Origin of the sequence: Pseudomonas sp. Z003-0.4C(8344-21) (assembly GCF_900104975.1) — a bacterium.
Classification (GTDB): domain Bacteria; phylum Pseudomonadota; class Gammaproteobacteria; order Pseudomonadales; family Pseudomonadaceae; genus Aquipseudomonas; species Aquipseudomonas granadensis.
This window is the reverse complement of record NZ_LT629756.1, coordinates 1,991,152-2,452,524: the sequence shown is the minus strand read 5'-3', so window position 1 is coordinate 2,452,524 and position 461,373 is coordinate 1,991,152. Positions and strand designations below refer to the sequence as shown.

Sequence of the window (461,373 nt, the reverse complement as noted above, 5' to 3'; positions counted from 1 at the left end):
ACTACGCCGGCATCGGTTATCAGTTCTGACTCAAGGAGTTTTGCATGCAAGCCATGAAACGTTTGACCCTGGCCGGCACGGCCCTGCTCGCTTCCACTGCATGGGCGAACGAGGCACCGATTCAACCGAAAGTCGTGCTGATCACCATGTTCGCCCCCGAGGCGCAGCACTGGATCGACCGACTCGAGCTGAAACAGGAAATCCCCGTGCCGGGCCTTTCCGCCGAATACCCGAACATTCGTTGCAACGCCCAGCAGGTGTGCCTGCTGACCACCGGCATGGGCCAGACCAACGCCGCCGCCTCGACCTTGGCACTGGCCTTGTCGCCGAAATTCGACCTGCGCAAAAGTTACTTCCTGATCGCAGGCATCGCCGGCATCAGCCCAAAACACGGCACCATCGGCACCGCCGCGTGGGCGCATTATCTGGTCGAGTTCGGCACGCAGTGGGAGCTGGATTCGCGCGATGCGCCGGCGAGCTGGCCGACCGGGTACCTGGGCATCAACACCCAAGGCCCAAACGAAAAACCACCGCTGGACTACAAGACCGAAGTCTTCGAACTCAACCCGACACTGCAAGCCAAGGCCTTCGCGCTGAGCCACAAGGTCGAGTTGAGCGAGAGCAAGGAATCGGCGGCGTGGCGGCAGAAATATCCGTCCGCCCCGGCCAACCAGCCACCGGTGGTGACGCGCTGCGATACGCTGGCCGGCAATACCTGGTTTTCCGGCACACGGCTGAGCGAACGGGCCGAGGTATGGACCAAGCTGCTGACCGACAACAAGGGCGAATATTGCACCACGCAACAGGAGGACAACTCCACGTTTGAAGCGCTGTTACGCGCCAGCCGCGAAGGCCTGGTCGACGTGCAACGCCTCGCCGTAGTCCGCGCCGGCTCCGATTTCGACCGCCCGCAACCCGGCGGCAGCGAAGTCGACAACCTGCTCAAATACGCCGATCAGGGTGGTTTTGTGCCGGCGCTGGAAAATCTGTATCGGGCCGGTAACCCGCTGGTGCAGGACATTCTGAAAAACTGGTCGGCGTGGGAAAAAGGCGTGCCCGCCTCTTAAGACACACTCAGCCCCCTGTGGGAGCGGGCTTGCCCGCGATCGCGTCAGGTCAGGCAACCTTTCTCTCGCCTGTTCCATTGCCATCGCTGGCAAGCCAGCTCCCACAGGTTTCAGGTTGTTAGAGAAATTCGAAGTGAGTCAGGGGATGAGGATGATCTTGTCCCCGCCACCCTGATTTACTTCGGCATACCGCGCGAGCCCTTCAGCCAACGGCACCTCAACCAACCCCTGCGGCAACGGCAGCAAATCCTCATCGAAAAACCGCCCGAACTGCTCGAGCATCGCCGCGCACGCTTCAACGCCATACAGCAGCGAGTTGATCCCCACCACCGAACCGCCCTTGCGGTATAACGCCAGTGCTGGCAGTTGCACGTGACCGTCCACTGGCGCGGCGATGATTGCGATGCGCCCGAAGGTCGCCAACGCCGCCACCGAGGCCGGCAACCAGAAACCGGTGGTGTCGAAAATCACATCGGCGCCGCCGCGATACACCGCGTTGACCTGCGCACCGAGGTCTTCGGGTTGCTCCAGTTGAATCGTCTGATAACCCTGCGCCTGCAAGTCGGCCACTTGTTCGGGACGCCGCGCGGCAGCGAGCAACTGCGCGCCACGCACTTTGGCCAGTGCCAACGCCGCTGTCGCCACCGCCCCGCCGCCAATCACCAGCAAACGCGTGTCGGCATTCACCAGACTGCGCTCCAGCGCATCCCACGCCGTGGTGTACGGCACGCCGAGGCTGGCCGCTTGAGCGAAGCTCAGGTGCGATGGCTTGCGCGCGATGCCGCTGGCCGGCAGCTTGACGAATTGCGCATGGGAGCCATCGGCGAAAAAGCCCAGTTCACGGCCTGTTCCCCAGACTTCCTGACCGATCAGCGCTTGCGGCCCTTCGACTACCACCCCGGCAAAATCCCGCCCGGGAATCCGCGGCAGCGCGGTGTAAGGAAAACGGCCGAGGACGTTTTTCACATCGCTGGGGTTGAGGCCGGCCGCTTTGATCTGCACCAGCACTTCATCAGGGCCAGGCACGGGTGTCGGCACCTCGGTGTAACGCAGGGAAGACAGGTCGCCGGTTTTATCGAATTGCAGAGCTTTCATGGAACGATCCACCAAAGAGAAGAAAATTCAGGACAACCAACCGGCAACCAACTGCCGGCCCATCGGCCACAACTGTTCACCGACGAGCATGCCAAGCAGGCCGACCAGCGCAATGGCCGGCGGGGCGGGAGAACGGAAATCGAGCGCGCCGTACAACAAGCCGACGCCCAGACCAATGGCCAAAGAAATGAGGTAGTTCACGAAAGGAACTCCGCCGCGATAAGTGATGGGCAGAGTCTAGGGAATGAGACGGAGCGGTATCGGCCAAGGACTTCTGAATTTCGGACAAAAGCCCAATTCACAAAGAACCTTGTGGGAGCTGGCTTGCCAGCGATAGCGGTGGGTCAGTCAACATATCCGCCGAATGCCAAGCCGCCATCGCTGGCAAGCCAGCTCCCACAGGGATCTCACAAATCAGACATTTTTCCTACACAGCAAATTGCGAAGGCGCCACCCCCAGCTCACGCCGGAACATGTCACTGAAGCTGCTCGGCGAGTAACCCAGCTCCCGCGCGATGGCACTCACTGCGACGCCCTGAATCAACTCCGCCACGGCTGTCGCCAGTTGCACCTGACGCCGCCATTCGGCGAAGCCCATGCCGAGGCTGTCCTTGAACAGCCGCGCGAGGGTGCGCACGCTGGCCCCGGCGTTTGCCGCATGCTGCTCGAACGGCAGTGCCAGCGACGGCGCCGCCATCACCGCCTGACACACTCTCATCAGGCGCCGATCGGAATCGTCCGGCAGCGGGACCTTCAATGAAGAGCGCCGCGCACGCCTGAGTTCGAGCAAGGCCAGCCCGACCAGCGCCTCGTAGTACTCGGGTTCGCCGCTGTCACCCTCCGCCACCAGCCCGACAATCAGCTCACGCAGCAAACCGCCGACCTCGATCACCTGCACCGTCCCATCCAGCGTCGCCGCCAGCGCCGGGCGCAAATAGATATTGCGCATCTGCAAGTCCGACACCACGCGAATGGCATGCGGCACACCCGGCGGCAACCACACCGCCCGCTGCGGTGGCACCACCAGCGCTTCGTGCGGCGTCTCGACCCACATCACCCCGCTCATCGCATACAGCAACTGCCCCCAGACGTGCTCATGGGGTTCGATGAACAGCCCACGCGGATAGGTACGCGCCAGCGGTTGCACCGGCACATCGGGGTCACTCAGATCGGGGGGCGCAGCAAGGGCCATGGCAAGCATTCATTGGGGTTGGCGAAGGCGCCATGGTAACCAGCGCGCCCGACGCTCGCCAATCATCGCTACCGTCGGACAATCCGACTGAATTTTCGCGACGCCCTGCGATCCGTTAATTACCACAGGGAGGAATACCGGCTTTATGAACAACGCAAAACTTTTTGTTATCGACTACACCCTTCACGGTACGCCCAAGTCGTTCATTATCCGCTCGGACAAAATGGACAATGCCGAAGCCTGGCACTGGGCGAGCTGCGACGCCGGCGTCGGCCGAATCCCGCGCTTTGGCCGTGAAAAGGTACAAAAGACCAGCAAACCGATGGCGGAAAAATTCGGCCTGGAAAACGTCACATGGCGCCAGACGCATTAACTACCCAGTCGCTTGCGGACGAGGGAGAAGCACTGATGGACATCCTTTACCACCCGGCGCGACTGGACTACGGCCTGACCACGTTCTTCGGCCAGATCAGCAAAACCGTAGACTGCGAAGTCGGCCTCGAGACCGTTGCGGACGATCCTTATCGCTTTACCTTATGCGTCAAGGCGCCGGTACCGGAGGATCTGGACCAGGCGAAGATCGTCGTGGTGAAAGTGGATGGGCGTACGCTTCAGGGCAGTGTTCGAGAGACGGAGCCGCTGCAGGATGGCGGGATGAAACTTCAGGTAGAGCCTGATTGATCAAAAGCCCCTCACCCTAGCCCTCTCCCGGAGGGAGAGGGAACTGACCGAGGTGACCTTGAGAGATACGCCAACTTGAAATACCGAGTCGTACGCAAAATTTGAAAAGCCCAAAAATCGGCTCCCTCTCCCTCGGGAGAGGGCTGGGGTGAGGGGCGAATCCACCACAAATCCCAAGCCAACCGCCCCGCTCTTCACCACTCAACAATGAGCGCCAGCTCGAGTGCTCTTGATCTTGCGTCACCGGCGACATCGGAAGGCTGAGCGCAGGGATCGATCCGGGCGTGGGAGCGCAGCGACCGTCTGGCGCAGCCAGACACAGCGGACGTAGGTGCAGCGCAGCAAACCGTAGCCGCTGCGCCAGGATCGGTCCCGGAGCGAAGGGACCCGAGCCTGCGAGGGCCGAACGCAGGAGCAAGCCTTTTGGTTCCTTTTTGCTGGGCCGGCACTCCGGCGTCTGAAAAAGGGACTCGCCGTAAGGGCGAAACCGCCAGCCGCAGCACCCGAAGCAACGGATATACTCCCCATCTAAGCGTCCAAACAAACAATCAATCCACGGAGCGCGAAGAACTCCGATACATAAACACCAGCGCCAACGCCAGACACCCCATCGCCAAAACCCGGCTCGACGAAAGCTCGATCGCCGGATTGCCCAACCAGCCGAAATTATCGATCAACATCCCCATCCCCAACTGCCCGACAATCACCGCCACCGTCGCCACCGCCGTGCCCACCACCGGCACCGCACCGACTATCACCATCATGTACACCACGCCGAACAGAGCCCCGGTCAACTGCCACTTCGGCACCTCGAGCAAGCTCACCGCCTGCGCCGGCTCAAAGAAAAAAATCAACAACCCCGTCACCACAGCGCCCACCGCAAAGGTCAGCAGACTGCTGCGCAACACGCCAACCGACTCACCCAAGCGCCCGTTGATCGCCGCTTGCACGCTCAACACCGCGCCGGCCAACACCACCACTGCCAACAAAATCACCAGCCCCATCAGTCACCCCCGCGCAATCAGAATCAATGCCACCACAATCAGCCCCAAGGCCAGCCAACGCTCGCCATTGACCTTCTTGCGCGTAGTGCCGAACCAGCCGAAATGGTCGATCAGCACGCTCTTGCCCACTTGCCCCGAGAGGATCGCGATCATGGTCATGGCGATGCCGATATGCGGCGTTGCCAGGGTCAGCACCACCACGTACATCGGTCCGAGAAATCCGCCGATCAACTGCCAGCGCGGCAGATCGGTCAGCGCCGGGCCTTTCTGCGGGCCGGCGAACAGCAGCAGCAGAAACAGGATCGCCGCCCCGACGCCGAAGATGCTCAGCGTCGCCCACAGGTGCCCGACCTGCTCGCCCAACGGCCCGAGCAAGCCGGCCTCTACCGACAAGCCCATGCCGGCCAGAATCACCAGCGGCAGCAAAAACAAGCGCCACCTCGACTTTTTCACAGGCGTGGCAACAGCCACTTCATCCAGCGTCTGCATAAAAACTTTCCACTTGAAGAAACGATGGCGCGGATTATCGGCTGGCGCATCTGTGCGATAAATGGGAGGATCCGGACAACACTTTTGCGCAATCCGCACAGCAGGGCACTTCATGCACGGGCTCAATGAACTGGGATTCAAGGCACTGCGGCTGTTTGTAGCGGTGCTCGACCACGGCAGTTTTTCCGAGGTTGCGCGCCGCGAAGGCGTCGCGCCCTCTTCGATTTCGCGGCAAATCCAATTGATGGAGCAAGCGCTGAATCAGCAATTGCTTTACCGCCATACCCGCGCCGTTTCGCCGACCGAGGCCGGTCGTATGCTCGGCCATCATGCGCGGCTGGTGCTGGTGCAGCTGGAAGAAGCCGAGCAAGCGTTACAGGAGCAGCAAAGCGAACCGACTGGGCTGGTGCGCATCAACGCCCCGGTGGTGTTCGGTCAGCGCCATCTGAGCCCGTGGCTGGGCCAGTTGTGCGCGCGGTATCCGCAGTTGCAACTGGATATTCAGCAGACCGATCACTACGTCGACCCGTTGCAGGAAGGCGCCGACCTGCTGTTTCGCATCGGCCATTTGCATGATTCGAGCATGCAGGCACGGATTCTGGCGCCGCACCGCTTTCAGGTCGCCGCAAGCCCGGCGTACCTCGCGCGCCACGGCACGCCGCAACAGCCTGAGGATCTGGCTCAACACCAATGCCTGGCCTACAAGGGCGCGGCCGGTCAGCAGCGCTGGTTTTTCCGCCGCGATGGCGAGGACTGGACGCCGCACTCGGTCAAAGGGCCGATCACCAGCAACCACGCCGACACCCTCACCCAGGCTGCCGAACAGGGTCTGGGGCTGGTGATGTTTCCGTCATGGCTGATTGGCGAGGCGGTGCGCGCCGGCACGCTGGTGCCGGTGTTGCGCGGGTATCAGGTATCGAACAGTCTGGAGCCGCAGCAGATTGCGGTGCTGTGGCCGGGCAGTCGAAGGTTGTCGGTGAAGGTGCGGACGGTGATTGATTTTTTTGTTGAGTGTTTTGGTGAGGTGCCGTATTGGGACAGGCCTTGAAGATCAAGAGCCCCTCACCCTAGCCCTCTCCCGGAGGGAGAGGGGACTGACCGAGGTGTCTTGCGTCAGACATCGACCTGAACGATCGAGTCGATTATGGATTCAGCAAAGCAATTTCAGGTCGGTGCATTTCCCAGGCATCCCCCATTTGGTTCCCTCTCCCTCTGGGAGAGGGCTAGGGTGAGGGGCTGCTTTTCAAGCGTCAGATCCGGAACTGCCCAACCAGCTTGCCCAACCGCTGCCCCAACTCCGCCAGACTGCGCGACGTCTGCGCGCCGAGCTGCGTTTCATCGGCAACGCTGTCCACCGCCACCGCGATCTGGTGCACGCTGCGGTTGATCTCTTCCGCCACCGCCGTCTGTTCTTCAGCGGCGCTGGCGATCTGCGCGTTCATCGAGTTGATTGTCGCGATCAGCTCAGCCATGGCATCCAGCGACGCCCCGGCCTGATTGGCCTGTTGCGAGGTGCCATCACCCGCCTCGCTGGAACGGCGCATGGCTTCCACCGCCTGCTGCGTGCCGGCCTGCAGGCGATCGATCATGCCTTGAATTTCCTGGGTGCTGATCTGCGTGCGGCTGGCCAGCGCACGGACCTCGTCGGCGACCACAGCAAAACCGCGACCGGCCTCCCCCGCCCGCGCCGCTTCAATCGCCGCGTTGAGGGCCAACAGGTTGGTCTGCTCGGCGATCGAGCGAATCACCCCGAGCACACCGACAATCGACGTCACGTCCTGCTGCAGGCTGTCCAGCGATACGCCGCTGCTGCGAATGTCATCGACCAGCGCATGGATCTGTTTGATGCTGCCGGCCACCACGCGTTTGGCGCTCTGGCCTTCTGCGTCGGTCTGCTGCGCGGCGACGGCGGCGTTCTGCGCGCTCTTGGCGACTTCCTGCGCGGCGGCGGACATTTCGTTGATGGCGGTGGCGACCTGATCGGTCTCGTGACGCTGACGCTCCATCGCCTGATCCGAGCGTTGCGCCTGATCCGACACCTGAGTCACCAGCCCGGTCAGTTGCGTGGTCATCTCGGTGATCTGCCGCACTAAACCGTGGATCTTGTCGACGAAGCGGTTGAACGAGCCGGCCAGTTCGCCAAGTTCATCCTGGCTGGTGATGTTCAGGCGCCGGGTCAGATCGCCCTCGCCTGCCGCGATGTCATCGAGGTTGGCTTTCATCAGGGTCAGCGGCCGCAGAATCGTGTTGGCCAGCAGCATCCCCGCCGCGGCAATCACCAGCAGCACCACCACCGCCACACCGACAATGCTCAGCACCACGCCTTGCACGCGTTCCTGCACCTGGGTTTCGACCAGCGCCACTTGCGCTTCGATGCCGTCGAGGTTGACCGAGGTACCGACGGCCATGTCCCACTTGGCCAGGTATTCGGTATAACCGAGTTTCGGCACCAGCACCTTGGCATTGCCCGGCAGCGGCGAGCTGTATTGCAGGTAGTGAGTACCGTCCTTCGCCACTTTCACCAGACCGAGGTTGACGTAGACGCCATTCGGGTCGCGGTTGTCCTCGAAGCTTTTGCCCACACCGTCAGGGTCGTTGGCCTTGAACAGGCGCACGATCTCCGAGTCGTAGGCGAAGAAGTAGCCGTCCTTGCCGTAGCGGATGCCCGACAGCAGCTTGATCGCCTGCGCCCGCGCCTCGGTGTCGCCGGGAGCAGCCGCGTCGTACAGCGGTTTGATCGTGGTCATCGCCACGGCGACGTAACTTTGCAGGGTGGCTTTGGCGTCGCCGAGCAGGCGCTCGCGGGTCTGTTCGACTTCCTTGCGCGCCTGTTCCTGGAGGATGAACAGTGTGGTCAGACTGATGACCAGGGCAAAGAGCAATACCGGAAGAACGGCGAGGGACAGGACTTTAGCCTTGAGGCTCAGGCGCATTGTGGGGGCTCACTCTTTTGATTTTGTTGGCGTGGTTAAAGGCTTTAACGGCACGCCAGCTCAAAAGTTGAGTCCTGGATTCACCCCCGCTCCCTGTAGGAGTGAGCCTGCTCGCGATAGCGGTGTATCAGTCAGCGCATCAGGCGACGGGTACACCGCTATCGCGAGCAGGCTCACTCCTACAAGGGATCGGTGACAGGGTCAGAGGACCATCGCGGCCACCCAGCCGAACGCCAGCAGCGGCAGGTTGTAGTGCAGGAAGGTCGGCACCACGGTGTCCCAGATGTGGTGATGCTGGCCGTCGATGTTCAGGCCGGAGGTCGGGCCGAGGGTCGAGTCCGAGGCCGGTGAACCGGCGTCGCCCAGCGCACCGGCAGTGCCGACGATGCACACGATGGCCATCGGACTGAAGCCCAGTTGCACGCACAGCGGCACGAAAATCGCCGCCAGAATCGGCACGGTGGAGAACGACGAACCGATGCCCATGGTTACCAGCAAGCCCACCAGCAGCATCAACAGCGCGCCGATGCCTTTGCTGTGGTTGATCCACGCCGCCGACGATTCAACCAGCGTCTGCACCTGCCCGGTGGCCTTCATCACTTCGGCGAAGCCGGAGGCGGCGATCATGATGAAACCGATCATCGCCATCATCTTCATGCCTTCAGTGAACAGGTCATCGGTTTCGCGCCACTTGACGATGCCGGACACCGAAAAGATCAAAAAGCCCACCAGCGCACCGATAATCATCGAATCCAGCAGCAGTTGGACGACGAACGCCGAGGCGATGGCCACACCGGCGATCAACAGGCTCAGCGGGTTGTAATGCACCGCGGTCTGCTCGACCTGCTCGATTTTTTCCAGGTCATAGACGCGCTTCTTGCGATAACTGATGAACGCCATCGCCAGGCCGAAAACCATGCCCAGCGCCGGAATGCCCATGGCGTGGGTGATGTTGATGCCGCTGATGTCGACGCCGCTGCGCGCAACGTTGGCCAGCAGGATTTCATTGAGGAAGATGTTGCCGAAACCCACTGGCAGGAACATGTACGGAGTGATCAGGCCGAAGGTCATGACACAGGCGATCAGGCGGCGGTCGAGTTGCAGCTTGGTCAGCACATAAAGCAGTGGCGGCACCAGCAGCGGAATGAATGCAATGTGGATCGGCAGGATGTTCTGCGAAGCAATCGCCACCACCCACAACAGGCCGATCAGCAACCATTTGACATTGCCGCCGCCGCTCGAATGTTGCCGGTCAACCATCGCCAGCGCCTTGTCGGCCAGTGCATGGGCCAAGCCAGACTTGGCGATTGCCACGGCGAAAGCGCCGAGCAACGCGTAGGACAAGGCCACCGTCGCACCGCCGCCCAGACCGCTGTTGAACGCCTTGAGCGTGGCGTCCATGCCCAGGCCACCGGTCAGGCCGCCAACCAGCGCCCCGACGATCAGCGCGATCACCACATGCACGCGGGACAGGCTGAGAATCAGCATGACGCCGACTGCCGCTATGACTGCATTCATTTCACTACCTCGAAAAACACTGCGGTGGGCAAACCGACCGCCAGACAGGATGAGTCCGCCAGAACTGCTCGGCGGAGGCAAAAGGGTCTTGTTAGAAGGGCGCGCACTGTGCCCCAAGCAGCCACAAGCTGCAAGTTTCGAGCGGCAAGCTGAGCTGCTTTTGATCCTTGAGTCCTATGCTCGCTTTTAGCTTGCCGCTTGCAGCTTGCCGCTCAAGAAAGCTGCTTTTCAGCCGTTAGAGTGCAAAGTCTCAGATATTTATCGAATAAGGATGTTTTCCATGTCGCTCAGACACCTTTCCATCCAATGGAAAATCACCCTGCTCGCCGGTCTCTGTCTGGCCGGTATCGTGACCCTGCTCGTCGGTCTTTCGCTGTATCGCATGGAGCACAGTTCCGCGCTGGTCAAGGCGTCGAGCATGGAGATGCTCACCGAGTCGGCGCAGGCGCGCATAGAGTCGCAGGGTGAGGTGCAGGCGGCGGGGATTCGTCAGCAGTTCATGGATGCCTACCAGTACGGTCACGGCTTCTCGCGGCAGGTGCTGTTTCTGCGCGAACAGGCCGAGAAGCGTTTTCTCGATGCCTTCGATCTGCGCGAAGACCTGACCCGTCAGGTCAAATCCGCATTGCAGGCCAACCCGGATCTGCTCGGCCTGTCGCTGGTATTCGAAGCCAATGCGCTGGACGGCAAGGACGAACTGTTCGCCGGACAAGAGGAGCTGGGCAGCAATGACAAGGGCCGGTTCGCCCTGTACTGGTCGCAGCCGACCCCGGGCAAGGTCCACTCGATGGCCCTGCCGGAAAGTGACATGAGCGACACCCGCACCGGCCCCAGCGGTCAGGCGGCCAACGCTTGGTTCACCTGCCCGCGCAGCACGCTCAAGCCGTGTGTGATCGAACCGTACTTTTACGTGATCGACGGGCAGAAAGTGCTGATGACCAGCATCGTCTTCCCCCTGCTGCTCAACGGCAAGGTCATCGCCTCGCTGTCGGTCGACATCAACCTCAACAGCCTGCAAGCGATCAGCCAGACCGCGAGCAAAAAGCTCTACGACGGTCAGACTGCCGTGAGCATCATCAGCCCCGCCGGCCTGCTCGCCGGTTACAGCGCCGATGCCGGCAAACTCAGCCAGCGTCTGGACGCCGTCGACACCACCAGCGGGGCTGAACTGCTGCGACGCCTGGCGGCCAGCACCGGCGTGAGCAGTCTGCACAATAATGGTCAGTTGAAAGTACTATCGCCGTTCCAGCCGATTCCAGGCGGGCCGGCGTGGGGCGTGCTGCTCGACGTGCCGGAAAAAGTTCTGGTCAGCCGCGCCGAAGCACTCGAGCAACAGCTGGACGCGAGCAATACCTCGGGCACGTTGATGGAGTTGGGCCTCGGCGGCCTCGCCGCCCTGCTCGGCCTGCTGCTGGTGTGGCTGATGGCGCGCAGTGTGACCCGACCGATCCTGGGCGTCGCGTACATGCTTGAAGACATCGCCAGCGGCGAAGGCGACCTGACCCGCCGCCTGGCCTATGACAAGCAGGATGAACTCGGCCAACTGGCCGGCTGGTTCAACCGCTTTCTCGATAAATTGCAGCCGATCATCGCCGAAGTGAAACGCTCGGTGCAGGACGCGCGCAGCACGGCTGATCAGTCCTCGGCCATCGCCACCCAGACCAGCGCCGGCATGGAGCAGCAATACCGTCAAGTCGATCAGGTTGCGACCGCCTCCCACGAAATGAGCGCCACCGCGCAGGACGTCGCCCGCAGCGCGGCCCAGGCGGCCGAAGCCGCCAAGGACGCCGACCGCGCCACTCGCCAGGGCCTGACCGTGATCGACCGCACCACCGCGAGCATCGACACCCTCGCCGCCGACATGAGCGTGGCGATGGTGCAGGTTGAAGGTCTGGCGGCCAACAGCGAGAAAATCGGCGCGGTGCTGGAAACCATTCGCGCGATTGCCGAGCAGACCAATCTGCTGGCACTGAATGCCGCGATCGAAGCGGCGCGGGCCGGTGAAGCCGGACGCGGTTTTGCCGTGGTCGCCGATGAAGTGCGCAACCTTGCCCGACGTACCCAGGAATCGGTGGAGGAAACCCGTCAGGTCATCGAGCAATTGCAGAACGGCACGCAGGAGGTGGTCGGTTCGATGGGCAACAGCCATCGCCAGGCCCAGGGCAGTGTCGAGCAGGTCGGCCAGGCAGTGACCGCACTGCGCCAGATCGGCGACGCGGTGACGGTGATCAGCGACATGAACCTGCAGATCGCCAGCGCCGCTGAACAGCAGAGCGCAGTGGCCGAAGAGATCAACAACAATGTGGCGACGATTCGCGACGTGACGGAATCGCTGTCGGGGCAGGCCAATGAATCGGCGCGGGTCAGCCAGTCGCTCAACAGCCTGGCGAATCAGCAGCAGCGGTTGATGGATCAGTTTCGCGTTTGATGCATGAGTGCGGGGTGTCAGTTGCAATCCCCCCTCACCCCAGCCCTCTCCCCCCAAGGGGGGCGAGGGGGAAAGGGAGCCGATCTTCATGCCATTCAAGTCCTGAGTCCGACTCGGTATTTCAAGTGAGTGCATATCTCAAGAACAACACAATCAGTCCCCTCTCCCTCTGGGAGAGGGTTAGGCGGGCGGCGTTCCGATGAGGGGCTTTTCAAGGGCTCACCGCCGAGGCAATTCGATCACCACCTTCAACCCGCCCCACTCGCTCTCGCCCAACACCAGCAACCCGCCCCACGTTTCCACGATATCGCGCACGATGCCCAACCCCAGCCCATGGCCGTCGGTCTGTTCATCCAGCCGTGTGCCACGACTGAACACCTCGGCGCGCTGTTGTTCGGGAATCCCGGGGCCGTCATCCTCGACGCTCAAGGAAAAGCCATCGGTGCGTTCGATCACGCTCAAGCGCACTTCGGCGTCCGCCCACTTGCAGGCGTTGTCGAGCAGGTTGCCCAGCAGCTCAAGTAAATCCTCACGGTCCCACGGCAGTTGCAGCCCGGCCGGGGCGACGTAGCTGAGCGCCAGATGCTCGCCGTGGATCATGTTCAGCGTCGCCAGCAAGCCCGGCAGTTCCGCGTCGCAATCGAACAGCGCGCCGGGCAGTGCATCGCCGGACAAGCGCGCGCGATTCAATTCGCGATTGAGGCGCTGCTGCACTTGCTCCAGTTGCTCGATGAGGACCTTGCGCAGTTCCGGGTGCGCATCGAGTTTTTCGCTCGACGCCACGCTCAACAACACCGCCAGCGGCGTTTTTAACGCATGGCCGAGATTGCCCAGGGCGTTGCGCGAGCGCTTGAGGCTGTCTTCGGTGTGGGCGAGCAAATGGTTGATCTGCGCTACCAGCGGCTCTAGCTCCACTGGCACTTGATCGTCGAGCTGCGAACGCTGGCCTTGCTGCAACTGCGCGATCTGTTCGCGCGCCCGCTCCAGCGGCTTCAAGGCGCGGCGCACGGTCAGGCGCTGCAACAGCAGAATCACCAGCAACGCCGTCAGGCCTGCTGCCAGACCGATCTGGCGCATGCGCTGGAAGCTTTCGCGCACCGGCGTGTAATCCTGCGCGACGCTGATTGAAATCGACTGGCCGAGGCGCCGATAGTCCGAACGCAGTATCAGCAACTGTTGGCCGTCCGGGCCCAACTGGAGATTGCTGTGCAGGCCGGGATGATCGAGCAGCGGCAGGTCCTGGTCCCACAATGAGCGCGAACGCCAGTGGCTGTCGGCAAAGTCGATGCGGAAGTAATGCCCGGAAAACGGCCGCTGATAGGCTGGCGACAGATGCCGCTCGTCCAGCTGCAAGCCTTGCGGGCCACGGACCAACGCCACCAGCAGGCTCTCGCTGTCGTTGCGCAGACCCGCCTCCAGATAACGCTGCAAACCTGCTTCGAACAACCACAGGCTGGTCTGCGCCAGCACCACACCGACGATCACCATCACACTGATCAGACCCAAGCTCAAGCGGCGCTGGATCGATCTCACGAGGCTTGCCCGCCGAACAGGTAACCCTGGCCGCGACGGGTTTCGATCACGCTTTTGCCGAGCTTGCGCCGCAGGTGATTGACGTGCACTTCAAGGACATTGGAATCGCGCTCGGTTTCACCGTCGTAGAGGTGTTCGGCGAGGTGGCTCTTGGAGAGGATCTGCTCGGGATGCAGCATGAAATAGCGCAGCAGACGAAACTCGGCGGCGGTCAGTTGAATGTCCGTGCCGTCACGCACCACGCACTGACGCCCCTCGTCCAGGTGCAGGCCGGCGGCCTTCAAGGTCGGTTGATTGGCCTGGCCCTTGGAGCGGCGCAGCAGCGACTGAATGCGCAATTGCAGCTCTTCGGGGTGAAACGGCTTGGTCAGGTAATCGTCGGCACCGGCCTTCAGGCCTTCGATGCGTTCGGCCCAGGAATCGCGTGCCGTCAGAATCAACACCGGAATCGACAGCCCACCGGCGCGCCACTGCGCCAGCACTTCAAGCCCCGGCACGCCGGGCAGGCCGAGGTCGAGAATGATCAAATCGTAGGGTTCGCTGCTGCCCTGATACACCGCATCGCGACCGTCCGCCAGCCAATCGACCGCGTAACCTTGCCGCTGCAGGCTGGCGAGCAACTCGTCGGCCAGCGGTACGTGGTCTTCCACCAAGAGCAAACGCATCGATCAATCTTCCTTGTCTTTTACCAGTTCACCGGTATCAGCCTTCAGGTGCAGCTCACGGGCGACACCCTCGACGGTGAGCAATTCGACTTCATAAATATAAATGTCGTGCTTTTCTTCCAGCTCGACTTCCAGCAGCTTCGCCTCGGGATAACGGTCCATCGCCTGCTGCAACACTTGCTCCAGCGGCAGGATCACGCCCTTCTCGCGCAGGCTCAGGGCTTCGTCCTGATCAAGGTCGCGGGCCATCGCCGTGGTGCAAAACAACAGCAGCACCAAGGCCGTACGGCGGGTGGTGCGAACATTAAGCTTCATTACGTATCCTGATGATCCTTGAGCACTTCGCCATCGACCGCGTTCAATTCCAGATCCCATTTCTTGCCCTGCGGATCGCGCAGTTCGATCTGGTAAATGTACTTGCCGTATTTTTCTTCCAGCTCGGTTTCGGTAATTTCCGAGCCCGGGTGCTTGGCCAGCGCGGCGGCGTTGAGCTTCTCGAAGGAGACGATAGTACCAGCGTCGCGCAAACGAAGCGCTTCGTCAGGCCCCAGATCGCGCGCAAAAGCAGTACCGGCGGTGAGGCAGATGATCGAGGCGGTGATCAGGGCAGTCAGGGTGTTCACGGGTGTCTCCAAATTCTTGTGGATTGCTCAAGGTAGGCACCTTAACGGCAGCAACTTAACTGAAACTGAATGGCCATCATTGTGCCCGTTTCAGACGATGCAAAACCTTGTAGGTGGGACCCTGCTAGCGATAGCGGTTTTTCAGTCAGCCCATTTGGCACTGACACACCGCTATCCCGAGCAGGCGAAGGCCTACAAGGGCTCTGCAACATGTGCTTATAATTCGCAGCTTGCTAACGATCGAGGCCGGTATGACCGCCATCCACATCAAATTCCCTGCCCTCACCCTCAAGGCCGGCCCGCGGGCCATGGCGCGCATTCGCGCCCAAGGCCTGAACGCTGCCGACGTCGGCACCCTGCCCGGCGCGGCCGGTGGGCCGAAGGCGCTGGGGATTCAGGGGCTGGATCTGGCGCTGTTCGGTGAATGGCTGCCGGGTGCGCCGCGCGAGCGTTCGCTGATCGGCGCTTCAGTCGGCTCCTGGCGCTTCGCCAGTGCCTGCCTGCCGGACGCCGCCGAAGGCATCCGCCGCCTCGGGCATTTGTACGCCGAGCAGAATTTCAACAAAGGCGTGACCATGGCCGAGATCAGTCAAAGCTCGCAGCGCATGCTCAACGACCTGCTCGACGGCCGCGACGCCAGCATCCTCGACAATGCGCATTACCGCTTGAACATCATGGTGGTGAAAAGTCAGGGGCGTCTGGCCGAGGATCATCGCGGGCGGCTCGGTCTGGCGCTGGGTTCGGTGATTGCCGACAACCTGCGCGGTCGTGCGCGGCTGTCGCGGCACTTCGAACGGCTGATCATCCACGATCCACGCCTGGCCCCGCCACTGCATGCGCTGGACGATTTCCCTTCGCGCTTTGTCGCGCTGAACGCCGGCAACCTGCGCCAGGCCCTGCTCGCCTCGGGTTCGATTCCGATGGTCATGCAAGGCGTGCGCGATTTGCCGGGTGCTGGCGCGGGGACGTTCCGCGACGGCGGCCTGCTCGACTATCACCTCGACCTGCCCTACAGCGGCGACGGCATCGTGCTCTACCCGCACTTCACCGACCGGGTGATTCCCGGCTGGTTCGACAAGACCCTGCCGTGGCGCCGCGCCTCGGTGCAGCGTTTGCAAGACGTGCTGTTGCTCGCGCCGTCGAAGGAATATCTGGCCCGCCTGCCCTTCGGCAAACTGCCCGACCGTAACGACTTCAAGCGTTTCATGGGCGATGCTCCCGGCCGGCAGAAGTACTGGCACACGGCGATGGACGAAAGCCGCCGCCTCGGTGACGAATTTCTCGAACTGACGGCCAACGGTCGCCTCGCCGAGCACTTGCTGACCCTTTAGTCAGCACAGCCACAGACAAGCTGATAAACTCGCCGCCTGCCCGAATCGCTGCGGCGAACGCCATCTGAACAGAGCCAGAATACTGTGGAAATCTTCAAGGAATTTACTTTCGAATCCGCCCACCGCCTGCCGCACGTCCCGGACGGCCACAAGTGCGGGCGCCTGCACGGTCACTCGTTCAAAGTGGCGCTGCACCTGAGCGGCGACCTCGACCCGCATACCGGCTGGATCCGCGATTTCTCCGAGATCAAAGCGATCTTCAAGCCGCTGTACGAGCGTCTTGATCACAACTACCTGAACGACATTCCCGGTCTGGAAAACCCGACCAGCGAAGTGCTGGCCAAATTCATCTGGAATGAAATGAAGCCGCTGCTGCCGGAACTGAGCGCGATCCGCATTCATGAGACGTGCACCAGCGGATGCATCTATCGCGGCGAGTAATCACCGCAGATCGCTATGTGTAGGAGTGAGCCTGCTCGCGATAGCGGTGTGTCATCAAGCATTTGTTTGGCTGAAACACCGCTATCGCGAGCAGGCTCACTCCTACTGGGGGCGGTGTTGAGTCAGGAAATAAAGAACAGCCGCAAAGGCTGTTTTTTTATGCTTACGCCGCCCTGCTGCAATTCCTCTGTCAGCATCAAAATCCCCTGACACCGATCGTTCCCATGCTCTGCGTGGGAATGCCTCAACGGACGCTCCGCGTTCGGCTTTGGCATGGGACGCGGAGCGTCCCGGGCTGCATTCCCACGCAGAGCGTGGGAACGATCGGGGCTCCCACATCGCACACGGGTGCGCTCGGCTGCACCGTTTTTGCCCCTGACAACGCCCTGTCGTCTATACATATCTGCAACTTTGCGGTTTGGCACGACCGCTGCAACCCTCCCGCGTCTTCTCCCTTCCAGCAAGGACTGCCCCATGACGCAGAACGCTCCCGGCAATGATTACCCCCTCAGCGAAGTCCCGATGCACGCGCGCAAAGGCCTGGCCTCCACCGCGATGGTGTTACTGGGCTTCACGTTTTTCACCGCGACCATGTTTGCCGGCGGCAAGCTCGGCGTGGCGTTCACCTTCAGCGAGATGATCGCGGTGATCGTTGTCGGCAACCTGCTGCTCGGCCTGTACGCCGCGGGCCTGGGCTATATCGCCTTCAAGAGCGGTCTCAACTCGGTGCTGATGGGCCGTTTCTGTTTTGGTGATGTGGGCAGCAAGCTCAGCGACCTGATCCTCGGTTTCACCCAGATCGGCTGGTACGCCTGGGGCACGGCGACGGCGGCGGTGGTGATCGGCAAGTATTTCAATCTCAATGAAGCCACGGTGCTCGGCCTGATGGTGCTGTTCGGGCTGGGTTTCTGCGCCACGGCGTACATCGGTTATCGCGGGCTGGAAATTCTCTCGTACATCGCGGTGCCGGCGATGCTGTTGCTGTTGATGCTGTCGATGTGGGTGGCGACGGTAAAAGTCGGTGGTTTCGAAGGTTTGCTCAGCGTCGTGCCGACGGGTTCGCTGGACTGGTCGACAGCCATCACGCTGGTGTTCGGCACCTTCGTCAGTGGCGCGACGCAAGCGACCAACTGGACGCGTTTCTCTCGCTCGGCGCGGGTGGCGGTGCTGGCCAGCCTGATCGGTTTTTTTGTTGGCAACGGCCTGATGGTATTGATCGGCGCGTATGGCGCGATCGTCTATCAGCAACCAGACGTAGTCGAGGTGTTGCTGTTGCAAGGTTTCGCCATGGCCGCGATGGCCATGCTGTTGCTGAACATCTGGAGCACCCAGGACAACACCATCTACAACTTCGCCGTCGCCGGTTGCAACCTGCTGCGCACCGGCCGGCGCAGAACCGTGACCCTGGGCGGCGCGGTGATCGGCACGGTGCTCGCCTTGCTCGGCATGTACGACATGCTGGTGCCGTATCTGATTTTGCTCGGCACAGTGATTCCGCCGATTGGCGGGGTGATCATGGCGGACTTCGTCTACCGCTGGCGCGGGCATTATCCGCGTCTGGCCGACGCGCGGTTGCCGGCGTTCAACTGGCCGGGGCTCGGGGCTTACGGCGTGGGCACCATTGCTGCGTTCAGTTCGCCGTGGGTCGCGCCGCTGGTAGGGATTGCCGCTGCCGCGCTAACGTATGTCATCGTCACCGGTCTGCTCGGCGCCCGTCGCGTCAGCACACCACTACAAGATCTATAAAAGGATTCGCCTGATGCACATCATCAACGCCCGCCTGCGCAACCAGGAAGGCCTGCACGAATTGCACCTGGAAAACGGTCTGATCCACAGCATCGCCCGGCAAACCGAAGCGCCGACGCTCGGCCCGGACGACCTCGACGCCGGCGGCAATCTGGTGGTGCCGCCCTTCGTCGAGCCGCACATTCACCTTGATGCCACCCTCACCGCCGGCGAGCCGCGCTGGAACATGAGCGGCACACTGTTCGAAGGCATCGAGTGCTGGGGCGAACGCAAGGTCACCATTACCGAAGAAGACACCAAGACCCGCGCCAAGAAAACCATTCAGGCGCTCGCCGCCCACGGCATTCAGCACGTGCGCACCCACGTCGACGTCACCGACCCGCAACTCACCGCACTCAAGGCCATGCTCGAAGTGCGCGAGGAAAGCCGTCATCTGATCGACCTGCAAATCGTTGCGTTCCCGCAGGAAGGCATCGAGTCGTTCCGCAACGGTCGCGAGCTGATGGAAGAAGCGATCCGCATGGGCGCGGACGTGGTCGGCGGGATTCCGCATTTCGAATACACCCGTGATCAGGGCGTCAGTTCGGTGAAGTTTCTGATGGACCTCGCCGAGCGCACCGGTTGCTTGGTCGACGTGCATTGCGACGAGACCGACGACCCGCACTCACGCTTCCTTGAAGTGCTCGCCGAAGAAGCGCGCAGCCGCGACATGGGCGCCCGCGTCACCGCCAGCCACACCACGGCGATGGGCTCTTACGACAACGCCTACTGCGCCAAACTGTTTCGCCTGCTCGGCCATTCCGGGATCAGTTTTGTCTCCTGCCCGACCGAGAGCATTCACCTGCAAGGGCGTTTCGACAATTTCCCGAAACGCCGTGGCGTGACCCGCGTCAACGAACTGCTCGAAGCCGGGATGAACGTGTGTTTCGGCCAGGATTCGATCGTCGACCCGTGGTATCCGCTGGGCAACGGCAACATTCTGCGCGTACTCGAAGCCGGCCTGCACATCTGCCACATGCTCGGCTATCGCAACCTGCAAAGCGCGCTGGATCTGGTCACCGATAACAGCGCCAAAGCCATGCACCTGGGCGAGCGGTACGGGCTGGAACAAGGGCGCCCAGCGAATCTGCTGATCCTGTCGGCGGACAGTGACTACGAAGTGATTCGCAGCCAGGGCTTGCCGCTGTATTCGATTCGCGATGGCAAGGTGTTGATGAAGCGGCAGATGCCGGTGGTGGAGTTCAGCGGTGGTCTGAGCTGAGGTTTGTGCCGGGTCTGATGGCCTCATCGCTGGCAAGCCAGGCTCCCACAGGTTTTGTGCCGATCATCAATATTGAGTACGGCGCAAACCTGTGGGAGCCTGGCTTGCCAGCGATGGCGGCCTCGAATTCAGCCCATCAACCGCGCCGTCCCGAACAGTCTGACCCGCACCAATTCTCTATCTTCTACCTCAAGCAAAATCGGCGCCGTGCCGCCGGGCATTACCACCTGCACTTGCCCCGCCGCGACCCAACCCACCCGCCACGCCGCCGATGCCACCGCACTGGCGCTGGTGCCGGATGAGGCGGTCGGTCCTTCGCCCCGCTCGAACACCCGGGCGCGGATTTTCTGTGCTGACTCCAGCGCCGCCCATTGCAGATTCACGCCCGCCGGGCAGGGATCTCCGGCGCCGGTTGGCATGGCATAGGCGATGCGGGCCAGGCCTTCGTTCAATGCAGGCTCACTCATTTGCTCATTGCTCGGTAATGCGCCGACATCGCCAAGCAACGTCACGCAATGCGGATTGCCGATGCGCACGAACTGGCTGTGCGTCCAGGCTGGATCGAGCTCTGCCAGCGACGGTATGCGGCTGACCACTCGCCCATTGAATGGCACCTCTTCGACCTGCTGCGCACCGACGGCATCCGCGCCGAAACCGGGCTGACCCAGATCGAGCCAGAAGCCCTGAACATCGTCCACCGTGGCCGGTTTCACCGAGGTTTCCACGGCGTCGCCCTTGTCGTGATGCACGCACAACAGCGCGCCTGCTTCCGGCATCAAGCCTTGCCCGGCGAGCGCCTGGGAGAAGATCGTCAGCCCGTTGCCACTGCGCTCGGCGAGGGTGCCGTCGGTGTTGACGATCAGCACATCGAACGGCGGGGCGGCCTGGAACGGGCCAATCAGCAAGCCGTCGCTGCGATGGGCCTTGCTGTTCGCCGGGCGCTGGCCAGCGGGCCAGGCGCAGCAAACGCTGATCGCCGTGTCGCTCCATGACTGACGCGAGGCGGCGCATTCGAGGGCGCTGGCGGGCAAGGCGATTCCTGCCTCACGCAAGGCTTCGGGTGAAACCACGCCATAGATATTGCCTCGTGCGTCATAAAACCGAGTCATCCCCACCTCTCTGTGCTTACGAAAATCCCACTGTAAACTGCAATCCCCTGTAGGAGTTAGCCTGCTCGCGATAGCGGTGGGTCAGTCGAGATATTTTTACCTGACACAACGCTATCGCGAGCAGGCTCACTCCTACAGGTTACGATGTCGGCTGCACGCCCCCGCATAGCGATCGAACCTCGTCGCTGAATCACTGTCCTTCGGGGACGCGATGTTTTTACCAAGGATCGATATGACCAGCCTCAACCCCCAAGACACCTTCGTCCCCGGACGCCTGCAACAGATGTCCACGCGCGTGGCTTTTTTCATCGCCGGGCTCGGCATCGCGGCGTGGGCGCCGCTGGTGCCTTATGCCAAAGCCCGCGCCGGTCTCGATGAGGGCACGCTGGGCTTGTTGCTGTTGTGCCTGGGCGTTGGCTCGATTCTGGCGATGCCACTGGCGGGTATTCTGGCGACGCGCTTCGGCTGCCGGCGCGTGGCCACCGGCGGCACGTTGTTGATCTGCGCGGCATTACCGTTGCTGGCGACGGTGTCGTCGATACCGGCGCTGATCGCCACCCTTTTCATGTTCGGTGCGGGGTTGGGCACGGTGGATTCGACGGTGAACCTGCAAGCGGTGATCGTCGAGCGCGCCAGCGGCAAGAACATGATGTCGGGCTTTCACGGCTTGTTCAGTCTGGGCGGGATTGTCGGCGCGGCCGGCGTCAGCGCCCTGCTCGGCCTCGGCCTGTCGCCACTGGCGGCGATGCTGGTGGTGGTCGCGCTGTTGATCGCGGCGCTGTGCAAATGCGTGCCGCACATGCTGCCCTACGGCAGCGAAAGTTCGGGTCCGGCATTCGCCATTCCCCATGGCATCGTGCTGTTTATCGGTGGCATGTGCTTCATTGTCTTTCTCACCGAAGGCGCAGCGCTGGACTGGAGCGCGGTGTTCCTGGCACAGGAACGCGGGATCGACACCGCGTACGCCGGATTGGGTTACGCGGCATTCGCCCTGACCATGACCGCGGGCCGCTTGCTGGGTGATCGCATCGTCCGCCGCTTGGGCGCCACGCGGATCATTCTGTTCGGCGGGCTGACGGCCGCGGCCGGTCTGTTTCTGGCGACCTTCGCGCCGAGCTGGCAAGCCGCACTGGTGGGTTATGCGCTGGTCGGTGCCGGCTGCTCGAACATCGTGCCGGTGCTGTACACCGCGGTGGGCAAGCAGACGGTGATGCCGGAAAGCATCGCGGTACCGGCGATTACCACGCTGGGCTATGCCGGAATTCTCGCCGGGCCGGCGGTGATCGGTTTTGTCGCCCACGCCAGCAGCTTGAGTTTTGCCTTTGGCCTGATGGCGGTGCTGCTGGTCGCGGTGGCGATTGGCGGGAAAGTGCTGAAGGTCTGAAAAGCTTCGCGAGCAGGCTCGCTCCCACAGAATCTCGGTGAACCTGTGGGAGCGAGCCTGCTCGCGAAGAAGCCGACGCGGTCGGTCAGAACCCCACGCTGGCCTGCACAAAGAACGTCCTCGGTGCGCCAACATACATTCCCGAATTGTTGTCGCTGGAGCGGGTGAAGTATTGCTTGTCGAAAATGTTCTTCACCCCGGCGCCGAGCTTGAGGTTCGACAGCTGCGCGCCGAAATCGTAGCCGCCGCGCACGTTCCAGGTGACGTAGCCGGGAATGTCGCCGTACTGCCCATCGGCGGTGCCCTCGGTGATGTAATTGCCGTTGAAACTGCCGTCAGCGTTGACCCCGGTGCCCGGCGAGCGTTGTTGCGATTGGGCGAAGCCGTCGAGGTTGTACGTCCAGCGATCAATGTCGTAACGCAAACCGACCGTCGCCACTTGGCGTGAGTAGAACGGCAGGTCACGACCCTTGAAGCCGGGAATCTCGCCCTCGTACACCGCACGGGTGTAAGTCACGCCGGCATTGGCGGTCAGGCCGTCGAGGCGCGGGTCCAGAGCGGCCATGTCGTAGTGCACCGAGGCTTCGACGCCCTGGTGCTTGGTCGCGCCGAGATTGGTCCAGCCGACGTCGTTGCTGATGTATTGCAGTTCGTCGTCGAAGTCGATGTAGAACAGCGTCACCTCGCCGCCCCACGCGTCATCGTTGTAACGCGTGCCGATCTCATAAGTCTTGGCTTTTTCCGGATTCAAACCGCTGGCGGTCTGGTCACCCGTGCCGCCCTGGCCGAGCTGAAAGTACTGCAAGGCACCGAACGAGGTTTCGTAGTTGGCAAACAGCTTCCACGCATCGGACAGGTGATACATCACGCTCAGTGCCGGCAGCGGTTCGTTGCTGTCGATGCTGCGGCGCTTTTCCTGCACTGGCCGGTTAGAGGTGTCGAGCACCGGGCGATCGTGCCATTCGGTGCTGATGTGTTCGAAACGGATGCCCGGGGTGATCGTCCAGTTGCCGACATCGATCTTGTTGTCGACGTAAAACGCATTGGCCTCGGTGCCACCGGTACGGTCCTGATAGACGTGACCGTCAGAGGTGCGGGTGACCACCGGTTGATTGTTCACCAGCGCCAGGCGACTGGCTTCTTCGTGCATGCCCTCTTTGAGGTAGCGATAACCGACGCTGACTTCCTGGGTCGTCGGGCCAACATCGAACACATGCGAAACCCGCGGCTCGATGCCGAAGGTGTAATAGGTGCGCGGGTACGAGCTGAGGGTTTTCTGGTCGCGCGCGGCAATCGTGCTGCCACGGTAACTGTCGGAATAGTAGGTCAGCACTTCGGCCTGGGTGCGCTCGTCGATCTGCCGAATCCACTTGAACGACACGTCCTTGCGCCGGCCGCTGAAGCTGTCGTAATCGCGGTCGGACTGGAACGGCTTATCGTCGTACTGCTTCTGGGTCAGGCCGCCGGGCATGTCGGCGCTGGCGTCGTAATAGTGGAAGTTGAGGCTGAAATCGTCCTGCTCGGTCGGCGCCCAGTGGGTCTTGAGAATCACGTCATCAATGTCGTTGCCGTTGTTGCGCTCGCGGTAACCGTGACCGTTGACCCCGGAATACAGCAAGGCCATGCCGATGCCGTTGTCGGCGGTGCCGCCGAGAAATGCCGTGTCGATGTGTTTCCAGCCGCCGTGCTGCGAAGTCTCCAGCGTGGTGCCGATTTCACCGGTGGTTTTCTCCGGGATCGCGCGGGTGACGAAGTTGATCACCCCGCCGACGTTCTGTGGCCCGTAACGCACCGAACCAGCGCCGCGCACCACGTCGATGCTGTCGAGGTTGCCCGAGGAAATCGGCGCCATCGACAGTTGCGGCTGACCGTACGGCGCAAACGCCGCCGGCACGCCATCGATCAGCACGGTGGAGCGCGGCGACAGGCGCGACGTGAGACCACGCACGCCGACGTTGAGGGAAATATCGCTGCCGCCGGTGCCGTTGGCGTCCTGCACCTGTACGCCCGGTACGCGCTTGAGCACATCGCCGACGGTCATTGCGCCCTGCTCGACCATGGCATCGCGGCGGATCACCGTGCGCGCGCCGGGGTGGTTCTGCACCACGGCGGCGTTGGCGTCGCCGAGCCAGTCGCCGACCACTTTGATATCGGTCACGCCGAGTTCCAGCGGGCCATTGCTCGCCGCGGAAGTGGCGGCCGGCGACAGCGTCACCGAGCCCTCGTTGATCTGATAATCCAGACCGCTGCCCTGCAGCAACTGACGCAGCGCCTGCTCCGGCGAAATATCACCGTCGACCGCCGGCGCCTGTTTGCCGGCCACCAGATCCGGGCTGAAAAACACTTGCAGCGAGGTTTGCTGGCCCAGCTCGCTCAAGGCCTGGCCCAGCGGCTGTGCGCGAATATGGATGGCTTCGACGGCGAACGCCTGCGGCATCGCAGCGCTGACCGCCAGCGCGAGGGCCAGCGGTAACCAAGGGGATTTTTTGTTATTGGCGATGGTGTTTTTCACGTCGTACAGAGTCCTGTGGATCGCAAGAGTGTGCGGCTGTTAATGCAAACCAGTTGCAGTTGAACAGGAAGACGCTGAACTCGAAAAAAACCTGAATTTTATTTTGCGATTATTTCCTGCCGACCATCGGCCAAGCTGCGCACGGCCACCGGCAGGATGTTCGGCAGAGCTTTGAGCAAGGCGTCGGTGTTGTCGGCGTTGAACACACTGGTCAGGCGCAGGCTGGCCACGGCCGGGTCGGTGACCGTCAACGGATGCTGGCGATAACGCGATACTTCGGCCGCGACTTCGCTGAGGCTGGCGTTGTCGAACACCAGCTTGCCGTTGCGCCACGCGGTCAGTTGCGCCGGGTTGACTGCGTAGGCTGGCGCGACTTTGCCGTGGGCATCAACGTGCGTGCCGAGGCCCGCCGTCAGAGTGATGAATTGGTCGCTCGGCGCACCCCGCCCCTGCACCTTGACCGTGCCCTGCTCCACCGCCACGCGGGTTTGCGCAGGATCGCGGCGCACATCGAAACGCGTGCCCGTGACCGTGACCTTGCCGCTCTCGGTTTGCACGACAAATGGCCGCGATGCATCGTGCTCGACGCTGAACATGGCTTCGCCTTCGCGCAGTTCAATCAAGCGACGATCCTGTTCATAGCGCACCTGCAAACGGCTGCGGCTGTTCAGATCGATCAGCGAACCGTCGGGCAAGGCCACGTGTTTGCGCTCGCCCAACGCCGTGACGAATTCGGCGCTGTAGCCGCCCGGATGATGCAAACCGCTGAACAGACCGAGGCCGAGCGCCACCGCCAGCACACTGGCCGCCACGGCATAACGCAACAAGGGCCGGCGTGCGCGACGGCTTGGCGGCGTTTCAGCCAAAGCCTTGAGGCGTGGCGCCGGGAGCAGATCGGCCGCCGTCCACAAGCCCTGCAGCAATTGAAATTCGTCGCGATGCTGCGCATGCTCGTTCAGCCAGGCGTCGAAGCGCTGCCGCTCCAATGCACTGACATCCGGCTCCTGCAACCGCACGAACCAGCGCGCAGCATCATCGCGCACCGTGCTCGGCCCGCACGCGCAATCACGGGTATCCGTCATGGAAGGTCCTGTTGGGCTGGGGAGGAAAAATCGCCATCGCTCATGATTGCAAGCCATCAAGGCGATCGCGCAGATGCCGCAGGGTGCGGATCATATACTTTTCGACCATGTTCTTGGACAGTCCCAGGCGTTCGGCGATTTCCGCCTGGGTCAGGCCTTCGATCTTCTGCCAGACGAAAATCTTCCGACAATTGACCGGCAGCTCGGTCAGCGCCCGCTCGATGGAATCGGCCAACTGGATCGCATGCATGTAATGCTCCGGGTCGCCGGACGTCGACGCACTGTGCTCGATGGCCTGCGACTCCAGGGCGCCACGCCGGTCCTCGCGCCGATAACCGTCAACCGCAATATTGCGCGCGGTCTGGTGCAGATAAGCACGCGGCTGCTGCACCGCCGTCGAATCGGCCTCGAGCACGCGCACAAAGGTGTCGTGCGCCAGATCCTCGGCCTGCGCGCGATTGCGCAGACGCCGAGTCCAGGTGCCGATCAACTCTTCGTAATGCTCGAAAAAGCCGGGTCTGCGGGGACGCATGAGGTAGGGAACGGCGCACTGAGGAAAGGGCGTGAATAGTAATGCTTCGTATTAAGGTGAAGCAATGAATTCCTCGAGCGGCCGTCTATGCCGTTCGCCCGCTTGCGCTCGCAAGCAGGCGAAGGAAGACAAGGAAGCTGTTGAAAACTCACGCCTGCGGCAGTTTGCGAAACCCCACCGCCAAACGATTCCAGCTGTTGATGGTGCTGATCGCCACGGTCAGATCGACCATTTCCTTGGGCGTAAATTGCGCGGCGACCACTTCGTAGTCTGCGTCCGGGGCGTGAGTCAGGCTCAGTTGCGTCAGAGACTCGGTCCAGAGCAGCGCGGCGCGTTCGCGGTCGCTGAAGAACGGCGCTTCCCGCCAGGCAGTGACGGCGAACAGCCGGCGCGGGGTTTCGCCGCCCTTGATCGCGTCAGCGGTGTGCATGTCGATGCAGAATGCACAGCCATTGATTTGCGAGGCGCGCAGTTTGACCAGTTCGATCAGGGTCTTTTCCAGCGGCAGTCTGGATACCGCCGTTTCCAGCGCCATCATCGCTTTCAGGGCGTCAGGGGAAGCGGTGTAGAAATCGGTACGAGGTTGCATGGTGACTCCGGGTCGCAAGGGAATGTGCGACTACGTTAGTCCCGCTGACAGCTGCGACAAATAGCCAATATTGGCGAAGATCAGTAGGCCACTGGCGCAGAAAAATGCTCTCGGGCAATTGCCAGCGCTGAAGCAGAGCCACTAGAATGCGATCAATTCTTAATTGCACTCATGCCACGGCTGCCCGAACCGAGTATCTGCATTTCATGTCGTCCATCGACTCTCCCTTGAACCAACAGATTCACCGCCTCTACAGCGAGCATCACGGTTGGTTGCAGGGCTGGCTGCAGCGCAGGCTCGGTAATCGCTGCGATGCGGCCGATCTGGCCCATGACACCTTTTTGCGCCTGCTCGCGCGTCAGGTCGCCAAACCGTTGGGCAGCGAGCCGCGGGCATTGCTGACGCACATCGCCAAAGGGTTGATGATCGATCGCTGGCGACGTCAGGACATCGAACGCGCCTATCTGGACACCATCGCGCAACTGCCACCGGCCGAGGTGCCGTCGCCCGAAACCCGTCTACTGATTGTCGAGACACTGTGGCGCATCGAAGCGCTGCTGCGCGAACTGCCGGCGCAGACTCGCGACACTTTCCTGCTGTCGCAGATCGAAGGCCTGACTTACGCGCAGATTGCCACGCGCCTGAACGTGTCGCTGATCACTGTCAAACGCCATATGCGCGCAGCGTTCATCGCCTGCCTGAGTGTGGCGTGATGACCTCACCGATGATCAATCCGCAGATTCTCGGCGAAGCCGCCGACTGGCTGGTGCAGCTGCATTCCGGCAATGCCACGCCGGCCGATCACCAGGCGATCGCCCAATGGCGCCTGCGCAGCGCCGAGCATGCCCAGGCCTGGCAGCGCGCCGAAGCGCTGCTTGGGGATCTGCGCAGCGTGCCAGCGAATGTCGCCATCCAGACGCTGAAACGGGCCGCTCGCCGCGAAGGTCTCAGCCGTCGACAGACCCTCACCCGCCTCGGCCTGTTGCTGCTCGCCGGCCCGGTCGGCATCGCTTCGCAACATGCGCCGTGGCAGCAATGGAGCGCCGACCAGCGCACCGCGATCGGCGAGCAGAAGAACCTGCAACTGGCCGACGGCACTCAACTGTTGCTCAACACCGACAGCGCCGTGGACATCACTTTCAGTCCGATCGAGCGCCGGGTGATGCTGCTCAACGGCGAACTGTTGATCAACACGGCGGATGACTCGAGCGCCCGCCCGTTTATCGTCGAAACCCCGCAAGGCAGCGCCGTCTCCCTCGGCAGCCGGTTTTGCGTGCGCATCGATCGTTCGCGCAGTCAGGTCTCAGTGCTTGAGGGCCGCGTGCAAATAACCCCGCAATGGCTGCAGCAGAGCAACACGCTGAAGGCCGGCGAACGCCAGCGTTTCAAGCTCAACGCTTTCGACACCGCCGAAACGTTCGACCGCAACAGCCTGGCCTGGGACAAGGGCATGCTGCTGGCGAACAACCTGCGCCTGGACGATTTGCTCAATGAACTGAGCCGTTATCGGCGCGGTGTGCTGCGCTGCCACCCGGACGTTGCGGCGCTGCGTGTGTCCGGGGCGTTTTCCCTGCGTGACACCGATGCGAGCCTGCGCCTGCTCAGCGACACCCTGCCACTGAAGATCAGCAGCCTGACCCGTTACTGGTTGTCAGTGGAACCACGGGTTTGAATTCGAAGGAAATATCTTTACCTGTGCCTGATACCTTTTTGCGTCTCGTCCGGTGAGTGGAGCAGACCTCTTTGATTCCACGCGCCCGACAGGAACGCCGAATGACTGCATTGCCCACGCCCCGCCCCGCCACCTTCCCGCTCAAGGCGTTGAACCTGAGCCTGGCCCTGGCCTTCGCCACCCTGACGCCGGTGCTGGTGCACGCCGCCGAACCCGTCAGCGTCAGCCACAGCGTCAATATCGGCCCCGGCCTGCTCAGCCATGTGCTGGCGCAGTTCGCCGTCAGTGTCGGCGTACCGCTGTCGTTCGACCCGGCGCAACTGGGTAATCGCCAAAGCCCCGGTCTGCAAGGCGAATACAGCGCACAAGGCGGTTTCGCCAGACTGCTGGAAGGCAGTGGTTTCGAGCTGATCGGCACCGCGGGCAACGGCTACACGGTAGCGCCGCAAGTGGCGGCTGACGGCGCACTCGAACTCGGCGCCACCAACGTCAGCGCCGTGCGCGACAGCGGCGATACTTATGGCGGTGAGCAAGTCGCGCGCTCCGCACAGATCGGCATGCTTGGCAATCAGGCGGTCAATGACTTGCCCTTCAGCGTCACCAGCTACACCGCCAAGACCATGGCCGATCAGCAGGCGCAAACCGTCGGCGATGTGTTGCTCAATGACGCCTCCGTTCGCCAGTCGTCAGGCTTCGGCAACTTCTCCCAGGTGTTCATGATTCGCGGCTTGCCGCTGCTCTCCGATGACATTTCCTATAACGGCCTCTACGGCATATTGCCCCGGCAGATCATCGCGACCGAAGCGCTGGAACGGGTCGAATTGTTCAAAGGCCCGAACGCCTTCGTCAACGGCGTGACCCCGAGCGGCAGCGGCATCGGCGGCGGGGTCAATCTGCAACCGAAGCGCGCAATGGACACGCCGACCCGCAGCGTCACTCTCGACTACAGCGACGACGGCCGTGTCGGCGGGCATCTGGATCTGGGTCAGCGCTTCGGCGAAGACAACCGCTTCGGTGCCCGGGTCAACCTGATGCAGCGCGAAGGTGCTACCGCTGTCGATGAAGAAGACCAGCGCTCGTCGCTGTTCAGCCTCGGCCTCGATTATCGCGGTGAGCGTCTGCGCATCTCCACGGATCTGGGTTACCAGAAACAGGTGATCAATCAGGGCCGCTCGGTGATCTACGTCGATTCGAGCCTGAAAAAAACGCCGAAGGTGCCGGACGCCAACGACAGCTACGCGCAGCGCTGGAGCTATTCGCAACTGGAAGACACCTTTGGCATGGCCCGCGCCGAATACGACCTGAACGATAACTGGACGGCCTACGTTTCCGGCGGAGCGAAACACACCCGCGAGAACGGTGTGTACTCGTCGCTGACGGTCACCGACCTCAACGGCACTGCACGCGGCGGCATGCTGTATTCGCCCCACGACGAGGACAACCAGAGTGCCATGGCCGGCCTCAACGGGCGTTTCAGCACCGGGCCCATCAGCCACCAGCTCAACCTCGGCTGGGCCGGAATCTGGGGTGAGCAGCGTTCGGCGTTCGAGACCATCGGCACTGCCAGCCGTTACAGCACCAATCTGTACAACGTCACGGACAAGCCACGGCCAGCGGCCACGTCGTTCGCCAGCGACATCAACGATCCGCGCATCGTCGGCAAGAACACGCTGCGCAGCGAAGCGATTTCCGACACCCTCGGTTTCGTTGATGACCGTATCCTGCTGACCCTCGGCGTTCGTCGCCAGGAGCTTAAGGTCGATGGCTGGAACACGACGACGGGCGCGCGCACTTCCAGTTATGAAGAGTCGATCACCACGCCGGTTTACGGGCTGGTGATCAAGCCGTGGGAGCACGTGTCGTTTTACGCCAACCGCATCGAAGGCCTGGCCAAAGGGCCGACGCCACCAACCACGGCGATCAACCGCGATGAAACGTTCGCCCCGGTGCGCAGCAAGCAGATCGAGGCCGGCGTGCGCGTGGACATGGGCAGCTACGGCGCCAACCTCGGCATGTACCGCATCGAGCAACCGTCCAGCTACACCCAGGACGGCATCTTCCGCGTCGATGGCGAGCAGACCAACAAGGGCGTCGAGTTGAACGTGTATGGCGAGCCGCTGGACGGTCTGCGCCTGCTCAGCGGCGCGACCGTGATGAAGACCGAACTGCAAGGCAGCAGCAACGGCGTCAACGACGGCAACCGCGCCGTCGGCGTGCCGCGCTTCCAGATCAACCTCGGCGCCGATTGGGATATCCCAGGGCTCGAAGGTGCAGCGGTGAGCGCGCGGATGTTGCGCACCGGCGGGCAATACCTCAACGCGGCCAACACTCAGAGCATCCCGGCGTGGAACCGTTTCGACCTCGGCACGCGCTACGCCTTCAAACTGGATGACCGGCAAATCACCCTGCGCGCCAACCTGGAAAACGTCGCCAATGAGGCCTATTGGGCATCGGCCAATGGCGGTTATCTGACCCAGGGCACACCGCGCACGCTGAAGGTCGCTGCCACTGTCGATTTCTGACCACTCGTCAGCCAGCGGGCACCCGTGGTTCTGCGCGTCGGACCAATAACAGGTACATGCCCTTTTCAGGAGATGCACCATGATCACGCGCAAACTCACTTCGCTCTTGCTGGCCGGCCTGCTGGCCAGCGCATCGGCCGCCAGCTTCGCGGCGAATGACAGCACCGACGCCACCGGGACCAAATCCGGCGGCGCCAGCAGCTCGACCATGCCACCGGACAACACCCCCGGCGCGCCTTCCGGCGGCAGCGGTTCCGGCGGCGGTTCCACTGGCGGCTCGGGGACCAATTCAGGTACGGGCTCCATGGGTACCGGCGTTGGCACGGGTACCGGCACCAACGGTGGCGCCAGCGGCTCGGGTTCCGGCGCGGGCGGTGGCACCGGTTCGGCCGGCGGCGGCACTGGCGGTGCGGGCGGTGGCTCGGGCAGCTGAACGAACAAGAGCCATCCCGGCAGGTAGGTAACCTTCCCTTGCAGGAGTGAGCCTGCTCGCGATAGCGGTGTATCAGTAGTCCTTTGCGCCACTGACACACCGCTATCGCGAGCAGGCTCACTCCTACAAGGGTTGTGTTAGTCAGCGATCCGAGCGCATCAATTCGGCAAATCCGCTGTCCAGCGACAGCACCGCCGCGCGATTGCGACCGGCATTTTTCGCCTGATACAGCGCCGCGTCAGCACGCTGGATAAACGCTTCCGGGCTGTCATTGCCGCTTGGTATGAACGCATAACAACCCAGACTCACCGTCAGATACCCGGTCGGCGAGCCGCTGTGAACGATATGCTTGTCGATCACGCTGCGTCGAATCTGCCCGGCAATCGCCAGCGCACCGTTGATATCGGTGTCCGGCAGCAACACGGCAAACTCTTCCCCTCCGTAACGCACGGCCAGATCGGACTTGCGCTGGCAACACGTCCTCAGCACCTGGGCAACTTGCGTCAGGCATTGGTCACCAGCGACGTGGCCGTAGGCATCGTTGTAGCGTTTGAAAAAATCGATATCGAGCATGATCAGGCTGACCGGACTGACCTGCCGTGCGCCGCGGGCAAACTCGATTTCCAGCGAGCGCTCGAACAGGCGCCGATTGGCCAACCCGGTCAGGCTGTCGTGCGTGGCGATCTGCTCCAGCGCCCGTTGCGCCTTGCGCAGGTTCTTCTCGATGCGTTCGCCATTGCGCACCTGATGGATGAACACCCAGCCAAACAGGCCGACGCCGAGGATCACCAGCGCGACGATCACGCTTGACTGAAAGGCGCGCTCGTACCAACCCTGGAGAATCGTATCCCGCGAGGTGGCGGCCGATACCACTAGCGGATAAGACGCCAACTGCCGATAGCCGTAGAGCCGTTCGGTGCCGTCGACATAAGAATCGAGCATCGCGGTGCCAGCCGAGGCATTGGGCAGCAGCGCCTGGAAAATCTGCCCGCGCGCCACCGAAGTGCCGATCAGCGATTCATCGAACGGCCGCCGCGCAAGCAAGGTGCCGTCAGTCAGCGCCAGAAACATGATGCCGTTGTCGTCGAGACTGAAGCTTTTGAAAAACTGATCGAAGTACGACATCTTGATGCCGGCCAGCAACACACCCTCGAAATTTCCGGAAGCGTCATTGATGCGCTTGGAGATCGGGATGATCCATTCGCCATTTTCGCGGCTGCGAATCGCCGGGCCGATGTGCGCCAGCGTCGACACGTTCTGCTGGTGAAACTTGAAATACTCACGATCGGCAACACCGTTGCCGCGCGGCAGCTCGGCAAACGAGGTGATTACCCATTGCCCGTCGCGATCGAATAGAAAAATGCCGTGCAACTGCGTCAGTTGCTGCGCACGCCGCGCGAAGATGCGCTGCAAACGCGGCTTTTGCGCAGCGCCGTAACCGTCATCCTCGATCCAGTCGACCAGGCTGGTCATCACCAGGTCGGCCGCCAGAAACGTGTCCTCGGCCTGCTGCGCCATCGCCCGGGTCAAATTGCTCGACGCGGCCTGCGCCACCGCCAGATCCTGACGCTGCGACTGCTGCAGTTGCAGGTACAGCAAACCGGACAGGCACAGGCTCACCGCGACGATAAACAGCACGGCTGCTTTGCGTAACGGCAGACGCTTAAGCGCGCCGGGGGCGTGTTGCGGATCGGGCATCGGGAAAGGCAATAGCAAGTCCTGGGCAGGTACGACGAGGGCGCCAGCGTGGAAAAACCCTTATGTTTTTTGAGCGTAGCCCAGCGGGATATACCCGGCAAACGCAGCGGTCATGCCTGTTATATCGGCGTGTGTCAGGAATGGATGATCACGTTTCGTCGATTTATTTTTGCGGCTTGAGCGGGTGAGTTTTGCGGCTGCAGGAGTGAGAGATCGCGGGGAATTCGCGCCTGGAATTCCCCGGTTTTTTCAGCGGGGTTTGTTGATTTCCCGCAGCAGATCGGCGACGGGGATGTGCAGGGTGTTGGAGTAATAGGGTTTGTAACCGTAGGCGGTGACCACGACTTTGCAGGGGATTTGCTGTTTGTTGGATAGGAGGTGGTTGAGTTCTGTTGTCGAAAGATCTCTACGGGAACCACCACCATTGGAAACTTCACTCATGAATGCGCTGCTGAGATAGGAATATTTTGCATGGCCTCCATCACTTCCTTTGGGCTCAATCGAACCAGTTGCAGAAAACCTGATGAGTTTATCGACCGAAAAATCTTCGTCCTCTGCCAAGGCACACTCCAGCGTAGCGGAAGCCATCCCTTTTCCTTCCCCTCGATCAAAAAGATCAAGCACATCAACGTCCGAATCAAATCTAACGTCGTACAAAAGCGCGGTTTCGCGGTTAACAGAAACAAAATCAAGATTCGCAGGTGGTTTCGTGTGGTCTTTTGCACAGCCGGAGCAGAAAACCATCAGTACGCAAAGGAGCAACTTTTGCATCAGGAAAACTCCTTCATGATTGACTCATACAAAAAATCGCTCGCTGATTTATTACCCGCGATTGCTGCTGTAAATAGCCCCGGTGCATCTGCATGATTGGTGTCGACGTTGGCGTTCAATGAAGGGCCGCAAGCGATGATCCACTTTTCGCCAAAGTCAGCAACCCCATCTGACGGATCTCTTTGAGTCGGAGTCGCTTTGATATTTATCCAATCCGCAGCCACCGGTTTTGGACGCTCGCGATAAATATCCGAGCCAAGCCAAACGAGAGAACCTTCTCCGACGGGATCCAGCGTAATCAGCATTTGGATACGGTAACCCCAGTCCGTCATGATTTTTGTCAGGTGCGCGCCGTTCCATCCGCCAAGGCTATGTCCGACGATGTATACCGGACAGCTTTTATACGGTATCAACCCTAGAACATTCCGTTGAATATCTTGCTTTCCTCTGACCTCGTTGTAGCCCAACCACTCTGACGTATATCGGCCCTGTGCCATTAGCGCTTCAGTTCGTTTATTAAAATTCAACCACGCCAGCCGTATGTTCCTGTACGGACCCGAAAAATAATAACTCTCCTTGTCCCCTGCCCCACCAATGAACAGAACAATTGCCTTGGTACTCTCCACCGGCACAGCCTTCACACTGACATCTTTCTTGTCCGTCAGCGCATGTTCCTTGTGCAGCTTGTAATTGTTGCCTTTCGGGCACGTTACCGTTTCAGCCGCCATGCCTCATTCCTCCAGAAACAACTTGATGGTTTCAGGCAGGTGCGAGCTGACTTCGTGGGTAAACCCGGCAGCGTCAGACACGCCTGTTCCATGCGCCCGTCCGCGCGCTGGATCATGTAGGGGTGATTGGGCATCGGCTCACCGGTCACGTCGTTGACCAGTTGCAACTTGTCGGTGAAGTGCACCGGCATGGGCAGCAAACCACTGAAGGGCGCGGTGGCCACCGTGTCACCGATAATGACCGTGCCGGAACCGCCAATGATCACGTTGCCATGGCCACCGGTGCTGTCCAGCGTTGCGGCGTTCAAGCCATTGATGAACACCGTCGAAGACACCGCGCCGGTGATCGGGCTGCCGCAGGCAGATTTATCGGTCATGCGTGCAGCCGCCAGGCCATCGAAATTGACGTTTGGCGAACCGCTAACGATAGGATTGGTGCCATGTCCCGGCAGCGGGCAGGCGGTTGGATCGGTGACGCGGGCAGCGGGTTTTCCGCTCATGAACAGCTCCTTGCAATCTAGCGTGTCGTCCTTTTGGGTGCGCAAGCATGCGGGAAATGCGCAGGTGCTTCAAACCTTCAGGCAAAAAAACAGGCGCCTTGTCGGGCGCCTGTTCTTCATCGCTGATACCACTTGGGTCACCGCGACGGCGGTACTCGAATATCGCCCGCCCGGCACTGGGTTTTCACGCCTTTGCCGCACGCCGCGAATTGCAGATCCTTGCCCATGCACACGCGTACTTCGGACAGTTCCGGGCCGCTGCAGATCACTGCGACACCATCGGCCGGAATCCCCGGATTGGCCTTGCGGAATAACCGGGCAATTTCCTGCGCCTCGAAATAATACGAAGTGCTGAACGGCTGCAGCTCGTCCGGGATTTTCACCGCTGCCACGGCCTTATCCGCCTCATCCAGATAACCCATCGCGCCGAGTCCGCTGCAAGTGCCATGCTTGGACCATTCATGGTCGAGCAGTTTTTTCGTCGGAAACAATGTCAGGCCTTTGCTGGTTTCCGCCGCCGACAATTTCGTCAGCGGTGGGCAGGATTGCGGCCAGCCACCCGCGGCATATTGCGGCCACAGCCCGTGCAGCACGAAGCCGTAACCCTTGCCGGAACACTGCGCATCATCTTTATGCGTCAGGCAAAAGGTCGGCGACCATGAGAGTGCCAGCAGGTAGTAGTCGAACACCCCCGCCACCGATTCCGCCTGGGCCTTGCTTGATTGCGATTGGCGCGCCGAACTCAGGCCGATGCTACCGGCCGTCAGCGCAATCACTGCGAAAATTGTAAACAGCTTTTTCATCTACCCACTCCTTGGGACGCCTGCGTCCATGGTTTAGCTCCGGACCCGACCGGGCCAGCGCTGATTTCGCCACGCTTGTGTTGCAAGCGCATGACGCAAGGCAAGGCCTGACGTCTTCGCAGGGTCTACGATTAACAGGCAGACATCCAACCAAGGGATCCGACATGAGTAAAGCAGACGAACTCGCCGCCAAACTCAAGCACGTCCATGCTGACGACATTACTTGCGCCGAACTGGAAATCGATTGCTGGCCCGCTCAGGTGTATGACTTGTACCACCGCATCGAAGAATGGTTACAGCCCGTCACCGAGGTCGGACTGAAGATCCGGCGCAATCCTACGCATGTTTGCGAAACTTCACCGGACGGTGAAGCCCATGACTACGCCATAGACCAGCTGATCATCGAGGCCAATCGCCACAGCCTGACCTTCGATCCGATTGCGCGGTTTACCGAGGATGGCTGCGGACGAGTGCAAATCACCCTGCCGGGCAAGGACACGTTTCTGTTGCGCACCGTCGATGAACATCACGAAAGCCATTGGTGGCTGCAGACGGTCGAAACCGGGCACCAACTCGATGCGATTGCCTTGACGGAGAACAATCTGTTGCAGGTGGTGCAGGAAGGGTTGGGGCTTTAGTTTTTTACCTTTCATCACTACGCTGTCGACTCGCTCAACAGACCAGTCTTCCGGAAGAAGTCTAGCCGGTTGTCGCTATACACCCCCAAATCACAATCACTGGAATCTCTGATCGCATGGATGCTTCAACCGCCCCAACCTTTTCGCAATTTTTCAAACGCAACTTCAAACGGGTTCTCGATTACTGGAGTCAACTCACCGTCACGCTAGGTTTCCTGGGTGCAGGTCTGGCAATTCTTGGCCTGTATGTTTACACACGGGCCATTGGCCGCACGGATCTGTTTCTCGCAGCAATTGACGCGAAAGCCGCGCTGGCGCTCTGGTTACTGTTGATCGTGTTAATCATGGTCGGCTATCTGGGCGTACTTTTTGCCAGTGCGTGGTTTTATGGCATCAGCGTGTCGATGTTTGACAAAGTGCCGGAAAAACACAATCGAATCGCCGCGTGGTTGCTGCTGCCGTTGTGCTTGGGTTTTTGTGTATTCACATTAGTGTTGTTTATATACCCAGACACATTCAGTGCCGGTATCTCGATGGGAATGATCTTCTCGGTCACGCTTCTCGCTTATTTTGCCTTGTTTTCTTTCAAAAAATTTCGAGCGATCTTCAACGAAAATACCCAGCATCTGGTGACATGGAAAAAAAATGGCTTCGGACTAGGGGTAGGATTTGTCATCGGTCTTGCAGTAATTTTCGCCTCGTTGCCAACCCTGCTCATCCTTTCAACCTATGTCGGTGAAGACAACGCTGAAGCTGTGGTGGTTGTTGGGCTCTTCTCGCTTGGCACACTTGTACTGAGCCTGATTCCTGTTTTCGTTTTTTACATCAGCAAAGGTCACGTCATTGCTCGCGTTGCATATGGACTGGCCGCAGCATTGGTACTCTTCGCTACATTTTTGCTTCTATCGCCGGGCGCCATGCCAACGATCACTTATGCGGCGGCCGGAAACCTGGCGATTCGTCAACAGAGCCCTGCACGCTTCACCCTCGATGAAGAGATCAGCCTCGGCGACGTGGATAACCGGCAGTGGCGGACTCGACTTAACGAGAAAAACAAAGTGGAAGTTACTGCGTTTCCGCTGCTCTCATTCGGCGACATCTTGCTACTGTGCAGCAGTGACCTGCGGTATCTGAATTTGTATCAGTTGCCCCGCTACACTCGTTTCTGCATCGCGACCCGACACAGCAAGGTGACGCGAAAACCGTTGCGCCCCTCACTGACACCTGGACTTAGCTGGCAAAAATGGGCGGGACATACACTCAATTGGGAGACTCTTCGTTCAGCGGTTTTGACGCCCATCCTGTCGCATCACCCGAGGCCGCCTGCCAAATATGACGTACCTAGATTCAAACCATTGGGATGACGCCCGGAAAAACCTTTCATTACACTGAGCCCCCACCTTTTCCAAAGTGCGATTTCAATGACAACACTAAAAAGCACACTGACTTTCTGCGGACTGTTGACCCTGACCGCCCCCGCTCACGCCGAGACCGCTGCGACCCACCTCGACAGCATCCAGCAACAAGGCGCGCTGCGTGTCTGCACCACCGGCGACTACAAGCCTTACACCTTCAAACGCGCCGACGGCGAATTCGAAGGCATCGACATCAGCATGGCCCGCTCGCTGGCCGACAGCCTCGGCATCAAAGTGCAGTGGGTGCAAACCACCTGGAAAACCCTGATGCCGGACATGCAGGCCGGCAAATGCGACATCGGCATGGGCGGCATCTCGGTCACCCTCGAACGGCAGAAAAAAGCCTACTTCAGCAACACCCTCGACACCGACGGCAAAATCCCGCTGGTGCGCTGCGACGACGTCAGCAAGTACCAGACCGTCGAGCAGATCAACCAGCCCAACGTGCGCCTGGTCGAACCCGCCGGCGGCACCAACGAAGCCTTCGTCCACGCCTTCCTGCCCAAAGCGCAACTGGCCCTGCACGATAACGTAACAATCTTCCAGCAACTGCTCGACAACAAGGCCGACGTGATGATCACCGACGCCTCCGAAGCGCTGTATCAACAGAAACTCAAACCGGGACTGTGCGCGGTCAACCCGCATCAGTACATGCAATATGGCGAGAAAGCTTACCTGCTGCCGCGCGATGACATCAGCTGGAAGATGTATGTCGATCAGTGGCTGCACTTGAGCAAAGTCACTGGCAAGTATCAGAAGACCTTGAGCGAGTGGATTGCGGTGCCTGATGCGCAGTGATGCCTAGTCGTCGTGCAGCATGCCGGAGCTGTATTGGTTAAGGCTGCTGCCGATGCTGTTGCCGCCGAATTTCAGGGTGTTGGCGCCAGGGTTCTGCGGTGATTGGCAGTCGCTGGAGAAACAACTGGTGGTGGTAAAGCCGCCGGTGCCGGAGCAGGCGCTCAGCACCGATATTGCTGCAGCAATCAGCAGCACTTTGACAATATTGAGGCGCATGGCACGGCTCCCATCGACATAAATTGAAAAACCTGTGCTACATCCTAAGCCTGCGCAGAACCCGGCAAGATGAAACTGTGCTGATGGACAGCGCGTGTTCAGCATCGATCAGGTGCGATACGTAACCGGATCAGCGTTATTTGAGCAGCAGCGAAATTGGTGAGCAGTTCGGTGGCGATGCATAAGCAGTACATTATGAGTCTTAGGGCGAAACCTACAGTCGCCGACGAAATCCCCTACGCGATCAGATGAAATGACTGAGCCTATAAAATCATTTTTGACAGTCTCATCATCAAAAAAAACCCGCTTCAGCCGAAGCTGAAGCGGGTTCTTCCCCTCAAAGATCGACCGTTACTTCAGGTCGTCAAAGTGGTCTCGCAGGAACTCGTAAAAGCGAAGCGCTTTTAGCAATCTCCATACGAGGCTCAGCGTACGCAGCAAAAGCTTCATACTTTTGGCCTCCGGGTTGGGGGCCAAACCTCAAGAACGCTTACCGGATCACGCGCTCCTTCGGCCTACACGTCAATGTAGCCAGTGAGGCGGCCGGTTGAAGTCCCTCCGAGAAATCAATCCGGCACGGGTGCAAAACCGTGTCAGGGGGCGTGAAACTGTTAAGTCACCAGCCAAACCTCACCGCAGCACTAACATGTGAGCCCCGGCATGTTAACTCAGAAATTGCAGCCCGAAGACCACTCATTTGGTTTGTCATAGAGGCTGATCGGCAATATTTGTAAATCGTTATTTCTGCTAGTATCGCCAAGAAAAAAACAATGCTCCAAACGGCTAGCCGCAGGCAAAAAGGACGTTGCATGTGCGCGCAAAGATTCATACCATGACCGCACGTCAATGTAGCCAGTGATGCACCAGTCTCGGTCGCAACCCGAGACTTGAAAAAACCGCCCCGCAAAGGCGGTTTTTTTTTGACTGGAATCTTGGGGCTACGTGCAACCATTCCCCAACGTCGCATTTTTCTGCAGTGCGCGATGAAGCTTGGCGCAATTCGAGTATTCAATTACCGCTTCTCGGAACAGCCTCGCCGCTTCGCGAATGGAATTAGGGGCCAGACCACGATACTCAGAAGATCAGCTCCAGAGTCATAGCAAACTGGAACACGTGGTCACGACGCTTGGGACTCTGCCCCACCCTATTCCTGATAAACTCGCTCACCTTCGCCCCTCTGATCCAGATTCCCCCAATGCCTCTACAACCCGCCCCACTCTCCCGCCGCTTCTCAGTCGCCCCCATGATGGATCGGACAGATAATTCACCAAAGCCTTAAAAAAAAAGGCCCATCCACCATTCAAAAAGTGCCTGTACCAGTTACGTACCAGTTGGATTTTTCCTTCGAATAATTACGCTTCTTGCCTTTTTCTCTGTAGCAATTTTTAAGCAGCCATTTTCAGCTCCAATCCGGACACTACCGACACTGTCAGAACCCACTCCCATTTTGAGGGATTGGGTGCAGCCTGCCCGCCCAGGTCGAATCGCGGTAGTTAACCCTTTTCAACCGTGACATGGATCGATCCGTCTGCTTCGGTACAGAAAGAAATCCAATCTGTCGTACACCCGAGAGTAGAATTACACCGCCATGTTGAGGGGTATTTACTAAGTTGCCAGGGGCGATGAAATCAGGGGTTTGATGCCTAGGCGAAATCAGTTTATCGTGCTAAAACCTACCTATTGGTACAAAAATTGGTACGAGATCTTATGCCCTCCTAAGGGGAAGGTTGGCAGTTCGAACCTGTCCTGGGACACCATATAATTCAAGGCCTTCAGAGCTATTTTCATCGATCCCTTTTTGCCCATGGGTGCAGGGTGGGTGCAGGTGGAAAGCGTTAGGCAGAAAAAAGCCCCGCTACGGATGACCTTAGCGGGGCTTTTTTATGAGAGTTAACCTTGCTCGTAGTTCATCGAGCGCATCAGTAGCCGTCGTTCTCTGGTGTAGGCATCTTGCATTTCTTTGCTGACCATTTCTTTCGGCTTAGGAACCGCTTGTTTTGGGATCTGCTCGTCAGCGTAATCCTTGAGGCGCGGCAACACGTAGGCTTTGTCGCCTTCTGTATTGATGTTGTCTTTGAATATAAGAATATCTTTCTTAAGCTGCTCCATTTTGGCGATGATGCGGCTTGGGTCGAGCGTCCCAGATTCGCGATAAATGCTATCGATTTCGTCAGCAATCTTCTTCAACGTTCCACAAACGCCAGTACGCGCTTCAGTTCTCAGCGTGCAGTCGTGCCTTGATCCGGTTAAAAAAAGGCTTTCAGAAATCGCATACTCAGAAACTCGCTTGGCGTCGGACGCTAATTTATCGATCCCGTCTCGAAATCCCGAGTACTGCGTAAGGCCCGCATACAGGGTACCCAAGACAGTCAGATAGATCTTAAGCGACCCCTCCTTGAAATCAATTTCTGTCCCTACATCTTTGTAGAGAAAAAACTCGGCCCTAACGCCCAGAAATTTTTCGAGGGCTTCTCTTAGCGCGTCCTCGTCAAGATTCTCAGGAACTGGATCAATGTGCAGATAGGCTTGGCAAATTATGCTTTTGTCGATGTAGTCAGCCATTGAAATTCCTTTTTTTCTTATGATTGCCTTCGGCCATCTCGCCACAGTCATATCTTATAAGCTGAATTATCTTTGTTTGGCAATTTCGCCCAAGGATTTGATACGAAGCACAGTTGTGGTTGAGCAGTTGGCGTGCCGTGCGGCGGCACGAATGCCCAGGCCGGCGTTGAACAGTTCTGTCACCCGCTTATGCAGATCAATGTCCACCGGGCGGCCCTGGTACTTGCCGGCGGCCTTAGCCTTCTCGATACCCTGGGCCTGGCGCTCACGGCGTTGCTCATAATCCTTGCGGGCTATCGCGGCCATCATCTCCACCAGCATTGAGTTGATCGCCCCCAGCATCCGACCTGTGAATTCGTCGCCTTTGGTGTCCTGCATTCCTTGGTGACTGGTCGGCAGATCAAGCGCGACGATGCGGAGGCCTTTGGAGTCGATCGCAGCCTTGAGCTTTTGCCAGTCCTCCACAGGGAGGCGGGAGAGACGGTCTATCGACTCAACCAGCAATACGTCACCCTTGCGGGCATCCTTTAGCAGGCGCAATAGCTCGGGCCGATCTGCCGAGGCGCCGCTGGAGTTCTCCAGGTAAACGCTCGCGATCACATTGTTGTGGTCAGTGGCGAATTGCTCGAGCGATGCCCGGGCGCGGCCGGCGTCCTGCTCTTCGGTCGATGCTCGGAGGTATGCGCGGATGAACATGATGTGCTGTTCGTATCAGTTAAAGTGTTCTACTAATACTGTTGCACTTTGAGTGTTACTTATTAAGCGGGAAAGGCAAATAAACCCGAATGTGTGCGTATCAGCTCAAGCATGACCATTTGTGATCGGTAACACGATGTCTGACATACCATGCCAAACTAACGATAAAAACCGTTTTCGTTAGTTTTTATACAGGAGTAGTGACAATGGTGACCCAGGCTTGGGACAAGGGGTATGAATGCCCGCAATGCGAAAAAAACCTTACCTTGGATGAGGATTTTTCGAACAGAACCTGGCTGTGCGCCAAATGCAGTAATCCGATCCACATCCATGTTGCCGATGACAAAGGGAATGCCTACACCCTAGTGCGGATACCCGCCAACTTGCTTCAGGTAAGGGACCTGGTGGTGTTGGGGGCAAAACTGGACAAGGATTATCCGGTTTTAAGCTCCCAATCTGCGAATAAGGGTCAATGGCGCCTCGCGCTCAAGGAGTATCGGGCAATTATCGTGGATGCTAACCAGCATTACTCGGTGATCATCGGTGGCTGGTCCGGAACGCCTTCTTACTAAACCCTGCCGCCGCGCCGAGGATGAAGATGAATGAGCTGACTGCCGAGACGACCGCGCAGACCGGCTCCCCGCGGAAGAGCGACGTCTGACCGCCGCGGAGTTCCAGCACTTGGCCGCGGTGCCGGCAGCGGTCGAATGGTTCGCCAATATCGACAACCCGAGCACCCAAGCAAGCTGCAATTACTGCCTGCCTTGGGCACAGCCGGTACTGTGCTTGTGTTTTTCTTGAAAGGAGTCGAAGTCATGCCTGGTGATTATTCACTATCGGATGTACTGGAAAGGCTGTACGAAAACCAGCAGGCTCTGCAGGCGGCCATTATGGAGTTGACCCTCTTGGTTGAGGAGCAAGGGATGCAGTAAGTGGGCGGAAATGTCCGTGGAGCACTGTGGACCATAGGTGAAAGCACCGGCCATATCAAACAAGGCTTGGCTCGATTGAAAAAATTGGACATTGGTTAACCGATGGCATATTCAAGGCCCGTCGACAGTCTTGTAGAGGTAGATTCAGGGAGCGAGCCCGGTTCACCTCACAGGCAGCTATCGGCCAAAAGCGGATACTAACGTTGGAGGTAACGGCGCCAGCACGTAGGATGCCCCAGCATACGTAGTATGCTGGGTGTTCGATTGACAGAAGGACTAGGCGCGCAGTTCAACAAGATTTACTCTTTCTGCGATGGCCTGCATAAGAGCAATTTCAAGACGCTCTACTTGTTTACGTAGTTCGTCCTTGTGTTTTGCCGTTGCACGAGGGTCTGCCAATACGCTCTCCTCATAGCGCTTTGCATCGGACAATAGCGTCTCTATGTAGGCATGGTTTGCCTGATGTGACTTCCGAGCAACGAATGGATCAATGTAGACGGTCTTCACAAATAGCCAGAGACCCGATACACATACAGTCACCAACGGTGCGCAGATAGTAAGGAAGGCTTTGTACGGTGAATCAGCAGGCAAGCTTGCGGCTATAGAGGCAACAACGGTTCCGATACCACCTCCCGCAGCTCCTGCACCAAGGACGCTTGACGAATCCTTACTTCGGCTCGACGGCTTTGACGCCATTCTTCACCTCCGGAAGGTTTTTTAGGAGCATCTCAATTGCCTCTTTACCGGTCTCCCCGTGAAGTTCAACCGTTCTTAACTCAACGCCGCCCACATTTATTGACACAGTGATGGATTTTTTTTTCTTCTTCTTGAAGTAAGCAGAAACAAGAGGTTTGAGCAGCGGAATAACACTGCTTGCTGCGGCGACGGCGCCAACCAAAAGCGCTAGATCTATGGACACGAGAGCCTCCTCATAAGCGCATAACTAAAAGTAGGTGACGCAAATGGCATAATGTTTTGCACCAAATGTAGTTGATAACATTCCTTGTTCACGCATAACTCCTTTTCGGCTTGACTGTCGGAGTATCGCGCCAGAAACACGTCATGAGGCAAGGAGGAAAGGCGACATGGATTTTTACCATATTACGGACTTAGCTGTATATCCACGGTCTGTTGTTGTCCGGATTATACCGGTTCCCACTGGCGGCTTTGGGCTGTGCGGTCATTGGCATAGCTCTCGAGTAAAGCGTAGATAGGGATTCAAACCCCTTCCAATGCAGACGCAGGCCGCTCAAGGCCAGTATACAAAGCCGCACACTTCAATTTTGGTGAAGCATTTTTACACACTCTGGGCCAAAAGCGGACCTTTGAGAGCAGCACCTTCCAGCCAGAAGCAGTCTCTCATTGCCTCAACACATTCCCCCGGAAGGAGTTCTACACCATCGCCACCTTGTCACGTTCCTAACGCACATCAGCAGGATAAAAATTCCACATTGAGGTAATCCAATTGGTCTCTCGCAGCCTCAATTTTACCGATGATGAGTTCGAGCGAGTCTTTGGAGAATTGTACAAGTTCATGCTCAAGCCCCCGCTTACTGAATTTGATTTTTACTTGGGTATACCCATCCTCATTGGTGTGCATCCAATTCGCATGAACAACCTTGTTGCGAAGGCTTCCACATTCCCGAAGATCTGATAGAAGTTGTGAAAACCAAACAGGCTGATCGCCTATGCCACGGAAAACATCGGATGTGAATCGCTCGAACAAATCTAACTTAGTGGCATACATCATATTGCCCACGACCAAGAGACCTTTTTGATCCGTTCGGTCAGATATGAATCCGCATAGAATATTATCGATGTCCGCCTCAAGTGTATTAAACCAGAGGACAACCTCTCCGATTAGAGGCATCAACTCGGAAACGTATTCATAAGCATTATCTGTATCTCCGAGACCTTCAATAATCAGTTGGCCGACGGGTATGGTCTTGGTTCTCATGGGTATCCGATCCTATGAATTTGTCCGGCGCATACAGTACCGTCTAAGCAATGACCTTACGAGTGGCATTAGGTCGATCCACGCTGACGAAAATCTACGCGTGAGTTTCAGCTAAGGTCGAAAGCGACTGCTGGCTCCGATCATGCGTATCTTAGCCACTCAAATGCGGCCGCATGAGCTAGGCTTTGCAAACCCCTCATTTCCAGGATGGATAGCATGCCAAGTAACTCGGTTTCCAATATCGCCACTGCGGACGCCCTGACATTGATCCTGCACAACCAGCATGCACTGGCGGCGGCAATCGAGGAGGTCGCCGGTTGGCTTGCAGCCAATGGAGTGGCAGTGGTTGCGGATAATGCTGTGATGGCTATGGAGACCTTAGATACAAATGCAAAAGCGATCACATGTGCGATTATGCGGATACGGCAATCCTAATAACGCCTTTGCAGGCAGCAATCGGCCATAAGACGGTCAGGCGTGGCCGTCAGCTTTCGGCCAAAAGCTGCCCTTTGCCAAAAAGCTTCAACAGGTTACAAATTCTAAAAAACTGGTTTCGCAAAAGCTTTCTTGGCGCCAAAAATGATATCTTATGATATCACGCGAAGCTTATACCGCTGAGCGATAGGATGTTAATGAAAAAACAGCATTATATTAGTAGGCTGATTTTTTTGTAATAGTAAGACTGCATTTTTATCGGATCTAGATTATGCCACCTAAAGACCTCAAAAGATTGGAGTCTGAAAAAAACAATGCTAAAGAAGTAGAAAAAATTGATTGTTTGGTAGTTTACTTCCTGCTCACATGCTTGTTTGTAGCGCCAATAGTTGCAATTTTTATTTGTGCAGAAAAAAAAGACTGGGCTGCATGGATTCAAGCTGTCGGAAGTGTTGAGGCTATCATTGCCGCCTCCCTTATTGCCATCGGCACACATCGAATGAATATCAAGGCCCAGCAGTATAGACAGTCCGAAGAGCATGTTCGTGTTCTCGCCAACCTGAGAAGTTTGATTGAGGAAACCTACTCTTACCTTATATACGTTCGTGATCATGCTGAAGGTGATCTTGCTAAAAAAGATACTGCGGTACTTTTCCCACCAAGACTTGGAAGCAATAAAAGCACATGGTCGACTTATGGCTGGAAGGCAGCTGATATACGAAGAAGCATATCATTATTTGAAAAGAATTTAGAGCAATTGTCGAGTATTAGCTTCACAGATCTGGGTGATCCTTTTATTGCAAGAAATATATTAGCCTTTATATCCTACGGCAAAACACTGCTTGAAGAAGTAAATACAGGCTGGGACATGATGGATAATAAAGAAGAGATTCATGCAGTAGATCACGAGCATGACGATCTGGATCCATTTAAATATCGCCCCGGCACTCCAAACCTATCATCGTCCCAAAAGAAAATCGGCTTATCTCAAACCATTGCACGAGGCTTTTTTGGCTCTTACTTTAAAAGTGATCTCCCGGAGCTAATTAACGATGTCTACAAAAAGCTAATGCTCAAGTTTGACACAGAATGTGCCGCCTCATGCTCCAATACCTGCATAGATTGAAGGTATCACGAACGACCGCAATGAGCCGGTTTTAGCAGATCGCGACAGGCTGCAAACGGCCGCAAGTAGCCGCCCGGGATGCGGTCTTTCGACCGATAGCAGTCCTCGCCGGAATCGGCTTTGATATCTAGTCCAAGGACACACTAAATGAGCTTGCTGACCACTTTTGGGCCTCTCCGAGATATCCCCCTAGACAACATCGAGAAGCTAAAGGAAATACTTATCCGGTCTGACAAGAGCAGAATGCTTGAAGGATTGGTAATTGAGGCTGTGTTCAATGAGTACCTCGGCAAGCTGGTTGCTCAAGGAATCGATATTTTACCGGTTTCTCTCGTAAGAACTCTGACGGTAAAGAAAAAGCCACAAAAGAAATATGTAAACTCTTGGTGGGTGTGGGACCACTCCGAGACCGGTCAAGCAGCAGCGGATCTACGCCATCGTCTGGCTCCTTCGTCCGGCCGAAGTGAGTTCCTGTTTGATTGCTATTACGACGAGATGTGCCGTGATTTCTTCATTAAGAAATGGGGAGAGCAAACCAACATCCCTATTCAATCTTTTATGATGGAAAAGCGAAAGCAGTCGTCTCCCGCGTTCAGAACTCCAGCGGATTCGGTGATTGACGAGAATCGATCTCAGCAGGCCTTCTGGGCCGGTCTTTCCAGCCACTATAGCGATGATCTCTTTAAGCAGGTCGTTCTTCATCGGCTATTTAAAAACTGTGCGATACAACCTTTTTTTGAAGGTGTCTGGGACATTGACAGCTTGGCGCGATGGCCAGACAACTCTCTCATGCAGTTAGAGGTGAAGCACAAGTACCCGCGTATTGAGAAAGACTCCGGGAAACTCTTTTTTGGCATTAACAATGGTCAGTTGCAAGTAATGCAGGATTTAGCACGTCGAGGAATCAAGACCCTGCACATGATAATGGTGAAGCCCATCTGGGACAAAAACCTTGGAACGGGCTATCTCTTAAACAGAATTGGAAACCGGAAGAACGTATTGCTGTTGGCAAAGTTATTAGATGAAGGTACGTTGCGCGAGATTCGATCCAGGCCGTCATGGAAGACGGGAGAAGAGCAGTCCTTCACCGGCAAGGATGAACAAAAGGTCCGCTACGTTGGCGCGTCTGAGTTTCAACTCCTTGGCACGCTTGATGATCCAGTTGACGCTGTGGCAATAAACATCGCCCTTGCCGCCACAGGCGCCCTCAACCAGCCTGTCACTGATCAGCTTTTGATTGATAACCAAATTCAGCGGTAAAAATACCGGGGGACACATCACGATATTGATGCTGGCGGGGGAACACTGGTAAGACGCTGATGGCAGCGAGTGACTGCGTCTGGCCGAAAGCCTACGGTCACGAACGGCAGCAATCGGCCCAGAGTGTGTAAAAACGCTTCGCCAAAATTGAAGTGTGCGCGTCTACGTTAAATCTGAAATTTATCGGCACGTCAGCAGATGTGGATTTAGCGTAGAAACGCGATTTCCAGTCCGGTTTTGAGTACCTGACGCGCTCAAAAACGTTTTTACACGGTCTGGGCCAGAAGCAGCCTCTCGAGGGAGTCTAAAAAATCAGCGCCGATTCAGTGAGCCAGCGGCAGGTCAGATCATGCCTTTAGGCTTGGCGGTAGCGCTGATGACAGCGTCTTCTTCCACTACGGTCTGAACGAAGCCTTTCGTTTTAAGAGCGTTGACTAGCCTCATGTTGAGAACGGTATTAGGCACCTGGATTTTTTTGACATTCGGTGAAAGCTTTGTGAAACCACCATCAGTCAACATACCAAGAATCAGGGATGCCTCTGCCCAACTGCACGATGGCAAGCATTGGATCAGAACTTCAGAGCGCTGAGCTGAGGTAAGCCCCTCCGCACTTGCAAACTTCTTGAGTGCAGGGATAAACGCTGAAGGAAAGCTTACCGAGTGTCGATTAGCGAGGCGGCAGGTTTCAGCGACTTCTTTGACGGCCTCATTGTCGGTGTCGAACACTTCACTCGGTAACGCCGTCCACATTTGGATCTTTTCATTTAGATCAAGCGCACCGCTTTTACTGAGTGGCACTGCCATGCTGAGCGACAGTTGAGTTAGATCAATGTGGTCGCGTGCCTCAACCCAATGTGCCGCGAGATAAGGAACTTCCAGATCTGCACTGAAAGTCCTGATGCACTCACGGATCTCAGGGCTGTATGTCAGAAAGGGGGCGGTTGCGAGCATCTCCCAACGCTCCCTCGATTCCAGTCCTTTGAGGATCAATGTATCGCTCAAGACGATATCTGCGAACAGCACTTCAAGCGTTTCGTTAGATAACCCTGTTGGGGCGATTAAGTACCTCTGCAGCTCTTGATGCAGGGAGGTATGGAGGCCCCAGAGTTCCCCTTTTAGCTCCTTACCATGACGCTGGATAAAGCTTGCGAAAGCCTCCATATCCAAGGTTTCGCAACCATTATGCTCCAAAGCGGGTACGAGTATGTCTTTGAAGAATGTCCACACCGCGCCGACCTTCACTTTCACCCGATCAGACTGGAGTATTTGCGCCCACAACGATGGGGTCGTGTCTTCAAGACGGTCGAATGTGCATGTCGTTCGATCAAAAAGTTGAACCACGGCATCGGACTCGTCCGTCTCTTCCACGATGGCCCATAACAGTTCTATGAGGGAGCCCGCCGACTCATCCAGCGTGCCGATTTGAGCTAAAAGTGTGATTGCAAACTCCTCCGCAGACTCAAGGAGGAGTTCATTCAGCCCCTCAATCTGAAGGGCCTGCAGTCGACGATAGGAAATGATGTTTTCACTGAGATCGGCTTTACTTGCATGAGCGGATTCGCCTTTTTGGCAAATCAGCGTGAGCAGGTTCAGATTTACCTCAACACAACCCCATTCGATCAGCTTCTTGAGGTCGTCCAGGACGATGCCATTACCTAACTCTGAGAAACGCACCGGCAGCTCTCTAAGCCAAGGCCAGCCTTTACCTCCCGCTTCAAGTCCAGGCATCAAGCGCGAGACGTCTTGGAGACTCGCAATGGCATCACAGATTTTCATGTCCGGCGCCGAATCAAGCCTTCGGAGCTGTGCAACCTCTAATCCATCCATGAGTGCACTGATCAGGGCTTGCCTCAGTAAAGTTGATTCGAATCGCTCAGCGTTCAATAACGCGCGGAACAATCCAGGCTCCAGAGCAAAAACAGATTGAATGAACTTCGGTGATGTCGCGGTTGATATCAAAAATTCGGTCGCTTGCGCCATTCTGCCCAGGTGCCCTTCCAGCCCACTCTTGAGAATAGTCGCGAGCTTACTGCGCTCATGACTCATGCCAGGATCGTTGTATGGACAGCCAGAAAGGTACTCAATCAGGGCGACAATGATGCCCCTGCCATCGCTCAGATCATCTATATCCAGCTTTTCCACGGCCCTTTTCGGGGCATTGATTACAGTCGCGACATCAACGGAAACACCACGTCTCAATTCTAGGATCAGGTTTTTGTCTTCGGATGTGAGGGACCCTGCGTAGAAGTAGCCGAAGTAATCCGTGTAATCGGTATCGAAGTGTCCGTGGCGCATCAGATACACGACAATGTCCAAGCCGTTCAGCTTTTGAGAGATGACATTGCCGTAGTTTTTTTTGGCTGCTGCCCGGAAGGTTTGGTGATTAATTCGGCTTGCCTCAATTCGGTGTTCGGCCATTTCATCATCGATATCAACAAGGGTTCGTTGGAGCAGATCAAACCTTTTTGGGTATGACGTCGATGTCAGTAGTTGCTCAGAGTCAAAAGGTGCTGCCCTCTGGACTGCATCCCCGTACCTATCGATGATGGCCATTGTTAAATTAGTGCTCTGAGAAAAAATCGACTCAAAAACATCATCCTTAACAAAGTCGGTCAACGAAAATTTACTGCCACTTGGCATCCAAACATGGGTTGCCGCAATGTCGGATTTTTTAACCAGTTCTAGCCATACGTACGCCCGCAGCTCAGCCACACTTCCAGCGATTTCCTGTACCCGCTTTTCACGCTTTTCCCGCAACGCTTGGTAGGCATCTTCAGCCTGTTTGGACTGCTGGAATCGCCACTCGCTGAATCCTTGGATGGTCTCGTAAATGGCGCCACGTCGTTTGACCAAGTGTGCATATTCATCAGGATGCAGATTGCGAATCGCGATGATTGAAAACAGCTTGTTCGGATCAAGCTTTAGACCGGAGCCGCCGCTGAGAATGCTGGAGAACATGTCGAATTCGTTGACGATATTTTTGATCAACCGCATGTCATCGATGAAATAACAAACGGTTTCGACCAACGTCTCATTAAGCCCAACGTCCAACGCGACCCCATTGAACTGTCGCTCACGAAGCATCTTGAACATTTGCTCGCGAGAGTTCTCTGAGTTGACCACGGGGATTATCGGGATGATCAGGTCAAAAAATTTCGTTTTCTCACCGACGGCGAACAGCTCATCACGAAGCGCATAGATGAAGTAAACCGGTCTTTTGATCTGCGGGGACTGCTTGATGATGAAATTGATTTCCCGCAGGCGCGTGAAAACGTCGTGAATTCCGAATCTGTCGAGATCCTCGATGACCACGATATCGATTTTACTGCGTTCAAAGCAGTAGACGATTTCGTCAACATTCTTGTGCAACACTGAGCCGTGGTGTGTCGTTTCCAGTTTTCCGCCCTTGATCGTGAAGCCGTCAATGCTGAACAGGGACAACAGCTTCAGAGCCGAGAACAACATGTAGATGCCACCGCCCCCGAGCACCACAACGGCCATCCACCCAGGGATCCATAGAAGCCATTCGACCAACCACGCTGGGTCAATTTTTGGCAGTTTCTCGACTGTCGGGACGTAAAGCCTCAGTACGCTTACGATTATCAGCACGTAGAAAATGGTACGCACCCATATGCTCGACGTAGATGCCTGGATGATTCGTTTCAATCTGCTCTTCGGCAGTTCATCTGACGGTACCGCGTACAGCAGTTGCTGAACGATAGTTTCCTCGATACGCGTCAAAATATCCGACTCGGTTTGTTTATCAGCGCCTTTGAGGTCGGTGGTGTTTGAGTTGGAATCAGCGGGAGCGACAGAAGCATCAGTTGAGGCCGACTTTCCTGCCCCGCCTTTGTTTAGATCTTTGCCGAACGCGGCCAGCGATACAAATGCATAGGTAAGCTCAGGGTGACGTTCGACAAACGTACGTATGACGCTACTTTTGCCGGCGCCGTACTCACCAGTAATAGCGATATTGCGAATCTGATCGTTGCTAAGCGCGCTCAGCAGCTCATTCTCGTAACGCTGTGATCGATCCATCTCCAAAAGTACAGGCGTTAGCGGCTCGAAGACATTTTTACCACCGGGCACAGCAAGGTATTCGCGCGCGGCGGCTACGGCTTTTTCAACAGCTTTTCTGTAGCGTTTGTACTGTCCCATCGCATGATTCACTCGCGAGCTGACGCACTCGCACTTCGAAGTAAGCGCCTGAGCTATACGACGGAACATCCCTGTCTCCTATGCCGCTGAAAGGCTGTTCGGGGGAACCGCCAAAATAATCTTCACTTAATACCCAGTGTCACTGAGGTACGTGTTTTACCGATGATAGCGCACCGCCATCGCCGAATGGGACGAACTCTCTGCTGCTTCCCCTAAAGCACATCTTCTGGAGACCTCGCATGCCTAGATTTCTCGCTGGATCTCACCTCATTGTCGGCCTCGGTGTTTATACCCGCCACGGTATAGATGTCGAGCACGATGAGGTGATCCAGTACATTGGCATTCGGATGTGAGCGGAGTGTGTGAGCGTCCGCTTTTGGCCGAAAGGCGCCTGTCGTGACCGGCAGAAATCGATCCAAAGCAGACGGTGATGGCATCCAGATATTTGCCGAAAAAGCCAGGCGGATACCTAAAGCAAATTAGGGGCAGCTTCTCCGCCGACTCATGCGTACGGGTCGTAAGTTAGCGAATGCGTCGAGGAGGAACCACGCTGCAACCTAGTAAATGCAAGGCTGTACTATCAAAAAGAGGCAGTCCATGTTGGATAGGGAAACTACGGCGGGCCACTCTTGGCTCCTCTTCATAATCTTGAGATCTGCCATGACTGGGCGACTCGGACGCCTTAATTTTCCTCGAGCGCATCTTTTCAAAAAAACCTTTCGACGAGCTCAATCTTAATCAAAAAAACAGGAAAGGAGGTGAATATATTCCTGCTCTATGAGCATCTGTGTCTAGAGGGTGCCGGAGTCGAATACAGGCGTAATCAGGTGAGATCGCGCAGAAGCTTTACTCCGCTAAACAATCTTGGAAGATCTTTAAACTGAATTCGAAAACAAGTGCCGTGATTTCTAGGTTTGTCTTTAATACTAACATGCATTCTTATCTCAACCAGTGCACTGTTATCCAATATTAAATCGAATAGGGCGTTAATAGATGGCTCTTTGCAATGAAGAAATGTTTGATATAGAAACTCTTCGCCACTACTGGTTCTGCGTGATTTTGCTGAAATTACTACCAGTTCATTTAGTTTTTCCGTCAATCGCTTCTGGAGCGTTTCTCTTGTCCAGTGTGCAATAGCTTCGTCTCGATAGCATAAAATTAACTTGCTTCTATCAGAGCTAACCTCAAGCTTTAATTTATGCCCATTTCCGTTGATCTTCGTCGTGGAATATAAAGCGTGTCGACCTATTTTATCTATATATCCATAGCTTTTGATTCGTTCCGCAGTGGAGTTTGAGGTGTTTACCCAATCGGGTTCTTTGAGGAAGAGATCTTGCTTTTTTGGGCTTTTTAAGTTGAATTTTTTTGCGCGATAAGTTTTTATTTCTATACCGCGATAGTCAGCTTCCTGACTGCTGTTTTCTTCAATGCCAGCGAGGGTTTCAAATGTATATCCTATGCCGGTCGATCCAGTGCGCATGCTTTTTACATAACCACTCGCGGTTATCCTGTCAAAAATTTCAAGTAATTCAGTTATTGCCTCTGGCTCCTTTAAGTTTTTTTCGGGTGTCCAGTTGCTATCAAAGTAAAATAGGCCTTGTGCAGGAGCCTGTTCTAAGTCAATTTCTTCCCAAATGGTATCGTATGTTGGATTGTTAGGGTATAGCACATGGATATCATACGCGTCGCGCTTTGATTTATGGCGTCCAATTATGATTAGCGTGTTATGTGGTTTATTGCTGGATAAAAGTGTTGTGTGAAGACCTGTAATTCTTCGTTCAGGATACCGGTGATAGTATTTGTATTTACTCTCTAGCGTTGATTCAACGCCATTGAAACTCCAGCGTGTAGTTATTGCTAAAGAATTGTTTTGTGACGGATTGAGTTTTTTGAATTCATCGAAAAGATTGTAGGCGTCTTTAGGAATTAGCACGCCGTGTCTACCTGAGTCGTCGTTTCTGGTTAGAACCTTTATAAATACTGTATCGATATCTTCGGGCGTGACAAATAATTTGGATAGTTCGCTTCTGGTGTTTAGTTGAGGGCTGATGTGGGCTGTCATAATAAGTCCATTGTTTAAGTAGCGTTAGTGCGATCTCTTGTTTCTGGTTTTGCCCACTGCGGAGGATCACGTGTAGTGCTGGAGTCAAAGCCAGTTTCTGGCCGGTTTCTGCCCATTTACCATCGCCAGTTATGGTGCGGAGGCCAAGAAGTGCGAGACTGCATCAGAAGAAATTTGAATGACTTTTTCCATCCCTTGAGCAATGGCATTTTGCCTGTTCGGAATTATAAGCCTGGTGGCGTTGCTTTCTTCAAGGCATGCTTGCGCATGAGTTGGCCCTGATTTCCCAAAGACATCTGACAGGCCGCTTTTGGACGATTTCTGCCTGTTACGAATGGCAGTAACCGACCCAAACCCGCCGTTCGAAATCCTGTAGCCAATGAAGTTTTCCGCCTAGGTTTAGATTGCTGGACGCATCGTAAACGCGCGTACGCCGGCCGAGACCATTAGCGCGGTGGATTGCACGGAAAGGATTTATCAGAGGAGTGGAAACCTTACGGATCCTCAATTCCGGCGAAATGGAGGAGCTGTACTTGGCTTTTGAGGCCGCGTTCTAAGCACGACAGGCGGACGGTGAGATGATAGGCAGCTGGCATAGCCGACCCAAGCTGACGGCAGCAAATGGCATAAACCGGCAATATCTGCCTGTCGCGATGGACAATTAACGAATTGAGGCTGTTCGTCACCCTTTCCTAAAATCTGGCCATATGGGTATTCGTTTTAGTGTGCTTCAGGCGGATTCAACACGTGCCGCGCTGGACCGTCAGTGCCAATGGTCTCTTAAAATCAAAAACTAATATATTCAATTTTTATTGATATATTATTGTTCTGGAAATAGTGAAGACCTCTAACTAATAAAAATTAAGATCTTGCACCTACAATCATAATAAACACCGGCAACAGGCCGGCGTTTAGATCGACACCCTATCTGTATTTCCAGCAGTCTCAAAACCATCGATCAGCCTAAATTATATTGGCCCTGGCGGCCCTCCTCTCTCTCTGCAAGTTGCACCTATGCCTGAGGAAATATATTTTTTGGCGTCGCTTGAGGTTTTATGATATCCAGCATCAAACAAGTACATTTTGGCATAGTTTATTGTTTCTTTTGGAATTTCGACATCTAACCCCTTTTTTTCAGCTGCAACCAAGAAATCATCTAAACAGTTCAATTGCTCTAGCGTTTTAACAAAACTTAAAACCTGCCTGAGAGACCAAACCACATTTTCTTTTTCCTGGTATAGGAAGGGTGCGTCCATATCCATTTCTCCAGATAATTAATATTTTGAGGAAGGAATTTTACATAGCTATGGGAAATAGCGTGCGAATTTAACTATAGATGCACTTTGAGGATTATGCCAGCCTAAGTAGTGCGAGACGATCTGCCATGCCGAATTCTTTGTCACCTTAAATGTTGGAAAAAGCTCCATACAGATCTCCCGCCCTTCCCTGGCATAGAGGTGTCATGGCAAACGCATCATTGCCTAGGTGAGATCCGCAATACCGATAAGACAGCTCTACGGCCGTTTATACACATATGGGTCGGCGGTGACGCTGCCCAATCGCTATTACGGTATTCGCCGCCGCGTCCTCGGTAAGCCTCTATAAAACCGAGGAGGAGAAGATAGAGCCATATAAAATTTTGGGGCGACCGTTCGCCCTTGGCTGAAACCTTTTGGAGAGCTGACATGATTTGGGCGAGCATTCTATGGATCGTGGCGGGCTCTGCGTTTATGGGCGTCGGCCTCAGTTTTATGAGCCCAAGTAATCGTTTTCAACACCGTTATGTACTGCGCCGCACTATCATTTTGGAGTGTGAAGATCACGGAAATATCATCCGCTTTTGGCCGTTAGCGGCCTTTATGAGAGACCTTTGCATATAATCAAAGCGGAATATTTCGAGTCATAACCTATTGAGATTACTTGCCTTAGTCATGGACTTTAAAACCGTCAGCCGTAACAGGTCCATGAGTTCGAATACCATAGTCTCCGCCATCTTATATACGATAATACCCTAATTATTAAGGGCTTTATCGTATCGTCGTTTCTGGGGTACGCAGCTTCTGTCGCAGCGTTTTCGGATCGTTTCCGCATCTTTTTTCGGCCATTTCCGCAACCCTCCCTCTCTCAAATTTGGCTAGGAGATAGGGTCTATTCAATTTGCGCGACAGCCTCCTGACTTCCCAACATTTCAGCGCATAGATGCCACATTCGCTTGCTTCTGCTGGGTCGATAGAATACAGCACCGCGTGAGTTAATCGGGCACAGCATCCATAATCCAGGGAGGCAAGAATCAAATAGCATAGTCATCAGGTAAGTCGAGGTGAACGATGCCGACCTCTTCTAGGTGTGAAATGCTTTCACGCGCTCCTTGAACCCGATCCGGTTCGGCAGCCAAGCAAAGAAGAAAATAGCCGCACTCCGACTGCAACGCCCTTAGAGTTCTAGGTCGAAGTCGATGATCGCCCCGCCCGCCACCGTATAGGGCCCCCAAGGTTCCGACAGATCTTGCCCCGCTGGGAGCGCCGGATCTCGAAGCTGGACCATGACCGTGCTGTCTGCGGGGACCGCATAACCAGCTACTGTTGGATACCGCATCGGATTGGTCCGTAGTCCCGGCAGAAAACTCGGAGCTGTTGTTCCCGAGATCGTGCCGATTAGGCGCTCGCCCCGGTCATCTTGGGTCAGGAAGACTTGGACGGGGCCTGACTGCGACCGATTTCGCTTTAGTCTAACTGCGAGCCACGCTTCGGTTGGTTTGGGGCGTGGGAGCTTTGCCTGTTCGCTATGCAAACTGCGAAAACCCAAGCCTTTGAGAATATTGTTCACGCCAGCACTACCGCCCGCAAGAACGAGGCCAGTGAGAAAATAACCGAAACCGCCTAAATTAGAACTTCCGACAAACATCGCTTTATACAGACGATCGATCACATCTAGCTGCAGTGATACGGCGACTACGACTCCCGCTAGAACCGATACAATCGTTTTCGTGCCTCGACCGTCGAAATAGACGAGAAACAGCCGCCAATTGAAAATGACGGCAAGCGCCGACTCCAGCACCAGTGCGATAGTGAAGACAGCGAACAAAACTTTGAACATCTCGCTGTAAACGGCCGGGTCGATATTCTGCGCTATCTCATTTGGAGTTTCAACGACGGCACCGGAAGCCCCCATCACACAAAAAATCGATATGGCAACGACCATGCACCAAAAACGTATAACAGCTGCGTGTTTAGTGGTTTTTTTCATCGTGCTAGCCCCCTTTGCCCCAAGCCGCTCTATCGTCTACCTGACAAATTTTCTATCCGATCATAAGTCTTGGCATAGGACATCACGCTCATCGTCGTAATAGTCAAGCGTCCATCGAAGCGCTTTGAGAGGGTCGAGCAATTTTCCGTCCGCATCTCGTTTGAGCTGCAAGTGAAGATGTGTCGAAAACCTGCCGCAGGCATTCGGAACTAGGCAAGGCTGCGTTCCAGCTGCATTGCCGGTGCATCCTGCATAGCCAACGACAGTTCCCTTGGTGACCGAACGCTCTGCTCCCTCGAAGCGATCAAGGTGTCCAAGAATGAAGCGGTAGTCGACGCCAGCGAAAGTGAAGCGAAGGTGGACGCGTGTTCCCATGTCGTCGGGGCTCGTCCGGTGCTCCACCTCCCCGTCGATCAAGGCAACGATCGGGGTGCCATGCGGAGCGAAGATGTCGACACCGCCATGTGCCTTTTCAGCGCTTCGTGGATACATAAACCTGCTCCACTTCGGCCTCCAGCGATTGTTCGCATAGAAGCCACGAAGCTCTCCAGCACGCCCGATAACCGGGGTCGGAGTTAATTGGGTCGGATAAAGTACGGACGTAAAGGGTGTCGGCATCACGAGGCCAGGCGGAAGGCTCGGTGTCTCGGCAGGAGTAAAAAAAGCAGGAGGAACTTCAATTTCGTCGCTCAATTTAGGCTCCTATTTTCCAAAAACCCGGAACAAAAAATCGCTATCGTCGAAACCCTGGTACAGAAATCTCGCCAATGCAAGCTACAGTGACGTATCGAGATGGGACCTTATTGATTTTGACTACGCACCGGCGCTGTATCGGAGAATTTTCGGACGGTTCGATCCATTCGAAATTTCTGCAGGTGTGCTTCCACGACAAACGACTGCGTTAGTCACCAAGGAGCTCGCTCACACTGAGCGAAATGGGAGGATAGGCGATGCTGACATCCGCACCGGCTTATGTCGCGATGATGGCGATCGCTGCTACGCCCGACAGAGCGAGCCGTCTCGCGATCTTCATCGGCACCGTAGCCCCCCCATCAACGAATCCACCTCCGCAATGGTTTGTGAGTTTCGCCGACGCCGACCAAGCCGACCAATGGTTCAAGCAAGGAGGTGAACCTCCTGAAAACGCAGCCAACATATTCGATGTGCCGCCGCCAGACTTTCTGTCTGAATGGCTAAAAGGAGGACTGGTCGGCGTATCCGACGGCTCGGGCGCTGAGCTTGAAGATCGCATGATGCCGCTCACTGGAACCAATGCGCGCAAGCGACTCTGGATCGACCACGTTATCCGCATTCATTTCTACGACGCAACGCAAGAATTTCGCTTCGCCGCCGAGCCCCCGCAGTTGCTGACTCGCCTCGATACAGCCGGGTTCGTTGTCGATACGGATGGTAATGACGTCGCGGATCCGGCTTGGGTCGTCTCGCGACTAAGGCTCGATGCGACTGTTGCTTGGACGGACTTCGCCACGCGCGCACCCAATCGTACCGAGCTCACCGGTTATCGTGTCGCCTGCCATCTGCCGATCGCGGTCAATGCCCACGCTGCCGCCGACAACGATGACGGTCGTGCGAAACAGTACGACACCCGCGCGATCTTCCTCGCCGAAGCCGTCAGACAAGATCAACTGGGAGCGCTCTGGACAACTGCGGGAGATCGTTCTCCGGCATTTCGCGCCATCGATTTGCGGTTTTCCGATGTCGATGGAATGACGCCTTCGTCGCCAGTGGTTCCAGGCGGCCTGCGCGGAAGGACTTACGCGCTAACTGATCTGATCGGCTCGGACCAAGCCTATCGAACTGACCCGACTGATGCGGCCATTGCGCCCTTGTTCGCCAGTGTCGAGCAGTTCTCCGAGACGAAGCCGACTAACTTAATCGCGTTGCGTCGCCAGATCGGACTTCGCCGCATTGCCAACGAGCATCAGCTTGTCTTGCGGGCGGAATTGCATCTTGCACTCACCGACCTCGATCATTGGACCCCCCTTTGGGACGGGCTGGCGGGGAACGTCACCGGACTAGATAGACCCAATGGATTGCGGGTGAGTAACTCCGATGCGTGCCTCCTGCTCGCCCAGGAACAGTTAGTCGACCATCTCGCTACCGACTTCGGCGCGGTCCTCCCGGCAGAGTGGCGGGTGACTGTGAGGGTGGAGCAGACCGATTCCGATTCAGGGGGTGGAGATACGATTGAACGCATACTGGCACGCGTCATCGAGAAAGCCCAAATCCTAGCAAAATCACCGCTCCGGGCCTTACGACCCGAAAGCGGTCTTTCGACCATCCCGGCCATCGACGTTAATGGTGCCAAGCCTTTGGCCTGGTACTTGGTCGGCGGTTTCAAGTCGAAGTCTACCGACCGGCGGATATTCAAGAGTTCGGGCGGCGCGACACCTTGGTGGGTCGCTCGTCGAGAGGGGGAGGAGCCGGGGCTTCGGTCCTTCCAACCGGTTCGCGCGGACGATGTCTGGAAGGCCTCGCCAAAATGGCGGACGCGGCCTGTCGAACTAGACCTATCGACAATCACATGCGTCGATGGAGCCGCTCTGAAGCTCGTCAGGACGCCGACAGCTGTCTTAGAAGCGATCGACGACAGTCGCGAACCCACCAAACAACCTGAGCTCGATGACGGCATTTGTTTTCAGCTCTATGGGGCTCTGCCGGCCGGACCGAGCGCCCAGCAGGTGCGAATTGGCGCTTTCCAGTTCAGCCTGCTCGCCCGGTCATCATTCGTGCAGACCTTTCGGATGGTGTTGAACCGGGACGCAAATTCGCTGGCCCGCTCCCTCAGGCTCGGCACACGACTGGAGGTCGTGAGCGCGGAGCCGATCGAACAGGATCGGATCGGCGGGCGGCGGAGGATTGGCGAGTCTCTCGATGGGCCGGTTCTGATCAGACTCGGCGATCGCATTCAGGCAATGAAGGCGCTGGAGCTTGTCGGCATAGAGACGTTCAAGGCCGACTTTGATCAGCAGGTCGAATGGAGCTTTCGCGGCCCACTATCTCCTTCGTTCGGAAAGCTGCTTATAATCGATCCGCAGCCGTTCCGCGTGGCGGCCGTGGACTATGGATTCAAGCCCGATCCCGACAACAACGAGATTGCTGTCTGGCGGCGCAGCGACGACGGCAATTTCGCGTGGCGGGTAAGAGATCCGGCCGAGACGGTGCGCATGCTGCTCCCGCCGCAGATCATCGGCGAGGCGATGGAACGGCGAGTCGACGGGCCGAATGTCGCGCTCAATGATATTGCACCGGATGCACCGGCAACGTCACGATTCGGCTCCCTTACGCGGATCGATTTCGATCCCACCTATCGCGAGACTGCGACCCGCGAGCCGAGCTGGAATTTGCGCCGAGTCTTGGGTCGCATCGCAGACGCGGTACCGGGCGCGCTAATCCGTGATGTCCGCTTCGAGATCGCCTATGGCCTGATCGCGCGTCACCAGCCTCAACGCGAGACCTGGCTGGCCGAGATGAGCGGCATCATGGGTGCCGCCCCGGACGCGCTCGAAGCAACCGGTAGAGACCATCTTTTCATCAAGCATGGCAACGAAGTGCTGCGGCTGGCGGACCATCGGCTCGCAGTCGACAAGATCTGGTCGGGGCGTCCAGAGCGGCGGTTCGAGACGAATGAAGCTCTGACCTTCTTCCTTCGGACAAGGGCGAAAGGCAATGCAGGTGGTCCCGCCACCAAATTGCGCTATCCGGTTCCCGGTCGCTATCCGGACGAGAGTGAGGCAACCGCAGTCCAAAGGCTGCGCGAGACCTTCCAGGACCCCGGCGATCCCCAAACGAGCAGCTTCGCAGGCGGCGTGTCTTGGGCCTTCGAAAGTGCAAATATTCTCGAAGAAGCCTACGAGCAGCCCGTCACGACCGAGGGCCGCATCAGCGACATATTTTTCTCGGCCCTCGGGGGTTGGGGCCGGCAGCGTGCTGCCTTCGCCCAAGGCAAGTCGATCATCGAAACCGAGACGGCTATGGGCCGCCTCAGCGTCTACAAGTTGGAGCGGCTTGGACGGATCGGCGGCCTCGGCCATCGTGCCAAGCATGTCATTGTTTATCGTCGGACAGTCGCACCGTCGGCCCAATTTTACAACAATGAGTCGATCGGAACGAAGCAGGACGATCATGCCGGGCGGCCGATCCTGCGCAAAGTCGAAGAGTATGTCGATATTCTCGAGCCTGAGCGACACTATCCCGAAAAGGGTTCGGGAACACGCGAGCCGGGGTGTCTCTCGGGGGCCCGCTTCATCAGCCGCCGCATCCGGGTGGACAGCGATTGGGGCGGCGATGTCCGCAACGAGGGCTGGATGGTTCCTTTGTGGCGCGCCGACATGGTCAACACGGCGACCAACGCCGATACCAAGGATCCCGATAGCCCCGCAAACCTCTATCCCAAGCCGCTGGTCCAGTTGCTCATGCCGGCGGAATCCGACGAGGAAGTGCCTGTCGCGGTCGACACGCCCGAGCGCCTGGTATTCTACACCTCGACGATCGAAGGAGAGACGGCCGACAATATCGACGATTGGCATGCCGTCGAAAGCATCGATTTTTGCGATGCGCCGCCACCTCGCGTCGAGGCGGTCCCTCCAAGCAGCGCTGCTCTGCACGACGGCATGCTGCCGCCGGCGCCGCGGTCTGCCGGCGGACACGATCCCCTTACCCTCGGCCTCGTGAATGGACAGGTACCCATTCGGATCGGCGCGGGACGGACGGCGACGGGCCCCGCGGCGACACTCAAAAATATCACCATTTCGCGGGCAATGCCGCGTGCCGTCCGGGATCAGAACAAAGATCATCCGGCGGTAGCCGCGCAGCGTGCCGGCGACGAGGCAGGCTGCTTTGCGGCGGACCTGCGAGCCAAATTCGATCAAATGTTCGGCAAGGTCGCCGCGCGGTTCGAGACACTCGGGCGCGAAGCTCTGGGTGGCCGCGATCGGGCGCTACAGGCGGTAAAAGACACTCGGGATGAGCTGAAGGCGGAGCTGCGAAGTTTGCGCGTCAATCTCGACCAGGAAGCGAAAAAATTTACGGACAAGCTCAACGAAGTCAAAAATTTCAAGCCTACAGAGCTGGCGGACAAACTCTCCTCGGCGCTGCGCAGCGATCTCATCAAAGAGCGAGAGGGGCTCAGGAGTCGGGCGATCGGCGCGATCGCCTTAGCAAGCGCCGATCTCCTCGCCCGATCGCAAGACCTTTCACAGCACTGGTCGATCGAGCTAGACACTGCTATCGGTCAGTGGGAGAAGGTGACGGTCGGCAAGTCCATCGCTGAACTGCGGAAAAATGCGCGCGCCCTTCTCGACGGTCAGGTTTTGCGGGCCCTCCAGGCGTGGCGCGACGATACGCTTCATGCCAAAACCGAGATCAAAGCGCTACTGACACGAGTCGAGCCGAGCCTCGACAAGCTGACGCGGCTCCTCGATCTTAGACCCGAACTTCAACAGGTTCGCGGTGAAATCACTGCAGCGCTCGCAAAAGCGTGCGGGGACATTGTCGAAGCACGCAAAGCGATCGCGGCATGGCAGCCTTTCGGCAGCGACGCGGAGGTGAAAGCCAAACGGGCCGAGCTCCATGCTGCCGCCGCCAAGTCGCGCCGGTCGCTGCTCGACATCGCCGGACGCTTGCAGGGAATGGCCGCCGCCTCGGGCCTCAAGCCGAATGTCGTGGCGAAAATAAACGAGACGGTCGTGTCGTTGCGAGCATTCGAGACGTATCTAGGTGAGCTCGACCGAGAGGCCGAAGCGTTCGTCTTTCCGCCTACTGACTTTTTAGGGTTGCTGAGGCGACTCGACACTCTTGCGGTTCAACTCGGCAACGGTGTGAGGCATGTTGCTGATGAAGTCGACGGCCTGATCCTTGTCGCAATTCAAAAGGACGCAGAGCTTCTCGCTCAGTTCGGTCAGGTCGCAGACCAACTTCGGCACGATATCTGGACGGTTATACTCGAGCCATTGGCCACAGCCGCTGACACAGCCGCTACCGTACTCGACAAAGCGCGGAAGGACGCCAAAGCGTTTTTGGAGGCGGGTGACATCGCCACTGCCGAGGCAGCAAAAGCCGCCCACGATCTTGCGGCAACCCTCAAAGGCCAGATCGCCGACAAAATTCGCAATGCTCAGGCGACTGCCCAGGACGCCGTGAGGGATATCGAGCAAGCCATGCGTGAGGGCGTCGACTCGACGGACAAGGCGCTCGGCAAGGTCATATACGAATCCGCCGAGGAGGTTCGCACCTATCTCATCGACGTCGGCACAGTGACTGCTCCCGCCCAAGGTGTCGCCGAAGAGCTGCGCAAGCAGATCGCTACGCCTCTCGATGCTGCCACGACTGCAGAACAAGAAATCGACGCCCAGATCGATGCCTTCGCTGAAGCGCTGATCGCCACGATCAACAGCCTTGCCGACGAAGTCGACAAGGTACGCAGCGCTATCGAGGCGGCTGCGGCCGACCAAGCGCGGCGGATCGCCGGCCGTCTGGAATGCTATCTCGGCGGCGTGGAGCGCGAACTCGCCCGACAGCTCGGTGTGCAACCGGGGGATCTCGTGAACGGTGTCGTCGCCAGCGTTGACAAGGCGCACTATCTCTATCAGGAGGGCGACAATGTTCTGCGCTTGATCCGCGCGGTCGGCGATCCGCCCAAGACCGACGCATTGGGGTTCAATCGCCCCGAGGTCGCCTATGTCTTCGACGTCCTGAAGTCGGTCGTCGACGTGACACCAGTGCTTGCCCTCGCCAACCGTGTCACCGACACTACCGCTGCAATTCAGCAGGCCGCTGGCGCCGCCGGAAAACTCCTGGAATCATTCGGCATCCGCTTGCCCGTTGGAAGCCTCGGCGAGGATCTCATCCCGGACAAGCTCAAGGACCTATCGCTCGGCAAGCTGTTCCCAGACTTTGCAGGGCTCAACCTGGAAAGCTTGCTCAAGAACGCCGGCTTTCCCGATCTTTCGGGCAAGGATTCACAAGGAGTCAAGATCACACGCGGCTTTGACAGGGACCGCCGCGAAGCTTGGCTGCGAGCCGAGATCGACGTGAAGCTGAGCAAGTCGTCGTCGATCCTCGATATCGGCCCCATCGCGCTGATGATCGACGAAGGCCAGTTCCGCGCCGAGACTCGGGTTGCCATGGGCGCCGATGGCCGCTTCGAGAAAGAAGCAAAGGGCCAGATCGCGGGCGATTGGCGGCTTGTCACTGCAGGCATGGACATCATCACCTTCGAAAAGACGCCGCTCTTGTTCGACAAGTCCGGCAAGATCGACTTCAAGATAGCGACCGACCGCGTGCGTTTGGCTCCTACGCTCGAATTTCTCACCAATCTCATGGCAAAGGTCGGCAAGGCGATGCCAGCAGGGGTTGAGCCGATCATGCGTGATGGGATACCGGCAGGCCTCGTCACCAAGCTATCGATGCAACTGCCCCCTGTGCAGACGGGCGCCTTTGCCATCACCGATCTGAGCTTGGCCGCGAGTTTCGGCATCATCGCAATCCCTGAGTTCGAGATCGTATGTTCGCTCGACATCGCCTCGCGCGATGCACCATTTACCCTGGCAGTTTGGCTTCTCAACGGCGGCGGCTATGTAACGCAGCGCCTTTCGTATCGACCGATGTCGCGCCCAAAGCCCATCCTCACGTACACGCTCGACATCGCAATCCTGGCGGGTGTCGGCATCGGTTTTGGGTTCGGAGTCGTTTCGGGCGGCGTATGGCTGCAGGTCGGATGCAGCGTGGCGCTGAGCTGGACGACGGGCGCGGCCAGCAACGTCACGACGGTCACGGCCTTCCTGCTAGCGCGCGGCAATGTCGATGTCGCGGGATTGGTCAGCGCCAACATTATGCTCCGACTCGAGATCTCCTATAACGGATCGACGATGGTCGCGCGCGGCACGCTGCGCCTGAGCTTCCGGATCAGCATGTTTTACACGCTGCGCGTCAACCAGGCGGCGCAATATCACCTGGCTGGCGAGCGGCGCGCCGACCCGGCCAATGACTATTCCGAATCCTTCGGCTGAGCGGCGGGGAGCACACAATGGTGATATTTAAGGTTCAGGCCGACCGCATCCAGTCGAATAACGAGGCGGCATCTGCCTGGGTGGCAGTCAAGATATCAGCTGTCTGGAGCGCGCCGCCCGGTGCACCGACGCAAGCCGATGTAGACGCCCTGTTGCCGTGGAAGTGGGAGACATTGGCAGGCGGTGCCGTGTGGACGCCGCACGATCCCGACGCTTGGGCTCTATGGACCATCGACCCGGCCGACATGAGGACCGCGCGCTCAATCATTGCTCCGCTAACGGTGACGGCGGTTTCGCACCTCGTGGTAGTCGATGACCTCGACACCCGGCTCGACGCCGCGATCACGGCGATCACCCAATCCGATGGTGCCATTCGGCCTGAAAGTCTGGTGCCGCCCGATCAACAAGCGAAGACCAACTTGGCCGGTACTGTTCTCGGGTTCGTCGAGCGATTAGCCAGCGTTCCACACCCCTTGCCGAGTGCCTCGAACGTCCACGCGCTGCTGGAGATCGGCGGTCTGGCGAGGCCTGGCGAGCTGGATGGCTTGTTGCTTATCGCTGCCCCCCGCGTCACATCGCAGCCCGGTCAGGCCTTCGATGCAAGGTCGATCAACCCCGTCTTCGAGGTTCCGGATCCCCGCAATCCTGACAATTTTCATTGGTCACTCGCTGGCCCCAATCACTCCGCAGAGCTGAAATCGAGCCGCGTCGTCAGCGCGATGCGGGCTGCCCCTCCGACCGGCCGTGTCCTCGACCTTTACGATCAGACGATTGCCGTAGTGAACGATCCCCTGCGTACGCTGCCCACGGCAGATGCGCTCGCTGGGCTACCGCAGGCCTTGGCCGATGCGATGGATCCTCTGGCACGGTTGCGCTCCGTACTCGGCGAAGGAATGCGCGAGTGGATAGGCAAGCCCGCGAACGCTGCGGTTCTGCGCGCAGATCTCGGTATCGACGCACCGCCAGATCAAGTTCCGCAATCCGTGCTCAAGCGCATGCTCGACGCGATCGCCGTCCAGGTGCTCGGAGCGCGCTACGACGCGGTCGGCCGCTTCGAGGTACCGCTTGTCGAAGCGCTGGAAGCGCATGACGATCCAGCCACCGCTTCATTGCTGACAGAACACGTCGCCTCACTTCCGACGGGCGTTAATGAGACACACCTTTTGGCAGGGTGGCGCGTCGAGCCGGGTAATGTCTTCGGCAATAGCTACGCAGCCGATGACTGGGCGAGAATTGCGGCCGCCTCGCCGTTCACCCGCGATCATCTGTTGCAGCTTGCCGGTTTCGACCCGGCGCCCAGTTCCTCGCGAGAAGAGGTCAAGCTCGACACCGACGTTCTGCGAGAGATTTGGAGTCACGCCGCCGCAGTCGTTCCGGTCCGGCCCGGCGAACTGCGCGGCATCCGCTATCTCGAATTACCGCGCGAACAGCCGGGCGCTGGCCCTCGTTCGTTGCAGCTCGTCCAGCGGTTCGAGCCGATGAACCCTCCGCAAGCCGGGACGCGTGCGCCAGCGGAGGGCGCGCCCTTTGCAAACGTCTCCTTCGAGCGGGCAAGAGCCAACGCCGCGCTTGCCTTCGCCGCGCCATTCATCGAGGGAGTGGTGAGCGGGCGATCCGATTGGTCAACAGCACTGCCGGGCGACGTCACCGATCCGCTGTTCGAACGACTGAGCAGAGGGCTGCGGACACTGCTGCGTGGCGACGGTCAGATCGAAGGCCTCTATCAGACGCTCTGCCACCATGCCGCATCGCTCGCCGGCATCAACGATCAGGACCCGCTGTTCGATCTTTTGTTGAGCTTGCTCGATGCGGCGGCCGAGGAAGCGATCTTGCTCGGTGCGGCGCTTGCGCCCCGGGTCGATCCGTTTGACACGGTGACGCAGCTACCCCTTCCCCTATCCTTTCAAATTGATCAGTTGCAGACCTTTTCGCGGCATGTCGACGACTGGACGCGACTGGCTGGTTACGGCTTGGTTGCACGGCGAACCGGCGCGGCGAACGAAACCGCTTTCGTCTCGCTCAATGCCGCTCGCCTCTATTTCGGGCAGGGACAGCATCCCGCAGTGCCACGTGACCCGAACTATTTGTCCGACTTCGAGGCTGTCTACGGCGGGCGGGATCCCGTGTCCGGGGAGGCCGCTGACGGAGTGGAGCGTGAGTTCGTCGATCCCCACCCGTTCGCGCCCGGCGATCAGGTCGGCGTGAGCGACGCGATCGCCGAATACAGCAATGCCTGGCAGACGGCCCCTATGCCGGGTCAGGCGGCACTCGATTCCGAAGGTAGTGCGCACGGTGTAGAGTCGGCGCGTTTCCTCTACGGCTCGCCCGGTGGCACGGCGCCGAAACTGCCGACCTTGACGTTTGGTCGGACCTACAAAGTCAGGGGCCATCTCATCGGCCAAGGCGGCGTTCTTGCGCCGTTCGTCCGCCATCAAAGCAATCCATACGTGTTGCGCGACGATATATCGGATGACGCGCCGGGTCTCACTGCTACGATCCCCTATCTTCGTACGGTCGCGGTGTCGGGGCCTTCGTTCAGTGCGGACGCACCGCCCAAGCTCGCGTCGGTGTCGCTGCTAGCGGACGAATTACCCAAGCGCGCGCCCACGCGGCGGCTGGACCCGATAGGCTTGCGAATGAACGTCGACACGAGCAAGGGAGTGCCGCGCATGGCTTGCGATCCGGGCGCCAACGGCGGTCTGCGGTTCGAATTTGTCGTCGATGCTACCGGGCCGGCATCCTTCGACCTGGCGATCGAAGCTATCGACCAGCCGCCTCACCGTCTCGCCGTCCCGATCGCTGCGCTCGTAAAAGGCCTCTGGCACAGGCTGGACGTATTTCGAACGGGTGCCGTCGTTCTCCGCTCGCGTGAAGTCGGCATCGGAACAGAGGACGAGCTTCGGGCGAATGTGGCCTGGGTCGACGTCGCGCAATCGCAACTCGCCTATCAACCGGATGCCGTCAGCCTGCGCCTCGCGTCGGCCATGCCGGTCGACGTGGAGGCGGTTCGGGTCGTGTCGATCACCGGGTCCGGCGGAGGGGCGACGGAGGTATCGGAGAGCAGCGGCTTCGATGCTCCTCGCGCGGAGCCGCTGCTTCTCGACGGTCTCGACCGTACGTCACTTGGGGTCGGTCAGCGTCTGTCCAATGGGCTCGTGCGATCCGATGCCCGTGTCCGGATCGATGGACCAAGCATCGACCGACATACGTGGGAGCGGTGGGTCAACTGCGCATTGTTTGCAGATGGTACGCCCCAAGGCCTTAAAAGCCGCGTTGCGACGATACTCAACCGATTGCAGAGTGAGGGGGCGCAGGCGCGCACCGAGCTGGCGGATCCCGCAGTCAGCGGACTTTGGCTGGAGTTCTGGCGCGTCTTTCCTGTGCGTGAGCGCATTGGGGCGCCGCTTACCTTCTTCGCCAGAGGCGCCGAACCTTTGGCAAGGCCGAGCGTCGGTGTCGACGTCAAGGTCGGCGCCCCCGACTTGGCGGCAGGCGGGAGTTTCGCGAAGGACGGTGACGGAAAAGCAGTAGCCGTCGGCATAGCTGGACATGTCTACGAGCTGCGCGCGCGCGCGATCATTCGTCGGCAGGATTCGCCTTTCGACGGCCTAGTGCGCAACGAGAAGCGGTTCGGCCCGGCCGTGCTCGAAGGTTTTTCAGCTGTCACGCAAACGGGTGAGGCGCTGTTTCTCGGGCCCAGCTCGGTGCTGCCGATTGAGATCGCCACCGCGCAATTGCCCGAATTGGATGAGACGCATTGGAAGCCGGACAAAGTCGTCCCACTGCGCTGGGAAGGTAGTCGCCGCATTGTCGATCTGAAGCTGCCGGCAAACCTGTTCGGCGGTGAAGACGGCGGGCGTCGGCTATTGCGCTATTGCGCGAGCGCAAGCCTGGTACCGCAACACTGGACCTGGCGCGGTCGGCCTGATCCCAAAGGCCAGGACCGCTTGTTCGATCGCGCTTTTGCCCAGCGCCGCAACAACGATCACGGCAGCCTCGAACTCGGTGTGCTGCGCGTGAACCATGCGCTTTCGCTCGAACCTACCGTGACATCGGTTTCTCCGACTATTGTCAGCCGCGATCTTGACTGGCGAGGCGGCTGGAACCTGTGGCGCTTCGGCGTTCGCCTGACCAGCCGTTACCGCGCGCTTTTCCAGACGAAGGCGGACGATCTCGCCGTCTACGATCTCCATGCCTCGAGACCGGACTGGCGATGGCTCGAACGCGAAGTGCCTGACGCAGTGAACGGCCGTATGATCGGCAAGCCGCCTCTGGTTTTAGTGCTGCCGCTTACCGAAGCGGGGACTGACGATGGGCTGGTGCCCCCGCTGCTAGCGCTGATCGCGGAGCCGATGCATGTCAACGGCAACTTCGGCGACGATATTGCAGTCGCCGTCGACGTGGCCCGCCATCCGTTACCGGCTTTCAAGCTAACGACAGTGCCTGATCCGCTCACTGCCGTACAGAAGCTCAAATTTCTGCCCGAAGTCGGGCCCGATCCCATAAGGACGGGCGCCGCGCATCAGGGGAGCGCCGTGGCCCTGAGACTCGACGGGCCGATCGGCTACGGGTTCGACCTCGGCAGCGAAGCGGGCAGATTCACGCATTCGGGCTACCTCGTCTCTCCGGTCCGGCACAGGCTCGAGCCATGGTCGATGATTAAGCTTAAGATGCGGCGCATCGATTGGTCCGGCCATGGTGTTCTGACGGAAAGCAAGGAAGAACCCATTTCAGTGCGGGGCGTTTGGCAGCCGGGGTCGGAAGGCCTCGATACCTCGCCCGACCGGGTGCCGTTCGACGGACTCGTGGCGCAGGAGCTTGCCTACGAGTCCGGCAAACCGTTCGTCGTCGCGTTCCATAACGAAGAGGGCAACTCGGATGGGCCCGCAGGGCAAAGGCTTGAACTCACAATCGTCGAGACAGGCAGCGACTGGCGGGTCGATGCCTCGGTGCTCAAGGTCGACACGACCAAGGATTCGGACTGGCGCCTCGACCCCAACGCGCCCAATGCGGGCAATTTCGAGTTCGTCCGCGGCAGGCACCGCCCATCGTTCCGTCTGATCCTATCGGCGCGGGCCCGGCCTGAGAGAGACGAGCTCTGGACGCCGTCGGGGGAAGTGATGGTCCAAGTCAACCTCGGCGAAGTCGAGGGCGGCGGCAATGGCTGGCTAACGATCTTCAATCTGCCGATCGAGGCCGGGCACAAGGAGTCCATCGCGAACGAGCCCCGAGTCGATCTCGGCGTGAAGGCGCGGATCGAACGCGTCCGGTTATCGGACTTCTCACCCTCAATTTGGTGCCAGTTCACTGTGGCGAGCTCGAAGATAAGGATCGACCGGAACGGCGCTGCCCTGACCGTCGATGTCGACGGGCTCGACCTGAAGCGCCCCGATAGGATCCCCGACAACGGCTGGCTCAGCCTTGTTGTGCACGAAGGCAAGATGCCCCGAAGGATGTTGCCCGACGTCGATCCTCGAGCACAGGACGTGCCCGATATGGTGGAGATGCGCGTTGCCATCTTCACCGAGGATGCCTTCGATATCTCGCATCAAGTCCGCGAGCGCCCCGTCGTCGCCCTGCTCCTCGAGGACGACCAGTTGCGCCCGCTGGAGCCGGAAATCGTCACTCGCGCGAAGCGCATCCTTTGGCAGGAAGATACGACATCGAAGCCGGGCCGTCCCGGTCGCTGGCGACTGCTTCGCGTGCTGCGGCGCAAGGACGACGAGATTACTAATCTCGGCGACCTGTTTGCCGAACCGCTCGAAGAGTTGACCAACGATCCGGCAGACGGACGTGGCATAGTCCTGACGGTATCGCGCCCGTTCCCGAAGCGCGAACACTGAATCCTAAGCTTGGAGCGTTGAAAAGCGCCGTAACGACGCTTTGCTCGTTTTCAAGCCGAAGTCCTCGTCGATCTGCCGAGCTATTGACTCCCAGATCAGCTCAGGTTCGAATCCGTTTAACGACAGCAGCCATTCCCTATGCAGCACAAGTGGCGAGCGGTTCTTGCCGCCAAGGGGGCGCAGCCTGACCCACCTGATTCTTCCTTGAAGCCAAACCAATTGTCGCCCGTTTTCCTTAAGCCAGGTGATGTAACTCGGTGATCGGCCAATGTGCGCGGCGAAGGCGCTTTTGGACAGGTATGTGGCTGTGCTCATAAGCCCTCCTTTTCAGCGGCTTTTCAATGAATCCTTTCAAGATTTCAATGATTGAAATTTCAGTAAGCTGGCGGGCCTCCCACTAACACGATCCCGCGGGTTTCCGACCCCGTGTCCTTTGAAAGTCCTCAGGGTCCCCGGCGACTTTTCGGTGGCCTGGGCTGCAGATCCGCCTCGCTCGACTAGCATCAGTGGACGATCCGTCAGAGGGAGAGATGTCATGGAAATGATTGCCGTGCGTTCCAGTGCGATGACCTCCGTTGGCTACGACCCAGCAACGAGACGAATGAGGATCCGCTTTGAACAGGGTCACTCTTACGATTTCTGTGGGGTCCCATCGGTCATACACAATGGCTTGATGGCCGCGGTGTCCAAAGGCGCCTACTACAACCAGCACATCCGTGATCGTTATCAGTGCTGAGGCCCGTCTTCTACTTGGAAAGACGGACATCCCTGCAAAGGTTTCAGCTAGAGAGAATCCGCGAGTTCGATAACCCGTGTAGGGGGCGCCCCTTGGGGAGGACCCGGAAAAATCGGCGCCCTACCCGGCCTGCCCGGCTCATGCCTTCGGCTCGGCCTCGCTCAGGTCCAGCCGCTTGGCCACCCAGCGCTCGTACAAGCCGATGGCGACATCGGCGCCGGCCATCGCGGTCAGGCAACCCAGGGCGCCCGCCGTCCAGATCGACAGGCCCGCGCCGAACAACAACATCATCGCCGACACGCCGCAAACGATGCAGGCACCGGACCGAAGTGCTAGCCGGCGCAGTAACGCCCAGCCTCGCGCCCCATCCTTGTCAGCACGCCACATCTCGCCGGACACGCCTCCAACCAATGACAGGGCAATCACCATCCAGATTGGCATCTCTGCCAGTGCCTGTTGCTCGTTCGTCATTGCCCTGCCCCTTAAACAAAAAGACCCAGCGCAATGGCCGGGTCAAGTGGTGGGTGGCCTGCCGCGCTTTGCGGTCGCATCCATCGAAGATGGCCCCTTTTTACAGGTCGATTCTGGTGGCAGCAAGACCGTTTTAATGCCATCCGGTGAATGTGTGGCTTATGCCCGGTGAACGGCTGGCGAATGTCGGTGAATATCTATCCCGGCTTTCTTTTGCTGTTATGGCGTCCCATGCGTCCCACCTTCTTAAAACAAGGTGGGACGTCTGAAAGCCCCGCAGATTGGGGCTTTGCCCCACCGTCCTACTTTTATCTCTCTTTTCTCGTGTATAGAGAGAATATTTAAAAACACGCGTGCGCGTGAACACGCGCATTGATGCCCGCTACGCATACACGGGCGGGAGGCATGAAAAAGGTGGGACGGTGGGACAGCCCAACAACGACGGGGCCTGCGCCCGTCCCACCACCGCAAAAAGCAGTGGGACGGAGGCAGGCCAGTGGGACGGCGTGAGCCAGAGTAATGCCCACGATCAAGCCGCTTCCCCCAGGAGGAAGTGCTCAACCACGATGTGAGCGTCATGCAGGCGCTGGTAGTAAAGGTTGCGTGTGCAGCCACTCTCAGCCAGACGCGCAGTCAGAGGCACATCAGGCTGGAAGTAATGCACCTGGACCACCGTCATCAATTCGGGATCAAGGCGTTTCTTGACGATGCGCTCGATGTCCAGGGAGGCCTCCAGCGGCACCCTGCTCCCGCGCCTTCCGCGCACAAGCTGGCCACCGCTTTCCATCATCATCGCGACCATGTTGCCGCCCGAGTAACCGGCGGCGACCTCATCGCTGTGCAGCTCCTGCGCCCATTGCTTGAGGGCCATATCGATTGCCTTAATCATCGAAGCACGGCTCCTCGAACTCAGGTTGTTCCAGCGCCGGCGCCCTGCCCCAACCCTCAGGTTTCTTGTACGCCCAAGGCCGCTGGCCGCTCTTGCTCAAGGCACCCAAACGGAACCGTCGCCACCCAAGCCGATGCAGGATCGCACCCACGCGCATCTGCTCAGGCTTGCCCCAGTGACCGGGATCGAGCTTGAGCGCCTGACCCATCACTTCACTGCCGGTGGTGGTCTCGCCGATCTGCGATTCTTCGAGCCAGGTCAGGATGGGCGTTTCCCATTCGTCCACTACAAAGCGATCGTCCTGTTCCTCGCTGAACATCGGCGCTTCCTCTCGCGTTACCCACCAGAGATCGCCGGCCTCAAAACAGAACATCGCTTCGGCCCACAGCTGGTCGCGGATCTCGCGCAGCAACGCCACGTCGACCTTGGTACAGGCCACCGGCCAATAGCGGCGGTTGCCGGTGGCATCCTTGAGATACTCGTCCTGGTTGGTGGTACCGACGAAAACACACTGGCGTGGCACGTCCAGCGTTCTGCGGCCATAGCTTTCGCGGTAGGTGTCAGTCGATGCCGAGAAGAACTGCTTGGCCTTGGTGCTCTCGGCCTTGTTGAAGCTGTCCAACTCGCCGAGCTCGACGATCCACTTGCCGCGGATCGCCTGAAAGCCGTCCTTGTCACCGAGAGCAAACGGCGTATCCATGAACCACTCACCGCCGAGCACGCTCATGGCGGTCGACTTACCGGCGCCTTGTACGCCTTCGAGGATCATCACCGAGTCGGCCTTGCAGCCGGGCTTCATCACCCGCGCCACGGCCGAGATCATCCAGCGTTTGCCGACCTTGGACGTGTAATCGGTTGCCTTCACCCCCATGACATCCGTCAACCAACGTTCCAAGCGCGGCACACGATCCCACTCGAGCTTTTTCAGGTACTCACGCACCGGGTGAAAGGCGTGGTCGTGCGCCACCACGCTCACCGCTTCAATCACGTGCGACGACTTCACACGCAGGTTGTACTGCTGTGCGAGCCACTTCATCACGCGCACGTCGTCGATGTCGGCCCACTCGCCGGTGCCACCGCCATAAGGCGCAGCACGCAGCTTGACGATCTTCGAGCTGAAGGCGCAGTAGCTGATTACCCCGGCCCAGCGTTCGTCGTGAGCGAGGATCAATTCGACGTTCTGCATGTGCGCGATCAGGGCGCCGCTCTCGCTGCGAGCCAGCTGATCTTTCCAGCCACCGGCAGCGGGTGGGCGGACCACGGCTAGCACTTGACGGCGAACAGCTTCGAGGCCTTCGGTGACGTGCAGGTCGTTGAAGTCAGTCCACTTGTCTTGACGCTCTATCGAGAAGATCGGCGAGACCACCTGGGCACCGACGATCAGGGCGGCGTTGCTCGCTTTCTCCTCACCCGGGTTCCACGCATCGCCGTTGGGCTTGGTGGTCTTCCAGTCGTCATCGCGGCAGATGATCAGCGGGCAACCCGCAAAGCGCTCGCGCATGACCTTGCACACTGCTAGCAGGTTGCCCGCATCGAAGGCCACGGCCACCGCAAGCGACGTCGCCATGTGCAGGCTGGCACCGGTGGCGTAACCCTCACACACCAGCACCGGTTCGCCCGGCACCGGATGCGGACCGAGCAGGTGGAACGTGCCCTCCTTTGCCATCCCGTAAGGCCAATAGGATTTGTCGCGGCCGGTGTCTTCCTGTTTGTTCGGGAAGATCACCTGCAGACCCATGATCTGATCACGAGCGTTTTTCATTGGGACCAACACGGCGCCGGTTCGTGGCGCGTAGCGGACGTTGATGCCGACGATCTGTTTGCGGTCCAGGTAATCGCTGCGCCCGGTGGTCGGCATGCGCTCGAACAAACCCTGCGCCCTTTTCGCGGCCCGCCGCGCAGCGTTGTTCGCGATTTCGGCGGCGCGGCGCTTGGCTTCTTCCTGGCGGGCGCGCATCACTTCGCGCTCTTCCGGCGACATTCGACCGGCCTTGACCTTGATCTTCTGCGTCTCGCCCGAACGCCAGTCACCGAAGGCGCCGAAGATCAGGGTGTCGCCCTTCTCCGTGCGCTGCTCGTGGACAACGTACCAGCCGTTCTTTTCCTTGCCCTTGTCCTGCGATGTCTTGCAGCGGGTCAGCTTGCCGAACACCAGCGGTTGCGCTGGCTCCAGACCGTAATCGGCGAATTGGTCCAATACCTCATCGAGCATGCTGAATTCCTCGTTCAGAAAGGGACTGGCAGCTGATGCACTGCGAGCAGCCCGGTTGAGCCAAGCGACGGGCTTCCGGGATCGGGTCGTCACAGGCTTCGCAGAACAGCAAGGAATGAGCAGTGCTTTCGGCTTTGGCAGCGCTGCGCGCCGCCATGGCCTGATCGATGCGTTCCTGCACCAAGTCGTTGGCGAAATCGGCGATGTCAGCCACGGTCAGCACCTCGCGTCGTCTGGTTGACGTAGGTGGCGCGGTTGAACAGCCCGAGCAGCCCTTGAATGCCCCGGAACACCTGCAGCCGAATCGTCGCGAGTTCCTGATCGGTGACGACACCGTCGCCGATGCTCTTGGCCCAAGTCTCGGCGAGATCCGCGACTTGGCGGAAGTATTCGGCGATGCCGGTGGTGAGAGTCTCGGGCATGTCGTTGGTATAGGTGTCGGCCAGCTCCTGCCAGATCGTGTCGCCGACCAGCGCATGCACCGCATCAAGAATGCGGCGATCCTTGGTCAGTTCGAGGATCTCACCGAACTCCTGAATGTTGATGGAGTGGCTCGGATGGGTTGGCGATAGTTTGTGCTGCAGCGTGGTCGAGTTACGACCGGTCGTGGCTGCAATGGCAGCAGCGCCGCCCGGGTAATCGCGAGCGGCGTGGTACAGCGCTAAATCGAGCGGCAGGATTTCCCGCTGCGCCCGTTCCAGAGAACTCAGAGCGATACGGCTCATGGCATTAATCCTAAAAGTTGCCAGTGCCGCGCGACAGAAGTTGGTGATACATTTGCCGCGTGGTCTGGAGAGGCCCAAAGCCGGCTAGGTTCGTAAGACCAACACCGGCACCGTGCCGGGGCGAACAATCCGTTGTTCACCCCTGGCGCAACAGCTGCCAGCTCTGTGGTAAGAACGGCAGCAACACCAAGGCTTCCGAGCCTTGGAAACGCGATGAAAGTCGGCGGCATGTGGTGTGCTCGCCTTCCGACATCGCGACCCGATAGCATTGTGGTGATGCTGTCGGGAGAAAACAGGCGACCTTTGGGTCGCCTTTTTTCTAGTTTTTTTGGCTGTTGATGAAGTTGATCGGAGCGGGAAAGACTTCTGGTAGATCCGGCCTTAGCTCATGTGCGGATAACGCTCCTCGACAAGCTTTTACAATCAACGGCACCTGCTTAACGGGGACACCTCGGCGCATCCAGTTGAACAGTCGCTGAGGACTAACTCCGATAATTCGAGCGAAAGCCGTAGGAGAGCCAGCAGTGAAACCTATCGCTCTCTCAAGAGCGGAAACGGGTACAGGCCCCACTTGGGGTGAATTGAACGAGCTCATAGATTTACCTCGACACACCAAACACGAAACAAACAATACGTTTGTTATCGGAATACTGCAAGCGGGGTAACATACTGTTTATGAAAACACGGCTGATATCCAACAACGCTGAGCGCTTTGTGAAAGCGCTGGAGCTGACCAACACAGGTGGTACAGAGCTGGCTCGCGTACTCGGGTTAGAAAACGACCAAAATATTACGAACTGGAAAAAACGAGGGGTACCGGCCAATAAAATAAGCGCAGTAGCACTTGCGCTCGGGCTGAGGAGAGAGTGGCTCGAATACGGTGATCTGCCGATGTTTACGGATGATGCCGAGATCGTTTACGGGGTCACGGATGATGGAGAGCCCTATGAAATGACCTCCATTGTTCCATGGAATTCTGATCACTCAATTGAAAAAGATGATCTGGTGTTCTTGCTGACAGACCAGAGCGGAGCGCCTATAGAATCGAGCCAGGTTGACATACACAGCGCTCACAAACGTCATGTCACGCTTGACGTAGCAACTCTTAGAGAATGCGGGGTCAACGCGAATAATGCTGTGTTCATGCTGAACGTTGGGAATAGTAATCAACCCCTTCTTCCTCATGGCGCAGTGCTCGGCATTGACAAAGCTTTTACACGAATTGTCGATAGTGAATTGTATGCACTGACGCACAACGGCACCTTGAGGGTGAGGTTCTTACAGCGGTTATCCAGCGGAGCAATCAGGCAAAAATGCTTCAATCGTGAAGAGTATCCCGACAAAGAATACTCAATGGATCAGGTTCTCGAACAACGGATTGTCATCCTCGGACGCGTGTTTTGGTGGTCGGTAAGCAGACCTTTAGGCTCAGCCTAATCTCAAGAAACCAAACAAACCGTGTTGACCAAGCAGCAAACATATTGTTTACTCGCCTCACTCTTTACCACAGAGCGAGGCAATACCTATGCGCACCACCGCTACCTTACATGTCCATCCGACATGCGTAAGCAATCGCAACCTGATCGAACAACTACAGCTCACAACAGGCTGTCTGGTCGTCATTCATAACAGCAAACCCAAACTAGTCGCCAAGTCCTGCCAGCCCTCTCCTATCGATCCGAACGGTGGAGGGCAAGCGGCATGATCAAGTACAAGGTCGACAACCGCACACTGCAGTTGCTCAACGCCCAGGTCAACCTGACCGAGACCTTCAACCACGTCCTGCGAACAGCACCGAAGCGTGATTGCCTAGCGTTTCGCCTCAAGGCTGAGCGCGGCACAGTGGAAAGCACTTTTGTCGTCGAACTGGGCAGCGAACGCCACACGCTGACCCTGCACAACGACAAGAAGATGCACCTCAAACTCGCCGACTTCATCGAAGAGATTGCCAACGGTCCGTTCGACGCGAGCAACTCCAGCGACCTGGTACATCGCCCGCATGCCGATCGTCAATACGGCCGTTTTGATGTCCAGGACAAGCAGCGCGTGTTCGAACTGGTGCACACCGGAGGTGTGCTGAGCCTCGACATGGGTTTCGAGCTTCCCCTGCATGTGGCGCTGCATCGCACCCATTCACGCCGGGGCGTCACCGCCATCTTGAGCATCGGCAACAAGAGCCCGCATACGCGTTGCTTCACCCTGTACGACCCCGATGCCGAGATCTACGCAAAGCTCATTGAGTCCATCAACCACCTTGCTGCAGCCGCCACTCCTGCTGCGCATGCTGCTTGAGGAGCCGTTTATGGAACGCACCCTCGCCCAAGCAGCCACTCAACTCGGCCTCACTCGCCCCAAACTGATCGCTCTCATGCGGGAAAAAGGTCTGCTCAAGGGAAACCTGCCGGCGAACCCGAAGCGAGACAAAGCGTACCTGCGGGTCAAGGACAGTCCTTGGTATGACGAGAAACACGGAATGCAGCACAGCCAGTCGACTCGGGTGAAGCAGGCCGGTATCCGTTGGCTGGCCGAGCAGTTGGACATTGATCTTCCTGCCATCCCGGCAGATCGCCGTGACGTGGCCTAGGGAGTACGCCCGCCAGATCATTGCCATGCGCACACGTGAGGAGCGCAACGCCGCGCTCCTCGAAGTGCCCGAACATCTGCGCGAGCTGACCAGACGCCACTGCCTGAACGCCTGGAACCACCCGGCACGACAACAACGCAAGGAGGCTCGACAAGGCCATGAGTAACGCTGCACAGAACCCGCTCCGCCTGCATCCGGCGCCAGAATCAGCCACCGTCGAACTGCTCTATCGCATCTTCGGTGACGTCCTGATCCCGCTGGAAAAAGTCCGCGAGCAGTACTTTCGCAATCTCAACGAGCAGTCGTTCGTGACGGAGATCAACAGCGGCCGGATCCAGCTTCCGATCACCACGCTGGACACCAGCCGCAAGGCGCTGAAGTACGCGCACATCCGCCACGTCGCCTCACTGATCGACATCCGCGCCTACAAAGCGGATGAAGACATGCAGCGACAGCAGGACGGCCAACACCCTGTTGCCCCCACACCACTGACGGCCGTCACCACCGGCCAACGACAATCCCAGGAGCACACCACATGATGACCCCAATACAAATCGGTGCACTCGTCACCCTGATAGTTCTGGCCGCCCTTCTGCTCTGGGGCGGTTACATCATGGGCCGCAGCGATGGCCTGGAGACAGGCCTGCGCGAGGGTGAAGACATCCAGCGCGCCGCAAGCGCCAAAACCATCCGCGAGCTCCAGGCATCCCTGCAGTTCATCCGGGCCGATCACACGCGCTTGGCACACTCCTGCAAACGATTTGAAGCAGGTCCACTCTTCGGCCCGGCCGAGCACCAGGCGCTAATCGATATCGGCGAGCTGCTGCGGATCGCCGCTGAGACCTTCAGCGCCTTTCGTACCGGCAAGAAGCTTGAGCGTGACGCCCGCTCACTGCGCGAACAGGTGCTTGCGATGGCTGCGCAGCTGCAACCAGGAATTCAGGACAACAAGGTCGGACAACCGCTCTCCGGCGCCGCGCAAGTCACTGTGGAGGCTGCGTGAATGAGTTGGCTCTTTTCGCAGGCGCTGGTGGCGGAATACTCGGCGGACACCTCCTCGGCTGGCGCACCGTCTGCGCCGTTGAGCGTGATGCCTACGCCGCACAGGTTCTGGCGCAACGACAAGCCGATGGACTGCTCCCGCCTTTCCCGATTTGGTCAGACGTGTGCAGTTTTGACGGACGACCATGGAGAGGCCTTGTTGACGTGGTTTCGGGAGGATTTCCTTGTCAGGACATCTCGGTTGCAGGCAACGGCCTTGGTATCGCCGGCGCCCGCTCCGGACTGTGGCAGCAGATGGCACGAATTACCGATGAGGTACGACCGCGCTACGTCGAACTGGAGAACTCACCATTGCTTGTGGGAAGAGGACTTGCCGTGGTGCTCGGTGACCTTGCCGAAATCGGGTATGACGCGCGATGGGGTGTTATTGGAGCGGCTGACCTCGGCGCCCCTCATCAGCGGGACAGGATCTGGCTCATCGCAGAAGACACCCGTCAGACGATGGCCAACACCGGTGGCGAGCATGGCAAAGGGATCCTCCCCTGCCGCACTAACTCGCCGATCGGGAGCCGACTGCTCGAACGATCGCCTGGATCACGCCGTGATGGCACTGGATGGTGGTCATCTGAACCCGGAATGGGCCGAGTGGCTGATGGGTTGGCCCATCGGGTGGACCGACTTAAGGCCATTGGCAACGGACAAGTTCCAGTCGTGGCAGCAACAGCATTCGAACACTTGTCAGGATTTGAAAATGGGTGAAGGCGCATGAAAACCTTATTTCTGCTAATGGCTCAATACAACGGGCAAACAATCATTTCAATTAATCAAGTTTGTAAAGACTATTTCACACACCTAACAACCGATATGTTTCAGCGCAAAGTAATGGCTGGTCAAATTCGAATACCTATCACGAGACTCGAATCCAGCCAGAAAAGTGCTAAAGGAATTCACATAACAGATTTAGCAGCGTATTTAGACTTGCAGCGGGAGGCCGCGGTAAAGGAATGCAACCAGCTCAACGGAATTCGCCGAGCCAGCTAATTCACTGCTTACCCCAGGCGCCCAGCTTCACGGGCGCTTGAATGATCCTCTCTAACCATGGCCATTCGGCATAGTGGTCACCCTTCCCGCGAAGATGGGTATACCTACGCAACGAGTTCCAGTCACGGTGCCCGGACACGCTGGCCACCCGCGGGATATCCCAATCCATCTCAAACAACCGACTAACTCCGTCGTGTCTCAGATCGTGGAAGTGAAGATCTTCAATCTCCAGAAACTTGCACGCCTTCGCCCAGGCCGTAGAGATCGACGAAGAGTTGTAGGGGAAAATTTCCGCACGCTCTTTTGGCATGCTTTGCAGAATTCTCCAGGCTTCGTCGGGTAGGTGGCACCAAACATCATTGCCAATTTTCTGCCCAGGGTTTTTCATATCTCTCACCAGCACCCGCTGATTCGACTCATCGACGTCGTCCCACACAATTCGGCTTATCTCATCCTGCCGACGCGTGGAAAAAATCGCGAAGCCAATCACCTTCAGCATGTTGATCGAACTAGGTCGACGCTGCTGCATACTGACGAAGTGCTCCAAAAGTTTATCTAGCTCGTCTTTGGCTGGACGGCGATCGCGCTCCCGGCTCTTCATGTTGTAGCCGAGCTTCCTTAACACCTTCCGAGCGTCCGGCATCGCGTGAGGGTCCACCTCATACCCCCAAGCGGGACGCGCAATCGAAAGGACAGCCCCAAGGTGCGCCAAATCGTTACCAGCCGTTTGCGGCTGGACGCCGCCGCCCTCTTTACTCATTCGCCAGAGTGCAAAATCCACCAAGCGCTGACTGTTGATAGCCGAATCAACGGTCTGGCCAAACTCCGTCGCCGCGATAGAATTTAGAGTGGCTTCCTTGGTTTTACCCAACGGCCGGACTTTCTCCATTTCATCCAGGTACTGCTTGATCATGTCCTGTACGGTGACGCCCTTGCGGTTCGCCCGCTCGATCGCACCAGGCTGATCTAGCTCTGCCTCACGTCGCCGCACCCACGCTTGTGCCGCCTGTTTCCGGGCGAAGGTCTGGCTCTCTTGGTAGACTTGCGCTCCATCGCGAAACAGGCGTATCTGTGCCGTGTAACTGACTGAGCCATCGGTGCGTTTTCGTGCTCTGATCGTTGCCATAGTCGACTGGTACAATTCCGAAAGTGATTGGTACATTGTACCAGCGACATCGAAAAAACGCCTGAAAACGCCTAAAAACACGCTATAAATACGTTGAGCCAAATGGTACCAAATACCCACTCAAGCCCAGTAAACTCAAGCCCTGCGCTGTCTCGGCGGTTCTCCGTTGCGCCCATGATGGATTGGACGGACCGCCATTGCCGTTTCTTCCTACGCCTCCTGTCGAAGAACGCCCTGCTCTATACCGAAATGGTTACCACCGGCGCTCTTCTCAACGGAGACCACGAACGATTCCTCCGTCACAACGAAGCCGAGCACCCGCTCGCCTTGCAGCTCGGCGGTAGCGTTCCTCTGGATCTGGCTGCCTGCTCGCGTATGGCCCAGGACCACGGTTACGACGAAGTAAACCTCAACGTTGGTTGCCCTAGTGATCGTGTGCAGAACAACATGATCGGCGCGTGCCTGATGGGTCATCCGCAGTTGGTGGCGGATTGTGTGAAGGCGATGCGTGATGCGGTGTCGATTCCGGTGACGGTGAAGCATCGCATCGGGATCAATGGTCGGGACAGTTATGCCGAGCTGTGCGATTTCGTCGGCACGGTGCGGGATGCCGGGTGCACCAGTTTTACCGTGCATGCGCGGATTGCGATTCTCGAGGGGTTGTCGCCGAAGGAGAATCGCGACATTCCGCCGTTGCGCTATGACGTGGCGGCGCAGTTGAAGGCGGATTTTCCGGAGCTGGAGATTGTGCTCAATGGCGGGATCAAGACGCTGGAGGCCTGCCACGAGCATTTGCAGACTTTCGACGGGGTGATGCTCGGGCGTGAGGCTTATCACAATCCGTATTTGCTGGCGGAGGTGGATCAGCAGTTGTTCGGCAGTGCGGCACCGGTGATCAGTCGGGCTGAGGCGTTGGCGCAGTTGCGTCCTTATATAGCCGAGCATTTGCTGGCCGGTGGCGCGATGCATCACATCACAAGGCATGTGTTGGGCCTGGGTACCGGTTTCCCAGGAGCACGCAAGTTTCGTCAGCTGCTGTCGGTGGATATTCACAAGGCCAAGGATCCGCTGGCGTTGCTGGATCAGGCGGCTGAGTTGCTTGAAGGGCGTTGATGCCCTTCCCATCACTTTAGCCAGGCGGTAGATCCGCCTGGCTTGTCCTTTATGCCGCTGCAGCAGCGGTCCAGTTCACCCACCCAAACCCCCACGTCGCCAGAATCAACAACCCAAAACCAATCCGATACCACGCAAACGCGGCGTAGCTGTGGTTGGCAATAAACTTGAGCAAGCCACGCACGGCGATCATCGCGAAGATGAACGCCGTGACGAAGCCGAGGGCGAAGACTGGCAGGTCGTTGGGCTCGAACAGGTCGCGGTATTTGTAGCCGGAGTACACGGCGGCGCCGACCATGGTGGGCATGGCGAGGAAGAACGAGAACTCGGTGGCGGCTTTACGCGACAGCCCGAACAGCAGGCCGCCGATGATCGTTGAGCCGGAGCGCGAGGTGCCGGGGATCATCGCCAGGCATTGTACGAAACCTATCTTCAGCGCGTCGGACCAGCGCATGTCGTCGACGTGCTCGACGCTGATCACATGGCTGCGTTGTTCGGCCCAAAGCATGACGATGCCGCCGACGACCAGTGCCACGGCAACGGTGATCGGGTTGAACAGGTATGCATGAATGGCGTCGGCAAACAACACGCCCAGGACAACCGCCGGCAGAAACGCGATCAGCAAGTTGATAGTGAAGCGCTGTGCATTGCGTTCGGTAGGGAGGCCTTTGACGATGTCGAAGATCTTCGGCCGAAACTCCCAGACCACGGCAAGAATGGCACCCAGTTGAATAATGATATTGAACGCCATTGCACGTTCACCGCCGAACTCCAGCAAGTCGGCGACGATGATCTGGTGGCCGGTGCTCGAGATCGGCAGGAACTCGGTCAGGCCTTCTACCGCGCCTAATATCAACACCTGGAAAAAGGTCCAGAAATCCATTAATCCTCCATCAGAGCGCTCCTTGAGAGCGACCGGTTAACTGCACTCAGGAATTGAGTATCGGAAATAAGATCGGCACGCCATTACCCATTGCCTGACGCGGCGCCGGCAGAATATGTCTTATCAAAAGCCACACTCAAGTCATGTTAGTAATCGTCGGCCGACGAACTACTCGAGAAATATTTAGTGCTGGAGTGGAAAAAAGTTAGCGCGCGCAATAAAGTGTGATCCAGCGCACAATATTACGGTATGGCGATACAGTGGCAGATCGACACAACTAAAGCTGTCGCAATAGACTCAAAATAGTGGCACCATTGCATATCGCCATCATCTAAGCCGTAGTTCACTCTCTCGAGAAAATCAACTAAAAGCCTGAAAAGCTTACTTATTGTTAGAAATCTCGCGAGACACGTCTAAAATCCGCGCAAATGTTACCAATTGTCAGTCACAGATGAGAACCGGTGCTTTAACATCCCGATGTCAGCACCTAATTCGAGTCAATGCACGATGCTCTCAGCGAACTTGGCGACTAGAAGCCCGCGCCCGACAAATGACGAACCCGGTGTTCTTACTCTGGGTCGTACCCGTGGCGTGGCCGATCATTTTAGAACGCTAATCGCCCAGCATGTTCGTAGCGATTTGGCGCTTGAAGCCAGTGCCTACGCTAGTTCACATAACTTTAATGAACATGTGGGATCGTACCGGGCAATATTCCTGATTATCGATAGCCCACAGGCTCTCGAGGACAATCTTGCGCTGGTGGAGAATCTGCGCAGCGACAACTTGAAGCCGATTATTTGCGCGGTTATCACCGGTCGCGGTGCCTTCAACAAGATCAAGTACTACCTGGCAGGTGCCGATATTTGTATCAAACTCAACACCCTTTACGACGACGGTGCAGAGTTGCTGGCGGATTTCTTCACCAGTGAAGAATGGCAGCGCAACATCAATCTTACGCTTGATCCGACGCGCATTTGCCTGATGGACAAGAGCAAAAAACTCGACATCTCGTTTGCCGAGATGAAGATCCTCGAAGCCTTTGCGCGAACCGGCAATCACATCCTGAGCCATGATGAAATCGCCGGCATCATGGGCCTCAATACCAATTTCTACGACCCTCGGGCACTGGAAAAATCAATCAGTCGCTTGCGTGGAAAAATCAAGGACATGTATGGTACAAACGCGATTCAGAGCATTCGCGGTTATGGCTATCGCCTGCTGCGGGGTCTGATATCGACTGCCTGAGTCTCGGGCAGCCAATCCCTTTTGCAACGTACGAAGGATCGTCCAATGCAGCCATACAGTTCCTTTTCTGCTCCGCTTCTGTTTGAAATCAAGCATTTGAATGAGCGCGTCAACACGACCCATAACAATAAAACTCCATAACATAGCAGCAGTTCGAGTGGAATTTATCGAGGGCCAATCTTGGGCCCAGACCCTGCCTATCGATTACTTCCGAGGAAGCTATTGCTCGCCTGCCGATTTTCTTTTAGCCAATTTTGGTATGTATTCAGGAGAGAGACATGGAAACCAGTACAACCCTCCCAAGGAAATATTTTGTTGTCGTGACTCACAGTACAACGTCGCAACGTGAACTGGAGAGCATCCTGTCCAGTGAGCGCTTCAACTCGTTTGGCACGTCGCAGGCACAAATGTTTGTTGAAGGTGTTGCTTCGCCCTCCTCCGCGCCAATGGTGATGGAGTTCACATATCCGCACATCAGTCGAAAAAATGTCGCGCGCAGTATCGAGCATGATACTCAGCGAATTCTGGCCACACTTGAGTCGGAATGGCAGGCCGCGCAATCGGCGACTACGTTCCAGCACAATTCAGTCATTACCGGCGATATCAGCAACATGCCCCCTGCCGTTCAAAGCGATATGCCGTACAGCGCAACCTGGCATCTTGACCCGGAACAAGGCGCACTGGTCAGAGAAGGGGTCGAGATCAGTCTTACGGGTCTGGAAACAGCACTGGTGCGCAAAATGCTCAGCCATGAAGAGCGTGTTGTCAGCCGTGATGATTTGATCATCAGCATCGGTCGCGAACCGGAACAATACCGAGGCCTGGAAATGTGCCTGAGTCGTCTGCAAGACAAATTCAAGAGCGCCAGCAACGGTGAGCGTCTGTTTCGCGCGGTAAGAAATCGCGGTTATTGCCTTATCCAGGACATCGTCGCGTAAATAACGCCGACCTCCGCCAATAAAACAAACAGAACAAGTGCGATTACAAAAACAACAAGAGCACTCTGTTTGGCTTTATCCCTCCTTGAGTTGTACTTTCCTGCCTCCAACAGTAACAAAACCCACACCACATAATCACCCCCTGCTCTGCGACCTTTTCTAACACACTACTATTTAAATATTAGAATAGTTGGCACTGTGCCATCTTGTTAGAACTCGTCAGACACCATTCCCGGCAATAACTTAGTCTATTGACTGACGACAGTTCGGCATATCGATGTTGTTACCTCAGGACACTCGCTACAACAAAAACAATAAGTCTGCATAACAACTCGGATTTCAACTGTTGAAACCTGAATGGACGTCTTTTGGGGATATTCGTATGGATCTTTCTCTCAGTATCAATCGAAACACGGGCCTCAAGGGACTGACCTTTTGGGGCCAATGGGCACTCGCTCAGGCGTTCGTGGTAACGCTGCTGTTCATCCTGGCCGAGCAGCACACCGGTACGGTCGCGTTCTATTACCGAATGTGCGCAACGCTGGCAGTACTGGCCTCGGTTCCGGCCTACACGTTCACCGGTGTCTATCGCAAACGCGACAACTACCTGACCGGCCTGGGCCGGCTGTTCATGGGTTGGTCGATGACCATGGCCGCGCTGGCATGCATTGCATTCGTCTGCCAGGCCGACGAGCTGTTTTCGCGGCAGGTGATTCTGAGCTGGGCGGTGTATGGCTTCCTTGGTCAGGCGTTTCTCTACGCACCGCTGCATGCGTTTTCCAAGTACTACCAGCGTTCGCGCAAGAGCGAACACAAGACGTTGATCGTCGGTACTGGTGAACTGGCGCTGGGTCTGGCGAAGAAGCTCAGCCAGCTGGAAAACCTGCCGCTGGTGGGCCTGGTCAGCAATGGCGATGTGACCACGCTGGGCTCTGATGCGCCACGTGTCGTCGGCGCACAGGAACAGCTGCTGGACCTGATCGCTGCCCATGACATCCGCCGTTTGTACATCACCCTGCCGCTGTGCGAGGCGGCGAAGATCGAAGCGATGTATGTCGACCTGCTGGGTGCCAACGTCGACGTGGTGTGGGTGCCGGATCTGAACAGCCTGACGCTGCTCAACCACTCGGTAAAAGTCGTGGACGGTCTGCCGGCGATCTACTTGAACGAAAGCCCGCTGACCAGCCGCCCGACCGCCGCACTGAGCAAGAGTCTGGTGGAAAAGGCTGTGGCGTTTCTGGCGATCATCGCGCTGAGCCCGATCCTGCTGATCATTGCGCTGGCGGTGAAGCTCAACTCTCCAGGTCCGGTGTTTTTCAAGCAGGACCGCCATGGCTGGAACGGCAAGGTGATCAAGGTCTGGAAATTCCGCTCGATGCGTGTTCACGATGATCGTGATGTGAAGCAGGCCAGCCGCAATGACTCACGCATTACCGCTGTCGGCCGTTTTATCCGTCGCACCTCGCTGGATGAGTTGCCGCAACTGTTCAACGTCCTGCAAGGGCACATGGCTCTGGTCGGCCCACGTCCACATGCGGTCGCGCACAATAATTACTACTCGGGGAAAATCCTCGCGTACATGGCGCGCCACCGGATTAAACCGGGCATCACCGGCCTCGCCCAGATCAGCGGCTGCCGTGGTGAGACCGACACCATCGACAAGATGCAGAAGCGTGTGGAGATCGACCTGCAGTACATCAACAGCTGGTCGTTGTGGCTGGATCTGAAGATCCTGGTGAAGACACCGTTTACGTTGCTGTCGAAGGATATTTACTGAGGTTCAGGGTTGTAGATGCAAGGGGACGAAAGTCCCCTTTTTTGTGGGCGGGATTTGGGGGTGAGCCGGGATTGTGGCCTGACGAATAACCCCTGTAGGAGTGAGCCTGCTCGCGATAACGGTGTGTCAGGCAACATGAATGTGACTGGACTGACGCTATCGCGAGCAGGCTCACTCCTACAGGGATTTGGGGATGGGTCGCGATTTGTGGTCTGGCAAATAACCCCTGTAGGAGTGAGCCTGCTCGCGATAGCGGTGTGTCAGGCAACATGAATGTGACTGGACTGACGCTATCGCGAGCAGGCTCACTCCTACAGGGATCTGGGGATGGGTCGCGATTTGTGGTCTGGCAAATAACCCATGTAGGAGTGAGCCTGCTCGCGATAGCGGTGTGTCAGGCAACATCAATGTTGACTGGACTGACGCTATCGCGAGCAGGCTCACTCCTACAGGGGATGTGTGTTGTAGCGGAGATCGCTGTCTACTCGGTTATCTTCTCGAAATTACGATAGAACATATCGCCTTCCCGGCTATCGGTCATTGAGTGCAGTTGGTAGCTGCGGTTGAGTCGCGCACCGCCGTCTCGGGTCAGGGGGGCCCAGACCAGGTTGGCGCGGCGCATGGTCGACATGCTCATCATTTCATCGAACGGAATCGACAGGTACAGGCCCTTGTCGAAGCTACCTTCGCCATATTCGGCGCTGCTGGCGGTGGTGATCGTTGCCCAGGCGCCGACGCGTACGCCGTTGAAAAACTCCCGCGAGATATCCACCGTCGTGCCCCAGTCGCCGGCCAGATAGCGGCCGACACTCACCGCCGCCAGCGTGTCGAACGGCAGGTCGGTGTAACCGGTAATGTGCCCGGTCACCACCGAGTAATCGCGCAAGGCAAAACCCTGATCGAAATCGCGCTGACGCACCCAGTTCAAGTCCGCACCCAGTGACCAGCGCTCGCCGGTCGGCCGGAACAGCACCTCGGCGCCGACGCCAGCAAACATCGACTCCAGATAGCCACCGTAGACCATGCCATACAGGTCTTTGTCGAGTTGCTCGGCATGGCTGACCTGGAACAGCGGCATGGTCGTATTGGAGGTCGTCAGGTACTGACGCAAATCGGTTCGCACACGCGGCAATCCGCTTGGCGCGTCGTAGCTGAATTTGTCGAAGTTGTTCGCCAGGTTGGCGCTGAGCAAGCCGCTCCACCAGGTGTTGCGGTTGAAACGATATTCGGCGTCGGCATCGGCGCTGAATTGATAGAGCAAGCCATCCGGACCACCGACGTTCTGCTTGAAGCCCAGGCCCACGCCATAGCTGAAATGCTGCGGCGCCTCGCTGTAGAGGGTCGTCTCGTTGTGCGGCATCGCCGGATTGATTTCGGTGGTGCGGTGCAGCGTTTCCAGCGGCTCTTCGTTGTTGATCACTTCGCGGAAGGTCTGGCGCGGCAGGCTGGTTTCTTCCAGCGGCAAGTCGTAGCGCTTGTTGACCACGGTGAACCAGTCGATGTCGTCGCTGACACTGTTATCGAGAATCCGGCTTGCCCGCCCTACCGCCTTGGACGAGTGGAAATAACGCTGCTGCTCGCCGTAGACGATCAGCTCGGAATCACGCTGGGCGATGCGCTCGACCTTATAGCCGGCGTTCTGCTGCAAACGCCTCGATACATCGGCCCAGTCAACCTGCGCCATCGTCGCCGTCGGGGCTTTCGCCGGCAGCGGTTCCGGGGTCGGGTCGTAGGTTTTCGCCGGGGCTTTGCGGCTGACGAAATTGGTGTGAAAGGTCACACCGAACATCGCCGTGTTACCACGTTCCCACGCGGCGCTGACGTCGATCGAATCGGTGACTTTGAATACTGCGCCGAGGTTGATCGGCGAGTCCTGCTTGATCTCGTTGTCCTTCGGTTCGTTCTTGTAATCGTTGCCTTCGAACTCGAGTTTCAGACTGAGGCGATCCCACGGCGTCTGATAGCTCACGCCACCGAACAACGAAGGCCGGCCACGGAAATACGAACCCGAGTTGACGTCACCGGTGCCCTCGAGCGCCGGCCGGGTATCGAAGCGACTGCTGACATAGCCCAGCGGGTTATCGAAGTCGCCGCGATTGCCGATATAGCCCCAGGCGATGCCGGCGCTGAAATCGAAGTTGTCGTAGCGTTTGTTGGCGACGAAATATTCACTGGAGAACAAACCGGTACCACCGATATCGCGGAAGCCCAGCGCCACTTCCGGCGCCCAATGGCTTTCCTGCCACAGCCGGACTTTGGCGTCGACCGCCTTGTCCTTATAGCTTTGGCTGCCGCTCAGGGCCTCCGAGCCGTACGGCCGGTTGGTGATCGCGGTGTAGCGAAACGAGCCTTCGAGCCAGTCCAGCGGCTGCAACGACACGCTGTAGCGGCTGTACGGATCAGTGCGGTTGGCGTTGACGCTCAACTCCCCCGCCGGTGCCATGCGCGCGGTCGGCGTCTGCCACAAGCCGGTGCCACCGAAGTCATTCTGGGTAATGCGCGGCTCGGCGTGAGCCAGGCCACAGGGCAATAACAACACAGCTGCAAAACGTAACTTCAACGAACCACCTCGGCCAGCTGCGTGGCAATGAATTCGGCCAACTGCTGATTCAGTTCAGGAAGAGGCGGATCCAGATCATCATTTTTCAGCGGCACCAGAATCTTGCTGCCGGCGACGGGAAATTGCCCGGACTCACGATTCCAGTGGGCAATGCCGACGCGCCGCGACACGCCGTTGGGCTGGATCAGCCACAGGTAATCGGCTTCGGCATCGTCGAGAATCGAGCAGCCTTGCAAATACTCACGCGCCTCCTGCAACGGCTGATACGGCAAGTGGCACGGCGCGGCGACGGCGCCCAGTACTTGCACTTCATCGACCCGCTTCGGATAAACCAGACGATCGCCATCCTCGAGGCGAATGTTGCGCGCGAATCCGGTTTCCACTGCCACCGGGTCGAGATCGGCGATCTGCCGACCGGTCACCGGCATCTGCCGCACGTCTTCAGCAACACGCTGCGCGAGCGCCACACGACTCGGTTTGTCGAACAGCACGGCCATGCGCTGCAGCACCTCGAGATCGAACAGCACGCCGACCTTGAGCCGGGTCTGCTGTTCGATCAGCGACTGGCGCAGCAAGCCGCCGGCGAGCCAGTAGCCTTCGGCGTTCGGCACGGCCTCACTGATCACATCGAACAAGCGCCCGCCGGGCGGCAACGGGATCGGCCCGGGATTGGCGACATCGCCCGAAACGGTGACGGCAGCCTGACTGACCCCGGTCATCAGGATCAGACCCGCAGACCACAATCTCAGGCGCTTCACGGCAGGTGCCTGCGAGCAGGCGTCAGTTGCACGACCTTGACGCGCAACTGCGTCGTCAGTTGCTGCTCGCTTTGCAGAATGAAACCGTCGCGCGGATCGACCCAGTAATGATTGGTCGCGCGCAAGCCGATGGCCGGCGCGTCAATCTGCTCATCGACACGCAGCACGGCGTAGTCCTTGTCGAGAATATTCAGGGTAGTGTCCGAGCGCCGGCTGAAGCGGCTGTTGACGATCACCCCGACTTCCTGGCCCTTGTACAGATCGATCCAGCGGCGCGTGGTGAAACCATCGGCGACGTGATGCAGGCCTCGCTTGAACGGCGAGTCATCGGCCAGGCGTGTGCCGTCCAGGTCCCCTTCCAGGCCCAGACCAATGCTGCGCACGGCAAGGCCATCTCGCAGCAGCAGGACTTGCTTGCCGGAAGCGACCCAGAACTGCAGGTCTTCACGCTCGCGCATCAGCGCCAGCACGCCGGAGCCGGACGGCGTAGTCAGCTTCAGTTGCGGGTAATTGACCGCGGCCACTTCCGCAGCCGTCACGTCCACTTCGTCCGGGCCGACCACTGCGGCCTTGAGGTTGTTCAGCGACGCGCTCATCAGCGGATTACAGCCACTGAGCAACACCGCCGCGCATAGGCAGACGCCAACTTTCAACGTATTCACAGTCGGCGACCTTATTTGCTGTTGTTACTGTATTCGCTCCAGTTCTTCGCCGCGGAAGCCCCGGTGCCGACAATCGATGCCGACGGCACCAACTGGCTGATGAAGCGGTTCCAGCGCGTGACATTGGCCGGGCCGACGTAGACCACGTCCTGCGGGCGCACCTGGAAATGCGAGGCCAGCGCCATGGCGGTCGGTGATTCGGCTTCCAGTTGGTAGATCTTCGCCGGCTCGACATCGAGATTTTCCACGCCACGAATGACGTACACCGCGTTGCCGTTGGAGCTGGTCTGGCTGAGGCCACCGACTGAACCGAGCACATCGGAGAGGTTCATCGTCGCCGTCTTGAAGCTCAACGCGCGCGGCTGGTTGACCTCGCCCATCACGTAGATGCGCTTGTTGTCGTTGTACGGCAGATACAACTGGTCGCCGCCCTTGAGGAAGACGTTCTGCAACTCGGAATCCTGCTGATTGAGCGCGTCGAGATTGAGCGGATAAGTGCGCCCGTTGCGCGTCAGCAACAGCCCGGACAGATCGGCGTTGTTGGTGTCGATACCGGCCGAGCCGAGGGCTTCGACCACGCTCAGCGGGTTAGTGGAAATCGCTTGCGGGCCAGCCTTGGTGACCGCACCGGTGACCACGACTTTCTGGCTGGCAAAACGCAACACCGCGACGTCGACCTGCGGCTCGGCGATGAACGCCGACAAACGCTGCTCGATGTCCGCGCGCAGTTGCTGGATGGTGCGGCCGGCGGCCTGCACTTCCTTGATGAACGGGTAATACAGCGTGCCATCGGAGCGCACCAGACGGCCGTTGGCATCGATCTGTTGCTGCGCGCCGGACGGGGCCGTCAGCTCCGGGTGATCCCACACGGTGATATACAACACGTCGTTGTTACCGATGCGGTACTCGGCGGGGGTCGCCAACAACTCCGCCGGCAGCGATTCGTGCTTTTGCGTCGCGCGGTTCATGGCGATCAGCTTCGGCGTGATCGGAATCAGCTCGACCCGGCTGCTTTCACTCGCGCCCTGGCGGGTGATGTCGCTGGTGCTGAGGTATTGACCGGGGGAAAACATGCAACCTTGCAGAGCGAGACTTGCCAACATTAAAAGATAAACACTACGAGTCATAATGGCACTACGCTATTCAAGGGCGAATCCAAAAACAAAGTCACCCGACTTGCGTCGGGCGACCCTGTACTGCACTAACAGAACTTCCTGTTAGTTATGCGTGCCGGTTGTACCGGTGGTACCCGTCGTACCGGTGGTACCGCCGTTGGCACTGCCACCGCTGTTGGACGCCGCTACAGCACTGGCAACCATTGCAGTACTGGCTGCGGGCGCTTGAGAAGCCGCCACACTGCCACCTACATTGGTTACCGCTGTCAACGGCGCTTCAGCGGCGGCAGCCCAGTTGCTCAACATCGTCAACAGGGCAACTGCCATCACTTTTTTCATATCAACTCCTTTCTAACATTCGACCTGTTAAAAAACCGGCCTGTGTTAGCGGTGGTAGAGTTCAAGTCCGCAAAAAGCGCGAACAAGATCCGTTGTTCTTTCACAGTCAGACGCAACTGATAAAAGTCGAACGGCAGGCTTATATCTACGGACTTGCAAAAGGCATTGCCAGTGTAATTTCCCGACGTTATCTAACAACCTGACTGAAAATAACATTGGACTAATTGGCCATCATCGCGAGTATCCATTCGGATGATTGGATTGCCAGCGCCAGGTGTCGGCGACCATGTCCTGCAAGTTGCGTGTGGCTTTCCAGCCAAGTTCTTTCGCTGCTTTCGAAGCATCGGCAAAACTCTCGGCAATGTCACCGGCGCGACGCGGCATCATCCGATACGGCACCGGCCGTCCACAGGCCTGTTCGAACGCCTGCAACACTTGCAGCACGCTGTAGCCATCGCCGGTGCCGAGGTTCCAGGTGTGAATGCCTGTGCGCTCGCCGATCGATTGCAACGCCTTCAGATGCCCATCCGCGAGATCGACCACGTGGATATAATCGCGCACCCCGGTGCCGTCGACCGTGGGGTAGTCGTTACCGAAGATCGACAGTTCTTGCAGGCTGCCGACCGCGACCTGGCTGATGTACGGCACCAGATTGTTGGGAATGCCGTTGGGGTCTTCGCCCATGTGGCCGCTCTGGTGCGCGCCGATCGGGTTGAAGTAGCGCAGCAAGGCGATGCTCCAGCGCGGCTCGGCCCGGCTCAGATCGCGCAATACGTTTTCCACGATCAGCTTCGACTGGCCGTAGGGATTGGTCGGCGTGCCGGTCGGAAATTCCTCGCTGATCGGCATCTGTTCAGGCTCGCCATACACCGTGGCCGAAGAACTGAACACTAGCCGGAACACCCCCGCCGCCGCCATCGCCTGACACAGCGTAACGCTGCCGCCGACGTTGGTTTCGTAGTATTCCAGCGGCTTGCGCACGCTTTCGCCCACCGCTTTCAGCCCGGCGAAATGCAGCACCGCTTCGATCTGATGCTCACGGAAGATCCGGTCGAGCAACGCGCGGTCGCAGACATCGCCGCGAATCATCCAGGCACTCTTGCCGCAAATCGCTTCCACGGCGTGAAGTGCCGCATCGCTGCTGTTGCAAAGATTATCCAGCACCACAACTTCATAACCTGCTTCAAGCAATGCAAGTGTGGTATGCGAGCCGATATAGCCGGCGCCACCCGTTACCAGAATCTTCATAGCGCGGTCCGTCTTTTGGATAGTGACAAGTAACGTGTCAAGCCTTGCGTATCGAACCTGTGTCACAGTCGACACAAACAAGGCGACAACAACCGAAAACAAATTCAGTTCAATGACTGGCAATAAATATTTTTGCAGGTCACACTGTATTGCCGTTACTTATTAGCACTCCCGGCGCACTCATCACTATCAACAGATACCGACTAAAAATAACTAACAAGGCACTTACCGACATCCTCTAACATTGTCGGCTTTTAGCTGCCTGATCAATTGCAATGAATAACCTGACTCAGGTATTAAAGTAAGCCTTCAATCCTTATTGAAACTTGCCACCTGTTCCGGTGCGCAACCGTCGCCTGTGTTCCATGACTGTCCAGGATACTTTTATGATTCGTAAATGTTTGTTCCCCGCTGCCGGTTATGGCACGCGTTTTCTGCCGGCCACCAAAGCCATGCCGAAAGAAATGCTGCCGATCGTCAACAAGCCGTTGATCGAATATGCCGTTGAGGAAGCGCGGGACGCCGGGCTGCAACACATGGCCATCGTCACCGGTCGTGGCAAGCGTGCGCTGGAAGACCATTTCGATATCAGCTACGAACTCGAGCACCAGATTCGCGGCACTGAAAAAGAGAAATTCCTCGCCGGCACCCGCGAACTGATCGACACCTGCACCTTCTCCTACACCCGTCAGGTGGAAATGAAAGGCCTCGGCCACGCGATCCTCAGCGGCCGCCCGTTGATTGGCGACGAGCCGTTTGCCGTGGTGCTGGCCGATGACCTGTGCCTGAACCTGGAAGGCGACGGCGTGCTGTCGCAGATGATCCAGTTGTACAAGAAATTCCGTTGCTCGATCGTCGCCATCCAGGAAGTCCCGGTCGACCAGACTCACAAGTACGGTGTGATCGCCGGTGAGCTGATTTCCGAAGGTATTTACCGCGTCAATAACATGGTGGAAAAACCGGCACCGCAAGACGCGCCGTCGAACCTGGCGATCATTGGTCGCTACATCCTGACGCCGGACATATTCGACCTGATCGCCGACACCCAACCGGGCAAGGGCGGTGAAATCCAGATCACCGACGCGCTGATGAAACAGGCGCAGAACGGCTGCGTGCTGGCCTACAAATTCAAAGGCCTGCGCTTCGACTGTGGTGACGCCGAGGGTTACTTGCAGGCGACCAACTTCTGCTACGAAAACGTTTACCTCAAAGGTCGCTGAGACGGCTCAAGCATTGCGGATTCACTCATTATTTCAGGCAGGCAACCATGAACATTGCACACTATTCAGCAGAGATTGAACGTGAGGTGGACAACCTTGGAATGATGAGCTGGCTGTCGCGCCATCAGCCGTTGCCCAGCGCCAACGAAACCTGGCTGGGCACGATTCTGCTGGTGGAGCGGATCGGCGTGTTTCCGGCGTCCGGCGATATTCGCCGGCCAATGCGCGATCCCTATCCCCTGCTCGCGCATCTGAAAACGCTGTATGGCGAGCAGGCGCTGGAAATGGATGACCGCGATGGCCTGAAAGTGATTTTCAGTGACTGGCGCTTTCGCGTGCGGATCTGCTGCAACGACCCGGCGATCATCATCAACGTGGAAACCCGTTGTGATGCGCGGTTGATGCCGCAGAAGCTCACCGAATTGCTGGGGCTTATCGATTCCTTCAAGCAGTACCCCTGACCCTTTGTGGGAGCGAGCCTGCTCGCGAAAGCGTCGGCAGCTTCAGCACATGCAGTGCCTGACACGACGCCTTCGCGAGCAGGCCCGCTCCCACACTCAGTTCTTCGCAGCAGCGTTGCAGTCAGTCTTGCCTCCCATGATCCAGCCGTAGAAATAATCGGCAATCACCTTCCCGCCCGTGGCCGGCAGCGGATGAATCTTGTCCGGGCCGATCATCGCCGCGGCGTAGCGTTTGACGTCGGGGCCGAACGCGCATTGCAGGTTGGCGAACCCCAAGTGCTGCTCACGCGCCCAAGGCTCGAGCACCTGCGCATACGCCGCCATCGGATAAGCGCTGGAACGTGTGGTGTCCTGGCGCATGACCAGGTTGATGCTCGCCGCCGGTTGAATCTCACGTAGCATGCCGACCAGACCTTGCACGTTATGCAGATACTGCTCCGGCTTCACGCCGAAACCCTGGTCGTTGCCGCCGAGCATGATCAGATAAACGTCGGCGGGGATTTTCGCCACCACCGCTTTCCACTGCGCCTGCCATTGTGGGTCGGCGTGATAAAAATCCGCCGAAGCCGCACCTGAGGCCGCCAGTTTCGACACGCGAATGCCGGGCTGATCGTTGCGCATCCACAGGCCGAACAAAGTCGGCGCGCCTTTCTGCACTTCGAGCCTGAACGACCAGTCTTTTGCGGTGGACAGGCCGGCAAGCGGCACTTCCTGCACGCCCGAACCGGCAAGTTTCAACGGTTGCCAGTCTTGCGCCGGCGACCAGCGATAACGCAGTTCACTGGCTTCGCCATTGCCCAGGTACAACAGCTTCGCCTGAGTCACTGCCGTATCGATGCGCGGCGTAGGGTTGGCATCCACCTGCAGCCACGCGCCGGCGCGACCGGTCACGGTGCGGCTGTCGGGACTGGACTGGCCCAGTTCGGAGACTTTCCAGCCGCCACCGAAGTATTTATCGCTGCTGCGGGTGTATTTGAAGTGCGTACCGCCGAGTGCCGCGCCGTGGTTGAAACCGACATAACCCGGCCCGGCAAAACCGGTTTCACCGGCCACCCGTTGCACCAGTTTGTTCAAATAGAAATCCTGCCCGGCGGTGTAGCTGTCGCCGATCACCGAGACCGACAACACCTTGCCAGCCTTGCCCTCGCGCCACTGGGCAAAGCGCTCGCGAGCGTCGCCTATCTGAACCACCGATGCAGACACGGGTTGGGCGTTATCAACTGCCACCATGCAAAATTTCCTTCATTCTGGAATGGGCCCTTCGCGAGCAAGCTCGCTCTCACAGAGGTTCTGAGTCATCCACAACATGTATTCATTTCATGAAACCTGTGGGAGCTGGCTTGCCAGCGATGGCGGTGGGTCAGTTAGTAAATCTTTGTCTGACAGGTCGCTATCGCTGGCAAGCCAGCTCCCACAAGGGCTCTGTGTCGTGCACTAATCCATTGTGTGAGCGAGCCAGCTCGCGAAGCTTTTAGCTGCTCTGGGTTTGCACCACGGGGGCGATGACCGCCGCCGGTTTCTTCCTGCTCGCCTTTTCACCGAGGAACAACACCGAGGTGAAATTGAACCGGCTGAAAATCATCGCCAACACCACCGGCCCGAGCAAGCCGACACTCAAGCCACCCAGCACCAGCAGGCTCTCATCCTTAACCCCGAGGCGCCCCAGCACAAACCGCGACGTCGCCGCGAACAGCACATGAAACAGAAAAATCGCATAGGAATAGCCACCGAGCCAGGTCAGCGCTTTCGAACGCATGTCGCTGGACAACAATGCGATGCACGACACACACCCCACCGCCAGGCCGATCAGGCTGCGCCGATCAACGATCAACTCGCGATCAATCGCCGCGACGTACAGCAGCGTCAACGAGATCAGCACAAACAGCAGCGGCCCGATCACCTTGAAGCGCTGTTTCAACACCTCGACATTTTCCTGGCCGATCATCCCTGCGACAAAAAACGGCAGGAGATAAATCGCGCCGTTGATGCCGAATGCATCGAGCGGCAGCGGTGGCAGCAGAAACAACAGCGCGGCGAAGGCAAACAGGCCGTACAGGCGCGTCGCCGAACGCAGCAGGCCGCGCCACTCCAGGAGGCCGACGAAGATGAAAATGATGAACACCGCCTGCAGAAACCAGAAGTGGTTGATCGGCACCCAGAACGACAGCAATGCGTCGATCACGCCGACATCCTTGTTCACCCCCGGCCCCACCGCTTGCAGCACCGAGAACGGCACGCCGACGCAAAACAGCGGCACGATCAGGCGGCGCACCTTGCCGCTGAAAAACGCACCGAAGTCATTGCCACGGATCTTGTAGATCGAATAGATGTACCCCGAGATGAAGGTGAACAGCGGCATGCGCACGTACACCATCGAGTCGGCGATAACCCGGAACGGCGAGCCGATATCGATCTTCAACCCGCCGCCCAGCGGCCCGATGACGTGGTACAGCACCAGCAGCAGGCATGCCAGGCCACGCAGGGTTTCGATCTCCAGGGACTTTTTCTTGCTCGACATACAGCACCTGCCTCAATTCAGAATTCTGGATTCAACCTGCACCGGTTTGTTCGCCCGCAGCATCAAGCCGAGGCCAACGAACAACACCGGCACCACCATCGAAAAATGCCGGGCAAAGGAACCAAAGTCCGGCTCGAACAAGCCTTGCACCAGCAGGAACGCCAGCGGGATCGCGATCAGTTCCTTGGGTTTGGTCTGGATCGGCGCGCCCTTGTAATCGGTCGAGGTGATGACTTTGAACAGCAGCAACGCAGTCATGATCATCAGCGCAACGAAGATCACCTGACCCGGCCCGGACAGCAGAATCAGCTCCACCGGGAACGACAGCCGGAAGAAAATGATCATCGAGTCCAGCGCCTGCGAGACGAAATCACTGCCGCTGAGCCACGAAACGATCAACGACTTCGAGCCCTCCTCCCCTGCCGTGCGCAGTTCGTTGTTGCTGGCGCGAATCGACGACACCGGAAAACCCAGGGCGATCTGAATCGACATGGCCACCGCGAGGTAAAACAGGAACAACATCAGGAAGAACGTCGTGCGCGACACGTATTTTTTCATCACGCAAACGCCGACCCACGACAGCGAAAACAGAATCCAGTACGGTCGGATCAGCACGCCGTAGATCACCGCCGACAAGAAAAAACCGCCGCGATATTTGCGTGTCAACGAGCTGAGCAGAATGCTCAACACCGCCACCGAGACGATGATTTCCTTGGTCAGGTTTTCGAGGAAAAACGAACGGACGATGCCCCACAGACACAAGGTGCCGAAGATCGTCAGCGGCATGCGCCGGAACACCACGACCGGAATCGCCGTGAGGAAGAAATTGCAGAACATGCCGTAGGCCCAGGCGTTGGTCAGGTTGATCCCGGTGGGCCGCAGCAGGAACGCCGAGCACTCGTAGGACGAGCGATCGGGCGAGAACGGGTTCCAGAAATTGCAGTTGTCGGCGCGCGCGTAGGACGACCACAAGGTCATCGCATCCGGGCCGGGATCACGCGGGACCAACAGCGGCATCGCCACCGACAAAAACAACCCGGTAAACAGGATCAAAAACGAAATCGAAGAATCGAGTCGCTTGCCGCGAAACTCGATGCACGGCAACTTCAGGCCCATGACAACGCAGCCTTCTTTGCCGCAGTGACGCGGGTCAACAGCGCAATCACTGCGAGTTGCACAACGACGGCGAAAACGTTGCCCCACGCCGCGCCGTAGATCGAGTAATGCTTGATCAGCACGTAGCTGACCGGTACCGAAATCAGCAGGCAGACCGCCGCGCTGGCCAGCGACACACGGCTGTTTTTCGAAGCAATCAAACCGCCCCAGACGATGTCGCCAATGGCCCGCAGCGCAAAGGAAAAAATCAGCACACCGAGGATGGCGTTATCCGGACGCGGCACGCTGGTGGCGACGTAATCGAGCACCAGATTGAAAAACACGTAGATCGCCACGGCAACAACGGCGGAGACCAGCAGCGAGCGCATCACCCATTTGTTCACGAACAGTTGCTTGACCGTGAACGCCTGCTGATCGGCCTGAAACCGCTTGGCCAATACCGGAATCCCGACCACCGCCACCACCGCATACGACAACGCCTGCAAGGTGTTTGCCGCCGACCATGCGTACACGTATTTACCGAGGCTGGCGTAGGGCTCCAGATCGATGATCAGAAAGCGTTCGGCGTACTGACTCAGCGCGATCAAACCGGTGCCGAGGTAGAACGGCAGCCCGGCCTTCCACACGGTGGCGGTGTCCAGCACCGCCGCTTCCCGTCCCTTGTGTACCCGCGCCACGATCAGGTAACCGGCGATAATTACCAGCACGTTGGCGGCGACCCACAGCCACAACACGCTGGCAATGCCTGCCACCCAGCCGAGCATCATCCCGGCCACGGCCAACACCGCCCACAGACCGGTCTTGATGAAAAACAGCAAGGCCCCGGCGGTGGCTTTCTGTGCAGAAAAGACAAAGGAGTTGATCTCGAACGACAGGTGTTCGGTGAGCAGTACCAACGTCACGCACAGCACCAGCGCAGCGGTCGCTTCGACCTGCTGGAACAACGAATAAATCAGCACCGTGACCACCGACAACAGCAGCCCTACTGCCAGATACAACAGCAGGACTTTATCGACCACCCGACGCGAACTGCCGCCCACACTGATCAAGCGATTGATCTCGGAACTGAACCCGACGCTGTAGAACTTCGACGCAATCAGCGACGCCGCCACTACCACGCCGTAAAAACCCAGCGCCTCATAGCCCAGGTAATGGGTGATCGCGAGCACCAGCAGAAACTTCGCGCCCAATGCCCCGCCGCGAAGCAACAGGCGAAATATCATCGAACGACACCCTTGATGATCTCGTCCATGGCCACGGTTTTTGCCTCGATCTCGCGGCAGGTGTCGGTCAGGCGTTTGCCGAAATCCGCCAAGGCATTCGGCGCGTACACCGTGTTGATGATGGTGTCGACGTCGATGTCGCCGCCATTGATCACCCAGTCTTCGACACCCATGTCCTGATAGGCGCCAAAGCCTTTGCGCTCGTAGCTGATGTGGTAGGCCGGCACGCCGGACAGCAGCGATTCGATGGCGCCGTGCAGACGTACGGAAATCACCAGGTCCGGTTGGTATTTGGCGATTGTGGCTTTCAGCGACAGCAGGTCTTCAGTGATGCCCAGTTCGCGATAGAACGCGCCGTCATCGTTGCCGCGCACCGCGCTTTGCACGGCGCAGACCACTTTGCTTTTGTTCTTCAGGCGTTGCAGGAGCAATTTCAGATTGGCGACGTAAGCGACTTTCTTTTCTTTGCTCCACTCCGGCGGCTTGCGCAGCACCACGCACACGGTCGCCGGCGACGCGGCGCAGCGGGTGAACTTGGGCTGCTGAAGAATCTTGCTGGCCAGTGACTGCACCGCCAGATCCGGCGCGCGGTAGACGTTTTCGCAGGCATCGAAAATCGCCGAAGAGCGATTGTCGCGGACGAACACCGCGTCGGCGCTGGCGTAGTGCTCGACGATCTTGCTGCTTTCGCCGTGGAACGGGCCGATGCTCTGCGGCAGGTACACCGACGGCACCTTGCTGAGGATCGCGGTTTCCAGTTGCTTGGCGTGGCCGATCTTCAACTTGATGTGTTCGAAGGCGCTTTTCGAGCGCATGTATCCGCCACCGACGCCGACGATCAGGTCGGTCTTTTTCAACAGGTCCGCGAGCCCAGCGTAGGACTGGTTGAGGAACACCGCCTGCTTGACCCGGCCCAGCCCTTTGGCCGCCATCACCGGCGCGTCGAAGCGCGGGTGCGGCAAGTAGTTGAAGGAGTCCGGGTCGGAAGCGACGACGCTGATCGCGGTGTCTTCACCAAAGTTGCGCTGCACCAGCGCGATTGCCAGGTCGACCAGCAAACCGTCACCGGAGTTGGAGGCGCTGTAGCCGTGCAAAATCGTTACGTTCATAAGCGTGAGTTCTACTTAATAAGTGGGAGCGCGATACAGGTCGTAGGTCTGGCGAATCATCAATGCGGCGCTGAAACGCTCGCGGACAATGCTCCGGCCTTCGTTGCCGAGGTCGAGCAGGCGCGGTTTCTGGATGATCGTCAGCACATCGGCGAGTGCCTGGTGGTCGCCGCTGGGGAAGACGTAGCCGGACACTTCGTTGGTAACCAGTTCCGGCAGCGAGGTGCAGTTGCTGGCAATCACCGGCAAACCCATGGCCATGCCTTCCAGCGGCACCATGGCGAAACCTTCCCAGCGACTGGGCACGATCAGCGCATCGGCTTTCTGATACAGCGCCTGCACTTCACTGGGCGTTACCCACGGCAGGTATTCGACCGAGTCCATCGGCGGGCAATCCACCGAATCCTCGTTCACCGCACTGCCGACCACCGTCAGTTTGAGGTCCTTGCGCTGGACTTTGGCGAAGGCCTTGAGCAGCACGTCGAAGCCTTTTTGATAATCGAGACGGCCGACGAACAGCAGATGAATCGGCTCGGTTCCCGCAGCTTTCGGCGCGTCATCCTTGTGGTGGATGCCGTTGTAGATCAGTTTCATGCGCTTGCGCTCGATGCCGAACCGCGCGGCTTTGTCGAGCTCGTACTGGCTGACGCAGATGATCACATCGGTGACTTTTTGCAGCACCCGCTCGATCCACGCATAGACCTTCTGCTTGGTCGGCGAGCTTTCCATCAGGAACGAAAACGCGTGCGGGCAATAGACGATCTGCGGCTTGCGCCACGGTCGCAACAGCACGCAGACACAGCGCCCGATCACTCCGGAAAACGTGCTGTGCAGATGCACCACATCGGGTTTTTCCTTGATCAGCACTTGGCTCAGCCGCCAGGCGAAACGCAACAGCGACGGCACATTGCGGCCGGTGCGGGCGAAGGTGCGAATCTGCGGCGGCGCGATGCCGTGCAGTTCTTTTTCCTGATCCTTGGGGACCAGATACACCAGCTCGTAGTTTGCCGCGTCGCCTTCGGGGGAAGCCGAAATCGTGCGGATCACCGTCGCGACGCCACCTTTGATCGTCTCTGCCACGTGCAGTATTTTCTTCACAACTCACCCACTTCAAACAGGAAAGGACAATCGCCAGATTTCAGGATTTGTCGGACGCGTATTCGTAGTTGTAATAGCCGTAGCCACCGTTGCCGTAGTAGCTGGCGGCACGCTTCTCGACGCCGTTGAACACCGCACCTTTGAGCTCGATGCCGTTCTGCGCAAAACGGCGGATGGTCAGTTCGATTTCCTTCGCCGGGTTCACCCCGAAGCGCGTGACGATCAGGCTGATCCCGGCTTCACGGCCGACAATCGCCGCATCGGTAACCGCCAGCAGCGGCGGCGTGTCGATGATCACCAGGTCATAGCGCTCGCTGAGCTCGGCCAGCAGGTCGCGGAAATTCGCGTGCATCAGCAGCTCGGAAGGATTCGGCGGCACTTGGCCGCGACTGATGAAATGCAGGTTGTCGACTTCGACGGTGTGGATCGCCTCATCGATGCTGCAGCGCTTGACCAGCAGGTCGGACAAGCCGTTGGTGATCGGCGTGTTGAGGGTTTTGTGCAGATGCCCTTTGCGCATGTCGGCGTCGATCAGCACCACGCGCTGGCCGCTCAACGCCATGACTGCCGCGAGGTTGGACGAGACGAAGGTCTTGCCGACCTGCGGGCTCGGCCCGGAAATCATGATGCGGTTGTTGGTCGAATCGAGCCCGGCGAAGTGCAGGCAGGTGCGCAGGCTGCGAATCGACTCGATCGACAGGTCGGTCGGATTGCGCAACGCCAGCAGGTACGCCGGCTTGTCGACGCCGTCGCGGGCGCGCCCTTTTCTGCCGTCTTCTTCCTCTTGCAGCGCGCTGTAGGGAATCGACGCGTACACCGGCAAACCCAGTTGTTCGATGGCCTCCGGACCTTCCAGCCCTCGGCTGAGGGATTTGCGCAGCAGCACCAGCGCCACGCCGACAAAGGCACCAAGGAACGTGGCGATCAGCACGATCAGCGGCTTCTTCGGTTTGACCGGGCTGGTCAGGTCGACATCGGCGGTGTCGACCAGGCGCACGTTGCCCACCGCACCGGCGCGGACGATGTCCAGTTCCTGGGATTTGTTCAGCAGTTGCGTGTAGATCTGCGAGGCCACTTCGACGTCGCGGGTCAGGTTGAGCAGTTCTTGCTGCGTCGCCGGCAAGTCCTGGACTTTGCCTTCCAGCGACTTCTGTTGCTGGGTCAACTCACCGATCTGGCTCATCAAGGCGCGATAGGCCGGATGCTGTTTGGTGAATTTGCGGTCCAGCTCCGCCTGCTGCATTTTCAACTCGGAGATGCGCGTTTCCAGCGCCACCGACTGGCCCAGCACCGACTGGGTTTCCAGCGAGATGTTCACGGTCTTGCCGTGGGTTTGATAGGCGTTCAGCGCATCGCTGGCCTTGGCCAGATCACGCTTGACCTGCGGCAACTGACTCTGCAGAAACGCCAGACTCTGCGCCGCTTCCGCCGAAGTCCTCCGCACATTCTGCTCGACGTACAGCGCGGCGATCTTGTTGAGGATCTTCACCGCTTCCGCCGCGTCAGAACTGGCCAGTGCCAGACGGATGATCCCCGACTCCTTGCCCTGCTCGGAAATATCCAGCGCGTCCTGATAGCCCTGAATGGTGACGATCCGCGGATTGCGCACCACTTCGAAGTTCGTACCGGGATTGGCCGACAACTGCGTGATCAGGCCTTCGACGTCGTCCTGAGCGAACGCTTCGCCAGCGCGACCTTCGACCAGCAGGTTGTCGTTGTCATCGAACAGCTGGAAGCGTTGCTGCTCGCCGGCAACCAGCGTGAGTTTCTTGCCGAGCAATTCCTTGGGCAGATTGAGCCGGGCGAATTCCAGACGCTCGCCACCCCAGGCGTAACTGTTCAGGCCGAAGCGCGGCGCGGCGACGCTGGACTCGGTTTCGCCGCGATAACGGCGGGCGAGAAAACCGCCAATCATCGGGAAGGTTTTCGGCGTGACGTCGATGTCCAGACGCAGGTCGTCGACCGTTTTGCCGATCACCGCGCGGGATTTGATGATGCCGATTTCGGTCACCGACGGCGATTGCCCGCCGAGCATGCTGTTGAGGTCGGAGAAACCGAGCATGTCGTTCTTTTTCGGCTCGACCTGCACCAGCGCATTCGCCAGGTACACAGGCGTGGCCAACACTGCATAAGCCACGCCGGCGACCATGAAGGCGCCGGTCAATGCGCCGATCAACCACTTCTGATCGATCAGGCTGCCGAATATGCCGAGCAGATCAATACTGTCTTGATCATTGTCACGGGTGCCGATTACTGACGGTAACTGCATAAGTCTGTTCTTACCATTGACTGTTCTGAAGAATATGGGTCATTGCCCGAGGCGCTTTGCCCATGAACTAACTGCGTCTTCAATCAATGCGTGGGCATGAATAAAAGCGGCCTTGCCTTGACGATACGGATCCTGTATTTCGCGTTCGCTCTGCCACTTGCCAAGCAAAAACACTTTGCCTCGGGCGTGCGAGGCAATCTTCAGTACTTGATTGACGTGCTGTTTCTCCATGACCAGGATCAGGTCCGAGTCATTGACGATATCCGCAGTCAGTTGCCGCGCCTTGAAACTCTCGGCGCTGTGCCCGTGCTCTTCGAGAACCTGCCGCGCAGACGCCTCGACGCCCTCGCCAACCCGTGCCGAGAGGCCGGCGGAGGCCACACTGATGACCGAGGAACCCAGCGCATTGCGCAACAACAGTTCTGCCGTCGGACTACGGCAAATATTGCCCACGCAGACAACGAGGATCTTTTTGAACAAGGTTTTACTTTCCTGTGTAATGTCAAACGGCCAATATCCCGAGAGCATTCGATTGAACCCTCAAGATCTTTCTGCACTCGGAAATAGATTCGCCCTGTTAGTCCCGAAGTATTAAGTACCACAGCGTTTAAAAGCGCCCCAACCACAATTAGCGGACTAAAAATAACTGTGATTTTCGAGCGTTTGTTTTCCGACAAAAAATAACATTCGTGCACTAAGTGCCAGTACCCCGTTCGAAAATTCAGTAATACGATGATTAATTCGCAGTTGTCATTTCTCTTCGGGAGAGCAGACATGAAACCGACCCATTTCCAACGCGCCGGCGCCTTGACCCTGATGCTGCTGGGCGCGACCACTCAGGCCCAGGCCAGCGAACTGTTTCCCAACCTGCCAACGAGGACCATTGGTGTTCAGGTAAAAATCCAGAGCTTCACCGCCGCCGACGCGGAGCAGATCAAAGCCGCCGGTTTCAGCTTCGTGCGCTTCGGCGTCTGGAGCGACAGCCTCAGTGCCAGGACTTATCAGCAACAAGTCAGCAACGCCTTCGCCGCAGCCAAGTCAGCCGGGCTGCCGGTGCTGCTGACCGTGCGTGCAATCAAGGCGCTGCCGGCCACCACGCCCGCCGAGCTGACGAGCGCCGGCGAGACCTTCGCCAAAGCCGTCAACGGCCTGCAACAGTCGTACAGCACCCAACTGGTGGCGATCGAACTATGGAACGAGCCGGATCTGGAAACCTATTGGCCGACGCGCAATTTCGCCACGACCTTTGTGCCGTTCATGAGCGGCGTGTGCAAAACCCTGCAGGCACAGCCACAGCTGACCCCTGTGGTCGGTTTCGGCTTCGCGCGGCCACCGAGCGCCGGTTCGGCGTCGACTGTGGCGCTGAGCCGCATCGTCAGTGACTACCCACAATGCCTCGACGCGGTGTCCTATCACCCTTACGGCATGACGGCGACGCAGATCAGCAATGCGCAAACGTTTATTCAACAGAATTTCAATCTGCCGGGCGTGATCAGTGAGTGGGGAGTTTCGGCGCTCGCCTCGAACGGCGGCGTCGAGGGGCAGGCCAGCAAGATCAACGCATTCATCGCCGATGTTAAACGGCTGAACATCCCGCTGACCTCGATCTACGAATGGCGCAACAGCGCGTCAGGCAGCAACGAACGCGAGCAGAACTTTGGCTTGCTGACCTCTGACGGCCAGCCGAAACCGGCGCGACTGTCGGTGGAAACCCAGCTCAACGCCGAGTAGGTCATGGGCGACCGATCTGTTCGCAGGTCGGTTGCTTTGAACCTGTGCGCGGTTTTGGCATCGTATTCATCGGTACCACGCCCCGCCATTCAAACAATCGTTTTCAGGTTGTTGCCGCAGGGGCCATCGAGACACGCAACCGCCCTTGAGTGGCTGTCAGCGCTCGGGTAATGTCACCAGACCCACAGGACAGAGCACGCCCATGACTTCCAAGCTGGAACAACTCAAACAATTCACCACCGTGGTTGCCGACACCGGCGACTTCGAAGCGATCGCCCGGGTCAAACCGGTCGACGCCACCACCAACCCTTCCCTGCTGCTCAAGGCGGCGGCCATTCCGGCCTACGCCGAACTGCTCAATGCCTGCGTCAGCGACTGCAAGGGCGATGTCGGCCTCGCCAGCGACCGCTTCGGCGTTGCGGTCGGCCAGGAAATCCTCAAGGTCATTCCGGGCCGTATCTCCACCGAAGTGGATGCGCGCTTGTCGTTCGACAAGGATGCCGTGCTCAAACGCGCCCATCGCCTGATCGAGCTGTACGACAAGGCCGGCATTGGCCGCGACCGTGTACTGATCAAGATCGCCTCGACCTGGGAAGGCATCCGCGCTGCTGAAGTGCTGGAAAAGGAAGGCATTCAGACCAACCTGACCCTGCTGTTCTCCTTCGCCCAGGCCGCCGCTTGCGCTGACGCCGGTGTGTTCCTGATTTCGCCGTTCGTGGGCCGTATCTACGACTGGTACAAGAAAGCCAACGGCAACGACTACACCGGCGCCGATGATCCGGGCGTGCAGTCGGTCACCCGCATCTACAACTACTACAAGGCCAATGACTACAAGACCGTGGTCATGGGCGCGAGCTTCCGCAACCTCAGTCAGATCGAACAACTGGCCGGTTGCGACCGCCTGACCATCAGCCCGGACCTGATCGACAAGCTGGCTGCCGACACCGGCAAGCTGGAGCGCAAACTGGCGCCAGGCAATGCCGGCGAAGCGCGTCTGAGCCTCAACGAAGCGCAGTTCCGCTGGTTGTCCAACGAAGACGCGATGGCCACCGAGAAACTGGCTGAGGGCATTCGTCAGTTCGCCCGCGACCAGGAAAAACTCGAGGCGTTGTTGCAGGCCAAGCTGTGAACTGAGTTGGCGTAATGCAAAAAGGGCGAACCCTCACGGGTTCGCCCTTTTTTGTGTCTGTCGGGAAATTTCAGTGTTCTTGAGGGAGCTATCGCGAGCAGGCTCACTCCTACAGGGGATCTGTGGCCTTATCGCAGAATCTGTGTCGAATTAAGAACCTGTAGGAGTGAGCCTGCTCGCGATAGGGGCCAGCAGACCCTACCCCTCATCTCAAACCATCAATGTCTTTCGAGGGCATTCACCAGGTCATGAAACGCTTCCCGATTGGAATCGTTCAGGCCCATGAGGATCTTGTGCGCTTCGAGCACCTTGATCCGTACCACTTCTTCGGACTGGTCCTGATCCGGCAGGTCATCCAGGCACTCCGGGCATGGCACCGGGTGGTTGACGATGTTGAACACCTGCTCGAAACCCATCGACTGCAGCAGCCGGGTGATGTCTTCGTGAGTGGTGACGACAGTCGGCAACAGCCCGACCTTTTGCCGCGACAGGATCGACAGTTTGGCCAGCAGGCCAAGGGTCGTGCTGTCGATGCTGCGGGTTTCGGTCAAATCGATCACGATCGCGTTGAAATTCAGCGCGGTGAAGATTTTCTCAATAGTCGCATCCAACGCCGAACACAGGGTCAGGCGAACTTCACCGACGAACTTCAGGACGAAGGTGCCGTCCTGCTCGGCGAACTGGATTCTACCGGTACTCATTAAAGATTCCTGCTCAACACCAACAGGGCGATATCATCCGGCATCTCCCCTAGCGTGGCCAATCCAAACACTTGCCGCAGACCATCCAGGCTGCCGCCCGCCGACTTCACCCGTTGAGGCAAAGCGGCTTCTTTTTCTTTGAGCGTCGGTTCTGGCAAAAGGTCCAGAATGCCATCCGACATCAGCGTCAGGCTGAACGTCGGCGGCAGCTCAAGCACGTGGTCTTCGTAGGTGGCTTCATTGAACAGCCCCACCGGCAGACCACGGCCTTCGAGATAACGAACACTGTCAGGCGTGTACAACACAGGCAACGGCAGATGGCCGCCGATGCTATAGGTCAACAAACCGGTCTCCTCGTCGATGACTCCACCGACCATTGTGACGTGTTTACCCAGCTTACAACTGATCAGCCCCCGGTTGATATGACCGAGCACTTCCGAAGGCTTGAATTCCGGCAATGTGCCGTTGCGCTTGGATTCGAACAGCAAGCGCGTGGTCATGAACTTCAACAGCACGGTGACGAACGCTGAAGACGCGCCATGCCCGGAAACGTCCGCCAGATAGAACGCGACACGGCGTTCGTCCACGCGGAAATAATCGACAAAATCACCCGAAAGGTACAACGACGGGATGATCTGGTGGGCGAACTGAAACTCGTCAATGCTCCACGGGCTTTCCGGCAGCATGTTCATCTGCACCTGGCGACCGGCGTTCTGGTCCTCCTGGAGCAGATTGAGGCTGGCCTCAAGCTCGCGGTTGGCCTTTTCCAGCTTCTCGCGGTAGCGCTGGTTTTCCAGCAGCAGGCGCGCACGATCCAGGGCTCGACGCACGGAATGCTCGAGCACCGCCAGATCTTCGAGAGGCTTGATCAGGTAATCCGCCGCGCCCAGGCGCAGGGCCTCGACCGCGTCGTTCATCACGCCGGCACCCGAAACGACGATCACCGGCGTCTGCGGCGAGCGCTCGGTGACCTGACGAATCAGTTCGAGACCGCCCATCTGCGGCATGCGCAGATCGCAGATGACCAGGTCGGGCGTTTCTTGCTCGAATACCTGAAGACCCTGTTGACCGTTGCCGGCCTGCAGGACGCTGAAACCACTGTCTTCCAGATAGGCCGCGAGACTTGCGCGCACTACCTCGTCATCATCGATTATCAGCAGCGTGGCACTGGTTTTTGGCATGTGGGCAAACGGCGCCAGAATTAGGTTGGCGTAGGTGGCGAGGCCTCGGGCCTTGCACAGACTACTGGATTCGCTTTCTAGCCTCTCTGCTGCAGCGCTTTCAAGCATTCGCTTCGCACGCGGTTTTAAACAGAGGTGCCCTTCTAAGGCGCAGACGGTACTCCCATCCGCAGAGCGTTTCAAGCGTGCGCCGATGGTCGCTTGACGACTTTGTTTGTCAAAGCACCGAGAGTTATAAGAACGGCCGGAAGCGTAACCGGATGGAAGGTCATCCTGCCGGGCCGAGCCTGCTCCACAGACAAAAAAGGCGACCCTGAGGTCGCCTTCCTGTTTTTCGGTCGAAATCAGAAATCGTCTTCGACCTGGCCATCCTTCACCTTGAACTCGCGGTTCTGCAGGTAGGCGTTGCGGATGAACGTGTACTTGTCGCCGCTGATCAGCTTCTCGCTCGATAGCAGGCTGGCACGGGTGTCGACGATGTTCAGGCCAAAGATCGAGTTGCGGGTCGGCACGTGGTCGATGTAGCGGTATGGGCCGGTAAAGCCGTCGACGTATTTCGACGGTGCATCACGCAGGGTGCTCGGGCCCATCAGCGGCAGCATCACGTAAGGACCGCTGCCCACGCCCCAGTAGCCGAGGGTCTGGCCGAAGTCTTCATCGCTACGGTTCAGGCCCATCTGGGTGCCGACGTCGAAGAAGCCGAGCAGACCGAACGTGGTGTTGAAGATCAGACGTGCCGTATCGACGCCAGCGGCCGCCGGTTTGGCCTGCAGAATGTTGTTGGCCAGGTTGGTGACGTCACCGACGTTGCGGAACATGTTGTGAATACCGTCTTCAACGAACTGCGGCGTGACGAATTCATAACCCTGCGCCAGCGGCTTGAGCGCATAGGTGTCAACGAAATCGTTGAACTGGAAGATCGGACGGTTGACGCTTTCCCAAGGATCATCTTCCGTGGCCGCCTGGCTGGCCAACGGCGCCAGCGACAGGCCGGCGTAGACACAAAGCTGAGCGAGCGGATGGCTCAAGCGCATAGAAAAACTCCTTGGATTTGTACCGTCGCGGACGTCAGGGTCCGGGCATTAAGGCCGCTAGTATAAGCGTAAACGCCGCTTTGGACAGTCTGGCCGATGCAGCGGTCTGTAGGATCTTTCCGCGCGGGTCGTTCACTTCATTGTCATCCAACTGTCACCGACGCACCCTAGCCTGAGCGTTATTTCAGGGACGTTGCCATGACTCACGCCGAAACCTTGCCCCTCGCCGCCTCGAGCCTGACTGCCGTGCTGTTTGGCCTGAGCGGTTGCCTGGTGGATTTCGGCGCGCGCGCACGGCAACAGGCAAGCGCCCTGCCCGAGCACGCCGAGGCCACGCCGGGTGCGCTCGACAGCTTGCGCAGCTTGCGGCGCCAGCAGATTCCCTGTGCCTGGCTGGATGAGCTGCCCGCCGCCCTGACGCAGTCGTTGTCAGCCACGCTGCCGCCCTGGATCAAACCGGCGCAACATTCGGCAACAACAATTCCATGGCCAGCGCCCAACGCTTGTTGGCAAGCGCTGATGGCGTTGAACGTCGAAAGCCTTGATGGTTGCGTACTGGTCAGTGGCGAACCGCGATTGCTGCAATCAGGCCTCAACGCTGGGCTATGGACCATCGGCCTCGCCTCCTGCGGTTCACTCTGCGGGCTGACGCCTGTGGAATGGCAAGCATTGGGCCAGAAGGAGCGCGAGTTGTTGCGTGGCAAGGCGACGATGCAACTATTCGCTCTTGGCGTGCATTCGGTAATCGATCATCTGGGCGAGCTCGACACCTGCCTGGCGGACATCAACCTGCGCCGCCTCAAAGGCGAAAAGCCCTGATCCGGATCATGCAGGTTTGGCGTGAGTGGATTAATCTAAAGGTCAGTCACCGACCTTTGGCGCGCGGCTGCGGTCAATGCCAGTGCCTATTGATAAAAGGAAACCACCATGCCCGCCCAAGAACTGCAAAAACAGCTCGATACCCTGCGCGAGCAGCTGGAACAGAATCCACCGCTGTCGGACGCCGAGCGTGAGGATTTGCGTGCGCTGATGGCGCAGATCGAATCGGAAATTCAACTGGAAACTGCCACACAGGACGCGAGTATCGCCGATGGCGTGAATCTGGCGGTCGAGCGCTTCGAAGTCGAACACCCCGCCATCGCCGGCACCCTGCGCAACATCATGAACACCCTGGGCAGCATGGGCATCTGAATCCCCCGCCGCACAAAAAAGCCCTGCCAGCGATGGCAGGGCTTTTTCATTCAACTTTGGCAATGCATTCCCCTGTAGGAGTGAGCCTGCTCGCGATAGCGGTGTGTCAGTTAACATCATCGTCAGCTGACACACCGCTATCGCGAGCAGGCTCACTCCTACAGTTGATCTTTATTGACGCACGAGGCGGTGATTCGGCAGCTGTACGCTTTCGGTGCTGCGATACGGGTTGATATCCAGGCCGCCACGACGCACGTAACGTGCAAACACCGTCAGCTTTTCTGGTTTCAGAAGACGCTGCAGATCAAGAAAAATCCGCTCGACACACTGCTCATGAAAATCCGAATGCTGGCGAAAGCTGACGATATATTCCAGCAGGCTGGCGTGATCCAGCGCCGAGCCACGATATTCCACCACCACACTGCCCCAGTCCGGCTGGCTGGTCACCGGGCAGTTGGATTTGAGCAGATGGCTGTGCACGCTCTCCTCGACGATGCGCGAATCGTCGCAACGCAGCAGTTCCGGGCGCGGATGTTCGTAGTTGCTGACGCTGATATCCAGATCATCGATGCACACGCCCGGCAACGCCACGACGCCTTCCGCTTCAACCTCTTTGAGGCTGCGAACGCGTACGCCCACCGGTTTGCCGGCCGCGGCGGACAAGTCCTTGACCAGCGTCGCCTCAAGGGTGGCGATGTCAGCGAACGACGTCTGGTTCAGCGAATTCAGATACAGCTTGAACGACTTCGATTCGATGATGTTCGGCGAATCGGCCGGGATGCTGAATTCACCGATCGCCACCACCGGTTTGCCCGAGGGCAGCAGCCACGACAGTTCGAAGCAGTTCCAGAAATCCACGCCTTTATACGGCAGGGTTTCGGCGGTCAGGCCAAGCTCGGCCCATTTCGCGGTGCGCGGAATCGGAAACAGCAGGGACGGCGTGTACGTGGCGATGTATTCGCTGGATTTGCCCAGCGGCGAATGTTCGGCTGCGGGATGCATGGCGGAAACCTGACTGAAGAATCAGCGGATTCTACCAGCCTTTGCCCGCGCCTTTCAGTGCTTACTGACTGACAGTCAATTTGCCGACCATGCCGGCCTGATAATGCCCGGGAATGTTGCAGGCAAATTCCAGACTCGTCGCCTTGTTGAAGGTCCAGGTCAATTCAGCAGTCTTGCCCGGCTCGACCAGCACGCTGTTGGGATCGTCGTGCTTCATGCCGTGGCCCATCGCTGCGTGCTCCGTGCCGGTCATGCCGTGGGACATTTCCTTGATGCCGGTAGGCGTGAGCATGCCGCTTTGTTGCATCTGCAACATTTCCTGCTGGTGCCTGGCATGCATCGCGGCGTCACCGAGGTTGAATTCGTGCAGCAACTGGCCCTTGTTCACCAGCACAAAACGAATCGTCTCACCGGGCTTGATCTGGAGGGTCTTGGGATCGAACGACATATCACCCATGACCACCTCAACGCTGCGAGAAGCCTGGGCGGCCGACGCGGGTTGACCAAAATCGAACGTGTGCGCCGGCGCCGCCCACACCGGTGCGCTCATCGCCAGCAGAGCGGCGGCCAACATCGGGGATTTACGCAAAAACATGTTCATGCTCCAACAAGATAAGGTTCAGCCTGTAGGACACTCTAGCCGCCATGCGCTGGCACTCACCTGACAGGCAGATTACAACTTTGTCAGGTTGGCACCTGCCGCGTGGGGCCAAGGTATAACGCTATCGTTTGCACACCGGAAAACACCCGAGCCGCCCATGAAACTGTTGATTGTCGAAGACCAAGCGAAAACCGGCCAATACCTGCGCCAGGGCCTGACCGAGGCCGGGTTCAACACGGAGCTGGTGGCTGACGGCAACAGCGGTCAGCAATTGGCGCTGAGCGGTGATTACGCCTTGTTGATCCTCGACGTGATGTTGCCGGGGCGCAGTGGCTGGCAGATCGTCCAGGCAGTGCGCAGTGCCGGGCTGGATACGCCGGTACTTTTTCTCACGGCCAAAGACGCGGTGGAAGACCGGGTTCACGGCCTTGAGCTCGGCGCCGACGATTATCTGGTCAAGCCCTTCGCCTTTTCCGAACTGCTCGCGCGGGTGCGCAGTCTGTTGCGTCGCGGCAGCGCCACCCCGCAGGAAACCAGCCTGCAACTGGCCGATCTGCGCCTGGACCTGATCCGCCGCCGTGTCGAGCGCAGCGGCCAGCGCATCGACCTGACCGCCAAGGAATTCGCCCTGCTGGAAATGCTCCTGCGCCGCCAGGGCGAGGTGTTGCCGAAGTCGCTGATCGCTTCGCAGGTCTGGGACATGAATTTCGACAGCGACACCAATGTCATCGAAGTGGCGATCCGCCGTTTGCGCCTGAAGATCGACGACGACTTCCCCGACAAGCTGATCCACACCGTGCGCGGCATGGGCTACGTGCTCGAAGAGCGTGGCGCCTGATGCGCAGGCTGTCGTTGAGTTCGCGTCTGGCCCTGCTGTTTGCCGCCTGCACTGCCGTGGTGTCGCTGTTCGCCGGCGTGCTGTTTAATCGCGCCAGCGAGGCGCATTTCATCGAACTCGACCAGCAGCAATTGGAGACCAGACTCATCGGCCTGCGTCGCGCCTTGCAGGATATTCAGCCCGCTCAACGCGACGCGCGCCTGGCAGATGAACTGAGCCGCCAGGCCGATCTCTCACTGCGGATCTCCAGCGGCGACGGCCAGCACTGGTATGACAGCTCGGCACAAATTCCGCAAAACCTGCCGTTGCAACCGGGCCTGTCGACGATCAGTACTGGCGGCATCGATTACCGCGTACTGCGCGCCCCGCTCTACCCCGACACAGCGGATTCAGCGCAATTGACCCTGCTGCTGGACATCACCCACCACCAGCACTTTTTGCAACGCATGCAGCGCCTGATCTGGCTGACCATGGGTTTATCAGCGCTGGCCACCGCGTTGCTCGGCGCCTGGGCGGCGCGCAGTGGCTTGCGTCCGTTGCGGCGCATGAGCACGGTGGCCCGGGGGATTTCCGCGCAGTCGCTCAACGCCCGACTGCCGGAAACGCAAATGCCGCCCGAACTTGCCGAATTGGCCCACAGCTTCAACGCCATGCTCGCACGCCTCGACGACTCGTTTCAGCGGCTCTCGGCGTTCTCGGCCGACATCGCCCATGAGCTGCGCACGCCGCTGTCGAACCTGCTGACCCACACCCAGGTCACCCTCACCCGCCCTCGCCCGCTCGAGGACTATCGCGAAGCGCTGCACAGCAACCTCGAAGAATTGCAATGGATGGCGCAACTGGTCAACGACATGTTGTACCTGGCCAAGGCCGATCACGGCTTGCTTGTGCCCAAGCGCGAAGCGCTGGAGCTGGCGGAAGAAAGCGATGCGCTGCTGGAGTTTTTTGCGCCGTTGGCGGAGGACGCCGGGATTGAATTGAGTCGAGAGGGCCAAGCGCGAATCGACGGTGATCGCGGCATGTTGCGCCGGGCCTTGTCGAATCTGCTGGATAACGCGCTACGGTTTACCCCGCCTGAAGGTTATGTGCGGCTGAGCATTGCCGATCAGGCGAACTCTGTTCGCGTCTGCATCCAGAACAGTGGAGAAGGAATTTCAGAGGAGTTGCTGCCGCGGTTGTTTGACCGCTTCTACCGGGCTGATCCGGCGCGCCAGGAAGGCAGCAGTGAACATGCAGGGTTGGGATTGGCGATTACGCAATCGATCGTTCGCGCCCATGGCGGGCAGATTCATTGCGAATCAGAATCTGGGGTGACGCGATTTGTGATTGAGTTGCCTAAGGGCAAAGTGAGGCCAGCTGTACCGGCCTCATCGCTAGCAGGCTAGCTCCCACAGGGGATTTGTGAACGACGCAGATCCAATGTAGGAGCTAGCCTGCTAGCGATTGCGGTCACTCAGGTTACGAATATCTCAGGGCGTGAGCCGGCTCGATCTTCGCCGCTCGCCACGCCGGGTATACCGTCGCCAGGAAGCTCAGAACAAAGCCCGCCGAGCAGATCAGCAGCACATCACCACCCTGCAATTCCGAAGGCAGGTTGCTGACGAAATACACGTCTGAACTGAAGATGTGCTGCCCGGTGACGCGCTCGACCCAGCCGACCATTTCGCTGACGTTAAGCGCGGCGATCACGCCCAGCACGCCGCCAATAATGGTGCCGACGATACCGATCACCGTGCCCTGGACCATGAAGATCGCCATGATCTGCCGTGGCGTGGCGCCGATGGTTCGCAGGATGGCGATGTCCGCGCCCTTGTCGTTCACCACCATGATCAGCGTGGCGATGATGTTGAATGCCGCTACAGCGACGATCATCAGCAACAGCAGGCCGATCATGGTTTTTTCCATTTTCATCGCGCTGAACAGGCTGCCCTGGGTGTGGGTCCAGTCGTCAGCCTTGAATTCGGCGCCCAAACCAGCGGCGATGTCCGAGGAGACCTTCGGCGCCGCGTAGAGATCCTTGACCGCCAGCCGCACGCTTTGCACCTGATTCGGCTGCCAGTGCTGCATGGTTGCGGCATCGGCGACGTGAATCAGACCCATCGAGCCATCCAGCTCGGCGCCGACCTTGAACACGCCGACCACATTCAAGCGCTGCATGCGCGGGGTGATGCCGCCGGGTGCGGTGCTGACTTCCGGCACGATCAGAGTGATCTTGTCACCGACATTCAGGCGGAAACGTCGCGCGGTGATTTCACCGATCACCACGCCGAACTCGCCAGGTTTCAACGCATCGAGACGGCCCTGCACGATGTGCTGGGCGACGATCGAGACTTTGCCTTCCTGCGCCGGATCGACACCGCTGATCTGGATCGGCTGCATCGAACCCTTGTAGGACAGCATGCCTTCCATTTCAGTGAATGGCACAGCGGCCGTCACTTCGGGGTTTTTCATTGCAGCAGCGGCCACCGGCTGCCAGTCGTCGATCGGCTTGACGCCGACGATGGTCGCGTGCGGCACCATGCCGAGGATGCGCGAGCTCATCTCGCGCTGGAAGCCGTTCATCACCGACAACACCACGATCATGGCCAGCACGCCGAGGGCGAGGCCGATCATCGAGGTCATCGAGATGAACGAAACAAAGCGATTGCGGCGCTTGGCGCGGGTATAGCGCGTGCCGATAAAGATCGATAACGGTCTGAACATTCGCTGGGGCACCGTATAAAAATAAAAGACCCGGCGCCGTTACGAGCGCCGGGTTTCAGCCAGTCAGATGGGGGTCAGGCAGCCTTCCTGCAATTGCAGGACGCGGTCCATCTGGCGGGCCAGATTCATGTCGTGAGTCACCACCAGAAACGCCGTGCGCATCGAAGTGCTCAGTTCGAGCATCAAATCCTGAATGCCTTCGGCCGTGTGCAGATCGAGGTTACCGGTCGGCTCGTCGAGCATCACCAGGCCAGGATTGTTCACCAGCGCCCGGGCGATAGCCACACGCTGGCGTTCGCCGCCGGACAGCTCCGAAGGCTTGTGTTCAAGGCGATGGCCGAGGCCGACACGTTCCAGCAAGGCCGTGGCGCGCTGACGCGCTTCGGGGATCGCGGTTTTGCCGATCAACAGCGGCATGCAGACGTTTTCCAGCGCAGTGAATTCCGGCAGCAAATGGTGGAACTGGTAAACAAAACCGAGCGCGCGATTACGCAGCAGGCCGCGCTTCTTCTCGCTCAGGGCCGAGAGTTCTTCGCCGTCGAGCCAGACGCTGCCCTGGGTTGGCGTATCGAGGCCACCGAGCAGGTTGAGCAAAGTACTTTTGCCCGAACCCGACTTGCCGACGATCGCCACCCGCTCGCCCGGATGCAACTCCAGTTGCAGGCCGGCCAGCACTTGCACCGACTCCGGGCCTTCTTCATAGGATTTGCCCAGGTTGCGGCAGCTCAGAATTGCTTGTTCGCTCATGCCCGACTCACTCATAACGTAACGCCTCCGCCGGCTGGGTGCGCGCGGCACGCCAGGCGGGATACAGGGTGGCGAGGAAACTCAGGACCAACGCAGCAGCGCAGACCATGACCACGTCCTGGCTCTGCACTTGCGAAGGAAGATAATCGATGAAATACACGTCAGCATTAAGGAATTTGTGGCCGATCAGGCCTTCCAGTGCGGCGATTGCTGCGCTGACGTTGAGCGCGGCGAAAATACCGACCACCGCGCCGATTGCGGTGCCGACCACGCCGATCACCGTGCCCTGCACCATGAACGTGCGCATGATCGTGCCCGGTGTCGCGCCCAAGGTGCGCAGGATGGCGATGTCGCCCTTTTTGTCGTTGACCACCATCACCAGCGTGGAAATGATGTTGAACGCGGCGACGGCAACGATCAGCAGCAACAGCAGGCCGATCATGGCTTTTTCCATGCGGATCGCCTGATACAGATTGCCGTGGGTGCGGGTCCAGTCGCGGGCGTAGTAACGGTCTTCGCCGAGCTGCTGGGCGATGTTCCACGCCTCGCGCGGCGCCTGGAACAGGTCGTCGAACTTCAGGCGCAGGCCCTGCACCTGATCGGCTTTCCAGCGATGCATCTTCGCCAGATCCTGCAGGTTGGTCACGCCCAGATAGCCGTCGAGTTCGCCGGCGCCGACGTGGAAAATGCCGACCACGGTGAAGCGCTTCATGCGCGGGAACATCCCGGCCGGGGTCACGCTGACTTCCGGCGCAACGAAGGTCACCTTGTCACCGATGCCCACGCCCAGCTTGGTCGCGGCCTTGTCGCCGATGACGATGCCGAAGCTGCCCGGCGTCAGGTCGTCGAGTTTGCCCTGCTTCATGAAGTTGTCGATGATCGACACGTTGCGCTCTAGCGCCGGGTCGATGGCATTGAGCAGGACTTTGGAGACCTGACCGTTATTGGTCAGCAGGCCCTGCATCTGGGTGAACGGCGCTACTGCCGCCACCTGCCGATTCTGTTTCACCTTGGCGGCGAGGTTCTGCCAGTCGTTGATCGGCTCGCCGGTTTCCAGGGTGGCGTGGGGCACCATGCCCAGCACGCGGGTGCGCATCTCATGATCGAAGCCGTTCATCACCGACAGCACGACGATCATCACGACCACGCCAAGGGCGAGCCCGATCATCGAAGTCAGGGAAATGAAGGACACAAAATGATTGCGGCGCTTTGCACGGGTATAACGCGTGCCGATAAATACGAAGAGAGGTCTGAACATGTCGGGGCTTGTTCGGAGGGAAAAGGAACGTCCTTGTGGCGGGGGTCGATAACCAGCTTTACACTCAGACCACCGCCGCTACCATGGGTTCGCCATGTCGACATTAGATGAAGAAGATCGCCGCGAATACTACCGTATCGAGGACATGATCGCACTGGAAATTCGGCCCCTGTCCGCTCCCGAAGCCGCAGGCGAGGAAGTGTTGCAGGATGCTTCCCCACTCTTCAACCTGCTCAGCGAACTGCACCTGAGCGAATTCGAGTCGCAGCACCTGTTGCGCCAGATCAGCGAGCGCGACCGCGCCATCGCTGCATTCCTCAAATCGCAGAACAAACGCATCGACCTGCTCAGCCAGGTGGTCGCCCTGACCGTGCTCGGCCACATCGGCGAGCCGCAACCGGTGGTCATCTCCGAAGGCGGCATCGAGTTTCAGTACCCGACACCTATCGCCACCGGTGCGCACCTGTCGGTGAAACTGGTGCTGATGCCACAGGCCCTGGGCCTGCTGCTGCGCGCCCGGGTGACTCACTGTGATCCCAAGGGCAATGGCTACGACGTCGGCACCGAGTTCGAACATTTGACCGACGCCCAGCGCCAATTGCTGGCCCGCTATATCTTGCAGAAGCAGGCTCAGGAACGACGTCTGGCCCGCGAACAGAACGAATCAGGCATTTAACTTAAGGAAGAACCGTGACCCTTATCTACGGCCACCGCGGCGCCAAGGGCGAAGCACCGGAAAACACCCTGAGCAGCTTTCAGGCCTGTCTTGCACACGGCGTGCGCCGCTGCGAACTGGACCTGCACCTGTCCAAGGACGGCGAGTTGATGGTCATTCATGACCCGACGCTCAAGCGCACCACCGACCGGCGCGGCAAGGTGGTCGAGCACACCGCCGCAGAGCTGGTCACCTATGACGCGCGCAAGGGCGGGCCGGGCTGGGTCAAACCGTGCCCGATTCCGACGCTGGAAGAGTTGTTCGAGAAGTGTGATTTCGAGCATTGGCAGCTGGAAGTCAAGAGCGCTTCGCGCACCCGCGCGGCAACCACCGTGCTGGCGATTCGCGAAATGGCTCAGCGCCATGGCCTGCTCGACAAGGTGACGATCACCTCGAGTTCGCGGGAGGTGCTGAAAGCGGCGCTGGATCTGGTGCCGGATGTGTCGCGTGGACTGGTCGCCGAATACGCCTGGCTCGACCCGTTGAAGGTCGCGGCAAGCTACGGCTGTGAAATTCTCGCGCTGAACTGGACACTGTGTACGCCGGAACGCCTGCAGAAGGCGCAGCGTCAGGGGCTGCATGTGTCGGTGTGGACCGTCAACGAGCCTGCGCTGATGCGCAGACTCGCCGACTTCGGCGTTGACAGCCTGATTACAGACTTTCCCGGTTTGGCCACTGCCACCCTTGAGAATTGCTGAAATCGGTCTCCCCGGCCGGCTCAGGCCACCGGCCGGAGCCCGTCAAAAAAGCCGGTTGAGGCCGTCGTACGCGGCTACCCGATAGGCTTCGGCCATGGTCGGGTAGTTGAACGTCGTGTTGACGAAATATTTCAACGTGTTCAGTTCGCCCGGCTGGTTCATGATCGCCTGACCGATGTGGACGATCTCCGACGCCTGATAACCGAAGCAGTGCACGCCCAGCACTTCCAGGGTTTCGCGGTGGAAGAGGATCTTCAGCATGCCTTGCGGCTCGCCGGCGATCTGCGCGCGCGCCATGCTCTTGAAGAACGCCTTGCCGACTTCGTAAGGGACCTTGGCCTGGGTCAGCTCCTGCTCGTTCTTGCCGATCGAGCTGATCTCCGGAATGGTGTAGATGCCGGTCGGCACGTCATTGACGAAGCGCCAGCTGCCGTTGTCGACGATGCTGCCCGCCGCGGAACGGCCCTGGTCGTGAGCGGCACTGGCCAGGCTCGGCCAGCCGATCACGTCGCCGGCACCGTAGATGTTCTCTACACAGGTGCGATAGTTCTGGTCGACTTCGATCTGGCCACGGCTGTTGACCTTGACGCCGATGTTTTCCAGACCCAGCTGATCGGTGTTGCCGGTACGGCCGTTGCACCAGAGCAAGGCGTCAGCCTTGATCTTCTTGCCGGACTTGAGGTGCAGGATCACGCCGTTGTCGACGCCTTCAACTCGGTCGTAGTCCTCGTTGTGGCGCACGGTAATGTTGTTGTTGCTGAAGTGGTAGCTCAACGCCTGGGAGATTTCCGAGTCGAGGAAGCTCAGCAATTGCCCGCGGTTGTCGACCAGTTCCACCAGCACGCCCAGACCGCTGAAGATCGAAGCGTATTCGCAGCCGATCACACCAGCGCCATAAACGATCAGTTTGCGCGGGGTGTGGCCGAGGCTGAGGATGGTGTCGCTATCGTAGATACGCGGGTGGTGGAAATCGATGTCGGCCGGGCGATACGGGCGCGAGCCGGTGGCGATGATAATGTGCTTGGCCACCAGTTTTTCTACCACGCCATTGCCGCAAACCACTTCGATGGTCTGCTCGTCGGCGAAGCTGCCGGTGCCGAAGAACACGTCGACGCGGTTGCGGGCGTAGTAGCCGGTGCGCGAAGCGACTTGCTTGGAAATGACTTTTTCGGCGCTTTTCAACACGTCCGGGAAAGAGAACCAGCGTGGCTCGCCGATCGCGCGGAACATCGGGTTGGTGTTGAACTGCATGATCTGCCGCACCGAGTGACGCAGTGCCTTGGACGGGATGGTGCCGAGGTGGGTGCAGTTGCCGCCGACCTGGCGACGGCTGTCGACCATCGCGACCTTGCGCCCCGCTTTGGCGGCATTCATTGCCGCGCCTTCTCCCGCCGGGCCGGAACCCAGTACCACCACGTCGTAGTTGTAGACAGCCATGCGTACTCCTCAGAACAGGCCGCGGTGCCAGCAGCACCGGCGGCTAAATCACGCCGAACGGCGGCGCGAAGGAACAATTGGGGGCCAGTACAGAACCCGGACACAGTCTATAGAAGCGTCAACGCCGCGCACATTAACCCTTGGTCGCGTCGTAGGCTACTTTTGCCTGCACTACAACGCCAGCTTTCGTGTCATCTTCAGTCAGTTTTTTGCGCCAACCAGCCGCTCGAACGCCGGACTGCTGCGGATGACAAAACCTGTATCGGCACGCTCGACAAAGAATGCAGCAATGTCATGCGTTTGGGCATAGTCCGTTGCCCTTTGCGGGCCGAGAATCAGCAACAGCGTCGATAGTCCATCGGCCATTAACGCTGAAGGATGAATCACCGTGACGGACGCCAGATCATGTAGGACGGGCGCACCGCTGCGGGCATCGAAGGCGTGGGAATAGCGCCGGCCGTCTTGCAGAAAATAGTTACGGTAGTCGCCAGAGGTCGAGACCGCGTACCCGTCGATATCAATGACGCGCTCTGCAACCTGCTGATCATCGAGCGGTGCTTCCAGCGCAATGCGCCAGGGCGAACCGTCGAGCTTCCTGCCTTGCGCCTTCAGCTCACCCGTGGCTTCGGCCAGATAATTGTCGATGCCCATGGCTTGCAGCCTGGCGGCGATGGTATCGACCACATAACCGGCGGCGAGGCTGTTGAAATCGACTTCGACGGCCGCGTCCTTGCACAACCGCTCGCCGTCGATGTGTAGATGTTGATGGCCGACACGCTGCATCACCTCGGCGACGGCGGCGCTGGCGGGGATCTTTTCCTGCCGACCTTGCGGACCGAAGCCCCACAGATTCATCAACGGCTCGACGGTGAGGTCGTAGGAACCTTCGCTTTCAATCGAAAGTTTTTCGCCGACACCAATCAATTCGAGCACCGACGCCGGCATGGCCTGACAACTGTCAGCAGGCAGAGCATTGAAACGCTCAATGTCCGAATCATTGCGGTAAGTGGACAACTGACGGTCGACTTCGCCGAGGATGCCTTCCACTTCACGACGAACTTGCGCGGGATCGGCAAGCCCCGCGTGGCGCACATATTTGACCGACCACGTGCTGCCCATGGTCGCACCGCCGATCACCTCCTGGGTATCGCCATTGCCGCAGCCGGCCAACACCGCCGCCAACATCACAAGCCCCGCCCAGCGTCCAGTTAACAAATCTTCATCTCTGCGCAAAACCATGGCGGCCATTATGAACTACAGCGCCCGTGCGCTCCCGCCGGGCGGCACGCCTTTTTATAAAATTGAAACAGTGAGTAACCGACCATGTCCACCACCCCGGGCACCGGCAAAGCGATCTTTCGTGTTGTCAGCGGCAACTTCCTCGAGATGTTCGACTTCATGGTCTACGGCTTTTACGCCACGGCCATTGCCAAAACCTTCTTTCCCACCGACAGCGCCTTCGCGTCGTTGATGCTATCGCTGGCGACCTTCGGCGCCGGTTTCCTGATGCGCCCGCTCGGGGCGATCTTCCTCGGCGCCTACATCGACCGCCACGGTCGGCGCAAAGGCCTGATCATTACTCTGGCAATGATGGCCGCCGGTACGGTGTTGATCGCCTGCGTGCCGGGCTATGCGACGCTCGGCGTCGCCGCACCGCTGCTGGTGTTGTTCGGCCGTTTGCTGCAAGGCTTCTCGGCCGGCGTCGAGCTGGGCGGTGTTTCGGTGTATCTGGCGGAAATTTCCACGCCGGGGCGCAAAGGTTTCTTCGTCAGTTGGCAGTCCGCGAGCCAGCAAGCGGCGGTGGTCTTTGCCGGACTGCTTGGCGTCGGCCTAAACCATTGGCTGAGCCCGGAGCAGATGGGCGACTGGGGCTGGCGCGTGCCGTTCCTGATCGGCTGCATGATCGTGCCGGTGATTTTCGTCATTCGCCGTTCGCTGGAGGAAACACCCGAGTTCCAGGCCAGAAAACACCGCCCTACCCTGCGCGAAATTGTCCGCTCGATCGGGCAGAACTTTGGCATCGTCATCGCTGGTATGGCGCTGGTGGTGATGACCACGGTGTCGTTCTATCTGATTACCGCCTACACGCCGACCTTCGGCAAGGCTGAACTGCAGCTGTCCGATCTTGATGCGTTGCTGGTGACGGTGTGCATCGGCTTGTCGAACTTTTTCTGGCTGCCGGTGATGGGTTCGGTGTCCGACCGGATCGGGCGCAAGCCGCTGCTGCTCGCGGCGACGATTCTGGCGATCCTCACCGCTTACCCGGCGCTGTCGTGGCTAGTGGCGAATCCGAGTTTCAGCCATTTGCTGATCGTCGAATTGTGGCTGTCGTTCCTGTACGGCTCGTACAACGGCGCGATGGTCGTGGCGCTGACCGAAATCATGCCGGTCGAAGTGCGCACCACCGGCTTCTCGCTGGCCTACAGCCTGGCGACCGCGACGTTCGGCGGCTTCACCCCGGCGGCGTGCACTTACCTGATTCATGTGCTGGACAACAAGGCCGCGCCGGGGATCTGGCTCAGTGGCGCGGCGGTGCTGGGGTTGATCGCGACGCTGGTGTTGTTCCGTGGCAACAAGCATGAACTGCGTACGGCGCAGGCAGCGATCCCTGGCGGCGCCCGATAGGACGCCATCGCTGGCAAGCCAGCTCCCACAGGTTTACTGGGCGGTTATACGATTGCATTCACACCCCAAGACCCTGTGGGAGCTGGCTTGCCAGCGATAGGGCCGCGACAGGCAATGAAGATTTTTCAGGCATAAAAAAACGCCCCGACACAAGTCGGGGCGTTTTCATTGACCGCAAAGGCTTAGCGCGGGAACGCTGGCGGATTTACATCAGCCATGTCTTCCATCACGCGAACCACCTGGCAGCTGTAGCCGAACTCGTTGTCGTACCAGACGTACAGTACAACGCGGTTGTCCTGAACGATGGTCGCTTCGGCGTCGACCACACCGGCGTGGCGCGAGCCAACGAAGTCGGTGGACACCACTTCCTGCGAATTGACGAAGTCGATCTGCTTGTGCAGCTCGGAGTGCAGCGCCATGTAGCGCAGGTACTCGTTCATCTCTTCACGGGTGGCGGCTTTCTCAAGGTTGAGGTTGAGAATGGCCATCGACACGTTTGGCGTCGGAACGCGGATCGCGTTACCGGTCAACTTGCCGGCCAGCTCAGGCAAGGCCTTGGCAGCAGCGGTGGCAGCACCGGTCTCGGTGATCACCATGTTCAGCGCGGCGCTGCGACCACGACGGTCGCCCTTGTGGAAGTTGTCGATCAGGTTCTGGTCGTTGGTGTACGAGTGAACGGTTTCGACGTGACCGTTGATGATGCCGAACTTGTCATTTACAGCTTTCAGCACCGGCACGATGGCGTTGGTGGTGCAGGAAGCAGCAGACACGATCTTGTCGTCAGCAGTGATTTCACCGTGGTTGATGCCGTGAACGATGTTCTTCAGCTTGCCCTTGCCAGGCGCGGTCAGAACAACGCGGTCGATACCCGGGCACGCCAGGTGCTGACCGAGGCCATCGGCATCACGCCATACGCCGGTGTTGTCCACCAGCAGCGCGTCTTTGATGCCGTACTGGGTGTAATCCACCTCGGTCGGGTTCTTCGCGTAGATCACCTGGATCAGGTTACCGTTGGCGGTGATGGTGTTGTTTTCTTCGTCGATGGTAATGGTGCCGTTGAACGAACCGTGTACCGAATCGCGGCGCAGCAGGCTGGCGCGTTTGGTCAGGTCGTTTTCGGCGCCTTTGCGCACGACGATGGCGCGCAGACGCAGGCCGTCGCCACCACCGGTTTTCTCGATCAGGATGCGCGCCAGCAGGCGGCCGATACGACCGAAGCCGTACAGCACGACGTCGGTGCCTTTACGTGCGGAAGCGTTCTGCTGACCAACCACGTCAGCCATTTCTTCACGAACGAACTGCTCGGCACTGCGGCCATTGCCTTCGTTACGGAATTTGAACGCCAGCTTGCCCAGATCCACCGAAGCCGCGCCGAGCTTGAGCTCGCTCATGGCTTTGAGCAGCGGGAATGTTTCGTGGACGGAGAGTTCGCTGTCGTCGGAAGAACGGTGGCGAGCAAAGCGGTGGGCTTTGAGAATCGCGATGACAGACTGGTTGATCAGACTGCGGCCATAGATCGAGCTCACCACGTTGTTATTGCGGTAGAGCTGACCGATAAGCGGAATCATCGCTTCTGCGAGTGCTTCACGGTCGATCCATTCACCAAGACACTGGTCGGGCTTCTGAGTCACGGTAACCTTCCACATGTAGGGGCAGAAAAAAGGGGCTACATTATGCCGCCGACAACCTGCCGTAGCAATGCGCGCTTGTCGCGCAATCGGTAACAAATTTCCGTTCAAAAAATTTACGCCCCGCGCCAGCCCAGTAAATCCGGGGCCTGCAGCGTAGTCAATTTTTCGACGAGTGTTAGACGATGTCCGTAACCCTCCGTAACACCACCCGATTTCGGCACTACATAACCCTGTAAAAACTGCTCGTTTTTATGGTTACCACTACATTTCGTTAAAACAGCGAAGATAGACGCAGTCTGCAACTGACAGCCGGCACCGGACGCCGCTACAATTACCGACTTTGTCGCAAAGCCTGGAGCTCAACCTTCCGTGCCTGTTCTGCGTCTACCGCTACTCCCTGCCGAGGCAGGCAAACAGCACTGGGGCAATCTGCCCGGTGCTGCCCTCAGTCTGGCGATTGCCGAGGCTGCCAGCGCTGCCAAGCGCTTCACCCTGCTACTGACCGCCGACAGCCAGAGCGCTGAACGGCTGGAACAGGAGCTGAGTTTCTTCGCCCCGGATTTGCCCGTTCTGCATTTCCCCGACTGGGAAACCCTGCCCTACGACCTGTTCTCACCGCACCAGGACATCATCTCCCAGCGTATCGCCGCCTTATACAGGCTGCCGGAACTGGTGCATGGCGTGCTGGTGGTGCCGATTACCACGGCCTTGCATCGTCTGGCGCCGACCCGGTTCCTGCTCGGCAGCAGTCTGGTGCTGGATATCGGTCAGAAGCTCGACGTCGAGCAGATGCGCTCGCGGCTTGAAGCCAGCGGCTATCGCTACGTCGACACGGTGTATGAGCACGGCGAATTCACCGTCCGCGGCGCGCTGATCGATCTGTTCCCGATGGGCAGCAAACTGCCCTATCGTATCGATCTGTTCGACGACGAAATCGAAACCCTGCGCACCTTCGATCCGGAAACCCAGCGTTCGATCGACAAGGTCGAGTCGGTGAAGCTGCTGCCGGCGCGGGAATTCCCGCTGCAGAAAGACGCGGTCACCCGCTTCAAGGCGCGTTTCCGTGAGCGCTTCGACGTCGATTTCCGCCGCTGCCCGATCTTTCAGGACCTGAGCAGCGGCATCACACCGGCCGGTATCGAGTACTACTTGCCGCTGTTCTTTGACGAAACCTCGACGCTGTTCGATTACCTGCCGCAGGACACGCAAGTGTTTTCGCTGCCGGGCATCGAGCAGGCCGCGGAGAATTTCTGGAACGACGTGCGCAATCGTTATGAAGAACGCCGCGTCGATCCTTCGCGTCCTTTGTTGCCGCCGGCCGAATTGTTCCTGCCGGTCGAAGACTGCTTCGCCCGCCTGAAGAGCTGGCCGCGTGTGGTGGCCAGCCAGCAGGACGTGGAAACCGGTGTCGGCCGCGAACGCTTCCCGGCGCACGCGCTGCCGGATCTGGCGATCGAAGCCAAAGCCACACAACCGCTGGCCGCGCTCGCCGCGTTCCTCGATGAGTTCCCCGGTCGTGTGCTGTTCACCGCCGAATCCGCAGGCCGGCGCGAAGTGTTGCTGGAGTTGCTCGAACGCCTGAAGCTGCGACCGAAAACTGTCGACAGCTGGCCGGACTTCGTGGCGAGCAAGGATCGTCTGGCGATCACCATTGCGCCACTGGATGAAGGTATGGCGCTCGACGATCCGGCGCTGGCGCTGGTCGCGGAAAGTCCGCTGTTCGGGCAGCGCGTCATGCAACGCCGCCGTCGTGAGAAACGCAGCGACGTCAGCAATGACGCGGTGATCAAGAACCTCACCGAACTGCGTGAAGGCGCGCCGGTGGTGCACATCGACCACGGTGTCGGCCGCTACCTGGGCCTGACGATTCTGGAAATCGACAATCAGGCCGCCGAATTCCTCACCCTGGAATACGCCGAGAGCGCCAAGCTCTATGTGCCGGTGGCCAACCTGCACCTGATCGCGCGTTATACCGGCAGCGACGACTCGCTGGCGCCGCTGCATCGCCTCGGCTCGGAAACCTGGCAGAAAGCCAAGCGCAAAGCCGCTGAACAGGTACGTGACGTCGCCGCCGAACTGCTCGACATCTATGCCCGTCGTGCCGCCCGCGAAGGCTATGCGTTCGCCGACCCGAAAGCCGATTACGCGACGTTCAGCGCCGGTTTCCCGTTCGAAGAAACCCCCGATCAGCAATCGACCATCGAAGCGGTGCGCGAAGACATGCTAGCGCCGAAACCGATGGACCGGCTGGTCTGCGGCGACGTCGGCTTCGGCAAGACCGAAGTGGCGATGCGCGCGGCGTTCATTGCCGTGCACGGCGGTCGACAAGTGGCGATTCTGGTGCCGACCACCCTCCTCGCCCAGCAGCACTACAACAGCTTTCGCGATCGCTTCGCCGACTGGCCAGTGACCGTTGAAGTGATGAGCCGCTTCAAGTCCGCCAAGGAAGTGAATGCGGCCATCGCCGATCTGGCCGAAGGCAAGATCGACATCGTCATCGGCACGCACAAGTTGCTGTCCGACGATGTGAAGATCAAAAACCTCGGGCTGGTGATCATCGACGAAGAACACCGTTTTGGTGTGCGCCAGAAAGAACAGCTCAAGGCCCTGCGCAGCGAAGTCGACATCCTGACCCTGACCGCGACGCCGATCCCGCGCACGCTGAACATGGCGGTGTCGGGCATGCGCGACCTGTCGATCATCGCCACGCCGCCGGCACGACGCTTGTCGGTGCGCACCTTCGTCATGGAGCAGAACAAAAGCACGGTCAAGGAAGCCCTGCTGCGTGAGCTGCTGCGTGGCGGTCAGGTCTACTACCTGCACAACGATGTGAAGACCATCGAGAAATGCGCCGCCGACCTCGCCGAACTGGTACCGGAAGCCCGTATCGGTATCGGCCACGGGCAGATGCGCGAGCGCGAACTCGAGCAGGTGATGAGCGATTTCTATCACAAGCGTTTCAACGTGCTGATCGCCTCGACCATCATCGAGACCGGTATCGACGTGCCGAGCGCCAACACCATCATCATCGAACGCGCCGACAAGTTCGGCCTGGCGCAACTGCATCAGTTGCGTGGTCGTGTCGGCCGCAGCCACCACCAGGCTTACGCCTACCTGCTGACCCCGCCGCGCCAGCAAATCACCTCGGACGCGGAAAAGCGCCTGGAAGCGATCGCCAACACTCAGGATCTCGGCGCCGGTTTTGTGCTGGCGACCAACGACCTGGAAATCCGTGGCGCCGGTGAATTGCTCGGCGATGGCCAGAGCGGGCAGATCCAGGCAGTGGGTTTCACCCTGTACATGGAAATGCTCGAACGCGCGGTGAAGTCGATCCGCAAGGGCGAGCAACCGAATCTCGATCAACCGCTCGGTGGCGGCCCGGAAGTCAACCTGCGGGTGCCGGCGCTGATTCCGGAAGATTATCTGCCGGATGTCCATGCACGTCTGATTCTGTATAAACGCATCGCCTCGGCCACCGACGAGGAAGGCCTGAAAGATCTGCAGGTCGAGATGATCGACCGTTTCGGCTTGCTGCCGGAGCCAACCAAGAATCTGGTGCGCATCACCGCGCTGAAATTGCAGGCGGAAAAGCTCGGCATCAAGAAAGTCGACGGCGGCCCCCAAGGTGGTCGAATCGAGTTCGAGGCGCAGACGCCGGTGGACCCGATGACGCTGATCAAGCTGATCCAGACGCAACCAAAACGCTACAAATTCGAAGGCGCGACGATGTTCAAGTTCCAGGTGCCCATGGAACGCCCGGAAGAGCGCTTTAATACTGTAGAGGCGTTGTTCGAGCGCCTCCTCCCGAAAACTGTTTAAGGACGCCCAATGCGCCTGTTTCGCTCGCTGACTTTGCTACTGGCTTTGGTAGCACCTGCGGCATTTGCCGACGATACCTATCAGGTCGAAATGATTCTGGTCCGCCAGAATGCCGTACCCGCCATCGTCAGTCGCGCCGCGCCGGAAGACTGGGCCGCCGGCGCGCAGCGCCTGAGCGATGACAGCCAACGCACGCCAGCGCTGAACGACGTGGTCAGCAAACTTGGCGCCAGCGGCGACTACACCGTGCTGCTGCACAAGGCCTGGCAGCAGACGCTGGGCGAAACGCCGGCGAAAGTTGCGGTCAGCGACGGTCAGGAGCAATTCGGTCAGTTCCCGATCGAGGGCACGCTGGAAATGAAACTCGGCCGCTTCACCGATGTGAGTGCCGATTTCTGGGTCAATCAGATCGACGCCAATGGCCTGGTCACCGCCAGTGAGCGCTTGAAACAGGACAGCCACACCAAGAATGGCCAGCTCAATTATCTCGACAACGGCCACCTGGCCCTGCTGATCAAGATCACTTCCCTGACCGCACCTGCGCCACGGGAAGCGCCTGAAGTCGTACCGGACTGATCGAAGTCCCATGTCACCGCCCCTGAGCAAACCGCTGGCACCCTCGTGGGTCAGCCGGTTCAAGGAACAGAGCCTGGAGCGCGGCCGCCGCTATGCCCTGGAAAACCGCGTGCGCATCGCCCAGGTCGGCGATGCGACCATTACCGCCAGTTGCGAAGGCTCTGGCGGCAGTGTCTACCGTCAGACCATTCACTTGCGAGAGTCGGCCAAAGGCACCTTGTTGCTGGTCGACGCCGGTTGCACCTGCCCTGTTCGCAACAACTGCAAACACTGCGCGGCGGTGCTGCTGAAAGTCCAGGAAACCCTCGATTACCCCGCTGCCGCCAAAGACGCCGAGTTGCTGGAAAAACTTCAGGCAGTGCTGGAAAACCGCGGCCCGAAAGCGCCGCCACAGGTGCTGGTCGATAATGTGCAACCGTTGCCCCGCCTGTGGCTGGCCAGCGTCGAGTTCAGCGCATTCGAACCACGCAACGGGCGCATGCAGCGCTATATCCAGCACCGTGCGGCGCTGTCGTTCAGCTATCTGGACGAGTACGTCAGCGGGCAGAAAAACAGCGACATCCTGATTCGTCAGGACACCCAAACCCTGCGCGTCAAACGCCACCCCGACGTCGAGCAGTCCTACCGCGAGCAGTTGCGCATCCTCGGCTTCCGCATCGCCACAAGGCAGAGCAAAGCCCTGCCGGAAAGCGCTGGCGAACTGTATGAAATGGTCAACGACAGCGCTTGGCTGACCTTCACCCTCAACGACCTGCCGAAGTTGCGCAGTCAGGGCTGGGAACTGCAGATCGACGAAGAATTCGGCTTCGACCTGACGGCCGTGGATGACTGGTACGCCACCGTCGAACAGGCGCCTGAGCGCGACTGGTTTGATCTGGAACTGGGGATCATCGTCAACGGTGAGCGCCTGAGCCTGCTGCCGATCCTGCTCAACCTGATGCGCTCGCACGCGGAAATCCTCAACCCGGAACGTCTGGCCCGCCGTCGCGATGACGAGCTGATTCTGGTCAACATTCCGCAGCGCAACAACGAGCATGGGCCGCTGCAAGTGGCGCTGCCGCTTGGCCGTTTAAAACCGGTGTTGATGACGTTGGGCGAGTTCTACTTACAGGAGCCGGGCGAAACTACCCTGCGCCTGAGCAAGGCGGATGCCACACGCCTCAATTCGCTGGAGGGCATTCCGCTGCTGTGGGAGGGTGGCGAACAGATCCGCACGTTTGCCCAGCGCTTGCGTGACATCCGCGACTTCAGCGCTGAAGCGCCTGAAGGTCTGAACGCAACCTTGCGCCCTTACCAGCTCGAAGGCTTGAGCTGGATGCAATCGCTGCGGCAACTGGAAGTCGGCGGGATTCTTGCGGATGACATGGGCCTGGGCAAAACCTTACAGACCCTGGCGCATATTCTCAGCGAGAAAAACGCCGGGCGCCTTGATCGGCCGTGCATGGTGGTGATGCCGACCAGCCTGATTCCGAACTGGCTCGACGAAGCCGCGCACTTCACGCCGCAATTGAAGGTGGTCGCGCTGTACGGTGCCACTCGCAAAAAGCACTTTGATCACCTCGCAGATTTCGACCTGATCCTTACTACCTACGCACTACTGCCCAAGGACGTCGAGCGTCTGGCGAAACAGCCGCTGCACGTCTTGGTGCTGGATGAGGCGCAGTACATCAAGAATCCCAACAGCAAAGCCGCACAAGCCGCGCGCGAGTTGAACGCGCGCCAACGCCTGTGCCTGAGCGGCACGCCGCTGGAAAACCATCTGGGCGAACTGTGGTCGCTGTTCCACTTCCTGCTGCCGGGCTGGCTCGGCGATGTGAAAAGCTTCAACGCCGATTACCGTGTGCCGATTGAAAAGCGCGGCAGTGAAGTCAGGCTTCAGCACCTCAACGGTCGGATCAAACCGTTTCTGCTGCGCCGCACCAAAGAGCAGGTGGCGACCGAGTTGCCGCCCAAAACCGAGATCATCCATTGGGTCGATCTCAACGAAGCGCAACGCGACGTCTACGAAACCATGCGCCTGGCCATGGACAAGAAAGTCCGCGACGAGATCACCCGCAAGGGCGTGGCGCGCAGCCAGATCATCATTCTCGAGGCACTGCTCAAGCTACGTCAGGTCTGCTGCGACCTGCGCCTGGTCAACGACGCCACCCTGCCCGCCCGCGGCAGCACCTCGGGCAAGCTCGATAGCCTGATGGAAATGCTCGAAGAGTTGTTTGAGGAAGGTCGGCGGATTTTGCTGTTTTCCCAGTTCACCTCGATGCTCGCGCTGATCGAAGACGAACTGAAAAAACGCAAGATCGCCTACGCACTGCTGACCGGCCAGACCCGTGATCGGCGCACGCCAGTGAAGGAATTCCAGAGCGGCAAACGTCAGATCTTTCTGATCAGTCTGAAGGCTGGCGGTGTGGGGCTGAACCTGACCGAGGCGGACACGGTGATTCACTACGATCCGTGGTGGAACCCCGCGACCGAGAATCAGGCGACGGACCGGGCATACCGGATTGGCCAGGAAAAACCGGTCTTCGTGTACAAGATGATTGCCCGCGGTACCGTGGAAGAGAAGATTCAACACCTGCAAAAGGAAAAATCCGACCTTGCAGCGGGCGTGCTGGATGGGCGCAAGGCCGGGGACTGGAAGTTGCAGAGCGATGATATCGAAGCGTTGTTTGCGCCATTGCCGGACAAGCTTGAGAAGCGTTGAAATTTGCGTCGCTGGCTGGATAGCTATCGCTGGCAAGCCAGCTCCCACAGGGTTAGGAGCTGTACACGAAATTGCGATTCAACTCGATACCTGTGGGAGCTGGCTTGCCAGCGATGGGGCCATCCGATATTGCGCAATCACTCAGGGCTCAACCCTTGGAAACAGGCAACGGCGCAAACAGCGCCTCGATATCGCCCTGCTCCAATTTGAACCCACCCGTCGTACCACCTTCCAGCACCGCCCCGGCCAGCACAGCCTTCTCTTGCTGCAACGCCTGGATTTTTTCTTCCACCGTGCCGCGGGCAATCAGCTTGTAGACGAACACCGGGTTGTTCTGCCCGATCCGGTACGCCCGATCGGTGGCCTGATTTTCCACCGCCGGGTTCCACCACGGATCGAAGTGAATCACCGTGTCGGCGGCGGTCAGGTTCAAACCAGTGCCGCCGGCCTTGAGGCTGATCAGAAACAGCGGCACCTTGCCGCCCTGAAAGTCCTTCACCGGTGTACGCCGATCGGTGGTATCACCGGTCAGCAATGAATAGCCGATCCCGCGCTGCTGCAATTCCTGCTCGATCAATGCGAGCATCGAGGTGAATTGCGAGAACAGCAGAATCCGCCGCCCTTCGCCGAGCAACTCCTCAAGCATTTCCATCAGACTGATCAACTTGCCGCTGCCGGAACGCAGCGCCTTGGCCGTCAGCGGCGTGTTGATCAGCCGCAAGTCGCAACAAACCTGGCGCAACTTCAGCAGCGCATCGAGAATGATGATCTGGCTGCGCGCCACGCCACTGCGGGCGATTTCATCGCGGACCTTTTTATCCATGGCCACGCGCACGGTTTCATAGACATCGCGCTGACCATCGCTGAGTTCGACCCAATGCACGATTTCGGTTTTCGGCGGCAGCTCGGTAGCGACCTGATCTTTTTTGCGGCGCAGCAGGAACGGTTTTATCCGCGCAGTCAGGTGCTGCATGCGCCCGGCATTGCCGTGTTTTTCGATCGGCGTGCGGTAGTCGCGATTGAAGGTTTTGCTGTCGCCCAGCCAACCCGGCATCAGGAAATGAAACTGCGACCACAGCTCGCCGAGGTGGTTTTCCAGCGGCGTGCCGCTCAGGCACAGGCGCTGACCGGCCTGCAAATCGCGGGCAGCCTGAGCGGCCTTGCTTACCGGGTTCTTGATGTTTTGCGCTTCATCGAGAATCAGCACACTCCACGGCTGCGGCTGCAGCACCTCCAGATCCCGTGGCAGTAGCGCATAGGTGGTCAGCACCAGATCGTATTCGGTCAGGCTGGCGAAGTCTTTTTGCCGTGCTGATCCGTGCAGCGCCAGCACCTTCAACTGCGGAGTGAAGCGCTGCGCCTCGTCCAGCCAGTTCGGAATCAGGCTGGTGGGCATGACCGCCAACGCCGGATGATTGAGGCGCCCGGCCTGTTTTTCCGTCAGCAGATGCGCCAGGGTCTGCAGGGTTTTGCCCAGCCCCATGTCATCGCCGAGAATGCCGCCCACCCCCAGCTCGCGCAGGGTCTGCATCCAGTTCAGGCCTTCGAGCTGATACGGGCGCAACTGCGCGTTGAGGCCGGCAGGTGCAGCGACCGGTGTGTAAGTCGATTCGCGCAGGCGTTGGGCGAAACTGCGCAGGCGTTCGCCGCCCTGCCAGGTCAGCGGCACCCCGTCGAGCAGTGTCAGACGCGCCGCATCCGGAGCGCTCAAGCGTAAGCTTTCAACGCGATGGCCGCCCAGATACAACTCACTGAGCGTGGCCATCAGCGGTTTGACCCGGCCGTAAGGCAGTGCGACTTTGCCACCGTCGGCAGCATCAATGCGCCCGCCCCTCAACTCAACCAATAGCAGCTCATCGTCACCGCGCTCTGCCAAGGAAACAGGATCGAGCAATTGCGGCTGGCTACGCAGCAGATGCAGAAGAATCGGCAACAGGCTGTGGCGCTTGCCATTGACGACAATGCCCAATTGCAGATCGAACCACTGCCGACCGGTATCCTCTTCGATCTCGGCGTACCAGTCTTCGACCGGCTCCACGTTGAAATGGAAATTGCTGCCGACATCGACCTCCCAGCCAGCATCGCGCAAGACCGGGATACCCTGCTGGGTAAAGATCAGCCACGCAGAATCATCGGGCAGCGTGAACATCTCACCCGGAAGATCGATGCTGCTTTTGCGCGAGGCTTTTTTGAAACCGTGTTTTTGCAGTTGTTGACGCAAGGCTTTTTCGGCGACCGGTTGGCGCTGAATCCGCTGGGTCTCGGCGCCCGACAGAATCATAACTTCCGGGTTGCGATCCTGCGCCGGATGGCCGTCATAGGTGAACAGCAAAGCGGCACGGTGCTCTGGCTCGTATTCCCAGCGCGTGTAGCGTTTGCCGCTCGCCAGGATCAGATAACCCTGGGGAGCCACATCCTCGACGATCCGTTCCGTCAGTTTGTGCGGTGGCGCCACTTTGGTCGCTGCGCTCATGCGATGACTGAATTGCAACGCCTGTTGAGCCGGAATCTCCGGTGCCAGGGCCAGGTGGCAGGCCAGCTTCTCATCGAGATCATTGAGTAACAGGCCGATCTGGCGGTGCTCGCGATCCAGGTAATAAAGCGGCTCCAGCGCCAGCACGTTTTCCACCGGCGCCTCGGCACTTGTCCATTGCGGGCGATAACTGCCGTCAGCCTGTACGGCCCAGGCAAACTGCGCACTGCGGTTGGCGCCTGCCGTCAGCGGCTGCAAGGTTTGAAAATCGAGAAACAGGCGCGACGTGCGCAGGAGCATTTCCAGCAGTTCGGCACCGCTGCTGCCCTCCAGCGGATAACCGCTGTAATAGGCGTGATGGGAGTGCATCGCCACCAGCAGCCGGGCAATGCGCAGATCCTGCTCGGTCAGATAACCAGGCTGGCGCATCAACAGGTCCGACAGCGAGTACAACGGTTTGACGTCGCGCAGCTCACCGCTCTTGAGCTGGTAAACCTTGAAAATATACAACTGCCATTTGCCGGCAACCGGTGAAGCCTTCAGTTGATAAAACAGCCGCGTGCTCGCCGCTTGTGAAGTTTTTTCCTCTGCAGGCTGGACGGCCACCGGGATCGTCGAAAGCCAATGCTCGAGTGAGCGACCAAGCTCAACCGTAGCCTCCTGCCCGGAGGCTTCGCTGACATTCATATCCAGACAATAAAGCACCGCCGCACAATGCTTGCAGTCGAAGCCCACCGGACACGAGCAATAGCAAAGCAGCCCGCCCGCGCCTCGGTGCCTGGCTATGGAAAGGGTCTGCTCATAGGCTGTCTGATTGGACCCGACGCAGAATGCGGTGATTTGCCTGTCATTGACTTCGAGGATCTCGACGCGACCCTCTAGCGCATAAGCGCGAGCCTTGGCCAGCGCGTTGCTGGTGAACGTGTCGGTCCACGGCAGCGAAAGGATCTCCTCGATAAGTGCGCTCATGAACAGTCCTTAGCCGGCCAATACCCGCGCCAACGTCGATTTGACCTTACCCATGCCAGCGTGCAGCGCCTGCTCGATCTCGGCCATGGTGATCACTTCGGTCGTCTTGCCCGCCGCCGGGTTCACCACCAATGCCAGACAGGCGTAATCCAGGTCCAGCTCTCGCGCCAGCGCGGCTTCCGGCATGCCGGTCATACCGACGATGTCGCAGCCGTCACGTTCCAGGCGCACGATCTCGGCGACCGTTTCCAGACGCGGGCCCTGGGTGCAGGCATAAACGCCCTGGTCGCTGTACTCGCAGCCTTCGGCGGCGACGGCGGCGATCAAGCGCTGGCGCAGCGCTTCGCTGTAGGGAAAGCTGAAATCGATGTGGGTGACGTGTTCCAGGTCATCGGCGAAAAGGGTGTGCTCGCGGCCGCTGGTGTAGTCGACGATCTGGTGCGGCACGCAGAAATGCCCGGTGCCCATGGCCGAATGAATCCCGCCCACCGCATTGACCGCGATGATCGCTTCAGCACCGGCCTGCTTCAACGCCCAGAGGTTGGCGCGGTAGTTGACCTTGTGCGGCGGAAAGCGATGCGGATGGCCGTGACGGGCGAGGAACAGCACTTCCTTGCCGGCGTACTCGCCAATCTGCACCTCGGCCGACGGCGCGCCATACGGGGTGTCCACCGCCAGCGACTGGCGAATGCTCAAGCCTTCGAGCTGGGTCAGCCCGGTGCCACCGATGATTGCGTAAACGGTCATAGCGAAAATCCTTAATCGATCAGTTGAGCGTCTTTGAGCGCGCCGATGGCGGTCAGCCAACGCGGATCCTGACGATAATCGGTGCTGGCAAAGGCCTGACCACGCATGCGTGCAATACGTGCGGACGGCTTGACCTTCATGCGCTGCGCGGCGCTGAGCGCGAGTTCGGCGGCGGCGCGGTCGTTGCACACCAGACCCATGTCGCAACCGGCGGTAAGCGCGGCTTCGATGCGGCTGGCGGCATCGCCGACCACGTGAGCGCCGGCCATCGACAGGTCATCGCTGAAGATCACCCCGTCAAACTGCAATTCGCCGCGCAGGATGTCCTGCAACCAGCGGCGAGAGAAACCGGCCGGTTGCGCATCGACTTGCGGGTAAATGACGTGAGCCGGCATTACCGCAGCCAGCTGTTTGCTGAGCCTGGCGAAGGGCACAAGGTCGTTGGCGCGGATCTCTTCCAGGCTGCGCTCGTCGTTCGGGATCGCCACATGCGAATCCGCCTCGGCCCAACCGTGGCCGGGGAAATGCTTGCCGGTGGCGGCCATGCCAGCGCTGTTCATGCCGCGAATGAAGGCTCCGGCGAGCACCGCGGCGCGGGCCGGGTCGCCTTCAAACGAACGGGTGCCGACCACGGCGCTGCGCTGATAGTCCAGATCGAGCACCGGAGCAAAACTCAGGTCGAGACCGACCGCCAGCACTTCGGTCGCCATGATCCAGCCGCACTGCTCGGCCAGGTATTCGGCGTTCGGGTTATCGGCAATGGCGCGCATCGCCGGCAAACGCACGAAGCCCTGACGCAAACGCTGCACCCGACCGCCTTCCTGATCCACTGCCAGCAACAGATCCGGGCGAACCGCGCGAATCGCCGCACTGAGCTCACGCACCTGACGTGGATGCTCAATGTTGCGGGCAAAAATGATCAGGCCGCCCACTTCGGGCTGGCGTAACAATTGGCGATCTTCGGCCGTCAGCCAGGTACCGGCGACGTCCACCATCAACGAGCCTTGCAGGCCAGCAGTCATAAAAATTCCTTGGAAACAGAAAACCCGATCGACAGCCAGTCGCTGCCGTGAGCAGCGCTCGGCAGGTCAGTGACTTTTCTGTTGATCGGGTTCAGAACGAGAATCGGCATGGGCGGCTAGCTTAGCGGATCCCCGCTGCCGCGCCCACCCGTGTGCGGTCAAACCTTGGCGGCGACCGGGGTCGATTTGCTGCGCGGACGCAACTGCGCAGTGGCCATGGCAGCATCAGTGACGCCGGTTTCAGCGCGCATGCCGGCGGCGAGGAATGGCACCATCAGGCGCATCACTTGCTCGATCGAGGTATTGACGCCGAAATCGGTCTCGGCAATCGCCCGCAAGGCTTTGATACCGGACATGCTGAACGCGGCCGCGCCGAGCATGAAGTGCACGCGCCAGAACAACTCGATCGGTGGAATGCGCGGTGCCGCTTCATTAACCAGCAACATGTAGCGACGAAATACCTTGCCGTACATGTCTTCGAGATAACGCCGCAAGTGGCCCTGGCTCTGACTGAAGGCAAGGCCGAGCAAACGCATGAAGATCGACAGGTCGTTGCCGCTGCGCGGTTGAACCACCAGCGCTTGTTCGACGAGAATTTCCAGCAATTCTTCGAGGGTCGGCTTGTTGTCAGGCTTGGCCTGACGCCGCTCCAGCTCTTTGTCGAGGCTGATGCAGAACGGCCCGAGGAATCGCGAGAACACGGCCTGGATCAGCGCTTTCTTCGAGCCGAAGTGATAGTTAACCGCTGCCAGGTTGACGCCGGCCTTGCTGGTAATCAAACGCAATGAGGTTTCTGCGAAACCTTTCTCCGCGAACAATTGCTCGGCAGCATCAAGAATGCGTTCAACGGTTTCCGACTGGGCCATGGCTACTCCGCCTGACAAACACTTGTTTGAAACATACGTTTCAGCCTATGCAATGTCAAGCCTGCCGGTTCGTTTTGGGAATGGTCGGTCAGCTATTTAACCACACAAGCCCGGCGCTTTAAAAAGCGTGCCTGTCGACCGTCTGGCGGCGTGCCGAAAAACGGCGATTGCCAAGATCGCTTCACTGTATATAATCCCAGTCACTGTATAAAAAGACAGAGCGATCATTATGCTAAAGCTGACGCCACGCCAAGCCGAGATTCTGGCCTTTATCAAACGCTGCCTCGAAGACAACGGCTATCCGCCAACCCGCGCGGAAATCGCTCAGGAGCTGGGCTTCAAATCGCCCAATGCCGCTGAAGAACACCTCAAGGCGCTGGCCCGCAAAGGCGCCATCGAGATGACGCCAGGCGCTTCTCGCGGGATCCGCATTCCCGGCTTCGAAGCCAAACCCGACGACTCCACCCTGCCGATCATTGGCCGGGTCGCCGCCGGTGCGCCGATTCTGGCCCAGCAGCACATCGAAGAATCCTGCAACATCAATCCGGCTTTCTTCCATCCCCGTGCCGACTACCTGTTACGCGTCCATGGCATGAGCATGAAGGACATCGGCATTTTCGACGGTGACCTGCTGGCAGTCCACACCACGCGCGAAGCACGCAACGGTCAGGTCGTCGTGGCCCGTATCGGCGATGAAGTGACGGTCAAACGCTTCAAGCGTGAAGGCAGCAAGGTCTGGCTGATTGCCGAAAACCCTGAGTTCGCCCCCATCGAAGTCGACCTGAAGGATCAGGAACTGGTGATCGAAGGCTTGAGTGTCGGCGTCATCCGCCGCTAATAGGAGGCTTTATGCAGTTCCCACATACCCCTCAGCAAACCCAACTGCCTTTGTTCGAAGCATTTCTGGCGCAACCGTTGGCGCCGATCCTGAAAGACGTGGTCGAGCGCCCATGGACTGCCGAACCGGAAGTATTCAGTGAGCTGTCACTGCGTGGTGCTGCCGGGAACTGTCTGAATCTTCTTGCCCCGATCCTTCGCGAACTCAGCGAAGATCAGGATGCGCGCTGGTTGACGCTGATCGCGCCACCCGCCAGCCTGACCCAAACCTGGCTGCGGGACGCCGGCCTGAACCGCGAACGCATTCTGCTATTGCAACCGCGGGGTGCGCAAAGCGCTCAGCAACTGGCGTGCGAAGCGTTGCGGCTGGGTCGCAGCCACACTGTCGTGACCTGGCTCAATCCGCTGAACGCCAGTTTGCGCCAACAATTGATCAGCGCCGCCCGTACAGGCGATGCTCAGAGCTTGAATATTCGATTGGGTTGACGGCTGTAACACGCGCTGTGTGAAGCGCAGGGCTTCTCCATGGACAGAGAAGCCGATCTGAAGCGGTAATGCCTGATGATGAAAACAGGCCAGGATCAATGAAGAACCCGCGGCCCTTCTTCCTTATCAAACTCGCCTTCGACCATGCGGCCGGCCATTTGCACGCCGACGCTCAACATCGCCTTGGCGATTTCGACATGCTGACCCTGCAGGAACGCTTTGGCATCCTCGGAGAAATCCAGTGTCACCAAAGAACCTTCGTCCTCAGCTCTGCGCAGTTCGATTCGGCCATCTGGTAACTCGACAATTTCTAGAAAGGACGTTGGCATAAAAGTCTGTTCTCCACGAAAGGCAGGCATTATATAGACATCATTCGGGCTTCGCTCAGGATCTTGACCAGTAGCATGTTTCAGATTGCCACCGCGTCAATCGCCCTCAGCATTCATTCAGGCCTTCGCGAAAACGAATGGCCAAGCCTTTCAGATTCTGCCGCCAGCTCTCCAGCTCCTCACGATTCAATTCCTCCGGCGCCTGCTCTTCATCCAGATTGATCATCTGAATCAATGGCTGCGTGACGTCGCCCTTGGGTTTGTGCGGCACTCGCGGTGGCTGAAACAACGCCGAATGCGCTGCCAGCAATTTTGCCAGCCAGGTTTCCGGATTACCCGCCAGCTCGACCATTTCCGCCAGCTCCGGAATCGCAATCGACTCCAGCACTTCAGGGGTCAGCAACATTTCTGCGCGCGGCGCACTGGCCTGCGGCAGGCGATAGAAACCCGCGATCTCATGGCAAAGCCCCAGCAAGGCACCGTAGAGGTGAAAGAGCGTTGATTCACGCCCGGCCTGAATCAGCGCCAGCGAATTCATTGCCCGCCCTTCCTCGGCGCGAGCCAGAGCTTCCAGCGACAGGCCGGCGAAATAGATCTTCTGGTTGGTGCGGGTATAGAGTTCGTGAGCCATGACGGCAGCCTCCACGACGAAATAATTGCTTCACACAGGCCGGACAGTGTCATGGATCAGCCGATCCAACCGCAAGCACAAAACAAAAAGGCCGCATGAAAACCCGAGGGTTCGCATGCGGCCTTTTCAGTGCCGGACTAACGCTTACTCAGCCTTGGCCTTCGCGCTGCGCTTGTCTTCCACCGTCCATTTGCCACCGTCGTAATACGCCTTCCAACCGGTCGGCTTGCCGTCGACTTCGGTCTGCACGTATTGCTCCTTGGTCTTGCGGCTGTAGCGGATCACCGCTGGCAGGCCATCAGGATCCTTCTGAGGTGCTTCGCAGAGAAAGTGATACTTCGGATCGATCTCGTCCTTGTGCGGCAGAATCTCGATCACCAACGGAGCACGGGTCTCGCGGTTTTTCGGGAACTGACTGGCCGCCAGGAACAGACCGGATGCGCCGTCACGCAGGATGTAGGTGTCGTTGACCTTTTCGCATTTCAGCTCAGGCATCTTCACCGGGTCCATCTTCGGTGGCGCCGCATCACCGCTTTTCAGCAATTTGCGGGTGTTCTTGCAAGTCGGGTTGGTGCAACCGAAGAACTTGCCGAAACGACCGGTCTTGAGCTGCATCTCGCTGCCGCACTTGTCGCACTCCAGGCTCGGACCTTCGTAGCCCTTGATCCGGTAGCTGCCTTCTTCGATTTCGTAGCCGGCACAATCCGGGTTGTTACCGCAGATGTGCAGCTTGCGCTTCTCGTCGAGCAGGTAGGCATCCATCGCCGTGCTGCAGATCGGGCAGCGATGCTTGCCGCGCAGGACCAGCGACTCGGACTCACCTTCGTCGTCCGCAGCGATCTCGTCGCCCGGCACCAGATTGACGGTGGCCTTGCAACGCTCTTTCGGCGGCAGGCTGTAACCCGAACAACCGAGGAACACACCGGTCGATGCGGTACGGATCTGCATCGGACGGCCGCAGGTGGTGCACGGAATGTCGGTCATGACCGGCTGGTTGGCACGCATGCCGTTGTCCGGGTTTTCGGCTACTTCGAGTTTCTTTTTGAAGTCGCCATAGAACTCGTCCAGCACGCTTTTCCAGTCGCGCTCGCCCTGGGCCACGTCATCCAGATTCTCTTCCATGCCGGCGGTGAAGCCGTAGTCCATCAGGTTCGAGAAGCTTTCGGACAGACGCTCGGTAACGATGTCGCCCATCTTTTCCGAATAGAAACGGCGGTTGTGCAGAGTCACATAACCACGATCCTGAATGGTCGAGATGATCGCAGCGTAAGTCGAAGGACGACCGATGCCACGTTTTTCCATTTCCTTGACCAGACTGGCTTCCGAGTAACGCGCCGGCGGCTTGGTGAAATGTTGCGACGGATCGAGCTTGATCAGCTTCATCACGTCGCCCTGCGCCATGTCGGGCAGAACGTCGTCATCGCCAGGCTTGGCGATTTGCGGCATGACGCGGGTGTAGCCATCGAACTTGAGGATCCGGCCCTTGGCGCGCAGCTCGAAGTCGCCAGCACCAACGCTGACGGTGGTCGACAGGTATTGCGCCGGCAGCATCTGGCAAGCGAGGAACTGGCGCCAGATCAGCTCGTAGAGACGCTCGGCATCACGCTCCATGCCCGCCAGCTTGCTCGGAATGGTGTTGGCGTCAGACGGACGAATCGCTTCGTGAGCCTCTTGCGCGCCTTCCTTGCTGCTGTAGACATTCGGCGTTTCCGGCAGGTACTTCTTGCCAAACTCTTCTTCGATATAAGTGCGCGCCATCGCCACGGCATCAGCCGAGAGGTTGGTCGAGTCGGTACGCATGTAAGTGATGTAGCCGGCTTCGTACAGACGCTGGGCCATCATCATGGTTTTCTTCACGCCAAAGCCCAGGCGGTTGCTCGCAGCCTGTTGCAACGTGGACGTGATGAAGGGAGCCGACGGCTTGCTGCTGGTCGGTTTGTCTTCACGCTTGACGATGCTGTAGCTGGACGCCTTGAGCTTTTCCAGCGCAGCCATGGCCTGGGCTTCGTTCAGCGGCTTGAAGGCTTCACCCTTCTCGCGTGCCACTTCGAAACGCACGGTCGAGCCCTTGGTGGTGCCGAGATCGGCATGCACTTCCCAGTACTCTTCCGGGTTGAACGCACGGATTTCTCGTTCGCGCTCAACGACCAGTTTCACCGCAACCGATTGCACACGGCCAGCGGACAGGCCACGGGCGATTTTCGCCCAAAGCAGTGGCGAGACCATGTAGCCGACGACGCGATCAAGGAAGCGGCGCGCCTGCTGCGCGTTGACCCGATCGATGTCCAGCTCGCCTGGTTCGGAGAAGGCCTCCTGAATGGCCTTCTTGGTAATTTCGTTGAACACCACGCGCTTGTAGCGGCTGTCATCACCGCCGATGGCTTCGCGCAGGTGCCAGGCAATGGCTTCCCCCTCGCGATCCAAGTCGGTTGCGAGATAGATGGTGTCAGCATCCTTGGCGAGCCGGCGCAGCTCTTCGATGACCTTCTCTTTACCCGGAAGGATCTCGTACTGGGCCTTCCAGCCATGCTCGGGATCGACACCCATACGCGAGACCAGCTGCTTGCGCGCTTTCTCTTTCGGCGTGAGTACCGGAGCTTCACCCGCGGCAGCCTTGCCACGCTTGGCGGCTGGCTCTTTGCTGGCGCTAGCCGAACCGCTGGTGGGCAGGTCTCGGATATGGCCGATACTCGACTTCACCACGTATTGGTTACCCAGATACTTGTTGATGGTCTTGGCCTTAGCCGGGGATTCCACAATGACCAGCGATTTGCCCATGGATCAGAAAATTCCTGAATTCTAGAAGTGAAAGGCGGTTGGCGCCTGACGCGGCACCGCTATATATAGTTGATACAAGGTGAGGTCAAGCACAGGGTTGTCTGCGCCCTCGCCTCATGCCTTGTCAAAAACGCTCGGTTCGACCTGCACCAAAGCAAAGCGTGGCACCTGCTCGCCGTCAACCTCGACTGACTCGAGAAACATGCTCAGCGGACGTACCCAAAAGCCGTAATCGCCATACAGGGCTTGGTAGAAGACCACTTCTTCTTCGGTCTCGGAGTGCCGCGCAACACTGAACACACGGTACTGCGGACCTTTGTAATGTTGGTAGAGCCCAGGTTGTATCGGCATGCTTCGGCCCTCACTGAAATTTTTTCAAAATAAAATAAAAAACCCAAAAACAAAAACCGGGGCACTGGGCCCCGGCTTCCATCGACGAGACGCTTAAACGCGTTCGAAGACGGTGGAGATGCCTTGGCCGAGACCAATGCACATAGTGGCCACCCCGAAGGTGCCGCTATTCTGCTTCATCACGTTCAGCAAGGTGCCGGAAATACGTGCACCGGAGCAACCGAACGGGTGACCCAGGGCGATCGCGCCGCCGTGCAGGTTAACCTTCTCGTTCATCTTGTCGAGTACTTTCAGATCTTTCAGCACTGGCAGAGCCTGTGCAGCGAAAGCTTCGTTGAGCTCGAAGAAGTCGATATCGTTGATGCCAAGGCCCGCACGCTTCAGGGCTTTTTGTGTCGCCGGCACAGGACCATAGCCCATGATTGCCGGGTCCACACCCGCCACTGCCATCGAACGGATCACCGCCATTGGCTGGATCCCCAGGTCCTGGGCACGCTGCGCCGACATCACGATCATGCACGAAGCACCATCAGTGATCTGCGACGAAGTACCGGCGGTCACGGTGCCGCCCTTCGGATTGAATGCCGGCTTGAGCGCCGCCAGACTTTCCAGGGTGGTTTCCGGACGAATGGTTTCGTCGTAGTCGAACAGTTTCAGGAAACCGTTCTCGTCGTAGCCCTGCATCGGGATGATTTCGTCTTTGAACTTGCCTTCCACGGTGGCCTTGTGGGCCAACTGGTGGGAACGCACGCCGAAGGCGTCCTGCTGTTCGCGAGTGATGCCGTGCATTTTGCCGAGCATTTCAGCAGTCAGACCCATCATGCCCGAGGCTTTCGCCGCATACAGCGACATGTGCGGGTTCGGATCGACACCGTGCATCATGCTTACGTGGCCCATGTGCTCGACGCCACCGACCACGAACACGTCGCCGTTACCGGTCATGATCGCTTGTGCGGCGGTGTGCAACGCACTCATCGACGAGCCACACAGACGGCTGACGGTCTGGCCGGCCGAGGTGTGCGGAATCTGGGTCATCAGCGACGCCATGCGCGCAATGTTCCAGCCCTGCTCCAGAGTCTGGTTGACGCAGCCCCAGATCACGTCCTCGACTTCCGCCGGATCGACCTTGGCGTTGCGTTCCAGCAATTTGCTGATCAGGTGCGCCGACATGTCTTCGGCGCGGGTGTTGCGGTGCATGCCGCCCTTGGAGCGGCCCATCGGAGTACGACCGAAGTCGACAATCACGACGTCTCTAGGATTCAAGCTCATAAGTTCACTCTCACTCTAGTTGGGGGCGCTTAACCGAAGAAGCTCTGGCCGTTCTTGGCCATTTCGCGCAGCTTCGCGGTCGGGTGGTACAGCGCGCCCAAATCAGCGTACTGGTCAGCCAGGGCAACGAACTCGGCGACACCGATCGAATCGATGTAGCGCAGCGCACCGCCACGGAATGGAGGGAAACCGATACCGTAGACCAGACCCATGTCGGCTTCGGCGGCGGTTTCAACGATGCCGTCTTCCAGGCAACGTACGGTTTCCAGGCACAGCGGGATCATCATCCAATTGATGATGTCTTCGTCTGTGACTTCGCGCTGCTCGTAAACGATCGGCTTGAGCACTTCGAGCACCGATGGGTCGGCGACTTTCTTCTGCTTGCCTTTCTTGTCGGCCTCGTAGGCATAGAAACCCTTGCCGTTCTTCTGACCCAGGCGCTTGGCTTCGTACAGCACGTCGATGGCCGAGCGACGGTCATCCTTCATGCGGTCCGGGAAACCTTCTGCCATCACGTCACGACCATGGTGGCCGGTGTCGATGCCGACGACGTCCATCAGGTACGCCGGGCCCATCGGCCAGCCGAATTTTTCCATGACCTTGTCGATGCGGACGAAGTCGACACCGGCGCTGACCAGCTTGGCGAACCCGCCGAAATACGGGAACAGCACGCGGTTGACCAGGAAACCCGGGCAGTCGTTGACGACGATCGGGTTCTTGCCCATTTTCTTGGCGTAGGCAACGGTGGTAGCAACGGCCAGCTCACTGGACTTCTCGCCACGGATCACTTCCACCAGCGGCATCATGTGCACCGGGTTGAAGAAGTGCATGCCGACGAAATTTTCCGGACGCTTGAGGGCTTTGGCCAGCAGGCTGATGGAAATGGTCGAGGTGTTGGACGCGAGGATGGTGTCCTCTTTGACCTGACCTTCAACTTCAGCCAGTACGGCTTGCTTGACCTTCGGGTTCTCGACAACCGCTTCGACAACCAGATCCACATGACCGAAATCACCGTAGGACAGGGTCGGACGAATGCCGTTGAGCACTTCAGCCATTTTCGCGGCGGTCATGCGGCCCTTGTCGACGCGGCCAACCAGCAGCTTGGCGGCTTCGGCCAGGCCTTGCTCGATACCGTGCTCGTTGATGTCCTTCATCAGGATCGGCGTGCCTTTGGACGCCGACTGATAGGCGATACCGCCACCCATGATGCCGGCGCCGAGTACGGCAGCCTGCTTCACGTCTTTGGCGATTTCGTCGTAGGCCTTCGCCTTTTTCTTCAGTTCCTGATCGTTCAGGAACAGACCGATCAAGCTCTGTGCAGCCGAGGTCTTGGCCAGTTTGACGAAACCGGCGGCTTCGACTTCCAGCGCCTTGTCACGACCGAAGTTCGCGGCTTTCTGGATGGTCTTGATCGCTTCGACCGGCGCCGGGTAGTTCGGGCCAGCCTGACCGGCCACGAAACCTTTGGCCGTTTCGAAAGCCATCATTTGCTCAATGGCGTTCAACTTGAGTTTTTCAAGTTTCGGCTGACGCTTGGCCTTGTAATCGAACTCGCCGGAGATGGCGCGCTTGATCAGCTCAAGGGCTGCTTCCTGCAACTTCTCTGGGGCAACCACGGCGTCGACGGCGCTGACTTTCAGCGCGTCTTCAGGGCGGTTTTCCTTGCCGGCGGCAATCCACTCGATCGCGTTGTCGACACCGATCAGGCGCGGCAGACGCACGGTACCGCCGAAGCCCGGGTAGATGCCCAATTTGACTTCCGGCAGGCCGATCTTGGCTTTGGTCGACATGACGCGATAGTCAGCCGCCAGGCACATTTCCAGACCGCCGCCGAGGGCGATGCCGTTGATGGCCGCTACGGTTGGCACGTTGAGGTCTTCGAAATCGCTGAAGATCTTGTTGGCTTCGAGATTGCCAGCAACCAGCTCGGCATCCGGCAGCTTGAAGTTGTCGACAAATTCGGTAATGTCGGCGCCGACGATGAATACGTCCTTTCCGCTGCTGACGATCACGCCCTTGATCGAAGCATCTGCCTTGATGGTGTCTACGGCCTGACGCAGTTCGTTCAGGGTTAGACGGTTGAACTTGTTGACGGACTCACCCTTGAGGTCGAATTTCAATTCGACGATGCCACTTTCAAGAGCTTTAACCGTGATGGCTTTACCTTCGTAAATCATCAACTGATCTCCACGATATGGAAGCTGAACAGTACACGTCGGACGCAGGCGAATGGCTCGGCAGGACGCTTTTTCGTCAATGCTAACGCCAATCCACCCGGCACACCCGCCAACGCGATAGTCGGGATTCTGTAGGAGCAGTCTGTAAGACAAACGCTCAATTCATACGCCCGTTTGATTTGGGTACGTCACCTTCTCGGAATTCCCGGCAATTGTCAATCGCCCAAAATACCGGTTGAAATGCGACTTTGCGGTCATTTCCGTAGGACGAAGACCTGCAACAAGCGCCTGCATGTCCAGACATTCATAGAATCAATATTTAGAAAAGTCGCCCTAATCCGTCACAGCCTTTGTTTAAGGGGCTACGCTGGTGGGACTACAGGGAAATGCACAGCGCGCTTGATACCGCGCCGCCAGCAAAAAGGTTTCCGGCCTGCCTGGCCAACCCCGCCCGATGAATCATGTCGGGCTTTTTAATGCGCGTCTGCCGGACGTTTCACACCGTTGCAGTGCGAAAAGTCCGCAGGTCATGCCAGCGCTTTCAGTGTTGCGTCAATATCCTGCAAAACCGCAGCGTCGCCCTTCTCGCCCCAATACAGGGCGATCAACTGCTTGTCGGCGTCGACCTTGTAAACATTGCCCGGCAATTTTTCGAAATGATCGAGCAGTGCACGGTCCTCGCAGACTTCCTGCCATTGATTGACCCACACCCCCGGCGATTTCTGCCAGTACGTCCAGCAGGCCGAATGATTGCTTCTGCGCGGCCGGTAGTATTGCGCACACGGGTTTGGCGGCTGCTGCGTCAGCCAGTGCGGCCATTCCTGAGGTACCAGCTGCATGGCCAGACCGATGCGTCGCGCCTCTGTGCGCAGTGCGATGCGCCCGCTTTGCGCGCGCGACGGGCGCAGCCAGGCCAGCGGACTTAAAACCACCAGCAGGATTGACACCACCAACCAGACCGTCATATCTCTATTCCCCATTCTCGGTGAGCGCCATGTGTCACTTTGGAACCATTGCGCTCGAAACCAGCCATACTTACCACTATTGAAACCTCAGGAGAGCACCTCATGCCCTACCACCACATCCTGGTCGCCGTAGACCTGACCGAAGAGTGCGACCCTGTCATCCACCGCGCCCGTGAGCTTTCGGTCAGCAACGGCGCCAAACTGTCGCTGGTGCATATCGTCGAGCCGATGGCCATGGCGTTCGGCGGCGACGTGCCGATGGATCTGTCACAACTGCAACAACAGCAGTTCGATCAGGCCAAGGAGCGCCTGGAGCGTTTGAAGCTCAAATACACCGAACTCGAGGGCGCCAACTGTCATTTGACCTACGGCCAGCCGCGCCAGGAAATCCACCACTTCGCCAAGGAGCAAACCTGCGATCTGATCGTAGTGGGCAGCCATGGCCGCCACGGTCTGGCGCTGTTGCTTGGCTCGACGGCCAACGACGTACTGCACGGCGCGCCGTGCGACGTCCTCGCCGTCCACCTGGTCAAACGTTGAAATATCATTCCATGTAGGAGTGAGCCTGCTCGCGATAACGTTCTGACAGTCGACGAGTTCGTTGAATGCTAAACCGCTATCGCGAGCAGGCTCACTCCTACAAGGGAACTGCGCTTACATAAGAAAAGCCCGGCGCTCATCACTGAGCGCCGGGCTTTTTCACATCCGGATCAATCAGGCATCCAGCTCGGCCCAACGCTCCACCAGCGCATCCAGCTCGGCCTGCAACTGCTCCAGCGAAGCGATGACCTTGGCCGTCTCCGCCGGCGGACGCTGATAGAAACCGGCCTCGGCCATTTCCGCTTCGACCGCCGCGATCTGCTGTTCCTTGGCGTCGATGTCGCCCGGCAAGGCTTCCAGCTCACGTTGCAGCTTGTAGCTGAGCTTCTTCTTCGCCACCGGAGCCGCAGCGGCAGGCGCCGCCACCGGTGCCGGCTCAGCGGTGACCACCGCCGAGTTCAAGTCAGCCTTGCCCGATTTGCTTTCGGTCACGCCCAGCAGACGTGGCGAGCCACCCTGACGGATCCAGTCCTGATAGCCACCGACGTATTCACGCACCTTGCCTTCACCTTCGAAGACCAGGGTGCTGGTGACCACGTTGTCGAGGAATGCCCGGTCGTGGCTGACCATGAGGACCGTGCCGTTGAAGGTCAACAGCACTTCTTCGAGCAGTTCGAGGGTTTCGACGTCGAGGTCGTTGGTCGGTTCGTCGAGCACCAGCAGGTTCGCCGGCTTGCTGAACAGCTTGGCCAGCAACAGACGCGCACGCTCACCACCCGACAGCGCCTTGACCGGCGTGCGCGCACGCTGCGGGCTGAACAGGAAGTCACCGAGGTAACTCAGGACATGCCGGCTCTGGCCATCGATATCGATGAAGTCGCGGCCTTCGGCAACGTTGTCGATCACGGTCTTTTCCAGATCCAGCTGATGGCGCAACTGGTCGAAATAAGCCACGTCGATGCGTGTGCCCTCTTCCACTTTGCCGCTGGTCGGTTGCAGACCGCTGAGCATCAATTTCAGCAAGGTAGTCTTGCCGGTACCGTTGGCGCCGAGCAGACCGATACGGTCGCCACGCTGCAACACCATCGAGAAATCCTTGATCAGGAACGGGCCGCCCGGGTGAGCAAAACTCACATTCTCGAGCACCATCACCTGCTTGCCGGACTTGTCGGCGGTTTCCAGCTGAATGTTGGCTTTGCCGGTACGCTCGCGACGTTCGCTGCGCTCCACACGCAAGGCTTTCAGCGCACGTACGCGGCCTTCGTTACGAGTGCGACGGGCCTTGATGCCCTGACGGATCCACACTTCTTCCTGAGCCAGACGCTTGTCGAACAGCGCGTTGGCGGTTTCTTCAGCGGCCAATGCAGCTTCTTTGTGCACGAGGAAACTGGCGTAGTCGCCGTTCCAGTCGATCAGGCCGCCGCGGTCCAGTTCGAGAATACGCGTGGCAAGGTTCTGCAGGAAGGAACGGTCGTGCGTGATGAACAGCACGGCGCCCTGGAAATCCTTCAGCGCTTCTTCGAGCCAGGCAATCGCCCCGATATCCAGATGGTTGGTCGGTTCGTCGAGCAGCAGCAGATCCGGCTCGGAGACCAGCGCCTGTGCCAGCAGCACGCGACGACGCCAGCCGCCGGACAATTCGGCGAGGGTCTTGTCGGCCGGCAGCTGCAGGCGGCTGAGGGTGCTGTCGACCAAAGTCTGCAAGCGCCAGCCATCGCGGGCTTCGAGGTCGTGCTGGACATGCATGAGCTTGTCCAGATCGGCGTCGGTGACGATGTTCTGGCTCAGGTGATGATATTCGGCGAGCAATGCACCTACGCCATCGAGGCCTTCGGCAACCACGTCGAAAACGGTCCGCTCGTCGGCCACCGGCAATTCTTGCGGCAATTCGCCGATTTTCAGACCGGGGGCACGCCACACCGAGCCGTCATCGGGCTTCTGGTCGCCCTTGACCAGTTTCATCATGCTGGACTTGCCAGTGCCGTTGCGGCCGATGATGCACACCCGCTCACCACGGGCGATCTGCCAGGACACCTTGTCCAACAACGGCATAGCGCCGAACGCAAGGGACACATCGCTGAATTTGAGCAGGGTCATGAGCTTCTCCAAAAACCGGGCGCGTATTCTACCTGAATCAGCGCTCGCGCAGGCCGGCAATTTGTCTGTGGAAGCACTCTGCACAACATTTGTTGCGAACTTGTGCTGTAAGCCCTGCAAAGCTTTCGCCGCTTGCTGGCAAAAGGCTAAGCTACAGGCAATTCAGTGCCGACCGAGGTCGGCACTTGTCATGATTTCTCTGCCCGGATGTCTCATGCGCAGTCGCCTTTTCAGTGTTTTGTCCTGTTTGTTTTTCACCGCCGCTGCCGCTCAATCCGCCCAGGCGGTGGACCTGTCCACCCAACGCCAGTATTACGATGAAGCCAAGCGCGCGCTGGCCAAGGGCGATACCGGCCCGTATTTCCGCTACAGCCAGGCGCTGGCCGATTATCCGCTGGAGCCGTATCTGGCCTACGACGAGCTGACCGCGCGCCTGAAATCGGCGAGCAATGCCGAGATCGAGAAGTTTCTCGCCGAGCACGGCGACCTGCCCCAGGCCAACTGGATGAAATTGCGCTGGTTGCGCTGGCTCGCCGACCGCGGCGACTGGGCAACCTTCGTCAAGTATTACGACCCGAAACTCAATTTCACCGAACTCGACTGCCTGAACGCGCAGTACCAGATCAGCCACGACAAGAAGGCCGAGGGTTACGCCAACGCGGAAAAACTCTGGCTGACCGGCAAATCGCAACCGGCGGCGTGTGACGCGCTGTTCGGCATTTGGGCGGCTGACGGCCAGCTCACCGAACAGAAACGCTGGGAACGCACCAAACTCGCCGCACAGGCGCGTAATTATCCGCTGGCGAACAGCCTGATCAACGGCTTGACCACCCTCGCCCCGCGCGGTCGTTTGCTGGTCGATGTCGCGCAAAAACCCGAGTTGCTCAATCAGCCGTCGCGCTTTACCCCGGCGGATGAACCGATGTCCGACGTGGTCAGCCTTGGCCTGCGCCGCCTCGCTCGTCAGGACCCGGACAAGGCCATGGCCCTGCTCGACGGTTACGCCAGCAGCATGCATTTCTCCCGTGATGAAAAAGTCGCTATCGCCCGCGAAATCGGCCTGACCCTGGCCCGCCGCTTCGACAGCCGCGCCCTCGATGTGATGACCAAGTACGACCCGGAGCTGCGCGACAACACCGTTTCCGAATGGCGCTTGCGCCTGCTGCTGCGCCTGGCCCGCTGGGATGACGCTTATGAACTGACCAAACGTCTGCCGCAGGATCTGGCCACCACCAACCGCTGGCGCTACTGGCAGGCGCGCAGTCTCGAACTGGCCCAGCCGCAGAATCCACAAGCCCAGACGCTTTACAAGAACCTTGCGCGGGAGCGTGACTTCTATGGCTTCCTCGCCGCCGACCGCTCGCAATCGCCGTACTCATTGAACAACAAGCCGCTGGTGCTCAGCCAAGCCTTGATCAACAAGGTACGCAACACGCCGGGCGTGCGTCGCGCGCTGGAATTCCACGCTCGCGGGCAGATCGTCGACGGTCGCCGCGAGTGGTATCACGTCAGCCGGCATTTCAACCGTGACGAAATGGTCGCCCAGGCCAAACTCGCCTACGACCTGAAATGGTATTTTCCGGCCATCCGCACCATCAGCCAGGCGCAGTATTGGGACGATCTCGACATTCGCTTCCCGATGGCCCACCGCGACACGCTGGTGCGCGAAGCCAAGGTGCGTGGCCTGCACTCGAGCTGGGTGTTTGCCATCACCCGTCAGGAAAGCGCTTTCATGGACGACGCCCGCTCCGGCGTCGGCGCCAGCGGCCTGATGCAACTGATGCCCGGCACCGCCAAGGAAACCGCGCGCAAGTTCAGCATCCCGCTGGCCTCGCCGCAGCAGGTGCTCGACCCGGACAAGAACATCCAGCTCGGCGCCGCTTACCTGAGCCAGGTGCACAGCCAGTTCAACGGCAACCGCGTCCTCGCCTCCGCCGCCTACAACGCCGGCCCAGGCCGCGTGCGCCAATGGCTGCGCGGCGCCGATCACCTGAGTTTCGACGTCTGGGTGGAAAGCATTCCGTTCGACGAAACCCGCCAGTACGTGCAGAACGTGCTGTCGTACTCAGTGATTTACGGCCAGAAGCTCAACTCGCCACAGCCGCTGGTGGATTGGCATGAGCGGTATTTCGACGATCAGTGAGAACGAGCTGACGCCGAGCCATAAAAAATGCCCGTATCGTGAGATACGGGCATTTTTGTTGAAACGCTCGAAGCCTTATTTTCGTTTCAATCTGGAGGCGGCGGATGTTCCGAGGCCGGTCAGGCGATATCTCTGGGTCGGACTTTTCGGGTTTTCCGGGTCAGACATTTCTATCAATCCGGCCGCCAATGCTGGTTTGAGATAGTTTGCTCTGAAAGTCGCCCTATGTGTCAGCCCGATCTCAACCATCAGCTCGCTGGTTCTCATGGATCGGTTTTCGAGTATCAGCAACAGCTTTTCTACTGGGTCGGTTACTGGGTCGGTTACTGGGTCGATCACCATCTCGGAACCAATCGCCTCACGCAACGAAATGTTCAATGCCTGCAGCATATACTCAACGAACGGCGTGGCCTCAGCCATCCGATCAGCCGCCGACAGCGCGGCGTAATAGGCATCCTGCTCCTCGCGTATGACCGCCTCAACAGGCAGATAAGCCAGTACCGGTCGCCACTGACTGAGTATCAACGTTTGCCACAACCGCCCCATTCGCCCATTGCCATCGGCAAAAGGATGAATGAATTCGAATTCATAATGAAAAACACAGCTGGTGATCAACGGATGCCAGTTCGAATTGTCGAGCCATGCCAGCAGATCGTCGATCAGCGCGGATATCCGACTCGGCGGCGGGGCCATATGAACCAATTGATCACCGCGATAAATCCCTACGCCTGCCCGACGCAGTCGTCCGCATTCATCAATCAACCCCTGCATCAATAATTCATGGGCTTGAAGCAAGTCGGCCCTGTTCGCTGGCTGCCATTGCGGCATGGCCTCATAAGCCGTGAAAGCATTGCGCACTTCCTGGATTTCTTTCGGCAACCCAAGCACTCGGCGTCCTGCGAGAACGGCGGTGACCTGCTCGATGCTCAGCGTGTTGTTTTCAATCGCCAGAGAAGCCTGAATCGTTCGAATACGATTGCTGCGGCGCAGTTGCGGCGTTTGCCTGTTGTCGTCCACAGCCGAGAGCTGACCGATTTGCTCGCTGATGTCCGCAATCAGGGCGATCATTCGTGCGGTGAGAGTCAACGGCGGTTGATAACGACTCATTTGTCCATCCAGGCATTCAAACAGGCCGCCATAATGCCCGATCCACGCACCGTTGATCACAGTTGATCAGCGATTGCTTTCCCATCATTGAACTGCAACGCCGCCAACCGCGCATACAACGGGTTACTGGCAATCAGTTCCTGATGCGTACCGATCGCCACAAGCCTGCCCTGATCCATCACGGCAATGCGGTCAGCATTCTTGACCGTGGCCAGACGATGGGCGATCACCAGCGTGGTGCGGTTGTGCATCAGGCTGGGCAGGGCTTGCTGGATCAGGTGCTCGCTCTGCGCGTCGAGGGCGCTGGTGGCTTCGTCCAGCAGCAGGATCGGCGCGTCGACCAGCAACGCCCGGGCGATGGCCAGGCGCTGGCGCTGGCCGCCGGAAAGGCCGAGGCCGCCATCGCCCAGGTGCGTCTGGTAGCCGTCAGGCATTTGCTCGACAAAGTCGTGGGCATGGGCGATGCGGGCAGCTTCCTCGACCTGCTCCAGCGTCGCCCCCGGGCAACCGTAGCGAATGTTCTCCTCAACGGTGCCGAAGAACAACGCAGGCGTTTGCGAGACCAGGGCAAAGCAACGGCGCAGATCCAGCGGATCAAGACGTGTCAGTGGCACGCCGTCGATCAGGATCTGCCCCGCCAGCGGATCGTAGAAACGCAGCAACAGGTCATAAACCGTGGACTTGCCTGCACCGGACGGCCCTACCAATGCGAGGGTTTCACCGGCTTTCACGGTCAGATTCAAGCCGTCGACCGCATAGCTTTCTGGACGCGACGGGTAGGAAAACCGCACATCCTTAAGTTCGAGTTCACCTTTGACCCGGGCCGGCAAGGTCACCAGTCCAGTCGTGGGTGGCTGGATGATGTTCTCCGAACGCAGCAGTTCGGCGATGCGCTCAGCTGCGCCGGCCGCGCGTTGCAGTTCACCGATGACTTCGCTCAATGTGCCGAAGGCGCTGCCGACGATCAGGCTATAGAAAACGAATGCCGCCAGTTCCCCTGCAGAAATTCGCCCGGCCATGACGTCCATGCCGCCAACCCACAACATCACCGCCACCGCGCCAAGCACTAACACGATCACCAGTGTGATCAGCCACGCGCGCTGAAAAATCCGTTTGCGCGCGGTGTCGAACGCCTGCTCAACCGTCAAGGCAAAGCGCTGCTCGTCCTGGACTTGATGGTTATAGGCCTGCACGGTTTTGATCTGACCGAGAGTTTCGGAAACGTAGCTGCCGATGTCAGCGATACGGTCCTGACTCTGGCGCGACAGATTGCGCACGCGTCGGCCGAACAGCAGGATCGGCGCGATCACCAGCGGCAGTGCGATCACCACGATGCTGGTGAGCTTGGGGTTGGTAATGAACAGCAGCACAACGCCACCGATCACCATCAGCAAGTTGCGCAAAAACAGCGACAGCGAAGAGCCGATCACCGATTGCAGCAGCGTGGTGTCGGCGGTGAGGCGCGACTGGATTTCCGAGCTGCGGTTGTCCTCGTAAAAACCCGGATGCAGATACACCAGATGGTTGAACACCTGGCGGCGAATGTCGGCGACCACGCGCTCGCCAATCCACGACACCAGATAAAAACGCGCGAAGGTACCCACCGCCAGCCCGAGCACCAGCAGCATGAACAGCGCGATGGACTGGTTGAGCAGATGCGGCGATCGGGTCATGAAGCCCTGATCCACCAGTAATTTGATGCCCTGCCCCATCGACAAGGTAATGCCGGCGGTCACGATCAGTGCGAGCAGCGCGCCAAAGGCATACCAGCGATACGGCAGGAGAAAATGACTGGTCAGACGCAAAGCGCGCCGGTGCCGGGAAGAAAGCAACGAAATCATGGAATTCACATCCGCTGGGTGAATAGGGCCTGCCTGTTGACTCAGATGGGGTGGAACTCTGTAAATCACAATGAGTCAGGTTAAATATGCCCGTGATCAATGGATGCTAGAAACGATTGGTCTAAGGTTGCGGTTGAGACGAACGGCCAATTCTGTTTGAGTAAGGATGCTGTTCGCCGACCGACCACAGGGAGTTGTCACAGCCCGGTCACGCGGCGGTTTTAATCTAGGCGCACAACCTGATGAGGAGACAGGCCATGTCCTTGCAACACACCAGCGAAGACCAGATTCAAGTGATTCGCACCAAGCCCGATCAGTCTCTGGGTTGCTCGATTATCGATAAGGACGGGCGTGAAGTACCGATCACTGAAGACATGATCCAGGACGCGTGCCGCGAACTGGAAAAGCGATTGGTCAAGCCTGCCGAACAAGAGTGATATAACCACCGTCTTCCTGACCCGGCCCTGTTTGCCGGGTTTTTTATGGGTGCAATTCTGGATCTGTATTGCAACCTTCGCGAGCAGGCTCGCACAGAGGGTCTACGGCGTACGCAGAACCTGTGGGAGCGAACCTGCTCGCGAAAGCGTCGCCTCGGTTTTCTAGACTGCCACAGCCCCCAGCGCCGCTACGATCTGCGCCAATGCCGGCGCCTCCCCGTCAACCCGCACTTGCAGACCTTCAATCTCGCGCCGCACTGGATACTGCTTGCGCAGCACATCAAACGCCGCACGCTGCTCAGCGACATTGCCTACAAGGCTGCGGCGAAAATCCGCATCGTCACGGCGTGGGTCATATACACCACGACACAACATGGCCAGCGCCCACGCCGGATCACTGTCGGCGTGCAGCGTCACTTGCGCCAACCACGGCGCCGGCAGCAGCTCAGCGAGCTGAATGCTCGCGGGTTGGCCGATAAAGGCGCAAAACGCCTGATAGATCTGCGCCGTGCCGCGCTGCTTGCCATCAAGGCTGTAACCGGCGATGTGTGGGGTCGCCAGCACGCAGAGCTCAGCCAAGGCGACGTCGACTTCGGGCTCGGCCTCCCAGACATCGAGCACGGCCTGCAGATCTTCCCGCTCCAGCAGCACCTGACGCAGCGCGGCGTTATCTACCACCGGGCCACGCGCCGCGTTGATCAACCATGCGCCGGGCTTGAGCTGGCGCAAACGTTGCTCATCAAACAGATGCCAGGTCGCCCCGTCACCGCTGCGGGTCAGCGGTGTGTGCAGGCTGATCACATCGCACTGCTCGATGATTTGGTCGAGGCTAACGTAATCGCCGCCTTCGGCTGCCTGACGCGGCGGGTCGCAGACTTTTACATCCCAGCCCAAACCCTTGAGCACCTTGATCAAACGCCCACCGACCTCACCCGCACCGACAACGCCGTAGGTGCGCCGAGCCAGATCGACACCTTCGATTTCAGCGAGGGTCATCAGACTGCCCAGCACATAATCGACCACACCGCGTGCATTACAGCCCGGCGCGCTCGACCAAGTGATTCCGGCCTGGTTGAAATAATCCAGATCCAGATGATCGGTGCCAATCGTGCAGGTGCCGACAAAGCGCACCTTGCTGCCCTCCAGCAGCGCTCGGTTGACCTGGGTCACCGAGCGTACGAGCAGTACGTCGGCCTGCTCGACCGTCGCACGGTCGATGGCACGGCCAGGCACTCGGCGGATCTCGCCGAACCCGGCAAAAAAGGCATCGAGCAGCGGGATATTTTCGTCGGCAACAATCAGCATGGCGGGCTCCTTGGGCGGATCGGCAGTTTAGGTGCAGATCGCTTCCCGGGCCAGCAGCCTTTGCGCTTACAAATCCGCTACGAGGATTTTTCCTGACTGCAATGTCAGCGGCGTAGAATGCGGCGCCTTGCGCATCAACACCTGTGGACGTTTTGCCTGTGAATTCCGTTACTGATCAACCTGTCGCCGTTAGCCTTTCTCGCCCCGCGCGGATTCGCCTGGAGCTGAAAACCCTGCTCGCCCTGGCCTTGCCGATCATCATCGCGCAACTGGCGACCACCGCCATGGGCTTTGTCGATGCGGTGATGGCCGGGCGTGTCGGGCCGAAGGACCTGGCGGCAGTGGCGCTGGGCAACTCGATCTGGGTGCCGGTGTTTCTGCTGATGACCGGCACACTGCTGGCAACCACACCGAAAGTCGCACAGCGCTTTGGCGCCGGTACGCACAGCGAGATCGGCCCGATTGTCCGTCAGGCCCTATGGCTGGCGCTGGTGGTGGGCCTGATCGCGACGGCGATGCTGATCGCCGCCGAGCCCGTTCTGCACTTGATGAACGTCGATCCGGAACTGATCGGTCCGTGCATGCAATATCTGCATGGCATCGCCAGCGGTCTGCCGGCGGTGGCGATCTACCATGTGCTGCGTTGCTTCAGCGATGGACTGGGCCGTACGCGGCCGGCGATGGTGTTGGGCCTGTGCGGGCTGGCGCTGAATATTCCACTGAACTACATCTTCATTTACGGCCATTTCGGCGTGCCGGCCATGGGCGGCGTCGGCTGCGGTTGGGCCACGGCGATCGTGATGTGGGTGATGGCCCTCGGCATGGCCGGCTACGAACGTTGGGCACCGGCGTATCGTTCGAGCGAACTGTTCAGCCGTTTCGACTGGCCACAGTGGGCGGTGATCAAGCGGCTGCTGGCGATTGGTCTGCCAATCGGCATCGCGGTGTTTGCCGAGTCGAGCATTTTTGCGGTGATCGCCCTGCTGATCGGCAGCCTTGGCGCCACGGTGGTCGCCGGGCATCAGATCGCCCTCAACGTCAGTTCGCTGGTGTTCATGATCCCCTACTCGCTGGGCATGGCCGTCACCGTGCGCGTCGGTCAGGCGCTCGGCCGTGAGGAACCGCGCGAGGCGCGTTTTGCTGCGGGTGTCGGCATGGCCACGGCACTGGCCTATGCCTGTCTTTCGGCGAGCATGATGCTGGCACTGCGTGAACCGATTGCGGCGATCTACACCGCCGATCCGACAGTGATCCACATTGCCGCGATGCTGATCGTCTATTCGGCGTTGTTCCAGTTCTCCGACGCGATCCAGGTCACCGCCGCCGGCGCCCTGCGTGGTTATCAGGACACGCGGGTGACGATGATTCTGACCCTGTTCGCCTATTGGGGCATCGGCTTGCCGGTGGGTTACGCCCTCGGCCTGACCGACTGGCTCGGCGAACCACGCGGCCCGAGCGGTCTGTGGCAGGGTCTGATTGTCGGCTTGAGCTGTGCGGCACTGATGCTGTCGATCCGCCTGACCCGCAGTGCGCGCAAGCGCATTCGCATCAGTCGTTCGGCTGGCTGAGCACTTTCTGCCGCAACAAAAATGTAGGAGCCAGCCTGGCTGGCGATCGCGGCAAAGTCAGTCACGGAGATATTGACTGATTTGCCGTCATCGCCAGCAGGCTGGCTCCCACATTTGTCTTAGCGTTGGCTCCGGGCTCAGGCGTCTTTCTTGCGAATCCAGTACAGGTAAGTACCGGCCTCTTCGTGCTTGCCGACCAGTTCATGGTCGAGGAACACGCAGAATTTGGGGATATCGCGCTGGGTCGACGGATCGGTGGCGATGACCTTGAGCAGGCCGCCAGGCACCAGATCACGGATGTGCTGGTGCAGCATCATCACCGGCTCAGGGCAATTGAGGCCGGTAGCGTCGAGGGTGCCGTCGACCGGGGTATCGATCATTTCACTCATGGTTTACTCCTGAAACTGGCCGGCATTGTCGCGCATTGCCGGGTGTTCGGTCACCTGCGGTGTTACGCCACACTCCAGTGGGAGCGAGCCTGCTCGCGAAAGCGCTGGGTCAGTCAATGATGTGTTGACTGACAGATAGCCTTCGCGAGCAGGCTCGCACAGGGTTTCGTATTGTGTCAGCGAGATCTGGCTTTCTTTGTGTCATGCCGACGCAAATGGCAGGTCACTTCTTCGCGGTCGTGATACAGCTGCTTGCAGCCAATATCGACTTTGATCCCGCGCGCCTTGAAGCCGTCGGCAATGCGTTCGAGCAAACGCTTCACTTCGGCATAACGCTGTTTCATCGGCAGTTTCAGGTTCACCACCGCCTCACGGCAATGGCCCTCGCCGATCCATTCTTCGAGCATCGCCGCGTTACGCGCCGGTTTCTCGACGATGTCACAGACCATCCAGTCCACCGGTTGCTTGGGCTTGAAGGTAAAGCCGTCAGCCATCAGGTGCTGAACCAGCCCCGTGTCCATCAGGCTTTCGGCCATCGGGCCGTTGTCGATGGCGGTTACCAGCATGCCGCGATTGACCAGTTGCCAGGTCCAGCCGCCAGGCGCGGCGCCCAGGTCGACGCCGGTCATGTCGCTGTGCAGACGGTCTTCCCATTGATCACGCGGAATGAAGTGGTGCCAAGCTTCTTCCAGTTTCAGCGTTGAACGGCTCGGCGCCTCGCGGGGGAATTTCAGCCGGGGAATGCCCATCGGCCACATCGCCGAGTTACCGGCATCGGCCATGCCGAGAAACACTTCGCGGCCACTTTTAAACGTCAGCAGCAGGCGCGGCTTGCTGGGGTCGTCCACCAGTTTGCCGGCAGCGGTCAGGGCTTTGCGCAGCGGGCTTTCGAACTTCTTGCAGAAGTTCGACAGCTCCTTGCCGTCGTTGGTGTCGACCACTTCCAGCCACAGGCTGCCGCAGAGCGGGAACTCGGCCATGTGCGCGAGGATCACGCTGATACGGTCGGTTTCCGGCAAATCGATGAAGAAGCCGCGCGCCCATTGCCGTGGGAAAATCAGCTCGGCGAAACGCTGACCGCGCATCAGGCGCTCGGCGCCGTCTGCTTCGGTGCAGACAAACTCGGCGTACGCTGTAGCCGCTTTGGCCTTGGCGTAACCGGCCACGTTCAGTTGGGCGGCAAGGTCGGAAATCTCCGAACAGACTTCGCCTTCGAAGCCTGGTCGGCAATGCATGAATAGGGTGTTCATTGTTACTCCTGGGCAAAGGACGAGGATTGGTCCCCTGCGCGCTGCTCAAGCCTTGCTTTACAGCAAAGCCTGTCACGAAAACCGGCGCATGATAGCCGATGTTGGAACCTTGGTTCTCGCCACAGAGTCCAGTTAATAGCCAGCTATTCAAAACAGGGCTAGGTTTAATGCTCTGTCCGTTTCCTCAGTCCGTAGCCGTGCGGACTCAAAGGAGTGCTCGTAATGCCGTCCCTCGATAGCCTGAAAACGCTCAAAACCCTGCAAATCGACGACCAGACCTACCACTACTTCAGCCTGCCAGACGCCGCCAAGAGCCTGGGCGACCTCGACAAACTGCCAATGTCGCTGAAAGTGCTGCTGGAAAACCTGCTGCGCTGGGAGGACGAAAAAACTGTCACCGGCGCTGATCTCAAGGCTATCGCCGCATGGCTCAAGGAACGCCGCTCCGACCGCGAAATCCAGTACCGCCCGGCCCGCGTACTGATGCAGGATTTTACTGGAGTACCCGCTGTGGTCGACCTCGCCGCCATGCGCGCGGCGATGGCCAAGGCCGGCGGCGATCCGCAGCGTATCAATCCGTTGTCGCCGGTGGATCTGGTGATCGATCACTCGGTGATGGTCGACAAATTCGCCTCGGCCAGCGCGTTCGAACAGAACGTCGATATCGAAATGCAGCGCAACGGCGAACGTTATGCCTTTCTGCGCTGGGGCCAGAGCGCTTTCGATAATTTCAGCGTGGTGCCGCCGGGAACCGGTATTTGCCACCAGGTCAACCTCGAATACCTCGGGCGCACGGTGTGGACCAAGGACGAAGACGGGCGCACCTATGCCTTCCCCGATACGTTGGTCGGCACAGACTCGCACACGACCATGATCAACGGCCTCGGCGTACTCGGCTGGGGCGTTGGCGGGATCGAAGCGGAAGCGGCAATGCTCGGTCAACCGGTGTCGATGCTGATTCCGGAAGTGATCGGTTTCAAACTCACCGGCAAGCTCAAGGAAGGCATCACCGCCACTGACCTGGTACTGACCGTCACGCAGATGCTGCGCAAGAAAGGCGTGGTGGGCAAATTCGTCGAGTTCTATGGCGACGGCCTCGCCGACCTGCCGCTGGCCGACCGTGCGACCATCGCCAACATGGCCCCTGAATATGGGGCAACGTGCGGATTCTTCCCGGTCGACGAAGTCACACTGGACTATCTGCGCCTGTCCGGGCGGCCGCCGGCCGTAGTCAAACTGGTCGAGGCGTACACCAAGGCACAGGGGCTGTGGCGTCTGCCCGGTCAGGAGCCGCTGTTCACTGACAGCCTGGCGCTGGACATGGGCAGCGTCGAAGCCAGCCTCGCCGGGCCGAAACGGCCGCAGGACCGCGTTTCGCTGCCCAATGTTGCACAGGCGTTCAGTGATTTTCTCGATTTGCAGTTCAAACCCACTAGCAAGGAAGAAGGCCGTCTGGAAAGCGAGGGTGGCGGTGGCGTTGCGGTGGGCAATGCCGATCTGGTCGGTGAAGCGGATTACGAATACGAGGGCCACACCTATCGGCTGAAAAATGGCGCCGTGGTCATCGCAGCGATCACCTCGTGCACCAACACCTCCAACCCGAGCGTAATGATGGCTGCCGGGTTGCTGGCGAAAAAAGCCGTAGAAAAAGGCCTGACCCGTAAACCGTGGGTGAAAAGTTCGCTGGCGCCGGGTTCGAAAGTGGTTACCGACTACTACAAGGCCGCCGGGCTGACGCAATATCTCGATCAGCTCGGGTTTTCCCTGGTCGGCTACGGCTGCACCACCTGCATCGGCAACTCCGGGCCGCTACCTGAGCCGATCGAGAAAGCCATCCAGAAAGCCGACCTCACCGTGGCCTCGGTGTTGTCCGGCAATCGCAACTTCGAGGGCCGCGTGCATCCGCTGGTGAAAACCAACTGGCTGGCCTCACCGCCATTGGTCGTCGCGTACGCCTTGGCTGGTAGTGTGCGCAGCGACATCAGCAGCGAACCGCTGGGGCAAGACCAACAAGGCAATCCGGTGTACCTGCGCGACATCTGGCCGAGCAGCCAGGAAATCGCCGACGCGGTGAATCAGGTCAACACCGCCATGTTTCACAAGGAATACGCGGAGGTGTTCGCCGGCGACGAGCAGTGGCAGGCGATCGAAGTGCCTCAAGCGGCCACGTACGTGTGGCAGGACGATTCGACCTACATTCAACATCCGCCGTTCTTCGACGATATCTCCGGCCCGCTGCCGCAAATCGAGGATGTCAAAGGTGCGCGCGTACTGGCACTGCTCGGCGATTCGGTGACCACCGACCACATTTCCCCTGCCGGCAACATCAAGGCTGACAGCCCTGCGGGGCGTTACCTGCGCGAGAAAGGCGTGGAGCCGCGCGACTTCAACTCCTACGGCTCACGGCGCGGTAACCACGAAGTGATGATGCGCGGCACGTTTGCCAACATCCGGATCCGCAACGAAATGCTTGGCGGCGAGGAAGGCGGCAACACGATCTACATTCCGACCGGTGAGAAACTGGCGATCTACGACGCGGCCATGAAATACCAGGCGTCGGGTACGCCGCTGGTGGTGATTGCGGGCCAGGAATACGGCACCGGCTCCAGTCGCGACTGGGCGGCCAAGGGCACCAATCTGCTCGGCGTCAAAGCGGTGATTGCGGAAAGCTTCGAGCGCATCCACCGCTCGAATCTGGTAGGCATGGGCGTGCTGCCGCTGCAATTCAAGCTCGACCAAAATCGCAAGAGCCTCAACCTGACCGGCAAGGAAACCTTTGAAATCCAAGGACTGAGCGGGGTCGAGCTGACGCCGAGAATGAATCTGCCGCTGGTGATCACCCGTGAGGATGGGCGCCAGGAAAAAATCGAGGTGCTGTGCCGCATCGATACCTTGAATGAGGTGGAGTACTTCAAGGCCGGCGGGATCCTGCATTACGTATTGCGGCAGTTGATTGCTTCGTAATATTTGCAGAAACAGAAACACCGCCATCTGGCGGTGTTTCCCTTTGCGCGCAGCACTTTTCTACAGGCGAAAAAAAACCCGCCGAAGCGGGTTTTTCCCAAGACCATTATCGACTCCCTGTCGGCAGCGATCCTTGCAATGGTCGATCATCCTTGATCCTGAAACACTCCCTGTGTCTCAGTTGATGTGTGTAGATTACCCAGTGGATCCAATCAGTAATAGTCGTAAAAGCTACCAAGGCGTGTAAGACATTCGCCATACAAGCCCTTCCGAAAACCCCTAGCCGTGTCAGGCGCCACCGCTTTCACGGGCCTTGGCGCTCTCTGCGAGGAAATGCTCGAGTCTGCTCAGTTGCTCTTCCCAGCCGCGACTGTCCATGTAGTACGCCTCTTTCTGGCGAATATCGGGAATATGGGCAAATCCGGATTCAGAGACCTTCAACAGCGTGCCATCCTCGAAATCTTCCAGCTCGAATCTGACAAGCGTCGTCGGCTCCTGGGAGTAATCGATCTTCGGATTGACTGCATACGGATGCCAGCGGAACGAAAACAACTGCTGCGGCTCGACCCGCTCGATCAACACATTCCATAAAACGTGTTCATAACCCGGATAAGTGACCTGCCCTTGCGTCCATTCACCGGCGATGAACCGACGGCCCTCCAGCGCCACGCCAAACCACTGGCCAAACGCCTCGGCATCAACCAAGGCACGCCAGACATGCGAACGCGGCGCCTTGAGCGTGATCTTGCGTTCGAAACTATTGGGTACTGGCTTCATACGTCACCTCCTGTTCTGAACACTAGGCTTGTATGACCACATGTCCAATGTGAAGTTGTATCAAAGCGGTGCAGCCACTTCCGAAAGGAAACATCCTGCTGCCATTTTTTGCCGGTGCCACGATGGATGCCGATCCCCTCTCGCAGCGAAGCTGGTACCTTTGCCAGCGACATGAATGAAAAGGATTGCGTCATGCTGCCATCCCTTGCCGATCGTTATCGCGGTGCCCTTCTCGGTCTGGCGTGCGGCGACGCCGTAGGTACTACGGTTGAGTTCAAACCACGCGGATCATTCCAACCGTTGACCGACATGGTTGGTGGTGGCCCCTTCCACCTCGAACCCGGGCAATGGACCGATGACACCTCGATGGCGTTGTGTCTGGCGGAAAGTCTGCTGACCAAAAATGGCTTCAATGCGGTTGATCAGATGGGCCGCTATCTCAATTGGTGGCAGTGGGGTTATCTCAGCTCGACTGGTGAGTGTTTCGATATCGGCACGACCGTCAGTCAGGCGCTGGCACACTATCAGCAAACCGCTGACCCTTTTGCCGGCTCGACCGACCCATACAGCGCTGGTAACGGTTCGCTGATGCGCCTGGCTCCGGTGGTGCTGTTTTACTTTCCCGATCTCCAGCAGATCCACACCTTTGCCGCCGACAGTTCGCGAACTACCCACGCCGCCCCGGAAGCCATCGAGTGTTGCCAGTTGCTGGCTGGCTTGATCGCCAAAGCCCTTGCAGGCGCAAGCAAAGCAGAGCTGCGCCGGCTGTCATCCGCCAGCTTCTCGCAGCCCAAGGTCGCGGCCATTGCCCGTGGCGATTACCTCAGCCTGTCCGAGGCAGATATCAAAGGCAGCGGCTACAGCGTGCAGTCGCTGGAAGCAGCGCTGTGGTGCTTTCAGCGTACGAACAGCTTTGCAGCAGCGATATTGCAAGCGGCCAATCTGGGCGATGACGCCGATACCACTGCTGCGATTACCGGTCAGTTGGCCGGCGCCTATTACGGCGTACAGGGCATTCCTGCGCATTGGCTCGCTACCCTGCACGACGGTGCAGAGATTGCGGCTATAGCCGACCGTTTGCTCGCAGCTTCCCGAATTCGCCCGACTGAATAAACGCAGCGCAAACGCTACACTGCTCGGCACCAGCCCTTTAATACAGCGAGATCTGACCATGTCCCCGCGCCCGCTTTTGGCTCTGTCGCCGTTTCTGTTCTCCCCGCTCCTCCATGCCGCCGTTGACTGCGCGAATGCCAGCGATCAGGCGACAATGAATCAGTGTGCAGGCCAGGATTTCAAAGCGGCGGACAAGGAACTGAACACGGTGTATCAGCAGATCACGGCACGGTTGAAGGACAACCCGGATGGCAAGAAACTGTTAATCAGCGCGCAGCGCGCGTGGATCGGGTTTCGCGATACCGAGTGCAAGTTCTCCGCCTCGGGCGTCGCGGGTGGAAGCGTCTATCCGCTGATTTACAGCAATTGCATGACCAGCATGACGAAAACCCGTGTTGAATCGTTGAAACAGTATCTGAAGTGCGAAGAAGGTGACATGAGCTGCCCGGTGCCGGGCGCCTGACACCGCTCTGAACCACAGACCCGCTCCCCAGTTGAAAGGCTTCCACTGGAGCGAGCGAGCCTGCTCACGAAGCTGTCAGCCAGACACTGACCACTGAACGATCAAACGTGCGGATCCCCCGGCGCCTTGCTCGGCACCGCGTACTGCGGCTTGAGATGACCGTCCTGATCAAGCAACCAGGCATCCATGATCTGCCGCACCACTGGCCCGGCGACACGACCGCCGGCCTCGCCGTTTTCGATCATTACCGAAATGGCAATCTTCGGATGTTCGGCCGGGGCGAAACCGACGAACAAGGCGTTGTCGCGGTGGCGCTCAAGGGTTTTCTCGCGGTTGTAGCGCTCGCCCTGCTTGATCGCCACCACCTGCGCCGTACCGCTCTTGCCAGCGATGCGGTATTGCGCACCCGCCGCGGCCGCGCGGGCGATACCTCGGGCGTCGTGCATGACCATCTGCATGCCATGGTTGACCTGCTCCCAATCGCGCGGATCCTTGAGCAGGATGTTCGGCATCGGGTGCTCATCGACCGGCGCGACGCCATCGACCGTCTTGGCCAGGTGCGGACGGTTCCACACTCCTTTGTTCGCGATCAACGCCGTGGCCTGAGCCAGTTGCAGCGGCGTGACCTGCATATAACCCTGACCAATGCCGAGGATCACGGTTTCGCCCGGGAACCAGGGTTGGCGCCGTGTAGCACGCTTCCAGGCTTGCGACGGCATGAGGCCGGGTGACTCTTCAAACATGTCCAGCGAGACTTTCTCACCGAGGCCGAACATCGCCATGTAATCGTGCAAGCGATCGATACCGAGCTTGTGGGCCAGATCATAGAAGTAAGTGTCGTTGGAGCGCATGATTGCTGCATCCATGTCCACCCACCCATCGCCGCTGTGGTTCCAGTTGCGATACTTGTGATCGAAATCAGGGAGCTGGTAGTAACCGGGGTCGAACACACGGGTCTGCGGGGTCACGACACCGGCATCCAGGCCGGCAATGGCCACCTCCGGTTTGATCGTCGAGCCGGGGGCGTATAAGCCCCGCAACACGCGATTGAACAGCGGCCGATCTATGGAATCCCGCAGTGCCGAGTATTCCTTGGAGCTGATTCCGGTCACGAACAGGTTCGGGTCGAAGCTCGGATTACTGACCATCGCCAATACCTCGCCCGTCGATGGATCAAGCGCTACCACTGAACCACGGCGATCGCCCAGGGCGGCCTCTGCCGCTTCCTGCAGTTTGACGTCGAGGCTGAGCACGATGTTTTTACCCGGCACCGGATCGGTGTGTTTAAGCACTCGAAGTACCCGACCCTGAGCGTTGGTTTCGACTTCCTCATAACCGACATGGCCATGTAACTGCGCTTCGTAGAATCGCTCAATGCCGGTTTTACCAATGGATTGAGTGCCGCGGTACTCGACCGAATCCAGGGTTTTGGCTTCTTTTTCGTTGATCCGGCCAACGTAGCCGATTGAATGGGCAAAATGCGCCCCGAGCGGATAATCGCGGACAAATTGCGGCTCGACATCAATGCCCGGCAAATGAAACTCGTTGACGGCCAATACGGCGATTTGCTCTTCGGTCAGCTCGTAGAACAGCGTCACCGGGGTAAACGGATGACGGGATTGCTTCATCGCCTTGTCGAAAACCGCGCGATCCTCCGCGGGCAGATGCAAGAGATTGATGACCTCGTCCAGCTCTTGATTGACGTCGCTGGCGCGTTCGCGGGTGATTGTCAGGTTGAAGCTGGGACGGTTCTCGGCGAGTACCACGCCGTTGCGGTCGTAGATCAGACCGCGCGTCGGCGGGATTGGCAAGACGTGAACGCGATTGTTTTCCGAGATGGTCGAGTGGTAGTCGAACTCCACTACTTGCAGGATGTACAGGCGCACGACAAGGGCGCAGCTGATGGCAAAGACGAACAAGGCGCAGGCAATCAACCGTTTGTTGACCAGACGCGTCTCTTTTTCGTGGTCCTTGATCGGGATGGCTTCAGGCATTTCTACAGCAACTCTTTAACATGAATGAATGCCGATCCGTGGGCATGGCAGCAGTCCGTAAAAACGAGCTGCACCATACCAAAAACTGCCCGGTCACTTCAGGACGTTTTTTTAATGACGACGGTTGAAGCGAATTGATGCATCGGAGAAACTTTTTCGCAGGCAAAACAAAACCCCAACTGCTTTCGCAATTGGGGTTTCGGAATTTAATCTTGACGATGACCTACTCTCACATGGGGAAACCCCACACTACCATCGGCGATGCATCGTTTCACTGCTGAGTTCGGGATGGGATCAGGTGGTTCCAACGCTCTATGGTCGTCAAGAAATTCGGGTACTGACTCGTGACCAGATGGCCTCGCTTCAGCAAATTGGGTATGTGACAGCTGTCGGTGTTTTGTGAACATCGAACTTTCGGTTCGTTTCGTCTTCACACACCGCAATCTGGTCTGTTCGACGCAAATTGCTTGGGTGTTATATGGTCAAGCCTCACGGGCAATTAGTATTGGTTAGCTCAACGCCTCACAGCGCTTACACACCCAACCTATCAACGTCGTAGTCTTCGACGGCCCTTCAGGGAACTCAAGGTTCCAGTGAGATCTCATCTTGAGGCAAGTTTCCCGCTTAGATGCTTTCAGCGGTTATCTTTCCCGAACATAGCTACCCGGCAATGCCACTGGCGTGACAACCGGAACACCAGAGGTTCGTCCACTCCGGTCCTCTCGTACTAGGAGCAGCCCCTCTCAAATCTCAAACGTCCACGGCAGATAGGGACCGAACTGTCTCACGACGTTCTAAACCCAGCTCGCGTACCACTTTAAATGGCGAACAGCCATACCCTTGGGACCGGCTTCAGCCCCAGGATGTGATGAGCCGACATCGAGGTGCCAAACACCGCCGTCGATATGAACTCTTGGGCGGTATCAGCCTGTTATCCCCGGAGTACCTTTTATCCGTTGAGCGATGGCCCTTCCATACAGAACCACCGGATCACTAAGACCTACTTTCGTACCTGCTCGACGTGTCTGTCTCGCAGTCAAGCGCGCTTTTGCCTTTATACTCTACGACCGATTTCCGACCGGTCTGAGCGCACCTTCGTACTCCTCCGTTACTCTTTAGGAGGAGACCGCCCCAGTCAAACTACCCACCATACACTGTCCTCGATCCGGATAACGGACCTGAGTTAGAACCTCAAAGTTGCCAGGGTGGTATTTCAAGGATGGCTCCACGCGAACTGGCGTCCACGCTTCAAAGCCTCCCACCTATCCTACACAAGCAAATTCAAAGTCCAGTGCAAAGCTATAGTAAAGGTTCACGGGGTCTTTCCGTCTAGCCGCGGATACACTGCATCTTCACAGCGATTTCAATTTCACTGAGTCTCGGGTGGAGACAGCGCCGCCATCGTTACGCCATTCGTGCAGGTCGGAACTTACCCGACAAGGAATTTCGCTACCTTAGGACCGTTATAGTTACGGCCGCCGTTTACCGGGGCTTCGATCAAGAGCTTCGCGTTAGCTAACCCCATCAATTAACCTTCCGGCACCGGGCAGGCGTCACACCCTATACGTCCACTTTCGTGTTTGCAGAGTGCTGTGTTTTTAATAAACAGTCGCAGCGGCCTGGTATCTTCGACCGGCATGAGCTTACGGAGCAAGTCCTTCACCCTCACCGGCGCACCTTCTCCCGAAGTTACGGTGCCATTTTGCCTAGTTCCTTCACCCGAGTTCTCTCAAGCGCCTTGGTATTCTCTACCCAACCACCTGTGTCGGTTTGGGGTACGGTTCCTGGTTACCTGAAGCTTAGAAGCTTTTCTTGGAAGCATGGCATCAACCACTTCGTCACCCAAAGGGTAACTCGTCATCAGCTCTCGGCCTTAAGATCCCGGATTTACCTAAGATCTCAGCCTACCACCTTAAACTTGGACAACCAACGCCAAGCTGGCCTAGCCTTCTCCGTCCCTCCATCGCAATAACCAGAAGTACAGGAATATTAACCTGTTTTCCATCGACTACGCTTTTCAGCCTCGCCTTAGGGACCGACTAACCCTGCGTCGATTAACGTTGCGCAGGAAACCTTGGTCTTTCGGCGTGGGTGTTTTTCACACCCATTGTCGTTACTCATGTCAGCATTCGCACTTCTGATACCTCCAGCAAGCTTCTCAACTCACCTTCACAGGCTTACAGAACGCTCCTCTACCGCATCATCCGAAGATGATACCCGTAGCTTCGGTGTATGGTTTGAGCCCCGTTACATCTTCCGCGCAGGCCGACTCGACTAGTGAGCTATTACGCTTTCTTTAAAGGGTGGCTGCTTCTAAGCCAACCTCCTAGCTGTCTAAGCCTTCCCACATCGTTTCCCACTTAACCATAACTTTGGGACCTTAGCTGACGGTCTGGGTTGTTTCCCTTTTCACGACGGACGTTAGCACCCGCCGTGTGTCTCCCATGCTCGGCACTTGTAGGTATTCGGAGTTTGCATCGGTTTGGTAAGTCGGGATGACCCCCTAGCCGAAACAGTGCTCTACCCCCTACAGTGATACATGAGGCGCTACCTAAATAGCTTTCGAGGAGAACCAGCTATCTCCGAGCTTGATTAGCCTTTCACTCCGATCCACAGGTCATCCGCTAACTTTTCAACGGTAGTCGGTTCGGTCCTCCAGTCAGTGTTACCTAACCTTCAACCTGCCCATGGATAGATCGCCCGGTTTCGGGTCTATTCCCAGCGACTAGACGCCCTATTAAGACTCGCTTTCGCTACGCCTCCCCTATTCGGTTAAGCTCGCCACTGAAAATAAGTCGCTGACCCATTATACAAAAGGTACGCAGTCACCCAACAAAGTGGGCTCCCACTGCTTGTACGCATACGGTTTCAGGATCTATTTCACTCCCCTCTCCGGGGTTCTTTTCGCCTTTCCCTCACGGTACTAGTTCACTATCGGTCAGTCAGTAGTATTTAGCCTTGGAGGATGGTCCCCCCATATTCAGACAAAGTTTCTCGTGCTCCGTCCTACTCGATTTCATGACTAAGAGATTTTCGCGTACAGGGCTATCACCCACTATGGCCGCACTTTCCAGAGCGTTCCGCTAATCTCAAAGCCACTTAAGGGCTAGTCCCCGTTCGCTCGCCACTACTAAGGGAATCTCGGTTGATTTCTTTTCCTCAGGGTACTTAGATGTTTCAGTTCCCCTGGTTCGCCTCTTGCACCTATGTATTCAGTACAAGATAACCATCTTATGATGGCTGGGTTCCCCCATTCAGACATCTCCGGATCAAAGTCTGTTTGCCGACTCCCCGAAGCTTTTCGCAGGCTACCACGTCTTTCATCGCCTCTGACTGCCAAGGCATCCACCGTATGCGCTTCTTCACTTGACCATATAACCCCAAGCAATCTGGTTATACTGTGAAGACGACATTCGCCGAAAATTCGAATTTCTCAATTAAGAGAACTCACAAATTTTACCTTAGCCTGATCCGTTACCAGTGAAAGTAACGTCCAGTCTATCTTTCTATCACATACCCAAATTTTTAAAGAACGATCTAGCCAAAGACTAGAAATCAACATTCACCATCACAACGATGGAATGCTCATTTCTAAGCTTTATACAAGAGAAGCAGTAGTGGTGGAGCCAAGCGGGATCGAACCGCTGACCTCCTGCGTGCAAGGCAGGCGCTCTCCCAGCTGAGCTATGGCCCCGTATTTCTACCGGCGTTTCCCACACAAAATTGGTGGGTCTGGGCAGATTCGAACTGCCGACCTCACCCTTATCAGGGGTGCGCTCTAACCAACTGAGCTACAGACCCAATTTCGGGCTGCTTCTATCGTCTTCTTCAATGAATCAAGCAATTCGTGTGGGAGCTCATGGAGCAGCTGATGTCGTCGATTAAGGAGGTGATCCAGCCGCAGGTTCCCCTACGGCTACCTTGTTACGACTTCACCCCAGTCATGAATCACACCGTGGTAACCGTCCTCCCGAAGGTTAGACTAGCTACTTCTGGTGCAACCCACTCCCATGGTGTGACGGGCGGTGTGTACAAGGCCCGGGAACGTATTCACCGTGACATTCTGATTCACGATTACTAGCGATTCCGACTTCACGCAGTCGAGTTGCAGACTGCGATCCGGACTACGATCGGTTTTATGGGATTAGCTCCACCTCGCGGCTTGGCAACCCTTTGTACCGACCATTGTAGCACGTGTGTAGCCCAGGCCGTAAGGGCCATGATGACTTGACGTCATCCCCACCTTCCTCCGGTTTGTCACCGGCAGTCTCCTTAGAGTGCCCACCATAACGTGCTGGTAACTAAGGACAAGGGTTGCGCTCGTTACGGGACTTAACCCAACATCTCACGACACGAGCTGACGACAGCCATGCAGCACCTGTCTCAATGTTCCCGAAGGCACCAATCCATCTCTGGAAAGTTCATTGGATGTCAAGGCCTGGTAAGGTTCTTCGCGTTGCTTCGAATTAAACCACATGCTCCACCGCTTGTGCGGGCCCCCGTCAATTCATTTGAGTTTTAACCTTGCGGCCGTACTCCCCAGGCGGTCAACTTAATGCGTTAGCTGCGCCACTAAGAGCTCAAGGCTCCCAACGGCTAGTTGACATCGTTTACGGCGTGGACTACCAGGGTATCTAATCCTGTTTGCTCCCCACGCTTTCGCACCTCAGTGTCAGTATCAGTCCAGGTGGTCGCCTTCGCCACTGGTGTTCCTTCCTATATCTACGCATTTCACCGCTACACAGGAAATTCCACCACCCTCTACCATACTCTAGCTCGACAGTTTTGAATGCAGTTCCCAGGTTGAGCCCGGGGATTTCACATCCAACTTAACGAACCACCTACGCGCGCTTTACGCCCAGTAATTCCGATTAACGCTTGCACCCTCTGTATTACCGCGGCTGCTGGCACAGAGTTAGCCGGTGCTTATTCTGTCGGTAACGTCAAAATTGCAGAGTATTAATCTACAACCCTTCCTCCCAACTTAAAGTGCTTTACAATCCGAAGACCTTCTTCACACACGCGGCATGGCTGGATCAGGCTTTCGCCCATTGTCCAATATTCCCCACTGCTGCCTCCCGTAGGAGTCTGGACCGTGTCTCAGTTCCAGTGTGACTGATCATCCTCTCAGACCAGTTACGGATCGTCGCCTTGGTGAGCCATTACCTCACCAACTAGCTAATCCGACCTAGGCTCATCTGATAGCGCAAGGCCCGAAGGTCCCCTGCTTTCTCCCGTAGGACGTATGCGGTATTAGCGTTCCTTTCGAAACGTTGTCCCCCACTACCAGGCAGATTCCTAGGCATTACTCACCCGTCCGCCGCTGAATCCAGGAGCAAGCTCCTTTCATCCGCTCGACTTGCATGTGTTAGGCCTGCCGCCAGCGTTCAATCTGAGCCATGATCAAACTCTTCAGTTCAAACATCTTTGGGTTTTTAAGAAACCCTAAACTTGGCTCAGCAATCGTTGGTTACATCTTTGATTTCTCGCGGAGTAACTTGTGATGCTGACAATCTTGTTGACTATCAGTCTGACTCCACAAGCACCCACACGAATTGCTTGATTCAGTTGTTAAAGAGCGGTTGGTCAAGATCTTTCGTCTCAACCGAGGCGCGCATTCTACAGCAGCCTCATTTGCTGTCAAGTGATTATTTTCAGAAGCTTTCGAAGATTTCTTCAACAACTTCAACCACTTGCGCTTCCGATCTCTCGTCAGCGGGAGGCGAATTCTACAGCGTTACACGCTGCTGTCAACACCTCTTTTTCAACTTCCTTTCGAGCTTCGATGAACTGAAGCCACTTATCGCCGAAACCTACTTAACTCGTTGAATCTCAAGGAGTTTTCCGTTTCGACTGCGCCGGAAGTGGGGCGAATTATAGACAGATCCGATCCACCGTCAAGCAGTAATTTCGTATTTCTATCGAAACAGTTAAAAACGCCATCTGTATATAGACGTAACGAAAACCAATGCGCAGTATATTGCCCAATACCAACAATAAACCTCTCCTGCTCTTACTTTGGACGATGCCACGCAATGAATGACCAACCACGATCGCTTGCCTCTCTGTTGTTTCCGGTTGGCCTGCTATTAATCGCCATGGCATCGATCCAGTCCGGCGCCTCCCTGGCGAAAAGCATGTTTCCCGTCGTTGGTGCTCAGGGCACCACTACGCTGCGCCTTATCTTTGCCAGTGTGATCATGTTGCTGATACTGCGCCCCTGGCGGGCCAAGCTGACGGCCAGATCGCTGCGCACCGTAATCGTCTACGGGATGGCGCTGGGCGGCATGAACTTCCTCTTCTATATGTCATTGCGCACGGTCCCGCTGGGCATTGCCGTTGCCCTCGAATTCACCGGCCCGCTCGCCGTGGCGATCTATGCTTCCCGCCGGGCAATCGATTTTCTGTGGATCGCCCTCGCTGCGATTGGTTTGTTCCTGTTGATCCCCAGCGGAGCCACCAGCGTAGGTATCGACCTGGTGGGCGCCGGCTATGCACTGGGCGCAGGGGTTTGCTGGGCGCTGTACATCCTGTTCGGACAAAAGGCCGGGGCCGATAATGGCGTCACGACAGCTGCACTCGGGGTGATGATCGCCGCGCTGTTCGTAGCGCCGATCGGCATCGTCCATGCTGGCGCAGCGTTGCTAACCCCCTCGTTGATTCCGATCGCAATCGGCGTCGCGGTCCTGTCCACTGCCCTGCCCTACACGCTGGAGATGGTCGCACTCACGCGCATGCCGGCGCGCACCTTTGGCACGTTGATGAGCATCGAGCCGGCCTTCGGCGCGCTGTCCGGCCTGTTGTTTCTGCAGGAATTCCTCACGCTGTCACAATGGATGGCCATTCTGTGCATTATTCTGGCTTCCGTCGGCGCCACCATGACCATGGGCAGCGCGGCGAAACCGGCAATCGCGGCCGATTGAATGCGCAAGTGACGAAGGTCTGGCAATTGCGGCGCATTTAGGCCATGTTTAGCCCGGTAACCCAATGCCAGACATGGATTTTTTCACACAGGGACGGACAACGCTCGACGCGTAGCGAACACAGGCAGACCCGAGCGACAGACTCGTGGCCGCTATAAGGACGGTAATGAAACGAATTTTGCTACTGATCGCCATCCTGGCAATTGCGGGTTGTGCGGCGACTTCGGAAACTCAAGTCAAGCGCGGGAAAAAAGGGCTGCATATCAACTGCTCGGGGCTATCGTCCTCCTGGGACAAGTGCTACGCCAGTGCCGCCAACGCCTGTTTGCCGAAAGGCTACAAGGTGATTGCCAAATCCGGTGACGCCGTCGAAGAGCCCGGCGATTATCCGTTCGGTCTCAACCCTGCTGGCTACACCAGCCGCAGCATGATCGTCATTTGCAAATAGCTCAGCGTGGTTCGGCCATCTGACGGCCGATCTCGTCATGACTGGACTTCAGCACCGCTTTCTGAATGTCCGGCGTGACCAGCATGCGCGCCACTACCAGCGCGCCGACACATTGCGCCAGAATCGACCACGCTAGGCTGTCGCTTTCCAACATCTGAGCCCAGCGCTCGTGCAACCGACAAATCCACAATTGCGCTTGCTCACGCACCTGCTCATCCGAGCGGGCGATTTCCGCGCCCAGCGCCGGCAAGGCGCAACCGACTTCCGGCTGTTCGACGTGGGTCATGCTCAAATAGTGTTTGAGACAGCGTTGCAATCGCTGACGATCCTGCTCGCCCTCCCTACCCCCGCCCAGACGCTCAAGGCTTTGGCTCAGCTCGCGTTCGACAATCGCCGTGAACAGTTCATCTTTCGAGGAAAAATGGCTGTAGAACGCCGCGCCGCTCAAGCCGATCGCTTTCATCAACGCATCGACGCCGACCGTTGAAAACCCCGAGCGTTTCGCCGACAGCGCGCTGCTCTGCAATAACCTCTCTCGGGTTTCCAGCTTGTGACTGGCGGAATAGCGCATGGATTTGCCCTCGACTCGATGACCTTGACGTTGCCCGGATCCTAGCATAACGTTCGTTCACTTAACGATCGTTTAATAAAGGGATTCACCCATGAATAACAAAAAGGTCGTATTGGTGGTTGGCGCTGGAGACTCAACGGGCGGAGCGATTGCCAAGCGTTTTACCCGGGAGGGATTCATCGCTTGCGTCACGCGGCGTAGCGCCGACAAATTGCAACCACTGGTAGACGCGATCAACGCTGAAGGGGGTGAAGCCCACGGTTTCGCCTGCGATGCGCGCAAGGAAGATGACGTCGTCGCACTGATCGAAGACATCGAAACCCGCCTCGGCCCGATCGAAGCCTTCGTCTTCAATATCGGCGCAAACGTGCCGTGCAGCATTCTCGAAGAAACCGCGCGCAAATATTTCAAGATCTGGGAAATGGCCTGCTTCTCGGGCTTCCTCAATGCCCGCGAAGTGGCAAAACGCATGGTAACCCGTCAGCGCGGCACGATTCTGTTCACCGGTGCGACCGCCGGGCTGCGTGGCGCTGCGGGGTTCGCTGCGTTCGCCGGGGCCAAACACGGTATTCGCGCGCTGGCGCAAAGCATGGCGCGGGAATTAGGACCGATGAACATCCATGTCGCCCATATCGTGGTCGATGGTGCTATCGACACCGACTTCATACGAACCAGTTTCCCCGAGAAATACGCGACGAAAGATCAGGACGGCATTCTCGATCCCGAGCACATAGCGGAGAACTACTGGTACCTGCACAGTCAGCCAAGGGACGCATGGACCTTCGAACTGGATCTGCGCCCATGGAATGAACGCTGGTAAACCTTCGCCATAACCACTCGCCATAACAATAAGCAGAGAGACGCGATAATGAGCAAAGCAGTAGAGTTCTATTTCGACCTCGGCAGCCCGGCCACCTATCTGGCTTACACCCAGTTACCGAAGATCTGCGCCGAAACCGACAGTGAGTTGCGCTACATTCCGATGCTGCTCGGTGGCGTGTTCAAGGCGACCGGCAATGCCTCACCGGCGATGATTCCGGCTAAGGGTCGCTACATGTTTCAGGATCTGGACCGCTATGCAAAACGCTACGCAGTGCCGCTGAAATTCAACCCGCATTTTCCGATCAATACGCTGATGCTGATGCGCGCAGTGACGGGCATTCAGCTTCATCATCCCGAACGTTTTCAGGCTTTTATCGACTGCCTGTTCAAAGCGCTTTGGGTTGAAGGACGCAGCTTGAATGAGCCAGCAACCGTAGCGGCCGTATTGATCGAACACGGTTTCGACCCGCAGACAGTGATGGCATTGGTCAATGACGAAACAGTCAAAGCAGCCCTCAAGGACAATACCGAAACCGCCGTTAAACGCGGTGTTTTCGGCGCACCGAGCATGTTTGTCGGCAACCAGTTGTTCTTCGGACAGGATCGATTGGATTTTGTCGAAGCGGCGTTGCGCCAGCTCTAAAGCAAAGCAAACACCCGGGCGCTGGCTACAGCGCCCGGGTGTCAACGCTTAAATGGCTGCGGTCCGCGTGTTCAGCCATTCCAATGCAGCGCCTTCCAACAGTGGGCTTAAACGTTCACGCACCTCGGCGTGATAGCCGTTGAACCACTGTTTCTCATCTTGTGTAAGCAGAGCAGGCAACAAGCAACGCGTGTCGATCGGACACAGCGTCAGAGTTTCGAACTCGAGGAACTCACCGAACTCACTGCTGCCCGCCTCGCGGTTCATCGCCAGGTTTTCGATGCGCACACCCCAACGCCCCGGACGATAAGTGCCCGGCTCGATGGAAGTGATCATCCCCGGCTGCATGGCCGTCTGTGGCGCGGCCGCGGCCTGGTAGGCAATGACTTGCGGACCTTCATGGACGTTGAGGAAATAACCCACGCCATGACCAGTGCCGTGACCGTAATCGACGTTGTCTGCCCAGATCGGCGCACGCGCGATGGCATCCAGCAACGGTGAAAGAATGCCTTTGGGGAAGCGTGCCCGCGACAGGGCAATCACGCCTTTCAACACCCGTGTGCAATCGTGTTTCTGTTCTTCGGTCGGCGTGCCGACGGGCACCATCCGCGTGATATCAGTGGTGCCGCCCAGGTATTGCCCGCCGGAGTCGATCAGCAGCAAGCCGTCACCTTCGATCAGCGCATGCTCTTCTTCCGTGGCATGGTAATGCGGCATGGCGCCGTTGGCGTTGAAAGCGGCAATGGTATTGAAGCTCAGCGAGACGTAATCCGGACGCCGCTCACGTGCAGCTGTCAGCTTCTCGTCGATGGTCAATTCGGTAATGCGTTCGCGTCCCCAGGCCGATTCCAGCCACGCGAAAAACTCGCACAGCGCTGCGCCGTCCTGCTCCATTGCCCGACGGATGTGCTGCGCATCCGCTTCACTTTTCTGCGATTTGGCGAGCGTGGTCGGGTTCAAGCCTTCAACCAGCTTCACTTCGCTGTCGAGGTTGTCCAGCAGGCCGGTAGTCACTCGCGCCGGATCGACCAGCAGGCTCGCGCCCTTCGGTACGTCACGCAAAGCATGCGCAACGTCGCTGTAGTCGCGCAGCGTCACGCCATCCTGTTCCAGCACTGCGCGCAAATTCGCGTCGACTTTGCTCAGCGCGACGAACAGCGTCGCTTGCTGTTGACTGATCAAGGCAAACGAGACAAACACCGGGTTGAATGACACGTCGCCGCCGCGCAGGTTGAACAGCCAGGCGATGTCATCGAGGGTGGCGATGAAATGCCAGTCGGCCCCGCGCTCCTGCAAGGTTTCGCGCAATCTGGCGAGTTTTTCGCCACGGCTGACGGTCGCCTGCGGTGGCAAATGCTGATAGATCGGGGCATTCGGCAAGCTCGGGCGGTCGCTCCAGACGTCTTGCAGCAGGTCGATGTCGGTGCGCAGACGTGCCCCGCGTGCTTCGAGCTTGCTGTTCAAGGTACGCGCCGATGCCACGGCCATTACCGCACCGTCAACCGCGACCACACCACCTTCCGGCGTCTGTTCGGCCAGCCAGTCCAGCGGGCTCGGCTGCCCCGGTTGCAACTTGACCAGTTCGATGCCGCTGCCCTTGAGTTCCTTGGTCGCCTGTTCCCAGTAGCGGCTGTCGGCCCAGACCCCGGCGAAATCGGCGGTGACGATCAGCGTGCCGACCGAACCATGGAAACCCGACAGCCACTGCCGACCCTGCCAGTAGCCCGGCAGATATTCCGACAAATGTGGGTCGGCGGACGGCACCAGCAACGCATGGATGCCTTCGCGGCGCATCAGTTCGCGGGTGTGCGCCAGGCGCTGGGGCACCGATCCTTCGGTCAAGGTCTGGGTACTCATCATGTCTCCTGCTAACCACTTCATCGTTATTGTTCGTAGCCGTTTATCCGGCTCGTTTAAAGGCCTGTTGCCCAGAAGGCCGGGGCACTGGCGCAGGCGCTCTTGATCAGTTCAACAGCCTTGTCGACATCCTCGGCGGTGGTGAAGCGGCCAAGACTCAAGCGGATTGTACGGCCGGCGAGATGCGCGTCATGCCCCAGTGCCAGCAGCACGTGAGACGGCGCGTTACTTGCCGAATTACACGCCGACGTCGCGGAAAAAGCGATCGACTGGCTCAACGCCGCACTGTTGAATTCACCTTCGCTGAAGGTCAGGCTCAAGGTGTGGGGGATACGCTGGGTGGCACAGCCGTTCAGGCGTACGCCCGGCAGGCTCAGCAATTGTTCGAGCAGGCGTTGGCGCAGCGCGACAATGGTTGTTTTCTCTGCGTCGAAGGCTTCGGCGGCGAAGGCAAACGCGGCGCCCATGCCGGCAATCTGGTGAGTTGCCAACGTCCCGGAACGCAACCCACCTTCGTGACCACCGCCGTGAATCTGCGCCTGCACACGCTGCTGCGCGCGCGGGCCGACGTACAACGCGCCGATGCCTTTGGGGCCATAGAGTTTGTGCGCGGAAAACGACATCAGATCCACCGGCCATTGCCCCAGATCGATGGCGACTTTGCCGGCACCCTGCGCGGCGTCAACGTGAAACAACGCCCCGCGGGCCCGCACGACTTCGCCAATCGCTTGAACATCATTGACGGTGCCCAACTCGTTGTTGACCAGCATCAGCGACACCAGAAAAGTGTCATCGCGCATCGCTTCGCTGACCGCCTGCGCAGTGATCAAACCATTGGCGTCGGGCACCAGACAGGTCACGGCGACGCCGCTGTCCTGCAACTGGCGGGCGGTATCGAGGATGGCTTTGTGTTCGATCTGGCTGGTAATGATGTGGCCGCCAGGCACACCGCGCGCCTGCGCCACGCCCTTGAGGGCCAGGTTGTTGGATTCGGTGGCGCCGGAGGTCCAGACGATCTGCTCGGCTTGGGCGCCGACCAGTCCGGCGACTTGCCGGCGCGCCTGCTCGACCGTGTGCCGGGCCTGCTGGCCGAAGGCATGGGAGCTGGAGGCCGGGTTACCGAAATTGCCGTGAAAACCCAGACACTCGATCATCACCTGGATGACCCGCTCGTCCACCGGGGTGGTGGCGGCGTAATCGAAATACAACGGACGTGTGTTCATAAAAGACTCGCAGAGCGTGTTCCGGGATCAGGAGGCTCGTGTCTGCAAACGGCACGGCGCAGCCTTGTGAGCTGCGCGTCGGTTCGAGAGCGTCATCAATACCTGATCGGATGCCGTTAAAGAAGGACAACTTCATTTAAAAGTGCGTAGGAACGCTCCTGAAGCCGAGCTTAACAGGCATCCGGCCTGCGGTTGAAGCAATGCGTCAGCTAAAGCTTTCGAGAAGTAACGGGTACAGGGAAATCACCAGCAGCGCGGCCATGCCCCAGTTGAACACGCGCAACCAGCGCGGCTCCTTCAGTACGTTGCGCAACAGGGTTCCGCAGGCGGCCCAGACACCGACGCTTGGCAAGTTGATGATGGCGAACACCGCAGCGATCACCACAACGTTAATGAAATAACCCTGCATTGGCGTGTAGGTGCTGATCGCGCCGATGGCCATGATCCAGGCTTTCGGGTTGACCCATTGAAACGCCGCGGCACCGAGATAGCTGATCGGCCTGGCCTCGCCTTCGACGCTGTCACCAACCGGCCCCGAGTGGGCGATTTTCCACGCCAGATACAACAGATACGCCGCGCCGACGTAGCGAAGAACCGTGTAAAGCAACGGATAGTTCTGAAACACCGCGCCCAGGCCAAAGCCCACCGCAACGACCAGCACGAAGAAGCCGCAGGTAATGCCGAGCATGTGTGGAATGGTGCGGTTGAAGCCGAAGTTCACCCCCGATGCCAACAACATGGTGTTGTTCGGCCCCGGCGTTATCGAGGTGACAAGGGCAAACAGGGCAAAGCCCAACAGCAGATCAAGCGAGAGGGTCATAGCGGGCAGTCCGTCAGGGTCATTCAGAGGTAGACCCTATCCCACTGCGCCCGCCCGGCCCACGGACAGTTGCGGAAAACTTGCAGCAGTACAGTTGCGTTTCAGCTTGGGCGACCGTGCAGCTGTACGGCACGCTCAGCGCTCATTTCGCCTTGCTGATCGAACCCGTAGGATTTCTGTGGCTGTCCCAGCAGCGCGGCTTTTTTCGCGTGGTATTCGTCGAAGGACAGGCCGCTGCGGTTCAGTGCTTCCAGCGCCAGTTCGCGGGACTCTTCGGCGGTGTAAGGGCGCAATTCCGGCGCGACATGGCCGGCACATCCGGCGAGTACGGAAACAGCGAGCAGCAGCGAAACAGTCAGTAAACGATTCATGGGAGCGTCCTGGCGAGCAGTGTTGGTCGATGTAGAAAGGCTACGCCGCGGCACGCTCGCGCAGAAATCAACGCTCTCAATAGTGGCTATCAGTAATTCGCCACGGCCAGTAATGAATCGCCAAATCGGCCTAACCGAGCAACCGGCAATGCAGCGCGTCATCGTGGCTACGCGCGATGCTGCTGAGCACCTGGAACGAATTGAAGGTGATGGTTTTCGCCCGATGACGGCGGATCAGTTGCCAGAAATCCTGCTCACCGGTCTCGAAACTGCGAAACGCCGCCTCCCCCGCCTCGCGGGTCTGCCATTGCAGAAACCCCAGCACGCGCCGGCCATCGTCGCTGGCTTGCACACTCGCGCTGACAAATCCTGCATAACGCTGGGCCAGGCGCTCGGTTTGTAGCGCCAGTTCCGCCACCAGGGCTGGCTGCTGGAGCGGTTCGATTTCAAATTCGATCAATTGCGTGAAGCTGCGGTTTTGCGCGGATGCTTGCATGGTGTCCCCACTCATCGTCAGGCGAATCTTGCGACTCGAAGGCCAGCAGGGTAAAACCTCCAGTTAAGTCAAGGTCAAGAGCTGTTTCCAATGATCAGTAAAGAACAGGTGCGTAAACCGTTGACCGTCGGTGAAGTGGCGGCGCGCAGCGGCGTCGCGGTCACGGCGCTGCATTTTTATGAAACCAAAGGCTTGATCAAGAGCCAGCGCAACGCGGGCAATCAACGCCGCTATGGGCGTGAGGTGCTGCGCCGGGTGGCGCTGATCAAAGTGGCGCAGCGCCTGGGCATTCCATTGGCGCAAATTGGCGACGCGCTGCAAATGCTCCCGGATGATCGCGCGCCGACGGCAGCCGACTGGAAGATCCTCTCCGAGCGCTGGCGGAAGGAGCTGGATGAGCGCATCGAACAATTGCTGTTACTGCGTGACCGCCTCGACGGTTGTATCGGTTGCGGCTGTTTGTCGATGGAGGCCTGCCCGCTGCGCAATCACGGCGATGTGCTCGGTGAACAGGGTCCGGGGCCGCATTTTCCCAACGATTGACGGCTCGTCGGGCAAACGTCTGCACTGCGCCGAGCGTTCTATAGTGGTTTTTCCACCCGTCTGGTGGAGCCCATTCCGTAGAACAAAATCAGGGAGAACGTCATGAGCGTCAAACCCATTCCCGAGGGGTATCACAGCATTACCCCGTACCTGGGCATTCACAAAGCCGCCGAGGCCATCGATTTCTATAAAGAAGCCTTCGGCGCCACCGAGGTCATGCGCCTGGCCATGCCCGACGGCTCCATCGGTCACGCCGAGCTGCGCATTGGCGACAGCGCAATCATGCTCGGCTCGCCCTGCGATCAGGGGCCGTTGAGCAATCCGGAGCAAGCGGTTTCGGTCGGTTTGCATCTGTATGTGACCGATGTTGATCGATCGTTTCAACAGGCGCTGGACGCCGGGGCGACGACGGTGTCCGAGGTCCAGGATCAATTTTATGGCGATCGCAGCGGGACGTTGAAGGATCCCTATGGGCATCTGTGGTTCCTGGCTACGCACAAGGAGGATTTGACTGAAGAGCAAATCAAGCAGCGGGCGATGGAGATGTTTCAGCAGAGTTGAGCGTTCGGTGTCTGCACCGGCGCTATCGCGAGCAGGCTCACTCCTACACTTGGAATGCATTTCAACTGTAGGAGTGAGCCTGCTCGCGATAGCGCCGGCAAAGGCAACTCAAAACTCCCTGAACACAGTTCATGAACCTGCTCACCACGCTTTAGCCCTTGCCACACACTCCGGACAATTTCAGGATGCATCCAACAAGAACCCTGAAAGAAGGACTCACCCGATGTTCGCCGGATTCCGCAAAGACCAGCGTCACGTCAACGGCGTCGACATTGCTTACCGCATCGGTGGCAGCGGCCCAGGATTATTGCTGCTGCATGGCCACCCGCAGACCCATGTGATCTGGCACAAGATCGCCGAGCAACTGGCCGAGCATTTCACCGTGGTCGCCGCCGATTTGCGCGGTTATGGCGACAGCGGCCGTCCGCCTGCGGATGACGCGCACAGCAATTATTCGAAACGGCAAATGGCTCGCGACAATGTCGAGTTGATGCAGTCGCTGGGTTTGGCGCAGTTCTCGATCCTCGCTCACGACCGCGGCGCGCGGGTCGCCCATCGTCTGGCGCTCGACCACGCCGAGGCCGTGCAACGCATGATGCTGCTGGACATTGCGCCGACCCTGTCAATGTATGCGCAAACCAACGAAGCCTTCGCCCGCGCGTATTGGCACTGGTTCTTCCTGATCCGCCCGGCGCCACTGCCGGAAACCCTGATCGAAGCCGATCCTGAAGGCTATCTGCGCAGTGTCATGGGCAGTCGCAGTGCCGGGTTCAAGCCGTTCACCGATGAGGCGTTTGGCGAATACCTGCGTTGCCTGCGACAACCGGGCAGTGCGCGCGGCCTCTGCGAGGATTACCGCGCCAGCGCCAGCATCGATCTGGTGCATGATCGCGCCGATATCGCCGCCGGACATCGACTGAATCTGCCGTTGCGCGTGCTGTGGGGCGCGGAAGGCACCGTCGGGAATTGCTTCGATCCGCTGAAGGAATGGCAACAGGTAGCCGCCAATGTCAGCGGCCAGGCCTTGCCCGCCGGCCATTACATCGCCGAAGAAGTCCCCGAATTACTGCTGGCCGAAGCGCTGGCGTTTCTGCGTTGAGCCGCGCCTGCACAGCGCGGTGCTATGCTGGCGGCTCGTCCCGCCAGTGCCCGTTTTGCCATGTCCCGGAATAAAGACGCCTTGCCCCTGCCTGAAGATCTGCGTGTACTGCTCACGGTGATTCGCAAGAACGGTTTCGCTGCCGCGGCGGATGAGTTGGGGCTGTCACCGGCCTATGTCAGCAAACGCATCCAGATTCTCGAAAGCACCCTCGGCACGCGTTTGCTGCACCGCACCAGCCGTCGCGTCTCGCTGACCGAAGATGGCGAGCGCGTGCAACGTTGGGCGCTGCGCATTCTCGATGACTTTCAGCAATTGCACGACGAATTGTCCGACGCCCACGCCAGCCCGCGTGGGCGTTTGCACATCTGCAGCAGCTTCGGCTTCGGCCGCAATCACGTAGCGCCGGCGGTGTCGCTACTGGCAGAACGTTATCCGCAACTGGAGATTCGTCTCGACCTGTTTGACCGGGTGGTCGATATCATCGACGAAGGTTTCGATCTGGAGATTCGCGTGGGCGATGACCTTCCCGGCCAGCACATCGGCCGCAGTCTGGTCAGTAATCGCCGCGTGCTGTGCGCCGCCCCCGCTTACCTGCAACGCCGCGGAACACCGCAGACCCTCGAGGACCTGCAAGCGCATGACTGCCTGGTGATCAAGGAGCGCGACAACGCTTTCGGCATCTGGAATCTGGAGGGCGACAACGGCGTGAAAGACGTGCGGGTCAGCGGGCCGCTGTCCTCGAACAATGGCGAGATCGTCCTGCAATGGGCGCTGGACGGCCGCGGGATTCTGCTGCGTTCATTGTGGGACGTGAAAACGCTGCTGGAGCAAGGGCGTCTGGTGCAGGTGCTCGACGCTTACAGCCAGAGCGCCAACGTCTGGGTGGTGTACCCGACGCGCCTGGCGCATTCGGGGAAATTGCGCGCGTGTGTGGAGTTTCTGCAAGAGCATTTCAAAAGCTTGTCGCTGTAACTGCAAACACCACCATCCCCTGGAGTGAGCCTGCTCGCGATAGCGGTGTGTCAGACACAGCAACACTGACTGATCAACCGCTATCGCGAGCAGGCTCACTCCTACAAGGGGATTAGTGGTGAGTCAGGCGAGCCATGGGTTGCTGGCCAGATGCTTGCGCTCAAAGGCCTCGATCTGCTCGCGCCGCTGCAAGGTGCTGCCGATCGCATCGAGTCCCAGCAGCAACGCGCTTTTGCGCAAGGTGTCGATCTCAAAACCCACAACCGAGCCATTGGCCAGGCTGATCTGCTGCGCCTCAAGGTCAATGCTGATCCGAGCCGTTTCCGGCTGTCTGGCCAGCCGACCAATCCGCTGCACCTGCGCCTCGTCCAGGGTGATCAACAACACGCCGTTACGCTGACAATTGTCGTAGAAGATCCCGGCAAAGCTGCTGCCGATCAGCGCGCGGATGCCCATTTGCTGCAACCCCCACACGGCATGTTCACGGCTGGAGCCGCAGCCGAAATTCGGCCCGACCACGAGAAACTTCGCCTCCTGCCACGCCGGTTGATTCAGCACGAAATCAGGGTCGGGCCGGCCATCGCGCAGAAAGCGCAGATCGAAGAACACCCCGCGATCCAGACCCTGGCGATCAATGCCCTTGAGGAATTGTTTGGGCATGATCACGTCGGTGTCGATATTGGCCGCCAGCAACGGCGCGGCCTGGCCGCTGACTTGCGTGAAGGGTTGCAGGCTCATGGGCGTTCTCCAAAATCGCGGACATCGGTGAGTCGGCCGCTGATCGCTGCGGCGGCGACCATCGCCGGGCTCATCAGGTGGGTGCGCGCCCCGGCGCCCTGACGGCCTTCGAAATTGCGGTTGGTGCTGGAGGCGCAGCGGTCGCCGGGCGCGAGCACATCGTCGTTCATCGCCAGGCACATCGAACAACCGGACTGGCGCCATTCGAAGCCAGCGTCGATAAAGATCCGCGCCAGCCCTTCCGCCTCAGCCTGGGCGCGGACTTCGCTGGAACCGGGTACGATCATCGCCCGCACGTGCCCGGCCACTCGCCGGCCATCGACGATGCGGGCGGCGTCGCGCAAATCTTCGATGCGCGCATTGGTGCACGAGCCGATAAAGGCGTGGCTGATGGCGATCTCGCTGAGCGCCATGCCCGCTTCGAGGCCCATGTAATCGAGGGCGCGGCGCATGTCCTGACGCAGGATCGGATCGCTGATCGCTTGCGGGTCCGGTACACGCGCGCCAATGGCTGCCGCCTGATCCGGGCTGGTGCCCCAGGTGACCATCGGCTCGAGGACGCTGGCATCGAGGTGGATCTCGCGGTCAAACACCGCGCCCGGATCACTGCGCAGCTCACGCCACTTTTCCACGCCCTGCTCCCACAACGCGCCCGTGGGTGCACGCGGCTTGCCCTTGAGGTAGGCGAACACCTTGTCATCCGGCGCCATGAACGCGCCGCGCGCACCGGCCTCGACCGCCATGTTGCAAATGGTCATGCGCGCCTCGACGCTCAAGCCAGCGATGGTCGAGCCGCAGAATTCGATCGCGTAGCCGCTGGCCCCGGAAGCGCCGATCCGGCCGATGAGCGCCATGATCACGTCTTTGGAGGTCAGGCCCGGTGCCAGCGCGCCGTCGATGGTCACGTGCAGGGTTTTCAGGCGTTTGTAGATCAGTGTCTGTGACGCCAGCAGGTGCTCGATCTCGGAGGTGCCGATGCCAAAACCGAACGCACCGAGGGCGCCGTAGGTCGTGGTGTGGCTGTCGCCAGCGGCAATCACCATGCCCGGCAGAATGAAGCCCTGCTCCGGGGCGATCACATGTTCGATGCCCTGACGCTTGTCGAGGATGTCGAGCAATTCGATGCCGAAGTCCCGACAGTTTTCTGCCAGATAGGACACTTGCCGGGCGCCGCCCGCGTCGGGCATGGCGGCAATCCGCAGCGGCGCAGTCGGGTTGACGTGATCGACCACCGCCAGCGCCGTGCCCGGCCGCCACACCTTGCGCCCGGCCGCACGCAAACCGCTGAAGGCCTGCGGGCTGGTGTATTCGTTGATCACCTGGCGATCGATATACAACAGCACATGGCCCTGATCGTCGAGACGACAAACCGTGTGCGAGTCGATGTGTTTGGCGTAGAGGGTTCTGGCGGTCATCACGGGGCGCTCATCAGGGAATCCGGTGATGCCCATCATAGGGAGCATGCACGGGCCATCAATTGGCAGACGGTGATGGCGTCATTCATGAAGCGTGTTCGATCCAGACACAAACAGATCCCCTGTAGGAGTGAGCCTGCTCGCGATCGCGGTGTATCTGTCGGAGTTGCTCTGTCTGACAGACCGCTATCGCGAGCAGGCTCACTCCTACAGGGCGGTTGCGCTTGGTGGAAACGCGAAACATTTTCTTTCATATCGTTTATCGGGATTTGCCGCGCTCATCCGTCCTATATAGATGCAGGCCTGCCGCGTAGGCAAAAGCCACGGCCGGACCTTCCAGGGAAACAGCGCTGCGAAGCCCGTAGTCATGCCCCTTTCACCGAAAACAAGACGCGCAACCATGTCGAAGAAATCCCGTTCCAAACTGTGGTTCCTGGTGCATAGCTGGCTCGCTTTGCCCATCTGGTTCTTTGTGCTGATCGTCTGTGTCACCGGCACGCTGGCGGTAGTCAGCCAGGAAATCGTCTGGCTGGCCAACCCGCAGATGCGCGCCAGCCAGCCGGCAGACGATGCGCCACGGCTCAGCTACGACCAGATTCTGGCCGCGATCAAACAAGCCGAACCGCAAACCGTGGTGCAGCGCATCAGCCGGCCCGACGAGTCGCATTTTGCCCTCGACGTCAACGTCAGCTACCCCGACGGGCGTTCGCAGACCGTTTACGTCAATCCCTATACCGGGGTCATTCAGGGCGGCGCGCCGGACTTCAACTTCAAAGCCTTCACCCGTGCGCTGCATGGCTGGTGGCTGGTGCCGTTCACTAACGGCTTCAGTTGGGGCTGGTATCTGGTGTCGTTCCTCGGTTTGCCGTTGCTGGCTTCGCTGATCACCGGGCTGGTGGTCTATAAACGCTTCTGGAAAGGCTTCTTCCGCCCGACCCTGCGCTTTCGTCACGGTGCGCGGATCTTCTGGGGCGATTTCCACCGCCTCAGCGGCATCTGGTCGATCTGGTTCATCGCGGTGATCTCGATCACCGGCATCTGGTTCCTGATCGAAGCGCTGCTGTTCGACAATCACATTTCCATTTCCAGCGAGCCGGTCATTCCGGCGATGGCCCGTGAAGCGGTGCCGATTTCTGCCGATGGCACACCACCGCCACGCATCAGCCTCGACCGCGCGATTGAAGTCGCACAGCAGAAAATCCCCGGCCTGGAAGTCAGCTTTGTCAGCCTGCCGGGCAATGCCTACAGCCATATGAACCTCGGTGGCCGTGGCTGGTATCCGCTGATGTTCCAGTCCGCCACGCTCAACCCGTTCAATGGTGATCTGGCCGCTTCGCGACTGTTGTCCGATCGCACTGCGCTGGAGTTCGTCACCGAATCCATGCGCCCCCTGCACACCGGCGACTTCGGCGGGTTGTGGATCAAGCTGATCTGGTTCTTCTTCGGTCTGGTGCTGAGCATGATGGTGCTCAGCGGCCTGTTGATCTGGACCAAACGCACTGCACTGGCCACCGCCAATGCGCTCAAGCGTGAATCGAAGAAAACCCGTGTGACGGCGCAACCGGCCATCAATCGTGAACCTGCGGAGGTCAACCCGTGAGCAAGTCCATTGCGGCACCGCAACCCTCGCGCCTGAGCCGGTTCTGGCATAAATGGCGCTTCCACATCAACGTTCTGCTGTTGCTGATTCCGCTGGGCTTCATGCCCAAATACTTCGCCGATGCCGCGCTGTTTCGCGGCGATATCGGTCTGGGTGAGCGCGAAGTCGGCGAAATTGCCGTCGGCCCCTGGAGCCTGCGTCTGGCCGAACTGCGCAACGAAGCGCCACGCCTGGAAGGCCCGGCCGGCTACATGAAAGGTTTCAACGCTGCGCTCTGCGATGCCTGCATCGACCAGGTCAAGGCGACCTACCTGCGGATCGGCAAACCGCGCAGCCTGCGCGCAGCCGGCGCGCTGTTCTTCGGCACGCCCTATCGCATGGGCGCGCAATTGCCGGTGCCGGAAAAAACCAAAGCCGATGCCGAACTGTGGATCACCATGGAAGGCTGGGACGGCAGCATGCATCAGGCCTCTATTCCCCTGAGCCAGGCCTCGCCCGCCACCCTCGACTGGCTGAACAAACAAGGAGCCCGACCATGACTCGCTTTCAACGTGCTTCACGCCTGCACTTCAACGCCGCGTTGCTGGTGCTGAGCGCCGCTTTCAGCAGCAGCGCGCTGGCGCATAACCCGATGTGCGAATGCAAAGCCATCGACGCCGAACAGATCAAATGCACCGGCGGCTTTTCCGACGGCAGCGGCGCCCCGGGGGTGACTCTCGATGTGATCGGCTACGACGAAACCATCCTGGTGCCGGGCAAGCTCGGCGCCGATTCGACCCTGACCTTCAAAAAGCCCGGCGCCGAATTCTACGTACTGTTCGACGCTGGCCCCGGCCATGTGGTCGAAATCGACCAAGCGGATATCCAGGCCCCATGAGTACGCCAACCACGCAAGTCGTGCGCCCGGCCGGTGCCGGACATGAAACCCTGAATGTGTTGCTGCTGTGCCTGTTGATTCTGGCAATTGCCGGTTCCGTGGTGGCCTGGCGCGGGGTGTCCCATGAGCCGGCGCCGGTGGCCAGCAATCAGCTCGACGCCCGCCGCGACCTCACCGCGTCCGAACAAGGCATCTATGCCGATCTGCGCGTGACCCTCGATGAAATCCGTCTGCTGCGTGAAGAACAGCAAGCGCTGCCGACGCCGCAAACTCTGGCGGACGAAGGGTTTGCGCCGTTTGCCCGCGATGCGAGTTCGGTCAGCCGCGGCGGACACGTCTGGCAACTGCTGGGCGACACCGCCTACTTCGGTCACAGCCAGTCGACCAGCGTCGCCGGTTCGTTCCTGATGCGCCTGAGCAGCGATGACCAGGCGGCGCCGGACATCTGGCTCAACCGTGGCGCGGATCTTCAAACACCGGCCGAATTGACCGACGCGGCCCTCGCCGCCGCTGGCTGGAAACAGATTGTCGCGCAATACGATGCCGGGGTAACCCGCGAACATCGCCATTGATGCCTCGCCCATTTTCGAGAGAAGACTGCTTGCCCATGTCCATTTCATTACCTCGCCGTCCGTTGCTGCGTTCGTTTCTGCTCGGCCTCTGCGCCTGCCTGCTCAGCCCGCTGGTCAGCGCCGACCAGGCCAAGCGCCTGCGCATCGGCATCACCCTGCACCCGTATTACAGCTATGTGGCGAACATCGTCGGCGACAAGGCCGAAGTGGTGCCGCTGATTCCCGCCGGTTTCAACCCGCACGCCTATGAGCCGCGCGCCGAGGACATCAAGCGCATCAGCGGACTGGATGTAATCGTGCTCAACGGCGTCGGCCATGACGACTTCGCCGACCGCATGATCGCCGCCAGCGAAACACCGAACATCAAGACCATCGAAGCCAACGAAAACGTCCCGCTGCTGGCGGCCACCGGGGTGGCCGCGCGCGGCGCCGGCAAGGTGGTCAATCCGCACACGTTCCTGTCGATCAGCGCTTCCATCGCCCAGGTCAACAACATCGCCCGCGAACTGGGCAAACTCGACCCGGACAACGCCAAGACCTACACGCAGAACGCTCGCGCCTATGGCAAACGCCTGCGACAGATGCGCGCCGACGCTCTGGCGAAACTGACCCAGGCACCCAACGCCGAATTGCGCGTCGCCACGGTGCACGCGGCGTATGACTACCTGCTGCGCGAATTTGGCCTGGAGGTCACCGCGGTGGTCGAGCCGGCCCACGGCATCGAGCCAAGCCCGAGTCAGTTGAAAAAGACCATCGATCAACTGCGCGAGCTGGACGTGAAGGTGATCTTTTCGGAGATGGATTTCCCGTCCACTTATGTCGACACCATTCAGCGTGAGTCCGGGGTGAAGCTATATCCGCTGTCGCACATTTCCTATGGCGAATACACCGCCGACAAGTACGAAAAGGAAATGACCGGCAACCTCAACACCGTGGTTCGCGCGATTCAGGAGTCTGGCGCATGACTTCAAAGGAAACCCTCTGTTCAGAAAACACCAAATCCCCTGCAGGAGTGAGCCTGCTCGCGATGGCGCCGGGTCAGCCAACATCATTGTTGAATGACACACCGCTATCGCGAGCAGGCTCACCCCTACAGGTTACGGGGCCGACGCTGGATTTTGCGGAAGTCTCACTGACGCTGGGCCGCACGACCATTCTCGACAAGGTCACCTTCCAGGTGAAGCCCGGCAGCGTGCATGCGCTGGTCGGCCCGAACGGCGGCGGCAAGAGTTCGCTGATCAAGACCTTGCTTGGGCAGATGCCCCATCAGGGCCAGCTCAGTCTGCAGTGGCCCGGTGCGCCCGGCACCATCGGTTACGTGCCGCAGGCGCTGGAGTTCGATCGCGGTTTACCGATGACGGTCGACGATTTCATGGCGGCGATGTGTCAGCGCCGCCCGGCATTCCTTGGTTTGAGCAAGCGCTACGCTGCCTCCATCGGTGAGGCGCTGGAGCGCGTCGGCATGCAGGACAAGCGCAAGCGGCGCATGGGCGCACTGTCCGGTGGCGAACGTCAGCGCGTTTTGCTCGCGCAGGGGCTGATTCCGGCGCCGCAACTGCTGGTGCTGGATGAACCGATGTCGGCCCTCGATGAGGCCGGGATTCAGGTATTCGAACGCCTGCTCGGTGACTGGCGCGCGGCGGGTATTACGGTGCTGTGGATCGAGCACGATCTGGAAGCGGTCGGCCGTTTGGCCGATCAGGTCACCGGGCTCAATCGTCGCGTGCTGTTCGACGCCACGCCGCAACAGGCGCTGACGCCGGAACGGCTGCTCAGCCTGTTTTCCACCCATCCACGGAGCGCTGCCTGATGAGTTACGAAGCCTTTCGTTTGATGGTGCAAGGCTGGGCCTCTTCCGGTTATTTGCCGGAAGCGCTGGCCTACGGGTTTGTGGTCAATGCGTTGCTCGCCGGCCTGTTGATCGGCCCGGTGCTCGGCGGCCTCGGCACGCTGGTGGTGGTCAAGCGCTTTGCGTTTTTCTCCGAAGCCGTCGGCCACGCGGCGTTGACCGGTGTGGCCATCGGCATTCTGCTCGGCGAACCTTACACCGGCCCCTATGGCGCCCTGTTCGGCTACTGCCTGCTGTTCGGCATCCTGCTCAACTATCTGCGCAACCGCACGGGTCTGGCACCGGACACGTTGATCGGCGTGTTCCTTTCGGTGTCGCTGGCATTGGGGGCAAGTCTGCTGCTGATTCTCGCCGGCAAGATCAACGTGCACATTCTCGAGAACGTGCTGTTCGGTTCGGTGCTGACGGTCAACGGCAACGACATTGCGGTGTTGGCGATTGTCGGCGCGCTGGTCATGGCCCTCGCCTTGCCGCTGTACAACCGCATCATGCTGGCCAGTTTCAACCCGCAACTGGCGGCGGTGCGTGGCGTAGCGGTGAAGACCCTGGATTATCTGTTCGTGATTCTGGTGACCTTGATCACCGTAGCGGCGGTAAAAGTTATCGGCGCGATTCTGGTCGGTGCCTTGCTGGTGATTCCGGCTGCCGCTGCCCGCTTGCTCAGCCAGTCGCTCAAGGGCTTTTTCTGGTGTTCGGTGCTGATCGCCACGGTCAGCACGCTGTGCGGGATTCTCGCGCCGATCGTATTCGATCTGCCGATCCCGTCCGGCGCCGCGATCATTCTGGTCGCCGGCATCGCCTTCGCCCTCGCCGCCGTTGCCCGCGGCGTTGTCCCCAGCCTGAAAGGGAATCTTGGATAAATGATCTTTTCACTGCGCAAAATGACCCTGGCCCTGGCCCTGTGCGGCATGGTCAGCACGCCGTTGTTGGCCGCCGAAAGCGCCAAACCGCTGCGGGTCCTGGCCTCGTTGCCGATTACCTATGGTCTGGGCGAGATTCTGCTCAACGGCACGGATGTCAGTCTTGAACGTGCGGCACCGGCGAACCTGCCGGGCAGCCGGCAGAGCGCCTACTTCACCGGGCGTGGCGCGCCGGCCCTGAGCAAACTGGCCAGCGATGCCGATGCGGTGATAGGCGTGCGCTCGCTGTGGCCGGATGATCAGCTGTACCCGATCGCCCGGCGCAGCAATATCCGCATCGTCGAAGTCGACGCGGCGCGCCCGGTCGACGGCGCCCTGCCCGGCATTGCCGTACAGCCAGATCTCAAAGTCGATGGTTTGAACAGTCAGCCATGGCTGGCCAGCAACAACATGGGACGCATGGCCGATGTAATGGCCGCCGATCTGGTGCGCCTGGCACCGGGCGCCAAAGCGAAAATCGAGGCGAATCTGGCGACGCTGAAACAACGCTTGCTCAAGCTCAGCGCCGATAGCGAGGCGAGCCTGGCCCGTGCAGATAACCTCAGCGTGATGAGTTTGAGCGATCACTTCGGCTATCTGATCGGCAGCCTCAATCTGGAGCTGATCGGTCAGGATGCGCGACCCGACGCAGAATGGACGGCTGAGGATCTGAAGAAACTCACGGCGATCCTCAAGGACAACGACGTCGCGGTGGTGCTGCATCATCGTCAGCCATCGGAAGCGGTGACGGCGGCGATTGCCGAATCGGGCAGCCGCTTGCTGGTATTGAGCACCGATGCGGTGGATCCGGTGGCGGAACTGGAAGGCAACGTGGATGCGCTGATCAAAGGGTTGAGCGGAGTGTAATTTCAGTCTGACCGGGTTATCGTTCATCGCCAGCAGGCTGGCTCCCACAGGGGTTGTGTTCACCGGCAATCCTCTGTGGGAGCTAGCCTGCTGGCGATGAGGTCCGCCCGAGCAATACAAATCCAACACATAAAAAAACCCGCTGCCCCTAAGAGGTCCAGCGGGTTTCTTTTGCCCCGGATTTACTGGGCAGCGACCTGCGCTTCCATTTTCTGACGCAGGCTCAGCGGGCGCATGTCGGTCCAGACTTCCTCGATGTAGGCCAGGCATTCCTTTTTCAGGCCGCTCTTGCCGACGGTGCGCCAGCCCTCTGGTACGGCTTTGTAATCCGGCCAGATCGAGTATTGCTCTTCGTGGTTGACCACGACTTGAAAGAGGATGTCCTCGCGGTCGAATACTGACGTCATGCTGCTTCTCCATCGTTGTAAGGGTGGGCCGCACGCGCGGTGCAGCCGGGTATGTAGAAAGAACGTTCGGCGCGGCGAAAAATTTACAGTGCCGCCGTCGCCGCCGCCAAAGCGCGGCCGAAGATCTCGGCGACGCGGTCGATCTCGGCGGCGGTGATCACCAATGGCGGCAGGAACCGCACTACCGCGCCATGCCGCCCGCCCAACTCGAGGATCAGGCCACGCTTGAGGCATTCGCGCTGCACCAGTGGCGCCAGACGAGCAAATGCCGGCGGATGGCCAAGGGCATCCACTGCGCCGTTGGGGTCGACCAGTTCGACGCCAAGCATCAGGCCGCGGCCGCGGATATCGCCCAGTTGCGGGAAGTCGCGTTGCAGGATGTGCAGGTGCTCGCTCAGTCTTGCGCCCATGGCGGCGGCGTGCTCGCAGACCTTGTGTTCGAGCAGATAGCGCATCACCGCAGAACCGGCTGCCATGGCCATCTGATTGCCGCGGAAGGTGCCGGCGTGAGCGCCCGGCTGCCAGGTGTCGAGCCAGTCGCGATAGACCACCACCGCCAGCGGCAGGCTGCCGCCGATGGCTTTCGACAGCACCACCACATCCGGAATGATGCCGGCGTGCTCGAAGGCAAACATCTTGCCGGTGCGGGCGAAACCGCTCTGGATCTCGTCGACGATCAAGGCCACGCCAGCCTGCTCGGTGATCCGGCGCAGCCCTTGCAGCCACTCGATATCGGCAGGAATAACGCCGCCCTCGCCCTGCACCGCTTCAACGATCACCGCGGCGGGCAATTGCACACCGGCTTCGGGGTCGTTGAGCAGGCTTTCCAGGTAACTCAGGTTGGCTTTCACCCCCGCCGCACCGCCGAGGCCGAACGGGCAACGGTAGTCATACGGGAACGGCATGAACTGCACGCCGGTGCTGAGCAAGGCACCCAGCGGTTTTTTCGGGCCCAGGCTGCCCATCAGACTCAAAGCGCCCTGACTCATGCCGTGATAACCACCGGAAAACGACAACACCGTGCTCCGTCCCGTGGCCGTGCGCGCCAGTTTCAGCGCGGCTTCCACCGCGTCAGTGCCGGTCGGCCCGCAGAACTGGATTTTTGCTTGCGCCGCGAGCGCCGGTGGCAGCAGGCCGAACAGGTCCTGGACGAACTGATCCTTGACCGGCGTCGTCAGGTCGAGGGTGTGCAATGGCAATTCATCAGCCAGCACCTGCTGGATCGCCTCGATCACCACCGGGTGATTGTGCCCCAGCGCCAGCGTACCGGCGCCGGCCAGGCAGTCAATGAAGCGGCGACCCTCGACGTCTTCGACATACAGGCCCTTGGCGCGTTTGAGCGCCAGCGGAATGCGCCGCGGATAACTGCGCGCATTCGACTCCTGTTGCGCCTGGCGCGCGAGCAGTGGCGATTCTTCGAACTGGTACAACGTTTCGACCGGCGCCGAGGTAACCCGGACCGACTCTTCGATAAGGCTGGTGGCGACTGACATTTCTCGACCCCTCAATGAACTATGGATAGCGACCCAAACGGCACGCCGGACAACTGCGCGTTCCGGTCAAGGGGCGCACTGGCAGGTTTTCCTGTTCTGGAAACGCTTAAGGGCGTCGAGGATTTAGCCCTTGACCGGGTTGTCAGACCGGCAACACCAAAGGCTTGTGCATGGGCTGCACCTGCAAGCCATGGCATTGGCAAAGCGCAGTGGCTGCGCGATAGCCCAGATGCCGATAAAACGCCTGGCCCGTACGCGTGCTATTGAGCTGCGCCTGCAGCACACCACGAATCAGCAGCCAACCCTCCAGATCCCCCATCAACGCGCGCCCGGCCCCGCGGCGAAACGATTCCGGCTGGACATGACACAGCAGAATCTCGCCGACATCGTTCGCCATGCCGACGCCGACCGGTTTGCCATCAAGCAACGCGATGGACAGGTAAAACTGCGGGTCGGCGAGCCGGGCGCTGATGACATCGGTCGATTGCAGGCCGAGCCAGCGGCTGACGAGTGAAGGGTCGTTGCGGTGATCGTGCGCACAGCCAAAGCGGATCGAACGTTCGATGATACGGCTGATAAGGCCGGCGTCGGCCAGGGTGGCCGGGCTGATGCAGATGGACGCTTCCATGGCGCAGTTCCCTCAATCCATTGAGTCAAAGCTGCGTCGACCTTACGCCCACCCCGAGCGGATAGCGAACGCCGAGAAGTTACATTTGATGTGTCAGAACACCGAGCCTTTGTAGGAGTGAGCCTGCTCGCGATGACGGTCCGTCAGTCGACCGCATCATCAACTGACAGGACGCTATCGCGAGCAGGCTCGCTCCTTGGGATTGTGCTGGGTTCAGACGCGTTGCAACGGCATGGTCAGCTCAACCCGCAAGCCATCCGCGCGACTGTCGAAATGCAGCGCACAGTCGCAGCGCTGGACGATCGCCTGAACGATCGCCAGACCGAGGCCGCAACCGGTGCTCTGGCCGTTGCGCCAGAAGCGTTGCGTCAGGTGTTGCAGATCATCCGGGGCAATTCCCGGACCATGATCGCGGACGACGAATCGCACGCGGTTGCCGACGGTTATCAGACTCAACTCGACCCTGCATTCCTCGGCGGTATGGCGCAGGGCGTTGTCGAGCAGATTACGCAGCGCGGCAATCGCCAGCGCGGCGGGCATCTGCAGCGGCGCTGTGGACAGATCAGTCGGCAGCTGCAGCTGGATGCGCGTGCGCTCGCCGCCAGTGGCGTCCTGAATCGCCAGGCGTGCGACTTGTTCGGCGCTGTATTGCGAGCCGTCATCGAACGACAGGCTGCCCTCGACTCGCGCCAGCAACAATAACTGCTCGAGGGTGCGATGCAGGCGATCGGCGCCCTCCTCGGCCCGCGCCAACGACTGATCGCGAGCGTTGCCATCGGTCATTCGGGCAACTTGCAGGTGGGTCTTGATCGCGGTGAGCGGGCTGCGCAGTTCATGCGCGGCGTCGCCGGTCAGGCGTCGTTCACGTTCGAGAGTCTTGCCGATGCGCTGGAACAACTGGTTCTGGGTTTCCAGCAATGGTTTCAACTCGCTGGGAAACGCCTGAATCTGCAACGGCTCAAGCGAATCGGCGTTGCGCCGCATCAGCGCTTCACGCAAGCGGTTGAGCGGCGCCAGCCCCTGGCCGATGCCCAGCCACAACAGGCACAGACAACCGAGCAGCGCCACACCGACCGGCACCGACGCCGCCAACAGGATCGACATGTTCAGCGCCTCACGCTCAATCTGCCGATCGGCTGTGGTAATCCGCACATCACCCCGCGCGAGGGTGAAACTGCGCCACGGTGCGCCATCAATCATCTGATCATGAAAGCCCATTTTCTCGGCTTCCAGCGCCTGGTCCGGATTGTTATGACTGCGGGCAAGGATTTCCCCGCGCAAGGAACTGACCTGACAGGCCATGCCGCCGGGAATATTCAGTTGCTCGGCGCTGAAATGAGTGCCCTCGCCTTTGCTCGGCAGCGCTGGCAACTGCTCGAGCAGGCCGGCGACCATCCGCGCCGATGCGACCAGTCGCTGATCGAGGGAAAACATCATCTGATTGCGCAGATCACTGAGCATCCACGCCGCCGCCAGCGCCCAGATCAAGGCAAACGCGGCGCCGAGGGTCAGGCTCAGGCGCAACCGCAGACTCATCACTTGCCTTGCTCTCCACCGTCGGCCGGACCAAGACGATAGCCCAGACCGCGCACGGTTTCGACGATGCCCTTGCCCAGCTTGCTGCGCAAATGATGGATGTGCACGTTCAGCGCGTTGCTTTCCAGTTCATCGTTGAAGCCGTAGACGCTGTCCTTCAACTGCTCGGTGGACAGCACCCGGCCACGATTGTGCAATAGCGCCTGGAGCAATGCCTGCTCGCGCCGTGACAAGTCGACCGGTTGCCCGGCCAGAGTGGTTTCGCGGCTGCTGGGATCGTAGGTCAGCGCGCCGTGCTCGATCAGGTTGACGCTGCGTCCGGCCACCCGACGCAACAGGGTTTGCAGACGCGCGAACAGCTCACGCAGGTCAAACGGCTTGAGCAGGTAATCGTCCGCCCCGGCCTGCAAGCCGTCGACGCGGTCGGTCACCGAGTCGCGCGCGGTCAGTATCAGCACCGGAATCTCCAGCCCGCCCTGTCGCAATTGCTGGAGCAACTTGAGGCCATCTTCGTCGGGCAGACCGAGGTCGAGCACCATCACGTCGAATTCGGCGACCTTGAGCATCGCCCGCGCTTTCGATGCGGTGTTGACGTGCTCGACCGTCAAACCCTGAGCCGTGAGGCCGGCAACGATGCCGCTGGCGATCAGCTCATCGTCTTCGCAAACCAGTACGTGCATGGGCGCTCCGAAAATAAAAAGGCGAGTGAAGCAGGCGAGGATTAAGCGGCAATTATGGCCGCCAGCAGCATTGACGGGAAGCCGAACCTGGAGGGAAGGCAAACCAGGCCGGAAACTTTCTTAAATACGTACACCGATACGGAAACACTTCGCGCCTGTTTCGCCGAACACCGCTGTTTTAGCCTTGGCGCTGATGTTTCACCCACAGTCAAAAGGACTTGATTCACATGCCTCAACTACAAAACTTCGTCGCCATCGACTGGCGTGCCGGCCCGGATCGCATTTATTTCTTTTTCAAGGACAGCGAGACCTACTCTCGCTTTGATCTGGGCGCCAATAAGGTCTCCGATAACTACCCTGCCTCTACGGCTGGCAGCTGGGACAAATTCGACCCGTTCATCAAAGACCTGCGCTTCGGTTTCACCACCACGTCAATCGGCTTCAACGCCCCGGGCGATGAAGACATCGCGTGGTTATTCCATTACCAGGGCGCAACGCCCATGGTCTGCAAATACGACCAGGACAAAGATGCGGTTGCCAGTTTTCAGAAAGTCGCCGATTCGATATGGAAACCGATACTGCCGTACTTCGACCAGATCATTGCCGGCACCTGGTTTCAACTGACCGGGCAAGCGTTTCTGTTTCGCTTCATTCTCAATGACGGCCATTATCTGTCGTTCAATTACAGAGCAAAAACCCTGACGCGCAAGCCGTTCGGCGAATATCAACTGGGCGTATTGAAACCCTACAAAGACCGCATCGTTACCGCCGCACAAAATGACCGGACGTTCGCCGACAGCCACTGGTACATCTTTCTGACCAACAATCAGTATCTGGTTTACAACATCCAGAGCGACCGACTGGTCTCCGGCCCGCACACGATCAACGAAGCGAACTGGCCCGGACTGCTGCGCGGCTGATTGGCCGAGCAAGAGAGAGCCTTGTACGATACGGGTTAATTATCGGTTAATCGCCGCCGCCCATTCTGCGCTCACTTGCACAGGGACAAGGCTCCTCCATGCGTCATTTTTTTCTTTTGTTCGCTCTCTTGGTCTCGGGTCTGGCCCAGGCCGGAAACAATCCATTCGATACGAAACCGGAATTCTTGCCGGTCGACAAAGCTTTCGTGCTGACATCCGAACGTCTCGAGTCCGGGGAAACCCAGCTGTTCTGGCAGATCAGCGACGGCTATTACCTGTATCAGAAACGCTTGAAGTTCGACGGGCTCACCGCCGATCAGCAGCCGAAGCTGCCTGAAGGCGAGTCCCACAGCGACGAGTTCTTCGGCGAGCAACCGGTCTACCGTCAGGGTCTGGAAGTGAAAATTCCGACATCCGCCAGCGGTCAGATCAAGGTCAGCTATCAAGGCTGTGCCGATGCCGGTCTGTGTTATCCACCGCAAACCCGCGTGATTGATCTTGGCGGCAAGGCGACCGTTGCGCCGGGCGCGCAGGCAGCGGACGAGGCACTGGCCAGCAGCCTGCAACAGCGCGCCCTGGGCTGGAGTCTGCTGGTGTTCTTCGGCCTCGGTCTGTTATTGGCCTTTACCCCGTGCACCTTGCCGATGCTGCCGATTCTCGCCGGCATGGTGGTCGGCAGCGGCGCCACACCGCGGCGCGGCTTTGCTCTGGCCGGCAGCTACGTGATTTGCATGGCATTGGTCTATGCCGCGATGGGCGTCATTGCTGCGCTACTCGGTGCGAACCTGCAGGCGTGGTTGCAGAACCCCTGGTTGCTCGGCACGTTCGCGGCGATTTTCGTGATATTGGCCCTGCCGATGTTCGGCTTCTTCGAACTGCAACTGCCGGTGGCCCTGCGTGATCGCCTCGAACATGCCTCACGCAGTCGCAGCGGTGGCAGCCTGATCGGCGCCGGGATGCTCGGTGCGCTGTCCGGTCTGCTGGTCGGCCCGTGCATGACCGCACCGCTGGCCGGCGCTCTGCTGTATATCGCGCAGACCGGCAATGCCCTGCACGGTGGCTTGATTCTGTTCTCGCTGGGCATCGGTATCGGTGTGCCGTTGCTGTTGCTGGTGACCGTGGGCAACCGCTTCCTGCCCAAACCCGGCGCGTGGATGAACCTGCTCAAAGGCGTGTTCGGTTTCCTCTTTCTTGCCACTGCGCTGTTGATGCTGCGCCCGGTACTCGATGCGTCGTTGTGGCTGGGCCTGTGCGGTGCATTGCTGTTGATCGCCGCGTTCTGCGCCTGGAAACAGTCCGAAGGTTTTGGCCGCGTCGCGCAGTTGTTCGGTGCCACTTCGCTGCTGCTCGGGTTGTGGGGCAGCCTGCTGGTGATTGGCGCGGCCGGCGGCAGCGACGACCCGTATCAACCGTTGCAGGTCTACAGCGCTGGCCGTGCCGGTTCGGTAACGCCAGCCGGGCATGACGCGTTCACCACGATCAAGGAGCCGGCGGCGTTGCAGCGCGAACTCGACTCGGCCAAAGCGCAGGGCCAGTGGGTGCTGCTCGATTACTACGCCGACTGGTGCGTGTCGTGCAAGGTCATGGAGAAGCAGGTATTCGGCAAGGCCAATGTGATGCAGGCGTTGAATGATGTGCGCCTGCTGCGGCTCGATGTCACCGCTGACAATGCCGCCAGCCGTGAGCTGCTCAGCCGCTACAAAGTGCCGGGGCCACCGAGTTTCGTCTGGATCGGCACCGACGGTGAAGAACGCCGCAGCCAGCGAATTACCGGCGAAGTCGATGCCGATACATTCCTGCAACGCTGGAACGCTACCCGAGACGCCCATTAATGCTCACTCTGACCCTCGGCACCTTTGCCATCGCGCTCAACCATCTGCTGCTGATCAGCGCCCTGGCGCTGGCGACTTTTGTCGGCTGGCGGGTGGCCAAGCGCGGTGGCGATAACCCCGAATCGGCACTGTTCAGCCTGTTTTTGCTGGGCATGCTCGCTGCGCGGGTGGCCTTTGTCGCGCTGTACTGGTCGCATTATCGCGCTGACCCGTGGCAGATCATCGACCTGCGTGACGGCGGTTTCCTCGCCTGGCCGGGGGTGATCGTGCTGTTGCTGGCGGCGCTGTATCGCGGCTGGCGCCGTCCCGGGCTGCGCCGGCCGCTGGGCTTTGGCGTGGCCAGCGGTGTGGCGTTCTGGCTGCTGGCGACGCTGTCGCTGAATATTTACGAACAAGGTACCCGTCTGCCGGACATCACCCTGCGCAACGCGGCCGGGCAAACCATCCAGCTCAGCGATTATCAGGGCGGGCCGCTGGTGATCAATCTGTGGGCGACCTGGTGCCCACCGTGCCGGCGCGAAATGCCGGTACTGGAACATGCCCAACAACAACGCCCGGACCTGACCTTCCTGTTCGTCAACCAGGCCGAAAGCATGCAAAGCGTGGCGACTTTCCTCGAAACCCAAGGCCTGAGCCTGAACAACGTACTGTTCGACCGCAGCGGTCGCCTCGGTCAGGCCGTGGGTTCGATGGCATTGCCGACTACGCTGTTCTATAGCCCCGACGGTCGCCTGCTGAGCAGCCACCTCGGTGAACTGTCGAACGCCAGCCTGGCCCGTGCGCTGGAAAGTTTCGACACGCCGATCCCCCATTCGAACCCGGCCACCGCACCGGCCACCTCTGCAAGGAAACTGCCATGCCCCGCCTCCGCCACCTGCTGACCTTGACCCTGAGCGGCGCCCTGCTGCACTTGCCGTCGGTGCAGGCTGCTGAAGAACTGCCCGCCGCGATCAAGCAGATCGAAGCCAAGGGCGCAAAGATCGTCGGCCAATTTGACGCCCCCGACGGCCTGCGTGGTTATGCGGCGCAATACCAGAATCGCGGCATGGCGCTGTACCTGACGCCGGATGGCAAGCACGTGCTGCTGGGTAATCTGTACGACGCTGACGGCAAGGACTTGAGCAGCGAGCCTCTGCAAAAACTGGTCTACGCGCCGATGGCCAAGGAAGTCTGGGCCAAGTTCGAGGCAAGCAACTGGATTCAGGACGGCAACAAGGACGCACCGCGCACGGTGTATTTGTTCAGCGATCCGAACTGCCCGTACTGCAACATGTTCTGGGAGCAGGCGCGGCCGTGGGTGAAAGCCGGCAAGGTGCAATTGCGCCACATCATGGTCGGCATCATTCGCGAAGACAGCCCGGGCAAATCGGCGGCGCTGCTGGCGGCGAAAGACCCGGCCAAGGCGCTGGAAGATCACGAAAAGGCTGGCAAGGGCAGCTCGCTCAAAGCCTTGAAGGATATTCCGGTGGCGGTGCAGACCAAGCTGGCGGCGAACATGCAGTTGATGGAAGATCTTGAATTGCAGGCGACACCGGCGATCTTCTATATGGACGACAAGGGTGAGTTGCAACAGCAGCAAGGGGCGCCGACAGCAGAGAAGCTGGTGAAGATTCTGGGGCCTGAATAACTTCAGATTCTTTGTCGTCTGAAACGGCCTCTTCGCGGGCAAGCCCGCTCCCACAGTGACCGAGGTAATCACAAATTTCGTGTACGACACCAAATTCTGTGGGAGCGGGCGTGCCCGCGATGAACGATGACTCGGTCTAAAGGTTGCGCTCGCTCAGGAAGCTCAACAACGCCTCAGTCACAAACTGCGGATTCTCCAGATTGGAGATGTGCCCCGCCTCCGGCACCAGCACGCATGGGCAGCCGATCAACTCAGCCATTTCCCGGGCTTCTGCCGGTGGGCGTGGCTTGTCCTGATCGCCGCACAACACCAACGTTGTTGCTGCATTCAGCTCGCCCAGGCGTGGCAACAAGTCATCACGTCCAAAAGTGATGCGCCCCATCGGCACGATGCTGTTGCGCAGTCGATCCGAGGAGTACGCCGCCAGTTTCGCGCGGAAATCCTGATACAGCGCCGACTGCGGATCGATGCCCGGACGGAAGAAGATCGGCACGACGATATCGAGCAGTTGTTCGGAAATTTCGCCGCTGCCTTCGATCTGCTTGAACAGCGAGAAATAGTACTGGCGGGTCGGCTCGGGTTCGACGCCGACGTACGTGTCCATCAGCACCAGACCGTTGAGTCGTTGCGGCGCCGAAAGCGCCAGGCGCACGCCCCACATGCCGCCGACCGACAGGCCTACCAGCGTGACGCGGTCGATCTGCAGATGGTCGAGCAAGGCTTGCGCCTGACGGGCGATGTCATCCAGTGACAAGGTGCCTTCCGGCAACCGCCCCGACTCGCCATGGCCCCACAGGTCCAGCGCAATCACCCGATAGTGCGGCGCCAGCGCGGCGATCTGCGGCGCCCACATGGCGTGATCCCACAAGTAACTGCCGGCCAGCAGCACCGCCGGCCCAGCGCCTTGATCGGTGTAATGCAGCGCTTGTCCGTCAACCGTGAAAAAAGGCATCAACCATCCCCCGCGAGAAAAAACAGAACCGGCAGACTGAGCTGCCGGTTGCTGATCGTCAAGGATCGAAATGTACAGTCACTTACCGGTTGATTTCTGTTGAATTGACCGACGCCATCGCTGGCAAGCCAGCTCCCACAGGGTTCAACGTCGTTCACAAGATTTGTGCACACCGCAAAAACTGTGGGAGCTGGCTTGCCAGCGAAGAGGCCGGCCCAGGCGCCGAAAAACTACAGCCCCTCCAGCTCCGCCATCAGATCATTGAGCCGATCAACCTTCTCTTCGGTGATCTCACTCGCCGCCAGTCCATCGATGAACTCGGCCAACTCCTCCACCGTGCTGCATTCGAACATCGCCCGCAGCGGCACGTCGCGTTGCAGGGTTTTCTGCACCCGCGAGGCGATCTGCGTGGCCAGCAATGAATGCCCGCCCAGCTCGAAGAAGTTGTCACGCACACCGACCTTGTCGACCTTCAGCACCTCGGCCCAGATACCCGCCAGGGTTTGCTCCAGCTCATTGCGTGGCGCCAGATAGTCGTGGCTGTGCAACTGACCGATTTCCAGCGCTGGCAGGGCTTTGCGGTCGAGCTTGCCGTTGGCGTTGAGCGGCAGTTGATCGAGCCACAGCCAGTGCAGCGGCACCATGTATTCCGGCAGTTCGGCGCGCAGGCGCTGTTTGATTCGCTCCAGGCGTTCGTTCGGGTTCAGTGTGGAATCCGCTGCGACCAGGTAACCCACCAGATGTTTGCCGTTAGCCCCCTCCTGCACACCGACTGCGCCGTCGCGCACTTCCGGCTGTTCATGCAGGCGTGCTTCGATCTCGCCCAGTTCGATGCGGTAACCGCGAATTTTCACCTGATGATCAACGCGGCCGACATACTCCAGCACGCCATCGTTGCGCCGCCGCGCCAGATCTCCGGTGCGATACAGACGCTCGCCCGGCGCACCGAACGGATTCGGCACAAACACCGGCGCAGTCCGTAGCGGATCGCTGACATAACCGCGACCGACACCGGTGCCGGCCACGCAGAGTTCACCCACCGCGCCCAACGGCACCAGCTCCAGCGCACCGTCGAGGAGATACAGCAAGTTGTTGTCGGTCGGCGTACCGATCGGCAGATAGCTGCCACGCGTCGATGCGAGGTCGACACGGAAGAACGCCACATCGTCCGAGCACTCGGCCGGGCCATAGGCGTTGACCAGACCAATGTCCGGGTAACGCAGCAGCCATTGGTGCGCCAGCTCAGGCGGCATCGCTTCACCGGTTGGCAGCATCCAGCGCAAGCCATCCAGGCTCAGGCGTTCGGAGGCGAGCATGCCCTGAATCAGCGACGGCACACTTTCCAGCACGGTGATGCCCTGCGCTTGCACATGCACCAGCAAACCCTGCGGGTCATGGGCGATGGCGTTCGGCACGATGTCGACCCGCGCGCCGAACAACGGCGCGGCGAGGAACTGCCAGACCGAAATGTCGAAACTTTGCGAAGCGGTCTGCGCGATCACATCGGTTTCGCTCAGTTGCAGGTACGGCACCTTGCTCAACTGGTTGTTGAGCATGCCGCGCTGTTCGACCATCACCCCTTTCGGCAATCCGGTGGAGCCCGAGGTGTAGATCACGTAAGCGAGGTTGTCCGGGCCGCTGTAAAGGCCGGGATTGTCAGCCGATGTCGCCGCCGCCTGGAGTTCTTCCCAGACCAACAACCGTGGACGATGGGCGCAACCACATTCATCGAGCAATGCTTGCGCCTGTTCGCGGCAGGCTTGGCTGCAGACCAGCACCGGCGTGCGGCTCAGCTCGACGATACGTTGCAGGCGCTGGCTCGGCAGGCCCGGGTCCAGCGGCAGATAGCCGGCGCCGGCCTTGAAGCTGCCGACAATCATGCCGAGCAGGTCGAGGTTGCGTTCGCCCAGCAGCGCCACCGGTTGATCGAACTGCACCCCGGCGGCGATCAATGCATGACCGAGACGGTTGGCGCGCTGATTCAGTTCGGCATAGCTCAGTTGCTGATCGAGATAACTGGCCGCGATGCGTTGCGGATGCGCGGCGACCTGCGCTTCGAAAAGCGCCACGTAACTCTGCTCCAGCGGATAATCCTGCGCACTCTCGTTGCACCCGTGCAGCAGGAACTCCTGCTCCTGCGCACCGAGCAGCGGCAGCTCGGCCATGTCGCCATGGAAACCCTCGACCAGCGCCAGCAGCAAGCGCTTGAACTCAGCGAGCAGGCGCTGGACCGTCGATTCGTCGAAATAGCGCTGGTCATACGACAGGTGCAGGCCGAGGTCATCGCCCGGGTAACACACCGCCGTCAGCGGGAAGTTGGTGTGGGTCCGGCCGGAATCCGAGGTCGCATTGAGGCTCTGCGCACGGTCCAGTACCGAGACTTCCACCGGGGCGTTTTCAAAGACGAACAGGCTGTCGAACAGGGGCTGGCCCTTGGGTAATTCGCTTTGTTCCTGGATGTTCACCAAAGGCAAATATTCGTACTCGCGCAACTGCATGTTGCGGTCGAGCAGCGCGCTCAGCCAGTGCCGCACGCTGCAGCGTTCATCGTCCGCCGGCATCTGCACCCGCAGCGCAATGCTGTTGATGAACAGACCGACGGTGCGTTGCATTTCCGGCATGTCCACCGGGCGCCCGGCCACGGTGACGCCGAACAGCACGTCGCGATCACCGCTGAGGCGGCGCAGGACCAGCGCCCACGCGGCTTGCGCAAACGTGTTGATGGTCAACTGATGCGCCTGCGCCAGTTCACGCAACCGCGCACCGTCCTCGACATTGAGGCGGGTGTAGCAGTCGCCGACGATCATCCCACCGCTTTCGCCGGCATGTTCACGCAGGAACGGACGGTCGCTCGGGATCGGTGTGGTGCGCTCGAAGCCTTGCAGATTCTGCTGCCACCACTGCCGCGCCTCGGCCAGGCTCTGACGTTGCAGCCAGCCGATGTAATCGCGATAACGCGGCGGCGTGCTCAACTGCGCTTCGCGGCCTTCGCCGAGGGCGCTGTAGATCTCGAAGAAATCGTTCATCAGCAACGAGCGGCACCAGGCATCGATAAGGATGTGGTGATTGCTCATCATGAACCAGTAACGCGCCGCGCCGACCTTGATCAGGCGCAGATGAAACGGCGCCTGAACGAGCAGATCGAAACCCGCCTCGCGCTCGCTTTTCAGCAGCGCTTGCAACTGCGGTTCCTGCTCGGCCTCGGCGATGGTGCTCCAGTCCAGGTATTCGATCGGCGTGCGACCCGGCGTGTGGATCACTTGCAGCATGTCCTCGCCGACGTTCCAGCAGAACGATGCGCGCAACGCTTCATGCCGGGCGACCACCGCTTGCCAGGCCTGGGCGAAGCGCTCGGTGTCGAGTTCGCTGTTGATGCGGTAGCGATCCTGCATGTAGTACAGACCGGTGCCCGGTTCGAGCAAGGTGTGCAGCAGCATGCCCTCCTGCATCGGCGTCAGCGGATAGACGTCTTCGATGTGCGCGGCCGGCACCGGCAGCGCATCGAGTTGCGCCTGGGTCAGTTGCGCCAGCGGGAAGTCCGAGGGCGTCAGGCCACCGGCCTCGTCTTGCAGACAATGGGCGATCAGGTTTTGCAGCTCAGCCAGGTAGGCATTGGCCAGATCGGTAATGGTCCGGGCGTCGAAACGCTCGGCGCTGAAGGTCCAGCGCAGCTGCAGTTCGCCGCCGTAGACTTGGCCGTCGACACTCAATTCATTTGGCAACGGCGCCTGCGGATCGTGGGCGGCACCGACCGCCTCATCGAGCGGATGGAACAGCGCATCGCTGGCGAAGCTCTGGTCGAACTGACCGAGGTAGTTGAAGGTGATCGGCGCGCTCGGCAACGCGGTCATGCTCGCGCGGCTGGCGTCGTCAGCCAGATAACGCAGCACGCCGTAACCCAGGCCTTTGTGCGGCACTGCACGCAATTGTTCTTTGATCGCTTTGATCGACGCGCCCTGCCCGGCGCTTTCTTCACTGGCGCACGGCGTCAGGCGCAGCGGGTAAGCGCTGGTGAACCAGCCGACCGTGCGGGTCAGATCGATCTCGTCGAATAAGGTCTCGCGGCCGTGGCCTTCCAGTTGAATCAGCGCCGACGCCTCGCCCGTCCAACGGCACAGCACACGGGCCAGCGCGGTCAGCAGCAAGTCGTTGACCTGCGTGCGGTAAGCGCTCGGCGCCTGTTGCAGCAGTTGCCGGGTACGCTCGGCATCGAGGCGTACGCTGACGGTTTGCGCGTGACGATGCTGTCGCCCGCCCTGTGGATTGGCACAAGGCAGATCGGCGCTCGGCCCGGCCAGTTGGGCCTGCCACCAACCGAGTTCTTCGCGCAGGGATTCGCTGCCGGCGTAGGCCTGCAAACGCGCAGCCCAATCCTTGAACGCGCTGGTTTTCGCCGGCAGTTGCAGCGGCTGCTCGGCGTCGAGTTGGCGATAGACCGTTTGCACATCGTCGAGCAACACGCGCCACGAGACACCGTCGACCACCAAGTGATGAATCGCCATGAACAGACGTTGCTGGCCTTGCGGGCCATCGACCAGCACCGCCCGTAGCAGCGGGCCTTGAGCCAGATCGAGGCTGCGCTGGGCCTCGGCGAACAGGGCTTGGCAAGCCTCCATCGATTCGACGCGGCGATGCCAGAAAAAATTCGCAGCGGACAGCGGTTCATGGGTCGCTTGCCACTGACCATTGACCTCGGCGAAACGCAGACGCAATGCATCGTGGTGCTCGATTACCGCCAGTAGCGCTTGCCCCAGAATCTGCGCTTGCAGCGCCGCGCTCGGCTCCAGCAGCAACGCCTGGTTCCAGTGCTGTCGCTGGGGAATGTCGGTGTCGAAGAACCAATGCTGAATCGGCGTCAGGCGCGACTCGCCGGCCACCAGACCCTGCTCGGCCGTCACCCGCTCGGTGCGGCTGGCGACGGCGGCGAGGCTCTGCACGGTCTGATGCTGGAACAGATCCCGCGGGCTGAAATGAATGCCCTGTTGACGCGCGCGGCTGACCACTTGAATCGACAGAATCGAGTCGCCGCCGAGTTCGAAGAAGTTGTCGTTAAGGCCAACTCGTTTGACGTTGAGCACTTCACACCAGATCTGCGCGAGGCTCTGCTCCAGTTCATTGCTCGGCGCCACATAGTCCTGACGGTTTAGCTCAGGGTCTGGCGCGGGCAAGGCGCGGCGGTCGAGTTTGCCGTTGGCGGTCAGCGGCATGCTCGCCAACAGCATCAGGTGGGTCGGCACCATGTAATCCGGCAGTTGTGCCTTGAGGTGCGCCTTCAGCGCTTCGCGCAGTTCGATCTGGCTGGCTTCGCTTTGCCCGGCGACTTCAGTCACCAGATAGCCAACCAGTTGCTTGCCGCTTGGCGCATCCAGTGCGAGTACCACCGCTTCGCGAATCGAATCGTGATCGAGCAGGCGGGTTTCGATTTCACCGAGTTCGATGCGGAAACCGCGAATCTTCACCTGATGATCGATACGCCCCAGATATTCCACCAGCCCATCGGCTCGCTGGCGCACCAGATCGCCGGTGCGGTACATGCGCGCGCCATTAGCGGCAAACGGATCGGCGACAAAACGCTCGGCGCTGATCCCCGGACGGTCGTGATAGGCCTGCGCCAGACCGGCGCCACCGACAAACAATTCACCGGTCGCACCTTGCGGCACCAGTGCCAGATCGGCATCGAGAATGTACGCCACGCGCGCACCGATCACGCTGCCGATCGGCACACTGCCGGCGCCCTCCTCCAGCACCTCTGGCGCCAGACTGGCCAACGGCATGACCACGGTTTCCGTCGGGCCATAGGCATTGAAGAACAGCGCCGGTTTGAACGCCGCACGAATCCTTTGCAGGTGCTCACCGGTCAGCGCTTCACCGCCAGTAATGATCATCCGCACCGGCAGGATTTGGTTTTGCGTGGCGAGGAACTGCGCCAACTGGCTGCCATAACTCGGGGTGAAACCGAGGACATTGATCCGATGATCACGAATCAAACCGCAGATTTCCTCGGCGTCCCACTGACCTTGCGCACGCAGCACCACCTGCGCGCCGCTGAGCAACGGCACCAGCAGCCGCTCGGTGGCGGCGTCGAAGTTGATCGAATAGAAGTGCAGCTCGCAGTCGTCGGGACGCATGCCGAAACGTTCGATCACCGCTTGGCAATGCATGGCGATTTCGCCGTGGGAGACCACCACACCTTTCGGTTTGCCGGTCGAACCCGAGGTGTAGATCAGGTACGCCTGATGCTGCGCCAGGCTGATCAATGGCAACTCGGTCACCGGGTAATCGGCCAACGCCGCGCTGTCGTCTTCCAGGCACCAGCGCACGACGCCGGACGGCAGCTCACCGAGGGCGGCGAACATTGCCCGATCGCTGAGCAGCAGACCGATGCGGCTGTCTTCGATCATGTAGTGCAGACGGTCGAGCGGGTATTCCGGGTCGAGCGGCACATACGCGCCGCCGGCCTTGAGAATCGCCAGCAGGCCGATGACCATTTCCAGCGAACGTTCCAACGCCAGACCGACTCGCACTTGCGGACCAACGCCGCGTTCGCGCAGGGCCCAGGCCAGACGATTGGCGCGGGCGTCGAGTTCGGCGTAGCTCAGGGTTTGCCCGGCAAAGGTCAGCGCCGGCGCATCCTGGCGCGCCAGTGCCTGTTCGGCGAACAGGTGATGGATGCACTGGTCGAGACGGTGCACGCCCGCCTCGACACCCAGGCTGTCGAGCAAGTGTTGTTGCTCGGCTGGGTCGAGCAGCGGCAGTTCGCCGAGGCGTTGCTGCGGGTCGGCGATCAGTGCCTCAAGCAGGTTGCGCCAATGCCCGGCCATGCGCGCGATGGTCGGCTCGTCGAACAGATCGGTGCTGTAGGTCAGGCAGCAACCGAGGCGCTGATCGAGGTCGGTGACCTCCAGGTTGAGATCGAATTTGGTCGCGCGGGCATCGTTGGCCAAGTACTCGACGGTCATGCCGGCCAGACTGCGGCTCTGCTGGAATTCCCAGCGCTGCACGTTGCACATCACCTGGAACAGCGGGTTGTACGCGGCGCTGCGCGGCGGCTGCAACGCCTCGACCAGATGATCGAACGGCAGATCCTGATGCGACTGGCCTTCGATCACCGTGTGGCGTACCTGCTCGAACAATTCGCCGACCAACATCATGCCGTCGAGCTGGCAACGCAGCACCTGGGTATTGAGGAAGGCACCGATCAGCCCTTCGCTTTCCGGCCGGATGCGGTTGGCCACCGGCGCGCCGATGCGCAGATCGGTCTGGCCGCTGTAGCGGTACAGCAAGGTGGCGAGCGCAGCCGTCATGGTCATGAACAGGGTCAGACCGTGTTGCGCATTGAATGCCCGCACGCGCGCGGCGAGGTCGTCGCTCAGGTCGAAACGGAACAGTTCGCCCTGATGGCTCTGCACCGGTGGTCGTGGACGATCGCCCGGCAGCTCCAGCAATGGATGTTCGCGGCCCAGGTGCGCGGTCCAGTAGTCGAGCTGACGCTGACGCTCGCCGGATTCCAGCCAGTGGCGCTGCCAGACGCTGTAGTCCAGATACTGCACCGGCAGCGGCTCCAGCGGCGATTCGCGCTCATCGACAAAGGCTTCGTACAACGCGCTGAGTTCGCGGGCGAAAATGTCCATCGCCCAGCCTTCGGTGACGATGTGGTGCAGGGTCAGTACGAAGTAATGCTCCTGCTCAGCGGTCTTCACCAGACAGGCGCGCAGCAGCGGACCGGTTTCCAGATCGAACGGCCGGTGCGCTTCTTCGTCAGCCAGTTGCTGGACCTGTTGCTCACGCACGTCAGCAGCAGATCCGGAAAAATCCTTCCAGCCCATGCGCACACCTGTTTCGCCATGCACCTGCTGACGGGCGACGCCGTCGAAGCTGGGGAATGTGGTGCGCAGGGTTTCGTGACGCAGGATCAACGCTTGCAGGGCTGCTTCAAAATGCTCGACGTGCAACACGCCGCGCAGCCGCGCCATGCCGCCGACGTTGTACGCCGGGCTGTCCGGTTCCATCTGCCAAAGGAACCACATGCGCTGTTGCGAATAGGACAACGGCACCGCTTGGCTGCGATCGACTTTGGCGATCGGCGGCTGTTCGTTGGTGCGTCCGCTGAGCTGGATCTGGCGAACCTGCTCGGCGAAATCGCCGAGTTCGCTGTGTTCGAACAAGGCACGCAACGGCAGCTCGACGTCGCAGGCCTGACGGGTGCGCGAGATGATTTGCGTGGCCAGCAGCGAATGGCCGCCCAGGGCGAAGAAATCGTCGCGCAGGCCGACCCGGGTCAGGCCCAGCACTTCACGCCAGATCGCGGCGATCTGCTGTTGCAGTTCAGTCACCGGTTCGACGTGCTCGCGCATCTGCCATTGCGGCTCGGGCAAGGCACGGCGGTCGAGTTTGCCGCTGGGGCTCAATGGCATGACGTCGAGGCGCAGCAGTTGCGCCGGGACCATGTATTCCGGCAGCTCGGCGGCCAGTGCGGCTTTCAGGCGAGTGATCTGCTCATCGTGGTTTTCGCTGGCATCGCTGGCGGTGAAGTAGCCGATCAGTTGCGCGCCGGCAGCCGTTTCGCGCACCAGCACCACGGCTTGAGCGACCCCCTCCTGGGCGAGCAATCGTGCCTGGATTTCTTCCGGTTCAACGCGGAAGCCGCGCAGCTTGACCTGTTGATCGAGACGGCCGAGGTATTCGATCACGCCGTCATGGGTCCAGCGTGCGCGGTCGCCCGTGCGGTACAAACGTGCGCCCTGCTCGCCCAGTGGATCGACGACAAAGCGTTCGGCGGTCAATGACGGACGCGCCAGGTAACCGCGAGCCAGACCGATGCCGCTGATGCACAACTCGCCCGGCACACCGGCCGGCAACAGATTCATATCAGCATCCAGCACCCGGCAGATCACGTTGCCCAATGGACGGCCAATCGGCGAGCGTTCACCATCGGCAGCAGTGCAATGCCAGTGGGTGACGTTGATCGCGGTTTCGGTCGGGCCATAACGGTTATACAGTTGCACCGCTGGCAGTTGCGCCAGCACGCGGTTGCGCAATTCAGTGGGCAGCGCTTCACCGCCGGAAAACACCCGGCGCAGGCTGGTGCATTCGACGCTCAGCGGTTCATCGATGAACAGCGCCAGCAGCGGTGGCACGAAATGCAGCGTGGTCACGCCAAACTGTTGCACGAGCCGGGCGATGCGATGCGGATCGCGATGTTCACCGGGACCGGCGAGCAACAACCGTGCGCCGGTGATCAATGGCCAGAAACACTCCCACACCGAGACGTCGAAACTGATCGGCGCTTTTTGCATCAGCACATCGGTTTCATCGAGACGGTAGGTGTTCTGCATCCATTGCAGACGTTCGGCCAGTGCCGCGTGGGTATTGCCGACGCCTTTTGGCTGGCCGGTGGAACCCGAGGTGTAAATTACGTAAGCGAGGTTGTCGCCATGCAGGTGCAGACCCGGCGCCTGGCTCGGCCAGTTTTCCAGATGCAACGCGTCCATGGCGATCACGCTGACGCCGTCGCTGGATGGCAAGTGCTCGAGCAGTCGAGTCTGGGTCAGGAGCAATTCGACGCCGCTGTCGCGCAGCATGTAGGCCAGCCGCTCGGCCGGGTACTCCGGGTCCAGCGGCACGTAGGCGCCGCCAGCCTTGATGATGGCCAACAGACCGATCAGCAGTTGCGGCGAACGCTCGGCGGCGATCCCAACGCAAACATCCGGACCAACGCCTTTGTCGCGCAAATAATGTGCGAGGCGGTTGGCTTGCGTATGCAGTTCGGCGAAATCGAGGCTGCCGCCGTCCCACACCAGCGCCGTGCGCTGCGGGGTCAGGCCTGCCTGTTGATCGAGCAGTTCCGGCAGCCATTGTTGCGCACGGGCGCAGGGTTCTGCGCTCCACTGTTGCTGGTGCTGCTGTTCATCGCGTGCCAGCAATTGCAGATCGCCGATCGCCTGCTGCGGGTGCTCGCAGGCATCGCGCAACAGGTTGCAGAAGTGCTCGGCCAGTCGCTCGATGGTGGCCGCGTCGAACAGTTCGCTGGCGTAATCGAAGGACAGGGTCAGACGCCCGTTGCGGTCTTCTTCGCTGTGCAGTTGCAGGTCGAACTTGGCTTCGCGGCTGTGCCACGGCAACTCTTCGGCGAGCAGCCCCGGCAAGCGCTTGAGCGCACTCAAGTCACGCTGCTGGTGGTTGAACATGACCTGAAACAGCCCTTGCTCGCGCGCCTGCGGAAACACTTCGAGCAGTTGTTCGAACGGCAGATCCTGATGCGCTTGTGCGCCAAGTGCCGCCAGCCGTGTCTGGGCCAGCAGTTGGGCAAACGACTGGCGCGAATCGATCTGCGCACGCAGCACCTGGGTGTTGATGAAGAAACCGATCAATCCTTGGGTTTCCAGGCGCGGACGGTTGGCGTTGGGCACGCCAATGCGAATGTCACGCTGACCGCTGTAGCGATACAACAGGCTTTGCAAAGCGGCGAGCAACAGCATGAAGGTGGTCGATTCATGCGCCTGCGCCGTGTTGCGGATGGCTTCGCCGAGGCTCGCCTCCAGACGCAGACTATGCCGCGCTGCGCTGTGTTTTTGCCTGGCGGAGCGTGGGTGATCGGTGGCCAGTTCCAGCGCCGGGTGCTCATCGCCCAGTTGTGCTTGCCAGTACGCCAGTTGCCGCTCGCCTTCGCCTTGTGCCAGCCATTGGCGCTGCCAGTTGCCGTAGTCGGCGTATTGCGTGGCCAGCGCTGGCAGTTCAGCCGTCGCGCCTTGGCTGGCGGCGGCGTACAGGCGCGAGAATTCGTCGAGCAGAATATTCAGCGACCAACCGTCGGCGATGATGTGGTGCATCGTCACCAGCAATTGGTGATCTTCGTCGTCGAGGCGAATCAGGCTCACGTTGAGCAGCGGGCCTTTTTCCAGATCGAATTGCGTATGCGCCTGGTCTTCACGGATCTGCCGCGCGCGGGCTTCGCGCTCGGCGGCCGGCACGTCGCTGAGGTCGATCACTTGCAGGTTGAATTCACCGGCCGCCAGCACTTGCTGCAAGGCGACGCCGTCGCGCTCGAAGAAGCGTGTGCGCAGGGATTCGTGGCGCTCGATCAGTTGCTGGAAACTGCTGCGCAGGGCGACCTCGTCGAGTTCACCGCGCAAGCGCAAGGCACCCGGAATGTTGTAGGCGCTGCTGTGCGGGTCGAGTTGCCAGATAATCCACAAGCGGTTCTGTGCCAGCGATTGCGGCATCGGCTCGTTGCGCGGCAACGTGGCGATTACACCTTGGGCGCTGCCGCCGGCCTGCTGCTGTTGCGCCACGGCAGCAGCGAACGCCGACAGGGTTGACGCCTCGAACAGCAGACGCAGGTTCAGCTCCAGCGCGAGCTCTTCGCGCACCCGGGCGATCACTTGCGTGGCCGCGATCGAGTTGCCGCCGAGCAGGAAAAAATGATCGTCGCCGGCGACCTGTTTGACGTTCAGTTGCTCGGCCCAGATCTGCCCGATCCGCGCTTGCAGATCCGAGCCACTGGTGGGCGCAGCCTGGGCTTCGGTCGTCGTCGATGGGAACAGCGCGTAACTGTCGAGGCTGCCATCGGCCAGACCTGTGCGGCATGCCGAGCGCTGCAACTTGCCGCTGGAAGTTTTCGGCAAGGCGCCCGGATTGAGCAGGATCACCACGCTTGGCGCCTGTTGATACGCCTCGGCCACGGCTTGGCGAATGGCTTTGATCAAGGCTTGCGGCGCAAGGATTTTCTGCACGCTGCGGCTGATTTCCGCGGCGATACCGATGCCCTCCTCGCCCTCGTGATTGACGGCGAACGCAGCGACGCGGCCCTTGCGCACCACTTCCACTTCGTTCTCGACGGTCTTCTCGATATCCTGCGGATAGAGGTTGTGACCGCGCACGATCAGCATGTCTTTCAGGCGCCCGGTGATGAACAGCTCGCCGTCGCGCAGAAAACCCAGATCACCGGTGCGCAACCAGGTACGGCCGGCGTGCTGGACGAAGGTCTTGGCGCTGGCCTCGGGGTTGCGCCAGTAGCCGTGAGCGATGCTCGGCCCGGTGGCCCAGACTTCACCGACGGCGTTGTCGGCCAGTTCTTTCAGCGAATTCGGTTCGGCGATCAGTACCGCGTGGCCCGGTTGGCTGATGCCGCAGCTCATGATCGCACTGCCATCACCCGGTTCGGCGCGGTTCTGCGCCAAGGCTTGATCGTCGACACGCAAGGCTGGAATACCGGTGCCGCGCGGCGTGCCGGCAACGAACAGCGTCGCTTCGGCCAGCCCATACGAAGCCATGAAACTGTCAGCGCTGAAACCGCTGGCGGCGAACTTCTCGGCGAAGCGTTCGAGGCTGTCGAGGCGGATCGGTTCAGAGCCGGAATACGCCACACGCCAGCGGCTCAAATCCAGACGCGCCAGGGCGGATTCGCTGACCCGTTCGCTGCACAAGCGATAGGCAAAATCCGGCCCGCCACTGATGGTGCCGCCGTATTCGCTGATCGCTTCCAGCCAGCGCAACGGTCGACCGAGGAAATACGCTGGCGACATGAGTATGCACGGCACGCCGCTGAAGATCGGCTGCAGTAAACCGCCGATCAGCCCCATGTCGTGGTACAGCGGCAGCCAGCTGACGATCACATCGTCCGGATTGACGTCGATGCCGAAACCGTGGCGGATCAACTGTTCGTTGGCGACCAGATTGCCGTGGCTGACCTGCACACCTTTGGGCAATGCGGTGGAGCCGGAGGTGTATTGCAGGAAGGCGATGTGATCTGCCGTCAGCGTCGGCTCGAGCCAGTTCTCTGCCAGCGCCTCGTCGAGGCTGTCGACGCACAGCAGCGGCGGCGCGCCTTCGATCTGCTGCAAGGCGTCGCGCAGATCGGCGCTGGTCAGCAACAGGCGCGGTTCGGCATCGGCAATGATCGACAGCAGTCGTTCCTGATGATGACGCCGTGCCGATTCCGGCGGGTAGGCCGGCACTGCGATCACGCCGGCGTACAGGCAACCAAAAAACGCCGCGACGTAATCCGGGCCGCTGGGAAACAGCAACACCGCACGGTCGCCCGACTCGGCCTCGGCCTGCAACGCGGCAGCGATGGTCCGCGCCCGCCGATCGAGTTCGCGATAACTGAGCACCACAGCCTGCTCCTGGTTTTCGGCAAGAAAACGCAAGGCCAGTCGATCCGGCGTCAGGGCCGCGCGGCGCTGAAGGGCTTGGACCAGGGTGCTGGGGAGTTCGAACGCGTCGGTCATGAGGTTTCCTGCCTGAATTCGGGCTTGCTGATGGAATCGGGTTGCGGCGTCACGCCTTGCGAAAAGGCATGCAGGGGCGCGGTCTGTGCCGACCGCGCAAGGCATCGAATGCCGTCTGGCCGGGCGCTATACCCGCGGCCATTCACAGATGAGAACGGATGACGTCTGCAAATAATTAGTCGACGGGCGCGCCCCTCAACGGGGCCGGGGTGCGGCGGCGTGTCGCAGTTCGCAAAACACACTTGCTTGCAGCATTAGTTCTCTTTCTCAATTGACAATCATTATCATTCAACATAATTTGTCGCTCGATGTGTAGGACAGCCCTGCCCCCAGGGGCGTCCCACTAACCAATTTGGCAGCAAGGTGATTTCCATGACGGAACAAGTATCCACAAGCAGGTGCGATTCACCGCTACTTCAGGCATTCGTCGATAATCGGCTGATTCTGGTCAAGATCGCCGCGCGCATTACCGGTTGTCGCTCGCGCGCCGAGGACGTGGTGCAGGATGCGTTTTTCCGCCTGCAATCGGCGCCACCGATCACCTCGTCGATCAAGGCGCAACTGAGTTATCTGTTCCAGATCGTGCGCAACCTCGCCATCGATCACTACCGCAAACAGGCGCTCGAGCAGAAATACTCCGGCCCTGAAGAGGAAGGGCTGAATGTGGTCATCCAGGGTGCTTCGCCGGAAACCTCGCACATCAATTTCTCGACCCTGGAAAACATCGCCGACGCCCTGACCGAGCTGCCCAGCCGCACACGCTATGCGTTCGAGATGTATCGCCTGCACGGCGTGCCGCAAAAGGACATCGCCAAGGAACTCGGCGTCTCGCCGACCCTGGTCAACTTCATGATTCGTGATGCGCTGGTGCACTGCCGCAAGGTTTCGGGCAGTCGGCGCGATACGGTGGCTGTGGGTCGCAGGTAAACAGCAGGATTTGTGGTGTATTCAATCGCTAGCAGGGCTAGCTCCCACAGGGGGTTCGTGGACGACACAACCCCCCTGTGGGAGCCAGCCCTGCTGGCGATAGCGGCCCCAAGATCACTGGATCATCAAGCCAGGTTGCAGCGATCAAAAAACCGCTCACGCCCCAGCATCATCAGTGCCGCGCGCTTGTGCGGAAAGTCGAATTCCTTCTCGCAGTGAAAACACTGGTTGTGCATGTGGCCGATCATCTTCGCGTTGTCGGCGCGGGGCTCGGCGACCACCCGTTGCGTGCGCGGATCATCAAGAAACAGGTAATGCACCAGCGCCGATAGCCAGCTCGCCACTTTGTGCGGGCCGCGGTGGTCTTCCTCGCCGACCAGCATGTGGATGCCGCGATCGTAATCATCGGCGTCATAGAACGGCGCGATGCGATCTTCCTTGGCCCAATAGGCTTCGAAATAGGCGAACGGCTGATCGTCGAAACAGCCGATCAAGGTCAGCGTATGCGGGTCGGCGTCGAGTTTGCTCAGGTACTCGCGGTGCTTGTCGAGGCTGCCCTCCTCCTGCCAGAAACTGGCCACCCGTGGGCTGTTCTGCCAGCGGTTGAAACGCGGCAAATCATCTTCGATTTCGACGGTTCGCAAGGAAATCCAGGCGCCGAGCCGCGCGTCGAAACGCCGATAGACTTCACCGCGCGGTTTGACCGGGCGCCGGGGATGGCGTTTGCCTTCACTGATGATCATTTGTCGCGGATAACTGCCGGTCAACGAAGTCCCCAGCCAGGGTTGCGGCAATTGCCAGAACAGCGTGCGTTCGCAGCGATATTCGCCGCTCACCTCGGTGCTGATCAGCAAGCCACTGAGCAAGGCCTCGGTCGGTGGTTGATCCAGTTGCCAGGTCAATTGCTGGCACGCCGGATCGCGCGCAAACAGCCAGTAACAGGCAGCCCACAGCGCTTGCCCCGGCGGCAACGCGAAGCGCTCATCGATCTGGATCGGGCCTTTCGCGTCGCGATCAAGGCGCAGACGAATCAGCGGCTGGCCGTCGAGGCTCAGGCTCAAACGGCTTTCGCTGGCATCAGCGATCAGTTGACTGCCCGAAGGCAAGGCCAGGGCAGTCAGGTCATTCAGATTGGACATGGGGCGGGCTCACGATAATCATCGACAGTTAGACGATGTGACGTGAGCGGCAGGCGGAAATTTAGGCTTTCAGCGCAAATGGCGCTCAGCGATTGAGCACTGGCACCACGGCGATTTTGTAAGGATCGAAAATCTTCAGCATGTCGCCGTTGTCGCGCAGCCCCTGCAACAGCTTGCCGAACGCCGCGCCGCTGATCGGTGCCGTCGGGCGCAGAATCGCATAGTGATGGTAGATCTGATCGACGCGCTGCGAGACGAGCAACTCATCACGGACCTTCTCGTTACGCAGCAGGTAATCACTGAGGTACGAGCGGGTCACCAGGGCGATGTCGGCGCGTGAGCGCAGCACCATCAGCAGGTTGCTGTCGTGGGAATAGGTCAGCGTCGCGTTGAATTGCTGCGCGAGGAATTTGGGGTCGGCGTTGAAGGCCGCAAATTCGTAGTGATAGCCGCTGAACAGCGCCAGACGCTTGCCTTTGAGGTCGGCGAAATAGTTTTGCTGACGGCCATCTGCACGCTGCGCGACGAAAATCTCGGCATCTTCAAGGCCCATGTCGACGTCGCTGTGGGGGATGTCTTTCCAGCCCCATTCAGGGTTCTCGAAGATCGCCATGTCGATCCGGCCCTGCTTGAAATCACCGAAACGCCGGGGAATCGACGTGGGCACCAGGACGAACTGATAGTCGCTTTGCAAACGGTTCAGCGCTTCGACCAATTGCGGCAACAGACCGGTATCGGCGCCGTTTTCCGGGCGGATGGTGTACGGCGGAAAATGCGCCGCGCCGACCCGGACCAATTGCGCGGCCTGAGCGGGCAATACCCATAATGCAGCCAGCGCTGCGAGCATCAACCCCGCGACGGTCCGAATTGGCAAAGACTTCAAAACACCCCACTCCCCGAAAAAATACCGATCAATGCATTCAAGCTAGGCGGTTTCGCCCAGTTAGCCAGTTTCCCGGCCGGATAGAAAGTGGCTCAACGCTCTTCGAGGACCAGAATCAACGCCTCGTCGGCCAACTGATCGAGGCTCAAACTGCCGCCAGCACGGAACCAGGTGGTGGTCCAGGACAGTGCGCCTGTCAGGAAACGTCGGGTAATAAAAACGTCGCCACGGATGAATCCGGCGTCTTTGGCTTCACCCAGTACTTGCAACCAGATTTCTTCGTAGATATCGCGCAGCGCCAGCACTTTGGCCTGGCCTTCTTCGGACAGCGAGCGCCACTCGTAGACCAGCACCGCCATGGCCTCGCCGCTGCCGCCCATGATCGACTGCAATTCGCAGCGGATCAGCGCCAGCACGCGCTCGCGGACATCGGCCGCGTCGGCCAGCGCCGCGCGCATCAATGCGGTGTTGTAGCGGATGGTTTCTTCCATCACCGCGCGCAGGATTTCGTCCTTGCTTTTGAAGTGATGAAAAATGCTCCCCGACTGGATGCCGACCGCGCCGGCCAGATCACGCACGGTAGTGCGTTCGTAGCCTTTATTGCGGAACAGGTGAGCCGCCACTTGCAGCAACTTGCCGCGGGCGCTGTCGGGGTCCGTCAGCTGGCCACTGTCGACCAAATCGCGCATGACCCTCAGGGCTTTTTGCTCGTCCACCCGTTCTCTCCTACAGTCGATCAGTGTCTTGCCCCCTGAAACCGCAGGGTTGCGCGCAATTTAAGCCGCCAGCGGCGACCAAGCAAGCGCTTGGGCAGAAGATAGTTTCAAGTGTTTACAAACCAAGCGCTTGCTTGGTAGCCTCCAGACACTTCTGTCGCAGATCGCTGAGTCGGAGATAAAAATGCCAAATACCGTGCGTATCGGATGCGCCAGCGCCTTCTGGGGTGATACATCGACCGCCGCCGCGCAACTGGTGGCCGGCGGGCGTCTGGATTATCTGGTGTTCGATTATCTGGCCGAGATTACGATGTCGATCATGGCCGGCGCGCGCATGAAAGACCCAGAGGCCGGCTACGCCAGCGATTTCATCGAAGTGCTGACACCGCTGCTGCCGCAATTGGCCGAGCAGCACATCCGCGTCATCAGCAACGCCGGCGGGGTCAATCCACAGGCCTGCGCCGCCGCCCTGCAAGCCGCGTGTGATCGCGCCGGCGTCGCGTTGAAAATCGCTGTGCTGCTTGGCGATGACCTGCAGCCTCAACTGCGCCAGCTCAGCGGTATCACTGAAATGTTCACGGGCGCCCCACTGCCGCCGCTGTGCGTGTCGACCAATGCTTACCTCGGCGCACCGGGCATCGTCGAAGCGCTGAAGCTCGGCGCCGATATCGTCATTACCGGCCGGGTAGTCGACAGCGCCGTGGTCAGCGCGGCGCTGGTGCATGAATTCGGCTGGTCATGGCATGACTACGACAAACTCGCCCAGGCCGCACTGGCCGGGCACATCATCGAATGCGGCGCGCAATGCACCGGCGGCAACTTCACCGATTGGCGCGACGTGCCGGATTACGAACACATCGGTTTTCCGATCGTCGAGGTCAGCGCCGACAGCCAGTTCATCGTCAGCAAACCCGAAGGCAGCGGCGGCCTGATCACACCGCTGACCGTCGGCGAGCAGATGCTGTATGAAATCGGCGATCCACAGGCTTATTTATTGCCCGACGTGATCTGTGATTTCACTCAGGTCGAACTCCAGCAACACGGCAGAAACGCCGTTCATGTCCATGGCGCCAAAGGCCTGCCGCCCAGCGATCAATACAAGGTCAGCGCGACTTACCCGGACGGTTTTCGTTGCACCGCCAGTTGCCTGATCGCCGGCATCGATGCGGTCGACAAGGCGCGGCGCGTCAGTCAGGCGATCATCGACAAAACCGCAGAAATGTTCAGCCAGCGCGGCTGGGCGCCCTACAGCGAAACCCATGTCGAATTGCTTGGCAGCGAGGCCACCTACGGCCCGCACGGTCAGCGTCAGGACAGCCGCGAAGTGGTGATCAAACTCGCCGTGCGCCATCCCGATAAAAAAGCCCTGGTCGTGTTTTCCAAAGAAATCGCTCAGGCCGCGACCGGCATGGCGCCTGGGTTGACCGGCATCGTCGGCGGTCGTCCGACGGTGTACCCGCTGATCCGCCTGTTTTCGTTTCTGATCGATAAAAGCGTCTGCACGCTGCACGTCGATATGGCTGGCAAACGTCATCCGTGCAGCCTGCCCGCGCCCGCCGTAGCGCAAAACCCGACCTCAGCCCTGCCCCATCAACCGCCCGAACCGCAGGGCCGCGCCGATGCTTCTGTGCCACTGGTAAAACTCGCCGTGGCGCGTTCCGGCGACAAAGGCAATCACAGCAACATCGGCGTCATGCCGCGCAAACCCGAATATCTACCGTGGATCGCCGCAGCGCTGACGCCAGCGGTGGTCGCAGACTGGATGAGCCATGTGCTCGACCCGGACAACGGCAGGGTCGAGTGCTGGTATCTGCCCGGCACCCACAGCCTAAACTTTCTGCTGGAAAACGCCCTCGGCGGCGGCGGTGTCGCCAGTCTGCGCATCGATCCGCAAGGCAAGGCTTTCGCCCAGCAATTGCTGGAAATCCCGATTGCGGTGCCGCAGAGCATCGCCGAACAACTCGACTAGAGGTTGAGCTCCATGGCGTACGCATCGATTTTCCAGGCCGGGCTGTTCAGCGGCCAGAGCATTATCGTCACCGGTGGCGGCAGCGGCATCGGCCGCTGTACCGCGCATGAACTGGCGGCGCTCGGGGCCAACGTGCTGCTGGTCGGGCGCAAGCCTGAAAAGCTCGAACGCGTCGCCGCCGAAATCGCCGACGACGGTGGACGCGCGCACTGGCAGGCCTGCGATATCCGCGATGAAGAAGCGGTAAAACTGCTGGTCAGTGAGCTGATCGCCGCACACGGGCCGATCCACGGTCTGGTCAATAACGCCGGCGGCCAGTATCCGTCGCCGCTGGCTTCGATCAATCAGAAAGGTTTCGAGACCGTGCTGCGGACCAATCTGGTCGGCGGATTTCTGATGGCCCGGGAAGTGTTCAACCAGTCGATGAGCAAACACGGCGGCAACATCGTCAACATGCTCGCCGACATGTGGGGCGGCATGCCCGGCATGGGCCACTCTGGCGCCGCGCGCTCGGGCATGGACAACTTCACCAAAACCGCGGCCATCGAGTGGGGTTACGCCGGGGTGCGGGTCAATGCGGTAGCGCCGGGCTGGATCGCTTCCAGCGGCATGGACACTTATCAGGGCGCGTTCAAAGCGGTGATTCCGACCCTGCGTGAGCATGTGCCGCTCAAGCGCATCGGCACCGAATCGGAAGTCAGCGCGGCGATCGTGTTCCTGCTCAGCCCGGCAGCGGCGTTCATCAGCGGCAGCACCTTGAAAATCGACGGCGCGGCCAGCCTCGGCAGTCGCGCATGGCCGCTGCATAAGGCGACGCACAGCGAGTCGTTCAACGGATTTCATCGGGCGTACTTGCCTGACGTGCTCAAGGACAAGGAATAAGCCATGGCGCAGATCCACTCGCAACTCGACCCGCACAGCGAAGCCTTCGCACGTAACCGTACGGCGATGCTCGCCGCCATCGAACACGTGCAGCAACTGGAACAGAACCTGCTGAACAAGGCTGCCGAAGCCAAGGCGAAGTTCGATCAGCGCGGACAACTGTTGCCGCGCGAACGCCTGAACCTGTTGCTCGATCCCGGCGCGCCGTTTCTGGAACTGGCGAGTCTGGCCGGTTACAAACTGCACGATGACAAGGACGGCAGCGCAGCCGGTGGCGGCTTGATTGCGGGCATCGGTTACGTCTGCGGCATTCGCGCGATGGTGGTGGCCAACAACAGCGCCATCAAGGGCGGAACGATCTCGCCCAGCGGCCTGAAAAAATCCCTGCGCCTGCAACAGATCGCCCTGGAAAACAAACTGCCGATGATCACCCTCGCCGAAAGCGGCGGCGCCAACCTCAATTACGCCGCGGAAATTTTCGTCGAAGGCGCGCGCAGCTTTGCCAATCAGGCGCGGCTGTCGGCGCTGGGCCTGCCACAGATTACCGTGGTGCACGGCTCGGCCACCGCGGGCGGCGCGTATCAGCCCGGTTTGTCGGATTATGTGGTGGTGGTGCGCGGCAAGGCCAAGCTGTTTCTTGCCGGGCCGCCGCTGCTCAAGGCGGCCACCGGTGAAGTCGCCACTGACGAAGAACTCGGCGGCGCCGAGATGCACGCGCAGGTCGCCGGGACCGCCGAGTACCTGGCCGAAAACGACGCAGATGGCGTGCGCCAGGTGCGCGATATCCTGCGCATGCTGCCGTGGAACGAACAACTGCCGTGGCGGCCGGAGCCGCAATACAAAGAACCGCTCTATCCCATCGACGAATTGCTCGGGCTGATCCCGGACGATCCGAAAAAGCCCTACGACGTGCGCGAAATCATCGCGCGCATCGCCGATGAATCGAACTTCGTCGAGTTCAAGGGCGAATACGATCAGCAGACCCTGTGTGGCCATTTGAAGATTCAGGGCCGCGCCTGCGGTTTCATCGGCAATAACGGCCCGATCACCCCGAACGGTGCGAGCAAAGCGGCGCAGTTCATCCAGTTATGCGATCAGAGCCAGATCCCGCTGCTGTTTTTCCACAACACCACAGGCTTCATGGTCGGCACCGAATCGGAACAGCAAGGCGTAATCAAACACGGCTCGAAACTGATTCAAGCGGTGGCCAATGCGCGGGTGCCTAAATTGACGCTGGTGGTCGGTGGCTCCTACGGTGCCGGTAACTATGCGATGTGCGGTCGCGGGCTCGATCCACGCTTCATTTTCGCCTGGCCGAACAGCCGCACCGCAGTGATGGGCGGCGCGCAGGCCGGCAAGGTGCTGCGTATCGTCACCGAGGCCAAACAGCTGAAAGACGGCCTGGTGCCGGACCCGAAAATGCTCGACATGCTCGAACAGGTCACCGCGCAGAAACTCGACAGCCAGTCCACGGCGCTCTACGGCAGCGCCAACCTGTGGGACGACGGGCTGATCGACCCGCGCGACACGCGCACCCTGCTCGGCTATCTGCTGGACATCTGCCACGAAGCCGACCTTCGTACACTGCAACCCAACAGCTTCGGCGTCAGCCGCTTCTGACCGTCACGGATCTTACGGAGAACAATAACAATGATCTTCACCCCGGAACACGAAGCGCTGCGGCGTACCGTCCGCCAGTTCGTCGACCATCAGATCAACCCGCACGTCGACGAATGGGAAAAGGCCGGACGCTTTCCGATCCACGAGATTTTCCGTCAGGCCGGCGAGCTGGGTTTGCTGGGGATTTCCAAACCGGAAAAATTTGGCGGCATGGGCCTCGACTACAGCTATTCGATCGTCGCCGCCGAGGAGTTCGGCACCATTCATTGCGGCGGCATTCCGATGTCGATCGGCGTGCAGACCGACATGTGCACCCCGGCGCTGGCCCGCTTCGGCTCCGATGAACTGCGCGAAGAATTCCTGCGCCCGGCGATCAGCGGTGAGCAGGTCGGCTGCATCGGCGTCTCCGAAGTCGGCGCTGGGTCCGACGTGGCCGGGCTTAAGACCACGGCGCGCAAGGACGGTGATGACTATGTGATCAACGGCAGCAAGATGTGGATCACCAACTCACCCAGCGCCGATTTCATCTGCCTGCTGGCCAACACGTCCGATGACAAGCCGCACATCAACAAGTCGCTGATCATGGTGCCGATGAACACCCCCGGCATCAGTCTGAGCTCGCATCTGGACAAGCTCGGCATGCGCAGCTCGGAAACCGCTCAGGTGTTTTTCGACAACGTACGCGTGCCGCAGCGCAACCGCATCGGCCACGAAGGCGCCGGTTTCATGATGCAGATGCTGCAGTTTCAGGAAGAACGCCTGTTCGGCGCGGCGAACATGATCAAAGGCCTGGAGTATTGCGTCGACAGCACCATCGAATACTGCAAGGAGCGCAAGACCTTCGGCAATGCGCTGATCGACAATCAGGTGATTCACTTCCGCCTCGCCGAATTGCAAACCGAAATCGAGTGCCTGCGCGCGCTGGTCTATCAGGCCACCGAGCAGTACATCAAAGGTCAGGACGTCACCCGGTTGGCATCGATGGCCAAGCTCAAGGCCGGTCGGCTGGGCCGAGAGGTCAGCGACAGCTGCCTGCAATATTGGGGCGGCATGGGCTTCATGTGGGACAACCCGGTGGCCCGCGCCTATCGCGATGTGCGGCTGGTATCGATCGGCGGCGGTGCGGATGAAATCATGCTGGGGATCATCTGCAAGCTGATGGGCATCCTGCCGGGGAAAAAGAAATGAGCCACCTGCCCGAGTGCCAGACGCTGCTGCTGGAACTGCATGGCGGCGTGCTGCATGTCACGCTCAACCGGCCGGACAGCCGCAATGCGATGAGCCTGCAGATGGTCAGCGAGTTGCGCGCGGTATTCGCTGCTGTTGCTGACGAGCGCGATATCCGCGCACTGGTGCTCAGCGGCGCCGGCGGGCATTTCTGCGCCGGTGGCGACATCAAGGACATGGCCAGCGCGCGTGCTCAGGGTGGCGAGGCTTATCGCGAGCTGAACCGGGCCTTCGGCGCCTTGCTTGAAGAGGCGCAACACACGCCGCAGGTGTTGATCAGCGTGTTGCAAGGCGCAGTGCTGGGTGGTGGATTCGGGCTGGCCTGTGTCAGCGATGTCGCGATTGCCGACCATCAGGCGCAGTTCGGTCTGCCGGAAACCAGTCTCGGCGTGATTCCGGCGCAGATCGCACCGTTTGTGGTGCAGCGCATCGGCCTCACAGAAACCCGCCGTCTGGCGCTGACCGCAGCGCGTTTCGATGGCGATCAGGCTCGGCAACTGGGGCTGGTGCATTTTGTCGAGCGCGATGCCCAAGCGTTGGCCGAACGGCTGGATGAGGTGCTGCAGCAAGTGCTGCGTTGCGCGCCGCAGGCGAATGCCATGACCAAGCAATTGCTGCTGGCCAGTGCTGGGCAGCCGTCGAGTGAATTGCTTGATCAGGCCGCGCAGTGGTTCAGCGAGGCGGTGACGGGCGAAGAAGGCGTCGAGGGCACCCTGGCATTCATGCAAAAGCGCAAACCGCGGTGGGCTATCTAAAAAGCATCGCTGGCAAGCCAGCTCCCACAGGGAATTTGCGTCGTTAACAAAACCTGTGGGAGCTGGCTTGCCAGCGATGAGGCCAGCTCATGCAACGCAACTTCCGAGGAAACAGCCCATGCCCACCCTCCAGAAAATCCTCATCGCCAACCGCGGTGAAATCGCCTGCCGCATCCAGCGCACCGCCCAGGCTCTCGGCTACCGCACCGTCGCCGTCTACAGCGATGCCGACGCCGATGCGCTGCACGTAAAAATGGCTGATCAAGCCGTAAACATTGGCCCGGCCCCGGTACAGCAGTCCTACCTGAACATCCCGGCGATCCTCGACGCCGCGCATCGCAGCGGTGCCGACGCGGTCCATCCCGGCTATGGTTTTCTCTCGGAAAACGCCGAATTCGCCCGCGCCTGCGAACAGGCCGGGCTGACCTTCATTGGCCCCAGCGCCGAAGCCATCGAACTGATGGGCAGCAAACGCCTGTCGAAGCTCGCCATGCTCGACGCCGGCGTGCCGTGCATTGCCGGCTATCAGGGCGCTGCGCAAGACGACGCGACCTTGTTGCGCGAAGCCGAGCGTATCGGCTACCCGTTGATGATCAAGGCCAGTGCCGGCGGTGGCGGGCGCGGCATGCGCCTGGTGCACAGTGCGGCTGAGCTGCCGGCGCAATTGCGCACCGCGCGCTCGGAAGCGTTGAACGGTTTTGGCAGCGACGAATTGATACTTGAACAGGCCGTGGTCGAACCCCGGCATGTCGAAGTGCAGGTGTTCGGCGACCATCACGGCAATCTGATCTACCTTGGCGAGCGCGACTGTTCGATCCAGCGACGCCATCAGAAAGTCATCGAAGAAGCGCCCTGCCCGATCATGACCACCGAGTTGCGCCAAGCCATGGGTGAAGCGGCGTTGAAGGCCGGCCGCGCGGTGAATTATGTCGGCGCCGGCACCGTGGAATTTCTGCTCGATGCACGAGGGCAGTTCTACTTTCTGGAAATGAACACGCGCCTGCAGGTCGAACACCCGGTCACCGAATTGATCACCGGTGTCGATCTTGTGGCGTGGCAATTACAGATTGCCGAGGGCCAGCCGCTGCCGCTGACTCAGGATCAGGTGCAACTCAATGGGCATGCCATGGAGGTGCGGTTGTACGCCGAAGATCCGACGCAGGGTTTTCTTCCGCAGACCGGGCGTATCGAAGCCTGGGAGCCGGCGCTGAGCCATGGTGTGCGGATCGATCACGGCTTGCTCGAAGGGCAAGCGGTCAGCCCGTTCTATGACCCGCTGCTGGGCAAACTGATCGCCCATGGAACCACCCGGGAAGAGGCGCGGCGCAAGCTATTGCGCGCGGTGCAGGACACTGTGTTGATGGGCATACAAAGCAATCAGCGCCTGCTCGCCAGCCTGTTGCAGCATGAGCAATTTATCAGCGGCCAGTTCAGTACCGCGTTCATTGCCCAACACTTCAGCGATCATCCAAGCCTGCATCGCTACGTGCCCAGCGCCGAGGAATTGGCGATCGCCGCGCTGCTGTTCTATCAAAGCAGCGCACGCCACCACCGAGCGCCACTGAGCGGCTGGCGCAACAACGCCAGCGTGCCGCTGACTTACCGGCTCGGTGTCGATGAGCAGAACTGGACGCTGCAGTTGCAAGCGCAAGGGGCAAACACATTTCAGGTCACCGCCGGTGAACGCACGATCGACCTGCGACTCATTGACCTCGAAGCGCATTCGCTGACAGTGGCCGTCAATGGCGTGCGCCAGCGCCACGCCTGTCGATTGGCAGACGAGCAGATATGGCTGTTCACCCACCCCGGCAGTCTGCGGCTGGAGGATCGAACTCATGCCGTGATCGACAGTCAGACCAGCGTCAGCTCCGGCACCCTGAAAGCGCCGATGGACGGCGCCATCGTCGACGTCCTGGTCAGCGAAGGCAGCCCGGTCAGCAAAGGTCAGTTGCTGGTAGTGCTGGAGGCAATGAAAATGGAGCACCCGCTCAAGGCCGGCATCGACGGCGTACTCAAGCGGGTGCAGGTCAAGGTTGGCGATCAGGTAAAAAATCGTCAGGTTCTGTTGCAGGTCGAGTAGTCGCCCACACACCGATGCGGGTTTTGACTACGCTCTGAGATATCAGAACGCGAAAATCAGGAACCCTGCGATGCCCCACTGGCTGGTCATAGATCTGGAAGCCACCACCGACGAGGGTGGCTGGCCGGTCACCGAAATGGAAATTATCGAGATTGGCGCCACCCTGGTCGATCGCGCCGGACGCGAGCAGGATCACTTCCAGCGCTTCGTCAAACCGACGCGGCGGCCCTTGCTCACCCCGTTTTGCCGGGAACTGACGCACATCACCCAGGCCAATATCGATGCCGCGCAACCGCTGCATGAGGTCTGGCCGGCCTTCGAGCGCTGGCTGGCACAGCACCAGTCGCGCCTCGAGGGGTGGGTCAGCTGGGGCGATTACGATCGCAAGCAGTTGTTGCAGGAGTGGCAGCGCCTGCACATCGACAGTGGCCTCAGCCGGGTGCCGCACATGAACCTCAAACAACGCTTCGCCAAGGCCCGCCGCCTCGAGCGGCCACTGGGCCTCAACGGTGCGCTGCAACTGGCCGGCCTGCAGTTCAGCGGCCAGCAGCATCGGGCGCTGGAGGATGCGCGCAACACGGCGCGGTTATTGCCACTGGTGTTGCCGCTTTAGAGACGTGACGGGGCTACAAGCCTTGGGCATACTGGCCGGCCCCTTTTCAGCCCATTTCGAGGAACCGCCCATGTTTAAAGTCAACGAGTACTTCGACGGCACCGTCAAGTCGATCGCTTTCGGCACCGCTGAAGGTCCGGCGACCATCGGCGTCATGGCCCCGGGCGAATACGAATTCGGCACCAGCCAGCGTGAAATCATGCACGTTGTGTCGGGCGCCCTGACCGTCAAGCTGCCCGACAGCAGCGACTGGGAAACCTTCGCCGCCGGCAGCCAGTTCAATGTACCGGCCAACAGCAAGTTCCAGCTGAAGGTCGCGGTCGACACTGCCTACCTGTGTGAATACCGCGGCTGATACGGCGGTTTTATCCAGCACAAAAAAAGCCCGCGTGCAACGACGCGGGCTTTTTTTATGCCTGCAAACTTATTTATTCGAGAATTTCCACCGGCATCCCGACTTCGAGTCGACCGTTTCTGTCATTGACCAGGTTCTGCCCGAACATTGCGCCATCGGCTGTGGCCCGATGTTTTTGCAGGGTGGCGAACGGTTCGCGGTCGGCACTGCGCTCGCCGGTTTGCGGGTCGACGGTCGTCATGATGCAGCGTGAGCACGGCTTGACCACGCGAAACTCGATATCGCCGATACGAATACGCTTCCAGCCATCCTCGGCATAAGCCGCGCTGCCTTCGATCACCAGATTCGGCCGGAAACGCAGCATCTCCAGCGAACGCCCGACCTTGCCGGAAAGGTCCTGCAGCGAAGCGTCGCCAATCAATAGCAACGGATAGCCGTCGGCGAAGGCGACTTGATCGTCATCGTGGCCGAAACCCGATTGTGTCGTGCGTGCTCGATCCAGCGGCATCTGCACCAGGCGTGTCGGCTTGCCAAGGAACTCGCTGACCCAGCGCGCCGCCTCGTCGCCGGCATCCGGCACGCGCAAGGTATCGCGCCAGATGGTCACGCCGCGCAGCTCGGCATCATCCGCCGGCAAGGGAATATCGATGGAGCCTTGCCCGGACGTCGCGAGTGTCAGGCCGCCGTCGGCATTCCACAGCGCCGACAGCTGACTCATCCGTGCTTCGGCACGCTGAGTCAGGAAGCGCCCGCTGGCCTCGTCTACCAGCATCCAGCGTCGATCACCCGTCAGCCCCAGCTTGTCCAGCTCGGCGCTTTGCAGCACTTCGCCCTTGCCGGATTTCAACGGGTAACGATAAAGCGCGCTCAGACGCAGCATGGCCAGCTCCTTGTGATTGAAGCGCCACCCTATATGAGCCGCGTCGCGGAATCAAAGTGTGGGAGCGAACCTGCTCGCCAAAGCGCTGTTCGATCCAAACCACGCACCGCACGTGGATTCCCGATCGCGACCTGCCCGCTCCTGATGCTGTCAGGCCGGGACTTCGTCGAGCATCAGACGCTGGCGCACCACGTCGACCAGTTTGTCCGGCTGGAATTTGGAAAGGAAGTTGTCGCAGCCGACCTTCTTCACCATCGAATCGTTGAAGCTGCCCGACAACGAGGTGTGCAGCACCACATACAGGCCGCGCAAACGCGGGTCGTTGCGAATTTCGGTGGTCAGACGGTAGCCGTCCATTTCCGGCATTTCCGCATCGGTGAAGATCATCAGCAACTTGTCGGTCATGTGCACGCCGGTATCGGCCCAGGCCTTGAGCATGTTCAGTGCTTTGAGGCCGTCGCTGGCAATGTGCATTTTCACCCCGAGCTGGCCGAGGGTGTCACGCAGCTGCGAGAGCGCCACATTGGAGTCGTCGACCAGCAGCACTTCACGGCCACGGGCGCGCTCCAGCACCGGATCGTCGAGTTTGTCGCGCGAGACCTTGGCGTTGTACGGGACGATTTCGGCGAGGACTTTTTCCACGTCGATGATTTCCACCAGTTGATCGTCGACCTTGCTGATGGCCGTCAGATAATGCTGGCGACCGGCGCTGGTCGGCGGCGGCAGAATGGCTTCCCAGTTCATGTTGACGATGCGATCGACGCCGCCCACCAGGAAGGCCTGCACCGAACGGTTGTATTCAGTGACGATGATGGTGCTGTTCGGCCCTGGCACCAAGGGGCGCATGCCGATTGCCTGGGACAGGTCGATCACCGGCAAGGTTTGCCCGCGCAGGTTGACCACACCGCAAACGAACGGGTGACGCTGCGGCATCAGGGTCAGCTTCGGCAGTTGCAGCACTTCCTGAACCTTGAACACGTTGATCGCAAACAACTGCCGCCCGGCCAGTCGAAACATGAGAATTTCCAGGCGATTCTCACCCACCAGTTGCGTGCGTTGGTCTACCGTGTCGAGAATGCCGGCCATCAATGACTCCTGGGCTTGTTCTGATGAATTCACTTATGTGAGGTTATCGGCTGCAAATGGCGCTTCTTGATTGTCATGACTGACCTGTAAAAAATGCCCTGAACAGCCATTGATGTCACATTAACATCATGCTTTACTGGCGCAGTGATTTTCATCTGCTACTTTTATCTGCGGCGCGACCTCGGTTTGCGTCATAGGTTCCCGCACCTAAGGGATTCCCCTAGGGACAATCAGGCCCAACCTGATATTCGCAATATCCAATAGCCATTAATGTGACGCCATTCTCATTGCATGAACGGAGTCAGGCTATTGTGTGCGATCGCAGTTCAGTGGCAACAAACCCTCTGGAAACTCTCAGTCTGTGCACGTGCACGGCCGGACGCGATCTGCCGACGATTCATGATCGTCGCTACACACGGCATTCGTTCATCAGACATGACGTTGTGGAGATAAGCATGCCAATCGACCGCAAAGACTGGGTAAAACGCTTCCCCGAATTTCTTGTCGAGGCTGAAACACTGCTGGCCAAGTCCGAGGAATGCCTGAGCCATCTGCAACTGATCAGCAATGACAGGGACGCCATTGAATGCATGCTCAGTACCCTGCTCAAGCTTGCTCGCCGGGCGGAGGCCCTGGCGCTGGAGTCGATCAGCGAATTTTCCCTGCACATCCACAGCCTGCTTGACCTCAATCATGCTCGTGTCGATCTTCATGATCAGGCGCTGCAAGCGTTGCAGGATTGCTTCACGCTCATGGCCTGGCAGCTCGAGCTGGTCGATCAGAAGACTGGCCAATTGAGCCTGGATGAAAGCGAGCAGGCTTCGCTGATCGAAGCGCTGGCGTTTCAGGTCGGTCAAAGCCCGATTCAGTCGCCGCTGGCAAGCAAACGTTTGCCGCAACTGCCTTACTCGGGCCAGGCCTGACTCATCGCCGTGGCGCGGATGGCCTTGGCGGACGCACGTCTCGAATGTCGTAATTGAATAGTCCATACCTGCCAGCGACAAAACGATATAAATAATCAGCATTGATCACCCGCCCTTTTTCCTGCCGGCCTCAGGGTTTGCCTGTGTACCAGGGAGCACAACCTGGGGCATCGCCGGTCTTCACTTCACACCCTCAAAACCGACTTTCGTGCTCATGGAACTGGCGTGCAAACCCATGTATTTCCTGACTGAATGGACATATATAGCAAGCGCGACCATCGGTATCTTAAGTGGTATTATGTCGCCCGTTAGTTGTCCTCAAGTTAATGGCACGGTGCTTTCATTCAGGCGTTATCTGCTGAAGTTCGCAAACATCCGGGGCTCCCGACCATGTTGAAACCATTGCCATATTTGACAGTATTTTCAGACAGAGACCCGCCAGGCTCCGGCCGGTCTGCCCGCAGCGAACATTCATTGGCTCCATCCGCTATGTACGCCAGCCTCAAGTCAATTACCCAATGGCCCCCTTCGCGGGAGAATGCGCGTCGGTTCACGCTGATATTGTCAGTCGCGGCCGCACTGGGCAGTTTGATGACCTATGGTTTTTCAACTTCCTTCAGTTTGGGTCTGCTGCTACTGCAAATCGCGGCGACTGCCTGTGTCTGGGTGCAATATCGGCTGTCGCGCAAATCAATCAAGTTTCAGCCGCAGGAACTCGCCGACCGTCTGCTGCAAGTCCAGGAAAACGAACGCCATCGCCTCAGCCGCGAACTGCACGACGATATCGGCCAGTTGCTGACGGCGGCGAAACTGCAGAGTGAGTGGCTCAAGCGTCGCCTGCCCCTCGACTCGCAGGAACAATGCTCGGTGTTATGCGACACCCTCGAAGAAACCCTGAACAAGGTGCGCGACGTTTCGGCCATTCTCAATCCGCGCCAGTTGACCAGTCTGGGACTCGAGGCCAGCCTGCGTGCGCATCTGCTCAAGACCCTGGCTAACACCAGCGTGCAATGGAGCCTCGATTGTCAGCAGCGCCTCAATGGCATTCCAGAAGAGATGGCCGTCGCCGCCTTTCGCATCACCCAGGAAGCGGTGACCAATATGCTTCGTCATGCACAGGCGAAAAATCTGGTGGTACGCTTGCAGCGCCTGCCCGAGGGTCTGACATTATTGATCAGTGATGACGGCGCGGGATTTGCGCCGGCGACCGATCCGGGTCGCGAAGGACAACGCGGCATGGCCGGGATGGCCGAACGAATCGAGCAACTGGGTGGCACCCTGAGCGTCGTCAGCGAGCCGGGCAGAGGCACCCAGATCGAAGCACTTTTCCCGTGGGCGCCGCGCGCACTCGAACGGGCCAGTACGAATAAGGTTATGCGTTGACTTGCAATTTACTTCTGGTGGATGACCACTCGCTGATCAGGGCCGGCGTGCGCGCTCTGGTGCTGGATATTCCCGGTTACGCGGTGATTGGCGAGGCCAATGATGGTTCGCAATTGCTCGAGATGGTCGAGCAACTTAATCCCGATATCATCTTGCTGGATATCTCCATGAAGGAAACCGGGGGGCTGGAAGCACTGCAACGCCTCAAGCGCGTACGACCGCAGAGCAAGGTGCTGATTCTGTCGATGCACACCGATCCGGCGCTGATCATGCAGGCACTCGAATCCGGCGCCTACGGTTACCTGCTCAAGGACACCACCGCCACCGAGCTGGAACACGCCCTGGAAGCCTTGCGCAACAACGAGCGCTACTTGAGCCCGGCCATCGCCCATACCGTGATCAATCAGGCGCTGACCCGCAATCAGAACCAGCAGCCGGATATTGCCGACGCGCACAACCTGACGGCGCGCCAACTGGAAATCCTGCGCCTGATCGTGCGTGGCAAGTCCACCCGCGAGATTGCCAACGGCCTGGGCTTGAGCATCAAAACGGTCGAAACCCACCGCTCCCAGATCATGAAGCGCCTGCAGATCTTCGACGTGGCGGGCCTCGTGCTGTTTGCCGTGCGCGAACAGATCATCAGCCTTGACGACTGATCGCTTCGGTACTGCTCAACAAGGGTGAATGTTCCGGCAAATGCACGCGCAATGCCGCCGGACGCACTTCAAAGCGCAGGCTGTTGCACTCCAGCGGTTCGCCGTCGAGATTCATGCACAGCCCCTCGGCCACCTTGATTTCAACCCAGGGCAAACGGGTTCGCACGAACAGATTATCCAGCCCGAAACCTTCGCTCAGCAGTGATTTCAAAGTCCCCACCAGCTCCTGTGGTGCCGGCAGGATGCTGATATCGAGCAGTCCATCATCGGCCAGCGCCTGCGGGCACAACACATGTCCGCCGCCGGCCTGACGGCCATTGCCAATGCCCAGCGCCAACAGCTCGCCGTTCCAGTGAAAATCCGGCCCCTGCAGTTCGCCATAGGCAGCATGCAACTCGCTGAAGCGCGACAATCCAGTGAATAGATAAGCTGCGCCGCCGAGGACTTTCTTCAAATCTTCAGACGTGTTGGCCGTGACCTGACTGCCGAACCCACCGGTGGCCATGTTGAGAAAAATCTGCCCGCCCACCTCGCCCACGTCAATATCGTGCGGCGGCACATCGAGCAATTCCAATGCTTCGGCAGGCTCCAGCGGCACCCCGGCGGCGCGGGAAAAGTCGTTGGCGGTGCCCAGGGGCAAAAGCACCAGACTGGCCTTGCCCGGATGCGCCGCGAGCGCTTCGGCAATATCGCGCAAGGTGCCATCGCCGCCACCGGCAATGATCGTGGTGTAGCCGTCCGCTAACGCCTGTTCTACCCAGCGCTGTGCATCCCCGGCTTCCCAGGTCAGGCGCACGGCCAGCTCCCAGCCCTGCTTGCGCTTGTCCTCGACGGCAGTGCGAACCGCCTCGTTGAGAGCCTGTTTGCCATGCAGAATCAACAGCGCCCGGCGCTCGTTCATTGCGTTACTCCCCAGAATCGAATCGATTGAAACATCTTGACCACTGCGGCACGCAAAAAAGCCCCGCCCTCCCTAATTAAATCTGCCTTGCGCTGCGGGCGTCCTACACGACGGTACTTTTTCTTACAAAACATGCGGAATCGGCTCAATTGACCCGCTTCGAGCATTGGGTCAACGTGTGCCGGCGGTATCAGTCTTCAAATCCAATACACAAGGACGTGCATGTAATGAGTGGATACACCCACAAAGCTTCGGTCAATTCTGGAGCCCGAATAGCCTGCAAGCGAACATTTGAAACAGCCGGTGGATGCTTCCATGCCAAGCCATGAAGCGCGAATGCCAGTGAGCCCGGTTGGCCCCATCGTTGAAAGTCGCACGAACCACAAGTCCGACTTCAAAAACAGCGCCAGAACGACTGGAGAAGTTGATATGGAACCTCGTGTTACCGAGCTGGAAACCCATCTCAAATATCTTCGACGGGACATGGACGAAATCCGTGGTGATGTCAGAACGATCAAGCACCGGCTAGCCTATTCGGCCGGTGCCATGGCGGTGGTCCTGGGACTGCTGGGCTGGGTCGCCAACAGCCGGTTCGACCAGCTCGTCACCTTGATGAGCAATTGAACCTGTGAGTCATGGCAGGCGCCGCTTGAGTCAGCGGGCGCCTGCCTTTGCAATGGCCAGGTCAGCCCAGCAGATCACTCAACGGAATGAAGCCCACCTCGTCGCCTTCACTCAACGTGCGACCTTCCAGTACTTCAACCAGACCGTCAGCCCACACGGCGCTGCGCAATACCCCGGAGCTCTGGTTGCGGTAAACAGTCGCCCGCCCTTGCTCAAGACGCCCGCGCAGGTATTCGCGCCGATTGCCGGCCACAGGCCAGGCGAAACCCGCGGGTACGCTGAATTTCAGCGGCTCGACTTCACGCACACCCTGACGTCGCAACAGATAGGGCCGGGTCAGCAGCGCAAAGGTCACCAGGGTCGAGGCCGGATTTCCCGGCAAGCCAATGACCGGCACGTTGCGAAAATGACCACAGGTCAGTGGTTTCCCGGGTTTGATTGCCAGCTTCCACAGTGCGAGTTCTCCCTCCTCGCGCAGAGCGATGCCGAGAAAATCTGCTTCGCCCACCGACACGCCACCGGTGGAAAGAATCAGATCGACATCCTGCAACTCACCGAGCCGAGCGCGGGTAGTGGCGAGGTCATCCGGAAGAATGCCGGCATCGATCACCTCGCAGCCAAGCCGTTGCAGCCAACTGCAAAGCAGCACCCGGTTGCTGTTGTAGATCTGCCCCGGCCCAAGCGTCTGACCTGGTTCCACCAGCTCGTCGCCAGTGGAAATCACCGCCACGCGAACCTTGCGCACCACCTTCAGCGCGGCACAGCCCAGCGACGCAGCAAGCCCTTGCTCGATCGGGCCCAGCCGGGTTCCGGCCGGCAGGATCAGCTCACCGATGGTAGTTTCCTGCCCTTGCGGCCGAATGTTCTGCCCGGCCTTCATGGGTTCGAGAAACTGCACTTTGCCGTCGGCCTCGACCGCAGCGTTCTCCTGCATTTCCACGCAGTCGGCGCCCGCCGGTACCGGCGCGCCAGTGAAGATGCGCGCGCACGTGCCAGGCTCCAAAGGTTGCGGGGATTGGCCGGCAAACACTTTTTGACTGACCGGCAGCGGCTGCCCATTCCATTGGCCGAGGTTGAGCGCGTAACCATCCATGGCGGAGTTCGGCCAAGGTGGCAGATCCAGCGTGGAAAACAGATCTTCGCTCAGCACTCTCCCCTGGACCTGCGCCAGCGGCAGATGCTCATGCTCGACGATGGGTGCGGCCTCGGCCATTTCCAGCAAACGTGCCAACGCCACTTCGACCGGCATCAAGGCTCCGGTCTTGCCCGGCTTAGCCACGGGTTTCACACGGCGCCGCCTGCTTCAGATGCGTGACGAAATTGCACGGACGGTGGCGGGCGTCCAGCTGCTCACCGAGAATGCCGTCCCAACCGGTGCGCACCGCATTGGTCGAACCCGGCAGGCAGCACACCAGCGTGCCATTGGCCAGACCGGCCAGCGCGCGTGATTGCACGGTCGAAGTGCCGATATCGGCGACCGAGATCTGCCGGAACAATTCGCCAAAGCCGTCGACCTGTTTGTCGAGCAGGCAGGCCACCGCTTCCGGCGTGCTGTCGCGACCGGTGAAGCCCGTTCCGCCGGTGATCAGCACCACCTGCACGACATCGTCGGCGATCCAGTTGGCGACTTGCGCCCGAATTTTGTAAAGATCATCTTTGAGCAACACGCGTTGCGCCAGGTTATGCCCCGCCGCCGTCAAGCGGTCGACGAAAACCTGGCCGGAAGTGTCGGATTCCAGAGTCCGGGTATCACTGACAGTCAGCACCGCAATATTGAGCGGCACAAAAGGTACATCAGCCTTGGCTTTCATAGGCTCTTCCAGTTGTAGGAGAAACAGCCCGGTGTTATATCACAGCGCCCCCTTTTTTCGCCGCCCCTGTGGAGGGATGCAATGACCGTCAACACCCGACTACCCGCTTGTTCCATCCTGCTATTGGCAGGCGGACGCGGCCAGCGCATGGGCGGCCAGGACAAGGGATTGGTGGAATGGCTGGGCGAGCCGATGATCGCGCATCTGCAGCGCAAGGTCCGTGCAATGACCGACGACCTGATTATTTCCTGCAACCGCAACCGCGAGCGCTACGCGCCGTTTGCCGATCAACTGGTTGCCGACGATGAAGGCGATTTCCCCGGGCCACTGGCCGGGATTCGTGCCGGCCTGAAAGCCGCACACCATTCGCACTTGCTGGTACTGCCCTGCGATGTTCCACGCATCGACACGGCATTGCTGCAGAGCATGCGTGAGACGGCGCAGCTGAATTCTGAAAAACCTTTAATGTTGCGTCATGGCGAACACTGGGAACCGTTGCTTTGCGTGATCCCGCTGAGCCTTTCGGCGGCCTTCGAAGAGGCCTGGAACGCCGGTGAACGCAGCCCAGGCCGGGTGATGCGCAGTCTCGGCGCGACGGCTCTGCAATGCCCGGACAACGACCCGCGCCTGGCCAACCTCAACACCCCCGAACTGTTAAACGCTTACAACACTGTGTCAGACTGACACCATTCAAGGAACTCTCACGCCTTGTATACGTCTCAAGCTCAGTAACCAAAAGAATTCCCATTCGGAGACACACTCATGACTCAACGGACCCTCGCCACTTTCATGCTCGCACTGGGCCTGGCTACCCTCGCCGGTTGCTCCTCGCCTACAGTGATCACCTTGAATGACGGTCGCGAAATCCAGGCCGTCGACACCCCGAAATACGATGACGATTCGGGCTTCTACGAGTTCCAGCAGTTGGACGGCAAAGAGACCCGCATCAACAAGGATCAGGTGCGTACCGTTAAAGAACTGTAAGTTCTGGTCAACCGGATACAAAAAAGCCCGCATTGATTGCGGGCTTTTTCATGGGCGCTCGAAATGTGCCTGCACTCTCACCATTGCAGCTTGATCCGGCTCTCAAACTCGCGCGTTTCTCTGGTCACAGGGTCAATGAATTTCAGCCCCTGCGCCAGCAGCTTCAGCGGGTTGCCGTAGTCATCCTCGACATTTTTCAACACCTGCGGATAAAACGGATCGTTGCAGATGCTCGCGCCCAATGCAGTCATGTGGACGCGCAGTTGATGTTTCTTGCCGGTCACCGGATACAACCCATAGCGCCACAGGTCGCCGTTCCTTTCCCGTACTTCCACTGCCGTTTCGGTATTGCTGACACCGGGACCTTCCTGCATGCGGAAGAACGGCTCGCCGTCGACCAGACGGCTCTTGTGTACCAAGGGAAATTCCAGATCCGGCAGTGCCGGGGCAATCGCTTCATAGCGCTTGTCGATCTGGCGCGTCGGGAACAACGACTGGTAGGCCGAACGGGTCTGCGGATTGGCCGAGAAAATCACCAGCCCTGCAGTATGTCGATCGATACGGTGCAGCGGCACCAGATGAGGGTTGTCCAGACGGCGGATCAAGCGGCGCAGTAACGTTTGCTCAACGTACTCCCCGGCCGGCGTCACCGGCAGGAAGTGCGGTTTGTCCGCAACGACCAGGTGTTCATCGGCATACAGAATCGTCTCGAGCACCGGAATCGGCTTTTCGTCCGGCACTTCGCGAAAGTAATGAATGCGCAAACCTTCCTTGTAAGCCAGGTTCACGTCGATCGGCTGACCATTGCCATCCAGTACACGCCCTCGGGCAATCCGGTCCAGCCATTGCTCACGGCCAATGGCACTGAAATGCTCGCACAGACAATCGAGTACGGTCCGCCATTGACCCGGCGGTAGATAGAGCGTGCTGGCCTGAGCGTGGGCGGCAGAGAATGTTGGATTGGACATATGGAAATTCGGACCCTCAATGCGAAGTCGCATTATCCAGCACTGAGGGAAACCTACCTAGCGCAGAATACTTACGCCGGGATCGACTTGAGCGCTGCGGCCTCGGTGAATTCCTTGAGCCAGCGCAGCACGTCAACCGCCTCCCAGCGACCCGGATCGTACAAGGCATAAAGCAAGCCCTGATAGCCGACCACATCCAGCTGTTTGTGATAACCGGCACGCTGGAACAGCGCCTCGATTTCGGCGAAACAGGTGTTGAAATGCAGCTTGTTGAAAGGCGTCTTGCCCTCCGTGACCAGCCCGTCCAGGCGCAATTCAAGAACCGCCTCGCGCACCACGTCAACCGACATCCGGTTCACGCTGTTCTTCAACTGTTCGACATTGACCACGGTTCATCCCTCTGACGCATTTACTGTATGGGCATACAGTAACCGAACAAACCGCAAAAAGCCAAGGGATGGAACCTGGTGGCGACCGGCGGAAAAGGCAGGGAGTCCGGCTCAACGCAGAAACGCGACAACCTCGTCCGCGCTGAACGGCCAGTCCAGTTCCGCCCCGGTATCGATTCGGCGCAGCACTGGAATTCTCAGGCTGTAAGCCTCGTACAAGGTTTCATCTTCAGCAATATCAATCAGCTCGACCAATAGCCCATGCTCGACAAGAGGCATGAGCTCGGCTTCAGCGACTTCACAGAGATGACACCCGAGAGTGCCGAACAACTGACATTCAGGAGGCATGTGCGCGCAACCGCAAAATGAGTGGGGCTCCATTCTAGGCCTGCGCGCAAAACCCGTCGAGCCAGCACCGCCCAAAGGCTCCAGCGCCGAATCAACGCAACGCTGGCAAAACCCTGACGCACATCAGTTCGCAGAAAAGCCGATTGCGCGATGCTTGCGGTCTTTTTGCTTCTACGCTTGAAAAGCCTGAAGCCGCCGCCGGAGTGTCCAGTGTTCGCCAATCTGTTGATCATCCTCGCCTCGTCCCTCGTGGTGATCGCCCTGTTTCGACGGCTGCGATTGCCGCCAGTGCTGGGCTATCTGTGCGTCGGACTGCTGGTCGGGCCGAGTGCGTTCGATTGGGTCAACGAGAGCGAACACCTGCCGGATGTAGCCGAGTTGGGCGTGGTATTCCTGCTGTTTTCGCTGGGTCTGGAGTTTTCCCTGTCGAAGATGATTGCCCTGCGCCAGGTCGTGTTTCGCCTTGGCAGTCAGCAGGTGCTGATCAGCACCGCGTTGCTCGGGTTGCTGTTGGTGCTGCTGGGCATGCCGGTCACGCCTGCATTGCTGCTCGGCGCCGGGCTTTCGTTGTCGTCGACGGCAATCGTCACCAAAGAGTTGGGCAGCCTCGGCGAAGTGTTCAGCAGCCATGGGCAGAATGCGGTGGGGGTTTTGCTGTTTCAGGATGTCGTGGCGGTGTTGCTGCTGACCCTGATCCCGGTGTTCGCCGGCAGCAGCGAGCAAGCCTGGTACTGGGCGCTGCCGCTGACGCTGGGAAAAACCGTGGTGCTGTTCGTCGGCCTGTTGCTGGCCAGTCGCTGGTTGCTGCCGCGGCTGTTTCACGAAGTCGCGGCCTCGCGCTCGGCAGAGCTGTTTGTGTTGCTGGCGCTGGTGATCGTGCTGTTGACTGCCTGGCTGACCCACCTGCTGGGCCTGTCCCCTGCCCTTGGCGCCTTTCTCGCTGGGATGTTGCTCGGTGAAAGCCATTACCGCCACCAGATCGAGGCGGATATCCGGCCCTTTCGCGACATCCTGCTCGGGGTGTTTTTCGTCAGCATCGGCATGCTGATCGACCTGCAATTGTTTCTCAGCCACAGCCTGTCAATCCTCGGCCTCACCGTCGGGTTGATAGTGATCAAGGGCATCGTGGTGGCCTTGCTGGTGAAATGGCGCGGCAGCGACAGCGAAACCGCTTGGCGCAGCGGTCTGGCGCTGGCCCAGGGCGGCGAGTTCTGCTTCGCACTGATGGCGCAGATGCAACAGAACCGCATGCTGCCCGAGGGCTTGGGCGACCTGCTGCTGGCGGCGACATTCTGCTCGATGCTGCTGACTCCGCTGTTGCTGCGTGCAGCGCCACGCATCGCCGCAGCCCTGCATCGCAAACCCAATCAGGAAGCGCAGATCGAAGAAATCAGCGCGCTCAATGCCGACCTCAACCAACACGTAGTGATTTGCGGCTACGGCCGTGTCGGCCAATCGATCGGGCGGTTCATGAGCAATGCCAGACAACCTTACATCGCCCTGGACAACGACCCGGTGCGCGTACAGGAAGCCACCCATGGCGAAAGTGACGTGCATTATGGCGACTCGGCGCGTGGCGACCTGCTGACCGCCGTCGGCCTGCTACGTGCGCGACTGTTGGTGATCGCCGTGGATCAGAGCGATGTCGCCCTGCGCATCCTCAAGGAAGCCCGGCGGTTGAATGCCCATGTGCCGATTCTGGTGCGCACCCGCGACGACAGCCAGTGGGCCGAACTGAAAGCCGCCGGCGCCACTGAAGTGGTGCCGGAGCTGTTGGAGTCAAGCCTGATGCTCGCCTCTCACGCGTTGATCATGCTCGGATTGCCCGCGCATAAAGTGCAGGAACAAGTCGATCAGGTGCGCATCGACCGCTATCGCCTGCTGCATGGTTTTTATCCCGGTTCCGACGATGCCGAGACTTAATCCTGGCTCACCGCGCCGATCTTGTGCAGCGACAGGTCGGCACCGTAATACTCTTGTTCCTGGCTCAGGCGCAGACCATGCAATGCCTTGATCATGCCGTAGACGACGAAGCCGCCGACCAGCGCCACCGCGACGCCGAGCCCCGTGCCGATCAACTGGCTGATCAGGCTGACACCGCCGATACCGCCGAGCGCGGTCTGGCCGAAAATCCCGCAGGCGATGCCACCCCACACGCCGCACAAGCCGTGCAATGGCCATACACCCAGCACATCGTCGATGCGCCACTTCACCTGAGCGGCGGTAAAGCACCAGACAAACAGTGCGCCGGCGATCGCCCCGGTCAGCAGCGCGCCAACCGGATGCATCAGATCGGAACCGGCACAGACCGCCACCAACCCGGCCAGCGGGCCGTTGTGCAGAAAGCCTGGGTCATTGCGCCCGACGATCAACGCCGCCACTGTGCCGCCAACCATCGCCATCAGCGAGTTGACCGCGACCAAGCCACTGACGCCCTGCAGCGTCTGCGCACTCATCACGTTGAAGCCGAACCAGCCGACAATCAGAATCCACGAGCCCAATGCCAGAAACGGAATGCTCGACGGTGCGAACGCCACCAGACGCCCATCGCGGTAGCGGCCATTGCGCGGACCGAGCAGCAACACGGCCGCCAGCGCCAGCCAGCCACCCATGGCATGCACCACCACGGAACCGGCAAAGTCATGGAACGCGGCGCCGAACTGCGCCGTCAGCCAGGCTTGCAGGCCGTAGTTGCCGTTCCAGATCATGCCTTCGAAGAACGGATAAATGAACGCGACGATCAGCGCCGTGGCGCACAACTGCGGAACGAAACGTGCGCGCTCGGCGATACCGCCGGAAATGATCGCCGGGATCGCCGCAGCAAACGTCAGCAGGAAGAAAAACTTCACCAGTCCGTAACCGTGATCGGCGCTCAGCACCGCTGCCGGTTGCATGAACGTCACACCGTAAGAGATCCAATAGCCTATAAAGAAATAGGCCAACGTGGAGACGGCGAAATCGCTGAGGATCTTCGCCAGCGCGTTGACCTGGTTTTTCTGCCGGACCGTTCCGACCTCCAGAAAGGCGAAACCGGCGTGCATCGCCAGTACCATGACGGCACCGATCAGAATGAACAAGGTATTGGAACTGTGAACCAGCGTGTCCACAGCGCTTTGCAGATTTTCCATAAGCAGGCAGACCTAACGGCAGAAAAGGCACCAAAGCGGTTCATGCGCACAATTCATGCACCAAGTTGCAACCAGACAGGCACCGAATGGGATCTTCAGCGAACTGCTTTGGCGCATCAGGTCGATGTGCTGACACGAACCGCGATCATTCGGAACAAGGTTTCCCGGGGCGTACGCCCGGCATCAGCGCACAATGCCCGGGCGACGCACCACAACACAGCAATTGTCGTACCAGTCATTTCTACTGAACCTTCGCGCAAGGCTCATACTCGAACGCTTCAGACGTCACTACGGAGATCCACCCCATGGCCAGCATCAAGGCAAAGACTGCTCAAGACATCCTGATGAACGACTTCCAGACCCTGGTCGCCGACACCGAGCGTTTGCTCGAGCACACCGCCACCCTGGCCGGTGATCAGGCCGATGAGCTGCGTGCGCAGATCCACGACAGCCTGTTGCGTGCCCGCGAAACCCTGAAACTGACCGAAGACAGTCTGCGCGAACGCGGTCAGGCCGCTGTCACCGCCACCGAAGAATACGTGTCGGCCAACCCATGGCAGTCGGTCGGTATTGCCGCTGGCGTGGGCTTTCTGATTGGCCTGCTGGCCACTCGGCGCTGATCATGTCGATCGGTGAATCCGGCCCGACTGCGGGCACCGCCTCTTCCACGCGACGCCTGGGCGCCGCTGTTCTGGGTCTGCTGCACAGTCATGTCGAGTTGTTCGGCATCGAATTGCAGGAGCAGAAATCCCGCACCGTCAGCCTGTTGCTGTTCGCCGGGCTGGCGCTGGTCTTTGCCCTGTTGCTGCTGGTGGGGTTATCGACGCTGGTGATGATTCTGTTCTGGGATACGTATCGCCTGGCCGCCATCATCGGGCTGTGCGTTTTTTATACCCTGGCCTCGATCTTCTGCGGACTGCGCCTCAAGGCGGCCATCTTCGATGAGTCCTCGCCTTTCCACGGCACGCTCGAAGAGCTGGCCAACGACCGGGAGCGCCTGCTGCCATGAGCCATCCTCAATTGCCGCATAACAGCTCACGCCGAGAAATGCGCAAGGCGCTGATTCGCCTGCGCATGGAAATGCATCGCCAGGAAATCCGCCATGAGGCCGGGCAGGTTCTGCAGCCTTTGCAGCGCGTGCGCGGCATGACGCAGGGTCTGCACAGCGGCTTCGGTATCAAACACGCGCCATTGTGGGGCGTGGCTGCCGTTACGCTGCTGGGCTTTCTCACCGGCAAAGGCGCGAAAAGCGGCGGCGCCGGTGGGGTCAGCCGCTTGATCCGGCTCGGCACCACGCTGGGGCCGCTGATCAAACTGGTCATGCAGAGTTCGGCTAAACGTTGAAGTGATCCATCTGGCTACATTCTTGCACTGACGGCGGGATGAACCTGTTATCCGCAGGTTCAATCCCGCACGCCTGCGCGGCCATCGGGGTTCATCAAAACAAGAACCAAGGAGGCCCCGTGATCGACGGGCAACCGCTCGCCTGCTTTCAACCGTTCATCGATACCGCCACCGGACTGATTGCAGGCGTCGAAGCGCTGGGCCGCCTGCGCCAGGCTGACGGCCAACTGGCTTCGGTCGGTCCGTTGTTCGCCGATCCGCGTACGCCCGCGATTGCCCTGCGCCGCCTCGACAGACAGATCCGTGACAACGCTTTGAGCCGCCTGCACGAAGCGCCATCCGACTGGTTTCTCAGCCTGAACATGTCGCCGCGCTGGATCAGCCGCCTGCGCGCCGGCCAAGCGTTGCCCAGCCTCGGGCAACTGGCACGACACGCGGTCGACCCGCAGCGCATCGTCTTCGAAATCACCGAACTGGGCGGCGATGATCAACGCTTGGCCGAGGTGGTCGCGCGTTATCGCGAGGCTGGTGCCAGAATTGCTATCGACGACTTCGGCGCCGGGTATTCCCAGCTCGATCGGGTGCTGGCATTGCAACCGGACATTCTCAAACTCGACATGCGCCTGTTTCAGGCCGCAGCCTTGGGAGGGCCGAGCAGTGACGTGGTCAAGGCGCTGGCGCAAATGGCCGAGAAGACCGGCTGCTGGATCATTGCCGAAGGTGTCGAAACCGAAGCGCAGCTCAATTTTGCGCTGGAATGCGGGTCGCGCTACGTGCAGGGTTTTCTCTTCGCCCGGGCGCAAGAGGCGTTCTTCCCCACTGATGCGTTTGTGCAGCGGTTCGCCGAACTGCGTCAGCGCTATGTGCGGCAGAAACTCGCCGAGCGCGGGCGGCTGATGCAGATGCGCCAGCAACTGGCCGAACTGATGTCGATCCTGCAAGCCTGGGCGCAGGCCCACGCACCATTGAGCGCGCTGCCACAACTGGACGCCTTCCCGTGGCTGCTGCGCTTTTATCAATGCGATCGCCATGGCACGCAACTGACGCCGAACCTGGAGTGGCGCCAGCATCGCTGGGTCGCCGACAACCGATACCTGGGCCACAACTGGTCGTGGCGCCCGTACTTCTACCATCTGCTCGCCGAAGGCTGGGAGGAACGCCGTTTGACCCTGTCCAGCACTTACCGCGATGCCACCAGCAACCAGTATTGCCTCACCGCCGGGCAGTTTTTCGACAACGGCGAGCGCTTGTTGCTGATCGACATCGACGCTGCCGGCTTGTAGTTCCGCTTGCAGGAGCGTACGCGAACCGGGAAGCTAACGGCCAATATTCGAGTTTTCCTGACGGAGAGAAACAGCCTTGGATTGGCACACCCTGCTCAACCGCGAACGTCTCGGCAAGCCGCTGCACAGCCCGCAAGAACTCGGCCGCAGCCCTTTTCACAAAGACCATGACCGGATCATCTTCTCCGGCGCCTTCCGCCGCCTCGGGCGCAAGACCCAAGTGCACCCGGTCACCAGCAACGACCACATTCACACGCGCCTGACCCACTCGCTGGAAGTCAGCTGCGTCGGCCGCTCGCTGGGCATGCGCGTCGGGGAAACCCTGCGCAGCGCGCTACCCGAATGGTGCGACCCGGCCGACCTCGGCATGGTCGTGCAATCGGCGTGTCTGGCCCACGACATCGGCAACCCGCCTTTCGGCCATTCCGGTGAAGACGCCATCCGCCACTGGTTCCAGCAGGCCGCCGGTCGCGGCTGGCTCGACGGCATGAGCGAAGCCGAACGCGGCGACTTCCTTAACTTTGAAGGCAATGCCCAAGGCTTCCGCGTCCTTACGCAACTGGAATACCACCAGTTCGACGGCGGCACCCGCCTGACCTACGCGACCCTCGGCACCTACCTGAAATACCCTTGGACTGCACGCCACGCCGACTCGCTGGGCTATAAGAAACACAAATTTGGCTGCTACCAGAGCGAACTGCCCCTGCTTGAGCAGATCGCCCACAAACTCGGCCTGCCGCAAATCGAAGATCAACGTTGGGCGCGCCATCCATTGGTGTATTTGATGGAAGCCGCCGATGACATCTGCTACGCGCTGATCGATCTCGAAGACGGCCTCGAAATGGAGCTGCTGGAATACGCCGAAGTCGAAGCGCTGCTGCTCGGCCTGGTCGGCGATGACCTGCCGGAAACCTATCGTCTGCTCGGACCGCAAGACTCGCGTCGACGCAAACTGGCAATCCTGCGCGGCAAAGCCATCGAGCACCTGACCAACGCCGCCGCACGCGCCTTCGTCGAACAGCAGGACGCACTGCTCGCCGGCACCCTGCATGGCGACCTGGTCGAACACATGCACGGCCCGGCCAAACGCTGCGTACTGAACGCCAAAGACATCGCACGCAAGAAAATCTTCCAGGACAAACGCAAGACCCTGCACGAAATCGGCGCCTACACCACCCTGGAAATCCTCCTCAACTCCTTCTGCGGCGCCGCACTGGAACAACACAACGGCCGCACCCCGTCCTTCAAGAGCCGACGGATCCTCGACCTGCTCGGCAGCAACGCCCCCGACCCGCAAGGCTCGCTACACACCTCATTCCTGCGCATGATCGACTTCATCGCCGGCATGACCGACAGCTATGCCAGCGACATGGCCCTGGAAATGACCGGACGCTCCAGCCACTAAGGCCTGCGCACGCCCACAAAGATCAACAGCCCCTCACCCTAGCCCTCTCCCGGAGGGAGAGGGGACTGATCGTGGTGGATGCGAGAGTTACGCCGACTTGGGATACCGAGTCGTACCCAAATTTTGAACGGCCCACAAATCGGCTCCCTCTCCCTCGGAGGGAGAGGGGACTGATCGTGGTGGATGCGATAGATGCGCCAACGCGCGATACCGAGTCGAATACAGCACTTGAAAAGCACACAGATCGGCTCCCTCTCCAGGGGGAGAGGGCCGGGGTGAGGGGCAGCCACACCAAAAATCCAAAGCCAACCACCCGCTTCTAACCACTCAACAATGAGCGTTAGCTCGCGTGCTCTTGATCTTGATCTTGATCTTGCGTAACCAGCGACATCGGAAGGCTGAGTGGAGGGATCGATCCGGGCGTGGGAGCGCAGCGACCGTACGACGAAGTCGTACACAGCGGGAGTAGGTGCAGCGAAGCAAACCGTAGCCGCTGCGCCCGGATCGATTCCGGAGCGAAGGGACCCGAGCCTGCGAGGGCCGAACGCAGGAGCAAGCCTTTTTGGGTACTTTTTCGGCGTCTGGAAAAAGTGCCTCGCCGTAAGGGCGAAACCATAAGAAGCCGTTACCGCAGCAACGGATATGCCCCCAAATAAACCCCACACACCCGCAACTTTAAACAATAAAAAAACGCGATCCCCCGCCAACACTTACCACTCGTTCAAGCCAAACTAAAAGCCCATCCCGATCCTGCACTTCCTTACGCCAAACCCAGTTCAACTGTAGTCCGCTTCCTCAATGATTGTAGGACTTATCCGATACCATGACGCAGACCCCGTCACTCCCTGCGAGTGCTCATGCAACTGAGCTAAGGTGCGCGCTTTATTCGTGTTCGCATGGGATTTGATTATGAACTCCGTATTTATTGTCGACGATCACCCGGTCATCCGTCTCGCCGTTCGAATGCTGCTCGAACATGAAGGTTACAAGGTCGTCGGCGAGACCGACAACGGAGTCGATGCCATGCAAATGGTCCGCGAATGCATGCCCGATCTGGTCATCCTCGACGTGAGCATTCCCAAGCTGGACGGCCTGGAAGTACTGGCGCGCTTCAATGCCATGGGCTCACCGCTGAAAATCCTGATCCTGACCGCACAGTGCCCGACCCTCTTCGGCATTCGCTGCATGCAATCCGGCGCCTCAGGCTATGTCTGCAAACAGGAGGACCTGAGCGAACTTGTCAGTGCGATCAAAGCGGTACTTTCCGGATACAACTACTTTCCCAGTCAAGCGTTGAACCCCGTTCGCAATGACGACGTTCGTTATGCCGAACTTGAACTGTTCAAATCCGTTAATGACCGCGAGTTGATGGTCTTGCAACTTTTTGCCCAGGGCCGCACCAACAAGGAAATCGCCAAGGGCATGTTTCTGAGCAATAAAACCGTTAGCACTTACAAGAAGCGCCTGATGCAAAAACTCAAAGCCAAATCCCTTGTAGAACTTATCGAGATGGCCAAACGCAACGCACTCGTGTGAGAGCCAGCATGCCCAGTCGTTTGAAGGACTATCTAATCGCGTTGAGCGCAGGACTGTTGCTGAGCGCAAACGTCTTTGCCCTGCCCGTCTCCTCGCCGGACTACGCCTTGCTCAGCCGGTCGGCGAGCGATGCGATGACGGTGATGCTCGACCGGCCGCAGCGGCAGTGGCTGCTTGAACGCAACGAACTGGTGCTGGGCACCTCGGCGCCCGACTACCCGCCCTTTGACATGACGGTCAGCGGCAAGGATTACGAAGGCCTCACTGCCGACTACGCCGGACTGCTGGGCCAGGCCACCGGTCTGCCGATCCGGGTGCAGCGCTTCCCTTCGCGCGATGCAGCGATTCGCGCCTTGCTCGATGGCCAGGTCGACCTGCTCGGGACCGCCAACGGCTTCGAAGCCAGCAACGCCAACCTCGCCCTGTCGACCCCTTACGCTTTTGATCAACCGGTGCTGGTCACCCGCGAGGACGAAACCCGCTCGCTCAGCGAAGGCCTCGCCGGGCTGCGGCTGAGCATGGTCTATCACTACCTGCCATTGCCCGAAGTAAAGGCGCTGTATCCGAAAGCGCTCATTACCTGCTATCCCTCCTACCAGAACGCAATCAACGCGGTAGCGTTCGACCAGGCCGATGTGTTTCTCGGCGATACCCTTTCCACCCACTACATGATCAACAAGGGCTACCTGAACAACGTGCGCATGGCCAACTTCGGCAAGCAGGAAGCCCAGGGCTTCAGCTTCGCGGTGCGCCGCAGCAACCCGCAACTGTTGAGCATCATCGACCGTGTGCTCAAAGCCGTGCCGGCCAGTGAACGTGACAGCATTGCCAAACGCTGGAGCGCCGGTAGCGATCTGCTGCTCAGCGAGCAGAAACCGCAACTGACTGAACGCGAAGAAGCCTGGCTCAAACAGCATCCGGTGGTCAGCGTGGTGGTCAACGAGGCGTTTGCACCACTGACGTTTTTCGATAACGACGGCAATTTTCGCGGCATCAGCGCCGACCTGCTCGAGCTGATCCGCCTGCGTACCGATCTGCGTTTCGAGATCCGGCGCAGCCGTAACGACGCGGAAATGATCGAGCAGATCGATCGCCATCAAGCCGATCTGATCGCCGCGCTGCTGCCGTCGGAAGAACGCGAGAAACACCTGAGCTTCAGTCGGCCCTATCTGGAAAACTCCTACGTGTTGCTCACGCGCAAAAGCGCCGACGGCCCGACCAATCTCGGCCAGTTGCGCGGCAAGCAACTGGCAATTGCCCAGGGCAATCCAATGGTGGACTACCTGCGCGAGGAATATCCGCGCATCCATCTGATTGAAACCGCGGACACCTTCAGTGCAGTGTCGCTACTTGCCGAAGGCCGGGTCGACGGCGCGGTGAACTCGCTGGTCATTGCCAACTACTTCATTTCCTCGCGGATCTTCAATCAGCCGCTGCAGATCACTACCACCATTGGTACGAGTCAGGCCGCATTTTCGCTGGCGACGGCGCGTGACAACACCGAGCTGACCTCGATCATCAACAAGGCGCTACTGAGCATCGCACCGGATGAACTGGGCGTTATCAATGGCCGGTGGCGCGGTTATTCCACCGCCTCACAGAACATCTGGCACAACTACCAGCGCCTGTTTTATCAGGTCATTCTCGGCGCATGTCTGCTGTTGTTACTGCTATTGGCCTGGAACGCCTACATGCGCCACCAGATCAAACAGCGCCAGGCCGCCGAACGCGCGCTGAACGATCAACTGGAGTTCATGCGTTCACTGGTCGACGGCACGCCGCATCCGATTTACGTGCGCGACCGCCAGGGCTTGCTGCAAAGCTGCAACGAAAGCTACCTCGAAGCATTTGCTGCCAAGCGTGAGGACGTGATTGGCAAAAGCGTCATTGAAGGCACCCTGAGCAATGCTTTCGAGGCCCACGCCTTTCACGCCGATTACCAGCGAGTGGTTGCCGAAGGCACGCCGATGGTGGTCGACCGGCCGTTGCACATCGGCAACCGGCGCCTGACGATCTACCACTGGATATTGCCGTACCGCGATTCCAGCGGCGCTGTACAGGGCATCATCGGCGGCTGGATCGACATCAGCGAGCGTCGTCAATTGTTCGATGAACTGCGCGCGGCCAAGGAGCAGGCGGACGAGGCCAACCGGGCGAAAAGCACCTTTCTGGCGACCATGAGCCATGAGATCCGCACACCGATGAACGCGGTGATCGGCATGCTCGAACTGACCCTCAAACGCATGGATCAACAACACCCGGATCGTTCTTCGATCGACACCGCCTACCATTCGGCCAAGGATCTGCTCGGTTTGATCGGTGACATTCTCGACATTGCGCGCATCGAATCCGGGCGCCTGAGCCTGTGCCCGGAGCGGGTCAATCTGGTCGACACCGTGGCATCGGTCACGCGCATTTTCGACGGCCTCGCCCGGCAGAAAAACCTCGTCCTGCAAACCCTGCTCAATCCACCGGAGCTGGCCGTCGATGTCTATCTCGACCCACTGCGTTTCAAGCAGGTGCTGTCGAATCTGGTCAGCAACGCGATCAAGTTCACCGAGCAGGGCCAGGTCAGGATCACCCTTGATCTGATGAACACCGAAGCGCCAGGCCGCGCGCTGATGCAGTTGACCGTGCAGGACAGCGGCGTCGGTATCAACGCCGAGGACCAGCAACGCCTGTTCGCGCCATTTGCCCAGGCACAGAACAGCCATCGACAAAGCCGAAGCGGCGCCGGTCTGGGCCTGGTGATCAGTCGTAACCTGTGCGAAATGATGGGCGGCCAGTTGCAATTAAGCAGCCAGCCGGGAATCGGCACTCAGGTGTGCATCACGCTTGCTGTGGAAACCCTGCCGGCACAGGTGAGCGCCGGCAAAAACGAAGCTGCGATCAAAAAAGCGCGAACGCCTTTATGCGTGCTGGTGGTGGATGATCACCCGGCCAATCGCCTGCTGATGTGCCAGCAGCTGGAATTTCTCGGCCATCGCTTCAGTGTTGCCGAAAATGGCTGCGTCGGTCTGGAACGATGGAAGGCCGGTCACTTCGATCTGGTGATCGTCGACTGCAACATGCCGCTGATGAACGGCTATGAACTGACCCGCGCCATTCGCCAGCATGAAATGCAGACGCGTTGTCCACCCTGCACCGTATTGGGCTTTACCGCCAATGCGCAACCGGAAGAGGTCCAGCGTTGCAAGCAGGCAGGCATGGACGATTGCCTGTTCAAGCCGCTGAGTCTCAGCCTGCTCAGTGAATGGGTCGACGGCATCACCCCGGCGTCGTCAGGCCAGGCGTTCGATGTGCAAAACCTCGACACGCTGACCGGCGGCAACCCGACACAGACCCGTCGCCTGGTCGCCGAGTTACTCAAGAGCAGTCGTCTTGACCGCCAGGAGTTGCTGGCGTTATCGCCGGAGCGTGACCGTGCGGCGCTGGCGGAGGTCGCGCACAAGATCAAGGGCGCCGCGCGGATCGCTCAGGCCAAACGCGTCATCGAATGTTGCGAAGCCCTCGAACAGGCTTGCATCAACGCGGCGCCAGCCGATGAGCTTGCTCGCCATTGCGAAGCGAGCGATCAGGCGATGCTCGAACTGGAGCAGGCTTTGCAACAACAATTGACACTGTCGGAGCAAAGCACAATGAGCCCGCCTTAACTATGCTGGGTGCTGAGCAGTGAGTTAACCATCATGGAGAGCCAGAAATGCCCAGCCCACTGCGCCCGGAACAACGCCGGTTACCGCTGCACGTCCACATCAGCGTCATGTTCACCTGCCTGCTGCTGCTCACCGGGGTCGTGCTGGGGCTTTTCAATTACCGCCAGACCACGCAGATCATCCTGTCGAGCAGCGAGAAACTGTTCAACCGCATCGAACAGGATGTGCGTCTGGACATGGCCGCCACCTATCAACCGATCCGCCATCTGCTGAGCCTGCTGGCCGGTGATCCGGCCGCGCAGGCCGTCAACCTCGAGCAACGCCTGCCCTTGCTGCGACCGTTCAGCCAGTCGCTGACGGACAACCCAAGCCTGGCCTCGCTGTACCTGGGTTATGCCAACGGCGACTTTTTCATGGTGCGGCCATTGCGCAGCGCCGCCATCAAGACCTTGCTCAAAGCGCCCGAGGCCGCTGCGTTTCAGGTCTGGAGCATCGAGCACGATGCGCAGGGCAACCTGCACTCGCAGTCGCTGTTTTTCGACCCGGCACTGCTGCCGGTCGGCCGTCAGGACAACCTCGCCGACCGTTACGATCCGCGCAGTCGCGCCTGGTTCACTCAGGCGCGCGAGCGAAACGAGCAGATCACCACCGAACCCTACGTATTTTTCTCCACACACAATGTCGGCACCACCCTGGCCCGACGCAGTGGCGACAACGTCGTGATCGGCGCCGACCTGACACTGGTCGCCCTGTCGGCAACCTTGAGCAAGCATGTGGTCACGCCGTCCACCGAGATCGCCCTGTTCGATGCAGACGGCAATGCCGTGGCCTACCCCGACAGCCAACGCCTGATCGTGAAGGGCAGCGCGGCCAGCCTGGCCAAGGCCGCCGATCTGAGCCCTGCCCTGCATGCACTGCTGACGGGGGACCAGACCAGCAATCGCGTAAGCGCCGAAGGCCGCCAGTGGATCGTCGCCCGCAGCACCGTCGAGGAAGGCGGGCCAAAGGGCTTGCAACTGGCGCTGCTGGTGCCAGAAGACGAATTGCTCGTCGATGCCTACCGCTTGCGCTGGCAAGGCGCGCTGATCACCTTGGCGATCCTGCTGCTGTGCCTGCCGTTGGGCTGGGTGATTTCCCGGATTCTGGTCAAGCCTTTGCACGCGCTGGTCAAGGAGGCCGACGCGATCCGTAGTTTCAATTTCGACTTTCCCTCGGCACGCCGCTCACCGGTGCTCGAAGTCGATCAGTTGAGCGTGTCGATGGCGCGGATGAAAGACACCCTGGCGAGTTTTTTCCGCATCACCGACACCCTCGGCGCGGAAACGCGCTTCGCCTCTCTGTTGCAACGGGTGCTGTTCGAAACGGTGCAGATCGCCCAGGCGCAGGCCGGACTGATTTACCTGCGCGAAAGCGACAGCACACGCATGGAGCCCTACGGGCTGGTCATCGATGGCGCGCCCCAGGCACTGGAAACTTTCGAGATACAGGGCCACGACCTGCAGCACAGCAACGGCCCCGAGTGGTTCGAGCAATTGATCAGCGCCAACAATGTCGTCAGCCATCTGGGTTTCGATCAGGCCGGGGATCTGCAAAGAGTCCTGCTGGCGATGCAATCACCGCGCATCCATCTGATCGGCATCCGTCTGCACAACCGCCATGACGAAACCATCGGCCTGCTGATTCTGCTGGTCAATGACAGCGGCACCACGGCCGATCTGGAAAAACTGCGACCGGACCGTATCGCCTTCTTGCAGGCCGTTTCCGGAGCCGCCGCAGTGAGCATCGAGAGCCAGCGCCTGCAAGCGCGGCAGAAACAACTGCTGGATGCGTTCATTCAATTACTGGCAGGCGCCATCGATGCGAAAAGCCCCTACACCGGCGGGCATTGCCAGCGCGTGCCGGAGCTGACACTGATGCTGGCTCAGGCGGCAGCGGCCAGCGATGCGCCGGCCTTCCGTGCCTACCAGCCCAGCGAAGATGAATGGGAAGCCCTGCACATCGCCGCGTGGTTGCACGACTGCGGCAAGGTAACAACGCCGGAATACGTGGTCGACAAGGCCACCAAACTGGAAACCATCAACGACCGCATCCACGAAATCCGCACGCGTTTCGAAGTACTCAAGCGCGATGCCTGGGTCAGCTATTGGCAGGCACTTGCCATGGGCGGCGATGAGTCCGCCCTGGCGGGCCTGCGCGACACGACGCTGGCGGCGCTGGATGACGATTTTGCGTTTGTCGCGCGTTGCAACCTGGGCAGCGAGGCCATGGCTGACGCCGATCTGCAACGCCTGAACACACTGGCGCAGCGCACCTGGATGCGTACGCTGGATGATCGTCTGGGCGTTTCGTGGGAGGAGAACCGGCGGCAGGCACGCACACCCGCGCCAAGCTTACCGGTCCGGGAAAAGCTGTTGGCGGACAAGCCCGAACATCTGCTCGAACGTGACCCCAACGAGTTGATTCCCGAAGACAATCCGTGGGGTTTCAAGCTCGATGTGCCGCGCTACAAATACAATCGCGGCGAACTCTACAACCTGAGCATCAGCCGCGGCACGCTGACCCGCGAGGAGCGCTATGTGATCAACCACCACATGGTGCAGACGATCATGATGCTCAGCCACCTGCCCTTTCCCGGCCACCTCGAGAGCATTGCCGAAATCGCCGGCGGCCATCACGAAAAAATGGACGGTACCGGCTACCCGAAACGTCTCAAGCGCGAAGAAATGAGCCTGCCGGCGCGGATGATGGCGATTGCCGATATCTTCGAAGCACTGACCGCCGCCGATCGCCCCTACAAGAAAGCCAAGACCCTCAGCGAGGCACTGGCGATCATGGCAACCATGTGCCGCGAAGCGCACATCGATGCGCAGCTGTTTGGCCTGTTCATCAGCGAAGGCGTGTACCGGCAGTACGCCGAGCGTTTTCTCGACCCGGCGCAGATCGACAGCGTCGACCCGGCCAGCCTGTTGCTCAAGGCTGGCCTCGATCCGTGATCAGCAATCGGTCAGACGCAGGAAAATCGCCGCCAGTTGCTCGATGCCGGCCTGATCCTGCGCAGCGAAACGCGAAAGTTTCGGGCTGTCGAGATCAAGCACACCGATCAGGCGACCGTCCTTGACCAGCGGCACGACCAGTTCGCTGTTCGACGCGCTGTCACAGGCGATATGACCGGGAAAAGCATGCACGTCCTCGACGCGTTGGGTTTGCCGGGTGGCCGCTGCCGCACCGCACACGCCGCGACCGAACGGAATGCGCACGCAAGCGATCTGGCCCTGAAACGGGCCAAGCACCAGTTCTTCGTTGCGATTGAGGTAAAAACCGGCCCAGTTCAGGTCATCGAGCTGGTTGAACAGAAATGCCGAAAACTGCGCGGCGTTGGCGATAAAATCGCGCTCGTCCGCCAACAGCGATTCCAGCTGTGCCGCCAACAGACCATAGCCTTCAAGGCCCCGGCCACTTTGTTGCAAATCGATCATGCCTTGTGCTCCAGCAATTTCAGGCCCACCCAATAGCGGGCAAACTGATACGCGCAACGTCCGTTGCGATTGCCGCGGCCGGTGGCCCAACGCACGGCGAGAATGTCCAGCGCTTCATCACGCTGCCAGCTCAAGCCGGCCTTCGCGGCCAACTGGCCGATCCAGTGTTCGACGACGTTGAGGAAATGTTCCTGGGTAAACGGGTAGAACGACAGCCACAGGCCGAAACGGTCCGACAACGCGATCTTGTCTTCAACGGCTTCGCTGGGATGCAGTTCGCCGTCGACGCGTTTCCAGTTTTCGTTGTCGCTTTCCTTTTCCGGCACCAGATGGCGGCGGTTCGAGGTGGCGTACAGCAAGACGTTGTCCGGCGCCTGCTCGAGCGAGCCATCGAGCACGCTTTTCAGCACGCGATAATCGCCTTCGCCGGATTCGAACGACAGGTCATCGCAAAACAGCACGAAGCGTTGCGGCAGTTTGGCGATCTGCTCGACCACTCGTGGCAGGTCTGCCAGATGGTCACGCTCGATCTCGATCAGGCGCAGTCCGGCCGCGGCGTGTTCCGCCAGCAGCGCGCGCACCAGCGACGACTTGCCGGTACCGCGCGAGCCCCAGAGCAACGCATGGTTGGCCGGCATGCCATCGAGAAATTGTTGGGTGTTACGGCCCAGTTGTTCCAGTTGCCGGTCGACACCGATCAGGTCCGACAAGCGCATGTCGAGGCTGACTTCCAGCGGCAGCAGATAGCCGCTGCGCCCGTCGCGCTGCCAGCGCGCGGCCAGGCAGGTGCCCCAGTCGATTACCGGCCGTGGCGCCGGCAACAATGGTTCGATGCGCGCCAGAACCGACTCGGCGCGTTCAAGAAAAGCATTCAATCGGGAATCCACGTCTTCTCCTCGGGCACGTTCACAGTGATGATGACGATCCAGCGACGACACACAGACCCAAATCACCCGAGCAAGCCTTGTTACAAGGCGATTCGGGAACCTCGGTATCCATACATGATCGACTATGCTTGAGCAGCGAAGGGAAACGGAAGTGGTTCAACACCCCATGGATATCAAATTCACCCACCGGCTGTCGTTCAAACAAGCCAGGCTTACCGTGCTGGTCGGGTTCATTCTGGGCACGCTGCTCAGCCTGCTGCAAATCGGCATCGATTATGCCAGCGAAGACGCCTCCATCAACCGTGAAATCCTGTCGCTGCTGGAAATCAGCCACAATCCGGCCTCGCGCATCGCCTATAACATCGATGCCGAACTGGCGCAGGAACTGACCCTGGGCCTGTTGCGCTCGCCAGCGATCATCTCGGCGACGCTCACCGACAACAACGGCACGGTATTGGCCAACGTCAAGCGCCCCGAGCTGCAGAGCGGCTATCGGGTGATCAGCGATTTTCTGTTTGGCGCCAAGCGCCAGTTCGAAGATCGCCTGTATCTGGATCATCTGCCCAACGAATCGCTTGGCGTATTGAATCTGGAAGTCGACACCTACGCCTTCGGCAGTCGGTTCCTGCGCCGGGCCGAGATCACCCTGCTCAACGGTTTCGCCCGCAGCCTGCTGCTGACCGGCATTCTGCTCGCGCTGTTCTACGTGATGCTGACCAAGCCGTTGGTGCGGGTCATCCGCGAACTCAGCGGCCGCGACCCGCGCAGCGCCGAGCCGACCACTCTGGAATGCCCCGCTGGCCATGCCAACGATGAAATCGGCGTGCTGGTCAAAGTCGCCAATCAGCAATTCGAGAACATTGCCACCGAGATCCAGCAGCGGCGCAATGCGGAAAACCGTCTGACCGACTATCTCGGTCAACTGGAAAACATCGTCTCGGCGCGCACTGCCGAACTCAAGGCCATCAACGCGCGGCTCAGCCAGTCCAACCAGGAACTGGAGGTCGCGCGCAGCACCGCGCTGGACATGGCCGAAGCGCGCTCGGCGTTTCTCGCCAACATGAGCCACGAAATCCGCACACCGCTCAACGGCCTGCTGGGGATGATCGCGCTGTCGCTCGACGGCCCGCTGAACGCCGAACAGCAGCAACAGCTCTCGATCGCCCATGACTCGGGCAAGGTGCTGGTCGAGCTGCTTAACGACATTCTCGACCTGTCGAAATTCGATGCCGGGCAACTGGAGCTCGAACACATCCCGTTCGACCTCGGCTCGCTGATCGAAGACACCGCCAACCTGCTGTCGCAGAACGCCGCGCCAAGCGTCGAGCTGACCTGCCTGATCGATCCGCACTTTCCGGCGCTGGTACTCGGCGACCCGACCCGGGTGCGGCAGATCGTCAGCAACCTGCTGTCCAACGCTCTGAAATTCACCCGCTTCGGCCGCGTCGACGTGCGTCTTTCGACTTACAGGGAGGGCGTGCGCATCGAAGTCTGCGACACCGGCATCGGCATCGCCCAGGAAGCGCAGTTGAAAATCTTCCAGCCGTTCACCCAGGCGGGCGCCGGTATCACCCGCCAGTACGGCGGCACCGGCCTGGGGCTGGCGCTGACCTACAACCTCTGCGAAGCGATGCAGGGCCGGTTGACGATCAGTTCCGAGATCGGTTTCGGCAGTCAGTTCTGCGCCGAGCTGCCCCTGCCCTGCCACACCCGTGCCCTGGCGCCGGCGCCGCTGCAAGGAAAGATTCTCGCCATTACCGCAGCCAGCAGTGGTCTGGCGGAACTGCTGCAAAGTCTGCTGCCGGTCTGGGGCCTGGAGTACACGCAGCGCACCATCGATGATTCGCTGCTGGGCCTGAAACCTGACGTGTTGATTACCGATTGCCCGGAGTGCCTGTTCGGGTTGCGACCGACCATCACCGCACCGATTCTGCTGGTGACGGCCTACGGCAGTTTCCTGCCGAGCGAAGAAGCCGCCGCCCTCGCCCCTCTGCAACAACAGGCCCGCCCGCTGGCACGTAACGCGCTGTACCAGAACCTGCGGCGCACTTTGCAGCCGGAAGTGATCGCGATCAACGATGCACAGCAAGACGCATCGACCGCAATCACTCGCGGGCGGGTGTTGCTGGTCGAGGACAACCCGGTCAATCAACTGGTGGCCAAGGGCATGCTCGGCAAGCTGGGTTGCGAAGTCGTCGTCGCTGCCCACGGTGCCGAAGCGCTGGATCAGCTTGAATTCAACGATTTCGATCTGGTGCTGATGGATTGCAACATGCCGGTGATGGACGGTTACGAAGCGAGTCGACAGATCCGCCAGAGCGGACGCTGGCCGCAGCTGCCGATTGTCGCCCTGACCGCCAACGCCATGTCCGAGGAACGTGAACGTTGCCGCGCGGCCGGCATGAGCGATTATCTGGCCAAGCCGTTCCGCCGCGAGGAGCTGGCGGCCCTGCTCGATCAGTGGGTGCCGACTACCCCAGCGCCTTGATCTGCCCCAACAAGTGGTCGAGGCCGTCGCGCAGTTGATTGAGCCGGTCCAGGTCTACTCCGCTATCGCATAACAGGCGGGCCTTCAGCGGCCCGACCTGTTCACGCAGCGCCTGTCCCGCAAGCGTCAGGCTCAAGTGCACTTCACGCTCGTCACGGGCCGAACGTTGGCGCTGCACCAACTGCAATTGCTCCAGACGTTTGAGTAGCGGCGTCAATGTGCCCGAGTCCAGCGCCAGGCGCTCGCCCAGCGCTTTGACGGTCGGTTGCTGCGGTGCGACGTCCTGCCATTCCCACAACACCAGCATCGCCAGGTATTGCGGGTACGTCAGGCCGAGCTGATCGAGCATCGGCTTGTAGGCGCGAGTCACCGCTCGCGAAGCGGCGTACAGCTTGAAGCACAACTGGCTGTCGAGCTTCAGCGAATCGAGCGGCAGGCTGTTCATTTGAGCAGGGCTTCGATCTCGCGGCTCAGGTCCTGCGGCTTGGTTGCCGGGGCGAAGCGCTTGACCAACTGGCCGTCCTTGCCGATCAGAAACTTGGTGAAATTCCACTTGATGCCTTGCGAGCCGAGCACACCGGGCGCGCGTTTCTTCAACTGCACGAACAACGGATGAGCGCCGGCGCCATTGACCTCGACCTTTTTGAACAGTGGGAAGCTGACACCAAAATTCAGCTCGCAGAATTCGCTGATCGCGCCTTCGTTGCCGGGCTCCTGCTTGCCGAACTGGTTGCAGGGAAAGCCCAGTACAACCAGACCCTGATCCTTGTAGGTCTGCCACAGCTCTTCGAGGCCTTTGTATTGCGGAGTGAAGCCGCATTTGCTCGCGGTGTTAACCACCAGCACCGCTTTGCCGGCGAAATCGGCCAGGGTCTTTTGCTCACCCTTGATGGTGGTGCACGGAATGTTCAGCAGGTTGTCGCTCATGAGTCGGGCTCCACGAAGGGTCGGCAAAGGCCAAACATAGCGAGCAATTCAATTGTGTGCAATTTAATTACTCGATAAAAAGGCGACCCGGCGGTCGCCCTGTTGGTGCCTACTGGCGTGGTTCGAGATTCAGGCACACCGAGTTGATGCAGTAGCGCAGGCCGGTCGGTGGCGGGCCGTCCGGGAACACGTGGCCCAGATGCGCATCGCAACGCGCGCACTTCACTTCGGTGCGGATCATGCCGTGGCTGGTGTCACGGATTTCGGTCATCGCGCTTGCGCCGATCGGCTCATAAAAACTTGGCCAGCCGCAGCCGGAGTCGAACTTGGTCGTGGAATCGAACAGTGGCTCATTGCAGCAGACACAGTGATAGACACCATCGGTCTTGGTGTCGTTGTATTTGCCGGAGAACGGGCGCTCGGTGGCACTGAGGCGACACACGTTGTACTGCTCTGGATCGAGCATGGCTTTCCATTCTTCCAGGGTTTTCTGCAACTTTTCCATCATCACACCTCAGCGGCTGAAAAAGCCCGATCTGTACCTTTTCCACGGATCGGGCGGCACGTATGATTGCGCCTCGTCACGCACCAGTCTGGCAGCCAGACCGGGCGCATTCAAACGGATTCTCCGAGCCATGGCTCGAGCGGTCCGCCTGTGTGAGGACGCAGGATTCCCAGTACGGTTGTCCATTCGCCGCCTGGATCGTTCATTTTCAGGATCACATCGCCATGCAGTTCAGCAAATCGAACAAGCTCGCCAACGTCTGCTACGACATTCGCGGCCCGGTGCTCAAGCACGCCAAACGTCTGGAGGAGGAAGGCCAGCGCATCCTCAAGCTGAACATCGGCAACCCGGCACCGTTCGGTTTCGAAGCGCCGGACGAAATTCTTCAGGATGTGATCCGCAACCTGCCGACCGCGCAAGGCTACAGCGACTCCAAAGGCCTGTTCAGTGCGCGCAAGGCCGTGATGCAGTATTACCAGCAGAAGAATGTCGAAGGCGTCGGCATCGAAGACATCTACCTGGGCAACGGCGTGTCCGAGCTGATCGTGATGTCGCTGCAGGCGCTGCTCAACAACGGCGACGAAGTGCTGGTGCCGGCCCCGGACTACCCGCTGTGGACCGCTGCCGTCAGCCTCGCGGGCGGTAACGCCGTGCATTACCTGTGCGACGAGGGCGCCGGCTGGTTCCCTGACCTGGCGGATATCAAGGCCAAGATCACCCCGAACACCAAGGCCATGGTGATCATCAACCCGAACAACCCGACCGGCGCGGTGTATTCGAAGGAAGTGCTGCTGGGCATGCTGGAAATCGCCCGGGCGCACAATCTGGTGGTGTTCTCCGACGAGATCTACGACAAGATCCTCTATGACGATGCCGTGCACGTCTGCACCGCCTCGCTGGCGCCGGACCTGCTGTGCCTGACCTTCAACGGCCTGTCGAAGTCCTACCGCGTCGCCGGTTTCCGCTCGGGCTGGATTGCCATTTCCGGGCCGAAACACAACGCACAGAGCTACATCGAAGGCATCGACATGCTGGCCAACATGCGCCTGTGCGCCAACGTGCCGAGCCAGCATGCAATCCAGACCGCGCTGGGCGGCTATCAGAGCATCAATGATCTGGTGCTGCCGCAGGGTCGCCTGCTGGAACAGCGCAATCGCACCTGGGAATTGCTCAACGACATTCCTGGCGTGAGTTGCGTCAAGCCGATGGGCGCGCTGTATGCGTTCCCGAAAATCGACCCGAAAGTCTGCCCGATCCACAACGACGAGAAATTCGTCCTCGATCTGCTGCTTTCGGAAAAGCTGCTGGTCGTGCAAGGCACGGCGTTCAACTGGCCATGGCCCGACCACTTCCGTGTGGTCACCCTGCCCCGTGTCGACGATCTGGAAATGGCCATCGGCCGCATCGGCAACTTTCTCAAGTCCTACCGCCAGTAACTGGCCAGCAGTGCGCAACGGCCCAATGTTGCGCACTGTCTGATTCAGCAACACTTCTGCGTTCCGCCTGCGCACAGGCCTTCTACACTTGCGTTTCGTGCCCGCTGACAGCGTCCGGGGTAGTGGCGACGGGTCGCGGCTGCCCGTCATCCTTGTCCTGATCTGACGTGGGAAATGTGCCGGGTGCTGAAGAATACGCTGTAGGACACAGTTTGAAATAGTCACTCAGTTGAATCGCCCGGTGCAGCACCTTATATACCCCGCAGTACGCTACATCTTTAGCTTGAGGAGATTTCTACAACCATGATGCGCATCCTGCTGTTTTTGGCCACTAACCTGGCGGTCGTGCTGATAGCCAGCATCACCCTGAGCCTGTTCGGCTTCAACGGGTTCATGGCGGCCAACGGGGTCGACCTCGACCTCAGTCAGCTGCTGGTTTTCTGTGCCGTCTTTGGTTTCGCCGGCTCGCTGTTCTCGCTGTTCATCTCCAAGTGGATGGCGAAGATGAGCACGGGCACCCAGATCATCAGCCAGCCGCGCACCCGGCATGAGCAATGGCTGCTGCAAACCGTCGAGCAACTGTCCCGCGAAGCCGGGATCAAGATGCCCGAAGTGGGTATTTTCCCGGCCTACGAAGCGAACGCCTTCGCCACTGGCTGGAACAAGAACGACGCGCTGGTCGCGGTCAGCCAGGGCCTGCTCGAGCGGTTTTCGCCCGATGAAGTCAAAGCCGTGCTGGCCCACGAAATCGGCCACGTCGCCAACGGCGACATGGTCACGCTGGCGTTGATCCAGGGCGTGGTGAACACCTTCGTGATGTTCTTCGCACGGATCATCGGCAACTTCGTCGACAAGGTGATCTTCAAGAACGAAGAAGGCCAGGGCATCGCCTACTACGTAGCGACCATCGTCGCCGAACTGGTACTGGGCATTCTCGCCAGCGCGATTGTCATGTGGTTCTCGCGCAAGCGCGAATTCCGTGCCGATGAAGCCGGCGCCCGTCTGGCTGGCACCAACGCGATGATCGGCGCTTTGCAACGCCTGCGCGCCGAACAGGGCCTGCCGGTGCACATGCCGGACACCCTGAACGCGTTCGGCATCAACGGTGGCATCAAACAGGGCTTCGCCCGCATGTTCATGAGCCACCCGCCGCTGGAAGAGCGAATCGACGCCCTGCGTCGTCGCGGTTGATTCCAAGGTTGTAAAAACAAGGCCCGCAGTGATGCGGGCCTTTTTTATATCTCGGGGTTATGCGTCGCGAGTGCCGGCCTCATCGCGAGCAAGCTCGCTCCCACAGGTATTGATGGTGTACACAAAATCTGTGTTCCACAACCAGCCCTGTGGGAGCGAGCCTGCTCGCGATGAGGCCGGAACTGCATGCATATAACTAACGGCTGTAAACCCGATAAACCCGCTCTAGCAACGACTTCACCCCCGCATCGGAAAACCTCGGGCTCTCGGCCAAGACATCCTGCTCTTCCAGCCTTTGCAGCTGCCAGCCCTCACTGAACAACCGCTGCACCTCCTCATCATCCACCGCAAACGGTGGCCCGGGCATTTGCGCCTGAGGGTAATCGAGGGTGATCAACAACCCCTGCACACCGGGCGCAAGGATTTGCTGGAGATGCGCCGCATAACGTTCACGCATCGGCGCCGGCAAGGCGATCAGCGCGGCGCGGTCGTACAACGCCGTGCAACCGGCAACGTCCTGCGCCGTCAGCGCAAAGAAGTCCCCGCACCACAACTCGATGGCATCACTGCGGTAAACCTTGAAAGCGCCCTCCTGGTTGATCTGCGGTTCAACCTGATGCTCGCTGAAAAAATCGTCGATCGCTTTTTCCGACAATTCAACTCCGAGCACTTGATGACCGCGCTCGGCGAGCCACAGCAAATCCAGGCTTTTTCCGCACAGCGGCACCAGCACGCGCGCCGAGGGCTCAATCGACAGGTCGGGCCAATAGCGTCGCAAATACGGATTGGCCTCGGGCTGATGAAAGCCGATCTGGTTCGAATCCCATTTCTTGTACCAAAACTCAGGCTGCATGCATCACTCCCGAAAAATCGATGAAAAACCGCGAAAACTTATATTAGATTCAAATCGGTCAACTGACCGAAGATGAGCCATCTTAACCCTCAGGAATCCACCATGTTGCCCAGCCTGTTCATTTCCCATGGCTCACCGATGCTGGCCCTGGAACCCGGCGCCAGCGGCCCTGCATTGGCGCGGCTGGCGGCCGAACTGCCTAAGCCCAAAGCCATCGTCATGGTTTCCGCGCACTGGGAAAGCCAGGAATTGTTGGTCAACAGTCATCCGCAACCGGAAACCTGGCACGACTTCGGCGGTTTTCCCCGCGCATTGTTCGAGGTGCAATACCCGGCACCAGGCAATCCGCAACTGGCCGCTGAGGTCGCCGCCCTGTTGACTGCCAACCACCTGCCGGCGCGCCTCGACTCGCAACGCCCGTTCGATCATGGCGTCTGGGTGCCGCTGTCGCTGATGTATCCGCAAGCGGACATTCCGGTGGTACAGGTGTCTTTGCCGAGCCACGCGGGACCGGCGCTGCAAACGCGGGTTGGCCGAGCCCTGGCGAGCCTGCGCGATCAGGGCATTCTGTTGATCGGCTCCGGCAGCATCACCCACAACCTGCTCGAACTCGACTGGCATGCTGGTCCGGAAAGCGTCGAGCCGTGGGCACGGGAGTTCCGTGATTGGATAATCGACAGGCTGACAGCCGATGACGAGGCGGCGCTGCATGATTACCGCCAGCAGGCGCCGCATGCGGTGCGCAGTCATCCGAGTGATGAGCATTTGCTGCCGTTGTATTTCGCGCGGGGCGCCGGCGGTGAGTTCAGCGTGGCGCACAAGGGGTTCACGATGGGGGCGTTGGGAATGGATATCTATCGTTTTGGCTGACGCCATCGCCAGCAGGCTGGCTCCACAGGGTTTTGTGTGAACCGGAAAGACAGGCAAAAAAAATCCCCGAACCAGTCGGGGATTTTTTATGTGCGATCAATCAGCCCGAGGGCGGATCAATCTTCGCGGTAGCGACGCAGTTTCAGCTGCTTGCCGGCAACGCGAGTGTCCTTCAGTTTGGTCAGGAGTTTGTCCAGACCATCTTCCGGCAGCTCGACGAGGCTGAAGCTGTCACGCACCTGGATGCGACCGATCGCTTCGCGGGCCAGGCCACCTTCGTTGAGGATCGCGCCAAGCAGGTTTTTCGCTGCGATACCGTCACGCGCGCCCAGCGCGGTACGGCAACGAGCACGGCCTTCACCCAGAGGCATTGGCGCGCGACGCTCGCGGTCACCACGATCAGGACGCTCACCGGAACGCTCAGGACGGTCGCCACGCGGTGCGTTGTTCGGCACCAGTGGACGTTCCTTCTCGATCGCCGCCAGGTTCAGCGCTTGACCGTTGGTGGCTTTGCGCAGCAGCGCTGCTGCCAGTGCACGTGGAGTGCAACCGATGTCAGCGGTCAGGCGATCGAGCAGATCACCGTGAGTCGACTCGGCATCGCCAACCAGCGGCGACAGGCTGTTGGTCAGTTTCTTGATGCGTGCATCGAGAACGGCCTGAGCGTCCGGCAGGCGGACTTCAGCAACCTTCTGACCGGTGACGCGCTCGATCACTTGCAGCATGCGGCGCTCACGCGGAGTCACCAGCAGCAGCGCACGACCTTCGCGACCGGCACGGCCGGTACGGCCGATACGGTGCACGTAGGATTCCGGATCGTACGGCATGTCAACGTTGAACACGTGAGTGATGCGCGGAACGTCCAGGCCACGGGCAGCAACGTCGGTGGCGACAACGATGTCCAGACGGCCATCCTTGAGCGAGTCGATGACGCGCTCACGCTGGTTCTGGGCGATGTCACCGTTCAGCGCCGCGGCTTTGTAGCCTTTGGCGTCGAGGGCGCTGGCCAGATCCAGAGTCGCTTGCTTGGTGCGCACGAACATGATCAGCGCGTCGAAGTCTTCGACTTCCAGCAGGCTGAGCACGGCCGAGGTCTTCTGGTCAGCGTGAACCAACAGGTGAGCCTGTTCGATCGCGGTAACGGTCTGGGTCTTGGTCTGGATCTTGACGTGTTGCGGATCGCGCAGGTGGCGTTCGGCAATGGCGCGGATCGACTGCGGCAGGGTCGCCGAGAACAGAACGGTCTGACGGGTCGCTGGCAGAGCCTTGAAGATGACTTCCAGGTCATCCATGAAGCCCAGCTTCAGCATTTCGTCAGCTTCGTCGAGAACCAGATGGTTCACGGTCGACAGGACTTTCTCGTCGCGACGCAGGTGGTCACACAGACGACCCGGGGTAGCGACAACGATCTGTGCGCCATTACGGATAGCCTTGAGTTGCGGGCCCATCGGCGCGCCGCCGTAAACGGCCACGACAGTGACGCCTGGCATTTGCTTGGCGTAGGTTTCAAAAGCGGTTGCTACTTGCAGCGCCAACTCTCGGGTCGGCGCCAGGATCAGGGCTTGCGGTTCGCGCTTGGCAGGATCGATGCGGTGCAGAATAGGCAGTGCGAACGCGGCGGTTTTACCGGTACCGGTTTGCGCCTGGCCAATCATGTCCTGGCCGGCCATGATGATCGGGATCGATTGCTGCTGAATCGCCGAAGGCTCTTCGTAGCCAGTCGCTGCGACGGCTGCAAGAATATTCGGGTTGAGATTAAAAGCGGCGAATCCGCCGGTTTCCTGGGTCATGGGTCTGCCTCTAAGTGCATCCGCAAAGACCCATGCTCCAAAGCTGCGCATGCCGTGTTGAGACTCAAGAGTCGCCCTGGCAGCTTTGTCGGCGGGGATTTGCGAAAACGAATGAATGAAGATGAGTCGTCAAGGAAGAGTCCGCAGTGCGGACGTGCAGCCGAAGCTGACTTCGGGGAATTGCGCTACCTAAACGCGGCCCGGTTAAAGGCCGGCGCGCACTATACCGGATTTTGCCCGAAAAGGGAGCTTTTTTTATCGACCGGATCGCTGTGTCAGCGCTGTGTAATAGGGTTTTGCAGATAATCGCGCCAGGGTCTATTTTGCAAAGGCCCGCCCTGGCGTGCGATGGCGCTTAAACGATTCACCGAGCTGCGACATACCGTCGCGGCGCTGCTCTTGCCGCCCGAGGATTCAGCCATGAACCAGCCCTGCCCCGGCCGCGTCAGCCGCGAACGTCGCGGTCATGTCCACTTGATCGGACTTGACCGGGCCGCCAAGCGCAACGCCTTCGACCTCGACCTGCTCAACGATCTAAGCCTGGCCTACGGCGAGTTCGAAGCCGACCGCGACGCGCGGGTGGCAGTGGTGTTCGGCCATGGCGAGCATTTTACCGCCGGTCTGGATCTGCTCAATGCCAGCGCAACCCTTGCCGAGGGCTGGCAGGTTCCAGCCGGTGGTTGCGATCCGTGGGGCGTGTTCGTCGGGCCGCGGGTGAGCAAACCGGTGATCGTCGCGGCGCAGGGTTACTGCCTGACCATCGGTATCGAGCTGATGCTGGCCGCCGACATCAACCTCTGCGAGCAATACCCGCTTCGCGCAAATGGAGGTTCAGCGTGGGATCTTTCCTTTTGGTGGCGCGACTTTACGCTTTCAGCAGATCGCCGGTTGGGGCAACGCGATGCGCTGGCTGCTGACCGGGGATGAATTCGATGCGCATGACGCGTTGCATCTGGGCCTGGTGCAGGAAGTGAGGGCCAGCGAAGACCTGATGCCGCGTGCCATCGAGCTGGCAGAACGGATTGCCCGGCAGGCGCCGCTGGGGGTGCAGGCGACGTTGCTGTCGGCACGGCAGGCGCGCTATGAGGGCGAGACGGCGGCGGCGCAGGGATTGCCTGCACTGGTGAAGAAATTGCTGGCCACTGAAGATGCCAAGGAAGGCGTGCGGTCATTGGTGGAGCGGCGGCCCGGGGTTTTCAAAGGGTTTTGAGAAGTCTGTCGCCTATCGAGGCGCCATCGCGAGCAAGCTCACTCCTACATTTGAAATGCAATCCCCTGTAGGAGTGAGCCTGCTCGCGATAGGGCCGGCACGGCCCTCGTTTCAGGTGGCCGGGCGAATCGCGTTGATCAACGATTGCAACGAATACCCCAACCGCGGCGCCAGCGCTTCAGCCCTTGCCGTCAGCGCCTGCACGTCGAGCACCTGATCAAGGTCCGCCGGGACAATCAGTATCACATTGCCCTCCTTCACCGGCAGCTCCCAGTAATGCCGATGATAGAGTCCGCGCAGCAACGCCGCGCCCAGCGGTTTGCCGTCATCCGTCGCCCATTGATTGATCACCAGCCAGCCGCCGGGGTTCAGGCGTTTCTGGCAGTCACCGAGAAAGCTCCAGGCCAGATGCCCGACGCCCGGCCCGACATCGGTGTACAGGTCGACGAAAATCAGATCCGCCGGTTCGGCGCTCGGCAGCAATTCGAGGGCATCGCCGACCCGAATGTACAAACGCGGATCGTCATCCAGCCCCAGGTATTCAATCGCCAGGCGCGGCACGTCCGGGCGCAATTCGATGGCTTCGACGTCTTCCAGCGGCAGGAATTTCAGGCAGGCCTGGGTCAGCGTGCCGGCGCCGAGGCCGAGAAACAGCGCGCTTTCCGGGTGTTCATGATATAGCGCGCCAATCAGCATGGCGCGGGTGTAGTCATATTCGAGCCAGCTTGGATCGGCGGTGAAGACGCAGCTCTGCTCGATGGCATCGCCGAATTCGAGAAAGCGGTAATCGGCCACTTCCAGCACGCGAATCACGCCGAACTCATCCTGTACTTCGGCGAGCAGATGCTCGACGCGCTCCTCAGTCATTTCGTCTCCTGATGGTCACCGGGCGCGGTGACGCGATGGCACCGCTGTGGTGCCGTGGCAAAGCGGCAATTGTCGGTGATGGGGCGGGAACAGGTCACGCACTAATTGCTGCTACCATGGCGTTCCCCTGCGTATGAAACTTCGAGACCGTGATGAGCCAACCGTGGAGCCCTGACAGCTGGCGCGCCCTGCCGATCCAGCAACAACCGCAATACCCCGACGCCGCGCACCTGCGCCAGGTCGAGCAAACCCTGGCCAGTTATCCGCCATTGGTGTTTGCCGGCGAAGCACGCGAGCTGCGCCGTCAGTTTGCCGAAGTCACCCAAGGTCGGGCCTTCCTGTTGCAGGGCGGCGATTGCGCAGAAAGCTTTGCGGAATTCTCCGCTGCCAAGATTCGCGACACCTTTAAAGTGTTGCTGCAAATGGCGATCGTCATGACCTTCGCCGCCGGTTGCCCGGTGGTCAAAGTCGGGCGCATGGCCGGTCAGTTCGCCAAACCGCGTTCTGCCAACGATGAAACCATCGAAGGCGTGACGCTGCCGGCCTATCGTGGCGATATCGTCAACGGCATCGGTTTCGACGAAAAGAGCCGCGTGCCCGATCCGGAGCGCCTGCTGCAGTCCTATCACCAGTCCACCGCGACGTTGAATCTGCTGCGCGCCTTTGCTCAGGGCGGTTTTGCCGACCTGCATCAAGTGCACAAGTGGAACCTGGACTTCATCGCCAACTCGGCGCTGGCCGAGAAGTACAGCCACCTCGCTGACCGTATCGATGAAACCCTGGCGTTCATGCGCGCCTGCGGCATGGACAGCTCGCCGCAACTGCGCGAAACCAGTTTCTTCACCGCCCACGAGGCACTGCTGCTTAACTACGAAGAAGCTTTCGTGCGCCGCGACAGCCTGACCAACGATTACTACGACTGTTCGGCGCACATGCTGTGGATCGGCGACCGCACCCGCCAGCTCGACGGCGCCCATGTGGAATTTCTGCGCGGGGTGAACAACCCGATTGGCGTGAAAGTCGGCCCGAGCATGAATCCCGACGACCTGATCCGCTTGATCGATGTGCTCAACCCGGACAACGATCCCGGCCGTCTAAACCTGATCGCGCGGATGGGCGCGAACAAGGTCGGCGATCATTTGCCGGCGCTGATTCGCGCGGTGCAGCGTGAAGGCAAGCAAGTGCTGTGGAGCTCCGACCCGATGCACGGCAACACCATCAAGGCCAGCAGCGGCTACAAGACCCGCGACTTTGCGCAGATCCTTGGTGAAGTGAAGCAGTTCTTCCAGGTGCACGAAGCAGAGGGCAGCTACGCCGGCGGCATTCATATCGAGATGACCGGGCAGAACGTTACCGAATGCATCGGTGGTGCACGGCCGATTACTGAGGATGGCTTGTCGGACCGTTATCACACCCATTGTGATCCGCGGATGAATGCCGATCAGTCGCTGGAGCTGGCGTTTTTGATTGCCGAGACTCTGAAGCAGGTTCGACGCTAGACCGCGTCGCTCATATCGCGAGCAGGCTCACTCCTACAGGGAAACGCATTCCAAATGTAGGAGTGAGCCTGCTCGCGATGGCGTCAGTTCAGTCACAACCAATCTGTGCCAATGCCACCCTAAGCCGCGCCGCACTCTCTCGCTGACAATTGAGCTGCACCCGCGCCAGGCCCAGCCAACTTGCCATCCTGCGCAAATTCGCCGCCAGCGCCAGCATCCCCTCCTCGTCCAGCCCGGCTTCTTCCTCGTGCACCGCATGCACCGCCAACTGCCCCGCCGCTCGCTCGGCGCGCAAATCGACCCGTGCAGCGATCCGCTCATTGTGCAAAAACGGCAGCACGTAATAGCCGTAGACGCGCTTGGGTTGCGGCGTGTAAATCTCCAGCCGATAACGGAAATCGAACAAGCGCTCGGTGCGGCTGCGTTCCCAGATCAGCGAATCGAACGGCGACAACAGCGCACTGGCGATAACCTTGCGCGGCACTGTGGGCTCCGGCAGGCAATAGGCAATCTGTCGCCAGTCGGCCACCTCGCACATCTGCAATTGCCCCGCCTCGACCAGCTCGGCCAGACGCGGCCGCGCATCCGTCGGGCTCAAGCGGAAATAATCACGCAAGTCTTTCTCCGTGCCGACGCCCAACGCCCCCGCCGCATGCAGCAACAGACCGCGTTGCGCTTCGGCCTCATCAGGCATCGGCTGCTGCAGGATCGCCGCAGGGATCACTCGCTCGGGCAAATCGTATAAACGCTCGAAACCGCGTCGCCCCGCCACTGTCACCTCACCGGCGGCGAACAACCATTCCAGCGCAAGCTTTTCCGCACTCCAGTCCCACCACGGCCCAGCCTTGTCGGCGCGGGTCGACAGACTGCCGGCGCCCAAGGCGCCCTGCGCTTCAACCGCTGCCAGCACCCGGCGAATCGTCTTTTGCTGCTCGCGGCCGAATGTCGCCAGTTGCTGATAAATGTCCTCGCCGCGCCGGGCCCGCTGCATGCGCCAGCCCAGCAACGAGTACATCGACAGCGGCAGCAGCGACGCTTCATGCCCCCAGTATTCAAACAACGTGCGCCGACGCCCCGAACTCCAGGCAGCCTGGTCGAGCAAGTCAAAGGAATAGGAACCGAGACGGGAAAACAGCGGCAGGTAGTGCGAGCGCACCACGGCGTTGACGGAGTCGATTTGCAGCAGGCCCAGCCGCTCGATCAGCCGGTTGAGGTGCGGCGCCTTGACGGTCGGCGGCTGGCGCCCGTTGAACCCTTGGGCAGCCAGCGCCAGACGTCGCGCCTGTTTGAGGGAAAAGGCCAGAGTCGCGGGCATGAACATCTCCTTGTCTGCTCGCAACCTACCTCACCGAAAGTGGGTTTGTGTAGCACCGGGTTGATCATTTATGCATCGGATCATCCCAGAACGGCCGCACGGTTTCGTGCTCAACGTCGGCACGACTGACACCGATGTCCTTCAACGCTTCGTCACTCAGACTGGCGAGCAACTCGCGTTCACGGTGCAGTTCGTACCAGCGGCTAAACTTGTGCAGCAGATCGGAAACGATATGGCCGTGGCCGGACAGCTGCTCTTGGTTCACATACTCTTTTTGACCTTTCATCGTCTTGCCTCCCTTTGTGGATGGCTCAAGTCTCGTCCCGACGCTAAGATCAATCCAACGAATGTTTCTGATGGCATGCATCACGGAGATTCATCAATTGTCCGCCTACCCCAGTATCGATACCGATGTCTTGCGCACCTTTGTGGCGATTGCCGATCAGGGCGGTTTCACCCGCGCCGGCGAGATGGTCAACCGCACGCAATCGGCCGTGAGCATGCAGATGAAGCGTCTGGAAGAAGACGTGCTGCAGCGCCAGTTGTTCGAGCGCGATGGCCGTCAGGTGCGCCTCACCGCCGAAGGCCAGGTATTGCTCGGCTATGCGCGGCGCATCCTCAAGTTGCACAGCGAAGTGTTCAACACTTTGCGCGAGCCGCACATGGTCGGCACCGTGCGCATCGGCACGCCGGATGATTACGTGATGCGTTTTCTGCCGGGGATTCTCTCGCGGTTTGCGCAGTTCTATCCGCTGATCCAGATCGAGGTGCATTGCGAGTCGACCAAACAGTTGCTGCAGCGCACCGATCTGGACTTGTCGATCGTCACCCGCGAGCCGGGTAACGAGATCGGCCAACTGTTGCGCAAGGAGCGTTTTGTCTGGGCCGAGGCGCAGAATTTCAGCGCCCACGAACAGACGCCGCTGCCGCTGGCAATGTTCAACAGTGATTGTTTCTGCCGTTTATGGGCGTGCAATGCGCTGGACGCGATGGGCCGCGAATACCGCATCGCCTATAACAGCACCAGCCTGTCGGCGTTGATGGCCGTTGTCAGCGCGGGCCTGGCGATCACCGCGCAACTGGAGAGCCTGATTACCCCGGACATGCGCATTCTCGGCGCCGCCGAAGACCTGCCACTACTGCCCGAGGCCAGCATCATGCTGATCCGCAATCTGAACAACCCATCGCCGATCACTGAATGTCTGGCCGAGCACATCGTCGAAGGCTTTAAACTTTAAACGCGAGCATCACCGCACACAGCACCAGGAAACCGCAGAACAGCCCGCGCAGAAGTTTTTCCGGCATCGCGTGGGCGACTTTTACGCCCCAACTGATGCTGGCCAGACCGCCAAGCGCCAGTGGCAAGCCGATCATCCAGTCGACTTCGTGGTGTACTGCGTAGGTCACCAGGGTTACGCCGGTGCTGGGCAGGGCCAGTGCCAGGGACAAACCCTGAGCGACCACTTGCGAGGTGCCGAACAGACTGGTCAGCACCGGCGTTGCCACCACCGCCCCACCGACACCGAACAAACCGCCCATGGTCCCCGACGCGGCGCCGAGCACACCGAGCCACGGCCACGAGTAGCGCATTTCTGCGCTCACCGCGGGTTTCGGACCGAACATTTTCAACAGGTTGTACGCTGACAGCGCCACCAGAAAAGCCACGAAACCGATGCGCATGGTTTGCGCGTCAATGCCTACCGCCCAGATCGAACCGAGCCAGGCAAAGCAAAAACCCATCAGCGCCAACGGCAGCGCATGGCGTAGCTCGATGCGATTGCGCTGGTGATATCGCCACAGCGCCAGCATTACGTTGGGCACCACCATTACCAGTGCCGTGCCTTGGGCGATCTGCTGATCGAGCCCGAACCACACACCGAGCAACGGAATGGCGATCAAGCCGCCGCCGATACCGAAAATGCCGCCGAGCGTGCCAAGCGCAGCGCCGAACAGCAGGTAAATCAGAAAATCCATCACAGCGCATTCCTCTTCGTCAGGCTTGCCATGCTACGCAGTCGCGGCTGGCGGGGAAACGCACAGCAGCGCACAATGGCTGTGTCGATTTCGCATAAGCGCCCGATCCATGAATCCCAATCAATTAACCGATCAGCTCGGACTGTTCCTCGACGTGCTGGAAAGCGGCAGTTTTTCCGCCGCCGCACGCCGCCATCCGCTAACACCCTCGGCGGTCGCCCGGCGTATCGACAATCTCGAAAGCGCGGTGGGCAGCCAGCTGTTTGTGCGCAGCACCCACGCCGTGCGCGCGACGCCAGCCGGGCTGGCCTTTGCTGAGCGTGCACGGCGAATTGTTGCCGAGCTGCAATTGGCACGCGCCGAAGCGGTGTCTCTGAGCAGTGCGCCGGAAGGCTTGATCCGCATCGACGCGCCCGCCGCGTTCGGACGCCGACATCTGGCGCCGGTGCTCGCTGACTTTTTGTTGCTATACCCGGGCCTGGATGTGCAGTTGCATTTGATCGACAGCTTCATCGACATGGACGGGTCGAACCTGGGCAAAGTCGATCTGGTGCTGCGCGCCGGGCAACTGGCCGACACGCGCCTGGTCGCAACACCACTGGCGAGCATCGTGCGCATTGCCTGCGCCAGCCCCGATTACCTGAAACGCCGTGGCGTGCCGAGCCATCCCGCGCAATTGAATGAATACGACGGGCTCGACTGGGACGGCCTCGCCCCGCCCTTCGCCTGGCGCTTTCAACTCGACGGGCAATTGCAGTTGCACCGTCCGGCCCGTATCCGCCTGAGCGCCAACAACGCCGAAGCGTTGGTCTGCGGCGCTTTGGCCGGACTGGGAATCGCCCATCTGCCGACTTGGCTGGCCAGCGAATACCTGCTGCGCGGCGAACTGCTGCCGCTGTTCTGTGACAACGGCTTGCCCGAAGCAGAATCCGCCGGCATTTACGCCTTGCGCATGGGCCAACAAACCCATTCGCGCAGCCGCTTGCTACTGGAATATCTGAAAACCCGCTTCAGCCCTGTTCCTCCCTGGGATCTGGCGCTGCAACGGGATCTGGGCCGGCATTAAGCTCAAGGCTTAGGGAAAATTATCTGGCGCATTAAAGGTTCGAGCGCTAGATTCATTGCATTACTGAACAAGGCTTGCACCATGACTTCCGAACGCGACACCTGCGACGACCTCCTACTGGCTAACCAGGCCTGCTTCGCCCTGCACTCCACTTCGCTGATGATGACCAAGGTCTACAAGCCGCTGCTGCAAGCGCTGAACCTGACCTACCCGCAGTACCTGGCGATGATGGTGTTGTGGGAACAGGATGGTTTGACGGTCGGAGAAATCAGCACACGCCTGCTCACCGATCCGGGCTCGCTGACGCCACTGCTCAAGCGTCTGGAAGCAGAAGGCTTGCTTAGCCGCACACGCAGTCGCGAAGATGAGCGGGTGGTCATCGTCGAATTGACCGAACAAGGTCGCGCCCTGCGCGATAAGGCGCAAAGCATTCCCCAGTGCATTCTTGGCGCCAGCGGCTTTACCCTTGAGCGCCTGCAGAAACTGCAAGCGGAATTGCAAGCGCTGCGCGGGCATTTGCAAGACAGCCTGATTTAAGCCCCCCGTCCCCCTGTAGGAGTGAGCCTGCTCGCGATAGCGGTGAGTCAGAAACACATGTGCTGACTGACCCAGCGCTATCGCGAGCAGGCTCACTCCTACATTTGATCTCCTTCGCCTGAAAAATATTCTCAGCTTTCAAGATCCCCGCTGTCCCTTCTATTTCAATGCTCTCCAGCTGATTGATCATTCGAAAAGCACGTTCGGCAAAACTTTTTTGAAAATTTATCTTGCGCGCTAAACATTAGCGCTATACATTCGCCTCACACCTACTTAGCGCGCAAACAATTAGCGCACAAAACCACAACCCAACGAGGCTCACACCATGCAAACTCTCTACACCGCAATCGCAACCTCCACTGGCGGCCGTGACGGTCGTGCGATCTCCAGCGACAACATCCTCGACGTCAAACTCGCCACGCCAAAAGAACTCGGCGGTGCTGGCGGTGCGGCGACCAACCCTGAGCAACTGTTCGCTGCCGGCTACTCGGCCTGCTTCATCGGCGCGCTGAAATTCGTTGCCAGCCAGACCAAACGCAAGATCCCCGATGACGCCTCGATCACCGCCCACGTCGGTATCGGTCAGATCCCCGGTGGCTTCGGTCTGGACATTGACCTGCACATCAGCCTGCCAGGTCTGGAACAAGCCGATGCGCAAAGCCTGGTCGACGCCGCTCACCAGGTCTGCCCGTACTCCAACGCCACCCGCGGCAACGTCGACGTCCGTCTGCACGTGACCGTGTAATCACTGAGCCCCGGCCCGAACAAGGAAATTGAATATGAACACTTTCAGCAAAGTCTTGACCGGTACCCTTCTCGCCCTGTCCGTGCACAGCGCCTTCGCCGGTGATGTGGAGCACAACACCCAGGCGTTTCTCGATGTGCTGAATGCCGGCAGCGGCAAGCCGATCGAGCAGCTGTCGCCCAAGGACGCTCGCGCCGTGCTGGTCGGCGCGCAGTCCGGGGTCAAACTGACACTGCCAAAAGCCGATGTCAGCGAGAAGACCATCCAGGTCGATGGCCAACCGTTGAGCCTGACCATCGTCCGGCCGGCCGGGGTCAAGGGCGAGCTGCCAGTGTTCATGTTCTTCCACGGTGGCGGCTGGGTGCTCGGGGATTTCCCGACCCACGAACGGCTGGTCCGCGATCTGGTGGCCGGTTCGGGTGCGGCGGCGGTATTCGTCAACTACACCCCTTCGCCGGAAGCGCATTATCCGGTGGCGATCAACCAGGCCTACGCCGCGACCAAATGGGTGGCGGAACACGGCAAGGAGATCAACGTCGATGGCAAACGTCTGGCCGTGGCCGGCAACAGCGTCGGCGGCAACATGGCCGCAGTGGTTGCGCTGATGGCCAAAGACAAGGGCACCCCGGCGATCAGATTCCAGGCGCTGCTGTGGCCGGTGACTGATGCCAACTTCGATACCGGGTCCTACAACCAGTATGCCGAGGGGCATTTCCTCACCCGCAACATGATGAAGTGGTTCTGGGACAACTACACCACTGACGCCAGGCAGCGTAACGAGATCTACGCTTCACCGCTGCGCGCTACCACTGCGCAACTGAAAGGTCTGCCGCCAGCACTGGTGCAAACCGCCAGCGCCGACGTATTGCGCGATGAAGGCGAAGCGTATGCGCGCAAACTCGACGAAGCCGGTGTGCCGGTAACGTCGGTGCGTTACAACGGCATGATCCACGACTACGGTTTGCTCAACGTGGTCAGCCAGGTGCCGGCGGTGCGTTCGGCGATGTTGCAGGCTTCGCAAGAGCTTAAAGAACATCTGAAATAACCCTATCCCCACATGTAGGAGTGAGCCTGCTCGCGATAGCGGTGTATCAGTCGATGAACATGTCGACTGGTATGACGCCATCGCGAGCAGGCTCACTCCTACAGGGATTTGTGGTGATGGCTGAATTACAGGCATAAAAAAACCCGACTCAATGGTCGGGTTTTTTCTTTCCGTAAAAAGCAGTGCTTATTTCGCACGGCCTTTGTAGGAGCCGCCTTCGCGGGTATCGATCTCGATCATGTCGCCGATTTCGATGAAGTCAGCAACCGACAGCTCGGTACCGTTCTTCAGTTTGGCAGGCTTCATCACCTTGCCGGAAGTGTCACCGCGAGCGGAACCTTCGGTGTAGTCAACCTGACGCACGATAGTGGTCGGCAGTTCCACGGAAACCAGACGCTCTTCGAAGAACACGGCTTCGCAAACGTCGGTCATGCCTTCTTCAACGAAAGGCAGAACGCTTTCGATGTCTTCGGCGTTCAGCTCGTACATGGTGTAGTCAGTGGTGTCCATGAACGTGTAAGTGTCACCGCTGATGAACGACAGGGTGGCTTCTTTACGATCGAGGATCACGTCGTCCAGCTTGTCGTCCGCACCGTAAACGGTTTCGGTCTTGTAACCGGTCAGCAGGTTCTTCAGCTTGGTCTTCATGATCGCGCTGTTACGGCCCGACTTGGTGAATTCAGCTTTCTGAACCAGCCAAGGATCGTTGTCGATACGGATCACGGTACCGGGTTTGAGTTCTTTACCAGTTTTCATTGCGAATATCCGAATTTGGATGGGATTTACAAAAATCTAGGCCGCGTATCATATCCAATTTAGGTAAAACTGTACCAGCGCCGTGGCGAGATCCGCCTGCAAGCCCTGTTCCAGACACCATGCCTCGGCATTTTCCTGCAGTTCTGGCCAGTGTTTGCGGGCCCCGAGCCAGTGCTCGCCGATCGGCTGGCCGGCACTCCAGGCGCGCCACAGACCGTTCATCGCATCGGCAGCCGCTGGCGAAAGGCGTTTGGTGTAAAGCGCGAGGAAGGCGTCGAGCTTGTCCAGATGGATGTCTTCGTCCTGCTGATAGATGTGCCAGAGCATCGGTCGCCCCGCCCATTGCGCACGCACGAACGAGTCCTCACCGCGCACCGCGTTGAAATCGCAGCACCAGAGCAAATGGTCGTATTGATCCTGACGGACGAACGGCAGCACCTGCACGGTAAGCGACTGACGTTGATGAATGGCCCCGACCGTCAGCGTCTCCACCTCCAGCCAACGCGCAACATCGCCAAGAATCCGCCCTTCCGGCACCAGCAGATGGGTCGGCGTATCCGCCGCAGCCAGTACGTCGAGCCAACTGGCCAGCCCGGCGTTCTCGTAGGCAAACAGCGAAATCAGTTGTGCATCAGGTGCGCGCTCGATACCCAACCCTTGCAGAAATTGTCGCTGCGCCGCGGCATCCTGTTGAAACTGCCGACGCTGCTCAAGCAAGCCGCGCTCGCGCAACAGTCCGCCGGTGCCTGGCTGAAAACCGGGGAAGAAGAAAATTTTCTGCACCGATTTGTATTTGACCGAGGGCAATCCATGACAGCCGACGACCCAGTCTTCGGCGCTGAGATAATCGAGGTTCATCCACAGCGGCGGGCGTTCACGCGCGGCCATGGCGTCCATGTAATCGTTGGGCAAATTGCAGGCGAACGCGGCGATCACGACGTCAGCGGCGTCCGTGTGAACCCACTCGACGGGCCAGTGCCGCACCTCGACGCCCTGCTGATATTGCTGCGCAGCGTCGATATCGATCGCTGGGCAGATACGTTCGAACGCGCGCAGATCGTCCACCCAAAGGCGCACTGTCAGGGAATGCTCGGCAACCAGTTGCCGGGCCAGGCGCCAGGTCACGCCAATGTCGCCGAAGTTGTCGACGACGGTGCAGAAAATATCCCAGCGGGTGTTCGTTTCAGTCATTCAAGGCTCCCGTTGGCAAAAGCGCCGATTGTCCGCATAAATACCCTCGCGCAGAAGAGCCGACGCCGATTAATCTTCGTGCGACAATCGCCACTTGCCCGCATTCATCCGCCAGGAGGCAGCCATGCCCTACCGTCCCCGTTCGCGTCGCCCCTTGCCTGTTCAGCTTAGCGCCCTGCATCTGATCGGCAGCATCGCCCTGGGCATGTGGCTGGGCTTTCTCGCCATCGCTCTGACCTGCTGGCTGCTTTCGCGGTTCATCTTTGCCGAGCAACTGGCGCCCGTCGCCCAAGCGGTGCAGCAGATCGCCAACCCGCCCCCGCCTGCGCCCGTGCAAGCCCAGCCGGACATCCCATCGCAGAGCCCACTGTTCGAGCAGTACGAAGAAAACCTGCGCAAGAACGAACAGCAGGCTCGACTGGATCAGGCGCGCGCCAGTTCGCGCAACGCGTCCAACCCCAAATGCCAGTTCTGGCTGCAGCAGGACCAGACCGCGCCCAGCGAAAAGAGCCGCGCCAACGTTTTGCAGTTCTGCGATTGATCATGAACAAACACACTGTCCATCAATTGATTCTCGACAAACTGCGCATCGACCTCGACATCGCAGAACGCGCCGCGCAGACCGCGTACGAAACCGCGACCCACGAAGAGAACATCGCCGAAAACAAGTACGACACCCTGGGTCTCGAGGCGTCGTATCTGGCGGCCGGTCAGGCGAAACGGGTCGAGGAGATTCGTCAGTCGCTGGCGCTGTGCCAGAACCTTACGTTGCGTGCCTACGATGAACAGCGTGGCATCGAGATCGGTGCCCTGCTCGGCCTGGAAGATGAAAGAGGGCGCGAGCAATGGCTGTTCCTGGCCCCGGACGCGGCCGGTCTGAAAGTCGACGTGGTCGGTCAGCCGATCACTGTCATCACCCCGCGCTCACCGCTGGGCAAAAGCCTGCTGGGCAAGTTCGAGGGTGATGAGGTGGAGATTCTGGTGGCGGGCACCCGGCAACAGTTCGCTGTCACCGAGGTGCTTTGAAACAGCGGATCAGTGCACCGGCAATTCGACGCCGTCGAACAGTTCTTCCAGTTCCTGTTTGTTGTGGCACTGAATGGCCTTGGCCATGACTTCGCGGGTCAGGTGCGGGGCGAATTTCTCGATGAAGTCGCACATGAAACCCCGCAGGAACGTGCCGCGACGGAAACCGATCTTGGTTACGCTCGATTCGAACAGCTCGCTGGCGTCCAGCACCACCAGATCGTTATCGAGTTTGGTGTCGACCGCCATTTTCGCCACGATGCCCACGCCCAGCCCCAGACGCACGTAGGTCTTGATCACGTCGGCGTCGGCCGCGGTGAACACCACTTTCGGCGTCAGCCCGCGATGGCTGAAGGCTTCGTCGAGTTTCGAACGGCCGGTGAAACCGAACACGTACGTCACGATCGGGTATTCGGCGAGGGCTTCCAGCGTCAGCTTCGGCAGCTTGGTCAGCGGGTGGCCCTGGGGCACGACCACGCAACGGTTCCAGCGGTAGCACGGCATCATCACCAGATCGCCGAACAGCTCCAGCGCTTCGGTGGCAATGGCGAAATCGACGGTGCCATCAGCGGCCATTTCAGCGATCTGCATCGGCGAGCCCTGATGCATGTGCAGGGCCACGTCGGGATATTGCTTGATGAAATTGCTGATCACCGGTGGCAGCGCATAACGGGCCTGGGTGTGCGTGGTGGCGATCGACAGCGTGCCCTTCTTCTCGTTGGAGAATTCCTGGGCGATCTGCTTGATGCTCTCGACCTTGCGCAGAATCTCGCCAGCGGTGGTGATGATGCGCTCGCCAGCCGGGGTGACGCGGGTCAGGTGTTTGCCGCTGCGGGCAAACACTTCGACGCCCAGTTCGTCTTCCAGCAGACGGATTTGCTTACTGATGCCCGGTTGCGAGGTGTAAAGGCTTTGGGCTGTAGCGGAAACGTTGAGGTCGTGGTGCGCCACTTCCCAGATGTAGCGCAGTTGTTGAAGCTTCATATCAATCCCTCAAAGCAGAAAGACGCCACGGGCATCAGCGACGGTATATAACTATATTAATGGTTTGAAGAATAAATCTAGAACTTTTTCATCGAAGCGCCATTATTTTGCCTCAGCGATCCTCGCGCCGCCGACGCTCGACCAACGGCACCAGATAAACCGGCACCTTGGCCAATTGCAGGACTCGCGCAGCCGTCCGCCCCAACGGTGTCTCCGCGCCGACCCCGTGGCTGTGACTGCCTACGATCAGCAGATCGACAGAGAGTTTCTGCACCTGGTCGAGAATCACCTGCGACGGATCGCCCTGCAGTACACGCACCGCACGTATGCGCTGCAAGTCCAGTTCGCCATCGTCGCCGAGTTCTTCGCGAAAGCTCTCCAGCACGCGCTGCTCGATATTGGCGATGACTGTTTTCAGACCCTGGCTGTGGAATTCGTTCAATGCCTGCTCGTCGAGATAACTCTGCAACACCGATTCAGCGAACAGTCCCATCGGCTCCACCGCGTGCACCACGTACAGATCGGCATTGAAGGTGCGCGCCAACGCCAAGGCATGCTGCATCACGAACGGGGCGTACAGACCGAGGTCAGTGGCATACAGCATCGAACGAATCATATGACCTCCTCGCAAGCCAACATGGCGGAGATTGATTCAGCTTAGCAGTGCCTTGACGAGTACGACGGGCGAGGCAACGTCTTGAGTCAAAGGGCTTTAAATCGACGGTTCGTTGCTGATGCCGTGAGGCACGTGACCGGTGGCGACCACTTCACGGGCCAGTTCGCAATGCCCGGTCTGATCGTCGAAGAACACGTCGGCGGCGAAGGCTTCGAGGAATGCCGACTTGGTCAGACCGCCGAGAAACAGCGATTCATCGAGACGGATGTCCCACTCGCGCAAGGTGCGGATGACCCGCTCGTGGGCCGGCGCCGATCGCGCGGTGACCAGCGCGGTGCGGATCGGGCAGTCATCGTCGGGAAACTCGCGCTGGAGCAGATTGAGCGCCGCGAGAAAGCCCTTGAACGGGCCGCCGCGCAACGGCTCGCGCGCCGACTCGCGTTCCTTGGCCTGAAACGCTGCGAGGCCGCCGGACTGATAAATGCGCTCCGACTCGTCAGAAAAAATCACCGCGTCGCCGTCGAAGGCGATGCGCAATTCGTCGCTGGCAGCACGGCTGGCGCCACCGGACAGAATCGTTGCCGCGGCAAACCCGGCGTCCAGCGCCGCGCGCACATCCTCGGCATGGGTGGACAGAAACAGATCGCAGCCAAAGGCTTTCAGATAAGGATAAGGACTGCGCCCGCCGACAAACGCCGCGCGGGAAATCGCCAGACCGTAATGATGGATCGAATTGAACACACGCAGCCCGGTGTCGGCGCTGTTGCGCGAGACCAGAATCACTTCGACCCGGGCGCGGCCGAGGCGGCTGTTCAGGCTCAGCAGTTTTTCTACCAGCGGGAAGGCATCGCCGGGCGCGAGAATCTCGTCTTCGTGTTCGATCTGGTATTGCCGATAGGCCTCGACGCCACTCGACAGGTAGACCTTGTGGCTTTCGCTCAGGTCGAACAAGGCGCGCGACGAAATCGCCAGCACCAGTTTGTCATCGATGTTGTTGGCCATGTTTTCCCCCAGAGCGACCGGTTAGAGGTTGCGTCGGTCGATAAATCCTAAAGTGCGGTACAGCGATTCGATGCGTGGAAGTTCGCAGCCTGCCGCTTTCGCGGCTGCCAATGGCCGAGCATAGATCGCTTCCAGCTCCAGCGGCCGCTTGTGCAAAAAGTCGTGATACATGCTCGGCCAGTAGTCGGGCATTTTCTCGGTCATCATAAACAGGTAATCAGCGTAGCCCGGCGGCACGTCGTGGCCGCAGGACTTGGCGCCCTGCACCACTTCGGCCATCAGCGTCTGGATCAACGCGCGGCTGTCGGCATCGGCCATCAGCGCGCTGGTACCGGCGACGAGCAACACCGAGAGCCCGTTGTAGGGAATGTTCCACACCAGTTTCTGCCAGCGCGCCTGATGCAGATTGGGCATCGCCTGGGAATCGATCCCGGCAGAACGGAACAGCCCGGCGCCCTCCTCGACCATCGCCATGCGTGTCACCTGATCGATGGCCGGGCCGCTGTGATAACCGATGTTCACCGCGCCCAAGGCTTGATGAGTAATCACGCCGGGGCCTTCGCGATGGACGCAGATCAGGCACAAGCCGCCCAGCAGATGCAGGGAATCGGGAAGCAATGGGCGCAAGCTGTCTTCGACGTCGAGGCCGTTCTGCAGCAACAGCACTTTTGCGTCGGGCTTGGCCGCCTCGATAATCGCCGGCGCCAGGTCGGCGTTGCTGGTGGTTTTGGCGCCGACCAGCAGCCAGTCGCATTTGGGCATGTCGGCGGCCGCGCAGTAGGCCTGCGCCGGGTTTAGCGTCAGCGGGCCATGCACGGCGCTGTTGACCTGCAAGCCGCGTTCGGCCACGGCCGAAAACTCGCTGCGCAATAGAAAGTGCACATCGAAACCGGCGCGCGCCAGCATCACCCCATAAAAACCACCAATCGCCCCGGTGCCGATAATCCCCACCACGGTTTTTTTTACTGCCCCCATCACGGCAACTCCTCTGCAGTTCGATTCAGCGCCTGCGCCAGTGCGGCGTTGAGCGCATCGGCAGTCAGGCGCGTGTGCAACGCGCCAAAGAACTCGCCGTCGCGCACCACAAAGAGTGCCGGCAAATGAAACACCTGATAACGCTCGACCAGTCCGCCGTTGTCGCCGGCATCGATCCAGCACAGCCGGTCCACTGCCAGTGGCAGCCCCGGCAACACTTCGCGGGCATAGCGGCAACTGGCGCAACCGACACTGGTGAACATCACCAGGGAAACGCCGCTCATCGCCAACAGGCGCTGGTCGGCGTCGAAATCGGTCAGTTCGGATTCGACCACTATACTGGGGGAAACAATGTCAGATGGCCGACACAGGGAGTCTGTGCTCATGGGACGTTTCATTCCTCATCCGGACGAAGTGCCGGTTGAATTGACGTTGCTCAAGCCTGAATGCATTTCCAGACAACAGCTGCACACTATCAGCCTCGGCGGCATCGCTTGCAATTACCACCGCGCCTGGCGCCATGGCACCGCATTGCAGGTGCGGATGCCAAGCGTGAATGCCGAGCTGTGTTACCCGGGCTATGTGGCGTGGTGTCTGCGGCGCAAGAAAGGTTATCTGCTGGGCATAGCCTTCACCGATGAGCAGACGCTGTTCAGTGCGCGAATGGGTGAGCAGGTGTGTCAGATCGAGCGCTTCTACCGGATGAAAAACAGCCACGACGATCTGCAGGATATTCAGGCGCTGGCCCTGCAATGGGTCGAGCAGCACGCCGACGAGTTCTCCCACGACACCGTGCGCAAGGCTTTTATGCCGCCGACATTGGACTAAAGCGCCGTTTGCCCATTGTCGAGCAGCGTCCGACGCGCTAAGGTTCGGCTCCCCCGACGCGCTAAATCTGCTGTGCCCCGCCGCGCGGGGATCGCTGGCGGCCGGCACCCGTGACCTGACGAGTAAACGATGGCTGATTTACCGATCAACGACCTGAACGTCGCCTCTAACGAGACCCTGATCACTCCCGATCAGCTCAAGCGTGATATCCCTCTGAGCGACGCCGCCCTGCGCACCGTCACCAAGGGCCGCGAAGTCATTCGCAACATTCTTGACGGCACCGACCACCGTCTGTTCGTCGTGATCGGCCCGTGCTCGATTCACGACATCAAGGCCGCCCACGAATACGCCGATCGCCTCAAGGTGCTGGCCCAAGAAGTATCCGACACCCTGTACCTGGTCATGCGCGTGTACTTCGAGAAGCCGCGCACCACTGTTGGCTGGAAAGGCCTGATCAACGATCCCTATCTGGATGACTCGTTCAAGATCCAGGACGGTCTGCACATCGGGCGCCAGTTGCTGCTCGACCTGGCCGAGAAAGGCCTGCCGACCGCCACCGAAGCCCTCGACCCGATCTCGCCGCAGTACTTGCAGGACCTGATCAGCTGGTCGGCGATCGGTGCTCGTACCACCGAATCGCAGACCCACCGGGAAATGGCTTCCGGCCTGTCTTCGGCCGTCGGTTTCAAGAACGGCACCGATGGCGGCCTGACCGTGGCGATCAACGCCTTGCAGTCAGTGTCGAGCCCGCACCGCTTCCTCGGTATCAACCAGGAAGGCGGCGTGTCGATCGTCACCACCAAAGGCAACGCCTACGGTCACGTGGTGCTGCGCGGTGGTAACGGCAAGCCGAACTACGATTCGGTCAGCGTCGCCCTGTGCGAGCAGGCGCTGAACAAGGCGAAGATCAAGCCGAACATCATGGTCGATTGCAGCCACGCCAACTCCAACAAGGACCCGGCCCTGCAACCGCTGGTGATGGAAAACGTCGCCAACCAGATCCTCGAAGGCAACCAGTCGATCATCGGTCTGATGGTCGAGAGCCATCTGAACTGGGGCTGCCAGGCGATCCCGAAAGACCTCGCCGATCTGCAATACGGCGTGTCGATCACCGACGCGTGCATCGATTGGTCCGCCACCGAGACTACCCTGCGCAGCATGCACGCCAAGCTCAAGGACGTGTTGCCGAAACGTCAGCGCACCTGATCGACGTTTTGCAGGCATAAAAAAACGCCGGGCATTGCCCGGCGTTTTTGTGTGTGCGATTCAGATCTTCGCGGCGCGGCGCTGGTGACGTTCCATGTAGCGCTCGACGTACGAGCACGACGGGATCACCGTGTAGCCCATTTCTTCAGCGTACTTCAACGCACTTTCGGTCAGCGCGGCAGCAATGCCACGGCCACGCAGGGCGTTGGGCACGAACGTGCGGTAGATATCCAGGGTCTGTTTCCCCAGATCCATATAGGTCAGGTAGGCACGATGACCGTCCACATTGGTCTCGAACTGATGACCAGCCTGGTCATGGTGGATGGACAACGCCTCGCTCATCACTACTCCTCGCGGGTCTTGGATTGTGACCCCTACCTTACCGATGTTTTCCCGGCGAAGGAACATCTACGCCACCCCGTGCCTGACGGACACCGAGAAGAGCCACACCGATCTCGCGCACCCTGACACCTGATAAATAGTAGGCACCATTGGTGGGAATGCTCAAGATGCGCTCGTCATTGAGCGCGTTGCGCGGGGTGGCTCCCGGAGGACGCAGGACAGTCTCGGAAGAAGATCTTCGCGGGCCGCTCAGCTGAACATTGCCGGTTGTTGAGACTTGAGACGTGCAACCTTTTATAAAGTCACCTGAACATCAAAAAGATACGCCAAGCGGCTCACAGAAACGGAACAAAAGTATGGACGAATTCATTTAGACAGACTTTAGCCGAAGACGCGAAAAGAGCATCACGGGCAGGGAACTTTTCGCGATCAAGTCGCTCGGGGCGGGGCTTGTAGCTGGATGTTTTTTATACAGCGCAGTTAAAAGTTGCTCGAAAAAGAATCAACGCCTACAATTTTTTTTGCTTCTTGCGCTACGTCAGTTTACTTACTACAAGTAATGGGTAGTATGTACGCCGGCTATTTCCTCAATCGTGAGGAGACAGCTACTTAATTTGAAAGTCCTTGAAGGGGAACACGATGAACAACGTTCTGAAATTCTCTGCTCTGGCTCTGGCCGCAGTTCTGGCTACCGGTTGCAGCAGCGCATCGAAAGAAACCGAAGCACGTCTGACCGCTACTGAAGACGCAGCTGCTCGCTCCCAGGCTCGTGCAGACGAAGCTTACCGTAAAGCTGATGAAGCTCTGGCTGCTGCTCAAAAAGCACAACAGACTGCTGACGAAGCTAACGAGCGTGCTCTGCGCATGCTGGAAAAAGCTAGCCGCAAGTAATAATCCCTCGGGATTGTTATCGAGCCGACCCATTTTTTGGGTCGGCTTTTTTGTGCCCGCTGCTTTTGTCCGGGCAATAAAAACCCGCCGATGCGGTACGCATCGGCGGGTTGCCGAGCAGAGCTTATTGCAGGTCGATCGGTGTGCTGGTAACCATCGGCGCCGGGGCGTTGGTCGGCGTAGCGATCTCCACTGGCAGGCCATCTTCTGCCGCGACTACGTCACGCACCACATCCCAGTCCATGCGCAGGTTGCTGGTGATGTCTTCACGCTTGAGCATCGCGTTGATCACCGCGGTGTGCTTGTCGACCACCGACGGGTTGCCCTTGTCGTCCAGTGGCGTGTGCGCCTCCAGATAGACCTTGCCGCCACTGCGGCCGAATTTGTACGGGTCGTTGATGATCCGTACCGACGTACCGACCGGCACCATGCCAGCCATTTCCAGCACGTTGTTGTTGAACATGCGGAAGCAGCCGTGGCTGGTGCGCATGCCGATACCGAATTTCTTGTTGGAACCGTGAATCAGATAACCCGGCGTGCCGAGGGTGAACTTGAACGGCCCCAGCGGGTTGTCCGGGCCGGCCGGCACTACGTTGGGCAGCGGATCACCATCAGCAGCGTGCTCGGCCTTGATCGAAGCCGGCGGCGTCCAGGTCGGATTCGGCGTCTTGGCAATGATTGAAGTATGCGCGATCGGCGAGCCCCAGCCTTCCCGGCCGATACCCAGCGGGAACGTGTAAACCACGTCGCGACCTTTCGGGTAGTAATAGAGACGGTATTCGGCAAGGTTGATAACGATGCCTTCGCGCGGACCCGGCGGCAGGATGAAACGTGTAGGCAGAACGATCTCGGTGCCGGCGCCCGGCAGCCAGGCGTCGATGCCCGGGTTGGCCGCGACCATTTCCGAATAGCCCAGATCGTAGGTGGTGCCCAGATCGGCAAACGTATCTTCGTACTTGGCCTTGATCACCTGCACCTGGCCGACGATGTCTTCGCCGGGCGGTGGCAGGGGAAGCTCCAATGCAGCAACGGGACCGGCCACACACAGGGCGGCAAGTGACAGGCAGCGGGTGACGGCAGGAAAGCGCGGCAACATCCGGAAAATCCTTCGCATGATCATCAAGGGTATAAGCGCGCGATTGTACACCGCGGCACGGGAATTCGGGGAGGTAGCGCCGCTATAGGCGACAGGGTGCGTTCAGGGTGGAAGCGAGCCTGCTGGCGAAAGCCGTGTCAGCAACGAAAATGTCAGCTGCCGACGCTCGCTCGTTTTGATTTTCAGCGCTCAGAGCTCGAAACGCAGCTCCGGCCAGATCGGCGAGGTGCCGCGCTTCTGCGATTCCAGAATGGCCCGGCACAGCGAACACAGGCGCTGATCCTGGAACACCCGGCGATCCACGCTCGACCAGCGCGGTTGCGCCGGCAACAGACTGCCGCACAACGTGCGATCGGCTGAACCGCCGAGTTCGAGCTGACGGGTCACCAGATGCACCCGCACTTCCTGGCAGGCGAACAGATCCAGCTGTTCGTCAGGCTCGATCAGTTGGTAGGCGAACAGGGACCAGGCAGGACGCGGCATCGGGGCCTCCGAATAAGGGGGCGCCACATTAGCCGAAAGCCTGCCGCTAGAAAAGCCTCATAACAGCGGTTTTAGCGTCGGCCAGACATTTTCCAGCAACTTGCCTTGGGCCCCGGCTGCCGGGTGCAGACCGTCGGCCTGCATCAAGTCCGGATGGCCGCCGACGCCTTCGAGGAAAAACGGTACCAGCGGAATGTTTTTCTCCTCGGCGAGCTTGCCGTAGACCTCGGCAAACGCATCGGTGTAACGCTTGCCGTAATTGGGCGGCAATTGCATGCCGAGCAACAGCACCTTGGCACCCACCTGGCGCGAGCTGTCGATCATCGAGGCAAGATTTTGTTGCAATTGCATTGGCGGCATTCCGCGCAGGCCGTCATTGCCACCCAGCTCGAGGATCACCAGCGCCGGCTTATGCTCTACAAGCAGCGCCGGCAGCCGCGCCTGGCCGCCGGCGCTGGTGTCGCCGCTGATGGAGGCATTGACCACTTTGTCGTCGAAACCCTCCTGTTTGAGCCGTTGTTCGAGCAACGACACCCACCCCAGGCGGGTATCCAGTCCGAAACCGGCGCTGATACTATCGCCAACGATCAGGACCGTACCCGCCGCTGCGTTCTGGGCCATGCACATCAAGGCCAGGCCAGCACTCAAAAACCACACTCGCATCGGATTCTCCATGGGCGCAAGCATTCTCACCGCGAAGGACCTCAGCAAAGTGGTAGCCAGCGCGGAAGGTGAACTGACTATCCTGCACGAACTTAGCCTGGAACTGAACAAGGGCGACAGCCTGGCCATCGTCGGCGCCTCAGGTTCCGGCAAATCCACCCTCCTCGGCCTGCTGGCCGGTCTCGATCTGCCGAGCAGCGGCGAAGTGGTGCTCGCCGGGCAAGGCCTGAGCAATCTCGACGAAGATCAGCGCGCGCGCATTCGTGCCGAGCACGTGGGCTTCGTCTTCCAGTCGTTTCAATTGCTCGACAGCCTCGATGCGCTGGAAAACGTCATGCTGCCGCTGGAGCTCGACGGCCGCAAAGATGCCCGCGAGCGCGCGACGCAATTGCTTGAGCGTGTCGGTCTCGGCCAGCGCCTGACCCACTCGCCGCGCCAGCTCTCAGGTGGTGAGCAGCAACGCGTAGCCATCGCCCGCGCCTTCGCCGCCGAACCCGACGTGCTGTTCGCCGACGAACCGACCGGCAATCTTGACAGCCACACCGGCGAGCGCATCAGCGATCTGCTGTTCGAGCTGAACAAGGAACGCGGCACGACCCTGGTGCTGGTGACCCACGACGAACGCCTGGCCCATCGTTGCCGGCGCCTGATCCGTCTTGAAGCCGGGCGACTGGTCGCCCCTCTGGAGCCTTGATGGTGCGCCTGCCGCTGTTACGTCTGTGCAGTCTCGCGATACGCCAACTGTTGCGCGATGCACGCGCAGGCGAGTTGCGTGTGTTGTTTTTTGCGTTGGTAGTGGCCGTGGCGGCAAGTACCGCCATCGGCTACTTCGGTGCCCGCCTGAATGGCGCCATGACCCTGCGCGCCACCGAATTTCTAGGCGCCGATCTGGTGCTGGAGGGCAGCTCACCGGCCCGCGAAGAACAGATCAGGAGCGGCACCGAACTGCGCCTGCAGCATGCGCAGGTGGTGGAGTTCTCCAGTGTTGTCGCGACCGACAACGGCATTCAGTTGTCGAGTATCAAGGCCGTCGACCGCGCCTATCCGTTGCGCGGCGAACTGAAAAGCGCTGCCGCACCCTTCGCGCCCGAAGAAGTGGGCGGCGAACCGCAACCCGGCGAAGCCTGGGTCGAGGCACGCCTGCTGACCGCACTGGATCTGAAAATCGGCGACAGCATCGACGTCGGCATGAAATCCCTGAAGCTGGCGCGGGTGCTGACCTACGAGCCGGATCGCGCCGGCAACTTTTACAGCCTGACGCCGCGAGTGATGATCAACCTCGACGACCTCGCCGCTACCGGTGTGGTGCAACCGGGCAGCCGAGTCAATTACCGCGAACTGTGGCGCGGTGAACCGCAGGCGCTGGAAACCTATCGGCAACTGATCAAACCCGGGCTCGCCGCCAATCAGCGGATTCAGGATGCCCGCGACGGCAACCGGCAGATCGGCGGCGCCCTGGGCAAAGCCGAGCGTTATCTGAACATGGCCAGTCTGGTCGCGGTGTTGCTGGCCGGGGTGGCGGTGGCGCTGTCGGCCAATCGTTTCGCCAGTCGCCGTTTCGATGCCAGCGCGCTGCTGCGCTGTCTCGGTCTGTCGCGGCGCGAAACCATGCTGTTGTTCAGTATTCAACTGACGGTCCTCGGCCTGCTCGCCGCCCTCAGCGGTGCGCTGCTGGGTTGGCTGGCGCAACTGGGCCTGTTCGCATTGCTGCATGATTTGCTGCCGACCGATGTACCACCGGGCGGGCTGTTTCCGGCGCTTGCCGGGATCGGCACCGGGCTGGTGGCATTGGCCGGGTTTGCCCTGCCGCCGCTGGCCGCATTGGGTCGCGTACCACCGCTGCGGGTGTTGCGCCGCGACATGCTGCCGATTCCGTCGAGCACCTGGATGGTCTACGGCGCCGCGTTGGGCGCACTGGGCCTGATCATGTGGCGGCTGAGCCTGGATCTGTTGCTGACGTTCGCCCTGCTCGGCGGTGGCGTGGTGGCGGCGCTGGTCTTGGGTGGCTTGCTGCTGTTGCTGCTGCAAAGCCTGCGACGGATGCTCGCCCGTGCCTCGTTGCCGTGGCGCCTGGGCCTTGGCCAATTGCTGCGTCATCCTTTGGCAGCGGCGGGTCAGTCACTGGCATTCGGTCTGATTTTGCTGTCGATGGCCCTGATCGCCCTGCTGCGCGGCGAACTGCTCGATACCTGGCAGAACCAGTTGCCGAAAAACGCGCCAAACTATTTCGCACTGAATATTCTGCCGGGCGACAAACAAGCCTTTACCGATCACCTGATCAAAGTGTCCGCGCAAGCCGCGCCACTCTATCCGGTTGTGCCGGGGCGATTGATCAGCATCAATGGCGAGGCGGTACAACAAATCGTCAGCAAGGATTCGGCGGGGGATCGCGCGATTCAACGGGATTTGAGCCTGACCTGGGCGGCGGATTTGCCGGCCGGCAACAAGCTCACCGCCGGTGAATGGTGGAAGGATCAGCCAGACGACGACGTGCCGGGTGTATCGGTCGAAGGCAAAGTCGCCGAAAGTCTCAAACTCAAACTCGGCGATCACATGGTGTTCAGCGTCGGCGGGGTCAACCGTGAAGCGCGAGTGACCAGCCTGCGCGAGATCAACTGGGACAACTTCCAGCCGAACTTCTTCATGATCTTCCAGCCCGGCACCTTGAAGGATCTGCCGGCGACGTACCTGACCAGCTTCTATCTGGCGCCCGGTCATGATCAGCAGATCGTCGAACTGTCGCGGACCTTCCCGGCGGTCACCATTCTTCAGGTCGAGGCGTTGCTTGAGCAACTGCGCAGCATCCTCGCCCAGGTCACTCTGGCGGTGGAATACGTGTTGTTGTTCGTTCTCGCGGCGGGGATGGCGGTGTTGTTTTCCGGCTTGCAGGCGACACTGGATGAACGCATTCGCCAAGGGGCACTGTTGCGGGCGCTGGGGGCCGAGCGGCAATTGCTGATCAAGGCGCGGCGCATCGAATTCGGCTTGCTCGGTGCGGTGAGCGGTTTGCTCGCCGCCATCGGTTCGGAAGTGGTGAGCCTGGTGCTGTATCGCTTTGCCTTCGACCTGCCGTGGCACCCGCATCCGTGGTTGCTGGTGCTGCCATTGATAGGCGCAGTGCTGATCGGCGGTGCCGGTGTGTTCGGCACGCGTCGCGCATTGAACGCCAGCCCACTGACAGTGTTGCGCGAGGGTTGATAGACTCCGGCGGTCTCAATCACAAGAAGTTGCCATGAGCCGTTATCGCCCTCCCCGCACCGCCGGCACCGCGCTGATCACCCCAGAAGGTGAAGCGCGGATGCGCGCCGAATTCCATGAGTTGTGGCATGTGCGCCGCCCCCAAGTGACGCAAGCGGTCAGTGAGGCGGCGGCGCAAGGTGATCGGTCGGAAAACGCCGAGTACACCCAAGCACCGCACTAAACATACTATCTACGGCGCAGCCCTTTAAATCCGAGCACTTCGGAATAGTACCCATACTAAAAAAACATACTATCTTGACCGAAAAATGTTTCGTCTTTTAGCAAAGTATTTTTCTCAGGTCACCCATCCGGCTCGTCGATGCCCCCAAAATCGATAGGTGTGTCGCCCGGGATAAATCCCAGAAACGATCACAAATCTAATTTTCATCCATTGCTCTTCGCATGTGTTTTCGCACGCTGAGACCAACGCCAGCTCAAACGATCATCGGAATCGATCACGAACAGCCCCGACCATACGGCCGACCAAAATTGTAAAACAACCAGCCAGCGCATCCCCATCAACGAGCCAACAGCCTTGGCAATTGGTCGCCACCACCAGCCTATAAAGCGTGAGATTACCTTAGGCCGAGAGGATGGCGCGCTTGGTGAATAAAGCCCGAAGTGGGAATAGGTTCCAAGCCAGCGCCAGAAAATCTGCAGCTCTTGCTGAGCAAGCATTATGGAGTCCAGGCTCCACCAAATGCCCCATCGCTCTTTCCAGTGCGAATTCTCCGCCCAAGTCTGAGTGAGCGATTGCCTCAATGGGCTTGAGATCTGCTCGACCCGGTCTCCTTCCAGGGTCGCAACGCATGAGTAGAACCGGACTGTCTCAAGTGAATATTTCATTGCTAGTCCGACAATTCCTACGGGCTCGCAAACAGGCAGGCTGCTCAAGGCGCAAACAATAGGGGTCGCGTCCACCCCGTGGATCGTAACGTTCTCCTGATATTTACGCCCCATTCCTTCTGCTTCAAACACCGCCTGGAAGCGTTCGATCCGACGCCGAGTCGATCGAAATGCAACTTTGGATTGCTGCTGCTCAGGATCGGTGGATTGGGCAATACGCAACGAGTACTCCAGGTTTTCCCCCAAGGGCTCCCAGAACGCTCCCAAGCTATGCTTGTTCGACCACCTTCGATGAGACAAAAGGTATGTTTTGTAAAATAGCGCTTTCTCTATTTTGCGCCAGACCCAGGCCGCTGCGGCTCCTGCTAGCGCCCATGGAATTGATACCGTCACTGCGATCCCTTACTCAAATTTTATCTAAAGTAGAAATTAGGTCGCGCCGCATCGACCATGACTCAAGCCAAGCAACGCCTCAAGCAAATGCAAGACAACACACGCCTACCGCATCCGCTGATGCCGAGCAAACATAGGTCAGACAGGCGAGGTGATTGACGCCCGCCGAGGTAACGCACTCAGAGGTGGAGAGAATCCAACCAACCACCGGGGGAGACTCGCCCCACTTTCCCGTGATACCGATCTCGTCAAACAGGAGGGTCGATCAATCGAGGGAAACGCTCCGACATGATGGTTTGAACTATCCTGGGTACCTCGGCATACGCCTCATTTTCTAGATAACTGGAATTGACCTCCAGCAAACTGAAATCCTCGAATCTGTCTTCACGGATCTTCGTGGCTCTCGCCGAAAGATCATACTCGGCTCGAATCATGACCTTTTGACCGTCGCCCAGATTCCAGAACTCCTGAAGATTTTCCACTTCGCTCTGGAACCAAAATCGTACCCAACGCGACCGATACGACTTAACGGGCTTGAAGTCTCTGGTGGCAAGCATGGCAATGATCACCTCATGCTCCTCGATATCTCGGTATTTCCAGACACCTCTTGTATCCACCTCCCGTAGGGCCTCAGCAAAATCCTTGGCATCGACGGTGCGAACATATTTTTTGAACTGATGCCAATGGTACGTCCAGTTCTCGAAGAAACGCGCGCGCAGAGCTGCGGCAATTTCAGTGTCCGGCAAGGTCTCGGTAAGTACCTGATACCGGATGGCGCCTTCACTTTTAATAGGACACACGGGCGACTCTGGATCTCGCCGGTGCGCAAAATGAGTCTTCACGGCTGGGTTGGGATCAAGATCCCCCTTAACCGCTAATGGCTGCTCACAAGCAGGGCAACGCGCATCGCCAAGGGAGGGCGTAGAGCGGAGCAAGTGGATGTAGTCGCGGATATGAATAGATTTCGGCTCAAACGGGTGAAATGCCTTGAACATCTGCCACTCCAACAGGATGGATCCAAAATCCTGCCAGCCGTAGCATCAGTTGGCAACCTCAATCCTTACCGATGACGGAGTCGTTTTTTGCGCCTGAATCGGCCTTCATCACGGCGCCCTTGTTTGTAGCCTAAGAGATAGTAATCGCGGCAGAGCCAGCCGGCGTTATGGATAGCGAAGTCGGGAATATCGATAGGCATTGGGCCTACGTAAGATTTTTTGCAATCAGGTTGGCCAGGCCTGGCAACCCGAAAAAGCTTCAAGTACTTGCCAGAGACCCCGAGCGACTCATCCTGCTCGGCAATCTCCACCTGCCATCCAAATGTCCTAAGCAAATCAATATTCAGTTGATCAATATCTCTGCTTTCCATAACGCTATCCTCTTTTGTGGCTCAGCTCTCCTTTTTAGTATGTCGATGGAGACTTTCACTCGGCAACCGTCCCCACTACATAATCATTTATTTTCAAATAAAACCCCGCTAGCCGCCAATGAGCTGAATATTTACTACCGCATAAGACTACGACCACATAGATCAATAAAAACCGAAGGGCTTTGATATCAAGTTAAAAATACTGAAGGATGAACGCAAAGCTGACACAGCAATAAAGCATAACTGAACAAACTAGAAACCCAATCACTCACAGTTGCACCCGCGCTTGCTCCATCGTGACCATAAAATAAATAGAACTTCAATGTCCGACTCGAAAATCCGCTTCACAGTAACTCGATCGCCAGAAGGCACTCTGCTCCTCAACTCTTTTCGCAGCAAAAAGAAACAGGAGAGCGCAAAGCAAAGTGTGTTCCAACATGTTGGATTGCTATATCGAGAGCTTGACGCGGCAAATGAGTACGACCCAATATTTATGCCGGCATTAGTCAAATCCTACAGCGCACTCCACCTGAAGCTTGGTTTTCCTGCGTGCGCACCAATGCATATGCTGTCAACGTTCGATTGGAAAGAACGGATGTACATTGCGGGGGGGGGTTATTTGTAAAGAGTGGCAGGACGCAGCAAAAAACCCGGATTACAACGTAAATCAAAATTACAGGGCCACCCTTGAGTTTTGCGAGCTTGGCTGGGATGTCGAAGTCAATGAATGGTTTTCTCAGCAGCCTTGCTGCAGGTGTTTATGCGAACAGAACAAAGCGTAACTCCTGATGCCTCGTCACTTCCGCAGCATGGCACCACCCGTCACGGGATTACAGCAAATCAGTTATTGTCTATTACATAGCGGCTAAAAACCGAAATACCGGGCCGGTGATGTATTCGAACCACTCCCTGCCCCTCCTCGCAGCTGAACAGTTCCATTGCGCCGTTCTTCACAACCCTGCGTATCGGAGGCAGCTGGAGGCGCTGACCAAAAATTTCAATCTGTTTACGTTCTACCGCCTCAAAGCTATCGAACTCATACTGACGTCCGATCAAACTACCAATATCCGGGCCATCGACGACACATCTGCCGATGATGGGGAAGGTGATTGTATTCAAGTCAAGATAATTACCCTCTATCATCTTTACACTATCTGCTAGTTCATCGTTGGATTCGTCAGTCAGACGGAATCGTCCATCAAAAAATATTGGCTCCTTCAGAAAGCCAGACAGCTCTCTGGCCATGTGTACATATGCAAGCGCATACGAAAGCGGCAGGAGGTGTTCCGGGATAAGGTTCAGCATCATGCCAGAGCTTAGCTCTCCGTCGATCTCCACACCTAAATCTATCTCCCACTTCTCTAGAATCGCTTCGACGAACGTCGCTATCTTGTTAAACCAAGGAAGCTGAGAAACCTCGCGTCCATTCCAGCTTTCTGTATTGATATTAAAATTAAATTTGGAGTTTCCCCCATTATGACTCGCGTCGGCAGTCAAACTTATCATTCCTTTCATCGATACGCCTCGGAGGCAGTACGATTGGGTGCCTGAGGTTATCGATCCTGGGATGTCGTCCAAGTTAATCTTTTTGCCAGTCACTGGATCCGTTGCAGACATTTTTATGACTACCGCAGTGGATGCACGAAAAAAACTTACCCTGCCTTCATTTCCACTGACCAGTTCCTTAATCATCTCGAATAACGCAGATCCTTGAAATTCGATATTCTTCACATCGAGCTCGAACGCATGTCCGTTCTCAAAAAGGGCCGCGTAACCGGTTGCCGCGATCTGGGCATCATCTCCACCGACCTTCATGAAGATCTGAACGTTTTCCTTGGCATTGACCTGAAAAGCTGTCCCATACAACGGATCGTATCTGCTTATCACATCGAAACGAGGGTCGGCCGCCGCCAATACATTTGCTGAAGCCGTATGGACTTGATGTATTGCATTTGGAACAAATTTCTTCGGCATCCCGCTTAACGTCATGGCTAACAGGTCGGTCGCGGCGGTAACTTTAGGTAGCTGACGCCCAAGCTCGGTTTTCGTAGCGGCCTCGGCCTGCCTTTTCCAACCTTTGAGCAGCTCCACGGTGTGGGTGTTTACGTCCCGATCGATCTCATCTGCATGAATCGCGCATAGCCAGATACCGTTGGAAAATGCCTTTCGCTCGTTACTGGTCATGCCTGAATCATAGCGAGGCCCACCAGGGGATGCGGCACAAATATGGGCAGCTTTGCCAACATTTGTGACGCCATCTTCATCTTGAGGAGCCGAAGTCGGCACTCTGCAGTTTGGCTTCGAACACCGATGCGCGACCCTGTCCCTCAATTTCCTTACAACGCTGGCAGTAAAATCATCGCGAGCCATCGATTAGATACCTACTAAAAGCGGAAGTTGCGGCAAGTCTATCCGCGATCAACTTTTGGCGGATAGTGGTAGCAGCGTCCCCTTCTCAGGAACGTGAGCAGCCAGGCTGTTGCGATCTTTGCCATGATGCAAGGCGAACGGCAGTGAATTTTTAGAATCCCAGGTGCTAACAGCTATCGTATCCGCATGTTTCGGTTTCGCACCGATGGGCTTCATCGCTCCGTCGGCTGGTCTTCTAGTTCAGTGGTAACAATCTCGATGACTACAGTATCAAGCCTTATCGGGCGGGAAGCTCGGTACTCGGCGCAAGCAGATTGTGCGAAAAACGGAGTGTGACCACGTAAATATCTATGAGACTGAGTCTTTCTTAAAACCGCCCCCCATGATTGCCAAACCTCCAACCAGCTGCAGAGAACTACTGCAAAAAATGCACGTATGTAAACCAACCAGCTCAGTGATATCGTGTAGCCACTACCTCCTACCCCCAGGTTCATCCTTTTAGGTTTTCTGAACCTAGGTAGCTCCAGATACAGGCTTCCAGCAGATCTGAAGCGGAGCTAGGTCACCCACACCTAATAATTTGAGGAATTATTTCTATGAGTTCTGCAGCAAAGCTTTATGAGGAATATGTAGCGGAGCAGAGCGCTGCATCGATCTATATCGACAAGCTTGGCGAAGAAGGAGGTATCGCTCTGGTGATCCCAGAGACCACCCCCCAAACCCCTGCTGCGGTAATTGGTGCCGACGCAATCGAGTTCATGGCGCTGCTGCGAGACAACGAATCAGATCAAGTCGTGATTGGTGTTTGCGGCGACGCGCAGAACGTCCATTACTCGCAGGTCAACAGCATCATTCTTGACATTGGTACCTACCTTTTGACGGATGTAGGGGTGCCTTTGTTCGTGACTGTTCTAGGCGCATTCATCGAAACGAAAATCAGCCAACATAATTCCGAGGATATTGAGCTACGTGTAAACGTCATCAAGGGTAAAGGCAAACGTAAGAAGAAGTACTCAGTGTCAGGCAAGCCCAAAGACGTTTTGAAGGTAGTAAAGGAGCTCAATAAGAAATGAACGGTGCGGATCTGCTTTTGGAGCTCGATACCTTACTCAAGCAGTGGTGGTACGTAGGGCTACAAGATGAGCGCCACCTGTCATCCTTGGAAACCTTGAAGGCAACGACAGATGATGGCGTGATCAAGAACAAAATTTGGGTTTACTCAACACTTCTAAAATGTCATCTACTCCACGAGGAAATTTTTAATCTCCTAAAGTCTGAAAGCTTTTATCCCGCATGGTGCAAGCTTGAGAATTTAGAAATCCTATTAGCCAACGTTCGCGGCAATCATGAGCATGTCGAGCGAGATTACGGACAAGCCTTCCTAACGAACGCGGTCAACAGCTGGCAAATGCTGTACCCCTATAAAGTATTTTCCAGCAGCCGCGAAATTATCAAGAAGATGAGCTGCTCAATCTGCGAGAGCCCCAGATCAGTCCTTCAGAGTTGCAAGCATCGTAGGGGCAAGCTTTATGCTGGGGAATTTTGCCAAGATGTCGTTGAGGATTTCGAACTCATCACATACGATTTAGTAGCAAATCCGGTCGTCAAGGCAGCCGTTCCATTCAGGCATGATGGTGATCACTATGACTACTCCCTGCTTAGAGCCGGCCTTCAGGTAGTCACAACAGCTCGACACTGGTTCAGTGTTTCAAAGCTTGGCGTACCTGTTGCAAAACATACCGGGGTTCACTCACCATCTTTTCCGTGCCCATGCAGGAGGAGTCTCCGGAAATATGAAGATTGCTGCCTGCCTCTATCAATGATAGAGCATGACCACTTCATCATTGATGTCCTCACGCCCAGACGAGCTTCTGTAGGATGAACTCGAAGGCCGTCTATCACCACAGCATTGCTCGGCGGTAGACGGCTGGTTGGGTGTAAAGGACTAATCAGGTGTCTGCCCTTCGACGATCGGGGTTGCAATTTCTAGATCCTATTACAGATCTCTTAACAGCAAAATTCCATGCTCCCACCGATAATAACCTCACGAGTCTTCGAAGCGCAGACTTGATCTGGCACCGTGGCGAAACGGGAAGTTCTCCGCCATCGTAGATATTGTCGAAGCCCTTCTCACGACCAGCCTTCCTGTCTTCGCAATACATCCAGATCTCTCGGGTTGCACACCACGCATCGTGTGAGAGTGCTCGACGCTGCGCTCGCAAAATTTCGCCTACTGCAAATTGTAATTTCCTCGAACAGCCCTCGCTGACTTTTTCTAAATCGGGAGAAATATAGGCATCCAAGGTGTTCGAGTACTTGTTGGCGGCTTTCTTATGGTCGACATGACTAACGCCATTGCGTCGGTTGAGCTCTTCGAGGACGGCTCATCGACACTTAACAAGTGAATTTTACTTGTTGAATCAAGATTGACTATCAGCGAGTTCGAGCTCAATTGCGCCACTGATGTCGGGCGCAAGGGAAAAACATGTCCTGGACGCCGGGACGGTTGTTGGCAGGCTGCCCTCAAAAGGACATGAAATAGCCCGTCTCGCTGAAAAATTCCAACTCATCGGTCGCTCTGCTTTTACAACTGCCATGCATAAAAATATTTCAACTGATACTGGCTCCATCCTGGCGAGTCCAGCAATCATTGTGCGGCAAAATCGGCATCTGGCATTAGCCGCTGACTGCTCTACTGAAATCAACCATTTAGATATCGAGAAAAGCATGTCAACTCACATAAAGCCGGGCCCTAAACCAAAGCGTGATGATGGAAACGAAGACCGACGGCGTCATGTGAACCCCGAAAACAAGCCAAAACACCCAACGCTCCCGATCCACAAACCTGAAAAGTAGCGGGTGTATGAGGTGAGCGGTCAGGGATCTGTGCCTCGGAGTCCTGACCGACCTTTACGACAGATGTGTACATACGGCATTCGACTCCAAGTGCCGATTGGAACCAATCTTGTAAACACATCAGATGCTATGCCCATCCAATGTGATGGGCGTGCACAGCAACAACCGGGGGGCTAAGTACTAGCAGAAGCCTTACTTGCTCCCCCATATTTTGTCGTCACACATCATTGGATCGTCGAATGAAGAAAACGCACGATGTTAAGCAACGGTCAGCTGAGCAGTGAGTTTTAAGGTTCCAATGACCCAGACACCATTTTCGATTTACGGAAGGTCGGAAACGGCGTCAGACGACTTCTAAGGATGGCTGCCACTAAAGCGTATATACCCAATGCTCGGGTTACTCAGGAAGGCAGGCGCCATACGCGTTATATCACTAGGTTACATAACAGCTTCGAAGTGCACCCCGGCCTGAACATTCGGATGACGGTTCTGGGCGCTTCCTTTCCCGTCGCACTCTAGGCATAACCGTTTCAATTCAGAGCCCTATTGGGCTGGAGGACGCCATCTGCGTCTGAATGACTACTCAGTGAACGTTTCACGAACGAACCTTTGGCCCCCTTCATCAGCGTGAAGCGTCCAACTCAGTAACAACGGGCAACTTATACGTTGCGGCATCTTAATTTTAGTCAATTAGTTTCGAATCATTCTCCCCTACCTCATACGGGTAATATCGATGGCTTTTTCCGAACGTATCTCGCGCCTAAAAGGCTCCTTGATCCGCGAAATCTTTGCTGCTGCACAGCGCCCTGAAGTGATGTCATTCGCAGGCGGCCTACCAGCCGAAGCCATGCTGCCTAAAGTAGAGTGGAGCAGATGCCCCTGTCCATGGGCCAATACGGCATGAGCGAAGGCGAGCCAGCGCTTCGTGAAGCCTTGGCTGCAGAGGCGCGTGCACTGGGTGTGCCGTGCGAGTCAAGTGAGGTGCTCGTGGTCAGCGGATCTCAGCAAACCCTCGACCTCGCCGCAAAACTTTACATCGACAAAGGCACTGAGATCCTGCTGGAAGCACCACCTACTTGGCAGCGCTGCAGATTTTTCAACTGTTTGGAGCTGACTGCATCACTGTTCCGCTGGAGGCCGACGGCCCGGACTTAGCGCAATTGCGTGAGCGCCTCGAAAAACATCACCCGGCGTTTATATACCTGATCCCGACCTTTCAGAATCCATCCGCTGTGCGATACAGCGAAGCCAAACGCGAAGCTGTGGGAGCCTTGCTAGATGAGTTCGGCGTAACCCTTATCGAGGACGAGCCGTACCGTGAACTGACCTACGATGGCGGCATCGCCACGCCAATTGTCAGCCGATTGAAAAAAGCCAGCTGGATTTACACGGGTACCGTCTCGAAAACATTGCTGCCAGGCTTGCGGGTCGGCTACCTGATTGCCAGTCCAGATTTGTTCCCGCATTTGCTGAGGCTAAAGCAATCGGCAGACTTGCACACTAGTCGGGTAGGTCAATGGCAAGCGCAGCAATGGATAGGCACCGAAAAATTTCAGCAGCACATTGTTGAATTGCAGGACTTCTATCGTTTGCGTCGGGATGTATTTCAGCTTGCACTGGAAACGCACTTTTCCGATCTCGCGGATTGGAACCTACCGCAAGGCGGGCTGTTTTTCTGGTTGACGCTCAAGCAGCCGCTAGATACTCGGATATTACTCAAGGCTGCATTGGCGGTTGACGTGGCTTTCATGCCAGGAGAGCCGTTCTTCCCCGAACCGGATAAGAATCTGGGGCACCTGCGGCTGAACTTCAGCTTTATTACACCTGCGCGACTGAGCGAAGGGCTTGAACGATTAGCAGCGGTGGTGCGTCTAGCCCAGTCGCTACGAGTCGCTTAAGGAACGCTAGCCTATATTGCGTGTGAAACGTAAGCGTCCGGTGAAGTCACGCTTCGACCTTTGTAATTACGGGCAACGGTGTGTAACCACGGGCATTCGCTCTTTAACCAACATCCGCACATAGATGGGCACGCAGCGGTGTGTTGGTTATGCCTGAATCTCGCGAGATGAGTGAGCTAAGCGCTTCTGGTTGAGCCATCAAATTAAAACCCAGGAATCTGACTGGGCCACCAAGCTTTGCAATGAAAGATCATTGCGTTTACCAAGCGCATGGACAGGTCGCTGAACGGATCCACAACTCAAAAATAGAATTCGTCTGATCATTTTCCGTAAGGCAGTGATCCTTCGGCTGTCAGCACAACGCGTTCCTGAATAGGGCGAGAGGCACGTCATGAGCAACCATACAGATGTTCTACCTGAACTTATAAGACGTCGAGCAGAGAGGATCGTCTATGACATTGAGCATGCGGGGTCGATGATTATCGCCGTGAAAAATGGAGCGAAGGCTGAGGGTTTCATATTGGGAATCTCGTGCTGGTCAGGCCTCACACAGGATCGCTGCGATCTGTTAACAACGCATTTTGAGGATGTGCTTGAAAAAAGACTTAGAACGCTCACGTTAGGTCTCTAGCATTTCCAAACGGTGACGCAAGAACATTGTGGGAAAAAGTGAGATTTTTCACTTTCCTTGCAGCTGTCGCTGCGACGGCAAGGTGCGTTCCGGTGCGGCAATATTCTCCAGAGCGGGCCGAGCTTGTTCCAGCGTCGAGGCGTTACGGTTTCACCGAACGATCTGATGTCCATCTTGTGGTGGTGGGTGACGAATCCGAAGATGGCAGATGCACAATTCGTTTTTCGATAGATGGGAGCCCCGCTGCCGATTTTCATTCGGGGAGTTAGCCCATTTTGGGCTCACCATGGGCGTACATCGGCTGTCAGCGTTTACAGGCCAAGGCTGCTCTGAGGTGTTGATCAAGGAGGTCAAGGTATCAGTGAAAACAGGTGATGCGGTGATTCTGCGCATCGAGAAAACTGAACGAAGGCCGGCAGGGTAGCGGATGATTGATCTTGGTAAATAGATAGCCACTTGCGGATCACGTTGACGTTGATGCCGTGATGGATGGCTACGCTGGAAATCGTCGGGAGACACACCTACTTCGCCTGGCCAACCGTACTCTTTTTCCAGCAGGTCATTCAGGGCTTTTAGCTCCAAAATATTCATGCGCTTCACCCCGATGGTTTTCCTCCCACGCTTGCTAAGCGCTCACGCATATGCCGGTTTGCATCATTCGGTGTTGAGAGTTTCCGTCGACCGTGTTCCTTTGCCCAGTATGAGGTTGGAGCAAAAAGCTGAGTAATCAATTAGGAGGTGAATACGAAAGGGGGCTGAGGCGGAGCATGCAATGTCCGCGTCAAGGTAAATACGCCTCCCTAATCGTCACACCCAGCAGATTAGCCGGTAGATGAGGGGGCTACCGTCTTCAAAACGTACTATGTGAAAGGCGCCCATTTGCCGTTCATTCTTACAAGCACCGAAAAAACAAACGCGTTCGATTAGCGCATTTTAATGCGCCGTTACCCTATCGCTCATCATGTCTCAGTGCATTATAATGCGCCACACAAGAGAATTCCGTTCAATCTGGATAGGCTGACAGGGTGGGGGAAAGTGAAAGAGATGACTCTAGAAGAGCGCAAGGCTTACATTCAAGCAGTGGCCGAGGAAGTCGCCCAAGGGAACCTGTCGCTGGGTGGCGCTGCTAAGCAACTTCGTGAAAATGTTCTGGGCTTAAGCCAGGAGAGGTTCGCGAAGGCCTGCAAAATTTCAAAGCGCACTCTGTCGCAGCTGGAGGTCGACAGCAGCAATCCGACTGTTGCGACCCTAGACGCTATATTCAGGAAGTTTGGTCTTATGGTAAGCCTGGCTCACCTCAGTCCTGTAGCGCTCAACGCCGCTGCCGCCAAGAAAAAAAAGGTTGGATTTGGCGTTCCTGCTGGTACTCCTGCGCGGCCCCCCTCCCCTTCGCCAAGCAAGCCGATTGAAGGGCGCTAGTCACCTGTTTGTTCAGGCGAAGCATCGTGATGATGCCTGATTACGTCTTAACCAAAAGTCAAACAGGACTGTCGCCCCAACTTGCACGTTACTCGTAGCGCGTAACGAAATGCTTTCAACCAATTCCGGTGAAAAAAGCACATGGATAAAAAGGAAAGCCAGAGGATTTTATGAGTGATATAGGTGCGGGTGGTGAGCATTTTTTTATGGGCTTTTGCTCCGTCGATGGAGTGACCGCCAATAAAAGCAGTGCTGATAAGCACGGTTGGGACGTCTTCGTCGAGGTAGAGCAGGAAACCGGCGAACTTACGCTGATGACACTTCATGAGCCCATAATTGCAGGCAAAGTCCAAGTAAAATCCACGCGTACCACGTCGCTTAAAGTGGATGTCACCCTGTCCAACCTGCGCAAGATGGCTACCAGCCCGCTTCCCTCCTTCTATGTCCTGATGGACTTTTCGCAAGGGCCACATCCTCAAAGGGCATTCATACGTCATGTCGATGAACCCCTGATCCGTGAAATCTTGCAGAGGGTTAATACTCATATCATCGCCGGCAAAGCGGAAAGGTTACACAAGCTCACACTACGAGTTGATTTTGGATTAGGTCGTGAAATAAGGCTCAGCGAGCCGAGCACGTTCAAGTCAGAAATCTTACGAGCTATTGGAAGCTCCCCTGCCAAATACACCGATAAAAAATCCATGTTTCTCAAAAATGTTGGCTTTGAGGATGGCTGCCACGCAATGCATTTTCAGCTTGAGGGCATGGGAAATCTCACTGCATTCGTTAACGCGACACTAGGAATGGGCGGGAGCGTCGAGCTGCAGAATATGCAATTTTCAACCACAAGATTTGGACAGGTAGATCCACGTAGTCGTACTGAATTATCTGCGGGGATTATGGAGCTTACTCCAGTGGCGCCTGCTGCCAAGGGCACATTGACCTTCCGGGATCTGTCGAGTGGCGTGAGTGCGCTGGTGGAGGCTTCAGCCTTCTTCAGCCCTATGCATGAATGGCTCCCCAAAAGCCTGAAAAAAATCCGGATCGATTGCGGCACCTTTGACTGGTTAATGAATGAAGATGGTTCAAGCGCCCAATTCACCGCAACGCTCGACCCCGAGTTGCCGATTCACCTGGACGGGCTTGCTAATTTTTTTCAGATAGTCTGCCTGCTACGCAGACCTGAAAGCCTCTCCATAGAGATGGACTTCTACGGCACCCAGAGCTCTGTGATCGTCAAAAGAGGCGTAGTCTTGCCAGACTATTCACGGGCGCTGGAAACGGCTGACCTTTTGATGGGGATGAAGAGTTTTTTCGCAGACAGGGAACACCTGACGATATCAGCAACAGAGCTCATCCACTGCGATCAAAACATCAGAGCTATATCTGGTTTCTTGAATAGAAAAACTGGGGCCAGGATATCCTTCAGGTTCGTCGAGGCACATGACCCATTTGAAGCTGCTTGCCTGGTACCGCTTGCCCTGAGAGTTGGCGGAAAATGCTACGTGGCTGTCATTGCGATATTCGGAGACATGAGCCGATCAGAGCAAGGACGTTACACCGTCGCGACAACCGACTTCGATGTCCTTTACAAAACGGTCTTGCGCGAGAATGAGCTAAATACGGATAAAATTCTGCTTCGACTTGAGCCGATCATGACTAACTACACGCACTTTCTACCCATTGTGAATTTAGTCCCGGTGATGCTGGATTTCGTGCTAAGCCGTTGAGCAAATAAGTGCCTTGAAATTCCCGTATGCGAGCACGGCAATTTACTTAGCCCCTGTTAGGGCTTGCATCATTTTTCAAAAGGAGGCCGGTTTGGCCACAAACATCATCACTCGCGGCGGCCATGACGCTCTAAAAGCAGAGCTCGATCATCTGTGGCGTGTGTATCGCCCTGAGATAACCCAGAAAGTCGCTTGGGCGGCATCGCTGGGAGACCGCAGCGAAAACGCGGACTACCAGTACAACAAAAAACTGCTAAGGGAGATTGATCGAAGGGTTAGGTATCTGCGCAAGCGTCTGGAGGACGTGAAGGTTGTCGATTATTCCCCTGAGCAGGAGGGGAAGGTGTTTTTTGGGGCTTGGGTCGAGGTTGAAAAAGACGATGGAGACGTGAAGAAATTTAGGATTGTGGGGTACGACGAAATTTATGGACGCAACGATTACATCTCGATCGATTCACCAATGGCTCGGGCCCTACTCAAGAAGCAGGAAGGTGACGAAGCAACCGTACAGACTCCAACCGGCGAAACCATTTGGTATATCAACAGCATTTTTTACCAAGATCCAGCAGCAGATCAGTCTTCGGCTCCGTCGGTTCAAAAATGACGCGACATCATGACACCGAGCGCCGAGCTGACGCTGCAAACTTAAATAAATGGGCTTATCTGAGCGGCAGCTTACATGCGACGAGCCCACCACCACCGCTCCATGAACAACTATTTGGTGGTGAGGAAGCTTTTAAGTGAATCGAAACAGCCTGCAGACAAGATCAGGCTTAATAGCATTTCCTTCTTCTCGGCATAAACGCTCCATTCATTCAGACCTAACCCAACTCCCAGCAAAATGGTTGTCATCAACATGTAGCGCCAGGTTGGGGCAAATATCTTGATGAGCTGAGGCAACGACGTGTGCTTCACGAACTCACAAGCATGCTTGTTGTATTTGCGCCCTACGATGCAGGCAAGGCCGAGCAGAACTCCCGCCAATCCTAGCGCCATAGGTTGTGTAAGCGGTACGAAAAACAGCGCTCCACATCCCACGAACAAACCACTACCCACGATCGCTAGCTTACGGCTGTACTCTTTGGCAGTCTTATATCCCAAACCTCGTAACTGGGGGTCGAATCCGGGCTGCTTCGGCAGTGTTATTCTCATTAAGCTCATAGCTACTTCCGCCTCATCGTCATGCTTTCTGATGCGTTGTGTTCATCGTTTGCAGATCACGTATCTTGAGTTTATCGCCATCGCTTAACACCCGCACGTGGATACGTTCGCTACATCTGGTGGTCGTACCGAGCTATCCTCAGCATGTAGTAGACGTAGTTCAGCTTCTTTTCTGTCGGCTCATCATCACGCAACCAGCGCACCTTGATATCCAGGTATTGCGCCCATTCAATTCCCTTCTTAAAGCTACGTCGATCACCATTTTTCGCCGCGAGCTCCACGTATTGATTCACCAGCGTGTACTGGTTTTTCCCTGCTCGGTACTTGGCATTTTCAAAGGCAGCCTTGAAGTGCGGCATCGCAGCCTTGAACTCCCCTTTGCGATAGTAGTAAACCCCGCGTAGCCAAGGCAGCATCCAACACAGCTGTTCATCCAACCCATACGCTGCTACACGGGAAGCATACTCGTCGATATGCTCCAACTGAGTGCCTACATCCTTCTTGAGCGAAAACCCCTGATTCAGCAGCTCAGCAAAACCGTGAGGAGGGAGAAATGCTGACTGCCGCCGAGCCAGATCCTGATAGGAGCAGACAGCAAAAAGGCCATATCTACTCTTAAAAGCCGTGAGTACGTCATCTCGTATTGGCTCGCCAGGACGAGCATCCGTGAGCCGCTGCACAGTGGCGGCGACGGCAGTCAACTTGCTGTCGAAAAATGCCCAGTACTGGCTACAGGCATTGTGCCAAACAAACGAAGCCGACTCAGGGGATGTGTGCTGGTTCATTACCGGGGTAAGCTCGGCCTTGAACTCGTTAACGTCATCGGCGATCCATAGGGCGTACTCGCGAAATTGTCGGCAGACATCGGCGAGGTATTGAGGATCGTAGACTTCAGTGATTTCCCTTGCGAGGTAGCTCGACACCCTCGCAACCATTAGTGCGACGAAAATGCTTGCCTGAAGTCCCTTGGATATCTCTCGCCCGGTTTGAGCCAGGGTGGAAAAGGATTCTTCGAAATTTTTAAACAAGGCTGGAAGCGCCGGTAACCTTACGCCTCGCGCCCACTTGATGGCGTTGTCGAGGTTCTGTTGAAGCATGTTGTTGTCGCTTCGCGGATTCTTGCCTGGATAGTGAAACTGCGTCTGCGAGAGATCACAGCGCACGTAGACCCAACGCATCACTTTTTCCAGAGGCAGTACCCGGCTGCCGTCTTCAGCGACTGTTGGCAGGAACCAAAATTTTTCTTCCGGCATGTCGAGCGTAAGATCAGCAAGCCTGTGTTTAAGCAGACTCTGATTCAGCGACACGACAAGCAAGGGGATTGCCTGGGTCGAAATAAAGTATCGGATGGTTTCCACTTTGCTAAGGTAGGTACCCTCTTCACGAACGAGCCGGCTGTATGCGTCCAGCAAGTCGTTGAATGGATCGCCAACGGCATTCATGACCTGGATATTGGGCAAGTACGCTTCCAAGATGCTACTGATCGTCTGAATCACCTGTTCAAGATTTGAAAGCAGCCCACCTTCTTCTTTGGCCAATCTCGCCAACTGCTTTTGGATGGCCTTCTTTTGAGTCTCGTCGATGTCATCATGACTGGCTTCCTTACGCGGGAGCACGCCGAATGCATCGTAGGCGAGTTTGGCCAGCTCGCCTTGGGTAGCAAAGCAGGTATCAATAATCATCTGAAATCCTTGATACCCCCGGTCAGTGACCGGGGGTACGCACTCCTAGCGCTGGTTTGGATTGAGCTGTTTTCCGCGATTGCCATGAACGTGAGCATTAGTCGGATTGGTACCCGATGTGCCGGGATTACTGTTAAGTGCATCCGATTTTTGATTCTGTTGTTGGCGTTGTTGGCGTTGCTGGCTAGTTGAAGTGGGTTGTTTGGACATGATTATCTCCTGCGGGTTGGTAAAGTCGCATCCTAGCGACCTGGCTTAACGCGGTAACTAGGCTTTTTGGAGACGAACTATGGGAAGCTCAGCAGACATACGGTGGCAAGCCAACGTGTCGATTGCCAGCGCCGCAATGCATCGATAGGCCGGACGGTCTCTACAGAAAGATCCACGTACCAAGCCATTATCGAAAAATGAATTTTTTGGCTAGCTTGCTGTGTTCCGGCGCCTGAACCTTATTTCGAACTCAAGAAAAGAGAAGTGTTATGCCTGAAAGCATCATTTATCTGGACAGCAACGACTATTCAGCGCTTAGCAAAATGAATCTGTCTGAGTCAGAAGCACTGGTTCGATCAAGCCTGCTGTCGCTCAAAGCTTCAGGCCGCGCGGTCTTCGCTTTTTCAGGCGCCCATATTTCAGAAATGGCGCCGTTGGATCAAGCGTATGCCGATGCTGCCATTCGGCGTACGGGACTCTTGAAAGATCTCTGTGAACGAAATGCGATGATCTCTTTCGACAGACTGATCAAGGCAGAACTTGAGAGTTTGATTGCTTTACGTTCTGATCGGATCCAGGTCATGGACACGAATTGCCAATGGTTCCCGGAGTTCGGAGCTCTGGTGAGTCCGCTGGACAGCCTTGATATCTCCGGCACCTTGAATAAACAGGCTCAGGACGCATCGCTCAATCGAAAGGAGCGCCGCGCCCTAAAGGCGACCACATTGAGCAAGTCAGGCAATTTTCGGTCGAATATCAGCCATATAGGAAAACCAAATCTTGATGAGTTTATTGAGACGTTTCCGATGCGGCCGAAGGATGCTCAAGTGCTTCATAATTATGTGATGGGGAAGGCAAGTCGAAAAAAAGCTGATGAGGCACTTTTGGAGAGTCTGCGCGACCCAACCTACATGACTCAGTGGTTTCGAGAGCACCACCATAAATTGGGAGCAATTGGTGAGTGGGTAAGGCGCCCGGCGCAAAACTTGATCAAGACGATAGAGGCTAACCTTGAAGACCTGCGCAACCTGCTGATCAGTATGCCGGCAGATAATCGAGCAACCACATTAAGCAGTTTCAATAATAGCTTCTGGGTAAAAACTCAGAACAAGGGCATTCTCGATATCGTCAATAAACTGCTCACTACCTGGGTACCAGGCGCGCCCGCGTGCAGAGATATCTCTCTCGTCGATCAGTACTGCCCAGGTTTGTCGACGTGCTTACGTGGGGTCTACAGATCGGTACGTAACTCTTTCGGAACGGGAACACGGGTGATGAAGCATAGCGACTTCGTCGACGCTATCCATGCGCTCTATGTGCCCTACGTTACATTTTTCCGAGCTGATTCGTACATGGCCAGCATACTGCAGCCACTTGCCAAGCGTTTTGGGACACAGGTTCACTCATCAACCGGCTCTCTGATTAAGGCGTTAGAAGTAATTTCATGAGTGGTTTATTCGGATAATCCCCTACGAATAGGGCCTAGTCCACGACATCGTCCGATGAACGTGCCACGTTAATATAACGCTGCTAGATTGTCCTGAATCCCCTTGAGCGTTTCGACTTCACGCGACTGAAACCCGCGAACAAGGCTAGCTAGACGAAGGCTGATCTTGTCTTCTCGACTATAAAAAAGCCGTCGATTTTTAAAGCGCTCAAATTGGCCATTCGTTCGGTCTGGCATCAATACAAAGCGCTCTATTGTCACGCCATTGCGAATGACCTCGTAGGCCTTTGGCACATCGTCCAGTAGCCCATCATGAATGAGCAGATTGCGAACAGACTCCACCTCCTGCACTTCTTTACAGGATTCAAAAAGAGATCCTTTGCGATCATTGATCGCCAACCGGTTCCGTTGACCAAAAAGGAATTTTGACGAGGCTAGTTTGGGATAAGTCGAAAAATTTGTTCGAAGGTTTTCCGTCTCCATCGCTAGCTTGGCAAGGTAATCAAGCAAGCTGTGCATTCGGATAAACAGGAAGCTAAGTATCGCGTTGAGATTCGTAACGGTGGGTGATGTACTCCACCGGATGCCGTCATCCAGACGAACTCCAGGTGTGAAGAAAGGCTCCAGGTTGAGTATTCGATAAAATTCTCCAGTGAGCTGACTCACCTCTTTTGTGCACTCTTGAATAGCCGACACCAGCATGCAGCAATCATAAAAATACAAAGATCGGTTGAGCTCCGGGAGTTTTACATACGTCTGCAATAGCTGTTCGAACTCATTGCGACCTATCAGCGACTCCGAGTTAAGCCCAGCCTCAACTACAAAACTTGGGGCAAAGGGTTGCAAATTTTGGTAGTCGCTGAGGCTCCCAAATATCTTGGCAGCAAGCTCGTCTTGCAGATACGCACACTGGCTGCCGACCTCATATAGCCCATCGTCAGTTAACGATCGCCAACTTCCTATGGAGTCGAGAAAAAAACCTTCTCCTACCATTCCTTCCTCGATGGCGGTTGGAACTCCATTCAAGCGGAGGATAACGGAGTTACGATTTGGTAGTGCTGGCTGGTCAATTGTCGTCATATCAACACCGCTACTCTAGAAAGTCAGCAGCAAACAAAGGGCGGAACCCTTCATAAGGGAACCATGAGGTCTGATTTCGGACAATCGAGGCATTTGTCTAAATGCATGATCTGCGCCCTTCTGCGCTCCCAGATCCAGCGCGACCAAGCTAAATGCCTGATCAAACGCCGGTACTTTTGGTGCGTGCACAGGATAGGCACCTTGTCCATCAAGCCTGTAGGGCCCCCACTATAAGGCCATCATTTCATCGAGCGTGTTCTCGTCACGGAAGCTCATCATCTCTCTGTAGAGTTTCTCTGGGAGTAACCGGGACTCAGGCAGGTGGTCGATGAGATAACACCGGATGGTCTGGGTGAAGTGAGAGGTGACGGCTGTTCGAATCAGGCTTTCCAACTCCTCCACAGTGCACCCACTGTCGTAATCGAACACAGCTGCTCGCCACCGACTCTTGAGGAGGTGAAAGCTTGTGACATTTCGCGACGTCCTGGCACTCGTTCTCTGGTAGCCCTCTTCCGTCACTCTGTGAAAATAGGCCGAGTCAATACGGAAGGACTCCACCATACCTTGATTGGAGTCCTCCCAAAATTCTGGAATGACGAAAACGAGTCGTTGCAGAAGCTCGACTGATAAGCCCTGAGGCGGAATCACCGTAACCAGCATGTTTCCGACGTGTTCAGGGAAAGCTACATCGGGCGTTTTCCACAAAAAATCGCAAATAACGCGAAATTTACCCATATCGGCTTTGCTAGCTTGCCGTAGCTTCTCGGTCACCAACTGCCGCAAACCATCACTCACGGCAAGTCCAGCGTCCTCAACCATGGACGAATAGTTTGCGTATTCCGCAGGGTCGAACCGAACACTTATCGCTTTTTTTACCTTACTTTCTGCCACGTTTACACTCCAGCCAGCGATTACGTTTTAAAACAGGTGACACATTCAACCGATCGGATTATAGTTTTTTCACCCCGTCATGTCGATGCGCACGCGTATACGCTCGATTGGAAGGGTAATACAGACGAGACGAAGCGCTCACGCAGAAATCTCGACCATATAAGCACGGGAGGGTACAGCCATCTTTTAGGCGCCCTCCCACTGAACAGAGCAAGCGATATGAGCAAGAATGACGAAGCAAACGAAGCGAAGGGAATGATCAAGGGCACCAAGGCACTGAGGGCTCATGCAATTAAGACGGTGGCAGTAAACTTCGACGTGTTCAAGCATCTCCATCCCACCAACTTGGAAAAAGCCCACGAGCTGGCCGTGCAGACCGCTCTGCAAACGCAAGATTCTTTCGTGGACGAGATCTTTACCGACACTAGCGCCTCGGGCATCACCTCGACTCTGTCGGATGTAGGTGCTGCATACACCCCTACCAACCCTCCAGTCTCATCCACGACTTCACCGAAAGCGCGCAAAAAGGCTACCTTCATTGAATAAACCAAATCACCTCGACGGCGAGATCGCTCGTGAGAGCTAATCCGGTGTTCAAGCGCTTTCTCTCAATGAGAGAGCGCTTGATCGCAAAAGATATCCCGAGTCTCACGACAGCAACCCCCGAATAAAAGGTGTCTCGACACAGCGGCAGGGAACTGTAGGCTTTCTCGAATCAGGATGCCCCATGGATGAGTTGACAAAGATATCGGATGGTCATCAAGCCCAAGCATGGTTGCAGCAATTCAGTTTGGGAGACCGTACGCTTGCAAAGAAGCTGCTGGACGCTTTTTGCTTGGTCTCGCGGGATGATTTTATAGATCACATGCGCACTATGCTGCTCAGCGAAGCCGAGTGCATCGATGGCAGAGTCGCACTTTACGCCGAACGTGAACTTGGACACCGCCAAGGGAAGCCCCACCGCCTGTTCAAGGAGGCCAGAAGAGTTCCTCAGCGAGCCTCTGGAGCGGCCGGCCCTGCTGCGGTTAAGCCGACAAAGTCATATGACCCCTCCGTCGGTAGTGAAGGAATTGTGGCGCAGATGATTTCAGAGCTCTGCCATGAGTTTCCCAAAAAGTTTCTCAACCATCCCGGGCCCGACCAGATTCGTCGCAAACATGTGCGCAGTTTTTGGGTCGTCACAGATCTGATCGGTAGTGGAGATCGAGCAAGACGCTATCTCGAAGCTGCCTGGCGTGTGCGATCCGTACGCAGCTGGTGGTCAGGGCAACTGATAAAGTTTTCGGTCATGGGCTATTCGGCGACAGAAAGCGGGCAGAGATATGTGTCACGCCATCCCAGCCATCCTGAGGTTCACATCGTTCTGCCCTGCCCAACCATCGACACGACATTTTCAAAACCTGTGGCAGAGCAAATGAAAAGGCTTTGCACGGTTTACAACCCAACTGAAGGAGAGCTAGGTCGCGGACAGTGGGTTTGGAGTGGGCCAAGCTTGGGGTATGCGAGTACCGGCGCCCTACTCATTTTCGCTCATGGCGCACCGAACAATGTCCCGTTGATGTTCCACAAGGCCTCTAAGAAGAAAAAGAACCCTTGGACGCCGCTGTTCCCGGCCAGAGTTTCTGCAAGCATTAGCAAAGACCACTATGGGATTGGTCTGACGACGGAAAAAATCAATGCCCGCTTGATTAAGCTCGGACAGCACATACTTGCCAAATCCAACGCGGTAATGAACTCAGATATTCCGACCGGGCAAATATTTCTTCTTCTGGGGGCCTTGTCACGTCCGCCGCGCCTCAATGACAGGATACTTGCTGGGAAGGTTGGCCTGCCATCGCACGAACTTAACAAGCTTTTAAAAGAGATGACAGCATACGGGTGGATAGACTCCCAACGGCGTGTGACTGATAAGGGGGTCGGCCAGCTCGCGCATGCAAAAAAGCAGCTTCAGCTCGCTTCAAACGCCATGCCTGTTGGCAATCATGAGCCACAACCGTACTATCCCTCCTCGTTGAGGCGACCAGTCTAGATTCTAGCATCGGCGTGCATTCCTGGAATGTTGCCGCCAAGACGAGTCAGGCTTTAAGACTCATCTACCGGGCGCAGACTACTGCTGCTCTATGTCCTAGCCCCCGCTTACGGTTAAGCGCTCTCGCCACAGTTCACGTGGCGTGGCCTTCGGCCTGCGGCGGGAGCACTCACCCTGCGGGTGTCAAAGTAGATGAAGGATTGGAAGCCTCAACACTATCGTCGCGCCCCTGGCGCTGCCGATGTACCAGCATCAGTAATGGCAGCGGCGATTGCAACCGGTGCAAAAATCGTCGCAGTCCAACGCTCTCTTCCTCCTATTTTTACCTTAAAACATTTGGCCTTGCTGACTCAGGTGCCATACCCACATCTGCGTGATTACATTACGAGAAAAACCGACGCCTACAAAATATTCCGTGTTCGTAAGCGTGCGCGACCGGGGCAGCCCACCTCATTTCGGGTGATCTGCGTACCACCGCACAGCTTGGCGGTGGCCCAGCATTGGATTGCCAAGCATGTGTTGGCGAAGGGAGTTCCTCATTCTGCCAGCACGGCTTTTGCACCGGACTGCCGCCTAATCGACGCTGCCGCCCCCCATTGCGCCAGTCGCTGGCTTATCAAAGTCGATGTGCAACGATTCTTCGAGTCGATATCAGAAGTCGATTGCTACCGTGTGTTTCGCAGCCTTGGATATCAACCCCTCGTGTCGTTGGAACTGTCACGCATCTGTACTCGAATCGGGCCGCTCAACAGTTTGCGCCGCTCTGCAAAATGGTTTCGAAAAGCTCCTCTCGCCAAGTCGAAAATCAGATCGTATGCAGTGCCGAGAATTGGACATTTACCCCAGGGAGCGGCAACGAGCCCAATGCTGGCAAATCTCGCCATGAAAGAAGCGGACGTTTTACTGACTGCTCTGGCAAATCGGTACTCTCTGAACTACACCCGGTACGCTGATGACCTTACGTTTTCCACGGCAGATCATTCTTTCAAACGAAATGATGCCCGCATGGCCGTCCACGAAATCTATGGAGTATTGAGGCGATTCGGTCTGGCTCCCAATCTGACCAAAACAGCTATTGTGTCACCGCGAAGTAGGAAGATCGTTTTGGGACTTCAGGTCAACCAAGATGTTCCGAGACTGACCCGCGACTTCAAAATGAAGATACGCATGCATCTACATTATCTAGAACGCGAAGATGTCGGGCCGCTGAAGCATGCGGAGCGACGAGGGTTTTCTGCTGTGGCGGGCATGCGTAATCATTTGATGGGACTTGCGGCCTACGCGGCTCAAATTGAGCCTGCCTACGGTCAAGCTATCAAGGCGAGATTTGAGCGCATTGCTTGGCCTGTATTGTATTAAATTGATCCTGGCCGAAGGTTGGATGCTGAGGCTTGCGATCGGAAGGAAATTGAGCTTGGGGTAAAGCATCAAAGAGGCTTTATGCCAAACTCCCTAATTTAAGAGCGCTTTAGCATCAAAACGCGCCAAAAATTTCTCATGCAATGCTAAGAGGTGCGGTTAGCACCTCAGCTCTTCAATTTCATGTAAAACCCGGTAATTGACTACTGCGACTCTTCCGTGCTCTTTATTTTTTCCTGTAGGTCTAAAACACATTCGCGCAAAGATGCTGCAAAACCACTTGGAAGGCTTTTATCACCCGCAAACATAGCTGTAATAGCAATCACAGAGTCAGATTTTTCTATATTAGGGATTTTTTCTTCAACCTTCTCAAGTACAGGTCGCGCCTTTTCGTAATTTAAAAATGTGTCAGTACGCAGAATTGTGCAGTCATTCAGCAACTGCATAGCTTCAACACTTGTAAAAGCAGCCTTACCAAAAAATTTCATGTAGGCACCGTAAAGACCACCACCCGCAGCAGTGCCGACAATGCCCCAAAACACCAATGACTTGATGTCCATAATCCTATCCTTACAATATGATGTTTTCAATTACAACGAACTCTAAACGCACGAATAGATTCATGGTTTATTGCTCACGCGACTTGGATGCGATCTTCGCTTTGCCCTATTAATCGTGGGAACTTGGCAGAGGCAAACGACCTTGTAGTATTATTCATAGTCACCGCAGCAATGCATGCTGCGGTGGTTTATTGATTGCACGTTATCTGTAGTAATCGCGAATCAGCTTCCAAACGTGGAAGGCGATCAAATACGTCCTGAAAATGACCTTCAAAATCCTGAGCATGCTTGCCTCTCGGACAGACCTGCAGTCGAGGAAGAGCCCAGCCCCTCTGTCCTCGAATGAGTGATGCGTCAGCACATTCGGTGCGCAGGTCTTAAGAATGAATGAGCCCTCTGTTAAGCTGAACAGGTTTACTAGGCCTGCGGCAGAGGGGCCAAAAATCTTCGCCCTACCGTTTTGACCGGCGGACGTCCGCATCATAATCAATTTTTCGTGATAGCGAAATCGTAGCCTGATGCCATCATCAGGCACACCAAATAGATATCAAAAAAGTATCAAAACGCCACCACCCGATAACAGATTATTCGCGGGCAACTGATGGCCATTTGATTTCTCCTGCGCTCAAAGATATTATGTCGGTGCGTCAGCACACTTTGGTGTGCAGTGGAAGCAGCTACTAACTGCCTCTACATAAAACCGCCCAATGGGCGGTTTTTTTTCGTTATGATTTTAATACGCATTTTTAACGATGAACCGGGCACTCCGTTGAATTCAAACGCTCCTGTGCTAATACCTGCAGAACAAAAACTATGCGGCTCAATTGACCGTCAAGCTTGCACGCTAATTCAGTTAGGGCAAGTGATTTATACCATAGACGCTTTTTGTCATCTTGATTGCCACTATTCGCCTAAGCATATCTATCAATTATGCACACGATACAACCCACTAATCATCAGGTGATTAACTGTTAACGTCTGGCCGATGAAAAACAATGGCCACATCTTCGCAAGAGGTTTCATCAGCCATTCTTATAGGAGATACCTTGAGACGCTCTACGACAACCGTCGTAAAACCTGGAAGGTGAGGTACATCTCCATCACCAAAGTGAGGATGACAAAGAACGCCGCGAGGATTCAACATAAGCCTCATACGCCTAGCGGTTTCGGCACGTTCCTCTTCATCACTCTGCTGGTTCGGTGAGTAATCAAATGGGTCAAAAAAAATGAAGTCGTACTGCTGATCTATAACGGACTGCTTCCAATCTCCGCAGTGGGAGTGCACAGACAGATTTGCGTCGGAAAAACGCTCCAGGTCTTTACAGACAGCCTTCTCGATCTCAAAAATATCGTGCCGAAGAGGCATCAAGTACTCCTGTATAAGGCCTGCAGAAATCCCTAACCCGTAACCAATTTCTAACACAGAAACTGGCTTAAGGTAAGCAAGCCGCCGAAACAGAACTTTGAAATACTCCTCTTCGGTACGCGACATGACCACCTGTCCATTCCAAATAAGTACGTCTTCGTTTTTCTCGTCAAATTGTAACTCGATCGAACTCATGCAATTCTCGGTTGTGTTGTTCGCAAGATCAATCACGTAGTGACTGTCTTCCTATAACTGCGCTGAAATGTTGTTCGTTGTTAAGTGTCTCGCACTAAGCACTAGCCGGCTACTCATCGAGCATCCCAACGGACGGCCTACGCCAAACCAACACAAGCTGAGAGTCCTCAGGTACCGTCGCATCGACGAAGCCCGCGTGTTCCGCCGCCTTGCGTGATGCAGCATTTGACTTGCGCATGTGCGCGTAGATGACATCGTATTGGCTGAGCGAGCAGCAATACTTATACGCCATGCGACCTATCTGCCGGCCTTGGCTGGGTCTGTTCAGAAATACGTGAAAGGATGGATGATGCCCTCGGATGCGATCATTGATCATGTTGATATAAGCGCTACCAGCCCGCCTCCCTTCTGCCAAAATTATCCATGCTTCTCCGCCTGGGCCACCTCCTCTTTCACGCGATCCTGAAGTTTTGATTAGCTCCACAGCACCTGCAGAAACTGGGCCCATCGTTGATTTGGCTTTGACTGCCGGAGGTTTGAGCGTCCGACTTTTGGCTGCTTTGGGCCTCGAACTACTCAGCGATCGAGCCATGGCACTGCTCTCCCAAACCTAAAAGGAGCCTATCGCAACTTTGAGCCCAGAACTCCGCTGGGAAAAAGCCTGGAGAAAAGGCTATTACGACGTCCGCGAGACGGCTTACCAAGCTGCCCCGATTTAATGCGCGGGTCAGCTCGTCGATTCGATTTAACACGCTTGGCAACGGGTCGTTCAAAGGGCCTGGATGGTCTACAGAATCACTGTCGCCGTCATATCGATTGCAGAAGTAATCCATGTCGATGTGAAGCAGGATGGAAGTGTCACCTCCTTCAAGCCCTTCAAGCCAATCATCCAAGTCATCGGTAAACCGATAACGCCCACGCCCTACCCCTTTCTGGTCGGAAACTAGCGAGATCCCAGGACGACGTTCAGAAGGACTTAGCAGCGTATCCGCCAGTGACTCCAGTTTAATCTCTGAATCGACCGTGCCGACGCATTTGGGCCCTTGGCAAAGGTGGCGTACATCAGTACTGGGAGCGTAATGAAGGAATGGAGTCAAGAAACTCCCCATTCCCAACGAGCCACTCATAATCGCACTCGTTACGGTGCTGGGCTGTTGAATATTCACAGCCCGCCCTTCAATGGGATCGATCCAGCCATCAGTACGTTCGAAAAGGCGGGGAGTCCCTAGATCCTTATGATCATCAACATGGAGTACGGTAATGTCGCCATGCTGGGGGTTCTTGCAAACCCATTCACTCCAACTCTCAAGTGTCCAAGTATCATTCAGCGACAGCAGCACTCGACCGTTTCGTTTACGCGCCAAGGCCATATCCTGATACCGAAGATCACCGCCCCACCACGTGAGTCCTATATCGAGCTGGGGGTCAACGTAACGATACGGGTCATCCGACCATCCCAGATTTAATACCCATGAATCTGCGTCCCGATTAGCAACCGCATCCTTGTCACAAAAGTAATCTCGAAGCTGAGCGTGTCTTTGCTGCGGATCAAGCGACAGTCGAGACAGTGGAATGATGATGGGTGAACTCATAGGACTCTGTCCCTTCCTTGGCGGCACGGCTTAGAACGTTAACAAGGCTCAGCCCTATTTGCGTTAACGGGCATTCCTTCAACGTGGCAAACGCCTGCTTCAAATGCAGGTCGGTATCTGCAATCTGGTTAACAGCACGGGAATTAAGTTTAGCTGGCCCGTGATCACGCACATGCATCCAAAAACGCCTGAGCTCTACAAACACAAAGACTGCATGTAGCAAACCAGATGGGGGACGAAGGTCTTCTCTCCACGGAGAAACTACTTGGGCAGACGTACGTTCCACGGTCGGCGTATATCTTTCCAACAGGTAAAGTTTCTGGTGACGATGTTCATGGATCAGTGAGTCCGCGAGATCGTATGGGTCAATCAACCCCTCACCTTGAGATATGGATACGTAAAGCGCGCCAGGCACAGAGTTATCACTGAATGACACGATCTTGCAGGGATCCGCACCGGGATCGCGAACGAATTGGACACAGCTGCATGCTGCCAGCATTTCCGCCGCAAGATCCGGACGCCAAGCTTTTACGATATCCATGGCGCGTTGGACGAGAGTGCTTCCGAGCGCCGCAAGCTCTTTGCTTTCGAAAAAAATAGCGTTTCCGAATGGAGCTCTCAGCCAGAGATCATCACGGCCAAGATCAAGTTCATTGCAATCAGATTTCTGATGAGCGACCTCAAGCAACGTATTCAGATAGGCAGGGCCTACCGAAATGGCCTGACCATCCACCGCTAGCAAGGCGTGTCCACGGTCATGAGCCACGATGGCACTTGACCACGCGACGGCGCCTGGATGAAGCGCCACCTTTTCAAAGGTCGACTGGCCCATCGATTTAAGCTGCTTTACGCAGCTATTTTCTGGAAACAAATCCAGCGCCTCATGCAGACGCTGCACCGCGTCATCCCTTGCGCCTTCGCAAAGCCAACTCAAATGAGGCTTAGAAGTCTCTGCCAGCTCGAAGCTAATCAAGTCAAAAGTTAGGGGCAGTGGTACCGGTACATCTTCAGGCATTTCGCTGTAAAGGTGCTCCTGTAGTCGATTGCCGATATGGGAGATGAGGCGCTTCATCTCATTACAGTAGACCGTAGGATTAACGAAACCATTTTCGCCGAAGCGGTGAGGAAGTGAACCGCCGCCACATATATCCACGATAGCGCACGACTGACAAATATCTGACAGACCGTCCTTTCTCAAATAGCGACGATGCTGTTCGATGGATGGTGAACGCGCCACCTCAATGATGGGTGTGTCAGACACGCTGCCATTGAGCTTGGTTGCGCCATCCTGAGTAACCTTTAAAACGTCTAGATCGTGATAGCTGCCATCCGTTTCAATCGACAACAAGCTCACGTCACCGAAGCCAAACGCATCAGTGCCAGAAGGCAGCCCTGCGCAGGCATCGAGCAAGGCTTCAAACGTTCTTAGAGGGATGTGCGGGTAACGGTCGAACCAAACATCAAACGCATTGATTAGCCAGTTTTCGTACAGCCCAGGGTCTTGATTACGGCCCGGCGGTGGACGAAGCCAATGGGCGTCCGGCAACAGAAAATCTAAACGTGGGAGATTGAATTGATCGAAATATTCAAAAAGCTCTGTCGCACTGGTCGAAGCGTCCACCACTGCAATGACGCCTGCGAAGATCGATGGATACTGCTGTAGCCGCGTGAGTGCCAGCTCCGTCTGCTCAAAGCTGGAACGCCCCTTGCGAGTCAGCCGGTGCTTGTCGTTAGCTGATCTAGGCCCATCAAGGCTAAGCGAAACACCGACATCCGCCTTGGCAAGAATACCCAAGGCATCTTCGGTCAATAGAAGTCCATTTGTCTGCAAACTCACGTCGACGGGAACAGAACAGGTCTGGCGAAGGAGATCTGCAAAATTGGCGAGTGCTTGAGCTCCTGCCAGCAACGGCTCACCGCCATGCAATATGACTGTGCAGTGTTTCAGGTCACTCTGAATCACATACTCCGCGAGTTGACGGGCGAATGCCTCGCGATGCTCCGCAGAGAGAAATTTAGGCATGGAGCGCCAACTCTGATCCGCGTGGTGGTAGACGTAGCAGTAATCGCAATCGAGATTGCATCGCGATGCTACTTTAACCAAAAACGACGAGAACTTAGCAGCGTCCATGCAGGCGACTCACGAACGATTGTGGCGGTGGTGCATGCGATCGTAGCTGGTGATTACCTGGCTGACGTCGGACTCAGTTAAAACCCGCGACCGTAGGCGCTGGATAGCGGGATTGGTGCTCTGACCTTTGGCCAAATTTTGGCGAATTGTCGATAGGGTCAATTCTTCGATCTTGATTGCGGCGGACGACATCTCGTGCTCCTTGACATGTTGAAGTGCCATTATCATGACCGATAGTCACCGATCATTCAAAGCGATAAATCATTACCTCTGGAGCAAATTGCGGCTAGCTATATATCTCCGATCCAAGCTACAGCCGAGTTCATGACGCTAATGCGTATAGCCCGACTGATCGGGAAATGCTGGAGCGAATTGAAAAAAATCTCTGGTTCGACCTACCTGAACGCACTGCCTGCGTTGCGTCCGGGGGTTGCAGCTGAGTGGGAGCTTTCGTCGGTACGTATGCACTTCAGGCAGAGCAAAGGACGGGATGCACCTCAAGTAAATTTCCGATCAACAGGTGGTTCCACCCCATGGCCCTAGCAATGCAGGTATCATAGCGCCTATTGATGCAGAGGCATTTGCATTAGAAGCGATGCAGGTTGGCGCAAATGACGAAGAGATCGAGTTGCTTGGTGAGTTAATCACCCATTTTGAGCCTAGCGAAGCAACTACCCTTTCCGATACCTTTGCCGAAACAGCACTCGACAATGTGCTTTCCTCCCTAGGTGAATATTTTGAGGAAAGAGATGTGTTTCGCTATGGCTATGACTTGGATTCCTCACAGGAACAGTTAGAAAACCTCGTTACCGAAAAATTTGCGACTTGGCATATAACGCCAACGGCAGAAATGTTCGATGAAATAGTCGATGCCTATGATTTAAAGGATCGAATGCAAGATTTCCTTGCATCTAATGATTCGGGCTACTCACCATCACGGGCGTCTAGCAAGTTGGATATAGAAAGCATTGATGATCTCTTTCAGAGAGATAGCTAACAATCGGTTCGCCACTCTCAGGCAGCACATTCATCGAATGGAAGTCATTATTCCCCTTCGATGAATTGGGCTAAGTATTCCGCTACAGAAGCCACCATGTTAGTCACACATTCTGGGCACATCCCTGCACTGAAGGCACACTCCGGTCTTTGCTAATTAATGATATTTCAAAATCTTCGTGAGTGCGTCCAGTGTCCCAGGCTTGAACACGACTTTTCCTTGCTCATCGATCACCGTCCCTCTGTTGCCGACCTTGAGACGCCAAGTGGTGAGAAAATCGTCAGACATCAAATGCTCAATCGCACGACGCTCCACCGGACTGAGTTTGTACTCTGTTCCGCTAGCGCCCCGATCATCAATTCGTATCTCCATCCCAGGAGGGATCAGCTCTCGGTTGAGACGTTCAGCCTCAGCCAATTTTGAGAGCGTGATATTGGCCATCAGCCGTAGTTTCGGATCTTCAATTTCATCGACCCACGAGTCAGCAGGCTTCGACTTCGGCACACGCTTACGTGCACCTTGGCTATCCTCGAAGCACTTGATCAGCGTCCGGTAGTTCTCCCCCGTCTTGTTACGGATGCTTTGCACTTTTGGGACGCCCTTCCCGGCCCCAAAACGAGCAATGGTGGCAAATGAGAAGTCAGTACTCCCCCGTTCAACCTGCTCTTGGCAAATTGCAAATATGGCCTCAAGCGTTGCCTCCTGCCTCGGAGCCTTCTCCTTAAGGTGAGCCATGATCTCCTCTGGCGTCATGCCATCACCTCCCGCACGTTCAACAATTGCGGCGTCTTCACAGTGAGGACTTCAATAAAGTCAGCGTGCGAGATTCTTTCTTCATCACTCAAGTCTTCCAGCAGAATCTGACCCGTAACAACCTGATCGACACGTTCCCAGGTTTTCAAACGGCCCAGCAAAAATTTTGAAATTTGGTTTCCTACAGCGAGCTGTTCCTTTTCAGACAGGCTGCACAAGGACGGCCGAATTCGGTTGAGAAGCGCCATGTTGTCAAACATTTGAGAACGACGAGGCGTCGCAAAATCGGCTGAAGCTGACTGAAAAATACTCGCGTTAACACACACTTCGTTCAACTGCTGAAACAAAGATGTCTCCTCAACTTCAACCACGATCTCATTTTGGTCATGAACAACGAGTCGCACCTGATCATCGTCGTCGCTAGCCTGCTCGGAAATCATCGCTTTGCAGTCATTGATCTGCTTGGTAAGCGATTGCATGTCACACAAGAACATGTCCATCTTCTTAGCAACCTGCTCCTTCTCGGACTCCAGCTTATTCTTTTCAAGCTCGATTCGAACGCGGCTGCTGGCGTCGAAGATACCGCCCATTTTCTCCATGTCGAATTCAAGCTCATCCAACCCCGCAATTTTCGAATCACAGTCACTGATCTCTTTCTCAAAATCGAGATACTGTTCTGACAGAAAAGTAATGCGAAGGGAGATTTCATTCCACAGTGAAAGCAACCCGCCAAGAAACATCGGCCCGGTTACGAAGTGACGGCAGCGAGTGCAATTTTGCATACCCAAATATCCCGCTGGTACCGCACTCCAGACCTGTGTCGCACCGATTTGGGCGCCCCCATCCTCGCAGCGTGATGCTCCGTATGGGCACAACCCGTGATCACGCACCAAAGTGCTACCGACATTCCCTGCCATCAATGCCACCAGCGCTTGCTCGCTATTGGCCACCAGAGTGTGTGTCAGCTCATCCGCCCTGTTTTGCTCAAACATGTTTTGCGCCGCATATACCTGCTCTCGAAGCGCCAGCTTCTCCCCCTCATCCATTCGCCGCCGCAGCACTGCTGCACCGACCTTGACGTAGTAAATACTCATGATCACCGAAGCATGGCCGGCGAGCTTCATGATGATTTCAATAGGGAGACCAAACTCCATAACGTAAGCAGTGATAAGGCTTACACGCATGCTATGCGGGGTGTACTTGGAGTCGTAGCGGGATAACGTGCTGTGGCTCCCACCGTGCGCGAAAGTCGCCAAAACCATTTTTTTAGGCTGGGTAAAATACAGTGCTGCCGCCAAACGTTCAGCTAGGCGCGCCGAGTACGCAGGAGGCTCCTCCTCTCTGAATGACCTGAACAGGAAACAGTTCTTCCCTTTTCGCTTTAGCTGTGTCTCATTGAGATTAGTTCGCTTGCACTCCAACCATGGCATAGGCCGCTGAATTGGATTGTATTTCTCCTGCCATTTCCGAAGCCTGATCATCCAATAGACGAGCTCCTCCGGGATCCAAGGTACGTCATACCCCTTCCCCATAAAGCCAGTCTTGTTTGAGGTGAAATGCATTCCCCAACCACCATCGTCACAACGCTTAATAAAACCGTGTTGGTTTTTGCTCTGAGCCAATGGATTCTTATTCTTGACCCAAACAACTTTATCGCCTTGGAGATCAGGAATGTATTCATCGGCCTCACCAGAGTCGTTGCAAGCGATTTGACGACCACGCGCCGGAATGGAAACCAGTGCATAGGCGTGCATCCAATAGCCGGGGTACCACAACAAAAATTTGTCACCTTGTGACTTGAACACGCAGTCCGGATCGTTCCTATCAATAAGACTTTCATCAACCTCAAAATAGTCAGCATCGAACTGATGGAGCGACGCTAGATCGGAAAAAGTCATGGCATTTTCGGGCGCCATCCATTTCTTCATCCCGCTAACGTACTGAAACGCAAGTGCAGGCTTCGTCGACTCACTGGGGCCCGGTGCTCCGTCACCTTTGTACGACAGCGTTGCAAGTGGATTGCTCGCACCATCTACCCTGACCAGCTCACCGGTGTCTTCATCCTCAATCGTGAGCTCGCTCGCCAAAATATCATTCAAGTATGCGTTTACGGCTAACAATAAATTCCGACCAACTTGTCTACTAGCCTGGCTCTCGATCAACTCTCTAAACGGCTTGATATCGGTGGCTTTTCTCGTAAGAAACTCACGAGGAGTCCTGCCCAAATCATGAGGCTCGATGAAGTGCCGGATAAACCGGCAGAGGCTCGTTTCCTTAACCAACCCACCTCTTTGAGTTCTCAAAAAGTGCTGGATGCTCGGAATCCACCCAACGCCGTAACCTTGAAGGAAATCTAATGTGTAAGGCTCCGGCTTATCCAAAAATACGTGCCAATTTTTCCATTGAGGATAGACCTCTTCAGGACTACTAGGCATCCTCGGATCTTTGAGCTTTGCCATAAGCTCCCGGTAATCCTTGATAATCGTACAGCCGTGCGAAATCACAAGTTCTTGAAGTTCATCGTAACTGTATGGACGCGGAATATTGCACAGGTCGTACCAATCGACCCATTCGTCAGCAAACATTCTGTCGGGATGAGCAGGTAACTGCGGAAATTTTTTGCGAGCATTCCTGTAACCAACGCTGCTCTTTAAATTGATAATTTTTACTGCACATTTGACATCAGCCAAGCAGTCGTAATCTTCAGGCAGCAGAAAAGTAACCCACCCGGGAAAATCCTTATATCTCGTACCAGGATATTTGGGCAAGCGCTCGTCTGCCGAGCAACCTTCCTGATATTCTGTACTCGTGGCGAATCGATAAGGCGCAGCTACAACCTTGGCCTCCTGCCAACTTTCACAGCGTTTCAGATAAGGACTAACCCCGAAAACTTCGGGCCAGCTGACCCAGTCGTTCTTATAAACATTGTATGGATGACTCGGTAACTTTTGATCTTCTTTGTAGCGAGTTTTGTACTCAATCTGCCCAGTAATCCCTAGAACACGCACCGCCTCCACAAACTTTTCGTAAGTGTCGTACTTCCCCTTGCCTGTTTTCGGAGTGTTATCAACTTTCAGAAAAAATACCCAGCCCTTCCACTCATCTGAGTAATACGATGGAGGATCGCCAGGCAGCAAAGCATCCTGAAAATAACGATTTTTATAGTCGGTTCTACTTTTGAATTGTAGTTTTTGGCAAGCATGTGATGCTTCTGCCATAGTGGCATATCGATCAGGTTTTGCTTGTCCGCTGTACTCAGTAAAACCAAGGTAGGTCTGTCCGTAAGTAGCATGTGGGCTTACGGGGAGCTTAGAGTCTTCCTTATAACGCGCCTTGTATTCAGGCCATGTCTTAATGCCCAATTGGATGACAGCATCTCGCGCTTGCTCGAAAGTCTCGTAATATTTCGTACTTCTGCCAACGAATTCATCCCACCCTACATATTCATCGCCATAAATCCTGGCAGGATTACTAGGTAGACCGGGATACTCCTTGTACCTAGCCAGATAATCTTTATATGACGCCAACTTCATATTTGAAGCAATTTCTGACGCCACAGAATAGCTCAGAAACTTATGAATTTTCTTTGACATTATCCACCCCATCAGCACGGCTGCAATTTTTCTGCGTATCGCGTTTTTTATTATTCTAGGTTTTTATTATTGAACGATCACTTGCTAATTTTTCAGCATGTTCCAGGCTTGCCCGCAACTCCTCATCAGTTTGCTCTAAGTAAACCAAGCACGAACTAGGATCCTTATGGTGCATCGCCTTTTGAATCTCCAACTGGCTCAATCCATATGCTCGCAGTCTAAAACCGTAAGCATGTCGATGCCCATGCTCAGTAGTTCCCAGATACTTTTCGTGCTCCAATCCAATACGGTGCACTGCATTTTTGTGCTGTCTAGAAAAGTTTTTAAGCGTCTCGGGTTCACCCTTGCTATTTGTGAACGCATAAGGATGATCAGCATGCGTTGGTGCATCGACCCTTTGTTTAGCTAGATAAAGTTCAAACGTAAGTAAAAACTCTTTCGCCATCGATACAGGTGAAAAATGCACTTGGAAATAGTTTTCTGGATTTTCCAACAGCGGCGCTTTCCACCCTGCATGCAGCGCTTCAGATCTAGGATATTCAGTTCTGGGCTTCAGACGATACCGACGAGCCAAATACTCACGACGAGTACTGTATTTTTTGTCAGGGGACGCACCAAATGCGGGATGATAAATCCTGACTACCGCCTCTCCCCGCTTTCTATCTACGATGATGTCGGACAGATAAAGCTGGAACGCCTCACTCTTCCTTACACCCCCGTAATGCATCAGCAATGTGAGAGCACGCCCCTTGTAGTCAACGAAATCGTGAATGGCAGCTGTCGGGTTTTCGCAACGACGGATCCAACCGTTCACCATCAAGTTATGGATTTCGTTCTCGGGAAACCGTTTTGTAATGCGGCCACTGGTTTTGGGCGTCCGGCCAGTACGCACACTACGAACCTGTTCATTCAAACTCTTGGCCTCGTCCGGGTCACTTAGGTGTGACAGGAACACATGCGCCTCCTTGTTGTAGTAGGCGCACCAGTTCATTCGCTCCTCCGCACCAGAGGCGTTACGAAATGGATTCGCGCGCCTTGTGTGGTACTCAGGACGTTCAGCAAGCCAGTCGGTGTACTGGTTCAGGTGGAACATCAACGCGCGAAAGTCGTCAGGCTTTCTAGGCATCCAGTACAGGCCACTCGGGTCTTCCAGGGTCTCGGTGTTGACCGTCCCAAACTCAAGAGATTGAGCAAAGGCCGCCAGCAGAGCCCTTGTATCCTCGAACCGACCCTGGTTTGCATCGATGTATTGAATCAGCAGCTTTGTCGCGAACACACTCCTTTCGCGCCAAGACTCGCTCTTGGGAAGCTCACTCGCCAAATATCGAAGGTGCGAAATTAGTACGCCACCCTCGGTCAGCAAACCAGGTAGCTGGACTTCACGCCCCGTATCATCGTTCCGATACCGAACCTTCACCTTGGTCGCGTATGACACCCCCCCATCCTCCCTCACTACTGTGTCTGACTATGCATCTGACTCAGGGCCTAGTATTTATTATGCGGATCTAACACAACCATAGCCGATGAGAATGAGTGAAATCTACCCCTCGAATGCGAGAAGATCTGAGTAAGTAGTAAATTTTTTTTTGGCAGGCGTGCTGACTAATGTGTGATCCTATTAGCTAGCCTATGTGGCGCCCGAAATAATGAATGAGGCGAGCGCTCAACCATATGCGTATGAAAAAGGCCACCCATGGGTGGCCTTAGTCTACGACTTCAGAATGACAGTTAGGTTACCGATACTCTTTAACACTAACCACTTCGAGCGAATCAATGCCGTCTTCCACAACGCGGCGGCTTTTTTCGATCATGGCGGCGCGAAGGTCGGAACGTGAAGCACGACTCCTATAAATTTTCGCAACCGCACGGGTTTGGAGACAAGCGTGGCTATCCACCGATTGGTCGATAATATCGCCTCTATCAATAGGCTCATGCATTTATGCGGCCTCCACGTCTTTATAGACACGGTATAATGATATCATATCAGACAAAAATGAGCAAAGCGGGAGCAGAAGCTCTACGAACTGGTTGTTCCGGCTATCCCCCATCAGAATATTTTTCTTGTCCTTGTAAATATTAAGGCACCCTAAACGCTGTTTACTCCCATCGATGTTTTTTACATATAAAGGGATTGCAAGAATCGACACTGCAAATTTATGTCGGCCATAGTACTTTGAGATCACTCCCTGATAATGGGGCGAAATATGCGAGTCATCTCGCAACTCCGTATCCAACCATTCATCGTAATGAGTACGGCAATTTGCTATGTATTGAGGGCGAAGTGAAGAAACTGCTTCCGGCGCTCCCGGTATATTGGGATGATGAGCCTTCAATTTCGTATTCGGCAAGACAAAGGGAAAGCAAATGGGTTCAATATCAGCGTCGGGCTCCCCATCGAGTTGTCCGGCAAAAACTGTTGATAGCTCATTAGATGAAATGTGCAAGATCCCATCAGTTCCGTCCAGACGAGCGTCAAGATTAGACCCAAACAAAAAGAACGGACTTTGGTTGAGCTCGTTGGACAAATGTTCCTTGCACCAAGCCTTGTCATCTTCAGCCAACATGACATTAGCTCGATAGACATCGCTCGGCGCCCCCTCCCATTGCTGGGCCAGCATGAGCATCTTAGACATGACCAGGCGAATATCAGCCGCGATGGACTCCAAAGTCACATTTGAGGTATCACCCAACACTTGGAATTCATAGAGCATGCGAATGTCGATCACCGCGTCACGGTAGGCGGTCAGAAAATTCTTGGGGGGCATGGTGTTGATCTGCTGCTGCAACTCCCTCTCTTTTTTCTTGGCTGAATCAACAACCCCCATCTCCCTCAGGGTGATAAAGGCGACAGCCACCAGCGAAAATAGTACAGCGGGCCACAAATGCGGGGTTGCAAAAAGCGTATTCCAATCTGCTGTTTCCCCATACTCTTTGAATATCTCGGTACTTGTGACAGAGACGGTCGCTGCACTCCCAATGGTGACAAGCGCGATGAGAAAGGAACCCACTCCTGAACTCATGAACTTGCAAATTGGCAGGAGAAAAAACCATACGCAGCTTGAAAACAGAGCAAGTCCACGACACAACAAGGTCTGAGCCCACCATGCTTTGAGTTTTTCAACTGTGTGCTCGAAGCTCGCCCTCGCGTCGAGATACGCCAGGTATGGCTTGGAAGCGGGCTTTTTTGGAGACTTGTTCAAGAGGCTGCTTTCCTTCAGCTAAGCGAAACTCCACCGTTGATCCCACTGATTGCTCAAGCGGCGTTGGAAGCTGGGCCAATGAATGCCTGATGGCACAATGCCCAACCAGCGCATGATACGCCAGTAAAAATAGCTGTACTAGCTGGCAAGATTACGATGCCTAAAGCACGCACTCACTCGCCAACGCCGATATACGCAGAGCAAAAAAAGCAATCGTGCATTCTGGTTGACCCCCCTCTCACTTGTAATACCATGGCGCCATCTTTCGGCTCGACAAGGATTGCTTCATGACTGTGCGCTGCGTTGGATTATTAGTTTCCGCTGGGGATGTGACGGTGGTCGACACCCTAGTACCGACGGACATGACAGAACCCGTTACCATCCTGATGGATGCCAGCTGGAAACTACCTACAGGCGATCGTCTGCATGCGTATGACATCTTGCACCAGCAATGCGTGAGCTACCTGAAAGAGCAAAACATCCGTCAGGTCTTCATCAAAGCAAGCGCCCTCCCCCAAGGCGGCGGTGCAAAACAGAGCCTGCTGGAGGGCGCTGAGCTGAGAGGCGTAATCATGGCAGCCGCTGCCTCTGTCTGTCCCACCAAGGCGCTGGCTAAAGCAGCAATTAGCCGCGCTTACAAACGCAAAGTCGACGACTGCATCAAAGACGACAGCTTTTGGGACGAACAGGTTGCAGGGGGATCGCTGCGTAAAGGCAGTAGGGAAGCCGCCATGCTTGTAGTTTCCCAGCGTGGCCGCAAATGAACAAAGTCGTCGGCAAGCTAAAACTAGAGAAAATAATCGGAAAGGGTTACTTCGGCGAGGTCTTCCTCGGCGAAGACAGCGTGCACGGCCAAGTGGCAATCAAAGTTCTTAGCCGCGCGCTAGCCAAAACAGATGAGGAATGGCAGGGCCTTAAGTCGGCTTTTCTCACCGAAGCACAACATTTATCCAAGGCCAATCATCGCAACGTTGTTCAGGTTCACAGTATCGAGGAGGACGACGACAGCATTCGCTTCTCGATGGCTTATTGCAAGGGCGGCTCTCTGCAGAGCCTGCATGAAAAGGGCTCGATCACAATCAGCCAGGTACGAAAATTCGGAATCGATGTACTGATGGGGTTAAGCGCGCTTCACGCCCGAGGCATGCTCCACCGTGACATCAAGCCCGGAAACATCCTCCTAAACGACGCAGGCACTGCATTGCTTGGTGACTTTGGCCTCGTTACCGATGAATTGTTGTTGGGCTATGGATCAGCGGCCGGTTACGGCGACCACATTGCGTACGAAGTTTGGAAAAAACAACCAACCAGCGCCAAAAGTGACGTATGGGCGTACGGCATGACGCTGTTCCGCCTACTAAGTGGCGAAGCCTGGTACATATTGGAAAATGACTCACCTTATGACCTTGTTGTGAAGGGCAACTTCGTCGAACAGCTGAATTGGCTGCCGCACGTGCCCAAGTCATGGCGGCGTGTCATCCGGAAGATGCTGAACGATATCCCAGCTAATCGCTATCAAAACGCCAACGAAGCTCTGAATGCACTTTCACGTTTGCCGATTGAACCTAATTGGACGGTGCCTATTGTGAACCCGGATCTCGTACGCTGGGAAAGACTTAACAATACCCGCCGGATCATCGTGGAATGGTACCGCCACGGTCAACGCAAGCATGAATGGAAAGCCTGGAGTGAGCCGCTGGATGCTGGCCGCGTGAAAACGCTTGGAGGATCCGCCGGCGTAATTGGAAGAAGCAAGGCAATTCGTGAGCTTGAATCCTACTTCAGCCGGTAACGTCTCGACTCACAATTCAAGCCCCGTTCACCCGTTCAAGCGAAAACGGCGAGGCAAGAGATAGCGACCCGGCATATCAGTCGTGTTCAGACTATCAAGCTGGAAACGCTCGCAGGCAGCAGCACGTCGCTCAGCGGCGCAATGCGGACAAAAGGACTCCAAGGCATTTACACCCTCTGGAGGCACCCACACCGCGCCACAATAGCCGCAACGAGGCATTGATAGCTTGAGATTGGATCGGCTTACGCTCATTTGTCAGCCACTGTGGTAAAGCAGGTTTCACCTGCGATAAACGTTCCCGTTTGCATAACCGAATCGGTACATTACTACTGTACAGACAAACAGTGCTTTGAAACAAGCTATAGCATAGCGAGATTGTTAGTCATTGCAAGGCGACCTATCCTTCGCAACCCCAACTCGCACCAAATCTCACCAGATTTCGAGCTATTTTCAGAATTCGATGCATCAGGCCCAATTCGTTAGCGCCTCGTAGAGTAGCTCAGGCACAGGGTGGTCACTACCTAAGGGCGAATAGCCTGCTGCTTGGATGCGCTTCTGATAAACGGCTTTGCCTAATAGTTCCGGCAGATAGCTCTGGAGGATAAAATGCATTTCAAAAACCCATATTTAAGCCCGCAGACTTAAATACTCGTATTGGCATGTCCGCTTACAAATATCAGAGCTTGAAAACAAATCTTGGGGAGATCTACATGCTCCTGGCTCCTGCGATCTCAACAAAATTGGTCTCTACATTTCATGTATCCTTGGCGCGACTCCTCATTTCCATCGCGTCTTTTTTTGTGGGAGCTAGCATATCCAAACAATTTTTCGTAAGAGACTCATGCTCCATCAACATCTCGGCTATCGTCTTACCGATGACGTTTAATTTATCACCCGCACTTTCATCTGCAGCCCTATCCGAGATATGTGAGGCTGCAACGCAGTAAAATTGTATAGCATGAGTCGCGAGATAAAATGCAAATGACACCTTCTCAGCGAAATGTCCATCTAGCTGATCTTTCTTCTCTTCGTCGCTTACTGGGAAAGCCTCTACAAAGAATCGGTTGAAAATGTCATTACTAAAACTATGTGTAGAATCTGACGCTGGTGCAAATAGCGTATGATAGCCAAACTCATAGCCTGCATCTCTAAACCGGCTATAAGCATCCGGCCAACCTTTAACCCCACCTGAATCCAAGTCAGCAAATAGCCCCCTAATCAGATCGAGCGATTGCTCGAAACCAGCAGACCGTTCAATGCTCTCAGCATTATCATTACTCACAGCATACCGATGCCACTTCCGCGCCCTGTCCTTCGCAGTTTTAAAATAATTTAAAAATAGAGACTTCGCAGTATTTGATGTTTTATCATTATTGATAAATATCAGATTTATCGAGTTCTCCAAAGACGTTCTCGATAACGTTTCAGCTGCTGAATAGCTCCCAACCTTTAGGCTTTGCAAAATCGCTCTATTAAGATCCTCAATGATTTCTGCTATCGAGTAGCAGCAAACACGAGTTGGCATTGTAAATCCGCCTGCCTCATTTAAATTTATACCATGTAGCGTATCTTCAATTTGAAGCTGCAAACTTTCTAGGGCAGGTAGATGACGTGCGTGGGAAAGATGCGGTTTGGTAAAGTCTTCTTTACGATTAAAGCTATCCATGAATCTTCCTTAAACATGCAGCCACTTCACTTAGTACCTTGAAGTGCTATCTGATGTTCCTTGATACGGGTCGTTGCCATCTTTGCAGAACAGACGCCTAGCCGTAAAGCAATGCAGAAGACCCTGTTATTCTTGAATATAGAATTTTTGGCAGTTGTACGCTTCGCTCTTCAGGCCCAATCCCCAAGCCTGCAATTAAACAGATGCGAATATTTCTAAGCATCCAGTTCAAGCGAATCGGGTCTTCCAGGGTCTCAGTGTTGATCGTTCTGAATTCAACAGATTGAGCGCAGGCGTCCAGCAAATCCCTCGTATCCGCGAACCCCTCTGGCTTGCAGCGATGCACTGAATCAGCCGTTTCGTAGCAAACATAATCCCTTCGCAGCCAAGACTCGCACCTGATCAGCTCACTCGCCAGGTACTGAAGGTGCGAAATAAATAATCCATCCTCAGTTCGCAAACATTATCGCTGTACTCCACGCCCCGTATCGTCGCTCCGGTAATGAACCCTCACCTTGGTCGCGAATGGCATCCCCCTGCTCCACCCTCATCACAGTGTCTGACTCCCCCATCAGAGATAGTATGTAGTACAAATTATGTGGATCTAATACAAAAGACACTGGTGAGGATGATTGAAATCTACCGCTAAAACGAGGGCTTGGAGGGTAAAATAGTATGTTTTAGGTAGGGGTGCTAAAACACCTACGGCAAAAAAATGCTCCGCGAGATCGACAGCCGCGTGCGCTTTCTCACCAAACGCCTGGAAGCGCTGAAAGTCGTCAGCGAAAAACCCAGCGATCCGAACAAGGTTTACTTCGGCGCCTGGGTGACCATCGAGGACGAAGACGGCAAGCAGTCGCGCTACCGCATCGTCGGCCCGGATGAACTGGACCTGAAACTCGGACTGATCAGCATCGATTCGCCGCTGGCCCGCGCCTTGATAGGCAAGGCGCTGGACGCGGAAGTCCGGGTACAGACGCCGACAGGCGAGCAGTTGGTTTACATCGTCGAGATTGAATATCCATAACGCGCTTCAGCGCCGAGTGATCAGACCCTGCCGCGCCACGCGGGTCAGTTGCTTGATCATTTCCGGCGCCTCTTCTGCGCTGGGCGCCTGAATCACCGCCAGATCGAAACTATCACTGGCAAACCGCGCCAGCGACTCGCCGTCGTCAACAAACTGGATCAGGAACGCGGCAGGACCGCCGCTGCGACGTGGCCAGCCATCGAGATAGCGCAACAGCGTCGGCTGGTGTTTGCCGCCAAGCAGAATTTTTGGATTGCGCTGGGTGATATGCGCCGTGATCGGTGCGGGACGTGCTGGAGGGCGTAGTGCATTCATCGTGTCGTGTCTCTGCCTCAAAAGTCTGCATGGCAGGTGAGAGGCAACACCGAACCAGCGCTTTAGCGGTATTTCGAAGCCCTGTTCCGGCTTCTGACGGCAACTGTCTGAGTCACCTGGCGCCCCGCAAGTAGCTGTTTAAATCGGCGCATGGGCAACATCCTAGATAACGTGACCGACCAGTGTCAAGAATCGCCGGCAACAAAAAAAGGCCCGCACAATGCGGGCCTTTGCCTTGAGTTAGAGCGCTCAACCGGCGATGGCACGATCCGCCGAGAGTTTGCCGGCGCCTTCGATCAGCACCGCGATGCTGCCGGCCAGCAAGGCCAGGGCGAACTCGTAACCGTTGTTGGCCATGAACAGACCGTTGCCGATGTGCACCGAGAAGATCGCGACCAGCGAAAGGAACGCCAGACCCAGCGCTGCCGGACGGGTCAGCAGGCCGATGATCAGCGCCAGACCGGCGAAGAATTCGGTACCGCCAGCCAGTGTCGCCATCAGGTAGCCCGGTGTCAGGCCGATGCTTTCCATCCATTGGGCAGTGCCCGCCAGACCGTAGCCACCGAACAGGCCGAACAATTTCTGCGAACCGTGGGCGGCGAAGATCACGCCGACAACGATGCGCAGAACAGTCAGGCCGTAGCCAGCGCGGGTGAACAGTACTTTGTTGATCAGAGAGCTCATGGGGCGTTCCTTGTTGTTGCGAGAGGTTGTATGTGTTGGTTGGCCGCTATATTAATCGATAAATTTCATGTTAAAAGCGCAAAAAATCCGCCATAACAATCAATTTATTAGATCATTTACGTGTGACGACTTTTTGCGCCCCGGGCTCCAACGACTCCCGTTCCCGGTCGTACGCCAAGTAGTATTTGTTCACACTATTAACATAGCTGACGGCGCCCATCCCCACTTGCTCCATGGCAATGCGCTCGACCTGAAAGAACCATTGATTGGGGTTGAGCCCGCGGCGCCGGGCTTCGGCGCGCATGCCCTGCACACGTTCCGGGCCGATGTTGTACGCCGCGAGGGTGAAGGCCATGCGTTCACGCTCGTTGAGCTTGGGGCTGTTGAAAAACTTGCGGCGGATCATCGCCAGGTACTTGGCCCCGGCCTGCACATTGGCATCGAGATTCTGGATATTGCTGACGCCGACGCGCTGGGCTGCCGACGGCGTGATCTGCATCAACCCGGTCGGGCCGCTGCCGCTGCGGGCATTGGGTTGCAGACGCGATTCCTTGAACGCCAGCGCTGCCAGATTGAGCCAGTCCATGTTCTGCGCCTGGGCGTGTTTCTGCAGGGTCGGGCGCAGTTTTTCCAGACGCTGGCGGTCAGCCTTGGCCAACGGATAGTGGACCTGGTACAGGCGTCGATAGATGCGCAGAAACGCGGCGTCTTCGTTGGAGGGCTTCTTGTAGCCGCTCAGAAAGCGGTCGATGCTGGCGCGCAACATCGAGGCATCGCGGCGCACGAACCAGTGCTCCTCCCCCGGCTCGCTGATGACCAGTTGCCGGTCAAGACGCAGTTTCGGCAGAATCTTGCCCCAGCGTTCGGCAATCGGCTGTTCGACGATAGTCAGGTGAAAGATTCCGCCCTGAACCATTTCCAGCACATCTTCCACGGCCAGCGTCGGATCGACCCATTCGATATTGATGGGCGCCAGTTTGTGCAGCGCCAGTTTCTGATTGAGCTGACTGACCGCCTCCCCCGCCGCGCTGCCGGTGGGCAACGCCAGGGTCTTGCCGGACAGTTGTTCGACCTTGGTGTAGCACCGCTGGCCCTTGATGCCGACCAGTACCAACGGCACGTCACGGGCGATCGGCTCGCTGCTGGAAACCGCATAACCACCCGGCAAGTCCATCAATTCACCAGGCGCGACCATATCGCCTTCGCCACGCTGCAACGCGCCGAGCAACTGGTCCTTGGCCTTGGGAATGATCTTCAGGGTGACTTCCTGGCCATCGCGAGCATGGCCATTGAGGTATTGCTCGAAGGCGCGCAGGCGATGGTATTCGACGCCAATGGCCTGGCCTTGAACCTCACCGGAGCTGTTGCGGCTCTGATTGACCAGCACGCGCAGGACGCGGCTGCTGCGGATCTCCGACAAGTCACGGACCTTGGCTGCCGGCACTGCCTGCAACGGCCCGGGCAAGCGCGCGGCCGCCGTCAGCGGCAGCAGCAGCGAGGCGCACAAGAGCAGCAAAACCGAGGGACGATGCATCCACTCTCCGAAAAGAATACGGGGTGATTTCAGCTGAAATCACCGACGAAAACAGAGCGCCTGGAGCGCTGGTAAAGTGCGAGAGACTGGCACAGTGATGGCATTGTCGCCACCCCGGAACTCTCGCGGCCTCAACAGACAGCCATAAGTCGTTGTAGTTCTTGGCTTTTCTTATGAATCTACAGCTCTGGTATGCTTTCCGGCCTTCGGCCCGAGGTAGCACCATGCAACTCATCGATATCGGCGTCAACCTGACCAACCCCAGTTTCGCCGACAAACACGCGGCGGTGCTCGAGCGCGCCTACGCGGCCGGCGTCTGCCAACTGGTGCTGACCGGCACCAGCGTCGAAGGCAGCGAACAGGCGCTGGAGCTGTGTCAGCAACTGGATGCCAGCGCCCAGCGGCTGTTCGCCACCGCCGGCATTCATCCGCATTCGGCCAGTGACTGGAATGCCGACAGCGCGCGACGCCTGCGCAGTCTGCTCAACGAAGCCAATGTGGTCGCGGTGGGCGAATGCGGGCTGGACTTCAACCGTGATTTCTCGCCGCGCCCGCAGCAGGAAAAAGTCCTCGAAGAGCATCTGGCGCTGGCCGTCGAGCTGCAATTGCCGGTGTTCCTGCACGAGCGTGATGCCAACCAGCGCCTGCTGGAGATCCTCAAGGATTTTCGCGATCAACTGCCCGCCGCCGTGGTGCATTGCTTCACTGGCGAGCGCAAGGCGTTGTTCAGTTACCTCGACCTCGATCTGCACATCGGCATTACCGGCTGGATCTGCGACGAGCGCCGCGGCACGCACTTGCATCCGCTGGTGAAAGAGATCAAACGCGGGCGCTTGATGCTGGAAAGCGATGCGCCCTATCTGCTGCCACGCACGTTGCGACCGAAGCCGAAAAACGGCCGCAATGAACCGGCCTATCTGACCGAAGTGCTGCGCGAAGTGGCGCTGCATCGTGGTGAAAGCGAAGAGGATCTGGCGGCGCATACCACCGCCTGTGCGCGGGCGTTTTTCAACCTGCCCCCCCTTCCCTGACACACCCGAAACCCCATGTAGGAGTGAGAGCCTGCTCGCGATGGCGGTGGGTCAGTCAACGGATTTCTTGCCTGATATTCCGCTATCGCGAGCAGGCTCACTCCTACATAAAAGCGGGACCGCGTCGTCTGTTGATTCATATCAAGGTCTTCGCGCCTGCGTAGCGGCACAATAATGGCACCTTGCCAAAACTGTTTCCGCTATCAGAGAAGACCTCCATGGGTGCCTGGCTTAGCAATATCTCGCTGAAATACAAATTCTGGGCGGTCAATGCGGTCGCCTTTGTCACCACCCTGCTGCTGGTGTTGTATGCCGTGCAGCTCGAACAACAAGCTCGCAATCATGCCGCTCAAGCGTCCGCGCAGGCGCAAGCGCAGTTACTCAAGGCCTGGCCGCCGGGCCAGCCGCTGCCCCAGGTCGAGCAGGTGCTGACCTTCAAACGCGGCGAAGCACCGCGGCTCAACGGTCAGCCGCTGCTGGAGATCACCGGCAGCAACGGCTGGAACGAGATCAACGCCCTGCCCTTGTTCGGCGAGAACCCGTTGCTGGGCGCCGAGGTGTTCAGCCGCGCTGATGGCGAACAGGTTGCGGTGATTGCACATGGGCCGAGCCTGAGCCAAGTGTTCCGCGAGCGTTTTACCCATTACGCAGTAGCGGTGTTCATCCTGATGCTGGCAATGCTCGGCGCCTCGCAATTGCTGATCCGCTTTTTGCTCAGCCAGCTCAACACCCTCAAAGACGTCATGCTGCATGTCGAGAAAAGTGGCGATCTCAGCGCGCGGGTGCCGCTGGCCGGCAAAGATGAAGTCGGGCAAATGGCCAATGCGTTCAACGCCATGCAGGCCGGCTATCAGCGCGTGGTCAGCACCGTCGCCAATACGGCGCGGCAGCTGGATGTCGGCGCCGCGCGACTGGCGTCGAGCATGAACGAGGTACGCCACGGCATGCTCGGCCAGCAGAGCGAGACCGATCAGGCAGCCACCGCGATCAACGAAATGACCGCCACGGTTTACCACATCGCCCAACACGCTGGCGCCACCCGCGACCTGTCCAAGTCCGCCGACGGCCTGGCCGGCAGCGGCCAGCAAGTGGTCGCCCGGGTGCAGCATTCGATCGCCGGTTTATCCAGCGGCGTGCAGCAGACCGCGCAAATGATTCAACGCCTGGCCGAAGACAGTCAGAAGATCAACGGTGTGGTCAGCGTGATTCACAGCATCGCCGAACAGACCAACCTGCTCGCCCTGAACGCGGCCATCGAAGCCGCGCGCGCCGGTGAGATGGGCCGGGGGTTTGCGGTGGTCGCCGATGAGGTGCGCAACCTCGCCAAACGAGTGCAGGCCTCAACCGACGAGATCACCACCATGGTTTCCGCATTGCAGGCCGGTACCCGTGATGCGGTGGATTTCATGCAAGAAAGTTCATACAAGGCCGACGATTGCGTGCAGCAGGCGCAGGAGGCTGGCGAGGCGCTGGCGGAAATTACCGGAGCAGTGGCGCAGATGCGCGAGAGCAACACGCAGATAGCCGTGGCGGCGGAACAGCAGAGCCAGGTCGCCGAGGAAATGAACCGGGCGGTGGTGAGCATCCGCGATGTAACCGAAAACACCGTGCAGCAGACGGTGGATTCGGCGACCACCAGTAATGAGTTGGCGACGTTGGCCGGGGAACTCAACAAGGCGATCGGGCAGTTGAAACTCTGAAGGCCCTATCGCGAGCAGGCTGGCTCCCACATTGAATTGGTGTTGTGAACAAATGACCTGTGGGAGCCAGCCCTGCTAGCGATGGCGCCAGCCAAGACAACATCAAATCCGGCGATGACGCCTATCACTCCAATAGCCAACCTTGATTCGCCGCCCTGCGCGCCCGGGCCTATTCTTCAACCATGAGTTCAAACATGGATCGAGGAGTAGCAACATGGGCAAACGTCACCCCAACCTTCCCGCGTGGCAATGGCGCGCCTACCCCGGCAATCACCAACACCCGACCAATCTGGTGCTGCACCTGATCGCGGTACCGCTGTTCATCGTGGCGTTTCTGCTGATCGTGTCCGGGGTGTTCAGCCTGAGTCTGGCGAGCGTGGCCATCGGCGTGATCGGGATTGTCGCGGCGCTGGGTCTTCAGCGCCACGGCCACAGCCTGGAGGCGCAAGCCTCCGAGCCGTTCAGTGATCGCAAAGATGCGGTATCGCGTTTGCTGGTCGAGCAGTTTCTGACCTTTCCGCGATTCTTTTTAAGTGGCGGCTGGTGGCGCGCCTGGCGTGAGCGCCACCGCCGGCATTGACTCAGGCGAAGATCGTTACGGTTTGCCGACTCATGGCAATCAACTCGCCTTTCGCGCTCCACAGCTTGGCCGCAACGTGGCCATAACCGTCGGCGGCGTATTCGATATCAGCCAGGTACTGGCACCAGTCCAGCGTGCTCAAATCGTGTAACGGCTGCACGAACTCGATCGTCCAGGTCAGCGTGCTGCCCGGTGCAGGTTTCTTCAGATACGGCAACAGCGCCGGCGGCCAGGCATCGACCAGCGCCAGCAGATGCGCCTCGTTGACCGGCTCTTCCTTGACATCTCCACGCAAGCGTACCCAACCGCCCATCAAGCGCGACGCAATGCCGGTGAACGGCATGCCGCCGACGCTCCAGCGCATCGCCAGGTGCCGCATGAATTCCGGGGTCACGCTTTTGATGTACGGCAACTCCTGGCATTCGTCCCAGTGTTTCATCGACGGCGCCGGATACGCTTCAACCGCTACTTCCGAAGGCCGCGAGGCACCGAAGCTGCCTTGCACGATCGTTACCACCTGACCGTTCTGCAACGCCCGCCCCAACACCTGGCTGACGGCTTTGCCTTCACGCAACACTTCCACTTCGAAGCTCACCGGCACGCCCGGCTCAACCGGGCCGACGAAGGTGATCGCCAGCGAACGCACCGGGCGCTCCGCCGGCACTTTGCCGCGCATGGCTTCATATTGCAGCGCAGCCACCAGCCCGCCAAAACTGGCCCGGCCCTGACCCCATTCGGCAGGAATCGTCACTTCAGGTTGTTGGCGGACAGCATCGAGCAAATCGCAAAAGCGCATGGCAACCTCGGCAAGCGGAAAAGGGATGCACGGATCTTAACCAGACCCGCCGCGCGCCGCAGCGTCTATTCCGGTCAAATGGGCTGACAGAAAGGCCTAGGCGCCATATACAGCCCAAAGCCTTCTGTAGGAGTGAGCCTGCTCGCGATAGCGGTCGGACATTCAACGATGTGCTGGCTGACAGATTGCTATCGCGAGCAGGCTCACTCCTACAGGGGATCGGTGTTGTTTCAGGAATGTTTGAAGCAGTCTGTATCGAGTTTTTCCAGCACTTGATCAGCCTTCAGCTCTGCCTTGATCAGCCCCGCCTGCCAAGTGGCGACACACGGTTGCAGATCCGCTTCCAGCTCGGCCTTCGCCAGCCACTGCCAGCAATCGTGCCAGTCACCCAACGCACCCTGGGCAGACTTCAAGCGCTTGTAGGCCGCCGCAGGCAAGCGGTCCAGCTCGGGATAGGCTTCGATGCCATAACGCACGCGTTTGATCAGCAGACGCAAACGATGCCGGTCGTGGGCGGGATCGTGCAGGGCTTCATCGAGCTTTTGCCATTGCTTGCCCAGACGTTTTTCAATGCGCTTGTCCAGGCCCTTGAGCAAGCCCTGACGCTGGGAAGCACGCAGGAAACGCGGAAACGCATCGAGGATCATCATCAACGACGCCACTTCGTTACTCGCAGCCAACGCCGGATAGGCTTCGGCCATCTGCACCATGCGCCGCTCGGCGGCTTGCGGCTGATCATGTTTGAGCAGATACGCCGCCAGCACTTCGCGATCGCGCCACGGCGTGGTCAGTTCACCGACGGCCGACGCGGCGCTTTCAAGCTGCTCGACACCCGGCAAGCCGCGCAGCGGCCGCAACAGACTGCGCAACCGTCGCACGGTGGTACGCAAATCGTGCAGCGCCTCAGGATCGGTTCTCGCCGTCATGCGCGCCTGGCAGGCCAGCAATCGCACTTCCAGACTCAGGATATGAGCCACCAACCGGTCAATCATGGGGGGTCTACTCCGTAGACAGCTGCAAGCTCCTGGCTGCAAGCTGAGCGCGTACTGGCTTGAGCTTGCGGCTTGCCGCTTGGAACTTGCAGCTGCTGTTTATCGTCCTGCGCGGGATTCGCGGATGTAGAAACGCGCTTTTTCGGCTTTCTTGCTGCAGCCCTCGAAGCCTTCGAATTGCTGCTGGGTCTTGGCTGCGGTCAGCAGCGACAAGGCTTTGGAATAACTGACGGTGCCGGCAAAGCCTTCGGCCTTGGCCAGGTCCAACTCATGCCAGGCGGCGTCGAGCTGGCTGCCACAGCTGTCGCGGTAAGCCGTTTTACCGGCGCAACCGGCCAATGCCAACGCCAACAACGGCACACAGATCCAGGCTTTCATCACTCACACCTCAAAGTAGGTCAACAGTCGTGCAGGTAAGACGGTCAGGCGGGGAAAAAGTGCCTTGCCGGCGCATGAAACAAGCGGCTGAAGGATAGCGCTGAAGCGCGAGGCAAGGGCAAAAAACGACGTCACCGCCGCGCTCAGCGACCTCGACGATTGAGCCAGCCCGGCGATCAGTGCATTGTGCAAGCTTGCCGGGGAGGAAGCTGGATGAAAAAACGAGTCGCACTGGTGTTGGGTTCCGGTGGCGCCCGGGGCTATGCCCATATCGGCGTCATCGAAGAAATCGAAAAACGCGGTTACGAAATCGCCTGCATCGCCGGCTGTTCGATGGGTGCGGTGGTCGGCGGAATCTACGCCGCGGGCAAGCTCGACGAGTACCGCAACTGGATCGAACGCCTCGACTACCTCGATGTGCTGCGGCTGGTCGACGTGAGCTTTCGCCTCGGCGCGATTCGCGGCGAAAAAGTCTTCGGGCAGATCCGCAAGATCGTCGGCGAGATCAATATCGAAGATTTGCGCATCCCCTATACCGCCGTCGCCGCCGACCTCACCAATCAACAGGAGATCTGGTTTCAGGAAGGCTGTTTGCATCAGGCAATGCGCGCCTCGGCGGCGATTCCCAGCCTGTTCACTCCAGTGATGCAAGGCAATCGTATGCTGGTCGACGGCGGCATTCTCAATCCATTGCCGATCGTGCCGGTGGTGTCGAGCCACTGTGACCTGATCATCGCGGTCAATCTCAATGCAACCAACCAGCGCCAATACAAACTGCCGATCATTGAGCGCCCGCCAGCGTTCCGCTCGCGTTTTGACAGCCTTATCAATTCGCTGGGTTCGAAGCTGCCGTTCCGCCGCACACAGGCCGAGCAATTATTGAAGCTCGAACAGGAAGCGCTGCGCGCCGAAGCGGCCGCCATCAATCCCTGGCTCGAAGGCGCCGAACCGGAAAGCCAGCAACCGGCCGCCGCGCCCGAGCGTGAAGGTGCGCCAAAATCTGCCACCGGTTCGTTCATCATCGACAACGTCGGGCCGGCCTCGCTGCTCGATCTGATCAACCAGAGTTTCGAGGTGATGCAGACCTCACTGGCGCAGTACAAGATCGCCGGGTACCCGCCGGATATCCTGATCAACGTGCCGAAGCGCGTGTGCCGGTTTTTCGAGTTCTACAAGGCGCCGGAACTGATCGCGCTGGGGCGGGAGATTGCCAGCGATACACTGGATCGGTATGAGCAGGAGCAGGGTTGATTACCTGAAGCTGTGGGTGAATGTTCCGGCCTCATCGCGGGCAAGCCCGCTCCCACAGGGTTCTCGGCGGGAAATGAAATCTGGGTCATACATAGCTCATTGTGGGAGCGGGCTTGCCCGCGATGGCGCCCGACCCTACAACACAAAACTACAACCCATCAGCACTCAACAACCGATACCCAACCCCCGCCTCGGTCACGATAAACCGCGGCCGCGTCGGATCATCCGCGAGTTTCTGGCGCAGATGCCCCACCACGATCCGCAGGTAGTGGCTGTCCTCGGTATGCGTCGGCCCCCAGATGTCCTTGAGCAATTGCTGCTGCGTGATCACCCGCCCGGGATGCCGCGCCAGTTGCGCGAGCACCGCGTATTCCTTGCGAGTCAGCGCCACTTCGACGCCGTCGAGCAGCACTCGCCGATAAGCCAGATCCACGGTCAACGGGCCGAAGCTCAATGCGGCCTGCTGCGCCTCTCCTGCCGGTGCCTGACGCAACAAGGCGCGAACCCGGGCGAGGAATTCCTGGATGCCGAACGGCTTGGTCACGTAGTCATTCGCGCCGCCATCCAGCGCCTCGACTTTCTGCCCTTCGCTGGCGCGCACCGACAGCACCAGCACCGGCGCTGTGGCCCATTCGCGAAATTCGCGCAGCACTTGCTGGCCGTCCATGTCCGGCAGGCCGAGGTCGAGCACCAGCAGATCGGGTTTATTCAGCGCCGCCTGGGCCAGGCCTTCGGCACCGGTGCCAGCCTCGAGTACTTTGTAGCCTTGGGACGCCAGGCTGATGCGCAGGAACTTGCGGATCTGCGGCTCGTCATCGATGACCAAAATGGTCGCGGTCTGGCTCATGAATTCACATCGACAGAAAAGAGTGGCAAGAGAGTAGCGCAGTCGGATTCAGGCTTCACCGTCCATCCCCGGCTGCGTCTGCAGTGGCAGGTGGAGGGTGATGCATGTGCCACGGCCGTCAATACCGTCGGCAACGCTGATGCGCCCGCCGTGCGCGCCGACCATGCCCTGACAGATCGCCAGCCCCAGACCCGTGCCCTGGCCGCCACGATCACCGCGCGCGGCGGTGTAGAACATGTCAAAAATCTTCGCCCGCTCGTCTTCGGGAATCCCCGGCCCCTCGTCGCTGACCGAGAAAAAAATCTCCTGATCGTCCGCACCCGCGTTGAGTTGCAAGCGGCCGTGAACGGGTGAAAAGCGCGCGGCGTTTTCCAGCACGTTGACCAGCGCTTGCTCGATCAGCGCCGCGTGCACGTACAGCAGCGGCAATTCGGCCGGCACGTCGGTGCTGACCTGCAACGGCGCGAGCACCGCGCGCAAGCGGTTGAGCGAACTGCCGACGATGTCTGCTGGCGACACCCAGTCGCGCGCCAGTTTCAGTGCGCCGTGGCCAAGTCGGGTCATGTCGAGCAGGTTCTGGATGTAACGGTCGAGGCGCTCGGCTTCATCCCGGGTGCCTTCGAGCAGCTCGCGGCGATCCTCCAGCGGGATCGCTTCGCCGAGTGCGAGCAGGCTGTCGATGCTGCCGCGCATGGCGGTCAGCGGCGTGCGCAGATCGTGAGACACCGAGGCCAGCAAGGCACTGCGCAACTGTTCGGTTTCGCCGTGCAGGCGCGCGGCTTCCAGATCGTCGGCCAACTGCGCGCGCGCCAATGCCTGCGCCAGCGGCTGGCTCAACGCGGTGAGCAGTCGACGGCGCTGGCCGCTCAAGGTCTGGCCCTCTTTTGCGCACACACCGAGCAGCGCCAACGGCCCGTCCTCGACCGACAACGGCCACCACCACCAACGCCCGAACGGCAGCGTGCCGGTGCCCATGCCCGCCGGTTGATCGTGCTGCCACGCCCAATCGGCGGCGGCGCGCTCAGCCTCGGTGAATTGCAGCGGGCCGCCAGTTTCGACTTTCCAACCGCCCTGACCGTCGCGATTGAGCAGGCACAGTTGCAGATCGTTCCAGCCGTTGAGGTGCTGCGCGGCGGCGCTGACCACGGCCTGGCGATCGGTGGCGGCGGTGAGCTTGCGCGACAGGTCGAGCAGTTCGCTGGTTTCCTCCTGGGTGTCGCGCAAGGCCTGCAACTGTCGGCGCTGGCGCGCTGCGAGGTTACCGGTGAGCGCCGCCATCAGCAGGAAAAACAGCAAGGTCAGGACGTCTTCTTCGCGCTGAATGCTGAAAGAGAAATTCGGCGGAATGAATAAAAAGTCGTAGGTCAGAAACGACAGCGCGGCACACGCCAGCGCCGGGCCGAGACTGCTGCGCACCGCCACCAGCAACACCGCGGCGAGGAACACCAGCGAAATGTTCGGCAACGGTAATACGCTGGACACCGCCCACGCCAGCGCCGTCGCCAACAGCGTCGCAACCAGTGCCAATGCGTAGTCGAACCACACCAGCGTCAGCGGACTGCGGGCCTGCGGTTGCTGGGGTTGTTCATCACTGTCGAGAACATTGATTTCCAGCCCGTGAGCCTGACGCAACAGCCGCGCAGCGAGTCCCCCACCCAACAAGCGTCGACGCAGACGCGGCCGCGACTGGCCGACCAGCACCAGACTGGCGCGACGTTCGGCGGCGTGCTGGATCAAAGTCTTCGCCACCTCGCCGGCACGCAGCAGCACCACTTCGCCACCGAGGCGTTCAGCCAGTTGCTGGGCACTTTGCAGGCGCAGGCGCGATTGCTCGTCGCGCACCCTGCCATTGTCGACATGCACCAGGCTCCATGGCAAATGCCGACGTTGAGCAACGCGACTGGCGTGGCGCACCAGACGCTCAGCCTGCGCATCGCCATCGACGCCGACCAGCAAGCGCCCGCGCACGGCCGGCGCGGCCTGACCGAGCTGGCGATAACCCTGCGCCAGATCGTTATCGACCTGTGCGGCGGCGGTTTGCATCGCCAGTTCGCGCAACGCGGTGAGGTTGGTCTGGGTAAAAAAGGCGTCGATGGCGGCGCGGGCTTGCTCTGGGACATAGACTTTGCCTTCGCGCAGACGCTCGAGCAATTCACGCGGGGGCAGGTCGATCAGCAGCAGTTCGAAGGCTTCTTGCAGAACCCAGTCCGGCAGGGTTTCGCGGACCTGCACACCGGTGATGCCGCGCACCTGATCGTTGAGGCTTTCCAGATGCTGGACGTTGACCGTGGTGAACACGTCGATGCCGGCGGCGAGCAGTTCCTGAATATCCTGCCAGCGCTTGGCGTGACGGCTGCCGGGGGCGTTGCTGTGCGCCAGTTCGTCGACCAGCACCAGTTTCGGTCGCGCCGCGAGGATGCCGTCGAGGTCCATTTCTTCGAGCATCACGCCACGGTATTCCGAGCGCAGCAGCGGTTGCTGCGGCAGGCCGCCGAGCAGCGCTTCGGTTTCGGCGCGGCCGTGGGTTTCGACCACCCCGGCAAGGACTTTCACGCCTTGGCGAAGCTGTGTGTGGGCAGCCTGGAGCATGGCGTAGGTCTTGCCGACACCGGGCGCGGCGCCGAGGAACACCTTCAGCCGGCCACGGCCGTCACGGGGCAGGTCTGCTAACAGCGCGTCGGCGCGGCCGGAGTCGCTCATGCTGGTCTCTTTTCCTGATATTGGTGCGGTGACGGTGATGGCGCCATCGCCAGCAGGCTGGCTCCCACAGGGGAATGTGGTCACCTGTGGGAGCTAGCCCAGCTAGCGAATGGCGGCGCCGCCGATTCAGAGTTGTTGCAGCGCCATGTTCAGCTCCAGCACATTCACCACCGGCGGCCCCACCAGCGGCTGTTCGATGTGCGCATCGAGCAACTGCTGCACCGTCGACACTGGCAGATCGCGCGCCTGGGCGACACGCGCCAGTTGATAGGCAATTGCCGCCGGTGGCAAGTGCGGATCGAGGCCGCTGGCTGAGGTGGTCAGTAACGCCAGCGGCACCGGGCCTTGGCCGGGAACCTGCAATTTCCGGGCGTCGTCGATCACCCGCGTGGCGAGCACCGGATTGCTCGGGGCGAGGTTGCTGGCGCTGCTGGAAACGGTGGCGAAGGCGCCGGCGGATGGCCGTGGGTGAAACCACGCATCGCCGCTGAAATCCTGGGCGATCAGTGAGGAGCCGCGGACTTTACCGTCGGCGTCACGCACCAGACTGCCATTGGCTTGCTCAGGGAAGGCCACCTGGGCAATGCCGGTGACCGCCAGTGGATAGGCGATGCCGGTGACCAGGGTCATCAGCACCAACAGGCTCAGGGCCGGACGTAGCATTGTGGACATTTATTGATCCTCGAATTCGTTGGGCAAACTTTTGGTGGGGTGTCAGGGAGATCTTTTCCCCCTCACCCCAGCCCTCTCCCCCAAGGGGGCGAGGGGGAAAGGGAGCCGATCTTCATGCTTTTCAAAACCCGGGCTTGACTCGGAATTTCAAGTCGACGTACCTCTCGCAAACACCTCGGTCAGTCCCCTCTCCCCCCGGGAGAGGGCCAGGGTGAGGGGCTCTTCCAACTTCGCATTCAACTCGCTATCTCAAGTCGACGTACCTCTCGCAAACACCTCGGTCAGTCCCCACTCCCTCCGGGAGAGGGCCAGGGTGAGGGGCTCTTTTCAGCCTCACACCAGATGCAACGCCGTGAGCAGCATGTCGATCGCCTTGATCCCCACGAACGGCACCAGAATTCCGCCCACGCCATAGATCAACAGATTGCGCCGCAACAACGCCGCCGCACTCGCCGCCTGTACTCGCACGCCACGCAGTGCCAGCGGAATCAGCACGACAATGATCAAGGCGTTGAACACAATCGCCGACAGAATCGCGCTCTGCGGGCTGGTCAGCTGCATGATGTTCAGCACGCCCAGTTGCGGATAGATCGCAGCGAACAGCGCCGGCAGGATGGCGAAGTATTTGGCCACGTCATTGGCGATGGAAAAGGTTGTCAGCGCGCCACGGGTTACCAGCAATTCCTTGCCGATCTGCACCACGTCGAGCAGCTTGGTCGGGTCGCTGTCGAGGTCGACCATGTTCGCCGCTTCGCGCGCTGCCTGCGTGCCGTCATTCATCGCCATGCCGACGTCAGCCTGGGCCAGCGCTGGCGCGTCGTTGGCACCGTCGCCGCACATCGCGACCAGGCGACCGTCGTTCTGCTCGTGACGAATGCGCGCGAGTTTCTTCTCCGGTGTGGCTTCGGCAAGCACGTCATCGACGCCCGCTTCTGCCGCAATCGCCGCAGCGGTCAGCGGGTTGTCGCCGGTGACCATTACCGTGCGGATCCCCAGTTTGCGCAGTTCGGCAAAACGCTCGCGAATGCCCGGTTTGACCACGTCCTTGAGGTGGATCGCACCGAGCAGTTTGCCGTCGGCGCAGACCAGCAACGGCGTGCCGCCGCTCTGGGCGATCTTGTCGATTTCCCGCGACAGCGCCGGGGCCAGATCGGCGCGTTGCTGCCCGAGGAAGGTCAGCAACGAGTCCACCGCGCCCTTGCGATAGACGCGGCCCTGATAGTCGATACCCGACAAACGCGTTTCGGCACTGAATGGCACCACCGTCAGGACTTCCAGCGCCGGCTCAGGCTGCGGATGCAGACCGCGCAAGTACTCGACGATGGATTTGCCTTCCGCAGTTTCGTCGCCCAGCGAGGCAAACAACGCGCCCTCGGCCAGATCACGTGCCGACACACCCGGCGCGGCGTACACCGCGCTGCAACGGCGGTTGCCGAAGGTGATGGTGCCGGTCTTGTCGAGCAGCAGCACATGCACATCGCCTGCGGCTTCCACCGCGCGACCGGATTTGGCGATCACGTTGAGGCGCACCAGCCGATCCATCCCGGCAATGCCGATGGCCGAAAGCAGGCCGCCGATGGTGGTTGGAATCAGCGTGACCAGTAACGCCACCAGAAACACCAGCGGCAGGCTGCCGTTGGCGAAGTGAGCGAACGGTTGCAGGGTGACCACCACCAGTAGAAAGATCAGGGTAAGGCCGATCAGCAGAATATCCAGCGCGACTTCGTTCGGAGTCTTCTGGCGTTTCGCGCCTTCGACCAGTGCGATCATGCGGTCGAGGGTCGACTCGCCGGGGTTGGCGGTAATCCGCACCAGCAGCCAGTCGGACACCAGTCGCGTATTGCCGGTGACCGCCGAGCGATCACCGCCGGACTCGCGGATCACCGGCGCCGATTCACCGGTGATTGCCGCCTCGTTGACCGCCGCGATCCCTTCAATCACTTCGCCGTCGCCGGGGATCATCTCCCCCGCTTCGACGCGCACCACGTCACCCTTGCGCAGGTTGGCTGCGGGCACCACCTGGAACCTGCCATCGGCCTGCCGGCGCCGGGCGCTGAGACCTTCGCTGCCTGCCTTGAGACTGTCGGCGCGGGCCTTGCCACGACCTTCGGCCAAGGCTTCGGCGAAGTTGGCGAACAGCACGGTGAACCACAGCCACAGGGCGATTTGTGCAGCCACCAGGGTCGACACATTGACATCGGGAATGAAGCACAGCACCGTGGTGAAAATGGCGGTCAGTTCGACCACCAGCATCACCGGTGAACGCTTCAGCTGCCGTGGGTCAAGCTTGACGAACGCTTGCACTAGCGCCGGGCGCCACAGCGCCGAGATCGCGGTTTTCGCTTGTTCCGGCGCTTTGGCAGCGACGGGTTTTATTGCGGGCATATTCATCGTCAGCTCCTCAGAAGCCCAGGCTCAGATGTTCGGCAATCGGGCCCAGCGCCAGGGTCGGCAGAAAGGTCAGGCCGCCCACCAGCAAAATGGTCACAGTCAGCAGGGTCACGAACAGCGGGCCGTGAGTCGGGAAGCTGTTCTGGCCGATCGGTGCGGTTTTCTTCATCGCCAGGCTGCCGGCCAGTGCCAGTACCGGGAGGATGTAGCCGAAGCGCCCGATCAACATGCCCAGGCCGAGCATCAGGTTGTGAAACGGCGTGTTCGCACTCAGGCCACCGAACGCCGAGCCGTTGTTGGCGCCCGCCGAGGTGTAGGCGTAGAGCAACTGGCTGAAACCGTGCGGGCCAGGGTTGCTGATGGTCGCCGCCGGGCCAGGCAAGGCAGCGGCAATCGCGCCGAGAACCAGCACGCTGACTGGCATCACCAACAGCGTGACCACGAGTAATTGCACTTCCCGCGCCTGGAGTTTCTTGCCGAGGTATTCAGGGGTGCGTCCGATCATCAGGCCGGCGAGGAACACCGCGATCAGCACGTTGAGCAACATGCCGTAGAGCCCGGCACCGACGCCGCCGAAGATCACTTCACCGACCATCATGTTGACCAGCGCGACCATGCCGCTCAGCGGGTTGAGGCTGTCGTGCATGCCATTGACCGAACCGTTCGACGCCGCCGTCGTGGTCACCGACCACAGCACCGTGGCGGTGGTGCCGAAGCGCGCCTCTTTGCCTTCCAGCGGCGCGGTCTGTTCGACTGCAGCGTTGTTCAGGGTCGGATTCGGTTGATATTCGGCCCACAGCGAAGTCGCACCGCCAATCAGGAACAGCGCCAGCATGCAGGCGATGATCGCGCGGCTCTGGCGCAGGTCCTTGACGTAATGGCCGAAGGTGAACACCAGCGCCGCCGGAATCAGAATGATCGACGCAACTTCGAACAGGTTGCTCCAGGCGGTCGGGTTCTCGAAGGGGTGTGCCGAGTTGACGCCGAAGAAACCGCCACCGTTGGTGCCCAGTTGCTTGATCGCAATCTGGCTGGCGGCCGGGCCGAGCGGGATCACTTGATCGACACCCTGCATCGTCACCGCGTTGACGTACTGCGCAAACGTCTGCGGCACGCCCTGCCAGACCAGATACAGCGCCAGCAACAGGCACAGCGGCAGCAGGCCGTAGAGGGTGGCACGGGTCATGTCGACCCAGAAATTGCCAAGGGTCTGCGCCGATTTGCGGCCGATGCCACGGCACAGCGCGACCAGCACGGCGAGGCCGGTGGCGGCGCTGACGAAGTTCTGTACAGTGAGGCCGACCATCTGGCTCAGATAGCTGAGGGTCGCTTCACCGCTGTAGGACTGCCAGTTGGTATTGGTCATGAAACTGACCGCGGTGTTGAACGCCTGAGTCCACTCTTGGCCCGGCAAGTTCTGCGGGTTGAGCGGCAGGTGATCCTGGAACAGCAGAATCGCGAACAGCAACAGGAAACCGGCGAGGTTGAACGCGAGCAGCGCCAGCGTGTATTTCTGCCAGCTCTGCTCCACCTTTGGATCGACCCCGGCAATGCGATAGCAACCGCGCTCGACCGGACCGAGGATCGGCGTCAGCCAGGTGCGCTGGCCTTCCATCACCTTGTAGTAAAAGCGTCCCAGGAAAGGCGCGGGCAGCAAGACCAGCGCGAAGAAGCCGAGGATCAGCCAATAGTCATAACTGTGCATAGCCGCTCCTAGTTCCGGTCCGCGCGCAACAGCGCAACCAACAGATAAATGAACAGCCCCACTGCCAACAGCAGTGACACCCCGTCCAGAACGCTCATGGAAGATCTCCGTGTAACGGCGTATTGCCGCGTGTGGGGTGATTGTCGGGAAGGAGGCTGTAAAGGAACGAGAGCGAGGGTAAGCGCGGGGCATAAAGAAAGCGTAAAGAGTGGTTTTATGCGGGGTTTACAGGCGGATTTCTTGTGTCTGTACAGGCCCCATCGCGAGCAGGCTCACTCCTACAGTTGGAATGCGATCCCCTGTAGGAGTGAGCCTGCTCGCGATAGCGGCATTCCCGGCAACATCGCACCCAACTGGCGCACAACACCAGCACGTCCAGCGCAGATCATCCCCGCTGCGACAGCTTTGAACTCATTACGACTTGTTTCAGCGTAATGGCACGCCCACTGCACACGCCCTCCCCCGAAGCTTTCCAATCCTTCAGGGAGCAAGCGCATGAACACACAACTCAAACCCACGCTGGGCACGCTGCACCTGTGGGGCATTGCCGTGGGGCTGGTGATTTCCGGGGAGTACTTCGGTTGGAGTTACGGCTGGGGCGTGGCCGGAACACTGGGCTTTCTGGTCACCTCGTTCATGGTCGCGACCATGTACACCTGCTTTATCTTCAGTTTCACCGAACTGACCACCGCGATTCCCCATGCCGGCGGGCCGTTTGCCTACAGCCGCCGCGCCTTCGGCGAGAAAGGCGGATTGATCGCCGGTCTGGCAACGCTGATCGAATTTGTGTTCGCGCCGCCAGCGATTGCGCTGGCGATCGGCGCTTACCTGAATGTGCAGTTTCCAGCGCTCGACCCGAAACACGCTGCTGTCGGCGCCTATATCGTGTTCATGGGCCTGAACATCCTTGGCGTGAAACTGGCCGCCACCTTCGAACTGATCGTCTGCGTGCTGGCGGTGGCTGAACTGCTGGTGTTCATGGGTGTGGTCGCCCCGGCGTTCAGTTTCAGCAACTTCGCCCTCAACGGCTGGGCAGGCTCGGATGTTTTCGGCGCACCGGCGATTGCCGGCATGTTCGCGGCGATTCCGTTCGCCATCTGGTTCTTCCTCGCCATCGAAGGCGCGGCGATGGCGGCGGAAGAAGCCAAAGACCCGAAACGCACGATACCCAAGGCGTACATCAGCGGCATCCTGACCCTGGTATTGCTGGCGATGGGGGTGATGTTCTTCGCTGGCGGCGTCGGTGACTGGCGCACCCTGGCCAATATCAACGACCCGCTGCCGCAAGCGATGAAAACCGTAGTCGGCGACAACTCCGGCTGGCTGCACATGCTGGTGTGGATCGGCCTGTTCGGCCTGGTTGCCAGCTTCCACGGCATCATCCTCGGCTACTCTCGGCAGTTCTTCGCCCTCGCCCGCGCCGGGTATCTGCCGGCGTCGCTGGCGAAACTGTCGCGCTTTCAGACACCGCACCGCGCAATCATCGTTGGCGGCATCATCGGCATCGCGGCGATCTACAGCGATGGCCTGATCAACCTCGGCGGCATGACACTGACCGCAGCGATGATCACCATGGCCGTGTTCGGTGCCATCGTGATGTACATCATGAGCATGCTCAGCCTGTTCAAACTGCGTAAATCCGAACCGAATCTGGAACGTACCTTCCGTGCGCCGTGCTATCCGCTGGTACCAATGATCGCGTTGGTACTGGCAGTGGTCTGCCTGGTGGCGATGGCGTGGTTCAACACGCTGATCGGCCTGATTTTCCTGGGTTTCATGGCGGTTGGATTCGGGTATTTCATGATGACTGGTCAATTGCGCGCCGATGCGCCGGCGGATGCGATGTTGACCGGTCTGTAAGGCGCTCGGGTGTGCCGGGCAGAAGCGGCCTAGAATGGAACCACTGCGAAGTCGTTTCGCTCAAACGTGGTATGCAGCGTCGCACGGCGAAATCCTCGCCCGTCGAGCTGCCCTTGAGGAGAGCCGTTATGCCCTGGTATGCCTGGTTGATTCTGGTCGTTGCGATCGGCTCGATTGTTGGCGGATTGATGATGTTGCGTGACACCGCCAACAAGGTCGAACTGACCGATGAAGAACGCAAGCGCGTCGCACAACGCAATGCCGAAGCCGACGCCAAGGACGCACAGGATCGCTGACATCAACCCCGCCCGATCGGCGGGGTTTGCATTTATATAGCCATTGGCTCTGACCGCAGGCTTTTAAGAAGTAGAAGTACAGTCACCATCTAATTTTCCTTGGTTAAGATGCGTGCATTGTTGCGGAGAGTTCCCGATGCGTTATTCGCAGGACCATAAAGCCCAGACCCATCAGCGCATCATCAAGGAAGCCTCGGCGCGCTTTCGCAAGGACGGCATCGGCGCCACCGGCCTGCAACCTCTGATGAAAGCGCTGGGGCTGACCCATGGCGGTTTCTATTCACATTTCAAATCCAAGGACGATCTGGTGGAGAAGGCCCTGCAGGAGGCCGGTAATCAGGTCGACGGCTTGTGCGCAGAGATTTTCGCTCAGGACAATGCACTGGATCTGTTCATCGAGACCTATCTATCGGAGTGGCATCAAACATCACCCGATGAAGGCTGCCCGCTGCTGACCATTTCCTCCGAACTGGGCCTGCGCGGGCAACCGAGCCCCACCAGTGATGAAGTGCTCAACGCACGGCTGACGCAAATCGAGAACAGTCTCGACGGCGAAAACAATGCAGAGCGCGCCATCGTCATCATGTCGACCCTGGTCGGCGCGTTGCTGCTGTCACGCAGCGTCGCGGATGCCGGGTTTGCGCAACGCATTCTCGACGTCACCCGCGACCACCTGAAGAACCGCGACTAGGCCTGCCAGCGCTTGAACAACACGCTTGCATTGACCCCGCCAAAACCGAAGCCATTGGACAACGCATACTCGATCGGCATGGAACGCGCCTGGCCATGGACAATGTCCACCCCTGCACTCGCCGAGTCCGGGTTGTCGAAGTTCAGCGTCGGCGATACCACCTGGTCACGAATCGCCAATAGCGTGAAAATCGCTTCAAGACCGCCTGCAGCACCGAGCAAGTGGCCGGTAGCGGATTTGGTCGAAGTGACAGCGATTTTGTTTTCGGCACCGAACACCGCCTTGATCGCCGCCAGTTCGCCAAGATCGCCTACAGGCGTCGACGTCGCATGAGCATTCAGATGCTGGACCTGAGCCGGCTCGATAGCGGCCTGCGCCAACGCCAGCTCCATCGCACGGCGTGCCCCGCTGCCATCTTCCGGCCCGGCGGTCAGGTGGTAAGCGTCGGCACTGGTGCCGTAGCCGACCAGTTCGGCTAACGGTTGTGCGCCACGTGCCAAGGCATGTTCGAGTGATTCGATGACCAGCAGACCGGCGCCCTCGCCCATCACGAATCCGTCACGACCGCTGTCGAACGGTCGCGATGCGCGCTCAGGCGTGTCGTTGTAACCGCTCGACAGCGCCCGCGCTGCGGCGAAGCCAGCAAGACTGACACGGTCAATGCAGGCTTCTGCCCCGCCGCACACCGCAATGTCTGCTTCACCGGAACGGATCAACCGTGCCGCATCGCCGATCGCCTGGACGCCCGCCGCGCATGCTGTGACCGGCGCGCCCAGAGGCCCTTTCAGCCCATGCTGGATCGAGACATGACCGGCGGCAAGATTAACCAGAAACGACGGAATGGTGAATGGCGACAAACGCCGAGGGCCGCGGCTGTCAGTGGTGCGCACCGCATCGGCGATCGCACCGAAGCCACCGACACCGGAGCCGATGATCGTCGCCGTGCGCTCTCGGTCCTTGTCTTCTTGCGGATGCCAGCCGGCCTGCTCCAGCGCTTGTCTTGCCGCCTCCATGGCGAACAGGATGAAGCGGTCCATCTTCTTCTGCTCTTTCGGCGCAGTGGCGCGATCCGGATCGAAACCGGCTTCGGCATCCTCCTCCTGGGTTGGCACACGACCGCCAACACGCGCAGGCAAGTCAGCAACCACCGCGTGCGGCAGGTTGCGCAGCCCCGAGCGTCCGGCCAGCAAACGCTGCCAGACCACTTCGACACCACTGCCCAACGGCGAAACCAGACCCATGCCTGTAACCACAATTCGACGCGAATCCATACCCTGCTGACCTCCGATCAAGATTTGTAGCGTTGTGCCGCGGAACTGCGCGACAAGTTCGGCACCATGACGTGGCGTGCGGCGACGAATGCCTGCCATTCACCCGCATCAGGCAGCGAAGGAATAGTGATCAACTCGCCCTGATCCAGCCCGGCCAGCGCCGCATCGACCATTTCTTCCGCCTCCATGATCATCTCCGCCGGGATGCCACTGGCATCGGTACCCGAGCGCGCCCAGATTTCAGTGCGCGTCACACCGGGCAACACGGCCTGAACCTGCACGCCGGTGCCATCGAGCTCGGTATGCAGCGACTGTGTCAGGCTCAGCACATAGGCCTTGCTCGCGCTGTAGGTGGCATTGAAACGTTCAGGAAACAGCGCCACCACCGAGGCGATGTTGATAATCGTCCCACGGCCAGCCTTGGCGAAACTGGCAGCGGCGGCCGATGCCAAGCGAGTGACGGCGGTGATATTCAGCTGGATCAGTTGCTCCAATTGCTCCATATCAGCGTCGGCCAACAAGCCGTTTGCCGCAACACCGGCATTATTGACCAGCAGGCTGATGCTTGAATCACTGCGCAGTCGTTGCTCGAGCTTGAGCACATCGTCCCTTTGCGTCAGATCCGCTTTCAACACCTCTACCTGAACACCGTGTGCATCACGCAAGCGGCTCGCGGCATTTTCCAGACGCTCCTGATCACGGGCGACCAACAGCAGATCGAATCCGCGTGCTGCCAGTCGTTGGGCGTAGATGGCACCGATACCCGACGAGGCGCCGGTCACGAGCGCTGTACCTTGAGACGTTGCAAAATTCATGAGAGTGCTCCAACAGGACTGGGCGGGAAGGCTGTAGATCGCGCCGGCATGACCGAACGGTGGATTATTATAGGCATAATCTTACCAACATATGATAGCCGTAATTTTAGCTTGGCGATGAATTGCCGTCCTGATGAGCCCATCAGCTCGTCACCGAACAAAATCAAAAAAGGCCGGTCAATGACCGGCCTCCTGGCGTTGAACATTCAGCTTAGTTGACTTCCAGCCTGTCGCGGTTGCGATCCAGAATCGCCTTGCCAATCCCCTTGACCTCGAGCAACTCGTCAACCGAGAAGAACGGTCCGTTTGTTTCACGATACGCAACAATTGCCTGTGCTTTGGCTTCGCCAACGCCTGCCAGTTCTTTCTGCAGTGTTGCCGCATCGGCGTCATTGAGGTCAATCTTCGCACTTTGCGCAGACTTCGCGGCATCCATCACCACAGGCGCAGTGGCGCCCTCCGAGGGCGAGACAGGTGCCGCAATCGCGGCAATCGAGGCGCTGGTCAGGAAAGCGAAAATCAAGGAATAGAAATAACCGGTACGCATAAGTGACGCTCCATCATCGTTTGAGAAAGCAGCTTTTCCGAAGCTGCTCTTCAAACGTAGGTCATGGCGGGGGGATGTCAAAAATGCGAGCGTTACAGGATGTGAAACAATCAGGTTTCAAGGCGGCGCTGCTGATAGATCCAGTCGACTATCTCGCCGTCTGGTGTGTAGCCGCTGACAGTCTCGCGCAGGAGCTGACGAACGCGGGCGTAGTCGTCACTTTCAACGGCGGCGAGCAGCTCGCTTAGCCTGACCTTCAACACATCCCACGGCAAATGGTCTTCATTGGCTGTCATGATCATCGGATGCGGCGTGGACGCGACGTTATCGCCGATCAGCAGCTCCTCGTACAGCTTTTCACCAGGGCGCAAACCCGTGAACTCGATGGAAATATCGCCCTGCGGATTTCGTTCGGAACGAATGCTCAAACCGGACAGATGAATCATTTTCTCCGCCAGTTCCACTATTTTTACCGGCTCCCCCATGTCCAGCACGAACACGTCGCCGCCCTGCCCCATCGAACCTGCCTGGATCACCAGTTGAGCAGCTTCTGGAATGGTCATGAAATAACGTGTGATTTTCGGATGGGTCACCGTGAGTGGGCCGCCAGACTTTATCTGGCTGTGAAACAGCGGAATGACCGATCCGGAGGAGCCCAGCACATTGCCAAAGCGCACCATGGTAAAACGCGTCTTGTTGACCCTGGAAACATTGGACTTGTCGCCAAACAAGACCGGCGCGACCTCCCGACTCAGTGCCTGCAAGGTCAATTCGGCCAACCGCTTGGTACTGCCCATGACATTGGTCGGACGCACCGCCTTATCGGTGGAAATAAGCACAAAGTTCGACACGCCCGACTGCAAGGCCGCCTGTGCAGTGTTGAGCGTGCCGATCACATTGTTGAGCACGCCTTCAGCGATATTGTGTTCAACCATCGGCACGTGCTTATAAGCCGCCGCGTGGTAAACCGTATCAACTTTCCAGGTTTTCATCACATCCAGCAGCTTGTCCTGATGCCGTATCGAACCGAGGATGGGCAACAACCTGACCTGGACCGATTCACGACACCCGCGCTCTTCCAGTTCACGCAAGATGCTGTACAGATTGAACTCACTGTGTTCGAACAGGATAAGTGTGGTCGGCTGCAGTAAAAAAATCTGCCGGCAGAGCTCCGAACCGATGGAGCCACCCGCTCCGGTCACCATCACCGTTTTGCCGGTGATACAGCGTTCCAGCAGATCGGGCTGCGCAGGCACCGCGTCTCGACCCAGCAGGTCGGCGATGTCGACTTCCTGAATGTCTTCGACTCTGACCCGCCCGCTGGCCAGATCCGTGAAGTTGGGCACACTGCGTACATGCAGAGGAAAACCTTCCAGCAGATCGAGTATCTCCCGCCGGCGCGCGCGGGTGGACGACGGCAGTGCGAGCAGGATTTCCTGAGCGCCGGTCACGTCGATCATTTGCTGGATATGTTTGGGTTTATAGACCTGCAGGCCTGAGATCGATCTATCGGAAATGCCAGGATCATCGTCAATGAAAGCCACAGGGCGCAGGACCCGCCCCATGCGCAGTGCCGCGACCAACTGATTGCCCGCCACGCCGGCTCCGTAAACAGCCACTTTGGTCAGACCGTCATCGCGGTTGGTAAAGGGCACATGTTGCGCCGCGGTGAACCAGTCCCCCATGAAATACTGGCGCATGCACAAGCGCAGGCCGCCAATGATGACAAGGCTCAACCACCAGTAATTGAAAATGATCGAACGTGGCACAACGACCTGGTGATTGCTGTACCAGTAGACGACGAGCGCCAGAACCAGCGAGGACAGACTGACAGCCTTGATGATCGCGATAAGCGCGTCATTGCCGAAATAGCGCATCACGGCGCGATACATTCCGAACCGAACGAACAGAGGAATGGCGACAAGCGGTGCACAGATGAACAACCACAGGTGGACCTTGAACGGATTGACCATCTCGTCGATGCCCAGCCTGACGATGAACGCCATCCACAGCGCTACCCAGACCAGGACGATGTCCGTGACAACTTGCAGCATCCTCTTGTTTCTACGCGGCAGGCCCAGCAGGAACTGCCTCATCTTGTCCATATTGATCTCTGGCACCTACGAGAACTCCTTTCAGCGGGCAACAGAACCCGAAAATCTACCGCCGCCCGACACTGTAAACCCATGCAGCGCAGTTTTGCTGTGGATTTCGAAATGAAGCCCGGGTTCCGACAAAACACAATCCGATGACGCTGAAGCATCAATGCACGCCATCCCTGAAATCCCGGCGCGTCTCGACACTTAGTCAACTGAACAGCGTCATCGCTCGCGCTGTCCAGTTGACTACTCAGGCGATGCATCATGCAGACGCGGTGTAACCCTCACAGGATTTCGCTGCCCGTCCCTTGGCTATGTTGTAAGCATCGTGCAACAACTTGTGCCGCTCCAGACGGATATTCGGGTCTGCCGGAGTACGGAACAAGGAAGTGGTTTTCGCGACGTAAGTAAACTTGTTGCCAAAACCGTATCTGAGCCACAGGTTCCAGTCTTCAAGATTGCTCATATCGGTCTCAAATCCGCCACGTTGCAAGTAAAGCTCACGCTTGAAGAGTAGCGACTGAATCGGAATGAAGTTGTGGTCCAGCAGGACGTTGTAGTCGTATTCCTGTTTGAAGTAGGAAGGCGTTTCATGACTCGTCTCGGTGTAACGTCCATCCGCGCCAGTGATGGTGCCGACTTCCATGGCCAGTGAATAGGCCGCCACCGATTCGTGATCTTTTGCCAGCGCTCCGATCAACACTTCGACGTGATCGGAGAACAGCAGATCATCATCATCCAGGAACATGCAGTAAGTACCCTTGGCCATTTCGAGGCCATGGTTGCCGGTGACGGACCGACCGACTTTGTCCATCCCGTAGAAGCGGATCGGGTGACCTGGCTGTTGCTGGAACTCAGCCACCAGCTCTTTCATCGTCTCACCGCCGTCTTCAACCACCACCAGCTCTACGTTCGGATAAGTCTGATTGCGTACGGAGATGATCGCCTGACGCAGAAACTCGGTGCGGTTGCGATAAGTTCGGGTGACGATCGTGACAAGCGGCATCTCGTCGAGTTGCTCACCGATTGTCCAGAAGGCGCCGTCCCGAATCATTTCGTAGTCGAACCCGCGGAAGGGGAAGTACGTTTCCTTGCTGGAACCCTTGCCCGACAGAAAGTGCGGCGCTTTGCGAACGATCTTGCCGATGTTGCCAATCAAATCACGCCGAACGCCAGCATAAACTTCCGGGCGGAACAACAGAGCACTTTGCAGGACCAGCGCGCCGAACTTGTCGCTCATATCGCCATAACGCAGGCGCAGATAAGCGTTCGCCAACGTACTGCCGGTGAACTGAATCGGCTTGACATGGTTCTCGTGCTCGTAGGTGTAGTGGTAAACCACTGCCGACGGGCAGTATTTCAACTGGTAACCGAAAGACCGGAATCGATAGGACAATTCGACATCTTCGCCATACATGAAAATTTCATGCTCATAACCGCCCACCTTGAAGTAAGCGGAGCGCCGGACCAGGATGCAGGCATGGGAAGACCAGTTGGTTTCCAGAGTGACCGGGTCATAATATTTCGGATGTTCGTAGGGCGCCTGACGCAACTCCCATGACGCAACGGCTCCAGAGGTATCGCTGCCTGCCGCCGCTACCGCATTGGCGATGGATCGCGGCGCGAACACGATGTCGATGTTGCTGATCAGAATCCATTCGGATTGACCGGTCTTGATCGCCCGATCATGTCCCAGACCGAAGCCGACGTTTTTGCCCTGAACCACTTCAAAACCCGCCACCTGCGACGCGAGTGTGGTTTTCCAGCGTTGCAGCTCGGCCACAGTATTGTCGCTGGAGCCGTTATCGACAAAACACAGGTTGAGTTTTTGCAGCGGATATTCCTGCGCGGTCAGCGATGCAAAGAATCCATCGACCCACTTGCTGCTGTTATAGGTCACGATCGAGACGTCAATGACGGGCTGCGCGTCGAGCGCCGGCAACGTCGGTGCGTAGACAAAACGCCGATCCGCGATCGCTTGCACGGCGGCGAGATTGTTTCGGGAGTTGATCGCCCGCATCATTTTCGCTTGCACGTTTTTGATCAGGTGCCGCACACGCATGCGCACGCCAATCAGCGCCGGGAATTTCTGGTAAACCGGGCGCAGTACGGCACGCGGATTCCTGACCACGCGCTGCATTTTCCCCCAGCCGCGCAGAACCAGACGGCTAACGCCGCGCAACGGCCGGGTGATTTGCCACGATCTGGAGATATAAATCTTCCAGAGATCGTACTTGAGCACCTCTATCTGCTCTTCGCGCGCCTGCAATTGCTCTTCACGCGCCTGCAAAAGCTGCGTCAGTCGTTCCTGCTCGAGGAGCAGCTGGTTTTGCATCTGAATGAGTTCGTCGTTGTCATTCATATACCTGTCGCTCAGGACCAGACTGAGCCTGTCATCCGTCGCCGAAAGTTGCTCTTTTGTTTCATGTAATTGGTGGCGAACACCCGATAGCTCGGCCTGCATGTCCAGATACGTATGATTGAGCGCAGCCAGATCCGCCTGCACCTCCAGCGCCTTGTCTTCAAGCCAGGTGATGTAAGACTGCTGACGGTAAACTTCCAGTTCCGCGTCGAATGCATTCCTCGTCTGACCGCTGACTGATGTCCGGGTCAAGCGCGAAAGGTGCGCCGATGGCTCGATGAATTGCGCCTCGCTCAAAAAGTAGCGGGACTGCGCAAAGTCCAGAAGCAACGCCCGGAATTCCCGGCTGCACGGTGCGACAGCACCGTTCGCTTGCCAGTGGGATGCAAGATCCTGCGGTTGTTTCACATCGATGGTCAAACCGGTGCCGCTGTACGGCGCCTTACCCAACGCGTAGACAGTCTTTCCAGCCAGGGCGGCTTCAAAACCCGCCGAAGAGTTGATCGTGAACACCACATCGGCGCTGGCAATCAATTGCGTGATGCTGTGTTCCCTGTCGGCCACCTCGACATGTTCGGGCAACTCAGGCACCTCATCCAAGGGATGCGGTTTGACAATTACCCGGTAATCCTTGTTTCCGATGACAGTCAGCACATGATCGACGTACTCGGCCATGCTTGCGAAAGGCGAGCCCATGATGATGTTCGAGTCATCCTGCACCTGCAGCAGAATCAGAGCCGTCGGCAGCTGTTGATTTCCCTCCAGACGATAACTCTCTTCCATCTGCGCGAGTCGTTCCAGCGCCTCCTCGGTCGGTTGGGCGCCGGTCTGCTGCCGATACTCGGCAAATTCGACGGCAAATCCACTGCGTACATTGACCCCACGGGTGTCCGAGTAATAAGCCATTGGATTTGGCGCGCGCAACATACCCAGCTCATTGAAAAGCAAAGGCACATCATTGGCCGCACACACGGTTTCGAGGCTACCGTCGTAGTTCCAGCAGAACACCAGATCCGGGTCCACGTTGTCGATCAAGGCAGTGACAAAATGATCATGGAATTTCAATGGCTGCTTATTGAGGAGGCAGCGCCAGTCTTCCAGCCAGTGGGCATTACCTGACACCGGGTACTCACACCCGTAAGAAGACGGACTGATCCACGCGTGGCGGAAATCCGGGTATTGAGCCTTGAGCTCATCAGAACCAACGAAGATGCACTCCCAGCCTTCGTCGCTGAACTTGTTGGCCAGTGGCAGATAGACGTCAACGATACTGCTGAATAATGTTGCACGCTCTCTCAACACCAGTGGCAAGGTGTAGAAAACCACGCGTTTGTATTTGCGCGAAGCGACTTTGGCTGCGGGATCCCCCGCCGCGATGCTTTCAGGCTCGATATTGAATTTCACCACCGAGTTGGCTGCGATGATGGAGCCGTTGCCGATCACGGCACCGGCCAGTACCGAAGCGCTGGCACCGATCCATACATCATCGCCGATGCTGACTTCAGCCAGTCGCAGGCCCTGATTCTTGATGGGCGCGTGCAAATCATAGCGATGGGCCGACGAAGTGATGGAAACGTTGGGCGCAACCAACACATCCTTGCCGATGGTCACCTTGCCACTGCCGTTGATCCAGGTACCGCAATTGATGACAGTACCCGAACCGATACGCAAGTAGCCTTGCGCCCCGCATTCGATGACGACGTTATCGCGCAACTGCACACCGTCCTCGATGATGCACTCAGCCGCTTCGTCGACATGAAACCTGACTGTGTCAGCGATATCAGCATTACCGATCTTAAGCATGATTCAAGCAACCTTCACTACGTTGACAGTTGACGGGCAATAGGCAACGCCCACGATCTGACGTCCACCGGACACGCTGACTTTGCGCATCGGCCAACGTTGATCAAGCTCAACGCGTTCTCCGTCCAGACTCGCCATACCGATAAACAGAAAATATTCTCCCGGGGCAACATTCAACGGGAAGGTAAAACTGATCTTGTAAGCGCCTGCATCCAGATCGAATTTACACCCGGCCAGCAACGTATTGTCCCCGGCAACATCGACGCCTTTGGCATCGCGCAGGGAATAACCCATGACCACTTCCTTGAGTTGTGCGTACGACTGCACATAGCAATGCATCGTGACATCTTCGGTGGGTTCGAAGTGGCTGGTCTGCGTTCCATCGGCACTGAAAAAGTCGACGGCATTGATCTTTGCCGCGCCGGAACCGAACCGGACCTCCGAGATATCCCCCAACTCAGTGTCGTAGGAAACATCGACATGCTGTTCTTCGACCACCGGGACAGACACCGAACTGCTGTTGCGAACTTTCTTTTCGTAGTTTTTGGTCGCGGTCAGCACATCGGTGCTGTGGTCGATGATCTGTCCGTTCTGCATGACAATAACGGCCTGGCAGAAACGAATGACCGACTGGGTATCGTGCGAAACGAACAGGATCGTCGTGCCACGCTCTTGCATATGCTTCATCTTGAGCATGCATTTGAGCTGGAATCCCGCATCTCCGACGCTTAGCGCTTCGTCAACGATCAGCACATCCGGCTCGACGTTGATCGCCACGGAAAAAGCCAGACGCGCAAACATGCCACTGCTGTACATGCGAACGGGCTGATTGACGAAATCGCCAATATCGGCGAACTCGAGAATCGCCGCGATCCGCGTCTGCATTTCCTCACGGGAGTAACCCATAAGGGAGCCTTGGAAATAAATGTTCTCAACGCCGGTGTAATCGGGATTGAAGCCTGCACCCAGCTCCAGCAGGGAAGCTACCCGACCGACAACCGTGACCTCGCCGCTGGAGGGTGTCAGCACGCCGGTGAGGATTTTCAGCAAGGTACTTTTACCTGCGCCGTTTTTTCCCAAGATTCCGACTGTCTGGCCTTTTTCGACAGTAAAAGAGACATCGGTCAGCGCATGAAAATCATGATGCCGATGCTTGCCGAAGAGCGAAAGAGCTTCGACCAGCCTGTCGACCGGCTTGTTGTAAAGCCTGTAGACCTTACTGACATTTCGGACGCTGATTGCGCTCTCGTTCACTGCATTCATCACAAAACATCCGCAAAATGAGGTCTTAACTTTCTGAACGTATGCCAGCCCACGAACATCAGGACAATCATGACGCCCCAGAAAAACAGGGTCTGGGTCGGACGTTGCCAAAACCAGACATCACGTATGAGCGAGTCTCTGAATCCTTCGACAATGTAGGCAAACGGGTTCAACCGCAGATACGACGCTGCCCTGCCCTGAATCGCATCGATATCCCAGAACACAGGCGTCAACCAGAACCCGAACTGCGTAGCCATCGCCACCAACTGACTCAGGTCGGGAAAAAAAATAACCACCGAGCTGGTAATCCAGGCGATTGCCAGAAGCAGCATGAACAGACAGGCGATGTAATACCCTACCTGCAACCAGTAAAGGTTCGGCTCATAGCCGTAGATAACGAAGAGCAGCAACAGGATGAACACGAAGAACACGTGTACCAGCACTGCCGAGCTAAGTTTGACCAATGGCAGCAGCGATACCTTGAAAACGATTTTCTTCACCAGAAAACTGTTTTCCTTGACCGCCGTGCATCCGGAATTCAATGCTTCGACGGTGAAAAACCACGGAACCAGGCCGCACACCAGCCACAAGACAAAAGGGAAATCTCCGTGGGGAGCCGCCTTGAACCCGAACTGAAACACGAACCACAGAATCAGTGTGGTCGCGCAGGGTTGAATGAATACCCACAAAAATCCGAGATAGTTAGTCAGGTAGCGAGCCCGAAGATCATTTGAAATCAGGCTCACCAGAATCCTGCGGTCCGCCAGCATTGCCCTGAGCCAACTCATTGAAAATCTCCGGACGTTTCCATCTCGTTCATCACCGTTTCACAACTACCGCACGACATCATGGCTTCCATTTAACGATCCGGGGTCATCGGCTTCAGGCTTTCAGCCTCTGGCACAAAAACCGGTTTTGTCTGCGCGCCGACCTCTGCCCTGGACTTGTCCCTGGGCTTGAATTTCAACACGCGTTTTTCCACCAGATGCCAGGACGCATAGCCAAGCACCAAGGTGATGGCAATCGTGACAAACAGGTAAAGCGGATAGGACATCTCCGGGAATTTCAGCAATACAAACTGCTGGACCGGGAAAGCGTAGATGTACACACCGTAGGAACAGTCACCCACGCGATTGATCCAGCTGCCCAAACGGCTGCTGGACAAGCCATAAGCCAGGACAACGTAAGGCAGGCTGATCCAGAGCAGGATCTTCGAGACCGGGGCATACGGCGCCAGCAGAATGGTCGCCATGATCAGCACGCAAACACCCGATAGACTGAACCAGCGCTCAAGCCGCCACTTCGCGTAACAGGCACCAATCATGAAATAGATGCCGGTCAGGAAAATATTACGGACATCAGTGCCATAGACCACCACCAGTTCCGCGCCACGCCAGCACCAGAAAATAACGGTCAGCGCGAACCCTGCGGTTGCTGCTGCATATACCCAGCGACCGCTCTTGAAGATCAGCCCGAGCGCGACGACGACCAGGTACATGAAGAATTCTACCGGCAGACTCCACAACGAACCGTTGACGGCATTGGGGACGCGCGCGTGCTCCAGAACACCGGGCAGGTAGAACACCGGACTCAGGATGACATTCCACAGATAACCCCAGAATTGCGGATGCGCGAAATACTCACTGATCGTCAGAGTCGTAAACAGCGGCCCCAGAATGAACATGCTGATCAGCACGACCACGATCAATGCCGGAAAAATGCGCAACGATCGCTTGATCAGGAAATTGCCCACCGAAGGTGTGGAATCCCAACTCTTGACGATCAGATAACCACTGATTATGAAGAAAATTTCGATGCCCAGACCGCCGTAGGAGGCAAGCCCCAGAAAGCCGGCCGGCGGGTTGCCGTAAAAGGCGAAGGAGTGGGCGTATAGGACCAGTAGCGCAGCAATCAGCCGAAGCAAGTTTAAATTATTATCCTTATGCTGCATTTATTACCGCTCCACTACTGTGAACTGCTCAAATTGACTGACATGTTTTAAGAGATTTCCCGGCTATGCCTACCAGGCCAGATCCGTCTGACCTCCACTGGCAACAGCCTCATCCGCTCGGCCTGCGCGGGGGGGCGATCATACCACTATCCTAATCAAGGTCCACGCCCGCCAAGGCCTCTAGCGAAGCAGCACGCTGGCACGCACTCATCAATCAAGCGGTTTCCCGAGTACCTGCGCCAAATTTCGCCGCCAGCCACAGCAATGGTGCATACGCGATGATCAACCCGGTGATACCGGAGACCACACCCAGCGCCACCAACAGCGCGCAAGGCAGTAACCACAACAGGTTTATCGCAACGACAGCGAGGGTGACCGTCTTGTGGCTCTGGAAATGTCGGGATGCATATTGATACGCATGGCTGCGATGGGCTTGATAAACCTTGTCACCATTGAGCAGGCGCCTGCACAGCGTCCAGGTCGAGTCCACCACAAAAACGCCTAACAGGATGACCCAGCTCCAGAGCAAGTCCGGGGCGACGATGGCCGCGCCAAGGGACAATATTCCCAGCGCCATGCCAAGAAATCCGCTGCCGGCGTCGCCCATGAAGATGCGCGCCGGCGGATAGTTCCAGCAGAGAAACCCGGCCACGGCACCGCTCAATAAAAGCGCGCCCCAGAGCGGTTCCGCATGCCCGCTAACCACGTAGATCAAAGCACTGCCCAGACAAGCACATAGCGCCTCGGCGCTTGCCAGCCCGTCGATGCCATCCATGAAATTGTAGAGATTGAGCATCCACACCAGATACACCACGGCAAGCAGGTTCCCGATCCATCCGAAATCGACAACCGAACCGAAAACGGCTACCGGGGCCAGTCCATCAAGCCAGCACAATGCCCAGATGGCTGCGCAAAAATGCCCCAGCAGGCGCCACCTGGCAGCAATATGCCCGTGATCGTCGGCGAATCCGATGATCGCCACCAACAAGCCGCTGCCCGACAGCGCGCAAAAAGTCGCCAGGTCCAGCAGCTCCAGCCCATACAGCACGGGCAACGCCAGCAGAAATGTGGCAACGATGGCCACACCACCGCCACGCGGCGTGGCCACGGTGTGCGAGCTGCGCTCGTTAGGGATATCCATCAAGCGTTTGGAAAGCGCGTAGTGCCTCAAACCCAGGGTCAATGCCCAGGACAGCAGAAAAACCAAAGTGAGCAAGCCGGCAAAAATCATCTCTTTCGAGTTCCCTGAAAATGGTCCGCGGTGCGCCGCAAAGCAGTGTCGACGTCAATCGGCGGCACCCAGCCCAGCAAGGCAGCGTTTTTGCTGATATCGACTTGCAGTGATTCACAGATTCGCTGCGCAACATTGCGCCGACCGACAACTGCCGCAAAGAACAGCAGCCATTTCGCCGGTACGGGTAACAAGCGAACCTTCTTCTGCAATGCCGATGCCATTCGCTTGAGCAAAACCGGAGTCGATAAATCGTCGCCGTCGCCGACGAGAAAGGTTTGTCCGGCAGCGGCCGGGTGATTGATGCAAGCAGTGATCAGACTCACCAGATTACCGATCGCCACCAGACTGCGCTGATTGCGGATGCCGCCCAAGGGCAAAACAATGCCTTTGTTCAGCACTTTGAGCAGACTGAGAAAGTTGGCTTTCACACCAGGCCCGTAAACCAGCGGCGGACGGATGATCACGATTTCCATGCCCGTTTGCTGGCCAAACGAACGCAAAGCCTGCTCGGCTTCGTGCTTGCTCAAGCCATAAGGGTCCTCGGGAGCCGGCACATCGTCAGCCGTAAAGGGGCGACCGCAAACGGTACGTTCACCGTTGACCTTGATCGAGCTGATGTAAACAAACCGCTTGACCCCGGCCTGCGCAGCCGATCGGGCCAGTTGCAAGGTTGCGTCGACATTGACGCGACGAAATTCGGCGAGCGCATCATCCGCTGTCTCGCGCATGACATGCACGCGCGCCGCTGCGTGCACGACTACGTCGATACCCGCCAGCTGCGCCGCAGAACTTGAGCCAAGCTCAAGCTGAACAAGCGGACACAGGCCTTGCAGACGCGTGGGGCCACGCACCGCTGCCACGGGCGCGAACCGGCGATCGAGCAGTAGATGGAACACGAGCGCTTCACCGACGAACCCCCTCGCACCGGTAACCAGTACTTTACAAGGACTCACCTGACAGCCTTCCCTGCAAGCGCTGTGCCCCAGCAAATCAGAAAAAACAGTACGCGATCCCTGATACGCCGACGGCAGTGCCACGACGCAAACGAAAGGCGTATCAATTGCCAGCGGCGCAATTGCAGCCAGCTGCTGACGAACGGATCGGTCGTGCGGTCTGTCAGTCTTGCGATCAAGGCAACCTGGGTAAACCACCAGCCGTCATGAACCGACTTGTAACGCGCAATCATCGTGCCCAGGCCGGTGTTGGCGCCGACCTGATTGTTTTCATGCTGCCGATATTCCATTGAAGGACGGGGATCGATGTACCAGCGATAGCCATGACTGCGAGCGAAGGCATAGCAATACCAGTCATGCAGGGTGACATCTTGCAGTTCTTCCCAATGTGTCAGCATCGATTGCTTCATCGCATGAGCCAACGTCGCGCTCAGCACATAAGTGCACCCGGGGCCGGCCGCTTCGAAAAGGAAATCCCAACGCGTTTGCGGTTGTGCCTTGTGGATCAGACGCCTGCTGCCGTTTTCCCAGAACGCCGTGACGTTACTGGAACAGGCATCGGCACCCGTGTCGCGCAACGAGGCGATAGCCCGCTCCAGCTTGTCGTCATGCCAGATATCGTCTTGATCAGCAAAGGAGACATAGTCGTAATCGCGCAAATCGACATCACGCAGCAGTCGAAAGAAATTGCGTGACGCGCCTCCAAAACGCTCGCCGCATGGCAGAAGGTTTACATTTGCGTGCCTGGCCGCAAATTCTTCGCACCAGGACTCCGTGCCGTCAGTGGACGCATCGACGCTGATGTAAATACTGACCTGCACCGCAACCTGGCCCAGGATCGAAGCTATCTGCTCTTCGATCCATTGCATTCCATTGTAAGCGGCCAGCAAAACCGCAACCCGGGGAGTTCTTACTGGCATTCCATTCCTGCTTGCACGATTTTGACAACATGGGCGAGATCGCAAAGACTCAGCGAGTGCTGGAGTCCAGCAATTTCTGCAAGTACTGGCCGTAGCCGGTTTTCTTCAGACTGTCCGCCTGTTTTGCCAACTGCTGCGCTTCAATCCAGCCGTTGTTGAACGCGATCTCTTCGAGACAGGCGACCTTCAAGCCCTGGCGCTGCTCAATGGTGTGGACGAAGTGACTGGCTTCCAGCAAGGAGTCGTGCGTGCCTGTGTCCAGCCAGGCAAATCCACGGCCCAGCATCTCGACCTTCAACGATTTGCGCTCGAGGTAGGCCTGGTTGATATCGGTAATTTCCAGCTCGCCACGCGGCGAAGGCTTGATGCTCTTGGCGATCTCGACAACCTGATTGTCGTAGAAGTACAGACCGGTCACCGCGTAGTTGGATTTTGGCTTGACGGGTTTCTCTTCGATACTCAGCGCACGCCCCGTTGCGTCAAACTCCACCACACCAAAACGCTCGGGATCGGAAACGTGATAACCGAACACCGTCGCACCGTGTGTTTGATCGGTCGCGGCGCGCAAATTGTCGGAAAAGTGCTGACCGTAAAAGATGTTGTCGCCGAGTATCAGGCAGCAAGGATCCTCGCCGATGAACTCCTCGCCAATGATGAACGCCTGAGCCAGGCCGTCCGGACTTGGCTGTTCGGCATAAGTGAGCTTGATACCGTAGGTACTGCCATCGCCGAGCAACTTGCGAAAGCAGGGCAAATCTTCAGGCGTGGAAATAATCAGAATTTCGCGCATGCCTGCGAGCATCAGCACAGACAGCGGATAAAAGATCATCGGCTTGTCGTAGATCGGCAGCATCTGTTTCGAAACGCCGAGAGTCAGCGGATGCAGGCGCGTGCCCGAGCCGCCGGCGAGGATGATGCCTTTACGATTTGTCGTGGTCATTTGTTCAGAACTTCCATAAGCATTCGGGTTACACCACTTTGCCAATCCGGCAAGTGCAGAGAAAAATTGTCGCGCAGCTTCTGAGTATTCAAGCGGGAATTCAAGGGGCGGCGTGCAGGTGTCGGATAGGCTGTGGTTTCAATCGGATCAACGGCTTTCACGGTAAGCTGCTCACCGTTGGCCTGAGCGAATTCGATCACATGCGTGGCGTAACCATGCCAGGACACCTCACCGGCAGCAGCCAGGTGATACAAACCCGACAGATGTTGCTGATCCATAACCTGGCGGAGCGCCACAGCCGTGACGTCGGCGATCAGGTCTGCGCCAGTCGGCGCGCCGATCTGATCGGCGATCACGCTCAGGGTTTCACGATCCTTCGCCAGGCGCAGCATGGTCTTGGCAAAGTTATTCCCGCGGGCTCCGTATACCCAACTGGTGCGAAAGACCAGGTGTTTGCACCCTGAGGCAATAATCGCCTGCTCGCCGGCGAGCTTGCTGGCGCCGTAATGATTGACCGGTGCAACAGGATCCGTCTCCAGCCATGGCGTCACACCCTGACCATTGAAAACATAATCCGTTGAGTAATGGACCAGCCAGGCGCCCGACGCGGCGGCTTCTTCAGCCATGACGCCAGTCGCCAGGCCGTTGATGCGACTGGCCAGCTCGGTCTCTGATTCAGCCTTGTCGACTGCAGTATAGGCAGCGGCATTGACAATGACGTCAGGCGCTACCTGCCGGATTGTCGAGCGCAAGGATTCAAGGCTCGCAAGATCTCCGCTCAGCCCTCCCAGCGTTTGACGGTCAAGTGCGACCAACTCACCGAGTGGCGCCAGAGAGCGCTGCAATTCCCAGCCCACCTGGCCATTTTTCCCCAACAGAAGGATTTTCATGCTTTATTCGAACGATCTGCGTAGTTTTGATCGATCCACTGCTGATAGCTGCCGCTCTTCACGTGCTCTACCCATTCGGCATTGTTCAGGTACCACTCGACCGTCTTGCGGATACCGGTTTCGAACGTTTCTTCAGGCGCCCAGCCAAGTTCTCGCTGGATTTTGCCCGCATCGATCGCGTAGCGCTGGTCATGACCTGGGCGGTCTTGCACGTAGGTGATCAGACTGGCATGGGGGCGGTGGGCGGAATCCGGCCGCAGCTCATCAAGCAATGCACACAAGGTATGTACCACTTCGATATTCTGCTTTTCATTATGCCCGCCGATGTTGTAGGTCTCACCGATAACGCCTTCGGTGACTACTTTGTAAAGGGCGCGAGCGTGGTCCTCCACATAAAGCCAGTCACGCACCTGGTCGCCTTTGCCGTAGACGGGCAGCGGCTTGCCTTCCAGTGCATTGAGAATGATCAGCGGGATCAACTTCTCCGGGAAGTGGCATGGGCCATAGTTGTTCGAGCAGTTGGTAACCAGTGTCGGCAGGCCATAAGTACGAGCCCAGGCACGTACCAGATGATCGGAACTGGCCTTGCTTGCCGAATAAGGCGAGCTTGGCTGGTAAGGCGTGGTTTCAGTGAAAAGATCTTCGGGCCCCTCGAGGTCTCCGTAAACTTCATCCGTCGAAATATGGTGGAAGCGGAAGTTGGCTTTGCGCGCAACGTCCAGCGCAGCCCAGTAATGGCGAGCGGCTTCAAGCAGCGTGTAGGTGCCGATAATATTGGTCTGAATGAATTCCGAAGGGCCGGAAATCGAGCGATCGACATGAGATTCGGCAGCCAGATGCATGATTGCATCCGGTTGATGCTCACGCAGAACCCGGTCGATCTGATCACGATCACAGATGTCGACACGCTCGAATGCGTAACGCGAATTCTGGCTGACCTCGGCCAGAGACTCCAGATTGCCAGCGTACGTCAGCTTATCGACATTAACGACGGAATCGGTAGTGTTCGAGATGATGTGACGGATGACTGCCGAGCCGATAAACCCGGCGCCGCCGGTAACTAGAATTTTCACGCGAAACGATACCCTTGAGCTGCAGACATAGCCCCCGAAAAGAGCGCTGTCTAATCCATGAATGCTGATGCCATAAGCAATTGGCATCCGTCAGAGTCAGTCTGAATCGACAGGCGGTGTCGCACTGTCGAACAAGGGCTGCATTTTACAGCTTAATGAGGGTTTTACTAACGGATAAAGACAGGTCGCGACGCAATTTGGACAGCTGCCCCGCACCTTCCGCTATCAGACGAGCCGCTTACGCGAAGCTTTGGACGTACGTCCCAGAAACCAACCGAGAACCGGGCCGATCAGCATGCCAATCAGCAACGCCAATACGACAATCAACGATACTGGCAACTGCGGACCGGACAAACCCAGAAACAATAACGCCACCGACTGCTGGTTCTCCAGGACAAACGCCAGAACGACCAAAACCAGCAAAAGGATGAAAACGCCAAGAAGTATGCGCTTGAGGTTACGCATAAGTAACCCTCCGAAATACAGCGACTGTCAAACCCCCTCCTCCTCTTCTTCGTTCACTCGATCGCGCAATTCCTTGCCCGGCTTGAAATGCGGAACGAATTTACCGTCCAGACTGACCGACTGGCCGGTCTTCGGATTACGGCCGACGCGCGGCGCTCGGTAGTGCAGGGAGAAGCTGCCAAACCCGCGGATCTCGATGCGATCACCGGTGGCCAGACATTGGGACATTTGTTCAAGCATGGTCTTGATGGCCAGCTCCACATCCTTGGATGAGAGTAGCCCTTGATGGGTGACAATTCGTTCGATCAACTCCGACTTCGTCATATTTTTCCCTTCTTTTTCAAGCAGCTAGATCAGCGCTTGAAAGGTTTTAGCATGCCCGGAAGAATTTGAACAGCCCAGGGATTGACATATCTTTCCCAACGTAAAAATGCCCATTTTCAGGGCACCTGATCGACACGTCGGACTTCAGCGCAATCAACGACAGATCACCAGCATGGTCCGAGTCAGATAGCCAGCAGGGTTGAAGCCAAACGGATATTCATCTTCCTCCTTGGCATCGTCGGACCTCGTAACGACTTTGTAACCGGCGCCCTTGCACTCCTTCGCCGCGCGCCTCTGACACTTCTCCCAACCGGAACCCAGGCCGGAGCAGTCGACCTCAATCCCGCTGACACCACGTACTGCGTGAGTCTTCGCACTGGTGGTACACCCGGCCAGCACCAGCACTGCTGCCAATACAATAATCTTGTTCATCCACTTCCTTATGCCAGGCCAGTGCCCGACGACTGCACGCTCAAGACCAAGCTTAGTCGCGAATAGGCGATTGATCCGATTAAAGAAACAGACCCGCAAGCGAAGGCATTGGTTTCATGCACGGACGTACAAAGACCAAATCGCAGGCACAAAAAAGGGCGACCGAAGTCGCCCTTTTTCATGATCAAGCAGAACTTAGTTCTGTTTGGCCATTGCTTGACGCAGCAGTGCAGCCATAGTGGTATCGGCAGCGGCTTCCGGAGTCTCTTTCAAGCTCTGGATAGCTTCTTTCTCTTCAGCATCGTCTTTCGACTTGATCGAGAGCTGGATTACGCGGCTCTTGCGATCAACGCTGATGATCTTGGCTTCAACTTCCTGGCCTTCTTTCAGAACGTTGCGCGCGTCTTCAACGCGGTCACGGCTGATTTCGGAGGCTTTCAGGGTAGCTTCGATGTCGTCGGCCAGAACGATGATGGCGCCTTTGGCGTCAACTTCTTTCACGGTACCGGTCACGATAGCGCCCTTGTCGTTAACCGAGACGTACTCGGAGAACGGATCGCTTTCCAGTTGCTTGATGCCCAGGGAGATGCGCTCGCGCTCTGGGTCAACCGACAGGATGACGGTGTCCAGCTCGTCGCCCTTCTTGAAACGACGTACGGCTTCTTCGCCCACTTCGTTCCAGGAGATGTCGGACAGGTGAACCAGACCGTCGATGCCGCCGTCCAGACCAATGAAGATACCGAAATCGGTGATCGACTTGATGGTGCCGGAGATCTTGTCGCCCTTGTTGAACTGGCCAGAGAAGTCTTCCCATGGGTTCGACTTGCACTGTTTGATGCCCAGGGAGATACGACGACGCTCTTCGTCGATGTCCAGAACCATGACTTCCACTTCGTCGCCGACTTGTACGACTTTCGAAGGGTGGATGTTCTTGTTGGTCCAGTCCATTTCCGAAACGTGTACCAGACCTTCAACGCCTTCTTCCAGCTCTGCGAAGCAGCCGTAGTCGGTCAGGTTGGTTACACGAGCGGTAACGCGAGTGCCTTCTGGGTAACGGGCTTTGATAGCAACCCATGGATCTTCGCCCAGTTGCTTCAGGCCCAGGGAAACACGATTGCGCTCGCGATCGTACTTCAGAACCTTGACGTCGATCTCGTCACCAACGTTGACGATCTCGGAAGGATGCTTGATGCGCTTCCACGCCATGTCGGTGATGTGCAGCAGGCCGTCCACGCCACCCAGATCGACGAATGCGCCGTAATCGGTGAGGTTTTTGACGATACCTTTGACTTGCTGGCCTTCCTGCAGGGATTCCAGCAGAGCTTCACGCTCGGCGGAGTTCTCGGCTTCGAGGACGCTGCGACGGGAAACGACAACGTTGTTGCGCTTCTGGTCCAGCTTGATGACCTTGAATTCCAGCTCTTTGCCTTCCAGGTGCGTGGTGTCGCGCACTGGACGGACGTCAACCAGGGAACCTGGCAGGAACGCACGGATGCCGTTAACGTCGACAGTGAAGCCGCCTTTAACCTTACCGTTGATAACGCCCTTGACCACTTCCTCGGCTGCGAAGGCTGCTTCCAGAACGATCCAGCATTCAGCGCGCTTGGCTTTTTCACGGGACAGCTTGGTTTCGCCAAAGCCGTCTTCAACCGAATCCAGAGCAACGTGAACTTCATCACCAACGTTGATGTTCAGTTCGCCAGCATCGTTGTAGAACTGCTCAAGCGGGATGAGCGCTTCAGACTTCAGACCAGCGTGAACGGTTACCCAGCGAGCCTGATAATCGATATCAACGATAACACCGGTGATGATGGAGCCTGCCTGAAGGTTCAGGGTTTTCAGGCTTTCTTCAAAGAGTTCCGCAAAGCTTTCGCTCATTTTAATTCCTGTAGATGAGGGCGAAGTAAACGCCCATCTCCACACCCCAGACGGTGTGGGTTAGTTTCATTTAAAAGAAGCACCGCAGGACTATGACTGGTCCCCTGCGCCCTTCTTGGTCACCCGGCGATATCGCGAATGGCGATCTCGCTCATGATGCGTTTAAGCACCTGATCGATGGAAAGCTCCGTGGAATCCAGCTGAATCGCGTCGGCCGCCGGCTTGAGCGGGGCTACTGCGCGCTGGGTGTCACGCTCATCGCGTGCACGGATCTCATCTAGCAGACTCGACAGACTAACACCCTCGACTTTGCCCTTCAACTGCAAATATCGACGGCGCGCCCGCTCCTCGGCGCTGGCGGTGAGGAAAATCTTCAGCGGCGCATCAGGAAAAACCACTGTGCCCATGTCGCGACCATCGGCCACCAGACCCGGCGCCTCCTGGAATGCGCGCTGGCGCTGCAGCAGCGCCTCGCGCACGGCAGGCAGCGCAGCCACTTGCGAAGCGCCGGAGCCGACGCTTTCAGTGCGAATGACATCGCTGACTTCGTCGCCTTCCAGAATGATCCGCTGCAACTGACCTTCGGTCGCGGCGATGAACTGCACATCCAGATGAGCGGCCAATGTTTTCAGCAGCTCTTCATTGGTCAGGTCGACGCCATGGTTGTGCGCAGCGAATGCAAGCAAACGATAAAGCGCACCGGAATCCAGCAGGTTCCAGCCCAGACGCTTGGCCAGAATCCCGGCGACGGTGCCTTTGCCCGAGCCGCTTGGCCCATCGATGGTGATGACCGGTGCAATGTTTTTCACGACTGAGCCTCTTGTGCCACACGAATACCGACTTGCCCGCACAGCGCGAGGAAGTTGGGGAACGACGTCGCGACGTTGGCGCAATCATGGATGCGGATCGGTGCAGTGGCGCGCAAGGAGGCAACGCTGAAGGCCATGGCGATACGGTGATCGCCGTGACCATGCACCTCACCGCCGCCGATCTGGCCGCCATCGATGATGATGCCGTCCGGGGTTGGCTGGCATTTTACGCCCAGCGCCAACAGCCCGTCAGCCATCACCTGAATGCGATCCGATTCCTTGACCCGCAACTCTTCGGCACCGGTCAGCACGGTACGCCCTTCAGCGCATGCAGCCGCCACGAACAGCACCGGGAACTCATCGATGGCCAACGGCACCAGCTCTTCAGGAATCTCGATGCCTTTGAGTTTCGCCGCGCGCACGCGCAGGTCAGCCACTGGCTCGCCGCCGACTTCACGCTGGTTTTCCAGGGTGATGTCCGCTCCCATCAGACGCAGGATGTCGATGACGCCGGTGCGGGTCGGGTTGATGCCGACGTGTTCAAGTACCAGCTCGGAACCTTCGGCAATCGACGCCGCCACCAGGAAGAACGCCGACGAAGAAATATCGCCCGGTACTTCGATATGAGTCGCGGTCAGCTTGCCACCGGATTCAACCGAAGCCGTAGCACCTTCGACGCTCACCGGGTAACCGAAACCGCGCAACATGCGCTCGGTGTGGTCACGGGTTGGCGCCGGCTCGGTCACAGTGGTTTTGCCTTCGGCGTACAGACCGGCAAGCAGCAGGCAGGATTTCACCTGGGCGCTGGCCATCGGCATGGTGTACGTCAGACCTTTGAGCTTGTTGCCGCCGCGAATGGTCATCGGTGGACGACCTTCTGCTGCGGTTTCAATCACCGCGCCCATTTCACGCAGTGGATTGGCCACCCGATTCATCGGGCGCTTGGACAGCGACGCATCGCCGGTCAGGGTGCTGTCGAAGTTCTGCGCCGCCAGCAGGCCGGACAGCAGACGCATCGAGGTACCGGAGTTGCCCAGATAGATCGGCCCCGGCGCAGGTTTCAGGCCGTGCAGGCCGACACCATGAATGGTCACGCGGCCGTGGTGCGGGCCTTCGATGACCACGCCCATGTCGCGGAACGCCTGCAAGGTTGCCAGGGCGTCTTCGCCCTCGAGAAAACCTTCGACTTCGGTGACGCCTTCGGCCAGCGAGCCGAGCATGATCGAACGGTGGGAAATCGATTTGTCACCCGGTACGCGAATCCGACCGGACAGGCGGCCACCAGGTTGAGCCAGGAAGATCAGATCGTTGGAATTCATAGCGTCCACATAGGCCCTGCGGGCCAGGATTTTACTGAAATGCTCGCGGGCAACCCGGGCGCGCGTGAAAACGCCCAACAATTGGTGCCCATCCCCTGCATCGACCGCGTCGCGCAAGGCGTCGAGGTCGCTGCGAAATGTATCGAGTGTGCGCAGGACAGCCTCGCGATTGGCGAGAAAGATGTCGTGCCACATCACCGGGTCGCTTCCGGCGATTCTTGTGAAATCGCGAAAACCACCGGCAGCGTAACGGAAGATCTCCAGATTTTCATTGCGCTTGGCCAACGAATCGACCAGACCGAAGGCCAGCAGGTGCGGCAGATGGCTGGTCGCCGCCAGCACTTCGTCGTGCCGTTCGACCTGCATGTGCTCGACGTCGGCACCCAATTCGCGCCACAGACGATCGACCACAGCCAATGCGGCCGGATCCGTCTGCTCAAGCGGCGTGAGGATCACCTTATGACGACGGAACAACTCACCATTGGACGCCTCTACCCCGCTCTGCTCGGACCCGGCGATCGGATGCCCCGGCACGAAACGCACCGGCATGCCGCCGAACGCTTCGGTTGCCGCACGCACCACATTACCCTTGGCGCTGCCGACATCGGTCAGAATCGCCTGCCCCAGATCCATGCCCGCCAACCGCGCGAGCAGTTTTTCCATGGCCAGGATCGGCACTGCCAACTGAATCACGTCAGCGCCTTGGCAGGCAGCGGCCAAGTCGTCTTCGCAGCGATCAACCACACCCAACTCGACCGCCAGCTTGCGCGATTGCGGGTCGAGATCGACCCCGACCACTTCGCGGCAGACACCGCTTTCACGCAAGCCTTTGGCAAACGAACCACCGATCAACCCCAGACCGACCACCACAAGGCGCCCGATCATAGGTGCAGCAGATTGCAGTGCGGTGACATCAACCACGAGCCAGAACCTTGCGCAGCGCTTCGAGGAAGCGGCTGTTTTCTGCCGGCAGACCGATGGTCACCCGCAGGTGGTTCGGCATGCCGTAGTTGGCCACCGGACGCACGATCACGCCTTCGCGCAGCAAGCCCTGAAACACCGGGGCCGCAACCTGAGCGAGATCGACGCAGATGAAGTTGCCTTTGGATTCGATCCAGCCCAGCCCCAGCTCACGCAAACCGGCTTGCAACTGCTGCATGCCTGCCTCGTTGAGCTGACGGCTTTGCGCCAGATATTCCTCATCCTTCAACGCGGCACAGGCGGCCGCCAGGGCGAGGCTGTTGACGTTGAACGGCTGGCGCACACGATTCAGCACGTCAGCCACCACCGGGGTGGACAGTGCGTAGCCGACGCGCAGCGCCGCCAGACCGTAGGCCTTGGAGAACGTGCGCGACACCAGCAGATTCGGATAGGCCGCCAGGAAATCGAGGCCGTCCGGCAGATCGCTGCCTTCGGCATATTCGATGTAAGCCTCGTCGAGCACCACCAGCACATGTTCCGGCACGTCCTGCAGAAACTCGTCCAGCGCCTCGGCACCGAACCAGGTACCGGTCGGGTTGTTCGGATTGGCGATGAACACCACGCGGGTATTGGCGTCGATGGCCGCGAGCATGGCGGGCAGGTCATGCCCCCAATCCTTCGCGGGTACTACTTTGGCTTGCGCACCGACGGCTTGGGTAGCAATCGGATATACAGCGAAAGCGTGCGCGCTGAACACGGCATTCAGGCCCGGCGCCAGATAGGCGCGGGCAACCAGCTCGAGAATGTCGTTGGAGCCGTTGCCCAGGGTGACCTGATTCAGCTCGACGCGGCATTGCTCGGCCAGCATAGATTTCAGCGCGAAACCGTTGCCGTCCGGGTAACGGGTCAGTTCTGTCAGCTCTTCGCGAATTGCCGCCAAAGCTTTCGGGCTGGCGCCCAGCGGGTTTTCGTTGCTCGCCAGTTTGACGATTTTTGCCGGATCCAGATCCAGCTCGCGCGCCAGTTCGTCCACAGGCTTGCCCGGAACGTACGGCGAAAGTTGTTGCACGCCCGGCTGTGCCAGAGCGAGGAAGTTGCCACTCATTTGCTACCGCCCTTAGAGAACTGCTTTCGGGTAGGAACCCAGCACTTTGAGTGCTACCGCTTCCTGACTGATCTTTTCCAGCACACCCTTGATCAACGGATCGCGGTGATGGCCGACGAAGTCGATGAAGAACACGTACGTCCATTTGCCGCTGCGCGACGGACGGGTTTCGATGCGGGTCAGGTCGATCCCGTTGTCATGGAACGGCACCAGCAGCTCGTGCAGCGCGCCGGGCTTGTTGCTCATGGACACAATGATCGACGTCTTGTCGTCGCCGGTCGGCGGCACTTCCTGGTTACCGATCATCAGGAAGCGCGTGGAGTTGTCCGGGCGATCCTCGATCTTCTCGGCCAGACGCGTCAGGCCATACAGGCCCGCCGCCATGTCACCGGCAATCGCCGCCGAATTCCATTCGCCCTTGACCCGCTTGGCCGCTTCGGCGTTGCTCGCCACCGCGACGCGCTCGACATTCGGGTAATGCGCGTCCAGCCACTTGCGGCACTGCGCCAGTGATTGCGCGTGGGAATAGATACGGCTGATGCTATCGGTCTTGGTGTTCTCGCCGACCAACAGATGATGGTGAATGCGCAGCTCGACTTCGCCGCAGATCACCATGTCGTGCTCGAGGAAACTGTCGAGGGTGTGGTTGACCGCACCTTCGGTAGAGTTTTCCACCGGGACCACGCCAAAATTCACCGCACCGGCCGCCACTTCGCGGAACACTTCATCGATTGCCGCCATCGGTTTGCTGATCACCGCGTGGCCGAAATGCTTCATCGCCGCCGCTTGGGTGAAGGTGCCTTCAGGGCCGAGGTACGCCACTTTAAGTGGCTGCTCCAGCGCCAGGCACGACGACATGATTTCGCGGAACAGCCGTGCCATCTCTTCGTTGCCCAGCGGCCCCTGATTGCGTTCCATCACCCGCTTGAGCACCTGAGCCTCACGCTCGGGACGATAGAACACCGGCACTTCGCCTTCGGCCAGCGAGGCCATCTTCACGCGCGCAACTTCCTGGGCGCAACGCGCACGCTCACTGATCAGCTCGAGGACTTTGGTGTCCAGAGCGTCGATGCGAACGCGCAGTGCCTTGAGTTCTTGCTCGGACATCAGCCGTGTTCCTTCTCGAATTCAGCCATGTAGGCCACCAGCGCGTTGACCGCGTTGAGGTCGACGGCGTTGTAGATGGAGGCGCGCATGCCGCCCACCGAGCGGTGACCCTTGAGGTTGAGCAGACCGCGCTCGTCGGCGCCGGCGAGGAACGGCTTGTCCAGACGATCATCGGCCAGACGGAACGGCACGTTCATCCACGAGCGATCCGACTTGTTGATCGGGTTGCTGTAGAGGCCGCTGGCGTCGATGAAATCGTACAAGGTGCGCTGCTTGACGTCGTTCAGTCTGGCGATCGCTTCGACGCCGCCCTGCTCTTTCAGCCACTGGAACACCAGACCGGAGAGGTACCAGGCCAGGGTCGGCGGAGTGTTGTACATCGAGCCGTTATCGGCCGCGACCTTGTAGTTGAGCATGGTCGGGCACAGCGCGCGGGCCTTGCCAAGCAAGTCTTCGCGGATGATGTTGACGACGATGCCGCTCGGGCCGATGTTCTTCTGCGCGCCGGCGTAGATCATGCCGAAACGCGAGATGTCGACCGGACGCGAGAGGATGTCCGAAGACATGTCGGCCACCAGCGGCACGTCGCCGGTTTCCGGGATCCACTGGAATTCCAGACCGCCGATGGTTTCGTTCGGCGCGTAGTGAACGTAAGCGGCGTCTTTCGACAGGTTCCACTCGTTCTGGCCGGGAATGGCGAAATAGTCGTAAGGCTTGGCGGTCGCGGCGACGTTGACATGACCGTAGCGCGAAGCTTCTTCGATGGCTTTCTGCGACCAGATACCGGTGTCGATGTAGTCGGCCGAGCCGCCTTCAGGCAGCAGATTCAACGGAATCTGCGCGAACTGCTGGCTGGCGCCGCCCTGCAGGAACAGCACTTTGTAGTTCGACGGGATATTCAGCAGGTCACGCAGATCCTGCTCGGCCTGGGTCGCGATGGACACGAACTCATCGCTGCGATGGCTCATTTCCATGACCGACAGACCCTTGCCATGCCAATCAAGGAGTTCACCCTGGGCGCGCTGCAGAACAGCTTCAGGCAACGCCGCAGGACCGGCGCAGAAGTTATAGGCTCGCTTGCTCACATCCAATCTCGCTCTGATTTGATATCACGCATTAAATCGTATCGATCGTCGACACTGGAATGGCGATGAAACGCTTTCCAGTGCAGGAGTGAGCCTGCTCGCGATAGCGGTGCGTCAGTCAACTAATGCTTATCTGACACACCGCTATCGCGAGCAGGCTCACTCCTACAGGGGATCTCCTTGCCTGACGATATTTCATACCGGACAAATAACAAGGGGGCGAATTTTCATCCGCCCCCTCGTTTGTCCGCTTATTCTTGCGGCTCTTCGTCAGCTGCGGCGTCGAGTTGCTGGTCATCTGCGGCCTCGTCGATACCGACGGTGCCCTCGAATTCCTCGCCCTCTTCACCTTCAAGCTCTTCACCTTCGATTTCCGAAGGCTCCTGAACCCGCTCAAGGCCGACCAGGGTTTCATCCTTGGCCAGTTTGATCAGCGTTACACCTTGAGTGTTACGACCCAGGCTCGACACTTCGTCGACACGGGTGCGCACCAGGGTGCCCTGATCGGAGATCAGCATGATTTCTTCACCGTCCTGCACCTGCACCGCGCCGACCAGTCGGCCGTTACGCTCGTTGCTGACCATGGCGATAACGCCCTGACCGCCACGCTTGTACTCAGGGAACTCGGTGATCGCCGTGCGCTTGCCGTAACCGCGCTCGGAAGCGGTGAGGATTTCGCTGCCTTCTTCCGGAATCAGCATGGAGATCAGCTTCTGCCCTTCCGGCAGACGCATGCCACGCACACCGCGGGCGGTACGGCCCATGGCGCGAACTTCGGACTCCTTGAAGCGAGTCACTTTGCCGCCGTCGGAGAACAGCATGATTTCCTGCTCGCCATCGGTGATGGCAGCGGAGATCAGGATGTCGCCTTCGTCTAGTTCCAGCGCGATCAGACCGACGCTGCGCTGACGGCTGAAGGCCACCAGCGGGGTCTTCTTCACGGTACCGTTGGCGGTCGACATGAAGATGAACGGGGCTTTCTTGCGGTCGGCAGCCTTGATGCGAGCACGACGCTCTTCGTCGGTCTCGTTGCTGTTTTCGATGTCTTCTACATCAGCCTCGACGCCTTCGGCTTCTTCTTCATCAGCCTGACGCTTCATGGCTTCGAGATCGACCGGCAGCATGGTGGTGATGTATTCGCCTTCGCTCAATGGCAGAAGGTTGACCAGCGGACGACCACGGGCAGCGCGGGACGCTTCCGGAATCTCGTAGGTCTTGAGCCAGTAAACCTTGCCTTTGCTGGAGAACAGCAGCAGCGTGGTGTGGCTGTTGGCAACCAGCAGGTGAGCGATGTAATCCTCATCCTTGACGCCGGTCGCCGATTTGCCTTTACCGCCACGACGCTGAGCCTGGTACGCAGCCAGTGGCTGGGTCTTGGCGTAGCCACCGTGGGAGATGGTCACGACGCGCTCTTCTTCCGGGATCATGTCACCCAGGGTCAGGTCGAGACGGGCATCGAGAATTTCGGTGCGACGCTGATCGCCGTATTCGGCGCGGATCACTTCCAGCTCTTCGCGGATCACTTCCATCAGGCGCACAGCGCTGTTGAGGATGCGGATCAGCTCGCCGATCTGGTTGAGGATCTCTTGATACTCGGCCAGCAGTTTTTCGTGTTCCAGACCGGTCAGACGGTGCAGACGCAGTTCCAGAATGGCTTGCGCCTGTTCTGGCGACAGGAAGTACTTGCCTTCGCGCAGACCGTATTGCGGATCGAGGTTTTCCGGACGGCACGAATCGGCGCCGGCACGCTCAACCATCGCCACCACTGCCGAGGATTCCCACGGTGTGCTGACCAGCGCTTCCTTGGCTTCCGACGGCGTCGGCGAAGCCTTGATCAGCGCGATGACCGGGTCGATGTTCGACAGGGCAACGGCCTGGCCTTCGAGAATGTGACCACGCTCACGCGCCTTGCGCAGCTCGAACACGGTACGGCGGGTAACCACTTCGCGACGGTGACGGACGAAGGCTTCCAGCAGATCCTTGAGGTTCAGGATGCGTGGACGGCCGTCGATCAGCGCAACGATGTTGATGCCGAATACCGATTGCAGCTGGGTTTGGGCGTAGAGGTTATTGAGGATCACCTCAGGTACTTCGCCGCGACGCAGTTCGATCACGACGCGCATACCGTCCTTGTCGGACTCGTCGCGCAGTTCGGTGATGCCTTCGAGCTTCTTCTCTTTGACCAGCTCGGCGATCTTCTCGATCAGACGCGCCTTGTTCAGCTGGTAAGGGAGTTCGGTGATGACGATCTGCTGACGGCCACCGACCTTGTCGATGTCTTCGATGATCGAACGGGCGCGCATGTAAATGCGGCCGCGACCGGTACGGTAGGCTTCGATGATGCCGGCACGACCGTTGATGATCGCCGCGGTCGGGAAGTCCGGACCGGGAATGTATTGCATCAGCTCGTCGACGGTCAGCTCGGGATTGTCGATGAGCGCCAGGCAACCGTCGATGACTTCACCGAGGTTGTGCGGCGGGATGTTGGTCGCCATGCCCACGGCGATACCGCTCGAACCGTTGACCAGCAGGTTCGGTACGCGGGTCGGCATGACCGCCGGGATCAGTTCGGTGCCGTCGTAGTTCGGCACCCAGTCCACGGTTTCCTTGTGCAGGTCGGCCAGCAGCTCGTGCGCCAGCTTGGTCATGCGCACTTCGGTGTATCGCATGGCCGCGGCATTGTCGCCGTCGACCGAACCGAAGTTGCCCTGGCCGTCGACCAGCAGGTAACGCAGGGAGAACGGCTGGGCCATACGAACGATGGTGTCATACACGGCAGTGTCACCGTGCGGGTGATACTTACCGATCACGTCGCCGACGACACGGGCAGATTTCTTGTACGGCTTGTTGAAGTCGTTGCCCAGCTCGCTCATCGCGAACAGCACGCGACGGTGCACGGGCTTGAGGCCATCGCGCGCGTCCGGCAGTGCTCGGCCGACGATTACGCTCATTGCGTAGTCGAGGTAGGACTGTTTCAGCTCGTCTTCGATATTGACCGGGAGGATTTCTTTGGCCAGTTCGCCCATGAGAAGCCTGATTCCTTTTTCTGGTGAAACTTCGTCATATCCATGTGGGAGCAACGAAGCTCGTCGGGGCAGGCCGGGTGCCATGCGCCGACTTACGACAAATCAACATTCGGATCGCGGATTTGCGCAGTAAAGACAGCTCCGTGGAGCTGCCTCGGAAAACGCCGGATGTTATCACAAGAGCCGCCACGCACCTATCCCCCAGACGCGCATGGAGCATAGTTAGTTGACCGGTGACAGGCTTGAGGGGGACGAGAGAGGCTCAGAGCTTCTTTGAATGTGAAATCTGGGGCAGATTTACAGTTGTTTATTGACATTCAGGCCCTCATCGCTGGCAAGCCAGCTCCCACAGGTTCAGTGCCAGGCACAAAACCTGTGGGAGCCAGCCTGCTGGCGATTGGCAGCTGAGCAGCCGCCATCGCCTGTCAATGCAGGCGCTTGCGGCACATCAACTGGGCCATCTTGGCGGTGTCCGGGCGTTCAACGATGCCTTTTTCGGTGACGATCGCGTCGATCAGGTCCGCCGGGGTGACGTCAAACACCGGGTTGAACGCCTCAACATCCGCACCGACGCGCTTGCCGCCGACTTCGAGCAATTCGGCGCCGGCGCGCTCTTCGATCGGGATGTCGTCACCGCTGGCCAGGTTCATGTCGATGGTCGAGCTCGGCGCCACGACCATGAAGCGCACGCCGTGGTGCATGGCGTTGACCGCCAGTTGATAGGTGCCGATCTTGTTCGCCACATCGCCATTGGCGGTGATGCGGTCGGCGCCAACGATGACCCAGGTCACGCCTTTGGTTTTCATGATGTGCGCGGCGGCGGAGTCAGCGTTGAGGGTCACCGGAATACCTTCGTTGGCCAGTTCCCATGCGGTCAGGCGCGAGCCTTGCAGCCATGGACGGGTTTCGTCGGCGTAAACGCGTTCGACCATGCCTTCAATATAAGCCGCGCGAATCACCCCCAGCGCCGTGCCGAAACCGCCGGTTGCCAGGGCGCCGGTGTTGCAATGGGTGAGAATTGCTTGAGCATTGCCCTGATGTTTGCGGATCAGGTCGACGCCCAACTGCGCCATGGTCAGATTGGCTTCGCGATCGCTCTCGTGAATGGCGATGGCTTCGGCCTCCAGCGCCACCAGTGGATTGGCGTTGCCTTTGAGGCGGTCGAGGCGATCGTGCATGCGCCCCAGCGCCCAGAACAGATTGACTGCGGTCGGACGGGAATCGGCCAACAGCGCAAAGTCTTCCTCCAGCGCCGCGTACCAGTCACCACCCTCGGCGATCCGCGCGCGGGCGGCGAGCACGATGCCATAAGCCGCACTGATGCCGATGGCCGGTGCGCCACGCACGACCATCGAGCGGATCGCCTCGGCCACGCCAGCGGCGCTGCTGTAGGCGATCCAGGTTTCCTCGAACGGCAAAATACGCTGATCCAGCAGGTGCAGCGCGCCGTCTCGCCAATCGATGGCCTTCACTTTCTCCGCAGCCAACAGTCGATCGCGCATCCCACACCCCGCACTCATGAACAAAAGCCGCCGATTATAGCGATCCCCCCGCGAAGACGCTCGGGTATACTTCGCCATCCTTTACAAAAGCACTGGAACCGACTCCCGATGCCCAAACCTGCCATTGCGCTCGACCTTTTATTGCTGCCGACCTGGCTGGTCCCCGTCGAACCCGCTGGCGTCGTGCTCAAGGAGCACGGCCTGGGCATCCGTGACGGTTGCATCGTGTTTATCGGCCCGCGCGCCGAAGCGCTGAAGTGTAACGCCACTGAAATCCGTGAATTGCCGGATGTGCTGCTCGCCCCTGGCCTGATCAATGCTCACGGTCACGCTGCGATGACGTTGTTCCGCGGCCTGGCGGACGACCTGCCGCTGATGACCTGGCTGGAAAATCACATCTGGCCGGCCGAGGCCAAATGGGTCGATGAAGATTTCGTCCGTGACGGCACCGATCTGGCCATTGCCGAGCAGATCAAGGGCGGCATCAGCTGTTTTTCCGACATGTATTTCTACCCCAAGGTCGCCAGCGAGCGCGTGCACAACAGCGGTATTCGCGCGCAGATCGCCATTCCGATCCTCGATTTCCCGATCCCGGGCGCCAGCAGCGCCGATGAAGCCATCCGTCAGGGCGTCGAGCTGTTCGGCGATCTGAAGCATCACGACCGCATCAAGATCACTTTCGGCCCTCACGCACCGTACACCGTCGGGGACGACAATCTGGAAAAAATCCGCGTGATTGCCGAGGAGCTGGACGCGGCGATCCACATGCACGTTCATGAAACCGCCTTCGAGGTCCAGCAGGCCGTCGAGCAGACCGGCGAGCGGCCACTGGCGCGTCTGGGCCGCCTCGGCCTGCTCGGGCCGCGCTTCCAGGCTGTGCACATGACCCAGATCAGCGATGACGACCTCGCGCTGCTGGTAGAAAGCAACACCAGCGTGATCCACTGCCCAGAGTCGAACCTCAAACTGGCCAGCGGTTTTTGCCCGGTCGAGCGTTTGTGGCAGGCTGGAGTGAATGTCGCGGTCGGCACCGATGGCGCCGCCAGCAACAACGATCTCGACCTGCTCGGTGAAACCCGCACCGCGGCCTTGCTGGCCAAAGCCGTTGCCGGTTCGGCCACCGCGCTGGACGCCCACCGTGCGCTGCGCATGGCGACGCTCAACGGAGCACGGGCACTGGGGATCGACGCGCAAGTCGGCTCGCTGGAAATAGGCAAAGCCGCAGACATCGTGGCTTTCGATCTGTCCGGTCTGGCGCAGCAGCCGGTGTATGACCCGGTTTCGCAGCTTATTTATGCCACCGGCCGCGATTGCGTGAAACACCTGTGGGTCGCCGGCAAGCCACTGCTCGACGACCGGCGCCTGACCCGCATGGACGAACAGCAACTGGGCGCGACCGCGCGCCATTGGGGCCAGCGCATCAGCGGCCACACCGAATCGTAAACACCGTGGAGCAGACTCCGCGGCTACAGCCTTTTTGAAGTTTTTCGAGGATTTGAACATGAGCAACGTCGACCACGCCGAAATCGCCAAATTCGAGGCCCTGGCCCATCGCTGGTGGGATCGTGAAAGCGAATTCAAACCGCTGCACGACATCAACCCGCTGCGCGTCAACTGGATCGACGAGCGGGTCAATCTGGCCGGCAAGAAAGTCCTCGACGTCGGTTGCGGCGGCGGCATCCTCAGTGAAGCCATGGCCCAGCGCGGCGCGACCGTGATGGGCATCGACATGGGCGAAGCGCCGCTGGCGGTCGCGCAACTGCATCAACTGGAGTCCGGCGTCAGCGTCGAATATCGGCAGATCACGGCCGAAGCGCTGGCCGAAGAAATGCCCGAGCAGTTCGACGTGGTCACCTGCCTGGAAATGCTTGAGCACGTTCCGGACCCATCGTCGGTAATCCGCGCCTGTTTCCGCATGGTCAAACCCGGCGGCCAGGTGTTCTTCTCGACCATCAACCGCAATCCGAAGGCGTACCTGTTCGCGATCATCGGCGCCGAATACATCATGAAGCTGCTGCCGCGCGGCACCCACGACTTCAAGAAATTCATTCGCCCCTCCGAACTGGGCGCGTGGAGCCGCATGGCTGGCCTGACCGTCAAGGACATCATCGGCCTGACGTACAACCCGCTGACCAAGCACTACAAGCTGTCCAACGATGTTGACGTCAACTACATGATCCAGACCCTGCGCGAGGAATAAGCATGGCTATCAGAGCGGTTCTCTTTGACATGGACGGTACCCTGCTCGACACGGCACCGGACTTCATCGCCATCTGCCAGGCCATGCGCGCCGATCGCGGCTTGCCGCCGATCAACGACAAGCACATCCGCGACGAGATTTCCGGTGGCGCCAAAGCCATGGTCGCGGTGACCTTTTCGATGGACCCGGAATCGCCGGGCTTCGAGGAGTTGCGTCAGGAATTTCTCGAGCGTTATCTGGTCGGCTGCGCAGTGCACAGCAAGCTGTTCGACGGCATGGCCGAACTGTTGGTCGACATCGAAAAAGCCAACCTGATCTGGGGCGTGGTCACCAACAAGCCGGTGCGTTTCGCCGAGCCGATCATGCAGCGACTGGGGCTGGCCGAGCGCTCGGCGCTGCTGATCTGCCCGGATCACGTGAAAAACAGCAAGCCCGATCCAGAGCCGCTAACCCTCGCATGCAGCATGCTTGATCTGGATCCGTCGACGGTACTGTTTATCGGCGATGATCTGCGCGACATCGAATCCGGCCGCGCCGCCGGGACCAGGACCTGCGCGGTGACCTACGGCTACATTCACCCGGACGATCACCCACGTCACTGGGGTGCGGACGTGGTAGTCGATCATCCGCTGGAGTTGCGCAAGGTGCTCGATAACGCGCTGTGCAGCTGCTGAACCTGACGCGAAGGGGCACAGGCTGGATTGCCGTGCAAAGCGCGTACGCTCTGACTCTTGAAGAGGTTGTTTATGTTTGATTACACCGCTCGTCCCGAATTGCTCAAGGATCGGGTCATTCTGGTCACCGGTGCCGGTCGCGGCATCGGTGCAGCGGCGGCGAAAACCTACGCCGCCCATGGCGCCACGGTGCTGCTGCTGGGCAAGACCGAAGCCAATCTGACCGAGGTCTACGACGCAATCGAAGCGGCGGGCCATCCGCAACCGGCGGTGATCCCGTTCAACCTCGAAACCGCCCTGCCCCATCAATACGATGAACTGGCAGCAATGATCGAAACCGAGTTCGGCCATCTCGACGGTCTGCTGCACAACGCCTCGATCATCGGCCCGCGCACGCCGATCGAACAGTTGTCCGGCGAGAATTTCATGCGCGTGATGCAGGTCAACGTCAACGCCATGTTCATGCTGACCAGCACCCTGCTGCCGCTGCTCAAGCTGTCGCAGGACGCCTCGGTGGTGTTCACCTCCAGCAGCGTGGGCCGAAAGGGTCGCGCCTATTGGGGCGCGTACGGCGTGTCGAAGTTCGCCACCGAAGGCCTGATGCAAACCCTGGCCGATGAAGTCGACGGCGTGGCGCCGGTGCGTTCCAACAGCATCAACCCGGGTGGCACCCGCACCAGCATGCGTGCGCAAGCCTATCCAGGAGAAAACCCGCTGAACAACCCGACCCCGGAAGAGATCATGCCGGTGTACCTGTACCTGATGGGCCCGGACAGTGCCGGGATCAACGGTCAGGCGTTCAACGCGCAGTAACTGCCACACGTCGCTTTTGTTGCCGCGGCAGATTGCTGTCGCGGCAGACCTTTGCCGCCTGTAACCGTCATAAATCAGCCAAATTCCCGGCAGCGACCCGCTCAGCCTTTATTCAACCTGTTGATTTTAATCGCTTTAAATTAAAGCGAACCGATTGGCATGACTTTCGCTCTAACGTTCCTCAAAGCATGCCGTGTGAAGGCAATGGGGCGAGACCGATTTCGATAGCTGACTTATCGTCATCCGGCAGACTAGACTTACGCCAGATGTCCTACGGGACTGACGGACCAGTATGACGCGCAGCCCATCGCCGCCCTCACCCAGCCTGTAAGACAGACTTACTGCTTAGGGGCTCACGCCATATGAAATCACCCACCCAGACCAATGCGATTGACTTCGACAGTGCCAAATTGCAGCGCCTGGGCTTTGGTCAACTGCCTCCCCTGCTGGAGCGTCCGGCCAGTCTGGCGCAACTGCGCCAGCAGATGAGCCTGCAACTGCAGACCAGCCTCGAACCGCAACGCATCCTCGGTCTGTTTTTCCGCGAAGTTCAGCGCCTGGTGCCGCTGGACGCCTTGGTTTATGCGCATCAGGGAAGCGATCTGCGCCTGGAGTTCGGTAGCCGTGGCCATCACTCGATCAGCTATAGCCTGAGTCATGAAGGCGAGCATCTGGGCGAAGTGGTGTTCCGCCGCAACCAGCGTTTCAGCGAGCTTGAACAAGGCCAACTGGAATCGTTGCTGTCGTCCTTGCTGTACCCGATGCGCAACGCCCTGCTCTATCGCGAAGCAACGCAGAGCGCGCTGCGCGATCCGCTGACCGGCGCCGGCAACCGCATCGCCATGGAGCAGACCCTGCAACGCGAAATCGACATGGCGCGGCGTCATCAACAACCGTTGTCACTGCTGATGATCGACATCGACCATTTCAAACGGGTCAATGACAGTCATGGTCATAGCGCCGGCGATAACGTGCTGAAAGCGATTGCTGCGACGCTGAAAGCGCAGTTGCGCAATGTCGACATGGTGTTTCGATATGGCGGGGAAGAGTTCCTGATCCTGCTGTCCAACACCAGCCGCGAGGCCGCAGCGATGGTCGGCGAACGGCTGCGTTACGCGACGCAGACCGCCGAGTATTACGCCGATGGCCAGTTGATCGAACTGACGGTCAGCCTTGGTTGTTCGACATTGCTGCCCGGCGAATCAGCCGACAGCCTGCTGCGACGGGCCGACAGCGCGCTGTACGTGGCCAAGCGTGAAGGTCGTAACCGCCTCGCGATGGCGGGCTGAGTTTCCCCAGCCACCACAAAACGATTGTAGGAGCGAGCCTGCTCGCGATGCGGTGAGTCAGCCAATGCAATCATTGAATGACACACCGCTATCGCGAGCAGGCTCGCTCAGTTTTACCCGGGTTAGCGACCGATCAATTCTCGACTACCGCCCTGCGCTCGCGGTTGTGCACTGCGCGCTCCGACGTCTCTAGCTGCATGCAGCGTTCAAGGAACAGGTACATGTAGTCGTAGCTTTTGCAGATTGCCTGGCGCAGTTCGGCCTGCAAGGCCTTGCCTGGGTTCATGCCGGCCAGGGTGCAGATGATTTCAAGGGCTTCCCACGGATGCGCGTCGTCGTACTGCGCATGCATCTTCAGCCACTTCATCGCACGCTTGCGTTCCTCTTCGGGAAACGCGGCAGCGTAGACGCCGGTGGAGCAGACCACCGCCGACCACTCCCCGGTAGCGCCTTCGATGGCGTAGTTGGTCGCGGCAATGGCGACGATCAACGAATCGGCTGAGCTGGTGTGCCAGCACCAATGACTCAAGGCATGCAATTCCGGCGGCACGTGTTGGGCCTGAAGGTCTTCCAGGCTAACGCCGTGGGCCCTGCTCCAGTGCACCCAGTAATCGGCGTGATTGAGTTCGACGCGAATGTTGCGCATCAGCCAGCGTCGCGCCATGTCCTCTCCCGGATGGCGAGCGAAACGGGTCTTGGTAAGGTTCTGCGCCATGTACAAGGCAAATTGCTCAACCACCGGCCAGCCACCAATCAGGTACTGACGCATGGTTCTGGCGCTGAGCTTGTTATCACGCATGCGCAGGTAAAGTTCATGTTCGACAACCCGGCGCTTGCTCTCGCTGCAATCCTGAATCAGCTGTTGTGCCCAGCCAGGATAACTTGCAGCTTCCATGAGGGGTCCGGTTCGGTTGAATGTGTCGATCACTGTTCGGCTCCTTTTGAGTTGTGATTGTAAGGATCGGCAGAAAACTTCAACGGAACGTGCCAGGCGCTTTGAATAACAGCGGCTGCGGTCTGGCGGATCTACTTTGCAAACTGTCACAGGTAAACAACTGCGGGCGTTCGATGACATAACCCTGAGCGTAGTCGACTCCGATTTCAAGCAATGCCTGCTCGATCTGGGCTGTTTCAACAAACTCGGCAATCGTCTGCTTGCCCATGACATGCCCGATGTGATTGATCACTTCGACCATCGCCCGGTTAATCGGGTCGTCCAGCATGTCCTTTACGAAACTTCCGTCGATCTTCAGGAAGTCTACAGGCAAATGTTTCAAATAAGCGAACGAAGACATTCCGGCACAAAAATCATCCAGTGAAAAATAGCAACCTAAGCCCTTGAGTTCATTAATGAATCTGATTGCACTGCCGAGATTTGCAATTGCACTGGTCTCAGTAATTTCAAAACAAATCATTTCAGGCGGTATGTTGTAGTTAACAAACTGTTCGCGCAGAAAGTGCAAGAACGCGTCATCTCCTATAGTAATTCCTGACAGATTAATCGCACACATTGCTAATGGGCGCTGATGTTCCTGGGCAATACATTGGGCAATAACTTTAAATACGTTCTGAACTACCCAACGGTCTAGTTGAGTCATCAAACCATAACGCTCGGCGGCGGGAATGAAACTGTCAGGCAAGATCATCCGTCCGGACTCATCGTGCAGACGCAGCAGAATCTCGATGTGCCCAGCCTCGCCGTGAGTCGGCTTGAGCGGGGCGATTTCCTGGGCGTACAGACAAAACCGGTTTTCTTCCAGCGCCATGTGCAGCCGCTGCACCCAGGCCATTTCCCCAAAGCGCAGCGACAGCTCGGAGTCATCGGCATGGTAGACCTGCACGCGATTGCGGCCCTTTTCCTTGGCCATGTAACAGGCCATATCGGCAGCGCGCAGCGAGGCTTCAAGGGTGGTCGGAGTCTGCGCGACATGCACCAGGCCGATGCTTACCGTGGTCAGAAATGGCCGTCCCTTCCAGACAAAGTGCAGGTTTTGCACGGTCTGACGCAGCGAATCGGCGATCTTTTCCGCCGCTTCGGGGGCGCAGTTCTCCAACAGAATGCCGAATTCGTCACCGCCCAAACGCGCGAGCGTATCGCCCTCGCGCAGGCCCGATTGCAGCAGCGTACAGATGTGTCGCAACAGCTCATCGCCGGCGGCGTGACCGCAGGTGTCGTTGACCAGCTTGAATTGATCCAGATCGAGAAACATCAACGCATGCCGCCCGGCCTGACGCGTGAGGTTGTGCAGCGCCTGCTCGAGGCGGTATTCGAACTCGCGGCGGTTGGCCAGCCCAGTCAACGCATCGTGGGTGGCCTGCCACGACAGATTGGCGATGTACTGGCGCTCCTGCGTCATGTCGTGCAGCACCAGTACCGTGCCGCTGACCTTGCCGGCATTGCGGATCGGCGCACCGACCAGGGTCACCGACAAGGTGCTGCCGTCCAGGCGCTGAATCAGTTTCGAATGCTCGCTGCCGCCGCTGAGCTTGCCGCTGAGAATGTGCTCGATCAGCGTCAACCCTTCGGCCTGGGCGTTGTCATCGAGCAAATTGAACAGCGCAGAGAGTGGCAGCCCGGCGGCCTGCTCGGCCTTCCAGTGGGTCATCGCTTCGGCGGCGGGGTTCATGTAGTCGATGGCGCCGCTGACGTCGGTAGTGATGACGCCATCACCGATCGAATGCAGGGTGACGTGCGCGCGGTCTTTCTCCAGTTGCAGCGCCTCGGCGAAGGCGTGACGTTGCTTGAGCAATTTGTGCGTGCGCCACAGCGCCAGGACGATCAGCCCAAGCGCCGTGGCCAGATTGGTGAACAGCAACAGGCGCATGATCATCCGCGAGCCTTCGCCCAAAGCATCGCTGAAGGCCTTGGCGGCTGGGGTCACGGCATCGTTGATGTTGAAGATCCGCGTCTTCCAGTGCTGGATATCGGCGTCGCTCGCTGAACTCTGCGAAATGCCGCGATGCATTTCCTGGGCGACCTCATCGAGTTGGTCCAGATAGCCATCACCGACCGTCCAGCGATCGATGGCGGTTTCCAGATAACTGAAATGACGGAAATTGAGGTACAGCCAGATCAGGCTTGAAACATCATCGGGGTGGTTGCCGCCCTTGAGAATGCCTTCGCGCGCGGCAGCCAGGTCCGGCGGCTGGCGGTCCAGCGCCAGCCGCAACTGATGCCCGCCCTGCGGCACGCCGATCGCCTCGCGATACTTGAGAAAAATCGCCTCGTCGCGGCTGTCGGCATACAGATTGAGGTAATAGATCGCGTCTTTCTGGCCCTTGGACCAGAGACTTTCACCGGCAACGTAGCCGCGAACGGCCGAAAGCACATACAGGCTGACGCCACCCAACAACGCTTGAAATAACACAACGGCAATAAATGGCCAGACGATGCCCAACAACCGTGGCGTTCCGAGAGTCCGCTTTTGCTTCATGAGATCCCTTGCGCAAGCACTGCCAGATGGACACCGGAAAAATCCCGCTCCTGACAGCTCAGCCTAGGCTAATTTTCGACCTGTCAAAGGGACAGCTCTGCCGTCCTCTACGTCGATTGTGCAAGCCGCCGGCCCGAAGCAGCGTTTGAAGGGGTTTTACTCGATGCAATTCAAGCACTAAGCACAGAAACCGCACTGAATTTCAAGGCCGCTGGATCTGCTGCAGATGACCGTAGAGCTTGGCATACAGCCCGCCATCGGCAATCAATTGCTGATGATCACCGTCTTCGGCAATCTGACCATCGTCGAACACCAGCACGCGATCGGCTTGCTTCACTGCCGACAAGCGGTGGGCAATGATCAGCGTGGTGCGGCCGTTGAGGAAGCGCGCCATGGCCTGATGCAGGTTGTATTCGGTAGCGGCGTCGAGGGCCGAGGTGGCTTCGTCGAGGATCACCACTTTCGGCTCGGCGAGGATCATTCGCGCAATCGCCAGACGCTGGCGCTGACCGCCGGACAGACGCACGCCGGAGCGTCCGACGATGCTGTCGAGGCCGTTGGGCAAGGCGCGCACAGTGGCTTCAAGCTGGGCGATTTGCAGCGCCTGCCAGCAGGCTTCGTCGCTGCGGGTGCGGCCCATGGTGAGGTTGGCGCGCACTGTGTCGTTGAACAGCGCCGGATGCTGCAAAACCACCGCAACGTTTTCCCGCACGGTTTCCAGGCCGATGTCCTGCTGGGTCGAGCCGCCGAAACGGATGGTCCCGGCCAGCGGCGTGTACAGCCCGAGAAGCAACTGCACCAAGGTACTTTTGCCGCCCCCGCTGGCGCCGACGATGGCCACCTTCTCGCCCGGCGCAATCGACAGGTTCATCTGATCCAGCACCAACTCATCGCCATAGCTGAAACTCAGGCCTTGCACCTGAATGCCGACGGTGTCGCGGCCCTTGAACGGATCGACACCGCCCGGGTATTGCGGCTCATCGGCGCGCGCCAGCAGTTCGTTGATCCGCGCCAGCGCCCCACCCGCCGCGTAATAGGCGTATTGCAGATTGAGCAGTTGTTCGACCGGGCCGATCATGAACCACAGGTAACTGAACACCGCGAGCATCTGCCCGATCGACAGGTCGGAAAACAACACGGTGAGCATTGCCGCCGCACGGAAAATATCGATGCCGAACTGGAACAGCAAACCACTGGCACGGTTCGAGGCGTCGGTTTTCCACTGCGAATTGACCGCGTAGTTGCGCACTTCCTGCGCGCGCAGGCCGAGGCGTCCGAGGAAAAAGCCCTGGCGATTGCCGGCGCGCACTTCCTGAATCGCATCGAGGGTTTCGCTCAGCGCCTGGGTGAAGCGCGCAGTGCTGTCGTTCTCGAGTTTCTTCAGGTGCTTGACGCGTTTGCCCAACTGCACCGTGGCGTAGATCACCAGCGGGTTGAACAGCAGAATCAGCAGCGCCAGTTTCCAGTGCATCCACATGAGAATGCTGGCGGTGCCGACCAGCGTGAGCATCGCCACCAGAAAGCGGCTGAGGGTTTCCCCGACAAACTTGTCGAGGGTGTCCAGGTCGGTAACCAGATGCGTAGTGACCGTGCCACTGCCCAGGCTTTCGTATTCACCGAGAGAGATGCGTTTCAGCCGCTCGATCAGGCGCACGCGGATGCGGTAGACGATGTCCTTGGCCAACCGCGCAAACAACCGCGACTGCAACACGCCAAAGCACAACGCGCTGCAACGCAAAGTCAACGTAACCACCAGCATCAGGCCGATATAGCCCGCCGCCTGCTGCCACATGCTCGGCAGGAAATGGTTCATGACTTTCAGCGCCGCATCGCCGTGGCCTAGCAGCACTTCATCGACCAGTAACGGCAGCAACAGCGGAATCGGCACGCTGCACAGCGTCGCCAGCACGGCCACGCCGTTGGCGATCCACAGAGATTTCTTGTGTGTGAGTGCCAGGCGCCGGACTTCTGCCCAGCTCAGCCGGTCGCCTTGCTTGCCAGCTGCCGTGTCATCGCCAAGGTCAGGCACAGGCGGCGCGCTCCAGCCAGCGGCCGAGCAACGGCGCCAGCTCGCTGAGCGGTTGATAGCCATTGGTCAGCAGCGCCAGTTGACCGTTGCGCTCGGCCAGCAGGGTCGGGAAACCGGCGATGCCCAGATCCTGGACCCAGGTGAAATCGGCCTGGGTGGCTTTGTATTGGTCGGCATGATCAAACAATGCGGCGAACTCGATGCGCGGCACACCTGCCTGCTCGGCGAGCTCGACCAGCACGCTGGCCTGGGTGACGTCGCGACCTTCAACGTAGAACGCCTGCTGGATCAGGCCGACCAGCGTCCAGGCGCAATCCGGCGCCAGACTGCGCGCGGTGACGATGGCGCGGCAGGCCGGTTCAGTGTCGTAGACAAAACCGTCCGGCAATGCCCCGTCGAGCTTGAACGGCTGGCCGGTGGCCTCGGTGACCGCCTGCCAGTGTTCAAGGATGTAGCGACGCGTGGTCGGTTCCAGCGCCGCGCCGCTGCCGGTGCGCAAGCCGCCGACCACCAGATGCAGCTCGACCCCGGCTGCCTGCGCCTGCTCGACCAAGGCCTTGGCCACCGGAGCAAAACCCCAGCACCACGAACACATCGGATCCATCACATAGAGCAGGCGCGCAGACATGATCAGGCCTCGGTGGATGCTTGCTTGTAGTTGTAGCCGATCGGGTGCGGCTGGTTACGCGCCTTGGCCAGTTCGATCTGCTTTTGCCGGTCGATGGCGCTGCGGCGGGTTTTCTCGCTGAGCTTGTCCCAGCAATGCGGGCAACTGATGCCGGCCACGTAATGCTCGGAGGCGCGATCTTCAACGCTGACCGGAGTGCGGCAGGCATGACATTGATCGTAGTCGCCTTCGCTGAGGTCGTGGCGCACGGTGACGCGGTTGTCGAACACGAAGCAGTCGCCCTGCCACCTGGTTTCTTCCTGCGGCACCTCTTCGAGGTACTTCAGAATGCCGCCCTTGAGGTGATAAACCTCTTCGAACCCTTCGCCGAGCATGTAGCTCGAGGCTTTTTCACAGCGGATGCCGCCGGTGCAGAACATCGCGACCTTCTTGTGCACGGCCGGATCGAAGTGCTCTTTGATGTATTCGGGGAATTCGCGAAAACTGGTGGTTTTCGGATCGATGGCGCCTTCAAAAGTGCCGATCGCCACTTCGTAATCGTTGCGCGTGTCGATCAGCAGGACTTCCGGGTCGCTGATCAGCGCGTTCCAGTCCTGCGGTTCGACGTAGGTGCCGACCTTCTTGTTCGGGTCCACGCCTTCGACGCCGAGGGTGACGATTTCTTTCTTCAGCTTGACCTTGGTGCGGTAGAACGGTTGTTCGTCGCAGTACGATTCCTTGTGATCGATGTCGATCATGCGTGGATCGTTTTTCAGCCAGGCGAGCAGGCCGTCAATGCCTTCGCGGGTGCCGGAAACAGTACCGTTGATGCCTTCTTCGGCAATCAGCAGAGTGCCTTTGATGCCGTTGTCGACCATCGCCTGCAGCAGTGGCTCGCGCAGGTCAACGTAATCTTCGAGGGTGACGAACTTATACAGTGCCGCCACGACAATCGGTTGTGTCATGGGTATTTCTCCAGGTGGCTACCCTCGCAAAGGGTGAACCGGATTCAAAAAAAACGCGCCGGCTAAGCGGCGCGTCGGGATTTTAGCAAAAAAGCAGCTACAAGCTCCAAGCTTAAAGCGGCAAGCCAAAACTCATCCGCCTTCAACTTGCAGCTTGCCGCTTATCGCTGATCTCCTCCGGCACAAGTTGGCGACGCCGGTGCAGCGCCCACTTCTGCCCATTCCTGCGGGGTGTAGGTGTGCAGCGCCAACGCATGGAACTCGCCCATCAGCTCGCCGAGCGTGCCGTAGACTTTCTGGTGGCGCTTGACCCGGTTCAGGCCTTCGAACTGCGCGCTGACCACCACGGCCTTGTAGTGCGTCTGTAACCCGCGACTGTGCATGTGGCTTTCATCCAGCACTTGCAGATGCTCAGGCTGCAGCAGGCCCAGCGTCGATTCGATGCGTTGTTGCATGGTCATCACGAACTCCGCTTACTTCTTCTTGGCCGGTGCAGCGGCCGGGGTCAGCTCTTTGGTCATGTCGTCGAGCAGCTTGTTGACCACTGGCACAGCGCTTTCCAGCTTGCCCTGGGTCATCTGCGCCGATTGCTGGGTCAGCTGCGGCATTTTTTCCAGGACCTTTTTACCCAGTGGCGACTGGTAGAACGCGACCAGGTCCTTAAGCTCGGATTCGCTGAAGTTGCTGGTGTAGAGCTTGACCATGTCGGGCTTGAGCTTGTTCCAGCCAATGGCCTGGTCCAGCGCGGCGTTGGCCTTGGCCTGGTAGGTTTCGAGGACGGCTTTCTTGGCCTCGGGGGCTTTGGTCTGCTCAAAACGCTGGGCAAACATTTGCTGCACTTGCATGTACACCGGAGTGCCCAGTTTGTCAGCGTGAGCCAGGGTCAGGAAGGCTTCGGCACTGGCGTTGTGGCTGGCGGTATCGGCAAGCACCTGGCCGCTGGCGCAAACCAGTGCAACCGCGGTACAGATGGCACGAAGACGAGTCATCGAGTTTCCTTTTAAGCAAAGCGAGGTCAAACCCCAAGGGCGACCATTCTGCGCCTAACGATTGCCGCGGCTCAACCCCCAAGCCTTGCCGCGCTTGATTGACCGGGTCGGCCGGTCAACAATCGAGTCGATGGAACCACCACGGCCGATGCCGGCCTAAACTGCGCAAACAGACCAACAGGAGTGTGCACGATGAGCCGTATCGAAACCGACAGCCTGGGCCAGATCGAAGTCCCGGACGACGCTTACTGGGGTGCTCAGACGCAACGCTCGCTGATCAACTTCGCCATTGGTCAGGAACGCATGCCGCTACCGGTATTGCACGCCCTGGCCCTGATCAAGAAAGCCGCCGCACGGGTCAATGACCGCAACGGCGATTTGCCTGCCGACATCGCCCGGCTGATCGAACAGGCCGCCGACGAAGTGCTCGACGGCCAGCACGACGACCAGTTCCCGCTGGTGGTCTGGCAGACCGGCAGCGGCACCCAGAGCAACATGAACGTCAACGAAGTGATCGCCGGTCGCGCCAACGAACTGGCCGGCAACCCGCGCGGCGGCAAGACGCCGGTGCACCCGAACGATCACGTCAACCGCTCGCAAAGCTCCAACGACTGCTTCCCCACCGCGATGAGCATCGCCACTGCACAAGCCGTGCAGGAGCAATTGCTGCCAGCCATCAGCGAACTGTCCGGTGGCCTCGCCGAACTCGCGGCGCGCCACATGAAACTGGTGAAAACCGGGCGCACGCACATGATGGACGCGACGCCGATCACCTTCGGGCAAGAGTTGTCGGGCTTCATAGCGCAACTGGATTACGCCGAACGGGCAATTCGCGCCGCATTGCCGGCGGTGTGTGAACTGGCCCAGGGCGGCACCGCAGTCGGCACCGGGTTGAACTCGCCGCATGGTTTTGGTGAGGCGATTGCCGCGGAACTGGCGGCGTTGTCCGGCCTGCCGTTCGTGACCGCACCGAACAAGTTCGCCGCCCTCGCCGGCCACGAACCGCTGACGAGCCTCTCCGGCGCGCTGAAAACCCTCGCCGTGGCGCTGATGAAAATCGCCAACGACCTGCGTCTGCTCGGCTCCGGTCCCCGCGCGGGGTTTGCCGAGGTGAAACTACCGGCCAACGAGCCGGGTAGTTCGATCATGCCCGGCAAGGTCAACCCGACTCAGTGCGAAGCGCTGTCGATGCTCGCCTGTCAGGTCTTGGGCAACGACGTGACGATCGGCATTGCCGCCAGTCAAGGTCACTTGCAGTTGAACGTGTACAAACCGGTGATCATCCACAACCTGCTGCAATCGATCCGTCTACTCGCCGATGGCTGCAGCAACTTCCAGCAGCATTGCATCGCCGGGCTGGAACCTGACGCCGAGGCCATGGCCCGCCACCTGGAGCGTGGGCTGATGCTGGTGACGGCGCTGAACCCGCACATCGGTTATGACAAATCGGCGGAGATCGCCAAGAAGGCCTACAGCGAAGGGCTGACCTTGCGCGAAGCGGCGTTGCAATTGGGGTATCTGACCGATGAAGAGTTTGATGCGTGGGTGCGGCCGGAGAACATGATCGAGGCCGGGGCCAAGGGCTGAGATTTGTAGCGTTTCTTAGTCAGTCATCGCGAGCAGGCTCACTCCTACAGGGCGAATGCGGTCCCCTGCAGGAGTGAGCCTGCTCGCGATGGCCCCGACTCGGTCTAACTGGCTGCCATCTTGATCCGCCGCGCCTTGAGCCCGGCAATCAACGAAGGCCCCAACGCCACCAGCGCCGACCCCAACACCACCAGCACTGCCCCGCCATAGCCCAGCGCATTGATCTGCTCGGCGTGCACATACTCCGGCCAGACCCGCGCGGCCATCGCCACCGCCGCGAACGTCACCAGCGGTGTGATCGCCAGGGTTGCACTGACCCGCGACGCTTCCCAATGCGCCAGCGCTTCAGCGAACGCGCCGTAGGCGATCAGCGTGTTCAGGCAGCAGGCCAGCAGCAACCAGCCTTGCAGCGGGCTCAGGTTCAGCGCTTCGAGCGGATGCACCCACGGCGTCAGCAACAAGGCACAGAACAGATAGATCACCATCATCACTTGCAGCGAATTCCACACCGTCAGCAATTGCTTCTGGCCCAGCGCGTAAAAGGTCCACACGGTCGACGCCAGCAGCACCAGCAAGACCCCCGCGGTGTAATCCGACAGCGAGGTCAACAGCTCTGCCAGACGCTGATTGAAAAACAGCCCGAAGCCGATCAGCAACACCAGCAAACCGATGCCCTGGCCAATGCTGAAGCGCTCCTTGAACACAAACAGACTGGCGATCAGCAGCATGATCGGGCCCATCTGTACCACCAGTTGCGCGGTGCCGGGGCTGAGCAGGTTCAGACCCATCAGGTACAGCACGTAGTTGCCGACCAATCCGAGCACGGCCATCAGCACTAGCCAGCCGCCCTTGGGCCCGAGCACTTTGCGACTGGGTAGACGTTTGACCGACGCCAGATAAAGGAACAGACAGCCGCCGGATACCAGCAGGCGAAACCAGGTCACGGTGACCGGGTCCATCACCAGCAGCACCTGTTTCAGTTTGATCGGCAGAATGCCCCAGAGCAACGCGGTCAGCAGCGCGAGGAACAATCCATAGACCCAGCGACCGGACGAAATGTGCATGCGAACCCCAAAAGCCTGCTGACAAGAATCGCCATTCTAGGCGCGCATTGCGTTGTGACACAGGGACAGTTGCACACAGGCCGCGAATGCAACTGTGCAGGTCGCAGCATTATGTTGACGCGTTGCCGTTGATCGACTCGCCGCGCAGGCCAAGTGCTTCAGGGATAAGCTCAGTTGACATTCAAATCAACCGCCGGGGAGACCGATCATGTTAGCCATGCGCGCCGAGGACAGCGCCCCCGCCACCCGTTTTCGCAGCGACCGGGTGTGCCGGATCAACGGCCAACTGTTTTTCAGCACCCGGGAAAATACCCTTGAGGGGCCGTTTGATAGTCATGAGAAGGCAGAGCAGGAAATCCGCGCTTATATCGCGCGGATGCAGCTTCTGGATTCCAACCGCTGAGCGGTGGTGATCCCATCGCTGGCAAGCCAGCTCCCACAGGATTGGTGGCGTACACAGATTTTGCAAACGCTACGAGACCTGTGGGAGCTGGCTTGCCAGCGATAGCAATCGAACAGGCAACAAAAATGCTATGGCTTAGCGAACTGCCTCAAACAACCCACTGGCCCCCATCCCGCCACCGACGCACATGGTCACGATGCCGTAACGCAAATTGCGCCGCTGCAACTCGCGCACCAGATGCCCGACCTGGCGTGAGCCGGTCATGCCGAATGGGTGGCCGATGGAAATCGAGCCGCCGTTGACGTTGTATTTCTCATTATCGATCTCCAGCCGATCACGGCTGTACAGGCACTGCGACGCAAACGCCTCGTTCAATTCCCACAGATCGATATCCGCCACCTGCAAGCCCTTGGCCTTGAGCAGTTTCGGCACCGAGAACACCGGGCCGATGCCCATTTCGTCCGGCTCACAGCCAGCGACGGTAAAGCCGCGGAAGAACGCCTTCGGTTTGAGCCCCAGCTCAAGCGCCTTCTCCAGACTCATCACCAATGTCATCGACGCGCCGTCGGACAGTTGCGAGGAGTTGCCGGCGGTGACCGAGCCGTCATCAGCGAACACCGGTTTCAGCCCGGCGAGGCTTTCATAAGTGGTGTCGGGGCGATTGCAATCGTCGTGATCGACCACGCCGTCGAGAATCTGCACCTCACCGCTGTTTTTATCCTCGATGCGGTATTTAACCGACATCGGCACGATCTCATCATCGAACAGCCCGGCGGCCTGAGCCTGCGCAGTGCGGATCTGGCTTTGCAGCGCATAACGATCCTGCGCTTCGCGGCTCACGCCATAACGCCGCGCCACCACCTCGGCGGTCTGGCCCATCGTGTAATAGATGCCGGGGGTCTGCTGCTTGAGCAGCGGGTTGATCAGGTGATCGGTGTTGACGCTTTTCAGGGTCAGGCTGATCGATTCGACGCCGCCGGCAACAATGATATCGCTGCAACCGGAAGCGATCTGGTTGGCGGCGATCGCAATCGCCTGCAAGCCCGACGAGCAGAAGCGGTTGAGGGTCATGCCCGCCGTACCGGTGCCGAGGCGCGACAGCACCGCCACGTTGCGACCGATGTTATAGCCCTGCGCACCTTCGTTGGAGCCGGCGCCGACGATGCAATCCTCCACGCTGGCCGGGTCGATGTCGTTGCGCGTCAACAGGGCGTTGACGCAATGGGCCGCCATGTCATCGGGGCGGGTCTGGTTGAACTTGCCGCGAAAGGATTTGGCCAGGCCGGTCCGCACGCTGTCGACGATCACCACTTCACGCATGGCATACCTCATTGTTGTTGTCGGTTGAAAGTGGACCTGAGCATAAGTCCACCTTCTTGCCGACCGCGAGGATCATTCACCCGGCGTATGCGCGGCCATCGCTTCAGTCTTTGCGTTTCTTGGCCTGCTTGTCGGATTTTTCGAACGCCTCTTCCAGGGCGCGGTTAATCGTGCGCAGCACCTTGACCCGCGCCCAGCGCTTGTCGTTGGCTTCGACCAGGGTCCACGGGGCGATTTCGGTGCTGGTGCGATCGACCATATCGCCGACGGCGGCACGATAGGCATCCCACTTGTCGCGATTGCGCCAGTCGTCTTCGGTGATCTTGAAGCGCTTGAACGGAATCTCTTCGCGCTCCTGAAACCGCGCCATTTGCGTGTCCTTGTCGATGGCCAGCCAGAACTTGACGACGATCACCCCGGAGTCGGCCAGTTGCTCCTCGAAATCGTTGATCTCGCCGTAGGCGCGCAACCAGTCGGCCGGCTTGCAGAAACCCTCGATCCGCTCGACCAGCACGCGGCCGTACCAGGAACGGTCGAACACGGTGAACTTGCCACGTGCCGGGATGTGCCGCCAGAAGCGCCACAGGTACGGTTGCGCCCGCTCCTCTTCAGTCGGTGCGGCAATCGGCACGATGTTGTACTGACGCGGATCGAGCGCCGCCGCAACCCGGCGGATCGCCCCGCCCTTGCCGGCGGCGTCGTTGCCTTCGAACACCGCGATCAGCGCATGGCGGCGCATGCGTTTGTCGCGCATCAGCCCGGACAGCCGCGCCTGTTCGGTGATCAACTGTTCTTCATAGTCTTTCTTGTCCAGCCGCTGGCTGAGGTCGAGGCTGTCGAGCAGGTTCAACTGATCGACCGGCGTACCCAACGGCGCAGCGCTGACCTCCTGCGGATTGACCTCGGCGCGTTTGAGCGCGCTCTGCAAACCTTCCAGCAGAATCTTGCCCACCGCCAGGCTGCGGTAGTTGGCATCGGCGCCTTCGATCACGTGCCACGGCGCGTAATCGCGGCTGGTGCGGCGCAGCACGCGCTCACCGTATTTGACGAACTTGTCGTAGGTTTGCGATTGCTGCCAGTCGAGCGGGCTGATCCGCCAGCTGTGCAGCGGATCGTCGGCCAGCGCCTTGAGCCGTGCCTTCATCTGTTTCTTCGAGAGGTGGAACCAGAATTTGAAAATCAGTGCGCCTTCATCGCAGAGCATTTTTTCCAGGCGTTCGGCGCCGGCAATCGCCTGATCCAGACGCGGGTCCTTGAACAACCCATGCACCCGCCCCTGCAACATCTGGCTGTACCAATTACCGAAAAAAATCCCCATGCGGCCCTTGGCCGGGAGCATCCGCCAGTAGCGCCACGCCGGCGGCCGCGCCAGTTCTTCATCGGTCTGCTGGTCGAAGGTGCGCACTTCGATCAGGCGCGGGTCCATCCACTCGTTGAGCAACTTGACCGTCTCGCCCTTGCCCGCGCCTTCGATGCCGTTGATCAGGATGATCACCGGGAAGCGCTTCTGCTGCTGCAATTCGAACTGGGCTTCAAGCAAGGCTTCGCGCAAGGCCGGGACAGCGGCATCAAAGGTGTCATCGTCGATGGCGTGACCGATTTCAGCGGATTCAAACATAGGGACGGCTCCTTCCAGGATTCAGCAAGACTAGCGGATTGGGCACAACCGCGGCGCAGAAATTCCCGCGGGCCGCGGATTGTCAGTGAGCGGCCGACCGCATGCCTTGTCATGGATCAAGCAGGGCCGGTGCGATCGGCTAGAATGGCGGCCTTGCCGTTGCCGAGCCTGCCATGAAACCTGTATTGCCCCACGCCCAGCTCGACTGGGATGACCACGGACGCCCGCGTTCGCGAGTGTTCGATGACGTGTATTTCTCCGACCAGTCGGGGCTCGACGAAACCCGCTATGTGTTCCTTGAACAAAACCGTCTGGCCGAGCGTTTTGCCGCCCTGCCGGCGAGCGGGCGGCTGGTAATCGGCGAAACCGGGTTTGGCACCGGGCTGAATTTTCTTTGCGCCTGGCAATTGTTCGAGCAACACGCCGTGGCGGGTGCGCGGCTGCATTTTGTCAGCGTGGAAAAATACCCGCTGAGCCCGGCCGATCTGCAACGCGCCCTGGCGCTGTGGCCGCAGCTCAAGCCACTGGCCGATCAATTGCTGCGGCAGTACGTGGCGATCCACGAAGGTTTTCAGCGCATCACCCTGGCCGATGGGCGGGTGACCCTGACGCTGTTGATCGGCGATGCACTGGAACAACTGCCGCAGCTCGATGCACAGATCGACGCGTGGTTTCTCGACGGCTTCGCTCCGGCGAAAAACCCCGACATGTGGACCGCCGAACTGTTCGTCGAACTGGCCCGACTGGCGGCGCCGGGCGCGACCATCAGCACGTTCACCAGCACTGGTTGGGTGCGGCGTTTGCTCAACGCCGCCGGGTTCAAGATGAAACGTACGCCGGGTATCGGCCACAAATGGGAGATCCTGCGTGGCGAGTTTCTCGGCTGGCCGGCAGACGTGGCGCCACCCTTGCCGTACAAACCGTGGTTCGCCCGCCCTGCCCCGTTGACCGGCGAACGCCGTGCGCTAGTGATCGGCGCCGGGCTGTCCGGTTGCGCTACCGCGTCCAGCCTCGCCGCGCGCGGCTGGCAGGTCAGCTTGCTTGAGCGCCACGCTGGCGTGGCGCAGGAAGCCTCGGGCAACCCGCAAGGCGTGCTCTACCTGAAGCTGTCCGCCCACGGCACGGCGCTGTCGCAACTGATCGTCAGCGGTTTCGGCTACACCCGCCGCCTGCTGGAAAACCTGCAACGCGGCACCGACTGGGATAACTGCGGCGTGCTGCAACTGGCCTTCAATGCCAAGGAAGCCGAGCGGCATGCGCAACTGGCCGAGGCCTTCCCGGCAGATCTGTTGCAGTGGCTGGAGCAACCGGCGGCGCAGGCCCGTGCCGGGGTCGGTGTAGCCCATGGCGGTCTGTTCTATCCAGAAGGCGGCTGGGTGCATCCGCCCGCGCTGTGCCAGGCGCAAGCCGCGCAGCCAAACATCGAATTGCTCAGCCATCATGAAGTGCTGCAACTGCGCAAAGTCGATGACCAGTGGCAAGCGTGGGACGGCGAGCGCTTGCTCGCCAGTGCTGCGGTGGTGGTGCTGGCTGGCGCCGCCGAGATCAAACACTTTGCGCAGAGCGCCGAGTTGCCGCTCAAGCGCATTCGCGGGCAGATCACGCGTCTGGCGCAAACCGCGCAAAGTGCCGCGCTGGCGACGGTGGTGTGCGCTGAAGGCTACGTCGCACCGGCGCGTCTGGGCGAGCACACCCTCGGCGCCAGTTTCGATTTTCACAGCGATGACCTGACCCCGACCGCTGCCGAACACCAGGGCAATCTTGCCATGCTCGAGGAGATCTCCAGCGATCTGGTCGACCGTTTGCACATCGATCAGCAGCCCGTCGAAGGCCTTGAGGGACGGGCCGCGTTTCGCTGCACCAGTCCCGATTACCTGCCGATTGTAGGCCCGCTCGCCGACCTGCCAGCGTTCAATCAAACCTATGCAGCGCTGAGCAAGGACGCCCGGCAAGTGCCGGATGGCGCCTGCCCGTGGCACGGCGGTCTGTACGTCAACAGCGGCCACGGCTCGCGCGGGCTGATTACCGCGCCGCTGTCCGGTGAACTGCTCGCGGCGTGGCTGGACAACGAGCCGCTGCCACTGCCGCGCAGCGTCGCCGAAGCCTGTCACCCGAACCGGTTCGCCCTGCGCAAACTGATTCGCGGCAAGTGATGCTCAGTCGTCGGGCCTGGCGCACAGGCCCAGTTCTTCGATGCGCAATGCCTCCTCGGTCAGCTCCGTCCAGACAACTTTGAACGCCTCTTCACGTTCGGCCTTGATGATGTCTGCCTGGCTCCTATAGTCGGCGTCGCGCATGGTTTTCGCCTTCTCGTCCAGTGCGGTCATTCGCGGCGCATACTCCTCTTCGACAGGCACGAAGCGGCGGGGAAACGTCCGTTGCAGCCAGACTTGCCAGAACGTGCGCTCACTCATGAATTTCAGCCACTTGGGCGAAAGCTCGGCGACGCTGATCCTGTTCTGCGCCACTTCCAGATCGGCCTCGGTAACGCCGGCCTGTTCCCCAAAAAGCATGTGCCGCGCCTGGCCAGGCAACTCCAGCGTTTCGGCAAGACCGATACGATAGGCAAGGCCCACTTCCAATGGATCAAGCTTGGGAAACTTGACCGCGTGCTCGGCCGCGATGTCGTCCAGTTGTTCAAGCCTGAACAGGCCACGCCCCAGTTTCAACAAAGACCTGGCGCTGACGCCATTGCTGCCGGCGAGTCTGGTCAAGCGGTTGACCTGCACCGCCACTTCCAGACGACTGAATGTCACTGCTGCGGTGTCAGTGCAATTGATCGGGCTGGCAGCCAGTCCCAGCAGATGGTCACACAGCGCGGCGTCGTTCTCTGCGGCCTCAAGCACTGCCCAGACCCGCCGCTGCAGCTCCTTGTTGATTTTCTTCGAGTCGGCGGTATTGCCCAGTTCCGCAAGCAAGTGAAACAGCCCCTCGGCACGCGCATCGTCCTTGAAGGCGTTCCAGATTCGTTCACGCTTGCCAAATGTCTCACCGGCCTTTTCGGGAAACCACAGCGTACGGGCACGTTGCTCGTCGAGCCGGGCGATGTCATTTTCAAAGAATCCCATGCCGACGCCGTAATTGTCACGGTATGTCTGAAGGTGGGTTTTGCTCGGGTCGATCAGCGGATTATCCCCCAGGTCCAGCGCCTGACTGAAGCGTCTGGAGGTTTTGAACAGCCAGTCCGGCAGGTACTTGATCTGGTTTTTCTTCAGGTCCGCCCATTCCAGATTCAACAGGCGAGAAAGTCCCTTGGGCATTTCGGTGATGCCGGTGCTTTCCAGCAACAACCGACGCAGATGGAACATTCGAGAGACATCCGGCGTCGCACCCAGCGGGTTTTTGTTGAGATTCAAATGCCTCAACGTGTGCAAACCGTTGAGCTTTTTCAGGGTCTGCTCAGTCAACTGGAGCTTGTTTCCCGCCAGACTCAGGACTTTCAGATTGGGCATGTGCGACAGCACCTCTGGCAGACGCGTGATGACATTGTCATCGAGTTCCAGCGACTCGAGCTGCTTGAATGATTTGAGGAAGTACGCGACATCGTCGTCCAGTGCCATATCGCGCATGGACAGTTGCTGAATGTGATCAAAGCTGATCCCCGGCGGCAACGTCGGCAGCTTGCCGACGCGCATGCCGTCAAGGTTCAGTACGCCCACTGCTTTGCCGTTCTCGTTGTTCATCTGGTGAAAGCGCCGAAAACCCTTTTCGATCAGCTCGGCGAAGGTACGGCGACTGTGTCGAACCTCAGCCAGATCACCGCCTGCGGTGTTCATCGCGTCAATGTCTTCACCCCAGGTAAACAGCGCGTCACGCAGACTATCGAGATCCCCGCGCAAGACTTTGACTCGCATTGCCCGGCTCAGCGCATCGTCGCCCAGGCCGTCGATGAACTCACTGGCCTGCGCCTCGGTCATGCGCGGAAAGAGTTTGCGGACTTTGCGCAGCAATGCCGAGGGATGCTTCTTCACGGCTGGCTGATCGCCTTGCACGCAGGCCGGCTCGGCATCCAGCGGTGCGGATTCGTCACCGCTCAGCAGGCGCGCCGTGGCCTCGCGCTCGCCCAGTGCCTTCTCGAGTAACTGGCTGCGCAAGCCTGCGGCGTCGGTTGGCAGCGTGTCGGCAGCAGCGGCCACGCCCTTGGACGGCTTCGTCGGGACAGCCTTGAGGATGGCGTCAAACAACGCGTTGGGGCCGGCGGCAACTTTGCCTTGGGATTTACCACTGCCGTCAAACGCTTCATAGCCCGTGGCGGATTTTACCAGCGTACATTTTTTGCTGACGGTCGCCGACTCCTCGCCTATCGCTTGCAGAATCGGTCCGGTCAGCTTTTTATCGCGAATTTCCAGACGCACCTGCGAATCCCAGCCCCTGAGGCGCGGTAGCAGTTGAATCGCCAGTTTGTCAGTGTCGGCATTGGCCAGCCGTGGCCAGTGAAACCCGGCCAGCGAACGATCCAGGCGCACCTGACTGCTCGTTATTCTGACCCGCTGCCCCAATTGCAGCGGCACTCGCCCGGTGGTGCGCAGGTGCAGGCGCTGCACGCTTGGCGCCTGCTCGATGAGGCTTTGGACGTGGCGTGCCGGGATATCGGCGAAGACCTTGCGCAATTTCAAAACCTCATCGACGTCGCCTTGATCGTAGCGTTGATACATATGCTCGAACGCCTCGCGATAACCGGTCTTCAGCGCTGCACCGAGTTTTTTAGCCAACGTCGAATGCTGAGCGCTAGTGGCGACCTTGCTGCCCAGCAGGGCTTCGACCTCGCTTTGATACAAGCCATCGATGATGGTTTGCAGCAACTGTCCTCGAGCCAATTGGTCCGTGTCGACCACCACCCCCAGGGATTCGTCAAACACTGTGGTCCTGGGATAGGTCGCCGTGACGGTGCCCTCGGGATCGGTGACTTCGATATAGCGGTCAGTCGGCCAGCCGCGCATCTTTGGCAATGCATGCAGTTGGTCTTCGACGGCCTGGCCAGAATGGACTTCACCGCGTTGCAGTTCGTTGCTCAAGGTGCGCAACTGTCGCGCGAGGCGAACGCGCTCAATGGTTTCACGCAAGCGTACCGAGAGGCTGACGTTGTCGCGAAAAGCCTCATGCAGTTCCTCGGGCGTGACATCACAGAGGCGGCGCAGCATGTCCAGATCGCTATCGTCGAACTCGCTCAACGACGGATCGACACGTTTGAGCGCGTAGGCGACGCTGCTCCACTCCTCAGGCTGTTCGGCAGGAAGGCGCCAGCCGCCCTCGACGTGCCGGGTAATCTGCGGAACATAGGCTGACGCACGCCGGGCATGTTGCAGGCGCCAGACTTTGCTGGCGGGATCGTAATCACCGGCGAAGATTCGATGATCGATACGGCTCAGGGTCTTGTCGCCAATCTGATAAAACTCCTTCGAGCCCGGAGCGATGGTAAACCCGGTCGGCAGGGAATGTTCATAGGGCGCCAGATCGGGCTTCCACAAGCGTGGCTGCCCTGCGCCGTTAACGATGGCGCTGAATTGCGCAAAGAACTGCGGGTGCGCTTGCAGGAGTTTTTTGCCGAGCGTTGCTACGGCTTTCTGCCCGACGGCAAACCCGCCCATCACGGCAATGTTTTCCACCACGCTGAGCAGATGTGACAGCGCTTGCTGATGATCGCCACGACGCCAGTCCTCGACGCCTTCATAGACTTCAGCGAGCATTTGCCCGACCGCAACGCCCATCATCAACTGCCCGAGCACCGGTACTACCAGCCCGGCGACCGAGAGGACGGTCACACCCCGTTGAATAAAATCGAGCAGGCGCTTTTGCCGCACCTCTTCATCGATATCGTCGGTCGGCACAGCCAGCTTGCGCGCGTCGAGCTGTAGCTTGCCGACATGGCTCTGCACCATGAATTCGAAGAGCGGCACGGTCATCGGCCACTGTTGGATATGCCCGAGTTCGACGCTGTCGGTGAAGGTTTTGAAGAAGTCGGCCTTGTTGTCTTCATCGAGGCTGTTGGCGAAATACTCCCGGTAGTCTTTCTTTTGCATCTGCTGTGTCAGGTATTGCTTGAACACGGTGAAGCTCGGGTATTCATACAATGGTCGTTGCGGTTCGCCGGCGATGTACACCACACACCGTTCACTGGGGTACAACTCCACCGATCGGCTGGAAAACACCACCGCGCCCCAGACACAACTGTCGAGAATCTTCACGCCTTGCATGATCATCGCTTGCTTGCCATAGAGCTTGATTCCACTCGATAGCACGCCATCGGCGTCGATCAGTTTCTGTAACACCTGCCGGGTGGCCGCACTGATATTCCCCTTGAGGGCGGCCTGCTGCAGGTCGAGTTGCAACAGCAGTTTTTTCAGCTTGGCGATATCCCGGGTCATGGCGCTGGTGGCGACGACTTTGCCATCACGGTCCAGCAGGCCGAACACCTTCTGGAAATGCTCCTGGTAGCGTTTGCCCAGATCGAGCTCGCGGCACAGTTTGGCGAAAGCGGCCGGCGTCAGATCGCTCACGGCCTGCGCCGCACTGTTGATGCGAATGAAACTACCCCTCGGGAACGTATCAGCCGCCTCGTCTTCGCTGAAATTCTGCATGGCCGCTTGCAGCAGCGTCGGCGTCGCGTTGGGGAAGGTCTGGATGCCGTTTTCATCGGTGGAAGTTGCCGGGCAACCGCAGTCGACGCCGGGCAGGCTGAGAAAGTCTTTCTCGACATCAAACGTATCTGCCGGCCATTTACCGCTCAGGGCCGCGTGCAATTCGTCGATGCAGAAGCTATTCAGAGGTTTCAGCGCGAGCAGGTCCTTGTCGACCAGCACTTGCGTGTCGTGCAGGTCACGTACGGTCTGATCGAGTGCCGACAATGCTTCGGGGCTGGCTTTGAGCAGGTGCGCAGGCAAGGTTTTCTGCAGCGTTTGCGCGGTGTCGAGATCGGCGGTGGCCTCAAGCAGCGTACCCAGGATGGCGTCGTCGGATGGCGAGGTTTTGTTCACTGTGGCGGGCATGGCAATAGTCCTTTATTGCGGGTCGGACCGATGAACATAGCGAACGGCGGGAATGGCAGGTGGTATCTACCTATCGCCGCCATAAAACCCGGAAACTCAACGGTTGATGAACGACCCCAACACCCACTTATAACTTATCGTTCTAAAACTCCACCTACCGTGGCGGGTCAGTTTCTGAGTACCCGCCCTTTTGGCGAGGTCCCGTTTGACCCCTCCCCAACGGAAAAACCGGTAAGGATTTTATGTGTGGATTAGCTGGCGAGTTACGTTTTGATCAACAACCTGCAGACCTTGCAGCCATCGAGCGCATCACCCATCACCTGGCCCCGCGCGGCCCTGACGCGTGGGGCTTCCATGCCCAAGGGCCGATTGCCCTGGGCCATCGTCGCCTGAAAATCATGGACCTGTCGGACGGCTCGGCGCAGCCGATGATCGACAGCCAACTGGGCCTGTCGCTGGCCTTCAACGGCGCCATTTACAACTTCCCGGAACTGCGCGCCGAACTCGAAGCCCTGGGTTATGCGTTCTATTCCGGCGGTGACACTGAAGTCCTGCTCAAGGGCTATCACGCCTGGGGTGAAGCGCTGCTGCCCAAGCTCAACGGCATGTTCGCCTTCGCCATTTGGGAGCGCGACGCGCAGCGCCTGTTCATCGCCCGCGACCGTCTCGGCGTCAAGCCGCTGTACCTGTCGCGCACCGGTCAGCGCCTGCGTTTCGCATCGGCCCTGCCGGCGCTGCTCAAGGGCGGCGACATCAACCCGATTCTCGATCCGGTGGCGCTCAACCACTATCTGAATTTCCATGCCGTGGTGCCGGCGCCGCGCACGTTGCTGGCGGGTATCGAAAAGCTGCCGCCAGCGAGCTGGATGCGCGTCGAAGCCGATGGCAGCACCGAGCAGAAAACCTGGTGGACCCTGCCCTACGGCCCGAACGAGGACGAGAAAAACCTCAAGCTGGAAGACTGGGTCGACCGTGTACTCGACAGCACCCGCGAAGCCGTGGCAATTCGGCAACGTGCCGCAGTGGACGTCGGTGTGTTGCTCTCCGGCGGTGTCGATTCGAGCATGCTCGTCGGCCTGTTGCGTGAAGTCGGCGTCGAGAACCTGTCGACCTTTTCCATCGGTTTCCAGGATGCCGGCGGCGAACGCGGTGACGAATTTCAGTATTCCGACCTGATCGCCAAACACTACGGCACTCAGCATCACCAACTGCGTATCGACGAAAAAGAAATCATCGAGCAGCTGCCCGCGGCCTTTCGCGCGATGAGCGAGCCAATGGTCAGCCACGACTGCATCGCTTTCTATTTGCTGTCGCGGGAAGTGGCCAAGCATTGCAAAGTGGTGCAGAGCGGTCAGGGTGCCGACGAATTGTTTGCCGGCTACCACTGGTATCCGCAAGTCGACGGTGCAGCCGATCCGTACGCAGCTTATCGCGCAGCGTTTTTCGACCGCAGCTACGAAGACTACGCCGCTACCGTGCAACCGAAATGGCTCACGGCCAACGACGCCGCCGGTGACTTCGTCAAGGAACATTTCGCCCAGCCCGGCGCTGATGCGGCAGTGGACAAGGCCTTGCGCCTGGACAGCACGGTGATGCTGGTCGACGACCCGGTCAAGCGTGTCGACAACATGACCATGGCCTGGGGCCTGGAGGCGCGCACGCCGTTTCTCGACTATCGACTGGTCGAACTGTCGGCCCGTGTGCCTGGCCAGTTCAAGCTGCCCGATGGCGGCAAACAGGTGCTCAAGGAAGCCGCGCGTCGGGTCATTCCAAGTGAAGTGATCGACCGCAAGAAAGGCTACTTCCCGGTGCCTGGCCTCAAACATTTGCAGGGTGACACGCTCAACTGGGTGCGCGAACTGCTGCTGGATCCGAGCCAGGATCGCGGCCTGTTCAACCCGAGCATGCTCGACAAGCTTCTGACTGACCCTCAAGGCCAACTGACCCCGTTGCGCGGTTCGAAACTGTGGCAACTGGCGGCGCTGAACCTGTGGCTCAGTGAACAAGGAATCTGATTGATGAAACCCCATGCCACGTCCATCAACCAACGCCTGCTGCGTGGTCAGGCGCCGTCGTACGAACGTCTGCAAGCGCGTCTGGCCGAAGACGGCAGCACCCTGCCCTGCGCCCCGATTGCCGTGCATTGCGGCTGGGGCCGATTGCTGATCGGCCATACCTTCCCCGACCCGGCATCGCTGGCGCAGGAACTGCTCAACGAACAACCCGGCGAGCGCGACATTGCGCTGTACGTCGCCGCGCCGCAGCAAATTCTTGGTCTGGAACCGACGCAGCTGTTCCTCGATCCGTCCGACACCTTGCGCCTGTGGTTCAGCGATTACCGCCAGGCCACTCGCGTTTTTCGCGGCTTCCGCATTCGACGTGCGCAGAGCGAGGCGGACTGGCAAGGCATCAACCGCTTGTATCAGGCGCGCGGCATGTTGCCGATCGATCCCGAGTTGCTCACCCCGCATCCTCAGGGCGGCCCGGTGTACTGGCTGGCCGAGGATGAAGACAGCGGCGCGGTGATCGGCAGCGTCATGGGACTCAATCATCACAACGCGTTCAACGATCCGGAAAACGGCAGCAGCCTGTGGTGCCTGGCGGTGGACCCGCAGTGTTCGCGTCCGGGTGTGGGCGAGGTGCTGGTGCGGCATCTGATCGAGCATTTCATGAGCCGCGGGCTGAGCTATCTGGACCTGTCGGTGCTGCACGATAACCGTCAGGCAAAAAACCTCTACGCCAAGCTCGGTTTCCGCAACCTGCCGACTTTCGCGATCAAGCGCAAGAACGGCATCAACCAGCCGCTGTTTCTTGGCCCGGGGCCAGAAGCGCAGTTCAACCCGTACGCGCGAATCATTGTCGAGGAAGCTCATCGCCGCGGCATCGACGTGCAGGTCGATGACGCCGACGCCGGTCTGTTCACCCTCATTCATGGCGCGCGCCGGGTGCGCTGCCGTGAATCGTTGAGCGACCTGACCAGCGCGATCAGCATGACCCTGTGCCAGGACAAAAGCCTGACCCACAAGGTGCTGAAGGCGGCCGGGCTGAATCTGCCGGCACAACAACTGGCCGGCAATGCCGACGACAATCTGGCCTTTCTCGACGAGCATCAGCGGGTGGTGGTCAAGCCGCTCGACGGCGAACAGGGCCAAGGCGTGGCGGTCGATCTGCAGACCATCGAGGACGTGCAGCAGGCTATCGAAGCCGCGCGGCAATTCGACAGTCGCGTGCTGCTCGAGAGCTTCCATGAAGGTCTCGATCTGCGCATCGTGGTGATCGGTTTCGAAGTGGTTGCAGCGGCGATCCGCAAACCTGCCGAAGTGGTCGGTGACGGTCAGCATTCGATCGGCGAGCTGATCGAGGCGCAGAGCCGGCGTCGGCAAGCTGCTACCGGTGGCGAAAGCAAGATCCCTGTCGACCACGAAACCGAACGCACCTTGCACGCGGCCGGGTACGACTACGACAGCATTCTGCCGGCCGGCGAACATCTGTTCGTGCGCCGCACCGCCAATCTGCACACCGGCGGCACCCTGGAAGACGTCACCGCCATTCTGCATCCGACGCTGGTCGATGCAGCCGTGCGTGCGGCACGCGCGCTGGATATTCCGATGGTCGGCCTCGACCTGATGGTGCCGGCGGCGGATCAGCCGGAGTATGTGTTCATCGAAGCCAACGAACGCGCCGGCCTGGCCAACCACGAGCCGCAACCGACGGCGGAACGCTTTGTCGATCTGTTGTTTCCGCATAGTCAGTCGGCGATCTCTTGATTACTTGGTGGCTGCACTGACGCCATCGCTGGCAAGCCAGCTCCCACAGTTCCGGCGGTATACACAACACTGTGGGAGCTGGCTTGCCAGCGATGAGGACCGATCAGGCGCCACAAATCCCTCTCTCATCGAAACCATCGATGTGCTCAACCCATCAGGAGTTTCCATGACCCCGCAAATCCCCGAACCGGATCTGAACTACCTGCAAAAAGTCCTCCTGGAAATGCTCGCCATTCCCAGCCCCACCGGCTTCACCGACACCATCGTGCGCTACGTCGCCGAGCGTCTGGAAGAACTCGGCATCCCGTTCGAAATGACCCGACGCGGAACCATTCGCGCCACGCTCAAAGGCAAGAAGAACAGCCCCGACCGCGCAGTCTCGGCGCACCTGGATACCATTGGCGCCGCGGTCCGCGCGGTCAAGGACAACGGCCGCCTGACCCTCGCCCCGGTCGGCTGCTGGTCGAGCCGCTTCGCCGAGGGCAGCCGCGTCAGCCTGTTCACCGACAGCGGCGTGATTCGTGGCAGTGTGTTGCCGCTGATGGCGTCCGGGCATGCGTTCAATACGCAGGTCGATGAAATGCCGATCAGTTGGGATCACGTCGAGCTGCGCCTCGACGCCTACTGCACGACCAAGGCCGATTGTGAATCGCTGGGCATCAACGTCGGCGACGTGGTGGCGTTCGATCCGCTGCCGGAATTCACCGAAAGCGGCCATATCAGCGCCCGCCACCTGGATGACAAGGCCGGTGTCGCGGCGCTGCTTGCCGCACTTAAAGCCATCATCGACAGCGGCCAGGAATTGATGATCGACTGCCATCCGCTGTTCACCATTACCGAAGAAACCGGCAGTGGCGCGGCGGCGGCTTTGCCGTGGGACGTCAGTGAGTTCGTTGGCATCGACATCGCCCCGGTCGCACCCGGCCAGCATTCCAGCGAGCATGCTGTCAGCGTGGCGATGCAGGATTCCGGCGGTCCGTATGACTATCACCTGTCGCGGCACTTGTTGCGCCTGGCCGGTGAACACGAATTGCCGGTGCGCCGCGACATGTTTCGCTATTACTTCAGCGACGCCCATTCGGCGGTGACTGCCGGGCACGACATCCGCACCGCCCTGCTCGCCTTTGGCTGCGATGCGACTCACGGTTATGAACGTACGCACATCGACAGTCTGGCGGCGTTGAGCCGGTTGCTCGGTGCTTACATTCTGAGCCCGCCGGTGTTCGCCAGCGACGCGGCGCCGGCCAATGCCTCGCTGGACCGCTTCAGTCATCAGATCGAACACGACACGCAGATGGAGAGCGAAACCCGCGTGCCGCCGGTGGACAGTCTGGTGGGGCAGCGTTCCGACAGTTAGATCATTGTTGTCTGAGATACCGCTATCGCGAGCAGGCTCACTCCTACAGGAGAACGCATTCCAATTGTAGGAGTGAGCCTGCTCGCGATGCCGCCGGTCGAGGCACTACAAAAACTGGCAGGCCAACCCCAATCGCCGTAGCATCGCGCCATTGATTTAGCCGAGGTGCCCATGCTGATTCCCCACGACGCGCTTGAAGTCGACACCCTCACCCGCCTGATCGAGGATTTTGTCACCCGCGACGGTACCGACAACGGCGATGACACGCCGCTGGAAACCCGCGTGCTGCGCGTACGCCAGGCGCTGACCAAGGGCCAGGCCTTGATCGTGTTCGATCCGGAAAGCGAACAGTGCCAGTTGATGCTCAAGCATGATGTGCCCAGGCATTTGTTCGACTGACGCTCAGCGAACCTTCTGCACACCTTCCTTGCGCTTGATCCGGTCGTAGACTTCGGAGCGGTGCACGTGCACGTTTTGCGGGGCTTCGACGCCAAAGCGCACGCTGGAGCCATTCACCGACAGAACACGCAAAGAGATGTCGTCACCGATTGAAATCAACTCACCAACGACACGGCTGAGTACAAGCATGAGATAGGTCCTTCAGGGTTAGCGAACCCAGAAGATGCGCGGCTTGCGGCGGCTACACAATGCGCAGCAGGCAAATCAGTTTTGCCTTACAGCCTTGCGCGCTCAGAGCCGTCAGACGTTTCCCGCAAAACAACCTCAAGCCGCTGAAAAACGCGGCCCGAACAGGATCACGCTGGCGCCGATCACGCATAACGCCACGCCGATCCAGTCAGAGCCCAACGGGCGCGCTCGCTCGACCACCATCAGCCAGCCAATCGAAGCGACGATGTAGATTCCGCCGTAAGCGGCATACGCGCGCCCGGCGTAGTTGGCTTCGACGCGGGTCAGCAGGAGTGCGAACAGCGTCAGACTCAACAGTGCCGGAATCACCCACAGCGCACTTTTGCCCTGGCGCAGCCACATGAAGAAGGCGAAACAACCGGCGATCTCGAACAGCGCCGCGAGGAAGAACCACAAGTAATTGAGCATCGATGCGTCTCGACAGGGTGACCATTGCGGCCACCCTAACGACGCCGTCTGCTGCGGGCAAGTTCAGCCGTTGTTCTGTTTGGCCTTGGCGCGCATTTTTTCGGCCATGCTGGTCATTTCGTTATAGAGCAACTGCGGATTCTTCTGCTTGATCGCCCAGGCCATGCGCCCTTGTTCGTGGGGCAGGATCATGAATTCACCGGCGGCCACTTGCCGGTAGATGTAGTCGGCGATATCCGCGGCGGTGATCGGCGAACTTTCCAGCAACTTGCCCACCTGGGCCTTCATCGCCGGAGTCGGCCCGCGGAACGAATCGAGCAGGTTGGTCTGAAAGAACGACGGACAAACCACGTGCACACCGACTTCCTGTTGCGCCAGCTCAATCAACAGACTTTCCGAAAGCGCCACCACACCGGCCTTGGCCACGTTGTAGTTGCTCATCGCCGGCCCCTGCATCAGCGCCGCCATGGAGGCGATGTTGATGATCTTGCCTTTGCTCTGCTCGAGCAGCGGCAGGAACGCCTTGCAGCCCTTGACCACGCCCATCAGATTGATTGCGATCTGCCAGTCCCAGTCTTCCAGCGACAACTCGCTGAAGAAACCGCCCGAGGCCACGCCGGCATTATTGACGATGATGTCGATGCCGCCGAGTTTCTCTTCACACGCTTGGGCGAACGCTGTGAGCTGGCTGTAATCGCGCACATCGCAGCGCTGCACAAAACCGTCACCGCCGGCCTCGCGGACTAGTTTGAGGGTTTCCTGCAGGCCCGGTTCGCTGACGTCGGACAGCGCCAGTTGCCAGCCCTCACGCGCCCAGCGCAGCGCGATTTCGCGGCCCAGACCGGAGCCCGCGCCAGTGATCATCATGCGATTTTGCATAGCAGACAGCCTTGTTGTTCCGGGAAAGATGCGCCGAGTGTAGCGAACGTTCGACCACCACCCACGCTCCATCAGATTGCTGAATGGTGAGTGCAAACCGGGGCGCGTTGGATTCAATGAGGGCGAGTAAGTTCTGAACTAGCCGGGCGAAAAAAAGAAATAAGCCTGCAATCCAAATACATTAAAAAAACATGGAATTTTTTCCACTTGGCACAAGTCGGAACTTGTAAGCCGGCTGGAATTACTTGGTATCCAGTCGCCCTTGAACATCAAGACTTCTCGACATTACCAACAAGGAAATCGACATGGGCACAATTCTTATCATCATCCTGATCCTGTTGCTGATCGGTGGTCTGCCGGTCTTCCCGCACTCCAGAAGTTGGGGTTATGGTCCGTCGGGCATCATCGGTGTCGTACTGGTCGTGCTGTTGGTGTTGTTGTTACTCGGCAAGATATGACGATTTAAAGCTGAAAAAAAAGAGGCCCTGTTCAGGGCCTCTTTTTTATTGCGCGTTTTTAACAGCAATCAGTCCGGCTTGCCGTGAATCACACCGGCGGTGTTATCCAGCAGGCTCTTGGTCGCGGTTTGCAGGAACGCTTCCAGCTTGAGTTTCAGTTCGGCGGTACGCGGTGCATTCGGCACTACTTCGGCATGCGGATTGGCACCGAGTTGGTATTGCCAGATTTTCGGCCCCATGTCCTTGTCGCGCGGCAACACCAGAATCTGGTCGGCGGTGACAATCGCCGTGGTCTGCTCGCTGCCCGATGGCTTGATCACACCGAAACCGGTATCGCCCTGCGGCAGGTTGAGCAGGTCGCGGCCCCAGCACTGGTGACGCACTTCGCCACCGAGACGCCCCATGATGGTCGGCACGATGTCGATCTGGGTGCCCACCGTATGGTCACGCGTACCGAACTTCTGCTGGATGCCCGGGGCGATCATCAGCATTGGCACGTTGAAGCGGCCCAGGTCCATTTCGGTGATCTGACGCTCGTTGCCGAAGCCGTGGTCGCCGACGATGACGAACAGGGTTTCGTTGAAGTACTTCTCCTTGCGCGCCTTCTCGAAGAACTGGCCCAGCGCCCAGTCGGAGTAGCGCATGGCAGTCAGGTGTTCGTTGAGGCTGCCACGGTCAGTCACGCGCTCGACCGGCAATGGCGTCGGCAAGGCGTATGGCGTGTGGTTGGACAGGGTTTGCAGCAGCGCGTAGAACGGCTTGCCGTTTTCCCGCGCCTTCAGCTCCTGCAGGCCACGGTCGAACATGTCCTGGTCGGACACGCCCCACGTCGGGTCGGAGAACACCGGATTGACGAAGTCGTTGCGGCCGACGAAGTTGGTCATGCCCTGGTTGCTGAAGAAGCCCGACTGGTTGTCCCAGGCAAAATCGCCGTTGTAGACGTACACGTCGTCGTAGTCACGCGCACTGAGCAACTGCGGCAGGCCGGACAGCTTGTGGCTGCCTTCCGGGGTCTGCATCAGGTATTCGAAACCCGGCAGGTTGGGGAAGCAGGCCATGGTTGCGAACATGCCCTGGTGGGTGTGCGTGCCGTTGGAGAAGAAGCGGTCGAACAGCAGGCCTTCCTTCGACAGCTTGTCCAGGTAAGGCGTGATATTGCCCGGCGCGCCCAGAGCACCGACCGAGTGACCGGCCATGCTTTCCATCAGGATCACCACGACGTTCTTGATCGGCAGGGTCTTGTCGGCCGGTGGCATGTAGTCACGGCGTACCGCAGCGATGTCGGCGTCGACCAGTTTGTCGTCCGGCATCAGCAACATGTCGCGCACCACTTTTTGCGCCTGTTCCTGCGGCAGAGTGGCTTTCCAGATGTTGTCGCGGTCTTCGCCCATGCGCGCCTTGGCGGCAGCGATCAACGACAGCGTGCCGTTGAGGCCGAGCTGGTTGGCGAAGTTGGAATCGGTGGTGTACACATCGCCCCAACGCATTGGCGGGCCCTGACGCAAGGTGCCACGAGCGGCGACTACGCAGATCAGCAGGCAGACCACGAACACCGCCAGACGGGTGTACCACGGCGCGACCTGACGCGAGCTGACACTGCCGCCACTGAACGGCCCGCGCGGGCGGGTGGCGCGGTCGGCGCCCTTGAACGCCAGGGTCAGAATGACTGTGCCGATGACCCACGCCAGCAGGTAGCGAACCACCGGGAAACCGTACCAGAGCATGCTCATCACGGTTTTCGGGTCTTCTTTCACGTACTGGAAAACCAAACCGTTGAGGCGCTGGTGGAACTCGCGGTAGAAGTCCATCTCCATCAGGCCGAGGAACAGCGCGATGCTCGAGGCGATGGTCAGCCACAGACGGAAGAAGCCCCGCGCGGCCATGGCCCGGGCGCTGAACAGCGCCAGCACCAGCGGAATGCACAGATACACCACCAGACGCAGATCGAAGCGCAGGCCGTTGACGAACGCTTCCAGAAAGGTCGCGGCTGGGGTGTCGAGGATCATCTCGCGGTTGTAGACCAGCAGCGCGAGGCGCAGCACGGAAAACATCACCATCATGACCAGCGCACAAAGCAGCGTGTAAGCCAGATGCGATTTGACGGTCGGTTGCAGCAGGCGGCTGGAAGATCGCTGCTGATTCAGGGCGTCCGGGTTTGCCATGTCGTTTTAGGACCCATTGGAAAGTTGAAGTTGCAAAGAATAAAGCGGCGCCAAGCCCTCTATTGGTCATTCCAGACCCCGGGGCGTGCGCGGTGCGCAAATGTTGCACGATCACCCGCACCATTGCCATTGATTACTGCCGCGCTGCCAGATGCTTTCATCTAGAGCCCTGACAGCGAGGCAACAGCGCGGGCGAATTGTCGGGAAGACTTTGTGAAAATTTCGTCCAACGCATATCTGGAAACACAATAAAGCCGGAAACGAAACGCCCCGAATCAATCGGGGCGTTTATTTCAAAGCGCGCGGATTATTTCTCGGCGCGTTGTTTCAAGGCTTTGAGTGTATTGAATGGCGCATCGACCACGAACTTGTTGGCAACCATGGCCGGCACGCTGCCGCCTGGTTCGGTGTGCACTTGATAAGTCACTTCGACCTGATCGCCTTTGGGCACGAACTTCCAGAAACCCTTGACTTGCTGAACCCGGACGAAGCCTTTTTCTTCCGGGAGATAAGTCGGCACACCTTCGAGATTGCGGGTCAGGCTGCCATCGGCGCCTTCGACGGTGGTGATGCGCAACACCGAATCACGCGGAGTGACCGGCCACGGCGTGTTGAACTGGGTGTAGGTCCAGCTCTGGTCGCCCTCGTGCTTGAGCAGTTTCTGGGTCTTGCATTCGTGAATCCAGGCGCAGGCACCGGCGACGTCTTCCTGCAGCGCGCGCAATTTGGCGATGGTGGTCTTCATCAGCGCGACGCCCTGGTAGGACTTGTAGTCCGAGCCGGGTATCTCGCTCAGCGAGACCTTGATGCCGTCCTCGTTCTTGGCGACCTTCCAGTCTTCAGCCTGAGCAACCGAGGTGACCAGCACAGCGGTCAAACCACACAAGAGAGCAATACGATGCAGCGAACCCATAGTCTTTTCCTTATTGTTGAAGTTCCGTTGCCTTGACACATCACGCCGCGGTCATGGCTTCCCACCAACCGATCAGCCTGATCGCTTCTTCGGCGCTGCTGCCACAGACTTCAACGTCGGCAGCGAAGCCTGCGCAGACTGGCGGACGCTCCGGGCGGCCGAAAATGCTGCACAGGTTATCGACCGACAGCTGCACGCAACGTTCGCCGGCAGGTTTGCCATCGGGCATGCCGGGAATCGGCGAACTGATGGACGGGGCAATGCAGCAAGCGCCACAGCCTTCACGGCATTTCATGACGAACAATCCTCGCGACGGGCGATGTGTAAAGAGACGGGAAACAGAGTAACCGCTAGAACGGCTGTTTCAAATTGTCTGCGGCGGGTTTTCAGCGATAAGTGAAAGTGACTGACCAGTCTCCGACAAAGCGTCTGTTCTGCGGGTCACAGCCAAGCGTCATTTACTGTTTGAATTCAAAGTCCAGCGCCGCGCCTTCGACTTCACGGCGTTCGTCATTGCGCAGTTGCAGCTGCATTTCGTTGCTGAGCAGACGCCCGTTGAGCTGGAAGCCGCTGTCTTTTTCGCCAAACATCTGCGGCAGAATCGCCTCGCGTTTGGGCAGTTCCACCGTGCCCTTGGGCTTCAACTCTTCAACCATATCCCTGGGGAGGCTGAGGTCGAGCTTCGCCTTCGGCAATCGGGTTTTCGCGACTTCGCTGGCGGGTTTCGATTTCGAGGCTACCGGGCGGCGCTTCTTCACCGTGGCGGCTTTTTTCGACTGGGCTTTCTTGGCGGGTGCCGCGGTTTTCGCGGTTTTCTTGCTCGTACTGGTCGCGGCCGGTTTTTCCTGGGTGGCAGCCGCCATGACACTCGGCACCTGACCGATCATCAACAAACCCAGCAAAACCCACGCGGCAGGAACAATCGCTTTCATGGACCCAACGAACTAACGGCAGAGGGCCACATGCTCGCTCGTTGTGCGCGACAAGACAAGCCTGACCTGCCGCTCGTTCAGAATCCGCCAGCGGTTTCCTGACACAGCTGGGTCGCCAACAGTCCTAGCGTCATCAACGCCCGTTCCGCCTCGCGGTTCCACGGAATGCCGCAGTTCAAGCGGATACAGTGGTTGAACTGCTCGGTGTTACTGAAGATCAGCCCCGGCGCAATACTGATGCCCTGCTGCAACGCACGCACATGCAATTCTTGCGTGTTGACCCGTCCCGGCAAACTCACCCAAAGGATGAAACCGCCCGTGGGTCGGGTCATTTGCGTGCCTTCGGGAAAGTGCTGCTGCACCGCCAACTGGAAGGCGCTGAGGTTTTTCCGGTATTCCTGGCGGATGTACCGTAAATGCCGGTCATAGCCGCCGTTTTCCAGATAAGCGGCAATCGCCATCTGCGTGACACTGCAGGCCGAATGCGTGCTGAAGGTCTGCAAACGCTGGATTTCCTGCTGATACTTGCCAGCGATCATCCAGCCGATGCGCACACCCGGCGACAGGGTCTTGGAAAAGCTCGAACAGTAAATCACCCGATCGAGGCGGTCATAGGCCTTGAGCGCTTTGGTCTTGCCCTGCTCGAACATCAGCTCGCCGTAGATATCGTCCTCGACAATCTGGATATCGAAATCCGAGGCCAACCGCAGCAGTTGCTTCTGCCGCTCCTCGGGCATGGTGCCGCCCAGCGGATTGCTCAGGCGAGTGGTCAGCACCAACGCCTTGATCGACCATTGGTTGGCCGCCAGTTGCAACGCTTCCAGGCTCATGCCGGTGGCGGGATCGCTGGGGATTTCGATGACTTTGAGACCGAGCAGATCGGCCAGTTGCAGCAGACCGTAATACGTCGGAGATTCAGCAGCGATCAGATCCCCCGGCCGGGTCAACACCCGCAACGACATTTGCAGGGCATCGACACAACCGTGAGTGATCACCACCTCAGACGGATCGACCACCACCCCAGCGTCGCGCATGCGAATCGCCACCTGCCGACGCAGCGGTTCAAAACCAGGACTGAACATGTAACTGAAAGCGCGCGGACTATGGAAACGCGTGACCTTGGCCAATTGCTGGTGCAACGCACGCACCGGCAAGTAATCGACACTCGGCACCGCCGCACCCAGCGGAAACACCCCTTCACGACGCGACTCAACCAAAACCTGCTGAATGATACTGCTGCGCGTCACCAGCCCCGGCCGCTCAACCCGCGCAATGTCCGGCGTCGGCGCCGTCAGCGCCGGCGTCTGGTGCACGTAATAACCCGACTGCGGCCGCGCCCGGATCAAGCCCTGATCCTCAAGATTGGCGTAAGCCTGCAACACCGTTGCATGACTGACATTGAGCTGCGAACTCATCTTGCGCACCGAAGGCACCCGCTCCCCCGGCTGATAAACGCCACGCCGAATATCCTCGGCCAGCTGCTGAGCAATACGTTGGTAGAGCAAGAGATTGGTCATGACGCAGCACTCGATTTCACGGGCGATTTTATTCTTGTGCGAAACAATACCGGAACAGTTTAGAAGTGTACTGGGACAGTTGTCACTTTAGTCAACGATACACTGCGGTGTCTGCGGGACTGTGCTGTTTTTTTGAGAAGTGGTCGAGGAATGTGGCTCAAGATCAAAAGCCCCTCACCCTAGCCCTCTCCCGGAGGGAGAGGGGATTGACCGGGGTGGATGCGAGAGCTGCGCCGACCTGGGATATCGAGTCGTACTCAAACTTCGAAACCAACCTAAATCGGCTCCCTCTCCTGGGGGAGAGGGCTGGGCGGGCGGCGTTCCGATGAGGGGCGAATCCACCACAACCCCCAAGCCAACCACCCGCTCCTACCCACTCAACAATGAGCGCCAGCTCGAGTGCTCTTGATCTTGCCTAACCAGCGACATCGGAAGGCTGAGCGCAGGGATCGATCCGGGCGTGGGAGCGCAGCGACCGTACGACGCAGTCGTACACAGCGGAAGTAGGTGCAGCGAAGCAAACCGTAGCCGCTGCGCCCGGATCGGTCCCGGAGCGAAGGAACCCGAGCCTGCGAGGGCCGAACGCAGGAGCAAGCCTTTTTGGGCACTTTTTCGGCGTCTGGAAAAAGTGCCTCGCCGTAAGGGCGAAACCGCCAGCCGCATCCCCCAAAAAAACGGATATTCACTCAAAAACCCAAGAGCCTGGTCGGCCCAGAGGCCGCCAAGGCCAACCTAACGAGCCGCCCCGAGCTGCCCCTTTTCATCAGAAAAAACAATCTCAACCCGACGATTCTGCGCCCGCCCACGCTCGGAAGCGTTGGCGTCTACAGGGTACTCATCCCCATACCCCTCAACCTGAATCCGCTTGTCATCAATGCCCAGGTCAATCAACACATCCGCCACCGACTGCGCCCGGTCACGCGACAACTTGAGATTCTCCTGCTTGCCCCCGGTACTGTCGGTATAACCCTCGATCCGCACCACCCGCTTGGGATTCAACTGCAGAAACTGAACAATCTTCAGCACCACGCGATTGGCCGAATTCTTCAGCTCCGCCTCACCGGTATCGAACAGCACATCGCCCAGCGTCATCACCAGACCCCGATCAGTCTGCGTAGTCGCCAACGCAACGATCTGCTCCTCAAGCCACTTGCCCTGCTGCTGCACACTCAACAACTTCGATTCGCGCAAGGCCAGTTGCAGACGTTGGCGCTCCAGCTCCAGCTTGGCTGCGCGCTCTTCGTTGAGCACCTGATTGGTATGCTCACGAGCAATTTCGCTGTAACGCTGGCTCAGATAAGCGTAATGCACAACGTCCGAACCGCTGCCCCAATAGCTCGACAGGCGATCGGCGCGGGCCAAAGACTCACCGGCACGAATCACATCTTTCGGCGCGATACGCAACACGTTCGAATCTTCCTTGACCTTCTGAAAGTCGCTGCCAGCCTGCTGCAACGCCGTTTCACTGTGCTGTCCGGCGCAGCCAGAAAGGCTGGCGCAACCGACGAGGATCAGGCCGCCGAGGATTTTCACTGACAGGTTCATTGGGCATTCCCCAGTTGCTTGCGCAGTCGGGTGATGCGGGTGTTCAGTACATTCAATTGCTCTTCACTTTTCTGGGTCAGCACCTTGGCTTCGGCCAGCCGGGCGTCCAGTTCAGCCTGCTCGGCGCGCATCCGCGCGTTGCGGTAAGACTGGTCAGCCATGCTGCCTCTGGCGCGGGTGTACTTGGTTTCTGCCAGTTTCATTTCCGGCACTTCGTCGGCCGTGGCGCCAACGGCCTTGGCCTGAGTGATGGCCTGCTCGGTCAGACGCATTTGTTCGATGGGTGCCGGATCGGTCGCGCAACCGGCCAGAGCCAGAACGGCCACGGCCGCGAAAAGAGGTCGAATACTCACTAAGAATCCCTACTGTTTGGGGGCACTGACGGGTTGTGGCGGCTGTTGCTGCTGCGCCTTCCAGCGCTCGATATTGCGTTGCAGCGCGGCTTCCGTCAGTCCGGACGCGGGCAATTCTGTCATCTTTTTGGCTAGCTGTCCGCGCAACCACGGATCGTTGCATGCCGAGTTATGGGAAACCGCAAGGAACAGACCGGGGCGATCAATGGGTTGCTCGAACGCCAGCAGATCGTTGGTCATACCCAAGGCCTGTGCGGCCGCCATGCCCGAATAGCGGCCAGCGAGTACATATTCCACTTCCCCCAGAAGCAGTTTCTGCAGGGCCTGGGTGAGGTTGGCCGTCTTGGTCAGGGTCAGATTCTGCTCGGCGAAAATACCGAATGCCTGGGTCATCCGCGACTTTTCCGACAGCGCGCCGGCATGCCCGTGCAGATCTCTGGCGTCGCTGTAAACCAGCGTCGAGCCTTTGCGGGTCCAGACCAAGTAGTCGTTTTCCAGCAGCGGTGGGTGAACGTAGTCGAGGCTTTCAAGCTCATTGAGGGTCAGTGGCGCGTCAGCCAGCAGGTCCATGCGCCCGCTGCGCACCTCATCAAGGGCTTGCGCGCGTTTGCCGGCATACAGCAGATCGATTTTGATGCCGAGGTCTTTGCCGACTTGCTGCAACAGGTCGGCACTGGCACCGATCAGCCGTTTCGGGTTTTGCGGGTCCTGCCACAGGTACGGTGGCGCATCGGGGCTACCGGTGACGACGAGGCGCTCGCACTTGCCCGCCGCTGATGCCACCACGGGCAACAGGGCCAGACCCAACAACCATCCGCAGCGCAGATCCATGGCAACACGCCCCCACTCAAATTCAAGACAAAAAAAACCCGACCAAACGGTCGGGCTCTTTATAAGTGAAGCGGCTGGATTAGACCAGCTTCTCCAGCTCGGGTACGGCTTCGAACAGGTCAGCCACGAGGCCGTAATCGGCCACCTGGAAGATCGGCGCTTCTTCGTCCTTGTTGATCGCAACGATCACTTTGGAGTCTTTCATGCCGGCCAGGTGCTGGATCGCGCCGGAGATACCGACGGCGATGTACAGCTGTGGCGCAACGATCTTGCCGGTCTGACCGACCTGCATGTCGTTGGGTACGAAACCTGCGTCGACCGCGGCGCGCGAAGCACCAACGGCAGCGCCTAGCTTGTCGGCCAGAGCGTACAGGTGCTTGAAGTTGTCGCCGTTCTGCATGCCGCGGCCGCCGGAAACGACGATCTTGGCAGCAGTCAGCTCTGGACGATCGGACTTGGCCAGCTCTTCGCCAACGAAGCTCGAAATGCCCGCATCGTGCGCAGCGCCAACGGCTTCAACAGCCGCCGAACCGCCTTCAGCAGCAACCGGGTCGAAACCGGTGGCACGCACGGTGATCACTTTGATCGCGGCGGTCGATTGCACGGTAGCGATGGCGTTACCGGCGTAGATCGGGCGCTTGAAGGTGTCAGCGCTTTCGACCGAGATGATCTCGGAGATCTGGTCAACGTCCAGCGCAGCAGCAACGCGCGGCAGGATGTTTTTGCCGTTGGAGGTGGCGGCAGCCAGGATGTGGCTGTAACCAGCGCCCCCGCCTTCATGGGCAAGAGCTGCAACCAGCGGAGCAACGTTTTCCGGCAGCTGATGCGCGTAAGCGGCATTGTCAGCGTTGAGGACTTTGCTCACGCCAGCGATTTTCGCAGCGGCTTCGGCCACCGGGCCTGCGCCCTGACCGGCCACCAGGACGTGGATGTCGCCGCCGATTTTGGCAGCGGCAGCCACGGTGTTCAGCGTGGCCGGAGCCAGCACTTTGTTGTCGTGTTCGGCGATTACCAAGATAGTCATGATTAGATTACCTTCGCTTCGTTTTTCAGTTTCTCGACCAGTTCAGCCACCGACTTGACCTTGATGCCCGCGCTGCGTGCAGCCGGCGCTTCGACTTTAAGGGTCTTGTTGGTGGAGGCGGTGGAAACGCCCAAAGCGTCCGGAGTCAGCGTCTCGAGAGGCTTCTTCTTGGCTTTCATGATGTTTGGCAGGGACGCGTAGCGCGGCTCGTTCAAACGCAGGTCGGTGGTGACGATGGCCGGCAGTTTCAGCGAAACGGTCTGCGCGCCGCCGTCGATTTCGCGGGTCACGGCAACCGTGTCGCCGGAGACTTCGACTTTCGAGGCGAACGTACCCTGACCGTAGCCGCTCAGTGCAGCGAGCATCTGGCCGGTCTGGTTGTTGTCGCTGTCGATCGCCTGTTTGCCGAGGATCACCAGTTGCGGCTGTTCCTTGTCGACCACAGCCTTGAGCAGCTTGGCCACAGCGAGGGAAGTCAGATCTTCAGCGGATTCGACGAGGATGGCACGGTCGGCACCCAGAGCCAGTGCGGTACGCAGCTGTTCCTGAGCGGTGGTCGGGCCGATGGAGACGACGACGATTTCAGTCGCAACGCCCTTCTCTTTCAGGCGTACGGCTTCTTCCACTGCGATTTCGCAGAACGGGTTCATCGACATCTTGACGTTGGCGAGATCGACGCCGGAATTGTCCGCCTTGACGCGGACCTTGACGTTGTAATCCACAACGCGTTTGACAGCTACAAGAACCTTCATGGATTCCTCGTTACTCTCCGGTGAAAAGAAAGTCGCCTAGGCGAACCTGGCGGTTGATGCTCATCAGGCTAAAGGGCACCTCTAAAAACGCCGACGTGGCTGCAATTGGCTTGGGTTGTGAATGCCGCTGACCGTTCGTCAGCGGTGACCGACCAGTCGTGGATTTCCAAACCGTGCGAGCGGCGCGAAAAATTGCGCTGCGCTTCACCCTTTACTGCCCGTGCCCTGTCTTTAGACGTGCTCCTGAAAGCGCCAGTCTGCTTACGACCAGCGCAAAACCGCCCGTATCTTGACCGGAACGCCTATTCCGGTCAATACAGCAAAATGACCACTCATAAGCCGCGCTTCTTTGATTTCTCTGGGCTGGAGGCAATTCAAACAAACGTTTGTATTGGACGCTGAGAGTGGTGTAGATATAATGCGCCGCCTAGAGAGAAAGGTGGGTTTTCCGTTATTCCCCTTGACGTTAACGTAAAGGCTGGCGGGATGCGACATCAAACCTCCAAATCAGAAAAAAAACTGTTGAGCCTTGAGTAGGAGATAGCCTGTGGAACGCGAATACATGGAATTCGACGTGGTCATCGTCGGTGCCGGCCCCGCGGGTCTGTCCGCCGCCTGCCGTCTGAAGCAGAAGGCCGCTGATGCCGGTAAGGAAATCAGTGTCTGCGTGGTCGAAAAAGGCTCCGAAGTCGGCGCACACATCCTCTCCGGTGCGGTGTTTGAACCCCGCGCACTGAACGAGCTGTTCCCGGACTGGAAAGAACTTGGCGCCCCGCTGAACACGCCGGTGGCCCGCGATGACATTTTCGTGCTGAAAAACGCCGAAAGCGCGCAGAAAATCCCTGACTTCTTTGTGCCCAAGACCATGCACAACGAAGGCAACTACATTATTTCCCTCGGCAATCTGTGCCGCTGGCTGGCCCAGCAGGCGGAAAACCTCGGCGTCGAAATCTATCCTGGCTTCGCTGCCCAGGAAGCGCTGATCGACGAACAAGGCGTGGTGCGCGGGATCATCACCGGTGATCTTGGCGTCGACCGCGAAGGCCAGCCGAAAGAAGGCCTGTACACCCCGGGCATGGAACTGCGTGGCAAATACACGCTGTTCGCCGAAGGCTGCCGTGGCCACATCGGCAAGCAACTGATCAAACGCTACAACCTCGACAGCGAGGCTGACGTTCAGCATTACGGCATCGGCCTGAAAGAAATCTGGGAAATCGACCCGGCCAAACATCAGCCAGGCCTGGTGGTGCACACCGCCGGCTGGCCGCTGGACATCATGGGCACCGAGAACACCGGCGGCTCGTTCCTCTATCACCTGGAAAACAATCAGGTGGTGGTCGGTCTGATCGTTGATCTTTCCTACAGCAACACGTTCCTGTCGCCGTTCGACGAGTTCCAGCGCCTCAAGCATCACCCGGTGCTGGCGCAGTACCTGGAAGGTGGCAAGCGCATCAGCTATGGCGCCCGCGCCATCGCCAAGGGTGGTCTGAACTCGCTGCCGAAAATGGTCTTCAAGGGCGGCGCGCTGATCGGTTGCGATCTCGGCACTCTCAACTTTGCCAAGATCAAGGGCAGCCACACCGCGATGAAGTCCGGCATGCTAGCGGCCGAAGCGGTGGCTGACGCGCTGTTTGCGGAAAAGGACGGCACCGAAGAGCTGACCACTTACGTCGATGCCTTCAAGAAAAGCTGGCTCTACGAAGAACTGTTCGCCAGCCGTAACTTCGGCGCGGCGATTCACAAATACGGCGCGATCATCGGCGGTGGTTTCAACTGGCTGGACCAGAACATCTTCGGCGGCAAACTGCCATTCACCCTGCGTGACACCAAGCCGGATTACGCCTCCCTCAAGCTCGCCGCCGACTGCAAGAAGATCGATTACCCGAAACCCGACGGCAAACTCAGCTTCGACAAACTCAGCTCGGTGTTCATCTCTGGTACCAACCACGAAGAAGAACAGCCGTGCCACTTGAAGCTGACTGATCCGAGCATTCCGATCAGCAAGAACCTGCCGCTCTACGACGAACCGGCGCAGCGCTACTGCCCGGCCGGCGTATACGAAGTGGTAACCAAAGAGGACGGCGAGAAGCGCTTCCAGATCAACGCCCAGAACTGCGTGCACTGCAAGACCTGTGACATCAAGGACCCTGCGCAGAACATCACCTGGGTCGCGCCGGAAGGCGCCGGCGGCCCGACTTACCCGAATATGTAAGTCGTATCGCTGAACAACAAGGCTCCCTGAACGGGGGCCTTTTTGTTGCCCGCAATTCACGCAACAATACCTCCCCCCTGTAGGAGTGAGCCTGCTCGCGATAGCGGTATGTCTGTGCCGACAATGTCGACTGACACACCGCTATCGCGAGCAGGCTCACTTCTACAAGGAACAGCGCAGGCTCAGGCAGCGCGCTCATCCCCCGGACTACGCTCGAAATAGCGCTTGTACTCACGACTGAACTGCGACGTGCTCTGATACCCGACCCGATGCGCCACCTGCGCCACGCCCAGCCCTTCGGCCACCAGTAACGTCTGCGCCTTCAACAAGCGTAAACGCTTCAGATACTGCACCGGCGACAGCAGCGTGCTGCGTTTGAAATGCTCATGAAAGGTCGACACGCTCATGTTCGCGCAACTGGCCAGGGTCTCGACGTTCAGCGGCTCGGTGTAATGCGCATGGAGATGACTGATCGACGCCGCCACTCGCGCAAATTGCCCCTGTTGTTCGACCAATGCCCGCAGCACATCCGCCTGCGGCCCGCGCAAGGCGACGAACAGCAACTCACGTACCCGCGCCGGGCCGAGAATCTGGCACTCCAGCGGATCGTGCAAACAACTGAGCAAGCGCTCGACGCAACCGCGCATGCCATCGTCGAGCACCACTGAGGTCATCGACTCCGGCGTCTGCGCCGGAATGTGCCGCCCTGGTGCCAGGCCCATCGCCAGCACCAGCTCGCCGAGCAGCACCCGATCGATCGCCACCGAGACGCCAAGCAGCGGCGCATCCGGCAAGGCGAACGTCTCGCACTCGAACGGCACCGGCAGCGCCTGGATCAGGTAATGCCCGGCACCATATTCCATGGTTCGTGGCCCGAGAAACGCCAGTTTGCTGCCCTGGGCGATGATCATCAGGCTCGGCTCATAAATGTGTGGGCCACGGGCGACATCGCAACTGGCGCGCAATATTTGTACGCCAGGCAAGCCGGTCTGGCTGTAACCATCGCGCAGCGCCAGCGGTTCGATCAGCGAAACCAGCCGCGCGTTGGCATCAAGATGACGGGTCAGTTGCATCGAATCGTTCTTCACAAAAAAACACGCAATAAGGGATGAAAGCATCATCGCAGATCCGTTTGCCAATGCGATCGCCCAAACCCGCATGCCGGAGAATTAGGCATGAGACCCGGAGAATTCGTCATGGCCGCACGAGCATTCGGCGCCCAGAATTCGCCGCCTCACTTGTTCCTGCTTCTGCGAGGTTTGCCATGTACACCGCGATCGGTTATGCCGCCCAATCAGCCACCACTCCCCTCGCCCCGATGAAATTCGAACGCCGCAGCCCGCGTGCTGACGACGTTGCCATCGAGATTCTGTATTGCGGCGTCTGCCACTCCGACATTCACCAGGCACGCAACGAGTGGGGCATCGCGGTTTACCCGTTGATGCCCGGCCACGAGATCGTCGGAAAAGTCACCGCGATCGGTGCGAATGTCACCCGGCACAAAGTCGGCGATCTGGTCGGCGTCGGCTGCATGGTCGACTCTTGCCGCACCTGCGAAGCCTGCCAGTCGAACCTCGAGCAATATTGCCTCGAAGGCCCGACCATGACTTACGCCACCCCGGACCGGGTCGATGGCAGCAATACCATGGGCGGTTATTCCGACAGCATCGTGGTCAGCGAGCACTTCGTCGTGCGCATTCCGGAAAAACTGGCCTTGGCCAGCGCCGCGCCGATTCTCTGCGCCGGCATCACCACTTACTCGCCACTCAAGCACTACGGCGTGAAGGCCGGCGACAAGGTCGGGATTCTCGGCATGGGCGGCCTCGGCCACATGGGCATCAAGTTCGCCAAGGCCATGGGCGCGGAAGTGACGCTGTTCACCCGCTCGGCGAGCAAGGCCGAAGAAGGTCGGCGTCAGGGCGCCGATCACGTGATCGTTTCCACCGACGCCGAGCAAATGAAAGCCGCGGCCGGTTACTTCGATTTCCTGCTCGACACCATTCCGGTGCAACATGATCTCAACCCGTACCTCGACACCCTGCGCTTTGACGGCGTGCACATTCTGGTCGGCCTGATCGAACCGATTGATCCGCCGGTGCACGCGGCCAAACTGGTGCTGGGGCGTCGCGTGTTGGCCGGCTCGTTGATCGGTGGTGTCGCGGAAACCCAGGAGGTGCTGGATTTCTGCGCCGAACACAACATCACCTGCGACATCGAAATGCTCGACATCCGCCAGATCAACGAGGCTTACGCGCGGATGATTGCCGGCGACGTGAAGTACCGATTCGTCATCGACATGGCGACGCTCAAGGCTTAAACCTTAAGCCCTAGTTCGGCCGACAGCCGGGCTGTGACCCCTTTGATCAGGGGAATCAGCTCGGCCATTTTCTCCAGCGGCATATAGGGCACGGTGCTGGCGATGCTGATCGCCGCAACAATGCCTTTGCTCGCATCGCGAATCGGCGCCGCCACACAGCGGATCGACGGTTCGTTGTCTTCCAGATCGAAGGCGTAGCCACCGGCCACGTACTCGCTCATGCGCTGTTCGAGCTGTTCCCACGACTGCTGGGGATGCTGCGGCCAGAACTGACTTTTCCCACCCGCCGGCAGACTGATGTCGTACAGGCGCTGCCAATCTTTCGGCGAATCATCGAGCATCAACGCCTTGCCGATGCCGGTACGCGCCAGCGGCATGCGATGGCCGACCCGCGAGCGCATTTCCGGGCCATTGCGCCCCGGATTCTTCAGCAGGTACAGCACCTCATCGCCTTCACGAATCCCCAGGTGCACGGTGTCGCCAGTCAGCGACGACAACTCGTCCAGATACGGCCCAGCCAGGGTCACCAGTGGCAGTTCTTCGCGAGCCTGAAAACCCAGTTCGATCAGCTTCGGCCCGAGCAGATAACCGATTTGCGGCACCACGCGCAGGTAGCGCTCGTCGACCAGGCAACTGGCCAGACGATGGGTGGTGCTGCGCGTGGTGCCGATCAGCCGGGCGATCTCCTTGAGATCGCGGGCGCCACTGGCCACCGCTTGCACCACACCGAGGCCGCGCAACAGCGTCTGGGTGCCGGTGGGCGCGGCGTCCTTGGTTTTTTCCGGGGCGTCTTCCTGCATATCCAGCCTTTTTTACCGTTGAGCGAGGGAACGGGCGGCATTATGGTCGCCCGACGCAGACCACTACAACTCGATACGTTCGACCTTGCCCACCAGCAGCACGTAGGACAACGCACCGACCAGCGCGAGCACGGCGATGTAGGTGATCGCCGGAGCGAACGAATCGCCGCTGGCAAGGAAGCCGATCACGATCGGCGTGGCAATCGCCGACAGGTTGCCGATGAAGTTGAACACTCCCCCCGTCAGCCCGAGCAGGCGTGCCGGGGCCAGCGTCGAGACCAGCGACCAGGTGATCGATGCCAGCCCGTTGCCGAAAAACGCCAGCGCGAGAAAGGCAATTACCAAAGGCGTCGACTCAACGAAGTTCGCGCCGATGATCGCCGTGGAGATCAGCAGCCCGCTGATGATCGGCAACTTGCGCGCGAAGCCGACGGTGTAGCCGCGACGGATCAGCCAGTCGGAAAAGAACCCCGAGCACAGCACACCAACGAACGCGGCCAGAAACGGCAGCGACGCCAGCAGGCCGGACTTGATGAAGTCCATGCCGCGATACTTCACCAGGTAAGTCGGGAACCAGGTCAGGAAGAACCACAACGTCGAGTTCAGGCAGAACTGGCCGAGGTAGATGCCCCACAACTTGCGCTTGCTCAGGACAATGCCCAGATCGGTCCAGCTGAACCTGGCTTTGACTTTGGCCGTTTCCGCCTGGATATCGACCAGCCCGCCGCCCTCGCGAATCAGCTCGATTTCTGCTTCATTGGTGCCTTTGAAATCGCGCGGCTCGCGATACACCGCGTACCAGATCAGCGCCCAGAGAATGCCGACCGCACCGGTCGCGACGAACACCATGTGCCAGCCGAACGCGTGTTGCAGCCACGCCAGCACCGGCGTCAGGAAGGCCAGACCGACGAACTGTCCGGACGTGTAGAAACCGATCGCCGTGGCGCGCTCGCGCTCGGGAAACCAGGTGGTGACCACGCGGCTATTGATCGGATACGCCGGCGCTTCCAGCGCGCCAACCGCCATGCGCAGGACGAACAGGGCGATGAAACTGCTGACGAAACCGAGCATCACCGTGGCCACCGACCACAGCAGCAGCGCGACACTGTAGAGAATCCGCGGGGGTACGCGATCGACCAGCCAGCCGCCGGGGATCTGCATGGCGGCGTAGGTCCAGCCGAACGCGGAAAAGATCAGCCCGACATGCACCGGATCGATGCCCAGCTCGCTGGTCAGCGCTGGCGCGGCAATCGACAGGTTGCTGCGGTCGAGGTAGTTGATGACCACGGTGATGAACAGCAACACCATGATGAAAAATCGCTTGCGGCTGGGCGTGACTAAAGACGCCTGCCCGGTGAGGGTGTGCGATTGCATGAGGAGAGCCTCTTTTTATGTTTATTGAGGTCGGCCTGAGGCCTGCACTGCACCCTGTGGGAGCTGGCTTGCCAGCGATGACGTCAGCACATCCAATATCAATGTGAAAGACACACCGCTATCGCTGGCAAGCCAGCTCCCACAGGGTTTTGTGGTGTGTCAGGAGTGACTCACCACTCGGCGAAACTGCCATCGGCATGGCGCCAGATCGGGTTGCGCCAGCGGTGGCCGACCGCCGCGCGCTCGATCACATATTCTTCGTTGATCTCGATCCCCAGCCCCGGGCCGTTCGGAATCTTCACGAAGCCTTTGTCGTAGTCGAACACGCGTGGATCCTTCACATAGTCGAGCAAGTCGTTGCTCTCGTTGTAATGGATGCCCAGGCTTTGCTCCTGGATAAACGCGTTGTAACAAGCCGCGTCGAGTTGCAAACACGCCGCCAGTGCAATCGGCCCCAGCGGGCAATGCAGCGCCAGCGCCACGTCGTAGGCTTCGGCCATGTTGGCGATCTTGCGGGTTTCGGTGATGCCGCCAGCGTGGGAAGCATCCGGCTGGATGATGTCGACGTAGCCTTCGCTCAACACGCGTTTAAAGTCCCAGCGCGAAAACAGCCGCTCGCCGAGGGCGATCGGCGTACTGGTCAGCGGCGCCAGTTCTTTCAACGCTTCGTAGTTTTCGCTGAGCACCGGCTCTTCGATAAACATCAGTTTGTACGGGTCGAGTTCCTTCATCAGGACCTTGGCCATCGGCTTGTGTACGCGGCCATGGAAGTCGACGCCAATGCCGACGTTCGGCCCGACCGCATCACGCACGGCGGCGACGTTGGCCAGGGCCAGATCGACTTTTTCGAAGGTGTCGAGAAATTGCAGCTCCTCGGTGCCGTTCATTTTCACCGCGGTGAAACCACGGCTCACCGCCTCTTTCGCCGCACGCGCCGTGTCGGCCGGGCGGTCGCCACCGATCCACGAATACACACGAATCTTGTCGCGCACCTGGCCACCGAGCAGATCACTGACCGACACGCCGAGGGCCTTGCCCTTGATGTCCCACAGTGCCTGGTCGATGCCGGCCAGCGCGCTCATGTGAATCGCACCGCCGCGGTAGAAGCCACCGCGATACAGCACCGTCCAGATGTCTTCGATGTTGCGTGGGTCTTTGCCGATCAGGTAGTCGGACAATTCTTCTACGGCAGCGGCAACCGTGTGCGCCCGGCCTTCGACCACGGGTTCGCCCCAACCGGTCACGCCCTCATCGGTTTCGACCTTGAGGAAGCACCAGCGCGGCGGGACGATGAAGGTCGTGAGTTTGGTGATTTTCATCTCTGCTCTCTTTTGTAAATGCAGCTTTTATTAGATGCAGCGCACGCAGCGCCGGAAAAGTCTTAACGAAGCGCTTTCCATGCGGCCACATAGGCCTTGGCATTGACCGCCACTTGCTCTGGTGTCATGCCCGGTTTGAACAGCCCGGAACCGAGGCCGAAGCCTTTCACGCCGGCATCGAGGAACGCCTGCATGTTGTCCGGCGTGATGCCGCCGACTGGCGCCAGCACCGTGCCCGCCGGCAATACCGCGAGCCAGGCTTTGACGACTGCCGGGCTCATCTGCTCGGCCGGGAACAGCTTGAGAATATCCGCGCCCTCCTCCAGCGCCGCGAAGGCTTCGGTCGGCGTGGCGACGCCCGGTGACAGATACAGCCCGGCCGCTTTCGCCGCGCGCAGGACCTTGGCATCGCTGTGCGGCATGACGATCACCTGGCCGCCGGCATCCTTCACTTGTTGCACTTGTTGCGCAGTCAACACCGTGCCAGCACCGATCAGGCAATCGGCGGGCAAGGTCTTGCGCAGGGTGGCGATACTTTCGTACGGCGAAGGGGAATTGAGCGGTACTTCGATGACGCGAAATCCGGCGGCATACAGGACTTCTCCCACAGCCGCGGCGTCCTGCGGTTGCAGGCCACGCAGGATTGCGATCAGACCGTTTTGCGCCAGTGCTTGCTTGAGCATGTCAGGCCTCCAGTCAGGTTAACGGGATGAGGAATCGATCAGTCCGGCGGCAAGCGCCAGTTGCCACAGGCCACGCTCGGTGGCCTGCTCGGCCAGCGTCACCCGGGCGAACCCGCAGGCGTCCAGTGCACGGCTGTAACGCGCGCAGAGTTGGCCGTTGCCGATCAGCACGATCGAAGGAAGATTCGGATTGTTGCGGCGTTGACGCTGCACCGCGGCGAGCGCGGCCAACTCATGACCGATCATCAGCCCGGACAGGTAATCCGCTTGCAGGGTCGGGCCAAGTTCACCGGTCACGCCCAGCGTGCGCGCACTGAACAAGGTCGAAAGCACGCCGAGTTCACCGTCCGCCGACAACGCGACCTGCACGCCGCGGTCGAACGCCTGCGCCTCGAAGGTGGCGCTGGGTTGTTGGGTGCGGCCGAGAATGCTGTGCTCGCTGAGCACCGCGAACACCTCGCCAGTCATGAACGTGTCGAAATGCGTGATGCAACCATCGACCACTTCGACCCACTTGGAATGACTGCCCGGCAAGCCGATCAGCAGATCAGCGCCCGCCTCGGCCGGCAGCTGCTGGAGGACACCCAGCACCTGGGTTTCCTCGCCACGCATCACATTCGGTAGACGCGAACGCTGAATCACCCCCGGCACGATATGCACTGGGGTACCGCGCAGACTGACGACTGTTTGTAGGGATTTTCCGAGATTGGCGACGTCCGCCGGCGTTTCGCAGTAGGCCGCTTCGCGCCAGCCCTGTGCGCTGCCGACCATGCCGCAAGCGATCACCGGCAGATCCGGCTGCGCATCGAGCCAGTCGCCACAGGCCTGATCAAACGCCAGTTCAAAACCATCGGCACATTCATGTCCGTGGATGATCCGCGGCGTCTTGGGCAACTGCATGATCCCGGACGACAGCGCACGCTGTTCCAACACCACACCGTCTGCCGCGAGTTTGTAAGCACGTAATGAGGTCGTCCCCCAATCGAGCGCGATCAATTGCGCCTGCATCGCTTCACCTGTTCTGTTTTTTGGCAGTGAGTGCGATGGACTATAAACCCGGGCGCGGGCAAATCTCAATATATAAATATCAATCCCATATAGTGAGACGAAAACAAAAAAAGATCGCAACATCGCTGATCGATGTTGCGATCTTCAGTAACGGATCAATGACCCTCGGCGAACTCGCGCAGGACTTTGCCATCCATGCGATACCGCACCCACTCTTCCTGCGGCTGCGCGCCGAGGGATTTGTAGAATTCAATCGCCGGCGTATTCCATTCCAGCACGCTCCATTCGAAGCGGCCGCAGTCGTTGGCGCAGGCGATTTTGGCGAGGTGGCGCAGCAGGGTTTTGCCGGCGCCGCCGCCGCGTTGTTCAGGGGTGATGTAGAGGTCTTCGAGGTACAGGCAGTTGCTGCCCAGCCAGGTCGAATAGCTGAAGAAGAACACCGCGAAACCGATTGGCAAGCCATCGCGCAGACAGATCAGGCCGTGGGCGGTGGCGCCTTCGCCGAACAGGCTGCGTTCGATGTCGGCAACGCTGGCAATGACTTCGTGGCGGGCCTTTTCGAAATCGGCGAGTTCGGTGATGAAGGTGAGGATCTGCGGTGCATCGCTGGGGGTCGCCGGGCGGATTTCGATCGTCATGGACGGGCCTTGTGTGCAAATTAAAGCGCCATACTAAGGCGCGCGGCGGCGCTCGTCACATGGCAAAACGGGTTAACTTGCCTGATTTGCCGAACACTGTGTCACCTGTGGGAACGAGCCTGCTTGCGAAGGCGTCCTTTTAGTCAGTCCTTGGGTCAACTGACAGAATGCCTTCGCGAGCAGGCTCGCTTCCACAGGTTTTGCGACAATCTGAAAGGATGTTTATGACCGTTGAATATTTCACGCCCATGCAGGCACTTGCCTCAGCGTTGCTTCCTCATGCTCTGCAGTCCTCAGACGACGGCGCGCACGACCTCGCCCACCTGCAGCGGGTCTGGCACAACGCACGCACGCTGCATGAAACGGAAGGCGGTGAGCTCGATGTATTGCTCGCCGCAGTGCTGCTGCACGATTGCGTATCCGTCGAGAAAAACTCGCCGCTGCGCGCTCAGGCTTCGCGTCTGGCAGCGGACAAGGCTTCATCACTCCTTCAAGCGATGAACTGGCCCAGCGAAAAAATCACTCAGGTCGCCCACGCCATCGAAGCCCACAGCTTTTCCGCCAACATCCCCCCGCTGACCCTCGAAGCGAAAATCGTCCAGGACGCCGACCGTCTCGACTCGCTGGGCATGCTCGGCGTCGCGCGCACTTTCTATGTCGCCGGGCGCATGGGCGCGGCGCTTTACGATCCGCAAGACCCCGAGGCGCAACACCGTGACTACGACGACACACGCTTTTGCCTCGACCATTTCCAGACCAAACTGCTGCACCTCGCCGAGGGTTTCCAGACCGCCACCGGCCGGCGCCTGGCACAGATTCGCCATCAGCGCTTGAAGGGTTTCATGGAGCAGTTCAAGGAAGAAATCGGCATCGACCCATTGGTAAACACACCATGACGAAACAAACCGTTCGTCGATCCTCAGGCACCAATCCCGACGTGCGGCGGACCAACCAAGGGTAAGGATTCCAATCACTGGAGAAGCCCTATGATCCCGTCAAGGTTGACCGCTTTCGTCTTCAGCGCCCTGCTTTGCCCTGCGGTATTCGCCGCCTCGTCCACGGCAGCGGGCACTGGCCCTACCGATCCGACCCCGCCTCGCGCCCCCGCCATCAACAGTGCTCCCGGCATGAATACCGATGGCTCCGGCGTGCCGTTGATCAATCAGCCACCGGCCACCGGCACCGACCCGCGCACGCAGGGCAGCGATCCGGGCCGTCAGGGCGGCATGAACACGCCTGATTCCCCCGCCGCGCCCGATAACGCCGGCCCCGGCGTCGGCTCGAAAACCACCACCGGTGGTTCGGGTTCCGAAGGTGCCGGTCAGTAGCAGTTCGCCGACGCGAGCGCCCTATTCACTCCCATGAAGAGGTAACCATGAACGTCGACAAAGACCTGGAAAAAGAAGTCCTCACCCGCCTGTTGCACGCGCATCCCAACGGCTTGGGCAAGGAAGTGCTGGACAATTACCGGGGCGAGAAAGTCGTGGCCAGCGCCCTCGCCGTCCTGCAGGAGCGCGGCTTGATTCATCACGGTCATGTGACCTGCAGCGAAGCGGGCGAGCATGAGTTGAACCTGCCGATCAAGCTCAGCGCTGCGGGCGTTGAAGCTGCACGCAAACTTGATCAGCAGTAATTGCGAAGTCGCTCGCGGCCGGTGCGGCGAGCGGCTGAAACTGCACACTGGAGGAGAAATCCCATGCCTCGTGGAAGCAAAGACAAATACACCAGTGAACAGAAGCGCAAGGCCGAGCACATCGAAGACAGCTATGAGAAAAAGGGCGTGTCGACAGATGAAGCCGAAGCCCGCGCCTGGGCGACCGTGAACAAGCAATCGGGTGGCGGTGAAAAGTCCGGCGGCTCCGGGCGCAAAAAACCGGCGAGCGCCAAGTCGGAAGACCGCAAAGAGTCATCGCGCCGAGCAGTGGCCAGTCGCAAGGGGCATTCGCGTAATAGCGAGACTTCGAAGGATGCGCAGACCGTCGACAGTTTGATGAAAGAGGCCCGGGCGAAGAATATTCCGGGACGCTCTTCAATGCGCAAGCAGGAATTGATTGAGGCGTTGCGCAAGGCTGGTTGAGTCTGATGGCCTCATCGCTGGCAAGCCAGCTCCCACAGATTTGTCGGGTGGTTGCACTATTGCACTTACCCCCGAAGACCCTGTGGGAGCTGGCTTGCCAGCGATTGCGATGTATCAGTCGCCTCAGGACTCGCGGATGAAAGCATCCACCTCAACCGCCCCCGGCGATGTCGCCGGCCCCCAGCGCGTCACCGCCAAGGCTGCCGCCGCGTTCGCCCGCCGTGCTGCTTCCTGGGCATTCAATCCTCGCGCCAACCCGGCGATAAACACCCCCGCATGCGCATCGCCAGCGCCGTTGCTGTCCACGGCTTTCACGGCAAACCCCGGCACATGCCGGCGCTCACCGGCGCGCTGAATCCAGCACCCCTGCGGCCCGTCACGCACGACCATCAAAACCGAATCCGGCAGATGTTCGACCAACCGATCCAACGCCTGGGCTATGTCGTCAGCACCCGTAAAACGCAATGCCTCGACACTGTTGCTGGTCCACACATCAATGCGCGGCAGCAACGCCTGCATCAGTGGCGAGTCCGGCGACTCCACCAGCGGGCCCGGATCAAACACCACGTTGATGTCCTTCGGCAAGGCCAGCGTCCAGTCGAGCAACGCGTGCGCCTTGCCTGGGTGAAGCAGGCTGTAACCGCTGAGGTACACATAGTCACCCGCGTCGGCGGCAACGCTGTTCAGGTCCTCGGCGGTCACCTCGCCTTCGGCACCGATATAGGAAATGAAACTGCGCTCGGCCGAGGCATCGGTGAGGGCCACGCACAAACCCGTGTCGCGTTCAGCAGGTTCAGCAATGCCAATACAGATCCCTTCAGCCTGCATCGCCTGGCGCGCCAGATCGCCGAAACGTCCCGTGCCGTGACGCCCCAGATAAACCACCGGCAGGCCGTTGCGCACCGCGGCCGCCATCACGTTGAACCCGCCGCCCGCTTCGAATCCCGCCGACTGCGCCAGCACGTCGCCGCCAATCTGCGGGAGCTTTTCCACGGCCATGACCAGGTCGATGATGACCTGGCCGGTGTGCAACATCTTAGGCATGAGCATTCTCGGGTTGCGCGGCGCGGCGATCTTTGGCCCCGCCCAGTACAAGGTAAAGGCCGCCGGCAACGACGAAGGTCACGATCCAGCCGAGGCCGTTATGGCCCAGCCACGAGTCGGACAGGAAACCTTTGAACCAGACGTTCTCAGCGGTGGTGCCGATGGTGGTGAAGCTGAAACCCAGCACGATGGCAATCGCCCAGGCACCAAACGCGCGCCATTCAATACCGCCGCGATACCAGTAGGCACTGCTTGGGCTGACGTCCAGCAGATCTTTGGGGCTGTAGTAATGACGATGAATCAGATCGACCACGAAGATCCCGACCCAGGCCGTGATCGGCACCGCCAGCAGGGAAATGAAGGTAATGAATGGGCCGTAGAAGCTGTCGGCGATCAGCATGAAATAAATCGAACCGGCGAAGATCGCGACGATATCGACTACCACCGCGTACACGCGTTTGACCTTGAGACCCAGCGTCAGCGTGGTCAGGCCGGCGGAGTACACCGACAGGTTGTTCGACAGCAGCAGACCGCCGAACGCGGTGATCAGGTACGGCACCGCCATCCACGTCGGCAGCATGTCGCGGATTGCCACGATCGGGTCAGTCGCCGATGCCAGATCGTTGTTGCCCACCGACAGCAAGCCGCCGAGGGTGATCAGCAGAACCAGTGGAATACCCGCACCGAACGCAGCAGAAGCGACCAGGCGCACGGCTTTGACGCTGCGGTGCTGATAGCGTGACATGTCCGCGCCAGCATTGGCCCAACCGATCCCGGTGCCGGCGGCCATGGTGCCGATGCCGATGATCATCGCGCTCAGCGGCGCCGGTGTGGCGTTGAATACGGCGCTCCAGTCGATGGTCGCGCAGAGGAAGCCGCCGACCAGGATGTTCAGCGCGCCGAACACGTAAGTCGCCCACTTCTGAATGACCAGCAACGTCGCATGACCGAGGCCGGACACTGCCAGAGTCAGCAGGACGAAAATTGCGATGAAGATCAGCGTCAGCATCGGCGCACTTTTTGCCTCGACCGGCGAGCCGAACAGGATCGAACACAGCGACAGCAGCACGAACGCCGCGGTAGTGGTGTTGACCGTTTCCCAGCCCAGACGCGACATCAGCGACACCAGCGTCGGGCCGATATTGCCGCGTACGCCGAAGATCGCTCGTGACAGGGTCAGACTGGGCGCGCGGCCACGTCGACCGGCAATCGAAATGATCCCGACCACCGCAAACGAACCGGCGGCGCCGAGGATTGCGACGATGATCGCCTGCCAGATCGCCAGCCCGCGAAACGCCACCAGCGTGGCGCCCAAGGGCAGGCCGAGAATGGAAATGTTGGCGGCGAACCAGACCCAGAACAATTGCAGCGGATGGCCGTTGCACTCGGCTTCCGGCACCGGCTCGATGCCGCGGGTTTCCAGTTGCCCGGCGCTCTGCCCGGCGGTCGATGAACTCATGAACGTGCTCCTGTTTGCCTTTTTTGTGGTTGTGGCAATGATGCAAAACGACAAGACAATCGGCCTTCCGAGGCCTGTCTGAGCGATCCATTGCGGGTGAATGATGCAAAAATTCTGGTGCGCCTATCGCTGGCAAGCCAGCTCCCACAGGTACGGAGTGAACCTTGAGATGTGCACTTTCCCTGTGGGAGAGTGAACCTTAAGATGTGCACTTTCCCTGTGGGAGCTGGCTTGCCAGCGATGGCGCCAGCCCATTCAGCGCAAGCCCAACAGCCCCTGCACCAACGGCTCAAGCTGCAACTGATTAACAGTTTTCACTGTTTCGATCATTGGATCAGGCCAGCACTCAAGCCCCAGGCAGGCCCCGAGCATCGCGCCGAGAATCGCCGCGATGGTGTCGGTATCGCCACCGAGGCTGGCCGCCATGCACAGCGCCTCGAACGGGTTCATCTCGCCGATGGCCACCTGCTGCGCCAAAGCGAAGGAGACCACCACCGATTCCTGCGACGCCACCGAAGTCCCAATCACGTCGTAGAGCAGATCCGCCAGCAGCGACTTGTCGCTGTCGACGCTGATGCTGCGCGCCCAACTGATCCGCGAGCCGATACGACCACCGGCGACCCAATGCCCGTGGGTTTCTGCCTGCTGGGCGATTTGCTGACCAAGGTTCAGCGCCTCGCCCAGATCCAGGCCATTGACGCCGGCAGACACCACCGCCGCCACCGCCGCCGCGCTGGAAATTCCCAGCGTGGTGTTGTGGGTGACCTGGCAGGCCTGCACCACGGCCGCGATAAACCGTTCGCGATCCGCCACATCGGAGGCGATCCCGACTGGGGTGATGCGCATCGCCGCGCCGTTGGTGGTGCCGTAGCGCCCGGCCTCTTCCGGCGAATGGCCGGCGAGAATCATTTCAATCGCACGCTTGGTCGACGGTCCGAGCAGATCCTGCGAGCCCTTGGCCTGCATCTCGGCTTCCCACTCGATCAGGCGCTGCGCGAGGATCGCCGGCTCGATGTGGCCCTTGCCTTCGACCAGCAATTGACCGACCAGAATCGCCTGTTCGGTGTCATCGGTAATCGAGCCTTTGGGCATGTTCGCGGCGATCGGTTGCAGCGGCCCGGCATCCTGCAGATCGGTGATCTGGCCGAAACGCGCCTTGATCGTTTCGCGATCGAGCGATTGCGTCGGCATGCCCAGCGCATCACCGAGGGCCAGACCATAAAAAGCGCCAAGGGCACGGTTGAGCGGGGTCATTTCGATTCTCCGAATTGCAGGTGCAGACGAAAATGCACCGGTTCGAGCAGGCTTTCGACCTGCTCCATGAAACGGTTCTGGCGATCGTAGGTGGTGCGCAGGGCTTTGAGGAAGACCGTGCCGACCGGGCGACCGAGCAGTTCGGCATCTTCGGCATTCAGCGGTTCGGCGCCGATCCATTGATCGCCGCGCTCGCCGATATAGCCATACGCGGCCAGGGTGATGGTCAGCGAGTTGTCGATCAGGCCTACGCGCGGCAGGCTTTCCAGGCCGCCATTGGCCGGCATCAATGAGCGTTCGAGGGACACCAGGGTACCGTCGGTAGCGCGCCGACGACGGTCGAGAGTGATGAATTGGTCAGTGCCGAAACGCACGAGCAGATCGGGCCGGGTCACGGCTTCAAGGCGCAGCACCTCTGTGTTGATCAGCGCCCCGCTGTCGGCCAGCGCCTGGGCCCAGCCGCTGCGCTGGTCGAGGGCAACACCGTCGAAGGTGACGATGGAGCCGACGCCGCTTTGCGTCGCGATGTAATTGCGCCGCTTCAGCTCGGCCAGCGCCTCACGCAGCGTGCCGCGGCTGACCTGGAATTCCTGAGCCAACTGATGCTCGCCGGGCAACAGAAAGCCGTCCTCCATGAGGCCGCTTTCGATGCGCCGGACGAGCTCGTCGACCACCCGTTGTTTCTTGTCGAATCGTACCTGTCTAATCATGTACAAATTGATAACCGAAACGGGGCGTGGCGGGCAAGGGATATTTGTGAGAGGTGACCGGTGGAGTGAGCAAAATCAAAAGCAAAATCAAGAGCCCCTCACCCTAGCCCTCTCCCGGAGGGAGAGGGGACTGAATGGGGGATATTGGAGCGCTTTGCAGAACTGAACGCGCTTTAGTGAATCCGTAATCGACCCGATCTTTCAGGTCGACGTAGAATGCAAGACACCTCGGTCGGCCCCCTCTCCCTCTGGGAGAGGGCTGGGGTGAGGGTAGCTTTTGACCTTAGCGTTGCTTCAGGCGGTCAATCACGACGGCCAGCAACAAGATCGAACCACGAATCACATACTGATAAAACGTGTCGATGTTCTTCAGGTTCATCGCATTCTCGATGATCGCCAGAATCAACACCCCGGCAATCACATGGCGGATCATGCCGATGCCGCCGCTCAGCGACACGCCACCCAGCACGCAGGCCGAGATCACTGTCAGCTCGAAACCCTGGCCGATCATTGGCTGCCCGGAGGTCATCCGCGACGCCAGAATCACCCCGGCCAGCGCACCGATCAAACCGTGCACGGCGAAGATGATGATCTTGGTCCGGTCAACGTTGACGCCCGCCAGCAGCGCCGCTTCCTGGTTGCCACCGATGGCCATGGTGTTGCGCCCGTAGGTGGTGTAGTTCAGCAGCCAGCCGAAGAACAGGAAGCAGACAATGGTGATCAGGATCGGCACCGGCACGCCGAACAACTGGCCGTTACCGAAGACGAAGAACGACTCCTGCGACACGCCCACCGCTTTGCCGTTGGCAAAAATGTAGGCCAGGCCACGGACGATCTGCATGGTCGCCAGCGTGGTGATCAACGCGTTGACGCGCAATTTGGCGATCACGATGCCGTTGATCAGGCCAACGATCAGGCCCATCGCCAGCGCCGCGCTGACACCGAGAAACACACTGTTGGTGTCACGCATCACCACCGCCGCGACCACACCGGCGCAGGCAATCACCGAGCCGACCGACAGGTCGAAATGCCCTGACGCCAGGCAATACAACATGGTGCACGCGGCAATGCCGGTGGTGGAAATCGCCAGCCCGAGACCGCGCATGTTCAGCGGCGAGAGGAAGTTGTCGATCAGCAGCGTACAGGCAATGAAAATGCCGATCGCCGCCAGCAGCATGACCCAGTCGTCGAGGAAGCGACGCATGTCCAGCGGTTTGCGCTCGGTCGGCAGGGTTTCGTTTTGGGTTGTCATCATAGTCACCTCTCAGTTCGCCACGCCGTCAGCGCGGTGGCGCGGCAAAGCCAGTTGCAGCAGGTTGGATTCGTTGGCCTGGTCGCGGTTGACTTCACCGCGCAGGGCGCCTTCGCACAGCACCAGAATGCGGTCGGAAATCCCCATCACTTCCATCAGGTCGCTGGACACCACGATCACCGAAATACCGTCGGCGGCGAGGTTATGGATGATCTGGTAAATCTCCGCTTTGGCACCGATATCGATGCCGCGGGTCGGTTCGTCGAGCAGCAGGACTTTCATCGGCATCGACAGCCAGCGACCGAGAATGGCCTTCTGCTGATTGCCGCCAGAGAGGAATTTGATCTGCTGGCCGGCATGCGGCGTTTTCACTTTCAACGCCTTGATCTGCTTGTCGGCGTTGCCCTTCTCCCACAGCCCGCGAATCAGGCAGCCGAGGCTCGAATGCGCGCCACGGGCACTGATGTTGATGTTCTCGGCGACGCTCGCCAGCGGAATAATGCCTTCCTTCTTGCGGTCCTCCGGGCACAGCAGAATGCCGGCGGCAATCGCGTCGCGCGGCGAGCGCAGCTTCAGTTCGTGCCCGCGCAATTCCAGACGTCCAGCGGTGTTGCGCTCCAGGCCGCTGAGCAGCCGAAACAGCTCGGTGCGCCCTGCCCCGACCAGCCCGAACAGGCCGAGGATTTCGCCTTTGTGCGCTTCGAAACTGATCGGCTCGCGCAGGCCCGGGCCGAGCAGGCCGTCGACTTTCAACGCCACGGCGCCGCGCGGGCGGTGGCGATAATCGTAGATGTCCTGAATGTCACGCCCGACCATGCAGGTCACCAGTTGATCGTGGGTCAGCTGGCTCATGTCGTCGAAGGTGCGTACGTAGCGACCGTCCTTGAACACCGTGACGGCGTCGCAGATACGGAACACTTCTTCCATGCGATGGGACACGTAGAGCACCACTTTGCCCTCATCGCGCAGGCGGCCGATGATCGCCATCAAACGGTCGATTTCCCGCGCCGAAAGGCTGCTGGTCGGTTCGTCGAAGGCAATCACATGCGCACCGCGCGACAAGGCTTTGGCGATTTCCACCAACTGGCGCTGGCCGAGCGACAGGCGCCCGACCTTGGTCTGCGGGTCGATTTCATCGGCCAGGCCTTTGAGGCAATTCAAGGCTTTCTGGCGCAGCTCGCCGCGATTGATCAAACCGAAACTGGCCGGTAAATGCCCGAGAAACAGGTTTTCGGCGACGGTCATTTCCGGGACCAGATGCAGTTCCTGGTGAATCACCGCGACACCGCTGCCAATGCTGTCGGCGGTCGATTTGAACGCCATGGTCTGCTCGCCGATCTGCAGCTCGCCGCTGCTCGGGATGTAAGCGCCACCGAGGATTTTCAGCAGGGTCGATTTGCCAGCGCCGTTCTCGCCCATCAGCGCATGAACCTGGCCGGGATGAGCGACGAAACTGATGCCGTCCAGCGCCTTCACGCCGGGAAAGGTTTTGCCAATCCCGTTGAAACGCAGGCTGCCGCTGGCGCTGTGTTGTTCTTGTGTCTGTACTTGCGCGTGCATAAAGCCACCTCTTCACACCGATAAACGGCCCGGCTGCCCGGGCCGTCGCTGCGTCAGTTCCACAGGCCGATTTTTTCCAGCTCTTGCTTGAAGTTTTCGCGGGTGATCAGGGTGACGTCATCCATGGCGGTGTACTTCGGTGGTTCTTTGCCGGCGGTGATCCACTCGTACATCATCTCGGCGGTCTTGTAGCCTTCGATGTGCGGGCTTGGCAGCATCGAACCGAAGAAGCCGCTGTTAGGCTTTTTCAGTTCGCCGATGGCGTCGGTGCCGTTGATGCCGATGCCGATTACATTGGTTGCGGCGAAACCGGCCGCTTCAGTGGCGCGCACGCCGCCCAGCACGGTGTTGTCGTTCATGCCGCCGATGATCAGGTTTTTCGCCGCGCTTGGCAGCTTGACCAGCGCCGAGTTGGTGGCGTCCATGCTGCCCGGTACGTCGAGGGTTTTCAGGGCGGCGAAGAGGATGTGATCTTCCGGCATCCCAGCCTTCTTCAGGGCATCGACCGAACCGTCGGTGCGCTTCTTGCCGGTATCGAGTTCGTTGTAGGTGTTGACCACCGCGTAGGTGTCTTTCCAGTCCCAGTTGCGCTTTTTCGCTTCGGCGGCCATGGCGGCGCCCTGCTTCTGACCGACTTCAAACGCAGCCATGCCGAGGTACGGCACGTCTTCCATGAATTTGCCGTTGGCGTCGACGAAACGGTCGTCGACAGCAATGACCTTCAGATCATTGATTTTGGCTTTAGCCATGATGGCCGGGCCGAGGGACACGTCCGGCGGGCAGATCACGAAGCCCTTGGCGCCATTGGCCGCAAGGCTGTCGATGGCCGAGAGGGTTTTCTCGCCATCGGGTACGGCGATCTTGATCAGTTCAAAGCCTTTGTCCTTGGCGGCTTTCTCGGCGAAGGCCCACTCGGTCTGGAACCACGGTTCTTCGGCCTGCTTGACCAGAAAACCGATCTTCACCGCGTCGGCAGCGAGCAGCGCACTGCTCAGGCTGAACGCAGTGACCGCCAGGGCAGTGCTGCACAGGGTACGAATCCCGAATCGACGTTTCATCAGATGACTCCTTGTTATTTTTTTTGAGCAAGGTTTGAAAAGCGTTGAAGCGTGTTCTCAGTGGAGCGTGTTGAAAATAGTCATATCGTATGATGATTGGATTGCAAGCGTAGTTCAGCGCTGCGAATCCGTTTGTTCAGTCGTGGTACATCACCGAGCGCCCACCATCGATGGTGATACACGAAGCGTTGATAAACGGCGCTTCGTCGCTGGCGAGAAACACCGCCGTCATCGCCACTTCCAACGGCTGGCCGATGCGTTTGGGCGGGTGCAGGTCGAACGCGCGTTGGCGCTCGGCGTGCGGGTCGGCGAAACCGTTCCAGTAGTCGACGTTCAGTTGCGTTTCGATGTAGCCCGGGGCGATGGCGTTGACCCGAATGCCTTTGGGCGCGTATTCGATGCCCAGCGCGCGGGTCAGGCCGAGCAAACCGTGTTTGGCTACGGGATACGGGAAGCAGCCGGGAATGATGTGGCTGGAATGAGTCGAGGCGATATTGATGATGCTGCCCACGCCCTGTTCGAGCATCTGCGGCAGTACCGCTTTGCAGCCGTACCAGGCGCCGTCCAGATCAATGGCGAAGCAACGGCGCCAGTCCTCTTCGGTCATCTGCAACGGATCGCGGAACACATTGACCCCGGCACAGTTGACCAGCACGTCGATACGCCCGTGCAGCTCAACGGCGCGTTTGGCCATGGCATTCAGATCTGTCTGACGCGAAACATCGGCCTGCATGGCTTGCACGTCATAACCCCGGGCGCGCCAGTGCGCGGCGACGTTTTCGACTTTTTCCGCCTGGATGTCGCTGATCAGCAGTTTTGCCTGTTGGCAGGCGAACGCAGCGACGATGGCTTCGCCGATGCCTTGGGCGGCGCCGGTCAGCAACACGACTTTGCCGCGCAGACGTTCTCCTTGAGGTGGCGCGGGCACCGGCGGCAGAGTAAGCGCTTCAGCCACGGTCAGACCCCTTTTTCGCAGGCGCAAAAAAACCGGGCATCGACCGATGTCCGGTTTGCAAGACCTGAAGAATTGAACAGGCAAGTACGCGCCACGACTTCAAGCCGTGGCGAGAAACGGACTCCGCGCTGGAGTGCGATGGATATTCGCTGCATCACTTCACCTGTTTTGTTCTTTTTAAGTGTGAGTGCGTGTTACTGCTGGAGCCGACTATAAACCCGACCGCCAAATAATCTCAATATATAATTTCGCATCCCATATTATGAGATCTAACCGGCAAAACGCGTACAGAGCTTTCCTGCAACATCGACACGCATCGACAGCACCGCGCCATCCAGCGGATGGTTTTGCGGGCTCTTGGCACTGGTGATGTACAGAGTTTTCAGGTCCGCACCGCCGAATACGCAACTGGTCGGACGGCTGATTGGCAAATCGATCTTGCGATCGACCGCACCTTCGGGCGTCAGACGCAGAAGACAGCTGCCGTCCCAGCGCGCATTCCATATGTAACCTTCAGCGTCCATCGCCGAGCCGTCCGGGCCGCCGTGCTGATCGGATTTATAAAAAACCTGCGCATCGTCGAGACTGCCGTCGGTGCGGATGAAATATTGATTGAGCGCGCTGTCGAGGCTGTCGCCGAACAGCAGTTTCGTACCGTCGTCGCTCCACAGCAGGGTATTGGGTATGCCCAGATTGAGCAGCAACGGCGTCACGCGTTGATCCGGATCGACCCGGAACAACCCCCCGGAGCGGCGCACAATCGGCAGGTCTTCACCCTGCTCGCCGATGTTGTTCTGCATGGTGCCAAGCCATAACCGGCCCCGTGCATCGCAGCGCGCCTCGTTGGGCCGGTTGCCGGGTTGCGGGTCGGCGACACAGAACAGCGTCAGCTTCGGTTCGAGGCCCGGCGAATCGAGGTCGAGGCGATAAACGCCGCTGCTCAGGGTCACCAGCGCATCGCCGTTGTTGCACGGAATGAACGCGGACACATGCTCGGGCATCTGCCAGATCTGCACGTTCTGGCCAATCAGACGCAGCACCTGTTTGCCGGCGATATCGACCCAGTACAGCGCCTGGGTCGGCGCGTCCCAGAAAGGACCTTCACCGAGCTGGGCGCGGTGTTCGGTCAGGGCGGTCCACTGCATTTGCGGGCTCCATTATTGTTGTTTTCTGTAGGAGTGAGCCTGCTCGCGATCGCGGTGCATCAGTGACGTTGATATCAACTGACGGGCCTCATCGCGAGCAGGCTCACTCCTACAGGGATCTGTGTGGTCAGCTGGCTTTTTTATCGGCCATGACTTTCGGGTAAAACCGCTTTATCGCCAGATCGGCGTTGTCGATCAGGGTCATGCAGGCCCACACACCGCGCGTTGAATCGCGGGCGGCGATGGCATCGGCCATGTCTTTGTGAATCGGTAACGTGCGACGCAGTTCATCCGGGTCGGCAGCAGACACTTCGAACGATACCGCGAGCAACGCGCCGAGGGCCGGGACCATCTGTTCGATAAATTGATTGTGGCTGGCGGCGAGAATGCATTCGTGGAAGGCCTGATCGGCGCGGTTGTAATCGATTCCGCTGTCGACTGCGCGTTCGAGTGCGTGATAGGCCAGTTTCACTGCTTCGATCTGTTCCGGGGTTGCGCGTTCACAGGCCCAGCGCACCGCCATCGGTTCGATGGTGCGGCGCAGATCGAGCAGGTCGTCGACGAAGTTTTCCGGCAAACCGTTGCGCGACAGCCAGCCGACCACTTGCGGGTCGAACAGGTTCCAGCGCCGCACCGGCAAGACTCGCGTGCCGACTTTCGGCCCGACTTCGAGCATGCCTTTGGCGACGAGGGTTTTGATCGCTTCGCGAATCACCGTGCGGCTGACCCCGAGCTGTTCGCCCAGATCCGCCTCGACCTTGATGGTCTGCCCCGGCCGCACCTGGCCCGCGGCGATCCAGCTACCCAGCCAGTCAACCGTCGACGCATGAAAGCTGCTGGACATGAACACCTCAAAGCGGTTCGCGATGGGTGCTTACGCTAATCATCATACGAATAACAGTCAACGAGATTTTTCAGCTGGAATACAAAACCCATGTAGGAGTGAGCCTGCTCGCGATAGCGTGTATCAGTCAACGCACTGTCGACTGTCTCACCGCTATCGCGAGCAGGCTCACTCCTACAAGGGGTACGGGTTTCAGGGTTCGAGACCGATTCGAAAGAACTCGCCGCCGCTCCACACGCCCAGCCAGCGCTGGCCATCGATTTCGCGGCTGACGGCCAACTCGACCAACTCGTAGAACACGTTGCGGTGGATCAGCGCTTCAAGATTAGTGCGCACATGCACATAAGGCGCGGGTTCCTGCGTCGTGGGATCAATCTCGACACGCAGCGGATGCTCGGGCCCGGCCTCGGTGGTTTCATCGACGTTGGTGGTGAAGCGCAGCACTTGCGCTTCACCCTCGCCTGCCACCTCAAGGGCGATTGCCACGAACGGCGCGTCGTCGACCTTGATCCCGACCTTCTCGACCGGTGTGATCAGGAAATAATCGTCGCCGTCGCGGCGGATGATCGTCGAGAACAGCTTGACCATCGGCTTGCGCCCGATCGGCGTGCCCAGGTAATACCAGGTGCCGTCGCGGGCGATGCGCATGTCGATGTCGCCGCAGAAGTCCGGGTTCCACAAGTGCACCGGCGGCAGGCCTTTGGTTTTTGGGATCTGTCCCAACAGGTCATTGGCTTTTTGCGGTCCACTCATGGCGTCCTCCTTCGGTTATTGGTTGCCGATCCCCAGCAGACTGCGTGCGTATTGCGCCAGTGGCGGGCCGATCAGGTCTTCAGGCTTGTTGTCGTGGAACGTCAGTAAACCGCCACGACTCTTGATCCGTGCAGTATCAATCAAATACTGGGTGCTGGTCTCGATCAACATGATCTGAATCACCCCGCCGTCGATACCGAGGCGGTCGACCGCTTCCTGATCGAGCCATTCATCGGAGTTGCCGATACGGTCGTCAGCCTTGGCGAAACGCGTGTACAGCAAGTAATGCGCGCCGGCATCGCGAGCTTCGCCCATGGCTTGGTCAAGGCCTTCGGGAGCGCGGGCGCGGCGGACCATCGGGAAGTACTCGACGAACCCCTTGAAGGCTTCTTCGGCAACCACGTTAGGCCGCGGATAGGAACCGCCCGGCGGTGCAAAAGCGCCCTGAGCGATGTAGATGAACGAGTCCGGCTGAATGCGGAAATTGTTCACGCGACGGCTGTCGCTGTGGTCCAGCAAACCGGCATCACTCATCTGGTAGCGAGTGCCTTCGGCCATATCGCTGACAGTCATACAGCCGCCAAGCGCCAAAACGGCCAGCAGCAAAACCAGGCTACGCATCCTATTCCTCCAAAGGCCGGTGACGGAAAACCGGCGAATGGCCGTTGAATGCAGCTTTTGCGCCAGCTCTGGAAATTGCTGACTTGTAGATCGCATCGCCAGCGGGCTGGCTCTTGCAGGATTGCGCAAAACACTGTGGGAACCAGCCCGCTGGCGATGAGGACAGTCAGCCGCCGATAATCTTCATGACCGTCGCACCACCGGAAAATGCCACCTCCTGCTTGTCCCCCAACGCCTTGATCAGCAAGCGTTGCAATGCCGGCAGTGCCTCATGGCGCGGCTTGTCGAGCAGATCACCGACATAGTGGCGGTTGCTCGACGACAGGCAGCCATGCAGCCAACCCGTCGAGGACAGGCGCAGGCGCGAGCAGGTCCGGCAGAACGGCACGCTTTCGTTGGCGATCACGCCAAAGTTACCCAGACCGGGAATCGCATAACGAACCGCCGTGGCATCGATCGGCGCGTCGGTCTGCGCATATTCGTAGCGCTCGCCGATCAGGCTAAGCAGTTGCTCGAGACTGACAAACTGCTGCAGGAACGCATTGGAGTCCTTGGCCAGATGGCCCATGCGCATCAGCTCGATGAAACGCAACTCGAATCCACGTTCCAGGCAGTAATCGAGCAGCGGCATCACCTGATCGAGGTTTTGCCCGCGCAACGGCACCATGTTGACCTTGATCTTCATGCCCGCCGCGGCAGCTTGTTGCATGCCATCGAGTACGCTGGCCAGATCACCGCCACGGGCGATACTGCGAAACGCTGCCGGGTTGAGGGTATCGAGGGAGACGTTAATGCGGCGCAGGCCGGCATCAATGAGCAAGGGGAGTTTTTTCGCCAGGAGCTGACCGTTGGTGGTCAGGCTGATGTCGTCCAGGCCCATCTTGCCGACGGCGCTCATGAACGATTCGAGTTTGGGACTGACCAGCGGCTCGCCGCCGGTGATGCGCAAGCGCTCAATGCCCGCCGCTTCGATCAGATACGCCACGCCGCGGGCCATGGCTTCGGCCGACAGTTCATCCTGCGCCGCCACCAGCCGCTTGCCGTTGGGCACGCAGTAGGTACAGGCGTAATTGCAGGCGGAAGTCAGGCTGATACGCAAATTGCGAAAACGCCTGCCTTGACGGTCAACGATCATGATCACTCCGGCGATGGAAAATCGAGCGGCTAAAACTTGACTTAGAATTCAAGTTTTAGCAAGCCCTATGCCTGAGTATATTCCTGCGGTATTGCGACATGTAACGAATTCACGGCGCAATAAGGCTGCTGAATGGCTCAGCTGCTTGGCGTTTCCGGGTCGCGCTTGCGCTTGTTGCCCATGCGCACGCCGATGTCCATCAGGAACTGGAAGAAGCCTTCCTGATCTTCCAGCACATTGCTCCAGAACGGCGAGTGGTACAGCGCAACAGCGCCGTGCACCAGCGCCCAGGCCGCGCAGTAATGGAAGTACGGCGGCACGTCTTCAAGCTTGCCTTCGCTGATGCGACCCTTGATCAGCAGGGTCAGGCGTTCGAAGTTCGAGGCACGGATCTTGTGCAGCTCCTCGACCATTTCCGGGACCTGATTGCCTTTGACGACCTTCTCTTCGAGACGGTCGAACAGGCGATAGCGCTGCGGGTCACGCATGCGGAATTCGAAGTAGGCGCGCGACAGCGCTTCCTTGTCCTTGTCGACGTCAGCCGAATGCAGCAGCTCGTTCAAATCGCGCTCGTAATCGAGCATCAGGCGCAG

Annotated in this window: 395 protein-coding genes, 2 tRNA genes, 3 rRNA genes and 11 pseudogenes (2 of these 411 cut by a window edge); 167 read left to right on the top strand and 244 right to left on the bottom strand. The window is 58.8% G+C overall.

Translation table 11 applies throughout. From position 1 onward, the window contains the following. A protein-coding gene (locus tag BLU24_RS11255; RefSeq protein ID WP_093100092.1) for a nucleoside-specific channel-forming protein Tsx crosses the window boundary here: on the top strand, positions 1-29 show its 3' end. 931 nt of this gene lie to the left of the window's left edge; 29 of the gene's 960 nt are visible here — the last part of the coding sequence; the start codon falls outside the window, past its left edge; the stop codon is at positions 27-29. Between the two features lie 15 nt (positions 30-44). Further along, entirely contained in the window at positions 45-1,067 is a 1,023-nt protein-coding gene (locus tag BLU24_RS11250) for a purine-nucleoside phosphorylase (RefSeq protein WP_093100089.1), read from the top strand. A 138-nt stretch (positions 1,068-1,205) separates the two neighbouring features. On the opposite strand, the gene BLU24_RS11245 is transcribed toward BLU24_RS11250, so the two are convergent. The 3 genes from BLU24_RS11245 to BLU24_RS11235 form a co-directional block, all read right to left on the bottom strand. After that, entirely contained in the window at positions 1,206-2,162 is a 957-nt protein-coding gene (locus tag BLU24_RS11245; RefSeq protein ID WP_093100087.1) for a quinone oxidoreductase family protein, read from the bottom strand. Positions 2,163-2,189: 27 nt separating this feature from the next. Beyond that, the gene (locus BLU24_RS11240) at positions 2,190-2,363 is read right to left on the bottom strand and encodes a DUF1427 family protein (RefSeq protein WP_093100085.1); all 174 of its coding nucleotides are present in this window, start codon (positions 2,361-2,363) and stop codon (positions 2,190-2,192) included. 226 nt (positions 2,364-2,589) lie between these two features. Next, positions 2,590-3,363, bottom strand: coding sequence for an AraC family transcriptional regulator (locus tag BLU24_RS11235; RefSeq protein ID WP_093100083.1), 774 nt, complete (start codon positions 3,361-3,363; stop codon positions 2,590-2,592). A 136-nt stretch (positions 3,364-3,499) separates the two neighbouring features. Between BLU24_RS11235 and BLU24_RS11230 the strand changes: the two genes are divergently transcribed. Together BLU24_RS11230 and BLU24_RS11225 are read left to right on the top strand one after the other, a co-directional pair. After that, complete coding sequence (locus tag BLU24_RS11230; RefSeq protein WP_090284584.1) at positions 3,500-3,727, top strand: DUF6555 family protein; 228 nt, start codon at positions 3,500-3,502, stop codon at positions 3,725-3,727. 35 nt (positions 3,728-3,762) lie between these two features. Then, on the top strand, positions 3,763-4,035 hold the full coding sequence (locus BLU24_RS11225) for a hypothetical protein (protein WP_093106591.1): 273 nt from the start codon (positions 3,763-3,765) through the stop codon (positions 4,033-4,035). A gap of 548 nt (positions 4,036-4,583) precedes the next feature. Here BLU24_RS11225 and BLU24_RS11220 read toward each other — a convergent pair. Further along, positions 4,584-5,039, bottom strand: a complete 456-nt coding sequence (locus BLU24_RS11220; RefSeq protein ID WP_093100081.1) for a DMT family transporter — start codon at positions 5,037-5,039, stop codon at positions 4,584-4,586. Between the two features lie 3 nt (positions 5,040-5,042). After that, a complete protein-coding gene (locus tag BLU24_RS11215; RefSeq protein ID WP_093100079.1) occupies positions 5,043-5,528 on the bottom strand; it encodes a DMT family transporter in 486 nt (161 codons plus the stop codon). Between the two features lie 112 nt (positions 5,529-5,640). Between BLU24_RS11215 and BLU24_RS11210 the strand changes: the two genes are divergently transcribed. Beyond that, on the top strand, positions 5,641-6,576 hold the full coding sequence (locus BLU24_RS11210) for a LysR family transcriptional regulator (RefSeq protein WP_093100077.1): 936 nt from the start codon (positions 5,641-5,643) through the stop codon (positions 6,574-6,576). Positions 6,577-6,778: 202 nt separating this feature from the next. Here the strand turns inward: BLU24_RS11210 and BLU24_RS28225 are convergent. The 3 genes and pseudogenes from BLU24_RS28225 to BLU24_RS11200 all read right to left on the bottom strand — a co-directional run. Next, a pseudogene (locus BLU24_RS28225) lies at positions 6,779-7,369 on the bottom strand (methyl-accepting chemotaxis protein); the annotation flags it as partial. Between the two features lie 315 nt (positions 7,370-7,684). Then, a pseudogene (locus BLU24_RS28220) lies at positions 7,685-8,461 on the bottom strand (cache domain-containing protein); the annotation flags it as partial. A 201-nt stretch (positions 8,462-8,662) separates the two neighbouring features. After that, positions 8,663-9,979, bottom strand: a complete 1,317-nt coding sequence (locus tag BLU24_RS11200; RefSeq protein ID WP_093100073.1) for a Na+/H+ antiporter family protein — start codon at positions 9,977-9,979, stop codon at positions 8,663-8,665. A 271-nt stretch (positions 9,980-10,250) separates the two neighbouring features. Between BLU24_RS11200 and BLU24_RS28215 the strand changes: the two are divergent. Together BLU24_RS28215 and BLU24_RS28210 are read left to right on the top strand one after the other, a co-directional pair. Further along, positions 10,251-11,501, top strand: a pseudogene (locus BLU24_RS28215) (cache domain-containing protein); the annotation flags it as partial. A 150-nt stretch (positions 11,502-11,651) separates the two neighbouring features. After that, a complete protein-coding gene (locus BLU24_RS28210; RefSeq protein WP_442965782.1) occupies positions 11,652-12,407 on the top strand; it encodes a methyl-accepting chemotaxis protein in 756 nt (251 codons plus the stop codon). Between the two features lie 219 nt (positions 12,408-12,626). Here the strand turns inward: BLU24_RS28210 and BLU24_RS11190 are convergent, their stop codons facing one another. Genes BLU24_RS11190 through BLU24_RS11175 form a run of 4 tightly spaced genes read right to left on the bottom strand, consistent with a single transcriptional unit; the run spans position 12,627 to position 15,228 of the window. Next, on the bottom strand, positions 12,627-13,940 hold the full coding sequence (locus BLU24_RS11190; RefSeq protein WP_093100069.1) for a sensor histidine kinase: 1,314 nt from the start codon (positions 13,938-13,940) through the stop codon (positions 12,627-12,629). Further along, on the bottom strand, positions 13,937-14,605 hold the full coding sequence (locus BLU24_RS11185; protein ID WP_093100067.1) for a response regulator transcription factor: 669 nt from the start codon (positions 14,603-14,605) through the stop codon (positions 13,937-13,939). Before BLU24_RS11185 ends, BLU24_RS11190 begins: the two co-directional genes overlap by 4 nt. Before the next feature lie 3 nt (positions 14,606-14,608). Continuing rightward, positions 14,609-14,920, bottom strand: coding sequence for a PepSY domain-containing protein (locus tag BLU24_RS11180; protein ID WP_093100065.1), 312 nt, complete (start codon positions 14,918-14,920; stop codon positions 14,609-14,611). Further along, positions 14,920-15,228: a PepSY domain-containing protein gene (locus BLU24_RS11175; RefSeq protein ID WP_093100063.1), complete on the bottom strand. Its 309-nt coding sequence runs from the start codon at positions 15,226-15,228 to the stop codon at positions 14,920-14,922. Before BLU24_RS11175 ends, BLU24_RS11180 begins: the two co-directional genes overlap by 1 nt. A 251-nt stretch (positions 15,229-15,479) precedes the next feature. On the opposite strand from BLU24_RS11175, the gene BLU24_RS11170 reads away from it, so the two are divergent. The 4 genes from BLU24_RS11170 (at position 15,480) to codA (ending at position 20,007) form a co-directional block, all read left to right on the top strand. Then, on the top strand, positions 15,480-16,559 hold the full coding sequence (locus tag BLU24_RS11170) for a hypothetical protein (RefSeq protein WP_093100061.1): 1,080 nt from the start codon (positions 15,480-15,482) through the stop codon (positions 16,557-16,559). A gap of 84 nt (positions 16,560-16,643) precedes the next feature. Beyond that, positions 16,644-17,000: a 6-carboxytetrahydropterin synthase QueD gene (gene queD / locus BLU24_RS11165; protein WP_007915588.1), complete on the top strand. Its 357-nt coding sequence runs from the start codon at positions 16,644-16,646 to the stop codon at positions 16,998-17,000. Positions 17,001-17,474: 474 nt separating this feature from the next. After that, a complete protein-coding gene (gene codB / locus BLU24_RS11160) occupies positions 17,475-18,746 on the top strand; it encodes a cytosine permease (protein WP_093100059.1) in 1,272 nt (423 codons plus the stop codon). A gap of 13 nt (positions 18,747-18,759) precedes the next feature. After that, positions 18,760-20,007, top strand: coding sequence for a cytosine deaminase (codA, locus tag BLU24_RS11155; protein WP_093100057.1), 1,248 nt, complete (start codon positions 18,760-18,762; stop codon positions 20,005-20,007). Between the two features lie 128 nt (positions 20,008-20,135). On the opposite strand, the gene BLU24_RS11150 is transcribed toward codA, so the two are convergent. Continuing rightward, the gene (locus tag BLU24_RS11150) at positions 20,136-21,116 is read right to left on the bottom strand and encodes a hypothetical protein (protein ID WP_093100055.1); all 981 of its coding nucleotides are present in this window, start codon (positions 21,114-21,116) and stop codon (positions 20,136-20,138) included. Positions 21,117-21,348: 232 nt separating this feature from the next. Between BLU24_RS11150 and BLU24_RS11145 the strand changes: the two genes are divergently transcribed. Then, positions 21,349-22,500 carry an MFS transporter gene (locus BLU24_RS11145; RefSeq protein WP_090284616.1) on the top strand — a complete coding sequence of 384 codons (1,152 nt, stop codon included), beginning with the start codon at positions 21,349-21,351 and terminating at the stop codon, positions 22,498-22,500. An 85-nt stretch (positions 22,501-22,585) separates the two neighbouring features. Here the strand turns inward: BLU24_RS11145 and BLU24_RS11140 are convergent, their stop codons facing one another. The 4 genes from BLU24_RS11140 to BLU24_RS11125 all read right to left on the bottom strand — a co-directional run bounded on the left by BLU24_RS11140 (position 22,586) and on the right by BLU24_RS11125 (position 27,215). Continuing rightward, positions 22,586-25,012 (bottom strand): TonB-dependent siderophore receptor, encoded by a 2,427-nt coding sequence (locus BLU24_RS11140; protein WP_093100053.1) that lies wholly within the window; start codon positions 25,010-25,012, stop codon positions 22,586-22,588. A 98-nt stretch (positions 25,013-25,110) separates the two neighbouring features. After that, the gene (locus tag BLU24_RS11135) at positions 25,111-26,094 is read right to left on the bottom strand and encodes a FecR family protein (protein WP_093100051.1); all 984 of its coding nucleotides are present in this window, start codon (positions 26,092-26,094) and stop codon (positions 25,111-25,113) included. Positions 26,095-26,134: 40 nt separating this feature from the next. Beyond that, positions 26,135-26,626 (bottom strand): sigma-70 family RNA polymerase sigma factor, encoded by a 492-nt coding sequence (locus BLU24_RS11130; protein ID WP_093100049.1) that lies wholly within the window; start codon positions 26,624-26,626, stop codon positions 26,135-26,137. A 148-nt stretch (positions 26,627-26,774) separates the two neighbouring features. Then, entirely contained in the window at positions 26,775-27,215 is a 441-nt protein-coding gene (locus BLU24_RS11125; protein ID WP_093100047.1) for a carboxymuconolactone decarboxylase family protein, read from the bottom strand. 206 nt (positions 27,216-27,421) lie between these two features. Here BLU24_RS11125 and BLU24_RS11120 point away from each other — a divergent pair, with 206 nt between their 5' ends. The 4 genes from BLU24_RS11120 to BLU24_RS11105 all read left to right on the top strand — a co-directional run bounded on the left by BLU24_RS11120 (position 27,422) and on the right by BLU24_RS11105 (position 31,842). Continuing rightward, positions 27,422-27,928 (top strand): sigma-70 family RNA polymerase sigma factor, encoded by a 507-nt coding sequence (locus tag BLU24_RS11120; protein ID WP_093100045.1) that lies wholly within the window; start codon positions 27,422-27,424, stop codon positions 27,926-27,928. After that, positions 27,928-28,887, top strand: a complete 960-nt coding sequence (locus BLU24_RS11115) for a FecR domain-containing protein (RefSeq protein WP_093100043.1) — start codon at positions 27,928-27,930, stop codon at positions 28,885-28,887. Before BLU24_RS11120 ends, BLU24_RS11115 begins: the two co-directional genes overlap by 1 nt. A 101-nt stretch (positions 28,888-28,988) precedes the next feature. Beyond that, on the top strand, positions 28,989-31,409 hold the full coding sequence (locus BLU24_RS11110; protein WP_093100040.1) for a TonB-dependent receptor: 2,421 nt from the start codon (positions 28,989-28,991) through the stop codon (positions 31,407-31,409). A gap of 79 nt (positions 31,410-31,488) precedes the next feature. After that, positions 31,489-31,842, top strand: coding sequence for a hypothetical protein (locus BLU24_RS11105; RefSeq protein ID WP_093100036.1), 354 nt, complete (start codon positions 31,489-31,491; stop codon positions 31,840-31,842). Between the two features lie 141 nt (positions 31,843-31,983). Here BLU24_RS11105 and BLU24_RS11100 read toward each other — a convergent pair whose 3' ends face one another. The 5 genes and pseudogenes from BLU24_RS11100 to BLU24_RS11080 form a co-directional block, all read right to left on the bottom strand. After that, complete coding sequence (locus BLU24_RS11100; protein WP_093100033.1) at positions 31,984-33,552, bottom strand: sensor domain-containing diguanylate cyclase; 1,569 nt, start codon at positions 33,550-33,552, stop codon at positions 31,984-31,986. Between the two features lie 237 nt (positions 33,553-33,789). Beyond that, entirely contained in the window at positions 33,790-34,311 is a 522-nt protein-coding gene (locus tag BLU24_RS11095) for a hypothetical protein (protein ID WP_172833263.1), read from the bottom strand. Next, positions 34,311-35,039 (bottom strand): alpha/beta hydrolase, encoded by a 729-nt coding sequence (locus BLU24_RS11090; RefSeq protein ID WP_093100027.1) that lies wholly within the window; start codon positions 35,037-35,039, stop codon positions 34,311-34,313. Before BLU24_RS11090 ends, BLU24_RS11095 begins: the two co-directional genes overlap by 1 nt. 3 nt (positions 35,040-35,042) lie before the next feature. After that, a pseudogene (locus BLU24_RS11085) lies at positions 35,043-35,539 on the bottom strand (PAAR domain-containing protein). A gap of 137 nt (positions 35,540-35,676) precedes the next feature. Then, positions 35,677-36,342, bottom strand: a complete 666-nt coding sequence (locus tag BLU24_RS11080) for a ribonuclease T2 (RefSeq protein ID WP_093100024.1) — start codon at positions 36,340-36,342, stop codon at positions 35,677-35,679. Positions 36,343-36,506: 164 nt separating this feature from the next. Here BLU24_RS11080 and BLU24_RS11075 point away from each other — a divergent pair, with 164 nt between their 5' ends. The 3 genes from BLU24_RS11075 to BLU24_RS11065 all read left to right on the top strand — a co-directional run bounded on the left by BLU24_RS11075 (position 36,507) and on the right by BLU24_RS11065 (position 39,193). Then, positions 36,507-36,980 (top strand): hypothetical protein, encoded by a 474-nt coding sequence (locus BLU24_RS11075; RefSeq protein WP_093100021.1) that lies wholly within the window; start codon positions 36,507-36,509, stop codon positions 36,978-36,980. Between the two features lie 116 nt (positions 36,981-37,096). Continuing rightward, positions 37,097-38,344: a hypothetical protein gene (locus tag BLU24_RS11070; RefSeq protein ID WP_093100018.1), complete on the top strand. Its 1,248-nt coding sequence runs from the start codon at positions 37,097-37,099 to the stop codon at positions 38,342-38,344. Between the two features lie 57 nt (positions 38,345-38,401). After that, positions 38,402-39,193 carry a transporter substrate-binding domain-containing protein gene (locus BLU24_RS11065; protein ID WP_093100015.1) on the top strand — a complete coding sequence of 264 codons (792 nt, stop codon included), beginning with the start codon at positions 38,402-38,404 and terminating at the stop codon, positions 39,191-39,193. Positions 39,194-39,196: 3 nt separating this feature from the next. Here BLU24_RS11065 and BLU24_RS11060 read toward each other — a convergent pair whose 3' ends face one another. From BLU24_RS11060 to BLU24_RS11050, 3 genes are all read right to left on the bottom strand, one after another. Further along, complete coding sequence (locus BLU24_RS11060; protein ID WP_093100013.1) at positions 39,197-39,409, bottom strand: hypothetical protein; 213 nt, start codon at positions 39,407-39,409, stop codon at positions 39,197-39,199. A gap of 1,890 nt (positions 39,410-41,299) precedes the next feature. Further along, positions 41,300-41,971 carry a hypothetical protein gene (locus tag BLU24_RS11055; protein WP_093100011.1) on the bottom strand — a complete coding sequence of 224 codons (672 nt, stop codon included), beginning with the start codon at positions 41,969-41,971 and terminating at the stop codon, positions 41,300-41,302. 66 nt (positions 41,972-42,037) lie between these two features. Further along, positions 42,038-42,667, bottom strand: coding sequence for a recombinase family protein (locus BLU24_RS11050; protein ID WP_093100009.1), 630 nt, complete (start codon positions 42,665-42,667; stop codon positions 42,038-42,040). 206 nt (positions 42,668-42,873) lie between these two features. Between BLU24_RS11050 and BLU24_RS11045 the strand changes: the two genes are divergently transcribed. From BLU24_RS11045 to BLU24_RS11040, 3 genes and pseudogenes are all read left to right on the top strand, one after another. Beyond that, complete coding sequence (locus BLU24_RS11045; RefSeq protein ID WP_093100007.1) at positions 42,874-43,239, top strand: hypothetical protein; 366 nt, start codon at positions 42,874-42,876, stop codon at positions 43,237-43,239. 85 nt (positions 43,240-43,324) lie between these two features. Next, a pseudogene (locus tag BLU24_RS28205) lies at positions 43,325-43,408 on the top strand (site-specific integrase); the annotation flags it as partial. A 74-nt stretch (positions 43,409-43,482) separates the two neighbouring features. Beyond that, positions 43,483-43,698: pseudogene (locus BLU24_RS11040) on the top strand (hypothetical protein). Between the two features lie 177 nt (positions 43,699-43,875). On the opposite strand, the gene BLU24_RS27570 reads toward BLU24_RS11040, so the two are convergent. The 3 genes from BLU24_RS27570 to BLU24_RS11030 form a co-directional block, all read right to left on the bottom strand. After that, positions 43,876-44,295, bottom strand: coding sequence for a hypothetical protein (locus tag BLU24_RS27570; RefSeq protein WP_157720834.1), 420 nt, complete (start codon positions 44,293-44,295; stop codon positions 43,876-43,878). After that, entirely contained in the window at positions 44,267-44,518 is a 252-nt protein-coding gene (locus BLU24_RS11035; RefSeq protein ID WP_093100005.1) for a hypothetical protein, read from the bottom strand. Before BLU24_RS11035 ends, BLU24_RS27570 begins: the two co-directional genes overlap by 29 nt. A 510-nt stretch (positions 44,519-45,028) precedes the next feature. Then, complete coding sequence (locus tag BLU24_RS11030) at positions 45,029-45,556, bottom strand: hypothetical protein (RefSeq protein ID WP_093100003.1); 528 nt, start codon at positions 45,554-45,556, stop codon at positions 45,029-45,031. Between the two features lie 216 nt (positions 45,557-45,772). Here BLU24_RS11030 and BLU24_RS11025 point away from each other — a divergent pair, with 216 nt between their 5' ends. The 3 genes from BLU24_RS11025 to BLU24_RS11015 all read left to right on the top strand — a co-directional run bounded on the left by BLU24_RS11025 (position 45,773) and on the right by BLU24_RS11015 (position 48,377). Continuing rightward, positions 45,773-45,991: a hypothetical protein gene (locus BLU24_RS11025; RefSeq protein WP_093100001.1), complete on the top strand. Its 219-nt coding sequence runs from the start codon at positions 45,773-45,775 to the stop codon at positions 45,989-45,991. A gap of 271 nt (positions 45,992-46,262) precedes the next feature. Beyond that, the gene (locus BLU24_RS27565) at positions 46,263-47,117 is read left to right on the top strand and encodes a hypothetical protein (protein WP_157720833.1); all 855 of its coding nucleotides are present in this window, start codon (positions 46,263-46,265) and stop codon (positions 47,115-47,117) included. A 147-nt stretch (positions 47,118-47,264) separates the two neighbouring features. Continuing rightward, a complete protein-coding gene (locus BLU24_RS11015) occupies positions 47,265-48,377 on the top strand; it encodes a hypothetical protein (protein WP_093099997.1) in 1,113 nt (370 codons plus the stop codon). 342 nt (positions 48,378-48,719) lie between these two features. Here BLU24_RS11015 and BLU24_RS11010 read toward each other — a convergent pair whose 3' ends face one another. The 5 genes from BLU24_RS11010 to BLU24_RS10990 form a co-directional block, all read right to left on the bottom strand. Further along, on the bottom strand, positions 48,720-52,604 hold the full coding sequence (locus BLU24_RS11010) for a YobI family P-loop NTPase (RefSeq protein ID WP_093099995.1): 3,885 nt from the start codon (positions 52,602-52,604) through the stop codon (positions 48,720-48,722). A gap of 754 nt (positions 52,605-53,358) precedes the next feature. Next, positions 53,359-54,597 (bottom strand): MvaI/BcnI family restriction endonuclease, encoded by a 1,239-nt coding sequence (locus tag BLU24_RS11005; protein ID WP_093099993.1) that lies wholly within the window; start codon positions 54,595-54,597, stop codon positions 53,359-53,361. 968 nt (positions 54,598-55,565) lie between these two features. Then, on the bottom strand, positions 55,566-55,853 hold the full coding sequence (locus tag BLU24_RS27560) for a hypothetical protein (protein WP_157720832.1): 288 nt from the start codon (positions 55,851-55,853) through the stop codon (positions 55,566-55,568). 1,177 nt (positions 55,854-57,030) lie between these two features. Next, positions 57,031-57,843, bottom strand: a complete 813-nt coding sequence (locus tag BLU24_RS10995) for a hypothetical protein (RefSeq protein ID WP_093099989.1) — start codon at positions 57,841-57,843, stop codon at positions 57,031-57,033. 60 nt (positions 57,844-57,903) lie between these two features. Further along, positions 57,904-58,536: a M23 family metallopeptidase gene (locus BLU24_RS10990; RefSeq protein WP_093099987.1), complete on the bottom strand. Its 633-nt coding sequence runs from the start codon at positions 58,534-58,536 to the stop codon at positions 57,904-57,906. A 257-nt stretch (positions 58,537-58,793) separates the two neighbouring features. Here BLU24_RS10990 and BLU24_RS10985 point away from each other — a divergent pair, with 257 nt between their 5' ends. Beyond that, positions 58,794-65,873: a hypothetical protein gene (locus BLU24_RS10985; RefSeq protein WP_093099985.1), complete on the top strand. Its 7,080-nt coding sequence runs from the start codon at positions 58,794-58,796 to the stop codon at positions 65,871-65,873. A gap of 17 nt (positions 65,874-65,890) precedes the next feature. Beyond that, entirely contained in the window at positions 65,891-71,716 is a 5,826-nt protein-coding gene (locus BLU24_RS10980; RefSeq protein ID WP_093099983.1) for a hypothetical protein, read from the top strand. Between the two features lie 198 nt (positions 71,717-71,914). On the opposite strand, the pseudogene BLU24_RS27555 reads toward BLU24_RS10980, so the two are convergent. Continuing rightward, positions 71,915-72,031: pseudogene (locus tag BLU24_RS27555) on the bottom strand (terminase small subunit); the annotation flags it as partial. A 220-nt stretch (positions 72,032-72,251) separates the two neighbouring features. Between BLU24_RS27555 and BLU24_RS10970 the strand changes: the two are divergent. Next, the gene (locus BLU24_RS10970) at positions 72,252-72,452 is read left to right on the top strand and encodes a KTSC domain-containing protein (protein ID WP_093099979.1); all 201 of its coding nucleotides are present in this window, start codon (positions 72,252-72,254) and stop codon (positions 72,450-72,452) included. A gap of 138 nt (positions 72,453-72,590) precedes the next feature. Here BLU24_RS10970 and BLU24_RS10965 read toward each other — a convergent pair whose 3' ends face one another. The 6 genes from BLU24_RS10965 to BLU24_RS28200 all read right to left on the bottom strand — a co-directional run bounded on the left by BLU24_RS10965 (position 72,591) and on the right by BLU24_RS28200 (position 77,344). After that, entirely contained in the window at positions 72,591-72,923 is a 333-nt protein-coding gene (locus BLU24_RS10965) for a phage holin family protein (RefSeq protein WP_093099977.1), read from the bottom strand. A 529-nt stretch (positions 72,924-73,452) separates the two neighbouring features. Then, complete coding sequence (locus BLU24_RS10960; protein WP_093099975.1) at positions 73,453-73,812, bottom strand: PA0613 family protein; 360 nt, start codon at positions 73,810-73,812, stop codon at positions 73,453-73,455. Continuing rightward, complete coding sequence (locus tag BLU24_RS10955) at positions 73,805-76,024, bottom strand: VapE domain-containing protein (RefSeq protein ID WP_093099973.1); 2,220 nt, start codon at positions 76,022-76,024, stop codon at positions 73,805-73,807. The genes BLU24_RS10960 and BLU24_RS10955 overlap by 8 nt, the downstream gene beginning before the upstream one ends. Next, positions 76,014-76,238, bottom strand: coding sequence for a TraR/DksA family transcriptional regulator (locus tag BLU24_RS10950; RefSeq protein ID WP_093099971.1), 225 nt, complete (start codon positions 76,236-76,238; stop codon positions 76,014-76,016). The genes BLU24_RS10955 and BLU24_RS10950 overlap by 11 nt, the downstream gene beginning before the upstream one ends. Beyond that, complete coding sequence (locus BLU24_RS10945) at positions 76,231-76,749, bottom strand: phage regulatory CII family protein (RefSeq protein WP_093099969.1); 519 nt, start codon at positions 76,747-76,749, stop codon at positions 76,231-76,233. The genes BLU24_RS10950 and BLU24_RS10945 overlap by 8 nt, the downstream gene beginning before the upstream one ends. Positions 76,750-77,068: 319 nt before the next feature. Beyond that, complete coding sequence (locus tag BLU24_RS28200; protein WP_093099967.1) at positions 77,069-77,344, bottom strand: YdaS family helix-turn-helix protein; 276 nt, start codon at positions 77,342-77,344, stop codon at positions 77,069-77,071. Positions 77,345-77,424: 80 nt separating this feature from the next. Between BLU24_RS28200 and BLU24_RS10935 the strand changes: the two genes are divergently transcribed. The 8 genes from BLU24_RS10935 to BLU24_RS10900 all read left to right on the top strand — a co-directional run bounded on the left by BLU24_RS10935 (position 77,425) and on the right by BLU24_RS10900 (position 81,376). Next, entirely contained in the window at positions 77,425-78,186 is a 762-nt protein-coding gene (locus tag BLU24_RS10935) for a LexA family transcriptional regulator (protein WP_093099965.1), read from the top strand. 264 nt (positions 78,187-78,450) lie between these two features. Next, positions 78,451-79,041, top strand: a complete 591-nt coding sequence (locus BLU24_RS10925; protein ID WP_093099961.1) for a hypothetical protein — start codon at positions 78,451-78,453, stop codon at positions 79,039-79,041. Between the two features lie 10 nt (positions 79,042-79,051). Beyond that, positions 79,052-79,333 carry a phage antirepressor KilAC domain-containing protein gene (locus BLU24_RS10920; RefSeq protein ID WP_093099959.1) on the top strand — a complete coding sequence of 94 codons (282 nt, stop codon included), beginning with the start codon at positions 79,052-79,054 and terminating at the stop codon, positions 79,331-79,333. Between the two features lie 25 nt (positions 79,334-79,358). Continuing rightward, positions 79,359-79,499, top strand: a complete 141-nt coding sequence (locus BLU24_RS27770) for a hypothetical protein (RefSeq protein ID WP_164486587.1) — start codon at positions 79,359-79,361, stop codon at positions 79,497-79,499. Continuing rightward, positions 79,492-79,872: a pyocin activator PrtN family protein gene (locus BLU24_RS10915; protein ID WP_093099956.1), complete on the top strand. Its 381-nt coding sequence runs from the start codon at positions 79,492-79,494 to the stop codon at positions 79,870-79,872. The genes BLU24_RS27770 and BLU24_RS10915 overlap by 8 nt, the downstream gene beginning before the upstream one ends. Next, positions 79,869-80,336 (top strand): hypothetical protein, encoded by a 468-nt coding sequence (locus tag BLU24_RS10910; protein ID WP_093099953.1) that lies wholly within the window; start codon positions 79,869-79,871, stop codon positions 80,334-80,336. The genes BLU24_RS10915 and BLU24_RS10910 overlap by 4 nt, the downstream gene beginning before the upstream one ends. Next, positions 80,333-81,094, top strand: coding sequence for a DNA cytosine methyltransferase (locus BLU24_RS10905; protein ID WP_093099950.1), 762 nt, complete (start codon positions 80,333-80,335; stop codon positions 81,092-81,094). The genes BLU24_RS10910 and BLU24_RS10905 overlap by 4 nt, the downstream gene beginning before the upstream one ends. A 6-nt stretch (positions 81,095-81,100) precedes the next feature. Then, a complete protein-coding gene (locus BLU24_RS10900; RefSeq protein WP_093099948.1) occupies positions 81,101-81,376 on the top strand; it encodes a pyocin activator PrtN family protein in 276 nt (91 codons plus the stop codon). Position 81,377: 1 nt separating this feature from the next. On the opposite strand, the gene BLU24_RS10895 is transcribed toward BLU24_RS10900, so the two are convergent. Further along, positions 81,378-82,502, bottom strand: coding sequence for a site-specific integrase (locus BLU24_RS10895; RefSeq protein ID WP_172833262.1), 1,125 nt, complete (start codon positions 82,500-82,502; stop codon positions 81,378-81,380). Between the two features lie 102 nt (positions 82,503-82,604). On the opposite strand from BLU24_RS10895, the gene dusA reads away from it, so the two are divergent. Continuing rightward, complete coding sequence (dusA, locus tag BLU24_RS10890; protein WP_093099942.1) at positions 82,605-83,615, top strand: tRNA dihydrouridine(20/20a) synthase DusA; 1,011 nt, start codon at positions 82,605-82,607, stop codon at positions 83,613-83,615. 49 nt (positions 83,616-83,664) lie between these two features. Here the strand turns inward: dusA and BLU24_RS10885 are convergent, their stop codons facing one another. Continuing rightward, positions 83,665-84,498 (bottom strand): undecaprenyl-diphosphate phosphatase, encoded by an 834-nt coding sequence (locus BLU24_RS10885; RefSeq protein ID WP_093099940.1) that lies wholly within the window; start codon positions 84,496-84,498, stop codon positions 83,665-83,667. A gap of 507 nt (positions 84,499-85,005) precedes the next feature. On the opposite strand from BLU24_RS10885, the gene BLU24_RS10880 reads away from it, so the two are divergent. From BLU24_RS10880 to BLU24_RS10870, 3 genes are all read left to right on the top strand, one after another. Next, positions 85,006-85,743, top strand: coding sequence for a winged helix-turn-helix domain-containing protein (locus tag BLU24_RS10880; RefSeq protein ID WP_093099938.1), 738 nt, complete (start codon positions 85,006-85,008; stop codon positions 85,741-85,743). A 278-nt stretch (positions 85,744-86,021) separates the two neighbouring features. Continuing rightward, a complete protein-coding gene (locus BLU24_RS10875) occupies positions 86,022-86,681 on the top strand; it encodes a winged helix-turn-helix domain-containing protein (protein WP_093099936.1) in 660 nt (219 codons plus the stop codon). Positions 86,682-87,063: 382 nt separating this feature from the next. Then, complete coding sequence (locus tag BLU24_RS10870) at positions 87,064-88,458, top strand: undecaprenyl-phosphate glucose phosphotransferase (protein WP_090284665.1); 1,395 nt, start codon at positions 87,064-87,066, stop codon at positions 88,456-88,458. A gap of 481 nt (positions 88,459-88,939) precedes the next feature. Here BLU24_RS10870 and BLU24_RS10865 read toward each other — a convergent pair whose 3' ends face one another. From BLU24_RS10865 to galE, 6 genes are all read right to left on the bottom strand, one after another. Next, positions 88,940-91,018, bottom strand: a complete 2,079-nt coding sequence (locus BLU24_RS10865; protein ID WP_093099934.1) for a YjbH domain-containing protein — start codon at positions 91,016-91,018, stop codon at positions 88,940-88,942. Then, entirely contained in the window at positions 91,015-91,776 is a 762-nt protein-coding gene (locus tag BLU24_RS10860; RefSeq protein WP_172833261.1) for a capsule biosynthesis GfcC family protein, read from the bottom strand. Before BLU24_RS10860 ends, BLU24_RS10865 begins: the two co-directional genes overlap by 4 nt. Next, a complete protein-coding gene (locus BLU24_RS10855; protein ID WP_093099932.1) occupies positions 91,773-92,438 on the bottom strand; it encodes a YjbF family lipoprotein in 666 nt (221 codons plus the stop codon). Before BLU24_RS10855 ends, BLU24_RS10860 begins: the two co-directional genes overlap by 4 nt. Positions 92,439-92,449: 11 nt before the next feature. Further along, on the bottom strand, positions 92,450-93,511 hold the full coding sequence (locus BLU24_RS10850; RefSeq protein ID WP_093099929.1) for a polysaccharide biosynthesis/export family protein: 1,062 nt from the start codon (positions 93,509-93,511) through the stop codon (positions 92,450-92,452). Between the two features lie 144 nt (positions 93,512-93,655). After that, entirely contained in the window at positions 93,656-93,892 is a 237-nt protein-coding gene (locus BLU24_RS10845; protein WP_016775457.1) for a hypothetical protein, read from the bottom strand. A 231-nt stretch (positions 93,893-94,123) separates the two neighbouring features. Beyond that, positions 94,124-95,140, bottom strand: a complete 1,017-nt coding sequence (galE, locus tag BLU24_RS10840) for a UDP-glucose 4-epimerase GalE (protein ID WP_093099926.1) — start codon at positions 95,138-95,140, stop codon at positions 94,124-94,126. A gap of 386 nt (positions 95,141-95,526) precedes the next feature. Between galE and galU the strand changes: the two genes are divergently transcribed. Continuing rightward, complete coding sequence (gene galU / locus BLU24_RS10835) at positions 95,527-96,360, top strand: UTP--glucose-1-phosphate uridylyltransferase GalU (protein ID WP_093099923.1); 834 nt, start codon at positions 95,527-95,529, stop codon at positions 96,358-96,360. A gap of 47 nt (positions 96,361-96,407) precedes the next feature. Continuing rightward, entirely contained in the window at positions 96,408-96,821 is a 414-nt protein-coding gene (locus BLU24_RS10830; protein ID WP_090284677.1) for a mannose-1-phosphate guanylyltransferase, read from the top strand. A gap of 96 nt (positions 96,822-96,917) precedes the next feature. On the opposite strand, the gene BLU24_RS10825 is transcribed toward BLU24_RS10830, so the two are convergent. From BLU24_RS10825 to BLU24_RS10790, 8 genes are all read right to left on the bottom strand, one after another. After that, positions 96,918-98,051: an SGNH/GDSL hydrolase family protein gene (locus BLU24_RS10825; protein ID WP_093099921.1), complete on the bottom strand. Its 1,134-nt coding sequence runs from the start codon at positions 98,049-98,051 to the stop codon at positions 96,918-96,920. Between the two features lie 241 nt (positions 98,052-98,292). Beyond that, entirely contained in the window at positions 98,293-99,339 is a 1,047-nt protein-coding gene (locus tag BLU24_RS10820; RefSeq protein ID WP_093099918.1) for an acyltransferase family protein, read from the bottom strand. Between the two features lie 12 nt (positions 99,340-99,351). Next, complete coding sequence (locus BLU24_RS10815; RefSeq protein WP_090284683.1) at positions 99,352-100,455, bottom strand: hypothetical protein; 1,104 nt, start codon at positions 100,453-100,455, stop codon at positions 99,352-99,354. Beyond that, positions 100,446-101,678: an oligosaccharide flippase family protein gene (locus tag BLU24_RS10810; RefSeq protein WP_093099915.1), complete on the bottom strand. Its 1,233-nt coding sequence runs from the start codon at positions 101,676-101,678 to the stop codon at positions 100,446-100,448. The genes BLU24_RS10815 and BLU24_RS10810 overlap by 10 nt, the downstream gene beginning before the upstream one ends. Then, positions 101,675-102,787, bottom strand: coding sequence for a polysaccharide pyruvyl transferase family protein (locus BLU24_RS10805; protein WP_093099912.1), 1,113 nt, complete (start codon positions 102,785-102,787; stop codon positions 101,675-101,677). Before BLU24_RS10805 ends, BLU24_RS10810 begins: the two co-directional genes overlap by 4 nt. Positions 102,788-102,802: 15 nt before the next feature. Then, the gene (locus BLU24_RS10800; protein ID WP_093099910.1) at positions 102,803-103,885 is read right to left on the bottom strand and encodes a glycosyltransferase; all 1,083 of its coding nucleotides are present in this window, start codon (positions 103,883-103,885) and stop codon (positions 102,803-102,805) included. A 40-nt stretch (positions 103,886-103,925) separates the two neighbouring features. After that, positions 103,926-106,154, bottom strand: coding sequence for a polysaccharide biosynthesis tyrosine autokinase (locus BLU24_RS10795; protein WP_093099908.1), 2,229 nt, complete (start codon positions 106,152-106,154; stop codon positions 103,926-103,928). A gap of 39 nt (positions 106,155-106,193) precedes the next feature. Beyond that, positions 106,194-106,634, bottom strand: coding sequence for a low molecular weight protein-tyrosine-phosphatase (locus BLU24_RS10790; RefSeq protein WP_093099906.1), 441 nt, complete (start codon positions 106,632-106,634; stop codon positions 106,194-106,196). 294 nt (positions 106,635-106,928) lie between these two features. Between BLU24_RS10790 and BLU24_RS10785 the strand changes: the two genes are divergently transcribed. Then, positions 106,929-107,885: a cellulase family glycosylhydrolase gene (locus BLU24_RS10785; RefSeq protein WP_093099904.1), complete on the top strand. Its 957-nt coding sequence runs from the start codon at positions 106,929-106,931 to the stop codon at positions 107,883-107,885. Positions 107,886-108,087: 202 nt separating this feature from the next. Beyond that, positions 108,088-109,014 (top strand): transaldolase, encoded by a 927-nt coding sequence (gene tal, locus BLU24_RS10780; RefSeq protein WP_093099902.1) that lies wholly within the window; start codon positions 108,088-108,090, stop codon positions 109,012-109,014. A 218-nt stretch (positions 109,015-109,232) separates the two neighbouring features. Here the strand turns inward: tal and rssC are convergent, their stop codons facing one another. From rssC to BLU24_RS10765, 3 genes are all read right to left on the bottom strand, one after another. After that, the gene (rssC, locus tag BLU24_RS10775; protein ID WP_003226553.1) at positions 109,233-109,715 is read right to left on the bottom strand and encodes an anti-sigma factor antagonist RssC; all 483 of its coding nucleotides are present in this window, start codon (positions 109,713-109,715) and stop codon (positions 109,233-109,235) included. Continuing rightward, entirely contained in the window at positions 109,715-110,896 is a 1,182-nt protein-coding gene (rssB, locus tag BLU24_RS10770; RefSeq protein WP_090284699.1) for a two-component system response regulator RssB, read from the bottom strand. Before rssB ends, rssC begins: the two co-directional genes overlap by 1 nt. Before the next feature lie 344 nt (positions 110,897-111,240). Continuing rightward, positions 111,241-111,930 carry an MlaA family lipoprotein gene (locus BLU24_RS10765; RefSeq protein WP_090284701.1) on the bottom strand — a complete coding sequence of 230 codons (690 nt, stop codon included), beginning with the start codon at positions 111,928-111,930 and terminating at the stop codon, positions 111,241-111,243. Between the two features lie 198 nt (positions 111,931-112,128). On the opposite strand from BLU24_RS10765, the gene BLU24_RS10760 reads away from it, so the two are divergent. Continuing rightward, positions 112,129-112,749, top strand: a complete 621-nt coding sequence (locus BLU24_RS10760; RefSeq protein ID WP_093099900.1) for a phosphatase — start codon at positions 112,129-112,131, stop codon at positions 112,747-112,749. Positions 112,750-112,857: 108 nt separating this feature from the next. Further along, a complete protein-coding gene (locus tag BLU24_RS10755) occupies positions 112,858-113,121 on the top strand; it encodes a DUF4404 family protein (RefSeq protein WP_093099898.1) in 264 nt (87 codons plus the stop codon). Between the two features lie 171 nt (positions 113,122-113,292). Here the strand turns inward: BLU24_RS10755 and queF are convergent, their stop codons facing one another. Together queF and copI are read right to left on the bottom strand one after the other, a co-directional pair. Beyond that, positions 113,293-114,123, bottom strand: a complete 831-nt coding sequence (queF, locus tag BLU24_RS10750; RefSeq protein ID WP_093099895.1) for an NADPH-dependent 7-cyano-7-deazaguanine reductase QueF — start codon at positions 114,121-114,123, stop codon at positions 113,293-113,295. Between the two features lie 61 nt (positions 114,124-114,184). After that, a complete protein-coding gene (gene copI, locus BLU24_RS10745) occupies positions 114,185-114,718 on the bottom strand; it encodes a copper-resistant cuproprotein CopI (RefSeq protein ID WP_093099893.1) in 534 nt (177 codons plus the stop codon). 163 nt (positions 114,719-114,881) lie between these two features. Here copI and BLU24_RS10740 point away from each other — a divergent pair, with 163 nt between their 5' ends. Beyond that, the gene (locus tag BLU24_RS10740; RefSeq protein WP_090284711.1) at positions 114,882-115,562 is read left to right on the top strand and encodes a heavy metal response regulator transcription factor; all 681 of its coding nucleotides are present in this window, start codon (positions 114,882-114,884) and stop codon (positions 115,560-115,562) included. Further along, entirely contained in the window at positions 115,562-116,947 is a 1,386-nt protein-coding gene (locus BLU24_RS10735) for a heavy metal sensor histidine kinase (RefSeq protein ID WP_093099891.1), read from the top strand. Before BLU24_RS10740 ends, BLU24_RS10735 begins: the two co-directional genes overlap by 1 nt. A gap of 73 nt (positions 116,948-117,020) precedes the next feature. Here BLU24_RS10735 and BLU24_RS10730 read toward each other — a convergent pair whose 3' ends face one another. The 3 genes from BLU24_RS10730 to BLU24_RS10720 form a co-directional block, all read right to left on the bottom strand. Further along, the gene (locus tag BLU24_RS10730) at positions 117,021-118,265 is read right to left on the bottom strand and encodes a lipoprotein-releasing ABC transporter permease subunit (protein WP_093099888.1); all 1,245 of its coding nucleotides are present in this window, start codon (positions 118,263-118,265) and stop codon (positions 117,021-117,023) included. 63 nt (positions 118,266-118,328) lie between these two features. After that, a complete protein-coding gene (gene lolD, locus BLU24_RS10725) occupies positions 118,329-119,027 on the bottom strand; it encodes a lipoprotein-releasing ABC transporter ATP-binding protein LolD (protein WP_093099885.1) in 699 nt (232 codons plus the stop codon). Beyond that, positions 119,020-120,270 carry a lipoprotein-releasing ABC transporter permease subunit gene (locus tag BLU24_RS10720; protein WP_090284720.1) on the bottom strand — a complete coding sequence of 417 codons (1,251 nt, stop codon included), beginning with the start codon at positions 120,268-120,270 and terminating at the stop codon, positions 119,020-119,022. Before BLU24_RS10720 ends, lolD begins: the two co-directional genes overlap by 8 nt. A gap of 94 nt (positions 120,271-120,364) precedes the next feature. Between BLU24_RS10720 and BLU24_RS10715 the strand changes: the two genes are divergently transcribed. Beyond that, positions 120,365-120,946: a PilZ domain-containing protein gene (locus BLU24_RS10715; protein WP_093099882.1), complete on the top strand. Its 582-nt coding sequence runs from the start codon at positions 120,365-120,367 to the stop codon at positions 120,944-120,946. A gap of 14 nt (positions 120,947-120,960) precedes the next feature. Beyond that, a complete protein-coding gene (locus tag BLU24_RS10710) occupies positions 120,961-121,683 on the top strand; it encodes a glycerophosphodiester phosphodiesterase (protein ID WP_090284724.1) in 723 nt (240 codons plus the stop codon). A 42-nt stretch (positions 121,684-121,725) separates the two neighbouring features. On the opposite strand, the gene sthA is transcribed toward BLU24_RS10710, so the two are convergent. Both sthA and BLU24_RS10700 read right to left on the bottom strand, forming a co-directional pair. Continuing rightward, positions 121,726-123,120: a Si-specific NAD(P)(+) transhydrogenase gene (sthA, locus tag BLU24_RS10705; protein WP_090284726.1), complete on the bottom strand. Its 1,395-nt coding sequence runs from the start codon at positions 123,118-123,120 to the stop codon at positions 121,726-121,728. A 201-nt stretch (positions 123,121-123,321) separates the two neighbouring features. Next, positions 123,322-124,368: an FAD:protein FMN transferase gene (locus tag BLU24_RS10700; RefSeq protein ID WP_172833259.1), complete on the bottom strand. Its 1,047-nt coding sequence runs from the start codon at positions 124,366-124,368 to the stop codon at positions 123,322-123,324. Between the two features lie 75 nt (positions 124,369-124,443). On the opposite strand from BLU24_RS10700, the gene BLU24_RS10695 reads away from it, so the two are divergent. Further along, entirely contained in the window at positions 124,444-125,745 is a 1,302-nt protein-coding gene (locus BLU24_RS10695; protein ID WP_093099879.1) for an MFS transporter, read from the top strand. 182 nt (positions 125,746-125,927) lie between these two features. Here BLU24_RS10695 and BLU24_RS10690 read toward each other — a convergent pair whose 3' ends face one another. After that, positions 125,928-127,391: a glyceraldehyde-3-phosphate dehydrogenase gene (locus BLU24_RS10690; RefSeq protein ID WP_016775482.1), complete on the bottom strand. Its 1,464-nt coding sequence runs from the start codon at positions 127,389-127,391 to the stop codon at positions 125,928-125,930. 354 nt (positions 127,392-127,745) lie between these two features. On the opposite strand from BLU24_RS10690, the gene mfd reads away from it, so the two are divergent. The 3 genes from mfd to BLU24_RS10675 are packed head-to-tail and all read left to right on the top strand — an operon-like array spanning position 127,746 to position 134,472. Further along, entirely contained in the window at positions 127,746-131,195 is a 3,450-nt protein-coding gene (gene mfd, locus BLU24_RS10685) for a transcription-repair coupling factor (RefSeq protein ID WP_093099876.1), read from the top strand. A 9-nt stretch (positions 131,196-131,204) separates the two neighbouring features. Beyond that, positions 131,205-131,771: a CsiV family protein gene (locus BLU24_RS10680; protein WP_093099875.1), complete on the top strand. Its 567-nt coding sequence runs from the start codon at positions 131,205-131,207 to the stop codon at positions 131,769-131,771. Positions 131,772-131,781: 10 nt separating this feature from the next. Continuing rightward, positions 131,782-134,472, top strand: a complete 2,691-nt coding sequence (locus BLU24_RS10675) for a DEAD/DEAH box helicase (RefSeq protein WP_093099874.1) — start codon at positions 131,782-131,784, stop codon at positions 134,470-134,472. Between the two features lie 148 nt (positions 134,473-134,620). Here the strand turns inward: BLU24_RS10675 and BLU24_RS10670 are convergent, their stop codons facing one another. The 4 genes from BLU24_RS10670 to BLU24_RS10655 form a co-directional block, all read right to left on the bottom strand. Next, positions 134,621-137,914, bottom strand: coding sequence for a DEAD/DEAH box helicase (locus BLU24_RS10670; RefSeq protein ID WP_093099872.1), 3,294 nt, complete (start codon positions 137,912-137,914; stop codon positions 134,621-134,623). Between the two features lie 9 nt (positions 137,915-137,923). After that, entirely contained in the window at positions 137,924-138,661 is a 738-nt protein-coding gene (locus BLU24_RS10665) for an S-methyl-5'-thioinosine phosphorylase (RefSeq protein WP_093099871.1), read from the bottom strand. 11 nt (positions 138,662-138,672) lie between these two features. Continuing rightward, positions 138,673-139,683 (bottom strand): beta-N-acetylhexosaminidase, encoded by a 1,011-nt coding sequence (nagZ, locus tag BLU24_RS10660; RefSeq protein ID WP_090284740.1) that lies wholly within the window; start codon positions 139,681-139,683, stop codon positions 138,673-138,675. 158 nt (positions 139,684-139,841) lie between these two features. Further along, positions 139,842-140,549 carry a TetR/AcrR family transcriptional regulator gene (locus tag BLU24_RS10655; protein WP_090284742.1) on the bottom strand — a complete coding sequence of 236 codons (708 nt, stop codon included), beginning with the start codon at positions 140,547-140,549 and terminating at the stop codon, positions 139,842-139,844. Between the two features lie 229 nt (positions 140,550-140,778). On the opposite strand from BLU24_RS10655, the gene lexA reads away from it, so the two are divergent. Next, positions 140,779-141,387: a transcriptional repressor LexA gene (gene lexA, locus BLU24_RS10650; protein WP_090284744.1), complete on the top strand. Its 609-nt coding sequence runs from the start codon at positions 140,779-140,781 to the stop codon at positions 141,385-141,387. 11 nt (positions 141,388-141,398) lie between these two features. Further along, on the top strand, positions 141,399-141,872 hold the full coding sequence (gene sulA / locus BLU24_RS10645; protein WP_090284746.1) for an SOS-induced cell division inhibitor SulA: 474 nt from the start codon (positions 141,399-141,401) through the stop codon (positions 141,870-141,872). A gap of 95 nt (positions 141,873-141,967) precedes the next feature. On the opposite strand, the gene BLU24_RS10640 is transcribed toward sulA, so the two are convergent. From BLU24_RS10640 to BLU24_RS10605, 7 genes are all read right to left on the bottom strand, one after another. Next, entirely contained in the window at positions 141,968-142,201 is a 234-nt protein-coding gene (locus tag BLU24_RS10640; RefSeq protein WP_003226592.1) for a hypothetical protein, read from the bottom strand. Positions 142,202-142,307: 106 nt separating this feature from the next. Next, positions 142,308-142,832, bottom strand: a complete 525-nt coding sequence (locus BLU24_RS10635) for a DUF6586 family protein (protein WP_093099870.1) — start codon at positions 142,830-142,832, stop codon at positions 142,308-142,310. A 144-nt stretch (positions 142,833-142,976) separates the two neighbouring features. Further along, positions 142,977-145,610, bottom strand: a complete 2,634-nt coding sequence (topA, locus tag BLU24_RS10630) for a type I DNA topoisomerase (RefSeq protein WP_093099869.1) — start codon at positions 145,608-145,610, stop codon at positions 142,977-142,979. A 114-nt stretch (positions 145,611-145,724) separates the two neighbouring features. Further along, positions 145,725-145,961: a DUF1653 domain-containing protein gene (locus BLU24_RS10625; RefSeq protein ID WP_093099868.1), complete on the bottom strand. Its 237-nt coding sequence runs from the start codon at positions 145,959-145,961 to the stop codon at positions 145,725-145,727. Between the two features lie 93 nt (positions 145,962-146,054). Then, entirely contained in the window at positions 146,055-147,230 is a 1,176-nt protein-coding gene (fadA, locus tag BLU24_RS10620; protein ID WP_007910465.1) for an acetyl-CoA C-acyltransferase FadA, read from the bottom strand. Between the two features lie 29 nt (positions 147,231-147,259). Next, entirely contained in the window at positions 147,260-149,407 is a 2,148-nt protein-coding gene (fadB, locus tag BLU24_RS10615) for a fatty acid oxidation complex subunit alpha FadB (protein WP_090284755.1), read from the bottom strand. 527 nt (positions 149,408-149,934) lie between these two features. Continuing rightward, positions 149,935-150,372, bottom strand: a complete 438-nt coding sequence (locus BLU24_RS10605; protein WP_093099867.1) for a hypothetical protein — start codon at positions 150,370-150,372, stop codon at positions 149,935-149,937. Between the two features lie 102 nt (positions 150,373-150,474). On the opposite strand from BLU24_RS10605, the gene BLU24_RS10600 reads away from it, so the two are divergent. Then, positions 150,475-150,912 (top strand): universal stress protein, encoded by a 438-nt coding sequence (locus BLU24_RS10600; protein WP_093099866.1) that lies wholly within the window; start codon positions 150,475-150,477, stop codon positions 150,910-150,912. Between the two features lie 174 nt (positions 150,913-151,086). Here the strand turns inward: BLU24_RS10600 and BLU24_RS10595 are convergent, their stop codons facing one another. Next, on the bottom strand, positions 151,087-153,009 hold the full coding sequence (locus BLU24_RS10595) for an ATP-binding cassette domain-containing protein (RefSeq protein ID WP_090284760.1): 1,923 nt from the start codon (positions 153,007-153,009) through the stop codon (positions 151,087-151,089). A 214-nt stretch (positions 153,010-153,223) separates the two neighbouring features. Between BLU24_RS10595 and BLU24_RS10590 the strand changes: the two genes are divergently transcribed. Then, a complete protein-coding gene (locus tag BLU24_RS10590) occupies positions 153,224-155,152 on the top strand; it encodes a transglycosylase SLT domain-containing protein (protein ID WP_093099865.1) in 1,929 nt (642 codons plus the stop codon). Positions 155,153-155,227: 75 nt separating this feature from the next. Here BLU24_RS10590 and BLU24_RS10585 read toward each other — a convergent pair whose 3' ends face one another. Further along, positions 155,228-156,259 (bottom strand): Fic family protein, encoded by a 1,032-nt coding sequence (locus BLU24_RS10585; protein ID WP_093106577.1) that lies wholly within the window; start codon positions 156,257-156,259, stop codon positions 155,228-155,230. Positions 156,260-156,315: 56 nt separating this feature from the next. After that, entirely contained in the window at positions 156,316-158,100 is a 1,785-nt protein-coding gene (locus tag BLU24_RS10580) for an ABC transporter transmembrane domain-containing protein (RefSeq protein WP_172833258.1), read from the bottom strand. Positions 158,101-158,357: 257 nt separating this feature from the next. Between BLU24_RS10580 and BLU24_RS10575 the strand changes: the two genes are divergently transcribed. Beyond that, entirely contained in the window at positions 158,358-158,537 is a 180-nt protein-coding gene (locus BLU24_RS10575) for a PA1571 family protein (protein ID WP_093099864.1), read from the top strand. A gap of 162 nt (positions 158,538-158,699) precedes the next feature. On the opposite strand, the gene pdxB is transcribed toward BLU24_RS10575, so the two are convergent. After that, a complete protein-coding gene (pdxB, locus tag BLU24_RS10570) occupies positions 158,700-159,842 on the bottom strand; it encodes a 4-phosphoerythronate dehydrogenase PdxB (RefSeq protein ID WP_093099863.1) in 1,143 nt (380 codons plus the stop codon). Between the two features lie 158 nt (positions 159,843-160,000). Here pdxB and BLU24_RS10565 point away from each other — a divergent pair, with 158 nt between their 5' ends. After that, a complete protein-coding gene (locus BLU24_RS10565; RefSeq protein ID WP_093099862.1) occupies positions 160,001-161,410 on the top strand; it encodes an MATE family efflux transporter in 1,410 nt (469 codons plus the stop codon). Positions 161,411-161,547: 137 nt separating this feature from the next. Here BLU24_RS10565 and tusA read toward each other — a convergent pair whose 3' ends face one another. Next, a complete protein-coding gene (tusA, locus tag BLU24_RS10560; protein ID WP_093099861.1) occupies positions 161,548-161,799 on the bottom strand; it encodes a sulfurtransferase TusA in 252 nt (83 codons plus the stop codon). A 176-nt stretch (positions 161,800-161,975) separates the two neighbouring features. Further along, positions 161,976-163,049: a 23S rRNA (cytidine(2498)-2'-O)-methyltransferase RlmM gene (rlmM, locus tag BLU24_RS10555; RefSeq protein ID WP_093099860.1), complete on the bottom strand. Its 1,074-nt coding sequence runs from the start codon at positions 163,047-163,049 to the stop codon at positions 161,976-161,978. 222 nt (positions 163,050-163,271) lie between these two features. On the opposite strand from rlmM, the gene acnA reads away from it, so the two are divergent. Further along, entirely contained in the window at positions 163,272-166,013 is a 2,742-nt protein-coding gene (gene acnA / locus BLU24_RS10550) for an aconitate hydratase AcnA (protein ID WP_093099859.1), read from the top strand. A 288-nt stretch (positions 166,014-166,301) separates the two neighbouring features. Here acnA and BLU24_RS10545 read toward each other — a convergent pair whose 3' ends face one another. Continuing rightward, on the bottom strand, positions 166,302-166,790 hold the full coding sequence (locus BLU24_RS10545) for an SRPBCC family protein (protein WP_093099856.1): 489 nt from the start codon (positions 166,788-166,790) through the stop codon (positions 166,302-166,304). 192 nt (positions 166,791-166,982) lie between these two features. On the opposite strand from BLU24_RS10545, the gene BLU24_RS10540 reads away from it, so the two are divergent. Both BLU24_RS10540 and BLU24_RS10535 read left to right on the top strand, forming a co-directional pair. Then, on the top strand, positions 166,983-167,903 hold the full coding sequence (locus tag BLU24_RS10540; protein ID WP_093099853.1) for an ADP-ribosylglycohydrolase family protein: 921 nt from the start codon (positions 166,983-166,985) through the stop codon (positions 167,901-167,903). Positions 167,904-167,961: 58 nt separating this feature from the next. Next, entirely contained in the window at positions 167,962-168,366 is a 405-nt protein-coding gene (locus BLU24_RS10535; RefSeq protein ID WP_093099851.1) for a lysozyme inhibitor LprI family protein, read from the top strand. Between the two features lie 101 nt (positions 168,367-168,467). Here BLU24_RS10535 and mrdA read toward each other — a convergent pair whose 3' ends face one another. From mrdA to BLU24_RS10505, 6 genes are all read right to left on the bottom strand, one after another. Next, positions 168,468-170,360: a penicillin-binding protein 2 gene (gene mrdA / locus BLU24_RS10530; protein WP_093099849.1), complete on the bottom strand. Its 1,893-nt coding sequence runs from the start codon at positions 170,358-170,360 to the stop codon at positions 168,468-168,470. Positions 170,361-170,570: 210 nt separating this feature from the next. Next, positions 170,571-170,686: ribosomal RNA gene (gene rrf / locus BLU24_RS10525) — 5S ribosomal RNA — on the bottom strand. A 152-nt stretch (positions 170,687-170,838) separates the two neighbouring features. Continuing rightward, positions 170,839-173,732, bottom strand: a 23S ribosomal RNA gene (locus BLU24_RS10520). A 246-nt stretch (positions 173,733-173,978) separates the two neighbouring features. After that, positions 173,979-174,054: transfer RNA gene (locus BLU24_RS10515), tRNA-Ala, on the bottom strand. A gap of 30 nt (positions 174,055-174,084) precedes the next feature. After that, positions 174,085-174,161, bottom strand: a tRNA-Ile gene (locus tag BLU24_RS10510). A gap of 81 nt (positions 174,162-174,242) precedes the next feature. Then, positions 174,243-175,779: ribosomal RNA gene (locus tag BLU24_RS10505) — 16S ribosomal RNA — on the bottom strand. The 16S, 23S and 5S rRNA genes sit together here with 2 tRNA genes alongside, the layout of an rRNA operon. Before the next feature lie 616 nt (positions 175,780-176,395). Here BLU24_RS10505 and rhtA point away from each other — a divergent pair. Then, the gene (gene rhtA / locus BLU24_RS10495; protein WP_093099847.1) at positions 176,396-177,283 is read left to right on the top strand and encodes a threonine/homoserine exporter RhtA; all 888 of its coding nucleotides are present in this window, start codon (positions 176,396-176,398) and stop codon (positions 177,281-177,283) included. A gap of 166 nt (positions 177,284-177,449) precedes the next feature. Beyond that, positions 177,450-177,731 (top strand): hypothetical protein, encoded by a 282-nt coding sequence (locus BLU24_RS10490; protein WP_090284785.1) that lies wholly within the window; start codon positions 177,450-177,452, stop codon positions 177,729-177,731. Position 177,732: 1 nt separating this feature from the next. On the opposite strand, the gene BLU24_RS10485 is transcribed toward BLU24_RS10490, so the two are convergent. Next, positions 177,733-178,302, bottom strand: a complete 570-nt coding sequence (locus BLU24_RS10485) for a TetR/AcrR family transcriptional regulator (protein ID WP_093099844.1) — start codon at positions 178,300-178,302, stop codon at positions 177,733-177,735. A gap of 91 nt (positions 178,303-178,393) precedes the next feature. Between BLU24_RS10485 and BLU24_RS10480 the strand changes: the two genes are divergently transcribed. Together BLU24_RS10480 and BLU24_RS10475 are read left to right on the top strand one after the other, a co-directional pair. After that, positions 178,394-179,122, top strand: a complete 729-nt coding sequence (locus tag BLU24_RS10480) for an SDR family oxidoreductase (RefSeq protein ID WP_093099841.1) — start codon at positions 178,394-178,396, stop codon at positions 179,120-179,122. Between the two features lie 48 nt (positions 179,123-179,170). Further along, positions 179,171-179,767, top strand: a complete 597-nt coding sequence (locus BLU24_RS10475) for a 2-hydroxychromene-2-carboxylate isomerase (protein WP_093099839.1) — start codon at positions 179,171-179,173, stop codon at positions 179,765-179,767. Between the two features lie 48 nt (positions 179,768-179,815). Here the strand turns inward: BLU24_RS10475 and BLU24_RS10470 are convergent, their stop codons facing one another. The 5 genes from BLU24_RS10470 to BLU24_RS10450 all read right to left on the bottom strand — a co-directional run bounded on the left by BLU24_RS10470 (position 179,816) and on the right by BLU24_RS10450 (position 184,534). Then, positions 179,816-181,624 (bottom strand): aminopeptidase P family protein, encoded by a 1,809-nt coding sequence (locus tag BLU24_RS10470; RefSeq protein ID WP_093099837.1) that lies wholly within the window; start codon positions 181,622-181,624, stop codon positions 179,816-179,818. A gap of 56 nt (positions 181,625-181,680) precedes the next feature. Next, on the bottom strand, positions 181,681-182,847 hold the full coding sequence (locus tag BLU24_RS10465) for an aminotransferase class V-fold PLP-dependent enzyme (RefSeq protein ID WP_093099835.1): 1,167 nt from the start codon (positions 182,845-182,847) through the stop codon (positions 181,681-181,683). Between the two features lie 205 nt (positions 182,848-183,052). Further along, entirely contained in the window at positions 183,053-183,667 is a 615-nt protein-coding gene (locus BLU24_RS10460; protein WP_093099833.1) for a LysE family translocator, read from the bottom strand. A 101-nt stretch (positions 183,668-183,768) separates the two neighbouring features. Further along, positions 183,769-184,038, bottom strand: a complete 270-nt coding sequence (locus tag BLU24_RS10455; RefSeq protein ID WP_090284800.1) for a hypothetical protein — start codon at positions 184,036-184,038, stop codon at positions 183,769-183,771. Positions 184,039-184,168: 130 nt separating this feature from the next. Next, a complete protein-coding gene (locus tag BLU24_RS10450) occupies positions 184,169-184,534 on the bottom strand; it encodes an antibiotic biosynthesis monooxygenase (protein WP_090284802.1) in 366 nt (121 codons plus the stop codon). Positions 184,535-184,624: 90 nt separating this feature from the next. Here BLU24_RS10450 and soxR point away from each other — a divergent pair, with 90 nt between their 5' ends. The 4 genes from soxR (at position 184,625) to BLU24_RS10430 (ending at position 187,712) form a co-directional block, all read left to right on the top strand. Then, entirely contained in the window at positions 184,625-185,077 is a 453-nt protein-coding gene (gene soxR / locus BLU24_RS10445) for a redox-sensitive transcriptional activator SoxR (RefSeq protein ID WP_093099831.1), read from the top strand. Between the two features lie 102 nt (positions 185,078-185,179). After that, a complete protein-coding gene (locus BLU24_RS10440; RefSeq protein WP_093099829.1) occupies positions 185,180-185,638 on the top strand; it encodes a VOC family protein in 459 nt (152 codons plus the stop codon). A gap of 223 nt (positions 185,639-185,861) precedes the next feature. Next, a complete protein-coding gene (locus BLU24_RS10435) occupies positions 185,862-186,737 on the top strand; it encodes an alpha/beta fold hydrolase (RefSeq protein WP_093099827.1) in 876 nt (291 codons plus the stop codon). Between the two features lie 24 nt (positions 186,738-186,761). Beyond that, positions 186,762-187,712, top strand: a complete 951-nt coding sequence (locus tag BLU24_RS10430) for a LysR substrate-binding domain-containing protein (RefSeq protein WP_093099825.1) — start codon at positions 186,762-186,764, stop codon at positions 187,710-187,712. A 123-nt stretch (positions 187,713-187,835) separates the two neighbouring features. On the opposite strand, the gene leuD is transcribed toward BLU24_RS10430, so the two are convergent. Together leuD and leuC are read right to left on the bottom strand one after the other, a co-directional pair. Continuing rightward, positions 187,836-188,450: a 3-isopropylmalate dehydratase small subunit gene (gene leuD / locus BLU24_RS10425; protein ID WP_093099823.1), complete on the bottom strand. Its 615-nt coding sequence runs from the start codon at positions 188,448-188,450 to the stop codon at positions 187,836-187,838. Next, on the bottom strand, positions 188,447-189,865 hold the full coding sequence (gene leuC, locus BLU24_RS10420) for a 3-isopropylmalate dehydratase large subunit (RefSeq protein ID WP_093099821.1): 1,419 nt from the start codon (positions 189,863-189,865) through the stop codon (positions 188,447-188,449). Before leuC ends, leuD begins: the two co-directional genes overlap by 4 nt. Positions 189,866-190,265: 400 nt before the next feature. Here leuC and BLU24_RS10415 point away from each other — a divergent pair, with 400 nt between their 5' ends. The 8 genes from BLU24_RS10415 to BLU24_RS10380 are packed head-to-tail and all read left to right on the top strand — an operon-like array spanning position 190,266 to position 196,529. Continuing rightward, positions 190,266-191,465, top strand: coding sequence for a PepSY-associated TM helix domain-containing protein (locus BLU24_RS10415; RefSeq protein WP_090284814.1), 1,200 nt, complete (start codon positions 190,266-190,268; stop codon positions 191,463-191,465). Beyond that, the gene (locus BLU24_RS10410; protein ID WP_093099819.1) at positions 191,462-192,004 is read left to right on the top strand and encodes a thiamine pyrophosphate-binding protein; all 543 of its coding nucleotides are present in this window, start codon (positions 191,462-191,464) and stop codon (positions 192,002-192,004) included. Before BLU24_RS10415 ends, BLU24_RS10410 begins: the two co-directional genes overlap by 4 nt. After that, the gene (locus BLU24_RS10405; protein ID WP_093099817.1) at positions 192,001-192,342 is read left to right on the top strand and encodes a hypothetical protein; all 342 of its coding nucleotides are present in this window, start codon (positions 192,001-192,003) and stop codon (positions 192,340-192,342) included. Before BLU24_RS10410 ends, BLU24_RS10405 begins: the two co-directional genes overlap by 4 nt. Continuing rightward, positions 192,339-192,914 (top strand): DUF6162 family protein, encoded by a 576-nt coding sequence (locus BLU24_RS10400; RefSeq protein ID WP_093099814.1) that lies wholly within the window; start codon positions 192,339-192,341, stop codon positions 192,912-192,914. The genes BLU24_RS10405 and BLU24_RS10400 overlap by 4 nt, the downstream gene beginning before the upstream one ends. Then, entirely contained in the window at positions 192,914-193,879 is a 966-nt protein-coding gene (locus BLU24_RS10395; RefSeq protein WP_408003537.1) for a metal ABC transporter substrate-binding protein, read from the top strand. Before BLU24_RS10400 ends, BLU24_RS10395 begins: the two co-directional genes overlap by 1 nt. Further along, on the top strand, positions 193,876-194,724 hold the full coding sequence (locus tag BLU24_RS10390; protein WP_093099811.1) for a metal ABC transporter ATP-binding protein: 849 nt from the start codon (positions 193,876-193,878) through the stop codon (positions 194,722-194,724). The genes BLU24_RS10395 and BLU24_RS10390 overlap by 4 nt, the downstream gene beginning before the upstream one ends. Beyond that, positions 194,724-195,623, top strand: coding sequence for a metal ABC transporter permease (locus BLU24_RS10385; RefSeq protein ID WP_093099808.1), 900 nt, complete (start codon positions 194,724-194,726; stop codon positions 195,621-195,623). Before BLU24_RS10390 ends, BLU24_RS10385 begins: the two co-directional genes overlap by 1 nt. Then, positions 195,624-196,529: a metal ABC transporter substrate-binding protein gene (locus tag BLU24_RS10380; RefSeq protein ID WP_093099805.1), complete on the top strand. Its 906-nt coding sequence runs from the start codon at positions 195,624-195,626 to the stop codon at positions 196,527-196,529. It begins immediately after the preceding gene. A 182-nt stretch (positions 196,530-196,711) separates the two neighbouring features. On the opposite strand, the gene BLU24_RS10375 is transcribed toward BLU24_RS10380, so the two are convergent. The 5 genes from BLU24_RS10375 to BLU24_RS10355 all read right to left on the bottom strand — a co-directional run bounded on the left by BLU24_RS10375 (position 196,712) and on the right by BLU24_RS10355 (position 201,273). Further along, positions 196,712-196,936, bottom strand: a complete 225-nt coding sequence (locus BLU24_RS10375) for an MbtH family protein (protein ID WP_053122206.1) — start codon at positions 196,934-196,936, stop codon at positions 196,712-196,714. A gap of 83 nt (positions 196,937-197,019) precedes the next feature. Continuing rightward, complete coding sequence (locus tag BLU24_RS10370) at positions 197,020-198,429, bottom strand: aspartate aminotransferase family protein (RefSeq protein ID WP_093099802.1); 1,410 nt, start codon at positions 198,427-198,429, stop codon at positions 197,020-197,022. A 142-nt stretch (positions 198,430-198,571) separates the two neighbouring features. Further along, positions 198,572-199,057 carry a GNAT family N-acetyltransferase gene (locus BLU24_RS10365; protein ID WP_093099799.1) on the bottom strand — a complete coding sequence of 162 codons (486 nt, stop codon included), beginning with the start codon at positions 199,055-199,057 and terminating at the stop codon, positions 198,572-198,574. 213 nt (positions 199,058-199,270) lie between these two features. Further along, positions 199,271-200,593, bottom strand: coding sequence for an ATP-binding protein (locus BLU24_RS10360; RefSeq protein WP_090284835.1), 1,323 nt, complete (start codon positions 200,591-200,593; stop codon positions 199,271-199,273). Then, a complete protein-coding gene (locus BLU24_RS10355; protein ID WP_090284837.1) occupies positions 200,593-201,273 on the bottom strand; it encodes a response regulator in 681 nt (226 codons plus the stop codon). The genes BLU24_RS10360 and BLU24_RS10355 overlap by 1 nt, the downstream gene beginning before the upstream one ends. A gap of 227 nt (positions 201,274-201,500) precedes the next feature. Between BLU24_RS10355 and BLU24_RS10350 the strand changes: the two genes are divergently transcribed. The 4 genes from BLU24_RS10350 to dsbG all read left to right on the top strand — a co-directional run bounded on the left by BLU24_RS10350 (position 201,501) and on the right by dsbG (position 205,652). Further along, positions 201,501-202,193: a hypothetical protein gene (locus BLU24_RS10350; RefSeq protein WP_093099796.1), complete on the top strand. Its 693-nt coding sequence runs from the start codon at positions 201,501-201,503 to the stop codon at positions 202,191-202,193. A 98-nt stretch (positions 202,194-202,291) separates the two neighbouring features. After that, positions 202,292-204,025 carry a protein-disulfide reductase DsbD gene (dsbD, locus tag BLU24_RS10345; RefSeq protein WP_093099793.1) on the top strand — a complete coding sequence of 578 codons (1,734 nt, stop codon included), beginning with the start codon at positions 202,292-202,294 and terminating at the stop codon, positions 204,023-204,025. Then, a complete protein-coding gene (locus tag BLU24_RS10340; protein WP_090284843.1) occupies positions 204,025-204,906 on the top strand; it encodes a TlpA disulfide reductase family protein in 882 nt (293 codons plus the stop codon). Before dsbD ends, BLU24_RS10340 begins: the two co-directional genes overlap by 1 nt. Further along, the gene (gene dsbG / locus BLU24_RS10335) at positions 204,882-205,652 is read left to right on the top strand and encodes a thiol:disulfide interchange protein DsbG (protein ID WP_093099791.1); all 771 of its coding nucleotides are present in this window, start codon (positions 204,882-204,884) and stop codon (positions 205,650-205,652) included. The genes BLU24_RS10340 and dsbG overlap by 25 nt, the downstream gene beginning before the upstream one ends. A gap of 136 nt (positions 205,653-205,788) precedes the next feature. Here the strand turns inward: dsbG and BLU24_RS10330 are convergent, their stop codons facing one another. After that, the gene (locus tag BLU24_RS10330; protein WP_093099788.1) at positions 205,789-206,604 is read right to left on the bottom strand and encodes an alpha/beta fold hydrolase; all 816 of its coding nucleotides are present in this window, start codon (positions 206,602-206,604) and stop codon (positions 205,789-205,791) included. Between the two features lie 230 nt (positions 206,605-206,834). Continuing rightward, entirely contained in the window at positions 206,835-219,833 is a 12,999-nt protein-coding gene (locus BLU24_RS10325) for a non-ribosomal peptide synthetase (protein WP_093099785.1), read from the bottom strand. Between the two features lie 372 nt (positions 219,834-220,205). Between BLU24_RS10325 and BLU24_RS10320 the strand changes: the two genes are divergently transcribed. Then, positions 220,206-220,760: an RNA polymerase factor sigma-70 gene (locus BLU24_RS10320; RefSeq protein WP_090284852.1), complete on the top strand. Its 555-nt coding sequence runs from the start codon at positions 220,206-220,208 to the stop codon at positions 220,758-220,760. A gap of 125 nt (positions 220,761-220,885) precedes the next feature. On the opposite strand, the gene BLU24_RS10315 is transcribed toward BLU24_RS10320, so the two are convergent. The 3 genes from BLU24_RS10315 to BLU24_RS10305 form a co-directional block, all read right to left on the bottom strand. Further along, positions 220,886-221,899 (bottom strand): GNAT family N-acetyltransferase, encoded by a 1,014-nt coding sequence (locus tag BLU24_RS10315; RefSeq protein ID WP_093099782.1) that lies wholly within the window; start codon positions 221,897-221,899, stop codon positions 220,886-220,888. Positions 221,900-221,984: 85 nt separating this feature from the next. Beyond that, positions 221,985-222,782 carry a substrate-binding periplasmic protein gene (locus tag BLU24_RS10310; protein ID WP_093099779.1) on the bottom strand — a complete coding sequence of 266 codons (798 nt, stop codon included), beginning with the start codon at positions 222,780-222,782 and terminating at the stop codon, positions 221,985-221,987. Positions 222,783-222,874: 92 nt separating this feature from the next. Further along, positions 222,875-223,498: a TetR/AcrR family transcriptional regulator gene (locus BLU24_RS10305; RefSeq protein WP_093099776.1), complete on the bottom strand. Its 624-nt coding sequence runs from the start codon at positions 223,496-223,498 to the stop codon at positions 222,875-222,877. A 184-nt stretch (positions 223,499-223,682) separates the two neighbouring features. Between BLU24_RS10305 and BLU24_RS10300 the strand changes: the two genes are divergently transcribed. From BLU24_RS10300 to ppnP, 8 genes are all read left to right on the top strand, one after another. After that, positions 223,683-225,467 carry an acyclic terpene utilization AtuA family protein gene (locus BLU24_RS10300; protein WP_093099773.1) on the top strand — a complete coding sequence of 595 codons (1,785 nt, stop codon included), beginning with the start codon at positions 223,683-223,685 and terminating at the stop codon, positions 225,465-225,467. Positions 225,468-225,479: 12 nt separating this feature from the next. Beyond that, on the top strand, positions 225,480-226,349 hold the full coding sequence (locus BLU24_RS10295) for an SDR family oxidoreductase (RefSeq protein WP_093099770.1): 870 nt from the start codon (positions 225,480-225,482) through the stop codon (positions 226,347-226,349). Between the two features lie 3 nt (positions 226,350-226,352). After that, a complete protein-coding gene (locus BLU24_RS10290) occupies positions 226,353-227,969 on the top strand; it encodes an acyl-CoA carboxylase subunit beta (protein WP_093099767.1) in 1,617 nt (538 codons plus the stop codon). Between the two features lie 30 nt (positions 227,970-227,999). After that, positions 228,000-229,157: a citronellyl-CoA dehydrogenase gene (gene atuD, locus BLU24_RS10285; protein ID WP_093099764.1), complete on the top strand. Its 1,158-nt coding sequence runs from the start codon at positions 228,000-228,002 to the stop codon at positions 229,155-229,157. Further along, positions 229,154-229,951, top strand: coding sequence for an enoyl-CoA hydratase/isomerase family protein (locus BLU24_RS10280; RefSeq protein WP_093099761.1), 798 nt, complete (start codon positions 229,154-229,156; stop codon positions 229,949-229,951). The genes atuD and BLU24_RS10280 overlap by 4 nt, the downstream gene beginning before the upstream one ends. A gap of 118 nt (positions 229,952-230,069) precedes the next feature. Next, entirely contained in the window at positions 230,070-232,031 is a 1,962-nt protein-coding gene (locus tag BLU24_RS10275; protein WP_093099758.1) for an acetyl/propionyl/methylcrotonyl-CoA carboxylase subunit alpha, read from the top strand. Positions 232,032-232,101: 70 nt separating this feature from the next. After that, entirely contained in the window at positions 232,102-232,644 is a 543-nt protein-coding gene (locus BLU24_RS10270; RefSeq protein WP_093099755.1) for an exonuclease domain-containing protein, read from the top strand. 70 nt (positions 232,645-232,714) lie between these two features. Next, positions 232,715-232,999, top strand: a complete 285-nt coding sequence (gene ppnP, locus BLU24_RS10265; protein ID WP_007940055.1) for a pyrimidine/purine nucleoside phosphorylase — start codon at positions 232,715-232,717, stop codon at positions 232,997-232,999. A gap of 73 nt (positions 233,000-233,072) precedes the next feature. Here ppnP and BLU24_RS10260 read toward each other — a convergent pair whose 3' ends face one another. Together BLU24_RS10260 and BLU24_RS10255 are read right to left on the bottom strand one after the other, a co-directional pair. Further along, positions 233,073-233,879: an MOSC domain-containing protein gene (locus BLU24_RS10260; protein WP_093099752.1), complete on the bottom strand. Its 807-nt coding sequence runs from the start codon at positions 233,877-233,879 to the stop codon at positions 233,073-233,075. A gap of 150 nt (positions 233,880-234,029) precedes the next feature. Beyond that, positions 234,030-234,965, bottom strand: a complete 936-nt coding sequence (locus tag BLU24_RS10255) for a chemotaxis protein CheV (protein ID WP_090284879.1) — start codon at positions 234,963-234,965, stop codon at positions 234,030-234,032. Between the two features lie 455 nt (positions 234,966-235,420). Between BLU24_RS10255 and BLU24_RS10250 the strand changes: the two genes are divergently transcribed. The 3 genes from BLU24_RS10250 (at position 235,421) to BLU24_RS10240 (ending at position 237,927) form a co-directional block, all read left to right on the top strand. Next, on the top strand, positions 235,421-235,888 hold the full coding sequence (locus BLU24_RS10250; RefSeq protein WP_093099749.1) for a hypothetical protein: 468 nt from the start codon (positions 235,421-235,423) through the stop codon (positions 235,886-235,888). Between the two features lie 489 nt (positions 235,889-236,377). Beyond that, a complete protein-coding gene (locus tag BLU24_RS10245; RefSeq protein ID WP_093099746.1) occupies positions 236,378-237,271 on the top strand; it encodes a sensor histidine kinase in 894 nt (297 codons plus the stop codon). Continuing rightward, on the top strand, positions 237,268-237,927 hold the full coding sequence (locus tag BLU24_RS10240; protein ID WP_090284885.1) for a response regulator: 660 nt from the start codon (positions 237,268-237,270) through the stop codon (positions 237,925-237,927). The genes BLU24_RS10245 and BLU24_RS10240 overlap by 4 nt, the downstream gene beginning before the upstream one ends. Here BLU24_RS10240 and yegS read toward each other — a convergent pair. Beyond that, positions 237,911-238,828, bottom strand: coding sequence for a lipid kinase YegS (gene yegS, locus BLU24_RS10235; protein WP_093099744.1), 918 nt, complete (start codon positions 238,826-238,828; stop codon positions 237,911-237,913). The genes BLU24_RS10240 and yegS overlap by 17 nt on opposite strands. 315 nt (positions 238,829-239,143) lie before the next feature. Between yegS and BLU24_RS27765 the strand changes: the two genes are divergently transcribed. Further along, positions 239,144-239,452, top strand: a complete 309-nt coding sequence (locus BLU24_RS27765; RefSeq protein WP_172833256.1) for a hypothetical protein — start codon at positions 239,144-239,146, stop codon at positions 239,450-239,452. Between the two features lie 61 nt (positions 239,453-239,513). Here the strand turns inward: BLU24_RS27765 and BLU24_RS10225 are convergent, their stop codons facing one another. Both BLU24_RS10225 and moaB read right to left on the bottom strand, forming a co-directional pair. Then, the gene (locus tag BLU24_RS10225) at positions 239,514-240,740 is read right to left on the bottom strand and encodes a molybdopterin molybdotransferase MoeA (RefSeq protein WP_093099742.1); all 1,227 of its coding nucleotides are present in this window, start codon (positions 240,738-240,740) and stop codon (positions 239,514-239,516) included. Continuing rightward, on the bottom strand, positions 240,724-241,263 hold the full coding sequence (moaB, locus tag BLU24_RS10220; protein WP_093099740.1) for a molybdenum cofactor biosynthesis protein B: 540 nt from the start codon (positions 241,261-241,263) through the stop codon (positions 240,724-240,726). Before moaB ends, BLU24_RS10225 begins: the two co-directional genes overlap by 17 nt. Before the next feature lie 81 nt (positions 241,264-241,344). Here moaB and mobA point away from each other — a divergent pair, with 81 nt between their 5' ends. Beyond that, positions 241,345-241,947 carry a molybdenum cofactor guanylyltransferase MobA gene (gene mobA, locus BLU24_RS10215; RefSeq protein WP_093099738.1) on the top strand — a complete coding sequence of 201 codons (603 nt, stop codon included), beginning with the start codon at positions 241,345-241,347 and terminating at the stop codon, positions 241,945-241,947. A gap of 78 nt (positions 241,948-242,025) precedes the next feature. Next, positions 242,026-242,247: a YgdI/YgdR family lipoprotein gene (locus BLU24_RS10210; protein ID WP_016770600.1), complete on the top strand. Its 222-nt coding sequence runs from the start codon at positions 242,026-242,028 to the stop codon at positions 242,245-242,247. A 77-nt stretch (positions 242,248-242,324) separates the two neighbouring features. Here the strand turns inward: BLU24_RS10210 and BLU24_RS10205 are convergent, their stop codons facing one another. From BLU24_RS10205 to BLU24_RS10195, 3 genes are all read right to left on the bottom strand, one after another. Continuing rightward, positions 242,325-243,215 (bottom strand): pseudouridine synthase, encoded by an 891-nt coding sequence (locus BLU24_RS10205; RefSeq protein WP_093099736.1) that lies wholly within the window; start codon positions 243,213-243,215, stop codon positions 242,325-242,327. A gap of 71 nt (positions 243,216-243,286) precedes the next feature. Continuing rightward, entirely contained in the window at positions 243,287-243,604 is a 318-nt protein-coding gene (locus BLU24_RS10200; RefSeq protein WP_003226726.1) for a transcriptional regulator, read from the bottom strand. A gap of 111 nt (positions 243,605-243,715) precedes the next feature. Continuing rightward, complete coding sequence (locus tag BLU24_RS10195; RefSeq protein WP_093099733.1) at positions 243,716-243,952, bottom strand: glutaredoxin family protein; 237 nt, start codon at positions 243,950-243,952, stop codon at positions 243,716-243,718. Positions 243,953-244,162: 210 nt separating this feature from the next. On the opposite strand from BLU24_RS10195, the gene BLU24_RS10190 reads away from it, so the two are divergent. Further along, positions 244,163-245,875 carry a cation:proton antiporter gene (locus tag BLU24_RS10190; protein ID WP_093099731.1) on the top strand — a complete coding sequence of 571 codons (1,713 nt, stop codon included), beginning with the start codon at positions 244,163-244,165 and terminating at the stop codon, positions 245,873-245,875. Here BLU24_RS10190 and BLU24_RS10185 read toward each other — a convergent pair. After that, positions 245,872-247,080, bottom strand: a complete 1,209-nt coding sequence (locus tag BLU24_RS10185) for an ammonium transporter (RefSeq protein WP_090284901.1) — start codon at positions 247,078-247,080, stop codon at positions 245,872-245,874. The two genes, BLU24_RS10190 and BLU24_RS10185, sit on opposite strands and share 4 nt — an antisense overlap. 305 nt (positions 247,081-247,385) lie before the next feature. Here BLU24_RS10185 and BLU24_RS10180 point away from each other — a divergent pair, with 305 nt between their 5' ends. From BLU24_RS10180 to BLU24_RS10145, 8 genes are all read left to right on the top strand, one after another. Further along, positions 247,386-247,700, top strand: a complete 315-nt coding sequence (locus BLU24_RS10180; protein ID WP_090284903.1) for a DUF883 family protein — start codon at positions 247,386-247,388, stop codon at positions 247,698-247,700. A 2-nt stretch (positions 247,701-247,702) separates the two neighbouring features. Further along, entirely contained in the window at positions 247,703-248,089 is a 387-nt protein-coding gene (locus BLU24_RS10175) for a phage holin family protein (RefSeq protein ID WP_090284905.1), read from the top strand. Then, complete coding sequence (locus BLU24_RS10170; RefSeq protein ID WP_090284907.1) at positions 248,086-248,424, top strand: hypothetical protein; 339 nt, start codon at positions 248,086-248,088, stop codon at positions 248,422-248,424. The genes BLU24_RS10175 and BLU24_RS10170 overlap by 4 nt, the downstream gene beginning before the upstream one ends. A 119-nt stretch (positions 248,425-248,543) precedes the next feature. Then, positions 248,544-249,707: an EAL domain-containing protein gene (locus tag BLU24_RS10165; protein WP_093099729.1), complete on the top strand. Its 1,164-nt coding sequence runs from the start codon at positions 248,544-248,546 to the stop codon at positions 249,705-249,707. A 76-nt stretch (positions 249,708-249,783) separates the two neighbouring features. After that, positions 249,784-251,112, top strand: a complete 1,329-nt coding sequence (locus tag BLU24_RS10160) for a deoxyguanosinetriphosphate triphosphohydrolase (RefSeq protein WP_090284911.1) — start codon at positions 249,784-249,786, stop codon at positions 251,110-251,112. Between the two features lie 909 nt (positions 251,113-252,021). After that, complete coding sequence (locus tag BLU24_RS10155) at positions 252,022-252,648, top strand: response regulator transcription factor (RefSeq protein WP_090284913.1); 627 nt, start codon at positions 252,022-252,024, stop codon at positions 252,646-252,648. Positions 252,649-252,656: 8 nt separating this feature from the next. Continuing rightward, the gene (locus BLU24_RS10150) at positions 252,657-256,301 is read left to right on the top strand and encodes a transporter substrate-binding domain-containing protein (protein WP_093099727.1); all 3,645 of its coding nucleotides are present in this window, start codon (positions 252,657-252,659) and stop codon (positions 256,299-256,301) included. Between the two features lie 47 nt (positions 256,302-256,348). Then, the gene (locus BLU24_RS10145) at positions 256,349-259,294 is read left to right on the top strand and encodes an HD domain-containing phosphohydrolase (protein ID WP_093099724.1); all 2,946 of its coding nucleotides are present in this window, start codon (positions 256,349-256,351) and stop codon (positions 259,292-259,294) included. Here the strand turns inward: BLU24_RS10145 and BLU24_RS10140 are convergent, their stop codons facing one another. Continuing rightward, positions 259,295-259,777, bottom strand: a complete 483-nt coding sequence (locus tag BLU24_RS10140) for a GAF domain-containing protein (RefSeq protein ID WP_093099722.1) — start codon at positions 259,775-259,777, stop codon at positions 259,295-259,297. It abuts the gene before it with no gap. Then, entirely contained in the window at positions 259,774-260,664 is an 891-nt protein-coding gene (locus BLU24_RS10135; protein ID WP_093099720.1) for an ATP-binding protein, read from the bottom strand. The genes BLU24_RS10140 and BLU24_RS10135 overlap by 4 nt, the downstream gene beginning before the upstream one ends. Before the next feature lie 166 nt (positions 260,665-260,830). On the opposite strand from BLU24_RS10135, the gene BLU24_RS10130 reads away from it, so the two are divergent. Beyond that, positions 260,831-263,152, top strand: coding sequence for a hybrid sensor histidine kinase/response regulator (locus BLU24_RS10130; protein ID WP_093099718.1), 2,322 nt, complete (start codon positions 260,831-260,833; stop codon positions 263,150-263,152). On the opposite strand, the gene BLU24_RS10125 is transcribed toward BLU24_RS10130, so the two are convergent. The 3 genes from BLU24_RS10125 to msrB all read right to left on the bottom strand — a co-directional run bounded on the left by BLU24_RS10125 (position 263,136) and on the right by msrB (position 264,584). After that, positions 263,136-263,597, bottom strand: coding sequence for a MarR family winged helix-turn-helix transcriptional regulator (locus tag BLU24_RS10125; RefSeq protein ID WP_093099716.1), 462 nt, complete (start codon positions 263,595-263,597; stop codon positions 263,136-263,138). The genes BLU24_RS10130 and BLU24_RS10125 overlap by 17 nt on opposite strands. Further along, the gene (locus BLU24_RS10120) at positions 263,594-264,079 is read right to left on the bottom strand and encodes a glutathione peroxidase (RefSeq protein ID WP_093099714.1); all 486 of its coding nucleotides are present in this window, start codon (positions 264,077-264,079) and stop codon (positions 263,594-263,596) included. Before BLU24_RS10120 ends, BLU24_RS10125 begins: the two co-directional genes overlap by 4 nt. A gap of 109 nt (positions 264,080-264,188) precedes the next feature. Continuing rightward, a complete protein-coding gene (gene msrB / locus BLU24_RS10115; RefSeq protein ID WP_090284928.1) occupies positions 264,189-264,584 on the bottom strand; it encodes a peptide-methionine (R)-S-oxide reductase MsrB in 396 nt (131 codons plus the stop codon). Positions 264,585-264,808: 224 nt separating this feature from the next. On the opposite strand from msrB, the gene BLU24_RS10110 reads away from it, so the two are divergent. After that, positions 264,809-266,020 (top strand): pyridoxal phosphate-dependent aminotransferase, encoded by a 1,212-nt coding sequence (locus tag BLU24_RS10110; protein WP_090284931.1) that lies wholly within the window; start codon positions 264,809-264,811, stop codon positions 266,018-266,020. 303 nt (positions 266,021-266,323) lie between these two features. Beyond that, complete coding sequence (gene htpX / locus BLU24_RS10105) at positions 266,324-267,211, top strand: protease HtpX (RefSeq protein WP_090284933.1); 888 nt, start codon at positions 266,324-266,326, stop codon at positions 267,209-267,211. 196 nt (positions 267,212-267,407) lie between these two features. Here the strand turns inward: htpX and BLU24_RS10100 are convergent, their stop codons facing one another. Continuing rightward, complete coding sequence (locus tag BLU24_RS10100; RefSeq protein WP_093099712.1) at positions 267,408-268,064, bottom strand: thiopurine S-methyltransferase; 657 nt, start codon at positions 268,062-268,064, stop codon at positions 267,408-267,410. A 102-nt stretch (positions 268,065-268,166) separates the two neighbouring features. Between BLU24_RS10100 and BLU24_RS10095 the strand changes: the two genes are divergently transcribed. After that, positions 268,167-268,934, top strand: coding sequence for a DODA-type extradiol aromatic ring-opening family dioxygenase (locus BLU24_RS10095; RefSeq protein WP_093099710.1), 768 nt, complete (start codon positions 268,167-268,169; stop codon positions 268,932-268,934). Between the two features lie 116 nt (positions 268,935-269,050). Here the strand turns inward: BLU24_RS10095 and BLU24_RS10090 are convergent, their stop codons facing one another. After that, positions 269,051-270,724, bottom strand: a complete 1,674-nt coding sequence (locus BLU24_RS10090) for a DEAD/DEAH box helicase (protein ID WP_093099708.1) — start codon at positions 270,722-270,724, stop codon at positions 269,051-269,053. A 420-nt stretch (positions 270,725-271,144) separates the two neighbouring features. On the opposite strand from BLU24_RS10090, the pseudogene BLU24_RS10085 reads away from it, so the two are divergent. After that, positions 271,145-271,934 (top strand): annotated as a pseudogene (locus BLU24_RS10085) (crotonase/enoyl-CoA hydratase family protein). Positions 271,935-272,045: 111 nt separating this feature from the next. Here BLU24_RS10085 and BLU24_RS10080 read toward each other — a convergent pair. Continuing rightward, positions 272,046-272,801, bottom strand: a complete 756-nt coding sequence (locus BLU24_RS10080; RefSeq protein WP_093099706.1) for a spermidine synthase — start codon at positions 272,799-272,801, stop codon at positions 272,046-272,048. Between the two features lie 152 nt (positions 272,802-272,953). Between BLU24_RS10080 and BLU24_RS10075 the strand changes: the two genes are divergently transcribed. After that, positions 272,954-274,300, top strand: coding sequence for a class II 3-deoxy-7-phosphoheptulonate synthase (locus tag BLU24_RS10075; protein WP_090284945.1), 1,347 nt, complete (start codon positions 272,954-272,956; stop codon positions 274,298-274,300). An 88-nt stretch (positions 274,301-274,388) separates the two neighbouring features. On the opposite strand, the gene BLU24_RS10070 is transcribed toward BLU24_RS10075, so the two are convergent. Further along, complete coding sequence (locus BLU24_RS10070; protein ID WP_093099702.1) at positions 274,389-275,615, bottom strand: winged helix-turn-helix domain-containing protein; 1,227 nt, start codon at positions 275,613-275,615, stop codon at positions 274,389-274,391. Between the two features lie 64 nt (positions 275,616-275,679). Beyond that, positions 275,680-275,901: a DUF1127 domain-containing protein gene (locus BLU24_RS10065; protein WP_093099699.1), complete on the bottom strand. Its 222-nt coding sequence runs from the start codon at positions 275,899-275,901 to the stop codon at positions 275,680-275,682. A gap of 97 nt (positions 275,902-275,998) precedes the next feature. On the opposite strand from BLU24_RS10065, the gene BLU24_RS10060 reads away from it, so the two are divergent. Beyond that, complete coding sequence (locus tag BLU24_RS10060; protein ID WP_007908606.1) at positions 275,999-276,853, top strand: LysR substrate-binding domain-containing protein; 855 nt, start codon at positions 275,999-276,001, stop codon at positions 276,851-276,853. Here BLU24_RS10060 and BLU24_RS10055 read toward each other — a convergent pair. Next, complete coding sequence (locus BLU24_RS10055; protein WP_172833255.1) at positions 276,843-277,592, bottom strand: sulfite exporter TauE/SafE family protein; 750 nt, start codon at positions 277,590-277,592, stop codon at positions 276,843-276,845. The two genes, BLU24_RS10060 and BLU24_RS10055, sit on opposite strands and share 11 nt — an antisense overlap. 106 nt (positions 277,593-277,698) lie before the next feature. Here BLU24_RS10055 and BLU24_RS10050 point away from each other — a divergent pair, with 106 nt between their 5' ends. The 4 genes from BLU24_RS10050 to BLU24_RS10035 all read left to right on the top strand — a co-directional run bounded on the left by BLU24_RS10050 (position 277,699) and on the right by BLU24_RS10035 (position 280,982). Continuing rightward, a complete protein-coding gene (locus BLU24_RS10050) occupies positions 277,699-278,655 on the top strand; it encodes a LysR family transcriptional regulator (protein ID WP_093099697.1) in 957 nt (318 codons plus the stop codon). A gap of 81 nt (positions 278,656-278,736) precedes the next feature. Continuing rightward, positions 278,737-279,192 (top strand): MarR family winged helix-turn-helix transcriptional regulator, encoded by a 456-nt coding sequence (locus tag BLU24_RS10045; RefSeq protein WP_090284955.1) that lies wholly within the window; start codon positions 278,737-278,739, stop codon positions 279,190-279,192. Positions 279,193-279,517: 325 nt separating this feature from the next. Further along, positions 279,518-279,937, top strand: coding sequence for an organic hydroperoxide resistance protein (locus BLU24_RS10040; RefSeq protein ID WP_034155242.1), 420 nt, complete (start codon positions 279,518-279,520; stop codon positions 279,935-279,937). Between the two features lie 34 nt (positions 279,938-279,971). Continuing rightward, on the top strand, positions 279,972-280,982 hold the full coding sequence (locus BLU24_RS10035) for an alpha/beta hydrolase (protein WP_093099695.1): 1,011 nt from the start codon (positions 279,972-279,974) through the stop codon (positions 280,980-280,982). Between the two features lie 186 nt (positions 280,983-281,168). On the opposite strand, the gene BLU24_RS10030 is transcribed toward BLU24_RS10035, so the two are convergent. Continuing rightward, entirely contained in the window at positions 281,169-281,738 is a 570-nt protein-coding gene (locus BLU24_RS10030; protein ID WP_003226785.1) for an elongation factor P, read from the bottom strand. 48 nt (positions 281,739-281,786) lie between these two features. Continuing rightward, a complete protein-coding gene (gene earP / locus BLU24_RS10025; protein ID WP_093099693.1) occupies positions 281,787-282,929 on the bottom strand; it encodes an elongation factor P maturation arginine rhamnosyltransferase EarP in 1,143 nt (380 codons plus the stop codon). 124 nt (positions 282,930-283,053) lie between these two features. Between earP and BLU24_RS10020 the strand changes: the two genes are divergently transcribed. Together BLU24_RS10020 and BLU24_RS10015 are read left to right on the top strand one after the other, a co-directional pair. After that, positions 283,054-283,470 (top strand): hypothetical protein, encoded by a 417-nt coding sequence (locus BLU24_RS10020; protein WP_090284962.1) that lies wholly within the window; start codon positions 283,054-283,056, stop codon positions 283,468-283,470. Between the two features lie 2 nt (positions 283,471-283,472). Next, positions 283,473-283,955 carry a GreA/GreB family elongation factor gene (locus BLU24_RS10015; RefSeq protein WP_093099691.1) on the top strand — a complete coding sequence of 161 codons (483 nt, stop codon included), beginning with the start codon at positions 283,473-283,475 and terminating at the stop codon, positions 283,953-283,955. A gap of 9 nt (positions 283,956-283,964) precedes the next feature. Here the strand turns inward: BLU24_RS10015 and cysB are convergent, their stop codons facing one another. The 5 genes from cysB to BLU24_RS09990 all read right to left on the bottom strand — a co-directional run bounded on the left by cysB (position 283,965) and on the right by BLU24_RS09990 (position 287,918). Continuing rightward, positions 283,965-284,939 carry an HTH-type transcriptional regulator CysB gene (cysB, locus tag BLU24_RS10010; RefSeq protein ID WP_003183769.1) on the bottom strand — a complete coding sequence of 325 codons (975 nt, stop codon included), beginning with the start codon at positions 284,937-284,939 and terminating at the stop codon, positions 283,965-283,967. Positions 284,940-285,051: 112 nt separating this feature from the next. Beyond that, complete coding sequence (locus tag BLU24_RS10005) at positions 285,052-285,555, bottom strand: universal stress protein (protein ID WP_090284968.1); 504 nt, start codon at positions 285,553-285,555, stop codon at positions 285,052-285,054. A 96-nt stretch (positions 285,556-285,651) separates the two neighbouring features. After that, entirely contained in the window at positions 285,652-286,557 is a 906-nt protein-coding gene (locus BLU24_RS10000) for a 5'-nucleotidase (RefSeq protein ID WP_090284970.1), read from the bottom strand. Positions 286,558-286,578: 21 nt separating this feature from the next. Further along, on the bottom strand, positions 286,579-287,532 hold the full coding sequence (locus BLU24_RS09995; RefSeq protein WP_093099689.1) for a putative 2-dehydropantoate 2-reductase: 954 nt from the start codon (positions 287,530-287,532) through the stop codon (positions 286,579-286,581). Beyond that, positions 287,532-287,918, bottom strand: coding sequence for a thioredoxin family protein (locus tag BLU24_RS09990; protein ID WP_093099687.1), 387 nt, complete (start codon positions 287,916-287,918; stop codon positions 287,532-287,534). Before BLU24_RS09990 ends, BLU24_RS09995 begins: the two co-directional genes overlap by 1 nt. Here BLU24_RS09990 and BLU24_RS09985 point away from each other — a divergent pair. Together BLU24_RS09985 and BLU24_RS09980 are read left to right on the top strand one after the other, a co-directional pair. Next, complete coding sequence (locus BLU24_RS09985; RefSeq protein WP_093099685.1) at positions 287,917-288,360, top strand: PilZ domain-containing protein; 444 nt, start codon at positions 287,917-287,919, stop codon at positions 288,358-288,360. The genes BLU24_RS09990 and BLU24_RS09985 overlap by 2 nt on opposite strands. Before the next feature lie 129 nt (positions 288,361-288,489). Beyond that, positions 288,490-289,566, top strand: a complete 1,077-nt coding sequence (locus BLU24_RS09980) for a 3-deoxy-7-phosphoheptulonate synthase (RefSeq protein WP_093099682.1) — start codon at positions 288,490-288,492, stop codon at positions 289,564-289,566. 60 nt (positions 289,567-289,626) lie between these two features. Here the strand turns inward: BLU24_RS09980 and BLU24_RS09975 are convergent, their stop codons facing one another. After that, positions 289,627-289,908: a GNAT family N-acetyltransferase gene (locus BLU24_RS09975; RefSeq protein WP_090284980.1), complete on the bottom strand. Its 282-nt coding sequence runs from the start codon at positions 289,906-289,908 to the stop codon at positions 289,627-289,629. A 639-nt stretch (positions 289,909-290,547) separates the two neighbouring features. Here BLU24_RS09975 and oprI point away from each other — a divergent pair. Continuing rightward, positions 290,548-290,799 (top strand): outer membrane lipoprotei OprI, encoded by a 252-nt coding sequence (oprI, locus tag BLU24_RS09970; RefSeq protein WP_003183784.1) that lies wholly within the window; start codon positions 290,548-290,550, stop codon positions 290,797-290,799. A 124-nt stretch (positions 290,800-290,923) separates the two neighbouring features. On the opposite strand, the gene BLU24_RS09965 is transcribed toward oprI, so the two are convergent. From BLU24_RS09965 to BLU24_RS09955, 3 genes are all read right to left on the bottom strand, one after another. Beyond that, entirely contained in the window at positions 290,924-291,895 is a 972-nt protein-coding gene (locus BLU24_RS09965; RefSeq protein WP_090284982.1) for a L,D-transpeptidase family protein, read from the bottom strand. Positions 291,896-292,084: 189 nt separating this feature from the next. After that, positions 292,085-292,378, bottom strand: coding sequence for a hypothetical protein (locus BLU24_RS09960; RefSeq protein WP_003226812.1), 294 nt, complete (start codon positions 292,376-292,378; stop codon positions 292,085-292,087). A gap of 57 nt (positions 292,379-292,435) precedes the next feature. Continuing rightward, positions 292,436-293,041 carry an arylesterase gene (locus BLU24_RS09955; protein WP_172833254.1) on the bottom strand — a complete coding sequence of 202 codons (606 nt, stop codon included), beginning with the start codon at positions 293,039-293,041 and terminating at the stop codon, positions 292,436-292,438. Between the two features lie 10 nt (positions 293,042-293,051). On the opposite strand from BLU24_RS09955, the gene BLU24_RS09950 reads away from it, so the two are divergent. The 3 genes and pseudogenes from BLU24_RS09950 to BLU24_RS09940 form a co-directional block, all read left to right on the top strand. Beyond that, a complete protein-coding gene (locus BLU24_RS09950) occupies positions 293,052-293,735 on the top strand; it encodes an ABC transporter ATP-binding protein (protein WP_093099678.1) in 684 nt (227 codons plus the stop codon). Then, the gene (locus tag BLU24_RS09945) at positions 293,735-296,239 is read left to right on the top strand and encodes an ABC transporter permease (protein WP_093099676.1); all 2,505 of its coding nucleotides are present in this window, start codon (positions 293,735-293,737) and stop codon (positions 296,237-296,239) included. Before BLU24_RS09950 ends, BLU24_RS09945 begins: the two co-directional genes overlap by 1 nt. Before the next feature lie 34 nt (positions 296,240-296,273). Continuing rightward, positions 296,274-296,444 (top strand): annotated as a pseudogene (locus tag BLU24_RS09940) (transcription elongation factor GreB); the annotation flags it as partial. Between the two features lie 221 nt (positions 296,445-296,665). Here BLU24_RS09940 and BLU24_RS09935 read toward each other — a convergent pair. The 4 genes from BLU24_RS09935 to BLU24_RS09915 form a co-directional block, all read right to left on the bottom strand. Then, entirely contained in the window at positions 296,666-297,349 is a 684-nt protein-coding gene (locus BLU24_RS09935) for a hypothetical protein (protein WP_157720831.1), read from the bottom strand. A gap of 419 nt (positions 297,350-297,768) precedes the next feature. After that, positions 297,769-298,515 (bottom strand): hypothetical protein, encoded by a 747-nt coding sequence (locus BLU24_RS09930; RefSeq protein WP_093099671.1) that lies wholly within the window; start codon positions 298,513-298,515, stop codon positions 297,769-297,771. Positions 298,516-298,580: 65 nt separating this feature from the next. Then, positions 298,581-298,886, bottom strand: a complete 306-nt coding sequence (locus tag BLU24_RS09925; protein ID WP_093099669.1) for a hypothetical protein — start codon at positions 298,884-298,886, stop codon at positions 298,581-298,583. Positions 298,887-299,726: 840 nt separating this feature from the next. Continuing rightward, entirely contained in the window at positions 299,727-301,070 is a 1,344-nt protein-coding gene (locus BLU24_RS09915) for a hypothetical protein (protein ID WP_093099665.1), read from the bottom strand. 782 nt (positions 301,071-301,852) lie between these two features. Between BLU24_RS09915 and BLU24_RS09910 the strand changes: the two genes are divergently transcribed. The 4 genes and pseudogenes from BLU24_RS09910 (at position 301,853) to BLU24_RS09895 (ending at position 306,010) form a co-directional block, all read left to right on the top strand. After that, the gene (locus BLU24_RS09910; RefSeq protein WP_093099663.1) at positions 301,853-302,329 is read left to right on the top strand and encodes a hypothetical protein; all 477 of its coding nucleotides are present in this window, start codon (positions 301,853-301,855) and stop codon (positions 302,327-302,329) included. Then, positions 302,326-303,138, top strand: a complete 813-nt coding sequence (locus BLU24_RS09905; RefSeq protein ID WP_093099661.1) for a hypothetical protein — start codon at positions 302,326-302,328, stop codon at positions 303,136-303,138. The genes BLU24_RS09910 and BLU24_RS09905 overlap by 4 nt, the downstream gene beginning before the upstream one ends. A gap of 581 nt (positions 303,139-303,719) precedes the next feature. Next, entirely contained in the window at positions 303,720-304,112 is a 393-nt protein-coding gene (locus tag BLU24_RS09900; protein ID WP_093099659.1) for a hypothetical protein, read from the top strand. A gap of 733 nt (positions 304,113-304,845) precedes the next feature. Beyond that, positions 304,846-306,010: pseudogene (locus tag BLU24_RS09895) on the top strand (aminotransferase-like domain-containing protein). A gap of 781 nt (positions 306,011-306,791) precedes the next feature. On the opposite strand, the gene BLU24_RS27550 reads toward BLU24_RS09895, so the two are convergent. Next, the gene (locus tag BLU24_RS27550) at positions 306,792-307,232 is read right to left on the bottom strand and encodes a hypothetical protein (RefSeq protein WP_157720830.1); all 441 of its coding nucleotides are present in this window, start codon (positions 307,230-307,232) and stop codon (positions 306,792-306,794) included. 453 nt (positions 307,233-307,685) lie between these two features. Here BLU24_RS27550 and BLU24_RS09890 point away from each other — a divergent pair, with 453 nt between their 5' ends. The 3 genes from BLU24_RS09890 to greB all read left to right on the top strand — a co-directional run bounded on the left by BLU24_RS09890 (position 307,686) and on the right by greB (position 310,394). Then, positions 307,686-308,060 carry a helix-turn-helix domain-containing protein gene (locus BLU24_RS09890; protein ID WP_093099657.1) on the top strand — a complete coding sequence of 125 codons (375 nt, stop codon included), beginning with the start codon at positions 307,686-307,688 and terminating at the stop codon, positions 308,058-308,060. A gap of 170 nt (positions 308,061-308,230) precedes the next feature. Beyond that, positions 308,231-309,790, top strand: coding sequence for a hypothetical protein (locus BLU24_RS09885; RefSeq protein ID WP_093099654.1), 1,560 nt, complete (start codon positions 308,231-308,233; stop codon positions 309,788-309,790). 91 nt (positions 309,791-309,881) lie between these two features. Next, on the top strand, positions 309,882-310,394 hold the full coding sequence (greB, locus tag BLU24_RS09880) for a transcription elongation factor GreB (RefSeq protein ID WP_093099650.1): 513 nt from the start codon (positions 309,882-309,884) through the stop codon (positions 310,392-310,394). A 110-nt stretch (positions 310,395-310,504) separates the two neighbouring features. Here greB and BLU24_RS09875 read toward each other — a convergent pair whose 3' ends face one another. From BLU24_RS09875 to BLU24_RS09865, 3 genes are all read right to left on the bottom strand, one after another. Then, entirely contained in the window at positions 310,505-310,951 is a 447-nt protein-coding gene (locus BLU24_RS09875) for a hypothetical protein (protein WP_231990201.1), read from the bottom strand. Positions 310,952-311,061: 110 nt separating this feature from the next. After that, positions 311,062-312,633 (bottom strand): hypothetical protein, encoded by a 1,572-nt coding sequence (locus BLU24_RS09870; RefSeq protein ID WP_093099648.1) that lies wholly within the window; start codon positions 312,631-312,633, stop codon positions 311,062-311,064. 45 nt (positions 312,634-312,678) lie between these two features. Continuing rightward, complete coding sequence (locus BLU24_RS09865) at positions 312,679-312,843, bottom strand: hypothetical protein (RefSeq protein WP_093099646.1); 165 nt, start codon at positions 312,841-312,843, stop codon at positions 312,679-312,681. Positions 312,844-313,112: 269 nt separating this feature from the next. Between BLU24_RS09865 and BLU24_RS09860 the strand changes: the two genes are divergently transcribed. Next, positions 313,113-314,291, top strand: a complete 1,179-nt coding sequence (locus tag BLU24_RS09860; protein WP_093099644.1) for a hypothetical protein — start codon at positions 313,113-313,115, stop codon at positions 314,289-314,291. 68 nt (positions 314,292-314,359) lie between these two features. On the opposite strand, the gene BLU24_RS09855 is transcribed toward BLU24_RS09860, so the two are convergent. Together BLU24_RS09855 and BLU24_RS09850 are read right to left on the bottom strand one after the other, a co-directional pair. Beyond that, positions 314,360-315,370 carry a hypothetical protein gene (locus BLU24_RS09855; protein WP_157720829.1) on the bottom strand — a complete coding sequence of 337 codons (1,011 nt, stop codon included), beginning with the start codon at positions 315,368-315,370 and terminating at the stop codon, positions 314,360-314,362. A gap of 228 nt (positions 315,371-315,598) precedes the next feature. Next, positions 315,599-316,261, bottom strand: coding sequence for a hypothetical protein (locus BLU24_RS09850; protein WP_093099640.1), 663 nt, complete (start codon positions 316,259-316,261; stop codon positions 315,599-315,601). Between the two features lie 219 nt (positions 316,262-316,480). On the opposite strand from BLU24_RS09850, the gene BLU24_RS09845 reads away from it, so the two are divergent. The 3 genes from BLU24_RS09845 to BLU24_RS09835 all read left to right on the top strand — a co-directional run bounded on the left by BLU24_RS09845 (position 316,481) and on the right by BLU24_RS09835 (position 319,649). Next, on the top strand, positions 316,481-316,807 hold the full coding sequence (locus BLU24_RS09845; RefSeq protein ID WP_093099638.1) for a hypothetical protein: 327 nt from the start codon (positions 316,481-316,483) through the stop codon (positions 316,805-316,807). Positions 316,808-316,988: 181 nt separating this feature from the next. Further along, complete coding sequence (locus BLU24_RS09840; protein ID WP_093099636.1) at positions 316,989-318,290, top strand: phosphoribosyltransferase-like protein; 1,302 nt, start codon at positions 316,989-316,991, stop codon at positions 318,288-318,290. Positions 318,291-318,482: 192 nt separating this feature from the next. After that, positions 318,483-319,649, top strand: a complete 1,167-nt coding sequence (locus BLU24_RS09835; RefSeq protein WP_093099634.1) for a reverse transcriptase family protein — start codon at positions 318,483-318,485, stop codon at positions 319,647-319,649. Between the two features lie 203 nt (positions 319,650-319,852). On the opposite strand, the gene BLU24_RS09830 is transcribed toward BLU24_RS09835, so the two are convergent. The 6 genes from BLU24_RS09830 to yhhA form a co-directional block, all read right to left on the bottom strand. Beyond that, on the bottom strand, positions 319,853-320,209 hold the full coding sequence (locus tag BLU24_RS09830; RefSeq protein ID WP_093099632.1) for a hypothetical protein: 357 nt from the start codon (positions 320,207-320,209) through the stop codon (positions 319,853-319,855). A 964-nt stretch (positions 320,210-321,173) separates the two neighbouring features. Further along, positions 321,174-321,770 carry a hypothetical protein gene (locus tag BLU24_RS27880; RefSeq protein WP_177344119.1) on the bottom strand — a complete coding sequence of 199 codons (597 nt, stop codon included), beginning with the start codon at positions 321,768-321,770 and terminating at the stop codon, positions 321,174-321,176. Between the two features lie 109 nt (positions 321,771-321,879). After that, entirely contained in the window at positions 321,880-322,278 is a 399-nt protein-coding gene (locus BLU24_RS28130; protein WP_331717146.1) for a GNAT family protein, read from the bottom strand. 64 nt (positions 322,279-322,342) lie between these two features. Beyond that, on the bottom strand, positions 322,343-323,362 hold the full coding sequence (locus BLU24_RS09815) for a hypothetical protein (RefSeq protein ID WP_172833253.1): 1,020 nt from the start codon (positions 323,360-323,362) through the stop codon (positions 322,343-322,345). Further along, complete coding sequence (gene yhhB, locus BLU24_RS09810; RefSeq protein WP_093099626.1) at positions 323,319-325,493, bottom strand: cyclophane-forming radical SAM/SPASM peptide maturase YhhB; 2,175 nt, start codon at positions 325,491-325,493, stop codon at positions 323,319-323,321. Before yhhB ends, BLU24_RS09815 begins: the two co-directional genes overlap by 44 nt. A 9-nt stretch (positions 325,494-325,502) precedes the next feature. After that, complete coding sequence (gene yhhA / locus BLU24_RS09805) at positions 325,503-325,685, bottom strand: YhhA family cyclophane-containing RiPP (protein WP_157720828.1); 183 nt, start codon at positions 325,683-325,685, stop codon at positions 325,503-325,505. Positions 325,686-326,013: 328 nt separating this feature from the next. Between yhhA and BLU24_RS09800 the strand changes: the two genes are divergently transcribed. Next, on the top strand, positions 326,014-326,490 hold the full coding sequence (locus BLU24_RS09800; RefSeq protein WP_157720827.1) for a hypothetical protein: 477 nt from the start codon (positions 326,014-326,016) through the stop codon (positions 326,488-326,490). Positions 326,491-326,646: 156 nt separating this feature from the next. On the opposite strand, the gene gmtX is transcribed toward BLU24_RS09800, so the two are convergent. The 5 genes from gmtX to BLU24_RS09775 form a co-directional block, all read right to left on the bottom strand. After that, entirely contained in the window at positions 326,647-327,243 is a 597-nt protein-coding gene (gene gmtX, locus BLU24_RS09795) for a gamma-mobile-trio protein GmtX (protein ID WP_093099620.1), read from the bottom strand. After that, the gene (gmtZ, locus tag BLU24_RS09790; RefSeq protein ID WP_172833252.1) at positions 327,240-330,836 is read right to left on the bottom strand and encodes a gamma-mobile-trio integrase GmtZ; all 3,597 of its coding nucleotides are present in this window, start codon (positions 330,834-330,836) and stop codon (positions 327,240-327,242) included. Before gmtZ ends, gmtX begins: the two co-directional genes overlap by 4 nt. 55 nt (positions 330,837-330,891) lie before the next feature. Further along, positions 330,892-332,271 (bottom strand): gamma-mobile-trio recombinase GmtY, encoded by a 1,380-nt coding sequence (gene gmtY / locus BLU24_RS09785; protein ID WP_093099616.1) that lies wholly within the window; start codon positions 332,269-332,271, stop codon positions 330,892-330,894. 298 nt (positions 332,272-332,569) lie between these two features. Next, positions 332,570-332,773, bottom strand: coding sequence for a hypothetical protein (locus BLU24_RS09780; protein WP_093099614.1), 204 nt, complete (start codon positions 332,771-332,773; stop codon positions 332,570-332,572). Next, the gene (locus BLU24_RS09775) at positions 332,774-334,036 is read right to left on the bottom strand and encodes a hypothetical protein (protein ID WP_093099611.1); all 1,263 of its coding nucleotides are present in this window, start codon (positions 334,034-334,036) and stop codon (positions 332,774-332,776) included. Positions 334,037-334,323: 287 nt separating this feature from the next. Between BLU24_RS09775 and BLU24_RS09770 the strand changes: the two genes are divergently transcribed. Both BLU24_RS09770 and BLU24_RS09765 read left to right on the top strand, forming a co-directional pair. After that, positions 334,324-334,800, top strand: coding sequence for a hypothetical protein (locus BLU24_RS09770; protein ID WP_093099608.1), 477 nt, complete (start codon positions 334,324-334,326; stop codon positions 334,798-334,800). Next, on the top strand, positions 334,797-335,828 hold the full coding sequence (locus BLU24_RS09765; RefSeq protein WP_093099605.1) for a serine/threonine-protein kinase: 1,032 nt from the start codon (positions 334,797-334,799) through the stop codon (positions 335,826-335,828). The genes BLU24_RS09770 and BLU24_RS09765 overlap by 4 nt, the downstream gene beginning before the upstream one ends. A 754-nt stretch (positions 335,829-336,582) precedes the next feature. Here the strand turns inward: BLU24_RS09765 and BLU24_RS09760 are convergent. Then, complete coding sequence (locus tag BLU24_RS09760; RefSeq protein ID WP_093099603.1) at positions 336,583-337,494, bottom strand: DUF5677 domain-containing protein; 912 nt, start codon at positions 337,492-337,494, stop codon at positions 336,583-336,585. Between the two features lie 703 nt (positions 337,495-338,197). Here BLU24_RS09760 and BLU24_RS09755 point away from each other — a divergent pair. After that, positions 338,198-338,521: pseudogene (locus tag BLU24_RS09755) on the top strand (GreA/GreB family elongation factor); the annotation flags it as partial. A gap of 6 nt (positions 338,522-338,527) precedes the next feature. Here the strand turns inward: BLU24_RS09755 and BLU24_RS09750 are convergent. The 3 genes from BLU24_RS09750 to BLU24_RS09740 all read right to left on the bottom strand — a co-directional run bounded on the left by BLU24_RS09750 (position 338,528) and on the right by BLU24_RS09740 (position 341,054). After that, positions 338,528-338,836, bottom strand: coding sequence for a hypothetical protein (locus tag BLU24_RS09750; protein ID WP_093099601.1), 309 nt, complete (start codon positions 338,834-338,836; stop codon positions 338,528-338,530). A gap of 249 nt (positions 338,837-339,085) precedes the next feature. Further along, the gene (locus tag BLU24_RS09745; protein ID WP_093099599.1) at positions 339,086-339,520 is read right to left on the bottom strand and encodes a DoxX family protein; all 435 of its coding nucleotides are present in this window, start codon (positions 339,518-339,520) and stop codon (positions 339,086-339,088) included. 112 nt (positions 339,521-339,632) lie between these two features. Further along, the gene (locus BLU24_RS09740) at positions 339,633-341,054 is read right to left on the bottom strand and encodes a transglycosylase SLT domain-containing protein (protein ID WP_093099597.1); all 1,422 of its coding nucleotides are present in this window, start codon (positions 341,052-341,054) and stop codon (positions 339,633-339,635) included. A 224-nt stretch (positions 341,055-341,278) separates the two neighbouring features. Here BLU24_RS09740 and BLU24_RS09735 point away from each other — a divergent pair, with 224 nt between their 5' ends. The 3 genes from BLU24_RS09735 (at position 341,279) to BLU24_RS09725 (ending at position 344,365) form a co-directional block, all read left to right on the top strand. Then, positions 341,279-342,085 carry a TatD family hydrolase gene (locus tag BLU24_RS09735; protein ID WP_093099595.1) on the top strand — a complete coding sequence of 269 codons (807 nt, stop codon included), beginning with the start codon at positions 341,279-341,281 and terminating at the stop codon, positions 342,083-342,085. A 218-nt stretch (positions 342,086-342,303) separates the two neighbouring features. Continuing rightward, positions 342,304-343,785 (top strand): methyl-accepting chemotaxis protein, encoded by a 1,482-nt coding sequence (locus tag BLU24_RS09730; protein WP_093099593.1) that lies wholly within the window; start codon positions 342,304-342,306, stop codon positions 343,783-343,785. 214 nt (positions 343,786-343,999) lie between these two features. Continuing rightward, positions 344,000-344,365 carry an Mpo1-like protein gene (locus BLU24_RS09725; protein WP_007908547.1) on the top strand — a complete coding sequence of 122 codons (366 nt, stop codon included), beginning with the start codon at positions 344,000-344,002 and terminating at the stop codon, positions 344,363-344,365. A gap of 1 nt (position 344,366) precedes the next feature. Here BLU24_RS09725 and BLU24_RS09720 read toward each other — a convergent pair whose 3' ends face one another. From BLU24_RS09720 to BLU24_RS09710, 3 genes are all read right to left on the bottom strand, one after another. Then, a complete protein-coding gene (locus BLU24_RS09720; RefSeq protein WP_093099591.1) occupies positions 344,367-345,161 on the bottom strand; it encodes an acyl-CoA thioesterase in 795 nt (264 codons plus the stop codon). A gap of 230 nt (positions 345,162-345,391) precedes the next feature. Next, entirely contained in the window at positions 345,392-346,153 is a 762-nt protein-coding gene (locus BLU24_RS09715; RefSeq protein WP_093099589.1) for a CHAD domain-containing protein, read from the bottom strand. A 99-nt stretch (positions 346,154-346,252) separates the two neighbouring features. After that, positions 346,253-346,531, bottom strand: coding sequence for a hypothetical protein (locus BLU24_RS09710; RefSeq protein WP_090285007.1), 279 nt, complete (start codon positions 346,529-346,531; stop codon positions 346,253-346,255). 213 nt (positions 346,532-346,744) lie between these two features. On the opposite strand from BLU24_RS09710, the gene BLU24_RS09705 reads away from it, so the two are divergent. Continuing rightward, a complete protein-coding gene (locus tag BLU24_RS09705; protein WP_093099587.1) occupies positions 346,745-347,782 on the top strand; it encodes a patatin-like phospholipase family protein in 1,038 nt (345 codons plus the stop codon). Positions 347,783-347,930: 148 nt separating this feature from the next. Here the strand turns inward: BLU24_RS09705 and BLU24_RS09700 are convergent, their stop codons facing one another. The 6 genes from BLU24_RS09700 to kdpF all read right to left on the bottom strand — a co-directional run bounded on the left by BLU24_RS09700 (position 347,931) and on the right by kdpF (position 356,195). Next, positions 347,931-348,629 carry a response regulator gene (locus BLU24_RS09700; RefSeq protein ID WP_093099585.1) on the bottom strand — a complete coding sequence of 233 codons (699 nt, stop codon included), beginning with the start codon at positions 348,627-348,629 and terminating at the stop codon, positions 347,931-347,933. Positions 348,630-348,677: 48 nt separating this feature from the next. After that, the gene (locus tag BLU24_RS09695) at positions 348,678-351,329 is read right to left on the bottom strand and encodes a sensor histidine kinase (protein WP_093099583.1); all 2,652 of its coding nucleotides are present in this window, start codon (positions 351,327-351,329) and stop codon (positions 348,678-348,680) included. A gap of 126 nt (positions 351,330-351,455) precedes the next feature. Beyond that, positions 351,456-352,001, bottom strand: coding sequence for a potassium-transporting ATPase subunit KdpC (gene kdpC / locus BLU24_RS09690; protein WP_093099581.1), 546 nt, complete (start codon positions 351,999-352,001; stop codon positions 351,456-351,458). A 333-nt stretch (positions 352,002-352,334) separates the two neighbouring features. Beyond that, the gene (gene kdpB, locus BLU24_RS09685) at positions 352,335-354,392 is read right to left on the bottom strand and encodes a potassium-transporting ATPase subunit KdpB (protein WP_093099579.1); all 2,058 of its coding nucleotides are present in this window, start codon (positions 354,390-354,392) and stop codon (positions 352,335-352,337) included. A 10-nt stretch (positions 354,393-354,402) separates the two neighbouring features. Then, positions 354,403-356,097, bottom strand: coding sequence for a potassium-transporting ATPase subunit KdpA (gene kdpA, locus BLU24_RS09680; protein WP_093099577.1), 1,695 nt, complete (start codon positions 356,095-356,097; stop codon positions 354,403-354,405). A gap of 8 nt (positions 356,098-356,105) precedes the next feature. Further along, positions 356,106-356,195, bottom strand: coding sequence for a K(+)-transporting ATPase subunit F (gene kdpF, locus BLU24_RS09675; protein ID WP_007899818.1), 90 nt, complete (start codon positions 356,193-356,195; stop codon positions 356,106-356,108). A 397-nt stretch (positions 356,196-356,592) separates the two neighbouring features. On the opposite strand from kdpF, the gene eat reads away from it, so the two are divergent. From eat to BLU24_RS09660, 3 genes are all read left to right on the top strand, one after another. Further along, the gene (gene eat / locus BLU24_RS09670; RefSeq protein WP_093099574.1) at positions 356,593-357,957 is read left to right on the top strand and encodes an ethanolamine permease; all 1,365 of its coding nucleotides are present in this window, start codon (positions 356,593-356,595) and stop codon (positions 357,955-357,957) included. Positions 357,958-358,085: 128 nt separating this feature from the next. Beyond that, on the top strand, positions 358,086-358,253 hold the full coding sequence (locus BLU24_RS09665) for a DUF2897 family protein (RefSeq protein ID WP_016770901.1): 168 nt from the start codon (positions 358,086-358,088) through the stop codon (positions 358,251-358,253). A 136-nt stretch (positions 358,254-358,389) separates the two neighbouring features. Continuing rightward, a complete protein-coding gene (locus BLU24_RS09660; RefSeq protein ID WP_090285025.1) occupies positions 358,390-358,944 on the top strand; it encodes a TetR/AcrR family transcriptional regulator in 555 nt (184 codons plus the stop codon). On the opposite strand, the gene fabF is transcribed toward BLU24_RS09660, so the two are convergent. The 25 genes from fabF to mtnA all read right to left on the bottom strand — a co-directional run bounded on the left by fabF (position 358,941) and on the right by mtnA (position 391,038). Continuing rightward, entirely contained in the window at positions 358,941-360,215 is a 1,275-nt protein-coding gene (fabF, locus tag BLU24_RS09655) for a beta-ketoacyl-ACP synthase II (protein ID WP_093099571.1), read from the bottom strand. The genes BLU24_RS09660 and fabF overlap by 4 nt on opposite strands. 17 nt (positions 360,216-360,232) lie before the next feature. Next, on the bottom strand, positions 360,233-361,030 hold the full coding sequence (locus BLU24_RS09650) for an SDR family NAD(P)-dependent oxidoreductase (protein WP_093099569.1): 798 nt from the start codon (positions 361,028-361,030) through the stop codon (positions 360,233-360,235). Positions 361,031-361,241: 211 nt separating this feature from the next. Then, positions 361,242-361,577 carry a ComEA family DNA-binding protein gene (locus BLU24_RS09645; RefSeq protein WP_093099567.1) on the bottom strand — a complete coding sequence of 112 codons (336 nt, stop codon included), beginning with the start codon at positions 361,575-361,577 and terminating at the stop codon, positions 361,242-361,244. Positions 361,578-361,687: 110 nt separating this feature from the next. After that, positions 361,688-363,682 carry a polysaccharide biosynthesis protein gene (locus BLU24_RS09640; RefSeq protein WP_090285033.1) on the bottom strand — a complete coding sequence of 665 codons (1,995 nt, stop codon included), beginning with the start codon at positions 363,680-363,682 and terminating at the stop codon, positions 361,688-361,690. A gap of 256 nt (positions 363,683-363,938) precedes the next feature. After that, positions 363,939-367,757 (bottom strand): glycosyltransferase, encoded by a 3,819-nt coding sequence (locus BLU24_RS09635; RefSeq protein ID WP_172833251.1) that lies wholly within the window; start codon positions 367,755-367,757, stop codon positions 363,939-363,941. 87 nt (positions 367,758-367,844) lie between these two features. Next, positions 367,845-369,104: an ABC transporter ATP-binding protein gene (locus BLU24_RS09630; RefSeq protein ID WP_090285037.1), complete on the bottom strand. Its 1,260-nt coding sequence runs from the start codon at positions 369,102-369,104 to the stop codon at positions 367,845-367,847. After that, positions 369,104-369,892 (bottom strand): ABC transporter permease, encoded by a 789-nt coding sequence (locus BLU24_RS09625; RefSeq protein WP_093099561.1) that lies wholly within the window; start codon positions 369,890-369,892, stop codon positions 369,104-369,106. Before BLU24_RS09625 ends, BLU24_RS09630 begins: the two co-directional genes overlap by 1 nt. Before the next feature lie 71 nt (positions 369,893-369,963). Beyond that, positions 369,964-371,055, bottom strand: a complete 1,092-nt coding sequence (locus BLU24_RS09620) for an acyltransferase family protein (protein ID WP_093099559.1) — start codon at positions 371,053-371,055, stop codon at positions 369,964-369,966. 214 nt (positions 371,056-371,269) lie between these two features. Next, on the bottom strand, positions 371,270-372,286 hold the full coding sequence (locus tag BLU24_RS09615; RefSeq protein ID WP_093099557.1) for an MraY family glycosyltransferase: 1,017 nt from the start codon (positions 372,284-372,286) through the stop codon (positions 371,270-371,272). Beyond that, complete coding sequence (locus tag BLU24_RS09610; protein WP_093099554.1) at positions 372,283-373,242, bottom strand: UDP-glucose 4-epimerase family protein; 960 nt, start codon at positions 373,240-373,242, stop codon at positions 372,283-372,285. The genes BLU24_RS09615 and BLU24_RS09610 overlap by 4 nt, the downstream gene beginning before the upstream one ends. Further along, complete coding sequence (locus BLU24_RS09605; RefSeq protein WP_093099551.1) at positions 373,239-374,162, bottom strand: glycosyltransferase; 924 nt, start codon at positions 374,160-374,162, stop codon at positions 373,239-373,241. Before BLU24_RS09605 ends, BLU24_RS09610 begins: the two co-directional genes overlap by 4 nt. A 49-nt stretch (positions 374,163-374,211) precedes the next feature. Further along, positions 374,212-375,102, bottom strand: coding sequence for a glucose-1-phosphate thymidylyltransferase RfbA (gene rfbA / locus BLU24_RS09600; protein ID WP_090285049.1), 891 nt, complete (start codon positions 375,100-375,102; stop codon positions 374,212-374,214). Next, positions 375,099-375,992 carry a dTDP-4-dehydrorhamnose reductase gene (gene rfbD, locus BLU24_RS09595; protein WP_093099549.1) on the bottom strand — a complete coding sequence of 298 codons (894 nt, stop codon included), beginning with the start codon at positions 375,990-375,992 and terminating at the stop codon, positions 375,099-375,101. Before rfbD ends, rfbA begins: the two co-directional genes overlap by 4 nt. Then, positions 375,989-377,065: a dTDP-glucose 4,6-dehydratase gene (gene rfbB, locus BLU24_RS09590; RefSeq protein WP_093099547.1), complete on the bottom strand. Its 1,077-nt coding sequence runs from the start codon at positions 377,063-377,065 to the stop codon at positions 375,989-375,991. The genes rfbD and rfbB overlap by 4 nt, the downstream gene beginning before the upstream one ends. A gap of 225 nt (positions 377,066-377,290) precedes the next feature. Next, complete coding sequence (locus tag BLU24_RS09585) at positions 377,291-377,530, bottom strand: lipopolysaccharide assembly protein LapA domain-containing protein (protein ID WP_093099544.1); 240 nt, start codon at positions 377,528-377,530, stop codon at positions 377,291-377,293. A 27-nt stretch (positions 377,531-377,557) separates the two neighbouring features. Next, on the bottom strand, positions 377,558-377,854 hold the full coding sequence (ihfB, locus tag BLU24_RS09580) for an integration host factor subunit beta (protein ID WP_003189779.1): 297 nt from the start codon (positions 377,852-377,854) through the stop codon (positions 377,558-377,560). 153 nt (positions 377,855-378,007) lie between these two features. Further along, on the bottom strand, positions 378,008-378,286 hold the full coding sequence (locus BLU24_RS09575; protein WP_093099542.1) for a hypothetical protein: 279 nt from the start codon (positions 378,284-378,286) through the stop codon (positions 378,008-378,010). A 195-nt stretch (positions 378,287-378,481) separates the two neighbouring features. Continuing rightward, positions 378,482-380,164, bottom strand: coding sequence for a 30S ribosomal protein S1 (gene rpsA / locus BLU24_RS09570; RefSeq protein ID WP_093099539.1), 1,683 nt, complete (start codon positions 380,162-380,164; stop codon positions 378,482-378,484). A 119-nt stretch (positions 380,165-380,283) separates the two neighbouring features. Beyond that, entirely contained in the window at positions 380,284-380,973 is a 690-nt protein-coding gene (cmk, locus tag BLU24_RS09565; RefSeq protein ID WP_093099537.1) for a (d)CMP kinase, read from the bottom strand. Next, the gene (locus BLU24_RS09560) at positions 380,970-383,177 is read right to left on the bottom strand and encodes a bifunctional prephenate dehydrogenase/3-phosphoshikimate 1-carboxyvinyltransferase (protein ID WP_231990200.1); all 2,208 of its coding nucleotides are present in this window, start codon (positions 383,175-383,177) and stop codon (positions 380,970-380,972) included. The genes cmk and BLU24_RS09560 overlap by 4 nt, the downstream gene beginning before the upstream one ends. Positions 383,178-383,205: 28 nt before the next feature. Further along, positions 383,206-384,318: a histidinol-phosphate transaminase gene (hisC, locus tag BLU24_RS09555; RefSeq protein WP_093099531.1), complete on the bottom strand. Its 1,113-nt coding sequence runs from the start codon at positions 384,316-384,318 to the stop codon at positions 383,206-383,208. Positions 384,319-384,330: 12 nt separating this feature from the next. Next, entirely contained in the window at positions 384,331-385,425 is a 1,095-nt protein-coding gene (gene pheA, locus BLU24_RS09550) for a prephenate dehydratase (protein WP_093099529.1), read from the bottom strand. After that, positions 385,425-386,510, bottom strand: coding sequence for a 3-phosphoserine/phosphohydroxythreonine transaminase (gene serC / locus BLU24_RS09545; RefSeq protein ID WP_093099526.1), 1,086 nt, complete (start codon positions 386,508-386,510; stop codon positions 385,425-385,427). Before serC ends, pheA begins: the two co-directional genes overlap by 1 nt. A 251-nt stretch (positions 386,511-386,761) precedes the next feature. Further along, positions 386,762-389,536: a DNA gyrase subunit A gene (gene gyrA / locus BLU24_RS09540; protein ID WP_093099523.1), complete on the bottom strand. Its 2,775-nt coding sequence runs from the start codon at positions 389,534-389,536 to the stop codon at positions 386,762-386,764. 425 nt (positions 389,537-389,961) lie between these two features. Further along, entirely contained in the window at positions 389,962-391,038 is a 1,077-nt protein-coding gene (gene mtnA / locus BLU24_RS09535) for an S-methyl-5-thioribose-1-phosphate isomerase (RefSeq protein ID WP_093099519.1), read from the bottom strand. A 108-nt stretch (positions 391,039-391,146) separates the two neighbouring features. Between mtnA and BLU24_RS09530 the strand changes: the two genes are divergently transcribed. The 5 genes from BLU24_RS09530 to BLU24_RS09510 all read left to right on the top strand — a co-directional run bounded on the left by BLU24_RS09530 (position 391,147) and on the right by BLU24_RS09510 (position 396,014). Continuing rightward, positions 391,147-392,481: a TRZ/ATZ family hydrolase gene (locus BLU24_RS09530; RefSeq protein WP_093099516.1), complete on the top strand. Its 1,335-nt coding sequence runs from the start codon at positions 391,147-391,149 to the stop codon at positions 392,479-392,481. Positions 392,482-392,539: 58 nt separating this feature from the next. Next, positions 392,540-393,238, top strand: coding sequence for a bifunctional 2-polyprenyl-6-hydroxyphenol methylase/3-demethylubiquinol 3-O-methyltransferase UbiG (gene ubiG, locus BLU24_RS09525; protein ID WP_090285070.1), 699 nt, complete (start codon positions 392,540-392,542; stop codon positions 393,236-393,238). 2 nt (positions 393,239-393,240) lie between these two features. Then, positions 393,241-393,912: an N-acetylmuramic acid 6-phosphate phosphatase MupP gene (gene mupP / locus BLU24_RS09520; RefSeq protein WP_093099513.1), complete on the top strand. Its 672-nt coding sequence runs from the start codon at positions 393,241-393,243 to the stop codon at positions 393,910-393,912. A 72-nt stretch (positions 393,913-393,984) separates the two neighbouring features. Beyond that, a complete protein-coding gene (locus BLU24_RS09515; RefSeq protein WP_090285074.1) occupies positions 393,985-394,725 on the top strand; it encodes a YciK family oxidoreductase in 741 nt (246 codons plus the stop codon). 362 nt (positions 394,726-395,087) lie between these two features. After that, complete coding sequence (locus BLU24_RS09510; RefSeq protein WP_090285076.1) at positions 395,088-396,014, top strand: GGDEF domain-containing protein; 927 nt, start codon at positions 395,088-395,090, stop codon at positions 396,012-396,014. A 133-nt stretch (positions 396,015-396,147) separates the two neighbouring features. Here the strand turns inward: BLU24_RS09510 and BLU24_RS09505 are convergent, their stop codons facing one another. The 7 genes from BLU24_RS09505 to BLU24_RS09475 form a co-directional block, all read right to left on the bottom strand. After that, the gene (locus BLU24_RS09505) at positions 396,148-396,909 is read right to left on the bottom strand and encodes a TenA family transcriptional regulator (protein WP_418951641.1); all 762 of its coding nucleotides are present in this window, start codon (positions 396,907-396,909) and stop codon (positions 396,148-396,150) included. A gap of 79 nt (positions 396,910-396,988) precedes the next feature. Next, positions 396,989-399,448, bottom strand: a complete 2,460-nt coding sequence (locus BLU24_RS09500) for an EAL domain-containing protein (protein WP_093099507.1) — start codon at positions 399,446-399,448, stop codon at positions 396,989-396,991. 202 nt (positions 399,449-399,650) lie between these two features. After that, on the bottom strand, positions 399,651-401,477 hold the full coding sequence (locus tag BLU24_RS09495; protein WP_093099504.1) for an ABC transporter ATP-binding protein: 1,827 nt from the start codon (positions 401,475-401,477) through the stop codon (positions 399,651-399,653). Next, positions 401,470-402,072, bottom strand: a complete 603-nt coding sequence (locus BLU24_RS09490; RefSeq protein ID WP_172833328.1) for a DsbA family protein — start codon at positions 402,070-402,072, stop codon at positions 401,470-401,472. The genes BLU24_RS09495 and BLU24_RS09490 overlap by 8 nt, the downstream gene beginning before the upstream one ends. A gap of 35 nt (positions 402,073-402,107) precedes the next feature. Further along, positions 402,108-403,049 carry an oxygen-dependent tRNA uridine(34) hydroxylase TrhO gene (trhO, locus tag BLU24_RS09485; protein ID WP_090285086.1) on the bottom strand — a complete coding sequence of 314 codons (942 nt, stop codon included), beginning with the start codon at positions 403,047-403,049 and terminating at the stop codon, positions 402,108-402,110. A gap of 161 nt (positions 403,050-403,210) precedes the next feature. Further along, entirely contained in the window at positions 403,211-403,510 is a 300-nt protein-coding gene (locus tag BLU24_RS09480) for a BolA family protein (RefSeq protein ID WP_090285088.1), read from the bottom strand. A 12-nt stretch (positions 403,511-403,522) separates the two neighbouring features. Then, positions 403,523-404,038, bottom strand: coding sequence for a DUF2059 domain-containing protein (locus BLU24_RS09475; protein ID WP_090285089.1), 516 nt, complete (start codon positions 404,036-404,038; stop codon positions 403,523-403,525). 192 nt (positions 404,039-404,230) lie between these two features. Here BLU24_RS09475 and BLU24_RS09470 point away from each other — a divergent pair, with 192 nt between their 5' ends. Next, positions 404,231-405,625, top strand: coding sequence for a class II fumarate hydratase (locus BLU24_RS09470; protein WP_093099498.1), 1,395 nt, complete (start codon positions 404,231-404,233; stop codon positions 405,623-405,625). Between the two features lie 104 nt (positions 405,626-405,729). Here the strand turns inward: BLU24_RS09470 and BLU24_RS09465 are convergent, their stop codons facing one another. Continuing rightward, complete coding sequence (locus tag BLU24_RS09465; RefSeq protein WP_093099495.1) at positions 405,730-406,689, bottom strand: DMT family transporter; 960 nt, start codon at positions 406,687-406,689, stop codon at positions 405,730-405,732. A 208-nt stretch (positions 406,690-406,897) separates the two neighbouring features. Between BLU24_RS09465 and BLU24_RS09460 the strand changes: the two genes are divergently transcribed. After that, positions 406,898-407,092, top strand: a complete 195-nt coding sequence (locus tag BLU24_RS09460; protein WP_093099493.1) for a DUF6316 family protein — start codon at positions 406,898-406,900, stop codon at positions 407,090-407,092. Positions 407,093-407,227: 135 nt separating this feature from the next. Here the strand turns inward: BLU24_RS09460 and BLU24_RS09455 are convergent, their stop codons facing one another. Together BLU24_RS09455 and pap are read right to left on the bottom strand one after the other, a co-directional pair. After that, entirely contained in the window at positions 407,228-408,412 is a 1,185-nt protein-coding gene (locus BLU24_RS09455; protein ID WP_093099491.1) for a thiolase family protein, read from the bottom strand. A 103-nt stretch (positions 408,413-408,515) separates the two neighbouring features. Beyond that, positions 408,516-410,030 carry a polyphosphate:AMP phosphotransferase gene (pap, locus tag BLU24_RS09450; RefSeq protein ID WP_093099489.1) on the bottom strand — a complete coding sequence of 505 codons (1,515 nt, stop codon included), beginning with the start codon at positions 410,028-410,030 and terminating at the stop codon, positions 408,516-408,518. A gap of 173 nt (positions 410,031-410,203) precedes the next feature. Here pap and mnmC point away from each other — a divergent pair, with 173 nt between their 5' ends. After that, positions 410,204-412,183 (top strand): bifunctional tRNA (5-methylaminomethyl-2-thiouridine)(34)-methyltransferase MnmD/FAD-dependent 5-carboxymethylaminomethyl-2-thiouridine(34) oxidoreductase MnmC, encoded by a 1,980-nt coding sequence (mnmC, locus tag BLU24_RS09445; protein WP_093099487.1) that lies wholly within the window; start codon positions 410,204-410,206, stop codon positions 412,181-412,183. A gap of 3 nt (positions 412,184-412,186) precedes the next feature. On the opposite strand, the gene BLU24_RS09440 is transcribed toward mnmC, so the two are convergent. Continuing rightward, entirely contained in the window at positions 412,187-417,016 is a 4,830-nt protein-coding gene (locus BLU24_RS09440; RefSeq protein WP_093099485.1) for an NEL-type E3 ubiquitin ligase domain-containing protein, read from the bottom strand. Positions 417,017-417,258: 242 nt separating this feature from the next. Between BLU24_RS09440 and BLU24_RS09435 the strand changes: the two genes are divergently transcribed. The 4 genes from BLU24_RS09435 (at position 417,259) to BLU24_RS09420 (ending at position 422,539) form a co-directional block, all read left to right on the top strand. Then, the gene (locus BLU24_RS09435) at positions 417,259-419,031 is read left to right on the top strand and encodes an N-acetylglutaminylglutamine amidotransferase (RefSeq protein ID WP_093099483.1); all 1,773 of its coding nucleotides are present in this window, start codon (positions 417,259-417,261) and stop codon (positions 419,029-419,031) included. A 3-nt stretch (positions 419,032-419,034) separates the two neighbouring features. Further along, a complete protein-coding gene (ngg, locus tag BLU24_RS09430; RefSeq protein ID WP_093099480.1) occupies positions 419,035-420,783 on the top strand; it encodes an N-acetylglutaminylglutamine synthetase in 1,749 nt (582 codons plus the stop codon). 166 nt (positions 420,784-420,949) lie between these two features. Next, complete coding sequence (locus BLU24_RS09425; RefSeq protein ID WP_093099478.1) at positions 420,950-422,140, top strand: osmoprotectant NAGGN system M42 family peptidase; 1,191 nt, start codon at positions 420,950-420,952, stop codon at positions 422,138-422,140. Positions 422,141-422,311: 171 nt separating this feature from the next. Then, the gene (locus BLU24_RS09420; protein WP_090285112.1) at positions 422,312-422,539 is read left to right on the top strand and encodes a YheU family protein; all 228 of its coding nucleotides are present in this window, start codon (positions 422,312-422,314) and stop codon (positions 422,537-422,539) included. Between the two features lie 3 nt (positions 422,540-422,542). Here BLU24_RS09420 and csrA read toward each other — a convergent pair whose 3' ends face one another. The 3 genes from csrA to BLU24_RS09405 form a co-directional block, all read right to left on the bottom strand. Then, the gene (csrA, locus tag BLU24_RS09415) at positions 422,543-422,728 is read right to left on the bottom strand and encodes a carbon storage regulator CsrA (RefSeq protein WP_090285114.1); all 186 of its coding nucleotides are present in this window, start codon (positions 422,726-422,728) and stop codon (positions 422,543-422,545) included. 135 nt (positions 422,729-422,863) lie between these two features. After that, positions 422,864-423,196: a YnfA family protein gene (locus BLU24_RS09410; protein WP_090285115.1), complete on the bottom strand. Its 333-nt coding sequence runs from the start codon at positions 423,194-423,196 to the stop codon at positions 422,864-422,866. Between the two features lie 63 nt (positions 423,197-423,259). Continuing rightward, positions 423,260-424,075, bottom strand: a complete 816-nt coding sequence (locus BLU24_RS09405; RefSeq protein ID WP_090285117.1) for an SDR family oxidoreductase — start codon at positions 424,073-424,075, stop codon at positions 423,260-423,262. 299 nt (positions 424,076-424,374) lie between these two features. Here BLU24_RS09405 and BLU24_RS09400 point away from each other — a divergent pair, with 299 nt between their 5' ends. Continuing rightward, on the top strand, positions 424,375-424,533 hold the full coding sequence (locus BLU24_RS09400) for a DUF3309 family protein (RefSeq protein ID WP_172833327.1): 159 nt from the start codon (positions 424,375-424,377) through the stop codon (positions 424,531-424,533). 68 nt (positions 424,534-424,601) lie between these two features. Here BLU24_RS09400 and BLU24_RS09395 read toward each other — a convergent pair whose 3' ends face one another. The 10 genes from BLU24_RS09395 to BLU24_RS09350 all read right to left on the bottom strand — a co-directional run bounded on the left by BLU24_RS09395 (position 424,602) and on the right by BLU24_RS09350 (position 434,562). Beyond that, complete coding sequence (locus BLU24_RS09395) at positions 424,602-426,695, bottom strand: LTA synthase family protein (RefSeq protein WP_093099475.1); 2,094 nt, start codon at positions 426,693-426,695, stop codon at positions 424,602-424,604. 307 nt (positions 426,696-427,002) lie between these two features. Then, the gene (locus tag BLU24_RS09390; RefSeq protein WP_093099471.1) at positions 427,003-427,608 is read right to left on the bottom strand and encodes an START domain-containing protein; all 606 of its coding nucleotides are present in this window, start codon (positions 427,606-427,608) and stop codon (positions 427,003-427,005) included. Between the two features lie 40 nt (positions 427,609-427,648). Then, positions 427,649-427,903, bottom strand: coding sequence for a YkgJ family cysteine cluster protein (locus BLU24_RS09385; protein WP_090285123.1), 255 nt, complete (start codon positions 427,901-427,903; stop codon positions 427,649-427,651). A 163-nt stretch (positions 427,904-428,066) separates the two neighbouring features. Continuing rightward, positions 428,067-428,540 (bottom strand): translation initiation factor 2, encoded by a 474-nt coding sequence (locus BLU24_RS09380; RefSeq protein WP_093099469.1) that lies wholly within the window; start codon positions 428,538-428,540, stop codon positions 428,067-428,069. A gap of 77 nt (positions 428,541-428,617) precedes the next feature. Next, entirely contained in the window at positions 428,618-430,057 is a 1,440-nt protein-coding gene (locus BLU24_RS09375) for an aminotransferase-like domain-containing protein (protein ID WP_090285127.1), read from the bottom strand. 732 nt (positions 430,058-430,789) lie between these two features. Then, positions 430,790-431,602, bottom strand: coding sequence for an OmpA family protein (locus BLU24_RS09370; protein WP_093099467.1), 813 nt, complete (start codon positions 431,600-431,602; stop codon positions 430,790-430,792). Beyond that, a complete protein-coding gene (locus BLU24_RS09365) occupies positions 431,599-431,955 on the bottom strand; it encodes a DUF4398 domain-containing protein (RefSeq protein ID WP_093099465.1) in 357 nt (118 codons plus the stop codon). The genes BLU24_RS09370 and BLU24_RS09365 overlap by 4 nt, the downstream gene beginning before the upstream one ends. Before the next feature lie 9 nt (positions 431,956-431,964). After that, on the bottom strand, positions 431,965-432,786 hold the full coding sequence (locus BLU24_RS09360; RefSeq protein WP_093099463.1) for a substrate-binding periplasmic protein: 822 nt from the start codon (positions 432,784-432,786) through the stop codon (positions 431,965-431,967). 79 nt (positions 432,787-432,865) lie between these two features. Further along, positions 432,866-433,810 (bottom strand): electron transfer flavoprotein subunit alpha/FixB family protein, encoded by a 945-nt coding sequence (locus BLU24_RS09355; RefSeq protein ID WP_090285135.1) that lies wholly within the window; start codon positions 433,808-433,810, stop codon positions 432,866-432,868. Between the two features lie 2 nt (positions 433,811-433,812). Beyond that, positions 433,813-434,562 (bottom strand): electron transfer flavoprotein subunit beta/FixA family protein, encoded by a 750-nt coding sequence (locus BLU24_RS09350; protein ID WP_090285137.1) that lies wholly within the window; start codon positions 434,560-434,562, stop codon positions 433,813-433,815. Between the two features lie 547 nt (positions 434,563-435,109). On the opposite strand from BLU24_RS09350, the gene BLU24_RS09345 reads away from it, so the two are divergent. After that, positions 435,110-436,774: an electron transfer flavoprotein-ubiquinone oxidoreductase gene (locus BLU24_RS09345; protein WP_093099461.1), complete on the top strand. Its 1,665-nt coding sequence runs from the start codon at positions 435,110-435,112 to the stop codon at positions 436,772-436,774. Between the two features lie 182 nt (positions 436,775-436,956). Here the strand turns inward: BLU24_RS09345 and BLU24_RS09340 are convergent, their stop codons facing one another. Then, positions 436,957-437,847, bottom strand: coding sequence for an AraC family transcriptional regulator (locus BLU24_RS09340; RefSeq protein WP_090288604.1), 891 nt, complete (start codon positions 437,845-437,847; stop codon positions 436,957-436,959). A 191-nt stretch (positions 437,848-438,038) separates the two neighbouring features. Here BLU24_RS09340 and BLU24_RS09335 point away from each other — a divergent pair, with 191 nt between their 5' ends. Continuing rightward, positions 438,039-439,091, top strand: coding sequence for an NAD(P)-dependent alcohol dehydrogenase (locus BLU24_RS09335; RefSeq protein ID WP_093099459.1), 1,053 nt, complete (start codon positions 438,039-438,041; stop codon positions 439,089-439,091). On the opposite strand, the gene BLU24_RS09330 is transcribed toward BLU24_RS09335, so the two are convergent. The 6 genes from BLU24_RS09330 to BLU24_RS09305 all read right to left on the bottom strand — a co-directional run bounded on the left by BLU24_RS09330 (position 439,088) and on the right by BLU24_RS09305 (position 444,913). Continuing rightward, a complete protein-coding gene (locus BLU24_RS09330) occupies positions 439,088-439,891 on the bottom strand; it encodes an IclR family transcriptional regulator (protein WP_090285143.1) in 804 nt (267 codons plus the stop codon). The genes BLU24_RS09335 and BLU24_RS09330 overlap by 4 nt on opposite strands. 63 nt (positions 439,892-439,954) lie before the next feature. Further along, complete coding sequence (locus BLU24_RS09325) at positions 439,955-441,265, bottom strand: MFS transporter (protein ID WP_093099457.1); 1,311 nt, start codon at positions 441,263-441,265, stop codon at positions 439,955-439,957. 170 nt (positions 441,266-441,435) lie between these two features. Further along, on the bottom strand, positions 441,436-442,584 hold the full coding sequence (dgoD, locus tag BLU24_RS09320; RefSeq protein ID WP_007908327.1) for a galactonate dehydratase: 1,149 nt from the start codon (positions 442,582-442,584) through the stop codon (positions 441,436-441,438). Positions 442,585-442,646: 62 nt separating this feature from the next. Then, positions 442,647-443,267, bottom strand: coding sequence for a 2-dehydro-3-deoxy-6-phosphogalactonate aldolase (locus tag BLU24_RS09315; protein WP_093099455.1), 621 nt, complete (start codon positions 443,265-443,267; stop codon positions 442,647-442,649). Between the two features lie 18 nt (positions 443,268-443,285). Further along, positions 443,286-444,275: a 2-dehydro-3-deoxygalactonokinase gene (locus BLU24_RS09310; RefSeq protein ID WP_093099453.1), complete on the bottom strand. Its 990-nt coding sequence runs from the start codon at positions 444,273-444,275 to the stop codon at positions 443,286-443,288. A gap of 155 nt (positions 444,276-444,430) precedes the next feature. Further along, the gene (locus BLU24_RS09305) at positions 444,431-444,913 is read right to left on the bottom strand and encodes a GNAT family N-acetyltransferase (RefSeq protein ID WP_090285151.1); all 483 of its coding nucleotides are present in this window, start codon (positions 444,911-444,913) and stop codon (positions 444,431-444,433) included. Positions 444,914-445,137: 224 nt separating this feature from the next. On the opposite strand from BLU24_RS09305, the gene BLU24_RS09300 reads away from it, so the two are divergent. The 4 genes from BLU24_RS09300 (at position 445,138) to BLU24_RS09285 (ending at position 446,990) form a co-directional block, all read left to right on the top strand. After that, positions 445,138-445,809 (top strand): HD domain-containing protein, encoded by a 672-nt coding sequence (locus BLU24_RS09300; protein WP_093099451.1) that lies wholly within the window; start codon positions 445,138-445,140, stop codon positions 445,807-445,809. A 90-nt stretch (positions 445,810-445,899) separates the two neighbouring features. Further along, complete coding sequence (locus tag BLU24_RS09295) at positions 445,900-446,241, top strand: hypothetical protein (protein WP_093099449.1); 342 nt, start codon at positions 445,900-445,902, stop codon at positions 446,239-446,241. 47 nt (positions 446,242-446,288) lie between these two features. After that, positions 446,289-446,546 (top strand): hypothetical protein, encoded by a 258-nt coding sequence (locus tag BLU24_RS09290; RefSeq protein WP_093099447.1) that lies wholly within the window; start codon positions 446,289-446,291, stop codon positions 446,544-446,546. A gap of 63 nt (positions 446,547-446,609) precedes the next feature. After that, entirely contained in the window at positions 446,610-446,990 is a 381-nt protein-coding gene (locus tag BLU24_RS09285) for a Rho termination factor N-terminal domain-containing protein (protein WP_093099445.1), read from the top strand. 123 nt (positions 446,991-447,113) lie between these two features. On the opposite strand, the gene BLU24_RS09280 is transcribed toward BLU24_RS09285, so the two are convergent. The 14 genes from BLU24_RS09280 to BLU24_RS09215 form a co-directional block, all read right to left on the bottom strand. Further along, positions 447,114-448,034 carry a PfkB family carbohydrate kinase gene (locus BLU24_RS09280; protein ID WP_093106563.1) on the bottom strand — a complete coding sequence of 307 codons (921 nt, stop codon included), beginning with the start codon at positions 448,032-448,034 and terminating at the stop codon, positions 447,114-447,116. Beyond that, the gene (locus BLU24_RS09275; RefSeq protein ID WP_093099442.1) at positions 448,027-449,493 is read right to left on the bottom strand and encodes a purine-cytosine permease family protein; all 1,467 of its coding nucleotides are present in this window, start codon (positions 449,491-449,493) and stop codon (positions 448,027-448,029) included. Before BLU24_RS09275 ends, BLU24_RS09280 begins: the two co-directional genes overlap by 8 nt. A 255-nt stretch (positions 449,494-449,748) precedes the next feature. Next, entirely contained in the window at positions 449,749-450,747 is a 999-nt protein-coding gene (locus BLU24_RS09270) for an ADP-ribosylglycohydrolase family protein (RefSeq protein ID WP_093099440.1), read from the bottom strand. Continuing rightward, the gene (locus BLU24_RS09265) at positions 450,744-451,457 is read right to left on the bottom strand and encodes a GntR family transcriptional regulator (protein ID WP_093099438.1); all 714 of its coding nucleotides are present in this window, start codon (positions 451,455-451,457) and stop codon (positions 450,744-450,746) included. The genes BLU24_RS09270 and BLU24_RS09265 overlap by 4 nt, the downstream gene beginning before the upstream one ends. Before the next feature lie 283 nt (positions 451,458-451,740). Then, positions 451,741-452,709, bottom strand: coding sequence for an L-arabinose ABC transporter permease AraH (gene araH, locus BLU24_RS09260; RefSeq protein ID WP_093106558.1), 969 nt, complete (start codon positions 452,707-452,709; stop codon positions 451,741-451,743). Between the two features lie 12 nt (positions 452,710-452,721). Next, entirely contained in the window at positions 452,722-454,269 is a 1,548-nt protein-coding gene (gene araG / locus BLU24_RS09255; protein WP_093099436.1) for an L-arabinose ABC transporter ATP-binding protein AraG, read from the bottom strand. A gap of 53 nt (positions 454,270-454,322) precedes the next feature. Continuing rightward, on the bottom strand, positions 454,323-455,327 hold the full coding sequence (locus tag BLU24_RS09250) for a substrate-binding domain-containing protein (RefSeq protein ID WP_064361467.1): 1,005 nt from the start codon (positions 455,325-455,327) through the stop codon (positions 454,323-454,325). A gap of 136 nt (positions 455,328-455,463) precedes the next feature. Next, positions 455,464-456,282 carry an SDR family oxidoreductase gene (locus BLU24_RS09245; RefSeq protein WP_093099434.1) on the bottom strand — a complete coding sequence of 273 codons (819 nt, stop codon included), beginning with the start codon at positions 456,280-456,282 and terminating at the stop codon, positions 455,464-455,466. Positions 456,283-456,551: 269 nt separating this feature from the next. Next, complete coding sequence (locus tag BLU24_RS09240; protein ID WP_093099432.1) at positions 456,552-457,427, bottom strand: SMP-30/gluconolactonase/LRE family protein; 876 nt, start codon at positions 457,425-457,427, stop codon at positions 456,552-456,554. Between the two features lie 127 nt (positions 457,428-457,554). Beyond that, a complete protein-coding gene (locus tag BLU24_RS09235) occupies positions 457,555-458,271 on the bottom strand; it encodes a FadR/GntR family transcriptional regulator (RefSeq protein ID WP_090285176.1) in 717 nt (238 codons plus the stop codon). 192 nt (positions 458,272-458,463) lie between these two features. Further along, positions 458,464-459,024, bottom strand: coding sequence for a DUF1285 domain-containing protein (locus tag BLU24_RS09230; RefSeq protein ID WP_093099429.1), 561 nt, complete (start codon positions 459,022-459,024; stop codon positions 458,464-458,466). Positions 459,025-459,039: 15 nt separating this feature from the next. Further along, positions 459,040-459,645 (bottom strand): DUF4823 domain-containing protein, encoded by a 606-nt coding sequence (locus BLU24_RS09225; protein ID WP_090285180.1) that lies wholly within the window; start codon positions 459,643-459,645, stop codon positions 459,040-459,042. A gap of 166 nt (positions 459,646-459,811) precedes the next feature. After that, on the bottom strand, positions 459,812-460,780 hold the full coding sequence (locus BLU24_RS09220) for a GTP 3',8-cyclase MoaA (RefSeq protein WP_093099427.1): 969 nt from the start codon (positions 460,778-460,780) through the stop codon (positions 459,812-459,814). A gap of 137 nt (positions 460,781-460,917) precedes the next feature. Beyond that, positions 460,918-461,373: the 3' portion of a TetR/AcrR family transcriptional regulator gene (locus tag BLU24_RS09215; RefSeq protein WP_090285183.1), read on the bottom strand. 183 nt of this gene lie beyond the right edge of the window; 456 of the gene's 639 nt are visible here — the last part of the coding sequence; its start codon lies beyond the right edge, outside the window — the gene reads right to left on this strand; its stop codon occupies positions 460,918-460,920.

Bases quoted from the DNA above. Each gene is read 5' to 3' on its own strand.
- BLU24_RS10655 (WP_090284742.1), bottom strand. From the start codon at position 140,549: ATGGCCCAGTCGGAAACCGTTGAACGCATTCTTGATGCTGCCGAGCAA.
- BLU24_RS10535 (WP_093099851.1), top strand. From the start codon at position 167,962: ATGTCCCCGCGCCCGCTTTTGGCTCTGTCGCCGTTTCTGTTCTCCCCG.
- gyrA (WP_093099523.1), bottom strand. From the start codon at position 389,536: ATGGGCGAACTGGCCAAAGAAATCCTCCCGGTCAATATCGAAGACGAG.
- BLU24_RS11110 (WP_093100040.1), top strand. From the start codon at position 28,989: ATGACTGCATTGCCCACGCCCCGCCCCGCCACCTTCCCGCTCAAGGCG.
- BLU24_RS09310 (WP_093099453.1), bottom strand. From the start codon at position 444,275: ATGCAGGCGCAATTGATCGCGCTCGATTGGGGGACGACCTCATTACGT.
- BLU24_RS10435 (WP_093099827.1), top strand. From the start codon at position 185,862: ATGTTCGCCGGATTCCGCAAAGACCAGCGTCACGTCAACGGCGTCGAC.
- nagZ (WP_090284740.1), bottom strand. From the start codon at position 139,683: ATGACTGCTGGCCTGCAAGGCTCGTTGATGGTGGACGTCGCCGGTACC.
- BLU24_RS09965 (WP_090284982.1), bottom strand. From the start codon at position 291,895: ATGTTGCCGCGCTTTCCTGCCGTCACCCGCTGCCTGTCACTTGCCGCC.
- BLU24_RS10765 (WP_090284701.1), bottom strand. From the start codon at position 111,930: ATGCGCTTGAGCCATCCGCTCGCTCAGCTTTGTGTCTACGCCGGCCTG.
- BLU24_RS09395 (WP_093099475.1), bottom strand. From the start codon at position 426,695: ATGGCAAACCCGGACGCCCTGAATCAGCAGCGATCTTCCAGCCGCCTG.
- BLU24_RS10845 (WP_016775457.1), bottom strand. From the start codon at position 93,892: ATGAAAAAAGTGATGGCAGTTGCCCTGTTGACGATGTTGAGCAACTGG.
- galE (WP_093099926.1), bottom strand. From the start codon at position 95,140: ATGAAGATTCTGGTAACGGGTGGCGCCGGCTATATCGGCTCGCATACC.
- BLU24_RS10795 (WP_093099908.1), bottom strand. From the start codon at position 106,154: ATGCAGTTACCGTCAGTAATCGGCACCCGTGACAATGATCAAGACAGT.
- BLU24_RS09650 (WP_093099569.1), bottom strand. From the start codon at position 361,030: ATGAATTTTGCAACGTCTCAAGGTACAGCGCTCGTGACCGGCGCCTCG.
- BLU24_RS10430 (WP_093099825.1), top strand. From the start codon at position 186,762: ATGCTGGCGGCTCGTCCCGCCAGTGCCCGTTTTGCCATGTCCCGGAAT.
- codB (WP_093100059.1), top strand. From the start codon at position 17,475: ATGACGCAGAACGCTCCCGGCAATGATTACCCCCTCAGCGAAGTCCCG.
- BLU24_RS09845 (WP_093099638.1), top strand. From the start codon at position 316,481: ATGAGCAAGAATGACGAAGCAAACGAAGCGAAGGGAATGATCAAGGGC.
- BLU24_RS10295 (WP_093099770.1), top strand. From the start codon at position 225,480: ATGGCGTACGCATCGATTTTCCAGGCCGGGCTGTTCAGCGGCCAGAGC.
- BLU24_RS10325 (WP_093099785.1), bottom strand. From the start codon at position 219,833: ATGACCGACGCGTTCGAACTCCCCAGCACCCTGGTCCAAGCCCTTCAG.
- BLU24_RS10005 (WP_090284968.1), bottom strand. From the start codon at position 285,555: ATGATTCGTTCGATGCTGTATGCCACTGACCTCGGTCTGTACGCCCCG.
- BLU24_RS10450 (WP_090284802.1), bottom strand. From the start codon at position 184,534: ATGCAAGCATCCGCGCAAAACCGCAGCTTCACGCAATTGATCGAATTT.
- copI (WP_093099893.1), bottom strand. From the start codon at position 114,718: ATGTTTTTGCGTAAATCCCCGATGTTGGCCGCCGCTCTGCTGGCGATG.
- BLU24_RS10020 (WP_090284962.1), top strand. From the start codon at position 283,054: ATGCCCTACCGTCCCCGTTCGCGTCGCCCCTTGCCTGTTCAGCTTAGC.
- BLU24_RS10920 (WP_093099959.1), top strand. From the start codon at position 79,052: ATGGAACGCACCCTCGCCCAAGCAGCCACTCAACTCGGCCTCACTCGC.
- BLU24_RS10465 (WP_093099835.1), bottom strand. From the start codon at position 182,847: ATGAACACACGTCCGTTGTATTTCGATTACGCCGCCACCACCCCGGTG.
- BLU24_RS10960 (WP_093099975.1), bottom strand. From the start codon at position 73,812: ATGATTAAGGCAATCGATATGGCCCTCAAGCAATGGGCGCAGGAGCTG.
- BLU24_RS10910 (WP_093099953.1), top strand. From the start codon at position 79,869: ATGATGACCCCAATACAAATCGGTGCACTCGTCACCCTGATAGTTCTG.
- BLU24_RS09695 (WP_093099583.1), bottom strand. From the start codon at position 351,329: ATGAGCGACTCCGGCCGCGCCGACGCGCTGTTAGCAGACCTGCCCCGT.
- BLU24_RS11030 (WP_093100003.1), bottom strand. From the start codon at position 45,556: ATGAGAACCAAGACCATACCCGTCGGCCAACTGATTATTGAAGGTCTC.
- BLU24_RS10150 (WP_093099727.1), top strand. From the start codon at position 252,657: ATGCCCAGTCGTTTGAAGGACTATCTAATCGCGTTGAGCGCAGGACTG.
- BLU24_RS10000 (WP_090284970.1), bottom strand. From the start codon at position 286,557: ATGGCCAACAACATCGATGACAAACTGGTGCTGGCGATTTCGTCGCGC.
- BLU24_RS10210 (WP_016770600.1), top strand. From the start codon at position 242,026: ATGACTCAACGGACCCTCGCCACTTTCATGCTCGCACTGGGCCTGGCT.
- ihfB (WP_003189779.1), bottom strand. From the start codon at position 377,854: ATGACGAAGTCGGAGTTGATCGAACGAATTGTCACCCATCAAGGGCTA.
- BLU24_RS11070 (WP_093100018.1), top strand. From the start codon at position 37,097: ATGGATGCTTCAACCGCCCCAACCTTTTCGCAATTTTTCAAACGCAAC.
- BLU24_RS10850 (WP_093099929.1), bottom strand. From the start codon at position 93,511: ATGTTTTCCCCCGGTCAATACCTCAGCACCAGCGACATCACCCGCCAG.
- BLU24_RS09280 (WP_093106563.1), bottom strand. From the start codon at position 448,034: ATGCCTAAGATGTTGCACACCGGCCAGGTCATCATCGACCTGGTCATG.
- BLU24_RS10665 (WP_093099871.1), bottom strand. From the start codon at position 138,661: ATGACCGTTTACGCAATCATCGGTGGCACCGGGCTGACCCAGCTCGAA.
- BLU24_RS09225 (WP_090285180.1), bottom strand. From the start codon at position 459,645: ATGCGTAGCCTGGTTTTGCTGCTGGCCGTTTTGGCGCTTGGCGGCTGT.
- BLU24_RS10695 (WP_093099879.1), top strand. From the start codon at position 124,444: ATGTCCACCACCCCGGGCACCGGCAAAGCGATCTTTCGTGTTGTCAGC.
- BLU24_RS09465 (WP_093099495.1), bottom strand. From the start codon at position 406,689: ATGCACATTTCGTCCGGTCGCTGGGTCTATGGATTGTTCCTCGCGCTG.
- BLU24_RS10405 (WP_093099817.1), top strand. From the start codon at position 192,001: ATGACTCGCTTTCAACGTGCTTCACGCCTGCACTTCAACGCCGCGTTG.
- BLU24_RS09390 (WP_093099471.1), bottom strand. From the start codon at position 427,608: ATGGGTTCGCTGCATCGTATTGCTCTCTTGTGTGGTTTGACCGCTGTG.
- BLU24_RS09745 (WP_093099599.1), bottom strand. From the start codon at position 339,520: ATGAGCTCTCTGATCAACAAAGTACTGTTCACCCGCGCTGGCTACGGC.
- BLU24_RS10400 (WP_093099814.1), top strand. From the start codon at position 192,339: ATGAGTACGCCAACCACGCAAGTCGTGCGCCCGGCCGGTGCCGGACAT.
- BLU24_RS09295 (WP_093099449.1), top strand. From the start codon at position 445,900: ATGATCCCGTCAAGGTTGACCGCTTTCGTCTTCAGCGCCCTGCTTTGC.
- BLU24_RS09490 (WP_172833328.1), bottom strand. From the start codon at position 402,072: ATGTGTTCGTGGTGCTGGGGTTTTGCTCCGGTGGCCAAGGCCTTGGTC.
- BLU24_RS09560 (WP_231990200.1), bottom strand. From the start codon at position 383,177: ATGATCGGGCGCCTTGTGGTGGTCGGTCTGGGGTTGATCGGTGGTTCG.
- BLU24_RS10040 (WP_034155242.1), top strand. From the start codon at position 279,518: ATGCAAACTCTCTACACCGCAATCGCAACCTCCACTGGCGGCCGTGAC.
- BLU24_RS10480 (WP_093099841.1), top strand. From the start codon at position 178,394: ATGAATAACAAAAAGGTCGTATTGGTGGTTGGCGCTGGAGACTCAACG.
- BLU24_RS09870 (WP_093099648.1), bottom strand. From the start codon at position 312,633: ATGATTATTGATACCTGCTTTGCTACCCAAGGCGAGCTGGCCAAACTC.
- BLU24_RS11060 (WP_093100013.1), bottom strand. From the start codon at position 39,409: ATGCGCCTCAATATTGTCAAAGTGCTGCTGATTGCTGCAGCAATATCG.
- BLU24_RS11045 (WP_093100007.1), top strand. From the start codon at position 42,874: ATGGTGACCCAGGCTTGGGACAAGGGGTATGAATGCCCGCAATGCGAA.
- BLU24_RS11050 (WP_093100009.1), bottom strand. From the start codon at position 42,667: ATGTTCATCCGCGCATACCTCCGAGCATCGACCGAAGAGCAGGACGCC.
- BLU24_RS10815 (WP_090284683.1), bottom strand. From the start codon at position 100,455: ATGGGCCTGAAGTTGCCGTGCATCGAGTTTCGCGGCAAGCGACTCGAT.
- earP (WP_093099693.1), bottom strand. From the start codon at position 282,929: ATGACTGAAACGAACACCCGCTGGGATATTTTCTGCACCGTCGTCGAC.
- BLU24_RS10300 (WP_093099773.1), top strand. From the start codon at position 223,683: ATGCCAAATACCGTGCGTATCGGATGCGCCAGCGCCTTCTGGGGTGAT.
- BLU24_RS27560 (WP_157720832.1), bottom strand. From the start codon at position 55,853: ATGGACGCACCCTTCCTATACCAGGAAAAAGAAAATGTGGTTTGGTCT.
- BLU24_RS09730 (WP_093099593.1), top strand. From the start codon at position 342,304: ATGGGTGCCTGGCTTAGCAATATCTCGCTGAAATACAAATTCTGGGCG.
- rpsA (WP_093099539.1), bottom strand. From the start codon at position 380,164: ATGAGCGAAAGCTTTGCGGAACTCTTTGAAGAAAGCCTGAAAACCCTG.
- BLU24_RS27565 (WP_157720833.1), top strand. From the start codon at position 46,263: ATGCCACCTAAAGACCTCAAAAGATTGGAGTCTGAAAAAAACAATGCT.
- BLU24_RS09385 (WP_090285123.1), bottom strand. From the start codon at position 427,903: ATGAAATGCCGTGAAGGCTGTGGCGCTTGCTGCATTGCCCCGTCCATC.
- acnA (WP_093099859.1), top strand. From the start codon at position 163,272: ATGCCGTCCCTCGATAGCCTGAAAACGCTCAAAACCCTGCAAATCGAC.
- rhtA (WP_093099847.1), top strand. From the start codon at position 176,396: ATGAATGACCAACCACGATCGCTTGCCTCTCTGTTGTTTCCGGTTGGC.
- BLU24_RS28130 (WP_331717146.1), bottom strand. From the start codon at position 322,278: ATGGGCCCAGTTTCTGCAGGTGCTGTGGAGCTAATCAAAACTTCAGGA.
- BLU24_RS09865 (WP_093099646.1), bottom strand. From the start codon at position 312,843: ATGTCCAAACAACCCACTTCAACTAGCCAGCAACGCCAACAACGCCAA.
- BLU24_RS11105 (WP_093100036.1), top strand. From the start codon at position 31,489: ATGATCACGCGCAAACTCACTTCGCTCTTGCTGGCCGGCCTGCTGGCC.
- BLU24_RS10185 (WP_090284901.1), bottom strand. From the start codon at position 247,080: ATGGAAAATCTGCAAAGCGCTGTGGACACGCTGGTTCACAGTTCCAAT.
- BLU24_RS10365 (WP_093099799.1), bottom strand. From the start codon at position 199,057: ATGGAAGCGTCCATCTGCATCAGCCCGGCCACCCTGGCCGACGCCGGC.
- BLU24_RS10095 (WP_093099710.1), top strand. From the start codon at position 268,167: ATGTTGCCCAGCCTGTTCATTTCCCATGGCTCACCGATGCTGGCCCTG.
- BLU24_RS10145 (WP_093099724.1), top strand. From the start codon at position 256,349: ATGCCCAGCCCACTGCGCCCGGAACAACGCCGGTTACCGCTGCACGTC.
- BLU24_RS09240 (WP_093099432.1), bottom strand. From the start codon at position 457,427: ATGCAGTGGACCGCCCTGACCGAACACCGCGCCCAGCTCGGTGAAGGT.
- BLU24_RS09915 (WP_093099665.1), bottom strand. From the start codon at position 301,070: ATGACCAGTAACGAGCGAAAGGCATTTTCCAACGGTATCTGGCTATGC.
- BLU24_RS10340 (WP_090284843.1), top strand. From the start codon at position 204,025: ATGCTCACTCTGACCCTCGGCACCTTTGCCATCGCGCTCAACCATCTG.
- BLU24_RS09780 (WP_093099614.1), bottom strand. From the start codon at position 332,773: ATGCATGAGCCTATTGATAGAGGCGATATTATCGACCAATCGGTGGAT.
- BLU24_RS09605 (WP_093099551.1), bottom strand. From the start codon at position 374,162: ATGCCAGTAAGAACTCCCCGGGTTGCGGTTTTGCTGGCCGCTTACAAT.
- BLU24_RS10090 (WP_093099708.1), bottom strand. From the start codon at position 270,724: ATGACCCAGGAAACCGGCGGATTCGCCGCTTTTAATCTCAACCCGAAT.
- BLU24_RS10740 (WP_090284711.1), top strand. From the start codon at position 114,882: ATGAAACTGTTGATTGTCGAAGACCAAGCGAAAACCGGCCAATACCTG.
- BLU24_RS09475 (WP_090285089.1), bottom strand. From the start codon at position 404,038: ATGACTCGTCTTCGTGCCATCTGTACCGCGGTTGCACTGGTTTGCGCC.
- BLU24_RS10785 (WP_093099904.1), top strand. From the start codon at position 106,929: ATGAAACCGACCCATTTCCAACGCGCCGGCGCCTTGACCCTGATGCTG.
- BLU24_RS09625 (WP_093099561.1), bottom strand. From the start codon at position 369,892: ATGAGTTGGCTCAGGGCAATGCTGGCGGACCGCAGGATTCTGGTGAGC.
- kdpC (WP_093099581.1), bottom strand. From the start codon at position 352,001: ATGTCCACAATGCTACGTCCGGCCCTGAGCCTGTTGGTGCTGATGACC.
- BLU24_RS11025 (WP_093100001.1), top strand. From the start codon at position 45,773: ATGCCAAGTAACTCGGTTTCCAATATCGCCACTGCGGACGCCCTGACA.
- BLU24_RS11170 (WP_093100061.1), top strand. From the start codon at position 15,480: ATGACCGCCATCCACATCAAATTCCCTGCCCTCACCCTCAAGGCCGGC.
- BLU24_RS11235 (WP_093100083.1), bottom strand. From the start codon at position 3,363: ATGCTTGCCATGGCCCTTGCTGCGCCCCCCGATCTGAGTGACCCCGAT.
- BLU24_RS10970 (WP_093099979.1), top strand. From the start codon at position 72,252: ATGGAAATGATTGCCGTGCGTTCCAGTGCGATGACCTCCGTTGGCTAC.
- ppnP (WP_007940055.1), top strand. From the start codon at position 232,715: ATGTTTAAAGTCAACGAGTACTTCGACGGCACCGTCAAGTCGATCGCT.
- BLU24_RS09335 (WP_093099459.1), top strand. From the start codon at position 438,039: ATGTACACCGCGATCGGTTATGCCGCCCAATCAGCCACCACTCCCCTC.
- BLU24_RS10880 (WP_093099938.1), top strand. From the start codon at position 85,006: ATGCTCTCAGCGAACTTGGCGACTAGAAGCCCGCGCCCGACAAATGAC.
- BLU24_RS09350 (WP_090285137.1), bottom strand. From the start codon at position 434,562: ATGAAGGTTCTTGTAGCTGTCAAACGCGTTGTGGATTACAACGTCAAG.
- BLU24_RS10015 (WP_093099691.1), top strand. From the start codon at position 283,473: ATGAACAAACACACTGTCCATCAATTGATTCTCGACAAACTGCGCATC.
- BLU24_RS09905 (WP_093099661.1), top strand. From the start codon at position 302,326: ATGAACGGTGCGGATCTGCTTTTGGAGCTCGATACCTTACTCAAGCAG.
- BLU24_RS09705 (WP_093099587.1), top strand. From the start codon at position 346,745: ATGAAAAAACGAGTCGCACTGGTGTTGGGTTCCGGTGGCGCCCGGGGC.
- BLU24_RS10600 (WP_093099866.1), top strand. From the start codon at position 150,475: ATGCCCTACCACCACATCCTGGTCGCCGTAGACCTGACCGAAGAGTGC.
- dusA (WP_093099942.1), top strand. From the start codon at position 82,605: ATGGTACCAAATACCCACTCAAGCCCAGTAAACTCAAGCCCTGCGCTG.
- BLU24_RS28210 (WP_442965782.1), top strand. From the start codon at position 11,652: ATGGAGCAGCAATACCGTCAAGTCGATCAGGTTGCGACCGCCTCCCAC.
- BLU24_RS10590 (WP_093099865.1), top strand. From the start codon at position 153,224: ATGCGCAGTCGCCTTTTCAGTGTTTTGTCCTGTTTGTTTTTCACCGCC.
- mnmC (WP_093099487.1), top strand. From the start codon at position 410,204: ATGAAACCTGTATTGCCCCACGCCCAGCTCGACTGGGATGACCACGGA.
- BLU24_RS09300 (WP_093099451.1), top strand. From the start codon at position 445,138: ATGACCGTTGAATATTTCACGCCCATGCAGGCACTTGCCTCAGCGTTG.
- BLU24_RS09530 (WP_093099516.1), top strand. From the start codon at position 391,147: ATGCCCAAACCTGCCATTGCGCTCGACCTTTTATTGCTGCCGACCTGG.
- BLU24_RS27550 (WP_157720830.1), bottom strand. From the start codon at position 307,232: ATGAATATTTTGGAGCTAAAAGCCCTGAATGACCTGCTGGAAAAAGAG.
- BLU24_RS10390 (WP_093099811.1), top strand. From the start codon at position 193,876: ATGACTTCAAAGGAAACCCTCTGTTCAGAAAACACCAAATCCCCTGCA.
- BLU24_RS10915 (WP_093099956.1), top strand. From the start codon at position 79,492: ATGAGTAACGCTGCACAGAACCCGCTCCGCCTGCATCCGGCGCCAGAA.
- BLU24_RS11250 (WP_093100089.1), top strand. From the start codon at position 45: ATGCAAGCCATGAAACGTTTGACCCTGGCCGGCACGGCCCTGCTCGCT.
- galU (WP_093099923.1), top strand. From the start codon at position 95,527: ATGATTCGTAAATGTTTGTTCCCCGCTGCCGGTTATGGCACGCGTTTT.
- BLU24_RS11080 (WP_093100024.1), bottom strand. From the start codon at position 36,342: ATGAAAAAGCTGTTTACAATTTTCGCAGTGATTGCGCTGACGGCCGGT.
- mobA (WP_093099738.1), top strand. From the start codon at position 241,345: ATGACCGTCAACACCCGACTACCCGCTTGTTCCATCCTGCTATTGGCA.
- ubiG (WP_090285070.1), top strand. From the start codon at position 392,540: ATGAGCAACGTCGACCACGCCGAAATCGCCAAATTCGAGGCCCTGGCC.
- BLU24_RS11010 (WP_093099995.1), bottom strand. From the start codon at position 52,604: ATGTTCCGTCGTATAGCTCAGGCGCTTACTTCGAAGTGCGAGTGCGTC.
- BLU24_RS09645 (WP_093099567.1), bottom strand. From the start codon at position 361,577: ATGCGTACCGGTTATTTCTATTCCTTGATTTTCGCTTTCCTGACCAGC.
- BLU24_RS10955 (WP_093099973.1), bottom strand. From the start codon at position 76,024: ATGCTCGATGAGGTATTGGACCAATTCGCCGATTACGGTCTGGAGCCA.
- BLU24_RS11210 (WP_093100077.1), top strand. From the start codon at position 5,641: ATGCACGGGCTCAATGAACTGGGATTCAAGGCACTGCGGCTGTTTGTA.
- fadA (WP_007910465.1), bottom strand. From the start codon at position 147,230: ATGAGCTTGAATCCTAGAGACGTCGTGATTGTCGACTTCGGTCGTACT.
- BLU24_RS09435 (WP_093099483.1), top strand. From the start codon at position 417,259: ATGTGTGGATTAGCTGGCGAGTTACGTTTTGATCAACAACCTGCAGAC.
- BLU24_RS10270 (WP_093099755.1), top strand. From the start codon at position 232,102: ATGCCCCACTGGCTGGTCATAGATCTGGAAGCCACCACCGACGAGGGT.
- rfbD (WP_093099549.1), bottom strand. From the start codon at position 375,992: ATGAAAATCCTTCTGTTGGGGAAAAATGGCCAGGTGGGCTGGGAATTG.
- BLU24_RS09925 (WP_093099669.1), bottom strand. From the start codon at position 298,886: ATGGAAAGCAGAGATATTGATCAACTGAATATTGATTTGCTTAGGACA.
- BLU24_RS10155 (WP_090284913.1), top strand. From the start codon at position 252,022: ATGAACTCCGTATTTATTGTCGACGATCACCCGGTCATCCGTCTCGCC.
- BLU24_RS09665 (WP_016770901.1), top strand. From the start codon at position 358,086: ATGCCCTGGTATGCCTGGTTGATTCTGGTCGTTGCGATCGGCTCGATT.
- BLU24_RS11130 (WP_093100049.1), bottom strand. From the start codon at position 26,626: ATGCGTCCCCGCAGACCCGGCTTTTTCGAGCATTACGAAGAGTTGATC.
- kdpA (WP_093099577.1), bottom strand. From the start codon at position 356,097: ATGCACAGTTATGACTATTGGCTGATCCTCGGCTTCTTCGCGCTGGTC.
- BLU24_RS09230 (WP_093099429.1), bottom strand. From the start codon at position 459,024: ATGAGTGGACCGCAAAAAGCCAATGACCTGTTGGGACAGATCCCAAAA.
- BLU24_RS10330 (WP_093099788.1), bottom strand. From the start codon at position 206,604: ATGCCTTTTTTCACGGTTGACGGACAAGCGCTGCATTACACCGATCAA.
- BLU24_RS09720 (WP_093099591.1), bottom strand. From the start codon at position 345,161: ATGCGCTTTTGCGATTTGCTCGATGCTGTCCGCCAACAACCTGAAGTG.
- BLU24_RS10195 (WP_093099733.1), bottom strand. From the start codon at position 243,952: ATGCCTCCTGAATGTCAGTTGTTCGGCACTCTCGGGTGTCATCTCTGT.
- BLU24_RS09235 (WP_090285176.1), bottom strand. From the start codon at position 458,271: ATGTCCAGCAGCTTTCATGCGTCGACGGTTGACTGGCTGGGTAGCTGG.
- BLU24_RS10985 (WP_093099985.1), top strand. From the start codon at position 58,794: ATGCTGACATCCGCACCGGCTTATGTCGCGATGATGGCGATCGCTGCT.
- BLU24_RS09950 (WP_093099678.1), top strand. From the start codon at position 293,052: ATGGGCGCAAGCATTCTCACCGCGAAGGACCTCAGCAAAGTGGTAGCC.
- BLU24_RS09265 (WP_093099438.1), bottom strand. From the start codon at position 451,457: ATGATTAGACAGGTACGATTCGACAAGAAACAACGGGTGGTCGACGAG.
- BLU24_RS11065 (WP_093100015.1), top strand. From the start codon at position 38,402: ATGACAACACTAAAAAGCACACTGACTTTCTGCGGACTGTTGACCCTG.
- BLU24_RS10995 (WP_093099989.1), bottom strand. From the start codon at position 57,843: ATGAAAAAAACCACTAAACACGCAGCTGTTATACGTTTTTGGTGCATG.
- BLU24_RS09270 (WP_093099440.1), bottom strand. From the start codon at position 450,747: ATGACCCCGCTCAACCGTGCCCTTGGCGCTTTTTATGGTCTGGCCCTC.
- BLU24_RS10125 (WP_093099716.1), bottom strand. From the start codon at position 263,597: ATGAACAGCCTGCCGCTCGATTCGCTGAAGCTCGACAGCCAGTTGTGC.
- BLU24_RS11090 (WP_093100027.1), bottom strand. From the start codon at position 35,039: ATGGCGGCTGAAACGGTAACGTGCCCGAAAGGCAACAATTACAAGCTG.
- BLU24_RS09725 (WP_007908547.1), top strand. From the start codon at position 344,000: ATGGGCAAACGTCACCCCAACCTTCCCGCGTGGCAATGGCGCGCCTAC.
- BLU24_RS11150 (WP_093100055.1), bottom strand. From the start codon at position 21,116: ATGACTCGGTTTTATGACGCACGAGGCAATATCTATGGCGTGGTTTCA.
- BLU24_RS11225 (WP_093106591.1), top strand. From the start codon at position 3,763: ATGGACATCCTTTACCACCCGGCGCGACTGGACTACGGCCTGACCACG.
- rlmM (WP_093099860.1), bottom strand. From the start codon at position 163,049: ATGAACACCCTATTCATGCATTGCCGACCAGGCTTCGAAGGCGAAGTC.
- BLU24_RS09585 (WP_093099544.1), bottom strand. From the start codon at position 377,530: ATGCGTAACCTCAAGCGCATACTTCTTGGCGTTTTCATCCTTTTGCTG.
- BLU24_RS11185 (WP_093100067.1), bottom strand. From the start codon at position 14,605: ATGCGTTTGCTCTTGGTGGAAGACCACGTACCGCTGGCCGACGAGTTG.
- mupP (WP_093099513.1), top strand. From the start codon at position 393,241: ATGGCTATCAGAGCGGTTCTCTTTGACATGGACGGTACCCTGCTCGAC.
- BLU24_RS10245 (WP_093099746.1), top strand. From the start codon at position 236,378: ATGTACGCCAGCCTCAAGTCAATTACCCAATGGCCCCCTTCGCGGGAG.
- BLU24_RS10455 (WP_090284800.1), bottom strand. From the start codon at position 184,038: ATGAATCGTTTACTGACTGTTTCGCTGCTGCTCGCTGTTTCCGTACTC.
- BLU24_RS11200 (WP_093100073.1), bottom strand. From the start codon at position 9,979: ATGAATGCAGTCATAGCGGCAGTCGGCGTCATGCTGATTCTCAGCCTG.
- BLU24_RS10380 (WP_093099805.1), top strand. From the start codon at position 195,624: ATGATCTTTTCACTGCGCAAAATGACCCTGGCCCTGGCCCTGTGCGGC.
- BLU24_RS10395 (WP_408003537.1), top strand. From the start codon at position 192,914: ATGCCTCGCCCATTTTCGAGAGAAGACTGCTTGCCCATGTCCATTTCA.
- BLU24_RS09640 (WP_090285033.1), bottom strand. From the start codon at position 363,682: ATGGACAAGATGAGGCAGTTCCTGCTGGGCCTGCCGCGTAGAAACAAG.
- msrB (WP_090284928.1), bottom strand. From the start codon at position 264,584: ATGGAAAAGTTGCAGAAAACCCTGGAAGAATGGAAAGCCATGCTCGAT.
- trhO (WP_090285086.1), bottom strand. From the start codon at position 403,049: ATGACACAACCGATTGTCGTGGCGGCACTGTATAAGTTCGTCACCCTC.
- BLU24_RS10315 (WP_093099782.1), bottom strand. From the start codon at position 221,899: ATGTCCAATCTGAATGACCTGACTGCCCTGGCCTTGCCTTCGGGCAGT.
- soxR (WP_093099831.1), top strand. From the start codon at position 184,625: ATGATCAGTAAAGAACAGGTGCGTAAACCGTTGACCGTCGGTGAAGTG.
- cysB (WP_003183769.1), bottom strand. From the start codon at position 284,939: ATGAAGCTTCAACAACTGCGCTACATCTGGGAAGTGGCGCACCACGAC.
- BLU24_RS10870 (WP_090284665.1), top strand. From the start codon at position 87,064: ATGGATCTTTCTCTCAGTATCAATCGAAACACGGGCCTCAAGGGACTG.
- BLU24_RS09425 (WP_093099478.1), top strand. From the start codon at position 420,950: ATGACCCCGCAAATCCCCGAACCGGATCTGAACTACCTGCAAAAAGTC.
- BLU24_RS10475 (WP_093099839.1), top strand. From the start codon at position 179,171: ATGAGCAAAGCAGTAGAGTTCTATTTCGACCTCGGCAGCCCGGCCACC.
- BLU24_RS10485 (WP_093099844.1), bottom strand. From the start codon at position 178,302: ATGCGCTATTCCGCCAGTCACAAGCTGGAAACCCGAGAGAGGTTATTG.
- BLU24_RS10355 (WP_090284837.1), bottom strand. From the start codon at position 201,273: ATGCACGTACTGGTTTGCGAAGACGATGAGCTGATCGCCAGCGGCATC.
- BLU24_RS09480 (WP_090285088.1), bottom strand. From the start codon at position 403,510: ATGACCATGCAACAACGCATCGAATCGACGCTGGGCCTGCTGCAGCCT.
- htpX (WP_090284933.1), top strand. From the start codon at position 266,324: ATGATGCGCATCCTGCTGTTTTTGGCCACTAACCTGGCGGTCGTGCTG.
- BLU24_RS11075 (WP_093100021.1), top strand. From the start codon at position 36,507: ATGAGTAAAGCAGACGAACTCGCCGCCAAACTCAAGCACGTCCATGCT.
- BLU24_RS10260 (WP_093099752.1), bottom strand. From the start codon at position 233,879: ATGCTGCGTCTGAGCGCGCTTTATCGTTACCCGTTGAAATCCGGCAAG.
- BLU24_RS11005 (WP_093099993.1), bottom strand. From the start codon at position 54,597: ATGACAGCCCACATCAGCCCTCAACTAAACACCAGAAGCGAACTATCC.
- BLU24_RS09290 (WP_093099447.1), top strand. From the start codon at position 446,289: ATGAACGTCGACAAAGACCTGGAAAAAGAAGTCCTCACCCGCCTGTTG.
- BLU24_RS10035 (WP_093099695.1), top strand. From the start codon at position 279,972: ATGAACACTTTCAGCAAAGTCTTGACCGGTACCCTTCTCGCCCTGTCC.
- yhhA (WP_157720828.1), bottom strand. From the start codon at position 325,685: ATGTCGTCCGCCGCAATCAAGATCGAAGAATTGACCCTATCGACAATT.
- BLU24_RS27880 (WP_177344119.1), bottom strand. From the start codon at position 321,770: ATGAGTTCGATCGAGTTACAATTTGACGAGAAAAACGAAGACGTACTT.
- BLU24_RS09885 (WP_093099654.1), top strand. From the start codon at position 308,231: ATGAGTGATATAGGTGCGGGTGGTGAGCATTTTTTTATGGGCTTTTGC.
- BLU24_RS10945 (WP_093099969.1), bottom strand. From the start codon at position 76,749: ATGAGCCGTATCGCTCTGAGTTCTCTGGAACGGGCGCAGCGGGAAATC.
- BLU24_RS09250 (WP_064361467.1), bottom strand. From the start codon at position 455,327: ATGAAACGTCGATTCGGGATTCGTACCCTGTGCAGCACTGCCCTGGCG.
- BLU24_RS11145 (WP_090284616.1), top strand. From the start codon at position 21,349: ATGACCAGCCTCAACCCCCAAGACACCTTCGTCCCCGGACGCCTGCAA.
- BLU24_RS09890 (WP_093099657.1), top strand. From the start codon at position 307,686: ATGACTCTAGAAGAGCGCAAGGCTTACATTCAAGCAGTGGCCGAGGAA.
- leuC (WP_093099821.1), bottom strand. From the start codon at position 189,865: ATGACCGCCAGAACCCTCTACGCCAAACACATCGACTCGCACACGGTT.
- araH (WP_093106558.1), bottom strand. From the start codon at position 452,709: ATGACAACCCAAAACGAAACCCTGCCGACCGAGCGCAAACCGCTGGAC.
- BLU24_RS09660 (WP_090285025.1), top strand. From the start codon at position 358,390: ATGCGTTATTCGCAGGACCATAAAGCCCAGACCCATCAGCGCATCATC.
- BLU24_RS10895 (WP_172833262.1), bottom strand. From the start codon at position 82,502: ATGGCAACGATCAGAGCACGAAAACGCACCGATGGCTCAGTCAGTTAC.
- BLU24_RS10580 (WP_172833258.1), bottom strand. From the start codon at position 158,100: ATGATTTCGTTGCTTTCTTCCCGGCACCGGCGCGCTTTGCGTCTGACC.
- BLU24_RS28200 (WP_093099967.1), bottom strand. From the start codon at position 77,344: ATGAGCTCGTTCAATTCACCCCAAGTGGGGCCTGTACCCGTTTCCGCT.
- BLU24_RS10050 (WP_093099697.1), top strand. From the start codon at position 277,699: ATGAATCCCAATCAATTAACCGATCAGCTCGGACTGTTCCTCGACGTG.
- BLU24_RS09760 (WP_093099603.1), bottom strand. From the start codon at position 337,494: ATGGATAGCTTTAATCGTAAAGAAGACTTTACCAAACCGCATCTTTCC.
- BLU24_RS09355 (WP_090285135.1), bottom strand. From the start codon at position 433,810: ATGACTATCTTGGTAATCGCCGAACACGACAACAAAGTGCTGGCTCCG.
- BLU24_RS11095 (WP_172833263.1), bottom strand. From the start codon at position 34,311: ATGCAAAAGTTGCTCCTTTGCGTACTGATGGTTTTCTGCTCCGGCTGT.
- BLU24_RS10250 (WP_093099749.1), top strand. From the start codon at position 235,421: ATGCCAATCGACCGCAAAGACTGGGTAAAACGCTTCCCCGAATTTCTT.
- BLU24_RS10830 (WP_090284677.1), top strand. From the start codon at position 96,408: ATGAACATTGCACACTATTCAGCAGAGATTGAACGTGAGGTGGACAAC.
- BLU24_RS10715 (WP_093099882.1), top strand. From the start codon at position 120,365: ATGTCGACATTAGATGAAGAAGATCGCCGCGAATACTACCGTATCGAG.
- BLU24_RS10140 (WP_093099722.1), bottom strand. From the start codon at position 259,777: ATGATCGATTTGCAACAAAGTGGCCGGGGCCTTGAAGGCTATGGTCTG.
- gmtX (WP_093099620.1), bottom strand. From the start codon at position 327,243: ATGACGCCAGAGGAGATCATGGCTCACCTTAAGGAGAAGGCTCCGAGG.
- BLU24_RS27570 (WP_157720834.1), bottom strand. From the start codon at position 44,295: ATGGCGTCAAAGCCGTCGAGCCGAAGTAAGGATTCGTCAAGCGTCCTT.
- sulA (WP_090284746.1), top strand. From the start codon at position 141,399: ATGCAGTTCCCACATACCCCTCAGCAAACCCAACTGCCTTTGTTCGAA.
- BLU24_RS10490 (WP_090284785.1), top strand. From the start codon at position 177,450: ATGAAACGAATTTTGCTACTGATCGCCATCCTGGCAATTGCGGGTTGT.
- BLU24_RS10720 (WP_090284720.1), bottom strand. From the start codon at position 120,270: ATGTTCAGACCTCTCTTCGTATTTATCGGCACGCGTTATACCCGTGCA.
- fabF (WP_093099571.1), bottom strand. From the start codon at position 360,215: ATGGATTCGCGTCGAATTGTGGTTACAGGCATGGGTCTGGTTTCGCCG.
- BLU24_RS09830 (WP_093099632.1), bottom strand. From the start codon at position 320,209: ATGGACATCAAGTCATTGGTGTTTTGGGGCATTGTCGGCACTGCTGCG.
- BLU24_RS10675 (WP_093099874.1), top strand. From the start codon at position 131,782: ATGTCACCGCCCCTGAGCAAACCGCTGGCACCCTCGTGGGTCAGCCGG.
- BLU24_RS09500 (WP_093099507.1), bottom strand. From the start codon at position 399,448: ATGAAGCAAAAGCGGACTCTCGGAACGCCACGGTTGTTGGGCATCGTC.
- BLU24_RS10730 (WP_093099888.1), bottom strand. From the start codon at position 118,265: ATGTTCAGACCGTTATCGATCTTTATCGGCACGCGCTATACCCGCGCC.
- BLU24_RS11015 (WP_093099997.1), top strand. From the start codon at position 47,265: ATGAGCTTGCTGACCACTTTTGGGCCTCTCCGAGATATCCCCCTAGAC.
- BLU24_RS10540 (WP_093099853.1), top strand. From the start codon at position 166,983: ATGCTGCCATCCCTTGCCGATCGTTATCGCGGTGCCCTTCTCGGTCTG.
- atuD (WP_093099764.1), top strand. From the start codon at position 228,000: ATGATCTTCACCCCGGAACACGAAGCGCTGCGGCGTACCGTCCGCCAG.
- rfbA (WP_090285049.1), bottom strand. From the start codon at position 375,102: ATGACCACGACAAATCGTAAAGGCATCATCCTCGCCGGCGGCTCGGGC.
- BLU24_RS11125 (WP_093100047.1), bottom strand. From the start codon at position 27,215: ATGCAACCTCGTACCGATTTCTACACCGCTTCCCCTGACGCCCTGAAA.
- BLU24_RS09840 (WP_093099636.1), top strand. From the start codon at position 316,989: ATGGATGAGTTGACAAAGATATCGGATGGTCATCAAGCCCAAGCATGG.
- eat (WP_093099574.1), top strand. From the start codon at position 356,593: ATGAACACACAACTCAAACCCACGCTGGGCACGCTGCACCTGTGGGGC.
- BLU24_RS09510 (WP_090285076.1), top strand. From the start codon at position 395,088: ATGAAATCACCCACCCAGACCAATGCGATTGACTTCGACAGTGCCAAA.
- BLU24_RS09910 (WP_093099663.1), top strand. From the start codon at position 301,853: ATGAGTTCTGCAGCAAAGCTTTATGAGGAATATGTAGCGGAGCAGAGC.
- BLU24_RS09630 (WP_090285037.1), bottom strand. From the start codon at position 369,104: ATGAATGCAGTGAACGAGAGCGCAATCAGCGTCCGAAATGTCAGTAAG.
- BLU24_RS10370 (WP_093099802.1), bottom strand. From the start codon at position 198,429: ATGTCAGTCGCCACCAGCCTTATCGAAGAGTCGGTCCGGGTTACCTCG.
- yegS (WP_093099744.1), bottom strand. From the start codon at position 238,828: ATGAACGAGCGCCGGGCGCTGTTGATTCTGCATGGCAAACAGGCTCTC.
- BLU24_RS11180 (WP_093100065.1), bottom strand. From the start codon at position 14,920: ATGAAGCTTAATGTTCGCACCACCCGCCGTACGGCCTTGGTGCTGCTG.
- BLU24_RS10980 (WP_093099983.1), top strand. From the start codon at position 65,891: ATGGTGATATTTAAGGTTCAGGCCGACCGCATCCAGTCGAATAACGAG.
- BLU24_RS11135 (WP_093100051.1), bottom strand. From the start codon at position 26,094: ATGACGGATACCCGTGATTGCGCGTGCGGGCCGAGCACGGTGCGCGAT.
- lolD (WP_093099885.1), bottom strand. From the start codon at position 119,027: ATGAGTGAGTCGGGCATGAGCGAACAAGCAATTCTGAGCTGCCGCAAC.
- BLU24_RS09975 (WP_090284980.1), bottom strand. From the start codon at position 289,908: ATGAGCGAGGCGTTGTCCATCCACCATGACCAGGCTGGTCATCAGTTC.
- BLU24_RS09750 (WP_093099601.1), bottom strand. From the start codon at position 338,836: ATGAATGCACTACGCCCTCCAGCACGTCCCGCACCGATCACGGCGCAT.
- mrdA (WP_093099849.1), bottom strand. From the start codon at position 170,360: ATGCCTGAAGCCATCCCGATCAAGGACCACGAAAAAGAGACGCGTCTG.
- queF (WP_093099895.1), bottom strand. From the start codon at position 114,123: ATGCATCCCGCAGCCGAACATTCGCCGCTGGGCAAATCCAGCGAATAC.
- BLU24_RS10440 (WP_093099829.1), top strand. From the start codon at position 185,180: ATGAGCGTCAAACCCATTCCCGAGGGGTATCACAGCATTACCCCGTAC.
- BLU24_RS10605 (WP_093099867.1), bottom strand. From the start codon at position 150,372: ATGACGGTCTGGTTGGTGGTGTCAATCCTGCTGGTGGTTTTAAGTCCG.
- BLU24_RS09340 (WP_090288604.1), bottom strand. From the start codon at position 437,847: ATGCAACTGACCCGTCATCTTGATGCCAACGCGCGGCTGGTTTCGCTG.
- BLU24_RS09305 (WP_090285151.1), bottom strand. From the start codon at position 444,913: ATGACGATCGAAATCCGCCCGGCGACCCCCAGCGATGCACCGCAGATC.
- BLU24_RS09360 (WP_093099463.1), bottom strand. From the start codon at position 432,786: ATGGATCTGCGCTGCGGATGGTTGTTGGGTCTGGCCCTGTTGCCCGTG.
- BLU24_RS09380 (WP_093099469.1), bottom strand. From the start codon at position 428,540: ATGAAAGCGATTGTTCCTGCCGCGTGGGTTTTGCTGGGTTTGTTGATG.
- BLU24_RS11215 (WP_093100079.1), bottom strand. From the start codon at position 5,528: ATGCAGACGCTGGATGAAGTGGCTGTTGCCACGCCTGTGAAAAAGTCG.
- BLU24_RS10415 (WP_090284814.1), top strand. From the start codon at position 190,266: ATGTCGAAGAAATCCCGTTCCAAACTGTGGTTCCTGGTGCATAGCTGG.
- dsbG (WP_093099791.1), top strand. From the start codon at position 204,882: ATGCCCCGCCTCCGCCACCTGCTGACCTTGACCCTGAGCGGCGCCCTG.
- BLU24_RS10175 (WP_090284905.1), top strand. From the start codon at position 247,703: ATGTCGATCGGTGAATCCGGCCCGACTGCGGGCACCGCCTCTTCCACG.
- BLU24_RS10170 (WP_090284907.1), top strand. From the start codon at position 248,086: ATGAGCCATCCTCAATTGCCGCATAACAGCTCACGCCGAGAAATGCGC.
- BLU24_RS09930 (WP_093099671.1), bottom strand. From the start codon at position 298,515: ATGTTCAAGGCATTTCACCCGTTTGAGCCGAAATCTATTCATATCCGC.
- BLU24_RS09990 (WP_093099687.1), bottom strand. From the start codon at position 287,918: ATGAGCACAGACTCCCTGTGTCGGCCATCTGACATTGTTTCCCCCAGT.
- BLU24_RS09440 (WP_093099485.1), bottom strand. From the start codon at position 417,016: ATGCCCGCCACAGTGAACAAAACCTCGCCATCCGACGACGCCATCCTG.
- BLU24_RS09770 (WP_093099608.1), top strand. From the start codon at position 334,324: ATGACTGTGCGCTGCGTTGGATTATTAGTTTCCGCTGGGGATGTGACG.
- BLU24_RS09285 (WP_093099445.1), top strand. From the start codon at position 446,610: ATGCCTCGTGGAAGCAAAGACAAATACACCAGTGAACAGAAGCGCAAG.
- BLU24_RS10360 (WP_090284835.1), bottom strand. From the start codon at position 200,593: ATGAGTCTGCGGTTGCGCCTGAGCCTGACCCTCGGCGCCGCGTTTGCC.
- BLU24_RS10585 (WP_093106577.1), bottom strand. From the start codon at position 156,259: ATGAGTCGTTATCAACCGCCGTTGACTCTCACCGCACGAATGATCGCC.
- pap (WP_093099489.1), bottom strand. From the start codon at position 410,030: ATGTTTGAATCCGCTGAAATCGGTCACGCCATCGACGATGACACCTTT.
- moaB (WP_093099740.1), bottom strand. From the start codon at position 241,263: ATGAAAGCCAAGGCTGATGTACCTTTTGTGCCGCTCAATATTGCGGTG.
- BLU24_RS10290 (WP_093099767.1), top strand. From the start codon at position 226,353: ATGGCGCAGATCCACTCGCAACTCGACCCGCACAGCGAAGCCTTCGCA.
- BLU24_RS10080 (WP_093099706.1), bottom strand. From the start codon at position 272,801: ATGACTGAGGAGCGCGTCGAGCATCTGCTCGCCGAAGTACAGGATGAG.
- BLU24_RS11220 (WP_093100081.1), bottom strand. From the start codon at position 5,039: ATGGGGCTGGTGATTTTGTTGGCAGTGGTGGTGTTGGCCGGCGCGGTG.
- BLU24_RS10810 (WP_093099915.1), bottom strand. From the start codon at position 101,678: ATGATATTTCGCCTGTTGCTTCGCGGCGGGGCATTGGGCGCGAAGTTT.
- BLU24_RS09615 (WP_093099557.1), bottom strand. From the start codon at position 372,286: ATGATTTTTGCCGGCTTGCTCACTTTGGTTTTTCTGCTGTCCTGGGCA.
- BLU24_RS11230 (WP_090284584.1), top strand. From the start codon at position 3,500: ATGAACAACGCAAAACTTTTTGTTATCGACTACACCCTTCACGGTACG.
- BLU24_RS10075 (WP_090284945.1), top strand. From the start codon at position 272,954: ATGAGCCAACCGTGGAGCCCTGACAGCTGGCGCGCCCTGCCGATCCAG.
- BLU24_RS10130 (WP_093099718.1), top strand. From the start codon at position 260,831: ATGGATATCAAATTCACCCACCGGCTGTCGTTCAAACAAGCCAGGCTT.
- BLU24_RS10640 (WP_003226592.1), bottom strand. From the start codon at position 142,201: ATGCCAACGTCCTTTCTAGAAATTGTCGAGTTACCAGATGGCCGAATC.
- BLU24_RS10635 (WP_093099870.1), bottom strand. From the start codon at position 142,832: ATGGCTCACGAACTCTATACCCGCACCAACCAGAAGATCTATTTCGCC.
- BLU24_RS10900 (WP_093099948.1), top strand. From the start codon at position 81,101: ATGAAAACCTTATTTCTGCTAATGGCTCAATACAACGGGCAAACAATC.
- yhhB (WP_093099626.1), bottom strand. From the start codon at position 325,493: ATGGACGCTGCTAAGTTCTCGTCGTTTTTGGTTAAAGTAGCATCGCGA.
- BLU24_RS09900 (WP_093099659.1), top strand. From the start codon at position 303,720: ATGTCGGGCGCAAGGGAAAAACATGTCCTGGACGCCGGGACGGTTGTT.
- BLU24_RS10820 (WP_093099918.1), bottom strand. From the start codon at position 99,339: ATGTCGAGCAAGAAAAAGTCCCTGGAGATCGAAACCCTGCGTGGCCTG.
- leuD (WP_093099823.1), bottom strand. From the start codon at position 188,450: ATGAGCCTGCAACCCTTCACGCAAGTCAGCGGCCAGGCCGCGCCGTTG.
- BLU24_RS09710 (WP_090285007.1), bottom strand. From the start codon at position 346,531: ATGAAAGCCTGGATCTGTGTGCCGTTGTTGGCGTTGGCATTGGCCGGT.
- BLU24_RS10180 (WP_090284903.1), top strand. From the start codon at position 247,386: ATGGCCAGCATCAAGGCAAAGACTGCTCAAGACATCCTGATGAACGAC.
- BLU24_RS09370 (WP_093099467.1), bottom strand. From the start codon at position 431,602: ATGAACCTGTCAGTGAAAATCCTCGGCGGCCTGATCCTCGTCGGTTGC.
- tal (WP_093099902.1), top strand. From the start codon at position 108,088: ATGACTTCCAAGCTGGAACAACTCAAACAATTCACCACCGTGGTTGCC.
- BLU24_RS09740 (WP_093099597.1), bottom strand. From the start codon at position 341,054: ATGCATCGTCCCTCGGTTTTGCTGCTCTTGTGCGCCTCGCTGCTGCTG.
- codA (WP_093100057.1), top strand. From the start codon at position 18,760: ATGCACATCATCAACGCCCGCCTGCGCAACCAGGAAGGCCTGCACGAA.
- BLU24_RS10875 (WP_093099936.1), top strand. From the start codon at position 86,022: ATGGAAACCAGTACAACCCTCCCAAGGAAATATTTTGTTGTCGTGACT.
- BLU24_RS27765 (WP_172833256.1), top strand. From the start codon at position 239,144: ATGCCAAGCCATGAAGCGCGAATGCCAGTGAGCCCGGTTGGCCCCATC.
- BLU24_RS10965 (WP_093099977.1), bottom strand. From the start codon at position 72,923: ATGACGAACGAGCAACAGGCACTGGCAGAGATGCCAATCTGGATGGTG.
- BLU24_RS10030 (WP_003226785.1), bottom strand. From the start codon at position 281,738: ATGAAAACTGGTAAAGAACTCAAACCCGGTACCGTGATCCGTATCGAC.
- BLU24_RS09375 (WP_090285127.1), bottom strand. From the start codon at position 430,057: ATGACCAATCTCTTGCTCTACCAACGTATTGCTCAGCAGCTGGCCGAG.
- ngg (WP_093099480.1), top strand. From the start codon at position 419,035: ATGAAACCCCATGCCACGTCCATCAACCAACGCCTGCTGCGTGGTCAG.
- BLU24_RS09875 (WP_231990201.1), bottom strand. From the start codon at position 310,951: ATGAGCTTAATGAGAATAACACTGCCGAAGCAGCCCGGATTCGACCCC.
- BLU24_RS09470 (WP_093099498.1), top strand. From the start codon at position 404,231: ATGAGCCGTATCGAAACCGACAGCCTGGGCCAGATCGAAGTCCCGGAC.
- BLU24_RS10385 (WP_093099808.1), top strand. From the start codon at position 194,724: ATGAGTTACGAAGCCTTTCGTTTGATGGTGCAAGGCTGGGCCTCTTCC.
- kdpF (WP_007899818.1), bottom strand. From the start codon at position 356,195: ATGAGCGTTCTGGACGGGGTGTCACTGCTGTTGGCAGTGGGGCTGTTC.
- BLU24_RS10045 (WP_090284955.1), top strand. From the start codon at position 278,737: ATGACTTCCGAACGCGACACCTGCGACGACCTCCTACTGGCTAACCAG.
- BLU24_RS10680 (WP_093099875.1), top strand. From the start codon at position 131,205: ATGCGCCTGTTTCGCTCGCTGACTTTGCTACTGGCTTTGGTAGCACCT.
- BLU24_RS09715 (WP_093099589.1), bottom strand. From the start codon at position 346,153: ATGATTGACCGGTTGGTGGCTCATATCCTGAGTCTGGAAGTGCGATTG.
- BLU24_RS10205 (WP_093099736.1), bottom strand. From the start codon at position 243,215: ATGTCCAATCCAACATTCTCTGCCGCCCACGCTCAGGCCAGCACGCTC.
- BLU24_RS09410 (WP_090285115.1), bottom strand. From the start codon at position 423,196: ATGCTCAATTACTTGTGGTTCTTCCTCGCGGCGCTGTTCGAGATCGCC.
- BLU24_RS10070 (WP_093099702.1), bottom strand. From the start codon at position 275,615: ATGCCCGCGACTCTGGCCTTTTCCCTCAAACAGGCGCGACGTCTGGCG.
- BLU24_RS09330 (WP_090285143.1), bottom strand. From the start codon at position 439,891: ATGCAGGAAGACGCCCCGGAAAAAACCAAGGACGCCGCGCCCACCGGC.
- BLU24_RS10275 (WP_093099758.1), top strand. From the start codon at position 230,070: ATGCCCACCCTCCAGAAAATCCTCATCGCCAACCGCGGTGAAATCGCC.
- BLU24_RS11055 (WP_093100011.1), bottom strand. From the start codon at position 41,971: ATGGCTGACTACATCGACAAAAGCATAATTTGCCAAGCCTATCTGCAC.
- BLU24_RS10575 (WP_093099864.1), top strand. From the start codon at position 158,358: ATGTCCTTGCAACACACCAGCGAAGACCAGATTCAAGTGATTCGCACC.
- lexA (WP_090284744.1), top strand. From the start codon at position 140,779: ATGCTAAAGCTGACGCCACGCCAAGCCGAGATTCTGGCCTTTATCAAA.
- BLU24_RS10255 (WP_090284879.1), bottom strand. From the start codon at position 234,965: ATGGCCGGCATTCTCGACACGGTAGACCAACGCACGCAACTGGTGGGT.
- BLU24_RS10120 (WP_093099714.1), bottom strand. From the start codon at position 264,079: ATGAGCGACAACCTGCTGAACATTCCGTGCACCACCATCAAGGGTGAG.
- kdpB (WP_093099579.1), bottom strand. From the start codon at position 354,392: ATGAATATGCCCGCAATAAAACCCGTCGCTGCCAAAGCGCCGGAACAA.
- BLU24_RS09405 (WP_090285117.1), bottom strand. From the start codon at position 424,075: ATGCAAAATCGCATGATGATCACTGGCGCGGGCTCCGGTCTGGGCCGC.
- BLU24_RS10110 (WP_090284931.1), top strand. From the start codon at position 264,809: ATGCAGTTCAGCAAATCGAACAAGCTCGCCAACGTCTGCTACGACATT.
- BLU24_RS11120 (WP_093100045.1), top strand. From the start codon at position 27,422: ATGTCGTCCATCGACTCTCCCTTGAACCAACAGATTCACCGCCTCTAC.
- BLU24_RS09220 (WP_093099427.1), bottom strand. From the start codon at position 460,780: ATGATCGTTGACCGTCAAGGCAGGCGTTTTCGCAATTTGCGTATCAGC.
- oprI (WP_003183784.1), top strand. From the start codon at position 290,548: ATGAACAACGTTCTGAAATTCTCTGCTCTGGCTCTGGCCGCAGTTCTG.
- BLU24_RS10280 (WP_093099761.1), top strand. From the start codon at position 229,154: ATGAGCCACCTGCCCGAGTGCCAGACGCTGCTGCTGGAACTGCATGGC.
- BLU24_RS09945 (WP_093099676.1), top strand. From the start codon at position 293,735: ATGGTGCGCCTGCCGCTGTTACGTCTGTGCAGTCTCGCGATACGCCAA.
- BLU24_RS10375 (WP_053122206.1), bottom strand. From the start codon at position 196,936: ATGACGTCAGTATTCGACCGCGAGGACATCCTCTTTCAAGTCGTGGTC.
- BLU24_RS09960 (WP_003226812.1), bottom strand. From the start codon at position 292,378: ATGCCGCGTCCTGCCTGGTCCCTGTTCGCCTACCAACTGATCGAGCCT.
- BLU24_RS09855 (WP_157720829.1), bottom strand. From the start codon at position 315,370: ATGACGACAATTGACCAGCCAGCACTACCAAATCGTAACTCCGTTATC.
- BLU24_RS09575 (WP_093099542.1), bottom strand. From the start codon at position 378,286: ATGAACAAGATTATTGTATTGGCAGCAGTGCTGGTGCTGGCCGGGTGT.
- BLU24_RS09515 (WP_090285074.1), top strand. From the start codon at position 393,985: ATGTTTGATTACACCGCTCGTCCCGAATTGCTCAAGGATCGGGTCATT.
- BLU24_RS10935 (WP_093099965.1), top strand. From the start codon at position 77,425: ATGAAAACACGGCTGATATCCAACAACGCTGAGCGCTTTGTGAAAGCG.
- BLU24_RS09995 (WP_093099689.1), bottom strand. From the start codon at position 287,532: ATGGGGGCAGTAAAAAAAACCGTGGTGGGGATTATCGGCACCGGGGCG.
- BLU24_RS09765 (WP_093099605.1), top strand. From the start codon at position 334,797: ATGAACAAAGTCGTCGGCAAGCTAAAACTAGAGAAAATAATCGGAAAG.
- BLU24_RS09955 (WP_172833254.1), bottom strand. From the start codon at position 293,041: ATGCGAGTGTGGTTTTTGAGTGCTGGCCTGGCCTTGATGTGCATGGCC.
- dsbD (WP_093099793.1), top strand. From the start codon at position 202,292: ATGCGTCATTTTTTTCTTTTGTTCGCTCTCTTGGTCTCGGGTCTGGCC.
- csrA (WP_090285114.1), bottom strand. From the start codon at position 422,728: ATGCTTGTACTCAGCCGTGTCGTTGGTGAGTTGATTTCAATCGGTGAC.
- BLU24_RS10885 (WP_093099940.1), bottom strand. From the start codon at position 84,498: ATGGATTTCTGGACCTTTTTCCAGGTGTTGATATTAGGCGCGGTAGAA.
- BLU24_RS09420 (WP_090285112.1), top strand. From the start codon at position 422,312: ATGCTGATTCCCCACGACGCGCTTGAAGTCGACACCCTCACCCGCCTG.
- rssC (WP_003226553.1), bottom strand. From the start codon at position 109,715: ATGAGTACCGGTAGAATCCAGTTCGCCGAGCAGGACGGCACCTTCGTC.
- fadB (WP_090284755.1), bottom strand. From the start codon at position 149,407: ATGATTTACGAAGGTAAAGCCATCACGGTTAAAGCTCTTGAAAGTGGC.
- BLU24_RS10320 (WP_090284852.1), top strand. From the start codon at position 220,206: ATGACGGAACAAGTATCCACAAGCAGGTGCGATTCACCGCTACTTCAG.
- BLU24_RS11115 (WP_093100043.1), top strand. From the start codon at position 27,928: ATGACCTCACCGATGATCAATCCGCAGATTCTCGGCGAAGCCGCCGAC.
- BLU24_RS10595 (WP_090284760.1), bottom strand. From the start codon at position 153,009: ATGACCCTGCTCAAATTCAGCGATGTGTCCCTTGCGTTCGGCGCTATG.
- BLU24_RS10925 (WP_093099961.1), top strand. From the start codon at position 78,451: ATGATCAAGTACAAGGTCGACAACCGCACACTGCAGTTGCTCAACGCC.
- BLU24_RS10825 (WP_093099921.1), bottom strand. From the start codon at position 98,051: ATGGTGGCAGTTGATAACGCCCAACCCGTGTCTGCATCGGTGGTTCAG.
- BLU24_RS09315 (WP_093099455.1), bottom strand. From the start codon at position 443,267: ATGCTCAAGCAAGCACTGGCGCAAAACGGTCTGATCGCAATCCTGCGT.
- BLU24_RS10545 (WP_093099856.1), bottom strand. From the start codon at position 166,790: ATGAAGCCAGTACCCAATAGTTTCGAACGCAAGATCACGCTCAAGGCG.
- BLU24_RS10065 (WP_093099699.1), bottom strand. From the start codon at position 275,901: ATGAAAGGTCAAAAAGAGTATGTGAACCAAGAGCAGCTGTCCGGCCAC.
- BLU24_RS10760 (WP_093099900.1), top strand. From the start codon at position 112,129: ATGACTCACGCCGAAACCTTGCCCCTCGCCGCCTCGAGCCTGACTGCC.
- BLU24_RS09735 (WP_093099595.1), top strand. From the start codon at position 341,279: ATGCAACTCATCGATATCGGCGTCAACCTGACCAACCCCAGTTTCGCC.
- BLU24_RS10625 (WP_093099868.1), bottom strand. From the start codon at position 145,961: ATGCCGATACAACCTGGGCTCTACCAACATTACAAAGGTCCGCAGTAC.
- BLU24_RS09700 (WP_093099585.1), bottom strand. From the start codon at position 348,629: ATGAGCCAGACCGCGACCATTTTGGTCATCGATGACGAGCCGCAGATC.
- BLU24_RS09985 (WP_093099685.1), top strand. From the start codon at position 287,917: ATGGGACGTTTCATTCCTCATCCGGACGAAGTGCCGGTTGAATTGACG.
- BLU24_RS09620 (WP_093099559.1), bottom strand. From the start codon at position 371,055: ATGCAGCATAAGGATAATAATTTAAACTTGCTTCGGCTGATTGCTGCG.
- BLU24_RS10470 (WP_093099837.1), bottom strand. From the start codon at position 181,624: ATGAGTACCCAGACCTTGACCGAAGGATCGGTGCCCCAGCGCCTGGCG.
- rssB (WP_090284699.1), bottom strand. From the start codon at position 110,896: ATGCCAAAAACCAGTGCCACGCTGCTGATAATCGATGATGACGAGGTA.
- dgoD (WP_007908327.1), bottom strand. From the start codon at position 442,584: ATGAAAATCACCAAACTCACGACCTTCATCGTCCCGCCGCGCTGGTGC.
- BLU24_RS09275 (WP_093099442.1), bottom strand. From the start codon at position 449,493: ATGAGTTCATCGACCGCCGGGCAGAGCGCCGGGCAACTGGAAACCCGC.
- BLU24_RS10755 (WP_093099898.1), top strand. From the start codon at position 112,858: ATGCCCGCCCAAGAACTGCAAAAACAGCTCGATACCCTGCGCGAGCAG.
- mtnA (WP_093099519.1), bottom strand. From the start codon at position 391,038: ATGCGCGATCGACTGTTGGCTGCGGAGAAAGTGAAGGCCATCGATTGG.
- BLU24_RS10700 (WP_172833259.1), bottom strand. From the start codon at position 124,368: ATGGCCGCCATGGTTTTGCGCAGAGATGAAGATTTGTTAACTGGACGC.
- BLU24_RS10100 (WP_093099712.1), bottom strand. From the start codon at position 268,064: ATGCAGCCTGAGTTTTGGTACAAGAAATGGGATTCGAACCAGATCGGC.
- BLU24_RS10805 (WP_093099912.1), bottom strand. From the start codon at position 102,787: ATGAACGTAACGATTTTGCACGGCTACAGCGCCTCCAACTCCGGTGAC.
- BLU24_RS09455 (WP_093099491.1), bottom strand. From the start codon at position 408,412: ATGCGTGAAGTGGTGATCGTCGACAGCGTGCGGACCGGCCTGGCCAAA.
- gmtZ (WP_172833252.1), bottom strand. From the start codon at position 330,836: ATGTCAAAGAAAATTCATAAGTTTCTGAGCTATTCTGTGGCGTCAGAA.
- sthA (WP_090284726.1), bottom strand. From the start codon at position 123,120: ATGGCTGTCTACAACTACGACGTGGTGGTACTGGGTTCCGGCCCGGCG.
- BLU24_RS09835 (WP_093099634.1), top strand. From the start codon at position 318,483: ATGAAGGATTGGAAGCCTCAACACTATCGTCGCGCCCCTGGCGCTGCC.
- pdxB (WP_093099863.1), bottom strand. From the start codon at position 159,842: ATGCTGATTGTTGCCGACGAAAATATCCCGCTGCTCGATGCCTTTTTT.
- BLU24_RS09460 (WP_093099493.1), top strand. From the start codon at position 406,898: ATGTTAGCCATGCGCGCCGAGGACAGCGCCCCCGCCACCCGTTTTCGC.
- tusA (WP_093099861.1), bottom strand. From the start codon at position 161,799: ATGAGTGAAATGATCGATACCCCGGTCGACGGCACCCTCGACGCTACC.
- hisC (WP_093099531.1), bottom strand. From the start codon at position 384,318: ATGAGTGGCAACTTCCTCGCTCTGGCACAGCCGGGCGTGCAACAACTT.
- BLU24_RS09860 (WP_093099644.1), top strand. From the start codon at position 313,113: ATGCCTGAAAGCATCATTTATCTGGACAGCAACGACTATTCAGCGCTT.
- araG (WP_093099436.1), bottom strand. From the start codon at position 454,269: ATGCACGCGCAAGTACAGACACAAGAACAACACAGCGCCAGCGGCAGC.
- BLU24_RS09505 (WP_418951641.1), bottom strand. From the start codon at position 396,909: ATGGAAGCTGCAAGTTATCCTGGCTGGGCACAACAGCTGATTCAGGAT.
- BLU24_RS10735 (WP_093099891.1), top strand. From the start codon at position 115,562: ATGCGCAGGCTGTCGTTGAGTTCGCGTCTGGCCCTGCTGTTTGCCGCC.
- topA (WP_093099869.1), bottom strand. From the start codon at position 145,610: ATGGGCAAATCGCTGGTCATTGTGGAATCCCCGGCTAAGGCCAAGACC.
- BLU24_RS10690 (WP_016775482.1), bottom strand. From the start codon at position 127,391: ATGTGGAAGGTTACCGTGACTCAGAAGCCCGACCAGTGTCTTGGTGAA.
- BLU24_RS09980 (WP_093099682.1), top strand. From the start codon at position 288,490: ATGGCTGATTTACCGATCAACGACCTGAACGTCGCCTCTAACGAGACC.
- BLU24_RS27770 (WP_164486587.1), top strand. From the start codon at position 79,359: ATGCGCACACGTGAGGAGCGCAACGCCGCGCTCCTCGAAGTGCCCGAA.
- BLU24_RS09815 (WP_172833253.1), bottom strand. From the start codon at position 323,362: ATGAGTTCACCCATCATCATTCCACTGTCTCGACTGTCGCTTGATCCG.
- BLU24_RS09325 (WP_093099457.1), bottom strand. From the start codon at position 441,265: ATGCAATCGCACACCCTCACCGGGCAGGCGTCTTTAGTCACGCCCAGC.
- BLU24_RS11245 (WP_093100087.1), bottom strand. From the start codon at position 2,162: ATGAAAGCTCTGCAATTCGATAAAACCGGCGACCTGTCTTCCCTGCGT.
- BLU24_RS10350 (WP_093099796.1), top strand. From the start codon at position 201,501: ATGCCTCAACTACAAAACTTCGTCGCCATCGACTGGCGTGCCGGCCCG.
- BLU24_RS10460 (WP_093099833.1), bottom strand. From the start codon at position 183,667: ATGACCCTCTCGCTTGATCTGCTGTTGGGCTTTGCCCTGTTTGCCCTT.
- pheA (WP_093099529.1), bottom strand. From the start codon at position 385,425: ATGTCCGAGCAAGAACTCAAGGCACTGCGCGTTCGCATCGACGCTCTG.
- BLU24_RS10670 (WP_093099872.1), bottom strand. From the start codon at position 137,914: ATGAGCGCACTTATCGAGGAGATCCTTTCGCTGCCGTGGACCGACACG.